The 461,373-nt window shown below is 57.4% G+C and carries 350 protein-coding genes, 4 tRNA genes, 1 other RNA gene, 1 pseudogene and 3 riboswitches (2 of these 359 running past the window's edge); of the genes and pseudogenes, 235 read left to right on the forward strand and 121 right to left on the reverse strand.

Going from position 1 to position 461,373, the window contains the following annotated elements; all coding sequences use genetic code 11:
- Together ACONT6_RS02700 and ACONT6_RS02705 are read left to right on the forward strand one after the other, a co-directional pair.
- Positions 1-280: the 3' portion of a glycerophosphodiester phosphodiesterase gene (locus ACONT6_RS02700; RefSeq protein WP_428820302.1), read on the forward strand. The gene continues 533 nt to the left of window position 1, outside the view; the window shows 280 of its 813 coding nt (coding positions 534-813); the start codon falls outside the window, past its left edge; it ends in the stop codon at positions 278-280.
- 13 nt (positions 281-293) lie between these two features.
- Positions 294-1,205, forward strand: a complete 912-nt coding sequence (locus tag ACONT6_RS02705; RefSeq protein WP_428820303.1) for an MBL fold metallo-hydrolase — start codon at positions 294-296, stop codon at positions 1,203-1,205.
- 67 nt (positions 1,206-1,272) lie between these two features.
- On the opposite strand, the gene ACONT6_RS02710 is transcribed toward ACONT6_RS02705, so the two are convergent.
- Both ACONT6_RS02710 and ACONT6_RS02715 read right to left on the reverse strand, forming a co-directional pair.
- Positions 1,273-4,380 carry an efflux RND transporter permease subunit gene (locus ACONT6_RS02710; protein WP_428820304.1) on the reverse strand — a complete coding sequence of 1,036 codons (3,108 nt, stop codon included), beginning with the start codon at positions 4,378-4,380 and terminating at the stop codon, positions 1,273-1,275.
- Between the two features lie 88 nt (positions 4,381-4,468).
- The gene (locus ACONT6_RS02715) at positions 4,469-5,614 is read right to left on the reverse strand and encodes an efflux RND transporter periplasmic adaptor subunit (RefSeq protein ID WP_428820305.1); all 1,146 of its coding nucleotides are present in this window, start codon (positions 5,612-5,614) and stop codon (positions 4,469-4,471) included.
- Positions 5,615-5,870: 256 nt separating this feature from the next.
- Between ACONT6_RS02715 and ACONT6_RS02720 the strand changes: the two genes are divergently transcribed.
- Positions 5,871-6,524, forward strand: coding sequence for a TetR/AcrR family transcriptional regulator (locus tag ACONT6_RS02720; RefSeq protein WP_428820306.1), 654 nt, complete (start codon positions 5,871-5,873; stop codon positions 6,522-6,524).
- Between the two features lie 115 nt (positions 6,525-6,639).
- On the opposite strand, the gene ACONT6_RS02725 is transcribed toward ACONT6_RS02720, so the two are convergent.
- From ACONT6_RS02725 to ACONT6_RS02790, 14 genes are all read right to left on the reverse strand, one after another.
- Entirely contained in the window at positions 6,640-7,401 is a 762-nt protein-coding gene (locus ACONT6_RS02725) for an ABC transporter permease (RefSeq protein WP_428820307.1), read from the reverse strand.
- Between the two features lie 13 nt (positions 7,402-7,414).
- Positions 7,415-8,359, reverse strand: coding sequence for an ABC transporter ATP-binding protein (locus ACONT6_RS02730; RefSeq protein ID WP_428820308.1), 945 nt, complete (start codon positions 8,357-8,359; stop codon positions 7,415-7,417).
- Between the two features lie 97 nt (positions 8,360-8,456).
- Positions 8,457-9,185 carry a dienelactone hydrolase family protein gene (locus ACONT6_RS02735; protein WP_428820309.1) on the reverse strand — a complete coding sequence of 243 codons (729 nt, stop codon included), beginning with the start codon at positions 9,183-9,185 and terminating at the stop codon, positions 8,457-8,459.
- Between the two features lie 145 nt (positions 9,186-9,330).
- Positions 9,331-10,017, reverse strand: a complete 687-nt coding sequence (gene trmH, locus ACONT6_RS02740) for a tRNA (guanosine(18)-2'-O)-methyltransferase TrmH (protein ID WP_428820310.1) — start codon at positions 10,015-10,017, stop codon at positions 9,331-9,333.
- A gap of 203 nt (positions 10,018-10,220) precedes the next feature.
- Positions 10,221-10,514: an antibiotic biosynthesis monooxygenase family protein gene (locus ACONT6_RS02745; RefSeq protein WP_181254123.1), complete on the reverse strand. Its 294-nt coding sequence runs from the start codon at positions 10,512-10,514 to the stop codon at positions 10,221-10,223.
- A gap of 199 nt (positions 10,515-10,713) precedes the next feature.
- Complete coding sequence (moeA, locus tag ACONT6_RS02750) at positions 10,714-11,967, reverse strand: molybdopterin molybdotransferase MoeA (RefSeq protein ID WP_428820311.1); 1,254 nt, start codon at positions 11,965-11,967, stop codon at positions 10,714-10,716.
- Positions 11,968-12,229: 262 nt separating this feature from the next.
- Positions 12,230-14,941 (reverse strand): molybdopterin-dependent oxidoreductase, encoded by a 2,712-nt coding sequence (locus ACONT6_RS02755; RefSeq protein WP_428820312.1) that lies wholly within the window; start codon positions 14,939-14,941, stop codon positions 12,230-12,232.
- A gap of 35 nt (positions 14,942-14,976) precedes the next feature.
- Complete coding sequence (gene nirD / locus ACONT6_RS02760; RefSeq protein ID WP_428820313.1) at positions 14,977-15,333, reverse strand: nitrite reductase small subunit NirD; 357 nt, start codon at positions 15,331-15,333, stop codon at positions 14,977-14,979.
- 220 nt (positions 15,334-15,553) lie between these two features.
- Complete coding sequence (nirB, locus tag ACONT6_RS02765; protein WP_428820314.1) at positions 15,554-18,082, reverse strand: nitrite reductase large subunit NirB; 2,529 nt, start codon at positions 18,080-18,082, stop codon at positions 15,554-15,556.
- A 328-nt stretch (positions 18,083-18,410) separates the two neighbouring features.
- Positions 18,411-20,132: a protein kinase domain-containing protein gene (locus tag ACONT6_RS02770; RefSeq protein WP_428820315.1), complete on the reverse strand. Its 1,722-nt coding sequence runs from the start codon at positions 20,130-20,132 to the stop codon at positions 18,411-18,413.
- Between the two features lie 222 nt (positions 20,133-20,354).
- A complete protein-coding gene (locus ACONT6_RS02775; protein WP_428820316.1) occupies positions 20,355-21,821 on the reverse strand; it encodes a NarK family nitrate/nitrite MFS transporter in 1,467 nt (488 codons plus the stop codon).
- 494 nt (positions 21,822-22,315) lie between these two features.
- A complete protein-coding gene (locus ACONT6_RS02780) occupies positions 22,316-23,386 on the reverse strand; it encodes a CmpA/NrtA family ABC transporter substrate-binding protein (RefSeq protein ID WP_428820317.1) in 1,071 nt (356 codons plus the stop codon).
- 48 nt (positions 23,387-23,434) lie between these two features.
- On the reverse strand, positions 23,435-24,025 hold the full coding sequence (locus ACONT6_RS02785) for an ANTAR domain-containing response regulator (RefSeq protein WP_428820318.1): 591 nt from the start codon (positions 24,023-24,025) through the stop codon (positions 23,435-23,437).
- Between the two features lie 5 nt (positions 24,026-24,030).
- Positions 24,031-25,197, reverse strand: coding sequence for an alginate export family protein (locus ACONT6_RS02790; RefSeq protein WP_428820319.1), 1,167 nt, complete (start codon positions 25,195-25,197; stop codon positions 24,031-24,033).
- A gap of 369 nt (positions 25,198-25,566) precedes the next feature.
- On the opposite strand from ACONT6_RS02790, the gene mobA reads away from it, so the two are divergent.
- The 6 genes from mobA to ACONT6_RS02820 all read left to right on the forward strand — a co-directional run bounded on the left by mobA (position 25,567) and on the right by ACONT6_RS02820 (position 33,709).
- On the forward strand, positions 25,567-26,190 hold the full coding sequence (gene mobA, locus ACONT6_RS02795; RefSeq protein WP_428820320.1) for a molybdenum cofactor guanylyltransferase: 624 nt from the start codon (positions 25,567-25,569) through the stop codon (positions 26,188-26,190).
- A 76-nt stretch (positions 26,191-26,266) separates the two neighbouring features.
- Positions 26,267-27,103 carry a molybdate ABC transporter substrate-binding protein gene (gene modA, locus ACONT6_RS02800; RefSeq protein ID WP_428820321.1) on the forward strand — a complete coding sequence of 279 codons (837 nt, stop codon included), beginning with the start codon at positions 26,267-26,269 and terminating at the stop codon, positions 27,101-27,103.
- A gap of 641 nt (positions 27,104-27,744) precedes the next feature.
- On the forward strand, positions 27,745-29,286 hold the full coding sequence (locus ACONT6_RS02805) for a Re/Si-specific NAD(P)(+) transhydrogenase subunit alpha (RefSeq protein ID WP_428820322.1): 1,542 nt from the start codon (positions 27,745-27,747) through the stop codon (positions 29,284-29,286).
- Between the two features lie 12 nt (positions 29,287-29,298).
- The gene (gene pntB / locus ACONT6_RS02810; RefSeq protein WP_078084332.1) at positions 29,299-30,696 is read left to right on the forward strand and encodes a Re/Si-specific NAD(P)(+) transhydrogenase subunit beta; all 1,398 of its coding nucleotides are present in this window, start codon (positions 29,299-29,301) and stop codon (positions 30,694-30,696) included.
- A gap of 159 nt (positions 30,697-30,855) precedes the next feature.
- Positions 30,856-32,868, forward strand: coding sequence for a hypothetical protein (locus ACONT6_RS02815; protein WP_428820323.1), 2,013 nt, complete (start codon positions 30,856-30,858; stop codon positions 32,866-32,868).
- Positions 32,869-32,935: 67 nt separating this feature from the next.
- Positions 32,936-33,709 (forward strand): rhamnogalacturonan acetylesterase, encoded by a 774-nt coding sequence (locus ACONT6_RS02820; protein ID WP_428820324.1) that lies wholly within the window; start codon positions 32,936-32,938, stop codon positions 33,707-33,709.
- 109 nt (positions 33,710-33,818) lie between these two features.
- Here ACONT6_RS02820 and yhbY read toward each other — a convergent pair whose 3' ends face one another.
- The gene (gene yhbY, locus ACONT6_RS02825; RefSeq protein WP_078084329.1) at positions 33,819-34,124 is read right to left on the reverse strand and encodes a ribosome assembly RNA-binding protein YhbY; all 306 of its coding nucleotides are present in this window, start codon (positions 34,122-34,124) and stop codon (positions 33,819-33,821) included.
- Positions 34,125-34,213: 89 nt separating this feature from the next.
- Here yhbY and rlmE point away from each other — a divergent pair, with 89 nt between their 5' ends.
- The 10 genes from rlmE (at position 34,214) to ACONT6_RS02875 (ending at position 49,995) form a co-directional block, all read left to right on the forward strand.
- On the forward strand, positions 34,214-34,834 hold the full coding sequence (gene rlmE / locus ACONT6_RS02830) for a 23S rRNA (uridine(2552)-2'-O)-methyltransferase RlmE (RefSeq protein ID WP_181254106.1): 621 nt from the start codon (positions 34,214-34,216) through the stop codon (positions 34,832-34,834).
- 212 nt (positions 34,835-35,046) lie between these two features.
- On the forward strand, positions 35,047-36,957 hold the full coding sequence (ftsH, locus tag ACONT6_RS02835; protein ID WP_181255434.1) for an ATP-dependent zinc metalloprotease FtsH: 1,911 nt from the start codon (positions 35,047-35,049) through the stop codon (positions 36,955-36,957).
- A 159-nt stretch (positions 36,958-37,116) separates the two neighbouring features.
- On the forward strand, positions 37,117-37,962 hold the full coding sequence (folP, locus tag ACONT6_RS02840) for a dihydropteroate synthase (RefSeq protein WP_181254105.1): 846 nt from the start codon (positions 37,117-37,119) through the stop codon (positions 37,960-37,962).
- Between the two features lie 156 nt (positions 37,963-38,118).
- Entirely contained in the window at positions 38,119-39,459 is a 1,341-nt protein-coding gene (glmM, locus tag ACONT6_RS02845) for a phosphoglucosamine mutase (protein ID WP_428820325.1), read from the forward strand.
- Between the two features lie 130 nt (positions 39,460-39,589).
- Positions 39,590-40,327 (forward strand): triose-phosphate isomerase, encoded by a 738-nt coding sequence (gene tpiA, locus ACONT6_RS02850; protein ID WP_181254103.1) that lies wholly within the window; start codon positions 39,590-39,592, stop codon positions 40,325-40,327.
- 63 nt (positions 40,328-40,390) lie between these two features.
- On the forward strand, positions 40,391-40,819 hold the full coding sequence (secG, locus tag ACONT6_RS02855) for a preprotein translocase subunit SecG (protein WP_428820326.1): 429 nt from the start codon (positions 40,391-40,393) through the stop codon (positions 40,817-40,819).
- 34 nt (positions 40,820-40,853) lie between these two features.
- A tRNA-Leu gene (locus ACONT6_RS02860) sits at positions 40,854-40,939 on the forward strand.
- A 534-nt stretch (positions 40,940-41,473) separates the two neighbouring features.
- Positions 41,474-42,904: a KAP family P-loop NTPase fold protein gene (locus tag ACONT6_RS02865; RefSeq protein ID WP_428820327.1), complete on the forward strand. Its 1,431-nt coding sequence runs from the start codon at positions 41,474-41,476 to the stop codon at positions 42,902-42,904.
- Between the two features lie 99 nt (positions 42,905-43,003).
- Complete coding sequence (locus ACONT6_RS02870) at positions 43,004-44,077, forward strand: hypothetical protein (RefSeq protein ID WP_428820328.1); 1,074 nt, start codon at positions 43,004-43,006, stop codon at positions 44,075-44,077.
- Between the two features lie 119 nt (positions 44,078-44,196).
- Positions 44,197-49,995 (forward strand): DUF3320 domain-containing protein, encoded by a 5,799-nt coding sequence (locus tag ACONT6_RS02875; RefSeq protein WP_428820329.1) that lies wholly within the window; start codon positions 44,197-44,199, stop codon positions 49,993-49,995.
- A gap of 140 nt (positions 49,996-50,135) precedes the next feature.
- Here ACONT6_RS02875 and ACONT6_RS02880 read toward each other — a convergent pair whose 3' ends face one another.
- Complete coding sequence (locus ACONT6_RS02880; protein WP_428820330.1) at positions 50,136-50,855, reverse strand: YebC/PmpR family DNA-binding transcriptional regulator; 720 nt, start codon at positions 50,853-50,855, stop codon at positions 50,136-50,138.
- Between the two features lie 244 nt (positions 50,856-51,099).
- Between ACONT6_RS02880 and ACONT6_RS02885 the strand changes: the two genes are divergently transcribed.
- The 22 genes from ACONT6_RS02885 to ACONT6_RS02990 all read left to right on the forward strand — a co-directional run bounded on the left by ACONT6_RS02885 (position 51,100) and on the right by ACONT6_RS02990 (position 91,571).
- Positions 51,100-52,410, forward strand: coding sequence for an NCS2 family permease (locus ACONT6_RS02885; RefSeq protein ID WP_181254100.1), 1,311 nt, complete (start codon positions 51,100-51,102; stop codon positions 52,408-52,410).
- Positions 52,411-52,486: 76 nt separating this feature from the next.
- Positions 52,487-53,797, forward strand: a complete 1,311-nt coding sequence (locus tag ACONT6_RS02890; protein WP_428820331.1) for a glycerate kinase type-2 family protein — start codon at positions 52,487-52,489, stop codon at positions 53,795-53,797.
- A gap of 169 nt (positions 53,798-53,966) precedes the next feature.
- On the forward strand, positions 53,967-55,442 hold the full coding sequence (gene pyk, locus ACONT6_RS02895; protein ID WP_428820332.1) for a pyruvate kinase: 1,476 nt from the start codon (positions 53,967-53,969) through the stop codon (positions 55,440-55,442).
- Between the two features lie 165 nt (positions 55,443-55,607).
- Positions 55,608-55,747, forward strand: a riboswitch (molybdenum cofactor riboswitch).
- Complete coding sequence (moaA, locus tag ACONT6_RS02900; protein ID WP_428820333.1) at positions 55,731-56,714, forward strand: GTP 3',8-cyclase MoaA; 984 nt, start codon at positions 55,731-55,733, stop codon at positions 56,712-56,714. It overlaps the preceding riboswitch by 17 nt.
- Before the next feature lie 221 nt (positions 56,715-56,935).
- Entirely contained in the window at positions 56,936-57,451 is a 516-nt protein-coding gene (moaB, locus tag ACONT6_RS02905; RefSeq protein ID WP_428820334.1) for a molybdenum cofactor biosynthesis protein B, read from the forward strand.
- A 22-nt stretch (positions 57,452-57,473) separates the two neighbouring features.
- Entirely contained in the window at positions 57,474-57,965 is a 492-nt protein-coding gene (moaC, locus tag ACONT6_RS02910) for a cyclic pyranopterin monophosphate synthase MoaC (protein WP_428820335.1), read from the forward strand.
- Positions 57,962-58,210 carry a molybdopterin synthase sulfur carrier subunit gene (gene moaD / locus ACONT6_RS02915; RefSeq protein ID WP_428820336.1) on the forward strand — a complete coding sequence of 83 codons (249 nt, stop codon included), beginning with the start codon at positions 57,962-57,964 and terminating at the stop codon, positions 58,208-58,210. Before moaC (ACONT6_RS02910) ends, moaD (ACONT6_RS02915) begins: the two co-directional genes overlap by 4 nt.
- A gap of 1 nt (position 58,211) precedes the next feature.
- Entirely contained in the window at positions 58,212-58,721 is a 510-nt protein-coding gene (locus tag ACONT6_RS02920) for a molybdenum cofactor biosynthesis protein MoaE (protein ID WP_428820337.1), read from the forward strand.
- A 431-nt stretch (positions 58,722-59,152) separates the two neighbouring features.
- A complete protein-coding gene (locus tag ACONT6_RS02925; protein WP_428820338.1) occupies positions 59,153-59,680 on the forward strand; it encodes a hypothetical protein in 528 nt (175 codons plus the stop codon).
- A gap of 2 nt (positions 59,681-59,682) precedes the next feature.
- Positions 59,683-61,764 (forward strand): tetratricopeptide repeat protein, encoded by a 2,082-nt coding sequence (locus ACONT6_RS02930; protein ID WP_428820339.1) that lies wholly within the window; start codon positions 59,683-59,685, stop codon positions 61,762-61,764.
- Positions 61,757-65,065, forward strand: coding sequence for a tetratricopeptide repeat protein (locus ACONT6_RS02935; protein WP_428820340.1), 3,309 nt, complete (start codon positions 61,757-61,759; stop codon positions 65,063-65,065). The genes ACONT6_RS02930 and ACONT6_RS02935 overlap by 8 nt, the downstream gene beginning before the upstream one ends.
- Positions 65,062-65,649, forward strand: coding sequence for a tetratricopeptide repeat protein (locus ACONT6_RS02940; protein WP_428820341.1), 588 nt, complete (start codon positions 65,062-65,064; stop codon positions 65,647-65,649). Before ACONT6_RS02935 ends, ACONT6_RS02940 begins: the two co-directional genes overlap by 4 nt.
- The gene (locus ACONT6_RS02945) at positions 65,649-65,969 is read left to right on the forward strand and encodes a hypothetical protein (protein WP_428820342.1); all 321 of its coding nucleotides are present in this window, start codon (positions 65,649-65,651) and stop codon (positions 65,967-65,969) included. Before ACONT6_RS02940 ends, ACONT6_RS02945 begins: the two co-directional genes overlap by 1 nt.
- Positions 65,970-66,138: 169 nt before the next feature.
- Positions 66,139-66,924, forward strand: coding sequence for a MotA/TolQ/ExbB proton channel family protein (locus ACONT6_RS02950; RefSeq protein WP_428820343.1), 786 nt, complete (start codon positions 66,139-66,141; stop codon positions 66,922-66,924).
- Positions 66,924-67,520, forward strand: coding sequence for an ExbD/TolR family protein (locus ACONT6_RS02955; RefSeq protein WP_428820344.1), 597 nt, complete (start codon positions 66,924-66,926; stop codon positions 67,518-67,520). The genes ACONT6_RS02950 and ACONT6_RS02955 overlap by 1 nt, the downstream gene beginning before the upstream one ends.
- Positions 67,517-68,092, forward strand: a complete 576-nt coding sequence (locus tag ACONT6_RS02960; protein ID WP_428820345.1) for an ExbD/TolR family protein — start codon at positions 67,517-67,519, stop codon at positions 68,090-68,092. The genes ACONT6_RS02955 and ACONT6_RS02960 overlap by 4 nt, the downstream gene beginning before the upstream one ends.
- 9 nt (positions 68,093-68,101) lie before the next feature.
- Positions 68,102-69,481, forward strand: coding sequence for a TonB family protein (locus tag ACONT6_RS02965; protein WP_428820346.1), 1,380 nt, complete (start codon positions 68,102-68,104; stop codon positions 69,479-69,481).
- Positions 69,482-69,677: 196 nt separating this feature from the next.
- Positions 69,678-70,919, forward strand: a complete 1,242-nt coding sequence (locus ACONT6_RS02970) for a hypothetical protein (protein WP_428820347.1) — start codon at positions 69,678-69,680, stop codon at positions 70,917-70,919.
- Positions 70,919-71,800, forward strand: coding sequence for a hypothetical protein (locus tag ACONT6_RS02975; RefSeq protein WP_428820348.1), 882 nt, complete (start codon positions 70,919-70,921; stop codon positions 71,798-71,800). Before ACONT6_RS02970 ends, ACONT6_RS02975 begins: the two co-directional genes overlap by 1 nt.
- A gap of 1,103 nt (positions 71,801-72,903) precedes the next feature.
- Positions 72,904-85,827 (forward strand): hypothetical protein, encoded by a 12,924-nt coding sequence (locus ACONT6_RS02980; RefSeq protein ID WP_428820349.1) that lies wholly within the window; start codon positions 72,904-72,906, stop codon positions 85,825-85,827.
- Positions 85,828-85,865: 38 nt separating this feature from the next.
- Positions 85,866-91,028 (forward strand): OmpA family protein, encoded by a 5,163-nt coding sequence (locus ACONT6_RS02985; RefSeq protein WP_428820350.1) that lies wholly within the window; start codon positions 85,866-85,868, stop codon positions 91,026-91,028.
- Positions 91,029-91,124: 96 nt separating this feature from the next.
- Positions 91,125-91,571 carry an REP-associated tyrosine transposase gene (locus ACONT6_RS02990; protein WP_428820351.1) on the forward strand — a complete coding sequence of 149 codons (447 nt, stop codon included), beginning with the start codon at positions 91,125-91,127 and terminating at the stop codon, positions 91,569-91,571.
- Between the two features lie 92 nt (positions 91,572-91,663).
- Here the strand turns inward: ACONT6_RS02990 and ACONT6_RS02995 are convergent, their stop codons facing one another.
- The 5 genes from ACONT6_RS02995 to narL all read right to left on the reverse strand — a co-directional run bounded on the left by ACONT6_RS02995 (position 91,664) and on the right by narL (position 98,434).
- Positions 91,664-92,689: a zinc-binding alcohol dehydrogenase family protein gene (locus ACONT6_RS02995; RefSeq protein WP_428820352.1), complete on the reverse strand. Its 1,026-nt coding sequence runs from the start codon at positions 92,687-92,689 to the stop codon at positions 91,664-91,666.
- Positions 92,690-92,828: 139 nt separating this feature from the next.
- The gene (locus tag ACONT6_RS03000; RefSeq protein WP_428820353.1) at positions 92,829-94,034 is read right to left on the reverse strand and encodes a PepSY-associated TM helix domain-containing protein; all 1,206 of its coding nucleotides are present in this window, start codon (positions 94,032-94,034) and stop codon (positions 92,829-92,831) included.
- A 100-nt stretch (positions 94,035-94,134) separates the two neighbouring features.
- Positions 94,135-96,240, reverse strand: a complete 2,106-nt coding sequence (locus tag ACONT6_RS03005) for a TonB-dependent receptor (protein WP_428820354.1) — start codon at positions 96,238-96,240, stop codon at positions 94,135-94,137.
- A 287-nt stretch (positions 96,241-96,527) separates the two neighbouring features.
- Positions 96,528-97,766, reverse strand: coding sequence for a molybdopterin molybdotransferase MoeA (gene moeA, locus ACONT6_RS03010; protein ID WP_428820355.1), 1,239 nt, complete (start codon positions 97,764-97,766; stop codon positions 96,528-96,530).
- On the reverse strand, positions 97,766-98,434 hold the full coding sequence (gene narL, locus ACONT6_RS03015) for a two-component system response regulator NarL (protein WP_428820356.1): 669 nt from the start codon (positions 98,432-98,434) through the stop codon (positions 97,766-97,768). The genes moeA (ACONT6_RS03010) and narL overlap by 1 nt, the downstream gene beginning before the upstream one ends.
- 287 nt (positions 98,435-98,721) lie before the next feature.
- On the opposite strand from narL, the gene ACONT6_RS03020 reads away from it, so the two are divergent.
- The 3 genes and pseudogenes from ACONT6_RS03020 to ACONT6_RS03030 form a co-directional block, all read left to right on the forward strand.
- A complete protein-coding gene (locus tag ACONT6_RS03020; RefSeq protein ID WP_428820357.1) occupies positions 98,722-100,335 on the forward strand; it encodes an antiporter in 1,614 nt (537 codons plus the stop codon).
- An 87-nt stretch (positions 100,336-100,422) separates the two neighbouring features.
- Positions 100,423-101,583: an NnrS family protein gene (locus ACONT6_RS03025; protein ID WP_428820358.1), complete on the forward strand. Its 1,161-nt coding sequence runs from the start codon at positions 100,423-100,425 to the stop codon at positions 101,581-101,583.
- Between the two features lie 11 nt (positions 101,584-101,594).
- Positions 101,595-101,769: pseudogene (locus tag ACONT6_RS03030) on the forward strand (U32 family peptidase); the annotation flags it as partial.
- 147 nt (positions 101,770-101,916) lie between these two features.
- Here the strand turns inward: ACONT6_RS03030 and ACONT6_RS03035 are convergent.
- Positions 101,917-104,202, reverse strand: coding sequence for a nitric-oxide reductase large subunit (locus ACONT6_RS03035; protein ID WP_428820359.1), 2,286 nt, complete (start codon positions 104,200-104,202; stop codon positions 101,917-101,919).
- A gap of 37 nt (positions 104,203-104,239) precedes the next feature.
- Positions 104,240-104,746 (reverse strand): hemerythrin domain-containing protein, encoded by a 507-nt coding sequence (locus ACONT6_RS03040; protein ID WP_428820360.1) that lies wholly within the window; start codon positions 104,744-104,746, stop codon positions 104,240-104,242.
- A gap of 181 nt (positions 104,747-104,927) precedes the next feature.
- Here ACONT6_RS03040 and ACONT6_RS03045 point away from each other — a divergent pair, with 181 nt between their 5' ends.
- Together ACONT6_RS03045 and ACONT6_RS03050 are read left to right on the forward strand one after the other, a co-directional pair.
- On the forward strand, positions 104,928-105,365 hold the full coding sequence (locus ACONT6_RS03045; protein ID WP_428820361.1) for a YbaN family protein: 438 nt from the start codon (positions 104,928-104,930) through the stop codon (positions 105,363-105,365).
- Positions 105,366-105,367: 2 nt separating this feature from the next.
- Positions 105,368-105,814, forward strand: coding sequence for an RrF2 family transcriptional regulator (locus ACONT6_RS03050; RefSeq protein ID WP_428820362.1), 447 nt, complete (start codon positions 105,368-105,370; stop codon positions 105,812-105,814).
- 34 nt (positions 105,815-105,848) lie between these two features.
- Here the strand turns inward: ACONT6_RS03050 and ACONT6_RS03055 are convergent, their stop codons facing one another.
- A complete protein-coding gene (locus tag ACONT6_RS03055) occupies positions 105,849-106,112 on the reverse strand; it encodes a hypothetical protein (protein ID WP_428820363.1) in 264 nt (87 codons plus the stop codon).
- Positions 106,113-106,210: 98 nt separating this feature from the next.
- On the reverse strand, positions 106,211-108,100 hold the full coding sequence (locus tag ACONT6_RS03060) for a histidine kinase (protein ID WP_181254074.1): 1,890 nt from the start codon (positions 108,098-108,100) through the stop codon (positions 106,211-106,213).
- 286 nt (positions 108,101-108,386) lie between these two features.
- Between ACONT6_RS03060 and ACONT6_RS03065 the strand changes: the two genes are divergently transcribed.
- From ACONT6_RS03065 to ACONT6_RS03100, 8 genes are all read left to right on the forward strand, one after another.
- The gene (locus ACONT6_RS03065) at positions 108,387-112,208 is read left to right on the forward strand and encodes a nitrate reductase subunit alpha (RefSeq protein ID WP_428820364.1); all 3,822 of its coding nucleotides are present in this window, start codon (positions 108,387-108,389) and stop codon (positions 112,206-112,208) included.
- Positions 112,205-113,752: a nitrate reductase subunit beta gene (narH, locus tag ACONT6_RS03070; RefSeq protein WP_428820365.1), complete on the forward strand. Its 1,548-nt coding sequence runs from the start codon at positions 112,205-112,207 to the stop codon at positions 113,750-113,752. The genes ACONT6_RS03065 and narH overlap by 4 nt, the downstream gene beginning before the upstream one ends.
- Before the next feature lie 12 nt (positions 113,753-113,764).
- Entirely contained in the window at positions 113,765-114,493 is a 729-nt protein-coding gene (gene narJ / locus ACONT6_RS03075) for a nitrate reductase molybdenum cofactor assembly chaperone (RefSeq protein ID WP_428820366.1), read from the forward strand.
- A gap of 9 nt (positions 114,494-114,502) precedes the next feature.
- Complete coding sequence (gene narI / locus ACONT6_RS03080; protein ID WP_181254070.1) at positions 114,503-115,198, forward strand: respiratory nitrate reductase subunit gamma; 696 nt, start codon at positions 114,503-114,505, stop codon at positions 115,196-115,198.
- A gap of 15 nt (positions 115,199-115,213) precedes the next feature.
- Positions 115,214-116,053 (forward strand): peptidylprolyl isomerase, encoded by an 840-nt coding sequence (locus tag ACONT6_RS03085; RefSeq protein WP_428820367.1) that lies wholly within the window; start codon positions 115,214-115,216, stop codon positions 116,051-116,053.
- Positions 116,054-116,139: 86 nt separating this feature from the next.
- Positions 116,140-116,625: a ubiquinone anaerobic biosynthesis accessory factor UbiT gene (gene ubiT / locus ACONT6_RS03090; protein WP_428820368.1), complete on the forward strand. Its 486-nt coding sequence runs from the start codon at positions 116,140-116,142 to the stop codon at positions 116,623-116,625.
- Between the two features lie 40 nt (positions 116,626-116,665).
- On the forward strand, positions 116,666-117,661 hold the full coding sequence (gene ubiU / locus ACONT6_RS03095; RefSeq protein ID WP_428820369.1) for a ubiquinone anaerobic biosynthesis protein UbiU: 996 nt from the start codon (positions 116,666-116,668) through the stop codon (positions 117,659-117,661).
- A gap of 9 nt (positions 117,662-117,670) precedes the next feature.
- Positions 117,671-118,564 (forward strand): U32 family peptidase, encoded by an 894-nt coding sequence (locus tag ACONT6_RS03100; protein WP_428820370.1) that lies wholly within the window; start codon positions 117,671-117,673, stop codon positions 118,562-118,564.
- 102 nt (positions 118,565-118,666) lie between these two features.
- Here ACONT6_RS03100 and ACONT6_RS03105 read toward each other — a convergent pair whose 3' ends face one another.
- From ACONT6_RS03105 to ACONT6_RS03125, 5 genes are all read right to left on the reverse strand, one after another.
- A complete protein-coding gene (locus ACONT6_RS03105; RefSeq protein WP_428820371.1) occupies positions 118,667-119,287 on the reverse strand; it encodes an anaerobic ribonucleoside-triphosphate reductase activating protein in 621 nt (206 codons plus the stop codon).
- A 59-nt stretch (positions 119,288-119,346) separates the two neighbouring features.
- Positions 119,347-119,517 carry an anaerobic ribonucleoside-triphosphate reductase gene (nrdD, locus tag ACONT6_RS03110; protein ID WP_181254064.1) on the reverse strand — a complete coding sequence of 57 codons (171 nt, stop codon included), beginning with the start codon at positions 119,515-119,517 and terminating at the stop codon, positions 119,347-119,349.
- A complete protein-coding gene (locus tag ACONT6_RS03115) occupies positions 119,507-121,627 on the reverse strand; it encodes a ribonucleoside triphosphate reductase (protein ID WP_428820372.1) in 2,121 nt (706 codons plus the stop codon). The genes nrdD and ACONT6_RS03115 overlap by 11 nt, the downstream gene beginning before the upstream one ends.
- Positions 121,628-121,797: 170 nt before the next feature.
- Positions 121,798-123,588 (reverse strand): protein kinase domain-containing protein, encoded by a 1,791-nt coding sequence (locus ACONT6_RS03120; protein WP_428820373.1) that lies wholly within the window; start codon positions 123,586-123,588, stop codon positions 121,798-121,800.
- Positions 123,589-123,643: 55 nt separating this feature from the next.
- A complete protein-coding gene (locus tag ACONT6_RS03125) occupies positions 123,644-125,119 on the reverse strand; it encodes a NarK family nitrate/nitrite MFS transporter (RefSeq protein ID WP_181254061.1) in 1,476 nt (491 codons plus the stop codon).
- A gap of 324 nt (positions 125,120-125,443) precedes the next feature.
- On the opposite strand from ACONT6_RS03125, the gene ACONT6_RS03130 reads away from it, so the two are divergent.
- The 17 genes from ACONT6_RS03130 (at position 125,444) to ACONT6_RS03210 (ending at position 142,039) form a co-directional block, all read left to right on the forward strand.
- A complete protein-coding gene (locus ACONT6_RS03130) occupies positions 125,444-126,715 on the forward strand; it encodes an MFS transporter (RefSeq protein ID WP_428820374.1) in 1,272 nt (423 codons plus the stop codon).
- Positions 126,716-126,866: 151 nt separating this feature from the next.
- Entirely contained in the window at positions 126,867-128,096 is a 1,230-nt protein-coding gene (locus ACONT6_RS03135) for an alginate export family protein (protein WP_428820375.1), read from the forward strand.
- 98 nt (positions 128,097-128,194) lie between these two features.
- Positions 128,195-128,339, forward strand: a riboswitch (molybdenum cofactor riboswitch).
- The gene (gene moaA / locus ACONT6_RS03140) at positions 128,328-129,305 is read left to right on the forward strand and encodes a GTP 3',8-cyclase MoaA (protein ID WP_428820376.1); all 978 of its coding nucleotides are present in this window, start codon (positions 128,328-128,330) and stop codon (positions 129,303-129,305) included. It overlaps the preceding riboswitch by 12 nt.
- Before the next feature lie 47 nt (positions 129,306-129,352).
- Entirely contained in the window at positions 129,353-129,895 is a 543-nt protein-coding gene (gene moaB, locus ACONT6_RS03145) for a molybdenum cofactor biosynthesis protein B (RefSeq protein ID WP_428820377.1), read from the forward strand.
- Between the two features lie 4 nt (positions 129,896-129,899).
- Positions 129,900-130,391 (forward strand): cyclic pyranopterin monophosphate synthase MoaC, encoded by a 492-nt coding sequence (moaC, locus tag ACONT6_RS03150; protein ID WP_428820378.1) that lies wholly within the window; start codon positions 129,900-129,902, stop codon positions 130,389-130,391.
- Positions 130,384-130,629, forward strand: a complete 246-nt coding sequence (gene moaD / locus ACONT6_RS03155) for a molybdopterin converting factor subunit 1 (RefSeq protein WP_428820379.1) — start codon at positions 130,384-130,386, stop codon at positions 130,627-130,629. Before moaC (ACONT6_RS03150) ends, moaD (ACONT6_RS03155) begins: the two co-directional genes overlap by 8 nt.
- 6 nt (positions 130,630-130,635) lie before the next feature.
- A complete protein-coding gene (gene moaE / locus ACONT6_RS03160; protein ID WP_428820380.1) occupies positions 130,636-131,088 on the forward strand; it encodes a molybdopterin synthase catalytic subunit MoaE in 453 nt (150 codons plus the stop codon).
- Between the two features lie 302 nt (positions 131,089-131,390).
- A tRNA-Met gene (locus ACONT6_RS03165) sits at positions 131,391-131,467 on the forward strand.
- Positions 131,468-131,518: 51 nt separating this feature from the next.
- Positions 131,519-131,595 (forward strand) — tRNA-Met (locus ACONT6_RS03170).
- A gap of 235 nt (positions 131,596-131,830) precedes the next feature.
- Positions 131,831-132,304, forward strand: coding sequence for a ribosome maturation factor RimP (gene rimP / locus ACONT6_RS03175; protein ID WP_181254053.1), 474 nt, complete (start codon positions 131,831-131,833; stop codon positions 132,302-132,304).
- Between the two features lie 91 nt (positions 132,305-132,395).
- Positions 132,396-133,898, forward strand: coding sequence for a transcription termination factor NusA (nusA, locus tag ACONT6_RS03180; RefSeq protein WP_181254052.1), 1,503 nt, complete (start codon positions 132,396-132,398; stop codon positions 133,896-133,898).
- Between the two features lie 140 nt (positions 133,899-134,038).
- Positions 134,039-136,852, forward strand: a complete 2,814-nt coding sequence (gene infB / locus ACONT6_RS03185; RefSeq protein ID WP_428820381.1) for a translation initiation factor IF-2 — start codon at positions 134,039-134,041, stop codon at positions 136,850-136,852.
- A gap of 117 nt (positions 136,853-136,969) precedes the next feature.
- A complete protein-coding gene (gene rbfA / locus ACONT6_RS03190; RefSeq protein ID WP_428820382.1) occupies positions 136,970-137,392 on the forward strand; it encodes a 30S ribosome-binding factor RbfA in 423 nt (140 codons plus the stop codon).
- Complete coding sequence (gene truB, locus ACONT6_RS03195; RefSeq protein ID WP_428820383.1) at positions 137,392-138,342, forward strand: tRNA pseudouridine(55) synthase TruB; 951 nt, start codon at positions 137,392-137,394, stop codon at positions 138,340-138,342. The genes rbfA and truB overlap by 1 nt, the downstream gene beginning before the upstream one ends.
- A 112-nt stretch (positions 138,343-138,454) precedes the next feature.
- A complete protein-coding gene (gene rpsO, locus ACONT6_RS03200) occupies positions 138,455-138,724 on the forward strand; it encodes a 30S ribosomal protein S15 (protein ID WP_043318965.1) in 270 nt (89 codons plus the stop codon).
- A gap of 265 nt (positions 138,725-138,989) precedes the next feature.
- On the forward strand, positions 138,990-141,107 hold the full coding sequence (gene pnp, locus ACONT6_RS03205; RefSeq protein ID WP_428820384.1) for a polyribonucleotide nucleotidyltransferase: 2,118 nt from the start codon (positions 138,990-138,992) through the stop codon (positions 141,105-141,107).
- 107 nt (positions 141,108-141,214) lie between these two features.
- Positions 141,215-142,039, forward strand: coding sequence for a sulfite exporter TauE/SafE family protein (locus tag ACONT6_RS03210; protein WP_428820385.1), 825 nt, complete (start codon positions 141,215-141,217; stop codon positions 142,037-142,039).
- Between the two features lie 158 nt (positions 142,040-142,197).
- On the opposite strand, the gene ACONT6_RS03215 is transcribed toward ACONT6_RS03210, so the two are convergent.
- Positions 142,198-143,733 carry a peptide MFS transporter gene (locus ACONT6_RS03215; protein ID WP_428820386.1) on the reverse strand — a complete coding sequence of 512 codons (1,536 nt, stop codon included), beginning with the start codon at positions 143,731-143,733 and terminating at the stop codon, positions 142,198-142,200.
- Between the two features lie 247 nt (positions 143,734-143,980).
- Between ACONT6_RS03215 and ACONT6_RS03220 the strand changes: the two genes are divergently transcribed.
- Entirely contained in the window at positions 143,981-145,120 is a 1,140-nt protein-coding gene (locus tag ACONT6_RS03220) for a tetratricopeptide repeat protein (protein ID WP_428820387.1), read from the forward strand.
- An 88-nt stretch (positions 145,121-145,208) separates the two neighbouring features.
- Here ACONT6_RS03220 and ACONT6_RS03225 read toward each other — a convergent pair whose 3' ends face one another.
- Entirely contained in the window at positions 145,209-147,908 is a 2,700-nt protein-coding gene (locus ACONT6_RS03225; protein WP_428820388.1) for a TonB-dependent receptor plug domain-containing protein, read from the reverse strand.
- 525 nt (positions 147,909-148,433) lie between these two features.
- Entirely contained in the window at positions 148,434-149,018 is a 585-nt protein-coding gene (locus ACONT6_RS03230) for a MarC family protein (protein ID WP_181254044.1), read from the reverse strand.
- 132 nt (positions 149,019-149,150) lie between these two features.
- Here ACONT6_RS03230 and ACONT6_RS03235 point away from each other — a divergent pair, with 132 nt between their 5' ends.
- The 3 genes from ACONT6_RS03235 (at position 149,151) to ACONT6_RS03245 (ending at position 152,334) form a co-directional block, all read left to right on the forward strand.
- A complete protein-coding gene (locus ACONT6_RS03235) occupies positions 149,151-150,122 on the forward strand; it encodes a class I SAM-dependent methyltransferase (protein WP_428820389.1) in 972 nt (323 codons plus the stop codon).
- 137 nt (positions 150,123-150,259) lie between these two features.
- Positions 150,260-150,541: a hypothetical protein gene (locus ACONT6_RS03240; RefSeq protein WP_428820390.1), complete on the forward strand. Its 282-nt coding sequence runs from the start codon at positions 150,260-150,262 to the stop codon at positions 150,539-150,541.
- 140 nt (positions 150,542-150,681) lie between these two features.
- A complete protein-coding gene (locus ACONT6_RS03245; protein ID WP_428820391.1) occupies positions 150,682-152,334 on the forward strand; it encodes a tetratricopeptide repeat-containing sulfotransferase family protein in 1,653 nt (550 codons plus the stop codon).
- A gap of 130 nt (positions 152,335-152,464) precedes the next feature.
- On the opposite strand, the gene ACONT6_RS03250 is transcribed toward ACONT6_RS03245, so the two are convergent.
- From ACONT6_RS03250 to ACONT6_RS03275, 6 genes are all read right to left on the reverse strand, one after another.
- The gene (locus ACONT6_RS03250; RefSeq protein WP_428820392.1) at positions 152,465-155,440 is read right to left on the reverse strand and encodes a TonB-dependent receptor domain-containing protein; all 2,976 of its coding nucleotides are present in this window, start codon (positions 155,438-155,440) and stop codon (positions 152,465-152,467) included.
- Between the two features lie 367 nt (positions 155,441-155,807).
- Positions 155,808-158,639: a TonB-dependent receptor domain-containing protein gene (locus ACONT6_RS03255; RefSeq protein ID WP_428820393.1), complete on the reverse strand. Its 2,832-nt coding sequence runs from the start codon at positions 158,637-158,639 to the stop codon at positions 155,808-155,810.
- A 295-nt stretch (positions 158,640-158,934) separates the two neighbouring features.
- Positions 158,935-161,715, reverse strand: a complete 2,781-nt coding sequence (locus ACONT6_RS03260; protein WP_428820394.1) for a TonB-dependent receptor plug domain-containing protein — start codon at positions 161,713-161,715, stop codon at positions 158,935-158,937.
- A gap of 449 nt (positions 161,716-162,164) precedes the next feature.
- The gene (locus ACONT6_RS03265) at positions 162,165-165,059 is read right to left on the reverse strand and encodes a TonB-dependent receptor (protein WP_428820395.1); all 2,895 of its coding nucleotides are present in this window, start codon (positions 165,057-165,059) and stop codon (positions 162,165-162,167) included.
- Between the two features lie 137 nt (positions 165,060-165,196).
- Positions 165,197-166,258: a FecR family protein gene (locus ACONT6_RS03270; RefSeq protein ID WP_428820396.1), complete on the reverse strand. Its 1,062-nt coding sequence runs from the start codon at positions 166,256-166,258 to the stop codon at positions 165,197-165,199.
- Positions 166,259-166,748: 490 nt separating this feature from the next.
- Entirely contained in the window at positions 166,749-167,276 is a 528-nt protein-coding gene (locus tag ACONT6_RS03275; protein WP_428820397.1) for an RNA polymerase sigma factor, read from the reverse strand.
- A 280-nt stretch (positions 167,277-167,556) separates the two neighbouring features.
- Between ACONT6_RS03275 and dnaX the strand changes: the two genes are divergently transcribed.
- From dnaX to ACONT6_RS03325, 10 genes are all read left to right on the forward strand, one after another.
- A complete protein-coding gene (gene dnaX / locus ACONT6_RS03280; RefSeq protein WP_428820398.1) occupies positions 167,557-169,818 on the forward strand; it encodes a DNA polymerase III subunit gamma/tau in 2,262 nt (753 codons plus the stop codon).
- An 86-nt stretch (positions 169,819-169,904) separates the two neighbouring features.
- Entirely contained in the window at positions 169,905-170,252 is a 348-nt protein-coding gene (locus tag ACONT6_RS03285) for a YbaB/EbfC family nucleoid-associated protein (protein ID WP_078084700.1), read from the forward strand.
- A gap of 78 nt (positions 170,253-170,330) precedes the next feature.
- On the forward strand, positions 170,331-170,948 hold the full coding sequence (gene recR, locus ACONT6_RS03290) for a recombination mediator RecR (RefSeq protein WP_428820399.1): 618 nt from the start codon (positions 170,331-170,333) through the stop codon (positions 170,946-170,948).
- Positions 170,948-172,105: a ribonuclease D gene (rnd, locus tag ACONT6_RS03295; protein ID WP_428820400.1), complete on the forward strand. Its 1,158-nt coding sequence runs from the start codon at positions 170,948-170,950 to the stop codon at positions 172,103-172,105. Before recR ends, rnd begins: the two co-directional genes overlap by 1 nt.
- 19 nt (positions 172,106-172,124) lie before the next feature.
- Positions 172,125-172,415: a YcgL domain-containing protein gene (locus ACONT6_RS03300; protein ID WP_181254031.1), complete on the forward strand. Its 291-nt coding sequence runs from the start codon at positions 172,125-172,127 to the stop codon at positions 172,413-172,415.
- Positions 172,416-172,426: 11 nt separating this feature from the next.
- On the forward strand, positions 172,427-172,879 hold the full coding sequence (locus ACONT6_RS03305) for a YcgN family cysteine cluster protein (RefSeq protein ID WP_428820401.1): 453 nt from the start codon (positions 172,427-172,429) through the stop codon (positions 172,877-172,879).
- Positions 172,880-172,916: 37 nt separating this feature from the next.
- A complete protein-coding gene (locus tag ACONT6_RS03310; protein WP_428820402.1) occupies positions 172,917-173,282 on the forward strand; it encodes a hypothetical protein in 366 nt (121 codons plus the stop codon).
- A gap of 298 nt (positions 173,283-173,580) precedes the next feature.
- Complete coding sequence (locus tag ACONT6_RS03315) at positions 173,581-174,261, forward strand: YEATS-associated helix-containing protein (RefSeq protein ID WP_078084697.1); 681 nt, start codon at positions 173,581-173,583, stop codon at positions 174,259-174,261.
- Between the two features lie 171 nt (positions 174,262-174,432).
- Positions 174,433-175,278, forward strand: a complete 846-nt coding sequence (locus ACONT6_RS03320; RefSeq protein ID WP_428820403.1) for an AAA family ATPase — start codon at positions 174,433-174,435, stop codon at positions 175,276-175,278.
- Positions 175,279-175,383: 105 nt separating this feature from the next.
- Positions 175,384-176,565, forward strand: a complete 1,182-nt coding sequence (locus tag ACONT6_RS03325) for a vWA domain-containing protein (protein WP_428820404.1) — start codon at positions 175,384-175,386, stop codon at positions 176,563-176,565.
- Between the two features lie 178 nt (positions 176,566-176,743).
- Here ACONT6_RS03325 and ACONT6_RS03330 read toward each other — a convergent pair whose 3' ends face one another.
- A complete protein-coding gene (locus tag ACONT6_RS03330; protein WP_428820405.1) occupies positions 176,744-178,225 on the reverse strand; it encodes a peptide MFS transporter in 1,482 nt (493 codons plus the stop codon).
- A 262-nt stretch (positions 178,226-178,487) separates the two neighbouring features.
- Between ACONT6_RS03330 and hrpA the strand changes: the two genes are divergently transcribed.
- The 7 genes from hrpA (at position 178,488) to ACONT6_RS03365 (ending at position 188,213) form a co-directional block, all read left to right on the forward strand.
- On the forward strand, positions 178,488-182,387 hold the full coding sequence (gene hrpA / locus ACONT6_RS03335; RefSeq protein ID WP_428820406.1) for an ATP-dependent RNA helicase HrpA: 3,900 nt from the start codon (positions 178,488-178,490) through the stop codon (positions 182,385-182,387).
- 347 nt (positions 182,388-182,734) lie between these two features.
- Positions 182,735-183,076, forward strand: a complete 342-nt coding sequence (locus tag ACONT6_RS03340; RefSeq protein ID WP_428820407.1) for a copper-binding oxazolone/thioamide-containing RiPP — start codon at positions 182,735-182,737, stop codon at positions 183,074-183,076.
- A 107-nt stretch (positions 183,077-183,183) separates the two neighbouring features.
- Positions 183,184-184,077 (forward strand): HvfB family MNIO-type RiPP peptide maturase, encoded by an 894-nt coding sequence (locus tag ACONT6_RS03345; RefSeq protein WP_428820408.1) that lies wholly within the window; start codon positions 183,184-183,186, stop codon positions 184,075-184,077.
- Positions 184,067-184,921, forward strand: a complete 855-nt coding sequence (locus ACONT6_RS03350; RefSeq protein ID WP_428820409.1) for a DNA-binding domain-containing protein — start codon at positions 184,067-184,069, stop codon at positions 184,919-184,921. The genes ACONT6_RS03345 and ACONT6_RS03350 overlap by 11 nt, the downstream gene beginning before the upstream one ends.
- 141 nt (positions 184,922-185,062) lie before the next feature.
- Positions 185,063-186,001 (forward strand): MlaA family lipoprotein, encoded by a 939-nt coding sequence (locus ACONT6_RS03355; RefSeq protein ID WP_428820410.1) that lies wholly within the window; start codon positions 185,063-185,065, stop codon positions 185,999-186,001.
- A gap of 69 nt (positions 186,002-186,070) precedes the next feature.
- Complete coding sequence (locus ACONT6_RS03360) at positions 186,071-187,321, forward strand: PP2C family protein-serine/threonine phosphatase (RefSeq protein ID WP_428820411.1); 1,251 nt, start codon at positions 186,071-186,073, stop codon at positions 187,319-187,321.
- A gap of 367 nt (positions 187,322-187,688) precedes the next feature.
- Positions 187,689-188,213 carry an STAS domain-containing protein gene (locus ACONT6_RS03365; RefSeq protein WP_428820412.1) on the forward strand — a complete coding sequence of 175 codons (525 nt, stop codon included), beginning with the start codon at positions 187,689-187,691 and terminating at the stop codon, positions 188,211-188,213.
- Between the two features lie 14 nt (positions 188,214-188,227).
- Here ACONT6_RS03365 and ACONT6_RS03370 read toward each other — a convergent pair whose 3' ends face one another.
- The 5 genes from ACONT6_RS03370 to ACONT6_RS03390 all read right to left on the reverse strand — a co-directional run bounded on the left by ACONT6_RS03370 (position 188,228) and on the right by ACONT6_RS03390 (position 192,752).
- Positions 188,228-188,686 (reverse strand): TerB family tellurite resistance protein, encoded by a 459-nt coding sequence (locus ACONT6_RS03370; protein ID WP_181254020.1) that lies wholly within the window; start codon positions 188,684-188,686, stop codon positions 188,228-188,230.
- 60 nt (positions 188,687-188,746) lie between these two features.
- On the reverse strand, positions 188,747-189,691 hold the full coding sequence (gene tal / locus ACONT6_RS03375) for a transaldolase (protein WP_428820413.1): 945 nt from the start codon (positions 189,689-189,691) through the stop codon (positions 188,747-188,749).
- A gap of 49 nt (positions 189,692-189,740) precedes the next feature.
- Positions 189,741-190,676: a tRNA dihydrouridine(20/20a) synthase DusA gene (gene dusA, locus ACONT6_RS03380; RefSeq protein WP_428821475.1), complete on the reverse strand. Its 936-nt coding sequence runs from the start codon at positions 190,674-190,676 to the stop codon at positions 189,741-189,743.
- Positions 190,677-190,867: 191 nt separating this feature from the next.
- On the reverse strand, positions 190,868-192,076 hold the full coding sequence (locus ACONT6_RS03385; protein ID WP_428820414.1) for an FAD-dependent oxidoreductase: 1,209 nt from the start codon (positions 192,074-192,076) through the stop codon (positions 190,868-190,870).
- Entirely contained in the window at positions 192,060-192,752 is a 693-nt protein-coding gene (locus tag ACONT6_RS03390) for a glycerophosphodiester phosphodiesterase family protein (RefSeq protein WP_428820415.1), read from the reverse strand. The genes ACONT6_RS03385 and ACONT6_RS03390 overlap by 17 nt, the downstream gene beginning before the upstream one ends.
- A gap of 713 nt (positions 192,753-193,465) precedes the next feature.
- Here ACONT6_RS03390 and ACONT6_RS03395 point away from each other — a divergent pair.
- Positions 193,466-194,152 (forward strand): fimbrial biogenesis chaperone, encoded by a 687-nt coding sequence (locus tag ACONT6_RS03395; RefSeq protein ID WP_428820416.1) that lies wholly within the window; start codon positions 193,466-193,468, stop codon positions 194,150-194,152.
- 52 nt (positions 194,153-194,204) lie between these two features.
- On the opposite strand, the gene ACONT6_RS03400 is transcribed toward ACONT6_RS03395, so the two are convergent.
- Genes ACONT6_RS03400 through ACONT6_RS03410 form a run of 3 tightly spaced genes read right to left on the reverse strand, consistent with a single transcriptional unit; the run spans position 194,205 to position 198,393 of the window.
- Positions 194,205-195,278 carry a hypothetical protein gene (locus ACONT6_RS03400; protein WP_428820417.1) on the reverse strand — a complete coding sequence of 358 codons (1,074 nt, stop codon included), beginning with the start codon at positions 195,276-195,278 and terminating at the stop codon, positions 194,205-194,207.
- Positions 195,265-197,790: a TcfC E-set like domain-containing protein gene (locus ACONT6_RS03405; RefSeq protein ID WP_428820418.1), complete on the reverse strand. Its 2,526-nt coding sequence runs from the start codon at positions 197,788-197,790 to the stop codon at positions 195,265-195,267. The genes ACONT6_RS03400 and ACONT6_RS03405 overlap by 14 nt, the downstream gene beginning before the upstream one ends.
- A 48-nt stretch (positions 197,791-197,838) precedes the next feature.
- Positions 197,839-198,393, reverse strand: a complete 555-nt coding sequence (locus tag ACONT6_RS03410) for a hypothetical protein (RefSeq protein ID WP_428820419.1) — start codon at positions 198,391-198,393, stop codon at positions 197,839-197,841.
- A 304-nt stretch (positions 198,394-198,697) separates the two neighbouring features.
- Between ACONT6_RS03410 and gltX the strand changes: the two genes are divergently transcribed.
- The 8 genes from gltX (at position 198,698) to ACONT6_RS03450 (ending at position 213,346) form a co-directional block, all read left to right on the forward strand.
- Positions 198,698-200,173 (forward strand): glutamate--tRNA ligase, encoded by a 1,476-nt coding sequence (gene gltX / locus ACONT6_RS03415; protein ID WP_428820420.1) that lies wholly within the window; start codon positions 198,698-198,700, stop codon positions 200,171-200,173.
- Positions 200,174-200,414: 241 nt separating this feature from the next.
- Positions 200,415-200,490, forward strand: a tRNA-Ala gene (locus ACONT6_RS03420).
- Between the two features lie 763 nt (positions 200,491-201,253).
- A complete protein-coding gene (locus tag ACONT6_RS03425; RefSeq protein ID WP_428820421.1) occupies positions 201,254-205,468 on the forward strand; it encodes an amino acid adenylation domain-containing protein in 4,215 nt (1,404 codons plus the stop codon).
- Positions 205,465-206,670 carry an acyltransferase family protein gene (locus ACONT6_RS03430; protein ID WP_428820422.1) on the forward strand — a complete coding sequence of 402 codons (1,206 nt, stop codon included), beginning with the start codon at positions 205,465-205,467 and terminating at the stop codon, positions 206,668-206,670. The genes ACONT6_RS03425 and ACONT6_RS03430 overlap by 4 nt, the downstream gene beginning before the upstream one ends.
- A 281-nt stretch (positions 206,671-206,951) precedes the next feature.
- Positions 206,952-207,992 (forward strand): polysaccharide pyruvyl transferase family protein, encoded by a 1,041-nt coding sequence (locus ACONT6_RS03435; RefSeq protein ID WP_428820423.1) that lies wholly within the window; start codon positions 206,952-206,954, stop codon positions 207,990-207,992.
- An 837-nt stretch (positions 207,993-208,829) separates the two neighbouring features.
- A complete protein-coding gene (locus tag ACONT6_RS03440; protein WP_428820424.1) occupies positions 208,830-210,233 on the forward strand; it encodes an undecaprenyl-phosphate glucose phosphotransferase in 1,404 nt (467 codons plus the stop codon).
- Between the two features lie 87 nt (positions 210,234-210,320).
- The gene (locus ACONT6_RS03445) at positions 210,321-212,582 is read left to right on the forward strand and encodes a GumC family protein (RefSeq protein ID WP_428820425.1); all 2,262 of its coding nucleotides are present in this window, start codon (positions 210,321-210,323) and stop codon (positions 212,580-212,582) included.
- Positions 212,579-213,346: a tyrosine-protein phosphatase gene (locus tag ACONT6_RS03450; RefSeq protein ID WP_428820426.1), complete on the forward strand. Its 768-nt coding sequence runs from the start codon at positions 212,579-212,581 to the stop codon at positions 213,344-213,346. Before ACONT6_RS03445 ends, ACONT6_RS03450 begins: the two co-directional genes overlap by 4 nt.
- On the opposite strand, the gene ACONT6_RS03455 is transcribed toward ACONT6_RS03450, so the two are convergent.
- The 4 genes from ACONT6_RS03455 to ACONT6_RS03470 all read right to left on the reverse strand — a co-directional run bounded on the left by ACONT6_RS03455 (position 213,329) and on the right by ACONT6_RS03470 (position 217,242).
- Positions 213,329-214,801, reverse strand: a complete 1,473-nt coding sequence (locus ACONT6_RS03455; protein ID WP_428820427.1) for an O-antigen ligase family protein — start codon at positions 214,799-214,801, stop codon at positions 213,329-213,331. The two genes, ACONT6_RS03450 and ACONT6_RS03455, sit on opposite strands and share 18 nt — an antisense overlap.
- A gap of 104 nt (positions 214,802-214,905) precedes the next feature.
- Positions 214,906-215,520 carry a hypothetical protein gene (locus tag ACONT6_RS03460; protein WP_428820428.1) on the reverse strand — a complete coding sequence of 205 codons (615 nt, stop codon included), beginning with the start codon at positions 215,518-215,520 and terminating at the stop codon, positions 214,906-214,908.
- Between the two features lie 223 nt (positions 215,521-215,743).
- Positions 215,744-216,415 (reverse strand): LapD/MoxY N-terminal periplasmic domain-containing protein, encoded by a 672-nt coding sequence (locus ACONT6_RS03465; RefSeq protein WP_428820429.1) that lies wholly within the window; start codon positions 216,413-216,415, stop codon positions 215,744-215,746.
- Between the two features lie 101 nt (positions 216,416-216,516).
- A complete protein-coding gene (locus tag ACONT6_RS03470; protein ID WP_428820430.1) occupies positions 216,517-217,242 on the reverse strand; it encodes a transglutaminase-like cysteine peptidase in 726 nt (241 codons plus the stop codon).
- An 899-nt stretch (positions 217,243-218,141) separates the two neighbouring features.
- Here ACONT6_RS03470 and galU point away from each other — a divergent pair.
- From galU to ACONT6_RS03615, 29 genes are all read left to right on the forward strand, one after another.
- The gene (gene galU / locus ACONT6_RS03475; protein ID WP_428820431.1) at positions 218,142-219,053 is read left to right on the forward strand and encodes a UTP--glucose-1-phosphate uridylyltransferase GalU; all 912 of its coding nucleotides are present in this window, start codon (positions 218,142-218,144) and stop codon (positions 219,051-219,053) included.
- Between the two features lie 364 nt (positions 219,054-219,417).
- Positions 219,418-219,783 carry a hypothetical protein gene (locus ACONT6_RS03480; RefSeq protein ID WP_428820432.1) on the forward strand — a complete coding sequence of 122 codons (366 nt, stop codon included), beginning with the start codon at positions 219,418-219,420 and terminating at the stop codon, positions 219,781-219,783.
- Positions 219,784-219,913: 130 nt separating this feature from the next.
- Positions 219,914-231,079 carry a leucine-rich repeat domain-containing protein gene (locus tag ACONT6_RS03485; protein WP_428820433.1) on the forward strand — a complete coding sequence of 3,722 codons (11,166 nt, stop codon included), beginning with the start codon at positions 219,914-219,916 and terminating at the stop codon, positions 231,077-231,079.
- Between the two features lie 648 nt (positions 231,080-231,727).
- Entirely contained in the window at positions 231,728-232,858 is a 1,131-nt protein-coding gene (locus ACONT6_RS03490) for a polysaccharide pyruvyl transferase family protein (protein WP_428820434.1), read from the forward strand.
- A 50-nt stretch (positions 232,859-232,908) separates the two neighbouring features.
- Positions 232,909-234,141 carry a hypothetical protein gene (locus ACONT6_RS03495; RefSeq protein ID WP_428820435.1) on the forward strand — a complete coding sequence of 411 codons (1,233 nt, stop codon included), beginning with the start codon at positions 232,909-232,911 and terminating at the stop codon, positions 234,139-234,141.
- Positions 234,142-234,214: 73 nt separating this feature from the next.
- The gene (locus ACONT6_RS03500; RefSeq protein WP_428820436.1) at positions 234,215-235,366 is read left to right on the forward strand and encodes an O-antigen ligase family protein; all 1,152 of its coding nucleotides are present in this window, start codon (positions 234,215-234,217) and stop codon (positions 235,364-235,366) included.
- A 32-nt stretch (positions 235,367-235,398) separates the two neighbouring features.
- Positions 235,399-236,013, forward strand: a complete 615-nt coding sequence (locus ACONT6_RS03505; RefSeq protein ID WP_428820437.1) for a sulfotransferase family 2 domain-containing protein — start codon at positions 235,399-235,401, stop codon at positions 236,011-236,013.
- Between the two features lie 26 nt (positions 236,014-236,039).
- A complete protein-coding gene (locus ACONT6_RS03510; protein ID WP_428820438.1) occupies positions 236,040-237,137 on the forward strand; it encodes a glycosyltransferase family 4 protein in 1,098 nt (365 codons plus the stop codon).
- A 496-nt stretch (positions 237,138-237,633) separates the two neighbouring features.
- Positions 237,634-238,917, forward strand: coding sequence for a WcaI family glycosyltransferase (locus tag ACONT6_RS03515; protein ID WP_428820439.1), 1,284 nt, complete (start codon positions 237,634-237,636; stop codon positions 238,915-238,917).
- Positions 238,907-240,049, forward strand: coding sequence for a GDP-mannose 4,6-dehydratase (gene gmd / locus ACONT6_RS03520; RefSeq protein WP_428820440.1), 1,143 nt, complete (start codon positions 238,907-238,909; stop codon positions 240,047-240,049). Before ACONT6_RS03515 ends, gmd begins: the two co-directional genes overlap by 11 nt.
- 8 nt (positions 240,050-240,057) lie before the next feature.
- Positions 240,058-241,026, forward strand: coding sequence for a GDP-L-fucose synthase (gene fcl, locus ACONT6_RS03525; RefSeq protein ID WP_428820441.1), 969 nt, complete (start codon positions 240,058-240,060; stop codon positions 241,024-241,026).
- Positions 241,019-241,501: a GDP-mannose mannosyl hydrolase gene (locus ACONT6_RS03530; protein ID WP_428820442.1), complete on the forward strand. Its 483-nt coding sequence runs from the start codon at positions 241,019-241,021 to the stop codon at positions 241,499-241,501. Before fcl ends, ACONT6_RS03530 begins: the two co-directional genes overlap by 8 nt.
- 36 nt (positions 241,502-241,537) lie before the next feature.
- Complete coding sequence (locus tag ACONT6_RS03535; protein WP_428820443.1) at positions 241,538-242,953, forward strand: mannose-1-phosphate guanylyltransferase/mannose-6-phosphate isomerase; 1,416 nt, start codon at positions 241,538-241,540, stop codon at positions 242,951-242,953.
- A 143-nt stretch (positions 242,954-243,096) separates the two neighbouring features.
- Entirely contained in the window at positions 243,097-243,468 is a 372-nt protein-coding gene (locus ACONT6_RS03540; protein ID WP_428820444.1) for a hypothetical protein, read from the forward strand.
- A 237-nt stretch (positions 243,469-243,705) separates the two neighbouring features.
- Positions 243,706-245,130: an undecaprenyl-phosphate glucose phosphotransferase gene (locus tag ACONT6_RS03545; RefSeq protein WP_428820445.1), complete on the forward strand. Its 1,425-nt coding sequence runs from the start codon at positions 243,706-243,708 to the stop codon at positions 245,128-245,130.
- Positions 245,131-245,338: 208 nt separating this feature from the next.
- Positions 245,339-246,538 (forward strand): outer membrane beta-barrel protein, encoded by a 1,200-nt coding sequence (locus ACONT6_RS03550; RefSeq protein ID WP_428820446.1) that lies wholly within the window; start codon positions 245,339-245,341, stop codon positions 246,536-246,538.
- A 36-nt stretch (positions 246,539-246,574) separates the two neighbouring features.
- Positions 246,575-247,138 carry a polysaccharide biosynthesis/export family protein gene (locus ACONT6_RS03555; protein ID WP_428820447.1) on the forward strand — a complete coding sequence of 188 codons (564 nt, stop codon included), beginning with the start codon at positions 246,575-246,577 and terminating at the stop codon, positions 247,136-247,138.
- Between the two features lie 11 nt (positions 247,139-247,149).
- Positions 247,150-249,429: a GumC family protein gene (locus tag ACONT6_RS03560; protein WP_428820448.1), complete on the forward strand. Its 2,280-nt coding sequence runs from the start codon at positions 247,150-247,152 to the stop codon at positions 249,427-249,429.
- On the forward strand, positions 249,426-250,151 hold the full coding sequence (locus tag ACONT6_RS03565; protein WP_428820449.1) for a tyrosine-protein phosphatase: 726 nt from the start codon (positions 249,426-249,428) through the stop codon (positions 250,149-250,151). Before ACONT6_RS03560 ends, ACONT6_RS03565 begins: the two co-directional genes overlap by 4 nt.
- A 23-nt stretch (positions 250,152-250,174) precedes the next feature.
- A complete protein-coding gene (locus tag ACONT6_RS03570; protein ID WP_428820450.1) occupies positions 250,175-250,963 on the forward strand; it encodes a VpsP family polysaccharide biosynthesis protein in 789 nt (262 codons plus the stop codon).
- A 286-nt stretch (positions 250,964-251,249) separates the two neighbouring features.
- Positions 251,250-252,401, forward strand: coding sequence for a glycosyltransferase (locus ACONT6_RS03575; protein WP_428820451.1), 1,152 nt, complete (start codon positions 251,250-251,252; stop codon positions 252,399-252,401).
- The gene (locus tag ACONT6_RS03580; RefSeq protein ID WP_428820452.1) at positions 252,377-253,729 is read left to right on the forward strand and encodes an O-antigen ligase family protein; all 1,353 of its coding nucleotides are present in this window, start codon (positions 252,377-252,379) and stop codon (positions 253,727-253,729) included. The genes ACONT6_RS03575 and ACONT6_RS03580 overlap by 25 nt, the downstream gene beginning before the upstream one ends.
- 6 nt (positions 253,730-253,735) lie before the next feature.
- Positions 253,736-254,626, forward strand: a complete 891-nt coding sequence (locus ACONT6_RS03585; RefSeq protein WP_428820453.1) for a glycosyltransferase family 2 protein — start codon at positions 253,736-253,738, stop codon at positions 254,624-254,626.
- Positions 254,623-255,735 (forward strand): glycosyltransferase, encoded by a 1,113-nt coding sequence (locus ACONT6_RS03590; RefSeq protein ID WP_428820454.1) that lies wholly within the window; start codon positions 254,623-254,625, stop codon positions 255,733-255,735. The genes ACONT6_RS03585 and ACONT6_RS03590 overlap by 4 nt, the downstream gene beginning before the upstream one ends.
- Entirely contained in the window at positions 255,728-257,017 is a 1,290-nt protein-coding gene (locus ACONT6_RS03595) for an oligosaccharide flippase family protein (RefSeq protein WP_428820455.1), read from the forward strand. Before ACONT6_RS03590 ends, ACONT6_RS03595 begins: the two co-directional genes overlap by 8 nt.
- A gap of 105 nt (positions 257,018-257,122) precedes the next feature.
- On the forward strand, positions 257,123-257,917 hold the full coding sequence (locus ACONT6_RS03600) for a glycosyltransferase family 25 protein (RefSeq protein WP_428820456.1): 795 nt from the start codon (positions 257,123-257,125) through the stop codon (positions 257,915-257,917).
- Positions 257,918-258,049: 132 nt separating this feature from the next.
- Positions 258,050-259,504 carry a hypothetical protein gene (locus ACONT6_RS03605; RefSeq protein ID WP_428820457.1) on the forward strand — a complete coding sequence of 485 codons (1,455 nt, stop codon included), beginning with the start codon at positions 258,050-258,052 and terminating at the stop codon, positions 259,502-259,504.
- Positions 259,505-260,064: 560 nt separating this feature from the next.
- Positions 260,065-261,837: a DEAD/DEAH box helicase gene (locus tag ACONT6_RS03610; RefSeq protein ID WP_428820458.1), complete on the forward strand. Its 1,773-nt coding sequence runs from the start codon at positions 260,065-260,067 to the stop codon at positions 261,835-261,837.
- Positions 261,838-262,027: 190 nt separating this feature from the next.
- Positions 262,028-264,325: a PKD domain-containing protein gene (locus tag ACONT6_RS03615; RefSeq protein WP_428820459.1), complete on the forward strand. Its 2,298-nt coding sequence runs from the start codon at positions 262,028-262,030 to the stop codon at positions 264,323-264,325.
- A 138-nt stretch (positions 264,326-264,463) separates the two neighbouring features.
- On the opposite strand, the gene ACONT6_RS03620 is transcribed toward ACONT6_RS03615, so the two are convergent.
- Both ACONT6_RS03620 and ACONT6_RS03625 read right to left on the reverse strand, forming a co-directional pair.
- Positions 264,464-265,009, reverse strand: coding sequence for a cytochrome b (locus ACONT6_RS03620; protein ID WP_428820460.1), 546 nt, complete (start codon positions 265,007-265,009; stop codon positions 264,464-264,466).
- Positions 265,010-265,063: 54 nt separating this feature from the next.
- Entirely contained in the window at positions 265,064-265,987 is a 924-nt protein-coding gene (locus ACONT6_RS03625; RefSeq protein ID WP_428820461.1) for a LysR family transcriptional regulator, read from the reverse strand.
- Between the two features lie 275 nt (positions 265,988-266,262).
- Between ACONT6_RS03625 and metE the strand changes: the two genes are divergently transcribed.
- The gene (gene metE / locus ACONT6_RS03630) at positions 266,263-268,497 is read left to right on the forward strand and encodes a 5-methyltetrahydropteroyltriglutamate--homocysteine S-methyltransferase (RefSeq protein WP_428820462.1); all 2,235 of its coding nucleotides are present in this window, start codon (positions 266,263-266,265) and stop codon (positions 268,495-268,497) included.
- Between the two features lie 140 nt (positions 268,498-268,637).
- On the opposite strand, the gene ACONT6_RS03635 is transcribed toward metE, so the two are convergent.
- The 3 genes from ACONT6_RS03635 to pepQ all read right to left on the reverse strand — a co-directional run bounded on the left by ACONT6_RS03635 (position 268,638) and on the right by pepQ (position 272,276).
- A complete protein-coding gene (locus ACONT6_RS03635; protein WP_428820463.1) occupies positions 268,638-269,513 on the reverse strand; it encodes a hypothetical protein in 876 nt (291 codons plus the stop codon).
- Positions 269,513-270,778: a hypothetical protein gene (locus ACONT6_RS03640; RefSeq protein WP_428820464.1), complete on the reverse strand. Its 1,266-nt coding sequence runs from the start codon at positions 270,776-270,778 to the stop codon at positions 269,513-269,515. The genes ACONT6_RS03635 and ACONT6_RS03640 overlap by 1 nt, the downstream gene beginning before the upstream one ends.
- A gap of 193 nt (positions 270,779-270,971) precedes the next feature.
- Complete coding sequence (pepQ, locus tag ACONT6_RS03645; RefSeq protein WP_428820465.1) at positions 270,972-272,276, reverse strand: Xaa-Pro dipeptidase; 1,305 nt, start codon at positions 272,274-272,276, stop codon at positions 270,972-270,974.
- A gap of 98 nt (positions 272,277-272,374) precedes the next feature.
- Between pepQ and purU the strand changes: the two genes are divergently transcribed.
- The 3 genes from purU (at position 272,375) to ACONT6_RS03660 (ending at position 274,510) form a co-directional block, all read left to right on the forward strand.
- Positions 272,375-273,211 carry a formyltetrahydrofolate deformylase gene (gene purU / locus ACONT6_RS03650; RefSeq protein WP_181253982.1) on the forward strand — a complete coding sequence of 279 codons (837 nt, stop codon included), beginning with the start codon at positions 272,375-272,377 and terminating at the stop codon, positions 273,209-273,211.
- A gap of 23 nt (positions 273,212-273,234) precedes the next feature.
- Positions 273,235-273,642 (forward strand): hypothetical protein, encoded by a 408-nt coding sequence (locus ACONT6_RS03655; protein WP_428820466.1) that lies wholly within the window; start codon positions 273,235-273,237, stop codon positions 273,640-273,642.
- 133 nt (positions 273,643-273,775) lie between these two features.
- Entirely contained in the window at positions 273,776-274,510 is a 735-nt protein-coding gene (locus ACONT6_RS03660) for an MHYT domain-containing protein (RefSeq protein ID WP_428820467.1), read from the forward strand.
- 81 nt (positions 274,511-274,591) lie between these two features.
- Here the strand turns inward: ACONT6_RS03660 and gcvP are convergent, their stop codons facing one another.
- On the reverse strand, positions 274,592-277,483 hold the full coding sequence (gene gcvP, locus ACONT6_RS03665; RefSeq protein WP_428820468.1) for an aminomethyl-transferring glycine dehydrogenase: 2,892 nt from the start codon (positions 277,481-277,483) through the stop codon (positions 274,592-274,594).
- Between the two features lie 513 nt (positions 277,484-277,996).
- On the opposite strand from gcvP, the gene ACONT6_RS03670 reads away from it, so the two are divergent.
- The gene (locus tag ACONT6_RS03670; protein ID WP_428820469.1) at positions 277,997-279,754 is read left to right on the forward strand and encodes a diguanylate cyclase domain-containing protein; all 1,758 of its coding nucleotides are present in this window, start codon (positions 277,997-277,999) and stop codon (positions 279,752-279,754) included.
- A 268-nt stretch (positions 279,755-280,022) separates the two neighbouring features.
- The gene (locus ACONT6_RS03675) at positions 280,023-280,271 is read left to right on the forward strand and encodes a hypothetical protein (RefSeq protein WP_181253977.1); all 249 of its coding nucleotides are present in this window, start codon (positions 280,023-280,025) and stop codon (positions 280,269-280,271) included.
- A gap of 13 nt (positions 280,272-280,284) precedes the next feature.
- On the opposite strand, the gene argS is transcribed toward ACONT6_RS03675, so the two are convergent.
- Positions 280,285-282,021: an arginine--tRNA ligase gene (gene argS, locus ACONT6_RS03680; protein ID WP_428820470.1), complete on the reverse strand. Its 1,737-nt coding sequence runs from the start codon at positions 282,019-282,021 to the stop codon at positions 280,285-280,287.
- A gap of 147 nt (positions 282,022-282,168) precedes the next feature.
- Between argS and sbcB the strand changes: the two genes are divergently transcribed.
- The 9 genes from sbcB to ACONT6_RS03725 all read left to right on the forward strand — a co-directional run bounded on the left by sbcB (position 282,169) and on the right by ACONT6_RS03725 (position 294,283).
- Positions 282,169-283,620 (forward strand): exodeoxyribonuclease I, encoded by a 1,452-nt coding sequence (gene sbcB, locus ACONT6_RS03685; RefSeq protein WP_428820471.1) that lies wholly within the window; start codon positions 282,169-282,171, stop codon positions 283,618-283,620.
- A 206-nt stretch (positions 283,621-283,826) separates the two neighbouring features.
- Positions 283,827-284,843, forward strand: coding sequence for an aspartate carbamoyltransferase (locus ACONT6_RS03690; protein WP_428820472.1), 1,017 nt, complete (start codon positions 283,827-283,829; stop codon positions 284,841-284,843).
- 132 nt (positions 284,844-284,975) lie between these two features.
- Positions 284,976-287,363: a marine proteobacterial sortase target protein gene (locus tag ACONT6_RS03695; RefSeq protein WP_428820473.1), complete on the forward strand. Its 2,388-nt coding sequence runs from the start codon at positions 284,976-284,978 to the stop codon at positions 287,361-287,363.
- Complete coding sequence (locus ACONT6_RS03700) at positions 287,360-287,962, forward strand: class GN sortase (protein ID WP_428820474.1); 603 nt, start codon at positions 287,360-287,362, stop codon at positions 287,960-287,962. The genes ACONT6_RS03695 and ACONT6_RS03700 overlap by 4 nt, the downstream gene beginning before the upstream one ends.
- A 576-nt stretch (positions 287,963-288,538) precedes the next feature.
- A complete protein-coding gene (gene aceE, locus ACONT6_RS03705) occupies positions 288,539-291,208 on the forward strand; it encodes a pyruvate dehydrogenase (acetyl-transferring), homodimeric type (protein WP_428820475.1) in 2,670 nt (889 codons plus the stop codon).
- 27 nt (positions 291,209-291,235) lie between these two features.
- Positions 291,236-292,915: a dihydrolipoyllysine-residue acetyltransferase gene (gene aceF / locus ACONT6_RS03710; protein WP_428820476.1), complete on the forward strand. Its 1,680-nt coding sequence runs from the start codon at positions 291,236-291,238 to the stop codon at positions 292,913-292,915.
- 190 nt (positions 292,916-293,105) lie between these two features.
- Entirely contained in the window at positions 293,106-293,495 is a 390-nt protein-coding gene (locus tag ACONT6_RS03715; RefSeq protein ID WP_181253970.1) for a hypothetical protein, read from the forward strand.
- Between the two features lie 56 nt (positions 293,496-293,551).
- Positions 293,552-293,812: a hypothetical protein gene (locus tag ACONT6_RS03720; protein WP_078084574.1), complete on the forward strand. Its 261-nt coding sequence runs from the start codon at positions 293,552-293,554 to the stop codon at positions 293,810-293,812.
- A 75-nt stretch (positions 293,813-293,887) separates the two neighbouring features.
- Positions 293,888-294,283 carry a hypothetical protein gene (locus ACONT6_RS03725; RefSeq protein ID WP_428820477.1) on the forward strand — a complete coding sequence of 132 codons (396 nt, stop codon included), beginning with the start codon at positions 293,888-293,890 and terminating at the stop codon, positions 294,281-294,283.
- 44 nt (positions 294,284-294,327) lie between these two features.
- On the opposite strand, the gene ACONT6_RS03730 is transcribed toward ACONT6_RS03725, so the two are convergent.
- From ACONT6_RS03730 to ACONT6_RS03755, 6 genes are all read right to left on the reverse strand, one after another.
- Positions 294,328-295,644 (reverse strand): ATP-binding protein, encoded by a 1,317-nt coding sequence (locus ACONT6_RS03730; RefSeq protein WP_428820478.1) that lies wholly within the window; start codon positions 295,642-295,644, stop codon positions 294,328-294,330.
- On the reverse strand, positions 295,644-296,990 hold the full coding sequence (locus tag ACONT6_RS03735) for a sigma-54-dependent transcriptional regulator (RefSeq protein WP_428820479.1): 1,347 nt from the start codon (positions 296,988-296,990) through the stop codon (positions 295,644-295,646). Before ACONT6_RS03735 ends, ACONT6_RS03730 begins: the two co-directional genes overlap by 1 nt.
- Before the next feature lie 175 nt (positions 296,991-297,165).
- Positions 297,166-298,374, reverse strand: a complete 1,209-nt coding sequence (locus tag ACONT6_RS03740) for an ABC transporter permease (protein ID WP_428820480.1) — start codon at positions 298,372-298,374, stop codon at positions 297,166-297,168.
- An 18-nt stretch (positions 298,375-298,392) separates the two neighbouring features.
- The gene (locus ACONT6_RS03745; RefSeq protein ID WP_428820481.1) at positions 298,393-299,721 is read right to left on the reverse strand and encodes an ABC transporter permease; all 1,329 of its coding nucleotides are present in this window, start codon (positions 299,719-299,721) and stop codon (positions 298,393-298,395) included.
- Between the two features lie 39 nt (positions 299,722-299,760).
- Positions 299,761-300,462, reverse strand: coding sequence for an ABC transporter ATP-binding protein (locus tag ACONT6_RS03750; RefSeq protein WP_181253963.1), 702 nt, complete (start codon positions 300,460-300,462; stop codon positions 299,761-299,763).
- Positions 300,463-300,656: 194 nt separating this feature from the next.
- Positions 300,657-301,937, reverse strand: a complete 1,281-nt coding sequence (locus ACONT6_RS03755) for an efflux RND transporter periplasmic adaptor subunit (protein WP_428820482.1) — start codon at positions 301,935-301,937, stop codon at positions 300,657-300,659.
- Between the two features lie 471 nt (positions 301,938-302,408).
- Between ACONT6_RS03755 and ACONT6_RS03760 the strand changes: the two genes are divergently transcribed.
- Both ACONT6_RS03760 and ACONT6_RS03765 read left to right on the forward strand, forming a co-directional pair.
- A complete protein-coding gene (locus tag ACONT6_RS03760) occupies positions 302,409-303,917 on the forward strand; it encodes a SulP family inorganic anion transporter (protein WP_428820483.1) in 1,509 nt (502 codons plus the stop codon).
- Positions 303,918-304,141: 224 nt separating this feature from the next.
- Positions 304,142-304,999 carry a universal stress protein gene (locus tag ACONT6_RS03765; protein WP_428820484.1) on the forward strand — a complete coding sequence of 286 codons (858 nt, stop codon included), beginning with the start codon at positions 304,142-304,144 and terminating at the stop codon, positions 304,997-304,999.
- 81 nt (positions 305,000-305,080) lie between these two features.
- Here the strand turns inward: ACONT6_RS03765 and ACONT6_RS03770 are convergent, their stop codons facing one another.
- The gene (locus ACONT6_RS03770; protein ID WP_428820485.1) at positions 305,081-305,494 is read right to left on the reverse strand and encodes an acyl-CoA thioesterase; all 414 of its coding nucleotides are present in this window, start codon (positions 305,492-305,494) and stop codon (positions 305,081-305,083) included.
- A 407-nt stretch (positions 305,495-305,901) separates the two neighbouring features.
- Between ACONT6_RS03770 and fabV the strand changes: the two genes are divergently transcribed.
- From fabV to zntB, 10 genes are all read left to right on the forward strand, one after another.
- A complete protein-coding gene (gene fabV, locus ACONT6_RS03775) occupies positions 305,902-307,080 on the forward strand; it encodes an enoyl-ACP reductase FabV (RefSeq protein WP_428820486.1) in 1,179 nt (392 codons plus the stop codon).
- A 220-nt stretch (positions 307,081-307,300) separates the two neighbouring features.
- Positions 307,301-307,927, forward strand: coding sequence for a hypothetical protein (locus ACONT6_RS03780; RefSeq protein ID WP_428820487.1), 627 nt, complete (start codon positions 307,301-307,303; stop codon positions 307,925-307,927).
- A 99-nt stretch (positions 307,928-308,026) separates the two neighbouring features.
- On the forward strand, positions 308,027-309,070 hold the full coding sequence (locus ACONT6_RS03785) for an NADP(H)-dependent aldo-keto reductase (protein WP_428820488.1): 1,044 nt from the start codon (positions 308,027-308,029) through the stop codon (positions 309,068-309,070).
- Positions 309,071-309,284: 214 nt separating this feature from the next.
- On the forward strand, positions 309,285-309,515 hold the full coding sequence (locus ACONT6_RS03790) for a DUF2789 domain-containing protein (RefSeq protein WP_428820489.1): 231 nt from the start codon (positions 309,285-309,287) through the stop codon (positions 309,513-309,515).
- Positions 309,516-309,634: 119 nt separating this feature from the next.
- On the forward strand, positions 309,635-310,660 hold the full coding sequence (gene lpxL, locus ACONT6_RS03795) for an LpxL/LpxP family Kdo(2)-lipid IV(A) lauroyl/palmitoleoyl acyltransferase (protein WP_428820490.1): 1,026 nt from the start codon (positions 309,635-309,637) through the stop codon (positions 310,658-310,660).
- Between the two features lie 138 nt (positions 310,661-310,798).
- The gene (gene dapA, locus ACONT6_RS03800) at positions 310,799-311,674 is read left to right on the forward strand and encodes a 4-hydroxy-tetrahydrodipicolinate synthase (protein ID WP_428820491.1); all 876 of its coding nucleotides are present in this window, start codon (positions 310,799-310,801) and stop codon (positions 311,672-311,674) included.
- A gap of 104 nt (positions 311,675-311,778) precedes the next feature.
- A complete protein-coding gene (bamC, locus tag ACONT6_RS03805; RefSeq protein ID WP_428820492.1) occupies positions 311,779-312,957 on the forward strand; it encodes an outer membrane protein assembly factor BamC in 1,179 nt (392 codons plus the stop codon).
- A gap of 46 nt (positions 312,958-313,003) precedes the next feature.
- The gene (locus ACONT6_RS03810) at positions 313,004-313,777 is read left to right on the forward strand and encodes an MBL fold metallo-hydrolase (protein WP_428820493.1); all 774 of its coding nucleotides are present in this window, start codon (positions 313,004-313,006) and stop codon (positions 313,775-313,777) included.
- An 85-nt stretch (positions 313,778-313,862) separates the two neighbouring features.
- Positions 313,863-314,738, forward strand: a complete 876-nt coding sequence (locus ACONT6_RS03815; RefSeq protein ID WP_428820494.1) for a D-hexose-6-phosphate mutarotase — start codon at positions 313,863-313,865, stop codon at positions 314,736-314,738.
- A gap of 49 nt (positions 314,739-314,787) precedes the next feature.
- Positions 314,788-315,756, forward strand: a complete 969-nt coding sequence (zntB, locus tag ACONT6_RS03820; RefSeq protein WP_428820495.1) for a zinc transporter ZntB — start codon at positions 314,788-314,790, stop codon at positions 315,754-315,756.
- A gap of 3 nt (positions 315,757-315,759) precedes the next feature.
- Here zntB and ACONT6_RS03825 read toward each other — a convergent pair whose 3' ends face one another.
- From ACONT6_RS03825 to dksA, 10 genes are all read right to left on the reverse strand, one after another.
- On the reverse strand, positions 315,760-316,584 hold the full coding sequence (locus ACONT6_RS03825; protein ID WP_428820496.1) for a thioesterase family protein: 825 nt from the start codon (positions 316,582-316,584) through the stop codon (positions 315,760-315,762).
- Between the two features lie 73 nt (positions 316,585-316,657).
- Complete coding sequence (gene panB / locus ACONT6_RS03830; RefSeq protein WP_181253948.1) at positions 316,658-317,473, reverse strand: 3-methyl-2-oxobutanoate hydroxymethyltransferase; 816 nt, start codon at positions 317,471-317,473, stop codon at positions 316,658-316,660.
- A gap of 68 nt (positions 317,474-317,541) precedes the next feature.
- A complete protein-coding gene (locus tag ACONT6_RS03835) occupies positions 317,542-318,204 on the reverse strand; it encodes a deoxynucleoside kinase (protein WP_181255410.1) in 663 nt (220 codons plus the stop codon).
- A gap of 84 nt (positions 318,205-318,288) precedes the next feature.
- Positions 318,289-318,765, reverse strand: a complete 477-nt coding sequence (gene folK, locus ACONT6_RS03840) for a 2-amino-4-hydroxy-6-hydroxymethyldihydropteridine diphosphokinase (protein WP_428820497.1) — start codon at positions 318,763-318,765, stop codon at positions 318,289-318,291.
- 13 nt (positions 318,766-318,778) lie between these two features.
- Positions 318,779-320,251 (reverse strand): polynucleotide adenylyltransferase PcnB, encoded by a 1,473-nt coding sequence (gene pcnB / locus ACONT6_RS03845; RefSeq protein WP_428820498.1) that lies wholly within the window; start codon positions 320,249-320,251, stop codon positions 318,779-318,781.
- A 1,033-nt stretch (positions 320,252-321,284) separates the two neighbouring features.
- A complete protein-coding gene (locus ACONT6_RS03850; RefSeq protein WP_428820499.1) occupies positions 321,285-322,682 on the reverse strand; it encodes a sigma-54-dependent transcriptional regulator in 1,398 nt (465 codons plus the stop codon).
- Between the two features lie 127 nt (positions 322,683-322,809).
- Positions 322,810-325,806 (reverse strand): ATP-binding protein, encoded by a 2,997-nt coding sequence (locus tag ACONT6_RS03855; RefSeq protein WP_428820500.1) that lies wholly within the window; start codon positions 325,804-325,806, stop codon positions 322,810-322,812.
- Complete coding sequence (locus tag ACONT6_RS03860; RefSeq protein WP_010130964.1) at positions 325,796-325,972, reverse strand: hypothetical protein; 177 nt, start codon at positions 325,970-325,972, stop codon at positions 325,796-325,798. The genes ACONT6_RS03855 and ACONT6_RS03860 overlap by 11 nt, the downstream gene beginning before the upstream one ends.
- 262 nt (positions 325,973-326,234) lie before the next feature.
- Entirely contained in the window at positions 326,235-327,098 is an 864-nt protein-coding gene (gluQRS, locus tag ACONT6_RS03865; RefSeq protein ID WP_428820501.1) for a tRNA glutamyl-Q(34) synthetase GluQRS, read from the reverse strand.
- Positions 327,099-327,181: 83 nt separating this feature from the next.
- A complete protein-coding gene (dksA, locus tag ACONT6_RS03870; RefSeq protein WP_078083412.1) occupies positions 327,182-327,619 on the reverse strand; it encodes an RNA polymerase-binding protein DksA in 438 nt (145 codons plus the stop codon).
- 294 nt (positions 327,620-327,913) lie between these two features.
- On the opposite strand from dksA, the gene sfsA reads away from it, so the two are divergent.
- Positions 327,914-328,624, forward strand: a complete 711-nt coding sequence (sfsA, locus tag ACONT6_RS03875) for a DNA/RNA nuclease SfsA (RefSeq protein WP_428820502.1) — start codon at positions 327,914-327,916, stop codon at positions 328,622-328,624.
- A gap of 6 nt (positions 328,625-328,630) precedes the next feature.
- Here the strand turns inward: sfsA and ACONT6_RS03880 are convergent, their stop codons facing one another.
- The 4 genes from ACONT6_RS03880 to ACONT6_RS03895 all read right to left on the reverse strand — a co-directional run bounded on the left by ACONT6_RS03880 (position 328,631) and on the right by ACONT6_RS03895 (position 331,628).
- Positions 328,631-328,975, reverse strand: a complete 345-nt coding sequence (locus tag ACONT6_RS03880) for a Rieske (2Fe-2S) protein (protein ID WP_428820503.1) — start codon at positions 328,973-328,975, stop codon at positions 328,631-328,633.
- Positions 328,976-329,082: 107 nt separating this feature from the next.
- The gene (locus tag ACONT6_RS03885) at positions 329,083-330,144 is read right to left on the reverse strand and encodes a S1C family serine protease (RefSeq protein ID WP_428820504.1); all 1,062 of its coding nucleotides are present in this window, start codon (positions 330,142-330,144) and stop codon (positions 329,083-329,085) included.
- Positions 330,145-330,225: 81 nt separating this feature from the next.
- Positions 330,226-331,113: a protease HtpX gene (htpX, locus tag ACONT6_RS03890; protein ID WP_428820505.1), complete on the reverse strand. Its 888-nt coding sequence runs from the start codon at positions 331,111-331,113 to the stop codon at positions 330,226-330,228.
- Positions 331,114-331,343: 230 nt separating this feature from the next.
- Positions 331,344-331,628 carry a TfoX/Sxy family protein gene (locus ACONT6_RS03895; RefSeq protein WP_181253938.1) on the reverse strand — a complete coding sequence of 95 codons (285 nt, stop codon included), beginning with the start codon at positions 331,626-331,628 and terminating at the stop codon, positions 331,344-331,346.
- A 415-nt stretch (positions 331,629-332,043) separates the two neighbouring features.
- On the opposite strand from ACONT6_RS03895, the gene ACONT6_RS03900 reads away from it, so the two are divergent.
- From ACONT6_RS03900 to ACONT6_RS03910, 3 genes are all read left to right on the forward strand, one after another.
- Positions 332,044-332,772, forward strand: a complete 729-nt coding sequence (locus tag ACONT6_RS03900) for a M15 family metallopeptidase (protein WP_428820506.1) — start codon at positions 332,044-332,046, stop codon at positions 332,770-332,772.
- Between the two features lie 110 nt (positions 332,773-332,882).
- Positions 332,883-333,641 (forward strand): serine O-acetyltransferase, encoded by a 759-nt coding sequence (gene cysE, locus ACONT6_RS03905; protein ID WP_078083424.1) that lies wholly within the window; start codon positions 332,883-332,885, stop codon positions 333,639-333,641.
- Positions 333,642-333,725: 84 nt separating this feature from the next.
- Positions 333,726-334,307 (forward strand): hypothetical protein, encoded by a 582-nt coding sequence (locus ACONT6_RS03910; RefSeq protein WP_428820507.1) that lies wholly within the window; start codon positions 333,726-333,728, stop codon positions 334,305-334,307.
- A 29-nt stretch (positions 334,308-334,336) separates the two neighbouring features.
- Here the strand turns inward: ACONT6_RS03910 and ACONT6_RS03915 are convergent, their stop codons facing one another.
- A complete protein-coding gene (locus ACONT6_RS03915; protein ID WP_428820508.1) occupies positions 334,337-337,279 on the reverse strand; it encodes a TonB-dependent receptor in 2,943 nt (980 codons plus the stop codon).
- Between the two features lie 252 nt (positions 337,280-337,531).
- On the opposite strand from ACONT6_RS03915, the gene ACONT6_RS03920 reads away from it, so the two are divergent.
- Together ACONT6_RS03920 and ACONT6_RS03925 are read left to right on the forward strand one after the other, a co-directional pair.
- The gene (locus ACONT6_RS03920; RefSeq protein ID WP_428820509.1) at positions 337,532-338,158 is read left to right on the forward strand and encodes an RNA polymerase sigma factor; all 627 of its coding nucleotides are present in this window, start codon (positions 337,532-337,534) and stop codon (positions 338,156-338,158) included.
- Complete coding sequence (locus tag ACONT6_RS03925) at positions 338,155-339,138, forward strand: FecR family protein (protein ID WP_428820510.1); 984 nt, start codon at positions 338,155-338,157, stop codon at positions 339,136-339,138. The genes ACONT6_RS03920 and ACONT6_RS03925 overlap by 4 nt, the downstream gene beginning before the upstream one ends.
- Before the next feature lie 13 nt (positions 339,139-339,151).
- Here ACONT6_RS03925 and ACONT6_RS03930 read toward each other — a convergent pair whose 3' ends face one another.
- From ACONT6_RS03930 to ppa, 3 genes are all read right to left on the reverse strand, one after another.
- Positions 339,152-339,760, reverse strand: coding sequence for a DNA-3-methyladenine glycosylase I (locus ACONT6_RS03930; RefSeq protein ID WP_428820511.1), 609 nt, complete (start codon positions 339,758-339,760; stop codon positions 339,152-339,154).
- Between the two features lie 145 nt (positions 339,761-339,905).
- Positions 339,906-342,509, reverse strand: a complete 2,604-nt coding sequence (locus ACONT6_RS03935) for a TonB-dependent receptor (protein WP_428820512.1) — start codon at positions 342,507-342,509, stop codon at positions 339,906-339,908.
- Between the two features lie 393 nt (positions 342,510-342,902).
- A complete protein-coding gene (gene ppa / locus ACONT6_RS03940; protein ID WP_078085749.1) occupies positions 342,903-343,439 on the reverse strand; it encodes an inorganic diphosphatase in 537 nt (178 codons plus the stop codon).
- A 209-nt stretch (positions 343,440-343,648) separates the two neighbouring features.
- On the opposite strand from ppa, the gene ACONT6_RS03945 reads away from it, so the two are divergent.
- From ACONT6_RS03945 to ACONT6_RS03955, 3 genes are read left to right on the forward strand one after another with little or no spacing between them, the layout of a single operon-like run.
- Positions 343,649-345,103, forward strand: coding sequence for a glutamine synthetase family protein (locus ACONT6_RS03945; protein ID WP_428820513.1), 1,455 nt, complete (start codon positions 343,649-343,651; stop codon positions 345,101-345,103).
- 53 nt (positions 345,104-345,156) lie between these two features.
- Entirely contained in the window at positions 345,157-346,545 is a 1,389-nt protein-coding gene (locus ACONT6_RS03950; RefSeq protein WP_428820514.1) for an aldehyde dehydrogenase family protein, read from the forward strand.
- Between the two features lie 29 nt (positions 346,546-346,574).
- A complete protein-coding gene (locus ACONT6_RS03955; RefSeq protein WP_428820515.1) occupies positions 346,575-347,759 on the forward strand; it encodes an iron-containing alcohol dehydrogenase in 1,185 nt (394 codons plus the stop codon).
- Here ACONT6_RS03955 and ACONT6_RS03960 read toward each other — a convergent pair.
- The 7 genes from ACONT6_RS03960 to ACONT6_RS03990 form a co-directional block, all read right to left on the reverse strand.
- Positions 347,728-348,612: a choline/ethanolamine kinase family protein gene (locus ACONT6_RS03960; protein WP_428820516.1), complete on the reverse strand. Its 885-nt coding sequence runs from the start codon at positions 348,610-348,612 to the stop codon at positions 347,728-347,730. The genes ACONT6_RS03955 and ACONT6_RS03960 overlap by 32 nt on opposite strands.
- Entirely contained in the window at positions 348,593-349,279 is a 687-nt protein-coding gene (gene pnuC / locus ACONT6_RS03965; RefSeq protein ID WP_428820517.1) for a nicotinamide riboside transporter PnuC, read from the reverse strand. The genes ACONT6_RS03960 and pnuC overlap by 20 nt, the downstream gene beginning before the upstream one ends.
- Before the next feature lie 15 nt (positions 349,280-349,294).
- A complete protein-coding gene (locus ACONT6_RS03970) occupies positions 349,295-349,579 on the reverse strand; it encodes a hypothetical protein (RefSeq protein WP_428820518.1) in 285 nt (94 codons plus the stop codon).
- 29 nt (positions 349,580-349,608) lie between these two features.
- Positions 349,609-351,750, reverse strand: a complete 2,142-nt coding sequence (locus ACONT6_RS03975; protein WP_428820519.1) for a TonB-dependent receptor — start codon at positions 351,748-351,750, stop codon at positions 349,609-349,611.
- A 63-nt stretch (positions 351,751-351,813) separates the two neighbouring features.
- Positions 351,814-351,929, reverse strand: a riboswitch (TPP riboswitch).
- Positions 351,930-352,051: 122 nt separating this feature from the next.
- Positions 352,052-353,551: a M20 family peptidase gene (locus tag ACONT6_RS03980; protein ID WP_428820520.1), complete on the reverse strand. Its 1,500-nt coding sequence runs from the start codon at positions 353,549-353,551 to the stop codon at positions 352,052-352,054.
- Positions 353,552-353,649: 98 nt separating this feature from the next.
- Positions 353,650-355,842 carry a TonB-dependent receptor gene (locus tag ACONT6_RS03985; protein WP_428820521.1) on the reverse strand — a complete coding sequence of 731 codons (2,193 nt, stop codon included), beginning with the start codon at positions 355,840-355,842 and terminating at the stop codon, positions 353,650-353,652.
- Between the two features lie 217 nt (positions 355,843-356,059).
- A complete protein-coding gene (locus ACONT6_RS03990) occupies positions 356,060-357,307 on the reverse strand; it encodes a helix-turn-helix domain-containing protein (protein ID WP_428820522.1) in 1,248 nt (415 codons plus the stop codon).
- Between the two features lie 197 nt (positions 357,308-357,504).
- Between ACONT6_RS03990 and ACONT6_RS03995 the strand changes: the two genes are divergently transcribed.
- The 9 genes from ACONT6_RS03995 (at position 357,505) to ACONT6_RS04035 (ending at position 365,173) form a co-directional block, all read left to right on the forward strand.
- Positions 357,505-358,503 (forward strand): LLM class flavin-dependent oxidoreductase, encoded by a 999-nt coding sequence (locus ACONT6_RS03995; protein ID WP_428820523.1) that lies wholly within the window; start codon positions 357,505-357,507, stop codon positions 358,501-358,503.
- Entirely contained in the window at positions 358,496-358,909 is a 414-nt protein-coding gene (locus ACONT6_RS04000) for a hypothetical protein (protein WP_428820524.1), read from the forward strand. Before ACONT6_RS03995 ends, ACONT6_RS04000 begins: the two co-directional genes overlap by 8 nt.
- Positions 358,910-358,944: 35 nt before the next feature.
- The gene (locus tag ACONT6_RS04005) at positions 358,945-359,889 is read left to right on the forward strand and encodes an aldo/keto reductase (protein ID WP_428820525.1); all 945 of its coding nucleotides are present in this window, start codon (positions 358,945-358,947) and stop codon (positions 359,887-359,889) included.
- Between the two features lie 77 nt (positions 359,890-359,966).
- Positions 359,967-360,641, forward strand: coding sequence for a DUF6064 family protein (locus ACONT6_RS04010; RefSeq protein WP_428820526.1), 675 nt, complete (start codon positions 359,967-359,969; stop codon positions 360,639-360,641).
- A gap of 171 nt (positions 360,642-360,812) precedes the next feature.
- On the forward strand, positions 360,813-361,451 hold the full coding sequence (locus ACONT6_RS04015; RefSeq protein ID WP_428820527.1) for an RpiB/LacA/LacB family sugar-phosphate isomerase: 639 nt from the start codon (positions 360,813-360,815) through the stop codon (positions 361,449-361,451).
- 124 nt (positions 361,452-361,575) lie between these two features.
- Positions 361,576-362,031, forward strand: a complete 456-nt coding sequence (locus tag ACONT6_RS04020) for a thiol-disulfide oxidoreductase DCC family protein (protein WP_428820528.1) — start codon at positions 361,576-361,578, stop codon at positions 362,029-362,031.
- Positions 362,032-362,168: 137 nt separating this feature from the next.
- On the forward strand, positions 362,169-362,660 hold the full coding sequence (locus ACONT6_RS04025; protein WP_428820529.1) for an N-acetyltransferase family protein: 492 nt from the start codon (positions 362,169-362,171) through the stop codon (positions 362,658-362,660).
- 68 nt (positions 362,661-362,728) lie between these two features.
- Positions 362,729-363,700 (forward strand): hypothetical protein, encoded by a 972-nt coding sequence (locus ACONT6_RS04030; RefSeq protein ID WP_428820530.1) that lies wholly within the window; start codon positions 362,729-362,731, stop codon positions 363,698-363,700.
- A gap of 84 nt (positions 363,701-363,784) precedes the next feature.
- On the forward strand, positions 363,785-365,173 hold the full coding sequence (locus tag ACONT6_RS04035) for a glutamine synthetase family protein (RefSeq protein WP_428820531.1): 1,389 nt from the start codon (positions 363,785-363,787) through the stop codon (positions 365,171-365,173).
- A 112-nt stretch (positions 365,174-365,285) separates the two neighbouring features.
- Here the strand turns inward: ACONT6_RS04035 and ACONT6_RS04040 are convergent, their stop codons facing one another.
- Positions 365,286-366,554 (reverse strand): 6-phosphofructokinase, encoded by a 1,269-nt coding sequence (locus ACONT6_RS04040; protein ID WP_428820532.1) that lies wholly within the window; start codon positions 366,552-366,554, stop codon positions 365,286-365,288.
- 400 nt (positions 366,555-366,954) lie between these two features.
- Here ACONT6_RS04040 and mpl point away from each other — a divergent pair, with 400 nt between their 5' ends.
- The 5 genes from mpl to ACONT6_RS04065 all read left to right on the forward strand — a co-directional run bounded on the left by mpl (position 366,955) and on the right by ACONT6_RS04065 (position 372,741).
- On the forward strand, positions 366,955-368,337 hold the full coding sequence (gene mpl / locus ACONT6_RS04045) for a UDP-N-acetylmuramate:L-alanyl-gamma-D-glutamyl-meso-diaminopimelate ligase (protein WP_428820533.1): 1,383 nt from the start codon (positions 366,955-366,957) through the stop codon (positions 368,335-368,337).
- An 18-nt stretch (positions 368,338-368,355) separates the two neighbouring features.
- The gene (locus ACONT6_RS04050) at positions 368,356-368,988 is read left to right on the forward strand and encodes a flavin prenyltransferase UbiX (protein ID WP_428820534.1); all 633 of its coding nucleotides are present in this window, start codon (positions 368,356-368,358) and stop codon (positions 368,986-368,988) included.
- A 24-nt stretch (positions 368,989-369,012) separates the two neighbouring features.
- Positions 369,013-369,285, forward strand: a complete 273-nt coding sequence (locus ACONT6_RS04055) for a SelT/SelW/SelH family protein (RefSeq protein ID WP_181253913.1) — start codon at positions 369,013-369,015, stop codon at positions 369,283-369,285.
- An 81-nt stretch (positions 369,286-369,366) separates the two neighbouring features.
- The gene (locus ACONT6_RS04060; protein ID WP_428820535.1) at positions 369,367-371,985 is read left to right on the forward strand and encodes an efflux RND transporter permease subunit; all 2,619 of its coding nucleotides are present in this window, start codon (positions 369,367-369,369) and stop codon (positions 371,983-371,985) included.
- Positions 371,986-372,129: 144 nt separating this feature from the next.
- Entirely contained in the window at positions 372,130-372,741 is a 612-nt protein-coding gene (locus ACONT6_RS04065; protein ID WP_428820536.1) for a lipase family alpha/beta hydrolase, read from the forward strand.
- A gap of 5 nt (positions 372,742-372,746) precedes the next feature.
- Here the strand turns inward: ACONT6_RS04065 and yjgA are convergent, their stop codons facing one another.
- The 12 genes from yjgA to ACONT6_RS04125 form a co-directional block, all read right to left on the reverse strand.
- Positions 372,747-373,268, reverse strand: a complete 522-nt coding sequence (gene yjgA / locus ACONT6_RS04070; RefSeq protein ID WP_428820537.1) for a ribosome biogenesis factor YjgA — start codon at positions 373,266-373,268, stop codon at positions 372,747-372,749.
- A gap of 36 nt (positions 373,269-373,304) precedes the next feature.
- Positions 373,305-374,672 (reverse strand): magnesium transporter, encoded by a 1,368-nt coding sequence (gene mgtE / locus ACONT6_RS04075; protein ID WP_428820538.1) that lies wholly within the window; start codon positions 374,670-374,672, stop codon positions 373,305-373,307.
- A gap of 75 nt (positions 374,673-374,747) precedes the next feature.
- Positions 374,748-375,017 (reverse strand): HPr family phosphocarrier protein, encoded by a 270-nt coding sequence (locus ACONT6_RS04080; protein ID WP_181253909.1) that lies wholly within the window; start codon positions 375,015-375,017, stop codon positions 374,748-374,750.
- A 32-nt stretch (positions 375,018-375,049) separates the two neighbouring features.
- The gene (rapZ, locus tag ACONT6_RS04085) at positions 375,050-375,910 is read right to left on the reverse strand and encodes an RNase adapter RapZ (protein ID WP_428820539.1); all 861 of its coding nucleotides are present in this window, start codon (positions 375,908-375,910) and stop codon (positions 375,050-375,052) included.
- A 107-nt stretch (positions 375,911-376,017) separates the two neighbouring features.
- The gene (gene ptsN / locus ACONT6_RS04090; RefSeq protein ID WP_428820540.1) at positions 376,018-376,479 is read right to left on the reverse strand and encodes a PTS IIA-like nitrogen regulatory protein PtsN; all 462 of its coding nucleotides are present in this window, start codon (positions 376,477-376,479) and stop codon (positions 376,018-376,020) included.
- Between the two features lie 54 nt (positions 376,480-376,533).
- A complete protein-coding gene (hpf, locus tag ACONT6_RS04095) occupies positions 376,534-376,824 on the reverse strand; it encodes a ribosome hibernation-promoting factor, HPF/YfiA family (RefSeq protein ID WP_078085758.1) in 291 nt (96 codons plus the stop codon).
- A gap of 168 nt (positions 376,825-376,992) precedes the next feature.
- Positions 376,993-378,468, reverse strand: a complete 1,476-nt coding sequence (locus ACONT6_RS04100) for an RNA polymerase factor sigma-54 (RefSeq protein WP_428820541.1) — start codon at positions 378,466-378,468, stop codon at positions 376,993-376,995.
- Positions 378,469-378,701: 233 nt separating this feature from the next.
- Positions 378,702-379,427 carry an LPS export ABC transporter ATP-binding protein gene (lptB, locus tag ACONT6_RS04105; RefSeq protein WP_428820542.1) on the reverse strand — a complete coding sequence of 242 codons (726 nt, stop codon included), beginning with the start codon at positions 379,425-379,427 and terminating at the stop codon, positions 378,702-378,704.
- A 73-nt stretch (positions 379,428-379,500) separates the two neighbouring features.
- Positions 379,501-380,052 carry a lipopolysaccharide transport periplasmic protein LptA gene (gene lptA / locus ACONT6_RS04110; protein WP_428820543.1) on the reverse strand — a complete coding sequence of 184 codons (552 nt, stop codon included), beginning with the start codon at positions 380,050-380,052 and terminating at the stop codon, positions 379,501-379,503.
- Positions 380,039-380,602 carry an LPS export ABC transporter periplasmic protein LptC gene (gene lptC, locus ACONT6_RS04115; protein WP_428820544.1) on the reverse strand — a complete coding sequence of 188 codons (564 nt, stop codon included), beginning with the start codon at positions 380,600-380,602 and terminating at the stop codon, positions 380,039-380,041. Before lptC ends, lptA begins: the two co-directional genes overlap by 14 nt.
- Positions 380,603-380,696: 94 nt before the next feature.
- Positions 380,697-381,257, reverse strand: a complete 561-nt coding sequence (locus ACONT6_RS04120) for a KdsC family phosphatase (RefSeq protein WP_428820545.1) — start codon at positions 381,255-381,257, stop codon at positions 380,697-380,699.
- Positions 381,258-381,336: 79 nt separating this feature from the next.
- Complete coding sequence (locus tag ACONT6_RS04125; RefSeq protein ID WP_428820546.1) at positions 381,337-382,308, reverse strand: KpsF/GutQ family sugar-phosphate isomerase; 972 nt, start codon at positions 382,306-382,308, stop codon at positions 381,337-381,339.
- A gap of 585 nt (positions 382,309-382,893) precedes the next feature.
- Here ACONT6_RS04125 and ACONT6_RS04130 point away from each other — a divergent pair.
- The 5 genes from ACONT6_RS04130 (at position 382,894) to hisD (ending at position 387,283) form a co-directional block, all read left to right on the forward strand.
- A complete protein-coding gene (locus tag ACONT6_RS04130) occupies positions 382,894-383,457 on the forward strand; it encodes an MlaC/ttg2D family ABC transporter substrate-binding protein (protein WP_428820547.1) in 564 nt (187 codons plus the stop codon).
- A gap of 117 nt (positions 383,458-383,574) precedes the next feature.
- Complete coding sequence (locus ACONT6_RS04135; RefSeq protein ID WP_181253901.1) at positions 383,575-383,808, forward strand: BolA family protein; 234 nt, start codon at positions 383,575-383,577, stop codon at positions 383,806-383,808.
- Positions 383,809-383,873: 65 nt separating this feature from the next.
- Positions 383,874-385,136 (forward strand): UDP-N-acetylglucosamine 1-carboxyvinyltransferase, encoded by a 1,263-nt coding sequence (murA, locus tag ACONT6_RS04140; RefSeq protein WP_428820548.1) that lies wholly within the window; start codon positions 383,874-383,876, stop codon positions 385,134-385,136.
- A 159-nt stretch (positions 385,137-385,295) separates the two neighbouring features.
- Positions 385,296-385,934 (forward strand): ATP phosphoribosyltransferase, encoded by a 639-nt coding sequence (hisG, locus tag ACONT6_RS04145; protein WP_181253899.1) that lies wholly within the window; start codon positions 385,296-385,298, stop codon positions 385,932-385,934.
- Between the two features lie 35 nt (positions 385,935-385,969).
- Entirely contained in the window at positions 385,970-387,283 is a 1,314-nt protein-coding gene (gene hisD, locus ACONT6_RS04150) for a histidinol dehydrogenase (RefSeq protein WP_428820549.1), read from the forward strand.
- A 94-nt stretch (positions 387,284-387,377) separates the two neighbouring features.
- Here the strand turns inward: hisD and ACONT6_RS04155 are convergent, their stop codons facing one another.
- Positions 387,378-387,866, reverse strand: a complete 489-nt coding sequence (locus ACONT6_RS04155) for a nuclear transport factor 2 family protein (protein ID WP_428820550.1) — start codon at positions 387,864-387,866, stop codon at positions 387,378-387,380.
- Positions 387,867-387,933: 67 nt separating this feature from the next.
- Complete coding sequence (locus ACONT6_RS04160) at positions 387,934-389,076, reverse strand: S1C family serine protease (protein ID WP_428820551.1); 1,143 nt, start codon at positions 389,074-389,076, stop codon at positions 387,934-387,936.
- 165 nt (positions 389,077-389,241) lie between these two features.
- On the opposite strand from ACONT6_RS04160, the gene sat reads away from it, so the two are divergent.
- A complete protein-coding gene (gene sat, locus ACONT6_RS04165; RefSeq protein ID WP_428820552.1) occupies positions 389,242-390,432 on the forward strand; it encodes a sulfate adenylyltransferase in 1,191 nt (396 codons plus the stop codon).
- A gap of 99 nt (positions 390,433-390,531) precedes the next feature.
- Here the strand turns inward: sat and ACONT6_RS04170 are convergent, their stop codons facing one another.
- Positions 390,532-391,011: a YhcB family protein gene (locus tag ACONT6_RS04170; RefSeq protein WP_181253895.1), complete on the reverse strand. Its 480-nt coding sequence runs from the start codon at positions 391,009-391,011 to the stop codon at positions 390,532-390,534.
- 230 nt (positions 391,012-391,241) lie between these two features.
- On the opposite strand from ACONT6_RS04170, the gene zapE reads away from it, so the two are divergent.
- The 8 genes from zapE to ACONT6_RS04210 all read left to right on the forward strand — a co-directional run bounded on the left by zapE (position 391,242) and on the right by ACONT6_RS04210 (position 398,685).
- A complete protein-coding gene (gene zapE, locus ACONT6_RS04175; protein ID WP_428820553.1) occupies positions 391,242-392,381 on the forward strand; it encodes a cell division protein ZapE in 1,140 nt (379 codons plus the stop codon).
- A gap of 146 nt (positions 392,382-392,527) precedes the next feature.
- Positions 392,528-392,956: a 50S ribosomal protein L13 gene (gene rplM / locus ACONT6_RS04180; RefSeq protein ID WP_010132512.1), complete on the forward strand. Its 429-nt coding sequence runs from the start codon at positions 392,528-392,530 to the stop codon at positions 392,954-392,956.
- A gap of 15 nt (positions 392,957-392,971) precedes the next feature.
- Positions 392,972-393,364 carry a 30S ribosomal protein S9 gene (gene rpsI / locus ACONT6_RS04185; RefSeq protein WP_078085713.1) on the forward strand — a complete coding sequence of 131 codons (393 nt, stop codon included), beginning with the start codon at positions 392,972-392,974 and terminating at the stop codon, positions 393,362-393,364.
- Positions 393,365-393,864: 500 nt separating this feature from the next.
- Complete coding sequence (gene petA / locus ACONT6_RS04190) at positions 393,865-394,464, forward strand: ubiquinol-cytochrome c reductase iron-sulfur subunit (RefSeq protein WP_181253894.1); 600 nt, start codon at positions 393,865-393,867, stop codon at positions 394,462-394,464.
- A complete protein-coding gene (locus ACONT6_RS04195; protein ID WP_428820554.1) occupies positions 394,461-396,662 on the forward strand; it encodes a ubiquinol-cytochrome c reductase in 2,202 nt (733 codons plus the stop codon). Before petA ends, ACONT6_RS04195 begins: the two co-directional genes overlap by 4 nt.
- A 121-nt stretch (positions 396,663-396,783) precedes the next feature.
- A complete protein-coding gene (locus tag ACONT6_RS04200) occupies positions 396,784-397,413 on the forward strand; it encodes a glutathione S-transferase N-terminal domain-containing protein (RefSeq protein WP_428820555.1) in 630 nt (209 codons plus the stop codon).
- A 23-nt stretch (positions 397,414-397,436) separates the two neighbouring features.
- The gene (locus tag ACONT6_RS04205; RefSeq protein WP_078085709.1) at positions 397,437-397,829 is read left to right on the forward strand and encodes a ClpXP protease specificity-enhancing factor; all 393 of its coding nucleotides are present in this window, start codon (positions 397,437-397,439) and stop codon (positions 397,827-397,829) included.
- Positions 397,830-398,061: 232 nt separating this feature from the next.
- On the forward strand, positions 398,062-398,685 hold the full coding sequence (locus ACONT6_RS04210; protein WP_428820556.1) for a Yip1 family protein: 624 nt from the start codon (positions 398,062-398,064) through the stop codon (positions 398,683-398,685).
- Positions 398,686-398,807: 122 nt separating this feature from the next.
- Here the strand turns inward: ACONT6_RS04210 and ACONT6_RS04215 are convergent, their stop codons facing one another.
- Together ACONT6_RS04215 and ACONT6_RS04220 are read right to left on the reverse strand one after the other, a co-directional pair.
- Positions 398,808-400,814: a M48 family metallopeptidase gene (locus ACONT6_RS04215; protein WP_428820557.1), complete on the reverse strand. Its 2,007-nt coding sequence runs from the start codon at positions 400,812-400,814 to the stop codon at positions 398,808-398,810.
- A 9-nt stretch (positions 400,815-400,823) separates the two neighbouring features.
- Positions 400,824-401,420: a LemA family protein gene (locus ACONT6_RS04220; protein ID WP_428820558.1), complete on the reverse strand. Its 597-nt coding sequence runs from the start codon at positions 401,418-401,420 to the stop codon at positions 400,824-400,826.
- A gap of 210 nt (positions 401,421-401,630) precedes the next feature.
- Between ACONT6_RS04220 and ACONT6_RS04225 the strand changes: the two genes are divergently transcribed.
- The gene (locus ACONT6_RS04225; RefSeq protein ID WP_428820559.1) at positions 401,631-402,821 is read left to right on the forward strand and encodes an acetyl-CoA C-acyltransferase; all 1,191 of its coding nucleotides are present in this window, start codon (positions 401,631-401,633) and stop codon (positions 402,819-402,821) included.
- A 112-nt stretch (positions 402,822-402,933) separates the two neighbouring features.
- Here the strand turns inward: ACONT6_RS04225 and ACONT6_RS04230 are convergent, their stop codons facing one another.
- Genes ACONT6_RS04230 through ACONT6_RS04245 form a run of 4 tightly spaced genes read right to left on the reverse strand, consistent with a single transcriptional unit; the run spans position 402,934 to position 406,458 of the window.
- On the reverse strand, positions 402,934-403,533 hold the full coding sequence (locus ACONT6_RS04230; RefSeq protein WP_428820560.1) for a BON domain-containing protein: 600 nt from the start codon (positions 403,531-403,533) through the stop codon (positions 402,934-402,936).
- Between the two features lie 3 nt (positions 403,534-403,536).
- On the reverse strand, positions 403,537-404,130 hold the full coding sequence (locus ACONT6_RS04235) for an SIS domain-containing protein (RefSeq protein WP_078085703.1): 594 nt from the start codon (positions 404,128-404,130) through the stop codon (positions 403,537-403,539).
- 28 nt (positions 404,131-404,158) lie between these two features.
- Positions 404,159-404,518: a YraN family protein gene (locus tag ACONT6_RS04240; RefSeq protein WP_428820561.1), complete on the reverse strand. Its 360-nt coding sequence runs from the start codon at positions 404,516-404,518 to the stop codon at positions 404,159-404,161.
- A gap of 35 nt (positions 404,519-404,553) precedes the next feature.
- Positions 404,554-406,458, reverse strand: a complete 1,905-nt coding sequence (locus tag ACONT6_RS04245; RefSeq protein ID WP_428820562.1) for a penicillin-binding protein activator — start codon at positions 406,456-406,458, stop codon at positions 404,554-404,556.
- 35 nt (positions 406,459-406,493) lie between these two features.
- Here ACONT6_RS04245 and rsmI point away from each other — a divergent pair, with 35 nt between their 5' ends.
- Positions 406,494-407,336, forward strand: a complete 843-nt coding sequence (gene rsmI, locus ACONT6_RS04250) for a 16S rRNA (cytidine(1402)-2'-O)-methyltransferase (RefSeq protein ID WP_428820563.1) — start codon at positions 406,494-406,496, stop codon at positions 407,334-407,336.
- Positions 407,337-407,410: 74 nt separating this feature from the next.
- Positions 407,411-407,788: RNase P RNA component class A (gene rnpB, locus ACONT6_RS04255), an RNA gene on the forward strand.
- A gap of 71 nt (positions 407,789-407,859) precedes the next feature.
- On the opposite strand, the gene ACONT6_RS04260 is transcribed toward rnpB, so the two are convergent.
- On the reverse strand, positions 407,860-408,537 hold the full coding sequence (locus ACONT6_RS04260; RefSeq protein WP_428820564.1) for a phosphoadenosine phosphosulfate reductase family protein: 678 nt from the start codon (positions 408,535-408,537) through the stop codon (positions 407,860-407,862).
- A gap of 580 nt (positions 408,538-409,117) precedes the next feature.
- On the opposite strand from ACONT6_RS04260, the gene mraZ reads away from it, so the two are divergent.
- The 19 genes from mraZ (at position 409,118) to mutT (ending at position 432,870) form a co-directional block, all read left to right on the forward strand.
- The gene (gene mraZ / locus ACONT6_RS04265; protein WP_078085699.1) at positions 409,118-409,561 is read left to right on the forward strand and encodes a division/cell wall cluster transcriptional repressor MraZ; all 444 of its coding nucleotides are present in this window, start codon (positions 409,118-409,120) and stop codon (positions 409,559-409,561) included.
- 55 nt (positions 409,562-409,616) lie between these two features.
- Complete coding sequence (gene rsmH, locus ACONT6_RS04270; protein WP_428820565.1) at positions 409,617-410,543, forward strand: 16S rRNA (cytosine(1402)-N(4))-methyltransferase RsmH; 927 nt, start codon at positions 409,617-409,619, stop codon at positions 410,541-410,543.
- A 15-nt stretch (positions 410,544-410,558) separates the two neighbouring features.
- Positions 410,559-410,831: a cell division protein FtsL gene (gene ftsL / locus ACONT6_RS04275; RefSeq protein WP_239692677.1), complete on the forward strand. Its 273-nt coding sequence runs from the start codon at positions 410,559-410,561 to the stop codon at positions 410,829-410,831.
- Positions 410,832-410,936: 105 nt separating this feature from the next.
- Complete coding sequence (locus tag ACONT6_RS04280) at positions 410,937-412,697, forward strand: peptidoglycan D,D-transpeptidase FtsI family protein (protein WP_428820566.1); 1,761 nt, start codon at positions 410,937-410,939, stop codon at positions 412,695-412,697.
- A complete protein-coding gene (locus tag ACONT6_RS04285) occupies positions 412,694-414,223 on the forward strand; it encodes a UDP-N-acetylmuramoyl-L-alanyl-D-glutamate--2,6-diaminopimelate ligase (protein WP_428820567.1) in 1,530 nt (509 codons plus the stop codon). Before ACONT6_RS04280 ends, ACONT6_RS04285 begins: the two co-directional genes overlap by 4 nt.
- The gene (locus tag ACONT6_RS04290) at positions 414,223-415,593 is read left to right on the forward strand and encodes a UDP-N-acetylmuramoyl-tripeptide--D-alanyl-D-alanine ligase (RefSeq protein WP_428820568.1); all 1,371 of its coding nucleotides are present in this window, start codon (positions 414,223-414,225) and stop codon (positions 415,591-415,593) included. Before ACONT6_RS04285 ends, ACONT6_RS04290 begins: the two co-directional genes overlap by 1 nt.
- A 12-nt stretch (positions 415,594-415,605) precedes the next feature.
- Positions 415,606-416,691, forward strand: a complete 1,086-nt coding sequence (mraY, locus tag ACONT6_RS04295; protein WP_428820569.1) for a phospho-N-acetylmuramoyl-pentapeptide-transferase — start codon at positions 415,606-415,608, stop codon at positions 416,689-416,691.
- Positions 416,692-416,726: 35 nt separating this feature from the next.
- Complete coding sequence (murD, locus tag ACONT6_RS04300) at positions 416,727-418,142, forward strand: UDP-N-acetylmuramoyl-L-alanine--D-glutamate ligase (RefSeq protein ID WP_428820570.1); 1,416 nt, start codon at positions 416,727-416,729, stop codon at positions 418,140-418,142.
- The gene (ftsW, locus tag ACONT6_RS04305) at positions 418,139-419,377 is read left to right on the forward strand and encodes a putative lipid II flippase FtsW (RefSeq protein WP_428820571.1); all 1,239 of its coding nucleotides are present in this window, start codon (positions 418,139-418,141) and stop codon (positions 419,375-419,377) included. The genes murD and ftsW overlap by 4 nt, the downstream gene beginning before the upstream one ends.
- Positions 419,377-420,471 (forward strand): undecaprenyldiphospho-muramoylpentapeptide beta-N-acetylglucosaminyltransferase, encoded by a 1,095-nt coding sequence (gene murG / locus ACONT6_RS04310; RefSeq protein WP_428820572.1) that lies wholly within the window; start codon positions 419,377-419,379, stop codon positions 420,469-420,471. The genes ftsW and murG overlap by 1 nt, the downstream gene beginning before the upstream one ends.
- A 43-nt stretch (positions 420,472-420,514) precedes the next feature.
- Positions 420,515-421,972, forward strand: coding sequence for a UDP-N-acetylmuramate--L-alanine ligase (murC, locus tag ACONT6_RS04315; protein ID WP_428820573.1), 1,458 nt, complete (start codon positions 420,515-420,517; stop codon positions 421,970-421,972).
- A gap of 35 nt (positions 421,973-422,007) precedes the next feature.
- Entirely contained in the window at positions 422,008-422,838 is an 831-nt protein-coding gene (locus ACONT6_RS04320; RefSeq protein ID WP_428820574.1) for a cell division protein FtsQ/DivIB, read from the forward strand.
- Between the two features lie 92 nt (positions 422,839-422,930).
- Positions 422,931-424,169 carry a cell division protein FtsA gene (gene ftsA / locus ACONT6_RS04325; protein ID WP_181253876.1) on the forward strand — a complete coding sequence of 413 codons (1,239 nt, stop codon included), beginning with the start codon at positions 422,931-422,933 and terminating at the stop codon, positions 424,167-424,169.
- Positions 424,170-424,233: 64 nt separating this feature from the next.
- Complete coding sequence (gene ftsZ / locus ACONT6_RS04330; RefSeq protein WP_428820575.1) at positions 424,234-425,442, forward strand: cell division protein FtsZ; 1,209 nt, start codon at positions 424,234-424,236, stop codon at positions 425,440-425,442.
- 669 nt (positions 425,443-426,111) lie between these two features.
- Positions 426,112-427,023 (forward strand): UDP-3-O-acyl-N-acetylglucosamine deacetylase, encoded by a 912-nt coding sequence (gene lpxC / locus ACONT6_RS04335; RefSeq protein WP_428820576.1) that lies wholly within the window; start codon positions 426,112-426,114, stop codon positions 427,021-427,023.
- Positions 427,024-427,256: 233 nt separating this feature from the next.
- Positions 427,257-428,195 (forward strand): M23 family metallopeptidase, encoded by a 939-nt coding sequence (locus ACONT6_RS04340; RefSeq protein WP_428820577.1) that lies wholly within the window; start codon positions 427,257-427,259, stop codon positions 428,193-428,195.
- Between the two features lie 193 nt (positions 428,196-428,388).
- Positions 428,389-431,133: a preprotein translocase subunit SecA gene (gene secA / locus ACONT6_RS04345; RefSeq protein ID WP_428820578.1), complete on the forward strand. Its 2,745-nt coding sequence runs from the start codon at positions 428,389-428,391 to the stop codon at positions 431,131-431,133.
- 121 nt (positions 431,134-431,254) lie between these two features.
- The gene (gene argJ, locus ACONT6_RS04350) at positions 431,255-432,454 is read left to right on the forward strand and encodes a bifunctional glutamate N-acetyltransferase/amino-acid acetyltransferase ArgJ (protein ID WP_428820579.1); all 1,200 of its coding nucleotides are present in this window, start codon (positions 431,255-431,257) and stop codon (positions 432,452-432,454) included.
- Entirely contained in the window at positions 432,454-432,870 is a 417-nt protein-coding gene (gene mutT, locus ACONT6_RS04355; protein WP_428820580.1) for an 8-oxo-dGTP diphosphatase MutT, read from the forward strand. Before argJ ends, mutT begins: the two co-directional genes overlap by 1 nt.
- A 306-nt stretch (positions 432,871-433,176) precedes the next feature.
- Here mutT and nagX read toward each other — a convergent pair whose 3' ends face one another.
- The 4 genes from nagX to ACONT6_RS04375 all read right to left on the reverse strand — a co-directional run bounded on the left by nagX (position 433,177) and on the right by ACONT6_RS04375 (position 439,730).
- On the reverse strand, positions 433,177-434,274 hold the full coding sequence (gene nagX, locus ACONT6_RS04360; RefSeq protein WP_428820581.1) for a transmembrane glucosamine N-acetyltransferase NagX: 1,098 nt from the start codon (positions 434,272-434,274) through the stop codon (positions 433,177-433,179).
- 271 nt (positions 434,275-434,545) lie between these two features.
- Positions 434,546-437,659, reverse strand: coding sequence for a chitinase C-terminal domain-containing protein (locus ACONT6_RS04365; RefSeq protein ID WP_428820582.1), 3,114 nt, complete (start codon positions 437,657-437,659; stop codon positions 434,546-434,548).
- A gap of 272 nt (positions 437,660-437,931) precedes the next feature.
- On the reverse strand, positions 437,932-438,390 hold the full coding sequence (locus ACONT6_RS04370; RefSeq protein WP_078084199.1) for a hypothetical protein: 459 nt from the start codon (positions 438,388-438,390) through the stop codon (positions 437,932-437,934).
- Positions 438,391-438,587: 197 nt separating this feature from the next.
- On the reverse strand, positions 438,588-439,730 hold the full coding sequence (locus tag ACONT6_RS04375; protein ID WP_428820583.1) for an acyl-CoA desaturase: 1,143 nt from the start codon (positions 439,728-439,730) through the stop codon (positions 438,588-438,590).
- Between the two features lie 671 nt (positions 439,731-440,401).
- On the opposite strand from ACONT6_RS04375, the gene ACONT6_RS04380 reads away from it, so the two are divergent.
- Both ACONT6_RS04380 and ACONT6_RS04385 read left to right on the forward strand, forming a co-directional pair.
- Positions 440,402-442,360 (forward strand): ATP-binding protein, encoded by a 1,959-nt coding sequence (locus ACONT6_RS04380; RefSeq protein ID WP_428820584.1) that lies wholly within the window; start codon positions 440,402-440,404, stop codon positions 442,358-442,360.
- Positions 442,361-442,482: 122 nt separating this feature from the next.
- Positions 442,483-445,938, forward strand: a complete 3,456-nt coding sequence (locus ACONT6_RS04385; RefSeq protein ID WP_428820585.1) for an EAL domain-containing protein — start codon at positions 442,483-442,485, stop codon at positions 445,936-445,938.
- 63 nt (positions 445,939-446,001) lie between these two features.
- On the opposite strand, the gene ACONT6_RS04390 is transcribed toward ACONT6_RS04385, so the two are convergent.
- Complete coding sequence (locus ACONT6_RS04390; RefSeq protein WP_428820586.1) at positions 446,002-446,805, reverse strand: inositol monophosphatase family protein; 804 nt, start codon at positions 446,803-446,805, stop codon at positions 446,002-446,004.
- A gap of 159 nt (positions 446,806-446,964) precedes the next feature.
- Between ACONT6_RS04390 and trmJ the strand changes: the two genes are divergently transcribed.
- From trmJ to bamB, 17 genes are all read left to right on the forward strand, one after another.
- Complete coding sequence (trmJ, locus tag ACONT6_RS04395) at positions 446,965-447,777, forward strand: tRNA (cytosine(32)/uridine(32)-2'-O)-methyltransferase TrmJ (RefSeq protein ID WP_255463404.1); 813 nt, start codon at positions 446,965-446,967, stop codon at positions 447,775-447,777.
- Positions 447,778-448,004: 227 nt separating this feature from the next.
- A complete protein-coding gene (gene iscR, locus ACONT6_RS04400; RefSeq protein WP_428820587.1) occupies positions 448,005-448,505 on the forward strand; it encodes a Fe-S cluster assembly transcriptional regulator IscR in 501 nt (166 codons plus the stop codon).
- A 108-nt stretch (positions 448,506-448,613) separates the two neighbouring features.
- A complete protein-coding gene (locus ACONT6_RS04405) occupies positions 448,614-449,828 on the forward strand; it encodes an IscS subfamily cysteine desulfurase (RefSeq protein WP_428820588.1) in 1,215 nt (404 codons plus the stop codon).
- 41 nt (positions 449,829-449,869) lie between these two features.
- Entirely contained in the window at positions 449,870-450,274 is a 405-nt protein-coding gene (iscU, locus tag ACONT6_RS04410) for a Fe-S cluster assembly scaffold IscU (protein ID WP_181253863.1), read from the forward strand.
- Positions 450,275-450,336: 62 nt separating this feature from the next.
- Entirely contained in the window at positions 450,337-450,660 is a 324-nt protein-coding gene (gene iscA / locus ACONT6_RS04415; RefSeq protein WP_181253862.1) for an iron-sulfur cluster assembly protein IscA, read from the forward strand.
- Between the two features lie 69 nt (positions 450,661-450,729).
- Positions 450,730-451,254: a Fe-S protein assembly co-chaperone HscB gene (hscB, locus tag ACONT6_RS04420; RefSeq protein ID WP_428820589.1), complete on the forward strand. Its 525-nt coding sequence runs from the start codon at positions 450,730-450,732 to the stop codon at positions 451,252-451,254.
- A 21-nt stretch (positions 451,255-451,275) separates the two neighbouring features.
- Entirely contained in the window at positions 451,276-453,168 is a 1,893-nt protein-coding gene (gene hscA, locus ACONT6_RS04425; protein ID WP_428820590.1) for a Fe-S protein assembly chaperone HscA, read from the forward strand.
- Between the two features lie 72 nt (positions 453,169-453,240).
- Positions 453,241-453,579 carry an ISC system 2Fe-2S type ferredoxin gene (gene fdx, locus ACONT6_RS04430; RefSeq protein WP_428820591.1) on the forward strand — a complete coding sequence of 113 codons (339 nt, stop codon included), beginning with the start codon at positions 453,241-453,243 and terminating at the stop codon, positions 453,577-453,579.
- 51 nt (positions 453,580-453,630) lie between these two features.
- Positions 453,631-453,825 (forward strand): Fe-S cluster assembly protein IscX, encoded by a 195-nt coding sequence (gene iscX, locus ACONT6_RS04435; protein WP_428820592.1) that lies wholly within the window; start codon positions 453,631-453,633, stop codon positions 453,823-453,825.
- A gap of 177 nt (positions 453,826-454,002) precedes the next feature.
- The gene (gene ndk / locus ACONT6_RS04440; RefSeq protein ID WP_181253859.1) at positions 454,003-454,428 is read left to right on the forward strand and encodes a nucleoside-diphosphate kinase; all 426 of its coding nucleotides are present in this window, start codon (positions 454,003-454,005) and stop codon (positions 454,426-454,428) included.
- 99 nt (positions 454,429-454,527) lie between these two features.
- Positions 454,528-455,685, forward strand: a complete 1,158-nt coding sequence (rlmN, locus tag ACONT6_RS04445; RefSeq protein ID WP_428820593.1) for a 23S rRNA (adenine(2503)-C(2))-methyltransferase RlmN — start codon at positions 454,528-454,530, stop codon at positions 455,683-455,685.
- A gap of 75 nt (positions 455,686-455,760) precedes the next feature.
- The gene (gene pilW, locus ACONT6_RS04450; RefSeq protein WP_428820594.1) at positions 455,761-456,546 is read left to right on the forward strand and encodes a type IV pilus biogenesis/stability protein PilW; all 786 of its coding nucleotides are present in this window, start codon (positions 455,761-455,763) and stop codon (positions 456,544-456,546) included.
- Positions 456,533-457,600, forward strand: a complete 1,068-nt coding sequence (locus tag ACONT6_RS04455; protein WP_428820595.1) for a RodZ domain-containing protein — start codon at positions 456,533-456,535, stop codon at positions 457,598-457,600. Before pilW ends, ACONT6_RS04455 begins: the two co-directional genes overlap by 14 nt.
- A gap of 126 nt (positions 457,601-457,726) precedes the next feature.
- A complete protein-coding gene (ispG, locus tag ACONT6_RS04460) occupies positions 457,727-458,848 on the forward strand; it encodes a flavodoxin-dependent (E)-4-hydroxy-3-methylbut-2-enyl-diphosphate synthase (protein ID WP_428820596.1) in 1,122 nt (373 codons plus the stop codon).
- A gap of 55 nt (positions 458,849-458,903) precedes the next feature.
- Positions 458,904-460,166: a histidine--tRNA ligase gene (gene hisS, locus ACONT6_RS04465; protein ID WP_428820597.1), complete on the forward strand. Its 1,263-nt coding sequence runs from the start codon at positions 458,904-458,906 to the stop codon at positions 460,164-460,166.
- Positions 460,167-460,234: 68 nt separating this feature from the next.
- The gene (locus ACONT6_RS04470) at positions 460,235-460,969 is read left to right on the forward strand and encodes a YfgM family protein (RefSeq protein ID WP_428820598.1); all 735 of its coding nucleotides are present in this window, start codon (positions 460,235-460,237) and stop codon (positions 460,967-460,969) included.
- Positions 460,966-461,373, forward strand: the beginning of a protein-coding gene (bamB, locus tag ACONT6_RS04475) for an outer membrane protein assembly factor BamB (RefSeq protein WP_428820599.1). It continues 777 nt past the right edge of the window; only the first 408 of its 1,185 coding nucleotides appear in the window; the start codon lies at positions 460,966-460,968; its stop codon lies beyond the right edge, outside the window. The genes ACONT6_RS04470 and bamB overlap by 4 nt, the downstream gene beginning before the upstream one ends.

The following is a 461,373-nucleotide window of genomic DNA, read 5'->3' on the forward strand; positions in this document are numbered from 1 at the left end:
GACATTGCCGGAGGCTCTGCTGTTTTTTGTCGCGCAGTGTGTTTTTGCGGAAAGACTGCTCAAGCCCGCGTTCCAGACCATGCAGCTTCCGGTCAGCTATTACGGGTTGCCGGTTTTTACCCGGCGGTTCGTGAGCGCGGCCCGTCGCTGCGGTCTGCATATTTCCGTATGGACCGTGAACGAACCGGAAGCCATGAAAAAATTTATCGCACTGGGGCTGGATGGCATTGTCACCGACCGCCCCGATCGACTTCTAAAACTTTTCCAGACATCGTCGTAACCGGAGGGGAGATATGAAAAGGCAGAAATGGATACAGGTACTGACAGTCGCGCTGTTTGCCGCGAGCGCCATGCAGGCGCATGCGCAGCGGGATTTCTCCAAGGTGGAAATAGAGCCAAAGCCTGTGGCAGATAATCTGTATATGCTGACGGGTGCCGGCGGCAACATGGCATTGTTTACCGGCGACGATGGCGCTTTTATGGTAGACGATCAATTCGCGCCCCTGAGTGAAAAAATTCTCGCCACGGTCGCGGAACTGACCGACAAGCCGCTGCGATTTGTGGTCAATACGCACTGGCACGGGGATCACACCGGTGGCAACGAGAACATGGGCAAGGCGGGGGCACTAATTGTCGCACATGAAAATGTGCGCAAGCGCATGAGCACCGAGCAATTTACCAAGTTGTGGAACCGCACCACACCGCCTTCGCCGGCGGCGGCACTGCCAGTGATTACCTTTACCGATGTCACCACCTTTCACTGGAATGGCGACGAGGTGCGCGTGCAGCACGTGGGGCCGGCACATACCGACGGCGATGCCATTATCCTGTTCAAGAATGCCAATGTGATTCACATGGGGGATACCTTCTTTAACGGCAGCTATCCCTATGTGGACCTGTCCGCGGGCGGCAGTATCGATGGGGTTATCGAAAACGCCCGTCGCGTGCTTGAAATCGCCGACGATCAGACAACGATCATTCCCGGACACGGCCCGCTGAGTGATAAAAAAGGGCTGCAGCAATACCACGACCTGCTGGTGCGTCTGCGCAGCAAGATCAAGACACTGGTGGACGCGGGTAATAGCAGGGAGCAGGTGATCGCGGCCAAGCCCACCCGGGAGTTTGATGAGCACTACGGGCAGGGTTTTATGAAGCCGGATGTCTGGACCGGGATCGTGTTCGACTCGCTGAAACAGCAGCAGTAATCGACTCGATTAAAAAACGCTGAAAACAAAAAGGGCAAAGCACCGTTCGTGCTTTGCCCTTTTCGGTTTATGCCGTCGGCATGGTATCCCGCGGCATCTGCGCAGGGGATTCGGAATCCACTTTGCGTACGCGGAACCAGGCGGCGTAAAGCGCGGGCAAGAACAGCAGGGTTAGCGCTGTCGCCACTATCAGCCCGCCCATGATGGCCACGGCCATGGGACCGAAGAAGTCGCTGCGGGAAAGCGGGATCATTGCCAGCACCGCAGTCAGTCCGGTGAGTACAATGGGGCGGAAACGGCGTACCGTCGATTCCACAATGGCATCCCACTGGGAGCGTCCCTGGGCAATATCCTGTTCTATCTGGTCCACCAGAATCACCGAGTTGCGCATGATCATCCCGGCGAGGGCAATGGTGCCGAGCATCGCCACAAACCCGAACGGTTTGTTGAATACCAGCAGGAACAGGGTGACCCCGATAATACCCAGCGGTGCTGTAAGGAACACCATGGTGGCCAGAGAGAAGCGTCGCAGCTGCAGCATCAACAAGGTAAATACCACCAGCAGGAACAACGGCATCCCCGCGTTGACCGATTGCTGTCCCCGTGCAGATTCCTCCACACTGCCGCCGATCTCCAGCAAATAGCCGGGCGGAAGTTCGGTACGAATCTGCTCCAGCTGTGGCCAGATATCGTTGACCACCGTGGCCGGTAACTGCTTGCCGTAAATATCCGCGCGCACGGTGACCGTGGGCAGGCGGTTGCGGTGCCAGATGACGCCTTCTTCAAAGCCGTATTCCAGGGTTGCCACCTGGTTGAGGGGGACGCTGCGCGCACTGCTGGTCTGGACAGCCAGGTTACCCAGCTGATGCAGTGCGTGACGTTCGTGTTCACCGCCGCGCACCTGTACCCCGATCAGCTCATTGTCTTCGCGGAACTGGCCCACGGTGGTGCCGGACAGGGAGCCCTCCAGCGCACGCGACAGCTCCGTACTGCTCACACCCAGCGCGCGCGCACGGGCCTGCTCCACATGCAGGCGGACCACCTTACTGGGCTCCTCCCAGTCCAGGTGCACATTGGCGACCGCGGAATTGGTGCGGACTTTTTCTGCCACGTTGCGGGCAATTTCCCGCACCTCGGTAATATGCTCGCCGGATACCCGGAATTGCACCGGGTAGCCCACCGGAGGACCGTTTTCCAGGCGCGATATACGGGTGCGCACACTGGGAAACTGTTCGTGCAGGGTGCTGATCAGCCAGCTGCGCACCTGCTCCCGCTCTTCCACGGAACGGGTCAGCACCACAAACTGGGCAAAGCTCGCCGCCGGTAGTTGCTGGTCCAGGGGCAAGTAAAAACGCGGGGAGCCGGTGCCCACGTAGGCAACATAGTTTTCTACCTTCGGGTGTTGGGCGAGCAGGGTCTCCAGTCGCGCAACCTGTTCACTGGTAGCGGTAAGCGACGCCCCTTCATTGAGCTTCAGGTCCACCATCAGTTCCAGCCGCGCAGAGGAGGGGAAGAACTGTTGCGGTACAAAACGGAACAGGGCGATGGCGCCGACAAAAATCACGACCGTGGCGAGGAGTACGGTTTTGCGGTAGCGCAGGCACCAGTCCACCACCTTGCGAAAGCGACGATAAAAGGGCTTGTCGTAGGGATCGTGCTCCGCGTGTTCTCCAGAGCCGCTCCCGGCCGCCGCTGGTGCGGGCAACAGACGGGCACCCAGATAGGGAACAAACACCACGGCGGCAACCCAGGACGCGAGCAGCGCGAGGGTGACGACCTGGAAGATCGAGCGGGTGTATTCACCGGTGCCGGACTGCGCCGTGGCAATGGGCAGGAAGCCGGCCGCGGTGATCAGGGTGCCGGTGAGCATCGGGAAGGCGGTACTGGTCCAGGCGAAGCCAGCGGCTTTCAGTCGGCTGAGGCCCTGCTCCATTTTGATGGCCATCATCTCCACCGCAATGATGGCGTCGTCCACCATCAATCCCAGGGCCAGCACCAGTGCGCCCAGGGAAATTTTGTGCAGACCGATACCGAAGTAATTCATCAGTGCAAAAGTCATGGCCAGCACCAGCGGAATCGACAGCGCCACCACCAGCCCGGTACGCACACCGAGGGAGAAGAAACTCACCAGCATCACAATGACCAGCGCCTCGGCGAGTACCTTGAGGAATTCACCTACCCCCTGTTCCACGGCTGCGGGCTGGTCGGAAACCTTGCTCAGGGTAAGGCCCACCGGGAGGTCCTGTTGTAGCTCGGCGAAGGTGGCATCCAGATTTTTTCCCAGAGCGAGAATATCGCCGCCCTTTTTCATGGAAACCGCGATGCCGATGGCATCCTCGCCCATAAACCGTACCCGCGGCTGGGGCGGATCGCTGAAGCCGCGATGAATTTCTGCAATATCGTCCAGGCGCTGGGTGCGTTCACCGGCGCGGATGGGGAAATCGCGGATCTCTTCCACGGTGCGGAACTGGCCACTTACTCGAATCCGTACGCGGTCACTGCTGGCTTCCACAAAGCCGGCGTCGGCCACGCTGTTCTGGCCCTGCAGTGCGGCCTGCACCGCACTCATGGGAATTCCCAGGGAGGCCAGTTTGGTATTGGAAATCTCGATCCAGATACGTTCGTCCTGCAGGCCCAGTAATTCCACCTTGCCCACATCCTCGACCCTTTGCAGGGCCAGTTGCAGGCGGTCGGCATAGTCTTTCATCAGCGCGTAATCGAAACCGTTACCGGTAAGCGCGTAGATATTGCCGTAGGTGGTACCGAATTCGTCGTTAAAGAAGGGCCCCTGAATATCCGGCGGCAGGGTGTGGCGGATATCGCCGACTTTCTTGCGCACCTGATACCAGAGGTCGGGAATATCCTTGGAGCGCATACTGTCGCGGGCGACAAACATCACCTGGGACTGACCGGGACGGGAGAAAGAAGTGATTCTTTCGTAGTCCCCGGTCTCCATCAGTTTCTTTTCCACGCGCTCGGTGATCTGGCGCGAGACCTCCTCGGCACTGGCCCCGGGCCACAGGGTGTTGACCACCATCACCTTGAAGGTGAAGGGCGGGTCTTCGCTCTGGCCGAGCTGGGTGTAGGAAACGGCGCCCAGAATGCTGATGAGCAGCATGGCGTAGAGCACCAGCGGGCGGTTTTGCAGCGCCCACTCAGATAGATTGAATCGCATGGTGTCTTGGTCCGTACTTTTGTAGTCCGTACTGGGAGTGGTCGGTAGCGGGAGTCTCCGCTACTGATGGCGATAAATCGGTTGAGAATCAGGGCTGCCGCGCAACTTCGAACTCGATGGGGCGATTGTTGCGATCCACCGGGCGCACGCGCTGGCCCTCGCGCAGCAACTGGGTGCCGGCGGCCACAATCCAGTCGCGGGGGCTCAGCCCGGATTGAATCTGTGCCGTTTCGTTGCCGTAACTCGCCACCACCACCGGGCTTTTGACCAGGGTGAAGGTGTCGTGGTCGAGCTTCCACAGGTGCGGGACGTCGCCGTCAGCGGTGAGTGCGGACATGGGCACGCTGAGCAGGCTGTTGGCCGAGTTTTTCTGTACATACACCCGCGCGCTCTGGCCCGGTTCGGCGTTGCTCGCATCACTGTCGAACGCGACCCGCGCCTCGAAGGTGCGCAGGGTTGGATCGGCGGCGGGGGAGAGTTCGCGAATCTTGCCGGTAAACGGCGTGCCCGGGCGAGACCAGAGCTCCAGGGTCACCGGCTGGCCCACGGCGAAGCGGGAGATATCCTGCTCCGGCAGATCGATATGCACTTCCCGCTCACCCTCGGCGGCGAGGGTAAATACCGTCTGCCCGGGATTGACCACCTGGCCGACCTCGATCATGCGGCGGGCAATGACGCCGTTGCGGGGGGCCTTGAGTACCGCGTAGGCGGCCTGGTTTTCCGCAACTTCCAGCTGTGTGCGGGCCTGCTTGAGCTGTGCGGCGCTGGCATCCAGCCGGGTCTTTACCGCATCGAACTGGGATTCGCCCACCAGCTTGCGCGCCAGCAGCTCCCGGTAGCGGGTGTGTTCACTCTGTGCATTGCGGTGTTCCGCTTCGGCGGCGGTGAGCCGCGCGCGGGCGCTGTCACGCTGCAGTAACAGATCTTCCGCATCCAGCTGCGCCAGCGGCTGGTCCTTTTTTACCCGGTCGCCCACCTGTACCAAGCGGCGGGTAACCTCGCCCCCGACCCGGAATGCCAGTGCTGGCTCGTGGCGCGCGTGCACCTCGCCGGGATAGACCGCGATCTGGGACTCGGCGGGGGAGGGTTGCACGACAATCGCCGGCCGGGGAGGTTTCTCCTGACCGGACTCGGCGGGTGCGCAGGCCGCCAGGGAGATCCCCAGGGTGGCGGCCAGTGCGACTTTCAGCAGACGCTGGAGTGGAAGCGGGAGAGGGCGGTAGGCGCTGGGCATGGTTACCTCGATCCATGTGGTTCAGGGGCCCCGGTGTCGTGAAACTGACAGCTTGTCGCGTCGAAGCCGGGGTAAACTGGTACAGTTGTCTCTGCGCCGGCGATCGAACCGGGTGCAGCTGAATTGCTATACTGGTGAGTATAGTAAGTATATTAAACTGGCGAGTCCACTAAATCGGTGGCCGCGTGCGCGTGTTTCCACGCAAACTGTGTATGCGCCCTCCCAGGGCGGCACGGGCGACCCGACGACAAAAGCAATGAGCGAACAGACTATCCCTACACCCGCGACATCCTCGGCAAGCCGTGGGCGCCCCAAAGACCCGGCCAAACGCCGCGCGATTCTCGACGCGGCCAAATCCCTGTTTCTGACCCACGGCTTTGCGGGTACCAGCATGGATGCGGTTGCCGGTGAGGCCGGCGTTTCCAAGCTGACGGTATACAGCCACTTCTCCGACAAGGAGACGCTGTATATCGCGGCGATCGAAGCCAAGTGCGAAAACCTGATGCCGCTGCCAATGTTCACCCTGGAAGCGGATGGCTCCGCGGCGGAAATGCTGCAGAAGATCGGTGAAGCCTTCCTGGAAATGATCTACAGCGAAGACTCGCTGCGCCTGATGCGCCTGATCAATGCAATGGGGGCCGACGATCCCGATATGGCGAAGCTGTTCTACGATGCGGGGCCACAGCGTACGCAGAATGCGATGGCCAGCTTTTTCCAGCGCGCCAATGAACTCAAGCAGCTCAATGTGCCGGACCCGGATCATGCGGCGGAGCTGTTTTTTGGCATGCTGCAGGGCGGCTGCCGGCATATTCAGATTATGCTCGGGTGCTGTGCGCCCCCGGGAAGAGAAGAAAACTGCAAACATGTGGCGGAGGCGGTACAGGTATTTTTCAGCGCCTATGGTGTATGACGCACAGAAGATGATTCATCGCGAAGTGTGATGGTTTCGTTGCCAATAAAAAGGCCCGTATGGCGTAACCATACGGGCCTTTTTTTACCGTGTTATTACCTTGCCGATTGCCTGCTCAGGTGCGGATTTTGTAACCGGTGCGGAAAATCCACCAGATACTCGCCATGCAGATCAACAGAAACAGAATTGTCATGCCGAGGCTGATACCCACATTCACATCGGCCACCCCGTAGAAGGCCCAGCGGAAACCGCTGATCAGGTACACCACCGGGTTGAACAGGGTCACCTTCTGCCAGAATTCCGGCAGCATGTTGATGGAATAGAAGGCGCCGCCGAGAAATGTCAGCGGTGTGATGACCATCAGCGGAATGATCTGCAGCTTCTGGAAGTCATCTGCCCACACGCCAATGATAAAACCGAACATGCTGAAGGTGATTGCCGTCAGCACCAGAAAGCCGAACATCCAGAACGGGTGCGCAATTTCATAATCCACAAAAAAACGTGCGGTGACCAGGATCAGCAGGCCGATGATGACCGACTTGGTGGCCGCGGCGCCCACGTAGCCCGCGACAATCTCAAACGCCGACACCGGTGCCGACAGCACCTCGTAAATTGTGCCGCTGAACTTGGGGAAGAAAATACCGAACGATGCGTTGGAAATACTCTCCGAAAGCAGAGACAGCATGATCAGCCCAGGAATGATAAAGGCTCCGTAACTGACCCCCTCGATATCTCCCAGGCGGCTGCCAATGGCGGTGCCGAACACAATAAAGTACAGGCAGGTGGAAATCACCGGCCAGGCGATACTCTGCATCAGGGTGCGAGCCGTGCGGGCCATTTCGAATTTGTAGATGGCGCGGATACCGTAAATATTCATACTCTGTTCCCTCTTATCCGGCCTGCTGTTCGGTCTGGTTCTGGTGCACCAGGTTGACGAAAATTTCTTCCAGCGAACTCTCACTGGAGTGCAGGTCCTTGAATTCGATACCCTGCTGGTCGAGATGGCGCAGCAGTTCAGCGATACCGGTGTGTTCGCGCTGGGTGTCGAAGGTATAAATCAGCTGGTTACCTTCGTCCGCAATTTCCAGGTCAAACTCGTTCAGTGCCGCGGGCAGTGTCTGCAGCGGGTTCTGTAACTGAACCGCCAGCTGCTTTTTACCCAGCTTGTGCATCAGGGTGTCTTTCTCTTCCACCAGTACCAGCTGGCCGTGATTGATCACGCCGATCCGGTCCGCCATTTCCTCGGCTTCTTCGATGTAGTGGGTGGTGAGGATGATGGTCACTCCAGATTCCCGCAGCCCGCGCACCATCTCCCACATGTCCCGGCGCAGCTCCACATCCACCCCGGCAGTGGGTTCGTCTAGGAACAGGATGGTGGGTTCATGAGACAGAGCTTTGGCGATCATCACCCGGCGTTTCATACCGCCGGAGAGCGCCATGATGCGGCTGTCTTTTTTATCCCACAGGGAGAGCTGACGCAGGATCTTCTCGATGTATTCCGGGTTCGGCGCCTTGCCAAACAGGCCGCGGCTGAAGTTGACCGTGGCCCACACGCTTTCGAAGGAATCCGTGGAAAGTTCCTGGGGCACCAGGCCAATCTTGCTGCGCGCGGCGCGAAAATCCCGCTGGATATTGTGGCCGTCGGCCAGCACAGTGCCACTGGTCGGGTTGACGATGCCGCAGATGATACTGATGAGGGTGGTTTTGCCGGCACCATTGGGACCGAGCAGGGCAAAAATTTCGCCGGGATTAATTTCGAGATCGACGGATTTGAGTGCGGTAAAACCGCCGGCATAAGTCTTGCCGACGTTCTGTACGGAAATGATTGGTTGCACGCTTCCCCCTTATGGAATTCGCTGGCGCCGGCTATTTTGCCCCGAAGGCGGTGGCCGGCGCCACCGGATACCGTGAGAAGCGGCTAGCCTGAAAGGTTTAGAAGTCGAAAATCTTGTTGTAGAAGGCGACAGCGCCCTCATAGGCGTCGTTGGCAGCGTCTTCGTTATAGGCGAGGGGGATACCAAATTTTTCACCGCGACCGGTTGCAGCGGGGTTGGTGAAGCCGTGCTTGGCACCCGGGTAGCTGATCACATCGAAGCGTACGCCGGCGCTCTGCATTTCCTGAACGAAGTTGGCGACCTGCTCTGCGGGGATCATATCGTCGTCCCCCCCGGTGTAGACCTGTATCTGTGCCTGGACGTCGCCGGGTTTGATTTTAACCTCGGTTTCCAGTGCACCGTGGAAGCTGACGACGCCTTTGAGCGGCAGCCCGAGACGCGCCATGGTGAGCGCCACGGCGCCGCCGAAGCAGTAGCCCTGGGCGGCAACTTCACCGGCTTCTACGGTTTCGTGATTGTTGATCAGGTCGAGGGCAGCCTGGAAGCGTTTGAGGGGCGCGCCTTCGGTTTCGAGGGTTTTGTTCATGAGGTCGGCGGCATCGCCGGGGTTGTCGGCGCCGACGCCGGTGCCGTACATGTCGAGGGCGAAGGCGGTAAAGCCTTCCGCGGCGAGGCGCTCGGCTTCCTCGCGGGTAAAGTCGTTGAGTCCCCACCATTCATGAACCAGAAGGATGGCGGGACGTTTGCCTTCGATGGTTTCGTCGTAGGCCAGGTAGCCGGTGAAAGATTCGCCATCGACGGTGTATTGGATTTCTTCGGTGTGCACTGAGTCCTCCTTGGAGAAAGGGCGTTCGAATTTGGTGTGCACAGATTAGTGCGGGGGGAGTGGCAAAGCAACGGCGCTGGTAGTCGCGCTACCCGGGGCTTTGCCTCCGCAACAGAGTTATTACCGGTTGAAGAGTAAGTGAGCCTTACGTATTTGGCTGGCGGTACTTGGGGTCTTTCGGTGGGATGATATCCCCATCCTCATCCAGCTCTGGAAATGGCAAGCCATGCTGTTCGCAGTACCGCACCATTTTCGGGTGCATCCAGCGGAACAGGATTTCTTTGATCGCCGGACCCTCTTCATCGAGTAACTTGTCGTCATACATCCCGGCTTTCTGTCGCTGATACATGGCCTCCTGCAGAATGATCGCGGCGGCGACGCTGACGTTGTAGCTTTCGACCATGCCGATAATCGGGATGGTAACGTGATCGTCGGCGTGCTCTGCGGCGTAGTCGCTTAGGCCGTGTTTTTCGGCTCCCATGATGAGCGCGAAGGGCTTGGTGTAGTCGGCCTGGCGGAAGTCGATGGCGCGGTCGGACCAATGGGCGGCGTACAGGTGCATGCCGCGGCTTTTGAGTTCGGCCATGCCGGATTCGATATCGGGGTAAACGGAGTTGCCGGTAAAGCGGCCGCTGCCACCGGCGGTGTTGTGGTAAATCCGGTGGCCGTAGCTGGGTTGTACCATGTGGATTTCGGGGATGCCGACGGCATCGGCCGTGCGCAGCATGGCGGAGATGTTCTGGCCTTTGTGCACCTGGTCGGTAAGCAGGGTCATGTCGTGCTGGCGCTGACGGAGCACCTGTTTGAATTTCTCGTAGCGGCTGCGGCTCATGGTACTTCTATCTTAGGGCTTCTGATCTGACCGCGGATTATAGCACTGAGGTATTGTGGCCCCTATCTGACTAGTTTGGTGGCGGCGCCGCTACCGGGTAGACCACGCCGTATACCCATCCCTGGGGGCTCGGCTGCGGCCGTCCTGGCCGCAGACGGTCCCGCAAAAGTCTACCCGGTATCGGCGCCTTCGCATCGAAGTCCTTACAGCTCGACGAGTGAGTAGTGTTCTACTTCGGGGAATGGATCGTAGAAGTGGTGGAGGAGGGCTTTCCAGTCTTGGTACTCGGGGGACTTTCGGAATCCTTCGGTGTGATCTTCCAGTTTTTGCCAGTTCACCAAAAGGATGTAGCGGTCTTCTTTTTCAAGGCACTTTTGCAGTTGGTGGTTGATATAACCCGGCACTGAAGAAATGATGCATTGAGCCTTTTTAAATGCACGTTCAAACTCCCCATTCTGGCCGGATTTAACGTCCAATATTGCAACCTCAAGTATCACATTATTTCCTTATAAAAGTATGAGCGTAAACGCGAAGGCAAAGCGCCGGGTACAGGTATTCAGGAGCGTCGGCGACAGGGACGTCGCCGACGCAGCGTACATGGATGTACTTGCAGCGGTCCTGAATACCTGTACCCGGTGATTTGCCGCCACCAAACTCGCTTACATGGGACCCCGTAACCCAAATTACCTACCAGAACTACTTAAGAGGAGCAGAAAAGGGCTCCACAGTCACCCAGTCCCCGGTCTCACAGTCGCTACCCTCCCGAGGCAGTACGACAAAACAGTTCGCTTCAGCAAAGCCAGAAAGGATATGGCTTCCCTGAATACCGCGAGTGCCTACAACCTGTAGGCCATCTTCATCGCGATAGGTGAAACCCCGCTGAAAATCTGTGCGTCCGGGCTTCTTGCGGATATTGTTCAGCAAGCGCGCGCGGATCTGCAGTGGTGGCTGGCGGAATTGGTCTGAGGTGCCGCGCAGTTTTTCCAGTGCGGGAACAACCAATTGATCAAACGTAACAATCGCGGAAACCGGGTTGCCGGGCAGACCGAAGAACAGGGTTTCTCCGTCGGCCTTGGGCAGGCGGCCAAAGGCGAAGGGTTTGCCCGGCTTGATGGCGAGTTTCCAGAAACCGATTTCACCCAGTTCCTGCAAAACAGTTTTGGTAAAGTCCGCCTCGCCCACGGAGACACCACCGCTGGTAATCACAAAGTCGGCATTGTCCCGCGCCTGAATAAACGCCTCGCGAATTTTATCTGGCTGATCTGGCCAGCAGCCCAGATCGAGGATCTCCACATCCAGCTGCTCCAGTGCAGCCTGCAACGCAATGCGATTGCTATCGTAAATATCCCCATCACCCAATTCCGAAGCCGGTGTGCCAATGGGTTTCAGCTCATCCCCGATGGACAGCAGGGCGGCCTTGAGTTTGCGCAGCACCGTGACTTCAGCCACACCCGCGCCGGCGAGCAGGGCGATGTGGGGGACTTTGATTCTGGAGCCTACCGGAACAAGACTCTGCCCGATATGAACATCCTCACCCCGGCGACGAATATTCTCGCCGGGCCTGGCGGGGCGGCTCATGGTGAGCTGGTCGCCGTCCAGTGTGCAGTTTTCCTGCATCTGGACCCTGTCCGCGCCTTCCGGTACCGCGGCGCCGGTAGTGATGCGGGTGGCCTGGCCTGATGACAGGGCGCCAGCAAAAGGGTGGCCGGCGAGGCTCTTGCCGATGACGGTGTAGCTATCGTGCTCACCGCAGAGGGCGTAACCATCCATGGCGGAATTATCGCAGGGGGGAAGATCGAGTGCCGCCAGTACCGGTTCGGCGAGAACTCGGCCGGTGGCCTGGCCCAAAGGAATGGTTTCGGTCGCAGTAATCGGATGGATACTGTCGATCAGCATCTGCTTGGCAACTTCTACGGATCGCAGGCCATTTTCCGCACAGGCATCGGTCATTGATATTGCCTTATTTCTTCTAAGTTTGCTGAGAAGATAGCCGGGGAGGGGTTGGTTTGCCAAGTGTGCGGCAGCACTTCATGACATCTCTCGGATTCAGTGGTGCGTGCTTGACTGGTGGTGGGGCGGTAAAGCGCCGGGTATGGGTTTTCGAAACCGCCACAAGTACATCCCTGTCGCCGACGCTTTCGAAAACCCATATCCGACACTTTACCTGCACATCAAAGTATTGCTGTGTCGGGTTTAGCAGGAGGTTCTCGCGTTAGCCGACCGCCACCGCAAGATTTGTATTCAGCAACGCAGAGATCTCTGGTTTGCAGGAACCACAGTTGGTACCGCAACCCAGCAGTTCTCCCAATTCATCCACACTGGCCGCGCCGTCTGCAATGGCTGCCTCGATTTCCTTGCGCGAAACCTGCAGGCAGGTACATACCATCTGCGCGCCGGCGGGAACGTTCTGCAAGAGTTGCGCGGGCATTTCCGGCAGGGGGTTTTGCAGGGCGTCTTCCAGGGTCTTGCGGTCGGGCAATGTCTGCCAGTCGGCGGTGGTGAATACCAGCAGTTCCATCTGCTCGCTGTAAAGCAACCAGCGTTCGCCACTGGGCAGCTGCAGCCGCTGGCGATTCAACTGTTTACCGTGCAGGGCAAACAGGTGGTCGGCAATCGCCTGCCAGTCCGGCTGCCGGCTGAGTGCCAGCTCGAACCGGTAACCGCCTTCCACCGGTACCCGGTACCAATGCAGGATGGTTTCCCGCAACAGCTTGTCGCCGGCCTGCAGGCGGCTGTGGAATTCATCCGCGGTCTGCGTGCGCAGTAGCAGGCAGGCGTAGCTGTGGGCATTGAGCGGAGCGATATTTACCGCGAACTGCTTCAGCTCCGGCTGGCCGGAAACGGGATCAGTAAACGGAAGCGCCAGGGCGCTGACGGTGGCGTTGTGGGCGAGGCTGTCGCTCCAGTGGATCGGGGCAAACAACTGTCCGGGTTTCTGGCTGGCGGTAACGCGGGCGCGACCGAAAAACTGGCCTTTTTCACTTTCCACGCGCACCAGCTGTGCGTCCTCTATGCCAAATTTCTGCGCTTCGTCCGGGTGCACGTGTACCTCAGGCGCTTCGCTGTGGTCGAGTAGTTTGCGCGCGCGTCCGGTGCGGGTCATGGTGTGCCACTGGTCGCGCAAACGGCCACTGTTCAATACCAGCGGGTATTCGTCGCGGGTTTCCTGTTTCGGGCACTGCGGGCTCACGGCCACGAAGCGCGCGCGGCCACTGGGGGTATAGAAATCGCCATCGGCAAACAGGCGCGCCGTGCCATCGGGATTGGTAGCGTTGACCGGCCACTGTACCGGAGTGAAAAAGTCGTATTCCTGATCGCTTATATTCGCCAGTGCGGAAATATCAAAGGCGCGCCGCGCCTGCTCGCGATTGTTCTCGAAACCGGAGAGGGCGGCGTGCTCGCGGAAAATATCTGCCGGGCCACGATAGTCGAAAGCCTCGCCGTAGCCGAGGCGCTTTGCCACATCGCACACAATTTCCCAGTCGTGCCGCGCTTCACCCGGTTTCGGCAGGAAACCTTTCTGACGGGAAATTCGGCGCTCGGAATTGGTGACGGTGCCGGTTTTCTCGGCCCATGTGGTTGCCGGCAACAGCAGGTCGGCACAGCGCGCGGTATCGGTATCCGCCACACAGTCGGACACAATCACCGTAGGGCATTTTTTTAGTGCCGCGGCCACCTTGCGCGCATCCGGCATACTTACCGCCGGATTGGTGGCCATGATCCACACCGCTTTGATCTGGCCGCTGTCCACCGCATCGAACAGCTCCACCGCCTTGAGCCCGGGACCCTGGGCCATGTTACTGGCGTTCCAGAAGCGGCCCACACGGTCGATGTTTTCCTCGGTAAAATCCATATGCGCGGCGAGCATATTCGCCAGGCCACCCACCTCGCGTCCGCCCATGGCATTGGGCTGACCGGTGATAGAGAAGGGACCACAGCCCGGCTTGCCGATACGTCCGGTGGCCAGGTGACAGTTGATAATGGAATTGTTCTTGTCGGTGCCGGTACTGGACTGGTTCACGCCCTGTGAATAGAAACTCACGGTTTTTTCCGTGCCGCGGAACAGCTCGTAGAATGCCAGTAGCTGATCCAGCTCCACGCTGCAGTAGTCTGCCACCTTTTCTGGCGTCCACTCCGCCGCTGCGTAGAGGGTTTCGGTAAAGTTTTCCGTATGGTTGTCGATAAACGCCTGATCCAGCGCACCGAACTCGGTCAGGTAATGTAGTAGCCCGTTAAACAGCGCAGCATCACTCCCGGGTGTAATCGCCAGGTGCATATCCGCCATTTCACTGGTAGCACTGCCGCGGGGGTCCACCACTACCAGCTTGGCTTCTGCGGCCTGCATACGCTGAAACAGAATCGGATGGGTCCAGGCGGCGTTGGAACCGATCAGCACCACCAGCTCCGCCTCGTCCAGATCCTCGTAATTACACGGCACCGCATCTGCACCCAGCGCGCGCTTGTACGCAGCCACTGCAGAGGACATGCACAGGCGGGAATTGGTATCCACATTGCCGGAGCCGATAAAACCCTTCATCAGCTTGTTGGCAACGTAATAGTCCTCCGTCAGCAACTGCCCGGAAAGATAAAACGCCACCGAATCCGGCCCGTGCTCCTCGATCGTTTCCCGAAAACGCGACGCCGCATAATCCAGCGCCGTGTCCCAGTCACAGTCCTCACCGTGCAGGCGCGGCTTTAACAGACGTCCGTGGTTGCCCAGGGTATCGGCCAGGGAGGACCCTTTGACACACAGCTTGCCCTTGTTCGCGGGATGCTGCTCATCTCCCTGAATACGAATCACCGCCTCACCACTCTCTCCACCAGCGGGCTGCGACTCCAGCGTCGCAGCAACCCCGCAGCCCACACCACAGTAAGGGCAGGTAGTGCAGGACTTACGCGCCGAGAACAGTTCTGTTAAAGCCATCTTTCACTGCTTACTTTTGTAATTTTCTACTGGGCTTACTGATCGATCTGGATCAGCACATCGTCGCCTTCAAACGCGACCGGGAAGGAATCCAGCTTGATGTCCTCCTCCTCCAGACACTGACCATCGGTCAGGCGGTAATGCTGCTTGTACAACGGCGAAGCCACGGTCAGCGCACCGTCAATCTCCGCCACAATGCCGCGGCCGATCACACCGGCGTTAGCAATAGGATCCCAGTTATCGATTGCGTACAGCTGGGGTTCCTGGTCGGGTAAAAAAAACAGGGCAATCTGACGATCGCCCACAAGAGCGCACACTCCGGAATTAGCTACAAGATCTGATCGCTTGCAGACTTGCAGCCATTCGGCGCGGGTTATGGCAACTTCGCTCATTCTGGTTCTCCACATTTGTATGGAAAGAGTAAGGTGGTGAAAATCGTTAAATTCATTGTTTGTTCAAGCATCAGATCTTTGATGCGAAGGCTAAGTTGCGGGTGCGGGTTTTCAGGAGCGTCGGCGACAGGGATGTCGCCGACACAGCTTACAGGGATGTATTCACAGCGGTCCTGAAAACCCGCACCCGCAACTTAGCCGCCACCGGGCCTGAAAAAAACTAGGCCGGCTCTGCAATCTTGACGATTTCGTCCTGGGTGGCCGGGCGGCGCTGCTTGCGCTCTTCCACGAACACGATCTTCTCGTCTTTTTCGTCGGTGTTTACAAACTGGCGGAAGCGCTTCAGCATCTCCGGATCGTTGATCGCGGTTTTCCACTCACACTGGTAAGTGCCAACCACATTGCCCATCTGGCGCTCAAGCTCCTCACAGATACCCAGCTTGTCCTCGATCACCACCTCACGCAGGTAATCCAGGCCACCTTCCAGGTTCTCCAGCCACACCGAAGTACGCTGCAACTTGTCCGCCGTGCGTACATAGAACATCAACACCCGGTCGATATATTTAATCAGCGTCACATCATCCAGATCCGTCGCAAACAGATCCGCGTGACGCGGACGCATACCGCCGTTACCGCATACATACAGGTTCCAGCCGTTCTCAGTGGCAATCACCCCGATATCTTTACTCTGGGCCTCCGCACACTCACGGGTACAACCGGAAACCGCCATCTTGATCTTGTGCGGCGAACGCAAACCCTTGTAGCGGTTCTCCACCGTCAGGGCCATGCCCACACTGTCCTGCACCCCGAAGCGACACCAGGTACTGCCCACACAGGACTTAACGGTACGCAAAGACTTGCCATAAGCGTGGCCTGTCTCGAAGCCCGCATCGGTCAGCTCGCGCCAGATCTCCGGCAGCTCCTCCAGGCGCGCCCCGAACAGATCGATACGCTGGCCGCCGGTAATCTTGGTATACAGGTCGTATTTCTTCGCCACCTCACCGAGCACAATCAGTTTTTCAGGCGTGATCTCACCGCCGGCAATACGCGGCACCACAGAGTAGGTACCGTTTTTCTGCATATTTGCCATAAAGGTATCGTTGGTATCCTGCAGGCCAACGTGCGGCTTCTTGTGGATATGTTCATTCCACAGGGAAGCAAAAATGGATGCCGCAGTGGGTTTACAGATCTCGCAGCCCTTGCCGGAACCGTGTTTGTGCAGCAGCTCATCGAAGGTTTTGATCTCCTCCACCTGCACCATGTGGAAAATTTCCTGGCGGGTGTAAGGGAAGTGCGGGCACAGGTCGTTGTTGACCTCTACACCCAGCGCCGCCAGCTCCGTATCCACCACATTTTTCAGCAGCGCCGCACAGCCACCACAACCGGTGGATGCCTTGGTCGCATCTTTCACATCGCCCAGTGAACAGCAGCCGCCTTGCACCGCACCGACAATGTCGCCCTTGCTCACGTTGTGACAGGAACAGATGGTGGCAGTAGCCGGCAGTGCATCTGCGCCGAGTGCCGGCGCCGCGCCGTCCAGGGAAGGCAGGATCAATTGTTCCGGGTGCTCCGGCAGATCCATATCGTTCAGGTGGTATTGCAGCAGGGTATCGTAATCTTCGGTGTCACCCACCAGCACCGCACCGCGCAGTTTCTTGCCTTCGCTGTCGGTGATCATGCGCTTGTAAACGCCGGTCTGCTCATCCACAAAAGTGATTGCCGCAGAACCTTCCGCGCGGCCGTGGGCATCGCCGATGGAACCGACATCCACACCCAGCAGCTTCAACTTGGTGCTCATGTCGGCGCCGTTAAACTCCGCGGCTTCACCGCATAGCAGGGATACCGCGGTACGCGCCATGGTGTAACCCGGTGCAACCAGACCGAAAATACGGTTGTCGAACAGGGCGCACTCGCCGATGGCGAAGATATTCTTGTCGGAAGTACGGCAGTGGTTGTCGATCATGATACCGCCGCGCTCGCCCAGCTCGATGCCGGCGGAGTTGGCCAGCTTGTCTTCCGGGCGGATACCGGCGGAGAACACGATCAGGTCGGTGTCCAGGGATTTGTCGCCCTTGAAGTTCATACGGAGACGACCACCGTCCACTTCTTCGATCAGTTCGGTGGCTGTGCTGGTGTGCACAGTCACACCCAGCTCTTCAATTTTTTCGCGCAGCAGTTTTGAACCGCCTTCGTCCAGCTGTACCGACATCAGGCCCGGGGCAAACTCGATCACGTGGGCTTCCAGGCCCAGCTGCTTCAGAGCGTTGGCTGCTTCCAGACCCAGCAGGCCACCGCCGACCACAACACCCACCTTGCCGTTTTTGGCTGCGGCCTGGATTTTGTCCAGATCTTCCAGGGTGCGGTAAACAAAGCACTTGTCGTGTTCGTGGCCGGGGATCGGCGGAACAAACGGATAGGAACCGGTGGCGAGAACCAGATGATCGTAAGACTCGGAGGCACCGCTCGCAGAAGTGATTACCTTGGCCTCGCGGTCGATGCTGACGGCGGCATCGTTCAGGCGCAGGTCGTAGCCCCACTCCCGGTACTGCTCAACCTTGCCCATGGCCAGGTCGTCTGCGGTGCGGCCGCCGAAGTATTCAGAGAGGTGAACCCGGTCGTAAGCGGGGCGGGGTTCGGCACAGAATACCAGCACGTCGAACATTTCCCGTTCGGGACGGTTTGCCAGTTGCTCGAGGAAGTGGTGACCCACCATGCCGTTGCCGATGACGACGATTTTTTGCTTAACCATGATCTCTGCCGTATTTAACTAAGTCTGGTACCAGGTACTGGTTCCTGACATTCGCGACAGAAGGAAAGCGGGGTGGGCCGGGATAGCGGAAGGCTGCACGGGCGTCCCCTCTTCTGTCGAAGAGTGTCAGGCGCCGTTGCCTTGCTAAAAGAATTTCGGATTGTGACAAATAACATTCAATCTCTGTGCCAACTTGCGGAAGACCGCCAGGCACAGGGAAACCACAGGGTTTGTGCAGGCTGTTAAATATTTTTCGGGATTGGGTGCGACAAATTGGTGCGGATTTAGAGTTTGCGCCCCAAGTTGGCACGTGGGCGCAGCTGGGCGGTTACAGGAAGTACAAAAGGTGCGACAGGATCGCCAGCGCGGCCACTACCTGCCAGAACAGCAGGGGGTTGCGTTCCATCAGCGGCGGCTTTTCACGATTGATGAACCTGCTATTCGGTGTGCTGAGATCGTGCACGAACTCCGACAACGCCGGGTAGCGGTTTTTCGGATCCGGTGCGCAGGCGCGACGCAGGGCACCGTCGATCCAATCCGGCAGATCATCCCGGTGCTGCTGTGCGCTGCGGTAACGCATATTGGCGTAGCTTTTCAGGTGGTAGTGACTGCTGCCAAAGCGTTCCTTATAAGGATAGTGACCGGTCAGCAGCTCGTAGGCGATCACCCCGAGGGAAAAGATATCGGAACGATGACTGGCCGCGTCCCCCATAAAGTATTCCGGTGCGCAATAATTTTTGCTGCCCGGCGGTGCGCTATCCTGATAACGAAGCAGCTCCTGCAGGCCCGCCGCATTTGCGCCGCCGAGATCGATCAGCTTCAGCCGCCCATCACTATCCACCATGATGTTTTCCGGCTTGAGGTCACCGTGCACAATCTCCAGCCGCTGCAGACGGCGCAACGCGCTCACCAGCTGCTGTACCAGATTGCGCACCTGATCCAGTGGCGGCTCCGGATTCAGCTGCATCCACTGACGCAGGTTCTGGCCGTCCACATATTCCATGATGTGGTAGAGAAACTTGCGGTCCTTGCGCGGCGGAAACACCTTGACCACCGCCGGATGCTCCAGCCTGCGCCCGGTCCATTCCTCCGCAATAAAACGCTCTATATAGGCCGGGTCGTCAGAGTAGTTTTCCGAAGGCGCCTTGAGCGCGCGCAGCTCCTGGGATTCCATATCCCGAACCAGATACAGATAACTGCGACTGCTCGAGTGCAACTCCTGTAGTACCTCGTACCCCTCGATCTTGTTGCCGGGCTGCAGGGGAGGAGGGAAGGGCAGGTCGCCAGTGGCCAGCATCAGGTCATCAGTGCCCTGGGACTCCAGCGCATTCACCTGGCACAGCGCCAGGCTCAGATTATCCGCGCTGCCATTATCCAGCGCCGCGGCAATAAGCGGCTGCGCCGCCTGCATTCCATGGGTGGAAAGAATCTCTGCAAATTGCGCCTGCGGCAGGAAATCGTGAATCCCGTCCGTCGTCACACAGTACAGATCGCCCGCCTGCAGTGGCTCCCGCCGGTAATCCACCTCGATATGCGCATCCATCCCCAGCGCCCGGCTCAGAAAAGTCCGCCCCGGCCCCAGCGCACGACTGTGATCCCGGGTGAGGCACTCCAGCTTGCCCTCGCGCAGACGATAGATCCGCGAGTCACCGATATGAATCAGGTGCGCCGTAGCCCCCTTCAACACCACCGCGGAAAAGGTCGTCAACCAGCCGCGCTGCACTTCATCCGCACCACCACTCTGCCGGTACAACCAACCGTTCAGCGCGTGCAATACCCGCGCCGCCGCCTGCTTTACCGACCAGGAATCCGGCGTGCTGTAGTAGTCGGAAATAAACCCACTGATTGCCGCCCGCGCCGCAGCCCCTCCAGCCTCCGCGCTACCGACACCATCGGCAATCGCCGCCAGTGAACCGCGATAACGTCGATCACTGCCGGTGGCCCGATACACGGCCACCGCATCGTCGTTATATGCGCGCGGGCCGCAGTCGGTAGCGGTGGCGAATTCCAGGATTTCAGAGTTGGAAGCCTGAAGATCGGAATTTGACACGATGGTGGTTTCGCAGGTTTGGTTCAAAGTAGTGTCGGTAACAGTATGGGATTCGAAGTTAAGCGATGCGCCGATAAAGGGTTTCGAGACCTTCAAAAACAGGATGTTTTTGCAGAGCCCCCAGGGATGGGTTTACGGCGTGTCTCGGAACCCTTTATCGGCGTAGCGCGCCCGGTAACCAACTAGCGGTACCCTGAAATTCAGGGGACCGCTTAAGATTACTCAGGCGACATCAATCAAAGAAACACTTCCATCCGGCATGACTTCCGCCATCTGGCCTTCCGGCTCTTCCAGGAACAGCAAGGTAACAAAGCCCAGTACCGCAGTACACGCAATCACCAGGAAGAAGGTCTCGTAAGAAACCATGCTAAGAACAGTCAGGTAAAACACCGCACCCACATTACCGTAAGCACCGGTCATCCCCGCAATCTGCCCGGTCAGGCGGCGCTTGATCAGCGGCACCACTGCAAACACCGCCCCCTCACCAGATTGAACGAAGAAAGAACAAGCCATCGCCGCGGCCACCGCCAGATACAATGGCCACTCCGAATTGATCATGCTCATGGTCAGGTAACCAACCGCCAGGCCCGCCGTCAGGATCAGCAGCGTACTCTTGCGCCCAAAACGGTCACTGATCAGACCGCCCGCCGGACGGGACATCAGGTTCATAAATGCATAAGCGGAAGCCAGCAGACCCGCCTTCACCGGATCCAGCGTAAACGTCTCCGAGAAAAACAGCGGCAGCATCGAAATTACCGCCAGCTCAGAACCGAAAGTGGCAAAGTAGAGAATGTTCAGCACCGCAACCTGCTTGAACTTGTAGCGGTGCATCGGATCCGGCAGCTTCACAAACACTTCTTTATTAATGTCGTAACACTTCTTCGCATCGAAAGCGTAGAGCGCCACAAGTGAAACATAAATCGCGATAGCCACCGGCTGCGCCAGCATGCCCACACCGCTTGGAGAAAGCTTCCAGGTCAGCAGCGCCAGCGCCGCGTACATCGGCAGCTTCATGATCAACAACAGCACGAAGTCCGAAGGACTGGAAACTTCCATGCCGCCGATTTTTTTCGGCTTGAAGTAAGTGCCGCCCTTCGGAGTATCGGTTACCGAGCGGTAGTAAATCACACTGTATACCAGCGCAATCACACCGGTGATACCGATCGCATAGCGCCAGCCGTCTTCACCGCCAAACAGCAGAGCGATGGTCGGCAGGGTCATGGCGCCAGCGGCGGAACCGAAGTTGCCCCAGCCACCGTAGATTCCCTCCGCGGTACCCAGCTGCTTGGCCGGGAACCACTCGGATACCATGCGGATACCGATGACAAAGCCCGCACCGATAAATCCCAGCAGGAAACGGCCAATGGCTGCCGCCATAAAGCTGTCTGCCAGCGCGAAGATAAAACAGGGAATACTGCCAATTGCCAGCAGCAGGGAGTAAGTCAGGCGCGGGCCGTACTTGTCCGTCAGCATGCCGATGATGACCCGCGCGGGAATGGTCAGCGCCACGTTCAGGATCAACAGGGTTTTTACCTGCTCAGAGGTCAGCGACAGGCTGTCGGCAATGGCCATCAGCAGCGGCGCATGGTTGAACCAGGCAAAGAAGGTAATAAAGAAAGCAATCCAGGTCAGGTGCAGCACCCGGATCTTTCCCGTGAAGGAAAACAGATTTATTGAATCACTGGACATGGACTTATCCCGTTAGTTATGAATTTCTGACCTGAGAGAAAAGGGCGCTTCCCACATCGGGAGTCCCATCTCCAACAGGCTTAACAGCGGGGAGTTGAACGCGGTTTCTGATACTCGCTTTGTTAACTCTCTCTCATCAGCCACCTGCCATGCGGGCATAAAAAAAGCCCACGGGCACAGCTGGGCTGTTGCCGGTGGACTTCGTTGTCCGCTATTTCGTTTTTTGGTGCCGCGCAATATTTGTGGCGGTCTCCCTATTTGTTATTCAAGTTCTGTGCCATATCTGGGCACCTGGGAGAAACTGGTGCGTAGACCCAGTATTTATTGGGGCGCAATCACGCCGGAGATGAAAATGGCGACATTGAGGTATTTGACTGCGCACCAACTGGTGCGCCAGGTCCGTACAACTGCCCTGTTTTGGGTTTTCCTGTGCGCCGGGGTACAGACTGGTGCACTCCGGTCGTGCAGCGGCGCTGTGCCCCTCCGGGCAAAAATTAAACGGTGCGAGTCTGATGCGGCGTTTTGTGACGGATAAAATCCAGAGTCTGCTGATACAGGTCTGAGCGGAACAGCTCCGCGCTATTGTCATCGGTCGGCGCAATTTCGTTGCACAGTGCGAGTAGTTCGCGGGCCTTCTTTTCGGTGGGTCGGCCGTGTTCCGTGGTGGGGTTGGCGAACACGTGCCAGCCGGGGTTTTTGCTCGGTGTCTGTCCACCCGGTGCCACCAGTTCGTCATCCAGGGAAGCGGCGATGGTGGCCGCGGGCAGATCCAGATATTCCGGGCGCGCGAGAATGGCCACGGCATCCCGGCGCTGGCTGCGGTCGCACAGCCAGGCGCAGGCTTCGAGCAAGGCGGCGCGCAGTGCCAGGTGGGTTGCCGGGTTGGCCTCGTGCCAGCTGCGGGTCACCGCCAGTACCTTTTCCGGCATGGTGGGCATCAGCGTGTTGCTCGGTGTAGCGATGACGCCGATCTCTTCCTGTACCGCCAGCGTATTCCAGGGTTCCCCCACACAGAAACCATCGATATCCCCGCGACGCAGGTGATCCACCATCTGCTCCGGCGGCAGTACCACGATACGCACATCGCCATCGGGGTTGATACCGGCGCTGGACAGCCAGTGGCGTAACTGCAGGGTGTGGCTGGCGAAGGGGTACACGCTGGCGAAGGTCAACGGTTTGGCAGCCGTGTCGCGCTTGTCCAGGTGGGCCTTGAGTGCGGCGCCGGTGCCTTCGGGGTGATTGCCGAGGACTTCGTACAGAGAGTGCGACAGGGTAATGGCGTTGCCGTTACAGCTCAGGATCAGGCCACTGAGCAGTTGCTCGTCACAGTGGGGCAGGGTCTGCTCCAGGGTCAGTGGCATGGGGGCGAGAATGGACGCGGCATCGGCGGCACCGCCGATCAGCTTGTCGCGCAGGGTAGCCCAGGAGGTTTCTCGCTGCAGCTCGACCCGCAGGCCGTAGCGCTCGAAAAAGCCCAATTCGTGGGCGATGATCAGGGGCGCGCTGTCGGTCAGGCGCAGGTACAGGAGTTTCAGGTTGGGCTTTTCTGCTTGCAGGCTGCTCACGGTTTTACTCTCGAATTCTTTCATTTATTAATTGGCGCGGGCCGCACGTTATTTCGTCGGTGTCTGCAGGTGCGCGACTATCTGCTCCGCCACGTTGCGCATGGTGGAGTTGCTGTTCATGGCCAGGGTGCGAAGTGTCTGGTGCGCCGCCTGTTCGCTGATGTTCTTGCGCGCCATCAGCAGGCCCTTGGCGCGTTCGATAATCTTGCGCTCATCCAGCTGCTGCTGGGTGCGTTGCAGGGACTGGCGCAGGTGCTGGTAACTGCGGAACTGGGCCATGGCAATTTCGATCGCCGGCGCGACCCGCTCTGCGGATAGCCCCTCTGCCATATAGGCGCTGACCCCGGCCTCCACCGCACTGGTGATGAACTCGGCGCCGCCGCGGGCGGAAAACATCGCCACGGGTGTGGGGTTGTGCTGGTTGATGACCGAGAGGCTCTCGAGAATGTCGCGGTCGGGGGATTCGATATCGATCAGCACGATATCCGGCCGGTGTCGCTCTACCTGAAACAGCAGGCCCTCGGCACTGGAGAGTTGCGCAAGCAGTTTGTAGCCGGCAGCGCTCAGCTGCTCGCCCACCATAGCGGCGCGCTCTGGCTGGTCGTCGACCAGCAGAATACTAATGGGTGTCGTCGTCATCGCTCTTAGAACTTCAGTTCGAACTGCAGCCAGAATTTGTCCGTATCGCTGCTGAAATCGTCAGCATCGTACGTGGCATATTTGGCGAGCAGGCCGATATTTTTTGTTATGGAATAGGTCGCTACCAGGTCGAGTTCATTGCCGTACTCCCGGCTGTCGCGATCGCTATAGAATTTATGTACCTTCGCTGCAATCTTGATGCCAGAGACAACGACTGAGCCGCCAGCGTAGTAATCGCGGATGCCGTCTACCGGCGTGGTCAGGAACTTGTCGGCAAAGCCCTGGAATTTGTGCAGGGTGGCCAGCGGCGTCTGGAACGCCCACTGGTCGTCGCCCGTCAGCCACTCCGTTCCCACAACACCGGTTAACTTGTACTTTTGTACCGGCTTGGTACCGAATTCCGCGTTGTAATACTCCGCCCGGTAGTCGTAGGGGTTGCGGCCAATATCACTCTGGGTGGCGGCGCGAAGGTGCCAGCGGAAGGTGTCACAATCCACCGCCCACTCCAGGCCAACGGTGGCACTGGCGAGCTGTTCCTGCTCGTGGAAGTCGAGGCTGTAGATGAAACCTTTCAGGGTTTGGTTGGGGCGGATCTTGTAATCGACGTCCAGTGCATTGACCGGGCCGCCCAGGTTACCGTCGGCGCCGTCAGGGCCGAAGATTCGGTTCACATTCCACGAATAGGTGTAATCGAGGGACAGCCTGTCGTTAAAGTCCCACTCGGCGCGGAATGCGTCGTAAGTCTGTTCGTTCTGGCGCCAGCCCACCCCGCCGATAAAGCGCTGGTCGTCGTAGTTGATGCGCTGGCGGCCCACAGTGAATATTCCCTGTTCCAGCGCATAGCTGACCTGCGCGCGATTCATTTCGCTGTAGTCCGGATCGGCGATCACCGGGTACCGGGTTTTGCCGTTTTCGGTATTGTTGAATTTTTCGCTGCTGATATAGGTGACATTGTCGCCTTCCAGCAGAAACTCCCAGCCGTCCCAGCGGCCGCTGGTCCAGGTGGCGCGGCTGCGCAGGGTGCCCGCGGTGGCGTGGTGGGGGAAGGCCACATCGCGCACGTGTTCATAGCGCGGGCGGAAATTCAGGTTGAAGGTGCTTTCGCGGATCATATCCCCGGCGTTCTGTACCACATTGTCGTCGGCAAACACGAGGTACGGGGCCGTACACATGAGAACTGCGCTAGCGGATAAAGTGTGTACAGTAGTATGCAGTGCTCTTTTGGAGCTTGAAGGCATGACATTCTCCCGGATACTTTCCATGGGCATAAAAAAAGCCCGGCGACACTGATTGTGTTGCCGGGCTTCTTTGCCAATGGCATTTATACAATCAAAACTCGTACCAATTGATTCCAATCTAGCTGAGACTGGTAAAACTGTGGCCGCGCCAGTAAAAGTGGTGCACTGTGTGGCGCCGGACCGCACACTTCAGGTGCGGATTGGTGTAATCATGCGTCGTAATGGTGCGAAAATTGGCGCGGCTAAATTGCTGCGGGTGTGCCCTGGGCGCGCCCCGGGTTGTACAGGAAAGATGTAAATCAGATGACCGTGAACTCTGAATTTTCCAGCGGGCAGGGCAGTCGGCAAGCGGTGGGCAAGCGTGTTTGTCCGGTGGTACTGGCTGGCGGATTGTCCAGTCGCATGGGAAAAGACAAGGCACTGCTAAAATTATCCAATGGGCACACTCTGTTAGAGCAGGCCAAAGAGGTACTGGAGACGTTCACCCTGCCGCAAGGTGTCGAGCGATTGGCCACGCTGGTCAGTGGCACCCGCCCTGGTGGCGTGGCGGACCGGTATCCGACAGCGGGGCCGCTGGGTGGCCTGCAGGCTGTGGCTGCACACCTGCAGGAGTGGGAAATCTCCTGTGACGCCCTGCTGGTGATCCCGGTGGATATGCCGCTATTGAGCCCCGCGCTGCTGCAACAATTGTGTGCCGCCGGGCAGGCGGTGGAGCAGGCGGTGTGTTTCGGAGAGTTTTACCTGCCCTGCTGGCTGCCGCTGGACGATCGCTGCAGGCGGTATCTCGACGCCGCAGCCCAGGGCAATGCCATCGCCTCCATACGCGCGCTGTATGGCTATATCGGCTGTATGCAGTTGCCGGTACCCGCTGGGGACTGGCATTTGAACGTCAACCGGCCGGAGGACTTTCAGCGCCTGGCGCGCTAGGGGATAGCCTCTTCTCATCAAGGCGGGGGCGCAGGGGGCTACGAATCAGGGTTCCGGGACAGGGAGGTATTTGTCCATGGCAACGCGGTTAATGATGTGCGCTCTGCTGTTGCTGCTCGGCGGCTGCGGCCTGCGCCAGCCTCCGGAACTCAAGCTGGCGGTGGACGCGAGTTTCCATCCGGCGGTAGAAGCATTGCGCCAGGGATTCGAGGCCGATTGCAACTGCAGGCTGCGCGTAACCGCCGGTGCCAGCGGCTTGCTGTATGGACAGATCCGCGCCGGAGAACCTTTCGACCTGTTTCTCTCCGCCGATACGGCGCGCCCGGTGCTGCTGGAAAAGGCCGGGCTGACGGTACCCGCAAGCCGCCAGACCTATGCCCGCGGCCAGCTGGCCCTGTGGGTCAGCCGCGAAATCTCCACCGATAAATCCTCCGGTTTTTCCACCCTCAGCGCAAAGCTCGCGCGCACCGACACTGCGCTCACTCCGCGGCAGTTGATTCTGCTGCTGGGGCGCGGCAAGCACAAAGTGGTGGTGGCGGACCCGCAACTGGCTCCGGACGGCGATGCCGCGGTAAAAATGCTCAAGAAGCTGCGCCTGTGGCCGCGCATGCGCGGGCGGGTGATCTATGCGGGGCACGCGGGCCACGCCAAGATCCTGTTGCACCAGGGGCAGGGGGATATGGGGCTGATCCCCTACGGGCAGGCCCTGGCCACCGGCAGCCGCGGGCAGTTCATGCGGATTCCCGCGCACTTCTATCCACCGATTCACCAGCAGATGGTTATTTTGCGCAGCACCCGTGAGCGCGCCCTGGCGATCCGTCTGCTGCAATACCTGCGTTCGGATGCGGTGCAGAAGCAACTGGCCGATCTGGGTTTTCTGGCAGCAGAAGATTCGTCTGCTGGCGCTCGGTAAAATCGAAGGGAAAGTCGTACGCTAAACAACCAGTTTCAATAGAAAAGGTTTCAATTAACTCCAATTTAATGAATAACCATAAATGGTTTTAATTGTTACCTATTCCAATGCTGAATTATTCCCATATCAAAGCGTTATTATTTTCGCGATTAAATAGAAACTGTTTGGAATAGTTAATTAAATAATCTTTTATATGAATCTGTGCGGGTATTTTTTCGGTAATTTTTCTATTCGAGCAGCTTGCTCTCACTTGCAGTTAAATTTGACTAAATGTCACTAAAGTCAGCTTTCTCCTGCGGTTTTTCGTTACTCGTGTAACTTAATCCACTGTTTTTTAACCGATTTTCGGCATTTTCAATAAAAATACGCTAAACGAGTAATAAGAATCCTCTATTTCCGTTGGCCTTATTTATTCTCTTTAATTCATCGTCCTACCGAAACGGATTTAGTTTTTCCGGGAAAAATTTTTTTTCCGGAGGGGACCGCTTTCACGCCAAAATCAGATAATCCTGATGACGGGATGTGTTAATCGGGATTAAATGTCAGCGGTACACAATTGACCCGGAAAATCGGGTCGGCTCATTTTCAGAGCTTTATAAACTTTTATAACAATGACAATTTTAAAAACGGGAGCACAAACGGTGATTATTGCCATACCAAAGGAGACCGCGCCGGGCGAGGCGCGGGTCGCGGCATCGCCAGCCAGCGTAAAGCGCTTACAGGCGCTGGGCTTTGATGTTGTCATCGAACAGGGGGCCGGTGAGGCAGCCAGCTTCCCCGATGCGGAATACGAGCAGGCCGGGGCCAAGCTGTGTGCCAACGCAGCAGAGTGCCTGAGCCAGGCGGGCATCGTACTGAAAGTACAGCAGCCCAATGACACGGAGCTGGACCTGATCCCCAGCGGCGCCACCCTGGTGGCCTTCCTCAAGCCGGCGCAGAACGAAGCGCTGCTGAAGAAGCTGGCGGACAAAAACATCAACGCGCTGGCCGTGGAATCCATTCCGCGAATTTCCCGCGCACAGAAAATGGATGCGTTGAGCTCCATGGCCAACATCGCCGGCTACCGCGCGGTGATCGAGGCGGCCCACGAGTTCGGCCGTTTCTTTACCGGCCAGATCACTGCCGCGGGCAAGATCCCGCCGGCCAAGGTGCTGGTCATCGGCGCCGGTGTTGCGGGCCTGTCCGCCATCGGTACCGCGAAAAGCATGGGTGCCATCGTGCGCGCCTTCGACACCCGCCCGGAAGTGCGCGAGCAGGTGGAGTCCATGGGGGCGGAATTCCTCACCGTGGAGATCGAAGAGGATGGCTCCGGCACTGGCGGCTACGCCAAGCAGATGTCGAAAGAGTTTATCGACGCCGAAATGGCCCTGTTCCGCGAGCAGGCCAAGGAAGTGGACATTGTCATCACCACTGCACTGATCCCCGGCAAGCCGGCGCCGAAGCTGTGGCTGGCGGACATGGTGGAAACCATGGCCGACGGTTCCGTGGTGGTGGACCTGGCCGCGGAAATGGGCGGTAACTGTGACTTTACCGAAGCGGACAAGAAGGTCGTCAAGAGCGGCGTGACCATCCTCGGTTACACCAATCTGGCGAGCCGCGCGGCTACCCAGTCCTCCACCCTGTACGCCACCAACCTGTGTCACCTGTTGACCGACATGACACCGGAGAAGAACGGCGAGATCGTCATCAACTTCGAGGACGAAGCGGTCCGTGGCGCCACCGTGGTGAAGGAAGGTGAAATCACCTGGCCGCCGCCCGCGCCGAAAATTTCTGCCGCACCGCCGCAGAAAAAGCCGGAGCCGCAGATTGAAGTAGAGCCCAAGCCGGAGAAGAAATCTTCACCGCTGTCCCTGGTGGCCTTCTGGGCCGTGGCCGGTGCACTGTTGCTGGCCCTGGGTAAATCCGCACCGGCGGACTTTGTTGCCCACTTCACCGTGTTTGTACTGTCCATCTTTATCGGCTGGCAGGTGATCTGGAACGTATCCCACGCCCTGCACACTCCGCTGATGAGTGTGACCAATGCCATTTCCGGCATCGTGATCATCGGTGCGCTGTTGCAGGTGGGGGCCACCGGTTCCTTCCTTGTCACCGTCATGGCATTCATCGCGGTACTGTTTGCCAGTATCAACATATTCGGCGGGTTCTTCGTTACCCACCGCATGCTTAAAATGTTCCGTCGCTAAGGAGAAACAGACATGAATAGTGTAATTTCCATGGCTTATCTGTTCTCCGCGGTGATGTTCATTCTGAGCCTCGGCGGACTGTCTACCCACGAGACCGCGAGACGCGGCAACTACTACGGAATGGTGGGTATGGCTGTTGCCATCATCGCCACCGTGGCCGGTATCACTTCCGGTGCTTACCTGCCTGTGGCCATCGCCATGGGCGTGGGTGCGGTGATCGGTATCCACCTGGCGCGCAAGGTAGAAATGACTGCCATGCCGCAGCTGGTTGCCCTGCTGCACAGCTTTGTCGGTCTCGCCGCCGTGCTGATCGGCTGGGGCGGCTACCTGGATCCGCGCATCAATCTCGAAGGTGCGGCGCACATCGTGCACAACTCCGAGATCTTCATCGGCGTATTTATCGGTGCCATCACCCTGACCGGTTCCATCGTTGCCTTCGGCAAACTGCAGGGGCTGATCTCCGGTAAACCACTGATGCTGCCGGCGCGCCACTGGCTGAACCTGATCGCTCTGGTGATCTGTGTGGTACTGGGCGCCCAGTTCATCCCGGCGGATGTGAGCAACGCCACCATCATCAACCTGCTGGTGATGACCGGTATCGCGCTGCTGCTGGGTATCCACCTGATCGCCGCGATCGGCGGTGCCGACATGCCGGTAGTGATCTCCATGCTGAACAGCTACTCCGGCTGGGCTGCGGCGGCCACTGGTTTCATGCTCAGCAATGACCTGCTGATCGTGATCGGTGCCCTGGTTGGCTCCTCCGGTGCCATCCTCAGCTACATCATGTGTCGCGGTATGAACCGTTCCTTCGTCAGCGTGATCCTGGGCGGTTTCGGTTCCGACGGCGCCGTTGCCTCCTCCGATGGCGAGGAAGAGGGTGAAGCGGTTGCCACCACCCACGACGAGCTGGCGGACGACCTGAAAGCGGCCAAGAGCATCGTGATCGTACCCGGCTTCGGTATGGCAGTGGCCCACGCCCAGCAGGCGGTGAGCGACCTCACTGACAAGCTGCGCAAGGCCGGCAAGACCGTGCGCTTCGGTATCCACCCGGTAGCGGGCCGTCTGCCCGGACACATGAACGTACTGCTGGCAGAAGCCAACGTGCCGTACGACATCGTGCTGGAGATGGAAGAGATCAATGACGACTTCCCGGAAACCGATCTGGTACTGGTGATCGGTGCCAACGACACCGTCAACCCGGACGCGGTGGAGAAGCCCGGCTCCCCCATCGCCGGCATGCCGGTACTGGAAGTGTGGAAGGCAGGCAAAGTGGTGGTGCTGAAGCGCTCCATGGCCTCCGGTTACGCCGGCGTTGCCAACCCGCTGTTCTACAAAGACAACTCCCGCATGCTGTTCGGCGACGCCAAAGACAGCCTGCAGAGTGTCCTCGGCAAGCTGAACCCGGCCTGATGCTCTCGGGACGGTAACGCACAGCCCGGAAACGGCCCCGCGAGGGGCCGTTTTTTTATGCCCGTCAGGCCTGTACAGGTGCCGGTAGAGAGTCTCGCCCATTGGTCAGGCCGGTGGTAACCTATGCCATCAGAGCACCAACTATAAAAAGATCTGAACATGGCAACCGTATCCCGATACTCGTTTTCCCGCCTCAGCGCGTTAAAAAATCCACTCCGTCTTCCCCTGGGAATTCTTGCGATCTCCGCACTCTCCACGCTGACCGCCTGCGGTGGTGGCGGAGGTGGTGGTTCAGATGATGGAGATACCGGTATCACACCCCCTCCCATCAATCAGGCACCGGCGGTGCTGACCCTGACTGGCGATGAAAATGCGCAGGCGGGGGATTCCGTGGGGGTGGTGGCGAGCCTCACCGAGCAGGGCTACAACCGCTTCGTGTGGGAGCAGTTGTCCGGGCCAAACGTCGAGCCCCTCGCGGGTAATGGCTCCGCGGGTATCAGCTTCGATGCGGTGTTCAGCGGCCAGTACAGTTTCCAGCTCACCGCCAGCAATCCCCTGGGGGAGCAGCACACTGCAACCTTCGATATCTCTGTTGCGTCTGCAGCCAACAGCGGCACCCAGGTCCAGCTGCGCGCGGACCGCTCGGTGAGCGAGGGCGCGGACTTTTCCCTGCGCCTGAATGCCAGTACGTCCAGTGGCACCAATCCGTCGTGGGAGTTTCGGCAGTTGTCCGGCCCCACCGCTCAGCTGAGCGAGGACGACTCCGGCCAGCCGCTGCTATTCGTTACCGCCCCGGAGGTCGCCGGTGACCAGGTGCTGGTGTTCGAGGGCACCCTGACCACCAGCGCCGGCTCATTCAGCGATATCGCCTATGTGGTGGTGCAGGACCGCCCGGAGGTGACCAGCGAATACTTCTGTGATGGCGACGGCGACTACTGTGCAAAAAGTTCGCCCCTGAACAGTGTGTATACCTACCGCGCAGACAGCCCCTACCGGGATTATCTGGCGGACTGCGTCTATTCCAATCAGCTGGTGGACGAGAGCCTGTGCACCCTGCGCGATCTTCCCGCCATCGGTATGGAAAGCAGTGCGCCCACCGTGGACCAGATCATGGATCACGTGCTGGTTTCCCACGACTGGATGGGCGCGCGTTTCGAGCGCTTCCTGAGCGAACTGGATCCCCACGATGATTTTGCGCGCCTGTTGCGCGCCACCACCGCGGTGGTGATCTCCAGCGATGTGCGCCCGTCGTTTTACTGGTCGCTCACCGGCGCCATCTATCTCGACCCCGAGAGCCTTTGGCTGACCCCGGAAGAGCGCGATGTGATCAACGAGCAGCCGGACTACCGCAGCGGCTTCGGTTCCGCGCTCAACTTCGTGACCCCCTGGCGCTACGTTAAAAACAACACCTACGCCTTCTCTTACTACTATCCGGCGGACCGCTTCAGCCGCAACTTCAGCGAGCTGGAGGCAGATCTGGGCTCGCTGCTGTACCACGAGCTGGCGCACGCTAACGACGCCCTGTCCCAGGACAAGATCAACAGCGGCCTGAACCCGGACGACATTTTCTTCAACCAGGCCCACGACAGCGCTTTCGTCAACGAGTCGGTGACCGCGGTCTATGGCCCGATGTCCCCCGAGCTGTATGCCCTGGCGGATGTGCGCTACCGGGGTGCCGAAGCCACCCTGGAGCAGCAGTCCTACACGCCTGGGGATGTGGCCGGATTCTTCTTCCCCGATAGCGCCAATGATTTCTACAGCTACACCACCCCCTGGGAAGACACCGCCATGCTGTTCGAGGAGGCCATGATGAGCCTCCGCTACGGCATCAAGCGGGATATCGCGGTGACCAATATGCCGATCCGTCCGCTGTCTGCGGACGACTACCAGGTGTATCAGGGGCAGCGCAGCCGTATTGGCGACGAGCGTATTCGCGCGCGCGCCACCACCGCGGTGCAGGGCCTGTTGCCGGAAGCCTGGGCGCAGGCGGACGCACACCTGCGCACCATTACCCCCATCGCGCTGTGTGCCGGAGAGGGTTGGGGGCAGAACCTGAACCCCGCCTGTGTCGGCGAATCCGGCCCGCTGCGCTTTGCCGCACCGCTGCCGAGCCGCGCCATCCCGATGCCCACCGAGCGTCCGCGCAGCTTCCTGCCGCCGACTCGGTTCTGAGTGGCGGGACGTGAATCGAGCTGTGAATGAACAACAAGATAATCCACCCACAATGACGAGAGATGTTATGAAGTTTTTGAAACATTGGGCTGCCGCCAGCGCACTGGTTGCCGCCAGTGGCGCATTCGCCGCAGACACGGAGACCACCATCTTTATGGCCGGTGACTCCACGATGTCCATCAAAGAAATCAAGGACTACCCGGAAACCGGCTGGGGTGTTCCCTTCGCGGTGTTCTTTGCCGACGGCATCAAGGTGGAAAACCGTGCCATGAATGGCCGCAGCACGCGCACCTTTATCGAGGAAGGGCGCTGGAAAGGCATCATGGACGAGCTGCAGGCCGACGATTACGTGATCATCCAGTTCGGCCACAACGATGAATCCGAGAGCAAGAAAGACCGCTACACCACGCCGGCGCAGTACAAGGCGAACCTGGCCCGTTTCATCAACGATGTGCGCGAGGCCGGCGCCGAGCCGATTCTGATGTCACCGATCACCCGTCGCTACTTCGACGGCGATAACAAGATCAAGCATACCCACCCCTACGCACCGCTGGTGCGGGAAGTGGCCAAGCAGGAGAAAGTCGAGTTCATCGATATGGAAGTGGTGACCCGGGAATACTTCCAGGCCATGGGCGATCGTGACTCCGCGCTGCGCTTTATGCACATCGCACCGGGCCTGCACCCCAACTATCCGGTGGGGGTGCGCGACGACACCCATCTGAACCACATGGGCGCACGGGAAGTGGCGCAGTTGGTACTGGCGGAACTGCGCAAGCGCGAGCACCCGCTGACCAAGCACCTGCGCACCCCGGATCCGAAGCATTTAGCGCTCAAGTATTGATCTGGCGCTCAAATACTGAAACTAGCGTAAGTGATGAGAAGGGGCGGGCAGATGAAGTGCTCGCCCCGGCCCCAGACCCGGTTGCAGGTCTATGGCCGCAGCGGGGCGATCAGGGACGCAGCAGGTTGGACAGGCGGGCGTTGGGCTTGCCGGCCTTGCGGAAGATCAGCGCAATCTTGCCGATCTCCTGCACCAGCTCGGATTTGCTCTGTGCGCACAGTTCGGTGATCAGCTCGCGGCGCGCATCGCGGTCATTGACCGCCAGTTTGACCTTGATCAGCTCGTGATCCTCCAGTGCGCGGTTCAATTCTTCCAGCACACCTTCGGTCAGTCCCTTGTCGGCAACGGTGACGATTGGCTTGAGGCTGTGGCCGCGTGCGCGCAAGGCTTTTTTGCGGTCGGCTGTTAAAGGCATACAATACTCCATCCTTAAATTTAACCCATACTCGGGTATCTTCTGCGCGTGCGCGGACAACCCCAGAAATTAGTGATGTATTGTAACTGATGGCCCGATCAAAGAGCAGCCACCGCTGGCTGCGTGAACATTTTAACGACCACTACGTCAAACAGTCCCAGAAAGAGGGCTACCGCTCGCGCGCGTCCTATAAACTGCAGGAGCTGCAGGACAAGGACCGCCTGATCAAACCGGGCATGACGGTGGTAGATCTTGGCGCTGCACCCGGGGGCTGGTCCCAGGTGGCGGCAGAACTGGTCGGCCACAAAGGCCGGGTTCTTGCATCGGACATACTGCCGATGGATGCCCTGGCCGGTGTGGATTTCGTCCAGGGCGACTTCACCGAGGAGGAAGTCTTCAACGAGCTGCTGGAAAAGCTCGGGGAAGATCGCGCCGACCTTGTGATTTCCGATATGGCCCCCAATATGAGTGGAGTGCGCGCTGTGGATCAGCCGGCCTCCATGTATCTGGTGGAGCTGGCGGTAGATATGGCGCGGCAGGTCCTGAAACCCGGCGGCGGATTTGTTGCCAAAGTGTTCCAGGGCGAAGGATTTGATGAGCTGATCCGCGATCTGCGCAGTCAGTATCAAACCCTCGTTACCCGCAAACCCGGTGCATCCCGTCCCCGCTCCCGTGAAGTCTACCTTGTAGCCAAGGGCTTCAAGGGCTGAGCCGGCACCGGATCCGCCGGTTTGGGTCAGTGCGCCCAGTGTGGTAAAAGTGAAGCAGTAAAAGCGCTAACGGGCCCTATAGAGGGCCACTTTTGTGCCCGGATGACCGGGACGACAGATATACGATTTTCGCCGCCTATACTGGGTGGAATGGAATTACCGGCTAAGGCAATAGCCAAGGCGAAGGCAAGAGGGCATACCCTTTGAATGATATGGCAAAGAATCTGGTGTTGTGGCTGATCATCGCGGCTGTACTGCTGATGGTCTTTCAGAACTTCAAGCCGCAATCCCGGGACGAGTCCCTCAGCTATTCCGAGTTTGTGCAGGACGTGCAGGCCGGTCAGGTGAAAAATGCGCTGGTTGACGGCCTGGTGATTACCGGCGAAAAAGCCGATGGCAGTCGCTTCAAGACCATTCAGCCGCAGATCATCGACGACGAGCTCACCAATGAGCTGGTGCGCAGTGGCGTCAAGTTCAACGGCCGCGAGCCGGAATCCCCCAGTATCTGGCAGCAGCTGCTGGTGGCGAGCTTCCCGATCCTGATCATCATCGCTGTGTTCATGTTCTTCATGCGCCAGATGCAGGGCGGTGCCGGCGGCCGTTCCGGCCCCATGGCCTTCGGCAAGAGCAAGGCGCGTCTGTTAGGCGAAGACCAGATCAAAACCACCTTCGCCGATGTGGCGGGCGTGGATGAAGCCAAGGAAGACGTACAGGAGCTGGTGGAGTTCCTGCGCGACCCATCCAAATTCCAGCGCCTCGGCGGTGCCATTCCCCGCGGCGTACTGATGGCGGGCCCTCCCGGTACCGGTAAAACCCTGCTGGCCAAGGCCATTGCCGGTGAAGCCAAGGTACCCTTCTTCTCCATTTCCGGTTCCGACTTCGTGGAAATGTTCGTGGGTGTGGGTGCCTCCCGGGTGCGCGACATGTTCGAACAGGCCAAGAAGCAGGCCCCGTGCATCATCTTTATCGACGAGATCGACGCCGTCGGCCGCCACCGTGGCGCCGGTGTAGGCGGTGGTCACGACGAGCGCGAGCAGACACTGAACCAGCTGCTGGTAGAAATGGACGGTTTTGAAGGCAACGAGGGCGTGATCGTCATCGCCGCCACCAACCGCCCGGACGTACTGGACAACGCGCTGCTGCGCCCCGGTCGTTTCGACCGCCAGGTATTCGTCGGCCTGCCGGATATCCGCGGCCGCGAACAGATCCTGAAAGTGCATATGCGCAAGGTGCCGCTGGACGAGAAGGTGGACCCGCAGACCATCGCCCGCGGTACCCCCGGCTTCTCCGGTGCCGACCTCGCCAACCTGGTGAACGAGGCCGCCCTGTTTGCTGCCCGCGCAAACCGTCGCATGGTCACCATGGACGAGTTCGAGCGCGCCCGCGACAAGATCATGATGGGTGCCGAGCGCAAATCCATGGTGATGAACGAGAAAGAAAAGACCAATACCGCGTACCACGAAGCCGGTCACGCCATCATTGGTCGCCTGGTGCCGGAGCACGACCCGGTACACAAGGTCACCATCATTCCCCGCGGCCGCGCTCTTGGGGTGACCCAGTTCCTGCCCGAGGAAGACAAGTACAGCCTGTCCAAGCGCGCCCTGGAATCCCAGCTGTGCTCCCTGTTTGGCGGCCGTATTGCAGAAGAAATGACCCTGGGTATCGATGGTGTTACCACCGGTGCCTCCAACGATATCGAGCGCGCTACCGATATCGCCCGCAACATGGTCACCAAGTGGGGCCTGTCCGAGAAGCTCGGACCGCTGCACTACGGTGAAGATGACAGCGGCCAGCCCGGTCACGGCAATCCGATTTCCGGCAAGACCTCCAACGAGATCGACGAGGAAGTCCGTCGCATCATCGACAGCTGCTACGACCGCGCGCAGAAGCTGCTGGAAGACAACCGGGATATCCTGGAAGCGATGAAAGATGCGCTGATGGAATACGAGACCCTGGATGCAGAGCAGGTGGACGATCTGATGGCTCGCCGCAAGGTGCGCCCGCCCAAGGACTGGCACGACAACGACTACACCGGCGGCGGCCCCGCCGACGATGTGACCGAGGCCGATGAAAAGCCGAAAGACGGCGACACCCCGGTGGGTGGCCCGGTCAACGGCCACTGAGCTGAGCGCTCCGTCGCAGAAGATGCGGTACAAATGGGTGTACAATGCACCCCACGCGAAGCGGGCCACAGGGCCCGCTTTGTTTAACTGCAGTATCTGTCTCCGGCAATTGCCGCCGGCCAGACCCAACCCCGTTCACGAACACGTCCCGATACGCCTATGAAGTTGCTCTGCGGAACCCGCACACTGGATCTTTCCCGTCCCCAGGTCATGGGTATCCTCAATACCACCCCCGATTCCTTTTCCGACGGCGGCAGCTATTACGCCGGCGGCGGGCTGGATATCGACCTGGTATTGCGGCGCGCGGAACAGATCGTCAGCGAGGGCGGTACCATCATCGATATCGGCGGTGAGTCCACCCGTCCCGGTGCCGCGCCGGTTAGCGAGCAGCAGGAGCTGGAGCGCGTGGTGCCGGCGGTAGAGGCCATACTGCAGCGCATGGACGTGGTCATCTCGGTCGATACCAGCACCCCATCGGTGATGCGGGAATCTGCCGCGGTCGGCGCCGGCCTGATCAACGACGTGCGCGCGCTTACCCGCCCCGGTGCGCTGGAAGCAGCGGCGGCCACCGAGCTGCCCGTGTGCGTCATGCATATGCAGGGGCAGCCCGGCACCATGCAGTCCAAGCCCGAGTACACTGATGTGGTGGCGGAAGTGCGCGCTTACCTCGACGCGCGCCTGGAAGCCTGTATTGCCGCGGGTATCCCCCGCGAGCGGGTGATCTACGACCCCGGCTACGGCTTCGGCAAGAACGACGAGCACAACCTGGCCCTGTTGCGCAGCCAGCAACAGCTGGCGCCGCAGGATATTCCGCTGCTGGTGGGCCTGTCGCGCAAGTCCATGATCGGCCGCCTGCTGGACCGCAATGTGGACGAGCGCCTGCCCGGCAGCCTCGCGCTGGCCATGCTGTCCGCCCAGCGCGGAGCGCACATCATCCGTGTGCACGATGTTGCAGCCACCGTGGATGTGCTGAAATTACAGCAGATGGTGGATAACCCCGCGTAGGAGCCTGCCCCGCAGGCGAACCCACCCGGAGGTGAAAACTTGTAGGAGCCTGCCCTGCAGGCGAACCCACCCCACAGCTGTTCGCCTGCAAGGCAGGCTCCTACAGGGCACCGTGAAGGTTAAAATTAGCGATTGAACTCAAGAAGTAAGACTGAGATGACAAGAAAATATTTCGGCACCGATGGAATCCGCGGTCATGTAGGCGAGGGCGCCATCACCCCAGACTTCATGCTGCGCCTCGGCTATGCCGCCGGCAAGGTCCTTGGTGCCAACGGCAGCGGCCGCAAGCGCATCCTGATCGGCAAGGACACCCGCGTTTCCGGCTACATGTTCGAAGCCGCGCTGGAAGCGGGCCTGATCAATGCCGGCGTCGATGTCGGCCTGCTGGGCCCCATGCCCACCCCGGCCATCGCCTATCTCACTCGCACCTTCCACGCTCAGGCGGGGATCGTCATCAGCGCCTCGCACAATCCCTACCAGGACAACGGCATCAAGTTCTTCAGTGCCGACGGCAGCAAACTGCCCGATCAGGTGGAAGCCGAGATCGAGGCCGCCCTCGACCTGCCCATGGAAACCGCCAAGGACCTGGGCAAGGCGTGGCGGATCGACGACGCTGTCGGCCGCTATATCGAATTCTGTAAAGCGAGCACTCCCTGGCGCTACTCCCTGCAGGGGCTCAATATCGTGCTCGACTGCGCCAACGGCGCCACCTACCACATCGCGCCCAAGGTGTTCCGCGAGCTGGGGGCAGAGGTACACGCCATCGGCGTGCAGCCGGACGGCCTCAATATCAACCTGGAGTGCGGCTCCACCAAGCCCCAGCAGCTGCAGCAGACCGTGGTCGAGCGCGGCGCGGATCTCGGTATCGCCTTCGATGGCGACGGCGACCGGGTCATGTTTGTGGACAGGCACGGCACCCTGATCGACGGCGACCAGCTGCTGTTCCTGATCGCCATCCACCGCCAGCAGTTCCTCGGTGGCTGCAGCGGCGTAGTGGGCACCCAGATGAGTAACTACGGCTTCGAGCTAGCGCTCAAGGATCGCGCCATCCCCTTTGCCCGCGCCAAGGTCGGGGACCGCTACGTACTGGAGAAGATGTATAAGAACGGCTGGACCCTGGGTGGGGAATCCTCCGGCCACATTGTGTGCACGGATGTGACCACCACCGGTGACGGCATCATTTCTGCTTTGCAGGTACTGCGTGCGGTGAGCGACTTCGGCGAGTCCCTGGACCAGCTCAGCCGCAAAATGGAGATGCTGCCCCAGCACATGATCAATGTGCGCCTCGCCAGCCGCGACGGCGTGCTCGAGCACAGCGATGTACAGGACGCCGTGGCCCAGGTGGAAGCCAAACTGGCGAACAGCGGCCGTGTATTATTGCGCCCGTCGGGCACCGAACCCCTGATCCGGGTCATGGTTGAGGGGAAAGACCCGGAGACCGTCAAACAGCTGGCCGGCGAGATCGCCAAGGTCGTGGAGCGGGTGGGCAACGCCTGATCCCGTCCGCCGCTCGTACCCGAACCGGGCAGGGCGGCGGAAGCCATTGAAAAATCAATAAATATCCGAAAACGCTGGTTGTATGTTACCGGCAATACCGCTAAGATTTGCGCCCCTTGGAGGAGCACCCATGCGTAAAACCCTGGTAGCTGCCAACTGGAAAATGCACGGCACCAAAGCATTTGCCGAGCAATTGTTGGCCGAGCTGAACAGCGGACTTGAGTCCGGCGAGTGCTCTGCACAGGTGGTGATCTGTCCGCCGTTCCCGTATCTGGGTAGCGTTGCAGACAGCATCGGCCAGGCCGCCCTCGGCGCGCAGAACCTCAGCGAGCAGGCGTCCGGTGCGTTCACCGGTGAAGTCTCCGCGGAGATGTTGGTCGATTGCGGCGTACGCTACGTTATCGTAGGTCACTCAGAGCGTCGCAGCCTGTATGGCGAAAGCAGTGAGCTGGTTGCAGCCAAGTTTGCTGCCGCCAAGGCCGCAGGCCTGACCCCGATCCTCTGCGTAGGCGAAAGCCTCGAAGAGCGGGAAGCCGGCAATACCCTGCAAGTGGTTGCCGAACAGATTCAGGCAGTAAGCGCCCTGGACCTGCCGGATACCTGGCAGAATGCCGTCGTCGCCTACGAGCCCGTATGGGCCATCGGCACCGGCAAAACCGCCAGTCCGGAGCAGGCGCAGGAAGTGCATCAGTTTATTCGCCAGCAACTGGGCGAAGCCGGTGCAGAGACGCAGATCCTCTACGGAGGCAGCGTCAAAGCGGCCAACGCCGCAGAGCTGTTTGCCAAGGCGGATATTGATGGCGCGCTGGTAGGCGGTGCCTCATTGAAGGCAGACGAATTTATCAAAATCTGCTGCGCAGCTGACTAAGTAGCGCGACAGGTTAAAATTTTTTGAGCAAGGGCTGACGCCCGGTAGCAGGTTTTCTGGACAATGGAAAAACTGGTTTTAATCGTTCACATCCTGACTGCGCTGAGCATCATCGGCCTGATTTTGCTGCAGCAGGGCAAGGGTGCGGAAGCGGGTGCCTCCTTTGGCGCAGGCGCCTCCAACACCGTATTTGGCAGCCAGGGCAGCGGAAATTTCTTTTCCCGCTTGACTGCAATTATGGCGACGGTATTCTTCGTCACCAGCTTCGGCCTGGCCATCCTCGCCAGCCGCGATGAAGCACCGGCAGCCGACGGTATACCGCAGGTTCCTGCAGCAGTAGAATCCCGCGAACCGGCAGCGACCGAAGGCGACATCCCTGAGATTCAGGAGCAAGCCCCGGCCGCAGACGACCTGCCCGCAGTAGAAGAAGCCCCTCAGGCTGAACTGCCGGAAGCAGGTGAAGAAGCAGAAACTGAGGAGCAGCCTCAGTAAGCCGAAAGGCTAAATCAAAAACTGTAAAGTTTTTGCCCAGGTGGTGGAATTGGTAGACACGCTATCTTGAGGGGGTAGTGAGCTATGCTCGTGCGGGTTCAAGTCCCGCCCTGGGCACCACATCAAAGTCTTTGGCCTGTGTCCTTCAGGTTAGAGCGACCCGAAAAGCCCCGCAATGCGGGGCTTTTTTGTTTCTGACTACTATTTAGCCAAAGCGCTCGTCTCTTCTGGGTTTCGCCTTTACATTGCTCTCCCGTTAGTTGTCTGCGTATTAGTCCGCTACACATCTTTTTTCGCAAAGGTTCAACTCCAGACGAGATGTGATTAATATCACATCTTAGTGTGTATAGATAATGATGGCGCCATACGATTTCCATGCCCCCTGCGATTCAGCGTTCACTCAAAGAGGGGGCTTTTGAAGAACATATGGCGAATACACGCCGATCCTGTTTGTAGGTTCCGAGAGCTTAGAGCTCCTTTGCCTCTTTCGTCTGACGTTGGCGGATCTGCGGAGAACCCGACGCTAAAAGTATCTAACAGGCAGAGTGCCCTCCATATCTCGTCATATCAGCTTCAATTTGGGATGAGCTGGTGCCGAGATGTAAGGCCCTCTGAGCTACAGAGAGATTTCCGATCAAATCTTAAAGGAATTGTATGGCGCAAGAAGTGGAAGTCAGTTCTGTATCACGGCAAGAAATAGCACTGCGGTTGCCAAAATTGACTATCGAAGACGGGGTTTGGCCCAACCCTAACGACAAGTTGGATCGCAGAGCAGAGATCGAGAACCTAACTCCTGTTTTACTCAATGCTCAAGCTCCATTGGTACTTGGGTTAGAGGCCCCCTGGGGCGGGGGGAAGAGTACATTTATTAGGCTTTGGCAACAATTCCTCACATGTAACGGGTATGTCTCTTTGAGCCTAAATGTATGGGAAAGCGATTTTTGCGATGATCCTTTACTACCGCTCCTTTCAGTACTAGACGATTGGTTGTCTGAGCAGCGTGAAGAAGGGGCGGCTGGAAAAGCGTGGCAGAAAGCTAAAAAATTGGCTCCTTGCCTAATTAGAGCTAGTGCTGTAGCCGCTGTAAAAGCTGGAACATTTGGGGCGCTGGACTTCGACAAGGCAGTCGAAGGTGCAATTGCATCATCGGCTGGTGAGGTGACAGGGAATATTGTCGACTCTTTCAAGAGTAAAGAAAGCACCTTGCGGGCTTTTAAAGATTTACTTACATCGGCACTAGAAGCACTTCCAGGTGAGCAGCCAAACCTGATTATCTTTATTGACGAACTTGACCGTTGTCGCCCGAGCTATGCCATCGAATTACTTGAACGAATCAAGCACCTTTTTGATATAGATCGGCTTGTCTTTGTGCTTGCGATCAATCGGGAGCAGCTGGGAATGAGCTTGCAGGGAGTTTATGGCTCCAACTTTGATGGTGAAAACTATCTTCGGCGGTTTGTTGATCTTGATTACCAACTGAGAGTGCCGAGTGTTAGAGGGTATGTAGAGGCTCAGCTATCCCTGCCCGATATTCAGCAGCGCTTTGAAGGCAATCAATCTTTACAGAAGGAATTTAACTGGCTGATTGAGACTTTTGTTTGGCTTAGCGAACGCTTTAATTATCAACTCCGGGCAATAAACCAGCTGATCTTGCGGCTTCGACTAATTATTCGTTCTATTCCAGATAAACACTCATTGACGCCCCAAATTCTAACGGCGCTACTTGTGTTGAGGGATGCAAACCCGACTCTCTATGTGAGATTCCGTAGTGACCTGCGGTGTGTTAACGAAGTAATCATGTATTTACTAGGGCGGAAGTATGATGAGGGTGTCTTTTCTAAAGCTTTTCCCGTGGTTGCTGGTATCTTGGTCGGTGCACTTAGCGAAGAGGATGGGTATAACCATGAGCTGTTCCGATACTGGTGCGATCTTAGGGATAGATTTGAGCAGCAAGACGAACGCTACAAAGTGGCTGAGCGCATAAGAACTATTGCTGCGCGGGAAGACGGCTGGGATGGAGCTAAGTTGATACAGTTAGTTTTTAATCGAGTTGAGCTAGTTGAAAAGATTAACGCCACAGTGTGACATTTACACTGATATTGTAGTGACTACAAGTAAATTGAGCACATTGGGGGTGGATATGAAAACGATTATTTTCGCAAGTATCGTAAGATGTGAGGGAATATGGCCGTAAAACACGGAATCTGGAAGATCGGTAGTCAACCACAACCTCTGCAACCTGCCTTGCTTGAAAATGAACTGTTACTGGAAGAGCAGATCCAGAAGGATATTTCCATCCTCAACCCCAGCTGGATGTTGATTGGTCGTCAGGTCTACACTGACTACGGCAAGTATATCGACCTCATAGCCATTGATGCCTCTGGCTCCATTATCGTGATCGAACTCAAGAAACACCGCACCCCCCGCGATGTAGTAGCACAGGTGATCGACTACGCCTCCTGGGTCGAGCACTTACCCACAGAAAAAATCAGCCAAATCTACAGCGAATTCGCCAGCAAGTACGACTTGGAGGAGTGCTCCTTCGACAGCGCTTTCAAGGCACGTTTCGGTGTTTTGCCGTCGGACGACGACGTCAACAGCTCCCACCAGATGGTGATCGTCGCTGCCGAACTGGATGCCAGCACCGAGCGCATCATCAACTACCTGAACGACAAGGCCAGCGTTGCCGTCAATGCGGTCTTCTTCACCGTATTTCGCGATGGCGACAGCCAGTACCTCAGCCGTGCCTGGATGATCGACCCGGTAGAAACCGAAGAGCACGCGGTCAACGTGGGCCAGAAGAACGAGTGGAACGGCGAGTTCTACTGCAATTACGGCGCCGCGCCCGGCGGCCGCAGCTGGCAGGACGCGGTGGAGTACGGTTTCATCGCTGCCGGCGGTGGCCGCTGGTACAACAAAACCCTGTTCACCCTCAAGCCCGGAAATCGCCTCTGGGTGCTGATCCCCGGCAAAGGCTACGTCGGCGTAGCCGAAGTTACCGGCCATCCGATCATCGTCGATGAATTCCTGGCTGAGCGCCCCGACTATCAGGGTAAATACTGCATGGTCGAGGAGTTTGGCGAAGATGATGCCGACTACTGTGTACCGGTCAAATGGCTGTACAAAGCAGACGAAACCAACGCCGTTAATGAAGTCGGTCTGTTCGGCAACCAGAACACCATTGCCCGCCCCAGAACGCCGAAGTGGGAGCACACAGTGAAACGGCTGCGGGAAATTTGGGGTATCACCAGTCCGTGAAGCTTGCCTGCAGTGGAATACCATTGTTTGGCCGTCAGGTGGTGTTAGATAGGCGGGGTGAGAATGTCGCCAGAGAATAAAACAGATTACCGTGGGCTACGGATTTGAGAGATAGACCTATGTCAGAGCAGGAAACGCAAACAGTCGCCATTCATTCTGCACTTGTTGAAAAGATTAATTTCGCCTGCCACCAGAGCGCTTTTGCGGTGTTGCGGGAACTGAAAATCGAGAATCTTAACGAAGAGCAGGATTTATCGAATCTTAAGGTAACACTGGAGGCCTCGCCGGAATTCCTGAAGCGCAAGACCTGGAAGCTAGACAAGCTCGCAGCCGGTGGCCTGCTCTCAATGAAAGACCGCGATCTGGAGTTGGACGGCGGCTTTCTGTTCGCACTCACCGAGTCGATGCGCGGCACCGTCACTATTCGCGTCAGCTGTGGGGGAGAAATTCTCGCGGAACAGGTCACCAAGGTAGAGTTGCTGGCTTGTAACGAGTGGGGCGGAGCTGGTTATATGCCCGAACTACTGGCAGCATTCAGTACACCAAATGATGCTGCTGTAGACCGCCTACTGGGGCAGGCCAGCCAGATCCTGCGAAAAGCCGGCAAGCCTGATGCCATCGATGGCTATAAATCGTTGAGCCGGGAGCGGGTGTGGTTGATAGCCTCGGCGATTTACTCCGCCATCGTCAAAATGCAGCTTGCCTATGCGCTGCCGCCGTCCAGTTTTGAGCGCAATGGGCAGAAAATTCGATTGCCGAGCCAGATTGAAACGGCCAAGGTCGCGACTTGTCTGGATACCACTTTGCTATTCGCCGCGGCGCTTGAGCAGGCGGGGCTCAACCCGCTTGTAGTGTTAACGCAAGGGCACGCACTGGTAGGTCTCTGGTTACAACCGGAGGATCTCTCCAGTGTGGTGATCGATGAAGGGGAGATTATCCGCCAGCGCATTCCCCTGAAAGAGTTGATTCTGATTGAAACCACGGCAACAACATCACACCCTGCGTTGCCCTTTTCGAAGGCGGTGGATCTCGGTCTGCAAGCGGTAACACTGGAAAAAGACCAGGACTTTGTTGCTGCAATCGATATTCGGCGTGCTCGCGGACACCGAATAAACCCGGTCAGCCTTAAAACCACGCCTTCGGTCACTGCGGCAGGAGAGGGCGCCGATTCCTCGGTCGAACCCGGCCTGGAAGACGCGCCCAACCTACCATCCTATACCGTTACCGAAGGGGAAGAGGAAGCTGAGAATACGCTCAAAGGTCGCCTCGACCGCTGGCAGCGCAAATTGCTGGATTTATCGGCACGCAATCCACTATTAAACCACAAACCCGGCAAAACCAGCCTCACTTTTGTCTGCGGAGATCCGGGGGCACTCGAAGATGTCCTAGCAACCGGTGCCCGTCTTTCGATTGCCCCTTTCCCCAAGTTTCAGTCACAGGACCAGGACAGCGAGATTTATCGTCAGCGTACCGGTCAGGATCTGAAAGTCGAATACGCGCGAGATGCGCTCGCTAAGAAACAAATGTTGGTCGATCTTACCCAGGAAGAACTGGATAAGCGCGCCGTCGAAATTTACCGTAAAGCGCAGACGTCCCTGAAAGAAGGGGGCTCAAACACCCTGTTTCTGGCGATCGGATTCCTGTTCTGGAAGCAGCGAGAAAAGGATGATCGCCGCTACCGCGCGCCATTGATTCTGTTACCGGTAACCATCGAGCGGAAATCCGTCCGTAGCGGTGTGAAGATCGTAGCCAGTGATGACGAGCCCAGATTTAACACCACACTGCTGGAGATGCTGAAGAAAGACTTTGGTATCGAAATTAAGGGATTGCACGCCGATCTACCTCAGGATAACAGCGGTATTGATGTGGATGGAATCTGGAGCAATGTCCGCCATGCAATCAAGGATGTGCCGGGATTTGAGGTGGTGGAGGATGTGGTACTGGGCCACTTCTCTTTTGCCAAGTATTTGATGTGGAAAGATCTGGTTGATCGGGCCGAAGAACTGAAAATGAGCCCGGTAGTAAAACATCTGCTGGAAACCCCCAGGGACCCCTACGATAGCGATATCCGTTTTGTAGAGCCGGGGGATATTGACAAGGAATATACTCCAGCCGATCTCCTGACTCCGCTACCGGCGGATTCATCGCAAATGTCTGCCGTCGCCACCGCGGATCGCGGTAAAGACTTCGTCATAATCGGACCACCAGGCACTGGTAAAAGCCAGACCATCAGTAATCTCATTGCGCATATGATGGGCAAGGGTAAGCGGGTACTGTTTGTATCTGAGAAGACCGCGGCGCTGGAGGTGGTGCACCGCCGCTTAAAGGATATCGGTCTTGGTCAATTCTGCCTGGAGCTTCATTCCAACAAGGCTAAAAAAGCGGATGTCCTAGAGCAATTGCGCACTTCGTGGAACAGTTTTTCTGAATCCGGGGTGCAAAACTGGCAGGCAGAAGCGGAGCGTTTGAAGTCGCTGCGCGACAGACTGAACCGGGTAGTGAATGCGTTACACAAGCGCCGTCGCAATGGGCTGACTGCACACTACGCCATCGGTATCAAGGTGCGTGACAGCGATCCTGCCGCAAAGGTCAAATTGCACTGGCCCAACGCCGATTTCCACGACGAAAAGCAACTACGGCAATTACGCGATACAGCCGATTTGCTGAGTGTCCAGGCAACAGCGCTCGGCAGTTTGGTTGATCATCCCCTTGGTGCGATCGCCAATTACGACTGGCGGCCGCAATGGCAAGAACAAGTGGTCGCTGTGGCGGGTAGATTGAAAGCCAGCGCGGGTCAGGTTTCGACGAAACTGGCTGAACTGGCGCAGGTTACAGGGCTCAGTCTTTCCAATCTAAATGTAGCCGGACTGGATACCGTTGCGGAGCTCGGTCAAGTTTTATTGGATTCCTACCGTAAGCAATCCGCTTTTGCCCTGGAGCCAGACGCGTCGGATCGGTTGGATGCGCTGGAAGAGGCCGTGGGTCACCTTAAGACCTATATCACGGCACAGTCTCGCTTGAGCTGTAGTTACGCGGCATTGGCATGGAAGAACCTCGATGCCAATGCACTTGAGCAGGCTTGGGGAGAGGCCAAACAATCCTGGTGGCCAAAGAGCTTTTTCGCCAAGCGGAAGGTGCTCAAGCAGATGCGTGAGAATGGAGCGCAGGGTGAACCGGATCCGGATAACGATATTGCCATATTGAAGCAGTTGCGGGAAACCGGTGGCAACATCGATCGGCTAGATGTTGTATTGCAGGGGCTGCGAGCCTGGAACTCCTACGATTCTGATCCCCAGGCGATCACATCACTCAGGCATCTGGGCTCTCGTGCCCGTGTTGCGGTCGGGAAATTAGCAACTGATGCGGTATCGCTCGCAGACATGCGTGGAAAAGTCAGAACCTTGCTTTATGACGGCAATGACTTGCTTGCACCAGAGGCTGCCGTCGGTCGCACCATTGCGGATTATTTGTCTCTGCTCAAGCAGTTTCATAAGATCCGAGAGGAATTTGAGGGGCTAATCGGTAATGCGCTGGAGTTATACCTGCCGGAAGGCCATGGTGGGCTGACGGGCGTTGAACAGTTATGCGTGAACATCGCAAAGCATCACGCCTCTTTGAGAGATTGGTGCGCATGGATGCGGCGACGCTCGGAGGCGCTGGACTGCCAGCTTGGACCTTTGGTTGAAGCGCTTGAACGCGGCCTAGTGCAGCCGGAAGAAGCCGTTGAGGTATTCGAGGCAGCCTATTGTGCTTGGTGGTCCTCGGCCGTAATTGGGGAGGATGACGTACTAAGAACCTTCTCATCACCAGAGCATGAAGCTGCCATCAATAACTTCAAGGCACTGGACGATGAGTTCAGTAATCTGACAGCGCAATATATCGCGGCAAAGCTGGCGGGTCAGATTCCGGATCCAGAGGATATCAAGCGAACTTCCTCCTGGGGCGTATTACGCCATGAGTTGCAAAAGAAAACTCGCCACAAGCCCGTGCGGGAAATGATGGAAACGATTCCGGATGTACTGACCACGCTGGCACCGTGCCTGATGATGTCTCCGCTATCGATAGCGCAGTTCCTGTCTGCCGGTCAGTCCCTATTCGACGTGGTGATCTTTGACGAAGCCTCACAAATTACAGTTTGGGATGCCGTGGGCTCACTGGCACGGGGCAAGCAGGTTATTGTTGCCGGTGACCCCAAACAGATGCCCCCAACCAACTTTTTTGGCCGCGCGGATGATGATCCGGATGGCGATATTGATGCGGAAGGTGATCTTGAAAGTATTTTAGATGAACTGATCGGTGCGAGTATTCCGCAGCGTATCTTGAATCTGCACTATCGATCTCGCCGTGAGAGCCTGATCGCCTTCTCTAACAGTCGTTATTACGACAGTTCATTAATCACTTTCCCTGCGCCGGTGCATCCGGACAAAGGCGTATCTCTGGTAAGGCCTGAGGGCTTTTATGCCCGCGGTAAGGCTCGTCACAATCAGGGCGAAGCCAAGGCAATCGTGGCGGAGATCGTTCGCCGTCTTAAATCCCCGGATAAAAGCGTGCGCTCACTTTCTATTGGCGTGGTGACCTTCAATACTGAACAGCAGAGCCTGATTGAGGATTTACTAGACAAAGCGCGCTCTGACGACCCATCGATTGAGTGGGCGTTCTCGGAAGAGGCTACTCTGGAGCCTGTATTCGTCAAGAACCTGGAAACCGTTCAGGGTGACGAGCGGGATGTTATTTTGTTTAGTATCACCTACGGCCCGGACGAATCGGGCCACGTCACCATGAATTTTGGTCCCCTTAACCGTAATGGCGGTGAGCGCCGTTTAAATGTAGCAATGACGCGCGCGCGGGTTGAAATGATTGTGTTTTCAACTATGCCTCCTGAGCGTATTGATCTCGCCAGAACACAGGCACGTGCGGTTGCTGACCTCAAACATTTCCTCGAGTATGCGGAAAGGGGGGCGTCAGCACTTGGCGCTGCAGTGCATGGATCGCTTGGAGATTTTGAGTCGCCGTTTGAAGTGGCAGTGGCGAGAGCGTTGCAAGACAAAGGGTGGATCGTACATCCACAAATCGGCGTATCCGCTTTTCGTATTGATCTGGGTATTGTGCATCCGGATGAACCGGGTATCTATCTGGCGGGCGTCGAGTGTGATGGCGCTATGTATCACAGTTCAGCTTATGCGAGGGAAAGAGACAAAATTCGCCAGGCAGTTCTTGAAGGATTGGGGTGGACCCTATTCCGGGTTTGGTCAACTGACTGGTGGACTAATCGTGATAAAGCATTGCGGGAACTCGATGAGTATCTGACACGGCACTTAGAAAAAGTACGTGAAGAGAAAAAAGCAAAGAAGGAAGCCTCGAGCGCAGAGCAGGTAGCGGCTGTCGACGAGATTCCCGAAGAGGATCGAAGGCTAACGTCTAGTAAGGTTGGCAATTCGATTATCACCCGTTATACGAAGGCGAGTTTGTCTAGCTTTCCTGTCAATCCGGAAGAGTTCTATCAGCCAACTTACGATGCCCCACTCAGTGATATGGTCAATCACGTGATCGATGTGGAAGGCCCAATACATGAAGAGGTCTTGGTGCGTCGGATAGCTAGAGAGCATGGTTTTCAGCGCGCTGGCCGGCAGATACGAGAAAGAGTTCTAAATTTCGCGGGTAAGTGTCGCAAAAACTCTCACGAGGAAGTTGGCCAATTCTATTGGCCAGAACTAGATGGCGATGCGACTGTGCAGTTTGCACGGACTGACGGCCGTGATGATGACGCTGTCAAACTGGACTATATCTGTACAGAGGAGCTGGCTCTAATTCTCAAGCAATGTGAAGATCGCGGTCAATTTGTCGAGTTTTCTCGCGCATTGGGCATAGGTCGATTGACTCAGCAGATGAGAGCTCGGTTAGAGTCTGTGCGCGGTTAGCCCATTGGATTTAGAGCACTGGAGGCCTTGGTCGGATTTCGGCTTGCGGTAGGGCTAGGAGAGTAAAGTTGATTCTGTGTAAAAATCTCATTTTTCACACAGAATCAACTCAATACTCTTTGGAGCTAATAGGCTAGCAGTTACGGATTCTCCACATTGTGATAAACCGCCTGAACATCCTCCAAATCCTCAAGCATATTCATAAACTTCTCAAACAACGCCACATCATCCCCGCTGATCTGGGTATACGTCTGCGGCACAAACTGAATCTCATCCACTTCAAAGTCGATCTCACCAAACGCGTCAATTAGCGCCTGCTTGGCCTTGAAGTAATCCGTGTGCGGCGCGAATACGGAGAGCTTGCCGTCTTCATTCTCGATGTCGGTAACGTCGACATCCGCTTCCATCAGCGCTTCCAGTACTGCCTCTTCATCATCGTGCTTGAACACGAGGATCGCCAGGTGATCGAAGCTGTGGCTGACGGAGCCTTCGGTGCCGATCTTGGTTTTGGTTTTGGTGAAGGCCTGACGCACGTCGCCGAAAGTGCGGTTGGGGTTGTCGGTGAGGCATTCGATGATGGCCATGCAGCCGCCGGGGCCAAAGCCTTCATAGCGGGCGCGGGCGAAGTCTTCACCGGCGCCACCCTTGGCCTTGTCGATGGCCTTTTCGATCACGTGGGTGGGGACCTGCTCTTTCTTGGCGCGCTCGATCAGGCTGCGAAGGGCCAGGTTGCCGTTGGGGTCGACGCCTCCAGACTTGGCGCTCACATAGATCTCACGACCGTAGCGGCTGTAGACCCTGGCCTTCATGTTCGAGGTCTTGGCCATTGACTCTTTGCGGTTCTGGTAGGCTCTGCCCATGGGTGTGCTCCGGTAACGCTGGGTATTGCGGTGGGGTTATTAGGATGCTTATTAAAGATGCTTGTCAGCAAAGCCGGCGATTTTACTGGGGCGCCGCGACTATTAGAAGTCACGCAGAAGTCATGGGAGAAGCCGCCGGCAAGCCGGGGAGGGCACTGGTGGTGGGCACCCGGGTTTATTTTGGCCACAATAATGATTGGGCTCGCGTTCCGTGTGCCCCGGAATCCACCTGTCGGAGAACCCTGTGCCTCAGCAGTCGAATAATTTGATGGAGCGTGTGTTTGCTCTGCAAGCCCATGGAACCACGGTGCGCGGCGAGCTGCTGGCGGGCCTGACCACCTTTGTCACCATGGCCTACGTGGTGTTTGTGACGCCGAATATGCTGGCGGGGACCGGTATGGATCACGGCGCCATTTTCGTGGCGACCTGCCTGGGGAGTGCCATCGCCTGTTTCCTGATGGGGCTCTACGCCAACTGGCCGGTGGGGCTGGCGCCGGGGATCGGGTTGACGGCGTTCTTTGCCTATTCCGTGGTCGGCGAGATGGGGTACAGCTGGCAGGTAGCACTGGGGGCGGTGTTTATTGCCGGTGTGCTGTTTGTGGTTATGAGCCTGTCGCGGGTGCGCGAGTGGATCATGAACAGTATTCCCATGTGCCTGCGCTATTCCATGGGTGCCGGGGTTGGGCTGTTCCTGGGCCTGATCGGCCTCAAGGCGGCGGGTATTGTGGTGCCCAACGAGGCGACGTTGCTGTCCCTAGGTTCCTTCCGCGAGCCGCCGGCGCTGCTGGCGGCGCTGTGCTTCCTGCTGATCGCGGTGCTCAGTTTCTGGCGTGTGTTCGGCGCCATCCTGATCAGTATCTTGATCGTCACCGGGATCGGTCTTGGCCTGGGGATCGTGCAGTACGGCGGTCTGGTATCCGCGCCGCCCAGCCTGGCCCCGACCTTTATGCAGATGGATATCCTCGGCGCGCTCGACCTGAGCATGGTGAGCGTGATTCTGGCGTTCCTGTTTATCAACATCTTCGATACCGCCGGCACCCTGATGGGGGTCGCCCATCGCGCCAACCTGATTGAGGCGGATGGCACTATCGAGAAGCTGCCGCGGGCGCTCAAGGCAGACAGTAGCTCCAGTGTGCTCGGTGCCTTTCTGGGGTGCCCGCCGGTGACCAGTTTTGTGGAGAGTGCTGCGGGTGTGGCGGCGGGTGGCCGTACCGGGCTTACCGCGGTCACCGTGGGTGTGCTGTTTGTGCTGTGTGTGTTCTTCGCGCCCCTGGCGGGCATGATCCCGGCCTACGCCACCGCGGGCGCGCTGATCTATGTGGCGATGCTGATGATGGGGGGGATGTCCCATATCGACTGGGAGGATCTGACCGACGCCATTCCGGCGGTGGTGACCATGATCATGATGCCGCTGACCTTTTCCATCGCCAACGGCATAGCCCTCGGCTTCTTGACCTATACCGCGCTCAAGCTGTTTACCGGCCAGCACCGGCAGATCTCCCCAAGCCTGTATATTCTGAGCGCTATCTTCCTGGCCAAGTTTGCGTTTCTCTGATCGTCATTGAGATCCGGAGCGGAACCGATTTTGCAGGTAGTGGGAAGACCGCATCCAATTCAGGGAGAAGATCCAGTTGAAACAGTTGCCGCCAGTCCATGCCGATATGAATGAGCGCGAGTTGTCCCGGTGGTTGCAAGACCTCGCCGGGCTCGCCGTAGAAGCCGTACACCCGGACAACCTGATGTCCGGCAACCTGCCCGCACCGGGGCGCAAGACCGTGGTGGTAGGGGCGGGCAAGGCCAGCGCGGCCATGGCCGCAGCGCTGGAAACGGCATGGCACCGACAATACCCGGAGGCGGAGATTTCCGGGTTGGTGGTTACTCGCTACGGCCACGCGGCCCACTGTGTGAATATCGAGGTGCTGGAGGCTTCCCACCCCATGCCGGACAAGCTGGGGGAAGTGGCGGCCACTCGTATGTTGGAGGCCGTTGCTGATCTCAGCGAAGAGGACCTGGTGATCGCACTGATCTCCGGCGGTGGCTCGGCACTGATGAGTCTGCCGGCACCGGGCCTGACCCTGGAACAGAAGCAAACCATCAACCGCGCACTGCTGCGCTGTGGCGCGCCGATCCGCGAGATCAACACGGTGCGCCGGCACCTGTCGGCGGTCAAAGGCGGGCGCCTTGCCGCGGCGGCCCATCCGGCGCGGGTGGCCACTTACCTGATCTCAGATGTGCCCGGGGACGATCCCACCCTGATCGCCTCCGGCCCCACCTTGCCGGATGCCTCCACACCTGCAGATGCCCTGGCAATTCTGGAGCACTACGCTATCGAGATTGCCCCGGAGGTGCGTGCGCATCTCGAATCTGCCACGGACAGCCCAAGTCCCGATGACTTTGCCTTCTCCGCGGACACCGTTTCGGTGCTGGCGAAAGCGGCAGATGCCCTGGAATCGGCCCGCGATGCGGTGCTGGCAACCGGGTTGGATGTGCGAGTGCTGGGGGACAATCTGGAAGGCGAGGCGCGGGAACTGGGTGCGGAACATGCCGCCCTGGCGCTTACCTGCAAGAGCGCATCCCGCCGGCCACTGCTGTTGCTCTCCGGTGGCGAGACCAGTGTCACGGTAACGGGCAACGGCCGCGGCGGACGCAATGTGGAGTACCTGCTGGGGCTGTTCAGCGCGCTGGAAGGTGCGCCGGGTATCCACGGCCTGGCCATCGACACCGATGGTATCGACGGCTCGGAAGACAATGCCGGTGCGTTTTTTGCCCCCGCTGACTGGGCCCGGATGCAGGCCCAGGGGCTGGATCCCCAGAGCTTTCTTGCGGGCAACGATGCCTACAGTTTTTTTGCCGAACTCGGCAATCTGATCGTTACCGGCCCTACCAGAACCAATGTAAATGATTTTCGCGCCATCCTGGTGTTTCCGGATGCGGATACCTAGGGCCGATCCTCGGGGGCTGCAGGTACACCGGGGCGATTGCTGACTAAGCTGTGTCTATAACTCCGGGGCTGGTCAAGGTTTACTTCCGTGACCGGGTAAACGCCCCGGCGCCGCCTGCGGGACCTGTTGCGGGCGGTGTACATCTGCCCGAGAGGATCTCATGGAGCCAATGCCCGAATTCCAATCCGCCCGCACCGCCAGTCCCCTGCGTCGCACCAAAATCGTCGCCACCCTCGGCCCCGCCAGTGACAAGCCCGGTGTATTGGAGCAGTTGATCAGTGCCGGTGTGGATGTGGTGCGCCTGAACTTTTCCCACGGCACCGCCGATGATCACCGCAGGCGCCTGCAGCAGGTGCGCGAGATTGCGGATCGCCTGGGCCGGACCGTGGCGGCGCTGGGCGACCTGCAGGGGCCAAAGATCCGCATTGCGCGCTTTCGCGATAGCAAGGTCATCCTGCGCGAGGGCGACCCGTTTGTTCTGGATATGGCGCTGGGCAGCAACGACGGCGATGAGAATCGGGTGGGCTGTGACTACAAGGACCTGATCCGCGATGTGGCCGCGGGCGATGTGCTTTTGCTGGACGACGGCCGGGTAATCCTGAAGGTGAAGGAGGTCGGCGAGCGGGAAGTACACACCATCGTGCTGGTGGGCGGGCCGCTGTCCAACAACAAAGGCATCAACAAGCAGGGCGGTGGCCTCTCCGCCGCGGCCCTCACCGACAAGGACAAGGCGGACCTGAAAACCGCGATCGACATCGGTGTGGATTATCTCGCCGTATCCTTCCCGCGCAGTGCCGCGGATATGCAGGAGGCGCGGGACCTGCTGGGGGAGGCTGGCAAGGACATCGGCCTGGTGGCCAAGGTGGAGCGCGCCGAAGCGGTGGCCGACGATGCGACCCTGGACGAGATCATCAGTGCCTCGGAAGCGGTGATGGTTGCCCGGGGCGACCTGGGCGTGGAGATCGGCGATGCCGCCCTGATCGGTGTGCAGAAGCGCATGATCAAGCGCGCACGCCAGCTTAACCGGGCAGTGATCACCGCCACCCAGATGCTGGAAACCATGATCACCGCGCCTCTGCCCACACGCGCAGAGGTGTTCGACGTGGCCAATGCGGTGCTCGATGGCACCGATGCGGTGATGCTGTCCGCAGAGACCGCCGCCGGGGATTTCCCGGTGGAAGCGGTAGAGGCCATGCACCGCCTGTGCCTCGGTGCCGAACGCGAGCGCTCCGCCCAGGAATCCGGCCACCGCATGCACCAGGGCTTCAGCCGCATCGACGAGACCATTTCCCTGTCTGCCATGTACGCCGCCAATCATATGGAGGGCGTAACCGCCATCGCCTGTATGACGCAGACCGGCTACACCGCCCTTATTGCCTCCCGCATTCGCTCCGGCCTGCCCATCGTCGGCCTCGCCCACGATCCCGTCGCCCAGCGGCGTATGGCCCTGTATCGCGGAGTGGTCTCGGTGTTGTTTGTACCCGGGGAAAACGAGGGCGACCGCGAGCTCAACCAGCGCGCGCTGCAGACCCTGAAGGACCGCGGAATAGTGCAGAGTGGGGACCATGTCATCCTGATCCGCGGTGATCTGATGCAGTCCCACGGCGGCACCAATACACTGAAGATCCTGCAGGTCATGGAGTGACCGGACATTCGGTCTCTATGCCCGCATGGATAGTCTCTCGGTGGCGCGGTTGCACGGCCGCCACCGAATCCGGGTAGAATGGGGGAACTACTCAGTGCGCCAGCGCGCGCTAACCTTGATAAAGAGGGCAGCTACACTGACTGCAACCGCAAAATCGTAAACTGAACACAACAACCACACCGAGCCTGTATCGCTAAGTCACAGATACGCGTTGCAGGCCGCGGGCGGCTCCGCCAGCCCGCCAGGGTCACAAGGGAAACCGAGTGGCCTCCCGCATTTGGAAAGGTGATGAAACAACACGACATACTGCAGGACGGTCACGGCCGTCGCTTCTATTACCTGCGCCTGTCCGTTACAGACGTCTGCAACTTCCGTTGCGACTACTGTCTGCCGGACGGCTACCAGGCCAGCCACCAACAGCCCGAGCTCACGGTTGCCGAGGCCTCCACCGTCATGCGCGCGTTTGCCCAGCTGGGCACCCGCAAAGTGCGCCTCAGCGGCGGCGAACCCTCATTGCGCAAAGACCTGCCAGAACTCATCCTGGCCGCCAGGCAAACCCCGGGCATCCAGCGCGTCGCTGTCACCAGCAACGGCTACAAACTGCCGAGCGTCATCGACAGCTGGCAACAAAACGGCCTCGACCAGCTCAACATCAGCATCGACAGTCTCGACCCTGCGGAATTCGCCCGCGTCACCGGTCACGACTGCCTGCCGAAAATCCTCACCGGTATCGATCGCGCTTTGGAGCTCGGAATCCAGACCAAGGTCAACGCCGTCCTGCTCAGCGACGGCGCCCACGCACGTCTGCAACAGTTCCTCGGCTGGCTCAAAACCACCCCGGTTACCCTGCGCTTTATCGAACTCATGCAGACCGGCGACAACCGCGACTACTTCGCCAGCAATCACCTGCGCGGCTCGGAAATCGAGCAGCAGCTGATCGAAGACGGCTGGCAACTACTACCGCGTCCGCTAGACGCCGGGCCCGCCCGCGAATACGTCCACCCCGACTATGCCGGCCGCATCGGATTGATCACCCCATATAGCAAAGACTTCTGCAGCAGCTGCAACCGCCTGCGCGTCTCTGCCCAGGGCAAACTGCACCTGTGCCTGTTTTCCGATGCCGGCCTCGACCTGCGGGAAACGATCAGCACCGGGGATGCCAGTGCACTGGCAGAAAAAGTCAGAGCCCTGATCGGCAACAAAGAAGTCAGCCACTATTTGCCGCAGGGGAATACGGGAGGAACCCAAAACCTCTCGATCATTGGCGGCTGAACAATGCGCGCGAATACCTACCGGCTAACGAAGTAAAAGAATTTAAATTGAAGCAGGAGTGACAGGGGGCAGGTTTTCAGGATCGTCGGCAACAGGGATGTTGCCGACGAAGCGTACAGGGATGTATTCACAGCGGTCCTGAAAACCTGCCCCCTGGCGCACCGGCGCCACAGTACCCAGAACAGAGCACCCAAATAAAGGAAGCTACGGAGCACAAAACCATGGGACACGAACTCCAAAATCCCAACCAAAAACTGAATATCGCTGTTCTGACAGTCTCTGACACCAGAACCGAAGAAAACGACACTTCCGGTAAATACCTCGTCGAAGCCCTGCAGGCAGACGGCCACAACCTCGCCGACAAAGCCATCGTCATCGACGACAAATACCTGCTGCGCGCCAAAGTCTCCGAGTGGATCGCCGACCCCGAAATCCAGGTCATCCTCACCACCGGCGGCACCGGCTTCGCCGGGCGGGACTCCACCCCCGAAGCCCTCGCCCCCCTGTTCGACAAACATATCGACGGCTTCGGCGAAATCTTCAGGGCCGTCAGCTACGAAGAAATCGGCTCCTCCACCATCCAGTCCCGCGCCCTCGCCGGACTCGCCAACCGCACACTAATTGCCTGCCTGCCCGGCTCCACCGGTGCGTGTAAAACCGGCTGGAGCAAACTGCTGCAGGAACAGCTCACCGCCAGCCACATGCCGTGCAACTTTGTCGGCTACCTGACCAAATAATTTGCTTGAGGCTGCTAACCCGATGACCCTCACACACCTCAACCAGCAGGGCGAAGCCAGCATGGTCGATGTCACCGACAAAGACATCACCGACCGCTCCGCCCGTGCCCAGTCCGCCGTCGCCATGTCTGCGGAAGCCTTTGCGCAACTGCAGGCAGGCAACAACAAGAAAGGCGATGTACTGGCCACCGCACGTATTGCCGGCATCCAGGCTGCGAAGAAAACATCGGACCTGATTCCCCTGTGTCACCCCCTGGCGCTGACAAAAGTGCAGGTGGATTTCGCACTGGATGAAGCCAGCAACACCGTGCATATCACCAGCTACTGTCGTCTCGCCGGGCGCACCGGTGTGGAAATGGAAGCGCTCACCGCCGCCAGCGTGGCCGCGCTCACCATCTATGACATGTGCAAAGCCGTCGACCCGGCCATGGTGATCGGGCCCACCCAGTTGCAGGAAAAGACCGGCGGCAAACGCGGGCACTGGACCCCGGAAAAATCGGAGTCCGCATCGTGATCAAGGTATTGTTCTTTGCCAGCCTGCGGGAGCAGCTCGGTTGTGATGCCATCGAAGTACCCGCCGATGAGCTCGGCAGTGTGGCCGACCTGCGCAGCACCCTGGCGGGAAAGGGCGAAGCCTGGCAGACGGCGCTCTCCAACGAACAGTTACAGGTGGCTGTCAATCAGGAGCTCTCCAATATGCAGGCGGCGATCAGTGATGGTGATGAAATCGCCTTCTTCCCGCCGGTGACCGGAGGCTGATATGGCTGTGGATATCTCCATCTCGGTGCAGTCGGAAGGTTTCGATCCGGGGGCTGAATACAATCGGCTGCGCAGCGAAAACTATTCAGATGGTGCCACCGCCATGTTCGTAGGCAACGTGCGCGATTTTTATGTGCCTGATGTGAATGATGAAAATATAGGCAAGGCGAATAAAAAAAGTACCAGCGTGCTGGAGCTTGAACATTATCCCGGTATGGCGGAGTCCGCACTGACCGAGATCGCCCGCGAGGCCGCAGAGCGCTGGCCACTGGGGCGGGTGCGGGTGATCCACCGCTACGGTCCACTGGCGGCGGGGGATGAAATTGTTTTTGTCGGCACCACCTCTGCCCACCGGCAGGCATCGCTGGATGCCTGTGCCTTTATTATGGATTTCCTGAAGAGTCGGGCCCCTTTTTGGAAGAAAGAAGTGGGGGTGGGGGATGATGGTAAAATCCAGAGTACCTGGGTAGAAGCACGCAGCAGCGATGAGAAGGCACTGAAAAAATGGTGAGTGGTCACTCGTCTAAAAACATCGGCCAGCTGAAAAAAATACAACTGCCTAAAAATAGCTGATTGTGTAAAAACAGTAATCGCTTGCTGACAAATAGTAAGTGCTTGCTGTCGCTACAGCGCAGTCTTTATGTGACCTGTCGCATTAAATTTGTACAAAGTTTGATGCGTTTCTCCGAATAATCCTGTCTTTGTGATTTTCATCGCACTTTACCTCGGTGCGGTAGCCGTGATACCTGTCACACTATCTAGATATATACGCTTGTCCTTTGAATTTTAAGAAAAAATTCTTATCCAACTCTCTGCGCTAGTTTTGAAGCGCCTCACATATCACAATAGCGTCCTTGCCATACAATCCCTTGGCGAGTCACTCCTGTGTCCATTGCAGTAGCGACCAATAAAAACAGGGGCGGGGTTTGAGGTATTAGGGATATGTGCAGAATTCTCATCACTCTGACAACAGCGGTGCTGCTGTCACTATCCGTTCTGGCGAATGCCCAGAATGTGAGTCGCGAAGAAATCCGCGGTCTCGATGAACAGATTCAGGACGTCAAGAAAGACGTAATCAGCCTGACTTCCGAGCTGAACCGGCTGGAAGAAAAACTCCTGTTCCCGTCCAATACCCAGGCTGCTTTCTTTATCTCCCTGGCCGGTAGTGCCAGTGGCGAAGAGTTCAGCCTCGAGTCTGTCGAGGTCAAGCTCGGCAACCAGGTGGTTGCTCACCACCTTTATACCTATCGCGAAATCGAAGCCCTGCAGCAGGGCGGTGTACAGCGTATCCACACCGCCAATGTACAGACCGGCGCACATCCGCTGGTGGTCAGTTACCACGGCAAATCCAAGTCTGGCAAAGAGTACAGCGGTACTGCCAGCTTCAGCGTGGAAAAGGCGGTAGGGCCCAAGTTTGTTGAAATCCAGATCGCCGGAACCCAGTCAGCCATCAATTTCAAGGACTGGTAAGCATGTTTCCCCGTCTGGCCTGCGCAATTGCCGGCGTTACGCTGTCGGCACTGACCTCGCTGCACAGTATTCCTGTGCAGGCCAAAGCGCCCGTGGATCCGGGCGCGCTGCATACCGATGAGCTCAAAGACCTGTTCTTTGGTGAGGCATTGTTCAATGCCTACCAGGACAACTACGTCGATGCCATCTCTGCCCTGGATACCGAAATCAAACAGCACCGCCTGCTGGATGATCCGGAACTGGATCCGTTCAGTGTGCACTTCGGCCAGGCAGAATTCGCCGTGGGCGACCTCGAGCTGTCTTACCGCATGCACCAGGAAGCGGGGCGGGCCATGGAGCAGGTGCTCCAGGGCAACGTTGCACAGCCGATCAAGAACGAGGCCGCGTATCGCCTGGCAAAAATCCATTACCAGAAGCAGCAGTTCGCCAACGCTTTGCATGCGCTTGAGCTGATTCAGGGGCGGGTGCCGGAACGTGTGCGTGCCGATGAGCAGTTCCTGCGTGCGCGGGTGTATATGCAGCTGGGCCGTTTTAGTGAGGCGGTAGAGCTGCTCGAAGACCTGAAGGGCGAAAAATCCCTGCAGGGCTTTGTCGAATACAACCTGGGTATCGCACTGCTGAAAGCCGGTGAAACGGAAAAAGGCGTGGTGGTACTGGATGGCCTGGGGCGTAGCGCGGGTAGCGGTTCAGCCAAACAGGCGCTGCAGGACAAAACCAACCTGCTGCTGGGCAACCAGCTGATGAAGGAAGAGCAGTACGACCGCGCGCGTCAGTATTTTGACCGCGTACAGCTCTCCGGACCATTTTCCGATCAGGCCCTGCTGGGTGCTGGCTGGGTAGAGGCCAATGCGGGCCGCTACGATCGCGCACTGGTGCCGTGGCAGATGCTGAAGCAGCGTCGCGCTACCGATGCCGCGGTGCACGAGGCCATGCTGGCAGTGCCCTATGCCTACGGCAAGCTGGATGTACACAGCACCGCGGCGGTGAATTACGGCCAGGCACTGGATGCCTTCGGCACGCAGGTAGACGTGCTCTCCCAGTCCATCAACAGTATCCGCGAAGGCAAGCTGCTGGAAGCGCTGCGCCGTAAAGAGGCCAGCCAGGTGAAAAACTGGGTGGTGGAACTGCGCAAACTGCCCGGCGCGCCGGAAACCCATTACTTGCTGGACCTGATGGCGTCGAATGACTATCAAGAGTTCCTGCGCAACTATCAAGACCTGAACAACCTGTTCGAGCGCAACCGCGACTGGCTGCAGAGCCTGGACGCGTTCGAGGAAATCATCGCCCTGCGCCGCAGCTATTACGAGCCAATCCTGCCGGGCCTGGATGTGACCTTCCGCCAGATCGACGCACGTATCAAGATGCGTCTGGAGCAGCGTCAGCGCCTCGCCGCACGTATCGATAACCTGCTGGTCAACCGCCGTCCGGAGCTGCTGGCGAAGAGCGACGAGACCGAGGCGCGCCTGATTCTCGAGCAGATGCGCGAAATCCTCGCTTACAATCCCAACCTCAGCAGTGAGGAAACCCGGGACCGTATCGCCCGTCTCGAAGGGGTGCTGAAATTCCGCCTGTCCCGCGAGTTTGATGACCGCCTTACCAAAGCCTACAAGAATCTGCAGGAGCTGGATGGCGTGATCGCCACCCTGCAGGAAACCTACCAGCGCTATGTGCGCACCCGTCAGGCGGCAACCCACAGTTACGAGGGTTACACCGATCAGATCGCCTCCCTGCGCGGCGGCCTCAATCGCGCCCAGGATCGTATCGATCAGCTGATGGCCCGTCAGGGCAGCATGCTCGAGCAGCTCGCCATTAACGAACTCGACCAGCGCCGCGCGCAGCTGGAGAGCTACCAGATCAAGGCCCGCTTTGCCCTCGCCGACAGTTATGACCGCGCCAACGAGCTGCAGGAGCAGCGCGAGGACGAGCGCAAGGTCGAGCAGTACCGCGAGCAGGTAGAGCAGATGCAGCAGTCGGCGCCGGTGGCAAACCCCGATGGCGAGCCTCTGCCCACAGATAATCCGCCGGAACTGGAGGCGCCCGCACAAAAAGGGGCCGAAGGGGTGGAGACTGCAGACGATGAATAACCGCAAAATGGATAAACGACTGCTCAGCCTGAATATCAATCGGGTTGCCATGGTGTCCGCCGCATCGGCGGCACTGTTGTTAAGTGCCTGTGCCAGCAACAGTGGCAAGACCATTGGCAGCCTGCAGAAAGTGGATATCGAAATTCAGGAAACCCGCATCGACGGGAGCCTGGAAAAGGCGTTGGCCAGCTACCAGAAATACCTGCAGGAAACCCCGGAAACCGCACTGACTCCGGAAGCCATCCGCCGTATTGCGGACCTCAAGATCAAGCAGGCACATCGGGCCGAGGAGGGCGCTTATCGCTCTTCAACCGAAACCCGGATTCTCTCCGAAGAAGAGGTAGCTTCTGCCGTTGGGGCGGCCAGTGCACGCAAGACCACCGGCAATCGCGCCGACCTGGATGCGCCGGAAGCCGCGGCGGTTGCCGCAACAGCACCGGCAACCGAGGCCGCACTGGACAGCGTTGCCCGCACCGGCGACGAGAGCCTGTCGGACTTCGAGGCCCGCGCCACTGCGTCCGTGGCCATCGAGGGTGCGGAAGTCAGCGGCAGTCTGCCGGGCGATGACCCGGATGCACTGCTTGCGGCCAATGCCCGCGAAGCCATCGCGCTGTATAAAAAGCTGCTGGTGCAGTATCCGCAGTACGAGCGCAACGATCAGGTAATGTACCAGCTGTCCCGCGCCTACGAGGAAACCGGCCAGATAGACGAGGCGGTTAATGTACTGCGTCAGCTGGTGGCCAAGTACCCGGCCTCGCGCCATCTGGATGAATCCTTTTTCCGTCTCGGTGAGTACTACTTCACCCGCAAAAAATTCCTCGATGCCGAAGAGTCCTACGGACGCGTCATCGACATGGGTGAGACTTCCAGTTTCTTCGAGTTGGCGCTGTACAAGCGCGGCTGGGCCCTGTTCAAGCAGGACATGTACGAGATGGCGCTGGACGACTTCGTACACATGCTCGACTACAAGGTGGAGCAGGGCTACGACTTCGAACAGCAGACCAACGAGACCGAACGCAAACATATCGAAGATACCTTCCGCGTTATCAGCCTGAGCTTTTCCTATCTCGGCGGGGCGGAATCCATCGTCGATTATTTCACCCGCAAGGGTGCGCGGGACTACGAGTCTTACGTCTACAGTCACCTGGGTGAGTACTACCTCGACAAGCGTCGCTATCAGGACGCCGCTAAGGCCTACAACACCTTTGTAGAGCGCAACCCGCTGCACCGGGTATCTCCGGACTTCTCGATTCGCGTAATCGAGATTTACCAGAAGGGCGGTTTCCCCCGTCTGGTGCTGGAAGCGAAGAAAGACTTTGCCAATACCTACGCCCTGGAGGCGAAGTACTGGACCGTATTCGATATTCAGGATTACGCCACCGTGGTGGAGTTCCTGCAGACCAACCTGATCGACCTGGCGAGCCACTATCACGCGGCTTACCAGAACGTGAAGCCCAAGGATAAAGAGTTCGCCAAGAAGCGGAGCGAGAACTACGCGGAAGCCATTCACTGGTACCGCCGTTACCTGAAATCCTTCGCCGATCAGCCGAAAGCGCCGGAGATCAACTATCAGCTCGCCGGCCTGATGCTGGAAAACAAGGATTTCCTCAATGCCGCCCAGGAATACGAGCGCACCGCGTATCAGTACGCCGCGCACAAAGAGGCCAGCGAAGCCGGTTACGCGGCAGTATTCGCCTATCGCGAACACCTGAAGAACGATCTCGCCAAAGGCAGCACCGCGCAGAAGACCGCAATCCAGAAAGAGATCATTCGCTCTTCCCTGACCTTTGCGGAAACCTTCCCCGAGCACGCCAAGGCCCCGCAGATCCTGCTGGGCGCGGTGGACGATCTGTACAAGCTGAAGAGCTTTGCCGAAACCATCCAGAATGGTCGTCTGTTGCTGGAGAAATTCCCCGCAGCAGAACACGAAATTCGCCGCTCCGCCTGGTTGCTGGTGGCCCACGCCTCGTTTGATACCGAGGCCTATGTGGATGCCGAAGCCGGCTACCGCGAAGCGCTTGGCATGACCGCTGCGGACGCCAAGGACCGCGCCGACCTGATCGACAACCTCGCCGGTGCCATCTACCAGCAGGGCGACGTGGCGCGTCGTGCGGAAGATCACCTGGCCGCGGCCGAACACTTCCTGCGCATCCGCAACGCAGCGCCCGGGGCGAGCATCCTCGCTACCGCCGAATACGATGCGGCAGCTTCACTTATTCAGCTGGAAAACTGGGCCCGCGCGGCGAATGTGCTCAAGGCCTTCCGCGCAAACCATCCCGAGCACGAGCTGCAGAAAGAAGTCACCAAGAAACTCGCCGTGGTTTACCAGGAGAGCGGACAGCTACTGCTGGCCGGTGCCGAGTTTGAGCGCATCGAGCGCGAGTCCGACGACGAAGACGTGCGCCGCGAAGCGCTCACCCAGGCTGCCGATCTTTACGGCGCTGCGAAGAGCTACGACAAGGCACTCACCGTCCTCAACCGGTACGTCAAACTGTTCCCGAGCCCCATGGAGCCGGCGCTGGAGACGCGGCAGCGAATTGCCGACATCTATAACAACAGCGGCAACCGCGCGGCTTACTTCAGAACGCTTGAGGAAATGGTGCGCATCGAAGCCCGCGGCGGCGACGAGCGTAATGACCGCACCCGCTACCTCGCCGGTAGTGCCGCTCTGCAGTTGGCGGAGCCCAAATACGAGGCGTTCCGGGAAATCGCACTGGTTGCGCCGCTGGAGCAGAACCTCAATGCCAAGCGCACCCGCATGAAAGCCGCGGTCAACGCCTTCAGTGACCTGATCGATTACCAGGTCGCCGACGTCACTGCCGCTGCAACTTTCTATCTGGGTGAAATCTACCTGCATTTCAGTCGTGCACTGAAAGACTCCGAGCGTCCGACCAACCTGAGCGCTATGGAGCTCGAAGAGTACGAACTGGCACTGGAAGAACAGATTTATCCGTTTGAAGAGCGTGCCATCTCCGTTCACGAGAAAAACATCGACCTGATGGCGGCCGGTATCTACAACCGCTGGGTAGGCAAAAGTATCGGTCAGCTGGCCGGTTTGGTGCCCGCCCGCTATGACCGTCCGGAAGATGCGGGCAATGTGGTCATGACCATTGTTCCCGTACCGGAAGCGCCGGAAGAAGTCGCCGAAGCGCCGTCTGAAGAGGTTCCCGCAGAATCCCCGCCGGAGGCTCAGGAAGAGGTTCTCGAGCAAGACTCTCTTGAGGAGGAAACCGTGGCAGAGCCCGAATCGGCCGAGCCCGCTGTGATCGCCGAAATGGAAACCGAGGAGGATAAAGGATGATGAATTACAAACGCCTCCTCACCGCTTTGGCCTGTGTTGCAGTGCTGTTGCTGAGCGCCTGTGCCAGCGGCCCGAAAACCTCCAATCGCCCGGTCGACCCGATGAACGTGAAGGTCGCGGGCGGGGTCAACCGGGATTTCCTGCAGGCTGTGGAATATATCCAGGGCGAGCGCTACCCGGAAGCCATTGAACTCTTGCAGGACGTGGTCACCCGCGAGCAGCGTTTGTCAGCGCCTTACGTGAATCTGGGCATTGCCTATTTCCGTACCGGTGATGAAAAGCACGCAGAAGAATCCTTCCTTGAAGCCCTGCGCGCAGCGCCATTGGACCCGGTTGCCAGCAACGAGCTGGCGGTGCTCTATCGACACCAGGGACGCTTTGATGAGGCTCGCAAAACCTATACCGAATCACTCGCACTGCATCCGGAATATCTGCCGCTGATTAAAAACCTCGGCATTCTGTGTGACCTATATCTTCAGGATGTGAATTGTGCACTCGCACAATTCGAGCAGTACCTGAAATATCAACCTGAAGATCCCAAAGTCTCCATCTGGGTCGCAGACCTGAAACGGCGGGCCAACTGATGACTGGAAAAATAATCGTAAAATCCATCGGCTCTCTCCTGCTGCTTTTCTCCCTGGGGTTGCCCCAGGCATTCGCCCAGGATGAAGAAAAGGAAACCGGTAAAAAAGTCGATAACGAAGTGAAGTCACTTTCCGGTATTTCCATTATCGGTAACAAGGAAGCGCCAAAATCGCTGTATATTGTGCCGTGGAAAAGCTCCGAAGTGGGTGTGGAAAGCGGCCTGAACTCCAGCCTGCTGGACCCGAGCCTGCAGCCGCTGGATAAGGAAGTGTTTGAAAGAGAGCTGGAGTTCTACGAACTCAGTCTCACGGATGAGTAAGCCAAGTGGCTTACGAAGTTTAGAAGCGTAAATTGAAGGCGGCTTGCCGCCATCGAGCTCCAGACAGAGCTCAAATGAAAAACTAACCAAAGAACGACCAATCAGGGTCAAGCCAAGGTAAAGCGGACTAATACCGCGGAACCGAGAAAGAAAACCAAGAGGGCAAGTGATGGATTTCTTGAACAGTGTAGTCGCGTTTTTTCAGACTGGTGGTGCATTCATGTACCCCATTCTGGTGGTATTCGCGCTCGGCGCCGCGGTAGCGATCGAACGTTACGTTCGCCTCGTCTACGAGCGTCACACCAACCGCGCTACCTGGGAAAAAGTACAGCCGGTGCTTAACGCTGGCGACTTTGACCGTGCGCGCAACCTGGTCAAAGACGACAACACCGGCGTCGGTCGACTGCTCGCCATGGGCCTCGAACGTCAGGGCGCCGTGCGTCGCCGTGAAGACATCGAGATTGCCATGGAAGAAAGCATCATGGAGACCATTCCGCAGCTCGAAAAACGTACCCCGTACGTCGCGCTCGGCTCCAACATCGCCACACTCCTCGGCCTGCTCGGTACCATTATGGGCCTGATCGAAGCCTTTACCGCGGTAGCCAACGCCAACCCCGCGGAAAAAGCCGACCTGCTCTCCGCCAGTATCTCCGTGGCCATGAACACCACCGCCTTTGGTCTGATGGTTGGTATTGCGCTGTTAATCGTACACGCACTGCTCAACTCCCTTACCGGCAGCATCGTCGACAGCCTCGAGATGGTTTCCGTGAAGGCACTGAACATCATGTCTTCCGGTACCCGCCGTCGCAGCGATGCGGAAAAGGAAGAGAAAGGCAAAGCTGGTAAAGGCGCTGCTGACTCCAAGCCAGTCAACCGCGACGTACAGCAAACCCAGCAGGCCCAGCAGAAAGCTGAAGCCTCTACCGAAGAAAAGACCAAGCCGGAAACCGCGTAATGAGAAGCAGGCGTCACGGTAGAACAAAAGAAGCCCCGGAACTGGACATTACCGCCTTCCTTAACTTGATGGTGGTACTGGTACCTTTCCTGCTGGTTTCCGCAGTGTTTTCCCGGGTCACCATCCTGGAGCTCAACATGCCCACCGGTGCCGGGGGCGGAGCGGAAGACCCCGGAGTGACCCTGGAAGTGGTCGTTCGCAAAACAGCATTGGAAATCAGCGATGGCTCAAAAGTGATCGCGCGTTTTCCCAATTTGAATCAACAAAGCGGTGCTGAGGCCGCTGCTGAAGGTGAAGCCGCGGAAGTGCCGGTAGATGAAAATGGTCTGCCGATTATTCAGCCCACGGAAGAGGTTTACGATCTGGCCCAGCTTCGCGAGCAGTTGTTGCGTATCAAGGAAACCTATCCGGATAAAACCGATTCCACACTGCTGATGGAGCCCGACGTGGCTTACGAGCATCTGGTCGGTGTGATGGATGCGGTACGCAGCGCCCAGGTTATGCCGAAAGTGGCAGAAGGTGCGGTGCCAGATCCCGATGCCAAACCGGAAACACTGGAACTCTTTCCCGATATTTCCCTGGGAGATGCGCCATGAAACGTGAAAGCAGACGCATGAAGCGCATGGCGCGCAGCCGCAAGCGCAAGACGCCGGGTATGAACCTGACCTCGCTGATGGATGTATTCACCATTCTGGTGTTCTTCCTGCTGACCAACAGCTCAAGCAACGAAGCCATCGAAGCGCCCAAGGTCATCACCTTGCCGGACTCGGTAGTGGAGTCCAAGCCGCGCGAGACAGTCACCTTGATGGTAACCCACGACGAAGTGCTGATCGAAACCAAGCCGATCATGAAGACTGAAGACCTCTACCAGAGTGAAGATTTGGTAGTTGCGGCCATTCAGCAGGGCATGATCGAGGCGGTAGGTAAAGCGATCACCATGGCGGACACCGAGCTGGAAGAGGCCAAGGCCGCACTGGCCGAGCGCGCTGCAGCCGGTGAAGATGTCACCGAAGAGGCGGCAGAGCTACTCGCAGAGCCCCCGGAAGTGAATATTCTGGCAGACCGCACGGTGCCCTTCAGTGTGCTGAAAAAGGTCATGTCCAGCTGTACCAATGCTGGATACACGCGAATTTCCCTGGCGGTGATTCAAAAAGCATCTCAGAGTTAGTGAGCCTTTGTGAATAATTTTCATCAACAAAAACAGGCACTGACAGCAAAGCAGGAAGCTGTACGCCAGCAGTTGGCTGCGCTCGAGGACGAGTGCAGCCAAGTTGATGGCAAGCTTGAGTCGCTGCGCGAAGATGAAGCCAAGCACCAGCTGCTCGATGAGATTTCCGAACGCCTCGGGAAGCTCGAGGATGCCGGTGCCGGCGATCTCTTCTGGGCGGAGCACTACAAGCAGGATGCTTCCAAGGCGCTGATCCACCGCCTGCAGAAAACCGTCAGTATCTATAACGCCAATATGGACCTGATGCTTGAGCGCAAGCGCAAGCTTCAGGATCAGATGGAAGACTGCCGGGATGATCTTTTCGACCTGGATGCTGAGTTCCGGGAGATCCGTCAGGCGGAAGAGGATGTCCACTACGAGTACGAAGTGACTCGCGAGCTGGGCGATAACGCCTTTCGTGAAGCCATCATGCCCTGGAGTACCAACGGCGATGATGAACGGCGCTTCCGCCTCAGTGTACTGGCGTGCTTGCTGTTGGCCTTTTTCCTCGGCTTCGGTATCCATATGTGGCAGCTGCCCGAGCCCGATGAAGACGAAGTGGTAGAGGTCCCAGAGCGCCTGGCCAAGCTGGTGCTGGAGAAGAAGACCAAGCCCAAGCCACCGCCTGAGCAGGTGGTGAAGAAGCCGGAAGAGAAAAAGAAAGAGCCTGAGAAACCGAAACAGGAAGTGGCGAAGGAAGAACCCAAGCCCTCCAATGTTGAGAAGAAGCAGGTTCGCAAAAAGGTTGAGCGCGCCGGGGTACTGGCCTTTAAGGACAACTTCCAGGATCTCATCCAGGATGACCTCGACCAGCGTCTCGGCCAGCAGACTCAGTTGAGTACCGCAGGCAAGAAAGAAAACCGCAGTCAGCGTTCACTCATCACCGCCGCGGCGAAATCCGGGTCGGACGGTATCAATACCGCCGCTCTCAGCCGCAACGCTGGTGGTGTAGGTACCGCGCTGGATGGGGTCAGCTTCTCACGGGTATCCAGTGGAATCGGCACCGAGGGTGACTTCGCCGGCGAAGAGCGTCCGCTCAGCGACGGCATGGGTCCATCCCGTACCGACGAAGAGATCCAGATCGTGTTCGACCGCTACAAGTCGGCGCTCTACCGGATCTACAACCGCGAACTGCGTAACAACCCGGCCCTCCAGGGCAAGATGGTCCTCAAGATCACCATCGAGCCGGACGGTTCTGTATCACTGGCACAAGTTGAAAACAGTGATATGGACTCGCCCACCCTGGACAGCAAGATTGTTGCCCGCGTGAAGCGGTTCAACTTCGGGCCCAAGGAAGGTGTTCCAACCATCACCATCCTGTACCCGATCGACTTCCTGCCCGCAGCGTAAGTCGGCCGGCTTAGCCCACTGCTCCGGAATTTCCGGAGTGGTGGGTAGCTCTTCATTGTTCTAGTTAGAGAGCTTATGTGACTCTTTAGTTGGTACGTCTGTCGTATAGAAAAGCCCTCAGGTTCGCAGTAGCATCTTCTTGGTCACCAATGAATGGTGACGAGTGGATAACACAGAGCCAAAGGGATTTCGCCGGATGTTCAACTACACCCCTGTCAGCGCAGATAAACTCATCGCCGGACGCCATTTCGGCAAGCGCATCACCATTACCCCCCAAGCCGAACCCATCTGGAATGAACTGGTAGGCCTTGCCAATCGAGGTAATTACTGGGCCCAGATGAGCGTCAATGGCATCAAGCAATTGGCAGCTGGGCGTCTGAGCCAGAAGAATATTTTCGTCAAGCCTGGTTGTACCCATCGCGGGGGAACTGAGGAGTTCGTCATCATTCTGCCGGGGTGTCGAGTTACGGCTGAGAAGTTGTCGAATGACAGCTACAAGTTGCTGCATTTTCAGGCAGACTTAAGTTACGGGGATTTGATTGAGGAGCGGCTGGCGCCGGGGCTATATGGTGCAACGTTTAATGAAGGGCGTTGGAGCGCAAACCTTCGCAAAAATGGTGAGGTGGATAAGCGTCCTCAACGTGTCATTGCTATTGGGGACAGTGGCTATTCGCTTCCCGGCGATGCGGTAAAATCTGCAGCCGATACCCTTTCGGGGAGCGGTTCTATAGCGAATGTTTCCGGCGGGGCGCGATCTATAAAGTTCGCTGGCCCTGGTGGTGGCTTCGATTTACATTTCACGCCGGGTAGCAAGCCTATTGGAGGGTTGGTTCGGTACAGAAGTGCCATAAACCCATTGGGAAATGAGCGCCTTTATGAGTCCGCACTGCTGCTTGCGCGAACTATGTACATGGCGAAAGATGTGCAGGATGTGCGTTGGATTTCAGAGTTTGGTGGTTCTGGTGTCCTTACTCAGGCGCTGCAAATACTTGCAGACAGGAAAGTTAAGCTTAATGGGCACACGGCATTTATGTATCGGCCGAGTACTTCTCCCAATGAAGCTCTGAAAGCGATGCACGGGGTTGAAGGGTTGGAATTGGACCGTAAAGTCAAAGATTCCAATGCGCTTGACTATATTGGGAATCGCGACAACCTCCGAATGATTAGAGAGCGTCGCCGGAAGGAAGAGGATACCTATACCTTGCTTCATAAGGCGACGGATACGGTGTGTGCGGGTGTTACGGTACACAATGCTGTAGGTTTTGTCGCAGGTGCTGCCGGTCTGGCGGGGCTGGCAGTAAGCGCTCCGGCTGCGGGCTCCTTTCTGGCTGCGTTGGGCGCTGCGGCTGGTGTTGCGGGAGCAGCCGGTAAGCTTGGGCTGCAAGCGCTAAAGGCTTGGGCACCCCGAAAGTATAATGAAGTAGCGAGTAAACTCTGATGCTAGATGCGATCAAATATTCTTCACTGGAATTGAGAAAGCACGAAGGGCAATGTGTGCCGCGAGGTCCTTCAATTGAGCGGGCAAAAATTGAGCGTGTGCATCTCCCTTTATGCACATTAGAGTTTCGCGCGCCGCGCCACGCTCCTTCCCGACGCTTCCCGGCTGAGGAGTACAAGCTTCGGACTAATTATAGTCTTGACCATCTCACCTCAATCGGAGGCTCGCTTGTTCCCAGTGACAGTTGGCGAAAAGTAACCATTTGCTGGAGGCGCTGGGCGTTTTATGGCCCTTGGTTTACGGGGTACATGGGAGATGTTGGTTTCTCGGTAAAGGTCATTGGAGCCCGGGAAAGAAGCACCAAGTTTAACCTTCTCTTTCCTTCGGCTTTGGAGGTGGCGATACAGGGCTATCTTACCTCTCTTTATGGGCATAAAGTCTATGACCGACGTAAGCGTTCGATGTACTATCTGGCGCCCGTCGACTGGCTTCCTATTAACACCATGCCGGTTCCAGCAGTACAGCTGGATGTCATCGAGAATCTCACGCGAGTTATCCACTGTCGCAAGTTATTCTTTCCAGTATCTAAAGATCGCTTGGCGGTTGTAACGTTTGACTACAGTCAAAGCTGTGCCGGAAAGAGGGAAGCTGTAGATGCAAAAATCAGCCCCCAGCCGATGCTTAGCCTTATTGAAAGCATCGTTTCAAGTATTCGAATGATGCCGAACCCTGAATTCCAGGCCGAGATTGATGAGGCCAGGGCTGCATGTACGGGAATCTATTCAGTATCGCCTGAATGCAAACCGTTCAAATGGCCAGCAGACGTAGACCGGGATGGCTTAAGTATTCTCGAATACAGGGAAGGCCGCTATCAGGATTGACTCGCGACCTTGGTCGCCGTCTCATTGCCATGGTGGCCCCGGGCGCTTACGATTTTGAATGCTCCCGAGAACCACTTGGCAATTCGGGGCTAAGGCTTCTCGCCGGCGCCGCAGTTATGACCTGATTCACGGTGCCGTTTTCTTTCTTCCAATAGTGTACCTAGGTGGTCCCGCCTGTGACGATATCAAGCCGCCTACGGTGTAAGTCGGTCCTAACTCACTTCTGAGTTGTCGGTTGATGGGTAAAACTTGCCAATTCTTAAGAAAGTACCTTAGCTTTACTTGAGAACTGTTTGGCAAACGTAGAAAAAGTTCCCTCCCTGGCGCGCAAGTATGACTTGCTTCACGGCGCCGACTCCCCCCTTGAAATAAAGTTCCGCGACCGGGTCCTCCTCCCGTGGTGCCGCCTGTGCGGCAGTTGGCAAATTCAAATTTTTGACTGGCAGCGGAACGCGATGAAGTCTGAAGTAACTGGGCGAAAATCATTCAGAAATGCACTGACAGGTCTTGTCCTGACTTGTCTGGGGGCTTTCCTGCCTGGCGCCGGAGCCTGGGCGGCCGCTCAGTACTGCCCTGACCCCAATGTTCAGGTCACTCTCGATACCGGGTACTGTGAACTTTGTGGTGGCGGCCAAATTCAGCTCTCCATCAGTAACAACACTGGTTGGGACGCGGTAAATCTGCCGGCTCAAAGCCAGACGTTAGACTCCGGTGATCGCGGATTTGACGGTGTAACGGTTGTTGTGGACTTGCAGCAAGTTGTTTCGGTTTACGGTACCAGCGGTCACTCAGCTGGTTTCGCCGGGCAGAGCGGGTCGCAGTTGACATGGAATCTGGGGGACATCGCCCGCACCGACAGCAGAACGATAAGCTTCAACCTGGACGAGAGGGACTTTGATCAGGAAGCACTTATTGCCATCTCTCGAGCTATTTCGACCCGTGTAGAGTTTGACTACGGAAACTGTCAGGGCGGCGAGTTTCGCACTCGTACCGGAGGCTGGGGAAGTCCGAACTGGCAAAATTATAGCTACGGTGGAGCGCCTTATGCCGAAGGGCCGTTTTTTAATAATTTCACCTTAGCTATTGAGGAGCCTCGTCCAGGTGTGGCCAAAGCCGGACGTAACGTAGACGCTGGTATGCCCCGCGGTACCTTCTCGAACGACCCCGACTTAGCTGGTAATACGATATTCGGTCACGAAGATGACGGAGTTATCTGGCGTGTCACTATCGACAACTACAATGGCGCTGAGCCTATGTACGATGTCATTTTTGATGACTCCATGGCGCCAACTGTAAACATGGATGTGCTCGCAGTCTGTCGCGACGAAGGACAGGCGGAAACCGTCGCCAATGGTGGCGCCCTGGGTGCTTCCTGTACTGCGGTTTCAGGTGATGAATTGAATGGAAGCCATCTGCAAAATGATTTTGGCTTTCCGCTGCCGATCGCCCCTGGCGATGATAGGGTGGTGTATATCGCAGGTACCCTGCGTAACTCGTGTGTCAACCAAACCAATGTGGCTGACAACGTGCAGTGGGGCTGCCTGGCCTTAGATAACTCGACTCCGGTGGGCGGCATTGCCGGTATTATCCAGAGCATCGAGGGGAATTTCCCTCAGTATGGCCCGGGCAATCAGTCGACCCTGGCCGTGCGTTCCAGCCCTAACCTCGTAGAGGGACTGGGTAATGCCGGCAGCTTTAATAACGATGGCAACCTCAACTACCAGGTAGAATTTACCGGTCTAAATGCGAACGAGCCGGTCGGTATGAGAGGGCTGGTCACCATTACGATCGAAAATCGCACGGGTGGTACAGTCAATCAGGTGGAGCTGACCAATACTCTGCCGGATCAATATATTCTCGACCCCAATTTCGAGCCGCAATTCACGATTTCCTCCTTTGCGGATAATTACAGTAATTACGCGGGCCGTGTAGCGGGTATCGACTGGCGCAACCGCGTGGCTCCTACGGCCGATCAGACCACCTATCTGGATAACGCTGCACTGAAAGCACCCAACTTCTATTTGTCCAGCGAAGGTAACGGCGCTGGCGAGACTTCGAATGGGCAAGCTTATCAGGAAGATCTGATGCGCCACGGAGATGTGGTAACTATCACCTTCCGTATCGTACAGGTTAATCAAGATGGGTCATTGACCTACTACGATCGTATGGCGGACCTGGATGAAAATGATGAAAGCTTGAGTCCCGGTACGCTTGACCCGCAAGCGATGGGGCAACTGACCAATCGCCTGCGGGTTCAGTGGAGCGATTTCTGTAACAGTAATGAAAATGGATCTGCGCGTTCTGATGAGGTAGTTACCCAGCAATTTACCCCCAACCCGGAAAACCTCAACGTCGATATCCCGGAGCCGCTGTACATCATTCGGGATACGGGGCCGACTTCGGTCAGCGTGGATTTCCGTAATAGCGGTGGCCACACTGCATCCGACTATCTCCTGTATGTGACCTTCGGCAACGGCCTCGCGGTAACACCTCCAACAAGCTGTAGTGCCACTTCCAACCCCCCTCAGCACCCAGATGGGAATGGGCAGGTTCCTCTGTGGAATATTCCCCCTTCCGACGGATCAACTGATCATAACGCTGATGGCAATCCGCTACCTGAGCTTGCGTCAGTGTTTCGCTGTGATGTCGGGCCGGTAGGGCCGTTGAGCCAACACGAACTGGTTTTTGCGGTAGAGAAAAATCACGGCGCTACCTACGATGACATCACCATGCGTGCAGATGTAGTGGGCGAAGTACGTCTGGCGGACAACAGTGATCGAGATAATCCTCAGGGAGTGGGCGAGGCGCTGGTGTATCCGACGCCTGCAAATCTGAATGATACGATTAATGGCACTACGCCCTCTCAGCAGTTAGCGAACAATTACACTCTGGACGCGGTACGTGCACGAGCCCTAGGCTTCAATCTCCTCAAGCGCTACGTACCAGGTTCTTGTGTGGAGGTCGGAAACCGGGCAAGCGGAGATGGTAATGGTCGAGATGTGCCTCCCCAGATTCTCGTGGGCGAAGATTGTGAGTTTGAAATCTTTGCTGGTGGATGGTTCGGTTTCAAAACACCGGGTTGGGACATCACTGTCGACAGTATCGAGGTTGCGGACGCAACGCCTGATCACGCTGGCGGTGATGATAGCAACACTGGTCGTCAGGGCTTTATCAGCGAGGTAAGGCAGGCATGTAATAGTTCCGGGCTGAACGCGGTATCACCCGAGTCAAGGTGTGATCAGATCATCACGCCAGTTAGCTTTACGCCAGGTGCACAGTTGAGTGAGGAAAACCTAACCTGGGACTTCGGAGGAACCCAGGTTACCGAGCGCAACTACTGGTTCTTGGCAGAAATGACTTCGCGCTTGCTAAATAACGCTGTGGATCAGGTGGCAGGTCCCAACCTGCACAGCAATCTTAGTGTGGATTACGGGCGCACCAGATTCCGAGTTACTTACGAATCGGAGAAGCAGGTAGCCGGTGTTCCGGTAACCATTTTTGATGAGGTAATTGCTAACGACGGTAGCGGCAGTCAGGCTGCGTGTTTCAAGCAAGGGGATGACTGGAATCCTTTGGCTACCAATCAGTGTAACAGCAGCTACCCGGGTTACCCGCAGTGGCCAGACTGGACTGCGCAGCTGCAAATTACTGAACCTAAACTGCATATCGTGAAGGAAGTATGTAATTTCAGCCGCGCCGGTGAGGATTTGGATGCTTGCGCTTGGGAAGATCAGGAGGTCGATGGTAGTAAGTTCGATGATTTTGTCTATCGCCTGACGGTTACCAACGAGCAGGAGAGTGGCCCGACTGCTGCACCGGCCTACGATACAGTGATTACCGATATTCTGCAGAGCCCGCAGATGTGTGTATGGCCGTTCACCGAAGATGGACTGAGTAACACTCCCGAGGGTGATAACGGTCTAGTGGGCATCAATAATGTGGGTGCCAATGACTACCAGTACGATCCATCCAACCCCGATGCGGATATCCACTGTAGGCTGAATGGTGATCCTGCTTATATCACTTTCAGTTACGAATCTTCCGCTGCTCTGCAGCAGATCGATTCCGGCGACACTGTGCAATTGTTCTATCGGGTTACTCCGCACCGTACAGTAGTTCCGAATCAGACGTTTGCCAATACTGCAGCCATTTTCCGCTACGATAGCTTGAGAGCCCTGGCGGGAAATCAGAACGATGAACGCATTGAAAATGTCAACCACCCCGATGCGACCGGCATCGTGCCTGATCGTGGAGCACCTCAGGCGGAATGGGTTGGTGGTGCGAGAATCTACTGTACCAATGAAGATACGACCGGACATTGCGGCACTGATGATGCGACCATGCGTATCATTAGTGTGGACGCAGAGCCCAAAGCAGTGGTCGAAGTTTCGACCACTGCCACCGGCGCACCTACCCAATCCGGTGTTAGCCCCAGCACTCCGGTTATTGGTCCAGATGATCGCGTCAATGTCGTCGTTGGTGAAGAGGTACGTTTCCGTCTTATTGGTACCGTACCTGCCGCAGAGCTGCGTAACCTGACCTTCCGCGATGAGCTGCCGGAAGGGCTGCGCTGTGTGGAAGTAGATGAAGTCGACCTGCGGGACCTGGATCCGGATGCTACCTGGAACCCTGGTGCTGGCGACGGTCCAACCACCCCGAAAAACGGCACCACCTGTGATGAAAATGTGGTGGAGTGGCGCTATGGAAGCCAGTTCCTCACCGATTACGATCCATCAAAATATCCTGAGTACGAAGGGCTATTCCCCATCGAGTTGACCTTTGTTGCGCGTGTGGAAAACAGTGATGTCACTTTCCACGGTGCGACACTGACCAATCCGGGCGGTGTGGCGCAGATGACCTATGAAGATCAAAACGGTGTCCAGCAGGAACCCGCTGTTTTTGATCCCATCAGCCTGAACGTACTGGGCCCCCGTATTACGCTGACCAAGGAATTCACCGTTGAGCAGGTGGATGCGGATGATGTCATCACCATAAACGTGACCGCGACCAATGCGGATAATGAAGATGGCGCGACGTCTGCAATCGCGTACAACCTGAAAGTCCTGGATGATCTGCGCAATACCAAGTACCGCTATGTAGAAGGCAGTGAAGAGGGGCCGGCTTCTCTCGAAGTCGAGTATCTCGATGGCGACACCAATGCGCCGATTTTTCAGTTCCGTGATGATACCGAAGCCGACCGTCATGCCGCCCCCTATGCAATTCCCGTGGGTGAGAGCGTCACGTTCAGCTTCAAGGTGCGTGTGGTTGGTAAAGATGATACTGGCGCGGATGTGGCTCCCCACGAAGTACTGGGCAATACAATTGAAGCGCGCTGGCAGTCTCTGCCACATAATACTATTGCCCTCAACGAGACGGGCAATATTGGCGTCGACGGCGCCATTGACGGCATGCGTATCGGTGAACTAGAAAATACCGGTGATGCCACCAATGACTATGAAATAAGTGCAGAGGACTCCACCGAAATTGGTGGTCTTGCGCTGCTGAAAGAGGATGTCACCGAAAACGGTACCACCCCTGAATCCCGCGCCATCGGCGCACACCGCACCTTCCGCCTGGATATCAGCCTCCCGGAAGGCGTGACCGAAAATGTGGTCGTGACCGACACCATGTCTGCGGGGTACGCCATCGCCGATCCTGCACACGGCTATGAAATCCGCTGTGAATACGACAGCACCATCCGCACTATCAATGACCAGGCGCCGGATGCCGCCTGTGGACAGTTTGCCGGTGCACTGCCGCAAAACGGCGACACCGGGGTTCTGACCTGGAATATCGGCAAGGTTGAAACCGAAACCGAGGATGACACCGGAGACGGTGCCACCAATGCCATCGATCCGGTTATCCACATCTACTATGTGGCCCGTATCGAGAATACCGGTACTGTGGTTGCTGGCACTGCGCTTTCCAACAGCGCGGACTTGGATTACCTGAACGCGCCGACCACACTGACAGATGATGTCACTCCGATTGAAGTGGCCGAGCCGGCACTGACCGTCACCAAAACCGCAAGTGCCGCGAGTGCGGTCAGTGGTGATCTACTCGATTACACCATCGAGATTACCAACGCCACCGGTGCGAATGTTTCAACCGCCTATGACGTCAATATCGCAGACCTGCTGCCAGAGCAGCTGCGACTGGATAGCGCGACTGTTGACGGTGCCGACTATATGCCGGGCACGCGTGCCGACGGTGCGTTTGTGTGGGGGCGCGAGAATGGCGACAACAGCCTGGATATCGCCCCCGGTGAAACCCTCACGCTGATTTACAACACCACAGTACTGTCCGCATTCGGTAGCGAGATCGAAAATATCGTGCACGTCGACTGGACCTCACTGGATTACGGTGTACCCGGTCAGGATAGCTATCCGGGCGATTACCAGCGTCATGGCGAGGGTTGCCCGGATACTGTCGCACCGAACGAATACTGCACCTTTATCAATGAAACCGTAGCCACCCAGGACAGCACCGACTTCAGCAAAACTGCCGTCTCCGATGCCTGGGGTGCGGCGGATCGCGCGCGTATCGGCGATACCGTGCAATACACCCTGAATCTCGGTATCCAGCCCGGCGTTACCCGCAATGTGGTAGTGACCGACGAGCTGCCTGCGGGCCTGGAACTGGTGTCTGTGGATAACATTGATTGCGGCATCAACGGGTTTACCTGTTCCCAGATCCCGATCGAGCCCGCACCCGGTGCGACAGGCACATTGCAGTGGCAACTGGGGGATATCGATGCGGAAAGTGACTCCACACCGCCGTTCACCATCGTGTATACCGCTGTGGTGCTCGACGATGAAACCGTATTCCCGGCGGGCAGCGGTGAAATCGAGCGCGCGAATAGTGCCGAGCTGACTTACGACGGCGCTACAGCATTGCTGCAGGATCAGGCCAGCATCTGGGTCGTACAACCGAGTATGACCGACCTGCAGAAAACCGATTCCCGCTCCGGCGTTACCAGCCCGCACACGGTTGTGGATATCGCCAACGAGGTGATGAATTTCCGTCTGCAGGCACAGAACACGGGCGGTGCGCCGGCCTACGGTATGGTGATTGCGGATACCCTGAATATCGACCCGGCTAACCCGGAGTTCAATGAGGGTACTGTCAATGTCACTCAGGTACTGATTAACAATGTAGCCGCGAACTACACCCACACGGTGAATGCGGGCATTATCGAATTTACCCTCACCGATGTAGTTCCTGAAAGTGCGACCATCCAGATCGATTACGAAGTCGGTCTGAACCTCGATATTCCCAGCGGCCACACGTGGTACAACCGCTTCCATATCGACAAGTACGTTTCCAACGATATCGACAGCACCAGCAGCCGCCTGTACGAAGGTACTTCACCGGCTTGTGAATCTGCGCTGTCTGCGAACTGCTTCCAGCTGATGACCTCCGTGGCAGATCCGGAAGACCTGACGCTGCAATTGATGGAACCTGCCGATGGTCGTGCGCCGATCGGTGAGCCGATCAGCTATCGCATCACGGTACCGGCGAGCCCCATAGCCAGCTCCACCCTGGCGGATGTGCAGGTAGAAAATACCCTCCAGGGCCGCGATACAGTGATCGTGCTGGATACCGTCACCATCGGTGGTAATCCGATTACCGTTCCAGACGGCGAGGTATTTACCATCGACGTGGGCGATATTCCGCCCAACGAAGTGCGTGAAATTGTGTTTACTGGTTGGGTTGCCAATGTTGACGCTGCCCAGTCCGGTCAGACCTACGATATCAGTGCTACCTATACCTATGACGAAGCCGGTGTGGTGACGGAAATGGGTGGCGGTTCCGCGACCCTCACCATCGTCGAACCGGAACTGGCCCTGACCCAGAGCGCGGTCAACCAGAGTGGTAATCCCGAACCGGTAGCCGGCGATATCTATCACTTCAGCCTGGCACTGGCGGAGCAGGGCGCGAATGGTTCCACCGCGTACGACCTTTCTGTACTGGAAGAACTGAGTATTGGCTGGGCCTATGAAGCGGGCAGTGCAACCTTTAACGGTGTGTCCATTGCCGACCCGGCTATTACCGGTGATGGTATTGATACCGCGCAGAGCCTGAACTGGGGTGCGGCAGCCAACACCGATATTCCCGTTGGTGAAACCCGCACCCTGGAATTTGACGTTCGGGTTCTCGACAGCGTGCTCGCTGGCCAGGAGCTGACCGGCAGCACCAGCGTGCAGTGGACCAGCCAGGCCGGTGCACCGGAACATGTCGAGCGCGACGGTTCCGGTATGCCGGACCCGGCGGCGCTGAACAATTACTTCCTCGGTCCCGAGCAGTTGCCGCCGCTGGCAATTAACAACACGGCGACACTGGAGAAGAATGTCATCAGTGAAACCGCGCCGCTCAACGATGGCGAACTGCGTATCGGCGACCTGGTGACCTACGAGCTGCGTCTCGGTGCGCAGCGCGGCACCTTGCCGAATGCGATCGTCACCGACACCCTGCCAGAAGGAATGGTGTTTGTAGATACAGTTTCCATTGCTGCGGACGGCATGACTTACGACCTGGGTCAGGAGCCAATGGCCGAGGCGGCAGGTGAAATTATCTGGAACTTCGGTTCCCTGGTGAATACCGCCGGTGACGAACTGGTGATTACCTACCGCACGCGTGTACAGCGGGATGTCCTGCCGCTGAATGCCGCCAGTATCGAGATGCGCAACGCGGCCAGCTTCCAGTTCGATACTGCCGCCGGTCCCAGCACCCCGCTGCTGGCAGAGCAGGTGCTGAACCTGCTGCAACCGGATCTGGAATTTGCACTCACGGCTACCCCCGACGGCACCGTGGCGCTGACACCGGACCAGACGATCACCTTTACCGCCACCGTTACGAATAACGGTACTGCACCGGCGTACGACATTGTGCTGCGGGATGTGATTCCGGTGGGCATGCGCAAGGCCGGTGTTGAGACTGTTTCCGTCAACGGCAGTACAACGAATCCGCTGCAGCCGACGTTTGATGCTGTCACCGGTGAAACCGTATGGAATTTCGTTAACGAAATTCCCGTGGGCGGTGTGCTCGAGGTTGTCTACCGGGTTACCACCGACAGCGATCTCGCAGCTGGCCTGCAAATCGGCAACAACGCTTACATCGAATGGTATTACTCCTTCGGCGAAAGCGAGATCCCCGAAGGTGCGGTGCTGGATAACCGCCAGCCGTACGGCCCCAGCGACGCGGTGAGCGTGCTGTTCAGCACGCCGGACGCCGAGCCGTTGCAGATTGCCGTTGAGCCCACTACCCGGGAGCAGGCGTCGATCGGCGAGCCCTTCGTCTATCGCCTGACGATTCCGGCGGTGGGCGCGCTGCACGATGTGGCGATCCAGATGGACCTCGCGGACTCCGGTATCGATCCGGTGGATCTCGCGTTTGTGGAAGCCGCACAAGTATCGGGCAATATCCCGTTCAACCCGCAGGGTTCTGTGGACGGCGGATTGCTGACCATTGTGGATAACACCAGCGGTATCGATATCGAGGCGGGCAGCGAAGCGGTCATCGATGTGACCCTGCGCCTGCGCGATACCACTCAGAACCAGTTTGGTAATTCCTTTAGCTCCCGCGCCAGTTACAGCTACAGCTATGCCAATGACGATCCGGATGCGGGTCGCGGCATGGGCGAGGTCAGCGAGTATTCGGCGCCCATCGAGATTGTCGAACCCTACGAGCTGGTGATGACCAAAACCGGCGATGCACAGATTCAGTCCGGTCTCGCCGGACGCTTCACCCTGGATGTGCACAACCGCGGAACCGGTCCGGCCTGGGACCTGACCGTAAGGGATTTCCTGCCGAGCACCGAACAGGGCGGCATGTGCGAGACACCGCCTGCCAACTTCACAGCCTCGGTTGTGGATGCCGGTGGCAATTCCGTGGCAACCCTGAGCGAGGGCAACGATTTCACCACGGTATTTGATGCGGAAAACTGCACCCTGACGTTTACCACTAGCGGTGCCGCTGCGGCACTGCCAGCGGACCATCACCTGCAGTTTGCCTATGATGCGTGGCTGGATGAGAACACCGTCGACGGTGCCGAGCTGGACAATGTTGCCGGTGCCGAGCGCTGGTACAGCTGGGACAGCACTGGCCCGGATGCGCGCATTTACGAGCGCACGTATGCGGCCGATCCGCCCGATGGCACGCCGTCCGTAGAAGATCACGAAGATGTATTTACGGTGATCGCGGCTGTGCCGAGCGTGGTATTCGAAAAGGTTGTGGAAAATATCACCTCCGGTGATAGCCCGGCGACCACCGCGACACCGGGTGATGTGCTGCAGTACACCGTGACCCTGCGCAACCTCAGTGATCTGGATGTGGAAAACATTGCGATCACCGACGAGCTGGATCGCCTGAATGCGCCCGCACTGTTTGCGGCCGGCACCCTGCAGCTGCTCAGCGCACCTGCTGCCGGTGACAGCACCGCAACCAATGCCAACGGCGGAACCAATGGCTCCGGTATGGTAGATGTGCGCAACATTACCCTGGGCGCGGCCGGCAGCGGCAGCGAAGAAATTCAGCTGGTATATCAGGTGCAGTTGATCAATGTGATCGACAGCGCCAGCGCCGTGCTGAACCAGGCCCAGGTGGAATTGCCCGGCCAGCCGCTGATCGATAGTGACGATCCGAATATCAATGGCGCTGCAGATCCGCAGGTAGCCGGCGACGAAGATCCCACCCGCGTGATCATCGAATCCGCACCGGTATTCAAGGTAGAGAAAACCTCCGAGGATCTCACTGGTGAACCGGACAGCCTGATGCCTGGCGATACCCTGCGCTACACCATCCGCGTGGAAAACATCGGTAACGAGAACATGCTCGAGGCCAGCCTGCGCGACCAGGTGCCGGCCAACACCGTGTACGTTGCCGGTTCCACCACCCTGAACGGTGTCGCGCTGGACGATATCGACGGCAGCACGCCGCTGGCACAGACACTGGTTATCCAGTCCCCCGATGCCGAAGAGGGTCAGCTGCTGGCAGACCCGGATGCGTCCGGCAGCCAGGCCGCGATCATCACCTTTGATGTGACCATCAATGACGTCAACGACGGTACCGTGATTTCCAACCAGGGCTTTGCCAATGGTCTGGGCGCCGGTGGTGAAAACACGGCGGTGGATGAGCAGCCTTCCGATGATCCGACCACGGAAGTGGCTGATGACCCCACCATTGATATTGTCGGTAACGTGCCGCTGCTGCGGGTACAGAAAACCGTGGAACTGGCGGTGGATAACCTGACCTCTGGAATCGTCGATCCGGAAGACGTGCTGCGTTACACCATCACCATCAGCAACATGGGCGGCAAGGACGCGACCGAGGTCCGCCTGGTGGATCTGGTGCCGGACAACACCACCTATGTTGCCGACAGCACCACCCTGAACGGACTGGTCGTGGCCGATAACGGCGGTGAGTCGCCGCTGGTGGCGGGTCTGCCGGTAAGCAGTGACGACCTGACCCCGCCGATACCGGCGGAAGGTGAGGGCGTGATCACTACCGCGCAGAGTGCGACGATCGTGTTCGATGTGATGGTCAATGCCGACACCGAGCGCGGCACCATCATCAGCAACCAGGGCAGTGTCTACAGCGTCGAGCTGCCGCTGACCCTGTCCGATGCGGATGGCAACAGCAGCAATGGCGCCCAGCCCACGGAAGTGGTGGTAGGGGATGCCCAGCAGCTGTCCATCACCAAAGAGGTGGCGGTAGTCGGTGGCGGTGCTGCCGAGTCCGGCAAGGTGCTGGAATACATCGTGCGTGTTACCAACATCAGTGCGGTGCCCGCGAGCCTGGTGAGTATTTACGACGACCTTCTCACCGCAGGTGAAGGGGTACTCACTTACGTGGAAGACTCAGCGCGCCTGAATGGCCAGCCCGATGGGGTGATGGTCGACGGCCCGCTGATCACCGTCGACTACAGCACCAACTACGGTGACCTGGAACCGAGCGAAACCATCACCCTGCGCTTTGAAGCCAAGCTGGGCGAAAACCTGGCGATGGGTTACACCGTGCTCAATACCGCACAGGTGAAATGGAATGATCCGCCCGTATACAACGAGGCCACCGTGGCCATCGATATCGGCGGTACCCCGGGCATCGCCAACCTGAGCGGTTACCTGTGGCACGATGTGAACTTCAGTGAAACCGCGGACAGTGAAGAGCGTCTGCTCAGCAACTGGACCGTGGACCTGTACTTCAACAACGCGTTTTTGGAAACCGTACGGAGTGACGAGAACGGCTACTTCCAGTTTGCCGGCCTGGTGCCGAACATGGACGGCGCGGATATGGCGGGCGCGAATTACGAGTTGCGCTACTCGGCCCCGAATGCCGTGGAGTCCACCGCGTCCCTGGGTATGGCCAGCTCCGACTTCACCAATGGTCCGCAGCAGATCCGCGAGATCTATATCGGCTCCGGTGCCAACCCGCAGAACCTGAATCTGCCGATTACTCCCAACGGTGTAATCTACGATTCCGTGGTGCGCGCGCCCATCGCCGGTGCCCGTGTCCGCATGTTGCAGGCTTCCAGTGGCCAGGCGTTGCCGGACAGCTGTTTCGAGGATCCGGCGCAGCAGGACCAGGTGACACTGCCCGGCGGTTACTACAAGTTCGACCTGAACTTCAGTAGTGCGGCCTGTGCCGTGAATGCGGATTACCTGATCGAAGTGGAAGTGCCGAACGAAGACTATATGTCCGGCCCGTCCCAGATCATTCCGCCGCAGACCGGTACCGAAACTGGCGCCTTTGATGTAAGCGCCTGTCTCGGCAGTGCTTCGGACCTGATTCCGGGTACCCCGAATCACTGTGAAATCCAGCTTTCTGAACTGCCGCCGCCCATCGATATGGATGCGCGTTCCAGTGAAACGGATTACTACCTGCGCCTGAACCTGGACGACACCAATCAGCCGGGCAGCAGCCAGCTGTACAACAACCACATTGCCCTGGACCCGCTGCTGGAAGGCGCGCTGGCGCTTACCAAGACCTCGGCCATGACCAATGTGACCCGCAGCCAGCTGGTGCCGTACACCATCACCTTTACCAACACCATGGCGGTGCCGCTGACCGACCTGCAGCTGGTGGATTACTTCCCCGCGGGCTTCAAGTATGTGGCTGGTTCCGCAAACCTGGATGGTGTCCCGGTCGAGCCGGAAGTAAATGGCCTGCAACTGCAGTGGCCGCATCTGCGCGCTGAGGGCGAGCAGACCCGCACCCTGAAGCTGCTGCTGGTGGTGGGCTCCGGTGTGGGCGAAGGCAAGTACGTCAACCGCGCACGTATGTTCAATGAACTCTCCGGCCAGCAGGCTTCCGGTGAAGCTTCTGCGACGGTGCGTGTGGTACCTGACCCGACCTTCGACTGTACCGATGTGATCGGCAAGGTGTATGACGATAAGAACCTGAACGGTTACCAGGACAGCGGCGAAGGCGGTGTGCCGGGAGCGCGTGTGGTGACGGCGCAGGGCCTGCGGGCCACCACTGACGCCCACGGTCGCTTCCACATTACCTGTGCGGCAGTACCCAACCCGGATCGCGGTTCCAACTTTGTACTGAAGCTGGACGACCGCAGCCTGCCGAGCGGCTACCGCCTGACCACGGAAAACCCGCGGGTAGAGCGCGCCACCCGAGGCAAGATGCTGGAGTTCAACTTCGGTACCAGCCTGCATCGCGTGGTACGTCTGGACCTGGCGGAAGCGGTATTTGAGCCCGGTTCCACCGAGTTGCGTCCGCAGTGGCATTCGCGCACAGAACTGCTGCTGGAAAAACTGCAAGATGCGCCTTCCGTGTTGCGTCTGTCTTACCTGGCGGAAAATGAAGATCCGGCCCTGGTAGACGCGCGTCTTGAAACCATCAAGGCACGTATCGCGGAAGACTGGGCGGCACTGGATTGTTGCTACCCGCTCAATATCGAAACCGAAATATTCTGGCGTAGAGGGGCGCCGCCCAGTCGGGGCGGGCTGCTCGATGGCCTTAAACGCAGTGTGGATCGCGCATTAGGAAACGATGGCGATCAGGGAGGATTCCATTGATGTTCCGTCCTTCTAACCGAGTTTTTAAATTGAAGCGAATGATCCAACCCGGTTGTGCGTTTGCCATTGTTCTCGCCAGCAGCGTATCCGTGTTCGCACAGGATGCGACTACCGAGAGTGCTGCTGAGACGGGCGCTGCAGACAGTAGTGCCTGGTGGCAGCTGATTCCCGGCCTGTCCCCGGGGGTCGAGAGCAACGGTGAGTACAGCGAAAAGCCACTCGGCAGCAACACCGAAACCACCCTGATTCCCGCAGCCGGCCAGCTGTGGGTACAGGACGCGGAAGCGTTTATCGATCCGCAGGAACCGGTGCTGGAAACCGACGTGCTCCCGCCGCTGGTGTACCGGGAAGTCGACGATGAGATCGCTCCCGAGCTGGTGCAAGAACTGCAGGGAAAACTCGCCGAACTGGAAGACGCGCACGAGCTGCAACTGATCTTTACCGGCCACACCGACAGCGATCCCCTGAGCGAAGAACAGCTGGGTGCCTTCGCAGATAAAGAAGCCTTTACCGGTGCCCGTGCGCAGCTGGTCGCGGAATATTTCCAGACCGCACTGGAGCTGCCGGAAGAGGCCGTTGTATTTGAAGGCCGCGGTGACAGCGAACCGCTGACAGAAAACATCACCGAAAAAGGCCGCGAGCTGAACCGTCGCGTCGAGGTAAAGCTGCGCTATTTCGAGCTGGACCAGGAAGCTCGCGATGCCCAGCGTCGCGCCGAAGCGGCCCAGCTGAACCGGGTACAGGTCTGCCGCCAGGAAACCGTGTGTAAACTGCGTTACACCGCTGGTTCCGACAAGCGCGCGCGCCTGAAAAACCTGGTGTCGCCGCTGCGACTGCAACCGGGACAGGTGGATCTGCCGATGCCGTTTGTGCGCCGTATCCAGGAAGTGCGCAACACCCTGCTGGATAAACCGAATCTCACCATTCACTTTGTCGGCCACACCGATGGCAAGCCATTGCCGGAAGGTCCCGCAGAACTCTACGACGACCAGATGGCACTGTCCCGCGCGGAAGCGCGCCGCGTAGCACTGGCGGTGGCCGATCAGCTGAATATGCCGGGCTATATGGTAACCAGCAGTGGTAAGGGTTCGAGCCAGCCCATCGCCGCTAATGACACCGCCAAGGGCCGCGCCCTCAATCGCCGCGTGGAAGTGGAGTTCTGGTACGACGATCTGCTGGAAACCGCTGCCGATGGCCTGCAGGCGTGTCCGGAATCGGCGGCTGCGGAAACCATCACCATTGCCCACGAATCCCCCACGGGCGACGTACCGCCGATCTTCCTCGATAGCGGTGAGCCGCAGATTTCCAGCGCGCAGCTGGCACAGATGCAGCGCATGATGGACGAGGTTTCTGGCAAGCAGAATGTGCGCCTGAGCTTTATCGGCTACAGCGACAACGAGCGCATGGAACGCCGCGAAGCCATGGTGTATGGCGATGATGTCGGCCTGTCCTCGGCGCGTGCGGAAAAAACCATGCGCGCGGTACAGCAGCATCTGGGCCTGGAAGACGAGCAGGTGGAATTCGAAGGCCGCGGCTTTGTGGAATCCAAAGACGTGGTGCAGACCGGCTTTATCCACATGGATGGCGCGCGGGTAGAAGTGCAGGTGCTCTACGACGAGCTCGCGGTACTCGCGGAAAAAGACCGTCTCGAGATCGAGCGTATTCAGCAGGAGGCCGAGGCCCACAACCCCTATGCCCTGAACCTGATGCGTATCACCGTAGATGGTGCGCCGGAATACGACCCTCACAAAAATTCCGCCGACCTGCAGCGCTGTACCGACGTGGCACTGGAAAACGCCAATATCCAGTTCCGCTTCGACAACCAGACCATGCAGCCGCGTCTGAACGTCACTGCGTTCCCGAGCACCATCCGTTATGCGGATGATCCGGAAACCGAGATCGCCGACAGCCGGGTACAGTTCAAGCGCTACACCAACTACCCGTCGTTTATCACCCGCGCGGAAGTGCGCTTGTTTGAGGAAGAGCAGTCCCTGCGCGATGAACCCATTGCGGTGGTCACCCTCGACCAGAACGGTGAGGGCAGCTGGGATGCGGACTTTGAGGAATACCAGGCGCCGCTGAAAAAGCTGAAATACGTGTTGCGGGTTTACGACTGGAAACAGCGCTTCGACGAAACCCGTCCGCAGACCCTGTGGATTGTGGATAACTTCGAACCCCAACTGCAGGAAACCACCACCGAGAAAGAGCTGCTGGTGGGTTACGGGGAAAACCGTCTTGCCGAGCAGAATATTCCGGTGAATGGCAATGCGGTGCTAGTGAACGGTGCGGATATTCCCGCAAACCACAGCGTATGGCTGGCGGGGCGCGAAGTACCGGTCAGCAACAGCGGTGAATTTGTTGCCGAGGAAATTTTTGCCAAGGGCCTGCACACCGTGGAAGTGGCGGTACTGGATGACAGCGGCAACGGCGAACTGTTCCTGCGCGACCTGGAGTTCAATCGTGACGACTGGTTTACCGTGGGTATTGCCGACCTGACCATCGCCCGCGACAAGACCAATGGCCCCGCGGCACTGGTGACCGGTGACGAAACCCACTACGACAACTCTGCCAGTTACGATGGCCGCCTGGCGTTCTACACCAGCGGCAGCTTTGGTGACGGCTGGCAGCTGTCCGCCAGTGCGGATACCGAAGAGGGCCCGGTAGAGGACCTGTTCACCAACTTCATGGAAAAAAATCCGGACGCGCTGTTCCGCCGTCTGGACAGCGATTTGTACTACCCCACCTTTGGTGACGACTCCACCGTGGTGGAAGATGCACCGACTTCCGGCAAGTTCTATATCAAGCTGGAGAATTACGACGATTACGGTCTGTGGGGTAACTTCAACGCGTCCTACACCGACAACGAGCTGGCACACATTGACCGCGCGCTGTACGGGGCCAATTTCCACTTCGAAACCGATGACGTGACCGACTTCGGCGAGAAGCGTTTCCAGATCGATGCCTTCAGTGCAGAGCCAGGCACCATTGCCGGACGGGACGAGTTCCGCGGTACCGGTGGCTCTCTCTACTACATGCGTCACCAGGATATCCTCACCGGTTCCGAACGCTTGCGCGTGGAAGTGCGGGACAAAAACTCGGGCATCGTACTGGGAGTGAAAAACCTCACCCCGGTCATCGACTACGACATGGACTACATCCAGGGCCGCGTGCTGCTGAATCGTCCGCTGTCGGCCATCGCCAATGACAACCTGATCGTGCAGGACGGATCCTACAACGGTAATCCGCAGTACCTGGTTGCCCGCTACGAATACACGCCGGGCTTTGACGACCTGGATACCCTTGCGGTTGGTGGCCGTGCCCATTACTGGGCTGGGGATCACGTGAAAATCGGGGTAAGCGCCAGCCAGCAGGATGAAGAGGACAACGAATCTTCCCTGAGCGGCGTCGACCTGACCCTGCGCAAAACCGCCGGCACCTGGATGAAGGTGGAAGTGGCAGAGAGCCAGGGCAATACCCTCGACAGTCTCTCTTCCCTGGACGGTGGTTACAGCTTTAACCCGGGCAGTTTCGAACAGGGCAGCTTTGATCAGGCCGCGCCGTTCGATCCCGAAGACAAGGCCGGTGCCAACAAGTTTGAAGCCGCGCTGCAGGTTGGGGATTTCTTTGAGGGCATGCGCGGTTCCGCTTCTGTTTATGCGCAGCAGCGAGACGCCGGCTTCTCCGGCCCCGGCCAGCTCGCCACCCGCGAGACAGAGCAATACGGTGCGGCAGTCAATGTGCCGATCGGCGAGCGCTTTGATGTGGGGCTCAAGACCGATACCCGCGAACAGCAGCAGGGCCTGCAGACCGAAGCGACCGATGTGGAACTGGGCTATCGTCTGAGCGATCGCTGGCGCCTGGCCGCTGCGGCCCGCTCCGATTCCCGCGAGGACCTGTCGCCGGTGGTGCCGGTTACCCAGACCCAGGGTGAGCGTACCGACGTGGCGGTACAGGCCAGTTACGATTCCGGTGCAGACTGGAATGCGTTCGGTTTCGTGCAGCGCACCGCCGAGCTGTCCGGTAACCGCGACGAGAACAACCGCATCGGTTTCGGCGGCGCCTACCGGGTAAGCGAACGCCTCACCCTGGACAGTGAACTGTCCGGCGGTGACACCGGCACTGCGGCGCGACTCGGCACCGACTTCCTGGTGACCGACCGCACCAACCTTTACCTGAACTACACCCTCGACAACGAGCGTACCGACACCGGTGTGCGCGCGCGCAAGGGTAATCTGAACAGTGGCTTCCGCAGTCGCTTCAGCGATACCACGAGTATCTACGGCGAAGAGCGCTACACCCACGGCGACGTTTCCACCGGCCTCACCCACGCCCTGGGTGTGGATCTGGCGCCCAGTGACAAGTGGAATTACGGCACCAGTGTGGAAGCGGGTACCCTGGAAGATCCGCGCACCGGCGCAGAAACCGAGCGCCGCGCCCTGGGCGCGAGCATGGGCTTCAACGACGGCAGCCTGCGCCTGTCCAGTGCGGTGGAATACCGTGTGGACAATATGCAGACCCTGAGTGATCCGGAGACGGTGCTGGAAAACGAACGCCAGACCTGGCTGTTGAAAAATACCGTCAGTTTCCAGATTAATCCGGACTGGCGTCTTGTGGGTAAACTCAATTATTCCGACAGCCAGAGTTCACAAGGTGAGTTCTACGACGGCAAGTTCACCGAAGGGGTGATGGGCTACGCCTACCGCCCTGTGGATAACGATCGCTGGAACACGCTGCTGAAGTACACCTACTTCTACAACGTGCCCACCACGGATCAGGTGCTGGTCACCTCCAACAGCGTGAACAATGCCACGGAGTTCGTGCAGAAGAGCCATATCTTCTCCGTCGACACCAACTACGACATCACCCAGCGCTGGACCCTGGGCGCCAAGTACGCCTACCGTCTGGGTCAGTTGAGTATGGAGCGGGATAACCCGGAGTTCTTCGACAGCTCCGCGAGTCTGTACGTGCTACGTGCCGACTGGCACTTCGTGAACAAGTGGGACCTGCTGATCGAAGGCCGCCTGCTCGACCTGCCAGATGCGGGTGACCGCAAAAGCGGCGCACTGCTGGCGCTGTATCGTCAGATGGGACGCAACTTCAAGGCGGGTATCGGCTACAACTTTACCGACTTCTCCGATGACCTGACTGACCTGGATTACGATAGTCAGGGGGTCTTTATCAACATGGTGGGTAAATTTTAAGTTCGTTCGGTTCGCCTGCAGGCAGGCTCCTACAAGGTGCTCCGTAGGAGTCTGCCCTGCAGGCGAACCAACCTCGAAATCTAAAGGAAACCCCAGATGCAAAGGATTGCACAGGGTAACCGACTTCGAACCGGTCGGTTCAGCGAGTCAAATCGATTTTGCCTGATTACCGCGGTTTGCCATCAACGCAATCCAGTTTTTCGTAATGTGCACCGCGGCAGAAAATTTGTGCATGCGATAAGCAAAGTGGAGCAAGCGAAAACACTTTGCTATGTAGTGATGCCCGATCATGTGCACTGGTTACTACAGCTTGAGGAGGGCGCAGACCTTTCGCATTCTGTGCAGAAAGCCAAGTCCTTAACTTCCAAACTGCTACGACAGCTGTGGGATGGGCCAGTCTGGCAGCGGGGTTTCCACGACCGTGCGCTGTGCAAGGAAGAGGATGTTCAGGCGGTTGCCAGATATGTAGTTGCAAACCCTCTCAGAGCAGGCTTAGTCAGCTCCCTGCGGGACTATCCACTGTGGGATGCTATCTGGCTCTAGGAAGTTCGCTGTAGGAGCCTGCCCTGCAGGCGAATGGCTATAGCGTATTTCCCTGTTCGCCTGCAGGGCAGGCTCCTACGGGGAGGTACCGGTTACTCCCAGCCTGCCAATACAATCTTGCCAATGGTCCGGCCGGCTTCGAGTTGCTGATGGGCGAGGCGCAGATTGGCTGCGTTAATCGGTTCAATGGTATCCCCGACCGTCGTGATCAGATCTTCCTGATCAATCAATTCCGCAATGCGATTCAGAATCTCTTGCTGGCGAATCATATCGTCGGTCTGGAACATACTGCGGGTGAACATGAACTCCCATACAAAGGTCGCGCTCTTGGATTTCAGCAGGCCGATTTCCAGGGGCCCCGTGTTTTCCACAATCGTGCAGATTTTTCCCTGGGGCTTGATCGCGTTGGCCATCGCCGGAAAGTGCTGATCGGTATTGTTCAGGCAGAGGATAAAATCCACCGTATCAATACCGATGTCTTTTAACTCTGCATCAATTGGATTGCGGTGATTGACCACGTGTCTGGCCCCCATCTGCTTTACCCACATGGAGGACTTGGTACGCGAGGCGGTGGCGATCACGTTCAGCTTGCCGAGGTTGCGGGCCAGTTGAATCGCAATGGAACCGACGCCGCCGGCCCCACCAATAATCAGCAGCGACTTGCCCGCATCCTCTCCCGTTGGGGAAATCCCCAAACGCTCGAACAGCGCCTCCCAGGCAGTAAGACTGGTCAGGGGCAGGGCGGCAGCGGCCTGGAAATCCTGGGTGCGCGGCATCGCACCGACGATGCGTTCGTCGATCAGCTGATACTCACTGTTGCATCCCGGGCGGGTGATATCTCCGGCGTAGAAAACCCGATCGCCCACGTGGTAGTGCTCGACCTCACTGCCCACCGCCACGACCTCACCCGCCGCATCCCAACCCAGGACCTTGGGTGTGGTCTCGATGACCGGCTCCGCCTTGGGCGCACGCACTTTGGTATCCACGGGATTGACTGCAATTGCCTTCACCGACACCAGAAGATCCCGGGGCCCGGGTTCTGGTCTGTCTATCTGCAGGTCCAGCAGGGATTCCTGATGGTCGATGGGCAGGTACTGGAATAGGCCGACAGCTTTCACGTGAGATCTCCATATCCGTTGGGGACAATCAGTATCCGTGATTCAATTTTCGCGCCAGATGACGCAGCACGGCCGCGAGGTAAACCCGACACCGCCGTCGCAGTTTAGATGAGCCGCGCAGGGACGGCGGCAGAATGGCTCAGACTTCCGCGGGTGTGTTCGAGGGCGGTGTCGTCGAGCGAGAAGGAGAGGGAGCTTCGCTCTGCGCGGCTTTCCCGGCCGCCTGTGCACTGGCGCGCCGCTTCAGGCTGCGCTTTTGCCACCACAGGTAGAGTCCGGTGCCGAACAGCAGGGCCGGCGTCAGGCCCGCCAGCAGTACCAGCCAGCGCCCGACAATGCCGAGCGCATCGCCATTGTGCAGGGGGAACTGCCAGCGCAGGATTTTGTTGCCCAGGGCAATCTCGGTGACGTCCTGCGACATCAGCAGTTCACCGCTGTACTGGTCCACCCGCGCGATACTGGCGCCGTAGTTGGTCCAGACTTCGCCCGCGGCGCGGAAGCTCAGTCCGTAGCTGTCGCTTTCATTGCGCGGCAGGTAAATGCGTTTCAACTCGCCGCCGGGAAAGGCTGCCTGGGCGATGGCGACCGCCTGATCCGGGGTGATGGGATTGCCACTGTCGGTATTGGAGCCAGGCAGGGCCGGGCGGGGCTCGACCTTGAACAGGGTGCCGACTACCGCTTCCACCTGCATCGGGAATATCAGGGTGACGCCGGAAAAGCTGGTCATCAGCAGCAGCGGCAGAAAATAAATACCGAATACCTTGTGTATATCGAAGTAAAACCGGAAGCGGTTGCCGCTGCGGGAAACGGAAAAGGCGCGCTTCCATTTCCCTTTACCGGTTTTGCTCTTTTTCGGCCACCACAACACCGCACCGGTGATACAGAACACCATCAGCAGCAGGCCCATAAAGCCCATCACGGTCTTGCCGTTTTTACCGGCGAGCAGGGTGTAGTGCAGGCGATAGAGCCAGCTCATGGTGTATTCAGGGGTGCCCCAACCGCGTACCGCCAGCACTTTTGCATCGCTGGGAGATACCGCGACTTCGATGGGCCCGGGTGCACCTTCCGGTGCAGGGAAACGCACCACGTGGGGACTGCCGGGTTGGCGCTGGGTCATCAGGCGGGTGGGCGTGGGGTTGCCCGGTACCGCGGCCTGGGCCGCGGCAAATATGTCCGCATAGCTGGCCGGGTTTGCAGATGGAGAAAAGGATACCGTCTGCGGCGCGAGGGTTTCATCCAGGGCGTGATCGAACACCAGCAGACTGCCGGTAATTCCGATCAGGGCGAGCAGCAGGCCGAGGGTGAGGCCGGCGTACTTGTGCAGGATGAAAAATGTTTTGCGCATGGTGTGGAAGCTTGTTTTGGTTCGCCTGCAGGGCAGACTCCTACGGACTCTACTGTAGGAGCCTGCCCTGCAGGCGAACAATTTCCGCGGTTACCGCAGATCAGAACACTTTTGAGTAAGACAGGTTCACACTGCGGCCCAGGCCCTTGAAGTTGCGCACATCATTGCCCGCAGTCTGGGAGTAGTAGGTGAAGTAGTCTTCGTTGGTCAGGTTCTGCAGACCCAGGGCGAACTCGCCCCCCAGGGCTTTCAGCTGGGCGCTGGCATCGATAATGGTATAGCCATCGAACTCGGTGGTGACTTCACCGGCGCTGTTTTCAAAGTCGCGGTCCAGCAGCCAGTTGGCCTGCAGGCGGGTGCTGAAGTTTTCAGTCCAGTTGCGCGCCCAGCTCACGTTGTACCGGTTGGGGGAAATGTTGCGGCCGTCGAGATCGGTATCCACTTTGCCGTCCTGGTCGGAGTCGTATCGTCCCTCTGTGTAGGCATACCGCATTTCCAGGGTATCGGTATCGGTGGCAAACCACTGCCAGCGCATTTCCACACCATCGATATCGGTCTTTTCCCGTTTCACGCTGTACACACCGTCACTACCCAGCGCCAGACGCTGTCCAAAGTCGGAGTCGGAAGAGTAAAGCGCCACTTGCAAACCGAACTCTTCGTTATTGAAGTCGAGGCCCAGTTCGTGGTTCTGGGTCAGGATGGGCTTGAGCTCGAGGAAGCTCTCTGCATCCAGGCCCGGCTGGTTGATACCGCGCAGCACCCGGCCGACGTCCGGCATGGAAAAGCCTTCGGAGTAGTTGGCATATACTCGCCAGGCATCGCTGATGGCATATGTCGCACCGATATTGCCCAGGGTCTCGCTGAATTCCGGGTTGCCACCTTCGACAAACTGGCTGCCGTAAGACGCCAGGGTGGTGAAGTCGTCAACGTTCAGCTTGGAGCGCTCGTGGCGAACACCGGCGGTAATGGTCAGCTGCTCGATGCCACTGAACTCCGCCTGTGCGTAAGGCGCGGTGCTCTTGTATTTGGTGGGCGGCACCCAGGCGCGACCGGTCTGAACCAGTTGCTGCCAGGTTTCGTCCTGCAGCAGGTCGATACCGTAAGCGAGACTGATTGCGCTGCCGGCGATATCGTCCTTGATCAGGGTCAGTTTCAGGCCGCGCTTTTCCGAGTTGTTCTGGGACTGGTCGAATATGCCTTCGCCGTAGGCCGGGTCCTGGAATGTGGCAAAGGCGCCACCGCCGTAGGTGCCGGCAAAGTCCTGGGAGAATACCTGCGCGCGCAGCTTCTGGCCGAACAGGTCTTCCTTGCTGTACTGCAGGTTGACGGTGGTGACCTCGTTAGACGGCGCATCCCCGGGTACCGGTGCCTTGATCGCGGTGGTGGCAACGCCTTCGCTGATATCGCCATCCACGCTCAGCCAGTTGTTGTTACCTTCCACCAGAAAGCGGTTCACGGTCAGTTGCACGCGCTGATCGTCCCAGCTGTAGCCGGTCTTGATAAAGGCGTTGGTGGTTTCGCTGTCCATGGTGTCGCCCTGGGTGTTGTCGAAACCGACAATGTCCCCGTTGGCGTCGTAGCCAACACCGCTGTTGCGATAGGTAAAGCTGGCCAGTACATCTACCGCATCAACCTTGCCAGAGACGCTGTAGCTGCCGTTGTAGCCCGCGGACTCTCCTACATCTTCGGTTTGCAGCGCGGTTTCAACACGCACGCTCTGCTGGAATTCGTCGCTGGGGGTGCGGGTCACCAGGTTGATGATGCCGCCAGAGGCGCCCATACCGTGAATGGCGTTGGCGCCGTGAATGACTTCCACACGCTCCAGTACCAGCGGATCAATGGTGTGGCCGTCGCGGCCGCCGTTGCGCAGCGGGTTGGACTGGGGCACACCGTCGATCAGGTACAGTGGCTTGCGGCCGCGCAGGCTCTCACCGGAGCTGGTCATCTTCTGGCGGCTGGGGGAGAAGCTGGGAATCAGGTTACCAAGGATCGTGGACAGATCGCTGGTCGTGGCCATCTGGCTGGTCAGCTCCTGCTGATCGATCAGGGTGACCGTGTTCGGGATCGAGCTCAGCGGCTTTTCGGTGCGGCTTGCGGTAACCACAACCTCCTCTTCAATTTGCTGGCCGTTGCTGTCTTCCGCGCCGAATGCAGTGGTGCTGGCGGCGATAATGGACAGGGCGAGAGAGGTCTTCAGGTAGCGCATCCGAGGCTCCTAGGTTTGGGTACAAGCTTGTTGTTCGATGGTGAAACCGGCGGCAGGGGAGAGCCCGTCAATTGGTTGTGGGCGTGCCGCCGTTGAGGAGGGCGATAATAGTTAAAATGAGAATCGATATCAATCGCGATTTTGACGTTGCCCGCCAGATTCGGGTGGCAGTGGCTCGAAAACAGTGTGCAGGGAATTCGCCCCGATATGTTGATCGGGGCGCTCGTGGGTCGGATGTTGGGTAGTTGCCGAGGTGCGGACCGGGTGGCGTGCAGGTGCAGCCTGGCTCAGGGGGCGAAGGGGGACGCCAGCGGCTCTATGCTCACCATTTCACCGGCGTCGACATTGCCACCTTCCCGCGGCAATACGATCAGGCAGTTGGCCCCGGCGAGGCCGGACAGGATGTGACTGCCCTGGCTGCCAACCGGTTCAACCAGCAGGTTGCCGGCTTCATCACTGCGGTAGCTGCCCCGTTGGAAGTCGGTGCGGCCGGGTTTCTTCTTGAGGGGCTGGCGCAGTTCGGCCCGCAATCGGATGGGGGCAGACCACTGGCCCCCCTGTAACAGGCGCAGCGCCGGCACCACCAGCTGCTGAAAGGTAATCAGGGCGGATACCGGATTGCCGGGGAGGCCAAAGAAGGGTGTGCCCTGCAGGCGCCCGTAGGCGAAGGGCTTGCCCGGTTTCATCGCCACTTTCCAGAAGCCGATCTGGCCCATCTCCTCCAGCACTTCCCGCGTGTAATCCGCATCCCCTACCGACACGCCGCCGGAGGTGATAATCGCATCGGCCTCGCGGGCGGCGCGGGTGAGGTTGTCCCGGATGACCCGTTTGTCGTCCGGCAGAATACCGAGGTCGATAACCTGCACGTCCAGCTTTGCCAGCGCGGCCAGCAGGGCACTGCGGTTGCTGTCGTAAATGTCGCCATTGCCGAGGGGTTCGCCTGCCTGGCGCAGTTCGTCGCCGGTGGAAAACAGCGCGACCACGGGCTGTCGCAGTACGCTCACCTCGCCAATGCCGGCAGCCGCCAGCAGGGCAATATGGGCTACCGAGATACGCGCGCCTCGCGCCAGTAATTCCTCCCCCGCCCGCACATCTTCACCGCACCGGCGGATATGGTCACCGGGACGTACATCACCGCCGATGGAAACGCGTTCGCCCCGGGTGGTGACCTGTTCCTGCATCACCACCGTGTCGGCTCCAGCAGGTAGCGCGGCGCCGGTCATGATGCGTACACAGGTGCCCGGATTCACCTGGCCGTCAAACGGTTTGCCGGCAAAGGAGTGGCCGATCAGTTCCAGTGGTTCACCGGATGCCAGGTCGGCAAAGCGCAGTGCATAGCCGTCCATGGCGGAGTTGTCGCAGGGCGGCAGGTTTTCTGGTGAATTCACCGCCTCGGACAGCACACGGCCGCAGGCGTGTATCAGCGCCAGCGGCTCCTGTCTGGTCACCGGGGTCAGGTCTTCGAGCAGGGTTGCCCGGGCCACTTCGACAGGCATCAGGCCGGGCTGGGAACAGCAGTCACTCATCATGTACTCCGGGGTGCGGCAGCTTCCGAGCGTTTTTGGTTGACCATCCACACGGCCGCCTCCACCCGGGAGCGCATGCCGAGTTTTTTCAGCAGGTGTTTAACGTGCACCTTTACGGTGGCATCGCTGATATCCAGTTCGCGGGCAATCAGTTTGTTGCTGAGGCCGTCGGCGATCAGCTGCAGAATCTGGTATTCACGGCTGGTCAGGGTGGAAAGGGTATCGGCGCCAGCGCGGTCGGGCTTGCGCAGCGCGGAGGCGAGGATTTCGGTGAGGCGCTGGCTGATGGCCATCTTGCCATGGGTTGCCGCCAGCACCTGGTCGAGGATCTCCTCGGGGTCCATATCCTTCAGCAGGTAGCCATCGGCACCGGCGCGGATACAGGCCACCACGTCGGCGTTGTTGTCGGAGACCGTGAGCATCACGATGCGTGCGGTCACACCGCCGGCGCGCATGGCCCGCAGGGTGTCGAGGCCGTCCATACCGCGCATATTCAGATCGAGCAGGATGATATCCGGGTCGCACTCATCCGCCAGGCGCACCGCTTCCTCGCCACTACTGGCCTCCGCCACCAATTCCAGGCGCGGCTCCAGGCTGAACAACTGCATCAGTCCTTTTCGAAACAGCGGATGGTCGTCGACCATCATGACTCTGGCGGTACTAGGCATGATCGCTCCTGGATTTAAGTGATTGTCGGTGGGGCGGCTCGTTGTCGATATGCTAGCACAGGCAACCCCTCGCTAGAGCGGTCTACCCCTTAGGGGGTAGTGTTTCCGGCGGCGGCGCCCTGCCTGGCTCTGGGGATAAACACTGTGCGCGGGAGCGGCGGAACTGCGGGCGCGCCGACAATTGCGCGGCCGGAAAAAAGGGAGTACTTATTGATGGTAATTGAGCGCTGGTCGGGGGCTGTCCATATTGACAGCCGAGAACAACTACCCGAGCAGGAGCCAAGATTGTGTCTGATATCTATGAATGGTCCCCGGAGAACAGCCAGTTCTGGCAATCCAGGGGCAAGAAAATCGCCAACCGCAATCTGTGGATCTCGATCCCCAGCCTGCTGGCCGGATTCGCCGTCTGGCTTTACTGGGGCATCATCACGGTACAGATGCTCAACCTGGGATTCCCGATTGCCAAGTCTGAACTCTTTACCCTGATGGCCATCGCCGGCCTGACCGGCGCCACGCTGCGGATTCCCAGCAGCTTCTTCATCCGCCTTTGCGGCGGGCGCAACACTATCATGTTCACCACCGCGCTGTTGCTGTTGCCGGCACTCGGTACCGGTATCGCCTTGCAGGACAAGAACACGCCCCTGTGGGTGTTCCAGCTGCTGGCGCTGCTCAGTGGTTTCGGCGGGGGTAACTTCGCCTCGTCCATGTCCAACATCAGCTTTTTCTTCCCCAAGGAAAAACAGGGGTTGGCGCTGGGCCTGAATGCGGGTCTCGGTAATTTTGGCGTAACCACCATGCAGATCATTGTGCCGCTGTTTATGACTTTTGGTGCCTTCGGCGCTATGGGCGGCGATCCGATGGTGCTGGTCAATTCTTCCGGCTCCCTGATCGGCAAGGTGCCTGCGGGTTCCGAATCCTGGATTCAGAACGCCGGTTTTGTCTGGCTGCTTCTGCTGGTACCCCTCGCACTCGCCACCTGGTTTGGCATGAACAATATCCGCACCGATGAGGTGTCTCCGGATATCGGCAGTCCGCTCAGCACCTTCGGTAAAATGAGCATGATGCTCGGTATCGGCCTGATCAATGCCATCATTGGCCTGTGGCTGATACTGCCGGAAAGTGCCAACGGCTCCGGCTGGGGAATACCCAAGGAAATCGTGCTGGTGCTGGTGATTTTCGGCACCGTCTACGGTCTGAAGATGTTGCCCGGTGATATCCGCAGCAGCCTTGATCGCCAGTACCGGATTTTCAACAACAAGCACACCTGGGTGATGAGTGTGATTTACACCATGACCTTCGGCAGCTTTATCGGCTTCGCCGCGGCCTTCCCGCTCGCCATCAAAGTGATCTTTGGTTACAGCCACGTGATGGTCGATGGTGTGATGACACACGACACCATTAATCCCAGCGGTCCCAGCGCGTTGATGTACGCCTGGATGGGGCCGTTTATCGGGGCTCTGATTCGCCCGGTGGGTGGCTGGATTGCGGATCGTATCGGTGGCGCACTGGTTACCCAGATCTGTGCCGTGATCATGGTGGCCAGCGCGTTGGGTGTCGCTTACTACATGAAGGCGGCCTACGCGTCGGCTTCTCCCGAGGACTTCTTCGTTCCGTTCTTCCTGCTGTTCCTGACACTGTTTGCGGCGACCGGTATCGGTAACGGTTCTACTTTCCGTACCATTGCCATGGTGTTCCCGAAAGAGCAGGCGGGCCCGGTATTGGGTTGGACTTCTGCGGTGGCCGCCTACGGTGCTTTCTATATTCCTAAAGTGTTCGGTGAGCAGATCAAGGCGACTACCCCCGAGTATGCCCTGGCCGGTTTTGCTATTTTCTACGGCGTGTGCCTGGTGGTTAACTACTGGTACTACCTGCGCAAAGGCGGTGAATTCTACAATCCGTAACGCGAACCGCATTCGTACGTTGTTGCTTCAGGGGAGTGTGAACTCCCCTTTTTTTCGTCACCACCGCGAAGTTTTTGGAGTCGAGTTATGTTGCAAATCATGGATCGTGCGCGCGAGCAAACGCTCTTGCCCCTGTGGCGCATGCCATTTCGTCCGATGTTTCTCGGTGCCGCCGTCTGGGGCGGCATTGCGTTGTGTATCTGGCTCGCGCAGCTGCGCGGTATTTCACTGCCGGCACTGCGCGGCGGCGTCACCTGGCACGCGCACGAAATGCTGTTTGGATTTGCCGGCGCCGTGGTGGTGGGCTTTATCACTACTGCCATGCAGACCTGGACCGGCCTGCGTGCACCCACCGGTCGCGCATTGGCCGGGCTGTGCGCGCTGTGGCTCGCGGCGCGGCTCGGCTATTTATTTGCCGGTGTACCGTTGTGGCTGCCGGTGATGTTTGAAAGTGGTTTTTTTCTGGTGGCCGCCGTGCTGACTGGCCGCCGTATTCTCGCCGTGCGTCAGTGGCGCAATCTGTTTGTCATCCCTGCGCTGATCGCCTTCGCAGCACTGGCCGCCGCCCACTGGCTGCTTCCCGCCTGGCAGCGCACCGGCGGGCTCGTGACCCTGTTGCTGGTCACCGGGCTGATCACGGTATTTGGCGGCAGGGTAATTCCGTTTTTTACCGCGCGCCGCTTTCAGATGCAGCAGCGGGACAAGATTGCGGTACTGGAAATTACCAGCCACCTCAGTGTGCTGGCGCTGTTGCTTGCCGTTGGCTTTAACCTGCCGAAATTCGTATGGGGGTGGCTGGCGTTGATGCTGGGGCTGTTGCAGCTGGCGCGCTGCTGTCGCTGGCGCCCGTCGCTGATCCGGCGCGAGCCGCTGCTCTGGTCGCTGCATGTGAGCTACTGGTTCATAGTGCTGGGATTTCTTATGGCATTTCTCGCCTGGGCCGGTATTGCTCCCGGACTTGAGAGCGGTGCGCTGCACGCGTTTGCCGTGGGCGGAATCGGCGGCATGATCCTGGCGATGATCAGCCGCGTCACCCTCGGCCATACCGGCCGCATGCTGAAATGCCCGCGCTTGATGCCGCTGGCGTTTGCCGCGCTGGCACTGGCGGCGCTGGCGCGGATCTTCTGGGCACCGGCGAGTAACGGCTTGATGGTCGCTGTGTGCGGCTGGCTGCTCGGCTACGGATTGTATTTATACTATTACGCACCGATGCTGATGGCGCCGCGCACCGACGGTCAACCCGGTTAGGAGTAATCCCTATGACTGAACTGCTTTCCCCGGCCGGCACCCTGAAAAGCATGCGCTACGCATTCGCCTACGGCGCGGATGCGGTGTATATGGGGGCAGCCGCGCTACAGCCTGCGAGTGCGCAATAACGAATTCAATCGGATCGACAACCTGGCTGCGGCGATCGACGACGCGCTGGCCGCCGGAGCTGCCAGCCAGAGATCTCGGCTACAGCATGCTGATGCGTCATATCGATAAATAAAAAAAGCTGCACGGGGTCGTGCAGCAAGTCCTGTGAGTTGCAGCCCCTCGATTGAGGGCGCTGCAAGGCTGTGTACATAGCGTGCTGTGTGCTCAGGTACGATTCGCTGATTGGGTGTCGATGATATCCAGCGGCGCATGGCCACCAATATTGAACAACCCTTTCATCACCTGCCAGGCCACTGCCAGCGCGCCGACGATAAACACCACATCACCGAAAGTGCGAACCCAGCGCAGCGTCTGTAGCTGGTCACTCTGCATAAAGGATTCACTGCGGGCATACCAGAGTCCTTCCGATGCGCTGGCAATAAACTGGATGATCCCCACCGGTAACAGGCTGCTGAACAACATCAGTGCCAGTCCACCGTTCAACCACCAGAAGGCCATACGCATCAGTCGTTCACTGAACACCAGCTGCGGGCGGATATAGCGAAGGATCAACAGGGTAAAGCCGAGGGCGAGAAAACCGTAGACACCGAAAAGTGCACCGTGCGCGTGTGTGGCAGTAGTATTCAGTCCCTGCACGTAATACAGCGAGATTGGCGGGTTGATCGAGAAACCCAGTACGCCGGCGCCGAGCATGTTCCAGAACGCAACCGCCACGAAGAACATCAGTGGCCATTTGATTTTCTGCATCCAGTCCGCGCGGTGCTGCAGGCGGTAGTGCTCCCAGGCTTCGTGGCCGAGCACTATCAGGGGAACAACTTCCAGTGCACTGAAGGTCGCACCCACCGCCATTACTGGCGTTGTGGTTCCGGAGAAATACAGGTGGTGGAAGGTGCCCGGCACGCCGCCCAGCATAAACAGGGAGGCTGAGGCCAGTGACGCGATGGTGGCCATTCTTTTGGAAACCAGTCCCATGCTGCAGAAAATAAACGCCAGTGCGGCGGTGGCAAACACTTCAAAGAAGCCCTCTACCCACAGGTGCACGATCCACCAGCGCCAGTATTCCATGATGGAAATATGGGTGCGCTCACCGTAGAAGAAGCCGGCACCGTAAAACAGGCCGATGGCAATTACTGATGCCGTGAGCAGTACCAGCAGGTGCTTGTCACCGGGCTGGCGCAGCGCGGGTACGATGCCGCGCAACATCAGTACCAGCCAGAAGACGATGCCGGTGAACTTGCCGATCTGCCAAAGACGGCCGAGGTCCACGTATTCATAGCCCTGGTGCCCGAGCCAGAAATTCCATTCCGCAGGCATGATCTGTGCGATGGCGAAATAATTGCCCAGGAAGGAGCCGGCGACGACGACCACCAGTGCCCAGAACAGGATATCCACACCCAGTTTCTGGAATCTCGGATCCTTGCCGCCGTTGATGATGGGGGCCAGGAACAGGCCTGCAGCGAGGAAACCAGTGGCAATCCAGAAGAGGGCGGACTGGATATGCCAGGTGCGCACCAGGCTGTAGGGGAACCATTTGGACGTTTCTATTCCGTAGAAAGCCTGCCCTTCCACCGTGTAATGCGCGGTAAATCCACCGAGAAAAACCTGGAACACAAACAGGGCAATCACGATGAACAGATATTTTCCCAACGCTTTCTGAGAAGGGGTAAGTGCAAGAGTGGTGAGCGGGTCGGTGTGTGGCGGAACCGGTTCGGCTTCATCCTTGCCGCGCATAAATGACCAGGCCCACACCAGCCCGCCAATACCTGCGATCAGCAGCACAACGCTGACAACCGACCACACCACATTCTCCGCCGTTGGTACATTGTCGATCAGCGGCTCGTGCGGCCAGTTGTTGGTATAGGTGGCTTCTCCGGGGGCGCGTTCGGTGGCTGCGGCCCACGCGGTCCAGAAGAAAAATTCGCCGAGGCGGTCGCGACGCTCGCTGCTGGGCAGCGTGTCTTCCTTCATCGCATAGCTGCGGCGGGTCTGCTGTAACTCTGGCGCCGCGCCAAACAGGCGGTGATAGTATTCCGCGGTGTTCTCGATCGCCTTTACCCGCCGCGCACTCAGTACCAGGGTATCGCGATCCGCGTCATAGCTATTCTGTCGATAGGCCTGCTTGAGCTGGAACTGCAGGCTGTTCTGCTGTGCCGGTTCCAGTTCGGCATAGGGCCGGTCGTACTCATCCTGCGCTGCCAGATCCAGCCAGGCGAGCAGTTCCCGGTGTAGCCAGTCCGCAGTCCAGTCCGGTGCCTGATAGGCGCCGTGTCCCCAGATGGAGCCCAGCTGCATTCCGCCTACCGACTGCCATGCGGTCTGTCCGTCGAGAATGCTGTCGCGGGTCATCAGCAGCTCGCCATCTTGGGTCAGCACCTGCTCCGGAATCGGCGGTGCTACCCGATACACCTCCTTGCCGAAATATCCCAATATCCCGAATGTGACCCCCAGCACCGCAATAAGCGCCCACCAGAGCCTGTAGTACTTGTTCATAATTTCCCATTCCTTAACTGTGCAAAATTGGTGGTAATTACGCGGCCAGGTAGCGCGCAAACAGAATGTCGTTCTCCAGTTGAATGTGCTTTTGCAGGTCGCTTACGAATGTCTGTAGGCCCGTATAAAGCCCGCGCCAACTGTTGCAAACGCCGTCCGGGAGGGAGAGGCCGTCGGTGAGTACATCGATGTGTGCGATGGCGGCGGCGTGGTCATCGTGTTCACCCAGCATCACCTGGATAGGACCTCCCGCCATGGCACCCTGGCCCCGTGCCAGCATCGGGAACAGAATCATTTCCTCTTTTTGCATGTGCTGCTCCAGCTCCCTCGCCATGTTGCGCAGGTGCTCGGTGAGTCCCTGGGGGCAGTCGGGGTGGTGGTGGTGGGTGTGTTCCACTTTCTGCGCGAGATAGAGCAGGTCACCCAGCTGGCGGCGGTGTACCTGGTGGTAGCGCTGCAGCAGGTGGTCGACCAGCTCGCTGTCGCTGGCCTGTTGCCAGTGTTCCCCATCGTTATCCACTGGCGAATCGGTAAGAAGGTCCATAATTTCTCCTTGTGCGCCACTCGGCGCGCCTGGTGATTGCTGGAGGAGCAGTTAATCGCTAAAAGATGTATTTAAAATGCATCTTTTGTGGCAAGTGTACGCTTGCGATTTAAAGATGTAAAATAAATGCATGTTATGTGTGGAAATGGTCGACAGGCTCACAGCAAATGCGGAGTACCCGGTGAAAAGCGCCTCAGCGGAAACCAAATCTGGCGTCGGTGTGCGCCGGCGGGTGTATGTGATTCTGGCCTGGTGCAGTCTTTTACTGGCGGGTCTTGGGGTGGTGTTGCCGTTGTTGCCAACCACGCCATTTCTGCTCTGCAGCCTGTGGTTCAGCCTCAAAGCGGAGTCCGCACTGGCCGAGTGGCTAACCAATCATCCGCGCTTCGGACCGCCCATCCTGCGCTGGCAGCGGGAGCGGAGCATCCCGCTCGCTACCAAGCGCCTGGTGACAGGGCTGCTGCTGTTCAACTGGCTGTTGCTGCTGGCCGTCGGCGTCGACGCGCGGCTACTGGCGGGACTGGCGCTGATGTTTTGTGCCCTGCTGGTATTTATCTGGCGCCTTCCCACGGCGCGCACGCATGAAACAGACGCCTTGCCGTCCATGGAACAGGAATAAATATGCATATCACCCGTTACACCGATTATTCGATGCGCGTGCTGATCTATCTGGCCGCAAAGGAAGGAGAACTCTGTACCATCAGCGAGATCGCCAGGAGTTACGATATTTCCAAGAACCATCTGATGAAGATCGTCCAGGAGCTCAACGCGCGGGGTTATCTACTGGCGACACGCGGCAAGAACGGCGGGCTGCGTCTGAACACGGAGCCGAGCAACATCAATATTGGCGAGCTGGTGCGGGCGTTTGAGCAGGGCAGCAAGCTGGTGGAATGTTTCGGCAGTGAAAACCAGTGCGTGATTACTCCGGCCTGCCAACTGAAGAAAATATTTGCAGAAGCGCAGGAAAGCTTTTTCGCAACACTGGACCGTTACACGCTGGAAGACCTGGTAGGGGATCAGCACAAGACCGCGGTGCGGGAGTTGCTGTATATCAATGCCGCAGAGTAACGGCGCACGCTGTCGGGGTTGATGTACACCGGGGTTAGATAAGCCCGTTGGCCGCAATCGCTTTATGGATCTTCCGGCACAGGCGGCCGAATTTATTGACATCGCCCAGCGTGGGAATTTCGCCGTTATCCAGTCTCTGCTCCCATTCCACAATTTCCCCATCCAGTAATTCCAGCAACTTTTTCGGACAACCGCGGCAGGGGCCGGCGCACAGTTCGGCGGCCGGCAGGCTGAAGGGCAGGGCGCTGCGGACCTTGCTGATCAGTCCGCGCATTGCGGTGGTGGTATCGGGTTTCACGCCAGTGTCGATCGATATCGCTCTCGCTGCGGGAGCCGTATTTTATTCGCGCCGACGTTTGCGTGCCCGACTATAAGTGGGTAGTCGACAATGCGCTGTTATTTGGCGCGCCGGTCCGAATGAAATACCTCGCCCGCATTCCCCGACTCCATCTGGCGGGCGCGGGCGTATTCGGGCAGGAAGGAAAATGCCACTTCGGTACCACCGGCATCGCGCCGGTGAATATCCAGGGCACCGCCGAGATTACTGGCACGCTCCTGCATGATCGACATACCGAAATGGTTTCTCTTCTCCGGCGAATCGCTGATGCCCTTGCCGTTGTCGCAGATGCTGGCGAATACCTGCTGTCCGGGGCCCGGTACCAGGCTGATACTGACGTGATCTCCCCAGGAGTGATACACCGCATTCTGTGACGCCTCGCGTACCAGCTGCAGCAGGTGGATTTCCTCGTTGGGAGTAAGGGGGATTTCGTCCAGTTCGTAATTGAACTCGATGTCGATTTCCGGGTGCTGCTCGCGGTATTGCTCCACCGAGCGACGCAGGATATCGCGTAGTCCACCTTCAGATACCTGCAGGCGGAAAGTGGTGAGTAGTTCGCGCAACTGACGGTAGGAGCTGTTGAGCCCCTGTTTCAGTTCGTCGGTAATGTCGATGACCTGCTCGCGGTCGATTTCCTCACTCTTGGTACAGCGGCTCAATCGCGCCACCTGGATTTTCAGGTAGGAGAGTGATTGCGCGAGGGAGTCGTGTAGCTCGCGGGCGATGATGCCGCGTTCCCCCATGAGTGCCACACGGCGTTCATGCTCGCCGCGCTCCTTTAGGGTAATAGCGGTGGTGATCGCGTCGGCGAACGCACTGAGTCGCTGCTGCTGTTCACGGTGCAACAGCTGGTTGGCGGGCAGGCTGCACACCAGTACACCGTAATTGCGCTTGTCTGCTTCCAGCGGATAGCGGTAGAGCCGCTGTTCTATACCCTCCGTCGGGCCGCAGGAGTGCGAGCAGCTGAAACATTCCTGTTCCTCGCAACTGCGGTTGCCCTCGCCGTAAATCAGGTGCTCGTAGGGGGTTTCGCCCTCCTGTGTCATCAGGCACAGGTCGAGATCGGGGAGACCGGTCAGGGCGCTGAATTCTTCCAGCCAGCGCTCTATTTCCTGGCCATTCAGGGGTCCCTCGCTGATGCGTCGCGCCAGGCGGTACTGGAAATCCAGAACCTTATGACTCTGCTGCAGTTGCCGGGTTTTCTCCTCGACCCGGTCTTCCAGTTCGCGGTGGGTCTGGTCGATGACTTCACTCATGCCCTTGATGGTTTGCGTGAGCATGCCCAGCTCATCCTCGCTGTCCAGGGGGGCAAGTTGCGGACGGAAATTGCCGCGCGCGATCTCCCGGCAGCTGGCGATCAACTGCCGCAGCGGCTGCTCGACCGAGCGCGACAGGGTGAACATCGAAAAGTAGACCAGGGTGATGGTGGCGAACAGGGAGCCCAATTGCACGATACGCAGGAACTCGACTTTTTCTTCGGCAATGCGCTGGTAATCGAGAACCAGCCTGTCCACTTTGTTCACAAAGGTTTCTGCGGCGGCCAGCAGTTCCTTACTGTCAATTTCGTGCTCGCCCGAGGCGACCGCTTCCAGCAGCGGACGCATTTCCTGCTGCCAGTCACTTTTTACTTCGTGGAAATCCCGCGCCACCTGCGAGGAGTCGGAATCGCGGAAATTCGAAATGGTGGAGATCTTGTTCAGCCGCTTGTTGAGGGCGTCTGCCAGTTCCCGGGTGGCCGCAGCGTCACCGCTCTGCGCGGTGGAGGCCAGCTTGTAACTCATCGCGCGCACAAAGCCGGACACGTTGATGGCCTCGGCGTCGTGCTGGGCCGCGTCGGAGATGACGTAAGAAGCCACCATCGAGCTGATCGCGACAAAGGCGGTAAGCAACAGCAACACGCCGATGCGAAACACGATGGATTGTCGGATGCGGTGAAAAACCCTGCCCATAGGAAAAGCCCTTGCTGGTACACGCTCATTATGCCTGGTGGCACTGTATTTGGTAGTACCCCCAAAGAAACCGACTGGTCGATTCCCACCCCTTCAGCGAAGCAGAAATCCCCGCTGCCCCGGCTATTGCTGCACCTGGGACCGGTAGCGGTTTTTCGGGGCTACCCACAAAGGGGTAGGGCGTTCATTTCGGCCATTTTCCCCCCCGGTGTATTCCTTGTTGGCAACTTTTATATTCGATGTCACCTACAAATCACGCACCGGCATGTCTGTTTCGGAGTAACGTATGAGCCACTTTCTGGACCGTCTGAAGTACTTCAAAAAACAAAAGGAGTCGTTCGCCGATGGTCACGGCGAAAAAACCTATGATGACCGCAGTTGGGAAGACGGTTACCGTCGCCGCTGGCAGTTCGACAAGATCGTTCGCTCCACTCACGGGGTGAACTGCACCGGTTCGTGTAGCTGGAAGATCTATGTCAAAGATGGTCTGGTCACCTGGGAAACCCAGCAGACAGATTATCCTCGCACCCGCCCGGACCTGCCCAACCACGAACCGCGCGGCTGCCCGCGCGGCGCCAGTTACTCCTGGTACATGTACTCCGCCAACCGCCTCAAGTATCCGAAGATCCGCAAGCGGCTGGTAAAACTGTGGCGTGAGGCCAAGCAGAAGCACACCGATCCGGTGGCGGCCTGGGCGAGCATCGTCGAGGATCCGGCCAAGGCGAAGTCCTACAAAGAATGCCGCGGCATGGGCGGCTTCGTGCGTATCGATTGGAACGAAGTCAACGAACTGATCGCAGCGTCCAACGTCTACACTGCCAAGACTTACGGCCCCGACCGGGTCACCGGCTTCTCACCGATCCCGGCGATGTCGATGGTGTCCTACGCCGCCGGCGCGCGCTACCTGTCATTGATCGGCGGTAACTGCCTGAGCTTCTACGACTGGTACTGTGACCTGCCGCCGGCCTCGCCGCAGATCTGGGGTGAGCAGACCGACGTGCCGGAATCCGCCGACTGGTACAACTCCAACTACCTGATCGTGTGGGGCTCCAACGTTCCGCAGACCCGTACCCCGGACGCCCACTTCCTGAGTGAGGTGCGCTACAAGGGCGCCAAGACCTGTGTAATCACCTCCGACTATTCCGAGTGCTCCAAGTTTGGCGACACCTGGCTAGCGCCGCGTCAGGGCACCGATGCCGCGCTGGCGATGGCTTTCGGTCACGTGATCCTGAAGGAATTCCACGTCGACAAGCCAAGCGCCTATTTCACCGAGTATGTGCGCAATACCACCGATATGCCGATGCTGGTCACCCTGCAGGAAAAGGACGGCCGTCTGGTGCAGGATCGCTTCCTGCGCGCGTCCGACCTGGTGGACAACCTGGGGCAGGAAAACAACCCCGAGTGGAAGACCATCGCCGTCAACGAAGATGGCCGCCTGGTATCTCCACAGGGTTCTATCGGCTATCGCTGGGGAGAGTCTTCAACCAAGAACGAAAAGTCCGGCGAAAAGGGCAAGTGGAATATCGAGCCGCGCGACGGCGCCGACGGTTCCGAGCTGAAACTGAAGCTGAGCCTGAAAGACTGCGCCGACGAAATTGCCAATGTGGCCTTCCCGTACTTCGGCGGTCAGGCGCACGAATACGACTACTTCCAGCACACCGACCATGAAGACGTGATCGAATACAAAGTGCCGGTCAAAAAAGTCAGCGGCGCCGACGGCAAGACCCTGCTGGTTGCCAGCGTCTTCGACCTGACCCTGGCCAACTACGGTGTCGAGCATGGCCTGGATGACCCGGCCTGCGCCCACAGCTACGACGAGGACAAACCCTACACCCCCGCCTGGCAGGAAAAGGTCACCGGTGTGCGGCGCGAGGACGTGATCCGCGTAGCGCGTGAATTCGCCACTACCGCCGACAAGACCCGCGGTCGTTCCATGGTGATTGTCGGTGCTGCGCTGAACCACTGGTACCACATGGACATGAACTACCGCGGCCTCATCAACATGCTGATGATGTGCGGTTGTATCGGCCAGAGTGGCGGCGGCTGGGCACACTATGTGGGACAGGAAAAACTGCGTCCGCAAACCGGCTGGACACCGCTGGCGTTTGCCCTCGACTGGCAGCGTCCGCCGCGCCATATGAACGGTACCTCCTTCTTCTACAACCACTCCAGCCAGTGGCGCTACGAAAAGCTGGAGATGTCCGAAGTGATTTCGCCGCTGGCCGACAAGGACAAGTGGAGTGGATCCATCATCGACTTCAACAGCCGCGCCGAGCGCATGGGCTGGTTGCCGTCCGCTCCGCAGCTGGGTATGAACCCGCTGCAGCTGGTCAAAGATGCCGAAGCCGCGGGCATGACGCCGCAGGAATACGCGGTTCAGCGCCTGAAGAGTGGCGAGCTGAAGTTTGCCAACCAGGATCCGGACAACCCGCAGAATTTCCCGCGCAACATGTTTATCTGGCGCTCCAACCTGCTGGGCTCCTCCGGCAAGGGCCACGAGTACATGCTGCGCCATCTGCTGGGCACCAAGCACGGCCTGATGGGCAAGGACCTGGGTGAATCCGGTGGCAAGAAACCGGAAGACGTCACCTGGCGCGAAGCACCGAGCGAGGGCAAGGTCGACCTGCTGGTGACCCTGGACTTCCGCATGTCCACCACCTGTCTCTATTCCGACATCGTCCTGCCCACCGCAACCTGGTACGAGAAGGACGACATGAATACCTCGGATATGCATCCGTTTATTCACCCGCTGACCAAGGCTGTGGATCCGGCCTGGGAAGCGCGCAGCGACTGGGAAATATTCAAGGGTATTGCCAAAAGTTTCTCCGCCCTCACCGAAGGCCACCTGGGTGTTGAAAAAGATCTGGTAACCCTGCCGATCCACCACGATACACCCACCGAAATCGCGCAGCCGTTCGGCGTAAAAGCCTGGTGGAAAGGCGAGTGCGATCTGGTGCCCGGCGTAACCGCACCCAGCATGATCGTGGTGGAACGGGATTACCCCAACACCTACAACCGCTTCACCTCGGTTGGTCCGCTGCTGGAAAAACTCGGCAACGGCGGCAAGGGCATCAACTGGAACACCGAAGCGGAAGTGGACTTCCTGAAAAAACTGAACCGCACCTACAGCGAGGATTCCGATCGCAACGGTCGCGCCAAGATCGATTCGGCGGTGGATGCCGCGGAGATGATCCTGTCGCTGGCGCCGGAAACCAATGGTCAGGTCGCGGTAAAAGCGTGGGAGGCACTGGGCAAGATCACCGGCCGTGACCACACCCATCTGGCGAAGCCGAAGGAAGAGGAAAAAATCCGCTTCAACGACATCGTTGCCCAGCCGCGCAAGATTATTTCGTCACCCACCTGGTCCGGTTTGGAAGACGAGCACGTGAGCTACAACGCCGGTTACACCAACGTCCACGAGCAGATCCCCTGGCGCACCATCACCGGTCGCCAGCAGTTCTACCAGGACCACGAGTGGATGCGCGACTTCGGCGAGACCATGTGCGTGTACAAGCCGCCGATCAACCTGAAAACCGTCGAGCCGGTGCTGAACAAGAAATCCAACGGCAACAAGGAAATCCTGTTGAACTGGATTACCCCGCACCAGAAGTGGGGCATCCACAGCACCTACTCGGACAACCTGCTGATGCTGACCCTGTCCCGCGGTGGCCCCATCGTGTGGATGAGTGAGACAGACGCGAAGCTGGCCGGTGTTGAAGACAACGACTGGATCGAAATCTTCAACGTCAACGGTGCCATTGCCGCGCGCGCGGTGGTATCGCAGCGTGTACCGGACGGCATGGCGATGATGTACCACGCCCAGGAGCGCATCGTGAACACTCCCGGAGCCGAAACCACCGGCACCCGCGGCGGTATCCACAACTCCGTGACCCGTGCGGTGATGAAACCCACCCACATGATCGGTGGCTACGCCCAGCAGTCCTATGGCTTCAACTACTACGGCACCGTCGGTTGTAACCGCGACGAATTTGTCATCGTGAGAAAAATGAACAAGGTCGACTGGCTCGACGGAGAAGATGTGAAAGTGACAGATGCCGAGGAGCCTTCAGCCCAAGGCTTCGCCGCTAAAGAGGAGACAGTGCAATGAAAGTAAGAGCCCAAATCGGCATGGTGCTGAACCTCGACAAGTGCATCGGCTGCCATACCTGTTCCGTTACCTGTAAAAACGTGTGGACCTCTCGGGAAGGGGTCGAGTACGCCTGGTTTAACAACGTCGAGACCAAGCCCGGTATCGGCTACCCGAAAGAGTGGGAAAACCAGGACAAGTACAACGGCGGTTGGATCCGCAAGAAAAACGGCAAGCTGGAACCGCGCCAGGGCGGCAAGCGCCGCGTGCTGGCGAATATTTTCGGCAACCCGGATATGCCGGAAATCGACGACTATTACGAGCCGTTCGATTTCGACTACCAGAACCTGCACAAGGCGCCGGAGCAGAAGCACCAGCCGGTCGCCCGGCCGCGCTCGCTGATCAGCGGTCAGCGCATGGAGAAAATCGACTGGGGCCCCAACTGGGAGGAAATCCTCGGTACCGAATTTGAAAAGCGCAGGAAGGACAAGAACTTCGACGAAGTGCAGGCGGACATCTACGGTGAGTTTGAAAACACCTTCATGATGTACCTGCCGCGCCTGTGTGAGCACTGCCTCAACCCGGCCTGTGTCGCGTCCTGTCCGAGCGGCGCCATCTACAAACGCGAGGAAGACGGCATCGTACTGATCGACCAGGACAAATGTCGTGGCTGGCGTATGTGTGTCTCCGGCTGTCCCTACAAAAAGATTTACTACAACTGGAAAACCGGAAAATCCGAGAAGTGTATTTTCTGCTATCCGCGTATCGAATCCGGCCAGCCGACCATCTGTTCCGAGACCTGTGTTGGCCGTATCCGTTACCTGGGTGTACTGCTGTACGACGCCGACCGCATTGAAGAGGCGGCCGCGGTAGAAAACGACAAAGACCTGTACCAGGCGCAGTGCGATATCTTCCTCGACCCGAGTGACCCCAAGGTGCAGGAAGCGGCGCGCGCCGAAGGTATCCCGCAGGCGTGGATCGACGCCGCACAGGAGTCCCCGGTGTACAAGATGGCGATCGACTGGAAGGTGGCGCTGCCGCTGCACCCGGAATATCGCACCCTGCCGATGGTCTGGTATGTGCCGCCGCTGTCACCGATCCAGAACGCGGTACAGGAAGGCCACGTGGAGACGGTCACCGTGGGCATGAACGCCGAGATCCCGGATCTCTCCACCCTGCGTATTCCGCTGAAGTACCTCGCCAACCTGCTCACCGCGGGCGACGAGGCGCCGGTGGCGCGTGCGCTGGAGCGCATGATCGTGATGCGCGCCTATATGCGCGGTATCCATGTCGATGGCGTGCAGGATCGCGAGCTGCTGAAAGAAGCCGGCCTCACCGTGCAACAGGTCGAAGAAATGTATCGCTATATGGCCCTGGCCAACTACGAGGATCGTTTCGTGGTTCCGTCCAGCCACAAAGCCTACGCGGAAAACGCCTACGACATGAAGTCCTCCTGCGGTTTCAGCTTCGGCAACGGCTGCAGCACCGGCAACGACTCCGTCAATATTTTTGGCGGCAAGAAGCAGACAGTACGCCAGGTGATCCCGGCGAAGATTGTCGACTAACAGGAGCAGTCCATGAAAACCCTACAGTTGATATCCAGTCTGCTGGACTACCCGGACGAGGCACTGTTCGAACACCTGTCGGAGCTCACGTACTTTATTGCGGAGTCTAGCGATATTACGCCCGCAATGCGCGACAGGCTGCTGTGCTTTATCGCGCACTACGAGTGCTGTGACCTGCTCGACTGGCAGAGCGAATACGACGGCCTGTTCGAGCGCGGCCGCGCGGTGTCGCTTCACATTTTCGAGCATATCTACGGCGAGTCCCGCGATCGCGGCCAGGCCATGGTGGAGTTGCTCAGACAGTACCGCAGTGCCGGCCTTGAACTCACCGAACGGGAGCTGCCGGACTACCTGCCCACCTACCTCGAATTCTGCGCCACCCAGGAGGAGAGCGCGCGCGAATGGCTCGAAGATATCTCGCATGTTCTCGCCCTGCTGGCCGCGCGCCTGCGCGACAAGGAGTCCATGTATGCGGAACTGATCGACGCGCTGGTGGATTTCACCGGTGTCGAGGTAGACCGCGAGGGTCTCGCACAACAGGTGGCCAAAGAAGAGCGCGACGATACCCCGGAGGCGCTGGACAACATCTGGGAAGAGGAGGCCGTGAGCTTCTCTGCCGCCCAGGGCAGCGCCTGTGAACAGAGTGTGCAGCGCCCCAGCGCGACGCAGTTCAAGGACGACAAGTCCATCACCTGGGTCGATGCGGGCAATCAAACTGCCGGAAAAACCGGTGCCGCTTAGGAGTAAACGATGAATTACATCAATACACTGTTTTTCGGAATCTATCCGTTTATCGCGCTCACGGTTTTTCTGGTGGGCAGCCTGATTCGCTACGACCGGGATCAGTACACCTGGCGCACCGGCTCCAGCCAGCTGCTGGAAAAGAAAAAACTGCGGGTGGGCAGCTACCTGTTCCACATCGGTGTGCTGGCCATACTCGCCGGCCACTTTGTCGGGCTGCTGACCCCCAAGGCGGTGTGGCACATGCTGGGTGTTGAGGCATCCACCAAGCAGGCACTGGCCATGGGTGCCGGTGGACTGTTCGGGATCATCTGCTTTATCGGCATGACGATCCTGTTGCACCGCCGCCTCACCAACCCGCGGGTGCGCGCCACTTCCTCGCGCATGGATATCGCCATCCTGTTGATGCTGTATGTACAGCTGATCCTCGGCCTGTTGAGCATCTTTGTATCTGCCGGGCACATGGACGGTGCGGAAATGCTGAAGCTGATGACCTGGGCGCAGTCCATTGTCACGCTCAACGGTGCCGAAGCCGCGGCCGCCATCAGCGAGGTACACATCATCTACAAGCTGCATGTGTTCCTGGGGCTGACCCTGTTCCTGGTATTCCCGTTCAGCCGCCTGGTGCATGTATGGAGCGTGCCGGTGCAGTACTTCCGTCGCAACTACCAGGTGGTACGCGCGAAAAACACCAGCATCCTGTAACAGGGGGAGATTGTCATGAGCGCACTTTTGGCGAGCGATGCAAGCGACCAGTTGTTTATCGGCCCGGTACAGGTCAACGGCCGGACTATTCCGGACGACATGATCTACGGCGAGATGCAGTATCACCCCGCGGCCACGCCGCGGGAGGCCATCTACGCGGCGGCGCGGTCGCTGGTGCTGGCCGAGCTGTTGCGGGAACGCGCCAGTGACTGCGGCCTGTGCGACAGCGATGCTGACACCGGCAGTGAGGACTTTGATGGCGCGGTCGACGCGTTGCTCGAGCGCGAAGTGCCGCAGCTGAAGCCCACCCGCGAACAGCGTTACGACTACTTTGTCGAGAACCGGCACAAGTTCACCTCGCAGCCGCTGGCGGAAGTGCGCCATATCCTGCTTGCAGTAAAACCGGACGATGACGGGGCGAGCGAGCGCCAGCAGAAGGTGGCCGAAGCACTACTGGAGCAAGTGCGCAACGCACCGGATCCGCTGCTGCAGTTTGCGCAACTGGCGCGCCAGCATTCCGACTGCTCCTCCCGCGACGCCGACGGCAGCCTCGGCCAGGTTGGCCCCGGCGATACCGTGGCGCCGTTCGAGCAGGCCGTGTTTGCCGGTAGCAACGGCCTGGTTGAACAGCCGGTGTCCACTAAATACGGCTGGCATTTGATCTACGTGGAGCACTTGGAGCAGGGGCGGCCGCTGGAGTTTTCCTATGTGGAGGAAAAAATCGGTGACTACCTGCAAGAAAAACTGCGTCGCAAAATGATCAACGTGTTCCTCACCGATCTAGTTTGCGCGGCGGATATCAGCGGCATCGATATGCTCGAGGCGGAACAGAAATCGGAAGACTGCGAAGGGTGAGCGCACTCGGTGAATAAGAAAACCCGATAGGAAATACCGCAGCCGGTTTTTCTCATCACCCTATTACCGACCGGCATGGAGGGGAAATGCTAGCGGTCAATCAAACACTCTCACGTATGGGCTACCGGCTCGGCTGCAAGGTCCTGCCGCGGTTGCCCCGTTGGCCGGGGGAAGTCGCGTTTATCCGGCTGCTTAATCGACAGCTCAATGAGGAGTTGGAGGACGGCCTGTTCGACTTTCTCGATGATCAGATACTGGAAGTTACGGTTACCGACCTGGGTATCCAGCTGCGCGTCAGCAAACGCGGCGAGCACTTCGTGCGCGCAACCGCGGGAGTGCCCGCAGACGCGACCATCGCCGCCAACAGCGCGGACTTTCTCGCCATTGCCTGCGGCAGTGAAGACCCGGACACGCTGTTCTTTCAGCGCCGCTTATCGCTCGGCGGACAGACCGAAATCGGCCTCACGGTAAAAAACCGTCTGGACGCCCTGGATCGCAATCGCATCCCCCGATGGGCCCAGCGTGGTCTGGAAATCATCGCCGCGCAACTGGCGGCCGCAACCGTTAGCTGATTTTGAATCACTCGTTTGGAATAACAATTTTGGAATAGCAATGGAACTTGTATGCCCGGCCGGTAGCCTGCCGGCACTGGAAGCTGCCGTGGATAACGGCGCGGATGCGGTGTATATCGGTTTTAACGACGAAACCAACGCGCGCAATTTCGGCGGTCTCAACTTCAACGACAAAAATGCACTGCGCGCACTGGAGCGGATTCGCAACCGCGGCCGCAAGCTGTTCGTCGCCATCAATACCTACGCCAAGCCCAGCAGCTTCACCCGCTGGCAGGCAGCGGTGGATCGCGCGGCCGGGCTCAATGCCGACGCCGTGATCCTCGCGGATATCGGTCTGATGGGGTACGCGCGGGACAAGCATCCGCAACTGTCCCTGCACCTGTCGGTACAAGCCTCCGCCACCAGCGCACCGGCGCTGGAATTCTACCGCCAGCAATTCGGTATCCGCCGCGCGGTGCTGCCGCGGGTGCTGTCACTCAAGCAGGTACAGCAACTGGCGGCGGCGAGTCAGGTGGAGCTGGAGGTGTTCGGTTTCGGCAGCCTGTGCATCATGGCGGAAGGGCGCTGTCACCTGAGTTCCTATGTCACCGGCGAATCCCCCAACCAGAACGGCGTCTGCTCACCGGCCAAAGCGGTGGAATGGCGCACTACCGGGCATACCCTGGAAACACGCCTCAATGGCGTGCTGATCGATCGCTTCTCCGAACACGAAAACGCCGGCTACCCGACCCTGTGCAAGGGCCGTTTTATGGTGGACGGCAAGCGCCAGCACGCGCTGGAAGAACCCACCAGCCTGAACAGCATGGCACTGTTGCCCGAACTCAAGGCCGCCGGTATCCAGGCCATCAAACTGGAGGGCCGCCAGCGCAGCCCCGCGTATGTGGCACAGGTAGTGCGCACCTGGCGCGAGGCGATCGACGCGGCGCTGCAACAGGGCGCGGATTTCTCGGTAAAACAAAGCTGGCGCGAAACGCTGGCGAAGAATTCCGAAGGCAAGCAAACCACTCTGGGCGCTTACGATCGCCCCTGGCAGTAGAGGATACCCATGCAGCTCGCTCTGGGACCGGCGCAATACTATTGGCCGCGCACCGATATCAATCAATTCTACGAACAGATGCTGTCTACCCCGCTGGATATCATCTACCTGGGCGAAGTGGTGTGCGGCAAGCGCCACCAGCTGCGCGCCGCCGATTGGCTGGAACTGGCACAGCAACTGGCGGAGGTTTCCGACAAGCAGATAGTGCTGTCCACACTCACGTTGCTGGAGTCCAAGGCGGACTTCAACTGGGTCAGGAAAATCTGTGACAACGGCAAACTGCTGGTGGAGGCCAACGACCTGTCGGCGGTACAGCTACTGGCGGAAGCCGGCCTGCCATTTACCTGCGGCCCGGCGGTGAATATCTACAACCAGCACGCGCTGGCGCACCTGATGTCGCTGGGTATGGTGCGCTGGACGGCACCGGTGGAAATGAGCGGGCAACAACTGGCAGAAGTGCTGAACGCCTGCGACAACAAACCAGAAGTGGAGGTGTTTGCCTACGGCCATATGCCGCTGGCCTATTCCGCACGCTGCTTCACCGCCCGTCACCTCGGTCTGGACAAGGACAACTGCGATTACCGCTGCGTGGAATACCCGCACGGCCTGCCGCTGGATTCCCAGGACGGCGACGAACTGTTCGTGATCAACGGCATCCAGACCCTGTCCGGGGAACCGGCAAACCTGCTGCGCCACTACAAGCAGCTGTGTGAGCTCGGCGTCGATATCCTGCGCCTGTCGCCGCAGTGGCAACCGATGGAGCAGATCATCGACGCCTTCGACCGCGCCCGCCGCGATGAGCCGGATACGGAGCTTTTGCCGCCCGGTGTGGACGGTTACTGGTGCGGTCGCCCCGGCCTGGAATTGATTGCCCGTAGTAGCGCTGAGACACCGGATAGGTAAACAGCATAATTGCCTTAAGCCGTTGCTTTATCAACACCGAGCTTCAATCAGTGTGCGATTTTACTTTCGCGCAAGTTAATGATTATCTGTGCTCTTAAATTTTTATTGCTGAAGCTCGGTGTCCAGCGCGTTATCGGTATTGCACTTTTGCACAATGAGCCCGGTGATGCCGAGCGCCGCTAGTCTCTCGTGTATTTCTGCCAGCTCGCCGTCGCTGGTGAGCTGCGGGTGGCGGGTGAGGCGAACCTGTAGGGGAATGCCGGCCTCGGCCAGTAGTGCGGCGCTCTGCCAGGGCGCGGTGCCGCTACCGGGCACGCGCGTGATCGCATCGTAGTTTTCCGGCAGTGCCTTGATATCCAGGCCCACCCAGTCCAGGTGCGGTAGCAGCCGCGCGAGCCGCCGCGGGTACATTCCGGCGGTGTGCAGGCCCACTTTGAATCCCATCGCCTTTACCTCCTGCACCGCATCTTCCAGCGCGCCTTGCGCGGTGGGCTCGCCGCCGGAAAATACCACTGCGTCGAGCAACCCGCGGCGGGTCTGTAGGTGTTGCAGCAGCTGTTGCCAGTCGTATTGGGTGTCTGCCTGTGCCGGCAGCAGTCCGCCGTTGTGGCAGTAGCGGCAGCGCCAGGGGCAGCCCTGGCAGAACACAACGGCTGACAGGGCGCCGGGGAAGTCGATGGCGGTAAACGGGGTGAAGCCGCCTACCCGTAGGGTTTTATCCATGTGGTATCGGGTGTTGCACGGGTTGTGGCGGCGCCGGCGTAGACGGCGCCGCGGTCGGGTTAGCGCTGGTTTGTGGTGTTCTGCGCGGGTACGAAGAAGCGTCGATCGCGGTGTTCCGACTGCTTGCCGGCGTTCCAGAAGTTCACCGGGCGGTGGTAGCCCATCACGCGGCTCCAGACTTCGCATGGGGTGCGTTCTTCATCGGTGATTACAACGGTTTCAGTTTGCATGGCTGTTCTCCTGTTGGTGGTTTTCCATGAGTGCTTCTTTGTTGGTTCTTTCACTGCAGGCGCGTTTGCGCGCGATCAGTTCCTCGTCACAGCGCGGGCAGAACTGGTGTTCGCCACTGAGGTAGCCGTGAGTCGGGCAGATGGAGAAGGTCGGGGTGACGGTGATGTACGGCAGGCGGAAGTTGGCCAGCGCGCGGTGCACCAGCTCGCGGCAGCTGTTTGCATCGGGCAGCTGTTCGCCCAGGTACAGGTGCAGAACCGTGCCGCCGGTATACAGGGATTGCAGGGATTCCTGCCGCGAGAGCGCCTCGAACGGGTCGTCGGTAAACCCAACCGGCAGTTGTGACGAGTTGGTGTAGTAGGGCGCTTCCTCACAGCCCGCCTGCAGAATATCCGGGAAGCGCTTGCGGTCCTCGCGCGCAAAGCGGTAGGTGGTGCCCTCGGCCGGGGTGGCTTCGAGGTTATACAGGTGGCCGGTTTCTTCCTGGAACTCGGTCATGCGCGCGCGGATATGTTGCAACAGTCGCTCGGCCAACTGGTGGCCGTTTGCAGTGGTGATATCTTCGCGGTCGCCGCTGAAGTTGCGGATCATCTCGTTGATGCCGTTGACGCCGATGGTGGAGAAGTGATTGCGCAGGGTGCCCAGGTAGCGCTTGCTGTAGGGGAAAAGCCCGGTATCCATATGCCGCTGGATCACCTTGCGCTTTACCTCGAGGGAGTCGCGCGCGAGTTCCAGCAGGCGGTCGAGGCTCATCATCAAGCCGGCTTCGTCGTCGCGGTGCAGGTAGCCGAGGCGCGCGCAGTTGACAGTTACCACGCCCAGGGAGCCGGTCTGCTCGGCGGAACCGAACAGGCCGTTGCCGCGCTTCAACAGTTCGCGTAGGTCCAGCTGCAGGCGGCAGCACATGGAGCGGACCATGTTGGGGCTCATGTCGGAATTGATGAAGTTCTGGAAATAGGGCAGGCCGTAGCGCGCGGTCATCGCGAACAGGCGTTCGGCATTTTCACTGTGCCAGGGGAAGTCCTCGGTGATGTTGTAGGTGGGGATGGGGAAGGTAAACACACGGCCACGCGCATCCCCTTCGGTCATCACTTCGATATAGGCGCGGTTGATCAGGTCCATTTCCTGTTGCAGTTCGCCGTAGGTAAATGGCATTTCCTCGCCGGCGATCACCGGGACCTGTTCGCGCAGGTCTTCCGGGCACACCCAGTCAAAGGTGAGGTTGGTAAACGGTGTCTGCGTGCCCCAGCGGGACGGCACATTGAGGTTGAAGATCAGTTCCTGAATACACTGGCGCACCTCGCGGTAGCTGAGCCCATCCTTGCGGATAAACGGGGCCATGTAGGTATCGAAGGAACTGAAGGCCTGGGCGCCGGCCCACTCGTTTTGCAGGGTGCCGAGAAAATTCACGATCTGGCCGATGGCGCTGGACAGGTGCGCGGGCGGTCCGGATTCGACCTTGCCGGGGATGCCGTTGAGGCCCTCCTGCAACAGTGTGCGCAGAGACCAGCCGGCGCAGTAGCCGGAGAGCATGTCGAGGTCGTGGATATGCAGGTCGCCCTCGCGGTGGGCGGCACCGATTTCCGGGGAGTAGACGTGGTTGAGCCAGTAGTTGGCGATCATCTTGCCGGCGCTGTTCAGGATCAGCCCGCCCAGGGAATAACCCTGGTTGGCGTTGGCGGCTACCCGCCAGTCCTCCCGCTGCAGGTATTCGTCGATGGAGCTGGTCACGTCGACCAGGGTGTGGCGATCTTCGCGAAGTTGCTGGTGACGGCTGCGGTAAGCGATGTAGCCGCGCGCGGTATCCAGGTGGTTATTGCTGATCAGTACCTGCTCGACAATATTCTGGATGTCTTCAATATCCACCGCCACGCTGCCGTCGTAACGGTGTTCGATGACTTTGCGCACCTGTGCGGTGAGCAGGTGCGCCTCCGCCTCTGCGTATGCCCCGGCTGCGCGTCCCGCTCGCAACAGCGCGCTGTAAATGCGGCGGGCGTCGAAGGGCAGGGTACGGCCGTCGCGTTTGTATACGAGCAGCGCCGTGCCCGGTTGCGGGGTGGGGTCTTCGATGGGGGACTGCGGGGGGCGGGTTGCGTGCGTGGTCGTCATGGGGCCTCCTTACTTGTTGTGCGTCAGGTTAGCCTTTGCGCGGAGTGCTCACTTGATCTCGGTCACTATATGTAGTGTTTTTAAATTTGTTTAAATCTACATATGGTGTTTTTGACGCCTGTTTACTGGAGTTGGTTACTGGAATTGGCTGCTGGAGCTGGTTACCGGGCCTAGTTGCTGGAAAAAAGGGCAATCACCGACAGCAGGGTCATCGCCCACAGGCCGCACAGCAGCTTCCAGAATAAAGAGGCGTTGTGCGCGTCGCGGTCGGCGGGATCGTCGCGCAGGTACATGGGGTTGGGCGTGCCGAGGTCGTGCACGAATGCGTCGAGGCTGTGGTAGCGCTGCTCCAGGTCGATGGCGCAGCCGCGCTCCAGGGTGCGGTCAAACCAGATCGGGATCACCGGGTTGAACTGGCCGGCGGCGCGGTAGCGCAGTTGCTCGTAATCGGCGCGCGCGCGGCATTCGTTGATCTCTTCACCGTACGGCAGCTCGCCGGTAAACATTTCATAGGCGATGGTGGCCAGCGCGTAGATGTCGCCCTGGATGCCGGTGTTGTGGCCGAGAATGTAGTGAGGGTCGGAGTAGGAGGCGGTACCCAGTGCCCCCGGGTGTTGCAGTGGGCGGAACACTTCCGCGGAGCCGGCGACGTATACCGAACCGAAGTCGATAATTTTCACGCGGCCGGCACCGTCGAGCATGATGTTGGCCGGCTTCAGGTCCTGGTGAATGGTTTCCTGTTCGTGAAATGCGCGCAGGCCCTCGGCAATCTCGCGCACGATGCGGAACGCCTCGGCGGGCTTGGGGAAATGATTGCGGGTGATCCAGGATTCCAGCGTGCAACCTTCAACATATTCCATCAGGTAGTAGAGCGCGGTGCGCTGGCGGTTCTGCCGGTGAATGCGCACCACGCGATCGCTTTGGACACGCAGGCCAATCCACTCTTCCTGTACGAAACGGTCGATATAGTGAATGTCGTCCTCGTAATTCACGGACGGGGTTTTCATCACCAGGGTTTCGCCACTGACAGTATCGCGCACCAGGTACAGCTGGCTGCGCTGGGAGGAAAACAGTTCGCGCTCCACTTTGTAGCCGTCGAGGATCATGCCCGGTTCCAGCGGCGGCGGGAACGGCAGGCGCGTGAGCTGGTGACTGTATTCATCGAGGGTGGTGGCGGGCAGTGCGGTCACTTCCACCACCACGGCGGTGAGGTTGTCGTCGCTGCCGTTCTCTTTGGCGTAGCGCACCAGCGTCTCGACTTTTTGCTGCGGGGTCAGGTCGTCGCTGCGCAGGACTTCCATGGTGGTTATTTTCGGCACGAAGTCGTGCACGCCGTCGCTGGTCAGCAGGAGCTGGTCCCCCAGGGCCAGATCCACGCGCCCGTAATCCACCTGCAGCCCGGTATCCATGCCCAGTGCGCGCGCCAGTATGCGCCGGCGGTGACCCAGGGTGACGGTGTGATCGCGGGTCAGGCAATCCAGTTTATCCCCGCGCAGTAATTGGATACGGCTGTCGCCGACGTGGAAGAAATGTCCCGTGCGGGATTTGAACACCAGTGCGGAAAAGGTGCACAGGTAGCCTTTTTCTTCCTGGGCGAATTCGTGGCTCTTGCGATACAGCTTGCTGTTGATGGAGGCCAGCACCTTCTGCCCGGCACGCGCTGCGGACCAGGTATCCGGCGCGCGGTAGTAGTCGCTGACAAACTGCTCGGTGGCGGTACTGCTGGCGAGTGCGCCGGCTTCTGCGGAACTGACACCGTCCGCGACCGCGGCGACGGCACCGAGATATTTCTGTAGGTGCGGATCGGCGGGCCAGTGAAACACCGCCGCGTCCTCGTTCTGCGGCTTGATACCGGCGCGGCTGCAACAGCCCGCTCGCAGCTCGAGCTGCTGCGAGTGGACTGCTGCTGTTTTACCGGGTGCGATATCGGTTGCATGTGCTGGATCAGTTTTCACGGTCATTCGCTGTTCCCGGTGTTTTTGTTGCTCCGTGGTTGCTCCGTGCATGGGGCGAACGCTATTCGACGCTGATCAGCTGCACGCTGCCATCGGGCAGTACTTCCGCGATTTGTCCCTTGGGTTCATCGAGGAAGGCACAGGCGAAAAATACCAGCCCGGCAGAGGCGGCAATGATCAGGAAGAAGGTGCTGTAGTCGACAAAGGACAGCGCGGTCAGGTAGGTCACTGCGCCCACGTTGCCGTAGGCACCGGCCATACCGGCGATCTGCCCGGTCATGCGGCGCTTGACCAGCGGCACCACCGCGAACACCGCACCTTCACCGGCCTGCACGAAGAAGGAGCAGGCCATGGTGGCGAGCACCGCGGCAGAGATCCACCAGCCGCTGGTGATCTGGCTCAGCACCAGGTAACCCAGGGCCAGGCCGCCGATCAGGAACATCAGGCTGCGGCGACGTCCCATCTTGTCACTGAAGTGGCCGCCGGTGGGGCGCGATACCAGGTTCATAAAGGCGAAGCCGGAAGCCAGCAGGCCCGCCTGCACCGCGCTCAGTCCGTCGAAGGTTTCGAGGAAAAACAGCGGCAGCATGGATACCACTGCCAGCTCTGAACCGAAGGTGACGAAGTAGGCCAGGTCGAGGATGGCCACCTGCTTGAAATTGTATTTCTCCAGCTCCGGCACGCCTTCCTGCAGGTGTTCCTTGTTGACGTGCCAGATCTGGCGGGTCTGCACCGCGAACAGTACCACCAGCAGTCCCCACATAAGGTAGGTGGTGTCCCAGGTCAGCAGCTGCACACCGGCCGGTGACAGTTTGTAAGCCAGTGCCGCCAGCGCCAGGTACATGGGAATGTTCATCAACAGGTAGAAGTACAGGTCCTTCTTGCTGGTGACTTCCAGGCCGCCGGTTTTTTTCGGCTTGAAGTAGGTGGAGCCCTTAGGTGTGTTGCGCGCAACGCGGTAGTAGAACAGACCGTACAGGCCGGCGATAACACCGGTGATACCCAGCGCGTAACGCCAGCCATCCTCACCGCCGAACATCAGCGCGATGGTGGGCAGGGTCATGGCCCCGGCGGCGGAACCAAAGTTGCCCCAGCCGCCGTAAATACCTTCCGCCAGCCCCACCTGCTTCGCCGGGAACCACTCGCCCACCATACGAATGCCGATCACGAAGCCGGCGCCGACAAACCCGAGCAGGAAGCGGAACAGGGCGAGGGATTCATAGGTGTCGGCGGTGGCGAAGCCGAGACAGATCCCGGAAGAAATTATCAGCAGCGCACTATACACCGAGCGCGGCCCGAACTTGTCCACCATCATGCCGATGATGATCCGCGCCGGGATCGTCAGTGCCACGTTGAGAATCAGCAGCGCCTTGACCTGCTGGCTGCTGAGATCGAAGGCTTCCTTGATAAAGACCATCAGAGGCGCGTGGCTGAACCACACCACGAAACTCAGGAAGAAAGCGAACCAGGTGATGTGCAGTGTTTTTATTTTCGGGTCACCCCAATCGAAAAGATTGAGGCCGCTGGGTGTACTCATGGCAAATCCTCTGTACTGAGTGGTTGCGTGTCAACAGGAGTTACCGCACATGTTAAAAGGGCCCGGCTAACTGGAAAGCGGACAATAGTGGTAGTCGGGGTCATAAGAATTTTTCCGAAGGTGTGTAACTACTCCTTCTGGATAGCGAATGCTTGACGGAAAAATTACGTGTTTATTGGGAGGCGCAATCAGTTTCTACCACCAAAGAGGTAGGGCATTTTGCGCAGCGGAAGTGATGAATTAATTGGGGGTAAACCCTGTGGAGAATCGCCGCCAGCGGCGGCGCCTACGTACAATAGAGGGTCGGTTAAACAGGAAGAAACCATGCAATACACTGACAAACTCGCCAGCCGCGCATTGATGGCGGCCACCGCGATGTTCGCCGCAAATTTTTCCGTGTGGACCCTGTATGCGGTGCTGGGGGTTTCCATCGGTGATCAGTTGCGGCTTTCCGCCACCGAGTTTGGCGTGTTGCTGGCGGCGCCCATGCTGAGTGGTGCGCTGCTGAGGTTTCCGTTGGGATTGCTGGTTGAAAGGTTCTCGGCAAAAAAACTGATTGTGCTGCAGATGATTCTGGTGGTGCCGATACTGGTGCTGCTGCCGCACATTCGCAGTTACAGCGGCTATTTGCTGGCGGGGCTGTGGCTGGGAATTTCCGGGACTTCGTTCGTGGCCGGCATCCGCTATATCAGCCCCTGGTTTGAAGGGCGGCAGCAGGGGACGGCGATGGGGATTTTCGGTGCCGGCAATGCCGGTGCGGCAATTACCCTGGCGCTGTCACCGGCGATTGAAAACTGGTTGGGGCAGGACATGATCGGGCCGCTCTACGGCGCCGGCCTGTTTGTTATGGCGATCCTGTTTGCCCTCACGGCGCCGGAAGAGACCCGGTACATGCGCAGCCGGCGCCGCACGGAGTTCGATTTTCACCTGCGCCCGCTGCGGGAGCTGCGCGTATGGCGCTTCGGCCTCTATTACTATTTCGTGTTTGGCAGTTTTCTCGCGCTGCTGTTGTGGCTGCCGCAGTACTACCTGGATGTGTACGGCGTTTCCACCCAGAAAGCCATGGCGTTGACGCTGCTGTTTGTGGCGGTGTCCAGCAGCGTGCGTGCCCTGGGCGGGTGGTTTGCAGATCGCTACGGCGCGCGCGCGGTCAACTGGAGCGTCTTCTGGACGTGTCTGGTGTGTCTGTTCTTTCTCAGTTATCCCCCCACCAGCATGACGATTCACGGTGTGGCGCGCGACGTGCACCTGAACATCGAGGTGGGTATCGAGTTGTTCACCCTGTTGATCCTGGTTATCGGTATTGCCCAGGGGTTCGGGCGCGCGGCCGTGTACAAGATCGTTTACGACAAGTACCCGCAACATATGGGAAGCGTCGGCGGCACCGTGGCCACAATCGGCGCGCTCGGCGGTTTCAGTCTCCCCGTCTTGTTTGGTATGGCCCAGGACATTGTGGGTATCCACAGTGCGGCGTTTATGTTGCTGTACGGTGTGCTGGCCGTATGCATGCTGGTGATGTACCTGACGGTGCAACGGGAGCGGGTCCAGCAGAGAGTGCAGTTTGCCGAACAGCACAACTTCCTGCTCGATGAATAGACCTGTTTTGCGCTACCAATTTGGGATTATTGCAACGAGTTGGCAGGTGGTAGCGGCGCCGGTGCGGTACATCATTTGGGTAATTTCTGTGAGCGGGGAAGCGGTGTAGGTTGCGTACAACCACTTCATAACGGTCGCAGAGGAACAGCGAATGAACTCCCGTACACATCCCCGTCCTGGTAAATTCCCCCGTCTTGTTGGCATGACACTGCTGGGGGCTGTGAGCGCAGTGGCACTGCAGGCGCAGGCCGCCGATGACAACAGCGCGCCAACGTTGCTCGATGCGCTGCAGAGCGGCAAGGCCGGCGTCAGCCTGCGGTACCGCCTGGAAAACGTCGATCAGGAAAACTTCGATGAAGATGCCAACGCATCCACATTGAAGACTCGCCTGAGCTGGGATAGCGGAAATTATCGCGGCTTCACCGCGGGTATCGAGATGGATAACGTCACCGCGACCGGTGACGAAGATTACAACTCCACCGTGAACGGCAATGGCACCTACCCGGTGGTGGCCGATCCGGTGGGTACCGAAGTCAATCAGGCCTACCTGAAATACGCTGCGGGGGATTACTCGGCTACCGTCGGGCGCCAGCGTATCAACCTCGGCGATCAGCGTTTTGTCGGTGGCGTCGGCTGGCGCCAGAACGAGCAGACCTACGACGGTTACCGCTTCCATTACGGTGCCGCCGAATCCCTGCGCATCGATTACAGCTATGTGTACAACGTCAATCGCATCTTTGGTGAGGACAGTGCCAAGGGTGACCTGCGTGGCGATATCCAGTTGTTCAATGCCAGCTACCCGGTGACCAAAGGACACGAGTTTGCCCTTTATCTGCTGGATCTCGATCTGGCGAACGCCGTCGATGCTTCCAGTCGCACCCTGGGGCTCACCTATACCGGCGACTTCGGCCCGCTCAAGGCGCGCTTGGGCTACGCCCGCCAGGGCGAGAGTGGCGACAGCTCCCTGAACTACAGCGCGCCCTACTATCTGGCCGAAGTGTCCGGCGCGCTGGGGCCGGTCAATGCCAAGCTGGGTCATGAGGTATTGGGTAGTGACAACGGCGTCGGCTTTACCACCCCGCTGGCGACCCTGCACAAATTCCAGGGGTTCGCTGACCAGTTCCTGGCGACACCGGGGGACGGCGTTGAGGACAGCTACCTGGATGCTTCTGCCAAAGTGTTTGGTGGCAATCTGGGGGTGACTTATCACAAGTTCGCCGCTGCAGAGAGCGCTGCCAACTGGGGCGATGAGTGGGATCTCAGTTACGGCCGGCCGATCAATGACACACTGGCGGCGCTGGTGAAATACGCGGTCTACAGCGCCGACGAGCACGGTGTCGATACCAACAAGCTGTGGCTGCAGCTGACCGCCAAATTCTGAGTTGGGGGGCGGTTCTGAATTGGGGCAGAGGAGCGCATCGCATCCAGAGGGAGTACCACCTTTGCCCCAAGCAAAATTCTCCCGTGCTGTTACTCTGCCCGGAGTTTAAACACCGAGTTTCCACGCCTAAGCGCGTTGCGTAGGGCGCGGAAACCGTGGCCGAAGAAAATGCTCCGGTCACCAGGGTTGGCCGGGAAATCGGCCGGCCTCCCGACTTAGGAAAGGCGTTTAATGTTACAAGACAGTTTCGGGCGCAGGTTTTATTACCTGCGTCTTTCCGTGACCGACATCTGCAACTTCCGCTGCAACTACTGCCTGCCGGACGGCTACCAGTGCGGCGAGTCGATTGCGCAGGAGAATCCGCTTAGCGTTGCAGAGGTGGGCACGGTGGTGCGCGCCTTTGCCGCACTCGGTACCGAAAAGGTACGCCTTACCGGCGGCGAGCCGTCGCTGCGCAAAGATCTGCCAGCGCTGATCGAGACCGCCAAAAATACCGATGGCATTCGCCGCGTCGCCATCACCACTAATGGCTACAAGCTTCCCTCTGAAATCGACGCCTGGCAGTGCGCCGGGCTCGATCAGCTCAATGTCAGTATTGATAGCCTCGACCCGCACCAGTTCCGCGCGATTACCGGCCACCACAAGCTGGAGAAAATCCTGCGCGGTATCGACCGCGCGCTGGCGCTGGATATCCCCACCAAGGTCAATGCGGTTCTGCTGCGCGAGCACAATCTCGCAGAGTTCAATCAATTTCTCGACTGGGTCAGGGTAACGCCGGTGAGCCTGCGCTTTATCGAGCTGATGCGCACTGGCGACAACCGCGACTTTTTTGCCAGCAACCATGTGGCCGGCAGTGATATTGAAAACCTGCTGCTGCGCAGTGGCTGGACACCGGTGGTGCGCAGCCGGGACGCGGGGCCGGCAAAAGAGTTTTCCCATCCGGACTACGCCGGCCGTATCGGCCTGATCATGCCTTACAGCAAAGATTTCTGTGCCAGCTGCAATCGTTTGCGCATGTCTGCCCAGGGCGCGCTGCACCTGTGCCTGTTTGCGGAGCAGGGCATAGCGCTACGCGACACCATTGCCAGCGGTGATCACCTGGCGCTGGCGGAGCAGATCCGCGCGGCGGTGTGCGGCAAACATGTCAGTCACCAGCTGGCCAGCGGCTTTACCGGTGCCACCCGCAACCTGGCAATGCTGGGTGGGTGATCGATTTTCTGGTTTTTTCTGAATCTGACTGAACGGAAGAATGCATTATGGCTGGACACGCAGTACAAACCTTCGAGCCTCTCAATATCGCGGTGTTGACCGTATCCGACACCCGCACCGAAGATAACGACACCTCGGGCCAGTACCTGGCCGAAGCGCTACAGGCCGCCGGGCACAAGCTCGCGGACAAGTGCATCCTGCCCGATGACATCTACCTGATGCGGGCGGCGGTGTCCCAGTGGATCGCCGACGAAAGCGTCCATGCGGTACTGGTCACCGGTGGCACCGGCTTTACCGATCGCGACTCCACTCCGGAAGCGTTGCAGCCGCTGTTCGACAAGACCGTGGAAGGATTTGGTGAGTTGTTCCGACAGATTTCCTTTGCCGATATCGGCAGCTCCACCGTGCAGTCGCGGGCACTGGCCGGTTTGGCCAATCACACCCTGATCTGCTGTATGCCCGGTTCCACCGGCGCCTGTCGCACCGGCTGGGAAGGCATCCTGCTGGAGCAGTTGGACTCACGCCATCGCCCGTGCAATTTCATCCCGCATATCCGCCCGGCACAGCCGGCCTGCGAATCCCGGGGGTAACGGGATGAGCCGGTTGACCCATCTCAACGAGCGCGGCGAAGCGAACATGGTCGACGTCACGGACAAATCCGTGAGCGAGCGCAGCGCCCGCGCCGAGAGTGCGGTGCGCATGAGCGCCGAGGCATTCGCGCTGCTGGTGGACGGCAGTAACAAGAAGGGCGATGCGCTGGCGGTGGCCCGCATCGCCGGAATACAGGCGGCCAAGAAAACCGCGGACCTGATTCCCCTGTGTCATCCGCTGGCGCTGACCAAAGTGGAAGTGGACTTTGAGTTGCTGGCCGATGCCAGCACGGTACGCGTTCGCAGCTACTGCCGTCTGGCCGGGCGCACCGGCGTGGAAATGGAGGCGTTGACTGCCGCGTCAGTGGCGGCACTGACCATTTACGATATGTGCAAGGCGGTAGACCCGGCAATGATCATCGGCCCCACACGCCTGCTGGAAAAGTCTGGCGGTAAACGGGGCCACTGGCAGACGGAGGAGGTAACCCATGGTTAAGGTTCTGTTTTTTGCCGGCCTGCGCGAGCGCCTGGGCACCGCCGAGCATCGCCTGGAAGATTTCTCCGGCACCGTTACCGAGCTGCGCGGCCATCTTGGCGCGTTGTTCCCGGATTGGCAGGTGTCCCTGCAAGCCGCCGATATACAGGCGGCGGTGAACCAGGAGATGGCCGCGCCAACAACCCCGGTTGGCGATGGTGATGAAGTCGCGTTTTTCCCGCCGGTCACCGGAGGGTGAGCCGCTGTGGATTTTATTGAAGTGCGCACGGCTCCACTCGCCGTAGCCGATGAATATGCAGCGCTGCGCGCAGATAACCGCAGTGACGGCGCCAGTGCCATGTTTGTCGGCTCGGTGCGCGATTTCAATGCCGGCGCGGGCGTCAGTGGCCTGGCGCTGGAACACTACCCGGGTATGACGGAAAAAAGCCTGCAGCGGATCGTCAGTGACGCGCGAGCGCGCTGGGCGCTCGGGCGGGTGCGCCTGCTGCACCGCGTCGGCCCCATGGCAGTGGAGGAGGATATCGTGTTCGTGGGTGTGACCAGTCCCCACCGCGAGGCGGCGTTCGCGGCGTGTCACTACATCATGGATCGCCTCAAGACCGAGGCGCCGTTCTGGAAGCTGGAGTCCGGGGAAGCGGGTGTCGGCTGGGTTGCCGCGCGGGACAGCGACAGGAAGGCCCTGCAGAAGTGGTGCTGACTTCCGGGCCGCAGAGTGAGAATTCATCCTATTTTTGCCGTCGGCTCTGTGTTTCCGTGAAATTGGCGCAAATCAACTCCACGCACTCGTCGTCTTTCTTCTTATAATGAAACTCGCCGCCGGTAGCGCGGTGCTCTCATCGGTATTGGGCACCGATGTGAGAAACCGATGTGAGAATTAGTGCCAAAAGTGGCTTGACTCCCTAAGGTCTCACCCATAGAATGCGCAGCCTCTTGAGCGGTCGGGGCAACCCGCCGCAGGAAGTCGAACATCTTACCAGGGGTCGACTTTCAGGGTGTAGGTGCGGGGTGGAGCAGCCTGGTAGCTCGTCGGGCTCATAACCCGAAGGTCGTAGGTTCAAATCCTGCCCCCGCTACCAATTTCCATTTATACTGGATGTGTATGTGGTATCCCCTCAGGTGTGTGTTGTTGCGGGGTGGAGCAGCCTGGTAGCTCGTCGGGCTCATAACCCGAAGGTCGTAGGTTCAAATCCTGCCCCCGCTACCAAATTTTGTGGTTACATATTTAGTATGTGACTACGCAGTAAAAGCCCCTGTTAGGGGCTTTTTCGTATCTGCGGCAAACAGGTTCGGCCTGGTTTGCCATCCGAATGGGCCGGGAGTCGGCGCCGCGGTTTCTCATTCGGACCGTGGGGTCAGCTTCGCTGCCCATTTTTCGTTTTTGCAACGTGCAGACGCCGTTGCACATCTGCCCCGGCGGCTCGCCGGGCCAAAGTGGTGATATGGCAAGCAAGCGCGAACTTTTGGAAGAGCTTCTGGCTCCGGTGGTCGAATCACTGGATTGCGAGCTGTGGGGAATCGATTATCAGACCCACGGTCGCAACGCCCTGCTGCGAATCTACATTGATGCCGAGCGCGGTATCTCCGTGGAGGACTGTGAAAAGGTCAGTCGCCAGGTCAGTGCCGTGATGGACGTGGAAGATCCGATCAGCAGCAAGTACACCCTGGAAGTATCTTCCCCGGGGATGGATCGACCGCTGTACAAGCTTGAACAGTATCAGCGTTTTATCGGCGCCCAGGTTGAATTGCGCTTGCGCATGCCGCTGGACGGTCAGCGCAAATGGCGCGGCCTGCTGGCCGGTGTCGAGGGCGATGAAGTGGTCCTGCGTATCGATAGCGAAAACGAGTATCTGCTGCCGATCGACAGTATCGAGAGAGCGAATATCGTTCCGCAGTTCGAGAGTGGAAAGAAGTAAGGGCAATGCAGAAGTACCCGGTAGTGCTGTAAAGCAGTATCTGCCGAAGCATTGAATAGTCAGCACGTAGCGTTTTTGAAGAGGCAGCTGCATGAACAAAGAGATCTTGCTGGTAGCCGAGGCGGTTTCCAACGAGAAAGGCGTTGACCGGGATATTATTTTCCAGGCAATCGAGGCGGCCCTCGCAACGGCCACCAAGAAGCGCTACGACGAAGATTCCACCATCGAGGTGATCATCGACCGCCGCAGCGGTGACTACGAAACTTTCCGTAGCTGGGAAGTGGTAGACGATGACACGCTCGCGGAGCTGGGTACCCAGTTCACGCTGGAAGAAGCCCACGAGAAAGACACCGAGCTGAAAGCTGGTGATGTCTACCGTGAGCAGGTGGAAAACGTCGAGTTCGGTCGTATTGCTGCGCAGACTGCCAAACAGGTGATCGTGCAGAAGGTACGTGAAGCCGAGCGCGCCAAAATCGTTGATGAATACCGCGACCGTGTCGGTGAGCTGGTCAGCGGTACCGTGAAGAAAGTGACCCGCGATTTTATCGCTGTGGATCTGGGCAACAACGCCGAAGCGCGTCTGCCTCGTGACCAGCTGGTAGGTCGTGAGATTTTCCGTCTCGGTGACCGTGTACGTGCAATTCTGCTGGAAATTGAGCCGGAAGCCCGCGGACCGCAGCTGAAGCTGAGCCGCTCCTGCCCGGAGATGCTGATCGAGCTGTTCCGCATTGAAGTGCCGGAGATTTCCGAACAGGTGATCGAGATCAAGGGTGCCGCCCGCGATCCCGGTCTGCGCGCCAAGATTGCAGTCAACACCAACGACGGTCGTATCGATCCGGTCGGTGCCTGTGTTGGCATGCGCGGTGCACGTGTTCAGGCGGTTTCCAACGAGCTGTCCGGCGAGCGCGTCGACATCGTACTGTGGGACGACAACCCCGCTCAGTTCGTCATCAATGCCATGGCGCCTGCGGAAATCGAGTCCATTGTGGTGGACGAAGATGCTGGTTCCATGGACGTGGCAGTTGCCGAGGAAAACCTGGCGATGGCGATTGGTCGCAGTGGCCAGAACGTGCGCCTTGCTTCCGAACTGACCCAGTGGCAGATCAACGTGATGAGCGTGGACGACTGGCAGGCCAAGCAGGAAGCCGAATCCGGCAGCATCATGGAAACCTTCATGGAGCGTCTGGATATCGACGAAGACGTTGCTGGCGTTCTGGTAGACGAAGGCTTCACCTCCCTTGAGGAAGTGGCCTACGTGCCGCTGGAAGAAATGTTGGGTATTGAAGGCTTCGACGAGGAAATCGCCGAAGAGCTGCGTGCCCGCGCCAAAGACGCCCTGCTGACTCAGGCGCTGGCGTCTGAAGAAGAGCTGGATGCGTCCGAGCCGCAGGAAGACCTGCTGAACATGGAAGGCATGGATCGCCAGCTGGCGTTCCAGCTGGCCAGCCGTGGCGTAGCTTCCATGGAAGATCTGGCAGAGCAGGCCGTGGACGACCTGCTGGACATTGAAGGTATGGACCAAGAACGCGCTGCCGCGCTGATCATGAAAGCTCGCGAGCCCTGGTTCGCCGACGACAGTGATCAAGAGGCTTGATGCCCGAGCGCCGGGCGAAAGCCCGGCCCCGCGCGCAGCGTTGATGTGCGCGTCCCGAATTGCCTGCCAAAGCAGGCTAAGGGTGGAGCAGTAAAATGAATTGATGCTGCTCCGCCACAAGCGACTTTTTAGGAGAGAGAATGGCCGAAGTAACAGTTAGCGAACTCGCCAAATCGGTTGGTGCCACCGAAGAGCGTCTGCTCAAGCAGATGCAGGAAGCGGGTTTGCCCCACACTTCAGCAGATGCGCCCGTATCCGCAGAAGAGAAGCAGGTCCTGCTCAACTTCCTTAAAAGTAGTCACGGGGAGCAAGCAGCTGCACCCAAAAAGATTACCCTCAAGCGCAAAACCACCACGACGCTCAAAACCGGATCTGGCACCGGCCGCAAGACCGTCAATGTGGAAGTGCGCAAGAAGCGCACTTACGTGAAGCGCGCTGAAACCGAAGAGCAGGAAGCCGAGCTGGATACTTCTGCGCTGCAGAAGGCGGAAGAAGAGCTGGCAGCAGCGGAGAAGGCAGCTGCTGAGCGCGCCCGCGCAGAGCAGGAAGCCGCTGAGGCAGAAGCCAAAGCGAAGGCTGAAGAAGAAGCCAAGGCCAAGCAGGAAGCCGAAGCGGCTGCCAAAGCCGAAGCGGAAGCCAAGGCTGCGGAAGAGGCTGCGGCAGAGCCCGAGAAAGCCGAAGAGCCCGTTGAAGCCAAGCCTGAGCCGAAGCCGGAAGCGAAGCCAGCGCCCAAGCCCGAACCTGCCCCGATCCGTTCCAGCTATGTCGATGACATCGAAGCCATGCGTATTGCCGCCATGGAACGCCGTAAGAAAGAAAACGAGCGTGAAGCGGCCGAGCTGGAAGAGAAAAAAGCCCGCGTAGAAGCGGAGCGTGCACGTCTTGAGCAAGAACAGAAAGACCGTGCCGAGAAAGCCAAGCAGGCGCCCGCTGCAGACACCACTGCCGGTGCCGCGGCCAAGCCTTCCTTGCGCCGTAAGCAGGAAGCGACTACTGAAGACCGCGATGATGACGAGCCGCGCAAGCGCCGCAGTCGTCGCGGCAAGAGTGGCCCCAAGAAGTCCAGCAAGACTTCTCTGTACGATGCTGCGCTGGAAGCCTTCGAAACCGAGGACGAGAAACGCAGCACCCGCTCCCTGTCTCGCCCGACGCTGAAAGTAAAGAACACACACGGCTTCAAGAAGCCGACAGGAAAGCAAGTGTACGAAGTACAACTGGGCGAGACGATCACCGTCGGCGACCTCGCCAAGCAGTTGAATATCAAAGCCGGTGAGCTGATCAAACGCCTGATGAAAATGGGCGAAATGGTCACCATTAACCAGAGCCTGGATCGCGACACCGCGAGCCTGATCGTCGAAGAGATGGGACACACCGTGGTCCTGCGCTCTGAAAACGAACTGGAAGAGAAACTGGTCGCCCAGTCTCAGGACGTTGAAGGTGAAGAAGTCAGCCGTGCGCCGGTTGTTACCGTAATGGGTCATGTTGACCACGGTAAAACCTCGCTGCTCGACTACATCCGTAAAACCAAGGTGGCCTCCGGCGAAGCCGGCGGCATTACCCAGCACATCGGTGCTTACCGGGTAAAAACCAGCCAGGGCGAGATCGCCTTCCTGGATACCCCGGGGCACGCGGCGTTCACCGCCATGCGCGCCCGCGGTGCCAAGGCGACCGACGTGGTTATCCTGGTAGTGGCCGCGGACGACGGCGTCATGCCGCAGACCGAAGAGGCCGTTGCCCACTCCAAAGCCGCGGGCGTACCGCTGGTTGTCGCGATCAACAAGTGCGACAAGGAATCGGCGGACCCGGATCGTGTGAAGAACGAGCTGGCAGCCAAAGACGTGATCCCGGAAGACTGGGGCGGCGACACCCAGTTTATCGAAGTATCTGCGCATACCGGCCAGGGCATCGATGAGTTGCTGGAAGCGGTTTCCCTGCAGTCCGAAATGCTGGAACTGAAGGCCAAGGTAAGCGTACCGGCCAGCGGTGTTGTGATCGAATCCCGCCTGGAAAAAGGCCGCGGTGTGGTTGCCACCCTGCTGGTACAGAACGGCGAACTGAAGCGCGGCGATATCGTGCTGGCGGGCCAGAGCTACGGCCGTGTTCGCGCCATGACCAACGAGTTGGGCAAGTCCGTGAAGGAAGCCGGCCCATCCACTCCGGTGGAACTGCTGGGCCTCGACACCACGCCGAATGCCGGCGACGAGTTCCTGGTGGTTGCCGACGAGCGCAAGGCCCGTGAAGTTGCCGAGCAGCGCGCGGACAAAGAACGTCGCGAGCGCATGCAGCGCCAGCAGGCGGCCAAGCTGGAAAACATGTTTGCGGACATGGAAGCTGGCGAGAAGAAAGTACTGCCGGTTGTGATCAAGGCGGACGTGCGCGGCTCTCTGGAAGCCATCCTGTCTGCACTGGCGGAAATCGGCAACGAGGAAGTATCGGTCAATGTGGTTTCCAGCGGTGTCGGCGGTATCGCCGAGAACGACATCAACCTGGCGTTGACCTCCGGCGCGATTGTTATCGGCTTCAATACTCGTGCCGACGTGGCTGCGCGTAAACTGGCCGAGACCGAAAGCGTTGAAATCCGTTACTACAGCGTGATCTACAACCTGCTGGACGAAGTGAAGCAGGCCCTGTCCGGCATGCTGGACCCGGAGCTGCGCGAAGAGATTGTCGGTATCGCCCAGGTGCGCGACGTGTTCCGTTCGCCGAAGTTCGGCGCGATTGCCGGCTGTATGGTTACCGAAGGTACCGTACACCGCAACAAGCCGATCCGCGTACTGCGCGACAACGTGGTGATCTACCAGGGCGAACTGGAATCCCTGCGTCGCTTCAAAGACGACGTGCAGGAAGTTCGCAACGGTATGGAGTGTGGTATCGGCGTTAAAGACTACAATGACGTCAAAGCCGGCGACCAGATCGAGGTCTACGATATCGTCAAGGTAGCCCGCGAACTGTAATAGCCCGTTGCCCCGGCACAGTCCGGGGCACTGATTTGTTCGCCTGCAGGCAGGTTCCTACAACAGTCGTTGAAGGGGCCTGGCTACAGGCGAACCGCCATTCTGGATAGGTAAAAAATGGCTAAAGAATTTCACCGTGCTGACCGGGTAGCCGACGCAATGCGTCGCGAGCTGGCCCGTCTGATCCAGCACGAAGTGCGCGACCCGCGCGTCGGCATGGTCAATGTCAACGACGTGGAAGTGAGTCGCGATCTCGCCACCGCCAAGGTCTTTGTCACCCTGGTAGGGGAGGACGACCGCAGCAAGATCGATATCTCCATGGCTGCGCTGAACAAGGCCGCAGGTTTCCTGCGCACCCAGCTCGCCAAAGAGATCCAGATTCGCACCATTCCCCGTCTGCATTTCCGCTATGACGAGACCTCCGTGCGCGGCCAGCACCTCTCGGCGCTGATCGACAAGGCGGTCCAGTCCGACCAGAGCAAGGCTGGCGATAGCGACCCGGAAAACGACAAAGACAGCGAAAAAGATAGCGACGACTGATGGGCCGCAGACCAAAATGGGGCCGGCAGATCGACGGTGTCTTGTTGCTGAACAAGCCCGCCGGTATTTCCGCCAACGACGCCCTGCAGAAAGCCAAACGACTGTTCTTCGCCAATCGCGCGGGGCATACCGGCGCGCTAGACCCTCTGGCCACCGGTGTGCTGCCGATCTGTTTCGGTGAGGCGACCAAGTTCTCCCAGTATCTGCTGGATGCGGACAAGCGCTACCGCAGTACCTTTTGCCTCGGCATGACCACCGAAACCGGCGATGCTGACGGCAATGTGGTCGCTACCAGCGACGCCTCCGGGATCACCGAGCAGCAGGTGCGCGACGCCATGGTGCCGTTCCGTGGGACCATCAGCCAGGTGCCCTCCATGTACTCCGCGCTCAAGCATAAAGGCCAGCCGTTGTACAAACTGGCCCGCCAGGGGATCGAGGTGGAGCGCGAGCCGCGCGAAGTGAAAATCTACTCCTACGAGCTGCTGAATTTCATCCCTGCAGACCAGTCGCCGGACAAGATGCCGCGCGCGGAGGTCGAGGTGCACTGCTCCAAGGGCACCTATGTGCGCAGCCTTGCCGAGGATCTGGGCAAAGCGCTGGGTGTGGGGGCATTCGTCGAGAAGCTGCACCGCAGCGCCGCCGGCCCTTACCACGAGGAGGATTCGGTCACCCTGGACGAGCTGACCGAGGAGCGCGGTGAAGACCGTGCCGAAGTGCTGGATCACCACCTGCTACCGGCGGATTCTCCCGCCTCCGGTCTACCCAAGATGATCCTCGCCGAGGACACAGGTTACTATCTGCGTCAGGGGCAGCCGGTAATGGATCTGCAGGTCTATCGTTTGGGCGATGAAGGTGATATGGTGCGCCTCTTCCTGGAAAGTGGTGAATTTCTAGGCGTTGGAGAGATTACTGATGACGGACGGGTTGCACCCCGTCGGTTGGTAAAATAACCCGCAATAGCCTGGTTACAGGTGAGCGCGGGTAATACGATGACTAGCTGGTCTGTAAACATGCACGGGCCAGCCGAATCTTTAAAGCATGTTACGAACGAGGTAATTCGTTATGGCACTGTCTGCAAACGAAAAAGCAGCCATCCTGAAAGAGCACGGCCAAGCTGAAGGTGATACCGGTTCTCCGGAAGTTCAGGTAGCCCTGCTGACTGCCAACATCAACAAGCTTCAGGGTCACTTTGCTTCTCACAAGCAAGACCACCACTCCCGTCGTGGTCTGATCCGCATGGTAAACCAGCGTCGTAAGCTGCTGGACTACCTGAAGCGCAAGGATCTGAACCGTTACGCACAGCTGATCGCCAAGCTCGGCCTGCGTCGCTAAGACCCTGCAATGCCCGCCCCTGGCGGGCATTGTTCTATATAGAATTCAGGTTTCTGACATAATGATTGCGCAATTGCAGTTGTCAGTGACTGAGGGCGAAAGCCCGAAACGATTTCCGCTGTCGGGTAACCGTCAGCGGATTTTGGCGTTTGTGTGGTCCGCTATTTGGGCGCGCAGCGCAGGATGAGCAGACTGTTTGCTCGTCACTTGTAGGCAAAGCGTTGCTGGAATGGGCCAGCACGCAAAGGAAACAGGAAAGATACTAGTGAATCCAGTAACCAAAACCTTCCAGTACGGAAAAGACCAGGTCACCATTGAGACCGGCCGTGTCGCACGCCAGGCAACCGGCGCAGCGCTGGTCACCATGGGTGAAACTGTTGTGCTGTGTACCGTTGTCGGTGCCAAGGAAGCCAAGCCAGACCAGAGCTTCTTCCCGCTGTCCGTACACTATGTAGAAAAGGCCTATGCGGCCGGCAAGATTCCCGGTGGCTTCTTCAAGCGTGAAGGCCGCCCGTCCGAGAAAGAAACTCTGACCTCCCGCCTGATCGACCGCCCGATCCGCCCGCTGTTCCCGAACGGTTTCATGAACGAAGTACAGGTGATGATCACCGTACTGTCTGCGGAAAAAGACGTAGATCCGGATATCGCCGGCATGATCGGTACCTCTGCAGCACTGTCTGTATCCGGCATTCCTTTCGGCGGCCCGATTGGCGCGGCGCGCGTGGGTTACACCGAGAAAGACGGCTACGTGCTGAACCCGCGTTACAGCGAGCTGAAAGAATCCGAGCTGGACATGGTTGTGGCCGGCACCAAAGACGCGGTACTGATGGTTGAATCCGAAGCGAAAGAGCTGCCGGAAGACATCATGCTGGGCGCGGTACTGTTTGCCCACCAGGAAATGCAGGCCGTTGTTAAAGTCTGTGAAGAGCTGAAAGCCGAAGCTGGCAAGCCCACCTGGGACTGGCAGCCGGAAGCGGTGAACGAAGAGCTGAAGTCCGCACTGGAAAGCCAGTTCGGCGAGAAAGTAGCCGAAGCCTACAAAATCACCGACAAGCAACAGCGTACCGCTCGCCTGGCAGAACTGCGCGGTGAAGCCGCCGAAGCACTGTCTTCTGACGAGCTGGATGAAGGCACTGTTAAGAGCTACTTCGGCAAGCTGGAAAAGAAAACTGTACGTGGCGCCGTGGTACGTGGCGAGCCCCGTATCGACGGTCGCGACACCAAGACCGTACGTCCTATCTCCGTAGAAGTTGGCGTACTGCCGAAGGGCCACGGCTCTGCGCTGTTCACCCGCGGTGAAACCCAGGCGCTGGTCGTTTCCACCCTCGGCGCAACCCGCGATGCACAGATCATCGACGCGCTGGAAGGCGAGCGTAAAGACTACTTCATGCTGCACTACAACTTCCCTCCCTACTCTGTAGGTGAAGCGGGTCGTGTAGGCGCTACCGGTCGTCGCGAAATCGGCCACGGCCGCCTGGCCCGTCGCGGTATCGCCGCGGTACTGCCGAATCCGGAAGAATTCCCCTACACCCTGCGTGTGGTTTCCGAGATCACTGAATCCAACGGTTCCAGCTCCATGGCTTCCGTATGTGGTTCCAGCCTGGCGCTGATGGATGCGGGTGTACCGCTGAAAGCACCGGTAGCCGGTATCGCTATGGGCCTGGTAAAAGAAGACGAAGGCTTCGCGGTTCTGACCGATATCCTGGGTGACGAAGACCACCTGGGCGACATGGACTTCAAGGTAGCGGGTACCGCTTCTGGTGTGACTGCGCTGCAGATGGACATCAAGATCGAAGGTATCACCGAAGAGATCATGGAAACTGCGCTGGAGCAGGCCCTGCACGCGCGTCTGCACATCCTGGCAGAGATGAACAAGGTGATCGGCGAGTCCCGTTCCGTGGTGAACGAGAATGCTCCGCGCTACGCAACCCTGAAGATCCATCCGGACAAGATCCGCGACGTGATCGGCAAGGGCGGCGCCACCATCCGCTCCATCACCGAAGAAACCGGTGCCTCCATCGACATCGAAGACGATGGCAGCATCAAGGTATTCGGTGAAGACGGTGAGAGCCTGGAAGCGGCAGTTACCCGTATTGAGGAAATCACTGCGGAAGCCGAGATCGGTGCCATCTACGAAGGTAAGGTTGTGCGTATCGTCGACTTCGGCGCATTCGTCAACTTCCTGCCGGGTAAAGACGGTCTGGTACACATTTCCCAGATCGCCGAAGAGCGCGTAAACGCGGTTACCGACTACCTGAGCGAAGGCCAGATGGTTAAGGTCAAGGTTCTGGACGTAGACCAGCGCGGCCGCATCAAGCTGTCCATCAAAGAAGCCAACGCGGACGCAGCAGCGGAAGCGGATGAGGCGACTGGCGAGGAGTAAGTCCTCCCGGTTCGCTAGACCTGCTTGCAGGTGACCGAAAACGGTGGCTATATGCCACCGTTTTTTTTGCATTAAAAAATCAAGATTTTGCGGAAGGGGAGCGCGCTGTGGAAGTGTTGTTGATTTACCTGCTGGTAGGGATGGGCGCGGGCACCATTGCTGGCCTGTTCGGCGTCGGGGGCGGACTCATCATCGTGCCGGCGCTGGTGCTGGTGTTTACTGCCCAGGGCATCGCGCCAGACATCCTCACCCATATGGCGGTGGGCACCTCCCTCGCCACCATCATCATTACCTCCATCAGCTCCGTTCGGACCCATCATGGCAAGCGCGCAGTGGACTGGAAAATCTTCGCTGCCATGGCCCCGGGTATTCTTATCGGATCCTGGATTGGTGGTGTCACCGCAGACTGGCTCAGCGGTGCCTGGCTGCAGCTGCTGATCGGCATTTTTGCCGTGGGGATTGCGTTGAAAATGTGGCTGGATGGATTGCGCAAAGCGCACCTGTCCACGGATGGTGAGAGGGTGCCGGGCAGGGTGGGGCTGTCTATCGCCGGTGGCTTTATCGGCTGGATCTCCGCGATCTTCGGTATCGGTGGGGGCTCACTTACCGTGCCCTTCCTGTCGCGCTGTCATGTGGTCATGCAACGGGCCGTGGCGACCTCCGCGGCATGTGGCCTGCCCATTGCCGTTGCCGGTGCGCTCAGTTTTGCGGTGCAGGGCTGGAATAACGATCAGTTGCCGGCGTGGAGCAGCGGTTATATCTACTGGCCGGCATTTCTCGGTATTGTGCTTGCGAGTACCTGGTTTGCGCGCTTCGGCGCCCTGCTGGCCCACAAGCTTTCCCCGCAATTGCTGAAGAACTGCTTTGCAGGGTTGCTGTTTATTATCGGCGCACGGTTTATCTGGCTGAACTACACCGTGCTCGCCAGCTGAACCTTCCGCTGTAGGAGCCTGCCTTGCAGGCGAACAGTCGCGCAAGCACATGGTTCGCCTGCAGGGCAGGCTCCTACTCAGTAGTAATCCCTGCACAAACAAAGAAGGCCGCTGCGGTTTCCCGCAGCGGCCTTTTTAGTTCAGGGATTTAACCTGGATCAGACGGTCTTGGCAGGTGCCTCGGCCGGCTCTACCGGTTCGATGTGGTCCTCGCCATGTCCTTCCCAGGACTTGGACTTCAGGCTGATCAGGGCGATGACCGCACCGATGCCGATGCTGAAGATGGCGATCTGCAGGTACAGGTTCGGCAGCTCGGAAACGTTGTTCGGATCGAAGTTGCCTGCCAGCAGGCCCGCAATGATGTTGCCGATGGAGTAGGTGAGTACGAACACACCCATCATCTGGCCGGCGAAGCGACGCGGAGACAGCTTGCTCACCGCACTCAGGGCAACCGGACTCAGGCACAGTTCACCAACGGTGTGCAGGAAGTAAGTGGTTACCAGCCACATCGGTGCCACTTTCAGGCCGGCTGCGGCCTGCTGGGCTGCGAAGAACATCACGATAAAACCGGACGCCATGATCATCAGGCCAATGGCGCATTTCAGGCCATAGGACGGGGTGATCATACGCTTGCCCAGGTTGATCCACAGGGCAGCGAAGAAGGGCGACAGGATGATGATGAACATCGGGTTCACATTCTGGAACCAGGACGCGGGGATCTCGAAGGAGCCGAGCATACGGTCGGTGTAGTCGCGACCAAACAGGTTCAGGGAGGAGCCCGCCTGTTCAAAGCCGGACCAGAAGCAGGCAGAAGCCACACATACCAGGAACAGGGCCCACATGCGACGCTTCTCGGTCTGGCTCAGGTTGCCGCCGAAGTAGATGTAGGCGTAGTAAGCGAAGAAGATCACGGTGAAGGCGATGGCAACGTACTTGGCCACAGCCACCGGATCAAAGGAGATGATGCCGCTCATGGTGAGTGCGGTAATCGCCACAACACCGGCAACAATTGCCCAGATGGTGCCCCAGGCTTTTTTCGCGCCCTCGGTGGTCATCGGGTGCTCAGGCTTCAGGCTAGCATCGCCCAGGTTGCCGATGGTTTTGCGGTACTGGATCAGGCCGACCGCCATACCTACAGCAGCAGCACCGAAGCCCCAGTGCCAGCCCACCTTCTCGCCGAAGTAGCCACAGATCATATAGCCCAGCACGGAGCCGATATTGATGCCCATGTAATAAAGCGCGTAGCCACTATCGCGACGCACGTCGTCTTCGGCGTAGAGGTGGCCGACCAGCGCGCTGATATTCGGCTTCAGCAGACCGGTACCGGTAGCTACAAGAATAAGACCGATAAAGAAGGTGTGATCACTGGGGATGGCCAGCACGATATGGCCACACATAATGATGATGCCGCCGTACCAGACCGTACGCTGGCCGCCCAGCAGGCGGTCGGCGATCCAGCCACCCGGAAGACCCAGGAAGTACACCGCACCGGTGTAGAGGCCGTAAATGGCGGTGGCAGCTGCTACGGTAAAGGCCAGGCCTTCCTGTTGCAGGCTTGCGGTCATAAAGAGGACCAGCAGCGCCCGCATACCGTAGTAACTCATACGCTCCCACATTTCTGTGAAGAAGAGGGTAGAGAGCCCCTTGGGATGGCCAAAGAAGCCATCGCTGTTCTGTTGCGGTAGTGACGACATATCAGTTGTTCCGATTGTTATAGCTTTAACTTGTTATAGCTTTAAGTGTGACCCTCTCGAGTGTAACAGTGGTCACTAAAACTGGCGAATGGTTACAGGTGAAACAGGAAATGAGCCTGCAAAAGGGATTCCTACGCGACAGGAATTGTGGAAAATTAGAGATTCAAAACATGAAATGGGGAGAATAACGATGAAAACCCCGCAAAATTCCGGACTGGCAGTAGTTAATTGGTCACGGAAGTTGTCGGTGGGCTGGAAATCATTGGCCGTGGGCACGTGCATTGCCCTGATCGGTGGCTGCACCAGTACCATTCCCGAGCAACCGGCAGCGGTTGACCCACATTGGCTGCTCTCCGGCTCCGCAATCTTCGGTGAGCCAGTAGCCCCCTCCGAGTTACCCGAAGACGACATCCTCGGACTGGCTCCGGAGATGCGCGAATACCTGGCAAATGTCGCCCCGGATGCCCGTCCGCAACAGCGGCTGGCTGCATTGTTAAAGGGTTTCGAGCAGCGGGACTTCACTGTCGAGTACCGTGCAGACCAGACCCTCACCGCCGCCGAGACCTATCGTCAGAAGGTGGGCAACTGTATGGCCTTTACCGTGATGATGGTGGCCATGGCGCGGGAGCTGGGCGCCGATGCCTACTTCAACCAGGTCGAGGTACCCCCGGTGTGGGGCCACGACGAAGAGCAGACTTTTGTGGTCTATCGCCATATCAATATGGTGAGTGAGAGCAACCGCGGCCGTCGTGTGGTGGACTTCAATCTTGCCGCTTACGATCCGGTCTACGATCAGCGCGAACTGACCGACAACGAAGCCTTTGCCCAGTACTACAGCAACCGCGGTCTGGAGTGGATGGCGCAGGGGGAAATGCGCGAGGCATTCCGCTACCTGCGCAAGTCACTGGAATTGCGCCCCGGGAACAGCGACCTGTGGGCAAACTTGGGGGCCTTCTACAGTCGCAACGGGCGAAACACAGCCGCTGAGCAGAGTTATCTACAGGCACTGCAGCTGGACAGTCGCCACACCATTGCCATGAGCAATCTGGAACGGCTCTATCGCCAACAACAGCAGTTTGAATTGGCGGATTATTACGCTGAGAAAGCCCGCTTCCATCGTGAGCGCAACCCCTATTACCTCTACTATCAGGCGCGTAACGCGTATGAGCATGGGGACTTTAAGAGTGCCAAACGACAGCTTAAGCGCGCTATCTGGCAGTACGAAAACGATCACCGTTTCCATTTTCTGATGGGCCTGACGAGCTATCGCCTGGGAGACTATGAAAATTCGAAGACGTATTTTACCGAGGCGTTTTCACTGGTGGATAACCCTGCGACTGAGCGAGCCTACAGCCGCAAGTTGGATTACCTAATGAAGCGCCCGTAGCGCTCAAAAAATAACGAACAAAAAAGGGGGACGCCAATGGCATCCCCCTTTTTCGTTGACTGAAAGTCAGCAACTTCTAGTCGGTAACTTAGAACTGGTAAGAAGCACCAGCCCAGAAGTAACGACCCTGGAAGTCGTAGAAGCTGTTCCAGTCACTGCCAGAGGTAGTGTGCGGATCCTTGTCGGAAACGTTATCAATACCAGTGGACAGACGCAGGGACTCATTTACATCCCAGCCTGCTTTCAGGTTCAGGTAAGTCATGGACTGAACCGGCAGGTAGGGGCTGTAACCGTCGTCGAAGTACTGCATGTCGACGCCCATATCCCAGTCGTTACCGTACCAGGTAGCGCTGGCCAGGCCGCGCCACTTCACGTACAGACCGCTGGTGGTGCCAACGTATTCAAGGTAGTCAGACTCGGTGCCGGACTGCTCGTTGTACTCGTTGTACTCCAGCAGGCGGGAAGCCTGGGCACGCAGGGCCAGACGGCCAGAGTCGAAGTGCAGGTTGTGTACGATGTCCACGTCAACACCGCGGGTATCGATCTGACCGATGTTCATCTTCGCACCTTCCAGTGCAACGATCTGATCGCCAGCGCCACGGGTTACGAACTGACACGCGCTCTGATCGCCAGCGCGGAAGCAGTCGTCCAGCATGCGCTGCAGGTCCGGGGAGGTGATCGCGTCTTCAACGCTGATGTCGTAGTAGTCCAGAGTAATAGACAGGTCGTCTACAAAGCTCGGGGTCCACACAACACCGGCGGTGAAGGTAGTTGCTTCTTCCGGAGTCAGCTCTTCGTTACCGCCGATATTGGTCGGAACTTGGTTGCCTGCCTGAGTGAAGCCAGCGCCAACCATGCCGCAGTTCGCGCCCTGGCCGTCTTCGTTTGCCGCGCTGGTGTCACACGGGTCGATCAAGTACTCGTAGCTCTGTGCGGAACCGCTGAACAGCTCGTAGATGCCCGGCGCACGGAAAGAGGTGGAGTAGCTGGTACGGAAACGCACGTCTTCAACCGGTGCGTAAACCAGGCCAACTTTACCTGTGCTCTGGCCACCGAAGGTGCTGAAGTCGGAGTAGCGAACCGCGATGTCAGCAGTCAGCTCTTCTGCGAAGCGTGCACCCTGCAGGATCGGCAGGTTGAATTCAGCAAATGCTTCGGTTACGTCGTACTCACCGCCAGTCGCATCTTGCTGGTTACCGAAGGTCGCACCGCTCTGGGTTTCCGGAGACGGGTTGAACTCGCCAGACTCTTCGCGGTACTCAACACCCGCAGCAAAGCCCAGAGCGCCGCCCTGGAATTCGATGGCATTGATGTCGCCGGAAATGGATGCACCGACGTTCAGCAGCTCATAGGAGTTGTCTTCGAAATCGTCGTAGCGGAAGTAGTCCATGATTTCGGGGCTCATGCCGCCCGCGAAGTTGTAGTCCAGACCCGCTGCGCCACTGAAGATCTCTTCCAACTTGGTTTTGTTGTAAGAGTTCAGGGTAACGTTTTCGCCTTCGTTCTTGCCGTAGCTTGCGAAGGTGTCCCAGCTCCAGCCATTGGCGAAATCGCCATTCAGGCCGGTAGCAACACGGTAAGTGTCGGTGGTCTGTTCATAAGAGCGGGTACCGCCAGCAACCGGACGGATACGGAAGTCGGAGAAACCGTCCAGCCAATCGGTGCCGTGAGAAGCAACCGGAGCGGTCGGCTCCAGGCCTTCAGGGCTGCCCTGTGCTTCCCACTCGGTAACTGCAGCGTTGTAAGCTGCCAGCTCGATCTGGTAAGCGTCGTCAGCATTCTGCCACGCGTCCTGCAGCTGAGACTTGATCGCTTCAGGCAGGTGGGTTTCCGGGTTCAGAGCAAAGCCGTTACCCGCGTACAGCGGCTGTGCAGCCAGCTGCTGATTACTGGTTTTGTTGGTGTAGCTGGCTTCACCCCACAGCTCAACGCTGTCGGTGATGGAGTATTTGCCAGAAACGGTAGCGGAAGTACGTTCCATAGCGCCGGACAGCCACATGTGCTGGCCGATGTCGTAACCGGCATAGCTGCCCAGGGATACGCCGTCTTCACCAATGCTGAAGCTGCCGTAGTTGGTAAAGATATTACCGTTCGGGCCCATGGAGCTGGTCAGGCCGGCCCAGTCGCGATCTTCGTAAGTGATTTCGTCGCGCTGCGCGTGGGTAATGTTGGCAATGAAGCTGCCGCGCTCGCCTTCGTTACCGAAGGTGATAGACAGATCGCCATTCTCGCCGCCGCCTTCTTTGGTAGCACCGGCGCGCGCATTGATACGAACGCCGTCGAAGGAATCCTTCATGACCACGTTGATTACGCCTGCTACAGCATCAGAGCCGTATACCGCAGAAGCACCGTCGGTCAGAACTTCGATACGGTCGATCATGTCTACCGGAATGTTGTTCATGTCTACCGCAGAGCTAACGCCGGAAGCGGAAGATACGAAACGACGGCCGTTAACCAGTACCAGGGTACGTGCAGAGCCCAGGTTACGCAGGTCAACAAATGACAGGCCTTGGCCGCCATTGTTGTCGTTGGCGTTGATACCGGTAGTACCCATGGACGGCAGCTGGTTCAGCAGCTCGTCAATGGTGCCTACACCAGAACGGCTGATCGCATCGGAATCTACGATGGTGATCGGGCCAGTGGTGGAAAGCGGGTCACGTGCAATACGGGAGCCAGTAACGATCACTTCTTCGACGGTCGGGCCGGGTACGGCTTCCTGAGCGGAAACACCGGTAGCGGCGATGGTGCCGAAAGCTGCGATAGCGATACTCAACTTGGTCTTGATCATAAATGCATCCTTTATGTCTTTAGAGGCACTTTTATAGGTTTGTTGTAATTCGAGTGCGGGCTGACTTTATAGGATGCAGATAATTTGTGGAACTAACCTGACATTGAGGGATCTTTGTTAAATCAGATATTTTGATTTATTAATAAGCGAAGCGGTTAAATAGTAATCGTAAAGAAGTGTATATGTCCGTCAATCATTTCTATTTCTGCAAAATATTAACGGCAATAGGCTTTAACCTAGGACGCATATAACTAATATTGAACTTTGAGAGGTGGGTCAAAAAGTGAGCAGGGTGTGTTGCTGTATGTAATTTGAGCATTATTTGAAGGGGGGGGCGAATATTAGAGCTTCACTCTGACTTGTCTTGGCTCGCTTGCTAAATATTCTGTTGGGGTGGAGGTGTGCAGATAAAAATAAAACTGGAAAAAGTTTGGAGGCTTATACCTTGCGAAACGTCCTTTACACTGCAACGGGCGACATTTTGATCAATAAATCGCCCGTACACAGCGCGTCTATATTTGTGCTTTAGCCCAGGCTCTGCTTGATCCCATCCAGAAACAGCTGGACCGCCAGCATCACCAGAACCATCCCCATCAAGCGTTCTACCGCAATTAGCCCCCGGTTACCCAGCAGGCGCGCAAGTGGTGAAGACGCCAGCAGTATCACCGCGGAAACTCCCCAGGCGCCGAGTAGTGCCAATGTCCAGTTCCACAGCTGTTCTCCTTCGCTGTTGGTCATCAGCATCAAAATAGCCATGGTGGAAGGGCCGGCCACCAGCGGTACCGCCAGGGGCACGAAGAAGGGTTCCCCCTCCAATCTTTCTCCCATGATGCCGCCTTCGATGGGAAACACCATACGGATGGCAATCAGGAACAGGATGATTGCCCCGGCAATGCGAATGGCTTCCTGCGATAGCCCGAGCCACGCAAGCACAAAGCGGCCGCCATAGAGGAAAACCAGCAGCACGATCAGGGCGAAGATGAGCTCTCGCATGATGACGTATAGCTGGCGTTTGGGAGGCACATTCTTGAGTGCGGCAAGGAACACCGGGATGTTACCCAAGGGATCCATGACAAAAAGGAGGGTGAGAAAGGCGGTAAGGGTATCCATGTTTATCGCATAACTGAGTGATTGTGGAGTTGCTGGCTGTGTTCGTCTCTACATGATTACCATCAGAAATTCTGAAGATCGTGCCCCTTGCGGCGACACTGTTCAGAAGCGGATGCAAAGAGAAGCGGCAACATGAGTGTGAGCACAGCCTCAAGCTGGCAGTCTTACTGGCAGCAGGCCAAAGATAAAAACGTCTGTGAACTTGGTGGGACAGACCATCCGGCCATTGAGCAATTCTGGCATAGATTTTTTAGGGATGCGCGGGTTGGCGCAAAAAATGCATCTGGTTGCCCTCGAATCATTGACATTGCCAGTGGTAGTGGCGCCGTTTTCGGGTACTTATTTTCTTTGGTGGATAGCGCCCGCTGTAATTCCGTGTGCGTTGACCTTTCCCCCGGCGCGGTGAGCGCTGTGGTCGCTCGCTGGCCGGAGGTTTCCGGCATTGTGGCCGATGGTGCGGCACTGCCACTGTCTGAGCACAGCGCGGACATTGTCACCAGCCAATTCGGTGTTGAATACGCGGGGATTGAGGCTATCCGCGCGCTGTTTGACATTGTTTCCCCCGGGGGAAGGATTGCATTGCTGTTGCACCACCGGGATGGCGCCATTTACAGAGAGTGCGCCGTCAATTACGCCGCCCTTCGCGAAGTTCGCGAAAACGGATTTCTGGAAGGCGCTATTGAAATGTTTCCTTATGCATTTGATGTGCTAATGGGTGGGGGGCGATCTGAATATGAAAAAACCTCTCAAAATCTGATACCTGCCTTTCGCGATATGGAGCGAATTATGACGCAATATGGTAGGCATGTTGCGGGTGGTGTGATTCGAAAGCTATATATGGACGTAAATCATATACACACGAATTTGCCAAGGTTTGAGCGACAGGAGGTTATCGGATGGCTGAAGCAGGCGGTAACGGAAATAGATCGTTATATTGAGAGAATGAATTCCATGTGCCGGGCTGCGCTCAGTGCGCAAGACTTTGAAACATTGAAGGACGGCTTGGCTAATGCTGGGTTTGAGTTGCTCGAGGTGGAAGCGCTGGAAGGGGCCGATCAGTCGCATCCATTGGCCTGGTCTTTAGTTGCAGAAAAGGCCGCGTAAAAATTCAATATTTCCTTAGGTTGCGCGGAAATAACCGTAGCGGGCAGCAATGTGGATATACAATGCTTGGGAAGGTAACATGTAATTCCCTGTCTGGGAGGCAGGTGAAAGGACTTTGACGATAACAGGATATTGGCATGAAACTGAAAATGATTCTTTGTGTTGGGCTCGGTTTAGGTCTATTGGCCGGATGTGCCTCCGATGGAGGAGAGAAGGCGCCTGTTGCTGCAGCGCAGGGCGATTCGGCGACCAACAGTTTGGCTACCGAGAAAGAAGAAAAAATTTGTAAAGTACGCGCCATTACCGGGTCTCGCTTCAAGCAAAAAACCTGTATGACGCAGGAAGAGTGGGATCGGATGGCCTACGAAACCAGAAAAATGCTGGATGAAGATACACGCAGCAAGCCAACAAACTATTAATTTTCTGCGTTACTGTTTTACCTGGTCTGATTTAGCATTCCTGAAAGGCGCCTCGGTTCCAGTTTAGTGGGCCTGGGTGCCTTTTTACGTTTGGCCGCATTCAGGTGGATATACGTTTTTGATGGCCGGTTAGTAAAGTTATGAATATCCCTCCGAATATATTGAAATGCCTTCAGGAAGCAAGATCACTCACCGAGAGTAAGCGATTCACTGAAGCAGAGAATCTATACCGAAAATTACTGTCGACCAGTGGTGCTGAAGAACTGGTTTATCGGGAACTTTTCCATTTTTACGTGCGACAAGAGAAAACAGCCCAGGCTGTTTCATGCTTGGAGGAAATGGCGCAGCATTTTTCTGGTGTGCCAGAGTACTGGCTCCAATTGGCCCAGTATGCGCAAACCTGTGGCGAATATGACAAAGCAATTCTCGGTTACCGGAAGTTTCTGGGGCAGGTAACTGACCGGCCGAATACAGTTTACAACTTTGCCTATCTGCTGAAGCAGGTGGGTGAATTGGAAGAGGCGCTGAGTTGGTATCAAAAGGCGTTGGCAATGGGGGTATCAGGGAAAGAGGAAGTTTATACCAATATCGGTGTGATTTTGTCTGAGTTGCGCCGTGAGCCGGAGGCTCGCGCGAGCTACGAGAAAGCGCTGGAGGTTCGCCAGAGCTATTTACCTGCGATGTTGAATCTGGCCGCATTATCGGAAGAGTCCGGGGACAGGGTTTCTGCCTCAGAGCAATACGAAAAAGTGCTTGCGATTGACAGTGAAAATGTATTGGCACTCAGTCGATTGGCTCATCTTTCCGCCGTGGATAGTTCTGCTGCCCCCCTAATTGAAAAAATTTCGACTTTGCTGGCGAGAAGCGGATTGTCCCTGGCTGACCAAGAAGAATTGGGTTTCGCGCTTGGAAAACTACTGGATGATTGTGGTGAGTATGAACAAGCATTCGCCGTTATTGCCAAGGCGAATGATTTAGGTAAAACCAGGTTTAAACCTTACTGTAAGAGTTCGCAGTCCAGTTTGGTCGATAAGCTGATAGACGCTTATCCTCCAGAAATGTTTGATTCGGAAAGCAGCGATGCCGAGGCGGGCCCTGTTTTTATTTGTGGCATGTTCCGCTCAGGATCGACGCTTGTCGAGCAGGTGCTTAGTGGCCACTCTGCAATCATTTCTGGCGGTGAGCTGGATTTTTTTCCGCGTATGATTGATGGGCTTTGTGAAGAGTATCCGGGTAGCTTGGATCAGTTTGGCGCTGAATTCTTTGCGAGGGCGGGCGCAGACTACAGGGACTTTCTGGCGCGCAGATTCGATCCTAAAGCTATTGTAACGGACAAGCGGCCGGATAATTTTCTACATATTGGTCTCATCAAGCGGGCTTTGCCGAATGCCCGGTTTATCTGGACCAGGCGGGGGTTGTTGGACAACTGTTTGTCGATCTATTTTCAACAGCTTGGCGGGGGGATGAATTATTCAGCCGATCTTGAGGCGATTGGTCATTACTACATGCAGCAAGTGCGGCTAATGCGCTACTGGCAAAGTTTATTTCCGCAAAGCATCTGTGAAGTCGAGTATGAGGCGTTGGTAACTGACCCGGAAAAGGAAACGCGTAGGCTACTGGATTTCCTGGGGATCACTTGGGAGTCGGGTTGTCTCAACTTTCAGGCGCGTAAGAATTACGTCAAAACTGCGAGCGTATGGCAGGTGAGAATGGGATTGCATACTGGTTCGGTAAAGCGATATCAGAACTATAAGAATCAGCTTTCAGTTTTGGAGAAGTTTTTACAGGGGTAACGGGCTTAAGAATTGTCTGACAGCTTTGCCAAATCACTTTTATTTCATTTATTTTGGCAAATAAAAAAGGCGCGGTGGAGGCCACCGCGCCTTTTCTTTTTCCTGGTTACCAGGTTTCTAATTCAAAGAATTAGAAGTCCGCGGTAATACCCAGGAAGGCGTACCGGCCCAGAGCGTCGTAGATGCCCGGGAAGGTGTTGCCGTTACCGTAGATGCTGGGACCAGCGTCTGCAGTCAGCGGCGGCTCTTTGTCGAAGACATTGTTGATACCGCTGCGGATAGTGATGTTGTCACTAGCAGCCCAAGAGCCGGACAGATCGAAGTAGTTGAACGCATCGAAGTCTGCACCGTTGGCTCCGAGGTCATCAACACCACCGATGTGACGCCATGCACCAGTCACATTCACGCTCCAGGGAGTAGTCCAGGTAGCGCGCAGAGTGCTTACGAATTCCGGAGTGGGAGTGCCACAGGAGCCGTTCCAAACGCCTACGCAGTCTTCAACCGGCTGACCAACGAACTCCTGCTGGTCCCACTTGGTGAGGTAGGTAGCGATCAGGTTCATGTCAACGCCGCCGAACTCGCCCACTTCAAAGCCGTAGTTGGCGTTGATGTCGACACCTTCGGTTTCGAAGAAGCCGATGTTGACGTCGGTAGCGGAGATGGCCGCACTGCCAATCCACAGGTTGCCGTTGCCACCACGGCTGATGGAATCACAGAACAGAGCATCGCCAGTTTCGAGACACTTGTTCAGGATGGTTTCCGGGCTAATACCTGCGATCGCTTCGGTCACCTGAATGTTGAAGTAGTCAACACTCATGCTCAGACCGGAGATCATTTCCGGGGTGTAAACGAAACCGAAAGATACGGTTTCGGATTCTTCTGGAGACAGCTCCGGGTTACCACCGCCGATGTAGTTGTACTGACCAGCCGGGGAATCAATGCCGCCGCCGTAAGTGGCTGCAGTGATGCCGGTGTTCTGACACTCTGCCAGGGTAGCGGTCGGGCCTACAACGTTGCCGTCGGCATCGGTGCGGGAGCCACAGGGATCGTAAGTCATGTCGAACAGGCCGATGGACTGTGCGCGGTACAGCTCACGAATGTTGGCGTGACGAGTAGCGGACTGGAAGCTCGCGCGAACGCGCAGGTCGTTCATCGGTTGCCAGTCTGCAGCCACCTTGTAGGTGTTGGTCTGCTCGTCGGTAGAGTAATCGGAATAGCGGTAAGCCAGTTCCAGGCCGAGGTATTCCATACCGGGCTTGCCGCTAACCAGCGGAATGCTCGTTTCGGTGAATACTTCTTTCACGGACAGCTTGCCGTCAACCGGCAGGGTCGGGCCGCCCTGGCCTGCACCTTCACCGTTCTGGAAGCCAGAGTCCGGAGAGTAGTTCAGGGATTCACGACGGCTTTCCAGACCGGCGACAATGGCAACGCCGCTGTCAGCAGTCGGCAGCTTCACGCCGTAGTCGGTCAGGTCGCCAGTAACGTAACCGGAAACGATTTCCTGATCGGTAGTACCGCGAGCAAACAGCGGCAGAACCAGGTAATCGATAGCTTCCTGAGTTACGCCACCTTCCTGGAAGATGTTCCAAGGCACACAGTTCGGATCGGAGCCGTCCAGAACGGACTGACACACCGGGTTGCCATCGGCATCAGCACGCACGTCGAGGGCGCGTCCGATACGGCTGGAAGACAAGTCGTTCAGGTAAGTCTGCTCGAGGCTAACTTCTGAGTACTGACCGTATACGTCGTAAGACCAGTTTTCGTTGATGTCACCGCGAATACCGAACACGCCGCGGAACGTGGTGTGACGCATATCGTCCTGGCGAGGACCGCCTTCGACGTTACGACGGCCAATGTAGATAGCACCCGGGTTGGTGGTAACTTCGCCGGTGGTTGCGTCGGTGTTGGTAACAACCAGATCGCTAACGAACTGATCTTTACCCAGGCCGTAAACGCCACAGATGGCGTCGTACTGTTCGTCGGACAGGAAAGGGTTGCCACAGAACAGGTCGTTGGTTACGAAGAAAGCACCGGAAGGTGCAATCTGGGCAACGGTGCGGTCGTCAGCGTACATCAGCTGAGCGTAGGCTGTGGCATTTTCGTTGATGTCGTAGTGACCGAAAGCACCCATGGTCCAGCGCTCGTCCGGGCGCTGGAAGTAGTTCAGCGGACCGTAGTTGTACAGGTTGGCAAACTCTGTGAAGCCAGTGCCGTCTACGCTGTAGTCAAAGCTTTCGGTGGTATCACCGGAGTTTACGCCGAAGTCGGTGAAGCGACCCCAGGGTACAGTGGAGGAGCCACCACAGGAGAAGTTGTCGGGGCTACCGCCCAGTGCACAACCGGAGTAGTCGCGGTCTGCCTGCAGTACCGGGTCAATTTTGCGGTAGTTGGCATAAGCGGTCACGTTACCGCGGCCGCTATCCAGGTTGGCGCCCATGATCATGGAGAAATCATTGGTTTCGCCGTCGGTTACGCTGCCGTCAGCCACGTCAAAACCTTTGGACTTAACCAGGTCCTGCATTGCGCCGTTGTCGTTATTGTGCTGGTAGACGCTGGTCTGGCTATCGAAACGAACGCCTTCGAAGTCGTCCATCATGATGAAGTTCACAACGCCGGCAATCGCGTCAGAACCGTAGGTAGCGGAAGAGCCACCAGTCAGAACTTCAACGCGCTCTACCAGGGCACCCGGGATCTGGTTAAGGTCAGCACCAGAGCCGCCAGCCAGCGGAGAACCGGCAGGCATACGACGACCGTCGATCAGCACCAGGGTGCGCTGGGAGCCGAGGCCACGCAGGGAAACGGTTGCGGTACCGGTGGAGCCGTTCGCTTGACCGGCGGTTTGGGTTGCAGCAACTTGCGGCAGGTCGTTGATCAGGTCTTCAACACGGACCATACCGGTGGCTTTCAGGTCTTCTGCGTTTACAGAAGTTACCGGGCTTACACTGGTTTCGTTTGCGTCACGCTGGATACGAGAGCCTGTAACTACAACCTCTTCTACAGCGTCGGCGCCTTCTTGTGCAAAAGCCGGCATGGAGGGAACCAGAATCGCAACAGCAGTAAGGCCTAATGCGCCTTTTACTGCTGCAGACAGTAGGTTCTTTTTCATTTGAAGTCCTCTCTTGATCTTTGGAATCTTTTAAGTGTGTCGTTCAGATAAGTCTGGAGATGGTTACCCCAATAAACATCTCCGTGCCCAACAGGGGTTTAACGACCAATTCAAAAAGTTCCTCAATAAATTGGATAATGTTTATATTTTTTTGTGATCCAGTTCGCTTTTATGGTTTGCATTTGTCTCATAAATGCATATTGATAATTTTGTGACAATTATACTAGGGGTGTAATTTGTGACTTTTTTGCGAAAATTGGCGGAAATAGTTGAAGTGTTTGTCCGGCGAAATGGAGAAAGTTAGGCGGCGGGCATAAAAAAGGCGGCTCAAGGAGCCGCCTAAAAAGACCAAGATAATTTTTATAAATTAGAAAGTGAAGCGAACACCTACGTATGCGCTGCGGCCAATCGGGTTGTACACAGACGCGTTGGTGTCAGTACCGGTAGAGTTACCCGGAACACCAGACAGGATGATCGGTGCTTCTTCATCCAGCAGGTTGTTGATACCGAGGTTGGCACTCAGGTTTTCGGTGAACTGGTAGTTCGCGAACAGATCGTGAGTTACGTATTCACCTACGGAGTAGTTGAAGTCCGGGCTGCTCAGGTCTGGAGACGCGTCGCTCAGGTAAGCGGTTTCCCACTGAACTACCAAGCGGTCCATCGCGTAGTTGATGGTTGCCAGCCACTGGTTTTCGAAGTAACCCACTTCACCCACCAGCTCGTCGGCATCGCCGAACTTGCTCAGGGTGTAGTCCATTACATGGCCGTAGTTCAGTTTCACGTCCAGCTGACCTGGACCAACGTCGCGGCCCCAGCCCAGCTGCAGGTCGATACCTTCAGTGGTCAGGGTGCCTTCGTTGATGTAGCCGGAGTTAACTTCGGTGATCTCACCCTTCTGGAATGCAGGGCCGCTGCCGTCACGGACAATGAAGTCACAGAAATTGTTCGGGAAGCTGGTGGAGTTGTAGCAGAAATCCACAGAAGTCTGACGGCCGACAGTGTCGATCAGGTCTTCGATTTCAATGCTGTACCAGTCCAGAGAGGTAGTGATGCTACCGAAGTTACCGAAATCGTGTTCGAAGATCGCACCGAAGGTGTAACTGTCGGAGGTCTCGGTGAACAGATTTTCGTTACCCTTTCCGGTGAAGCCGCCAGTGCCCTGAATTTCAGGCTGGGTCAGCTCGAAAACACCTTCAGCGGCGATACGGTCTGCAACCGCCGGGATGCTACGGCAGTTATCGGCAACAACACCGCTGGTGGTGGCAGTTACGCCGTTACAGGGATCGCTGACAGACGCGAAGTTCTCACCGCCCGGAGAGTACAGTTCGCTGATGTTCGGCGCACGTACCGCACGAGCGTACTGACCGCGAACACGCAGCTCATCGTTGATTACCCAGGATACGCGACCGGTGTATGCGTCGGTAGCGCCGATAGTGTCGTAGTCAGAGTAGCGGTAAGCCGCGCCAACGCTCAGGGATTGGATCAGCGGCAGATCGGCCAGGACCGGCGCTTCCATCTCAACGTAAATTTCGTTGACGCTGTAGCTACCTTCGGTCGGCTCTTCCTTGTTACCAGCATTCTGGCCGGTGCGGGTCAGGGCGTCCGGGAAGTCAGCGGCGTATTCGTCGCGGTATTCCCAGCCGGTCGCCAGGCTCAGCGGGCCAGCCGGAAGGTCTACGAGGGTACCGTTAACGTTAATGCCGGCGATGGTCTGCTTGGTGCGCTGGTCACGAACGGACGGAGCAGAAACGTAGTCTGCAGCTTCCTGGGAGATGGCGCCTTTACCAAACAGGTTCAGCGGAGCACAACCTTCGGCAACAGCAGCCGCATCGGCACACACAATGTTGCCATTGGCATCTTCAACCGCGTTCAGAGCGTTACGGAAGTTGGAGATGTTCAGCTGACCGGTACCGCGCTGGCTGTCCTGCATCTGGCCTTGGCCCAGGAAGGTGTCCCAGTTCCAATCGTTGTATTCGCCACGCAGGCCAACCAGTGCACGGAAGGTTTGACGCTCGGCGAAAGAACCGCGCTGGTCCAGCTCGGTGGTACGACGTACAAACTGGATGTGGTCGTCGCCCGCGGCTACGGCCAGGTCACGCAGCTCCTGCGGTACGTAGGGGTTGTCGATGGAAACGCCATCGATGTACAGGTCGTCGAAAGCCAGCGGGTAGGGCTCGATCTCGGTCTGAGTCTCGGTACGCGCGAAAGTGGTTTCAACGAACGCTTCGAGGTTGTCGCTCAGGTCGTAGTTCAGGTTGCTGCTGATCAGGAAACGTTCGGTCGGTACCGAGTAACGACGGAAGTGCTGACGGTTGAAACCGTATTTATCGCCGTCCCAATCTACAACTTCGCCCAGTTCATTGTCATAGACGTACTGGTCGCCAGTAGACGGAATGCCGAAGCGGCCGTACTCGGAGTAAGAAGAGTAGAACGGTGCGGTGCTATCGGTAACGCTGCCGCCAAAGTAGATGGAGGACAGATCGTCGACAGCAGTGTTTTTACGATCGCGAGCCAGTACACCACCTTCATCGGTGTAGGTCATGGAGACAACGGCGTTACCTTTACCATCGTCAAAGTTGCCACCGGCGGTGAAATTGAAACGGTCGGTAGTGTCATCGCCGTACTCAAGGGTTTCACCGTGAGAAGAGGTGATGCTTACGCCTTCGAAGTCGTCTTTCAGGATGACGTTGATTACGCCCGCCAGAGCGTCGGAACCATAGATGGCAGATGCACCACCAGTGATCACTTCAACACGCTCAATCAGTTCGGTCGGGATGGTGTTCCAGTCAACCGCAGAGGAGCCGGCAACACCGGATACGTAGCGACGGCCGTTAACCAGCACCAGGGTGCGGTCTTCGCCGAGGTTGCGCAGCTCAACAGTGTTGATACCGCCGCCGGAGGTCAGAAAGTTGGAGTTGTTGCTGGACAGGCCAGAAACACCGGTAGCCGGCAGGGAGCGCAGAATTTCAGCGCTGTTCAGTTCGCCGGAGTATTCGATGGATGCAGAGTCAACAGTAGTAATTGCTGTCGGGCTATCCAGGTTGGCGCGAACAATGCGTGAGCCGGTAACAACAACTTCTTCCACCAGTGCTACATCTTCCGCTTCCTGTGCGTAAGCGGACATGGAAGGAACCATAATCGCAGCAGCGGTGAGGCCCAGAGCCCCTTTTACGGCTGCAGACAGAAGGTTCTTTTTCATTGGAAATCCTCTCTTGAGATCGTTGGATTTATATGGTTTGCCATCTAGTGGCGATGTATAGAAATGGCTACCCCCAAGTGGCCATTTCTGTCCCAACGAGTAGATAACGGATCAGGACTGGAAACCCTCCAAAAAAAATCACTTTTTTTCTTAAAAGGGGTAATGACAGGTACGTCCGCACCAATTACGTGCGAATTGGTTGAAATTCGAGCTGCTTGGACCTGGCGTGGTGGAAAAGTAGCCAGAATAAAAAAGCCCCGCCAGATTGGCGGGGCTTGGAGAGGATTTCTGCTGATTAGAACTGCAGGGTTACACTGCCGTAGAAGAAGCGGCCGACGGTGTCGTAGCTTCTCATCAGGGTATTCATGTCATCGTTGTTGGTGACATAGGGGGGCTGCTGGTTCCACACGTTGCGGATACCGCCGGTCAGCTTGATGTTCTCCCAGCGGAAGTAGTTGAAGTTCACATCCTGGTACCAGGTGGTATCGATTCTGGTGGCGAGATCGCCGGGGGCCGGATCGAAGTCATCTACCGCGCCGAGCATACGTACGGTGGTGAAGGCGCTCCAGCAATCGTACTCGTAACCCACGGTGCCGTAGAACTTCCACTCGGGGAAGGCAACGATCGCGGTGGTAACCGGGTCTGCGCCGAAGTAGCCCGCCAGATCAATGGTCGGGTCTTCGGAGCTGCCGCGGTATTTCCACTCATGCAGGTAAGTTGCAGAGAGATTGACGGTTACAATGCCAGGACCGGCATCCATGCTGTAGTCGAAACCGAGGTCCACACCGGAGGTCTCAAAGGTCGCAACGTTCTGGCTGTTCAGCAGCTGGCCAGCGATAGTCAGGTCGGACGCGCGGCGCGTGGGGGCGTCGGGAGACGGGCTGGTTCCCACGGACGGCGCACCGGTGATCAGGCTACACAGCGGCGAGCTGAAGTTGGGGCTTTCATAGCATCCTTTAACGATGGTGTTGGTGGTTAAGGTACCAATCGCGTCATCGATGTTGATGTTGAAGTAGTCCAACGTGAAACCCATGTCATCGGTCCAGGACGGTGTCCAGACCATGCCGAGGGTCCAGCTTTCGGATTTCTCTGCTTTCAGATCGGGGTTGCCGCCGAACAGGCCTGTGGCCTGAGTAGAGGCAATCGTGGTGCCGGGCGCAATACCATCTGCCATACAGTTGGCGATGACATTGGGATTGTCGCCAGGGCCGTACTCGTTACAGGGGTCGGCATAGGTTTCGGCGGAGACAGTCGGCGTCAGGAACAGATCGTCCAGACCGGGTGCACGGAAGCCTTCGGAGTAGGTGCCGCGGAAGCGGAGTTCCTCTAGTGGAGCGTACTCCGCCACAAAGCCGAAGGTGGTATCGTCGCCGATGGTGCTGTAATCCGAATAGCGGAAGGAGGCTTCGAAGGCCAGGACCTGCGCCCATGGGCGGCCTTCCAGGACGGGTACCCGAACCTCGCCGTAGAACTCATCGACGCTATAGTTGCCGCCCCAAGCGTCGCCGTTCACAAAGTAGATTTGGCCAATCTCAGCAGCGCCATCGGGGATAATCTCGGTGCGCTCTGCTCGATTCTCATACCCTATGGCCCAAGCTGGGGCTTCGCCAGTCAGGGCCCAGTCGCCAAAGTCACCCACCAGGTTGGCCTGGACGCTGCGCAGAGAGGCTCGGTCAATAGGCGAGTTGGTAACCAGTGCGTAGTCCTGCATGGCTGGGGTGAGAGTGCCTACGGCAAAGGGGTTCCAGGCCGGTACGTTGCCAGAGTCCGCCAAGGCTGCGGCACACTCTGGATCAGCGGCACAGGCGACGGGGTCGAGCAGGTTCTGGAAGCGTACGGTATTACCGCGTCCGCGATCGATCTGGGAGTCCACCCAGCGGGAATAGTTATAGGACAGATCCCAGGTCCACTCGTTACAGAATTCACCCTCAAGACCTACCACACCGCGCCAGGTATTCAGGTCCTGGCTAAATGCGCGCCCGCCGGTTTCTTCAAGACGGCGTCCAATATTGACTGGTTCATTGAGAGGGTTGTAGGGGTTGGTTACCGGTACTTCCGGTCCCCAGAATGTACCTTCCGCAGCCAGTAACTGGTCTGAGCGGCGATTCACAAATGACAGTTCACTGAAGCCCCTGAACGTGGTCACGTCTTTCCAGTCGTAGAGCTCGTAAGTGCCGTAGCCGTAAATGGAAGCGACCTCTTGCGGCGTAACCAGATAGCTGGCCAGGGCGAAGTTGTATGCATCAGTTGCTGCATTGAAGGGGCGCACCACGCCAGTGACCGGATCGACAATCAGCTGGTCGGAACTGGATGCGGGTGAGAATCGAGCCGGGGTGGTGGTGGCACTACCGCCACAAACCACGTTCCCGCCAATTTCCCGCAGGGGACATGCGGAAAAGTTGCGCTCACCCTGCCCGATGTCTTCGCGCTTGGTGTATTGCGCGTTGAGCATGACATGACCTTTGTCGTTGCCAGTACCAATGGTCATTGCAGCCAGGTATTCGTCACCATCGCCGTGGGTGGAAGCACCGTAATCTGCAGTTAGCTCCGCACCTTCAAACCCTTTCTTGGTAATAATGTTGATTACCCCGGCGATGGCGTCAGAACCGTAAATGGTTGAAGCGCCGTCACGCAGGATTTCCACACGCTCGATAATGGACGTGGGGATCGTATTCAAATCGACTACGCCGGTTGCGCCGCCAGATGAGCTGAGGCGACGCCCGTTCATGAGTATGAGTGTGCGCGACGAACCGAGACCGCGCAGTGATACAGTAGAAAGGCCGCCACTACCGTTGTTGACGGAAGAGCCCAGCTGGCCACCTGTCATGGATGGAATGTTCTGGAGGAAGTCCTCCAGGGTTGTCTGGCCCGATTGCTCCAGTGCCGCAGCATCGAACACGCTGATGGGGGTGGCGCTATTGGCATCCGTCGCACGTTGAATGCGAGAACCGGTTACAACAATTTCCTCAACCTGCGCCTGTGCATCCTGAGCAATAGAAACGGTAGAAAAGCTGGATGTAACGGCGGCAGCTGCGATCGCGCCCTTGATTGCCCGAGAAAGACGGGTTTTGTCCATGGTATACCTCTCCTGATACCGGTGATGTTCGCCGAATTTGGCCGCGCCCTCTCTGACAACTGCATACATCTATCAACAAAGGCTTGCTATCAACCCTAGAACAATTTTTCTTCGTTCAAGTCATTTTGTGAATGAATTTGCGCCTTTGGTTCGCTTGTGCCAAATGCGGCGTCAAAAATGGAGGGAAAGGCGAACAGCATGTGCGCTGCTTTTATTGCGGGGCGATCATTGGGCGACATTGCGCATGTCGCCGGGGATTTCATTTCTGTGTGTTTTTATTGCGACACATAGAAATAAAGCGCGCTGTGGGAACACAACAGGGCACCTGCCCGAAAAAAACGGGAGATAGAGTTTCCCTGCTTTACACGCAACGGGACATCAGGAAACAGGATAGAGGGAAAAATTGAAAGATGTGAAATCAGTTGGCAGAGCTTGCTTCGCTTGTTGCTTTACATATTGAAGCTGAAAGTGGTGTACCAGTAACGTCCACTCAGATCGTAGGTGCGGGCATCGAAATTATCGTTGAATGCCGAGGCTGCGAATGGCGGTGCTTCGTCGAAAAAGTTATCGACGCCCACGGCGAAACGGAATCCAGCAGGCACATCGTATGCCAGCTGTACATCGTGGGTGGACCAGCTGTCGATGTCGCGGGTGACGGATTGATTGTTGAGGGTAAAGTTTTCTCGCAAGCCGCTTACATAATGAATGGTGTATCCACCCTCCCAGCGTCCACGTCGCCAGTAGACACCAGTATTCGCTTTCCACTGGGGTAGTGAGCCTGCGCCGCCGCTAGCGGAATCGGCGAAGGTGCCGGCGAGGTCTTCAACGGGGCTGCCGGGCGCCAGCTGGTTCAGGTAGCGGTCCATATGGCTGCTGTTCATGGACCAGCGAATAAGTCCAAGTTCCTCAGATTGGTGCTGGTAGCGCATGCTCGTGTCGAAACCGCGCACTTCCCGGGCACCGATATTCAGGCGGGTGGCGACAATACGGGTGATGTCTCCTTCCGCATCGCGCTGCACGCGATCAAGGAACAGTCCGCTCATGGCGTTCTGATTGATCAGGTACTGGGGATTGGTGTCGATTACATCGTTCTGGCGGATGTCGAACAGATCCAGGCTGGCCTGAAAGCCGGTAAAGTCGCCGGGTGTCCACACCAGACCGATGGATCGGTTGTCGGAGGTTTCGGGTTGCAGGTCCGGGTTGCCGCCAAATTCCGTCAGGTATTGGATGCGCGCCTGATCCGCGCGGCCGTTACAGCCGGGCAGAGCATCGGCGTTGCTGTTGGTGCAGGGATCAAAAAGAAATTCCTGGCTCTGACTTCCTTTTTGGTTCATATCCACCAGGGTCGGAGCCTTGAAGCCGGTGGCGTAACTGGTGCGCACCAGCAGCGAAGGCCAGGGGCGCCAGCGCAGCGCGAGTTTGGGATTGGCGGTATTACCAAAGTCACTGTAGTCGGAATAGCGAATCGCGCCGTCAAGCCATACCGTGTTCGCCCTCAGTGGTACTGAAATCTCCGCAAACGCCTCGCCGATCATGCGTTCGCCCTGCGCAGAGCCTGAGGCAACCCCGCCGATCAGGGAAAGTCCATCAGCATCGGTTGATGTGAAGTCGATTGCCTCGCGGCGTAACTCGACGCCCGCAGCGGCGAGAATATCGCCAGCGGCATACCTGCCCACCGGACCATCGGCGACATATGTGAGAGAGTTCATGCGCGAGGCACCGTTGACACGGTTTACCGCGCGAATGAAATCCAGCTGCTCACGATCAATACTCCCGGGGGTTCCCAGTAGGTCGACCGGGACACAATCGGTTTCCCCGTTGCAGGTATCGGGTCCTTTCAGTCCTGCGGATAGCTTGTTGGGATCAATCAGGTTGTTGAAAGCTTCTTTCGCTCGGGTGTAGTGGAATGCGGCGGTCAGCTCCCACTGCCAGTCTTCGATCTGCCCCTTTAGCCCGGTATTGAGACGCCAGGTATCGGTCCCGTTGTGCTGGATCCTGGGTCCGAGTTCCAGCACACGCTTGCGCACGTCGGTAATCTCTTCGCCAAACGGGTTGTAGATATTGTCGGCCGCGATACTCAGGTCGCCGTTGTCAAAGCGGGTAAATACCGGCGTTGGCGCCATGGTGTTTTCCGAGCGTGTGCGTATCGCCATGACTTCTGCAAAGGCTTCCGCGGCATCGCTGAGGCTATGGTTGGCGGCGATGTAGGCGGACTGTCTCTCCGATGGCACCAGGGCGGAGGTATGCTCGCGAAAGTTGTACAGGTCTTCCGGGGTCCAGGCCTCGTATCCATCGGCAGTGCTTGTCACCACGCCGTCGGACAGCCCGATGAACCCCTGGGGTGAAGCCGATGACCTGAGGTCGGTGCCGCCGCGAGGGCGGTTGTCCGCCGAGGCCGAAAGGGCGCGGTCGCGGCTCAAGATTTCTCCCTGTCGATAATCCGCCAGGCTGAACATCAGGTGGCTGTTCTCGTTGCCCCCGCCCCAGGTCAGACTATAGGAGTGGGTTTCCTGATCGCCCCGCTCCGCCTGGCCGTAGTAGCTATTGACTGACAACCCGTCAAAGTCCCGGCGCAGAATGATATTGACCACGCCGGCGATCGCGTCCGATCCGTACACCGCCGAGGCGCCATCTTTCAGCACTTCAATACGGTCCACGGCAGACAGGGGTATGGTGTTCAGGTCCGCGGCTTCGCCCCCGAAGCCGTTATTCACGATACGGCGGCCGTTAATCAGCACCAGGGTGTTGCTCGCGGGCAGTCCGCGCAGGGTGACAGTGGCGGTGCCATTGCCTCCATTGGTTACCGAGGTGCTGGTGGAATTGCCGGAAACAGCGGGCAGGAATTTGAGCAGCTCGGATACGGTTTGCGCACCGGTAATCTCCAGTTCCGGCTGTGCCAGAACATCGATAGGCGCATAGCTATCCAGCTTAAGGTGGCGCAAGTGGCTGCCGGTCAGGTTTTGCCCGGTTACGATCACTTCCTCGGCGGGTAATAATGGTGGTTCGGTAGCTTCCTGCGGAGTCTCTTCACTGCGGGCGACAATGGCAATGGCATTGGTGCCAGCGTGGGTGAATGTTAGCGGGGTCTTGTCCAAAAGCTGGTGGAGCGCAGGTGCGATGCTGCCGTCCGGCGTTTCAAGATATTGCCCAGGAACATATACGGAGGAAGCGTTGGCAGCGTGGACCACCAGAGAGACACGGCACTCGCGGCCGAGTGTAATCAGTGCACGGGAAAGAGGGCCGGCCGGGAGTGTTACCCCGGATTTCGGGCAGGTGGCCGCCGCACTCTCCGAGAGTGCAAACAATCCAGTCAGTGACAGTGCTGCCCAGTGCCGGAAGTTCAAAGACCTTTTATCCCACCCACGTGTCCGGCACGATCGGTGACCGGAATCCGCAGATTATTTCTGGTTAGTAGTGCGGTGACGGTGATCGCTTAGCTTTTGGCTAAAAAAAGAACGATCACCAAGGCGGGATTTATATCTTAGTTGGGCTTGGCTGACAAGAGAGTCAGGTTCGGATCGCTTTGATCCTGTGCCAAGTCCAGGGCAGTTACGATGGCTGCGAGCGTAGTTTCCGGGTCGGTCAGCTCGAAAGTGCCGGACAGGGGCTTGTCGCTGATGGCGGCGGAGGCCGCAGCCGGAACTTTGAGATAACGATTGAGTTCTTCCAGGGCTTCGCTGAGCGGAGTCTCATCGAATACCAGCTGACCGCGGGTCCAGTCCAGGGCTTCATCGGCGGAAGTGTGCCCGACATCGGACAGTCCGCTGTTGGAGACACTTACTTTCTGGTTGCGGACCAGTTTAACTGATTCGGGTTGCAGGCCGCTGTCTGCGCGGGCTTCGCTGACCGCCACGACACCGCCAGTAACGGACACCCGGGTATTTTCCGGGTTGCGCTCCACATTGAACTGGGTGCCCAGAACGCGAATATTGGCGCTACCGGCCTCTACTGTGAACGGGCGGGAAGTCTGGCGGGCTACATCGAAGAAGGCTTCGCCGCGCAGCAGCTGGGTGCGGCGCTCACCCCGGCTGAAATTGACGATCAGCTCGGAATTGGTATTCAGTTTGACTTCGGAGCCGTCAGGTAGGGCAACGGTGCGGGTTTCACCCACGGCGGTGGTGTACATCTGTTGCTGTACCGGCGCCTGCTGCAACCATTGGTTGCCGATCCACAGGGCAATACCCAGACAGGCGGCGACCGCACTACCACCCATCAGCCATTGGGGCAGGTTCCAACCAGTAGTGTCGGTGTTGCTTGAGCGCGCTTTAGTGGTGATGGGCTTATCGCTGCTGCGATGCTCAGCGCTGGGGGCGCTCTCGGGGTAGAGTTCATCCAGGGGGAGGTGAGACAAGGCACCCAGGTCGCCCCAGAGCTCGGACATTTCGTCGAAAGCCTGGCGATTGGCAGAGGATTCGGACATCCATGCGGCAAAAGCGCGGCGGTCAGCAGAGCTGATCGTGTCGGAGCGCAGGCGCGCGATCCAGGCACATGCCTGGTCAAGCCTGTCTTCCGCTGCTGCTTCTTGTACTTCCTGAGGGTTCACCGCACTAATACCTTGTTTTCCAATAACTGATCGAGCTGTCTGTCAGAGTTGTCATTCGAGGAGTAAATGTCTTGTGGCACTTACGAACCTCGTTTTTTGCCCGATCGCACCAATATGGTGCTACTTTGTGGCGCTCGAAACAACATCCCTGATTTGTTGTGCAATCTTTGCGATAAATCGCTGCAAAATTTAGCACATATTCCCTGCGGAGTCCGTATTTTCTCGTTTGGATACCGCTGTTCATTAGTAAGACGAATGGTCGTCCACCCCCCTCAAACAAATTTAAAAATTTTTGCTGCACGGCGGTGCACTCCCTGTGTTGGGTGCGCCATGGTTGTTCAGTGGCGCAAAATCCTATCCAGGAGCTGCCGAACCGAGAGGGAGTAAAGTCGTCGTTGGAAGTGTTACCGGTGGGGAGTGAATTGTCGGCCAATGCACTCCCGCCAGTCTGTTTCCGACCGCAGACCTCTTATATAGAAGGGAGTATGGACTATAAGTTTCCGACTTTTTTGCGGCAGGCTTTCAGGGCCTGCAAAATGTACTTTTCCACACTGCTCACTGAGATGTTCATTTCCTGAGCAATTTCGGAATAGGACAGGCCGCGACTGCGATGCAGGAGGAAGGCCTGGCGACATTTGAGGGGCAAGCTGTCCATAGCGTCGTGGATGGCTTGCAGCTGTTGCCGGGCAGCGAGCACCCGTTCCGGCGACTGGTGAAATGCGTGGTCGTCGTCGGTAGCGGTCGCACCTTCCGCGGGTAACTGCTGGCTGACGTATTCGATATGCAGCTTGCCGCGGCGCAGCTGGTCCACCGCCAGGTTGTTGGCGATCTGGAACAGATAGGCACGGGGGTTCTCGAGGTCTTTCTCGTCGCTGAGCTTCTGCAGCCGCAGGTAGGCGTGCTGGGCAATGTCTTCGGCGTCTTCGGTGCTGCGCACGATGCGGGTGACAAACCGCACCAGTGCCTGGCCGTGATCGGCAAACAGCTTCTCCAGAAGTGTCTTCCGGGCTTTATTCATTAGTCAGCGGAATCCCCGTACAGCGCTCGTTGCATGTGTTGTGTTTGTTATAAGGCGGGTGCCGACAAGTTATAACACAGCTGAATAGCAATCGACGAGTGGTCGTTTTGACACGATGGAATGACCGAATTGGTCTGACCGTACAGTATTTGCCCCGGGAGCGGCCCTTGCTGGCGGGTGTCTATTCCTGCGCGTTGATGCCGGTATAATGGCCCACTTTGCGGATGCCAGTGACGGCATCCACCTACACAACCATGGCACCGGAAGGTGCGGAGAGCGAATGAGTTATCAAGTACTGGCGCGTAAATGGCGGCCGCGACTGTTCCGGGAGATGGTGGGCCAGGAGCATGTGCTTCAAGCCCTGATCAACGCCCTGGATAACAATCGCCTGCATCACGCCTACCTGTTTGCCGGTACCCGGGGGGTGGGCAAGACCACCATTGCGCGGATCCTGGCCAAGTGCCTGAACTGCGAAACCGGCGTGAGCTCCGAGCCCTGTGGGCAGTGCTCGGTGTGTAACGAGATCGCCGATGGCCGTTTTGTCGATCTCATTGAAGTGGATGCGGCCTCCCGTACCAAGGTGGAGGACACCCGTGAGCTGCTGGAGAATGTTCAGTACGCGCCGACGAGAGGGCGCTACAAGGTGTACCTCATCGACGAGGTGCACATGCTCTCCAACAGCTCCTTCAACGCCTTGTTGAAAACCCTCGAGGAGCCGCCGCCCCACGTCAAGTTCCTGCTGGCCACTACCGATCCGCAGAAATTGCCGGTGACGGTGCTGTCCCGTTGCCTGCAGTTCAATCTGAAAAACATGAGTCCGGAGCGCGTGGTGGAACACCTGCGCTTCGTTTTGGAAAAAGAGCTGGTGCCGTTCGAAGAGGGCGCTCTCTGGCATCTGGGCCGCGCCGCGGATGGCAGTATGCGCGACGCCATGAGCCTGACCGACCAGGCCATTGCCTTTGGTGGCGGCAAGATCAGTGAGGCGGAAGTGCGCGCCATGCTGGGCACGCTCGACAGCACCCTGGTGTGGAAGCTCGTCCGTGCCCTGGCGGAAGAGAATCCTGCGGCCCTGTTCGCCGCAGTAGAGGAGCTTTCCCAGCAGGCACCGGATTACAGCGCTGCTCTGGCAGAGCTGGCAGCCATTCTGCACCGGATCGCCATCGCCCAGGTTTTGCCGGAGGCTATCGACAATGCCCTCGGTGATGCGGAGATGCTGCGCCATCACGCCGCCTCTATGGCTGGCGAAAACGTACAGCTGTTCTACCAGATGGCGTTGCTGGCGCGGCGCGATCTGCCACTGGCGCCGGATCCCCGTGGCGGCTTTGAAATGGCGCTGTTGCGGATGCTCGCGTTCAAGCCCCAGGGCGTTGCGCAAATTCCCACTGCAAGTCTCGCCGGTGCCAATCAGGCAGCACCGCAGACCGCGGGCCAAGCTTCCGCGCAGCCAGGCACTTCGTCAGCAGCGGTCCCAGTAGCTACGCCTTCCCCGCAAGAGACAGCCCAGCCGGCAGTTGCTGCTCCCGAGCCCGCAGCTGCAGTACCGCAATCGGCTCCCGTAAGTGAATCGGTGGCTGCGGACGATGCGCCGCCCTGGTCGGAAGATCCGGCGCCGCAAGTGTCGGCTCAACCTCCGCAGCAGGCTGTCCCCGCACAGGAGCCTCAGCAGGAAGCCCCGGGAAAAAAGTCCCACGCTGAATCGGAGCCGCAGCATACTGTGGCAGAGCCCGCAATGCGGGGTGAGGAGCCTTCAGCTCGGGTAGTGGAGCCTTCAGCGCAAATAGTGGAGCCTTCAGCTCAGGCCGTGGCCCCCTCTGATCACGTCGAGAACCCGGCAGCGTCGGTTGAGCCGTTTTCAACCGGGGGACAACAGCCGACCGCAAATGGTTTTGTTGCCGAAGCGCGACAAACTGCACCCGCTCAGGATTATGCGGCCGACCCGGTTCCCACTGAGCCCGCGCCGCACCAGCCTTCCCAGAATGCGGGGAGCACGGCTACCGACGAGCGCGCGGCAATGCGCGAGCAATTGCGTCAGCAAGTGGCGCAGGTTGAGTCTGCGCCGGTAAATGCGTTTGAGGCTGAGCCCGCCCCTCGGGTAGTGGAGACACCACAACCGGTGGTTGAAGAAGCGGCACCGGTGCCCGCGGCGCGCCTGGATGCGCTGTCACCCGGCAGCTGGCCAGCGATGTATCCACAGATCGGCGTGACCGGTATCCTGCACTCCATTGCCTCGAACCTGGAGTTACTGGGGCGGCAGGACAATATACTGTCTTTTACCCTCGACCAGTCCTCCAGCAGCCTGTATGACGAGGGCCACCAGCGACGCCTGGCGGATGTGCTGGCAGATTTCTTTGGCCAGCCGGTGACCGTGCATATCCAGGTGGGAGAGGTGCACGGCGGCACGCCCGCGCGCCTGATCGCCGCCACCCGAGAGGCGCAGCTGTTGTCTGCGCGCGACGCGCTGAACCGGGATCCACTAGTCCAGGAACTGCAGTCCGAACTGGGCGCGCAGCTGGTACCGGAGTCGGTGGAATACCGGGGATAGCCGGCGGAACACCCAGAGTGAGGTACGCGAGTCGTATCCGCTGAAGAAACCAGATTTAACGCATTGATTGAATGGTGAACTCCATGATGAAAGGTATGGGCGACTTGATGCAGCAGGCCCAGAAAATGCAGGCCGACATGCAGGAACGCATGGAAAAAATGCAAAAAGAACTGACCGAGCTGCGGGTAACCGGTGAATCCGGCGCGGGCATGATCAAGGTCACCATGAATGGCCGTCACGATGTGGTGGATGTGAACATCGACCAGAGTCTGCTCGGTGAAGACAAGGAAATGCTGGAAGACCTGCTCGCCGCCGCAGTCAATGACACGGTACGCCGGGTGGAAGAGGCCGCGCAAAAGCTGCAGAAAGAGCAGATGGGTGGCCTCGCAGCAGGCATGAACCTGCCCGAAGGATTCAAGTTTCCCTTCGGTTGATAGACTGCCAGCCCTTTAATTTTTCGGGGCCCGGAACGGGCCCTTTTTCATTTTCTGAAATCGTCGAACACACACTATATGTTCAGCCCCCTGATTGAAGACCTGATTCGCGCGTTGCGCTGCCTGCCCGGTGTCGGCCCCAAGTCCGCCCAGCGCATGGCCATGTACCTGCTGGAAAAAGACCGCGATGCCGCTGGCCTGCTGGCCAGCTCGCTGCAGCAGGCGGTGGAAAAGGTCGGCCGTTGCAGCCGCTGCCGCACGCTGACCGAGCAGGAAATCTGCGCGTTGTGCAATAACACCCGCCGTGATCACTCGCTGTTGTGTGTTGTGGAAACGCCCGCGGATGTGCTCGCTATCGAACAGGCGGGCAACTATCACGGTCTCTATTTCGTGCTGCATGGCCATCTCTCGCCAATCGATGGTGTGGGCCCTGCGGATATTGGATTGGATGTGCTGGGAGAGCGTCTCGGCGAGCGTCAGGATAGTGAGCAGGCAGGCAGTGCCATCAATGAGCTGATCATTGCCACCAACCCCACCGTGGAGGGCGAGGCGACCGCGCAGTTTATTGCTGAGCGCGCACGGGCCAAGGGTATTGCGGTCAGTCGTATTGCCCACGGCGTGCCCATTGGCGGTGAGCTGGAATATATCGACGGCGGCACCCTTGCGCACGCCTTTAACAGTCGTACGGTGCTGTAATGGTAGAGCAGAACAAAAATCCGCAGGTGCAGGACAAAAACCTGGTGGACACCACCCCGGTGTGGATCGACAGCGCTGCTGAGCTGGCGGAACTCTGCGAGCGCTTGCGCAACCAGGGCGCAGTGGCACTGGATACCGAGTTTATGCGCAGCCGGACTTTCTACCCACTGCCCGCGTTGGTGCAGCTGGGGGATGGCAAGCGCTGCTACCTGATCGACAACCTGGCGATTGAAGATCTCGAGCCACTGCGGGCCTTGCTGGTAGATACCCGCGTGGTGAAGATCATGCACAGCTGCAGCGAGGACCTGGAAACCCTGGATCGCCTGCTGGGCGTCATTCCTGAACCGATCTTTGATACCCAGATTGCCGCGGCCATCAGCGGTATGCGCTCGGGGTTGGGCTATGCCGCCACCGTAAGCGCCCTGCTGCAAATCGATTTGCCGAAGAGCGAAACCCGCTCCGACTGGCTGCAGCGACCGCTCAGCGAATCGCAGAAAAATTACGCGGCGCTGGATGTGGCCTGGTTGCCACTGGTGTACGCCCTGCTGCTGAAAAAACTGCGTGAGCAGGATCGTCTGGAGTGGTTGAAGGAAGACTGCAATGCCGTGGTCGAGGCCGCCCGCAGTCCAGAGCCCTTTGAGGAGTATTACCGCAAGGTGAAAGGGGCCTGGCGCCTGAAGTCCGACCAGCTCGCAGTTTTGCAGGACCTGTGTGCCTGGCGCGAGCGCGAAGCCCGCGCGCGCAATATGCCACGCAATCATCTGTTGAAAGAAAATGTCTGTATGAGCCTCGCCCAGGCCATGCCCAAATATCTCGCCACGCTGGCACAGCCGGGACTGGAAGGGAAAACCCTGCGCAAATACGGCGAAACCCTGCTCGAGATCATTACCGCAGCGGGAGAGCGTGAAGACAAGCCGCCGCGTTTGCCGCAACCCCTCAATCGAGCACAGGGCGAGGTTCTTAAATTGTTGCGCGAGGAAGTTAACAAATTGGCGGAAGCCGCCGATTTGCCGCCGGAAATCCTGGTGCGCAAAAAAGAGTTGGAAGCGCTGGTGCAGGCAGACACGCCCGAGCTGGAAGGTCGACTGTGCGGCTGGCGGCGTCAGGTGGTGGGCGAGCCACTACTAAAAGCATTAAACACCTTGAGACAAGCCTGATGGCCCCGAGTGATACCCCATGAAAGTTCTGTGTGATATTTACCGCAGTCCGCGCGAACAAGAGATGTACCTGTACGTGGAAAAGCGCGAGGGCCTGGCCCGGGTACCCGAAAAGTTGCAGGAACTGTTCGGCAAGCCAGTGCATGTCACCACCATGCTGTTGACCGCCGAGCGCAAACTCGCTCGCGCGGATGTGGAAAAGGTCATGCACGCGGTGCAAGATCAGGGCTACTATCTGCAAATGCCGCCGGTGTCTGATGATGAAATGCGGGCAATTGCCGCGCAGAACAGCAAGCTGCCCCGCGGCTGAGTTGCCATTCAATGGTTAGCCAACGGCCTTTCTGGCAGCGTAAAACCCTCGCGGAAATGACCGAGGCAGAGTGGGAATCCCTCTGTGATGGCTGTGGACGCTGCTGTCTGCATCGCCTGGAAGATGAGGACACTGGTGAGGTCCATACCACCTGTGTTTCCTGCAAACTGCTGGATACACACAGCTGTCAATGCAGTGACTATCCGCACCGCAAACAGAAGGTGCCAGACTGTATCCAGCTGACACCGGAAGATGCCGCGGGGTTTACCTGGCTACCGCGCACCTGTGCCTACCGTATTCTGGCGGAGGGTGGGCAGCTGCCCGCTTGGCATCCACTGGTGTCCGGCGACCCGGATTCGGTGCACAAGGCCGGTATCTCTGTGCAGGACAAGGTGATCAGCGAAGCGGAAGTACAGCCGGATGATTTTGAGGATCACATCGTCATCTGGGTGGACGACGAATAAACACAACCGATAACAGTAAAACGAAAGCGAAGTAAAAATGGCAGAAGAATTCAAATTAGCCTGGGCAGTGTATGCCGGCGGCGTGGTGGTCCTGCTGGCCGCAGGCTTTTGGTTTATGCGTAACTGGAGCTGGTCGTGGGTGCGCAACCTACTGTTGCTGGAAGCAGCTACTGTGTTACTGGTTCCGGCTCGCGGCACCTCACCGGATGGTCCGCTGACTCCGATACTGCCATTATTTGTGTATCAAACCGTGTTTGAGGAAGAGGGCGCCACTCCGGAAGTGGCGGCCAGTCTGGTCTTTGCGGCCGGCGGAGCGCTGGCGGTCATGTTGATCGTGGGGATAATTACCCTGATTGTGCGCCGCCGCAAAGATCGCCCCATGACCGAGAGTGACCAGTTCTAAGGGTTTATACCCATGATCCCGCGCCAGTAGACAACCCCGGCGGTAACTGGCGCCTATTCCTTTCCCTGCTGCGTTCTGCGGCCGCGCATTTTCCCGCAAACTGCTATATCTATTAGAGCCCGCAACAATCCCTTCCAATTCTGGGCCCCCGGATTGTGCGGCGCTGAATGGCTCCTGACTGGGCCAGGAGGCATACATCAAAAGCGGCCGGGAAGCCGTGAGAACAACGGACAAAACACAAAAGTGCCTGCGAAGTGCCTGAAGTGGCGTTTACTGTGCATGGGATAAAGGGACAGGGATGCTCGATCACCTGCTAATACTGACCGCCGTTATGCTGGTCTCCGGTATCCTCGGTGGCCTGGTCAACTACTACCAGATGCTGTTTACCGAGGAAGATCCCGCTGGTCTGGCGCGCTGCCTGATTATGGGATTGTGCGGTGCCCTGATGGTCCCGATTTTCCTCAAGTTCACCCAGAGCGACCTGTTGATTGAAATTCAGGGCGATCCTTCGCGTCTTCTGATTTTCACCGGCTATTGCCTGCTCGCCGCCATTGCTTCGCGCATGTTTGTGTTCAATGCAGCCCGCCGCCAACTGCGGGATGCCAGCATCGCGCGTGCGCGGGTGGAGAACCTGGAACAGGAAATCCGTGCGATGCAGCTGGAAATGATGCCGCTGTTGGAGCACGAAATAGAAGGGGACCCGGACCAGGGACCAACCCTCGATTTCAACCAGATTCGCAAGCTGGATGACAACGCCCTGCATGTGTTGAGTCTGCTCAACAATGGCGATTGTGTGTTCCGCTCCCTCGCCGGCATGGTGCAGGAAGGCAATATGGAGACCAATTCCGTGGCCCGAGCCCTGAATAGTCTGCTGGTCCTGGAGATGGTGGGGAAAATCCACAGCCATCTGGGGATCCGCTGGTATATCACCGACAAGGGGCGTCAGGTTGTGCGCCGCCGTCGCGCACAGGTGGCCTGACCGTCACTCATATCCTCTTCAGTGGCAGTTTGTGACTGCCAGTCCAATGCTGGTCGCATTCTGTCCGGATGCGGCCGCTGCCGTCATTTAATCTGACCGAATCTGCCTTTGGGGCCAACTTGCCGATCCTTTACCATGAGTGCTTTTCGAGCACAGGAATTCGGAGCGGCCATGAAATTCACCGGAACCGACAGTTACGTTGCCACGGACGATCTTCAGATGGCGGTGGACGCGGCAGTCACTCTGCAGCGCCCGCTGTTGATCAAGGGGGAGCCGGGCACCGGCAAAACACTGCTGGCGGAAGAGGTGGCCAGCAGCCTCGGGCTGAAGCTGATCCAGTGGCATATCAAGTCCACCACCAAGGCCCAGCAGGGGCTCTACGAATACGATGCGGTATCGCGTCTGCGGGATTCGCAGCTGGGGGTGGACCGGGTCCACGATATCGGTAACTACATCAAGAAGGGCAAGCTGTGGGAGGCCTTTGAGGCCGACGAACGCGTAGTGTTGCTGATTGATGAGATCGACAAGGCGGATATCGAATTCCCCAACGACCTGCTGGTGGAAATCGACCGTATGCAGTTTTATGTATACGAAACCGGTGAAACCATCACCGCCAAACAGCGCCCGATTGTGATCATTACCTCGAATAATGAAAAAGAGCTGCCGGATGCGTTTCTGCGTCGCTGCTTTTTCCATTACATCAGTTTCCCGGACCGCACGACCATGCAAAAAATTGTGGATGTGCACTATCCGGATATCAAAAATACGTTGGTTGCGGAAGCCATGGATATCTTCTTCCAGATTCGCGACGTACCGGGCCTGAAAAAGAAACCGTCTACTTCCGAGCTGATTGACTGGCTCAAACTGCTGATGGCCGACGATATCTCCGAGGAAGTGTTGAAGAATCGCGATACCACCTCGGCCATACCACCGTTGTACGGTGCGCTGCTGAAGAATGAACAGGACGTGCATATGCTGGAACGTCTGGCTTTCATGGCGCGCCGAGAAAACCGCTAAGCACGCAGCAGTGTAGGAGCCTGCAGTGAAGGCGAACAGCTCGGTGTTGGTTCGCCTGCAGGGCAGGCTCCTACAAAGTAGCACCATCAATCTTTGGAAAACCCAATGCTAATCGGATTTTTCCTGAATCTCCGCCGCTACGAACTCCCGGTATCCATCACCGAGTTGCTTTCGTTGCTGGAAGCCCTGCAGCAGCGGCTGGTCTACGCCAATCTGGACGATTTCTATTTTCTCGCCCGTACCTGCATGGTGAAGGACGAGAAGCACTTCGATAAATTCGACCGCGCCTTCGCCGCCTACTTTAAAGACCTGGAATCCATGGACGATATTCTCGAGCAGATGATTCCGGAGGACTGGCTGCGCGCGGAGTTTATGAAGCAGCTAAGCGAGGAAGAGAAGGCAAAGATCCAGTCCATGGGTGGGCTGGAGAAGATGCTGGAGGAGTTCAAGAAACGCCTCGAGGAACAGAAGAAAAAGCACAGCGGCGGCAACAAGTGGATCGGTACCGGCGGCACCAGCCCGTTCGGCAACAGTGGCTATCACCCGGGTGGCATCCGGGTGGGGGGGCAGAGTCGCAACAAGTCCGCATCCAAAGTTTGGGAGAAACGCCAGTTCCGCAACCTCGATGACAGCCTCAGCCTTGGCACCCGTAATATCCAGGTTGCCCTGCGCAAACTGCGCAAATTCGCCCGCTCCGGTGCGGCGGAAGAGCTGGATCTGGATAACACGATTAAATCCACCGCCCGCAACGCCGGCCTGCTGGATATCAAGATGGTGCCCGAGCGCCACAATGCGGTGAAGGTGCTGATCTTTTTCGATGTCGGCGGTTCCATGGACCCGTACGTGAAACAGTGTGAGGAACTCTTCTCCGCTTGCCGCAGTGAGTTCAAGCATCTGGAGTATTTTTATTTCCACAATTTTGTGTACGAACATGTGTGGAGAGATAACCAGCGCCGCTACTCGGAATCCACGCCGCTGGTGGAAGTACTGCGTACCTATGGCAAGGATTACAAAGTGATTTTCGTTGGCGATGCATCCATGGCGCCTTATGAAATCACCAGCCGCTTTGGCAGTGTTGAACACATGAATGAAGAGCCGGGGGCGGCCTGGATGCAGCGCGTCACCAATACCTACGAAAAACTGGTATGGCTCAACCCCACTTCCGAAGAGTATTGGCAGTACACCTCGAGTATCAGCATGACCCAGAAATTGGTGGATGGGCATATGTATCCGATGACTATCGAGGGGTTGGATCGGGCGATTGCCTATCTAGTGAAAGGGCGCTGACAAAACTTCGAATCCTTCTATTCGAAGTGAGTTCGTTGGAATTGAAGGTGGCGATGCCGGGTACAGCCTTGTGAAACCTTCCGCGAGAGGGACCTCGCGGAAGAGCCCCCAGGGATGGGTTCACGGCGTGTTTCACAAGGCTGTACCCGGCAGCGCCACCGCCACCGAGCTTAATTTTTTATTCCCCAAACTTCCGCTGAGGTGCCACATCGTGGTCGGCGGTGATGCCGATTTCTTCCTTGGTGGTGTCTTTCACCACGGTATGTTCTTCCTCGGCGCCGTGCATCCAGTCCACCAGCTTCTCGCGGATAAAGAACAGGATAAGCCCGGCAGTAATCGCCGCAATCGCCACGCCGCCAAAGGTCGCTATCGGACCGGACTCGCCCACCAGCTTACCAATCTCCGCCGCGCCCTTATTGGCAATACCGATAAACGCAAACCACAGCCCCATCATTAGCGACAGATAACGCAGCGGAGCGAGTTTCGTCACCATCGACAGACCGATGGGTGACAAGCACAGCTCACCAATCGTGTGGAAGATATACGCTACCACCAGCCACCAGGGGCTCGCTTTAGCGGTTTCTGAATCCCCGATCTGCATCGCCGCACCCACCATGGATACGAACCCCAGGCCAAGGAAAATCAGGCCCAGGCTGAATTTTCCCGGTGAGGTCGGTTCGCGCGAACCCAACCCCACCCAGATACTCGCCACGATCGGCGCGAGGATGATGATGAACAGCGGGTTGACCATCTGCAGCCAGCTGGCCGGAATCTCAAAACCGAAAATGTGCAGGTCCGTGTTGTACTTGGCGAACAGGTTCATGGAACCCGCCGCCTGCTCAAAGCCCGCCCAGAAAATCACCGTAAACAGACCCAGGATCAGGATCACCTTGATACGGTCGCGTTCCTCTGGCGTCAGCGGGCGCTTCTTGTCGTCACTGCTCAGGTTCGGTTTCAGCCCCAGTTTTGCCGACGGCTGGTTGCCGATTTCACCGAGCATCTTGTCGGCCTGGGTCATCTGCAGAATCAGGCCCAGCAACATACCCAGACCCGCGACAAAAAAGGCCAGCTGGTAATCTACCTTCTCGCCGATCCAGCCGATCACCAGATAGCCGAGAATCGAACCCAGGTTGATCCCCATATAGAAAATGGTGAACGCTGTATCCCGGCGCTTGTCGCCCTCGTCGTACAGGTCGCCCACCATGGTGGAGATGTTCGGTTTGAAAAAGCCATTGCCGATGATCATCAAAGCCAGGCCAAGCCAAAGCCCGTAAATCTCCGTACCGTCCGGTAGCCACTTGTGCGGGAAACCGAGGGCGAACTGCCCCAGCATCATCAGCACCCCGCCGAACATGATGCAGCGCCGCTGGCCCCATTTGTTGTCTGCCATCCAGCCGCCGATGATCGGTGTCAGGTACACCAGCATGGCGTAGGTGCCCAGGTAGCTCAGCGCCTTGGACTGCAGCTCGGTATCAGAGAGTGCGTCCCAGCCGAATGCGGCGGCGGCAGCGGTGGAAGTGAGGTAAAACACGAAGATACCGCGCATACCGTAGTAGCTGAGGCGCTCCCACATTTCGGTACCGAACAGCAGGAACAGCCCCTTCGGGTGTCCCATCATCTCGCCGGCCGTAGCCGGGGGTCTTGGCTTGAGATCTTGCATGTGCGCTCCTTACCTCTTCGCGCTGGCGGCAATCTGCCCAACCGGTGGGAGGGCGGCTGTTGCGTGTACGCTCGTCGCCCTGTTGGGCATCGAGTGGAATCGTCTGGAAGTCCGTTGGAAAAGTGTCGCGCACATGGTCCGTTTCGAGGGTTGTAATGTGCGCCATCGACCTGAGTATAGATCAGGAGTTTAGGGACAGACCCCGGCAGTCCCCAGCAGGTATAATCGCCGGTTTGCCATTTTCCTCTGAATAAGCAGTCATATGAGTCGAGAGTCCACCCAGCCGAATCTGCAGCAGTACCAGCAGTTGCTTCCCCAGTGTATGGGGCGCGATCGCTTTGAGCTGCAGCGCACCCTCAAGAGCGCCCAGCGTCGGCTGAAAGAGGGCAAGCCAGCGGACAAGATGCTGGCCCAGCTGGAAAGCCGGGTGGCGGCCTCTGTAGCGCTGGCGGAGGCGCGCCGGCAGAAGCTGCCCAAGGTGGAGTGGCCGGAAGGCCTGCCCGTTGTCGCGCGGCGGGAGGAGATAGCGGAGCTGATTGCCGCAAACCAGGTGGTGGTGGTGGCGGGGGAGACCGGTTCCGGCAAGACCACCCAGTTGCCCAAAATCTGCCTGGAACTGGGGCGCGGTATCTTCGGCCAGATCGGCCATACCCAGCCGCGGCGGATTGCCGCGCGCACCGTGGCCAACCGTATCGCGGAAGAGCTTGGGCAGTCTCTGGGGGATTCCGTGGGCTACCAGGTGCGGTTTACCGACCAGAGCACCGAACACACCCATATCAAGCTGATGACCGACGGCATTCTGCTGGCGGAAATCCAGCGCGATCCGCTGCTTAACCAGTACGACACCCTGATTATCGATGAGGCCCACGAGCGCAGCCTCAATATCGACTTCCTGCTGGGTTACCTGAAGACCCTGCTGCCGCGGCGGCCGGATCTCAAAATCATCATCACCTCTGCGACCATCGACCTGGAGAAGTTCTCCCGGCATTTCGACAATGCGCCGATCATTGAGGTATCCGGGCGTACCTACCCGGTGGATATCCACTACCGGCCGCCGGCAGACAGCGATGCGGACCTGAACGAGCAGATTATCGGTGCCGTGGAAGAGCTGCTGCACGAGGAGAAATCCTCACCCCGTCGCGGCGGCGATATTCTGGTATTCATGAGCGGCGAGCGGGAAATCCGCGAGTGTGCCAAGGCCTTGCGGGATGCCCATTTGCCGCACCTCGAGGTGTTGCCTCTGTATGCGCGTCTCAGCCTGGCGGAGCAGACGCGGGTGTTTGCGCCGCACAAGGGGCGCAGGATCGTACTCGCCACCAACGTGGCAGAGACCTCAATTACCGTGCCCGGTATCCGCTATGTGATCGACCCGGGTACCGCGCGTATCAGTCGCTACAGCTATCGCAGCAAGATCCAGCGCTTGCCGGTAGAGGCCATTTCCCAGGCCAGCGCCAACCAGCGGGCCGGTCGCTGTGGCCGGGTCAGCGCCGGTGTGTGTATACGCCTGTATGAAGAGAGCGATTTTATTCAGCGCCCGGAATTCACCGATGCGGAAATCCTGCGCACCAACCTGGCTGCGGTCATCCTGCAGATGCTGCAACTGCGTATCGGTGATATCCGCGAATTTCCGTTTGTGGATCCACCGGATCAGCGACTGATCAACGACGGTTACAACCTGCTGCAGGAACTGAAAGCCGTCGATGGCAAGGGGCGGGTGACTCCGCTGGGACGTGCACTGTCGCGGTTGCCGCTGGATCCGCGCCTCGGTCGTATGCTGATGGAATCCGGTCCCGCAGGTAGCCTGCGGGAACTGCTGATTATTGTCAGCGCACTGGCGGTGCAAGATCCCCGCGAACGCCCGGCGGAAAAACGCCAGGCCTCTGATGAAAAGCACAAGCAGTGGCAACACGAGCAGTCGGATTTCCTCAGCCTGGTAAACCTGTGGGATGGCTATGAAGCCCAGCGACAGGAATTGAGCCAGAACCAATTGCGCAAGTGGTGCCAGAAAAACTTCCTGTCCTGGTTACGACTGCGCGAGTGGCGAGACATCCATCACCAGCTGCGCCTCGCAATCCGCGACCTGGACCTGAAGCTGAACAAGGAGCCGGCGCCCTACGCCAATGTGCACAAGGCGATCCTGCCCGGGCTGCTGGACAATATCGGCGTGCGCGATGAGAACAAGGAATTCCTCGGCTGTCGCAATCGCCGCTTCCATATCTTTCCCGGTTCCGGCCAGTTCAAGAAGCCGCCGCGCTGGGTGGTGGCCGCTCAGCTGCTGGAAACCAGTCGTTTGTATGCGCACACGGTGGGCAAGATCGAACCGGACTGGGTACTGGGCTGTGCCGAGCACCTGGTCAAACGCAATTATTTCGAGCCCCATTACAATCCGCGCTCGGGCGCAGTGATGGCATTTGAAAAGGTCACCCTGTACGGCCTGGTGCTGGTAGATAAACAGCGCATCCATTTCAGCAAGCTGGACCCGGTTGTCGCGCGCGAGGTGTTTATCCGCGAGGCGCTGGTAGAGCAGCGTTACCGTGGCAAAGGCAAGTTCTTCAAGCATTACAAAGCGTTGCTGGAAGAGCTGGAAGATCTGGAAGCAAAATCCCGGCGTCGCGATATCGTCGTGGATGACGAAGTGGTGTACCGCTTTTTCGATGAGCGAATTCCCGCGGAAGTCGTCAACCTGGCGGGATTTGAAAAGTGGCGCAAGCAGGCGGAGCAGAAGGATCCCGAATTACTGTTCCTGCCGCGCGATCTGATGATGCAGCAGGATGCGGATCACGTGGGCGAGGCCCAGTTCCCGGATTCGTTGATCAGTGGCGGTATCGAATATCCACTGAGCTATCACTTCGAACCGGGCAGTATCGATGACGGCGTCAGTATCCAGGTACCGGTAGGTGCCCTGCATCAGGTGCCCGCCGCGCGCCTGCAGTGGGTGGTGCCCGGTATCCTGCGCGACAAGTGCATTGCCTTGGTCAAAAACCTGCCCAAGCAGTACCGCAAGTATTTCGTGCCGGTGCCCGCCGCGGTGGATAAGGCGCTGCCGCGCATGCAGCCTGGCAATACCCCACTGTGGCAGGCGCTGGCGCACGAGCTGAAACGCCAGACCGCGCAGGAACTGCCGCAAGAAGCCTGGCAGGCGGCGGAGCAGGGCGTGGAGGACTTCTACCGTTTCAATATCCAGGTGCTGGATGAAAAAGGCCAGCTACTGGACCAGGACCGCGACCTGGAAATCCTGCAGGCCCGCTACCGCGACCGGGTACAGCAGGAGTTGGCCAGCGCTGGTGACGATTTCGAGCGAGAGGGCATTACCCAGTGGGATTTCGGAGACCTGCCGGAAACCCACCAGCTCGACCAGGGCGGCCTCAAGGTGCGCGCCTACCCGGCGCTGATTGCCAACACGGAAAGCGTCGACCTTAAGTTGCTGGATAACCCGGACGAGGCCCGACAGCTGACCCGCGCCGGCATCTGTCGCCTCGCCATCCTGCACCTGCCGGAGCCGGTGAAGTACCTGCGCAAGGAATTGCTCAAAGGCAAGGAGCTCGGCCTCAGCGCCGCCGATCTCGGACGTCGGGAAGAGGTGGCCGACGATATCCTGATGGCTGCGGTGCGCGAATGTTTCTGGGCGGACGAAAACTGGCCGCGCAGCCAGAGGGAGTTTCTCGCCGCGCTGGAACAGCGGGAAAAACTGGTGGGAATCGCACAGGAGATTGCCGGCCTGCTGGTAAAAGTCCTCGCCCAGCTGGTGCCCCTGCGCAAGCAGATCAAGCAGCAGAAAAACCTGGCGGTGGCCATGGCGGTAGGGGATATCAATCGTCAACTGAGTGGTATGTTCTATCGTGGTGTGCTGTTCCACACGCCGCTGGAATGGCTGCGCCAGTACGGGCGTTACCTGAAAGGCATTGAATTGCGGTTGGAAAAGGCCGCGCTCGATCCGAACCGGGACCGGCGCCTCAGTTCTGAATTCCAGGAGGCAGAGGAACCCTATCAGGCCGCTGCGAGCAAGCGCGATCCACTGATGATGGCGGGGGACCCGCAGATGGTGGAATACCGCTGGATGCTGGAGGAGTTCCGGGTATCCCTGTTTGCGCAATCCCTCAAGACGCTGATGCCGGTATCGATCAAGCGTCTGCGCAAGTTCTGGGCCGAGCTGGGGCTGTAAACCCGGGTGCGCTGTTTTCGCGCCTCCCTTGCCCAGCGGGTTATTTCGGGTCTCGATGACAGCGTTGGTCAGTCATCCGAACTTTTTGTCTCTGCGTATGTAAGAATCAATGGGTTGCCGCGACTATTCTCTTGTCGTGGCAGTATGTGCGGCAGGTTAGAACTGGTTCACAGTTGCGGATATTCGGTTGAACCTGAATCCGGAACCGTTAGTCTGACCGATAACCCAATGCTCAACCGGGAAACTATAATCCGGAAGCGGCGGATTTCGCGCCGTTTGCGGGAATAGCCCCCAGCATTTGCGAAGAGCCCCAAACAGGCTCTCGAACTTCCAACAGGAGATCCACTATGAACAAGAAGAATCTGCCGCTCGCGGCTGCCGTTGGTGCCGCTTTCATTGCCTCAGCCACCCTGAGCGCCTCCACTTCCGCCAATCCGTTTACCGCCACCGAGCTGACCGCCGGCTACAACCTGAAAATGGCCGATGACCACGGCAAGAAGAAGGAAGGCAAGTGCGGCGAAGGGAAATGCGGCGAGGACAAAAAGAAAGAAGGTAAGTGCGGCGAAGGTAAATGCGGAGAAGGCAAAAAGAAAGAGGGTAAGTGCGGCGAAGGTAAATGCGGCGAAGGTAAGCAGAAAGAAGGCAAGTGTGGCGAGGGCAAGCAGAAAGAAGGCAAGTGCGGCGCCTGATAGCCCAGCCTATCGCCTGACAGTAGCCCGGCCTCGGAGCCGGGTTGCTTTTTATTTAGCACGGACATACAGACCCGGACATCAACAAAGTATCCAGGATTCTCGCTATGACTGAATCGCGCCAGTACCCCGTTCATGGCGCCGGCCTGGGGCTCAGGCGATCCATGATGGGTGAATCTCTGACTACCGAGCAGGTGGACTTCCTGGAAGTCGCACCGGAAAACTGGATCGGTGTCGGCGGTCGCTACGGGCGCTGGTTGAGATCCTTCACCGAGCGTTTCCCTTTCGTCACCCACGGATTGTCTCTGTCCATCGGCTCGCCAGCACCGCTCGATGAGGAACTGGTAAAATCCATCAAGCAGTTTATCCGTGAGCACGACATCCGCTGTTACAGCGAACATCTCAGTTACTGCTCCGATCACGGCCACCTTTACGATCTGTTACCGATCCCGTTTACCGAAGAGGCGGTGCACTACGTAGCCGGCCGAATCCGGCGGGTACAGGATATTCTCGAGCAGCGTATCGCCATGGAGAATGTCTCCTACTACGCCGCACCGGGGCAGGAAATGTCTGAGCTGGAATTTCTGAATGCGGTGCTGCAGGAAGCCGATTGCGACCTGTTACTGGACGTTAACAATATCTACGTCAACGCCATCAATCACTGTTACGACGCCGAAGCATTCCTGCTGGGCCTTCCTGCGCAACGAATCCGTTACGCCCATGTGGCGGGGCACTTTGATGAGGCGGAAGACCTCAAGGTGGATACCCACGGCGCGCCGGTGATCGACCCGGTATGGCAGTTATTGCAGCGTGCCTATGAAACGTATGGTCCGGTGCCCACCTTGCTGGAGCGGGATTTCAATATCCCCCCGTTGCCCGAGCTGTGCACCGAAGTCGCGCGGATACGCGACTATCAGGTTTCGGCGACAGCTCAGGCATCGGCGACGGGTTCTGTCCCTGAATGCGCGCAGTCTGCTGCGGAGGTGGTTCATGGGCGCTGACACTCCCATCGGTAACGGAACTGGCAGCAAAGCCGGCTTTGTAAAGTTGCAGCGGGAGCTCACCGCACACCTGCGCGCGCCCGCTGAAATTCCCGCACCGGCGGATATGGAAGACCGTCGCGTGGGTATCTACCGGGACCTGATTTACAACAATATCGAATCCTTTATCGCCGGTGGTTTTCCGGTTCTGCGCAGTATCTTTGACGACGAACCGTGGCACGCCATGGTGCGCGATTTTGTCCAGCGACACACTGCACATAGTCCGTATTTTCTGCAGATCAGCGAAGAATTTCTCCAGTATCTGCAGAACGAGCGCGCGGTCAGCGCGGCCGGCGAATCGGATCCGCCATTTATGCTGGAGTTGGCCCACTACGAGTGGGTAGAACTGGCAGTGGATGTCAGCGACTCTGTATTCCCCAAGGACCTTGAACATAACTGTAATGACGAGCAGATCCTGGACTGGGCGCCTGTGGTATCACCGCTTGCCTGGAATCTCAGTTATCACTATCCGGTACATCACATCGGTCCGGCGCACCAGCCGGTTGAACCACCGCAAACGCCGACGTTCCTGGTGGTATATCGCGATCGAGCTGATACTGTCGCCTTTCTTGAGGCAAACGCCGTCACCGCGCATTTACTCACATTGATTCAGGATGCGAACCCGGTCGCTGATCCATCCGCCGAATCCGCGCAGTATCCGGTCACAGCCAGTGGGCGGATGCTGTTACAGCGTCTCGCCGAAGACTTGCAGCACCCCGAGCCTGATCAATTGCTGGGGTTCGGCACCGAAATACTGAAAAAACTCCTCGGCCTGGATATTCTCGCGGGATTCAGGCCGCTTTAGCGTTCGGCGTTAAAGCGATCAGCCCACTTGGCGAAAACCGCCAGCTGCTATGCTCGCTAAGCGGCCAGTGTTAATATTGCCCCATTGAAATAAACAGATTCTGATTTGAACAAACGAAATTTTTTTGCGAGGAGCAGGGAATTGCTTGAGCGCACACACGTAACAGCCTGGGTCCTGGCCGCAACTCTGTCGGCGCCCCTGGTAATGGCACAGGATGCTTCGGATCCATTTGCAGAGGTGCCCAATGAGGCCCCTGCAGCGACCACCTCATCACCTGATACCAGTGAGACCTCCGGTGATACTGCTCCGGCCTCTACTGAGGATACCGGGGATGCCGCAAGCTCTGATGATTTTGGCGCCGAGGATGGATTTGGTTCCGACCTGGAAGACGAATACGGGTTTGATCCCGCCGATGAGTTCTCCAGTGCCGAAGAGCCCGAAGATCGCGATCCCTGGGAAGGCTTCAACCGCGCTATGTTCCGCTTTAACGACACCGCGGATCGCTGGTTCCTGAAACCCGCGGCGGTCAGCTATCGCCAGGTGACGCCCATTTTCATGCAGACTGGAGTCTCCAACTTCTTTTCCAATCTGCGCGAGATCAACAACATCCTGAACGACGTACTGCAGTGGAAATGGGGGCAGGCCGGTAATGATACTGGTCGTTTCCTGGTAAACAGCACCGTGGGACTTGTGGGTTTGTTCGATGTGGCGCAGCATATGGGACTGGAACCCAGTGATGGAGAGGACTTTGGCCAGACGCTGGCCGCATGGGGCGCCCCCTCAGGACCCTACGTGGTAATGCCTTTCATTGGCCCCTCTACGGTACGGGACGTGCCCGGTGTGGTGGTTGAGTGGTATACCAACCCCCTAACCTATGTAGACGACACCACGGTAGAGTACTCGCTGAAGGTTGTGGACCTAGTGCAATTTCGCGCCAGCCTGCTGCAAGCCGAGTCCCTGTTGCAGGGCGATCGCTACGTCCTGATGCGCGATGCGTACCTGCAGCGGCGCGAGTTCCTGATCAATGATGGTGAACAGGAAGATGATTTTGGCGGCGACCTGGATGACTACGACTTCTGACGCCCATTCCCTCAAAGCGGCGCCCGCCTCTGCGGGTGCCGCTACTTTCCCCGCGTGCGGGGCTCGCTAATGAGTAGCTCCACGCACATTTCCTCCCCGATTCAGAAAACCTCCCCGGAAGCGGCGGCCACCCGCAGCGAGCGACATGGGCTGCTACTGATTGATGCGGACGAGCCTTCCCGTCAACAAGTGCAGAATGCCCTCGTACGGCTCGGTTTTACCATCACCCTGGTAGAAAACGGTGTTGAGGCCATCGGCCGCTTCTCTCCCGACAAACACGGCCTTGTGGTGACCGACCTGCACCTGCCGGATATGGGCGGGCTGGAAGTGCTGCGCAAGGTGAAGCACCTGTCGCCGGATACCCCGGTGGTGGTGTTGGCCGCCAACAGCGATGTCGATGATGTGGTGCAGGCGCTGCGACTCGGCGCCAGTGATTACCTGCTTACTCCCATCGCCGATGAGAGCGTGATCGATCATGCCGTAAAACGGGTAATCGAGGCGCGGGATCTTGCGGCGGAGAATCGCGAATATCGAGAACAACTGGAGGAGCGCAATCGCGAGCTGCACGATCACATCGAGTTGCTCCAGCGCGACCATCAGGCGGGTCGCCAATTGCAGCAACACCTGCTGCCGCGTACACCCTACGAATACCCGGCGGGCATCACCGCCGCCTACCGCCTGTTGCCCTCCCTGTACCTGAGTGGCGACTTTATTGACTACGGTCTGTTCGGCGAGCGTTTCGTCGCTTTCTACCTGGTGGACGTCTCCGGTCACGGCGTGTCCTCGGCGCTGGTTACCGCGCTGATCAAACACAGCATCATGCATCTGTTGCGGGAGCGCCCGCTGTTCAGCCAGCTGAATACCATTGATCGGGATATCACCGAGATTCTCGAAATGATCAACGGCGAGCTGATAGCTACCCGGCTCGACAAGCACGCCAGTATGTTTGTGGGGGTGGTGGACAGCCGTGCACGCCAGTTGCACTACGCCGTGGCCGGTCAGGTACCCGTGCCGGCGCTTGTGACCCGCGAAGGGGCCCATTGGCTTGCAGGTAAAGGGCGACCATTGGGGCTGTTTCAGCAGGGCGACTGGGAAGTGCGCCACTGCAGCCTGCCCACCAGCTGGCGGCTGGTGGCGTGCTCTGACGGTGTACTGGAGTTGCTTCCCGGAAACCTGCTACAGAAGGAAGAGGCCCTGCTGCAGAAGATCGACCACAGCCGCGGTGACCTGGATACCCTCTGCGCGGCACTGAAGGTCGATACCGCTGAATCCTTCCCCGATGACATTACCATTCTCACCCTGAGGCAGGATGAGCAGTAGGCGCCAATAAGGCCCGATTCTTGCTGTCTTTTTAGCCTGTATTTCTCGATGCGCCGTTCAGGAGCCGTTCACCACCGGTACCCGACACTGGCAATGTGTACCGGCCAACCAGGCGATCGGTAGTATCCGGATCCAGGGATTACCGGACTATTTGGTCACCAGTGTTAACCGGTTCACACTGGTCTTGTCAGCACCGGTGGGCAGGAGTAAGCTCCGCCCACTTCTGGGTCTCTTTGCGTGATACGGATCTCTGGTCCGGCGCCGATTGAGTCAGGCTTGCACAAGGAACTGTGCCGCGGCCACAAGCCGCAAATCATCCATTTCGTTCCCTGGTTCGGGACAAGAACAGGGCGCGTTAGAGGTTACTATGCAGTCCGGGCAGATAATGGTTGGCGACCACCAGGGCATTTATGTCGTGAAACTGGTGGGCGATGTACGCCTCAATCTATGTACGTCATTCGATAACTTTATCGACAAGATGTTTTCCCACGGCGAATTTCGCGGCGTGGTGTTCGATATGCATGAAACGCAAGGGGTCGACAGCACCACCCTGGGGCTGATGGCCAAGATTGCGTTTCGCTGTGCCGAGCGCCACGGTGGCAAACCACTGGTATTGTGTGAAGATCGCGGCTTGCTTCATCTTCTGGATTCCATGGGATTCGAGGAGCTGATGGATATTTCCAGCGACGCCGACAACGACGCCTATCACGCGGAACCCCGGCCGCTTAATTGCAACGCGCCGGATGAACACACTGCGCGGGAAATGGTGCTGGAAGCACACCGCGTGCTGATGAGTATGAATGAAAAGAACGCGGAGACCTTCCGCGACCTGGTGCACGCGCTGGAAACTGAGCAGGCGGCCCAGGGCCACAAGTCCGTGGCCAATCACTAAGTAAGCGTTACCGATCAGCCTGCGTTGTCGTCGCGCGCCTCGGCGCGCGCCCGGGTAAAAAGCCCGTGAGGCAGATAGATCAGCTCCGCAACCCGCCGGATCAGGTGCTCCTCAAAGGCATCGATTTCCCCATCTGCAAATGCCACCTCCCACATCTGCTTCACCAGCAGGTATTTGTCCCGCTCGGTAAAGTTCTCGTTTACCGTCTGGGTAAACTCGTACAGTGAAGTTGCCTCGTGGCGGTTGGCCAGCGCCCGGGTTACCAGGTCCTGTGCGGTTTCATCGTCCAGCTTGTAATGCTCCCGCAGCAGCCGGACCAGGGCGTCTCGCTCGCGCTCGTCCACCTTCTGGTCCGCAGTGGCGATCTCTGCCATCAGTGCCGCGCTGATCATGCGTACGTCTTTTTCTTCGCGCACTTCCACGCTGTCCCCGCGTCCGATCTGATCGAACAGTTTGCGAATCTGCTGCAGCATGGTCGGGGTTTCCTCTTTTCGTGGAAGTTTTCGTTTCGGGGAAGAGTACAGGGCGCGCGGTTAGCGCGCCTTCTGCAACAGCTCCTCGAGTTTCAGCTGATCGGCAACAAAATTGCGGATACCTTCCGCCAGTTTTTCCGTGGCCATGGCATCGTCGTTCAGCTGGTAGCGGAACTGGGCTTCCCGCAGGGGCTCGCTGGGGCGCGGCTGACTGGAGAACTCGCTTTTCAGGCCGCTGGCGAGGTCACCCTCGTCGTCCTGCAGTTCCTGTAACAGTTGGGGGCTGATGGTGAGTTTGTCACAACCCGCCAGTGCCTCGATTTCCCCGGTATTGCGGAAGCTGGCGCCCATCACGATGGTGGGGTATTCGCGGGATTTGTAGTATTCGTAAATGCTGGTGACCGAGAGCACCCCGGGATCATCACTGGCAGTGTAGTCGTCGCGCCCGGTACTGGCCTTGTACCAGTCGAGGATACGACCCACGAAGGGCGAGATCAGGGTAACGCCCGCCTCGGCACAGGCCACCGCCTGGCACTGGCTGAACAGCAGGGTCAGGTTGCAGTGGATGCCCTCGCGCTCCAGGACTGAGGCCGCACTGATGCCTTCCCAGGTAGACGCGAGCTTGATCAGCACGCGCTCACGGGCCACGCCAGCCTGCTCGTACATGGCAATCAGCTGGCGGGCATATTCAATACTCGCCGCGGTGTCGAAAGACAGGCGCGCGTCCACCTCGGTGGAAACCACCCCGGGTACAATCTGCAGAATCTCGTGGCCGATGGCGACCGCCAGCTTCATCGACGCCAGCGCGATCACATCGCCGCCTTTCTGCTCGGCCCAGGCGATGGCATCTTTCAGGTGCTGTTCGTACTGGGGAAGCTGCGCCGCCTTGTACAGCAGGGAAGGGTTGGTGGTGGCGTCTTCGGGGTGATAGCGGCGGATGGCTTCAATATCACCGGTGTCGGCAACCACCAGGCTGCGCTGTTTGAGTTGTTCGAGTTTATTCATTTTCCCTGCTTCCTTAACTTTCTAACATTCAGTCCAATCCGTCGCGCTATCAGGCGGCATCTGTCACCAGTGCCAGTGCCTGTTCGAGCACTTCTGGCCCGGCGCCTGCGGTGTGTGCGTGCTCACTCAGGTGGCGGCGGAAACGCCGTGCACCGGGCACGCCCTGAAACAGTCCCATCATATGTCGGGTAATGTGATTGAGGCGCTGTCCGCGCGCGAGTTCCTTTTCGATATACGGCAGCATCTTGCCGATGACCGCCGCCGGCGTCGGCCCGGGCTCGCCGCCAAACAGCGCTGCATCCACCTCCGCTAATATACCTGGCGTCTGGTAGGCCGCTCGCCCGAGCATAACACCATCCAGTTGCTGTAGATGCTCGCGACAGTCCTCGATGGTGTTGATCCCCCCGTTAAGGACAATTTCCAATTGCGGGAAATCCCGCTTCAATTGGTACACCATGTCGTATTTGAGGGGCGGTACTTCGCGATTCTCTTTCGGGCTCAGGCCATTCAGCCAGGCCTTGCGCGCGTGCACGATAAACGTGGTGATACCGGCCTCGGCCTGCGCTTCCACAAACCTTGTGAGGCCCGGGTAGTCTTCCATATCGTCGATACCGATGCGGTGTTTCACCGTCACCGGTATCGAAACTGCACTTTTCATCGCGCCCAGGCACTCCGCTACCAGGTCCGGCTCGGCCATCAGGCAGGCGCCGAAGCGGCCCTTTTTCACCCGGTCACTGGGGCAGCCGCAATTCAGGTTGATCTCGCTATAACCCCACTGCTCGGCAATTTCCGCACAGCGTGCCAGATCCTGTGGATCACTGCCGCCCAACTGCAGAGCCACGGGTTGCTCTTCCACATTGAAGTCCAGGTGACTCTCCTTGTCGCCAAACAGGATGGCGCCGGTAGTAACCATTTCCGTATACAGCAGTGCGTGCTTGCTGAACTGCCGCCAGAAATAACGGCAGTGACGGTCACTCCAGTCCATCAGGGGGGCGGTGCAAAAGCGATGGGAGACGGCCGTCGCGGTGCCGGAAGTGGCGGGGCGGTAGGGCGCCGGATTAGCGGGTGTGGGGTTTTGAGCAGAGTGGGGCATAAACAGCGATCAGACGGTAAATCAGCGCGCAGTATAACAAGAGAACGCCGCGAGGCTGTGGCTTGCCGCTGTCGGAATGAATGTCAGAGATTACGTTCTTTGGCATCCAATGGGGTATCGCTCTTTTGGGGTGGCGCCGAGGTAGTCCAGTCCTGTTCTGCTGCCAGCATGGGGCGCAGTTTTTTCACGACGCTGCGGGCGGTTGCCCGGTAGCTAGTGAGCTTGCCCCCGGCAACGGCGACAATACGCGGGTGCTTGTCGTTGTCGGTACAGATCATGGTCTCCCGGCTGCGGGAGAAGGGATTACTACTGGCGAGGGGCAGTACCCGCAGGCCGGCAAAGCTGTCGCTCAGTTCGTTGAGCTGCAGCGGACGGGTTTCCGGGAAATACTGTTTCAGGGTACGCAGCAGGTAGGCTTTTTCCTCCAGTGTCGGCGCCACTTCCGAAGGGTCGCCGTGATACGGCCGTTCGGTGGTGCCGACTAGGGTTTCGCCCTGCCACGGCATCACAAATACCGCGCGGCCATCTTCCGCTTCCACGTAGAAAATCTTGTTGGCCAGTTTCAGCGGTACCTGGATATGGGTGCCGGCCACCAGTTCCAGCGGTGGTAGCTTGGCACTGGGGGCGCACTTGCTGTTGGTTTCTTCAATCCACGGGCCGGTACAGTTCACCAGCGCGCGACAGTGCAGGGTGTTGAGCTGGCCCTTGTGAAAGTAATCCACGCGCACGAACTTGTCGGTCACTTCGGCGCCTACGAGGCTACCGGGACAGATCAACTCGGCGCCGCCGCGCACCGCGGCCTGGATGACCTCGCGGGTAAGCGCCGCATCGTCGGTCTGGGCGTCGTAATAACGGTAAACCGCCAGCAAGTCGTCATTGTTCAGCCCGCACAGGGCCTCGTAATCCTGCAGGCTCACGGAGCGGAAGCGTGCTTGTGAGGAAAACAGCCCTGCCAGCAGGGCGTAAATGCTGAGGCCCAGGCGGACCTTCCAGGTGGGGCGTCGGCTGTGCCGGTAGACCGGTATCAGGAAGGGCACCATATGCACCAGATCCGGCTTGTTGGCCAGCAGCCAGCGGCGCTCCTTCAGGCACTCGTATACCAGTGAAAACTGTCCGCTCTCCAGGTAGCGCAGTCCGCCGTGGATCAACTTGGAGGAGCGAGAGGACGTGCCATACGCCACGGATTCCTGTTCCAGTATGGCGACACGATGGCCGGCCGCGGTGAGGGCTTCCGCCACCCCCGCGCCCTGGATACCCGCGCCGACTACCAGAACATCATATTCCGTAGACATTGCTCGCCTCCTGGGAGCGCATTAGCAGTGGCAGGTTCCCGGTGAGGATATGGTGTGCACCCCGGTGGTGCCATTGCACGGCGCCCTGTGCGGTATTGATCTCGTGAACCACCCATTGCCAGGGCCCCGGTGGCAGTTCCTGGCAGTCCACCACTGCCTGATCAATCAGCAGGTAATCCGGTGCCAGCGTGACCACCTCCGGGGACAGGCTGCGGCCCACGTTTGGTACCCGCAGCGCGACCTGGTCGAACCCCAGATTGCGCGCCAGACGCAGGCTGCGCAGGTCCGAGGTGAGAATGACGAAGGGATCGGTGGAGCCGGGGATTTCGTCCAGTAAGCGCCGGATCGCAAGCTCCGGCTTCACCATTTGCAGCGTTTCTGGACTAATTTCCACGAACCACTCCAGATGCCGGTGCCGGTTGGCCCACTCCACCAGATGCTGGAAGCTGCTCAATGGCAGTGTTTGCAGGTCCTTGTCTTTCAGTAAATGCAGCGGTGTCGAAATACTGGAACGGCACAGCTCCACACCCTCGCCGGCACAGCACCAGGGAGTGTGATCCTTGCTGAACTGAATTTCAGTGGCAATGGCACAGGCGCCTAAGCCATGCGCAGCCTCAAACGCGGGCAGGGTATTTTCCGGGTGGTGAATTTTGTCGCCTAAATGCGCAATCAACATCGATGTGCGTTCCTGCCGGGAGCGGCCTTATTGTGTGAATTCAGGTGGGGGAGATACTGCACAATCTCTAATTGAAAAATAGTTGGTGTGGGATGGGTTGCAAGCGACATATGGCGTCAATCGTTACTCGAGATTCGCCACATGTGGGGGTGCCATGCCCCGGTATTCGGTGAGGGCTCTATGCTGAAAGGGGCTGGCACGCTGAGTAAGAGGATTGCAAATTGGCCCGGGTTCCCGCTGTGCGAGGTTGGTGGTGGTTATTTGGCGTGGGTGCCTCGGCACTGGCAAGCGCGCCCTGTGCCCTCGCGGATGAGAATACAGCCGACTTCACTGCGGGCAAAACTGCGAGCGCATCCCTTCGGATCACCCTCACCATTCCTCCCCGAGCGCAGGTCAGAACTGATGCAAGCGGCGCTGGGCGGCTGTGTCTTACGCATATTCCCGCCAGCTTTCTCCAGGTCCACTGGACGGATTCCAGAGCAGGGCGATTTACAGAGCCCCGCATTCCCCTGTCCAGTCTCACAGGTAATCCGCTGGTGCGCGACTGTATCTCTCTGGATGCAGCTGAAGTGAAAAAAAGTGACCGGGGATACCTGCTGATTAGCGCTGAATAGCCCGATATACGTACATTTTCCCGATTCGATACCAACGGTTGTTAATCCCCCGCAAGCACTTAAAATGGCGCCAGACCATTTAAAAACTGTGACTCGGCCATGAAACATCTTATTGCGGCAACCCTTCTATTTCTGGCTCAGCCGGTTTGGGCCGCCATGTCCCTGGATAAAATTATTCTCTACCTGGAGGACAAGCCGAACTCACGAGAAGATATCGTGGTTACCAACCCGGACAATGAAACCCTGTACCTGCAGACAGAGATCTATCGGGTAGATAATCCCGGCCAGCCCGACGAAAAGCGCGTGCGCGTGATTGACCCGAAAGACTTCAAATTACTCGTCAGCCCCTCAAAAGCGGTAATTCCCGCGGGCGAACAAAAGCGCTTTCGCCTGATGTCCCTCGAGCAGGGGCTGGATAAGGAAAAGGTCTACCGGGTAACGTTCAAACCGGTTGTGGGAGATATCAAAACCGACAGGACGGCGTTAAAAATTCTGGTTGCCTACCAGGCCCTTATTTTCATCCAGCCGGATTCCGGGCAGTACAAGTTGTCCCTTGAGCATAGTGCCGGCGACAAGTTGTCGATTGCCAATAGCGGTAATGTCAACGTAGAGGTCAGCGACATTCAGTACTGCAAGTCCCCGACACAATGCGCACCGGTAGAGCAGGCGGGAAGGATTTACAGCGGAGCAAAACTGTCTGTGGACGGAGATTTCACGGCTGGAGGCTATCTCGAACTGCTTGCCAGAAATGGTCGCGAGTCGGAAAGGCTCAAGCTATCGCTCTAAGGCACTCTGAATCGGCTCGTGGGTTTAGGGGGCTCGAGCTCTTTATCCACAACTATTGCATTTCAACCGTCAGGGTCAAAGTGTCCGTGTACTGGTAGTCCTGCGGGTTGGCGAGGTTAGCTGCGGGTATCGTCAGGTTCAGCAGCATGTTTTCATCACTGTACCCGGTACAGTCCACGGAAGAGTGGCCCTCCCAGCTTTTCTGCGTAAATACCCCCTCCGAGAGCTTTGTCTTCTTTTTCGGTGGTTTTTCACTCTGCACCAGCAGTTCATAGGCAATGGTGTCCGTGGTGGAAGCTCCGCCCAGTAAAAACTGCCCACTGCCGTTCTGGCTATCTGCCCTGAGGGTGAACTTGGTGGAGGCCGTTGTATAAACGCAAAAATACTGCTCGGCAGTAATGTCATTCCCCGGGGCCGGCATCTGCAACACCATATCTTCAAGCCCGCTGATCCTGATACCGGCGCCCACCAGCAAGGCAATATCTACCGACAACGGCGGTGATAGCTCTGTCCTGTTATCGGATGCGGTGGAGTCTTTACAGAGAATCGGGTTATACGGATCGTCCGGGCTTCCCCAGGGATTGCACTGGTACAGATAGAGCTGCAGCGTCCCACGATAAATACCCGGTGTCGGTGCCGTAGTAGTGTTTGGCGTAATGGAAAAACTGACCGGCGTCTGCTGACCATTGGCGGCACCGCGAAAGCGCGTGCCGGTAACCTGGCCGGGCACGACCGCTGTGGAAGTTACCGAGGGGTGGTGAAACGTCAATGCAACCGGAATATCCTCACCGGGACCACTCAGGACAAACTCCTGATTCAGGGTGGGACCGGTAACCTCAATGGTGTAGTCGCGGGATTGAGCGCAGTAGGCCGTGGACCACTCGTTACCCTCCCAATCTGCCCAACAGCTGCGGATGCTGAACGGGATGGTCAGGTCTCCCTCGAATTCCAGCACATGGTCGGTGTCGTCAAGCCCGCATACGCCCAGCGCCTTATCGGGCAACGGCATAATGCCGGAGCCATCACCGCATGGATCCTGATTACTGGACTGTGCTTGCACCGTTGCTGTCTTCAATACGAACAAGACGAGGAGCAATACAAGGTGGCGGGTATTATTTTGCCGCATAAGATGCTCCTTTCGTTCGCTGGTCGGGGCACCGGGCGGTTGCCAGATCCACGATTCCAATATTGATCCAGTCTTCCGCCGTAGTCTGCTCCGGAATCGCTACCTCACACTTGCCCCACTGTACCGGTGGCACCCTGAGAAACTGGGGTTTCCCGTGAATCTCAATCTGGAATACACCGAACTCGTCGGTTACCGCAGCGTACTCGCCGATAGAAATTTTGCTGTTACTCATGGGGCGATCACCGTTCATCAGGCGACCGAGCACTAGAATGACGGTCTGAACCGCGTAATCCGTGGTGGCTACGTTGCCCGGGTACAAGGTAATGGTTTCGTGAGATTCCCGGTAGTCGTGGAACCCATCGGCCAGCGGACGCAAAGACAGGTCGTAGGTGCGGAACGCCGGCAAGCTGACCACGGTTTGCGTGCCACCCTTGGCATAGCCCCGGCGGGCGCCGTCTACCAGAATCTCAAAGTCCTCATTTTCAGAGCCGCGAATATCCACAATCACCGCACTGTTCAGCGTGCGCTCACCGCCCCAGGAAAAGGCATCCCCGGAGGTCATCAGCGACGTGCTGAAACTGCCCAGGTAATTGGTGGTGCGCAAACCGGAGTCGCGGTTATTGCGATAACTGAGGGTCGAAGTCCCATAGCCGCGGCGGCCGGCAATGCGGGTCTGGCTGCCCAGATACATACTGTCTTCGGAAGCTTCGGCGGAAAACTGCTGGGACGCATCCAGGGCCCAGAGGTCGCGGTCATTCCAGCTGCTGTTCATGCCCGCACGGGCAATGCCATTACCGGCGCTGTCGCGGTCGTAGCGCAAGGTACTGCCGGTGCTCCAGTTGTCGCCGCGATGACGGAACTGGAAGCTCACCGCCGTCAATTGTTGTTCCCCATCCGCAATACTGTGAGAGAAACGGAAATCGCCATACCACGAACGTGTCCGCAACAGATTGCGCTGGAATTCAAAAGTCGTCAGCTTTTCTGCCCTGCCAAGGTTGTCATCCAGAATGATGTCGGCTGAATCCAGTATCCGGGAGCGGTCGCTCTCGCTGTAACGAATCGATGCGCGACCACCGAACACCGCACTACTGAGTGTCAGGTTTCGGTTGAAGGTCTCCCGGCTGAGAATGCTATAGGGTTGCGAGTCGCCGCTAATGTCCGGGGTGTCGGTAATACGGGTTTCAACCGCGCCCAGGTCAAAGTAGGGCGTATGTAGTTGCGCAAGTAAACGGTAGCCGCGGCTTCCATCATTCGCATAAATCACACTGGGCGAAAACTCGAAATACTCCTGTATCCAGCGCGTGCCGAGTTCCAGTGCCTGCTGGGAATCGGAAGATGCCAGGGTGGAGAATACCCCCGCATTGTCGGATATCCGTCTCGCCAGGCTGCCTTTCAGGTAATAGGCGTCCACCTGCTCGGGAAGCGTATCGAGTTCTGTACTTCGCGCCGGTTTGCCAGCGAGTAATTCCCAGCTCCATTCCCCGGCCGGGGGGAGCAGGGCATCCTTGGCAAAAAACTGGGTATATCTGCCCAGCGGGCGACCGCCCTCATCGAAGGTCAGCACATCTACTTCGTAGGCGCCGCCGGGCAGATTGCTGGTATCCAGTAGCTGGTTGCCAGCCTCGATCATGGTGCTGTTAATCAGCCGCCCTTCGCGATGAATTTCCACCCGCCCACGGGTGGGCATGTTCACTTCAAGCGGGGTGCCTTCGCGGTAAAAATTATCCGCGCGGCTGTTGTTGGAGCTGCGGTAGTGCACACCGTAAAGGTAGGGCGAGGGAATGAAACTGCTGAAGTAGCTTTCCGGCTGTATCAGCCCGATCGAGTAAGCCTCGCCCTGGTAGTCTCGAGTCCAGTGCAGCTCGTGCACAAACGGATTGCCCTCATCGGTGGCCGACCACCGGCTGTGCAGGCCGCTCTCGCCAAAACTCAGAATCGAATTGCCAAATAGCGATGCGCTGCGCGTCGCCTGGCCCAGGTTCGTTTCTACTCCCGACCAGGCACCGGTCAGGTTCTGGATAAAAGAGAAATCGCTGGTGGCGTCCGGCAGATAGGGCGTATCGATCGCGGCCTGTTTGGGGAGGAGTTCCGGGGCGATAAAAATATCCAGGCGGAAGCGACTGTCATCATAGATGACCGCCAGAGTCTCTGGCATCAGATAGCCGCAGTTCTGCTGGCTTTTGAGGCGGCAGACCTTGTGTGAGTTGCGTGGCTGAACCTCGCGCAACGCGGATAAAACAAGTTCAGGTTGCAGGGATTGCGGCAGCAGGTCGAGCACAGCCTGTGGATTTACAAACGTAATCGTTTGCAAATCTACGCTAACCTGAGCGCTGCCAGCAGGGCGGCCACCAAAATAGAGGTCTACGACCAGATTTTCTGGTTCAGTGAGATCTTCAAAACCTGCAGGGGCCGTTGTTTCAAGCGTAAACGCCGCAGCGGCGGCACTGAGTGCCCCGTCGCTTTGGGCGCCGAACAGTAGTGAAGAAACACATACCGCGAAATAGCGTTTCATTGCATGACACGAAGGCGCCGGAAATTATTCCGGCGCCTTAATTGCGTCTTATTCGCCGGATACAGTAATGGTCAGCGTATCGCTATAGGACAGTTCGCTGGCCGTTTCCCAAACCGCTGCCGGAACAGTAACAATGACCTGCGCATTGTGCTCTGAGTCATCGGCGCAAGAATAGCCGGTATTAGGGGTGTAAGTCGGCGTCATCGTTCCGTCGGTGTTGGTTTGAACGCCGGTCGCGGTAGTGGCCGTGTTTGTAGAAAACGCAACGTTGTATGCAAGTGATTCCCCGGTGCCGCTAAGCAAATATCCGTCAGCAGGGGTCGCCGCGCTGTCAAATTGAATCTTGTATCCAGCAAACCCTACGGCGCCAACGCAAAAAGTATCCCTGCCGATCAAATCGTTGCCAGCAGCGACGCCATCGAGATCCAATGCGATATTGGTGAGCCCCTGGATCTGAATACCTTGAGAGACCGTGAGAGTAATTTGAAGGTCGCCTGTTGACGAAGTAAGCCCCGGGTCAGTTGGGTTGGTCGCTGCGATAGATGCGGAGCTGATCAAGCCGAAAATCATCGCTCCACAGGCTTTGCGAGCTGCAAGTTTCATAATTATTTCCCTTAATCCTGATGTGTTGTCGTTATCCGTGTGCATTCTTTGAGCACACTGGTGGCGTCGTTTACAACAAACTGGCGGTTTTTTCTCCAGTTATCACGACAATGCGGCGATAATACTCATTCTGTGACTCGAGTCACGGATTTTTTTGAAAATATATAATTTCTATGCTGGATAGTCCGATAGGGCTGGAAATACAGGTTTCCGCGCCATCCGCATCAGCCACTGGGCGCCCCCCGGTCGCGGCGATATAATGCCGCGCCTCGAAACCTGCCAACTCAAACCAATCAGGCGACTTATGACCGTAAGAACCCGTATTGCTCCATCCCCCACCGGTGATCCCCACGTAGGTACTGCCTATATCGCGCTGTTCAACCAGTGCTTCGCCCAGGCCCAGGGCGGCCAGTTCGTGCTGCGTATCGAAGATACCGACCAGGCGCGCAGTACCCCGGAATCCGAGCAGGCCATTCTCGATAGCCTGCGCTGGTTGGGACTCGACTGGCAGGAAGGTCCGGATGTGGGCGGTCCCCACGGCCCTTATCGCCAGAGCGAACGCGGTGACATCTATAAAAAGTACTGTGACGAGCTGGTCGCCAAAGGCCACGCTTTCCATTGTTACCGCACGGCGGAAGAATTGGATCACTTGCGCGCCCAGCTTCAGGAAGCCGGCCGCGTAACCCTGAAGCCCAGCGACCTGGCCCTGCCGGCGGAAGAGGTGGAAAAGCGCAAGGCTGCAGGTGAGCCCTACGTGGTGCGCATGAACGTGCCTGAGAGCGGCACCTGTGTGGTGGAAGACCTGCTGCGCGGTACCATTGAGATCGACTGGGCCCAGGTGGACGCCCAGATCCTGCTCAAGTCCGATGGCATGCCCACTTATCACCTGGCCAATGTGGTCGACGATCACCTGATGGAGATCACCCACGTACTGCGCGGTGAGGAGTGGATCAACTCCGCACCCAAGCACAAGCTGCTGTACGAGTACTTCGGTTGGGAAATGCCGGTGCTGTGCCACCTGCCGCTGCTGCGCAACCCGGACAAGACCAAACTGTCCAAGCGCAAGAACCCCACATCCATCCTCTATTACCAGCGCGCCGGCTTTATGCCCGAGGCGCTGCTGAACTACCTCGGTCGCATGGGCTGGTCCATGCCCGACGAGAGCGAGAAGTTCACTCTGGATGAGATGCTCAAGCACTTCGACATCCAGCGTGTTTCCCTGGGCGGCCCGGTGTTCGACGTGGAGAAGCTCAGCTGGCTGAACGGCCTGTGGATCCGCGAGCTGGAAGACGCCCAGTTGGCCGACCGCCTGCAGCAGTGGCTGCTGAACCGCGAGAACCTGCTCAAGGTCCTGCCTCACGCCAAGGGCCGCATGGAAACCTTCGGAGACTTCGCCCCGCTGGTGAGCTTCCTCGCCGCCGGCAAACTGCCACTCACCGAAGACAGCTTCGCCGGCAACAAGATGGAGCTGGACGACCAGAAGAAGCTGCTGCAATTTGCCCTGTGGCGCCTGGAAGCCCTGCGCAGCTGGAGCAAAGACAGCATCTTTGCGGCAATGAAAGAGCTCTCCACCCAGATGGAAGTGAAGCTCAAGGACTTCAACGCGCCCCTGTTCGTCGCCATTAGCGGAACCACAGCGTCCTTCTCGGTCATGGACGCCATGGAACTCCTTGGTCCCGACCTCAGTCGCGCACGCCTGCGCCAGGCCATCGAGGTACTCGGTGGTGCCGGTAAGAAGGTGCTGAAGCGCTGGGACAAGGAATACGCCAGCCTGAGCTAACCCGGCCTATCCCTCGCACCCCGTAGGAGCCTGCCCTGCATGCGAACACCCCCCGGCCTCGCACCGGTTCGCCTGCAGGGCAGGCTCCTACAAACAGTGGAACTCGCCACGGCAATGGGCAGAAACCGGCGGTCAGCTAACTATTTGATTAAAAAGTTATTTTTCTTGTTGACACCGTCCCGGGCATTGTTAAAATGCGCCCCGCTTTCGACGGAAACGTCAACCGAAAGCACCCAAATTTGGGGCTATAGCTCAGCTGGGAGAGCGCAACACTGGCAGTGTTGAGGTCAGCGGTTCGATCCCGCTTAGCTCCACCAAATTAAAAAGGCCGCATCCGAAAGGATGCGGCCTTTTTTTTGGCCGAACTGCCCGGGCGCGAGGCAAGGCCCGCGAATCATCCCGCGCCTGTAAAACCGAATCTCGCTAAAAGACATCAAGCTGCGCCCCCGAAAGGATGCGGCCTTCATTGCTAGCTACACCACTTGAAAAACGCGGCCGTAACCCGCGAAATACCTATATTCAATCCTCCTATCGGATGGATCGCACGCCACCATTCAAATGAAAGCGGTGCCAATAGGACATGCTTGGCACTTTTTCTTGACTCTCATCACAGTTTTGCTGATCATCAAACTTAATTACGCCAATTATTTGCAATTTCCTAAATGTTTGCCTTACCAGGGCATCAAGGAAATTGAGGGCTCGGAAACAGGTCGCAAATGGAAATGGCCAGTGGATGATGCCCAAGCAACCAGTTTTTGTTTACAGGAGTAAACTTGGCCCCGACATTTTCGGGGCAGGGGGCATGGAAGCCTGAATTGAAGGTTTCATCGATTTTATCGATCGGAATCCGTTCCTGAATACCTGAACGGTAAATCTCTCCGCTCTCTCCTCTCAGCACACTCCGTGTAAGTACTTAATCGTAATGTGTCCATTTTAGGTGCCGATATCTGCCACGTTTTTGAGTGGTGGGCTTGGTACAAGTTTCAAGAACGGGCGCGATCAACATACCTACTGGGTCTTTTAACTGGCAATTAGTAAAAGAATAGAGACGTATTTACGGCTAAAAGGGACGAATCAAAAATGCAGGGAATGCAGTTCAGCCCCGAAAGTAAACCCACCAAACACTCGGTAATGCAGGCTGCTGAAGCGTCATTTCCATTGGCTCCCTTACAGGAGGGAATGCTGTTTCAGGCGCTACTTTCCGACCAGAACGGTGATAGTTTTTACATCATGCAACGGAGCATTGAGCTTCGTGAGCCGGTTGATCAAGCACTTCTTGAAAAGGCCCTGAGTGTTCTGCTCAATCGCCATCCGTCTCTCTCCGCGAGCTTCCATACAGCGTCACAAAAATTAGATTCACGCGCAAGCAAAGGGCGGCCATACCAACGCTTCCACGCAGGCTTACGGGTGCCGGTAGACGTTGTTTCCCTCGCAGCGACAGATAAGTCTGCACGTAAAGCTGAATTTGAGCAGTTCCTCGTTCTCGACCGGCGCCGAGCTTTCGACTTGGCCACGCCCCCGCTAATGCGTGCCACGATTATTGAAGATGAAGTAGGAAGGGCAGACCTGGTTTTAACCTTTCACCATATTCTTATGGACGGACGATCTGTCACTAAATTTATTTACGAGCTTTTTGAAGTGATGGATGCGGAGCGCGATCACCGTGCTGCGAATTTGGGTCCCAAGCCTCGCGAATATAGTGACTATTTGCAGTTTTGTGCAGAAAAGAACCATGAGGAAAGCTTAGGCTATTTTCGAAAACTCCTCGCAGGAAAGCACACTCCGACTGCAGTACCCCTTGCCGAATCAGTGGGTAGGCCACTCGCTGACACAGGCTATGCCGAAATCAAGAAGCGGTGTTCTGAGGATGTGTTTGCTAGAGCCCGCTCGCTGGCGGAGTCAACTCATACCACGCTTGGAACCGTAGTGCAGGCGATGTGGAGCTTGCTTCTATCTCGCTACAGTGGCGATCAGGACGTTATTTTTGGAAATACTCGCGCTGGTCGCGGTGCCTTCGGCCCGGATGCTGCAGAGATGGTTGGCTTGTTCATCAATACGGTGGTTGTTCGGGCTGATGTTAGTGACACCAGAACGGTAAAAGATCTGCTCCACTCTTTGCGGGAGCAGAGTCTCGCTATTCGTCCTCACGAAACTATTCCTTTAAGCGCCGTTTTCGGCGCATCCGACGTAGAACCGGGGGCTCCACTATTCGAGACGCTCCTGGTATTTGAAAAAAGAAGCTTCGAAGAATCATTGGTTAGCTTGGGCGGCGACAAATGGAATGGACGTGCCGGTCTCTTTCGCCAGCAGCCTCCATTCCCACTTACTCTGAATGTCGTAGACGGCGCAAATCCGGAGTTTCGGATATTGTTCGATCGTAAGCGACTAACTGAAAGCGCGGTTCACCGCTTACTTGAGTCGTGCGAACATGTCTTAAATGAGCTAACTCTCGACCCACACCGTTCGCTCACGAAAATAGACGTGGTTCCCTCTCATGAGCGAAATAAAATCTTGTATGAATGGAATGATACCGCTTATCCATTCTCTGACCAGGCTTGCATCCATCAACTCTTTGAAGCCCGGGTAGACTTGCAGCCGGGTGCACCTGCAGTGGAAGTGCATGGAAAACGGTTCACTTATCGAGAGCTTGAAGAGCGTGCCAACCGGCTTGCACAAGTTCTTCTTGCTCGTGATATAGAACCAGGGCGATACATAGGGATCTGCCTAAGTCGTGGGGTCAACCTCATAACTACCATGCTCGCTATCGCGAAGGCGGGGGCTGCGTATGTCCCTATCGACCCGAATTATCCGGCAGAGCGTCAACGCTTGATGCTGAATGATGTTAATGCATCCTTAGTGATCACAGAAGTCGAGTATGAGGGCACAATCGAATACAAGCGATTTGTACTCGATGGTGCGGATAACGAGGAGTGGAGCAGAGCTTCAAGCGAGCGTCCGCCAAAACGCGTAGAGTCTGATTCGCAGTGCTATACCATCTTTACATCAGGTAGTACCGGTCACCCCAAAGGGGTCGTTTTATCGCATCGAGCGGTTGTAAATACCCTTGAGTGGGTCAATCGAGAATTTCAAGTTCAGCCATCGGACCGTCTCCTCTTCGTAACTTCTCCTTGCTTTGATCTATCCGTCTACGATGTTTTCGGAGTCCTTGGGGCTGGTGGCACGGTGGTAGTGGCCACTGAAGATATTCTTGCCGACCCTGAAAAACTTTCGAATTTGCTTGTCGAGGCCAATATAACCATTTGGGACTCCGCGCCAGCTGCGCTTCAACGCCTCGCGCCATTTTTTCGGGCGTCGCAGGGAGAGAGTCTCAGGCTGTGCATGCTAAGTGGGGACTGGGTGCCGCTATCTTTGCCCGATGCTATCAGGACCGCTTTCCCTGCGGCTCAAATCATGAGCCTTGGCGGTGCTACTGAGGCCGCGATTTGGTCCAACTGGTTTCCGGTCAAAGAAGTTCAGGAGAGGTGGGCAAGCATTCCGTACGGAAAGCCAATCCAGAATGCTCGTTATCACGTACTCGACCGGAGATTAAAACCGGTACCAGTGGGCGTTCCTGGAGAATTGTTTATTGGCGGTGTTTGTTTAGCCGATGGCTATCTTGGTAATGAGAAGCTGACTGCGAAGCGGTTCATTAAAGACCCGTTCCGAGAGGAGGAAAACGCGCGTCTTTATAGAACCGGTGACCTCGCTCGATACCATGAAGATGGCAACCTCGAATTTCTCGGACGCTTCGACTTTCAGAGAAAGATTCGGGGATTCCGGGTTGAGATGGGGGAGGTTGAAGCCGTAATTTCTCAGGTTCCTGGGGTTCAAGTCGCGATCTGCGAAGCTTTGCCCGACAAATCGGGGCAAAATTCACTTGTTGCATATGTCGTTACACAAGAAGCCGTGAACTTGGAGGAAGAGGCGCTTAAGGCGTACATGGCGAAAAAGCTACCTTCCTTCATGATCCCCTCCAGAATACTGTTTCTTGATGCGCTCCCGACAACCAGTAATGGAAAGGTCGACCGGAAAGCGTTACCTGACCCCCAACTGGTCCGGGATCCTGATAAATTCGTGCCACCTGAAGGCCATGTAGAGAAAGGGCTCGCTCAGATATGGTGTGACATTCTTGAGCTGGAGCGTGTCAGCGCCCGTGACAATTTCTTTGCTATCGGCGGAAATTCTTTACTGGCAGTGATGCTTATCATTGGGATTAAAGAGAAGTTCTTGATCGATTTCCCGCTTGCGAGGTTATTTACAGAGCCGACAATTCGGGGTTGCGCTTCACTTATTGAAGAGTGCGAGCAAAAGGCGAATGTGAATCGTCACCTTCAGGCGTTCAATCGCGCTGGTTCCCGCCCGCCATTAGTATTAATACCTGGACTGGTTGGCACAGCATATACATTTCATGCCCTTCGGAATTCCTTGGGGCCTGATCAGCCTGTCTACGTAATAGACCTTCTTGCAGTCGATTCCGCAGATAACTTCCCGGACACGATTGAAGGAATGGCGAATCTCTATGAGCAGGAAATTATAGAAACCTGTGAGAGCTCTTCAATCGTTCTCGGAGGCTTTAGCTTCGGTTCGCTTATTGCATATGAGCTGGCCCGGCGCCTGAAGAGAAAAGGATATGACGTTCCTTTCATGGTGTCATTCGATGGGTTTGCTCCGGGTTATCCGCATCGATTGCCCATGATTCGAAGAATTAAAGGTGTTCTCAAAGAATTGGGCTCCAGAGACATTTGGGGGAAACTCCAATATCTCAAAGATAGAAGTATATTCAAGCGTAAAGAGACCAAATGGATTGGTCTACCGGGGGGAGGGGAGGATTTACCTTCGGACCCAAGGTTACAAGAGCATATTAAGGCGGTGCTGGAGGTGCAGTTTAGAGCACGACAAATTTATAGTCCGACTCGAATAGATGAAAACCTAAATCTACTTTTAATACGAGCGCATGAAATGCCTTACTTTGGTGGCGTGCAGACTCGGGAGCCATTATATGGATGGCACACCTACGTGAATGGTAAGATCTCTTTGGTTACCTACCCTGGAGATCATTATAATCTTTGGGAGGGTGATAATCGTGACTTTATCATTGACGTTCTTTCGAAAAGCTTAGCTTGTATAACGCCACAAAGTAGCGAAACAAGAACCGAAGCAACCACGAAGCCAACCATCGCAGGGCGAGCTAAAAAAATAAGTTCGACGAGCGCGTATGGTAACTGTTCCGTGAAGGTCGCCGATATCCTGGGAAATGCCAAGTTTTCGATGAAGCTGGAAGGCGCTAAGGAATGAATGTGATACAAACGCTAAAAACAACAAACAGCGACGAAAGAATAATTCGAAGCAAGCGGCATATCACGAGTGAAGAGAGCGACTTCATCGCACTTGCAAGAATTTTGATGATTTCAGGCCTGGTTTTTCACCACGTATTCACGCTCACTGGTAGTGGATTTTATCCGCGAGGCGGAATAGATGTTAACTCGGCACACGTTGCCGACTACTTGAATGGGATTGTCCACTGGATGTCTATGGCTGCAGTGCCATGTCTCAGTGTGATATCAGGGTATCTTTTTTTTAAGCGTGATCGCGTCAATTACTCTGAGCTTTTACATCGTCGAATAACTACTGTTTTATTGCCTTCCATTGCCTGGACAAGTTTCTGGTTTTTCGTGGCCTATTTTGCGTATTTATGGGGAGAGGGCAAAGGGGTCTTAGAATGGATAGATTATGATTTCGAAAAAATTGGACTCGGACTTTATGTTGAAGGAGTAATTGGAATTAGCCGTATGCCCTTCGCATACCAATTTTGGTTCGTCCACGATCTCGTGCTCACCTTTGCTTTGTGCCCAGTAATCGGTTGGGTGATGACACGATTTCCTTGGGTTTTGCCTATTGCACTTATTCCAATTTGGCTATTGGATATAAATATATTTCCATTTTTTTCGCCAAATGTATTATTTTTCTTTACGGTAGGCGTATTTGCCGCTACCACCCGCTTCGACTTAACTTGGTTACTGGGCTATTTAAAGCCACTTCACTGGGTGCTGGCGCTAGTGTTTATAGTATTGATACTTGGTCGGATTTTTCAGGACTATCATCGTGTTCTAGGTTCCTATCTATATCTATGTGTTCTCCGGGGAGTTGGACTCCTGAGTTTTATAGCGGTAGTGGGATCTGTGACACTAAGTGATAATCGATCCCTAAGACTTCTTCGGTATTTGTCGCCTTTTAGCTTCTTTATCTTTGCTTTCCACTATCCCACGCTGGAATTTATCAGAGAAGTGATCCGACAAGTTCCGGGGTACGATACTGAGTTTGGGCTGCTTGTCTCGTTCTTTATTCTACCGTTGAGCTGTATATCTATTTCAATAGCCGCCGCTTTGGGCCTACGTTGGTTATCGCCGCTGCTATTTACGTTCGTCAATGGTGGTCGTGCAGGAAAGGAAAGCGAACAAAAAAGTACGCATGCCAATGGCTTGGCTGTAGCTCGTTAGTTGCATAAGCAGGAAAATGTGCGCCACATTCTCTGATTAAGAAAAATTGGTTTCTAATCTCAACAAGATTGGTATATAAGTTGCTGTGATATTTTTTATATCGTCAAATACAGAGTGGGAATTTAGAGGCCTTCCCAAGAGCCGCCTTCTAAGCGAATCATTACATCATTTTTTGAAACTTAATCTCCGTTTTCCCGCATCAGGGAGTGGGCAAAAATTTTGGACTAATACTCAATATTTTTAAATGCCATTTAACTCTTATATTTATCTTGAGGAAAATTATGTCTAGAGCATTGTTGGTAACAGGTGATCTGTCGAATTTCGGCGATGCTCTGATTGCAATCATTGAAAGTGAAATTCTTTTAAAAAAATATGACCGAGTTTTCCTTTTTGCAAAGAAAACAGCGACATGGACGGAAGGTGAAATCTCCGGGATAAAGCTTGGTGAGCGGCTAAAAGTTTTCGGACTTGATGAATTTCCCTTATTCAGTGCCCATGACCTGATGGTTGTCGGTGGTGGCAACATGATTAGGGACGGCGTAGGGTTGTCGTGGGTTGTAAAAGTTATCTCATCGGCAATTATTACTAGAGCTTCTGGCGGTAAGCTAGTTTTGTTTTCTATAGGTAATTCTAAGGTTACAAGCTGGCTTAGGAAGGTTGTTTTCCGGATTTTATTTTTTCTTTCGAATAAGGTGTTGTTTAGAGATTCTGCCTCTTTGATGAATGCTAAATTGCTGAGCAAGAAGAGGGCGCTCTCTGTGGCAAACGAAATCGTTTTGTCTAATTCTAAATTGATAAAAAATAAATTTCCGAAGCGAAGTGAAAGTGCTTTTGTAGTGAACGTATTTTCAGATTCATATGAGTCAAGGGTTCTAAATGAGGATGCAGTTTGCAAGCTTATCTATAGAATCCTGGTCGAAAATGATCTTATCGAAAATTATCATGAGATTTCATTGGTTTCCCATGAGGAGCGCAAAGAGTTTGATGAGCGATTTTTGCTTGCTTTGAAAACCAAGCTGGCTAGTGAATATGGACTTTTTTCAAAAATGATCCCGTATGAGTCAGTAGTAAATACAATGGAAGTCTACAGGGGTTGTGGTTACGTTGTTACGAATAGGCTACATAGCGCCATTCTAGGTGAAATATATGGAGCGAAGGTACATGCGATTTTAGACGACTCGATGAAGCTTAACGGTTGGGCCTTCGCGCTGGACTGGAAAATCCATGACCTCTCCGGCTCCGGTTCGGATAACAGTTCGATTGAAGATTTCTATATCTCAGGTAATGAAAGTTGTGATTTTTTTAAACAGATAACTATATAGATCGCCATACTTAATTGAGGATGGCGTGAATTCAGGTGTTTATCTCGGATTTAATGCGTAATACTTTTGCTTAAAAGTATGAATTAGCGATTATTGGGTTTTTGTATGTGGATTTGAAATCTTCTTATAATGAATCTGGTCCATCACGCCCCCCCCCCCTCGTATATCAATTCTGGCTCGTCCACGCTCTCATGCGTATCTTTACTTTCCACTATCCCATGCTGGAATTCATCAGAGAATCGATCCGACAGATTCCGGGGTGCCATGAGCGTCGCGGAAAGCCTCCTTTTGTCGCCAGGCTGATCCTGATAAAAATTCAGGTTTTATTTCGCGACATAATTTCGGGGCGCTCAAGGTAATGGCAAGCCTTTTGCAAATCTACAAGTAATGGCGTACCAACGAGAATTTTTAATCTGCTGATGAGTATCGATTAATACGGGGTATAAGAATTTTCTGAGCGCTTTTTTCCTGGGGGGCAAACAGGAAAAATCTATTTCCTCAATGCAGAGGTTCGTTCTCAACTGTGACAAGAACGTGAAGAATTCGAAAAAAATAATGTGCATGGCTCAAAATATTGTCGCAGTAATGCACCAGGGTGCATTTACATCGCGTTGGTTGGTGTCAGAATGATGCCGCGACATAAGTTGTGAATTATGTCACTTGGCTGCGAATTTTTACGCGCAGCAAGCACATAAAAATTTCAGCCGTAACGGCTTATTTTGAAATTATTTGGGGGCATGCTTAAGCGCCGAACAGGGAGTTTCGGTTCTCCAATCATTTTTTGACTTTTTTATCAAAACGGCTGTAAAGCCACTTCTATATTTCGGGGAGCAAGGAATGCGTCGCCTGTATTTGGGGGTTGATAGGGAACACCCTATCATTCTGTCTTGGTTTATCCGTCTCATGGATCTCATGATCCTACTTGGGTCAGGGTGGCTCGCCTTTGTTTTTATGATGCGAGGGCAGTTGCTGGATTCAAGTTATCTCAGTGCTTTTACGCTAGCCACTGTACTTATATTTTCCGTATTTTCATTTTTCGACGTCTACCGCGCTTGGCGAGGCTCCTCATTGCTCCTGGAGCTCCGTACAGTCCTGTTCGGGTGGTGTTCGATATTCTTTATACTGGTTCTCGCATCATTGGTTACCAATACAACCGGGAATTACTCTGGAAAATGGTTCTTGGCGTGGTTCTGTGCAGGGATCACGCTGATTTTTATTAGCCGTGTTTTTTGCCGAAATGTACTTGACCGGTTGCGGAATTCCGGTATCAACCAGCGTCGCATCGTACTGGTAGGGGCTTCAGAGCTGGGGCACGTCGCGGCACAGCGCGTCTTGAGCGCCCCGTGGTATGGCTACCAGCTGGTGGGCTTTTTTTCCAACCTGGATACCGCTAAAGATGGGGATCTCGGCGACGGTGTTCCCTTTTTGGGCAACTCGGATCAGGTGGCGAACTACGTATCGCACAACGATATCGACCAGGTCTGGGTTGCCATGTCCATGGAAAAGGCTGAGACCATCCGCAATGTGGTGGCTAGCCTGGATACCTCAACTGTTGATGTGTGCTATGTGCCAGATATTTTCCGTTTCTCACTGCTGAATCACTCGATCTCTGAAGTGGCGGATATCCCACTGCTGAACATCAGCATGTCCCCCATGACTGGTATCAATCGCTTGGTGAAGGCAATTCTGGACCGCGCACTTGCCGGTATTATTCTGTTGATGATCTCACCGCTGATGGCGATCCTGGCAATCGGTGTGAAGCTCAGTTCGCCCGGTCCCGTGTTCTATGCACAGGAGCGTGTCAGCTGGAACGGAAAAACGTTCAAGATGCTCAAGTTCCGCTCCATGCCAGTAGAAACAGAGAAAGACGGGGTAAAGTGGGGCGGCGCCCAGAACAAATCTATCCTGCCGTTTGGCAAGTTCATCCGGAAGACCTCATTGGACGAGCTGCCGCAGTTCATCAATGTGCTGATGGGCCACATGTCCATCGTCGGCCCGCGTCCGGAACGCACGGTATTTGTGGAGCAGTTTAAGGGGGAAATCCCCGGTTACATGAAGAAGCACAAGGTGAAAGCCGGGATCACCGGCTGGGCACAGGTCAACGGTTGGCGCGGTGATACAGACCTGGCCAAGCGGATCGAGTGCGACCTCTATTATATTGAAAACTGGTCGCCCTGGCTGGATATAAAAATCATCCTGCTGACTTTGGTCAAAGGCTTTATCAATAAAAATGCTTATTGATTTTCTGGCCCTGGGGTGCGAGCCCCTCGGCCACTTCGTTGTGACAGTTGCTTATCTGACTGATGTTAATTGCTAGAAAAATTCCCTATGAAATATGATTCAGTAGATGAAGATGTAATCGAGCTTCGTCACTACTTCAATACCGTCATGAAGTACAAGTGGTCGATAGCTGCCTTGTCGCTGGCCGTTACCATGCTCGCTGCGGTTGTCGTTTACTCCATGGCGCCCACCTACCGGGCGACCGCGACGCTACTGATCGAAGCGGAATCCGCAAAGCCGCTGTCCATCGAGGAGGTCTATGGGCTGGATTCTTCACAGGACGAATTTTTCCTCACGCAATTTGAAATCATCAAATCAAAAGGCATTTCTGAACAAGTCGTCGATCATCTCGAACTGGTGAACTCGCCAGAGTTCGATCCGGATCAAAGGGAGCAAAGCTATCTCGACCAAGCCAAGGGATGGGTGAAGCAGTTCCTGCCCGCTTCTGAGCCAAAGCTCATCACAGAAGAGAAGCGTGCCGAGTTGAAGCGACAGAAAGTTACCAGGGCGTTTATGTCGCGTCTCAACGTCGCCCCCATCCCTGACACGCAGCTGGTCCATATATCCTTTGAATCCAAGTCTCCCGAGTTGGCGGCTGAGGCTGCCAACCTGGTGGCTGAGCAATATATAGAAAGCCAGATGGAATCAAAGCTGGATGTGACCCAGCGTGCGGCGTCCTGGCTTAATAGTCGTCTGGATGACTTGCGTATCAAACTGGAAAAGTCAGAAGCCGCGTTGCAGGACTTTCAGGAGAAGGAAGGACTTGTCGACGTAGAGGGCGTACTCGGGCTTGGCGCTCAAGAGCTGAATGAAATCACCGCGCAACTGCTGGAGGCGCGCAAATCGCTTAAAGAAGCCTCCAGCCTCAGATCACTGGTGCGCGCGCGCGGTGCCGATGTCATTGCACTTTCAACCTTGCCGGAAGTACTGAACCACAGCGTTATTCAGGATGTAAAGCGCGCGGAGATCGATGCATCGCGCAATGTCTCCGAAATGGCGCAGCGTTACGGGCCCAAGCACCCCAAACTGATTGCCGCCCGGGATCAGCTGTATTCCGTGGAAGCCAAATTGCGTACCGAAATACGACAGCTGATTGCCGGTATCGAGAGCGACTACCAAACTGCACTCGCGAATGAAAAGGCGCTGTCTGAAGAGCTCGTGGCGAAGAAGCAGGAGTACCAGGGTGTCGCTCGCAAGGGCTCCCGTTACTCGGAGCTAAAACGGGAAGTCGAGGTAAATACCCAGCTCTACAATGCGTTCCTGGTCCGGTTTAATGAAACCAACGAGATCGCAAATTTTGAGGCCCCAAGCGCCCGCGTGATCGACAAGGCAGACGCGCCGGAGATCGCCGTAAAACCCAAGAAGATGCTGATCTTGTCACTGGTTTTGATCGTCTGTGTGATGGCGGGTGTGGTTATGTCCTTTATGGCAGAGGCCCTGAACGACTCCATACGCACCGCAGAAGATGTAGAAAGCGGGCTCGGTCAGTCGATGATCGGAATGATTCCCTGGGTACCCCATAACAAGAAGAAAGGCATTGGCCTGAGGCTGTTCTTCGACTCAGAACAGTACAAGTTTGCGGAGGCAATACGGAGCCTGAGAACGAGCTTCGTACTTTCCCAGCTGGAGGGCGCTAGCAACACCGTGGCGATCACCTCCTCACTGCCAGGAGAGGGAAAGACTACTGTATCCGAGAATCTCGCATTCTCCCTGGCGCAAATGGAGAATGTGCTGCTAATCGATGCAGATATGCGGCGCCCGTCTCTGGGGAGGCGTTTCGGCTTGTCACCATCGCACCCCGGTTTATCAAACCTGATTACCGGCAGCGCGAACCTGTCAAGTTGTATCCACCACGATGAGCAGAGTGGTCTCGACGTGATTCCAGCCGGAGCCATACCCAGGATGCCCCAGGAACTTCTGGCTTCTGATCGCTTCGAGCGCTTACTCAACAAGCTGCGCGAAAAGTACGACAGGATCATCATCGATACCGCACCACTGCAGGTGGTCAGTGATGCACAGGTCATATCGCGCGTTGCTGATTCAATGCTCTACGTGGTCAAGGCCGACAGCTCCCGTCAAAAAGCGGTAGAGGGGGGTATTCGCAAACTGTTAAAAGTGGGCGCGAACCTGGAAGGCGTAGTACTGAATCAGGTGGATATCAGCTCCAGGTCCAGCAACTACGGCGAGTTCTACGGTTACTACGGCGGCCGTTACGGCTACGCTTCAAATAAGAATGTCGATGGCAGCTACGAGTTGGACAATATAAAAGCTAGCAAGCACGAAAGGATCGAATCGGCTGACATCGCATGATAGACCTCCACTGCCACATTTTGCCGGGGCTGGATGACGGCCCCCGGGATCTGCGTGGGGCGTTAGCGTTGGCCCAGGCCGCGTTTTCCGATGGGATTACCCATTGTGTAGCCACGCCGCATATCCACCCCGGGCGCTATCCCAATAGCCTGGGCATTATTCTCGGCGTATACGAGAAATTTCGTGCGGCCCTCGAGTCAGAGGGTGTACCGCTGAAACTCGGCGTGGCTGCAGAAATCCGTCTGTCTGAAAATATTCTGGAAATGGTTTCCCGGGAGCGGGTGCCCTATCTCGGGGAGTGGTTTGGCTACAAGGTGATCCTGCTGGAACTGCCTTACAGCCATATTCCTGCGGGTACAGACAAATTGATTCGCTGGTTACTCAAAAGGCGAATCCGGCCGATGATTGCCCATCCGGAGCGCAATAAAGACGTGATTCGTGATTTTGGCAAGATCATGCCACTGGCGCTGGAAGGCTGCCTGTTTCAAGTGACTGCAGGCTCGCTACTCGGGCATTTTGGCGAGACAACCCAGCGCTGTGCGATCCGGTTTCTGGAGCGGGAGCTGGTTACCGTACTCGCCACAGACGCGCACCACGAACTGCGACGCCCGCCGACTCTCACATTAGGCCGCAAAGCGGCTGAGAATGTCGTCGGAGAGCAGAATGCCTGGAAGCTGGTACTCGGCAACCCCGGGAAGATCGCCGCCAGTCAGTTTTCCCGAACCGCCAACGCAGCGCCCTGTACGCTATTGCCCAACGCGTGAGGACCGCCCCGACCTTTTCCTTTCCACTTTCATATACCGGGCCTTCCAGGCGAGGGCCAGTATCATCAGAAAGTACATGGCTGTCGCCGGCGCCTGCAGATGGAAGTCTGTGGTCAGCATAATCAATTCCGCCACAATTCCCATAAATGTTGCGAACGCCAGGCCCTGCATCAGGTTGTCGCGCCGGGTGCGCAACGCCATAAACGCGTGATACAGGCTCCACAATATCGCAAACCCGAGTAGCAACGTGGCAGGCAGGCCGAACTCGATGGCGAATTGCAGGTAATCGTTATGGGCCAGGTCATAAAACGCATTGATGCCCGGTCCTTTCACGCTGGGGAACGAAGAGTAAAAACTTCCCGCACCGGTACCCGTTACCGGGTGCTGTTCTATCAGGGCGAGCCCGTACTGGTTTACCTCATCCCGGGTCTCCTGAGAAAAGCTGGTTTCCGCAATCTCCTGGCGAAGCCTGTCCACTCCGAACCAGCTGCCGACAATCATCAGGTCGATGATCATCAGGCTTGCCAGCAGAATGGTCAGGCTGCGGCTCTTGTTGCGGATCAGCAGCAAGCCCAGGCCACCCGCGATGGAAAGGCTGGCAAAAAACGCGGTGTTGGCCATACGCGAGTGCGACAGCACCAGCCCGATAACCATCATTGCCAGGCACAAGCGCAAAACCGCCTTGCCACCCAGCAGCATTTCCAGAATGCGCTTCAGGCGTTCCTTGAACTTACCCCCGTTGTCGCCACGCAAGTTAGCGATCAGCAGGCCAATACCCAGGCAAAGGCACAGCACCAGGAAGTTGCCAAAGTGGTTCTTGTAACGGAAGCCGCCAGTCGCAATGGAACTGTTGGGGAGGTCCAGCACCCAGGTGGTCTGTGCCCCGGAGAGTGCCAGCAGGGCACCATAAAATGCCTGCACGGTACCGGCCACAACTACCGCTATCATCAATGCCCTGAGGCGCTTGCCCGAATTCACCAGTGCCAGCACCAGCAGTAAAAGGCAGCAATAGGCCAAGCCTTTGGTCAAGGCAATACGGGTCTGGTTGGCATCGAAGGAAAGCGTCGCCCAGATTTGCGTGGGGGCCGACTGGCGATAGTGTTCGGCCACAGATGGGGCTAAAGATTCAAGTAGTCCCATTGGCAGGGGAACCTGCTGAAAGAAGACCCACACCTGCGCCGCGGCAAATATCGCCAGCAGTGGCCCGTAAGGTTTCAGTACGGCAAATGCGGAATTTCGCAGGGCGTATAGCATCCAGCCCGCAGTCAGGCCAAATACCCATATTTCCATCAGCCCCCAAGCCCAGGCGCGGTGAGAGCCTAGCGGGATCGGCAGCCACACCAGAAGGCCCAGAAACAGATAAAACAGCCACTGTTCCAGTGTGGATTTGGCCGGATGCCCGGAGGTATCGAGGTCGTGCGCACCAAAAGAGGGCGAAAGTGTGGGGGCGGTCATGTTGTGGTTCTGTGAATACTTCTGGAAACTGCTGGGCAGGGTAGGCAATCAAAAAAGGCCCTTGCGGGCCTTTCTGGTGATTGCAGACCAGTTGAGTCTGTAAATCAGTTTTCGGAGGGGACAACAGTACCGCCGCCGCCGCCGCCCGCACCCGCGCTCAATGGCGGTGCCGGTGGCAGAGAGGCGGAAGTGCTCGCGCCCGCAAAGGAGGAACCACCAGCAGGGGTGCCAGCGGTAGTTGCAGAAGCAACCGCGGCCGGATCGGCACCATTGGCGATTGCCACAGAGGCAACGGATTTGGAATCGGCACCAGTCGCTACCGCGGCTGCAACAACGGCTTCAGCTACAGATGAGTCTGCGGCAACAGCAGCGGCCACGGCTTTCTCGGGGCTAACGCCGGCGTTCACAGCACTGGCTACAATCGCTGCGGCCTGTTCCGGTGCCGCAGCAATAGCCAGGGCAATCACTTCTTCCGGGAGTGCACCCGCCTTAATGGCGCTGGCTACGATGTTGCCGGCGTTTTCAGGGGAGGCAGCCAGTGCCTGTTTGACGGAGGCTTCAAGGTTGCCGCCGTTGCTTTGCGCCAGCGCCGCTACCTGTAACAGAGCAGCGATCTGGTTGATGTCGTAGCCAGCTTCAGAAAATTCTGCAACGTTTGCACTAGATGCAGAGCTCAGCAGGCTCGCACCCAGTGCGATCCCCAATGCTGCTTTTTTCATTCGTCCCCCTAGAGAAGATTGTTTTTTAATAGATTCCATTCAAGTTGCGGCAGATTGTAGCGGCTATACAGGAAATGGGAAGTCTATGCTACACATCTCCCCCCACTATTTACCAGTAGTAGCGGAAATAGCGCACAAAATAGTGCTTTGGGGCTAACCTGTCGTTTAAAAAACATACGTGTAATTTCTAGTGCAAACGCTCGGTAGAGACCTGTATCTCCCACTAATCGTCGGAAATCTGTTCAGGACAAGTATGACGTTGCTCTGTTGCGAGTTCGTGACCCGCATCGGTATTTTCCTTTTGAGGCCTGCCCTTGGTCTTAACTAGTGCTTGCTCCGTGGTGCGCGCCACCAGTCTCGTATTGCGATCCTCATCCTTCCTGAGCGTAAGCTCCATCCACTGAGGCAGCCCGGCACAATCAGTGCGTGCGCGAACACCTACCAGGATCAATGCCAATATGAGGCCTGCGAACCCCGCCCCTGCAATGCCCTGGGCACATTGCCAGAGCGTCCTATAAACCGGCGTTGACTGCCTGCTAACAGCGATAAATCCTGCAATATCCCAGCCAACGGTAATTTCTGCGCGGTACTTTGGCGCATCAATCTCCACAAGAGACACAAACCAGCGCGGTACCCCGGCATTCGAAGGGGGGATTTCGTAGGTAAACCTCTCATTGCCGCTGAGATCGGCGATTGCCAGCTGACGGTAACCGCCGGCCTGTGCCAGGGCCCGCAATAGAATCTCCCGCCGCTTGGCCTGTTGCAGTTGCTCCTCTTCCTGCGCGCTGGTGTCCGGCATAAATGGCCGTAGGGCAACGCTAAGCGCATTCGCGCTGTCTCGAGTCTGTAGAGCCAACTGGGCCGTACCGTGACTGCGCACTATCAGCAGTGTCACCGTCAGAACCACAGTCAGCGTCAGCAATCCTACGGCTACGAACAGTGGAACAGCTCGAGCGTGGCGAAGGTAGTTCTGTAACCGGTATCTCCGTAGCCCGTTCACATCAGCACCCCTTCTTTATGCATCCGTGTCAGCAACTGGTCCCACAGGGTGGAGCCCACGTACTCGCGTACCTTGCGCCCGCGATCGATCCGTTCGTTCAGCCACAGGCCACGGGGGTTAAAGCTGTATAAAGGATCGAGGTCTGTGCGGTCCCGGGCGGCAGTAATCTTATCCACCAGGTTATCCACCACAAGCGGGTGTTCTCCCGGGTTGGCCATATACAGCAACACCATGTGGGCCTGGCCCAGGGGTTCTGAGTACACGTGCATCAGGCGCAGCTTTTCCACCTCCACGCCGGTCGCATACAGGCTGAATAGCTTGCCGATTGCGTAGTCCTCGCAGTCACCGCGGCCACTGCTCAAAAATTCAACAGGTGTGGCCCAGTAGTCCTGCTGGCCCCAGTGGTCCTTGTCTTCGGCAAACGGAATGCGGTTAAAGAAGTGGTTGATCTTCAGCAGGCGGTGCCATTCCAGCGCATCCTGCTGGGAGGTCACCAGCGCCTGCCAGTGGCGCAAGCGACGCACCGCCTGGGAGCCATAGGCGTGCTCAGCGGCAGCAAGAACGGGAGAGGGGAGTGTGGGGGCGCGCAGGGCGCCTGCCGCCATCAGTACACTGCTCCCAAATCCAAGCAGCAGGGCGCCAAGCCACAGCTTGAGGCGCATTGTGCGGCGCTGGTTGTTGCAAGCGCCAGTCGCCGAAGAACTACTCAGGGAATCCAACATCTATATACACCTGCCCAATAATGCGATCGCGAGAGATCAGAGCGCAGTGGGTGCCATACACCCGTAAACACCAGCAGTCCGGCAAGTTGCGGGAGTGCTGTTAACAGTTTGGATCCAGTTGAGTGAAAAGTGATCAGTGAGTGCGAAATCGGTAGGTGAAGCCGCCAGCAATTGGCGGATTGGCGTCTATCTAAGCGTATTGGAGCCCATGAGAGACCAAGCAGCGACAGGGCCCGGCCGGTCGGTCCGGGCGTCGAGCTATCAATTCTGGTACGCAATTTGCTGATTTAACAGACGTGGGCATGTAGTTTGCTTAATCACGTCAGAGGCTGCGTTAGAATGTCCGCTCTAAATTGGCGAAAAAAGGACCAGCGAAAAGCTCGTCCTTGAATTGTCATCATTTACTGATAAAGTGTGACGCCTGTCACATGGTGGGTGTGGCAATCGGCGCCTAGGCGGACAAGAAATGAGCAAGTACAAGCTCAGCCTGGCATAGGTGTAACAGGGAGCTCTGATAATAGGGCAAATGTTAAAGGCCACAGAAAAAGCAGTTTCAGCTGCGGCTAGATAATCAGAAAGGAAAAGTCAGGGCGAATGCCCGCTACAAAGAATCGGGGTCTCGAGGGCGGTTGCGCAGTAAGAAATATTGCGGGCCGATTGTTCGCACAGGCAGTCACTGTGCTTTCGCCAGTTGGCGGGTACGTTACAGCAGGGCAGTTTCGCTTTGATTGGACGTATTACTTCCCTCCAAGGTTACGCGCAGAAATCCGCGCGGGGCTTTTAAAAGTACTTTCAGGTACTTCTTTCAGTTTCTTTGCTTCTTTTTCTTGCCTGATTACTCGCCAGCAAACCAAACCTGCGGCCGAAAAGAATTCGTAAAGTAATATAGGAAGAAAAGCATGGCACAAGTACAAAAAGCGGTGATTCCAGTCGCTGGTCTGGGCACACGTATGCTCCCCGCCACCAAGGCCATCCCTAAAGAAATGCTGCCGATTGTCGACAAGCCCCTGATCCAGTATGTAGTCAACGAAGCCGTTGCTGCCGGTATCAAGGAAATCGTACTGGTCACCCACGCCAGTAAAAATGCCATCGAAAACCACTTCGATACCTCCTTCGAACTGGAAGCCCAGCTGGAAAACCGCCTCAAGCGCCAGCTGCTGGACGAGGTGCGCTCCATTGTGCCGAAAGATGTCACCGTGATTTCTGTGCGCCAGGCAGAAGCCAAGGGCCTGGGCCACGCCATCGCCTGCGCGCGCCCGGTCGTTGGTGAGAACCCCTTTGCCGTACTGCTGCCGGATGTCTTGATCGACCAGTACGCATCAGACCCGAAGGCGAGCAACCTTGCCGACATGGTGAAAAACTTCGAAACCAGCAGCGCGAGCCAGATCATGGTAGAGAGTGTGGCTTGGGAAGATGTTAGTAAATACGGTGTTGTGGATTGCCTGGGTGCGGACCTGCAGATCGGTGGCACTGCCAAGATAGACGGCATGGTTGAAAAGCCGGAAGTAGATGCTGCTCCTTCCAATATGGCGGTAGTCGGGCGTTATGTGCTTTCTGCAGAAATCTGGAGCCTTCTGGAAAACACCGCTCCAGGTGCTGGTGGCGAAATTCAGTTGACCGACGCCATCGACGAACTGCTCAAGCAGCAAGAGGTGGAAGCCTACCGTATCGTTGGCCACAGCCATGACTGTGGTAACAAGCTCGGCTACATGAAAGCCCAATTCGAATACGGCCTGCATCACGCCGAAATCGGCAGTAGTCTGAAAGCGTTCCTCAGTACCCAGAACGCCAAGATTGGCGAGCCCGCCTAACCCGATATCCCCCAATTCCGGCAGGACAATAAATAAGCTCCAAAGGGCTATTTATTGTCCCTGTTTTTAGGTGATAGAAATCTCCCCCAGCATAAGAAATTTGGCGCTTGCATTGTGCTTTTCGAGCTAATGCGTCATTCATGACTTTTGTGCATATTTGTCGTGGCCATATCAAAAAAATCGTATTGGTGAGACGTGTGTCACATGCTAGAGTTGACGCAATTTTTTCCATGGCGGTTCGTTGGGCGTGAGTCGTCTATGGAGCGACACTTAGTGGAAATTATTTTAATTCGATGAGGGAGAACCCTGGTCAGCCTTGAGTTTTGGGGTTGCTGATCATGGATGACAACTTTTTGGGGGCAGGGTGAAAGTTCAAATTAATCTACAGGTGCTGCTTGCAGTTGCACTCGTTGTGTCGATTGCTGGCAATTGTTATGGCGTTTATCTGAATCAGCAGGTTTCTGCAGAAGCTATAAAATCTCAAGAGCTTGTCGTGTCACTTCAGAATAAAGTGAAAGCGCTTGAGCAACGTAGTAATCCCACCATCCAGCAGCCTGGTTCAAGGCTCAGTCGCGAAGAATACCTGGCGCGGCGTGCTGCACAGGAGCGTAAGCAAAGCTCCCTTTCCAGAATGGCAACCCAAAAGCGGGACGCTGAATCACGTTCGGCCATTATCAGCCGTGAAGACGTGCAGCGTCGGCAGCAGGGTGCCGTGCAAGTTATTCAATAACTTCTAATTCCAATTTTAAAACACCAATTACACCGAGTTGGCTGGTATTAACTCGTAAGCGGGAAATTACGAGGTTCCTGTCATGGACAAGCAGCGCGCGAAAACTGTGAAAACTAATCAAAAGAACATCATGAATCGCTTCAAGCACTTATTAAGCCCCCTGGCTATCTCCTCCTTATTCTTTAGCCCGGCAGCGCTGGCGACTGAAATCGAAGACCTCACATTTGTTGATGCAAACCTCGAGGCCTGCGTAGATCAAAGTGCCATCGACAATGGTTGGTCTGATATAGCTGATGCGACTTATTTGGACTGCAGCTACCGGGGGATTGTTGATGTAACCGGTATTTCACAGCTCACAGCGCTGCAAGGGTTGTGGATTCATGGTAGTGAGCTGACGAACTATGACGACCTTGCCAACCTGGGTACGCTCACGGAGCTGTACGTGGCAGACGTAAGCCAATTTGATTACTCGGTAATTGCATCGCTTGATAATTTAAGAGGGTTGGGTCTTCAGAGCGTTGGTTTAGGAGACTCTGGGCTAGACACAGTTTCGTCCTATGCCTTTTTCACGAATTTGGAAACGCTATATCTCTCTAGTAATGGTATCAGCGACCTGTCCCCCTTGGCTGGCGCTCCAGCGCTTTGGGAATTGAGCATTTCTGATAATCCTGTTGTTGATTTGAGCCCACTCGAGGGTGCCTCCCTGCAGTATCTGGGGATGTACTTTACAAAGGTTTCGGATCTGACTCCCTTGCTCGGGAAAGATATCTCCGGTATCGAGGCCGGGGGCGCAAGGATCAAGGATCTGCCAGATGCAGTAGCGGCGGGATATGCGGATCTCGGTGCAGCCTTCCCGCAGCTCACATCCTTAATGCTTAATGGCAATGCTTTGCAGGATGATGATCTGTTGAAGTTGGCTGAGATCACTACGCTCACAGAAGTACATCTTGAAAACAATCTTTTCACAGAGAATGGCCCAGAGCACCTCGCATTGATGTCGTCAGTGCCCAGTGTTTATGGGTCACCGCTGCCGATCGTAATCGATCAAGCTTCTTTCGTGCCAAATGATCAGGTGAACCTTGATGATGGGGATCAGCGGATTGACGTGACTGTCAGTTCAACGGTTCTGGACGCTGCGTTTCAGCGAGAAGAAACCTGTCTTTACCTAAGCAGCCCGAGTCGTAATACACAAAACTGGTATTGCGACAGCTGGAACGCCTCTCCGAATGGTGAAATTTGGATCAACTTCGCTGCTGAACGCGGAGAGTGGGAGCTGTATGCACAGGCATGTGGACCCATGGGCGAGGATTATTACTGTTTTGAAGTAAGCCCAGCACATCTGCAGGCAATGGGTTTTGCGGATACCGCGCTAACCGTGAATGGAACCGGACCCGGAGATCAAACTGCCCCGACTTTCGAGGGCATTAGCTTTGAGCAGTTGGATGTAAACATTGATGATGCCAGCAACGGCCATGTTGCGGTCAATTTTGAGGTCAACTTTAATGACGGTGATGGTACCGGCATACAGAATATCGACCTTGCACTGCGGCATGAAAATTATGCCTCAGATACCAAATATTTCTCGCTTCCTTCAGGTATTTCTCAAGGTAAGCTCATATTTAATACGAATGATGCCGCTGGTAAGTGGTTGCTGGAGTATGTCTCCGCAAGTGACCAAGCTGGTAACTATACCTATATCGATGAATCTCAGCTTGAAACGTTGGGTATGCAGGTTGAGTTCAATGTAACCAACTCGAACCCCGGCCCAGTAGATATCTACAGCCTCTCTTTTGCCGACCCGGATCTGACCGCGTGTGTTCAGAATGAAGCCGCAAATAGCGGTGTCTCCTACGTTCATGAAATGTCCGGGTTGTGGTGCCCGGAGCGTATTGATGATCTCTCCGGTATAGAGCAGTTGTATATGCTCAACTACCTGGATCTCAATACCAATTGGGATCAATTCGATTCAAATCGCAGCACTTTCTCAGATCTTAGCCCGCTTGCTCAGTTGAGTAATCTGCAAGAGCTTTATTTTGCGAATGCGGATGTTTCCAGCATTGAACCTTTGGTAGGCCTACCAATACGTGGGCTTAACGTTAACCGCAACCATCTCACCGACATCAGCGCAATCTCTACCATGGGTGCGTTGGAGTGGATCGATGCAGGTGAGAACGCGATTACGGCGATCCCGGATATTTCCGGGTTGCCACAACTGCATACTATCTGGATGGCGCATAACGCCGTTACCGATATTTCTCCGTTGGTAGGATTCGACAATGTGACCGGCGTTGACCTCTGGGGTAATGCGATCCCGGAAGGCGATCTCGGTCTTATCAGCCCTAGCAGCTGGTACAACGCAGACTGGGGACGTCCGGAAATTACTGCTTTGAGTATCGATCCCTCTGCTGTAGACCTTACTAACGGCGGCGTGGATGCCACAGTAACTTTCGGCACTGCAGATCAGGAAAATATCTTCAGTAGCAACGTTTCCATTCACTTTAAGCCGAAGGATACCGAAGCGCACTATGCCTGGCTGGATGGCAATGCGATCGAGGGTAACCTGCATATTCCTGACTGGGCGATGCTGGGTGAGTGGGATATTTGGGTCGAATTTGACCATGCGAATGGATACTTTGATATCCGGGGCCCGGCACTTGCCGCGATGGGTTTCAATGCCTCATTAACCACCAGCATCACTGTCATCGATCCAAACATCGATACTGACGGCGACGGCTTTACCGACGAATTCGAAATCCAAAATGGATTTGACCCGGAGTACGCCGGCGACGCCCATGAAGATGACGATAACGACGGTTTCAGCAACCTGCACGAAACCATGGTTGGAACCGACCGTGGTGATGAGTTCTCTGTGCCGGCAGCAATGAACAACCCCGGCGAAGGTCGTTACCTGCTGAGTGATCTCGGCAACTTCGCTTCAAACGCCTATGTGCTGGACCTCGCTGGCGATGGTATTGGCAATGATGACGAAGGTCGATTTGCCAAACCTAATGGTAGTGCTCACTTCACTTGGACCTTTGAAAACAACGCGATCAGTGCTTTAAACAGCGGTTCCTACGTCAATCGTGATGACTGGTTTGTTGCAGAGCTAGGATATGGCACTCAGGTAGAGGAGTGGGTCGACCAGATTTCGGTCTTCGAAGTGCAATCGGGTCCAAACCCGGTATGGAAGCTGGTTGTTTCCGGGCGCCAGACTTATCCGAACGAAACACTCGAAGACAAGCACTTCACCTATGTATATGAGCATCAGGTGATGGACAACGGCTCAATCAGTTCACCATCGATTTCTTCCGGTACCTTCACCACGCACGTTGGCCTGGACACCAACTACGCACTGGATCCGAACTGGGTAACCTACCCAACCGAAGTTGTCCTCAACAGTGATAACACTGGTCACTTCGTTATTCCTGCAGAAGTTGGCGGTAGCGGCAATCAGCCGATGACATGGGCCACCCAGAGCGACGGTACTCTGGTAGCGGATTACTCCGGTGATAATGCACGCTCAACGACATACTTTATCGAAAGCTTCGGTAAAGGCATCAAGACCGTAGTAATACACGAATTCGATAGCGCCGCACCGGGACTTTCCGGTTCCGCCACCGCAAGACAGTCCATGTGGCAAGAGGTTGTCATTAGCGCGCTCGACTCGTCCGATGTAGTGGGCCGTCTGGAAAATGCGCCGGAAGGTGATCCGTCCGGTAGCTCTACCTTCGCACTGGTCTTCAATGAAGACGGCTCAGGACATCAGGAGTTCTTCTCCGATGGCCTGTGGAATCAGGGGGCGCCGTTTGGTTGGGAGATCAATGGCAACGAGGTCATTGCACACTACTATCGCGATGAAAACTGGAATTACTACGCGGAGTCCGACTGCCAGGGTGCGGTGGAGTGTCACGAATACCGTCGACGCTATGTAGAATTCAATGATGCTGAAGACACCAGCGGTGATGGCGAAAATGATCGTTTCTACATCACTATCCGTCAGGGCTTCGCGTATTACTGTGGAGGCCAGCTGTGCGACTGGCAGGGCTACGTTGGCCAGTTCAATCGCGCAGAGCAAGATAGCGATGGTGACGGTATTCCCGATGAGTGGGAATACGCCAATGGGCTCGACCCGTACAATGGCAATGATGCTTGGGAAGACTTCGATGGCGATGGTTTGCCAAATTTCGATGAATACTTGGCTGGCACCAACCTGAATGTGGCCGATACCGATGCTGATGGTCTGAGCGATGGCGAGGAATGGAACAATGGCCTCGACGCGCTTAACTCAAATATCGGTGCAGACCAGGATAACGATGGTTACCTCGATATCCATGAAATCAAGGTCGGTACCGACCCACACTACGACGGCAGCACGCCGGCGGCACTGGCTGATCCCGGCACTGGCGAGTTCATGTTTGCCAATCTCGGTCGCTTCTTGAATGGAAGTGTTGGTGGCCTTCTCGACCTGGAGTCAGGCGGAGCTAGCCGATTGAGCGCAAGCAGCGCCGATATCTTTGGCAGCTGGCAATACGCGGGTACGCACCTTGAACTTAATCTGGGTGGATACCTTTCTTACGAGGGGCTGGTATGGAACAACGCACTGCAAGCTGAGGTTCTGCAGCAGATCATCTACGACACAGCCTACTACTTCGAGTTTGACCAGGGTGATGGCAACATCACCTGGAAAGAAGTCATCGTAGGCCGCATGCACTACCCGAATGGCGAGCTTGCGGATGCTGGCTATACGTCCGAGCTGGATCGCAATGTACTAACTACCGGCAATCTGTTTGATCCGGGTGTTAGCGAAGGCGAGTACGCCACCCGTGTATTCGACACCAGCGGTGCTGTGGATCCATCCTTCCCGTTCGGGCCAACCAGGCTAAACCTGAGTGCTGACCCTGCCAGTAGCAGTGACAGCCTGAACGGTCGCACCGACCTGGATTGGAGCGTCGACAGTAATGGCACCCTGCTGTTGGATTACGGCAATGGGAATTCCATTGAGTATCGCTTTATCGAGGCGACGGGTAACTCCCGCACAGCACTGGCTGTCTACCATGTAGATGGGCAGCGGTTTGCCTCCAGTGTGCTATTCCACAACCACGCAAACCTCGGTCTTTCCGAGCAGGACGTTGCTGGGCTTTATGTGTCTGATGGTCGCGACGACCTGTCAGGGGAGCCCGGATTTGGACTTGAGTTCGCCGATGATGGCCAGGCTTACCATCTGTATTGGGATGGTAGCCAGTGGAACCGTTACGGCTGGTCATACACATGGAGCCTGCAGGGCGACACCATCATTGCCCAGGCCTGGTATGACATCGACAACTGGCAAATCTATAACGAGTCCACTTGCGGTGGCACCGGTGTAACTTGTGTGCTCTGGCGCGAACGCCAATTCACCATCAACGACATCGCTGGCGACGAGATCTATTTCTCCAACTATCAAGTTTTTGATAACGAGTTCGACGGTACCTTCGATAACAACTACTGGAGTGGATACGTCAGTATTTTCCAGAAGTATGTACAGGTGCTGGACAGCGATGGCGACGGCATACCCGATGACTGGGAAGCTGCTAACGGCCTCGATCCCTACAATGGCGACGATGCCTGGGAAGACTTCGATGGGGACGGCCTGCTGAACATTGACGAATACTACACGGGGACCAACCCGGGTGTATTCGATACCGATGCCGACGGCCTGAGTGATGGGGAAGAGTGGAACATTGGCCTGGATCCACTGGCTTCCAATCTGGATGCTGACCAGGACAACGATGGCTTCCTCGATCTGCACGAAGTAAAACTCGGCAGTGATCCGTACGACGGCGGCAGTACCCCTGCTGCACTGGCTGACCCCGGCACTGGTGAGTTCATGTTCACCAACTATGGCGGTTTCCTGAATGCCAATGTTGGTGGCCTGCTGAACCTGGAAACCGACGGAAGCAGCCGCCTGAGCGGACGCACTACCGATATTTTCGGTACCTGGGTGTATCAGGGATCACACCTGGAAGTCGACCTGGGTGCTTTCCTCGCCGTAGACACAACGGTTTGGAGCAATGCGCTAGAGGCTGAAGTCCAGATGCAAACTTTCTACGACAAGGCTTACTTCTTCTCATTTGACCAGGGCGATGGCAATACCACCTGGAAGCAAGTGGTCGTTGGCCGTGTGCATTACCCCAACGGTGAACTGCCGGATGAGGGCTACTCCAGCGAGTGGGATCACAACGTAATTTCCTCTGCTGAATTGTTTGACCCCGAACTGGCGGAAGGTGTGTATGCAACGACTGCACTGGATGCAAGCGGTGTAATAGACCCGGCGTTTAAACTTGGCCCGACCAGGCTGACGCTGATTGCATCGCCTTCCAGCAGTGAAGATAGCTTGAACGGTCGCACCGACCTAGATTGGAGTGTGGATACCATCGGTACCCTGACCGTGGACTACGGCAACGGTACATCTACTGAGTATCGTTTCACCGAACCGATGGGTAATTCTGTAAGTGCACTTGCTGTGTACTATGTGGATGGCCAGCGCTTCGCCAGCAGTACTCTGTTCCACAATCACGTTGACCTGGGGCTTACCGAACAGGATGTGGCCGGCCAGTATGTTTATGACGGCCGCGAAGACACCTCCGGTGAACCGCAGTTTGGTCTTGAGTTTGCCGATGATGGCCAGGCTTACCACCTGTCGTGGGATGGAAGCGACTGGGTTCGTGGAGGCTGGGCTTACAGCTGGACTCTCCAGGGTGAGACGATCGTAGCGCGCGCCTGGTATGACCTCGATAATTTCATTATCTCCGGCGACCCAAACTGTGGCGGTAGCAGTAATAACTGTGTCCTTTGGCGTGAACGCCAGTTCACCATCAACGATATCGCAGGGCAGGAAGTGTATTTCACCAACTTCCAGGTTCTCGATAACGAGCTCGATGGCACCTTCGATAACAACTTCTGGAGTGGCTACATCAGCATCTTCCAGAAAGTCGTACCACCGGGTGACTTCGATAACGATGGCATCTACGACGAAGATGACCTCGACGATGACAACGACGGACTTACCGATCAGTTTGAAATCGATAACGGCCTGAACCCACAAGACGCCAACGACGCCTTTGGCGACAACGATAGCGACGGCTTCAGCAACCTGCACGAAGCAGTAGTGGGTTCGGACATGAATGTCAGCAGCTCCATGCCGCTGATCATGAGCAATCCCGGTGCTGGCCGCTTCCTGCTGACCAACGAAGGCGGATTCTTCAATGGCTCTGGCGGTAACGTCATTGACCTCGAAGGGGATGGCGCCGGTGCAGACGACCAGGGGCGTATGGCATTTGTCGATGGCAGCGCCATGTTTACCTGGGAGTACACCAGCAATGCGATCTCCGGTACCAATAACGGCGGCTACGTAAATCGCGATTGGTGGTGGGTCGATCAGATTGGAATGGCCGATGAAGTCGAGCGCTATGTGGATAACGTCTTTATCTACCTGCAATCAGATAGCGGTGAGTTCCCCGTCTGGAAGGTGGTTGTCACCGGTCATCGCACTTATGTCAGCGGCCAATTGGCAGACGAGCCCTTCGTCAATGTCTATGAAGCGCAAATGGTAGGCAGCGGTAGCGTTTCCGGTGATGCACCGGCAATCTCACCCGGCTTCTATGCCACTCAGGTTGGCCTCTCTGAACACGACAACATCAACCCGCTGATGCTGTTCGTATCCACTGGAGTTGAATTGTTTGGCGACGGCACCGGCGTGGTAGAAGTCGGCTCTGAAATAAGCGGAAACGGCAACGTCTTCGTTGACTGGACCGTTGAGGGGGACGGCAGCCTGCGCCTAGAAGATCAGAACAGTGATGCCCAAATCACGATCTACTTCGTGGAAACTTTCGGCAAGGGCACCAAGACTGTCGTCTTCCAGGAATACGACACTGCATCCGGCATCTGGGGACGCGCCGCAGCCAATGATTCCATGTGGCAACAGGAGCAGGTGAGCGCGCTCTCTGAAGCGGATGTGATCGGCACCTTCGTTGACGTACCGGAAAGTACACCGGATGGCGTTAACGGTTTCGCCCTGCAGTTTGCACCGGGCGGTATCGGCAGCCAAGGTAACTGGAGTGCGAACGATGGCTACGCCAATTACGTACCTTTCGCCTGGCATCTCGATGCCAACGCCGTGGTCATTGAGTACTACGCCGATGAGTATGGCAATCGATACGATGTAGCCGATTGTTATGGCGAACCCAGCTGTACCATGTACCGCAAGCGCGAGTTCATCATTCACGATCTGGAAGACCGCGACGAAAACGGCTACAGCGATCGCCACTACGTGAGTATTCGCCAGGCGTTTGACCGTTGCGGCTCTGGCACCGTGTGTGACTGGCAGGGTTACGTATCCCAGTTCGATCGTGTCGAAGATGCCGATAACGATGGCCTGCCGGATGCTTGGGAAGCGGCCAACGGCCTTAACCCGACAGATGCTGGTGATGCCTACGGCGATAGCGACGGCGATACCCTCGACAACATGTCTGAATTCGCCATGGGAACATCACCCACGGCGGCGGACACCGACGATGATGGTATCGACGATAACGTTGAGTCCGACCTCGGCCTCAACCCGCTGGATTCCAGCGATAGTGGTGCCGACCCTGATGGTGACGGTTACAGCACCTTCGAAGAAGTCGCTGCGGGTACTGATTTCAACAATATCAACGATTTCCCGGCGGGCGATCTCTACTACTCCATGGGCATTCAGTCCAACATCATCTGGGGTAGCGACGTAAGCTGGGCACCGCAGGACAATGGCCAAGACTGGAATTACCGTACCTTCACGGCATTCGGTAATAACCCACTGTTCATCGACATGAACGGTACCCAGACCATGCGCGCGGGTACTCGCGGGGACTACGAAGTTGCTGAACGCTTTATCGATACCGGCGGCAGCGACGGTGTCTTCGTATCCACCTTCTACGGCTGGACCGGGTGTCCTGAAGGCGAAGACTGCGTCTCGCAGATCGACTTCGACGGCAACTTCTGGAGCCGCAGCGACGGCTCTGAAGGGATGGTCACCAGCGACCGCGGGTTTATGCTCAACAGCGAACTTGTGGATGCCGGTGAACAGACTCGCTACACATGGACCACCTTCCGTGTGAAGAAACCAGACACGCTGAGCTTGGCTGATATCAATGGCATTTGGCATATCAGCAACTGGGGCCGCGAGTTCGATCGCAATGGTAGCTACGACGAGGGCCATTACACCGGCAATGCAGACTGGCAATTCAATGGCGATGGAACCTGCCAGCAGGTCACGCCATTCGGATACCACGATGCCCGTGCCCTGTTCGATGGACAGAGTCTGGCACCGCAGGGGCTGGAGGAGGAATCCGGTGAGGATACCCTCGAAGCCTGTAGTTACACCGTAGACCCGATCCAAGGCCGTGTACTGGTTGACCTGAAGCTGGGCGGCGACGACGAAAATTCAGTAGTTGAACTGAAAATCGACGCCGCCAAACAGCGTATGGTCTCCGTCTACATGGACGACGAAGAGTGGGGCGCGGGTGCTGGCATGGTCATGCTGATCAAGAAAGGTGATGCCGCGAGCTACGCGAACAATGCTGTGCTCAACGGTACCGTCTTTATGAACGGCAACCTGAGCTTCCTCGACTGGGGTAATGGTGTTGACTATCGCTCGACCGGTGCCCGTATCGCACGCACCATTATCGACTTCGATGGTAATGGCCCGACCGATAACGACGGCTATAACGCCTGTGTGCTGCAGCGTATCGAGAAGTTCCAGGGACATACCCTGGGTGGAACAATCGGTACTGATGCCTGGCAGACCCCCTGGCAGTACAGCAGTGCAAGCTACCCGAGCCAGTGTCGTTACCGTGTCAATACCGATGGCACCGTGGATCTCGAACAGGGCGAACCGGATGGATTGGTGAGTACCGTATTCCACCTGGATGCCAATGCCGAGCTACTGACTGCCACCTATATGGGCAACGGTTACTCGGAGCAGTTGATCGGCATCGCACTGAACGGCGTTTCTGACCCGGTCATGGCCTCGGTACGCTTTACCGACTTCGGTTTCTACGACACCGATGGCGACGGCATGAGCGATAACTTCGAAATCGCCTTCGGACTCGACCTGAACGGTGACGACAGCGCCATCGACCTGGACGAGGACGGACTCAGCAACCTCGAAGAGTTTGAAGCCGGCACCAGCCCGCGCAATCCCGATACCGATGGAGACGGTATGGGAGATGCCTACGAGCTGGCCAACAACCTCGACCCAACTGTTGACGACGCCGCGGCGGACGCCGACGAAGACGGCGCTTCCAACCTGGAAGAGTTTGAGGCTGGGACTGATCCGTGGGATGCGGCATCGAAACCAATTTCGCGGCTTGCGAAAAACGATTTTGATGGCGATGGCGACTCCGATATTTTTATGCGCAATACACAGAGCGGAAAGTGGCGAACTTTTGCTATGAGTGCTGGATCTGTTGAAGGAAGGTCGTACATTTCGTTGTATTCAAATTTGGACTGGGAGTTCCGCGCCTCAGGCGACTTTGATGGTGATGGGGATGCAGATGTGTTGATGCGTGATAGTGGAACTGGTAATTGGCGCTTATTTGAGATCGAGGCTGGGAACGTCGTTGGTACCTCTTATGTGCCATTGTTCTCAAACTTGGCATGGAATTTAATTGCATCTGGCGACTTTGATGGCGATGGGGATACTGATGTATTAATGCGAGACTCTAATGTAGGAACTTGGCGCATATTTGAATTCCAAAACGGGGAAGTAATCAGTAAATCTTATATTTCACTTTTTGCCAACTTGGATTGGGAGTTTCAAGTTGCTGCGGATTTTGATTCTGATGGTGACGATGACGTACTAATGCGGAGTTCTCTCGGGGGGGACTGGCGACTGTTTGAATTTGAAAATGGAGCTGTCGAGCGCTCAAGTTATATATCTCTCTTCTCAAATGTGAGTTGGAAGTTTGAGGCTAGCGGTGATTACGATAATGACGGTGATGCGGATGTCCTTATCCGCGATTCAATTACCGGCAGCTGGCGGCTCTTCGAAATTGCCGAAGGGGATGTCAACGCTGTTACGTATATTCCGCTATTTGCTGATTTAACCTGGGAGATAAAAGCTTCAGGTGACTTCGATGGAGACGGCGATGCGGATATAATTATGCGTAATATCGAGGAAGGGTATTGGCGCATATTTGAGATTGATTCGGGGCATGTAACCAATGTCTCTTATATTTCAATGTTCGCAAGCCTCGATTGGGAGTCGAAGTTTTCAGATTAGAAATGTCTCTTAGGAGACCTTCCTGCCGAAGGTCGCCTCATGCTTAAGCCTGAGGCGGCCGACTACGAAATTTATTGAGCTCAATGCTCTAAAATATCCAAATTTTGTCTATCAATACATGCCTTGTAAAAATCGACCAAGTTAATAGTTGTGCTAAGCGCAATTCTATTTGCAAATCAACCTTGTGATCCCTTGGTATTTTTTCCCAAGTCCGCCCTGTTAATTAGTATGGGCTGGTCAATATACTCGTCGAAGATTGTGACCAGCTAGTCTGGGCCTTGAGTTTTGCTAGCTTCCACGAATTCACTGCAAGCTTCTGTTGCTAATTCGTTAACTTCACCGTTATTTAATAATCTCAAGGTGTGAGTTTTTCCTCAGGCGAGGATGGGTGGCTAAAAAATAGGCGCCTTGTATGTATTCCTTAGGTTGCACAAAGGGCTCCAAGTTTAGCTAAAACGTGATATTCTTCACGTTTTTTGGGGCGCAATTTTGGTTCGAGTTTACAAAACGAGCAACTCGTTTTGCAGTGACTTTATCAGATAAAAAGTTGACGAGGCATATTCATATATGCTTTTCCAAAACATATACCAATCGTTAACCTATTAGGTTAATGAATAAGTGTAGTGGTTTACTAATTTGAGGTGGTAGATGGAGGTGGTCATCCAATCTACTTTTTCTGGGTTTAAAATGAATAAATATTTTATTTCGCTTCGGACACAATTTCCGAATTTGGGTGATTTGCTTATCAATCGCGCTTTACTTGAAGAGGTTTTAGAGAGAGGGGAAGTATACGTTGATGTGTCTGGGGTTCCCAGTTGGTATCTTTCGATCATCTTAAATTCGCTACCTTGTAAAAACATACGAGTGAGAAATGTACTAAGTTTTTATACAAGTTTTTTATACTCTTTAGCTTTGAATATTTTCAAAAGGGAATCATCAACCTTTCTTTTGTTAAAACCTGGCGGGTATATGGCTATTACCTCTTTGGAAGTTGCACTTCGGAGGGGCATTCACGGAGCTAGTTTACATATATGGAGGCTACTTGGTGCCAATATCGTTCGTGCTCCTTCGTCCCAGAGAAACTCAATTGGGATATTCCGCTACATCGATAAATTTAGGCTTTCCGCAGTTAGCTCATCTTTGATTAGGGATGTCATTAGTGAAGAAGAAATGCAAGATCTCACTATTCCATTTTTAAGCTCTTATGATTTGGCTATTCTCTTTTTTGCTTTGCCGCGACATTCACTTTTTAAACCTCAAAGCAACGAATGCGCCTCTAGGTCACGACTAGCAATATCATTTAGAAAGCCAAGAACGATAGAGGAAGAAAATCATTATCTCGACATAGCGGAACATCTATCTGGAGAAGTGCGTACGGTTCAATTTGTGTCTCAAGTGTTCTATGACGATGAAATAAATTCTAGGCTAGCTCAATCCTTCGGCGCTCAATTTGTTCAATACTTAGGTACGGTTAACTCAATTGAAGATGTCGTGAATCAATATGAGGTAGCGGAGTTTGTCATTTCAAATCGTCTACACGTTCTGCTACTTGCATTGTTGAATGGCGCTATACCAATAGCTGTGGTCGGTGATGAGGATTCTAAGATTGAAGGCTTTTTCGCCAAGCTTGGGATGCATAATTTTGTTTATCGAGCAACTGATGCTGCTAAATTGGATTTGTCTAAGGTTCGATCTGAATGGCGTGAAGAACTATATGGCCAAATTGTTCGGCAAGCAGAGCTATTGAAAAACCAGCTTTACGAAGTGCTTTCAAAATAATGAGTTTATCAAACTTAATACGATCTCTTGGAGCTTCAGCATTGACGAGTATGTTGATGCTGATGGATCGAGTTGTTATGACATTTCTCCCCCTGTATTTTTGGGGGGCAGAGGCTGCTGCTGCTTGGATTATTCTTCGTGGTTGGATGTTTTTGTTGATGTCTACTGAAGGAGGGCGCGCAGGCCGGTTATCAAAACGAATATCCGATCTCCTGAAAAATGGCGAAGATGCTATTGCTTGCAGGGCCGAGTACTCTAATTGCCAGAAAAAAATGATCTCATGGTCAGTTTTTATCTTTTGCGGAAATTTACTGCTTGCGTCATACCTTAATTATAGCAATGTTGAATTACTTGGATTGCATATCAGTGAATATTACTGGGAATGTATAGTAATTACCATATACGCATGTTTTTACTATCAGTCTCAGTTGGCAGTATATGGACTTAGGGGGTTTGGCGAGGTTTTTCGCGGACAAATGTTGGTGAATTTAATAAAGTCTATTGAGGTCGCAGCATTAATAATTTTGCCAATTCTTTCACAGGGAATCATGGTTTGTTTAGTTGCAGTTACCTTAATTCGCTTGGCTGCTGCAATATATATTACTTTATTATTCCTGTTAAGGATGACCGCACGGCTTAGTAGAAGTCGTACCGATGAAAACTCATCAACATCGGAACGCGAGATTGGGGGGATGATTACCGTTGGATATTTCTTATACCCTCTATATCCAGCCGTGTATAACTTTTTCTCAGTGGGTGTGGTATCAACATTTCTGGCGCCAATTGCTGTTGTTCAATTTTCTATCAATAAGCTTTTTGGACGAGCGATCTACCAATTATCCCAAGTATTATCCAGAGTGTTGTGGCCTGAACTGCTTAAAGCCCCAACCGCTGAAGAACATTCTAGTTTAGCGAAAGGTGTGACGTACACGTTTATTAAATTTGCGCTGGTTGTCTTCTTAATTTCGCTGGTTGTGTCGTACTTTTTAGATGGTTATGACATGGGTGGTGCTAAGTTTAGTTTGACACTATCTGCCACCCTTTGTGTGGTAGCCCTATTAGGCGCAGTTAATGATGTGTTGATGTCAATACTCATATCTGTCGAACGGCATGTAATCCCATTGTTCGTAAGGTTTATCGGGTTAGCATCTGTTTTTATCGCGGTAAGTTTTGTTCATCAACTCTCGCTTATTTTTATTGCTGTAGCTTTGGCAATATACGAGTTGTTTTTTCTGGCTTTCGTGCAGCTATACAAAAATTTTGGGGCCCATAGTGCTAAGTAAGCGTAGTCTACTGTTAAGTTTTGACACTCGATCATTAGTTGTATATGGCTTAGTTTTAATGCAGGTTAGTGTGTTGACCGAAGCAGTTGGGGGCATGTGGGGGAAATATTTATTATTGGCAGCGGGTGCGCTAACTATATTTTTTGCTGCGCTATACACTTTGCTTAGATTGGGGATTACTAAACAATTTACCCGAATCATGATGATTTCCGTAATAGTGATTTTTCCGCTAGAGACGATTATATTTTTCCGGCAACCTGCACTTGAGTCGTTGAGCATGATTGCCTTTCGCGTTGCGTGTTATCTACTAGCAATTCTAGGTTTCTATTTTGGCAGGATTTCATTTCGGCAGTCTAGAGTTTCTGAATGTATTTATGACTTCCTGATTCCGCTTACTGTAACTTTGGGTAGTCTTTTGTATTTCAAATCACTTGCTAGTGTAGCGCATTATGCAAGGGGAAGAATTACTGTTGGTGATGATATATCCTCGGTGGGGTTGTCTTTTAGCTTGTGTTTGTTGGGTGTAATTTGTTTTAGTCAAGCCGTAACCAGAGTGAGGGTGGCAGCTAGAGTGCTTAACATATTTGCGGCTATAGCAGTTTTACCCCCGGTAATTGTTAGCGCAAGTAGAGGGGGGTTGGCCGCATATTTCTTGACTTCATTGTTGGTGCTTGTGGTACAAGTGTACTCGGATAGAAAAAATTTTAGAAAACTGCTTGTATATGCTTTATTAGGTTTGGTGTCAGTTTTCGTGATGAGCTATGTTTTGGCTCAAAACGCTCTCATTAAGGAGCAGTTTGTAAACTTAGTCGATCGCTTCCTTAGGGTGTCCGACGGAGATGATCAGTCGACAAATGCAAGGTCGATTATTGTTTCATATTACTTTGAACACTTCTGGGACTTTGTGTTTCTTGGATTTCCTGGGTATGCAGGCCCTTACCCTCACAATCTACTTCTTGACTTCTTTGTTAGGTTTGGGTTGTACGGCCTGTTGCTGGTGGTTTTTATTTACCTAAGATCATTTTTAGTTATCTTTCGCTTTAAAAACGTTATTCGTGAGCCAGTTTTAGTTCTGATCTCGTCAGTAACTATTTTTAGTTTTTTGAATGCGCAGATGTCAATGACTGCAGAATTTCTGCGTTTTTATTGGTTTTGTTTGGCTTATGTTACTTCTCATTTCTTACTAAAGTATCGTTCGCCGAGTGTCATCAGTTCAGATGTATAATTCTTAAAAAATTTTAATCTTTTGGGGGCGGAATGCTAGTTTCTAGTGAAAAGAAATTTTTGTTTTATCATGTGTATAAAGTTGCAGGGACGAGCATAAGAGAAGCTTTAAGGCCTTACTGTTCTTTTAAGCAGATCGCCTTTCAAAACTTTTTTTATGGTCTGTCCACCATGGGGGTTAGACCCGCTATATCACCTTTGTATCAGTTTCACCCGAAGCTAAGTGACGTGCGAAATTCTCTTGGTGATCTATTCTACGAATACTATCGGTTCACATTTGTAAGACATCCTCTGGATTGGCAGAAGTCGCTGTATTTTTTTATGAAGAAAAATCCTCGACATCATCAGCACAAGTTGATCTCCACGATGAGTTTCGACGAATACTTGAATTGGAGGGTTGACAATGAATGTAATCTCATGAGCGACCTAATTTCTGACTCAACTGGCGAAATATTAGTGGATGATATATATAAATTTGAAGTGATTGATCGCGAGTTTGAGTCTCTATCGAAAAAGATCGGATTGTGTACGAAGCTGCCTCACAAAAATGTCGCTGGAATGGGGCGGTCTGTAGACTTAAAGGAATCCACATATTTGAAATTTCGTGAAGCTTTCAGTCAAGACTTTAATAGTTTTGGGTATGAGTAGCGGTAGCATAATTTTTGAGGTGGATTATGACTAATAAATTAACTGAGTCTTCTTTGAAATACCTGCTTGTTCAGACGGCAATAGGGGACTATCGCCAAAAAGTAATGGATGAGCTAGTGGCCCGGTTGGGTAGTGATCTGTTTGTGCTGGTAGGAAATGAATATTTTGAGGAGAGTACCAAAACTCGGGTTTCCCTTCCTGATAATATGAGCGTGATAAGTAATGTATTTCTAATTTCTCGGAAATTTCTTTTTCAGCCTAGCGCCATTGTGCCATCTATTAAGGCAAAAAAATTGATCATGGAGTTAAATCCGAGAATTATTAGTGTTTGGTTCGTTTTGATCGCTCGAATTTTACTATTGAGGCGTACAGTACTTTGGGGGCATGCTTGGCCACGTGGCGGAAAGAATAAGCGTTCAGATGTTGTGCGAGGTTTAATGAGGCAGCTTGCCTCCCACGTTCTTGTGTATACGGATACGCAGAAGTGCGAGCTTAAGGAGAAGATGCCCCGGAAGAGTATTTCCAGTGCTCCTAATTCTATTTTTTCTAGTGCAGATATGTGGGTCCCTGATAGAACACGTGATAAGTTCATTTATGTCGGCCGTTTGGTCTCCGCTAAAAAGCCTCGCCTAATGATTCGAGCATATAGGGAAGCGTTAGAAATTCGCGAGCTAGGCGACTTGATAGTGATCGGAGACGGGCCGGAAAGAAAGCGTTGCGAAAGCCTAGCTGCCGAATTGGGAATAGAAGATAGGGTTAAATTCTTAGGGCATGAGGCTGATGTTAACAGGCTAAGGGAGTTATACGCGGAGTCTGTTGCAAGTCTTTCCCCTGGGTATGTAGGTTTATCCATAACTCAGAGCTTTTCTTTCGGCACTCCGATGATAATTTCTGATGATGAGCCTCATGCGCCGGAAATTGAAGCAGCATCCAAAAACGTTAATTGTTTATTTTTTGAGGCTGATTCTCTGGAAGACTTGGCTAGAAAAATGGTGGCCTTTTGGGATGGGAGGTCAGACTGGAGCCGTAAGTCGTCGTCAATTATTGAGAACTGTAAGGAGCGGTATTCCGCCGAAGTTATGGCGGAAAGGATTTTGGAGGCATTCGATACATGCAAGCCTTAAGTCCAGATGTTCCCAGGTCGCCAATTTATTCAAATTTAAGGTGGCTGCTCCGGGTAAGTCGATACTGGCGACAAAAAATTTTTCTTAGAAAGAAACTTAAGGTCGGTGAGAATGTTTCTTTTGGTCCTCGGGCTCGCTTGATGGTTCCGCAGTGTTTAGAGATTGAGAGAAACTTTAGCTGCGGTGCAAATTTTTTCGTGCAGACAAATTTGTATGTGGGTAGCGATTGTCTAGTGTCGTCTGATGTCTCTTGCGTGGGGCATGATCATACGCTTGATAACCCAAATATGACTGCATACTGGAGTGGTCGCGCCGCGCCTTCGAGCATTGTTTTGGAGGGTAATAATTTTATTGGCTACAGGGCCACAATAGTCGGTTCTGTGAGAATTGGTGAGGGTGCCATTGTAGCTGCAGGTGCCGTTGTAGTCAGGGATGTTGAACCATTTTCAGTTGTGGCTGGTGTTCCTGCTAGACATGTAAAGTACAGGTTCGACTGATGAAGCTAATTATATATAGTTCCAATTTTTTTCCGGAACTTACTGGTATTGGAAAATATAATAGTGAGTTGGCTTCTGAGATCATAGAGCGTGGCTCGCAAGTGTGCGTAATTACTGCGCCCCCCTATTATCCGGAGTGGATGCGTCATAAAGGTTATTCAAATACATGGGAAAAATCAATTGATCGAGGAATAGAGGTTTATCGTTGCCCATTATTCGTTCCTAAGAAAGTCACTACATTGAATCGTATTTTGCATTTGGTGAGTTTTGCATTTTCATCTGCACTCAGGTTAATCACTTTGGTCAGGCTGAGCCCTTCTGTAATATTTGTCGTTCAGCCAACTCTATTTTGTGCTCCAGCTGCGCTGTTTTATGGTTGGTTAGTGCGAGCGAAAACAGTTATGCATATTCAGGATTACGAAGTCGACGCAATGTTTGGACTTAAAACCTCAGGTGAGTCTGGCGTAAGCGCGGTCAAACGGAATCGGTTGCAGAAACTGGTAAGTGCAGTTGAAGCTTGGTTTTTGCGCCGCTTCGATATGGTGACTACCATTTCGAACAGTATGCTGGAGCGTGCGGCGCAGAAAGGAGTTTCGCAGGTACGGTTACGGCTTTTCCCAAACTGGAGCGATACGGAATTCGTAACCCCTGAAGTGGACGGCTCCGAGATCCGTCGTGCCTGGGGTTACAGTGAACAAGACATGGTTGTGCTCTATTCCGGGAATATTGGCCAAAAGCAGGGTTTGGAGATTGTGTTGGAGGCGGCGAAAGCAATGGAGAGTCGCCCTAATGTTAAATTCCTGTTAATCGGCACCGGAGCGTTTGCTGGTGAGCTTCAGCAAGCAGCTAAGGATAAAGGGCTAGCCAATATTGAGTTTAAGCCTCTCCAGCCCTGGGAAGATGTCCCCAAGATCCTGGCAATGGCCGATGTACACCTGGTTGTTCAAAAAGTAGGCGCTGCAGACGCCGTGCTCCCTTCCAAGCTCACCAATATCCTCTCTGCAGGTGGTCATGCGCTGGTAACTGCGGAAAAAAATACAGAACTTGGTAAAATCGCCGAGGATCATCCGGGGATATATGAGCTGGTGGAACCTGAGAATACGGCAGCGTTTATTCAGGGGCTTGAGAGGTGTCTTGAAAAAGACACAACGCAGCCAAATAGAGTCGCGCGTAATTACGCGTGTGAATATTTAAATAAAGACAGAATTATTGATCGCTTCGTGGCAGATTTGCAGGAGCTGGTAGGTTCTAAAGAAAATAAGGGTTTTAAAAATGAGTGCTAATGCAGTAGCCGCTAATGGTAAAGTGGCCCTAATTACTGGTATCACTGGTCAAGATGGTTCCTACCTTGCAGAGTTTCTGCTGGAGAAAGGTTATGAAGTCCACGGCATCAAGCGTCGTGCTTCTTCCTTTAATACCGACCGTATTGACCATATTTACCAGGACCCGCACGAGGCCAACCCGCGTATCAAACTGCACTACGGGGATCTGACCGATACCTCCAACCTGACGCGTATCCTGCGAGAAGTACAGCCAGATGAAGTGTATAACCTCGGTGCGCAGAGCCACGTTGCGGTTTCTTTTGAGTCTCCGGAGTACACCGCAGACGTCGATGCCATGGGCACGCTGCGTCTGCTCGAGGCTATCCGCTTCCTGGGCCTGGAAAAGAAGACCCGTTTTTATCAGGCGTCTACTTCTGAGCTGTACGGTTTGGTACAGGAAATTCCCCAGAAGGAAACCACGCCTTTCCACCCGCGTTCACCTTACGCGGTGGCCAAGATGTACGCCTACTGGATTACCGTTAACTACCGTGAGTCCTACGGTATGTACGCTTGTAACGGCATCCTGTTTAACCACGAATCCCCCCGCCGCGGTGAGACCTTCGTAACCCGCAAAATTACCCGCGGTCTGGCGAATATTGCCCAGGGCCTGGAGAAGTGCCTGTATATGGGCAATATGGATGCGCTGCGGGATTGGGGCCACGCTAAAGACTACGTGCGCATGCAGTGGATGATGCTGCAGCAGGAGCAGGCTGAAGATTTCGTGATTGCCACCGGCAAGCAGATCTCTGTGCGCGAGTTTATCCGCTTGAGCGCGGAAGAGCTGGGTATCAAGCTGGCATTTACCGGCAAGGGCGAGGCCGAGATCGCTACCGTGGTTGAGGTTGAGGGTGACAAGGCGCCCGGTATCAGCGTGGGTGACGTGATTGTCAAAGTCGACCCGCGTTACTTCCGCCCCGCAGAAGTGGAAACCCTGCTGGGGGATCCCACCAAGGCGAAAGAGAAGCTGGGCTGGGTTCCGGAGATCACTGTGGAAGAAATGTGCTCCGAGATGGTGGCGCACGATCTGGATCAGGCCAAGCGCCATGCGCTGCTGAAGGAGCATGGTTTTGATATCAGCGTGGCGGTGGAGTGATAGCCGGTATGTCTGATAAGAAAAGAGTATTTGTCGCCGGGCACCGCGGGATGGTGGGTTCGGCGATCGTGCGTCAGCTACAGAACGACCCGGCCATCGAGCTCGTATTGCGTACCCGTGCCGAGCTGGATCTGGTAAGCCAGCAGGCGGTTGCGGACTTTTTCGCCAGCGAGAATATCGACCAGGTGTATCTCGCCGCGGCCAAGGTGGGCGGTATTGTGGCAAACAATACTTACCCTGCAGATTTCATTTATGAAAATCTGATGATTGAAAGCAACATCATCCATGCTGCGCATACCGCCGGTGTCCAGGAGCTGTTGTTCCTTGGCTCCTCCTGTATTTACCCGAAGTTTGCTGAGCAGCCGATGAGCGAATCCGCGCTGCTGACCGGGGTATTGGAGCCGACCAACGAGCCCTACGCGATCGCGAAAATTGCCGGTATCAAGCTGTGCGAATCCTACAACCGCCAGTACGATCGGGATTACCGCAGCGTGATGCCCACCAACCTGTACGGTGAGAATGACAACTTCCACCCGCAGAATTCCCACGTGATCCCGGCGCTGATGCGTCGCTTCCACGAGGCGAAGCTGGCAGGCGATACCGAGGTAGTCGTTTGGGGCAGTGGCAAGCCGATGCGCGAGTTCCTGCATGTAGATGATATGGCGGCGGCCAGTGTGCATGTGATGAACCTGCCGAAGGACAAGTACCTGGCCTGTACCGAGCCGATGCTGTCCCATATCAATGTGGGCACCGGTGAGGACTGCACCATTCGTGAACTCGCGGAAACCATGGCCAAGGTGGTTGGTTTTGAAGGCAATATCGCCTTTGATGCGACCAAGCCGGATGGCACCCCGCGCAAGTTGATGAACGTGGGGCGCCTGGCAGACCTGGGCTGGCGCTACTCCGTCAGCCTCGAGCAGGGGCTGACCTCTACTTACCAGTGGTTCCTTGAGCATCAGGCGGATTTCCGTGGCTGATGCCAATATGGCAAAGAAATTGCCTCAGGAAACCTTTAAAACCGTGGTGTCGTCGACACCACTGGTTTCTATTGATTTGCTGGTGCGCAACGCCAGCGGTGAAGTGTTACTCGGTGAGCGGCTGAACCGTCCGGCTCAAGGGTTCTGGTTTGTGCCCGGTGGGCGCATTGTCAAAGACGAGCCGCTCGCCCGGGCTTTCCTGCGCTTGACCGAAGAAGAGCTCGGCGTTGCCGTTCCCATGACCCAAGCTGAGTTTCTGGGGCCGTACGAGCACTTTTACACTGATAATTTTTCAGGGGAAGACTTCTCCACGCACTATGTGGTGCTGGGTTATGCCGTTGAGCTGGATCTCGATCTCGCTGCGCTACCCAATCAGCAGCACGGCCGCTACCGCTGGTGGCAGGTCGATGAGCTGCTTGCCAGCCCTGAAGTACATAAGCATTCCAAGTGGTATCTCGATGCAAATGCAAACTGACAACAACTTTAATGTACTCACAAAGGAATGATGAGCATGATTTTACCTGTGATTATGGCCGGGGGTTCAGGAACCCGCCTTTGGCCGCTTTCAAGAAAGCTGTTCCCGAAGCAGTTCCTGCCCCTGACCGACGAAGCCAGCATGCTGCAGAACACCTGCGCACGCCTGGAGGGTATTGAATCCCAACCGCCGTTGTTGATTTGTGGGGATGACCACCGCTTTATTGTTGCTGAGCAATTGCGTGAAGCTGGCGAGAGCCACAGTGGCATTCTGCTGGAACCGGCGGGCCGTAACACTGCCCCCGCGGTGGCGCTTGCGGCGCTGCGCGCGACGGCTGGCGGCAAGGAAGACCCGCTGTTGCTGGTGTTAGCGGCAGACCACGTGATCAAAGATGTGGCGTCGTTCCAAGCGGCGGTTCACGCTGCGGTGCCACAGGCCGAGGCAGGCAAGCTGGTGACGTTCGGCATCGTACCCACCGCACCGGAAACCGGTTACGGTTATATCCGCAAAGCTGACGCCGTGGATGCCTCAGAAAGCGCCTTTGGCGTCGAGCAGTTTGTGGAAAAGCCGGATCTCGATACCGCAGCAGAATATGTGCGCAGTGGTGATTTCTACTGGAACAGTGGTTTGTTCCTGTTCCGCGCAAGCCGCTACCTCGAAGAGTTGGCCAAATTTCGTCCGGGCATTCTGGCTGCATGTGAGCAGGCTTTGCAGGGTGCATCCTTTGATGTGGACTTTGTGCGCCCGGCTAGCGAAGCCTTTCTGGCTTGTGCCGATGAATCTATTGACTACGCCGTGATGGAGCACACCCGCGATGCGGTAGTGGTGCCCATGGATTGTGGCTGGAGTGACGTGGGTTCCTGGTCTGCCCTGTGGGAAGTCTCCGAGAAAGATGCCCACGGCAACTCGGCCAAAGGCGATGTGATCCTTCAGGATAGCCGCAACTGTTTTGTGCAGAGCGATAGCAAGCTGATCGCCACCGTGGGCCTGGATGATGTGGTCGTGGTTGAGAGTGATGATGCCATTCTGGTAGCCGCTAAAGACCGCGTGCAGGATATTAAAAAGGTAGTGGAACGCCTGAAGGCGGAAAACCGCTCCGAGGCGCTGCTGCACCGCAAGGTCTATCGCCCCTGGGGTTATTACGATTCTGTGGATTATGGTGAGCGTTTCCAGGTGAAGCGTATTGTGGTTAACCCCGGTGCGCAGCTGAGCCTGCAGATGCATCACCACCGTGCAGAGCACTGGATTGTGGTTTCCGGCACAGCCAATGTGACTTGTGGAGAAAAAGAATTTCTGGTGACCGAAAACCAGAGTACTTACATTCCACTGGGTGAAGTGCATCGCCTAGAAAACCCCGGCACTATCCCTCTGGAGCTGATTGAAGTACAGTCCGGCTCCTATTTGGGTGAGGATGATATCGTCCGCCTCGAAGACCGGTACGCGCGTGCATAGTTAATGACTCGGTAATTTTTACCAGCCTGATTGTTGTCCTTTTCTGGGCCTAAATATTGCAACATTTAAGCGCTAACCTCGGTGTTCAGCACCGGGGTTTTACTATTTGGGCCCATAAGGGCTATTGGGTAGGGTGAGGTCTTGTGAGTAACATACGCGCTTTGCACGTAGTCGCGCGATTTTTATTCGTGTTGGTATTTTTTACCGCGCTTTTTGCGGGCATGAAGTCAAAGCCTGTGCCTCAGGTGGTACCCCATTTCGATTTGATGTTGCATTGCGGTGTATTCGCGGTGTTGGCCGGCCTTTGGGTTTTTTCAGTTTCTGCCCGATGGTGGTTGTTGGGGCTGCTGGGATTGCTGCTGTTTGGTGCGGGTCTGGAGTTGTGGCAGGGCTGGGTAATGCCTGCGCGCACCGCGTCGCTTATCGACATGGGGGCCAATGCCACGGGCGTATTCGTGGGTGGAATACTCGCGATGGTGTTGGCCCGCTTCTTGCGTCAAAAAATATGCGTTTAAATTATTCTTGTTGGTCGTTATTTGACCTTTGGTTGTAAGTTATTTGTTTTGTTTCGCGTCAAATATATGACGCATGTCACATTTGTGGCATGATCCTGCTCCATAAATAGAGGCCCGAGTTTGGGTCCATTTGGGGCTGGTGGTGCATTGCAGGCACTGCCTTTGCTGGCCGAGGATTGGCTGGCTCTGGGAGAGTTTATGGATCGATCTCGCGGTGCGAGATCACGGAGGGGATTCATGGGGGAAGGAAGAGTGAAGCAGGGATGGATCCGCAGCCACCAGTCTGGTCTGGCTGCACTGTACCGGTTACTGGATGGATTACTGATCCTCGGTACGCTGATTGTCAGTTGTAATCTTTTGGGTGTTACCGTCAGCAAAGACTGGGTAATTGCAGGTCTTGTGGCCGCAGTTAGCTTTGCGTTCGTGGCGGAATCCCTCAACCTCTACCGCTCCTGGCGGGGCGATAGCTACCTGCATATGTTCAGTATTACCGCGCTTTCCTGGATCGCGGTGTGTGTGCTGTTGATACTCGTGGGCTATTTCACCAAGACCGCGGAAAGTTTCTCTCGCTTGGCGGCCGGTACCTGGTTTTTCACCACCCTGACCTTATTAAGTGCCTGGCGCTATGGCTTCCGATTGGTGCTGTTCTATCTGCGATTGCAGGGGTTTAACTCCCGCACCGCGGTAGTGATCGGCACTACGGATTCCGGTAAGCGCCTGGCGGCGGATATCAATGGCGAGCCGCAGCTGGGTATTCGGGTAAGCGGTTTTTATCGGGTACCCGGGGCGGAAAGTGATGAGCAAGCCTGGTCGCAAAATGACCGCGAGCGAATCCTTGGAGACCTGGAGCAGGCGGTGGCTGCGGCAAAGGCTGGCGAGCTGGATCTTGTATATATCGCACTGCCCATGCGCGAAGAGCTGCGTATTGCCGAAATTTTGCACGCTTTTGCCGATAGTACGGTGACGGTACATGTGGCGACCGATCTGTTTGTCAACAATCTCCTGCACGCGCGTTTCTACCAGGTAGGTAGTAGCAGCCTGTTGAGTGTGCACGATACCCCCATTGAGGGGATCAACAGCTGGCTCAAGCGTTTGGAGGACCTGGTGTTGTCTTCCGTTATCCTGTTGCTGATTTCTCCGCTCATGCTGGCTGTGGCAGCTGCGGTCAAGTTGACCTCGAAAGGGCCGGTGATCTTCAAGCAGCACCGCTACGGTCTGGATGGGCGCCCCATCAAGGTGTGGAAGTTTCGTTCCATGACGGTTCAGGATAACGGCGATAACGTAGTGCAGGCCAAGAAGAACGATGCCCGCATTACGCCCGTAGGCGCTTTCTTGCGCCGTACCTCCTTGGATGAATTGCCGCAGTTTATCAACGTATTGCAGGGCCGCATGAGCATTGTCGGCCCGCGTCCCCACGCGGTAGCCCATAACGAACAGTACCGCGCGTTGGTGAACGGCTACATGCTGCGGCACAAGGTCAAACCGGGTATTACCGGCTGGGCGCAGGTCAATGGCTGGCGGGGAGAGACCGATACTCTCGAGAAAATGAGCCGGCGCGTGGAGCACGATTTACAGTACATCCGCAATTGGTCTATCTGGTTGGATATCCGCATTGTATGGATGACTTTGTTCAAGGGATTTGTGGGCAGTAATGCCTACTGATTGCATGCTGTTACAAGCTGTGGAGCTTGTTGGCTAGCTGTGATAATGTGCGTCGCTTCTATGTGATGCGCGTCTCATTTTTGCTGGTTCGCCTCGGGGGTTGTACGAAAAAAGTACAAAAAAGGGCGGGCTAAGCATGTTAGGTCCGGCGAATGAATACGGACCTTTACTGATAAAACAAATTCAGGACCATTTTGGATAGGGAACAATGAATAAAAAACAATTGTCTGCTGTGATTTGCCTGGTGAGCACCCTGGGGGCCGCTGGTGCGCAGGCGCAGGTTGAAGCCGCCAGCGTAAAGCTGGGCAGCGGCATTGAGTTCACGCCTTCATTGAATATGGATTTCCAGCACGACGACAACGTCACCATGGCGGAGACTGATGAGATCGACAGCCCGGTCGCGGTCATTAACCCGAATTTCCTGTTATCTGCGGATAATGGTGTTTCTGCCTATAACCTGAATTATTCCCTGGTGCGTGGTGAGTACTTCGAGAGTGAAGAAGATAACTACACCGACCACTTTCTGTCCGGCGGCGCTGGTTGGGAGTTTAACGACCGTAACAAGCTGGAGCTCAAAGGCAGCCTGACCGATGGCCATGAGCCCCGAGGTACCGGTTTTTCCCAGGGTTCCGGCAACAATATTTCCGAGCCTGATCGATTCAAACGCAACGATATCAACGGTAAGTACACCTTCGGTGCGGAGAGTGCCAAGGGGCAGCTGTCCTTGTTGCTGGGTACAGATGACAAGGACTACGAAGGTGGTCTGCGTACCGCTGGCCGTGACCGCGGTACCGACTACGGCACCCTAGCCTTTAAATACAATTCCGGTAGCCGCACCAAGCTGCTGGCGGAAATCGACCGTCGCGACATTGGTTACGATTACGTGGCTGACGGTGCGGACACGCTGGATAGCTCGGAAATGCGCTATCAGGTGGGTGTAACCTGGGAAGGCACCGCCAAAACCACCGGTACCGTAAAAGTGGGCGGACGTACCAAAGAATTTGAAAGTGCTGCTCGCGAAGACTTCTCCGGTCCGAGCTGGGAAGTGGGCGTGCGCTGGACACCGAAAGAGTACAGCGCGTTTGACCTGAATACCGCGCGTCGCAGCAGCGAAACCGACGGCGTGGGGGACTTTATCGATACCACCAGCTACACCTTTGGCTGGAGCCACGAATGGGCAGATCGTCTGACCAGCCAGGCTACCTACGATTACTCAATCAATGACTACCAGGGTGAAGGCGTAGATCGTGAAGATGACGTCAGCTCTTTCGGACTGCAGCTGAACTATCAGATGCGCCGTTGGTTGGCGTTCAAGGCCGGTATCAACCTTTCGGATAAAGATTCCAACGTTGCTGGCTTTGCCTACGAGAAAAACGTGACCTTTGTGGGGCTGCAGGCTTCCCTGTAAATCCCGATTAACCAATAGACCGGACTACATATGGGTATGTTGAACGCTTTGCTGCAGCGCGGTTTCCGCGCTGCTTTTGTCATTTATGCTGCGCTGTTTGCGGTTACCGCGATTGCGCAGGGGCAGGAGAGCACCAGCGCCCACGATTATCAGTTGGGCTCTGGCGACAAGATCCTGATCAGCGTCTACGACGAAGCAGATCTCACCATGGAAACCATCCTTAGTGATAGTGGTTTGATCAACTACCCGTTTCTCGGCGAGCTGAAAGTATCAGGTCTCACCGTATCTGGCCTGGAGCGGATGGTCGTTGAGGGGCTGAAAGGGGATTACCTGGTAAACCCCAATGTGCACGTATCTATTCTCGAGTACCGCCCCTTCTTTATTAACGGCGAAGTGGAGAAGCCCGGTGGCTATCCCTTCCAGCCCGGCCTGACCATTGGCAAGGCGGCAGCACTGGCCGAGGGCTTTACCGAGCGCGCCTCGGAAAGCAAGATTTTCATTATTCGCGGGGACGATCCCGCGCAAACCAAGCGGAAGGCCGCACTGAATACCCTGCTGCGCCCCGGCGACATTGTGACTGTAGAGCAGAGCTTCTTCTGAGGTAGTAACCCATGAACGCGGAACAGAACGCGACTCCCCTGAATCATCAGGACCGTTTACTTCAGGAAGAAGTGATTGATCTGCGCCAGTACTGGCGCATTGTGGACCGTTTTAAGTGGCGCATTGCAGCGCTTTCCATTGCCGTAACCATGCTCACGGCAATCGTTGTGCTTTCCATGACGCCGCGTTATCAGGCCACTGCTACTCTGATGATCGAGGCCGAGCAGGCCAAGGCCCTGTCGATTGAAGAGGTGTACGGGCTGGACTCCAGCCGCAAGGAATACTTCCTTACCCAGTTCGAGATCCTCAAGTCAAAACGCATTGCCGAAGCGGTCGTGAAGAAACTGAACCTGACTACGCACCCGGAGTTTGACCCGGAACAGCAGGAAGCCGGTTTCAGCATTCGGAGTATGTTGCCGTTTTTGGCGAAGGAAACGCCGGTATTGACGCCCGAAGAGGCCGAAGCTCTCAAACTGCAACAAGTAACAGATGCCTTCGCCGGACGCCTGACAATTTCCCCTGTGCGTAATACGCAGCTGGTGAAGATCACTTTCGAGTCCGAGTCTCCCCAGCTGGCGGCAAAGGTTGCGAACACCGTGGCCGACGTTTATATCAATAGCCACCTGGAAGCCAAGTTGGAGATGACTCAGCAGGCCACCACGTGGCTGAATAGCCGGCTGGATGATCTTCGCCTGAAACTTGAGGCTTCCGAGTCCAAGCTGCAGGCTTTCCAGGAGCAGGAAGGTCTGGTGGATGTGGAGGGCGTAAGGGGCCTGGCTGCACAGGAACTCAACGAGATTACCGAGCAGCTGCTGACTGCGCGTAAAGAGCTCAAGCAGGCGGCGAGCATTCGCGAGCTGGTAAGTGCCAGCAATACCGATATTGTGGCATTGGCCAGTTTGCCGGAAGTGCTGAATCACAATGTAATCGCCAATGTTAAGCAGGCGGAAGTCGAGGCCTCTCGCAAGGTATCGGAATTGTCCCGTCGCTATGGTCCCAAGCATCCGAAGATGATCGCGGCCCAGGACCAGTTGGCCTCCGTGGAATCAAAGTTGCGCGATGAAGTTCGCCAGCTGGTGGCCGGTATCGAGAGTGAGTACCAGGCAGCGCTTTCTAACGAGCGTTCTCTGAGCCGTGAACTGAATGAGACCAAGGGCGAGTACCAGGTAATTTCCCGTAAGGAAAGCCGCTACTCGGAACTGAAGCGCGAAGCAGATGTAAACCGCCAGCTGTACAGTGCCTTTTTGACGCGCTTCCATGAGACCAATGAAACCTCTTCCTTTGAGGCCGCCAATGCTCGAGTAACGGATCCGGCCATCCCGCCGCGAGTGCCAGCTAAGCCCAACAAGAAGCTCATTGTTGCGCTGGCCATGGTAGTCAGTGCCATGCTCGGTGTAATGCTGGCGTTCCTGTTCGAGGCCCTGAACGATGGTGTGCGCAATCCGGATGACGTGGAAAACAAGCTGGCGCAGCGCATGATTGGCCTGCTGCCCTGGGTGGAACACGCAAAGGGACAGCGCTTGAGCCTGCGTACCTTCTTTGAGGCAAACCAGCACCAGTTTGCGGAGTCTGTGCGTACGCTGCGTACCAGCCTGGTGCTGTCGCATCTGGAGAAGCCGGCCAAAATCATTTCGGTAACTTCTTCCATTCCCGGTGAAGGTAAGACCACGGTTTCTGAAAACCTGGCCTTCTCTCTGGTACAGATGGAAAAGGTTCTGCTGATTGATGCGGATATGCGTCGTCCGTCTGTGGGTAAGGATTTCGGTCTGCCGGTATATCAGCCGGGCCTGTCTAACCTGATTGCTGGCAGCGCTTCTCTGGCGGAATGTATCCACCACGATGAAAAGAGTGGCCTGGATGTAATCCCTGCCGGTGCCGTGCCGCCGAACCCGCAAGAGCTGCTGGCCTCGCCGCGCTTTGAAAAAGCACTGCAGGTACTTGCTGACAAATACGACCGCATTATTCTGGATACCGCACCCGCCCAGGTAGTGAGTGATGCACTGGTGGTATCCCGCGTGGCGGATTCCATGCTGTATGTGGTGAAGTCAGATAGCACCCGCCAGAAAGTGATCAACGACGGTATCGGCCGACTGCTACAGGTTGGCGCGAAACTGGATGGTGTGGTGCTCAACCAGGTAGATACTTCGTCCAAGGCCAGTGGCTACGGTGAATACTACGGTTACTATGCCGGTCGCTATGGCTACGGCGCGGAGAATGCGGCGGTTGCCGCGGCGGCGCAGGCCAACACCGATAAGGTCAAGCAAGAAGCGCGGTCACTAGAGGTGGCATGATCGATCTCCATTGCCATATTTTGCCGGGCATCGATGACGGTGCCCGGGATCTCGACCAGTCCCTGGTGCTTGCCCGGGCAGCGGTTGCAGATGGCATTACCCACACGGTTGCCACCCCCCATATCCACACCGGCCGCTTTCCCAACAATCTTATTTCCATTACCCGGGCTTACCGCGAGCTATGTGCCGCGCTGAAGGCGGCATCCATTCCGCTGAAACTGGGTATGGCTGCGGAGATACGTCTTTCCGAAGAAATCCTGAATATGGTGCTGCTCAATCAGGTGCCGTATCTGGGCAAGTGGGAAGGTGAGAAAGTACTGCTGTTGGAATTACCGCACAGCCATATTCCACCGGGGACCGAGCAGCTGATCCGCTGGCTGCGCAAGCAGAAAGTGCGCCCGATGATCGCCCATCCCGAGCGCAATAAAGATGTGATCCGCGATTTCAACAAGGTGATGCCGCTGGTGCGGGAAGGATGCCTGTTCCAGGTAACGGCCGGTGCCGTGGCTGGCCATTTCGGTGAGCCCGCGCAGGAGCGCGCGATCCAGTTGCTGGAGCACGACCTGGTGACGATCCTTGCCACCGATGCTCACCACGAGGTGCGCCGCCCGCCGGTATTGAATCTCGGGCGCGAAGCTGCCGCCAAAGTCGTCGGCGAAGACAAAGCCTGGCGGTTGGTGTTGCAGAATCCCGGTAAAATAGCGGCTACCCACTTTTCCTAACTTAACCCGAAGTTAGAACCCCTATGCACAGTCCATCAATCATGCATTCCCCGTCCGGGCGACGCCGTCGCCGTCGCTCCTCCCGTCGTCAGTCGGGATTTGCCCGGGTGAAGCGACTTTTGTGGCCGGCGGATGTGCCGCTGGCTGCCCGAGTTAGTGTTTGGGGATTGGTGCTTGTTCTCGCATTGCTGAGTATCACCGGGGCTAAGCAGGGGCTGGCCAACCTGCAGGTGATCCATGTGGAGAACCAGCTCAAGTACTGGTACAAACTCGGTAAGGTGGCTTCCCCCGCTTCGATGGATTCAGCTCTTTCCGCGATTGAACGCGCCCGGGAGCTGCACCCCGATAACCCCTATCAATTGACTCTGCACGCACGTTTGCTGGAATGGCGCGCGTTTTCCGGAGGTTCTTCCGCGACAGAGGATTACCGCGCGGCATTAACTCTCCACCAACAGGCAGCGGCGCTGCGCCCCCTGTGGCCGGATAGCTGGGCGGAGATGGCCCAGCTCAAGATCCGCCTGTTTGAATTTGATCAGGATCTGGATAAATACCTCGTTCGGGCTGCCTCCCTGGGGCCTTACACCCCGGCGGTCCATACCGCCATTGTCCAGGCAGGCCTGCCGCGTTTGCCGGCGTTGCACGACGAGCGCCGGGAGATGCTGAAGACCCATATGATTCGGGGAATTGCCGACCATCGCAGCCGCGATGCGGTGCTAACCCAGGTGTCCATGTATATGCAGGAAAGGGAAGTCTGTGGGTGGCTGGCCGAGTCGGAGCTGAACGAAAACTTGCCAGGATTTTGCAAAGGGTAGAACCGGGTGTGCCAAATTGCGCCACATGCCTGATATATAGGTGGTTTGCGATTGGGTACCAAGGCAGCTGGTATAAATATTGCTGCTTAGATTGCATGGCGCTGAATAACTCAAGCTTCAAACCGTAAAGTTTCTCAGGACTTAAAAATGTAAAACCAATACAATAAGTTCAAGGCTGGGCACTCAAGGGATTTAGAGGCAGCCAGTCTGGGTGGCTGATTGTCACAGCTGTTCGCAAGGAATCAGTTGTGAAGCCAAACTTCTGCGAAGGATTTGTGGGGGATGGATGTCTGAATTGAAGGTTGCCGTAGTGCATTACTGGTTAACAGGAATGCGTGGCGGCGAAAAAGTACTGGAATCTATATGTCGGCTATATCCGAACGCGGATATCTATACACATGTATATATTCCAGAGAAGATCAGTGAAACAATCAAGCAACACAAGATAACAACGACTTTTATCGCCAGACTTCCGTTTGCGAAAAAAAAGTACCAGATGTACCTTCCGCTCATGCCCTTGGCATTAGAGCAGCTCGACTTAACCGCCTACGACCTCGTTATCTCCAGTGAATCTGGGCCCGCCAAAGGCGTGGTCACCAGGCCTGATGCTCTCCACATTTGCTATTGCCACTCCCCCATGCGCTATGTATGGGATATGTACCACAGCTACATAAAAAACGCCGGCTTTTTAAAAAAGCTTTTAATGGCGCCGCTTATTCATTATTTAAAGATATGGGATTATTCCTCTGCGGCCAGAGTCGATTACTTTATCGCTAATTCATCTTACGTTTCTCAGCGTATTAAGAAAATTTACCGACGGGAAGCTCATGTCATCAATCCCCCCGTAGAGGTCGATGCGTTTTCAATTTCGGAAGAAATCGATGATTACTACCTTCTTTTAGGCCAGCTTGTGCCCTACAAACGTCCCGATCTTGCTGTGGAAGCATTTGTTCGGTCCGGGCGGAACCTTATCGTCATAGGAGAAGGGGAGTGCTTGAATGAGCTTAAGCGTAAGGCAAACGGCAGTGGCAACATAAAGTTTCTGGGGCGTCAGGATTTTGCGCAAATAAAACGCTACTACGCACGGTGTAAGGCACTGGTATTCCCGGGTATAGAAGATTTTGGGATCGTACCTTTGGAATCGATGGCATCGGGACGGCCTGTCATTGCCTTTGGCGCAGGTGGAGCAATGGACTCCGTACTTCCCGGAAGGACGGGAATCTTCTTTCAGCAGCAGACTGTAAGTGCGCTGAATGATGCTGTTGACCGATTTGAGCAAGACGCCAGTAGATTCAGTCCTCAGTTGATGAAGGATCATGCTGAGAAATTCTCCGTCCCCGCCTTCGAAAACGCTCTGCAAAATTATATTGAAAGCAAGGTCAACCCCACTGATACATTTATAGGCACTACGCAATGGGCTTCTCACTCGGTGGCTTGATGCTTACCGCCTTGGGTTCTTGGGCGCAGGTCCGCAAGCCAACGTTTATTGTCATGCTGTTTGTCGTCAGCGCGCTATTTGGTGCTTCCGCCGCAGTCACTCTCCACTTTTTAGGGGGGCGCCCGATTCAACCGGTAACATTTATGTTGCCGTTCATACTTGTGTATGTTTTGCGCATGCCCAAAGCAGTTGCTTTGATCAAGAAAGCGCTGGTAGAAGACCGAGCAGTACTCGCTTTAATCGCCTTCACCGTAATCGCAATAATGGCGAGCATTTTCTCCCCTCTTTTTTTTCAAGGAGACGTTCTCGTATACAACGTTGAGAAGGGAAATTTTGTTTTAAAGGCTTTGGAGTTTGGCGGGTCTCATATCGCACAGATTATTTACCTTTTGGGCGCGGTTGTGTGTTTCGTTATAGTCGTTGGCCTTTCTCGTACACCTTCCGGCATGGAAATGTTTGCAAACGCATTGATTACCTTGACAGCGATAAACGCACTATTTGGCGTGCTCGATCTTATGACGTTTTACATGGGATTCCCTGAAGCACTTATGTTTATTAAGAATGCAGGATACGCGATGGTCGATCAGAGCATGCATGGTATTCGCAGGATCTCGGGGGTGTTTCCGGAAACATCAGCATTTAGTGGGTTCTCTGTCGGCCTGCTTGGTTTCAACCTGGCGCTGTACCTGAAGGGATACTGCCAAAGATATACCGGTATTTTAAGTTTAGTTACAGCATTCCTCCTGCTGATGACAACCTCTTCCAGCGCATACCTCGGTCTCGTTGGTGTTGTGATCATGGTCATTATGATTGAGAGAGATCGATTGTTACGAGCCAAAATTGGGAAAAATGTGTTTTGGGCTAGCTTGCTCGCCCTGGGGGTAGCTTTTTTTCTGTTGGTCGTATTCACAGAAGATGTATTTGCAATTTTGGAGTCCGCAATTTTCTCAAAAATGGAAAGTGATTCCGGCATAGAGCGAATGAGTTGGAATCATCAGGCTTGGAATAACTTAATAGATACCCAATTTTGGGGGGTGGGGCTCGGTGGTAACCGTGCAAGCAGCTTTCTGATGGTCGTCTTGAGTAATGTGGGTGTAATTGGGCTCGTGGCATTTTTACTGTTTCTGGGATATGCCGTTCGAGGGCGACAGGTTTCTGATTCTAAAGATGAAAATATTGTTGCAGCGGCAGCCAAAGCTGGTGCACTAGTCATATTGTTGCCCGCAATGGCGAGTGCAACTTCATTTTTCTTGGGTATGTTGTTTTACATATTGTTGGGGCTTGGCTGTTCCACGGTCGGTATAAGGCCACTTGTTGCTAGGGAGTGAGTACAAATGGAATTGTCGATAGGTATTGCGACCTGTGGTCGTAAAGATTTATTACATAGGGTCCTGCGAGACCTTTCCAGGCAGTCAGATTTTCCGGATAGAATTTTAATTGCGCCCATAGATGTAGAAAATGATGTGGGTGCGCTTGAATTACCTCAGGATATTCAAGAGTTAGTCTCGGTTGTTGAGGGGCCAAAAGGACTGACTGCGCAGAGAAATACCATCCTGAAAGAACTCGAAAAATGTAGCGGTATAGTGCTATTTCTGGATGATGATTTTTTGTTGCATAAAGATTATTGCAAGGAGCTGCGCCAGATCTACTTGCAGAATCCAGATATTGTTGGTTGCGCAGGTAAGGTAATTGCAGATGGGATTAATTCCCCCGGTATTGAGTTTGATGATGCCCTTTCCTTGGTAAAAAAATATGAGGATTTAGGTGCAGAAACTCTGGTAGATAACGGAACCACGTATGGTTGTAACATGTCTTTCCGGCTGGAAACCGTCAATAAGACTGGAACTCGCTTCGATGAAGCCTTGCCACTTTACGGGTGGTTCGAGGATCTTGATTTCAGTGCACAAATTGCCAGGTATGGTCGGGTGATTAATGCGAACCGGTGTGTAGGTGTTCACATGGGGCATAAAATGGGCCGCACGAGTGGACGAAGATTGGGGTATTCGCAGGTTGTAAACCCCTTTTATATGTGGAAAAAGGGAACTATGCCTCTTTCCGAAACCGTTACAAACGTGACGCGCAGGTTGGTGGCCAATCTGATTCGGTCAGTTAGGCCGGAATACTGGGTGGATCGCCGAGGTCGTGTGCTTGGAAATATTATGGGGCTCTTCGATATTCTTCTCGGGAAGGAAGATCCAAGGCGTATCCTGGAGATTCGTTCATGAATATTGCGGAAAATAAAAAAGGGATCCTCCTGTACGACTATTTGTTTGCAAGGGGCGGAGCTGAGAAACTCTCTTTTAGTATCGTTAGGGGGTTTACTGGGACGGATTTTTGTGTTGCGCTCAAAGACGAGAAGCTATTTCCATCTGAAACCTCGGGGGAGCGTAGTGGATCCATTTATGCGCTCACAAAATACACGGGCCGGAGGGGGTGGAAAACACTCAAAACACTACTCACTTTCGTATTCAGCAAGGTCTTCCGTAAAGACTACGACTGGGCGATTTATAGTGGTGAATATGCACCAATGGCCATTTTGAGAAACCGAAAAAAGGCTAAAAAAAATATTCTCTACTGCCATACCATACCTAGAGCTCCTTACGACCTGAACGAGTTCAAGCGATCTCAAATGGGGCCGTTGACAGGAATTGCTTTTCACTTTCTATGTCAGTTAATTAAGGCGCTGTATGAGCCGTCTATTAAACGTATGGACATAGTTGTCGCAAACTCAGAAAACGTACGAGGCCGAATCAAGAAATATATCGGTCTCGAATCGCATGTTATTAATCCTCCCGTGGACGTGGACCGATTTAAGTGGCTTGGCGTTGGTGACTACTATTTATCGACAGCTCGACTGGAGCCCGCCAAACGAGTCGATCTTATTATCAGGGCATTTATGGAAATGCCTGACAAGAATCTCATTGTTGCGTCCGGTGGGAGCCAATATGAAAAATTGGTCGAAATGGCTGATGGTTTTGACAATATTAAATTTCTTGGCTGGACCAGTGACGAAGAGCTTTACGATGCGGTAGGAAATTGCATCGCGACTATATATATACCAATGGACGAAGACTTCGGAATGTCTCCTGTTGAGTCAATGTCGGCCGGGAAGCCGGTAATTGCTGTAGCGGAAGGGGGGTTGCTTGAAACCGTTGTAGATGGTGAAACCGGAGTTTTCATAGAGGCGGTTAACCATAAGTCGGTTGTGAAGGCAGTTTATGAAATGACTGAATCCCGAAGCTTGAGTTTTCGGGATGCAGCAGAAAAAAGGGCTAAACTGTATAGCGAGCAGCAATTTCTCAGTAAATTAAAGGCTGTAATCGACGGTGATTAATCTCAGCAGATTGACAGGAATATCCTTTTTTAAGTCGCGAGGACTTTTGTGGGTTGGTGGTGTTAATGTTCTGGAGAAGTTAATACATCTCTCGACCTTTTTGGGGCTCTCGCTTTGGCTTGTGCCCGAAGACTATGGTGTGTTTGCTCTGGCTTGGGTTCTGATTGCTATAGGAGATAGCTTTTTTGGCCTTGGTTCCGCGTTTGGTTACATGCGGGAGCGTGAAAATCCTAAGGCAAAGGAAATATTTAATGGTGCTGCATTTCTATTCGCTGCATTTTGGTCAACTCTATGCGTGATTGCTGGTTGTATTATTTTTCTTTGGGGGGCAAAAGAGGTCGGCCAGATCGTATGCTTTTTAGCAATACCTTTTATATGTCGCGGTTTCACATATGGGTGTGCAACCACCTTTGCGCTGAATCAGAATTATCGCCTGATGTCTACATTCCAACTGGCTCCCGCGCTCCTTGGCGGTGTTGCCGGTATTTTTACGGCTATTGAAGGTGGCGGTGTATGGGCGTTGGTTATACGTTATATCGTTGCAGGTATAGCGGGATGTTTTGTAATAGCGTTTTTAAGCCCCTATACACATAGAATTTTAATAGATATAGAGCGCATAGTCCTTTGGCTTAGGGACGGGTGGAAATTGGCGGTTTCAAACAATATTGGCTGGCTGGTAGTTTACCAGATAGAGCAGGTTGTTATCGGTGCTGCTATGGGGCCTGCTATACTCGGGCTGTATAATTTTGCACGCAAGCCAGCCGATATTGCCGGTCAAGTTTTGGATCAAGTTGGGAAACAATTTTTCTTACCCCACTATATCCGAGAGGCTAGTTCTTCACTTCAAGCCGTAAAATCCGCTTTGCTGTTGGCTCTAGTTTGTGCTTTGGGAGCTCTTTGCATTATGGTGGTCGCGGAGTTCCTGCTTATTAATTTTTGGTCAGAGTCTTGGCTACCTGTTGCCGCACTGCTACCTGTGAGCTTGCTTCTTATTCCCCTGGCCGCAATCGATAATGCATTTAAGTCGTTTCTCGCGGCCGCAGGCGATAGCTCAAAGATACTATCAGTTACTATATTCTCTTCTATATTGAGTGTGTTTTTGCTCTTTGCGTGTGTGCAAATGGGGCTCGGGGTTGTCTATATTCTTTGGGCTGCGATCTTGAGTATGCTTATCAAGGTAATTCTTTCTATGTACTTTGTTTTAAAGGTGAAAGTTGGTTCGCCTAATGAGTGTGAACCTAAAGGGTTTATTCAGGCGCACGCCGATGCTGGTGAGGGTTGAAGAAAGTCAGATAGTTGAAGTTTTTACTAGCGTAGTGTCTCGTCGATAAGCTATAGAATCCTCTCGGTTTTTTAAGCGCTTGTTTACTATGAGGTAGGGCTGGGTATGCTTTCAATATATGTCGTAAACTTGGATAAGGACTTAGAAAGGCTCAGCTATATTAGTGCGGAGTTGGCTAACCGAGCTTTGCCATTTAAACGTGTTCCGGCAGTTTGGGGCAGGGCGCTAACCCAGCAGCAGAAAGAGTTTCACTGTTCTTCGGGGAGAGCAGATTTAAGTCTCGCCGAGGTGGGGTGTATGCTGAGCCATATCGATGCTTGGCGTCGGTTTTCGGAAGGCAGCGATGATTTTGCTCTTATACTGGAGGATGATGTCCATTTTAGCGAAGGCTTCTCCGAATTCATTTCTGAGTTTCCAAATTTTGTTCGATCAGATGAACTTGCAGTTCATAAGCTTGAGACATTGCTGGCGTCAGTAACAGTAACTCGTAGACCAGCGTATAGTGTAGGGCCAGTTCGGGCTCACGAGTTACTCACAAATCATGGCGGGACGGCTGCCTATATTTTGAGTCGAACGACCGCAAGTTGGCTCGTAGAAAATTCTAATAGCATGTGTTTAGCCGTCGATTCGGAGCTGTTTGATCCCTCGCGTCGAAATATTCCAAAAATCAAGGTATACCAGTGGATCTCTCCTTTGTGTATCCAGGATTATCTAGTGGGCTCGAAAAGTTTTACGAGTAATATAGTCGACAGACTGGAATACAGCGCTCTAGAAGCTAAGTCCGACAAAGATCCCTTTTTATTTTTAAAATCGGTATTTAGGCCTATCTATACATTGTTGTACTCATGCTTTTTATATCCGGCAGGTAAGGCGAGAGTGACTCTTTTGTGGAAGTCGTAATTACTATAGCGATGTTTCATTTAGAGATGGGTGAGATTTCAGCGGGTCACCTCCCTTGTTCCTTCCGTTTTTTTGACTATATCTTGACTATAAAAAACTAACTTAGCGAATCTCTTTCAAAAGGGGAGTAACATGCAAGGGGCTTTAAAGTCTACCAAAGATGTTGGGGAAAATGCTGCTCAGTACAGCAATACTACTGCACTCGTGGACGAACTAGCTCTTTGTAGACTGGAGGTAATCAAGGAGCCCGCTCTTCTCTCATTGATATCTGAAGCTATGCACTGCACTCGATTGGATAACCCTTACTCTCCTGAGTCGAATGAGCATCATATCTGGAATACAAGTGCCAATGTCGTGGCACCTGTTTTAACCAGTTATGTATACTGGATCTTAAAGAGGGCAAGGGAGGATGAAATAGAGCACTTGTATTTTATTGCTCGCGACGGTTGGGTTTTGCATAAAATCGCTGTTGAAATTATTAAAAGTCAAAACATTGATATAGGTATCTCATACTTGTACGGGTCGCGCCACTCCTGGCACGGTCCAGCTCAGTTTTGTGCAGGTGAGGTAGGGTTCGATTGGATCTTCGACAACACATCCCATCTTTCTTTGAAAACAATATTCGATCGCGTAAATCTTAAGGTCCTTGATTATATTGACTATTTTTCAGGTCTGGTCTCTGAAAATGAAATTGATAGAAACCTCAATAATAACGAGCGAGAAAGCGTTAAGCAGATATTCGTTTCTTCGCCAAATTTACAACGATCGGTAATCCAATCTTCGGAGGAAAGCTTTCTCTTAGCGAAAGATTACTTGCGTCAACAAGGGTTCTCTGTAGAGCAGAGGTCTGGGATTGTTGATATCGGTTGGAATGGGCGCTTACAAAAATCTCTTGCATGTATCCTCGATTACGCAGGTTTACGGCCTAAGTGCGGAATTCGTGGTTATTATTTTGGCTTGATTAGAGTTCCAGAAACGTTGCCAAACGAGAAATATTCAGCGTTTACTTACAATTATGCGTCATCGCCAAGTAGGAGTTTTCTGGAAGCCTATACCACAATGCTTGAGCATTTTATGATGGCTGATCACGGAAGTACGATTGGCTACTCAAAAAGTGCTAACGGCTTGGTGACCCCTGTTTTGAGAAATCAGGAAAATACTGCTGCCGTAAAATGGGGGATCTATGCACAAGCAGACAGTATTACGCAGTATGCAAGAGTCTTCTCAAAAAACGTTTCGATTCATGATATACAAGTTGCAGGGCTAGAAACTATTGCAACCGGAATTTTGAAGCGTTTTTTTAAAGCACCTACTTATTTAGAGGCCACCATTTACGGCAACGCTCTATTTTTCGAAGACCAGAATGAAACAATTGGTCGATTCATCGCGCCACGCCCAACCTACTTCGAGATATTTAAGTTAGTTTTCTTTAGGGGTGCTCAGCCCTACAACGGTTACTGGTTGGAGGCGGCTATTGCCCGGCATAAACACATTTCTCCCTTGCTGAAGGGGCTGCTTGGTCTAAGGAGGACCGTTATAGGATTTATAGGCAAACTGAGAGCAACGCGAGTCGCATTGGCTGAGTAGAGTTCGCCCGCTCGATATGATGCCTATCGTGTGTTTTCTGAGCGCAGCGATTTTTCAGGAGACGGTCACTTGCTGAAATTCGTTCTCGCCGTAATCACGGACACTCTTGTGACTGATTGGTCTCAAAGTTAAGCTGCTTGCTCTTCGTCAGTTCGGGATTCTCTGAAGTGCGGGTGGCTCGAGGCAATTGGATTGTCAAAGCGCTTAAGATCACTCGATATCGGTCTAGTGCAGGCTTGCGTGCCACGCTTCCCACTCAGCACTTAGCTCTGGTTAAAAAATAAGCTGGCAGTATTCCACCAAACTGGTAGACTGCGCAGCCTCTTGTCCCGGCCCGTATCTGGCTTTGAGCCCGAGTAAGGCCTCAAGCGGGACAATTGTCAAAATGGGTAACAGACCTCCTCGCCACAGGCCCCTGTCTCTGAGTTGAATGAGCTTGAAATAGCCGGTGCTATTAATGGGCTTCTTCGCCTTGCCCAGCAATCTTCAGTCGTGCGCTATGGTTATCCCAGTGGGGTAAGCGCCGACTCGGCTCCTATGTACATTCAAGTGAACTCAATATGACCGACAATTCTGCACCTGCTGGTTTTGACCAGCTGGGCCTGCCGACACAAATTCTCGAAGCCGTTACCAAACTGGGTTATGAAACCCCATCCCCCATCCAGGCACAGACTATTCCGTCACTGCTGGAAGGCCGCGACGTGCTGGGCCAGGCCCAGACCGGTACCGGCAAAACTGCCGCCTTCGCACTGCCGCTGCTGGCCGGGCTCGACCTGAAGAGCAAGCGCCCCCAGGCACTGGTACTGGCACCGACCCGTGAACTCGCCATCCAGGTGGCCGAGGCCTGCCAGTCTTACGCCGCCAATCTCAAAGGTTTCCACGTTGCCCCTATTTACGGTGGCGCCGACTACCGCGGCCAGATCCAGCAACTGAAGCGCGGTGTGCAGCTGGTTGTGGGTACCCCGGGCCGTGTTATGGACCATATGCGCAAAGGCACACTGGACCTGTCCGGTCTCAAGACCCTGGTTCTGGATGAAGCCGACGAAATGCTGCGTATGGGCTTTATCGACGACGTGGAGTGGGTTCTCGAGCAGGTCCCCGCTGAGCGCCAGATCGCGCTGTTCTCCGCCACTATGCCGCGGGAGATTGCCAAGATTGCGCGCGATCACCTGAACAACCCGGTAGACGTGAAGATCAAGGTCAAGACCGAGACCGCGGATACCATCCGCCAGCGCTACTGGCCGGTGGGCGGCCTGCACAAGATGGATGCGCTGACCCGCATCCTCGAAGCGGAACCCGTGGATGGCACCATCATTTTTGTGCGCACGAAGAACGCTACCGTTGAGATTGCCGACAAGCTGGCAGCTCGCGGATTTGCCAGCTCTGCCCTGAACGGCGACATGGCGCAGAACCTGCGCGAGCAGGTAATCGACAAGCTGAAGAAAGGCAAGCTGGATATCGTGGTAGCCACCGACGTGGCGGCCCGTGGCCTGGACGTGAAACGTATCAGTCACGTGATCAACTACGATATTCCTTACGACACCGAAGCCTATATTCACCGTATCGGCCGTACCGGCCGTGCCGGTCGCGAAGGCGATGCGATCCTGTTCGTGGCTCCGCGCGAGCGCCGCATGCTGCGTGTGATCGAGAAGGCGACCAAGAAGCCCATCGAGCGCCTGGAGCTGCCGACTGCCAAGGCGGTAAACGCCTCGCGTATGGAGAAGTTCCGTCAGCGTATTACCGACACCCTGCAGGGCCGTGAAGACCTGGCGCCGTTCCGCGACCTGGTGGAGCAGTACCTGGCCGAAAACGAAATGGACCCGCTGGATGTAGCTGCCGCACTGGCCGCCATGGCCCAGGGCGACAGCCCGCTGCTGCTGGACGAGCGCGAGCCGAAGCAGCGCGACTTTAATGACCGGAATGAGCGCAGCGACCGCCGCGACCGCGATTTCGACGACCGCAAGCGCGGTAAGAAAGGCTTTGATAAGCAGAAGCACGTTGGTCCGCCCGATGAAGGCAAAGAGCGTTTCCGCATCGAGGTAGGCCGCGACCATGGCGTACGCCCGGGCAGCGTAGTGGGTGCCATTGCCAACGAAGTGGATCTCGACAGCTCCTACATCGGCCGCATCGAAATCTACCCGGATTACACCACCGTGGACCTGCCGGAAGGCATGCCCAAGGAAATCTTCAACCACCTGAAAAAGGTGCGCGTAAACGGCCGCCCGATGAACATCGCCAAGTTCACCGACCAGGGTGGAAGCGGTGAAGCTCGCAAGGGCGGCAAGCCGTCTTTCGCCGCTAAAAAGCGCAAGCCGAAGCCGCCGCGTGACTGAGTAAATAGTTGTAGCTGCAAACAGAAAGGGCACCCACAGGGTGCCCTTTTTTGTGGGTGTTTGTTTTGTTTCTGTGAATACTTTGAGGATTTTGGTCTGGAGTTCGTCTAGATTTGGCGTCAAATTGATTCGGGCTTTTCAAATTTAGTGATTGCCCTGATGCCTGCTCAAAATACATGGGAATTAGTTGATGAGTATAAAAAATAAACCTTTTGTAGGCTTTGTGATTGGTACGCTCAGCCTTGCTTTGGCCGCCTGCGGTGGTGGTGGCAGTGGTGGCGGTAATGAGGGTGGAACGCCTCAGGAGCCTACTAATCAGGCGCCCTCGGTTACGGTTGAGCCCATCTCTATACAAGAGGGTGCGTCAGCGTCAATCACTGCCTCCGCAACGGACCCTGAGGGTTCTGCGGTTTCCTTTGCCTGGGAACAGAAATCAGGTGTTTCGTTGACGCTTTCTGGGGTTGATACCGGCACGGTTTCTATCCAGGCACCCGCTGTAACCGAAAACGCTGAAGCGACGCTGGTGCTTTCTGTTACTGACGAGGATGGTGCGACCACGACGAAGGAAGTCGCGGTTTCTGTTCTGGCTAACATGGTCGGTGTCACTATCGAGGGCGTAGTAACGGAGGGCCTCGCGGCTAATACCGAAATCCTGTTTAGTGTGGGCGCGCAGGAGTTCACAACTCTGGTAGATGTTGATGGCCACTACGGTGTTTCGATTACCGTGGATGACAGTCGTGTTTCCGATATGGTTCGTGCTGAAGTAACGAATCCAGAGACCAAGCTCAAACTTGTCTCATTGTTGGGGAGCGTGGGCTCGACAATTACCGCTGCGGGTTCAGATGAAGTGGTAACAAGCAGTGAATTGCTTTCGGTCAATATCTCTAGCCTGACGACGGCGATGGCTGCCACGGTCGAGGTGGGCGAGCCTGGAAGCGTTTCTACTGACGAGCAACTCTCAGCACGAAAAAAACTGATCGATGGCTATGAAGCCTTCCAGCTCGCGACATTAATCGAACTCGTAAACGACTACTCGGAATCTGCAGGTATCACAATACCAAGTGAGATCGACGATACCTATGCATTGGTTGCGAACCGTAAGGTTGCGGCCTTACTACTTGCTGAGGCGCGCAATAAAAATCCTGTCACTCACCAGGCCGCGATGGATGCGATTCTGGCTGACTCGCGGCTGGTAGTAACTACGCCGGCTGGAACCGCTGAAATTCAGGATACTTATTATTTTACAACGAGCAATTATGACCTTGGTGCCCGTTTAAGACTCGATCCGCAGGGACTGGGATCACTGAGTGGCTCAAGCTTAAGTGGCAAAAGCGAAATTACCTGGGCGACGACAGCAGAAGGGCTCGAAATTCATGGTGCTGAATCAGTTTTAAGTAGCTTCTATCAGTTTGACGAAAATCTGGGGCGCAATGTTCTAGAGGAACTCGTCTTACAGCCTAAACTAGTCAAGTGGCTTGATCACGGAGCAGAAGTTGACTGGTTGGTAGTCTCTGGGGATGAGTTTACCCGTTATCCCAACGGCGAATATCCTCCCTCTGAGGTGGAACAAAGGATCATTACACCTATCGCGGTCCGTAAAGCAGGCACAGTTGATACCGCGGAATTTTTACAAATGGGTCTTTCCTTGAGTATCCCGTTGCCATCTTTATCTCTAGAAGTTACTGAGCCCACTCCGGATCGGGATCAGTCCTTTTTTGCGGAATCCGTGCAGTTGACCTTCGCTGGTAATCTTACGACCGGTGGCAGTGTGTTGGTAAATGTGGATTCAATCTCTGGCTCTGGTGTGCCGGCTTCCACCCAGGTCAGCTCTCCATGGGAGATCAATGGTAGTGGACATTTGATGATCGGCAATGTTCTGGGCTACGAAGCTGAGTTGGTATTGTTAGAAGGGGACAACCAGCAGTCTCCACTGGTGTTTGTGGAGCTTGATAACGGCGCAAGAGTATTATCTACAACTGGAAACGCCAATCTGAAGGAAGCGCCAGCATGGACACCGGATCGAGCGGTAGGTATCTACATGTATCCGATGAGCTTCAACGCCCCACTGGAGCCATTATGGTTTGAGGTGAATGCGGATGGAACTGCTCTGACCGCCTCGACTTGGGATCAAAACGGGGATGGGGAAATTACTTCGGACGAAACTTCTTTGATGCCGGGACTCTGGCGCATTAATGAAGCCGGAAATTTGCTCATCCGTCGCTACTTCGCGTCGGCTTCAGGGTTCTGTGAGTCTATGATTTGGGATCCTGCACCAGGTGATGAGTGCGTCCTCTATCACGAGCGGGAGTGGGTATTACACCAGGAAGGAGATGGCATTGCTGTTCGGCAGTATCATCGCTTTTTCCTTGATCCCTTCCTGGATGACTCAATGGCGACCCCTGAGGAGCACATTCTTAACAGCGCGAGTATCTTCAATGCCTACTTCGAGCGGGTGGAAGAGAGGCCCGTAGCCATTCCATCCATGTAGGCTAGATACCATGTCCTGAGTACTTCTTGTATCTGGACTCAGGCCAATAAAAAACCGCGCAACTGCGCGGTTTTTTATTGGCTAGTTCCCTTCAGGATAAGGGGCTAAGGGCGTGCTAACTCGAGGCTGTGCGAATGCTCACTTTTTACCAAAAGGCAGCATCTGCCGCAGGGTATTGTCCTTGGTAATAAAGTGATGCCACAGCGCACCACCGATATGCAGCACTAGCAGTACCAGCAGCGCATTCCACAGGAACTCCTTGTGCAGGAAGGCGAACTGCTTGGCGAGGTCGGTATTCTTGGCGACGAAGCTGGGCAGGTCGAATACCCAGAACAGGGTGGTGTCGCGCCCAGCGAACTGGCGCATCAACAGGCCAGTGATTGGCATACCCAGCATGATGATGTACATCAGGCTCTGCACCAGCAGGGACACGGGCTTCTGGAAGCTGCTGCCGTAAAGCGTGGGGCGGCCGTGGGTTGCACGCCAGTAGAGGCGGAAAAAACCGAGAAACAAGACGGAGAAACCAAGGGAGAAGTGCACTACCATCCACCAGCTGCGCATGGGATCGCTGCGCTCGTAAAACTCATGCAGCTCTACCGAGCCCCAGGCGAACAGGATAAAGAATGCAATCAGCCAGTGCAGGGATTTGATGGCCTTGCTCCAGCTATCGGGTGTGGATGTCATCGAGTGGTTCCTTATTTTGATGTCGATCTATGGTTTTCCGGTCTTGAATTTTGATTATTCGGCGGCGGCGCGCACCCCGTTGAGGTTTGCGAAGCAGGTATCCCGCGCTGTGGTGAAAAAGTCCTGCAAAAATGCCTGTTCCAGCATCTCTTCGCGAACCGCCGCGTAGAGTGTACTCCAAAGTCCACTTTTGCCCAGTCTAAGCTGGTTGACCAACCCTTTCTGTAAATATTCGTAAAGCGCCCAGTTAGGAAGCGCACACACACCGCGTCCGCTGACCACCAGCTGGACCATCATTACCGTCAGTTCTGCCGTGCGCACGGAAGCGGGTTCCACATCTGCCGGATCGAGGAAGTGCTGGAAGATATCCAGCCTTTCCCGTTCTACCGGGTAAGTGATCTGCACTTCTTCTGCCAAGTCTTGCGGCTCTACCCATTTCCGGTCCGCCAGAGGATGCTTCCTGCTGATGGCCAGGCACATTTCGAAACTGAACAGGGGCTCGTAGTGAATGCCCTTGAGGGATTCATCCGGATTGCTGGTTACTACCAGGTCGAGGTCTCCCCTTACCAGTGCCGGCAGCGGGGCAAAGTTGAATCCGCTGGAGAGATCCAGCTCCACTTCCGGCCAGTCGTCCCGGTAGGCATCGAGGGTGGGCATCAGCCACTGGTAGCAGCTGTGGCATTCGATGGCGATATTCAGCCGGCCCGCATTGCCGGAGGCCAGCCGCGCGAGATCCCGCTGTGCCACGGCCACCCGCGGCAGTACATCGTCGGCCAGTTGCAGCAGGCGCAATCCGGCACTGGTAAAGCGCAGTGGGCGGGATTTGCGCACAAACAGGCTCTGTTCATGGCGCTCCTCCATCTCCCGGAACAGGTGGGACAGGGCGGACTGGGTGAGGTGCAGGCGCTCGGCGGCGCGCACCATGCTGCCAGTCTCCCGCAGGATGGTCAGGGCCCTGAGGTGGCGGAGTTCTATCATCGGAGTGCCATACGGTCTTTAGGGAAATTCATTTTATTTTGGGTGATCGTGAAAATTATTGAATCTCATATCGGGGGAGGGAAGCAAGTTTTTGTGTTGCTGGCCGGAAAGCTTCTCGCACCACTGCCTATATCTTCCCTCTGTGCTTTAGTTATTTTCATGTTTTAGTTGAAAACTATGAAATTGATTAAACATTGTGTCCGCCGCAGAATGCTTGCCTGAATTCACAGCCCCGGCGCCTGAGTGCCCGGGATGGCATTGATTGGGAAATGGACATGGCAAAGACACACATTCTCGGATACCCGCGTATTGGCGCGAATCGCGAGCTGAAACGCGCGCAGGAAGCCTACTGGAAAGGGGAAATTGATCAGAAAGCACTGCTGGCTGCGGGCTCCCAGGTTCGAAGCCAGAACTGGCAGGCGCAGCAGGCCGCGGGCCTCGCGTTGACGACCGTGGGTGATTTCGCCTGGTACGACCAGGTGCTGAATCACTCGCTGATGTTTGGCGTGATCCCAGAGCGTTTTGCCGAGGGTGCGGCAGACAACAAACTCGACCAGTATTTCCGTCTCGCCCGCGGTCGTGCGCCGTCCGGCGAGCCTGTGGCGGCGAATGCCATGACCAAGTGGTTTGATACCAACTACCACTATCTGGTACCGGAATTCACCGCCGACCAGAATTTCTCCCTGGACAGCGAGTGGCTGCTGGCGGAAGTGCAGGAAGCCCAGAGCCTGGGCCACAATGTAAAGCCGGTCGTGATCGGCCCGCTGACCTACCTCTGGCTCGGCCGCGGTGTGGATAACGCCCTGGAACTGCTGCCAAAGCTGTTGCCCTGTTACGTCGAGTTACTCGAGCAACTGGCAAGCGCCGCCGCCCAGTGGGTCCAGATCGACGAGCCCATCCTCGGCCTGGACCTGCCCGCCCAGTGGCGCGATGCTTTCGCACCGACCTATCAGGCGTTGTCCAAAGCCAGTGGCAGTAAACTACTGCTCGCGAGCTATTTCTCGCCGCTGCAGGAAAATCTTCAGCTGGCATTTGATCTGCCTGTGGATGGTGTACATATCGATGCGGTGCGCGGGCCGGAAGAAGTGGCTCCCGCAGCTGCCGCACTGCGCGATGGGCAGGTCCTGTCCGTCGGCGTGATCAATGGCCGCAATGTCTGGCGAACGGATCTGGCCCGCTGGCAGCAGGAGCTGTCACCACTTGCGAGCAAGCTTGGCGAGCGCCTGTGGATATCTGCCAGCTGCTCACTCCTGCACAGCCCGGTGGACCTGGAAACTGAAACCAAACTGGCAGATGCGGATAAACAGAAACTGGCCTACAGCCGCCAGAAGCTGGATGAGTTGAACACCCTGCAGCAGGCGCTGAAACCCGGTGCCAATACGCTGCCGGCAATTACCAAAACCGAAAGCCCCAGTGAAGCCGACGTGCGCGCGGAGCTCGACAGCACCTGGCGTGCAGAAAAGTATCCACAGCGCGCGGAAGTACAGCGGGAGCGCTGGCAATTGCCGCTACTGCCCACCACAACCATCGGCTCCTTCCCGCAGACCGATGTACTGCGACAGGTACGCAAACAGTTCCGCAATCAGGAAATCAGTGCCGAGGACTACAACGGGCACCTGCGGGCGGAAATCGCCGAAGCCATCCGCCGTCAGGAAATCCTCGGGCTCGACGTGCTGGTACACGGCGAAGCCGAGCGCAACGATATGGTGGAGTACTTCGGTGAGCAGCTGGATGGATTTATCCACACCGGCAATGGCTGGGTACAGAGTTACGGTTCACGCTGTGTGAAGCCACCGATTATCGCTGGAGATATCTCGCGGCCCAATCCGATGACCGTGCAGTGGAGCGAATACGCCCAGAGCCTTAGCAAGAAGCCGGTAAAAGGTATGCTCACCGGCCCGGTTACCATCCTCAACTGGTCCTTCCCCCGCGAGGACATTCCGCGCGCAGTCAGCTGCCTGCAGATTGCCAAGGCATTGCGCGAAGAAGTGCTGGACCTGGAGGCGGCGGGTATCGGTATCATCCAGATCGATGAACCCGCACTGCGTGAAGGGGTGCCGCTGCGTGTGTCTGGCCACGACGATTATTTTGCCTGGGCGGTGGGCTGCTTCCGCTACACCTGCAGTGAAGTAAAAGCGGAAACCCAGATCCACACTCACATGTGTTATTCCAACTTCAATGCGATTATGGATGCGATCGTGGCGCTGGATGCAGATGTCATCACCATCGAGTCCGCACGTTCAGACCTGCGTCTACTGGAGGCTTTTGCCGGAGAGAGGGGAGGGTACCCCAATGAAATCGGCCCAGGTATCTACGATATTCACTCGCCCAACGTGCCCGAGCGGAAGGAGCTGGTAAATCGCCTGTATCAGCTGTTGAAAGTGATTCCGCTAGAGAAACTGTGGATAAATCCCGACTGCGGCCTCAAGACCCGCAACTGGGCGGAAGTGGGTTCGGCGCTGTTGAATATGGTGGAAGCGGCGAGGACCGTCAGGGCCGAAGTGGCCTGATGCCCTGATCGCTTTCCGATACCCCGTAAACGTAGGAGCCTGCCTTGCAGGCGAACACCCGGATCTCCGGACCGTTCGCCTGCAGGGCAGGCTCCTACAGGGCCAAATCAAGTACGCCCAACCTAATACTTTATAGAAAACTATCCTACCAACGCCTTCCGCTGTTTCTCATTCATTTCAACGATATTCAAACCTGTTTCGTCCACCGTTGCCGGCCATTTTAATGGCGGGAACTCTTTGCTGACAGACAGATCTGGGCAGCTTTTGCGGATCTCAGCAAGCTCCCGTGCAAGTTCGGGCGAGGGAGTGAATGTTACGCTATTGATGATGTTGTCGATTAGTTCTTCGGCTGGCTTTGGGCTGATGGCTGCATTTCTTTTCTCAAAACTACCTGCAGTGGATTGATTGTGACTTAAGTAAAAGAACAAAATTCTATTGGAAGATATTGGGAAACAGAACATTGTACTTCGATCGCTCCAGCATTCGCTTTCAACCTTAAAGCGCGCAGATGGTACAGGGAGCACCTTAATAGGCTCCCAATCAATCGGTCCCAAATAATCTGGAGAACCATCTTCATGCATATGCCCATAGTCTGCAGTTAAGAAGGCGGCTATGGCAGCTTCGAAAGCTCGAGGATGAAGAAAGTTTAAGTTATGTTGCTCATTCACGGGTGAAATCGCAGCTATATATAGGCTTGCTCTTGCCTTTTCGCCGGTAAACCATGGGCCATAAAATGCATATTTCCTTTGAAAAATTGCAGTGGATGCCCAAGTGTCATCGTAAGATTTTATGTCGCGAGTATTTAGCCTCTCTAGATTGTCTTCCTTCCAGCTGGATGTGAGTTGTTCAGATCCAGGGCGGAAGAAGTGATATTGCGTAGGTGCTCGAAAGGAAACTTCGCTTCCTTGTAAGCGATACTTGTATTTCTTCGCAGAATGAAAGTTGGGCCCCTTTGGTACACAAAACCCGGTGTGCTCCCGAAGTTTAAACCTTGTATATTTGATAAAATCCAACATCAGAATTTGCTCTTTATCTTATTGTGGATACGCGGAGCAACATTTTCTGTTATTGCCATGGCCGCGTCAGTTAGAGCTTTGGTGTCTTTTACGTACGGCTTGGCCGCTGAAAGCGCTTTCAAGAACGCGCCAATAGCTGGCACGGCAGCAGCTCCTGCGACGCCGACACTGCTTGCGATTGCTCCAACGTTAATGCCCGTGACTCCTGCGACGGAAGTGACAATCCCTGCCCCTGTTCCGAGTAGAACTCCTAATTGAGCGGCATCTCCAAGAGTTTGCCCTAATTTGAAGTCTTTTTCATTTCGCATTCGGTTTATAGATGCTGATGGGGATCCCGCGATTCCAGCAAAATTAAAGGCGGATACTCTGCTCACCTTTCGTCCCATATTCATGCCAAGTAGTCTGGCATGTTCAATAGCTTTTACCTGAGAAGTTTTTGGTTCAAATAGAAAAATATTGTGGGAAGGCAGCTTTTTTCCTTGGTCTGCTAATATTTTCATTGCTTGCGTCAATACCGCAGATCCACCTCGTTCGGCTATCCAGCTTATATTTTTTATTTTTCTTGCTTTATACATTGATCGTGCAAGGAGAATAGCCGACGTATGTATATTTTGGTTTTCACAAGGTTTGATCGCATCTTTAAGTTTGGTTAATCCACCAATTCGTCCGACTCCGGGGGTGAGATGCAGCTCAAACCCTGATTCCCTTAGATCCCTTTCACCTACTTCTGGGCTGTAATGACTTGATGCAACACTAGGAGCGACAGTCTCAGCAGCGATATTTTGATCTGAATATCTTGAATCACATATGGCAACAAGACGTCCCTCGTCAGGCTTAACTTCTCCTGTCGTACGCTTTTTAGCCTGCCATTGCGATTTTGCGTATTTAGCAGTGAAAATTCCTGGTGTGGTTTTCTTGCCCTGTAATTCCGAATACCCGGCATCCGCCTCAAAATAAACAATCTTGAACGCATCCTTGGACTGCTTTTCCACCGTAACCTTACAGCCCGGCAGAATCATCACAAACTCTTCCTCACCGCCACGGTGCACAGGACCGGGCTTGATAAAGATATTGTCCTGATGGAGGCGGCCAGAAGCGAGTTGATGGAGGGCGTTGACGGTGATCTGGGCCCAGTAGTTGCCTTGTTGGGCGAGGCTGCGGATTTCCTTGTACACGGGTTCCGCTTGCGGGGTGATGCTGATTTTTTTGCCGGCGGATTTCCCGGCAATGATCACATCTTGCTTGAGGCCTTTGTTGGCAAACATGTTTCAACTCCATTTGAATATTTCCCTGGAGCTGATCTTATCTAAGTGAGATTTGTTTGGCTATTATTTGAGCGAAATCGGTACTTGTGTGCGAAGTGGGGAATGTAATCAAGGTTCGCCTGCAGGGCAGGCTCCTACAAGGGCACCGTGCCAAGTAGGAGCCTGCCCTGCAGGCGAATGGAGTACTTATCTATCAATAACAATCCCGCGTCATATTCTCCACGCGATCCGCGTGCACAATAAGATTGTCCTCAATACGCACACCGCCGAACGGACGCAGTTTTTCCACCTTGTCCCAGTTCACTTCATCTGCCAGCTGGGATTCCTTCAGGTCTGCCAGCAGGCTCTCGATAAAGTAGAGGCCGGGTTCAATGGTGAAGACCTGGTTTTCCTCAATGGTGCGAGTGGTACGCAGGAACGGGAACTCCGACGGCGGCGGGGTAGTGCCGCCTTCCGGTGCGGTCTGGTGGCCGCCCACATCGTGTACCTGCAGGCCGAGGAAATGGCCGAGGCCATGGGGCATAAAGGTACTGGTGAGGCCGGATTCCACCGCGCTTTCCGGGGAGGTCTTGATCACGCCGAACTGCTGGAGCAGCTGACCAATCTTGTTGTGGCATTCGCGGTGCAGCTCGATATAGGAGGCACCCGGAGTCAGGCCCGCAACCAGTTCCTGCTCTTTCTCATGCATCGCCGTAACCAGATCGGCGAACTCGCCTTCGCGGTAGGCGTAGCTGCGGGTAATGTCGGCGCAGTAGCCGTTGCAGTCGGCACCGGCGTCGATCAGGAAGCTGCGGCGTTCGCTTTCCGGCAGCCTTTCTGTGGATAAGTGGGTGTAGTGCAGGATGGCACCGTGCTCGTTCAGGCCCACAATATTGCCGTAAGGCATCTGGTTTTCGCCCTGGCCGGCGGCCTTCATATATGCCAGGTTGATTTCGAATTCGCTGGCTCCCGCGCGGAAGGCGTCTTCCGCAGCTTTGTGGGCACCCACGGCGATGCGGTTGGCTTCCCGCAGGCAGGCGAACTCGTAGGGCGTCTTGTAAGCGCGCGCCCAGTGCAGGCGGTCGATCAGGTGCTGTGGATTACGCTCGCCAATCTCCCAGCCCTCCAGTTTTGCGGTCTCGCCAATAAAGGCCGCGTCTTCACCGTTCAGAAACGACTTCGCCTCATCCGGCTTGGCGAGTAGCTCGATGTCGTACTCATCGCTCCAGAACGTCTGGGGTGCGGGCGGCACGTAATGCCAGAAGTCTACCGGGCGGTAAAACAGCAGCTTCGGCTTCTGCCCGCGACGGTAGATCACCCAACTGTGCGGGTTGTCGGTAACCGGCACCAGGGCTTTGAACTGGGGGTTCACGCGGAACGGGTAGTAGTTGTCGTCAAGAAACTGCACGGAAGGTGCGCCGCTGAAGACGTTCAGGGTCTCAAAGCCGCACTGTTCGAGAATATCGTCGTAGCGTTTGCGCAGGGTGGCCAGGTGTTCGCTGAAGAGTTGCTTGTCCATATTGCCCCGAATTTGGTTAAAGATTAGCCTGCGTGGCAGGTGCACGAATGCACATAGTGTATAGTCGGCACTCTGAATAATTAGTCTGATTTTGGGCCATGGAAAAGAAGATACTGCTAACAGACTGCCCGGATGCCAAGGGGCTGATCGCGAAGATCACCAACATCTGCTACAAGCACCAGCTGAACATTACCAAGAACGACGAGTTCGTCGATCGCGCCCAGGGCCGCTTCTTTATGCGCACTGCCCTCGAGGGCAACTTCAATGATACGACCCTGCTGGAGGATCTGGACCTGGCGCTGCCCGAAGGGGCGGAGCGCAAGCTGGTTGCCAGTGGCCGCAAGCGCCTGGTGCTGATGGTGACCAAGGAAGCGCACTGCCTGGGCGATATCCTGATGAAGTGCTACTCCGGTGCGCTGGATGTGGAGATCGCTGCGGTAATCGGTAACCACAATAATTTGCAGTCATTGGTGGAGAAGTTTGATATCCCTTTCCACTGGGTACCGGCGGACAACCTGGAGCGCGCGCAGCACGAAGAGCAGGTGATGCAGCTGGTGGACAGCTACGAACCGGATTACCTGATTCTCGCCAAGTATATGCGGGTGCTGACTCCACAATTTGTGGCCCATTACCGGAAGCGCATTATCAATATCCATCACTCCTTCCTGCCAGCCTTTATCGGTGCCAAACCCTATCAGCAGGCATTCGAGCGCGGGGTCAAGATCATCGGGGCTACGGCACACTTTGTGACCGACGACCTGGATGAGGGGCCGATCATTGAGCAGGATGTGATTCACGTGGACCATGGTTACTCTGCTGAGTCCATGGCCAGTGCCGGACGCGATGTGGAAAAGCAGGTGTTGAGCCGCGCACTGCAACTTGTGTTGGAAGAGCGTGTCTTTATTCACGGCAATCGAACCGTGGTGTTCAAGTAGCGTTTAAAAATTAGGGGAAAGCGATGTTCAGCCGTTTGTTCTTCAATTCCTTGTGTGCTTCTGTGGTACTGCTTGCTGGATGCGCCAGCGAGCCCAAAGCGCCCAACCCTGGGCTGAAGGAATCTTTCCATACCGAAATTTCCGCGAACGGGTCCAAGCGCTTTACCTATTCCCTGGAAATGGCGGCGCCGATGATTCGCGGGCCCTACACCGAGAGCCCCAACATGCGCAATGGCATGGTGCGGCAACAGGATATGGCGAGGGCCTCCAGAGGAAGTCGGACCCAGGAGCGCGACTTTGACTATGCGCTGAAGCTCAAACTTCAGGAAACCGGATTCTGCTGGGATGGGTACTTTGTGATCGATCGGGTGGTATCCCGCCTCGGTGGTGAAGTGCGCGGCGAGTGTCGCGATCCTGCTGAGCGCCGATAAACCTCTCTTCAACCCCAAAGAGTCTCGCGGAAACTGATCTGCTACTGACAAAACCACGTATGAGAAGTATGTCGTCCAGATTTGTGGGCGCCGTCACATGGTTTTTGTTAAGCGAAGTTTCTTCGGGGCCCTTATGTTCGATCAATACAGTATTCCACTGGTCATCCTTTCCTATTGCATTTCCGTACTCGGGTCCTTTGCTGCATTGCAGCTGGTTACCGGCATCTCAGAAGCTGTTATCAAGGCTGATCGGGTGCGAGCCATACTGTTCGCCGGTCTTGCCATGGGCGGCGGAGCCATCTGGTCAATGCACTTTGTGGGCATGATGGCTTTGAAGTCCCACATGCCGATGTCCTACGACGTATTGCAGACGTTGCTTTCGGTTGTGATTGCCGTGGCTGCCTGCACTGGTGGCCTGGCAATATTAGGTAGCGGACGTTTTACCATCGACAAGCTTTTGCCTACCTCTATCCTGATGGGTATTGGCGTTGCCGGTATGCACTATATGGGGATGGAAGCGATGCTGATGCCGGCGACGATCGAGTACAACCTGAATATTCTGATCATCTCTGTGGTGATTGCAGTGGTTGCCGCTTTTGCAGCGCTGTGGATGGCTTTCCATTTGCACGGTGTCTGGCAGAAGCTGGGAAGCGCTCTGATCATGGGGGTTGCCGTTTGCGGAATGCATTACACCGGTATGACGGCGGCCACTTATCGACATACCGGCGTAGTGCCAGAATCCGGCTTCGCCGGCGCCCTGAGCGGAGAATATCTCGGTGGTGTAACCATGGTGATTAGCGTAGCGATAATTGCGATGGCCCTTAAAGTCAATCACTGGTATCGCAATCGTCCAACGGTTCCAGCATGATGTGTTAAACATTTGGCGCAACAAAAAAGGCCGCGACCTGTTTCAGGTGGCGGCCTTTTTTATGGGCTTAATCCAGAGGGATTAGTCCATATAGCTCTCAACCGGCGGGCAGGAGCAGATCAGGTTGCGATCCCCGTACACATTGTCGATACGGTTGGATGCCGGCCACACCTTGTGATGCTTCAGCCAGGCCGCCGGGCGACCGGCCACCTCACGGCTGTACGCGTGGGTCCACTCGTCGGTCATCACGTCGTCCTGGGTGTGCGGCGCGTTGTGCAGCGGATTGTCCTCTGCGGTGTACTTGCCGTTGGCGACATCGTCCGCTTCCTGGCGAATGGTTGCCATCGCTTCTACGAAACGATCCAGCTCTTCCTGGGCTTCGGATTCAGTCGGCTCGATCATCAGGGTGCCGGCGACCGGGAAGGACATGGTCGGCGCGTGGAAACCGAAGTCCATCAGGCGCTTGGCAATGTCTTCCTCGGTGATGCCGCTGGTTTCTTTCAGCGGGCGCAGGTCGATCAGGCACTCGTGGGCGACAAAACCGTTGCTGCCTTTGTACAACAGCGGGTAGTGCTCACTCAGTTTCTTGGCCACGTAGTTGGCGTTCAGGATTGCCGTTTCGGTGGCCAGCTTCATGCCGACTTTACCCATCATGCGGATGTACATCCAGCTGATCGGCAGGATGCTTGCAGAGCCCCAGGGCGCCGCAGAGATGGTGCCATTGATCGGGTCGTTGCCCGGAACTTCGGTCACCGGGTGGCCGGCCAGGTAGGGCTTCAGGTGTTCGCCAACCGCGATCGGGCCCATCCCGGGACCGCCACCACCGTGGGGAATACAGAAAGTCTTGTGCAGGTTCAGGTGGGATACGTCACCGCCGAACTTGCCCGGCGCAGCCACGCCGATCAGTGCATTCATGTTGGCACCGTCGATATACACCTGGCCACCGGCGTTGTGGATAAGCTCGCAGATCTCGCGAATGCCTTCCTCGAATACACCGTGGGTGGACGGGTAGGTGACCATCAGCGCGGCGATACGGTCGCCGTGTTCCTCGACCTTCGCTTTCAGGTCGGCGATGTCCACATTGCCCTTGCTGTCACAGGCAACCACAACCACCTTCATGCTCACCATCATGGCGGAAGCGGGGTTGGTACCGTGGGCAGAGGCGGGGATCAGGCAGATATCGCGCTGGCCTTCGCCCTTGGCTTCCAGGTACTTCTTGATCGCTACCAGACCGGCGTATTCGCCCTGGGAGCCGGCGTTCGGCTGCAGGCTCACGGCGTCGTAACCGGTACAGGCGGCCAGCATCTGTTCCAGCTGTTTGAACATCTCGCGGTAGCCCTCGGCCTGGTCGACCGGGGCGAACGGGTGCAGCTTGCCGAATTCTGGCCAGGTCACCGGGATCATTTCCGCGGTGGCGTTGAGCTTCATGGTGCAGGAACCCAGCGGAATCATGCTGTGGTTGAGCGCGATATCCTTGGACTCCAGAGTCTTCAGGTAGCGCAGCATTTCGGTTTCGGAATGGTGCGTGTTGAATACCGGGTGGGTCAGGAATTCACTGTCGCGCTGCAGGCTGGCCGGTACACCGGCGGGGCCCTTGGCGGACAGTTCGCGGTCGATTTTGCCCAGGTCCAGTCCGTTGTCGCCGCCGACAAAGATATCCAGCAGTTCGGATACGTCCTGCAGCTTGGTGGTTTCATTCAGGCTGATGCCCAGGGCGTCGCTGCCAACCTTGCGCAGGTTGATCTCTGCCTTGATCGCGCAATCGTAGATCGCAGATTGCTTGTCGCCCACGGATACGGTCAGGGTATCGAACCAGCTGTCGTGGGTCAGGTTCAGGCCTTTTTCCTTCAGGCCGGTTGCCAGAATGTCGGCCAGGCGCTGGATGCGCGCGGCGATGGTCTTCAGGCCTTCGGGACCGTGGTAGATGGCATAGAAGGCGCTCATCACCGCCAGTAGTACCTGTGAGGTACAGATGTTGGAGTTGGCCTTTTCGCGACGGATGTGTTGCTCGCGAGTCTGCATGGCCATACGCAGGGCGCGCTTGCCCTTGCTGTCCACAGAGACACCGATGATGCGGCCGGGCGCGGAGCGCTTGTAAGCTTCGCGGAAGGCGAAGAAACCGGCGTGCGGGCCGCCGTAACCCATGGGGATACCGAAACGCTGGTTGCAGCCAACCACCACGTCCGCGCCCATTTCACCCGGTGCTTTCAGGGCGACCAGGCTCATCAGGTCCGCAGCGACGGTCACCAGGGCGCCGGCGTCGTGCACCTTGGCGATCAGGTCGGTCAGGTCGCGTACCACACCGGTGGAGCCGGGGTACTGGAATAGGGCGCCGAACAGCTCTTCCGGCAGTTCGGTTTCCGGGTTGCCTACCAGCACGTCAAAACCGAAGTGCTCGGCGCGGGTTTTGACTACCGCAATCGTCTGCGGGTGGCAGTCGGCATCCACAAAGAAGGTGTTGGACTTGTTGCGCTTCACCTGGCGCTTACACATGGCCATGGCTTCTGCAGCGGCGGTGCCTTCGTCCAGCATGGAGGCATTGGCCAGTTCCATGCCGGTGAGGTCCATGATCATCTGCTGGAAGTTCAGCAGGCCTTCCAGGCGACCCTGGGCGATTTCCGGTTGGTAGGGGGTATACGCGGTGTACCAGCCCGGGTTTTCCAGCACATTGCGCAGGATCACGTTGGGGGTAATGGTGTCGTGGTAGCCCATACCGATAAAGGTGCGGAAGATCTTGTTGCGGCTGGCCAGGGCTTTCAGTTCCGCCAGCGCTTCCTGCTCGTCCACGGCATCCGCCAGGTCCAGGTCGTCTGACTTGCGGATGGCGGCGGGAACGGTCTTTTCAATCAGTTCATCCAGGCTGGCAACCCCGAGGGTTTCTAGCATGGCCTGGGTCTGCGCCGCATCCGGGCCGATATGGCGGCGGATAAATGCGTCGTGCTGTTCCAACTGCTTGAGGGAAGGCTGGGTCATGGTGGATGGATTCCTGTAAACACTGAATGTGCAGCCGGTGCGCTGATGTCGGGAGCTACCGGTAAAAAATAGCAAAGTGGGCCAATGGCAGGGGCGCGGCCTGACGGCGGCCGGCGTTGCCGGGGCTGGATGTCTGTGCAATCGACATCCGGTAATACTGGTGTGGCAGAGTCTGCTTGCCCAACCGGTATTCATGGCCAGTTTGTGACCCGGTATTGCTGCGGGTTCCGGCCGGCGCGCATCTTAGCAACGGCAGGGATTGTGGGCAATTCGCACTCATTTAGGTCAAATCTATGCTGAATGAGCGGCGATTTTGTGACATATATCCTGTTCTGAGTTAGTTGGCGTTATTTTATTCTGCGTGGCGTCAGTCCCAACTTCGAATTCGATGATTTGCGCCATACTGACTGGACATAAAAATGTAGTCGATGTCGAGTGCGGTAGTCCTTCGTACCGGGCGCCTAGTGGAGAATGGCGTCAGGACATCCACTCCCAAGGAATCGGGGCTTCTACGTGTTGCATTTGGCCAACCTCAACACCCTGCGCTTCAAAGCCAGCCTTTTCTCGCTGCTGCTTGTGGTGGCGATGTGCCTGTTTTTTATTCTGCTCGGTAACGGCAGCCTGCAGTCCCTGCTGGCCAAAAGCCGCGAGCACCGTCATCTCAATTTTCAGTTCCAGGTTTCCGGTTTGTTAGAGGAGTCGCGACAGGAGCTGTCGCGTCTGGCGGAGCTGATCGCCCTGAGCCCGCGCGGACGAATTTCTTCACGGGATGAACTGCGCAAGACGATGAGCCGGCAGTGGGAGTTACTGCAGCACAGCTGGGACCTGCACTCGCTCAAGGTATACGACGCCGGCAGTGAACCGGTATTGAGTTGGGGGTCCCCGCACAACGCACTGACCCCGGACCAGGTGAAACAGGTGCTCCTGCGCGGACAGCCACTGGATCTGGTGCACTGCGAACACACCTGTGTACAGAGCCTGTCGCTGCCCATGCGAGCCCGCGGCGGCGATTATGTCCTGCAGGTGGACCGCCCGCTGGCAAACCAGTTGCGCCGTTTTCGCGAAATGACCGGTTCGGATATCGCCATCCTGTCCGCGGAGAGGGAGGAGGCGCCTGCAGAGGCCAGTAGCAAGTATCTCGCATCCTGGCGCCGCGAGGTCCTGTCGCTAACGTCGCAGGAGCGGGTGCTGCCGCTGCTTACCCGGGTAGCGGGTGAGGTGCCTGCTGTATCCGGGCTGCATCGATTGCGGGTTTTCGAACTGGACGACCGGGAGTTCGATATCCGTACCATGCGGGTGGATGTGGATGAGCAGGGTGCCCAGTTTGTATTTATCGAGGATGTTTCGGAACAGGTGGAGCACATCGACCAGTCGGTGAGGCTGCTGTTCCTGTTCTCGGTGCTGGGTGCACTGATCTTCAGTGCCGCGGTGGCCGGTACCCTGTGGCGCCCGATCGTGCGCCTGCGGCGACTGGCCCAGGCGCTGCCGTTGCTGACCAATGGCCGTTTCGATGAGGCACGGCGACTGATCCGCCCGGTCTTCAAGTCCATAGATAAATTCGATGAGTTGGATGTGCTGGATAACACAGGACTGACGGTGTGCGACCAGCTGGAAGATATGAATGACATGGTGACCCGTAAAACCGCTCAGCTGGAACAGATCGCGATGCACGATAGCCTGACCGGGCTGGACAACCGCTACAGCCTGTTCGAGCAACTGGAGTTTCACCTGCAGCTGAGCGAGCACCAGCCGGAACCGGTTCCGGAGCGGGGCTATCTGTTCTTTATCGATCTGGACGATTTCAAGCTGGTGAACGATACCCTGGGCCATCAGGGCGGCGATGAACTCCTGTGCGTGATTGCCCGTCGCCTGTTAAGTGTGATGCGCTGTGGCGATATTGTCGCGCGGCTTGGCGGCGACGAGTTCTGCGTGCTGGTGCGGGACCTGAAGGGGCCGGAGGCCTACCGGGTTCTCGCCGAGAAGTTGCTCAATACTGTGGCGCAGCCGGTGAAAATCGAGGATAGCGGAGTAACCGTCACCATGAGTGTGGGGGTAGTGGCCGTGGAAGAAAAAGGGGAGACCCTGGAGACCATTCTGCAGAAGGCCGACATCGCCATGTACCACGCGAAACGCCACGGGAAAAACAAATACCAGCTGTACACCTCGGACCTGCGTGCGGAGGCGGAAGAGGTACGTGCATCCCCAAACCACTCGCTGCCCGGCAAAGGACCAGTAACCTCGCTCGAGCTGGTGACGTCCAAACCCCGCTGAGTTTCCCGCTTTAATTGCTGCTTTACTGTGCCTCCTCTGCTCGCGTCCTGCGGGCAGCCTTTCCCCGTTTTCCCGGGAAAAATTTCTTTCGCGACCGGCGTAGTCGGCGCACTTGATCTATGTTTATAAGGATCCTGCGCGTAAATTCTGCACCGGTGTATCCCCGCGTTACAGAACTTGCGATGGGAAGATGAAGTGATTGCCGCATCGGCAGTATTCGGGCAGTCCGGGCCACAAGCCTGGTGAAGAAAGGTTAGTCAGTCGCAAAATGGCGAGTAAAATTTACACCACCAACGATCAACTCCTCGGTAGTTATCTGCGAAATCTACTGGAGTCCGCCGGTTATTCGGTGTTGACCCAGAAGACCCGGGTGGAGCCGGCACCTCCTGCAGGGCAGGGTGGACCCGGTGGGCCGGGCAACCTGGACTGGTCTTCAGAGCTCTGGCTGATCCACGATGCGGATCTCGCCAGTGCCCAGCAGGTTTTACAGCAGGCACTCTCGGGCGAGAGCGCCTGAACATTTACCGCGTTTACATCTGCTCCAGGACTTCGATACCCAGCAGGTCCAGACCTGTAGCCAGGGTGCGTGCAACCAGATCGCACAGCTGCAGTCGGCTCAGCTTCTCTTCTTCACTTACCCCCTCTTTCAGCACCGGGCAGGCTTCATAGAAGCCCATGTAGGCACTCGCCAGTTCGTACAGGTAAGTACACAGTACGTGCGGGAAGGTGTCTTTGGCCACCTGATCCAGTACTTCACCAAACTGATTCAGCTTGATTGCCAGCGCGCGCTCAGCGTCGGTACCGAGGATAATGTCGCCTTTCAGATCGGACGGGTTCACACCGGCGCGGCGGAAAATACTGCGCACCCGGGTGTAGGCATATTGCAGGTAGGGTGCGGTGTTGCCCTCAAATGCCAGCATTGAGTCCCAGTTGAACACGTAATCGTTGGTGCGGGTTTTGCTGAGATCCGCGTACTTCACGGCGCCGATACCCACTACGCGTCCGATCAGTTCCCGCTCTTCCTGGCTCAGGTCCGGGTTCTTTTGTGCGACCAGTGCGGTGGCTCGCTCCACGGCTTCGTCCAGCAGTGCGGCCAGTTTGACGGTGCCGCCGGTACGGGTTTTGAACGGCTTGCCATCCTCGCCCATCATGGTGCCGAAGGCGCAGTGTTCCAGGGACACGGTTTCCGGCAGGAAACCGGCCTTGCGCGCGGTGGTGAATGCCTGCTTCAGGTGCAGGGACTGGCGCGCGTCCACCACAATCACGATGCGGTCGGCTTTCAATTGATTGGCGCGGTAGCGAATACCGGCCAGGTCGGTGGTGGCGTACAGGTACCCGCCGCCCTGTTTGCGGATGATCATCGGGCTGGGGTTGCCTTCCTTGTCGGCCATCTCCTCGAGGAAGACTACGATCGCGCCCTGATCTTCCACGGCAATGCCGCGGTCGAGCAGTTCCTGCACCAGTACCGGCAGGTCGTCGTTGTAGCGGCTCTCGCCGTAGACGTCGCTGCGCTTCAGGGTGACGTTCAGCTTTTCGTAAATTTCTTCACTGTGGCTGATGGAGATATCGATAAAACGCTGCCACAGTTTCAGGCATTCGGGGTCGCCGCCCTGCAGCTTCACCACGTATTCCCGTGCGCGGTCGGCAAAGCCTTCCTCTTCATCGAAGCGGATCTTGGCTTCGCGGTAGAATTTTTCCAGGTCCGCCAGGGCGACTTCCGCATCTTCTTTCTGAATCTGGTCCGACAGATGCGCCAGCAGCATGCCGAACTGGGTGCCCCAGTCGCCCATGTGGTTCTGGCGAATGACCTTGTGTCCCTGGAATTCCAGCAGCCGCGCCAGGGCGTCGCCGATGATGGTGGAGCGCAGGTGGCCCACGTGCATCTCCTTGGCCAGGTTGGGCGCGGAGTAGTCCAGCACCACGGTCTGGGGTTCGGCGATGGTGGCGATATTCAGGCGATCGTCGGCACGAGCGGCGGCCAGGGTTTTACCCATCCAGTCCTCGCTCAGGTGGATGTTGATAAAGCCGGGGCCGGCAATCTCTACTTTCTCGATCATGGGCTGGTCGCCCAGGTTATCCACAATCTTCGCCGCCAGCTCGCGGGGATTGGTGCCCACTTTCTTGGCCGCAGCCATGGCGCCGTTGGCCTGGTAGTCACCAAAGCCCGCCTTCTTGGCCGGGGCCACCGCCGGGCTACAGTCCGCGGGAATGCCCGCGGCGGTCATGGCGGTCTGGAAAATGTCGTTGAGCTGCTGGCGAATATTCATAAAGGAATGCTGATCCGAATTGGGATTCTTGGACAATATAGAGGAAGGCGGGATTGTAATGTGCCCCCTTAGCATTGCAAGCTGCACGGGGAGTGACGCGATTCTGGGTTAACATGGTGCCTTTTGCGGCAATTATCGGGGGGAGAGATGTCCGGCACCACACTTTACTGGCATGACTATGAAACCTGGGGCGTGGACCCGGGCGCAGACAAGCCCTCCCAGTTTGCCGGTATCCGCACCGATGAAGACCTCAATATCGTCGGTGAGCCACTGATGATCTATGCCAAGCCCACCAGTGATTGCCTTCCGCAGCCGATGGCGGCGCTGGTGACCGGGCTGGCGCCGCAGAAGGCTTTTGCCGAGGGGTTGCCGGAGATCGAGTTTATCCGTCGCATCCTCGACGAGCTGGGTGCCCCCGGCACCTGTGGTGTGGGGTACAACAGCCTGCGTTTTGATGACGAGGTCACCCGCCACACCCTCTACCGCAACCTGCTGGATCCCTACGAGCGTGAATGGCGCTCCGGCAATAGCCGTTGGGACATCATCGACATGGTGCGCCTGACCTACGCCCTGCGCCCCGAGGGCATCGAGTGGCCCCAGCGGGAGGTGACCGGTGCGGACGGGACGGTGACGAAGGTGCCATCCTTCCGCCTCGAGGAGCTGACCGCGGCCAATGGCATCAGCCACGAGGGCGCCCACGATGCGTTGTCCGATGTGCACGCCACCATAGATATGGCGCGCCTGATCCGAGAAAAGCAGCCCAAGCTCTACGACTATGTCTACAACCTGCGCCGCAAACAGGCGGTGGCCAAGATACTCAACCCGCGTGAGCGCAAGCCCCTGCTGCATATCTCCGGCAAGGTGCCTGCCAGCCACGGGCACCTGACCTATGTGCTGCCCCTGGCGATGCATCCGGTCAACCGCAATGCGGTGATCTGCGCGAACCTCGCCATGGATCCTCAGCCGATACTTGATCTGGACGCAGAGGCACTGCGCGAGCGTCTCTACACTGCCCGCGACAAACTGGCGGAAGGGGAGCTGCCGGTTGGGCTGAAGCTGATCCATATGAACCGCTGCCCGGTGCTCGCTCCGGCGAAAATGCTCTCCGACCAGCGCGCCGCTGAGCTGGGCATCGACAAGGCGGCCTGCGAATCCCACTGGGCAACCCTGCGGGATCTGGACCTGACCGAGAAGTTGCACGGGGTTTTCCTCGATGGCGATTTCCCCGCCCGGGATGTGGAGGCCCGCCTCTACGACGGATTTATGAATGACGCCGACCGCGACCTGTGCCGCCAGCTGCACAGCGCGCTGGCGAGCCGCGGCCCGCAGGCTCTCGCGGCGGAGATCCCGTTTTCCGATTCCCGATTGCCGGAGCTACTCTTTCGCCTGAGGGCGCGCAACTTCCCCGAAACGCTGAGCGAGGAGGAGGGCGAACGCTGGGAAGAGTGGCGCTACCAGCGCCTGACCGACCCGGCGTTTGGTGCCAGCATCACCATGGAATCCTACTTCGAAGAGATTGCGCGTATGCGCGAGGAGTATCCGGATCGCTCGGCGCTATTGGACCAGCTGGAAGCCTGGGGAGATTCTCTGCTGGGTTAACCCGGAAGCAAATCCTCATTGTAGGAGCCTGCCCTGCAGGCGAACCGTCGGTGCCGAGCACTATTCGCCTGCGGGGCAGGCTCCTACGGCCAGGTGTTAAGGCGGCTGTGTGAGCAGTATTTGCGGCTGTTCCGCGAGCAGTCTCCCGCGTAGAATACGCGCCCGGTAAAGCAGCCGGCGATCCCGGCGCAAACAGTGGAGAAACAATGGACTTTATCGGTGCCAACATCCTTTCCGTCAGTCAGTTCGAACGGGGAGACATTGACCGCATTTTCGCCGTGGCAGACACCATGGTCCCCTATGCCCGCCGGGAAAAAGTCACCCGGGTTCTCGAGGGTGCGATCCTCGGCAATATGTTTTTCGAGCCCAGCACCCGTACCCGGGTGAGCTTCGGCTGTGCGTTCAACCTGCTTGGCGGCACAGTGCGCGAGACGGTGGGTGTTTCTGCCAGCTCGCTGGCGAAGGGCGAGTCCCTGTACGATACCGCGCGGGTTTTGTCCGGGTATTCCGATGTGATCTGCATGCGCCACCCGCAGTCCGGATCCGTAGCAGAATTCGCCGCGGCCAGCCGGGTGCCGATCGTGAATGGCGGCGACGGTGCCAATGAGCATCCGACCCAGGCGCTGCTCGACCTGTATACCATCCGCAAAGAGTTGGAAGGCAAGGGTGGCTCCCTGGATAACTTCCGCATCGCCATGATCGGCGACCTCAAGCATGGTCGTACCGTGCACTCCCTGTGCAAACTGCTGTGTCTGTTTAAAAACGTCCAGCTGTTACTGGTATCGCCGGCGGAGCTGGCAATGCCGGAGGCGGTGGTGGAGAAGCTGCGCGAAGCGGGACATCAGGTGACCATTACGGATCAGCTTGAGCCGTCGATCAAACATGTGGATATCGTCTATTCCACCCGTATCCAGGAAGAGCGTTTTGAATCCCAGGCCGACGCCGACCGCTACCGTGGCCGCTTCCGCCTGAACCGGGATATCTTTACCCGCCACGCGGAACCCAACACCGTGATCATGCATCCGCTGCCGCGGGATTCCCGCGCCGAGGCCAATGAGCTGGATTCGGATTTGAACGAGCACCCCAGCCTGGCCATTTTCCGCCAGACCGACAACGGCCTGCTGGTGCGCATGGCACTGTTCGCGATGTTGCTGGGGGTGGACGACAAGGTCGACCAATACGCGCGACCGATTACCTGGCAGACTCGCCGCAACCAGATGTAGTGATCGCAGTGTCTGAATCGGGCACTGCCACAATTCGCCATATTTGATCTTTGCAGGGCCGGAATTCGGCCCGCCCCCCGCCAACTTGCTCCCGTTTAATTGTCTCCAGAAACTAATTGTCTGGAGGCAATCGTGAATCGTCCCTTTTTTCATCCGCCCCGTATCCAGCGTGAGCTGGTAATTCTTCCCCAAGATGAGTACTACCGCCGCCGCTATCGCAAAAGTCGCGGAGGCAGCTGGCTGTTGTTGCTGGTGACGGCAATCGCTGTGCTTGTTGCCGCCCTCGGCGCACGCGCGCAAGCTGCGGAATCCACTGTTGAAACCTTTGAGCGTGTCGGCATGGATGAATCGGGCAGTGGCGATCTGTTGTTCAAAAGCGGCGAGCCCGGACGTTATATCCCCGCCATTCACCTGGGCACCGAAGTGGATATCCATGTGCGCGGACTGGTTGCCGAGGTAACGCTGGAGCAGCAGTTCCGCAATACCAGCAACGACTGGCAGGAAGCCGTTTATGTGTTGCCGTTGCCAGAAAATGCGGCGGTTAACGGTATGGAAATCGTGATTGGGGAGCGGCGTATTGTGGGCAAGGTGCGCGAGCGGGAACAGGCGCGCAAGGTATACAAGGCGGCGCGGGAGGCGGGGAAACGTGCGGCGCTGCTGGAGCAGCAGCGCCCGAACCTGTTTACCAGCCGCGTGGCCAATATTGCACCGGGCGAAGAAATATCGGTGCAGGTGCGCTATTTGCAGACTTTGCGGTTTGATAGCGGCCAGTTCGGCCTGCGTCTGCCGAGTACCCTGACCCCGCGCTATATCCCGGGCAGCCCGGCTGCCTCCACACAGACAGTTGCGCTGAACGCGCACGGCTGGTCGCTTCCGTCGGACCAGGTCCCCGATGCCGAACAGATCACGCCGGTGATGATGCCGGCGAATGAGCTGGCGGACCGGGATGGCAGTCACCAGATGAAAATATCCGTGGACCTGGGCATGGGACTGCCACTGGCGGATATTTACAGCCCGTATCACGAGGTGAGCTTCCGCCGTGAAGACAACCACCGCTATCGGGTGAGCCTTAAGCAGGGTGCTGTGGCGATGGATCGTGACTTTGTGCTTGCCTGGCGGCCGCAAACCTCGGCGATGCCATCCGCGGCCCTGTTTGCGGAACAGTCGGCGATGGCCTCCGAGTCCTCGGCACAATATATGCAGCTGTTACTGCTGCCTCCCCAGGAAAATCTTGCCGCGCGCAAATTGCCGCGGGAAGTGGTGTATGTGGTGGATACGTCCGGCTCCATGGGCGGCAACTCCATTCGGCAGGCAAAGGAGAGTCTGTTGCTGGCGCTGTCGCGCCTCACCGCGGTGGATCGTTTCAACATAATTGAATTCAACAGCAATCACCGCAGTTTCTTTCCGCGCCCGATGGCGGCCACGCCGGACAATATCTCCCGCGCCCGCGGTTGGGTGGAGTCGTTGCAGGCCAACGGTGGTACCGAAATGGCGCCGGCACTTAAAGAAGCGCTGTCGCAACAGCTGGATCACCAGGCGGGCGAACTGGTGCGTCAGGTGGTGTTTATAACCGACGGCTCGGTAGGGAACGAACGTGCACTGTTCGAGATTATCCGCCAGCGCCTAGGGGAAACCCGACTGTTTACCGTCGGCATCGGTTCCGCGCCCAACAGTTTTTTTATGACAAAGGCAGCGCAGTACGGCCGCGGCAGTTTTGTGCAGATTGGTGATCTCGCAGAAGTGCAGACAAAAATGGGGGCGCTGTTCCAGAAGCTGGAGAGCCCGCTGGTGACCGACCTGCAGGTCCAGTGGCCCCAGGGTGTGAAAGTGGAATCCTATCCCAAGCGTCTGCCGGACCTGTATCGCGGGGAACCGGTCCGCTTGCTGGCACGGGTGGATGGCGATGCACTGGGTAAACCCCAGAGCGGCGAGCTTGTGATCAGTGGCCGACTGGCGGGCAAGCGATTCAGCCGCAGTCTGTCTCTCGCCCAGCTCACCGTGGAAACCTCGGGAAAGGGCATCGGCAGTTTGTGGGCGCGGGAAAAAATTGCCGCATTGCGGGACAAACAGCGCGAGCGTGGCCCGCTCAACGATCCCGAGGCGGTCGATCCGCTGCGGGAAAATATTCTTGAGCTGGCCCTGGCGTATCAGTTGCTCAGCCCCTACACCAGCTTTGTCGCGGTGGAAGAAACCCCGGTGCGGCCGCAGTCGGAATCCCTGAAATCGAGCCCGGTACCGAATGCCGTTGCCAAGGGGCAGGTGATGCAGTCGTTTACCTATCCCTCCACGGCCACCGGCGTTTACGGACAGTTGATGTTCGCCGCGATCCTGCTGGCACTGGGCGGGCTGCTGCGGGCAATCGGGCGCGCACCCACGACACTCAAGGGCCTTCTGCTAAAACCGCGCCTGTTGCGCAAGTGGATGGCGGGAGTTGAGCGGACTGTGCGCCGCTGGCTGCGCAGTGTGGTACCGGATATGCGTCGCCGGCGTTCGGGGCGTCAGTCGGGAATGCCGCTGTGATCCCGGCGGCAAAACTCGCCCCCTGGTTTTCGGCATTGTTGATCACCGCAGGACTCTGGCAGCTGGGCGGTGGTGCCTGGCTGCTGGTGAAGGCAGAGCTGGCGCAGTACCTGATCAGCGATGCCTGGCAGCGCCAGATTGCCAGTGGAGAGTCGCACAAGCCGTGGCCCTGGGCGGACACCGTGCCGGTGGCACAGTTGAAGCTGGCAGGAGAGAAACCGCTGGCGGTATTGCAGGGCACCAGTGGCCAGGCGTTGGCGTTTGGTCCCGGCCTGATGACCGGATCCGGTGAGCCGGGCAACCTGGCCGAGCCGCGCACCACGGTGATCGCCGCCCATCGCGATACGCACTTCAGCAGCCTGGGGGAATTACAGCCCGGCGCCGATGTACACCTGCAGGACAAGGGTGGGCGCTGGCATGTCTACCGGGTACGGGGCGCCAGGGTCGTGAACAGCGAAACCGAGCGCATGCCCGTTACTGACGCGCCGGGATTGTTGTTGGTGACCTGCTATCCCTTCGATGCGGTCACCGCCGGTGGGCCGCTGCGCTATCTTGTGTACGCGGACTATGTTGGGGCGAATGAACTGGTGGAATTGTAGTCACAGGTCCTAATCGTGCCTGGTACTGACGTCCTGTGAAGGGCCTTCCCCGGTCCCGGTACAGGCGGTAAGCGTGACCAGAATCGGTTTTTTGGACTCGATTATGTAATAAGAATTCCTGCTTTGGCCGATATTTGTTTCGGTAATTGCGCTGAATGGCAAATATTTGTTTTACAATTTGGTTTTAATTGTTACTAATCGTCCTGTCTGGAAAAACGTTTGTAGTAATACTACAATCGCCTCCGCTTGAGCACTTGCCGCCTGTTAATTGAGGGCAATCCTGTGCGCCGCAAGGCGCCCGCCCTACATTTAGCAGGTCGAGAATTCAACGCCGAATTCAAAGTCGAGCCGGTTTCAAAACCGGCGGTATTCAGGTCGCACAGTTCCTCTCTCTTCACTCACAGTGCCAACACGCTGGGCAGTGAACGCTGCTTTTCCGCCAATAGGGGTGGTGAAATGGCGAATGGGGTGTCAATTCCGGGCGTCATTTCCCGGGGATGAGTTACTGTTGCGCAGCTAAAAATTCTGACCATAAAAAAACCGACTCGACGTCGTATATTCGCCGAGGAGCATTTGATGCACGAAGAAACCGACATTCAGGAAACGCAGGAATGGCTGGATGCGCTGCAGGCGGTCATCCGCCACAGCGGTAAGGAACGCGCAGCGTTTCTGATTAAGCAGCTGTCTGACCGCGCCACCAACACTGGCGTTCAGTTGCCGGCGGCCATCACCACCCCGTACCGCAATACCATTCCGCCGGAAGCGGAAAAGCGTATGCCCGGGGACCTGTTTATGGAGCGTCGTATCCGCTCCCTGATCCGCTGGAACGCGCTGGCCATGGTGGTTCGCGCCAACTCCAACAGCGACAGCCTGGGTGGCCACATCGCCAGCTTCTCGTCTGCAGCGACCCTGTACGACGTAGCCTTTAACTACTTCTTCCGCGGTAACGAAGCGGAAGAGCGCGGCGACCTGATCTTCTTCCAGGGGCACAGCGCACCGGGCATTTATGCCCGCTCCTACCTGGAAGGCCGCTTCGACGAACAGCAGCTGGACAACTTCCGCCGCGAAGTTAACGGCAACGGCCTTTCTTCTTACCCGCACCCGTGGCTGATGCCGGAATACTGGCAGTTCCCCACCGTATCCATGGGCCTCGGTCCGATCCAGGCGATCTACCAGGCGCATATCATGCGCTACCTGTCTGCTCGCGGCCTGTCTCCGCGCGGCGACCGCAAGGTGTGGGCATTCCTGGGTGACGGTGAGTGTGACGAGCCGGAATCCCTGGGCGCCATCGCCCTGGCTGGCCGCGAAAAACTCGAAAACCTGGTGTTCGTGGTCAACTGTAACCTGCAGCGCCTGGACGGCCCGGTACGTGGCAACGGCAAGATTGTGCAGGAGCTGGAAGGCGTCTTCCGCGGTGCCGGCTGGAACGTGATCAAGGTCCTGTGGGGCCGCCTGTGGGATCCGCTGTTCGAGAAAGACGAAAAAGGCCTGCTGCAGAAAGTCATGGACGAGACCGTCGATGGCGAGATGCAGAACTTCAAGGCCAATGGTGGCGCTTACACCCGCGAGCATTTCTTCGGCAAATACCCGGAGCTCGAGGAGATGGTCAAGGACTTCTCCGACGAAGAGATCATGAAGCTGAACCGCGGCGGCCACGACCCGTACAAGGTCTACGCGGCCTACGCGGAAGCCATGGCGAGCAAGGGCAAGCCCACCGTGATCCTGGCGCAGACCGTGAAAGGCTACGGCCTGGGTGCCGCCGGTGAAGCGGCAATGGATACCCACAACGTCAAGAAGATGGACACCGAAGCGCTGAAGCGTTTCCGTGACCGCTTCGCTATCCCGATTACCGACAAGGAAATCGAAGACGTTCCTTATTACCGTCCGTCTCCCGATAGCCCGGAAATGAAGTACATGGCCGAACGCCGCAAGGCGCTGGGTGGCCCGGTACCGTCCCGCAGCACCGAAGTCGCCAAGCTGGAAATCCCCGAGCTGGATGCTTTCAGTGCACTGACCAAGGGCTCCGGCGACCGCGAAATTTCCACCACCATGGCGTTCGTGCGCGCGCTGTCCGTGTTGGTGAAAGACAAGAAGATGGGCCAGAACGTGGCGCCCATCGTGCCGGACGAAGCCCGTACCTTCGGTATGGAAGGCCTGTTCCGTCAGCTGGGTATCTACTCTTCTCAAGGGCAGAAATACACCCCGGTCGACCACGGCCAGATCATGTATTACAAGGAAGACAAGAAAGGCCAGGTGCTGGAAGAGGGCATCAACGAAGCCGGCGCCATGTCCGCGTGGATGGCCCTGGCGACTGCCTACAGCAACCACGGCGTGCCGATGGTGCCTTTCTATATCTACTACTCCATGTTCGGCTTCCAGCGCATCGGCGATCTCGCCTGGGCGGCGGGCGACATGCAGGCGCGCGGCTTCCTCGTCGGTGCCACTGCTGGCCGTACCACCCTGAACGGCGAAGGCCTGCAGCACCAGGACGGTCACAGCCACGTGCTGTCTGCCACCATCCCGAACTGTAAGAGCTACGACCCGGCCTACGGTTACGACCTGGCGGTAATCATGCGCCACGGTCTGAAGGAGATGTACGAAGAACAGCAGAATATCTTCTACTACGTCACCATCGAGAACGAAAACTACCTGCAGCCGGAAATGCCGCAAGGTGTCGAGGACGGCATCATCCGCGGTATTTACAAGCTGGATAACAACTGCCGCAAGCCGGGCAAAGGCAAGGCGGCGAAGAAGCACGTACAGCTGGTGGGTGCCGGTTCCATCCTGCGCGAAGTACTCGCGGCAGCGGATATCCTCGCCGACCAGTTCGGTGTGACTTCCGACGTGTGGAACCTGACTTCTGCCACTGAAGCGGCCCGCGAAGGTCAGGACGTGGCGCGCTGGAACATGCTGCACCCGACCGAAGCGCCGCGCAAAGCGTGGATCAGCGAGCAGTTCGAAGGCAACGAGACGCCGGTTGTGATCTCCACCGATTACATCCGCGCCTACGTTGAGCCGCTGCGTGAGTTTATCGATGGCGACGTCATCGCACTGGGCACCGACGGCTTCGGCCGCTCCGACAGCCGCGAGCAGCTGCGTCGTTTCTTCGAGGTGAACCGCAACTACGTCACCATCGCGGCACTGAAAGGCCTGGCCGATCAGGGCGTGATCGAAGCGAGTGAAGTGGCGGATGCCATCAAGAAGCTCAACATCGACCCGGAAAAAGTCAATCCGCGTCTGGTTTAAGGCCCGCTGATTAAGGAAGGTAGAGACATGGCAAAACAAGTCATTAAAGTGCCTGATCTCGGCGGCGCCGATCAGGTAGATGTTATTGAAATCGCCGTTGCCGTGGGTGACACGGTGGCGGAAGAGGATGCGCTGATTGTTGTGGAGGGCGACAAAGCCTCCATGGACGTTCCCGCACCGGTTGCCGGTAAGATCCTGAGCATCTCCGTCAAGGAAGGTGACAAGGTTTCCGAAGGCGACGTCATCGGTGAAATGGAAACCGACGCTGCAGGCGACAGTGCAGACGAGGCTTCTGAGGAAGCGGCCCCGGCTCCGGCGGAAGAATCCGCGCCGGCACCAGCCGCTGAAGAGGCGCCTGCACCGGCGCCCGCTGCTGCAGGTGAAGAGAAGGAAGAGGAAATCAAGGTCCCGGACCTCGGCGGTGCCGATGCGGTGGACGTGATTGAAATTTCCGTCTCCGCTGGCGACAGCGTGGAAGAGGGCGATGCACTGATCGTTGTGGAGGGCGACAAGGCCTCCATGGACGTACCGTCTTCCGCTTCCGGTACCATTGTTTCCATCTCCGTAAAGGAAGGCGACAAGGTATCCACCGGCGACGTGATCGGCGTGATCAAAACCCTGTCTGGCGGAGAGAGCGGCGGTGGCGAGAGCGGCGGTGCTGCACCGGCACCAGCTGCTGCAGCACCCGCGCCTGCTCCGGCAGCAGCACCTGCTGCAGCTGCATCCGCAAGCCAGGAGCCGCCGGCGGCACCACAGAAAGATCCGCACGTGGAGCGCGATCACACCCCGTCCGCAGAAGTTTACGCCGGCCCCGCCGTGCGCAAGCTGGCCCGTGAGCTGGGCGTGACTCTGAACAAGGTCAAGCCCACCGGTCCGCGCGGTCGTGTGACCAAAGACGACCTGCACGCATACATCAAGGAGCAGGTGAAGAAGGCCGAGAGCGGCGCCGTAAGTGGCGTTGGTGGCAACATCGGCATCGCGCCGATGCCGGAAATCGACTTCAGCCAGTTCGGCCCGGTGACTACCGAGCCGATGAGCAAGATCCACAAGCTCACCGCGGCCAATATGTCGCGCAACTGGTTGAACGTGCCCCACGTTACCCAGTTCGACGACGCGGACATCACCGAGCTGGAAGATTTCCGCAAGGCGATGAAGGCGGAAGCCGAGAAGCGTGGCGTGAAACTCACTCCGGTACCCTTCCTGCTGAAAGCCGCTGCCGCGGCCCTGCGCGAAGTGCCGAGCTTCAACGTTTCCCTGCACAACGATGGCGAACACATCGTCAAGAAGGACTACGTGCACATCGGTATGGCGGTAGATACCCCCAAAGGCCTGATGGTTCCGGTCATTCGCGATGTGGACAAGAAAGGGCTGTACGAGCTGGCAGAGGAAGCGACCGCCATGGCGATCGCTGCCCGCGACGGCAAGCTGAAGCCCCGCGATATGCAGGGCGCCTGCTTCACCATCTCCAGCCTCGGTGCTATCGGTGGCACCGGCTTTACGCCGATCGTGAATGCCCCGGAAGTGGGTATCCTCGGTGTATCCAAGCTGGCGGTGCGTCCGGAATGGAACGGCAAGGAATTTGTACCGCGCAAGATGCTGCCGTTGGCACTGTCTTACGATCACCGCGCCGTTAACGGCGGTGATGCGGGTCGCTTCCTGACCTACCTGGCAGGTGTGCTGGCCGACGTGCGTCGACTGCTGCTGTAATCTGCGGATTCTCAGCTGATTCAAAAAAGCGCCGGTGGGTTTTTCCGCCGGCGCTTTTTTTTGTGCTTATTTTGTGGACCTGAATCGTCGCAGACTTCACATTTTTAAACGGGAAAATACGTCGCCAGGGGAGCTTTGGCGTCGAAATCCGGGCGGCGTTGATTACTGCGCATTTAATTCTGGTTAAAACGTGAACAGCGTCGTCGAACACTTCCTGCGCGCTAAACTGAAAGTATCAGTGAGTAAATGCCGGAAGATGGAAATTTCCGGTGGTGGTCAGGCAGTTATCAAGTTGCGAGGTAGTCGAGCCATGAACCGCACAGGGATCGCCGCAGTGGCAATGGGAGTTACGCTGTCTTTGCAGGGTTGTATCTTCGTACCCTACGGGAACGAAAACAGTTACGATCCGTTTTTCTTCAACCCCGATGACAATACCCAGAGTGCAGACTTTGTCGAAGTGGGGAATTATCTGCCGAATGCGTCGGTGCCACCGGCGGCCAGCCGCCAGTGCTCGATGGACGGAGACGGGAATCGAGTGGGATCAGCCTGCTGGTTTTTCCCGGTGATGCGGGTCTACTGATGCGCATCCATAGCGCCGGTTGAACCGGCAATTGAAGTGATTGTTAAGGAGGCTCCATGCGCAAACGAGTGACGATTTTTTCCCTGATGGCGGCAGCTACACTGTTGTCCGCCTGTGGTACCAGCAGCGTGCGCGATCAGGTGGTCTACCCTAACAGTGCACCTATTCCCCGTGCACCGGCACATGCGGAGCAGAAAACCAATTACGACGGTTGTCCCGGCGATGCGGAAGAGTTGGCGCCCGGATCCATCTGTCCGGCCACTGCCCAGTGCTACGAAATTTCCGGCGGGCGCCGCTGTATCGTCTACGAAAAGTAATTTCTGCACGTCGGGGGCCACGGGTAGGGAAACCCGGAAATTCTGCCCGGAACATTCTGTCACAGAGGACGTGATATGAAACTGCGCCTGTTTTGCCTTTTGTTGACCGCAATATCCGCTGGTTGCGCGAACACCAGCGGAGAAATCGGAAACGCTGCGGCCCTGGATGGCTTCTGGTGTGACCTTACCGGCACCCCGGCGACCTACTACCAGCGCCCCATGCCGGCAAACCTGATGCCCGCCTACCCACGCAACTGCTTTGCCGGTGACAACCAGGTACCCACGGCCAGTACCTGTCTGGTGGGCGATGCCGTCTGCTATCAGTTGGACACCGGAGCCTGGTGTACTGCGGGCCGCGCGCCGCAGTGTCCCGCGGGGGCCGCCCCCATGGCAATGGATGCGCCCTGTCCCGAGGGTGGCAAGTGCTGGCTGTACACTGAAGGGCTGCGCTGTCACGCCGTTGACGTCTGAGCCAGTTACCCTCTCTCCTGATACGACAATCGCTCTGTTTTCCCTTAAACGGTTTCCGGCCAGGGCAGCCAGAGGCTGACCTGAAGTCCGCCGCCGGTGCGATTGTGCAGGCGAATCTGGCCGCCGTGGGCGTCGGCAATTTCCCGGCACAGTGCCAGACCTAGTCCCACCCCCTGAGGTTTGGTGGAATAGAAGGGGAGTAGAGCCTGCTGCAAAACCTTGTCGCTCATGCCACAACCCCGGTCCGAAATGGTGATTAACTGGCCGTGGGCGTCGGTCTCGATACGCAGACTGATGTCCTGCTCGGGGCTGTCGGATTCGGCGGCATTTTTGAGCAGGTTCAGCAGCGCCTGTTCGATTTGCGCAGGGTCGAAATAACCGGGGCGCGCTGGCAGTTCTCCCTGCAGGGTGAACGGGTGCAGTGGTTGTATCCGCTCCACCAGTTTTCTCCAGGACACTTCTTCGGCGGCTGGTGGCGGCAATTTGGCAAACCGCGCATAGCCCTGGGTGAAGTCCGTCAGGTGACGGCAGCGATCGGCGATAACATCAAATACCCCCGCCAGTTGTGTCGACTGCAATTTTTCCGACAGCATCTTGCCACTGTGCGCCATGGAAGAAATGGGTGCCAGGGAGTTGTTCAGCTCATGGCTGATCAGGCGGATGACCTTTTTCCACACCTGTACTTCCGCGCGGGTCAGTTCACGGGTCATCTCCCGCAGCAGGATCAGTCGGTGCTTGTGCGAGTTGAGTACAAAGGTGCTGTTGCTGATATGCAGGGTGTGGTTGTCTTCGCCGTCGAGATAACTGGTGAGCCCGTCCTGCTTTTGCTCTATGGCTTGCGCCAGTTCCGGCGGACACCCGGACAGAACCTGTTGCAGCAGATGTCCTTGCAGGGGTTTGCCACCGTGTACCAGGTGGCGTGCGCTGGTGTTGGCATAGATGATGTGGTCGCTGTGGTCGATCAGAAGCAGTGCCAGTGGCGAGCTCTGGATAACAGTATCGAGCAGCAGTTCCCGCTGGTGGATATGCGCCCGCTCCCGCCGCAGGATTTCCCCCACTTCGTTATACAGTACCGCCAGTTCGCCGAGCTGGTCGTTGCGGTCGAGTGCCAGGGAAATGGAAAAGTCGCCATCGCGGAAGTTCAGCAGTCCGCCTTCCAGGCTGGTAAGCGCCCGGTTCAGTTTGCGGGTTACCGGGCGAATAAGAATCAGGGCGCAGACCAGCGCCAGCAGCAGTCCGCCACTCCATGCCAGTAGTGGATCGGCACCGAGTTTCAGTAACAGGAATGGAAGGGCGGTGCCAACAAATACCGCGGCCATTACGACGGCAAAAATGCGGCCTTCTATGGATGGGTGGGGCATCAGTAGGGAATACCGTATTTATCCAGGCGCCGGTACAGCGCCTGCCGGCTGAGGCCGAGTTCGCGTGCGGCCTGGGCGATGATACCGTTGCATTGCGCCAGGGTCTGTTCCAGCAGTTCGCGGCTGGGTTCGAAACTGTGCTCGGGAAGTTTAAGCTGTTCTTCCTGCGGCAGTGCCAGAGTGGGTTCTTCGATGGCATCACCGCGGGTCAATACCGCAGCACGCTGCATGACGTTCTGCAGCTCGCGCACGTTCCCGGGCCAGGAGTACCGCAGTAATTGTTGCTGTGCAGCGGCGCTCAATTGCTTGCCGGAGCCGGAGAGAAAGGCGCGGGCCAGTGGCAGTATGTCTTCGGGCCTGTCGCACAGGGGCGGCAATTTCAGTTCGATCACATTGAGGCGATAGAACAGGTCCTGGCGAAACCGGCCCTGTTCGATCATTTCCTGCAGGTTGCTGTTTGTGGCACTGATCACGCGGACGTTTACCCTGCGGGTCTGGCTGCTGCCGAGGCGCTGGAATTCGCCGGTCTGCAATACACGCAGCAGTTTCACCTGACCACTGGCGGAGAGCTCGCCGATCTCATCCAGAAACAGGGTGCCACCATCGGCGGCCTCGAAACGGCCCTGGCGGGCCTTGTTGCCGGCACCGGTGTAGGCGCCGGCTTCGGCACCAAACAGCTCGGCTTCCATCAGATCTTCCGGCAGGGCGCCGACGTTGACTTTGATATAGGGACCGTCTTTTACGCTGGAGTTTGCCTGGACAATATCTGCGATCTTTTCCTTGCCGGCGCCGTTGGGGCCGGTAATCAGCACCGGTACGCTGGCGTGGGCAACCTGGGTGGCCATTTCCAGCAGTTTTTGCAGACTGTTACTGCGGTAGACAATACCTTGCAGGTCGTACTGCTGTTGCAGCTGGTCACGCGCCTGTTGTTCGCGGCTTTTGGCCAGTCGCTGCTGTTGCTGCAGGTCGTGTAGTTCCAGCAGGTTTTTTATGGTGGCAATGAGCTTGTTATCGTCCCAGGGTTTGCCGACGTAATCGGCGGCGCCCGCCTTGACCAGTTCCACGGCCATTTCCAGCTGGGTCCAGGCGGTGAGCAGGATGACGGGGATATCCGGTTGCAGTTCGCGCAGGGCAAAAAACAGGGCGCGCCCCTCTTCGCCGGAGGTGGTGTCGGCGGTGAAGTTCATGTCCTGGATGACGAGGCCGATATCGGGGTTTTCCCGCAGCAACTGTAATCCCGCCTGTGGGGTGATGGCGCTGAGGGTTTGTATATCGTGCAGGGACAACAACAGGGACAGAGCAGAGATGATGCTGGTGTTGTCGTCGATGATCAGTACTTTGTCCAACTCGCGCTTCCTGTTGCGGTTGTCTTTAACATGCTCTGTGGCGGTCCTGCACCCGATAGAGGTTTGCAGGACACACAGTGAATCCATCCATGGCAGCTTGTCGAAAAGGTCCCTCTTTTCGACGGTCCCGCAAACCCCTATCGGGCGCAGGACCTTCGCTTTGAGCAATCGGCTTTTAAACGCTTCGTGTTGCCATCGCAGGCGATATATTCGCAGCGCGCATGGCGGGCATCAGGGCCGCCGCAAGGCTGACTGCGAGCAATAGTATCGCACACACGGTAAGTATGGTTAGTGATAGCGCGGGTTGAGAAAATTCACTGACCATCAACTGATTGATGATGAGCGCTCCCGCAGTCCCCAGTACCAGCCCGGTACCCGCGATCAAGGAATTTTCCACCAGGAAGTAGCGACTGATATTGGCTCTGGTCGCTCCCAGTGCTCGGCGGATGCCGATCTGCTTGGCGCGCTGATTGATCCAGAAAATGGTGAGGCCGACGATGCCCAGGGCAACGATAAATGTCAGCATGGTCATTACCGCGGACAATACCTTGACCATGATGTTATCGCTTACATAGCTCGAGGCGAGGTTTTCGGACAGGGTTTCCAGGTGGATGACCCGCTGTGGGTCACGCTCTGCGAGCTTGTCTTCCAGTTGTTTGAAAATGGCATCGCGCTGGCCGGGTTCAGTGCGGACCAGGTAACGTTTATGGTTGCCTTCTACCAGTAACGGATGGAATACCACATTGCCGGCCAGCGACCAGGTGGGCCATGCACCCAGATGTCGCTCGACAATACCAATGATTTCCATGGGGTTGTCTTTATTGCCGTGATACAGGAATTTGCCCAGGGCGTCGCCGTCGGGGAAGGCGGCATCGGCGAATTGCTGGGTAACAATAATGACACTACCGATGAAGTTTTCATTGGAGCCGATCACGTGCATTTCATCGTCGCGAAAGTTGCGTCCGGCGATGAGGTTGAGCCCCAGGGTGTTAATAAAGTGCGGGTCGGTCTGGTAGTAGTTACCGTCCACGTCTCCTACCTGGGCATTGGGCTTGAGATAAAAACTGCTGGCGGAACCGGATCCGGATACCGGGATCTGGTTGGTGACTGTGGCATCCACCACGCCGGGCATGGAGCGCATCATGTCGAGGTCGGCGCGTACTGCGCCCGCCATGTCGTAATCTTTCGGCACGGGCATAAAGGTGATGGCGATGATGTTTTCCACATCCATGCCGGTTGGACGCGCCATACTGGTGAGGCGGTCCTTTACGATGACGGTGGCATTGCTGACGATGGCCAGGGTCAGGGCCAGTTGCAGTGCGATCAGCATTGCCGACACTTTGTTGCGCCAGAGGGCGGACAACATGGGTTTCAATTCAAACATGGTCGTTTCCTCTCCGGCTTATTGGGTTTTCAAGTAGACAGATGGGTTGGTTCGGCTGATACGCCATGCGGGATACAGGCCGGCGAGCAGGCTGGCCAGTATGGCGAGGCCAACGGCGGAGAGCATCATCAGCCAGTCCATGGAGGCGATCTGGTCGATCTGGCCCATGGAAAGCATGCGGATACCGGACAAACCCAGCAGCGCGAAGCCAATACCGATCAGGCCACCCAGCACGCCGATGCAGCTGCTTTCGATGAGGTGCTGGAGGAAAATCGCATTGCGGCTGGCACCCAGTGCGCGGCGGACACCGGCTTCCGGTGCCTTGCGCAGGAATTTGGCCAGCAGTAGTGCCACAGCGTTCACGACACACACCAGCAGGAAGGCCAGGGATGCCCATCCCAGAACGCGGTTGTCGTCGCGCAGTACTTCATTCAATACCAGCCATTTCGAGGGATGGGTAAGGCCGAACTTGAGCGGGCGTTGGAAGCGGCCCTGTTCTTTTTGCTGCTGGATGTAGCCGGTCAGGAAATTTTCGTAGTCCTGTTTTTGCGTGGCGTTGTCGAGCTCTACCCAGTACTGGATCCAAACGCTTTCACTGAGCAGGTGTCCTTCGAAGCCGTCGACTCCGGGATCCGGGCTGTTCCAGCCGTTGGTGTTACCCCAGCTATAGATTTCAAATTTGCGATGCAGGCCGAATGGAATGTAAAGCTCCTCCGAATCGCTGAACGGGCTGTTGTTCAGGTCGTACACCTTGGGAGAGGGGTTCCAGTAATCGATAACGCCTGCGACGGTGAAGGGCTCGCCGTTGAGCTCTACGGTTTTGCCGACACTGTCTTCACCACCGAACAGTTTTTCGTTGAGGGCCTTGTTCAGGACAACGGTTTGTACCGGCGAGGTATCTGCATCTTCGTTCCAGATGTTGCCGTACAGCATGGGCACGTCGAACATGGAGAAGAAGTCGCGGGTGGTGACCCGTGTTTCGGCGACAAACGGCCGTACTTCGGAGTCTTCCAGGGTAACGGTGAAGCCGAAGCGGTGCATGGCCACCTGTCGGGTGGGAATATCCGAGCGCAGCAGTGCTTCTGCATCCCGGTAGGTGAGCTGCCAGGGCATTTCATTTCCGCGGCCGCCACGGTTGTAAGCGTCGTTCGGATCCCAGCTGTCCAGCTGTACGGCGTAGAGTACGTCGTCCTTATGGGCCAAGGCGTTCTGGGACATCATGTAGTTGAGCGTGAGTACAGTCATGGATGCGCCGACGCCGACGGCGATGGCGGCGATCATGAGCGCGCTCAATATGGGGGTGCCCCGCAGGCTGCGCATGGCGAGGCTGATATAGTAGCCGATCATTTCGGTGTCCTTTTCTTTTTCAACGAATACGCGGTCAGCTTATGCGGTGGCGATTTCTTCTTGCGCGATACTCTGGCGCAGGTCGGATACCTGGCCGTCGACGATCTGGATATTGCGTTGCGCGCGGCGCGCGAGATCCGGGTCGTGGGTGACCATGATGATGGTGGTGCCCCATTCGTTGATGAATTCGAGCAGTTCCATGACCTGGCGGGCCATGAGGGAGTCGAGGTTACCGGTGGGTTCGTCCGCGAGCAGGAAGCGGGGTTCGCCGGCCAGTGCGCGGGCGATGGCGACGCGCTGTTGTTGACCGCCGGACAGTTGCGCGGGCAGGTGTTTGGCGCGGGCGGAGAGGCCGACCTGTTCGAGGGATTTTTCGATGCGACGACGGCGTTCTTTGGCGTTGAAGCCGCGGTAGCGCAGGGGGACGTCGATGTTGTCGAACAGGTTGAGGTCGGGTATCAGGTTGAAGCCCTGGAAAATAAAGCCGATTTTTTCGTTGCGCATGCGCGAGCGATCGCGGTCGGAGAGGCCGCCGACTTCCTGTCCGTCGAGGAGGTATTCTCCACCGGTGGGGGTTTCCAGCAGTCCTGCAATATTCAGGAAGGTGGTTTTACCAGAGCCGCTGGGGCCGGTGACGGATACGAACTCTCCTTCGTTCACTTCAAGGCTGAAATCCCGCAACGCGTGGGTTTCGATGGTATCTGTACGGTAGCTTTTACGGATGTTCTGCATTTTCAGCATGGTGGATTTCCTTGTCGTTTTATTGGCAATATTGAAATTCTTTCGATTCTTGTGGCGGCGCTGCTGCCGGGACTCGTTTGCGGGACACGCCGTGAACCCATCCCTGGGGGCTTGTCGAAAAGGTCCCTCTTTTCGACAGTCCCGCAAACGAGTCCCGGCATCAGCGCCTTCTCATTGAAATTTTTAGTTCTTTTCTAATCTTTCAGCGCAACCAGCTGCGCCTTGTGCAGCTCTTCCGCGGAAGAAGTAATAATCCGGTCGCCCTCATTCAGGCCGGAAACAATTTCCACCTGATTCAGTCCCAGTGCACCGATGGTGATCGGTACTTTCACGGCCTGCTGCTGGTCGTTCAGCTTCCAGGCAAAGCGCCCCCCGGTCTGATCAAGGAACGCACCGCGTTTCACCAGGATCACGTCGCTGCGGTTTTCCAGCAGGATGCGCGCGGTGAGTCGCAGGTTCTGGCGTAAATTGGTGGGTTGCCCTTCGGTAAAGCGGACGCGGGCGGTGACCTGGTTGTCGATGACTTCGGGAGCAATTGCGGTGATTTCACCGGGCAGTTTTTTGCCGCCCATATTGATCACGACTTCCATAGCGAGGCCCAGGTCATCGGCGTAGTTTTCCGGCACGGCGGCTTCCAGTTCGAAGCTGGTGAGGTCGACGACGGTTAAGAGTGGCGCATTGGCCGCAACAGCGGAGCGCTGGGTGGCGGCGAGGCTGCCGATGGTGCCGTCGACGGGGGAGACGATCTGCAGTTCATTGACCTTGCGCTGCAGCTCTTCTACCTGGAGTTGCTGTTGGTCAACCTGTAATTGCAGGGTCTGGGTCTCGAAGGTGAGGGCTTCGTTTTCCAGCTGGGAGTTTTGTACTGCCTGCTTGTATTCGAGCTTGGCTCGGGCGAGGTCGTCGCTGGCTTTTTCGAAGTCCAGCTGGGAGATGATCTGTTTCTCCATGGACAACTCCGCGCGCTTCAGTTCGCGTTCGGCTGCGACCAGGTCTACCTTGGCCAGATCGGCTTTCTGGGTGTTCTCCAGACGCTGGCGCTTGGCCTGGATCTTTTGCCGAGCCAGTTCCACGCTCAGCTTGTTATACAGCGCGCTTTCCTGGGCGAGCTGGTTCTGTAATTGCGGGCTGTCCACTTCCGCCAGCAGCTGGCCTTTCTCCACGGCATCGCCGGCCTTTACCGCAAACTTGACGATGCCCTGGGCGGGACTGAACAGGGTAGGGCTGTTGGCCGCCACGACCTTGCCCTGGACGACCAGGTCGCGGATCAGATCCCCGCGCTCTACCGCCGCGATATTGATTCGCGACAATGACAGGCTCGCGTCTACCGCGTTGGTGCTCTGCCAACTCAACAGCCCCCAAACCACAAAAGCTGCCGCGCCGAGGCCGAGGCCTGCGCGCTTCAACAGGCGCGGGTTCTTCCACGGGCTCTGCGGAGTGAGTTGGATGTCCTGCCCGGAGGTATCTCTGATCATGTTGTTCCCAAGTGCTTCGAATCAGTTTGTCTTGTTCTGTCTCTGTGACGCGGGCATTTCTCGCCGCGGATGCACAGTTAAATTTTTGGATGCAACGGCCTTATCGCAATCGCCGTGCCAACACTGATCTTCCATATAAGTGTTTGAAAATTAAAGAGAATTTAAATTTAAGTGTTTTTCTGGATGGCGGCGGGGTGTCCGGAAAATGTGTCCGGACAGGCCGTGTCCGCTAATGCGGACAGGTGTGAATTTTGGCGTCTTATGGAGGTGAAATGATGGGGCGTCGCGAAAGGGAATTGTGAAGGTGTCGCCACCGGACTTGCTTTAAGGCGTTGTGCGTTCTTTAGTCAAAACCCCGGCCATGCTAGAATCCGCGCCCATTTTTCCAGGCTTTCGGCACGTCCGTGTCACAGCCAATCCGTCAGAAAAATTCAGCAATCAATAAGACTTCCCAGACAGGCTCATCTGATTATGCAGTTCTCCAACACCCTGTTGTCGTCCACCAGGAATGACTGGTTCGGCAATATCCGCCGCGATGTACTCGCTGGCCTCGTCGTGGCCCTGGCCCTGATTCCCGAGGCCATCGCCTTCTCCATCATCGCCGGCGTCGACCCGCGGGTGGGCTTGTATGCCTCTTTCTGTATCGCCGTGGTCATCGCCTTCGTCGGTGGCCGCCCCGGCATGATCTCCGCCGCCACCGGTGCCATGGCCCTGCTCATGGTCACGCTGGTCAAAGAGCACGGGCTGCAATACCTGTTGGCCGCCACGTTGCTGACCGGGGTGCTGCAGATCATCGCTGGCTACCTCAAGCTTGGCAGCCTGATGAGCTTTGTCTCGAGGGCCGTGGTTACGGGGTTTGTGAACGCGCTGGCCATCCTCATCTTTATGGCGCAGCTGCCTGAACTGACCGACGTCACCTGGCATGTGTACGCCATGACGGCAGCGGGCCTCGGCATCATCTATCTGTTCCCATACGTGCCGGTGGTGGGCAAGATCCTGCCGTCTCCGCTGGTCTGTATCCTGGTGCTGACTGCAGTTGCCGTAGTAATGGGCCTGGATATCCGCACCGTGGGCGATATGGGTGATCTGCCGGACACCCTGCCGATCTTCCTGTGGCCGGATGTGCCGCTGAACTTTGAGACTCTTAAGATCATCTTCCCGTATTCCGCCGGCCTCGCCGTGGTGGGCCTGCTGGAATCCCTGATGACCGCCACCATCGTGGACGACCTGACCGACACCAACAGCGACAAGAACCGCGAGTGTAAGGGCCAGGGCATTGCCAATATCGGCGCTGGCATGCTGGGCGGTATGGCGGGCTGTGCGATGATCGGACAGTCGGTGATTAACGTGAAATCCGGTGGCCGTGGCCGTCTGTCCACACTGGTCGCGGGTGTCGGTTTGCTGACCCTGGTGGTGTTCCTGAGTGACTGGGTGGCGGTGATTCCGATGGCGGCGCTGGTGGCAGTGATGATCATGGTATCCATTGGTACCTTTGACTGGGGCTCCATCCGCAATCTGAAGACGCTGCCGCTGTCGACCAATCTGGTGATGCTGTCTACCGTGATTGTGGTAGTGTTTACCCATAATCTGGCATTTGGCGTTTTTGTGGGTGTGCTGCTGGCTTCCCTGTTCTTCGCCAACAAGGTGAGCCACTTCATGTATGTGAGCTCGGAGCTGGATGAGGAGCAGAATTGCCGGACCTACACGGTTGTGGGGCAGGTGTTCTTCAATTCAGCGGACAAGTTTGTGGCGGCGTTCGACTTCAAGGAGGCGCTGGACAAGGTGGTTATCGACCTGAGTCGCGCGCACTTCTGGGATGTGTCGGCGGTGTACTCGCTGGACAAGGCGGTAGTGAAGTTCCGCCGCGAGGGCGCAGAGGTAGAGCTGATTGGCCTGAACGAGGCCAGCTCCACTATCGTCGACCGCTTTGGTGTGCACGATAAGCCGGAAGAGATTGAGAAGGTGCTCGGGGGGCACTGATCTGGCATCGCTGTAGGGTGCTTCGCAGTTTGGTCCGGTGGCGCTCCAGCGCCGGGGGAGGGATTCCAAAACCGGGCTAGGCGCCCCCCTGGGAACACATCCCTGTACGCTGCGTCGGCGACGTCCATGTCGCCGACGCTTTTGAAATCCCTCCCCCCGGCACTTGAGCTTCGCGTCTGATTTCTATACTTCGATTGTGACTTGCGATAGAGAGAAAATAATAAATGACCGAACAAAAAGATCCCCTAGTACTTGCCTGCATCGACGGATCCCACTACACCGGCGCGGTTTGTGATTACGCCGCCTGGATCGCCAGCCGTACCGGCGCCCCCATCAAGCTTCTGCACAATATCGAACGCGTCTCCACACCCGCAGTGGCGGACCTGAGTGGCAGTATTGGTCTGGGTAGCCAGGAGGAGCTGCTGGAGGAGCTGACGACCCTGGAGCAGCAGCGCTCGAAGCTGTTGCTGGAACAGGGACGGCAGATGCTGGAGGGGGCACGGGAGCGCGCGCTGGGTGCCGGGGCGGAGCGGGTGGTTACCTGCCAGCGCCACGGTAGCCTGATCGAGTCTCTGGTGGAGCTGGAGGATCATATCCGGGTTCTGGTGCTGGGGATTCGTGGTGAGGAGCACGGTGAGGCGGATCGCGGTCTGGGGGCGCAGCTGGAGTCAGTGGTGCGTTCCCTGCACAAGCCGATTCTGGTGGTAAACCGGGAGTTCAAGGCGCCGCGTTCGATCATGCTCGCCTACGACGGCAGTGAGGCCGCGCGCAAGGCGCTGGATATGGTGGCCAATAGTCCATTGCTCAAAGGGACCGAGTGTCACCTGGTATATGTGGGAGACGGTGCCGAGTCGGTGCTTGCCGAGGGCGCCGAGGCGTTGAGTCACGGTGGGGTTTCGGTGGTCAGTGCCAATCTGCAGGGCAAGACGGTGGAGGCATTGATTGCCTACCAGCAGGAGCACGAGATCGACCTGACGGTAATGGGGGCTTTCAGTCACAGTAAATTGCGCGATCTGTTGCTGGGCAGCGTGACCGCAAAAATGTTGCTCGGTACCAACCAGCCGTTACTGCTGTTGCGATAACGTTCAGCTAGTGGCTCCAATGTAAAAAGCCTGTGGGGGAGCCCCACAGGCTTTTTTTGTTTTATCGGGACTGGATGTGAATCAGCTGGCCAGCTTGCTCGGCTCAGCGGAGGAGTTGGCGGCTTCGGGCACGGTCATGCCCGCCTTTTTATGTGGCGTGGGCTTTCCCTCTGCATCCAGAGATACAAAGACAATCCGTTCAACGCGCACAATCAGTTCCCGGGTCTGCTTGTTGCGCATTTCGCAGTGCACGGTGAGGGAGGTGCGGCCGATTGCCGTTACCTCAAACCCGAACTCCACAATGTCGCCGCAGACGGCAGAGCTGACAAAATCGATCTCCGACATCAGCTTGGTCACGATATTGGCGGTGCCCATCTGGCACCCCGCGAAAATAGCTGCTTCCTCATCTATCCACGCCAGCGCCTGGCCACCGAAGAGGCGTTGTGCTGGATTCAGATCGCCGGGTTTAACGAAATGACGTGAGTAGTACTTCATGGGAATTTACCTCGCTGCATCTCCCTGGAAAAAAATAAGAGCGCCGCATTTCCTCGCGGTCTCAACGCGGGTTTTGCATTAAGCGTGCCAACAGTGGAGAGGGGTTTGCGACTCTTGATTCAGTGCCTGCCTCATTGGCTGCAACGGTGGCAGACAGCTTGGTGGCTGTGACCATATTGCCGATGCGCGGTCATTTGTGTGCGTTTTTTATCCATTTCGCACTGACCTGGGGCAGGGGTTGGGTATCCAGCTTGGCTAAACTGGCCGCAAGCATGGATATTCTGGCCGGCAGATTCCCGTAGCGTGATCTGCAGCTATGGGAGTTGCTGCCAACAACTATTAGAATGTGCCGCTTTGTGGTCGACCAGTCGACCCCCTGTAGAATCACCCAACGGAGAGAGCCCGGCATGATCATCAAGCCGAAAGTTCGCGGTTTCATCTGCACCAACGCCCACCCTCAGGGTTGCGCCGCCAACGTGCGTGAACAGATCGAGTACATCAAGTCCCAGCCCGCCATTGAAGACGGTCCGAAAAACGTGCTTGTGGTCGGTGCTTCCACCGGCTATGGCCTGGCTTCCCGTATCACCGCCGCCTTCGGTTGTGGTGCTAAAACACTCGGTGTTTTCTTTGAAAAGCCGCCCACTGAAAAGCGCACCGCTTCTGCCGGCTACTACAATTCAGCCGCTTTTGAAGACGAAGCGCACAAGGCGGGCCTGTACGCAAAAAGCATCAATGGCGACGCCTTCTCCAATGAGATCAAGGCCAAGGCCATCGACATGATCAAGCAGGATCTCGGTAAGATCGACCTGGTGATCTACAGCCTGGCCTCTCCTCGTCGTACCGATCCGGAGACCGGCGAGCTGTACAGCTCCGTGCTGAAGCCCATCGGCAAGTCCTACACCGCCAAGAACCTCAACACCGATAAGCTGGAAATCTCGGACATCAGTGTTGATCCGGCCAACGAAGAAGAAATCGCCGCTACCGTTAAAGTCATGGGTGGCGAAGACTGGGAACTCTGGCTGAAAGCCCTGGGCGACGCCGGTGTACTTGCTGACGATTGCAAGACCGTGGCCTATACCTATATCGGCGAGAAGCTGACCTGGCCGATCTACGGCCACGCAACCATCGGCAAAGCGAAAGAAGACCTGGACCGCGCGGCCCAGGCCATCAGCGACAGCGGCAATGCCAGTGCTAATGTCGCGGTACTGAAAGCCCTGGTGACCCAGTCGAGCTCCGCGATCCCGGTAATGCCGCTGTATATTTCCCTCGTCTACAAGGTGATGAAGGAAGAGGGCACCCACGAGGGTTGTATCGAGCAGCTGTATCGTCTTTACACCGAAGGCCTGTACACCGATGCGCCGCGACTGGATGACACCAACCGTTTCCGTATGGACGACAAGGAACTGCGTCCGGAAACCCAGGCCAAGATTGAAAAACTGTGGCCGGAGGTGACCGAGGAAAACCTGTTCCAGCTCACCGATTACAAGGGCTACAGTGACGACTTCCTGAAGCTGTTTGGCTTCGGCGTCGACGGTGTCGACTACGAGGCAGATACCAGTCCGCTGGTGGAAGCCAAGTTTCAGTAATTCTTGATAGTACTTAAAAAACCGGCCATTTATGGCCGGTTTTTTTATGCGTGAAATTTGCAAGCACTGCGGTATGTAATGGCTCGATGATGGCTTTCCAAGCCACTTGTGCTCATTTTTGTCTGTGAGAGAAAACATCATTCGCGATTTGATCCCTGCGACCCTTTAATGGGCCTGCGGTGGTCCAGCTGGATCACTTAAAGAGAACGGGTGGTCAATAATGAGCATTTTTGAGTATGTCATCAGCTTTCTTCTGGTGGTTGTCGCGCTGGCACTGACAACCATGCTGGGGGATCTGGTGCGGGCTTTTCGTCAGCGCAAGCACCGCCCTGTGCACTGGCTCACTTTTGTCTGGGTGATACTCGTGCTGGCCTGGCAATATCAATTATTGTGGGCCGCATTTGAGTTGCATCAGATACAGCGCGAATGGACCGCGCTGGAATTTGGCCTGTTGGTCGGGTTAACTCTGGTACTGTGTGTCGCCGGCCGTCTTGTGGTTCCCGACATTTTGAATGAAAGCTTTCCTGGCTCAGGGGAAGAGTTGCGCCGACAAAACCGCGAGGGCGCCTTTCATCGCTTTCTGTTTAATGGCCGCTGGGCGCTTGCCTGTCTCGCGGTGTATTTTATTATCGGCTACTTCATCAACGTACTTCTATTTGATCTCGGTTATTTCGATCCAACCAACGTGGAAGATCTGGTCCTCGCTGCTTTACTTTTGATCCTGATCTGCTCCCGCAGTGAAACTACCTGGATTGTCGGCACCGGCCTGTTTATCGTCGCATCTGCGGTCGCCATCCTTGTATTAACGCCAATGCGTTATGGAATCCCTGGGTATTTTGGTGGATGAAACTAACCGTGAAATAAGTTGGGGTGCGGTTGGCGCTTGTGGTGGGGCGCTGCATAATGCGAGACAAAATCCGCACAACCATTTTCAGGGGGAGTTCAAATGGAGTATCGCAAGCTCGGCAAAACCGACATTGAGGTCAGCAAAATCTGTCTTGGCACCATGACGTTCGGCGAGCAGAACAGCGAGGCGGAAGCGTTCGGGCAACTGGATTACGCACTGGAACAGGGAATCAATTTTATTGATTGTGCCGAAATGTATCCGGTGCCGCCAAAGCCCGAGACCTACGGTGCTACCGAAGAAATCATTGGTAACTGGTTGCAAAAACGAGGGAAGCGCGCAGAGGTTATTTTGGCGAGCAAGGTTACAGGGCGCAGTGCTGCCAACTCCGGGGTGGGGCATATTCGCGGCGGTCCCCGTCTCGATCGCGCGCAGATCCTAAAGGCCTGTGACGACTCCCTGTCGCGACTGAAAACCGATTATATCGACCTCTATCAGGTGCACTGGCCCGAGCGTCAGTCCAACTTTTTCGGCAAGCTAGGTTATCAGCACGGCGATGATGACGGTGTGGATATCAGTGAAACCCTGTCCGCCCTGCAGGAGCTGGTAGAAGCCGGCAAAGTGCGTCACATCGGTCTGTCCAATGAAACACCCTGGGGAATGCACCGTTACCTGCGACTCGCCGCCCATGGCAGCAAACCGCGTGTTGCCTCCATCCAGAACCCCTATAGCTTGCTGAACCGCACCTTCGAGGTGGGATTGGCAGAAATGGCGATTCGCGAGCAGTGCGGTCTACTGGCCTATTCACCACTGGCATTTGGCACCCTCAGTGGCAAGTATCTAGATGGCGCCCGGCCCGCGGGCGCCCGCCTCACCCTGTTCGAGCGTTTCCAGCGGTACACCGGGGAGCGCGCGGTCTCCGCCACCGAGCAATATGTGAACCTCGCCCGCGAGTCCGGCCTCGATCCCGCACAGATGGCCCTGGCTTTCGTTACCCAGCAGCCATTTGTGACGTCCAACATCATCGGCGCTACCACCATGGAGCAGCTCAGGAGCAATATTGCCAGCGCCGAAATCGCGTTGAGTGCGGATCAACTGGCGGCGATAGAAGATATCCACTGCCAGAACCCCAACCCCGCCCCTTGAAATCTGATTCGGTGACATCAGGCAGGGTGGTGAAGGGCCGTGTGAATTGATTCCGCGTGTCCGGCGCGTTATCTGGCGCCGGAATCTGCACGGCTATCTATACTCACAGGTAGTGTTGCGCGCCCTGTGGATGGGGCGCGTCACACAGTCGAGGCGTGCTTTCTCCACGGGACGCCTGCAAAAATCCGCCTGAACTGTGTTAACGGGAGGTTGTATGGAGACCGGTCACCACACACTCAACGAGCTTTTCGCCCAATTGGGCCTGGGTTCAGATGACACTGCGATAGAGGATTTCCTCTCCCGGCATCACCTGGCCGGAGAGGAAAAGCTGGCTCGAGCCGAGTTCTGGAGCGACAGTCAGCGCAAGTTTCTGCACGATGCGATTGTCGAGGATTCCGACTGGTGCGAGGTTGTGGATGAGCTGGACGCCCTGCTGAGGCACTAGCTGTGTTGCGGTCAAACAGTGACGGGAGCTGCAGGCCAGTAGGCCTGTGCCGGGACAGCATCGGTATCGCGGATAGCTAGGCGACGGGGGAGTACCTCCGAACGGCGGGCGCGGCTATAATGCGCCGTTTTCTTCCGGGCGCCCAGGCCTCCGGTTATTCACTCGCCGATCGCTGTTGTCCGCACTCTATGGAAAAACCACATTTTCGTGTCGCCCTGTTACACCCGCGTTACTGGCTGACCTGGTCGCTGTTCGGGCTCTGGTATCTGGTGGCGCAATTACCTTATCGCTGGCAAATTTCAATCGGCCGTGTTGTCGGCAAGTTGATGCTGCGTTTTGCCGCCAGCCGCCGGGAAATCGCCGCGCGCAATCTGGCGCTGTGCTTCCCCGAACTCTCTGCGCACAAGCGCGAACAGCTGCTGCGCCGCAACTTTGCCTCCAACGGCATAGCGCTCATGGAAACCGGCATGGCCTGGTTCCGCGCCAGCACCTGGCTGCGCAAGCGCTTTACCATCGAGGGGCTTGAATATCTTCAGGACGCGCACAGTCGCGGACAGGGGGTGGTGATGATGGCAATGCATTTCACCACTCTGGAAATCGGCGCCGCGTTCATGAGCATGAGTCATCCCGTGGATGGCATGTATCGGCCTCATAAGAACCCCGTCTACGACTATATGCAGCGCAAAGGCCGCGAGCGCCACGGGGAGAGTTCCAACGTGCTGCAGCGCAAAGATGTGCGCGGTATGTTGCGGGCTCTGCAGAAGGGTCGTGCGGTGTGGTACGCACCGGACCAGGATTACGGCATCAAGCAGGGGGTATTCGCGCCCCTGTTCGGTATCCCCACGGCGACGGTTACCGGCACTTCGCGATTTGCGCGGGTGGGCCGCGCGCAGGTGGTGCCCTACACGGTGACCCGCCTGGAAGAGAAGGGCGTTTACCACGTAAAAGTGTTTCCGCCGATCGAGGAAATTCCGTCAGGCGACGAACTGAAAGATGCGGTACTGGTCAATCAGTTTGTAGAGGCGCGTATGCGCGAGAACCCCTCGCAGTACATGTGGGTACACCGCCGTTTCAAGACTCGCCCCGAGGGTGAGGAGAGTTTTTACCCGGCGCGCAAGAAGCGCCGTAAAAAGCGCAAGATTTGATCAAAAAATAGCCTATTTGATGTGATGTGGCGGGATGGCTTTTTTGCGCTGGCATCGAACTGGCACGCTCAGTAACATACCGCATTCAATTTTTGGCGGTACAGGCCGGCGACTGGGTCGGCTGGAGAAGGAGTTGCAATGATTTCCGGCAGTATGGTGGCCCTGGCCACACCCATGTATGCAGATGGTAGCCTCGACTGGGACAAGCTGCACGAGCTGGTGGAGTGGCACATAGAGCAGGGCACCCGGGCGCTGGTGGCGGTAGGTACCACCGGTGAATCGGCGACCCTCGACGTGCATGAACACCTGGAAGTCATCCGCCGCGTGGTGGATCAGGTCGCCGGACGTATCCCGGTCATCGCCGGTACCGGTGCCAATTCCACTACCGAAGCCATTGAGCTGACCGCAACTGCCGCCAAATGTGGCGCCGATGCGTGTTTGCTGGTGACCCCCTACTACAACAAGCCCACCCAGGAAGGGCTGTATCAGCACTTCAAGGCGGTGGCCAAGGCCGTTGATATTCCCCAGATCCTCTACAATGTGCCGGGGCGCACTGCTGTGGATATGTTGCCGGAGACCGTGCAGCGCCTGTCCGCAGTCAGCAATATCGTGGGCATCAAAGAAGCCACGGGCGACCTGGAACGGGCGCGTCAGGTGATTGAACTAGTGCCGGAAGACTTTGCGGTCTACTCCGGTGACGACGCTACCGCCATAGAACTGATGCTTCTGGGTGGCCACGGCAATATCAGTGTGACCGCCAATGTGGCCCCTGCTGCAGTTGCGCAGATGTGTGAAGCGGCACTGGCGGGTGATGCGGAAACCGCGCGCGCGATCAACCAGCGCATTGATATATTGCACAAAACGCTGTTTGTGGAGTCCAACCCCATACCGGTGAAATGGGCGCTGAAAGAAATGGGTCGCATCGACAGCGGTATTCGCCTGCCGCTTACCGGCCTGTCCCCCGAGCACCACGCTGTGGTGCGCGATGCGCTGCGCAGCGCGGGCGTGCTCTGACAGGCAGAAAACTTCGCGGTAACCATGGGCTTTTTGCCCCGGCCAGCTGGCCATTACCGCACCAGGACAAATGCGATCGGGACTGATTCGACAAGGTACCAATAATGACAAAACTTACCGCCGGAGCCGTGCTGTGCGCTGCGGTTACCACCCTGAGTGGCTGTGGCATCTTTGGCAAGGACGGTTATTTCCGCGACCGCGGTGACGACTATCAGCTGGCGGACAGCCTGCCCCCGCTGCAGGTGCCGGAAGGTGTTTCCGTGAAACAGCAGGAAGAGCTTTACGAAGTACCGCAGATCAGCGCTGAAGTGGATCGCGGCGAATTCGTGGTGCCGCGCCCTCAAGCGCTGTCGGTGAACGTCGGCCTGGATCGGGTGAAAATCCAGAAGCTGGGCAATCGTCGCTGGGTGCTGGTGAACCAGCCGCCGGATGAGGTCTGGCCGCAACTGCATTACTTCCTGCGTACCACCGGACTGCAGCTGGCCTTGTCTGATGCGGGCGCCGGTACCATGGAAACGACCTGGCTTACCTTCGGGGATTCTCCCGAGACCAAAGACAAATACCGCCTGCAAGTGGAATCGGGGGTTCAGCCAGATACCACTGAGATTCACGTCAGGCATCTCGCGGTTCCCCTGGATGCGCAAGTTGGCGGTGCGGTGAACTGGCCTGCGCAGTCCTCGAGCCCGGAACGCGAAGGCTGGATGATCGATGAAATGTCCGGCGCGCTGGCGGCGGAGTCCAGCGGTGCGGCGGCCTCCCTGGTGGCGCAGGCCATTGGCGGTGGCAAGGTCAAGGTGCAGGTGATGGAGCCGGCGGGCAAGGAGCCCTATATCGCTCTGGGCCTGTCTATGAGCCGTGCCTGGGCCACGGTGAGCCACGCGTTGAACACCGGTGCCTACCGGCTGCACAAGGAAGACGCGGATATCCGGGTCTTCTATGTAACCTATGATTCGGAGCGCGAGCTGGCGGAAGATGAAGAGGGCGGCTGGTTCTCCAGCTGGGGCTCCGGCAAGGGCGAGGACAAACTGGCCCAGTCGGCGGATGCCTACAGCCTGCAACAGGTACTGGCGAATATCGATACGAGCGCCAATGCCGAGCCCGCGCTGTTTGCGAATATGCAGGGCCTGGGTGGCGCCCCCAACAGCAATATCCCGGGTTATCTGGTGGTATTGCGCGGAGTGGACAACGCCATTGAAGTGCGTATCCGCAATACCCGCGGCCTGCCGCTGTCGCGCGCCAAGACATCTGAACTGCTGATGGCTATCCGTCAGAACCTGATCTGACCGGGTCTCTCGGTCAGCATCGCAAGCAGAGTATCGGATAGCGCACATGGCGATCAGATTTGCCTCCCTGGGTAGTGGCAGCAAGGGCAACGGCACTCTGGTCGCCTCTGGCGACCACTGTCTTCTGGTGGACTGCGGTTTCACCATCAAGGAAACCGAGCGGCGCATGGCGCGGCTCGGTGTCTCTCCCGCGGAGCTCTCCGCGATCCTCGTCACGCACGAACACAGCGATCACCTCGGCGGTGTCGGCCCGCTGGCGCGCAAGTATCGCCTGCCGGTATACCTCACCCCTGGCACCCTGCGTGCGCGGGATGTGGGCAAGTTGCCGGAGGTGCACCTGATCGAAGGGCACCAGCCATTCGCCGTGGGGGATATCCAGGTGACGCCGGTGGCGGTGCCGCACGATGCCCGCGAGGCGGCGCAATTTGTGTTCCGCAGCCGCGGCAGTAGTCTGGGGTTATTGACCGATCTGGGGACCATCACTCCCCATGTGGAGTCCCACTACGGCGACTGCGACGCTCTTGTCCTCGAGGCCAACCACGACCCGCAAATGCTTGCCCAGGGGCCTTATCCGCCCTCGCTCAAGCGACGGGTCGGGGGTGCCTACGGACACCTGAGCAACCAGCAGGCCGCCGGTTTCCTGCAGCGGGTGGGAAGTGATCACCTGCAGCACCTTGTCGTGGCGCATATCAGCGAGAAGAACAACAGCCTGGAGCTGGCGCGCGCGGCACTGGCCGATGCCGCCGCCCGCGCTGCCAACTGTATTTTTGCCTGTCAGCAGGAAGGGTTTGACTGGCTGCAGATCGAAAAGGCAGAGTAGTATCCCATTCGGGTAGGGCGCGCCCGCGGCCGACCCTCTCAACAATTTCAAGAAAAATGGCATCAGGGAAAGGGAGTTTCGTTCCGTGGCAGCATTCGACCACCTCACCCAATACCTCACCCGCACCGACAGCGGTGCCCTGTACAACAAACCCGGTCAGGATCTGCTGCTGGTGGAAACCGGCCTGTGTCGCGCAGTGATATCCCTGCAGGGTGCGCAGGTGCTGGAGTTCACCGCACAGGGCCGCGCGCCACTGCTGTGGCTGAGCCCGAGCGCCACTTTCAAAGCCGGAACCGCGGTGCGCGGCGGTGTACCGCTGTGCCTGCCATGGTTCGGAGAAAACCGCAGTGACCCCAGCAAACCCAAACACGGTCTGGTGCGCACCCAGTTATGGGAGATTGCCGGCACTGAAGAGCAGGCGGACGGCACGGTTGTACTGACGTTTCGCTTCCAGCACCCCGGGGATGATCTTTTCGCCGCCAGTTTCGAGTGTCTGCTGAAAGTCGGCCTTGGCAAATCGCTCACCTTTGATCTCGAGCTGACCAATACCGCCGACACGGCTGCGGAATACAGCTGGGCGTTGCACAGTTACTTCGCGGTGGCAGACGTGGCCGAGGTCCAGGTCGAGGGGCTTTCCGGTGTGAGTTACCTGGACAAGACCCTTGGATTTGCCCGCGATACCCTCGAAGGCCCGCAGACCTTTGATGGCGAAGTGGATCGGGTATTCGAGCAGGCGCCAGCCAGCCAGAAAATTGTTACCCCCAACCCGATCACCGCGCACAGCGAAAATTGCCATACGGTGATTACCTGGAATCCAGGGGCGGAGCTGGCAGCCACCATTGGTGATATCGGCGAGCACTTCCACGGCTTTGTGTGCGTGGAACACGGCAATGCCTTCGCCAACAGCTGGCAGCTGGGCGCCGGTGAAAGTGCGCGTGCCAGCCTGACCCTGAGCCGCTGAGTTTTTCTTATTTCTGCCGGTGTCTGGCCTCGACCGCGGAGACGTTCCCATGCAATCCGGATTGATTCACGCCTACCTGTTGGATAGCCGCGGTCGCGGGCGTCGTATTGGCTGGCCCGAAGTGGAGGCCTGGGCACCCGAGCAGGGCAAGCTGTGGTTGCACCTGGACTACACCGATCCCGATACCCGGGCATGGATTGGCGGACCAGCACAACTGGATCCGCTGGTGGCCGATGCCCTGCTCACCGAGGAAACCCGCCCGCGCACCACCGGTATCGGCGACGGCCTGTTGATTGCCCTGCGCGGTGTCAATCTGAATCCGGAATCTCAGCCGGAGGATATGGTCTCGATCCGTTTGTGGGCGGAAGAGCACCGGGTAATCAGTACCCGCAAGCGGCAGTTATTGTCGGTGAACGACCTGTGTCAGCAACTGGAGAGCGGCCGTGGACCGCGCAGCTGTTCGGCGCTGGTAGTGGAACTGGCGGATCTGCTGGTGTGGCGCATGAGCGATACCGTAGATACCTTCGAGGACACCATCGACGAGCTGGAAGACCGGGTTGTGGCCGGAGCCAGCGGCAGCCTGCGACTGGATCTGGCACTGTTGCGCAAGCAGACCATTACCCTGCGCCGTTACCTTTCCCCGCAACGGGAAGCGCTGGCACGCCTGATGGTGGAAAAGCTGGACTGGATCGGCGAGCCCGAGCGCTTGCAGCTGCGGGAAGTGAGCGACCGCCTGCTGCGGCATATTGAGGATATCGATGCGGTGCGGGAGCGCGCGGCGGTGACCCAGGAAGAGCTGATGAGCCGTATCTCCGAGCAGCTCAACAGTCGCATGTATGTGCTTTCGATTATTGCGGCGATCTTCCTGCCACTGGGTTTCTTTACCGGCTTGCTGGGGGTCAATGTGGGGGGGATTCCCGGCTCGGAAAACCCCCGCGCATTCCTGATTTTCTGTGTGTTACTGGCGGTAACCGTGGCCGTCCAGCTGGTGGTTTTTCGCTGGAAAAAGTGGCTCTGACCGTCAGCCAAATACCGTAACCGTCTGCCGGGACAGGGCCATCAGCCGGCCACTGGCATCCCACAGGCGCGCGCGAATCGCACCGTAACCGTCTTCCGCCTGTTCCACTTCCGCCAGATACTGCCACCAGTCGCCACTGTCTGCGCTGCGCTCGGCTTTTACGTGGTGGGCCGTGGGCATCATTTCCAGGGTCCAGGTCAGTGAGCTGGCTGCGGCCAGGTCTTTCAGCATCGACAAGACTGCCGGGGGCCATGCGTCGATCAGTGCCAGCAGGTGGGCGGTGGTGACCGGGCCCGCGGATTCCCGAAAGCGGATCCAGCCACCCAGACGGGGCTCGCTGCTGCCACTGAACGGGAAGGCACCTGCGGCCAGGCGGTAGTCGAAATGTTGGGTGAATTCCGGCACCAGCCCCTCGATATAGGGCAGGGCTTCACACTCGTCCGGCGCGCGGAACTGTGGTGCCGCATCCGGGGAAACCGCAACCGTGGATTGTCGAGGTTTGCCGAAGCTGGCAAGGGCTGCGGTTACGACCTGGTTGCCCTGGCTGGCGTGGGCCTCGATCTGTACCGCCGAGCGGCCTGCGCGCAACACGCGGGAGCGGGTGTCCAGTTCTCCGGCTTCTGCCGGCGCGACGAATGAAATGGTCATCGAGCGCAGCGGGGTTTCCGCTATGGCGCCCTTGGTTGCGGTTTCCAGGGCAGCTTCCATTGGCTGGTAGAGCAGCGCTGCGGCGAGGCCGCCGAAGGTGGCACGCCCCTGGGTCCAGCCGCCGGGAATGGTCACCTTGGAAGTATCTTTCGCGTTCGCGATCAGGGTATTGAATTCCATCGGGCTATGTCTCTACTTCTCTGTCTCTACTACTGTGCAGGCCGCTTGGTCCTGGGGGCTTGTCGCGACCCGTTTAGCTGAAGCTGTGTGCGTCGTCCGGGAAGGTGCCGTTCTTAACGTCTTCCGCGTATTTACGCAGAGCACCGGGGATGTCCCCGGCTTCCTGCAGGAAGTTTTTGGAAAACTTGGGCGGCTTCTCGGTAAGGCCGAGAATGTCGTTGATCACCAGTACCTGGGCGTCGGTATGGGGGCCGGCGCCGATGCCGATGGTGGGCATGGTAACCGTGTCGGTAATGCGCTTGCCCAGGTCGCTGGGTACGCACTCCAGTACCAGCAGGTCTGCACCCGCCTCATCCAGCTGTACGGCGTCGTCGAGGATTTCACCGGCGCGGTCGTCATCCCGTCCTTGAACCCGGAAACCGCCAAGCTTGTGCACCGATTGCGGTGTCAGGCCGAGATGGGCGCATACCGGAATACCGCGCTCGGTGAGCATTTTTACCGTGGGGGCGAGCCAGGCACCGCCCTCGATTTTCACCATGTGCGCACCGGCCTGCATGATGCGGGTAGCGTTGGTCAGTGCCTGCTCCGGGGTGGCGTAGGTCATAAACGGCAGGTCGCCCATGATCAGGGATCGCTTGTTGCCCCGGGCCACGGCTTCCACGTGGTAAATCATCTGCTCCATGGTGACGGGGATGGTGCTGTCGTAGCCGAGGACGGTCATCCCCAGGGAGTCGCCGATCAGCACGGTTTCCACACCGGTTTTCTGGGCCATAGCGGCCATGGGCGCATCGTAGAGGGCGACGCAGATAAACTTTTCTCCATCGGCCTTCATCTTGCGCAGGGTCTGCACAGTAATCGGTTTGGTCAGTTCAACGGGGGCGTAGGGCATGGCAATGACTCACGTTGCGGGGTTCTCAACCCGGGAAATCTAGGGGTAGGGATCTGGTACTGAACCGGTCACTTGCCGGGATTGTAATAGTGGCGACCGCTGTTGACGTTCAGCAGGTACTCCACCAGCTGCAGGTAATCTTTCTGCTGGTCGACGATGTCAATCTCCGCACAGTTGACGATCAGCAGCGGGGCCTGGTCGTAGTAGTGAAAGAAATTGGTATAGGCCTCGTTGAGGGTCGACAGGTATTCGTTACTGATGCTGCGCTCGGACGCGATGCCGCGCTTGTGTATACGCTCCTGCAGCACATTCAGAGGTGCCTGCAGGTAGATCACCAGATCCGGTTTCGGTGCCTCCAGCGTGAGATGCTGGTACACCTGCTGGTACAGCTGCAATTCATCGCTGTCCAGGGTGACTTCTGCAAACAGGTGGTCTTTTTCGATCAGGAAATCCGCTACCCGCACTGGCTTGAACATATCGTCCTGGCGCAATGCCTGAATCTGTTGCGAGCGCTGTAGCAAGAAGTGCAGCTGGGTGGGTAGCGCGGCGCTCTTCGGGTCGCGATAAAAGCGCTCGAGGAACGGATTTTCTTCCGGCAGTTCCAGCAGGGTGTCGTAATTGAAGGTGGCGGCGAGCTTCTTGGCGAGGGTGGTCTTGCCGACACCGATATTGCCTTCCACGGCAATAAATCGCGGTAGTGTCCTGCCTTCCAGATCCAGTTCCTGGGCGATATTTTCCGCGCTGTAGTTGTCGCCAGAAGTAGTGTCGGATGTGGGAAGTCTTGTCACCGGGGATACTCCTTTTCTTGTCCCTGATTACAGTCGGTGTAATCGATTGGGTGGGCACTGGGCCAGCAGCTTCTGCAGTGGCGTTCCGTCGGGCATGGTCAGGTCCGGGGCCAGTTGCGCCAGTGGTTCCAGTACAAAATTGCGCTCTGCCATACGCGGGTGCGGCACCTGCAGGCGCGCGGTATCCAGTTGTCGGGTACCGAACAGGAGAATGTCCAGGTCCAGGGTCCGCGCGCCCCAGCGCAGGGTCCGCTCGCGGCCGTGGCGGTTCTCGATTGCCTGCAGCGCGTCCAGTAAATCCTCCGGCGCCAGGTCGGTGTCCAGGCTGGCGACGGCGTTGACATAGTCCGGTTGCTCCCCGGGCCCGATTGGCGCGCTGCTGTACAGGTCCGAGCAGTTGAGCAAAGTCGTATCGGGGATTGCCTTCATCTGCTCCAGCGCACTGCGCAGTTGTGCTGCCGGGTCCTGCAGGTTGCTACCGAGGCCAATATAACAGCGATTCACTTGTGAATTCCGCTCAATTTGATGGGTGTTCCGCACCGTTGTTTGGACGCTTGCTGCGGTTCCGGTTGCGCCCGCTGCGATTGCGTCGCCCGCGGCCTTTGCCACCGCGCGGACCGTTGCGGGGAACATCCTGGACCATCTTTTGGCGCAGCTCTTCGTCGGCCTGTTGGAACTCGGTCCACCATTGGCCGAGTCCCGCGGGGATCTCGCCACTTTCCTCACGCAGCAACAGGAAGTCGTAAGCGGCGCGGAAACGCGGCATTTCCATCAGGCGGAAGGCGCGCTCGCCACCGCGGCGGGGCAGGCGGGACTGCATGTCCCAGATTTCCCGCATTGGCATGGAGAAGCGTTTGGGAATCGCGGTGTGCACCAGCTGGTTACTGGTGATCTTCTGTGCGGCCTGGGCCAGCGCCGGTACCGGCGGGATACCTTTGTCGATCAGGAACTTCTGCTCGGAATTCACCGCTGGCCACAGCAGCGCTGCGTACAGGAAGGCCGGGGTTACCCGCTGGTCGTTGCGAATCCGCTGGTCGGTGTTGCGCAGCGCCAGGCGGGTAAGGGCGAGGGCCTCCGGGTTATCCAGCTGGCTGGCATTGTCCGGGAACAGGTGGGGCCACAGGTGGTGTTCGCACATCAGTTCGAAGGTGCGCACACCGTGGCCGCTCATCAGCAGCTTGAGTACCTCGTCAAACAGGCGCGCGGGGGCAATGTTGCGCAGCAGCGGCGCCAGCTCCTCGAGTGGCGCGGCGGTGGCGGGCTCGATATCGAAGTCCAGCTTGGCGGCAAAGCGCACCGCGCGCAGCATGCGCACCGGGTCTTCTTTGTAGCGGGTCTCCGGGTCGCCGATCATCCGGATCCGGCGCTGTTTGATATCTTCGATACCGCCGGTGTAATCGTGGATTTCGAACCCGTTGGTGGTGTAGTAGAGCGCGTTGACGGTGAAGTCGCGACGCACTGCATCACTTTCCAGGTCGCCGTAGACGTTGTCCCGCAGCAGCATGCCGTGCTCGGATTGCTGGGCTTCATGGGCCTCGCCATCGCTGTGGTGTCCGCGGAAGGTGGTGACCTCAATGACCTCCCGGCCAATGCGGGCGTGCAGGATGCGGAAGCGACGGCCGACGATACGGGCGCCGCGGAACAATTGCTTGGCTTGTTCCGGGGTGGCATCGGTGGCGACGTCAAAATCCTTGGGATGGCCCCCCAGTAGCAGGTCGCGCACACCGCCGCCCACAATATAGGCCTCGAACCCGGCTTCCTGCAGGCGCTTCATGACCGTTAGTGCCGCGCGGCTGACGTCTCGTCGCGAAAGGTTGTGATCGCTGCGGGGAACGACGACCCGGGATCTACTCGGGCCGGAGCGCGATTTGCGGCCCCGCTTTTGTGGCGACTTGCCCCCACCGGAGCTGGGCTCGCTGGCGGATGCCGTGTCTGTGGCTTTGGGCTTGCTGTGCCAGCGTTTGATACTGCTGATCAGGGAATTGAACATACGGCTTACTGTGTTATCCGCAGCCCGATTGTCATTGGGCCGCTGTGTTGATCCGGGGACGCACCGAGAGGACGTGATTCCGGACTATTGTGGAGGCGGATTCTAACACACAGCAATGCACAGCTGCCGGTCCCGCTCCTTGTGGGGGCCAGCAAACGGTGTGCATACATTGAATAAAACAAAGAAAAGAAGGGAATTATTCTTATTTGGTATGAAGGCAGCGGCATCCTTGCGCTATCAATTTGCTTTTCAGCAAACCCTTTCCCAGGCACAATCAGTCAGTTTGTCACGTGCTTGTCGTTATTTTTGTTGTCTTCTACAAATTATTGTTTTTGTTATTACTCTTTATTCTTATTGTTTATTTTTATTATTAGTCGCTATTTTTAGTACTTTTTGTTTATTTTTATTGTTGTTCTGAGCCTTATTATTTTTATTGCTCAAATTTTGCTCCGGCATCGATCACTTTGGCTTTTATTGTCGATCTGCCCGTTCTCATTATTCTTATTGTGTTGCGCCCACTTATTGTCAGTTGTTATTAGGGCTTAAACAGTCATTTATTTTTATTCTTGGCTGTTCTTGTTGTTTGACCTATACAAAGCAGATAGCGTGCCAACTTTAAAAAGTTCTTAAAAATCAATGAGTTAACATTTTCAGGAACTTTTTTGTGTCGCGTATATACAGATTTCCGTTACGCATAGCGCGGCAGTTGTTACTCCACTGTGAGAGGGGGTAACACTTTCACCTGTTACCAATTTCCGTTCCGCTACCCACGTCTAGCTAGACGTGTCCCAATTTCCCCCTTTCTCTGTAAAGCCTTGATTTCAAATGGTTTTTTATAGTCCCAGAGAGCGGCGAGGGAATGTGGGAACCATGTGAGTAGGCGCTACCCGCGTGTCGTTACCTTGGCCGAGAAGACCTATTGGGTGCTGGTACAGGGCGCGATAGGGGCCGGTTTGGTGGGGACGGCAGTGTCAGACATAAAAAAAGCCCGGACAGCGACACTGTCCGGGCTTTTTGAGATCTCTGCGTGGGATCAGACTTCGACGACGCGCTTGGCCTTCTTGCGCGGGATACCCAGCTTCTGGCGGCGCTCCCACAGGCATTTTCGGCTCACGCCCAGCTTCTTGGCCAGTTCTGTCTCGCTCATGGTCTCCTGGTGTTCGAGCACAAAGCGGGCAAAGTAATCCTCCAGCGACAGGTCTTCGCGGGGATCGGCGTGCAGGCTATTGCTGCGCGGGCGACGCTCGGGGTCGGCTTCATCGATGGGGACCAGGTCCAGGTCGATGTCCAGGGTGCGATGATCTATCTCGTCACTGTCTTCGGTGAGGATCACCGCGCGCTGGATGGCGTTCTCCAGCTCGCGCACATTGCCCGGCCAGGTGTAGGTTGTTACCGCCTGGATCGCCTCGGGTGACAGTTTCAGGGTAGGGCGGTTGATCTTGCCGCAGAATTTCTTCAGCAGGCTCTCGGAGATGGACAGCACGTCCTTGCCGCGCTCACGCAGGGGCGGCAGGGTCATCTGGACCACATTGATACGGTAGTAAAGGTCTTCCCGGAACTTGCGTTCGGCGGACAGCTGGCGGAGGTTCCTGTGGGTGGCCGCAACCAGGCGCACGTTGACCTTGCGGGATTCGATGGCGCCGATGGGGCGCACTTCACCTTCCTGCAGGACCCGCAGCAGTCGCGCCTGGGCTTCCAGGGGCAGCTCGCCGATCTCATCCAGGAACAGGGTGCCGCCGTCGGCGGCGGCAATCAGGCCCTCGCGGGCGGTCTGGGCACCGGTAAACGCGCCTTTTTCGTGACCAAAGAGTTCCGCTTCGATCAGGGTTTCCGGAATCGCCGCACAGTTGACCGAGATCAGGGGCTTGCCGTTGCGTTTACTCTCTTCGTGAATCGCCCGCGCCACCAGTTCCTTACCGGTGCCGGTCTCGCCGTGTACCAGCACGGTGGCGTCGGTGGGGGCCACCTTGTGGATACGCGCATAGAGATCGCGCATGACCGGGCTGTCGCCGATCATGCCTGCAATGGCGCGACCTTCGGCCTTGCTGTCTGCGGCGGCGGCGCCGGCGGCCCGATTCTGCTCCGCCTTGCCGATTACCCGGCGTACGGTGGCCAGCATTTCGTCGTGATCGAAGGGTTTGGCGATGTAGTCCGCCGCACCCATACGCATGGAATCCACCGCTGAGCGCAGGCTCGCGTAGCTGGTCATGATCAGTACCGGCACGTCGCCGGCCAGTTTCAGCAGATCGGTGCCGGGGGCACCGGGCAGGCGCAGGTCGGAAATAATCAGGTCCATGTCCGTGATGCGAAACTTGGTGGTCGCTTCTCGAACTGAGCCGGCTTCACTGATCTTGTAGCGGTGCCTCTCCAGCAGCTTGCGCAGTGCTGTACGGATAATGGCTTCATCTTCTACGATCAGGATGTGGCTCATGTGTTACGCCTGGTTACAAATTGTTCAGGGGAGGCTAAGTTTTACCTTTTGGGCGTTTCTATGCAACCCAAATAGCCCGATCTGGCTGAAAAATGTTCAATTTTGCTGTCTGCTGGTAACAGGCAGGTCACGAGATGGCCCCATTCTCGGTGCTTTCCAGTGGCAATTGCACGATAAATCGCGCGCCGCGCCCGGTTTCCGGGTGGGCGGGACTCACCAGTTCCAGTTGTCCGCCGTGTTCTTCCACAATGCTGTAGACCATTGCCAGCCCCAGGCCGGTGCCTTCCCCGGGTTCCTTGGTAGTGAAGAACGGCTCGAGGATTCGCTCGCGGTGGGCCGGAGATATACCCGGTCCGTCATCGGTGACCGCGATACAGGCGAGCCCCGCGCGCGCGTAACCCTCGACTTCGATGTTACCGCCGTCTGGGCTAGCGTCGCGGGCGTTGCTGAGCAGGTTGATGAATACCTGAATCAGTCGCTGGTTGTCCCCCAGCGCGTAGAGGTCCTCGGGTACCCGATTGGCAAAGGTGACCTCGGTCTTGTCCCGCTGCAGCGACAGCAGCTGCACCGCTTCTTCCACACAGGCGTGCAGGTCTACCGGGGCCTTCTCGCTTTCCTGGTTGCCGCTGTGGGAGAAGCTCACCAGAGAGTGGACGATACGGCTGATTCGCTGGGTCTGGCTCAGGATCTGGTCCGCGGTCTCGAGGACCTCCGGATTGTCGGAGTCAAACTGCAGGTTCTGCGCGAGACAGGCAATACCGGTGACCGGATTGCCCACCTCGTGGGCCACGCCGGCGGCCAGGCGGCCTACCGAGGCCAGTCGTTCGCTGTGCATCAGCTCCTGCTCGAGCACCTGGGTCTCGGTGATGTCTTCCACCAGCAGCATCTGGCCGTCACTGCGGCTGTCTTTACCACTTTCTTTATTTTCCCGACCGTATTTCCCCGTGCGCTGCTTGAGGCGTGTCTTGTGCAGGTTGAGCCAGCGACTGCTGCCGTCCATCTCCACCTGTTGCTTGAAACGACTGCCATCGGCGGATTCGGCAAACTCGGTCACCAGGGATCGCCAGGGTTCCGGCAGGTACTCCGGTTTGGAGCCGATAACCTCACTGGCGCTGACCCCGGTGAGGTCGGTCATGGCGTAGTTCCACAGCAGGATCTCGCCATCGCGCCCGAGGGAGCAGGCGGCCATGGGCAGCTCTTCCAGCATCTGTCGGTGATAGAGGCGCAGGTTGTTCAGCTCCGCGGCGAGACCGGTCAGCTGGTTTTTGTACCGGCTCAGGCGGGTTTCAATCAGGTTGATGTCTTTGTTGGCTGGCTGATCGCTGGTAACGAACGGCAGGTGCCGATCCACAATCTGGCCCGCCAGCACCCGGCCCAGCAGACCGGACAGGTTGGCTTCCAGCTTGTCGCGCAACTGGCGCAGGGCGTAGGGACGCCGCTCGTTCTCCGGCAGGTTGAGCTGCCGCAGGGCGCGGCTGACTTCCTGGCTTGCGGTGGCGGCGCCGAGACTTTCGGACAGGCGCATACGGAATTCGGCGGCGGATTGCACATCCAGCTCCAGGCGCAGCGCCTGGCTGATGGAGTCGTCACTGCACAGGTCCGCGGCGTAGCGTTCCAGGCTGCTGGCGCGGGTGAATATCGACAGACACACGAACAACAGCACGTTGACTGAAAGTGACAGGGTGGTGATCTGCGGCCAGATTTCCATGCCCAGGGGAATCCGGTAGCTGCCGAACGCAATGCCGCTGTTGCCCACCATGGCGGGGAACAGCAGGCCCGCAGCCCAGATCAGCATGCCTGCAAGCAGTCCGCCGATAAAGCCGCGGCGATTGCCCTGAGGCCAGTGAATTACCGCGAAGATGCCAGGCAGGAACTGCAGCGAGGCGATAAACGCGATGATGGCCAGGTCAGAGAGGGACAGACGATTGTTGAGCAGCAGGTAAAAGCCGAAGCCCGCGAGAAATAGCGCTGCGACCAGCGCCCGGCGCAGCCACAGCAGCTGGCGGTACATGTTGTCGTCGGACTGCCAGCGGGTACCTGGCAGCAACCAGTGGTTCATCACCATGGTGGACAGTGCCAGGGTGATCATGATCAGCGCGCCGGTAGCCGCGGACAGGCCGCCGATAAAGGCGAGGATGGTCAGGGTTGCCGAGCCGCTGGCGCGGGGCACCGCAAGGGTGAAGTACTGCACGGGTTCCGCCACATCCAGGGCAAAGCCCGCCCACATGATGGGGAAGATGGGTAACGCCATCAGCAGCAGGAACAAGGGAAAGCCCCAGCTGGCAGTGCGCAGTCCCTGGGTGGCGGGGCGATCCGCAATACTGAGATAAAAAATATGCGGCATTGCCACCGCGGTGGCGATAAACACCAGCAGCAGGGTGTGAGATGAACCCTGTTTGATCGGGGAGTAGAGCAGTTGCTGCATGTCGTTGTTCTGCGCGAGCCACTGATCGAGCTCGCCGAGTCCGCCGAATACCCCATATACCGCGTACAGTCCCACCGCCAGCAGGGCCACCAGTTTTACCAGGGATTCCAGGGCCATGGCGCTGGCGAGGCCTGCACGCCGTTTACTGGATGCGCCATAGGTGCTGGTAAACAGCGCGAGCAGCACACAGTAGAAGAAGGCGATCAGGTCTTTGCTGGTGACGCCGCTGGCGGGCAGTGCCAGTGCCGCCACATTGTCGCGGGACAGCAGTGCCAGGGTTTCCGCTACGGCCTGGATCTGCAGTGCGATCAGTGGCAGCAGTCCCAGCAGCATGAACAGGGTGGCCAGGGTACCTGCCTCGCGGCTGTGGTAGCGGAATACCAGCAGGTCTGCGGGGGAGGTGAGCTGGTAGCGCTGGGCGAGGCGCGCGAGCGGTTCCAGTGCCACCGGCGCGAACAGGAACATGGCGCCGGTGCCGAGGTAGTAGGCGAGTACCCCGTAGCCGTGTTGCCAGGCGAGGTCGATGATGCCGTAGTAGGTCCAGGCACTGAGGGAGACGCCCAGCGAGAGCACGTAGAAGAACGGATGTCTTACCCAGTTGCTGGACAGCCAGCCCTTGGAGGTGGCGAAGGCCACGAAAAACAGGGCAAAAATATAGGCGACGCCGATCAGCGCAATGTTGACGATCTCAAAGGTCATCGGGTTTGCGCCTCCGCTGAATAAAGATCGCCAGCAGGATCAGTACGAACCAGAGGATGAAGGGGCGATACCAGGCGCCGGATGGGTTGATCATCCAGGTGAATACGGTGGGGCTGAATACGTAGCCCACCAGTACCAGCAGGATTAACAGGGTACGGTTGCTCATTAAGGACCTGTAGGGTCGTCCTGCGGTGAGGCAGAAAGGGAGAAATTCGGCGCAAAATGTTAATGCGCGCTTGGGGGAGAGTTCAACTCTTTGCTGGTTCTACTGGTTCCGGTACTGATCGAAGCGCAGTGGCGGTGGCGCTATCGCGAACAGCTTTGCGAGACACGCCGTAAACCCATCCATGGCGGTAAAGGTCTCGCAAAGCTGTTCCCGCTATCGCCACCTTAGCATTGAAGCTATTGAGTCGGCATTGTCGAAAACTCTATTGCGCTAGCTGGCGGTTACGTCGGTCCACGGCTTGTCGCTGCCAGCGCGCACTCGCCCAGGAAAGAATCTGTGCCGGAAGTTTGGATTCGAGCCCCGGCGGCGGATGAAATCCCAGGAAGCCCAGCGCCTGAACCAGATTCGCGGAAGCGTTTTTGTCGTCCAGTGGCGCGGCGTGATTCTGCTTGCTGAGTTTCTGGCCACCCTCGTTCATCACCAGTGGCAGATGTCCGAACTGGGGAACCCGGCCCCCCAGTGCACGGAACAACTGACTCTGTACGCCGGTGCAATCCAGCAGGTCGGCACCTCGCACCACGCAATTCACGCCCTGGGCGATATCGTCCACCACCACTGCCAGTTGGTAGGCGTAGAGGCCGTCCTTGCGTTTCAGGATCGGGTCTTCGTCGACGATCTGGGTCTGTTCTCCCTGCCAGAGGTCGTGAAAGGTCTCCTGCGTGCCGGCACAGCGAAAGCGCAGGGCGTAATTGTCGCCCTCGGATTCGGTTATGCAGTTTTCCCGGCGGTGGCCGCCGGCGCGGCGGATCTGTTCGCGGGTGCAGTGGCAGCGGTAGATCAGCTGTTGTGCCTGTAGCTTTTCCAGCGCGGTCTTGTATAGGTGGTGGCGGTGGCTCTGCCAGACGGTTTCACCGTGGCCGTGCAAGCCGTGCGCGTGCAGCGCGTGAAGGATGCGCTCGGCGGCGCCGGGCATCTCCCGTGGTGGATCCAGATCTTCCATGCGCACGAGCCAGTGGCCGCCGTGGGCGATGGCGTCAAGGTAGCTGCCGAGGGCGCAGACCAGGGAACCGAAATGGAGCGGGCCGGTGGGCGAGGGGGCAAAGCGGCCGATATATTGTTCGGGCATGCCGTAAACCGGGGAATCGGGTGAAACAGTCGAGATGGGGAAGGAGTGCCGGGCAGCTCAAATGCTGCCCGGGCAACGGCAGATCAGCCGGAAATCTGCTTTTCCTTGATCTCCGCCAGGGTCTTGCAGTCCACGCACAGGGTCGCGGTGGGACGTGCTTCCAGGCGGCGGATGCCGATCTCGACGCCGCAGGCTTCACAGAAGCCGTAATCTTCCTGGTCGATCAGTTCGATCGTGGCGTCGATCTTCTTGATCAGTTTGCGCTCGCGATCGCGGGTGCGCAGTTCCAGGCTGAACTCTTCTTCCTGGCTGGCGCGATCCGCCGGGTCAGGGAAGTTTGCAGCTTCATCTTTCATGTGAGTTACGGTGCGATCCACTTCTGCCATGAGTTCGGCCTTCCAGGCCAGCAGCAGCTTGCGGAAATGCTCCTGCTGCTTCTCATTCATGTACTCCTCGCCCTTCTGTTCCTGATAGGGCTCGAAGCCGTGCAGAGAATCGGATTTCGCAGCAGTATTGGGCATAGTCATTGCCTCTCTCGTAATACGGGCCCTGAGTTATTAGGGCACTACAACCAAATTCAAGCCTAGCAGGCTGCACAAAGCCTAAGCGACCGCCGGCTGTATCCTCAGGCCGCTATCGCGACCAAGGCGAGGAAACTATCAAAACTCTCAGGGCTGCGCCACAAAATGTTGCTCTGTAACGGCACTGAGGACGATCCTTCGGCAAAGAATGAACGGGATGGTGTATTCTGGCGACCGTTTTTTCGACAGGTTGGCGTACAGTCCATCCATTTCTGACTTTTTACAGGTTGTTGTGTGAAAATTAACCCGCCCCTGGCTCAGGGAAAATTATTGCGCCGCTACAAGCGATTTCTCGCCGATATTGAACTTTCGTCTGGTGAAATTATAACCATTCACTGCCCGAACACCGGCTCAATGAAAAATTGTTGGGAGGAAAACACGCCTTGCTGGTTTTCCGACTCCGGTAATCCCAAGCGCAAGTACCGCCATACTTTGGAAATTACCACCACGCCGGAAGGCGCGTTGGCGGGCGTGAATACCGGCCGCGCCAACCATCTGGTGGAGGAAGCCATCACCAGCGGGGTGGTGACGGAGTTACAGGGCTATGCGCAGCTGCGCCGCGAGGTGAAGTACGGCGAGGAAAACAGTCGTATTGATTTTCTGCTGAGTGGTGAGCAGGGCGATTGTTATGTGGAAGTGAAAAACGTCACTCTGGCGGAGGGCGCACGCGGATTGTTTCCCGATGCGGTCAGTGCGCGCGGCGCCAAGCACTTGCGGGAATTGCAGAAGCTGGCACAGTCCGGGGTGCGCGCGGTGCTTTTTTACTGCGTCCAGCACTCGGCCATAGAAACGGTGGAGGCCGCCGCGGAAATCGATCCTGCCTATGCGGCGGCGCTGAAGGAGGCGCTTGCAGCGGGGGTGGAGGTGATCGCGTACCGGGCGAAACTGGGCGCGGACGAGATTCGCCTTGAGACGCCGCTGCCGTACCTGCCCCAGAAAGACTGACGGGAGTCAGTCTGCCAGCAGGACGTAGAGTCCCTCCTGGGCGTATTCCACCGGTACCGGTGTCAGCGCGTCCCCGGCACAGGGACCGGCGATACATTCACCGGTGGTGATTTCAAACAGGGCGCCGTGGGATGCGCACTGGATCAGCGCTTTTTCCGAGTCCAGAAACTGGTCCGGCTGCCACTCCAGGTTGATGCCCCGGTGCGGGCAGATGTTCTTGTAGGCGAAAATCTCGCCATCTTTCTTTACCGCAAATACATTGTTCATTCCGGCGCTGTTGTCTCCCAGAGAGAAGCCTTTGGAGTCGCCTTCGTTGAGGTCTTCGTAGCGGCAGAGAAAGTGTTTTTGCATGGGATCTGTTCCGGCCTGATTCAATCTGGCGTGAGAGTGTACCGAAATAGCGATTGAATTTAACTGGCTGCGGTGTCGGTACTGCCACCGGGCATCTTACAAAGTCATCAAGGCGCCGCCAGTTCCAGTGAGGTCTGGTATGCCTCCCCATCGCGCAGGTAATCCACCTTCACCTTGTCGCCGGGGCGCCGGTTTTCCAGCACGTTCATCAGGTCGTCGTAGTTACTGATGGGCAATCCATCGATTCCAATGATCACATCGCCCAGCTGCCAGCCGCCGCGGTTGCTGCGGTAGACACCGCGCAGGCCGGCGCGCTCTGCCGGCAGCCCCGGTGCGGTACGCAGTACGGCAACCCCTTCGAAGTCGTAGCGATTGGCCCACTGGTCCGGCGCGGATTCAATTCCGAGGATCGGTCGCACCAGGCGTCCGTGGGCGATCAGTTCCGGAACGATCTTTTTTACCGTATCCACAGGGATGGCGAAGCCGATACCCACGCTTGCGCCGCTGGGGCTGTAGATCGCGGTATTGACGCCAATCAGGCGACCACTGGAATCCAGCAGCGGCCCGCCGGAGTTACCGGGATTGATCGCTGCGTCGGTCTGGATCACGTTGCGAATGGTGCGGTTGCCCGCGGCTTCGATCTCGCGGCCGAGGGCGCTGACCACACCGGTGGTTAGCGTGGTGTCAAGACCGAAGGGGTTGCCGATCGCGAGTACCTTGCGCCCCACCGACAGTCCGGCGGATTGTCCGGGCAGCAGTGGTTTGAGTAACTCCGCGGGGGCGTCGATCTTGAGTACCGCCAGATCTTTTTCCGGAGCCGACCCCACCAGGGTGGCCGGCCACTCACTGCGATCCTGCAGGGTGATGGTGATTTTGCGGGCTTCCTCAATCACGTGGAAGTTGGTCACCACATGACCCTGGATATCCCAGATAAAGCCGCTGCCGGCCCCCTTGGGTACGGTGTGCAGTTTCAGGGTCCAGCGGTCGCGCACTACGGCTTCGTTGGTGACATACACCACCGAGGGACTGGCGAAATTGAACACCTGCATGGTGTTGGTTTCGTCATCTGTGGCGAATTGGGGGGTGCGCGAGTCTGCTTGCGCAGGTAGCGCGGTGCAGATCATCAGTAGGGACAGGGCGAAAGCGGAAAGGGATTTTGTCAGCGTCATTTCTGCGGGCGGGCTCCTGCGTATAGATTTGCTGTCGTGACAGGCGTGCCCGCAGGCGGGCACGCCCCATACTGTTAGCGATCAACGAGCAGAATTTTGCAGCGCCAGGATCCGATCCTCAAGGGGCGGGTGACTGGCGAGCAGGGCGGCCATGCTGTTGCCGTAGATGCCGAAGGCTTTCATGTTGGCCGGCAGCGGCTCCTCGCGTCCGGCTTCGGACTCTGCCTTGATTCGCGCCAGCGCTGCGATCATTGCGTTGGGGCTGGCCAGGTGCGCGCCGGCTTCATCGGCACGGTATTCGCGGCGACGGCTGAACCAGGCGACGATGACCATGGCGAATACACCGAACACCATGTCCATGATGATGGAGGTCAGGTAGTAGCCGATACCCAGGCCCTGTTCATTGCGCAGCAGTACCCGGTCCACGAAGAAGCCCACAAGACGCGCGAAGAACATCACGAAGGTGTTCACCACCCCCTGGATCAGTGCCAGGGTGATCATATCGCCGTTGGCTACGTGACCGATCTCATGACCGATCACTGCGCGCGCTTCGTCGCGGTTGAAGCGCTGCAGCAGGCCCGCGCTGACCGCGACCAGTGCGTTGTTACGGTTCCAGCCTGTGGCGAACGCATTGGCCTGGGGCATGGGGAAAATGCCCACATCCGGCATGCCGATGCCGGCCTTTTGCGACAGCTCGCGCACGGTTTCCACCAGCCAGCGCTCGTCGGCAGTCTGCGGCTGCTCGATCACCTGGGTGCGGGTGGACATGCGGGCGATGGTTTTCGACAGCAGTAGTGAAATGAGTGAACCGCCGATACCGAAGATGGCACACATCAGCAGCAGGCCGGGCAGGTTCAGGTTGACGCCGTTGGCGTCGAGAATGCCCTGAATGCCCAGCAGGTTGAATATGATGCCTACCAGCACCATCACCGCCAGGTTGGTGAGCAAAAAGAGCCCTATTCGCAACATCAGATATCTCCGACAGATATTTTGAAAACAAAAACTAGTGATCCGAGTGAAACCCGTTTGCCGCTGTGGCAGTGACCCACAGTGGAGGGTATACGCCGGGCCGCGAGGCTCGCCGTCCGATACCTCGGTAAATGGACGATGTATCTGGGGCTAGATAGGGTCTGCGTGTGCCGTTTGCAAGTCTGCACCGGCACAATTTCAGACCGACACAATTTCAGGAGAGTATAGGGTCAGGCGCGATCTTTGCGGGAGAGGCGCTGCTCCGCTTCACTTACCAGGTTGGCCTTGAGGTCAGGGTCCAGTTCGTTCCAGTGCACGTCGAGCAGGGCGCCCTGCAGGGCGTAGAGGAGGACGCGGGATGCGTTGATGCCGCGGCGGCGGATGCTGGTGAATGCCTCGACCGGTCCGACTCGGTGCAGGTCGGCCTGGGTGCGGATGCCAATGGAATGAAGGATATTGACGGAGGCGAGTCCCAGGTTTTTCAGTTTCAACAACTCTGATTGACTTGGGTGCATAAAATTCATTCCCTGAACTGTTGATGCTCTATGGAGATATCTGCGCGGAGTGCCCTGGGCCGCCGCGAGATTTCCTGTACTCCAGTCGGTCGAGGTTTCAGGGGGACGTTGCACACCCGGCAAGGCGATCCCGACGACCTTTCGAACACTCTGAAGTGCTTCCCTTTCGGTTCAATCCCGAACCAAATACAACAGGCGTGCAACATAGCATAAAAAAATAAAAGGCCAAACCGTATTGCCCGCGGCAGAATAGGCGGGCACATATTAAAGTACGGTTATTTGCGGCGGCTGCTGTCGCACGGCACACTTGTACTATTTAGACTTCTTCTTAGAAAAAGCCTAGCTTGAAATGACGACTTTTGCAGCATGACGTTTCGGTTACCCCTTCAGCGTTTCCGGACCCGGGAGTGAATTCATGCATCAATTACTGCGCAATATCCTGTTCGGACTGACGGATGCACACGTCATTCTGGAGCCTGTTTCCGGGCAACTGATGCACCCGGAAGCCCTGACGGCGTTTGATCAGTTGCGCCGGGATGCGAGAAAGGCCGGCTTTGACCCCAAGGTGGTATCTGGCTTCCGCGATTTCGAGCGCCAGCGCACTATCTGGAATGCCAAGGCCAGCGGTCAGCGGCCAGTGCTCGACAGCGCGGGGCAGCCGCTGGATGTGGCGCGCATGTCGCCAGAGGAAATCGTATTCGCTATATTGCGCTGGTCCGCGCTGCCCGGCGGCTCGCGCCACCATTGGGGCACCGATTTTGATGTGATCGATGCCGCGGCCGTGCCGGAGGATTACCGGGTGCAGCTGACCCCGGAAGAGGTCGCTGATGAAGGGGTGTTTGGGCCCTTTCATTGCTGGCTGGACGAACGGATTGCCGAGGGCCATAGCTACGGCCTGTTCCGCCCCTACGGCGCCGATCGCGGCGGCGTAGCGCCGGAGCGCTGGCACCTCAGTTACGCGCCGCGCGCGAAAGAATTCCAGCAGCTGCACTGTGCTCAGTCGCTGCGAGAACAGTTACAGTTGTGCCAGGCGGATGGCGACCTGGCGCTGGCGGACACCGTGTGCGGTGCCATGGAAGCCATTTACCCGCGCTTTGTGGAAGTGCCGGAATCCGCCTACCCGACCAATATGGATCGCCTCTGAGTCCCCGTCCGAATGCCGTTGACCGGTGGGGCAAACATAGAGTTGGATCAGAGACAGGAAGAGAGACCATCAACGTCACTGAATTGAACAATCGGGATATCTGGTCAGCCATGCGTGCGGAGGCGGCTGCGGCTGCCGCCGGCGAGCCGGTACTGGCCAGTTATTTCCACAACACGGTGCTGCGCCATCGCACATTGGACCGGGCACTGGCCTATCAGTTGGCCTCGGTGCTGGATCATGCGGCCCTGACGGCGACCGCTCTGCAGGAAGTGATTGCCGCGGCGCTGGCGGATGAGCCGGAAATATCCCGTTGTATGCAGGCGGATATCTGCGCCTGGTACGACCGCGACCCGGCCTGTGACCAGTACCTCACCCCGTTTCTGTACTTCAAGGGGTTTCATGCCCTGCAGTCCCACCGCATTGCCCACTGGTTGTGGAAAAAAGGCCGACACACACTCGCCCTGTATTTCCAGAGTCGGGTTTCGGAGCAGTTTGCGGTGGATATTCATCCTGCGGCGCGCTTCGGTTGCGGCATCATGATTGACCACGCCACCGGCCTTGTCGTGGGTGAAACCACGGTGGTGGAAGACGATGTCTCCATTCTGCACTCGGTTACCCTCGGTGGCAGCGGCAGTGGCGGCGGCGATCGTCATCCCAAGATCGGTCGCGGTGTGATGATCGGTGCTGGCGCGAAAATCCTGGGGCCGGTGGACATCGGCGAGGGCGTCAAGATCGCGGCAGGCAGCCTGGTGCTGCGCGATGTGTCGCCGCATTCCACCGTGGCGGGCGTGCCCGCGCGGGTGGTGGGGGGTAAATGTGAAGGGGCCCCGGCCTACACCATGGACCAGACACTGGATTCCGATGATTGAATCGGATTGAATAGTGTTTTCCTTAAAGCGTCTGATTGAAAACAGAATAACAAGGCCTGAAGACAACACGATCGAGGTATCAGCATGTCAGCTCCCACCTACAGTGTGATTTTTCGCGGCGACCTTGAGCCCGGCTACACCGTTGCCGATGTGAAAGCCAATTTTGCCCGCCTGTTCAAGGCCGGGCCGGACACTGTCGAAAAACTTTTCAGTGGTCGCCCGCTGGCGATCAAAAAAGGCATGGCGCAGGCGCAGGCGGAACAACTGCAGGCAACCCTGTCCAAACTCGGGGCGCAGTCGACGGTACGCGCGGAGGGTGTCGAGCAGCCAGTGCCGCAGCCCGCAGCGTCGTCACCGCGGGCTCCGGAACCGCAACCGGCCACCGCGCCAGTCGCAGACGCTGGCGAGACCGCACCGGCACAGTCCGCCGCGAGTTCCTCTTCACTGAGTCTCGCGCCGATGGAAGGCAACCTGGTCAAGGCGCACGAGAAAACATCCGTGGAAGCCGTAAAGGTGGAAGTCAACCATCTCAGCCTCAAGCCGGCGGAAGGCAATCTTCTTGAGGCGGGGGAGCGCAAGCCGGAAGTGGCGCCGGCTGTTTCGGTGCCGGACTGGAAGCTGGACAATCACATCAGCGGCAAGGCCTCCTTCGAAGTGCCGGACTGAATTTCCCGGTTCGGCAATCTCCCTTCACATCAGAACGCTATTTTTACCCCCAGTGCAAAGCGACGTCCGTTTTCGTAAAAGCCCTGTGGGATACCGCTGGCGCTGCGAATACGCAGCACTTCCTCGGTGAGGTTGATCGCCTCCGCGGACAAGGACAGTCTCGGCGACCAGTGCCACTCCGCGGTGGCGTCCCACTGGCGGTATGCATCGGTTTCACTCTGCGACCCGGCAATAATCTCTCCGTAGGAGCGCGAGCGGTAGTTGTAGCTCACCCGTCCATTAAACCGCGCATTTTCAAAATACAGCGACGCATTGAACTGGCTGCGGGAGTTGCCGGGCAGCTCCAGCGTACGTGTGCCATCGGCAGAGGGCACACTGGCATCGGTGTAGGTGTAATTGCTCAATACGCCAAAGCCCCCGCCGAGGGTTTGCTGCCACTGTAATTCTGCGCCGCGAATATCTGCCCCGGGGCCGTTCTGCGGGCGGGTGATGTAGAGCGATTCCCCGTCCACGATTTCCAGATTTACATGGGGATACACAAAGGTGGAAATATCCTTGTAAAACAGGGTGGCGGAAAAAAGCGAGGCGTCCGCGAAATACCATTCCAGGCCCAGGTCCAGCTGGTCGGCACGATAGGGATCCAGCGTCGGGTTGCCCGCCGCGCCGTTACCACTGGTCGGTTCGATGATGATATTCGGTGTCAGGTCCTTGAAATTGGGTCGGGCCATTACCTGGGCAGCCCCCAATCGGGCAACGAGATCATCGCCGAAGCGGTAGCTGAGGTTGGCACTGGGCAGAAGGTCCCGATATTGGTTATCCACATGATGTAACCGGTCCCGATCATAAGCGCTGGCCCGCTGCCGGGTCGTCACGCCGCGCATACCGATATTGCCACTCCAGGCGCCGGCTTCCAGATCCAGGCTGGCGTAGGCGGCGGCGCTCTGCTCCTCAATTCGGAAAAACGCGCTGTGGTCGTAGGTGTAGGTCATGGCGCCCGCCTGCAGTACTGGATCGATGACCGACGCGAGAAGGTCGGCATCGGTGATTGCGTAGCGGGTCAGGGTGTTGCTGGTAGCGTTGTCGTTGCTCAGGAAAGGGCTCGGGCCACTGCTGACCTGATCCAGACCCGTGGTGCTCAGCGCAGGCCACAGGGACGATTCGAGATCGATCTCACCTTCGGTGAGGTGGTTTTCTACCCGGTGATTCCTGACCTTGGCACCAAATTGAAGTTTGCGCAGCCAGCCGCTGGAAAACGCCTGCTCTAGATCCCATTGCGCGTAGTGTTCGCGACTATTCATGGTGCGGATCCAGTCCCGGGTCAGCGGAGACAGTTGCGTCAGGGCCGCTGCATCCTCGGGGTTCAGGTCCAGGTAGGTCGATTCCACGGCATCCCGATCCAGGCGAAAGGCCACGCGGGTATCGCCGGTAAAACGGTACAGGCGATCGTGCTCGGTGCCGCCGCGGGCACTGGTATCGCCAAACTGGACGTGCTGGTCCCAGTTGTTACCGCGGTAGCGGATGTCGATGTCGTTGACCCGTGTATCGATAAACGCCTCGCGCCGTATTGCATCGAGGATCGCACCGGGACTGTCCGGGTTTCCCAGCGTGCCGCCGGCCAGTATTGCGCGGGCGTCGTCGCTCGCGAGAAAAATCGGGTCTGCAACCGTGGCCGGCGGCGATTCGCTGAGCTTGTAGCCGCCGGGGGCAAACAGGTAGTTGTGATTGGTGTTGTCGATATCCACTTGTGACCGCAGCAGGTTGAGGGTCGTATCCCAGCGATCACCCGGTGCCCACTGCAGAGTGAGATTGCCGGTGGCGTGGCTGCGCTGTTGTTGCAGCAGGGCCGAACCGCCGCCCCAGACCGCGTAGACATCTTCGGTAACGGCGCCGTGGGCGTCGGTCACGGTATACAGGTTATTGTCGGCAAAGGTTTCCAGTCCGTCCCGGCGCGTGTCCCGGTTTTGCCAGTTGAGCGACGCGAGTACCCCCAGGGATTGTGCGGCATTCTTCCAGCTGCCCAGTGCCGACCCCTGCGCTGCCCAGCGGTCCGCCAGTGCGCTGTAATTCTGGCCGGCCGATAAATACAGTTCACCGCTGTCCATTTCCAGGGGCTTGCGGGTGCGGACGATAACAGTGCCGCCGATACTGCCTTCGTCCAGGTCCGCACGGGGTGTCTTGTGCACCTCCAGTGACTGCACTAGTTGCGACGCGAGGGTGGAATAGTTGAACCCGCGACTCAGGTTGTCGTTGGCCCACCAGTAGGCCGATGCTACATGTTGACCATTCAGCAGGGTGCGGTTGATGTCCTTGTCGGTACCGCGAATATTCACGTCCCGACCTTCCCCCCACACTCGGTCCACAGAGACGCCGGCGATACGCTGCAGGGCGTCCGCCACGTTGTGATCGGGAAACTTGCCGATATCCTCTGAGGTGGTTACCTCAATCAGGTTGCTGCTGGCCTGTTTCATAGCCAGGCTCTGGCGCAGGCTGGTGCGTACCCCGGTGACATAGGCCTCTTCCAGCGCTTGCGGTGGACGCGGCACAGGGATGGCAACTACCGGCTCCGGATCTGCTTCCCTGGGCGATGCATTACCGCGGATAACCAGGGTGCCGTTGTTACCGAGTTGATAGGTCAGTCCGGTATTTTTCAGGAGCTGCTGCAGGGCGGCTTCGGGAAGGTAGCGTCCGGAGACCGCGGCGGATAGCTGTGCCGGTAGCTCCTCGGGGCGGTAGAAAACCTGCATGCCGGTTTGTTCGGCAAACTGTGTCAGTGCGCGCTCGAGCGGCTGCGCCGCCAGTTGAAACAGCATGGGTTGTGCGGCAGAGGTTATCTGCAGCGAGGTCGGATCATTTCCCGCAGACACGTCCGCCGCCGACAGCGCGTGGGCGGGTAGTGTGAACAATAGTGCCTGCAGCAGCGTCGCCACAGGCCCGCGGTGCCGCGGTTGGGCCATCGGGGGCGATTTAATCATTATTGTCATTCTGGACTGAGCGGGCGTTTCTGAATTGAGCCTCAACTGCAGGTGCCTCAAAATACCTGATCCGCAATAAATCCTGCAAGCGGCAGCCGCGACGTGCACAGCGCGGCGGCGCTGGCTGGGGATTTTCGGCGGCATCTGGAAAATAATTGGAAAAAACTGTCGGGTTATCGTCGCCACTGTCGTTTACAGGAGTTATGGGTACACGTTTATACAAAATCTTGAGCGGGATTCGCGGGGGGCGCGGTGGCTAGGTTCCAATCGCGGGCGGCGCTGTGCCTGGTGCAGAATCGGTCGGAGGCGCCAGCGGGAAAGCTTGCCGACGATCGCGGCTCTTCTAGTCACTCTTCTGATCTCTCTTCTGCGGATCGCGCTTATATCGAGGCGCTTTTTCTCGAATACCGCACATCGATCCGCAATTATGTGGCGCGGATGTTACCGGGAGGGCAACAGGAGGCGGATGTCGTCCTGCAGGAGACCTACGTCAAGATCCTCGGGTTGCGGGATCTGCAACCCCTGCGGGAAAGCCCGCGAGCCTACCTGTATACGGTTGCCACCAATCTGGTGCGCGATGGCCTGCGCCGCCATATACGCCGGAAAACGGATCATCACGAGTGCTTCGAGGATGCCAATCACACAAGCCCGGATCCGTCCCCCCAGGGCAGCGCCGAGTGGCAGCAAAGCCTGCAGCAGCTCAAGCAGTCACTGCTGCGGCTCAAACCCGTTACCCGCAAGGTGTTTCTGTTGAGTCGCTTTGAAGAAATGACCTACCCGGAAATTGCTTCGGCACTTTCCATCAGTACCCGCAGTGTCGAGCGTCATATGAGTGCGGCCCTGAAGCACTTGCAAACAGAGTTGAATGAGTTGTTATGAGTCGAGCCGAAGTTGTAGATGAGTCCATCCGGGCCGCGGCCGCAGACTGGTTTGCGCGGCAGCAGAGTGCCGCCATGAGCGCCGCGGAAATCGAGGCACTGGAAGCCTGGTTGCAGCAGGACGCACGCCACCGCTTGGCATTCAGTCAGTGCCAGCAGCTGAGCCTGATGAGCGAGTTGCTGAGCGGCGATGAGGAGCTCAACCGTGAATTGCCGGAGATTCGCAAGGCCGTGCGCCGTCGCAATCGCTGGCGCTGGTTCGGTGCCGTCGCGGCAACCGTACTGGTGGCGATAGCGGCCATGGTGCTGAAGCAGTATCAGGCCATCGATTACTACCAGACCGGTATCGGTGAGCAGCAGGTAGTGCATCTGGAGGATGGTTCCACCTTGATGCTGAACACCGACAGCCGGGTGGGGGTGCGCTATCGCGGTAAGCGGCGTGCGTTGTGGCTGGAGCGGGGCGAGGCCTTCTTTATGGTGGCGAAAAACCCTGCGCGTCCCTTTGTCGTCAATGTGCGCGGTTCCGAAGTACGTGCGCTGGGTACCGCATTCAATGTGGCACTGAAGGGGGCGGATGTTCAGGTTGCCGTAACCCAGGGGGTTGTGGATGTTCAGGCTGAACACGCGGACGGTGCACGTCAGCAGCTGGTCAAAATGCTCCCCGGTGAGGGTGTGCGCTACCGTGCAGCCAGCCCTGGGGACAATAGTGGGGTGATACCGGTTGACCTGGAAAAGGTCACCGCCTGGCAGACCCAGCGGATTTATTTCGACAACGAGCGTCTCGAGGATGCCATTGCCGAGTACAACCGCTACACCACACGTAAAATGGTATTGGTGGGCGACGCGCTAGCGGACGCGCGCATCAGTGGTGTCTTCAACACCGGAGATGCCGATGCGCTGGCGTTTGCCCTGGAGCAAAGTTTCGGTGCACGTATCAACAAGAATGATCAGCGCGTGCTGATATTGCCCGCGCGGGATTGAATAACCCATTTTTTCATTTGGGCCGTTTGAATGCCCTGCGCGCCTTGTCCACCTCGCTGCGGGACTTGCAGTCTTCCAGGTGGTCGTTGATCAACCCCATGGCCTGCATAAAGGCGTAGACGGTGGTGGGGCCAACAAATTTCCAGCCGCGCTTCTTCAGGTCCTTGGCGAGTGCTTTGGAGGTTTCTGAGGTAGAAGCGCTCTGTGGTGCTTGCCCGTTTTGTGGCGCGGGCTCATGGCGCCAGATATAGGCGGCAATGGAACCTTCCTGCTTGACCAGCTCCTGCGCTCTCTGCGCGTTATTGATCACCGCTTCAATCTTGCCGCGGTGGCGAACAATACCTTCATCCTCGAGCAGGCGTTCCACGTCTTTTTCGGTAAAGCGTGCCACTTTATTGAAATCAAAATTTTTGAACGCTTTGCGGAAGTTTTCGCGCTTGGCCAGTATCGTGCGCCAGCTCAGGCCTGACTGAAAACTTTCCAGGCACAGTTTTTCAAACAGCCGCCGGTCGTCGTCTACCGGGAAGCCCCATTCCCTGTCGTGATAGTCAAAAAATTCCGGTGCTGCTGCGCACCAGCCACAGCGGGGCATGCCATCGGGTCCATCTACGGTTTTGCTCATATCGCCGCCCGTTTCTTTGAGGGTTGGTTCGAGCACCGACTATAACCGGCCTGGCGCGCGTCGCCCAGACATCGATTGCAACTAAAAAAGGCGCCCGGAGGGCGCCTGTAAGCGGTGACAAGGTGATGCCTGCTAGTAAGGGGTTTTAAAAGGAAAGACGTGCGCCCAGGCTGAAGCGCGGTCCGTTTTCATAGAAGCCTACGGGGATACCGTCGGCGGTGCGCATGTAGATGATTTCATTGGTGAGGTTCACCGCGGTAAAGAAAACATCCACATTTTCATTCACCATCCAGTTGGCGGTTGCGTCCCACTGATCGTACTGATCGGTAACCAGCTGGGAGCCGGAGGTGAGCCCGCCGTAGGATTCGGAGCGCAGGTTGTAGGACAGGCGCAGGCTCAGGAAGTCATTCTCGTAATAAGTCGAAGCATTGAACTGGTCGCGGGAATTGCCCGGTAACTCCAGCTTGCTGCCGGGCACCTTGGCGTCGGTCCAGGTGTAATTGCCGAGCACCCCGAAGCCGCTCCCGAAATCGTGCTGTACCTGAATCTCCAGGCCCTGGATATCCGCACCCTTGTCGGCGTTGTAGGGGCGGGTAACGTTAATGCTCTGGCCGTCAATCTCTTCTACCTGGGTGTTCTGGAACACGAAGGTACTCAGGTCCTTGTTGAAGTAGGTTGCGGCCACCAGGCTCGCATCACTGAAATACCATTCGGCACCCAATTCAAACTGATCTGCGAATATGGGTTCCAGCATGGGGTTGCCGGCAGTGGCGGTGCCACTGGTGGCGTTGATCACGATATTGGAACTGAGGTTCTGGAATGTCGGGCGGGCCATGGCGCGGGACGCGGCACCGCGCAGAATAATGTCTTCCGCCAGATCGTAGATCACGTTCACGCTCGGTAGCGCCTCGCGATAGCTGCGGCTCACTGCGCCGCGCTCACCATCAATATAGGCGTGGGAGGTCTGGTCCGTTTCCACCAGTCGCACGCCGAAATTACCGTGCAGCTTGCCGCGTTCGAAATCTGCCTGGGCATAGGCCGCGGCAATGTCCTCGTTGATCTTGTAATAGGCTCTCTGGTCTTCCGCGTAGGTCATGGCGCCGGCATCCAGAATACTGTCGATCTTTTCCCGCGCGAGACCGGTATCCAGGAACGCGTACCGGGTGAGTGAGCCGCTCGTCGCGCCTTCGCCGTGCAGGCGGGGACTCGGACCTGAGGACACATCCGCGAGGGTGATCGCATTCAATGCGGCCACCTGATCGGCAATGTCCGGATTACTTACGTCCACGGAACCGTTCTGGCGATTGTTCTCGATGGTGTGGTCGCGCAGTTTGACGCCGGTCTTGATGGCGGTGATCGCCCCCAGTTGCACGTCGATCACGCCGTCTGCCTGGAAGTAGCTTTCGTCATCTTCCATCACACGCACCCAGTCCCGCAGGTTGGCGGCGTTCAGGTGCAGCGCACTGCCATCCAGGGGATCGATGCCCGGAAAGCTGAATTCGTTGGTGTTGGGTCCGAAATTCAGGTCTTCCGCACTGTTGCCTTCGAACCAGTAATTGCGGTCCTTGGTACTGCCACCCTCCGCGCTGGTGGTACCGGCCTGCAGGTGCAGGGTCCAGCTGTCGCCGGTGTAATCGGCGGCAAAGTCCAGCACCTCGGATTCCACAAAGGCATCGCGCACGATGGGCTCGTCGGCCACGCCAATGCTGTCGGGATTTTCGATCACACCACCCACCAGAGCCTGGTAGCCATCGCTGGTGGGAATGAACACAGGGTCGGTCACCACATCGCCATTGGGAATCTTGTAGCCGCCGGCAACGAACAGGTAGTTCTGGTTGCTGTTGTCCATATCCATGTCGGAGGCGACATAGTTCATGGTCATATCCCAGCGGTCAGACGGGCGGAACTGCACGGTGAGGTTCGTGGTATCGCGCTGGCGATCCTGCTGGAAAATTGCCGAGCCGCCGCCCCAGGGAACGTAGACATCTTCGGTGACGTTGCCGTTCTGGTCGGTAACGGTATAGAGGTCGTTGGTGGGGAAAACCTCGAGGCCGTCGCGGCGCATGGTGCGCTGCTGGCTGTTGTAAGAGGCGAGCACGGCAAAGGTCTCTGCATCATTTTTCCAGCTGACCAATCCGGACACCTGTGGATCCCAGGTGTCCGGCAGCTCGCTGTATACGCTCTCGGTAGACAGGTTTACGGTCATCGGATCCAGGTCCAGCGGCTTGCGGGTGATGACATTCACCATGCCGCCGATACTGCCCTCGTCGTGACGGGCCTCCGGGCTTTTGTACACTTCCAGTGCAGAAACCAGCTCGGATGCGAGAATGGAATAGTTGAAACCGCGGCTCGGATTGTCGTTGGCCCACCAGTAAGCGGAAGCCACGTTCTGGCCGTTCATCAGGGTGCGGTTGAGGGTGCTGTCGGTACCGCGCACGAAAATATCCCGGCCCTCACCCCAGATACGGTCGACGGAAATACCCGGTACACGCTGCAGGGAGTCGGCCACGTTCTTGTCCGGGAATTTGCCGATGTCTTCGGAGCTGATGGCGTCGACAATGGAGGTGGCGTCGCGCTTAACGTCCAGCGACTGTTGCAGGGCACCGCGAATACCGGTTACCACGACTTCTTCTACGGTTTTACCTTCGGTCTCAGTTTCCTGCGCGGCAGCGCCGGCGGAAATCATGGCAATGGTGCCTGCCAATAGTGTTTTGTGGAACAGGGTGGACGGGAAGCGCGATCTTTGCATGGGTTTCTCCATTCTATTGTTATCTGGCGTGTAGCATTTTTTGTTATGTCAAAGCACAGCCCCGAAGTTTTTTCGGGGTGTAAACGGGTAAACGCCGGTGGTGGAGAAATCCCGACAGGGAGGCAGAAAAATAATTTAAGGAGCCTTGCTGTAGTGTCAGCAAGGGGGAAGATCGTGGCGGTGCCGCTACCGGGTACAGCCTTGTGAGACACGCCGTGAACCCATCCCTGGGGGCTCTTCGAAAAAGTCCCTTTTTTCGAAGGTCTCACAAGGCTGTACCCGGTATCGGCACCTTCGCCGCGAGCGTTGAGGAAGTTGGGGAAATAGTTGGAGCGTTAATTTCAGGCACAAAAAAGCCGGCTTAAAGCCGGCTTTTCGAAAAGAGTAGGGCGATTAGCCTTCTTCTTTCAGGTAGCGCTCGCGGGAAGCCATAACTTCTTTGCGTGCAGCGTCAGCGTCGGCCCAGCCGTCTACTTTCACCCACTTGCCCGCTTCCAGGGCTTTGTAGTTTTCGAAGTAGTGCTCGATCTGCTTGATCAGCAGTTCCGGCAGGTCGCCGATTTCGTTGACGTGATCGTACAGCTTGGTCAGCTTGGTGTGCGGTACCGCCAGCAGCTTGGCGTCTACACCGGATTCGTCGGTCATGTTCAGCACGCCGATCACGCGGGAGCGGATCACGGAGCCAACCATTACCGGGTACGGAGCAACAACCAGCACGTCCAGGGGGTCACCGTCTTCAGACAGGGTCTGGGGTACGTAACCGTAGTTGGCCGGGTAGAACATCGGGGTGGCTACGAAACGGTCTACGAATACCGCGTCCGCGTCCTTGTCGACTTCGTATTTGATCGGATCGTGGTTGGCCGGGATCTCGATGATTACGTTGATATCGTTAGGCAGTTCTTTGCCAGGGGAAACCTTGTCGAAGCTCATTGCTGGTCCTGAATGATGTTGTGTGGGTCAAAAATTTGGAGGCCGGATTATATACCCTGAGCGTCCGCTAACATAGCCGTCAGCGTGACCGCTCAAATTTTGTTCAGTTTGGGGCTGTGCCGGCAGACTCAACGTGTGTCGACTATGCTGAGTGCAGGAATCCGTCCGTCGCCGGAGGCGACGGCTCGGTCACAATAACGGAGCCCAGCATGGACGAATCCACCGAGCTGCCATCATCCCCGGCAGCAACGAACTCCCTGTCTTCCCCGACCGCTGTCACTGACAACCCGGTACCTGGTCCGCGCCAGGTGCGCAGTGTCGCGGATGCAAAGCGCCTCGTGGAGGCCCGCGGCCTCACCCATATTAAGGTTGGCCTGTTTGATAACGACGGGGTGATGCGCGGCAAGTACATGAGCCGCGAGAAATTCTTCTCCGCGCTGGACCATGGATTTGCCTTCTGTGACGTGGTGCTGGGATGGGATGTGCAGGACCAGCTCTACGACAATACGCGCTACACCGGCTGGCATACGGGCTACCCGGATGCGCCGGTCAGGATTCTGCCCCACACCTGCAGGGAGGTGCCGTTCGAGGACGGGATGCTGCTGTTTCTGGCGGAGTTCTCCGATTCTGCGGAGGTGGTATGTCCTCGGGCCCTGCTGCGGCGGGTGATCCAGCGCTGTGAGAAGGCCGGATTTGCGCCCTACGGTGCGCTGGAGTACGAGTTTTTCGTGTTCGATGAAACCCCGGACTCCGCCCGTGCCAAGGGATACCGGGACCTCAAACCTTTTACTCCGGGCTGGTTCGGTTACTCGATGATCCGCAACTCGGTGCACGCGGATCTTTACCACGAGATCCTCGAGCTGGCACAGCAGATGGATTTCCCCATTGAGGGGCTGCACACGGAGACGGGTCCGGGGGTACTCGAGGCAGCGATCACCGTCGATGATGTGGAGGCCGCGGGTGACAAGGCGGCGCTGTTCAAAACCTTTATCAAGGTGCTGGCGGAGCGGCGCGGGTTGATGGCCACCTTTATGGCCAAGTGGTCCAATGACTATCCCGGCCAGAGTGGCCATATTCATCTGTCCCTGCGCAACAAGAGCGACAACCGGTCGGCCTTTTTCGCCAAGGATGCCCCCCACAGCATGAGCGACGTACAGCGACAGTTTCTCGCCGGCCAGCAGCGCCTGATGCCGGAATTGCTGTCTATGGTGGCGCCCACGATCAACAGTTACCGCCGTCTGATCCCGGGTTTCTGGGCGCCCACCGATGCCACCTGGGGGGTCGAAAACCGGACCGCCGCACTGCGGGTGATTCCCGGAAGTGACAAGTCACAGCGTCAGGAATACCGGCTCGGCGCGGCCGATGCCAATCCCTACCTGGCCCTGGCCGTTGCGCTGGGCTCCGGTATCTACGGTATCGAGCAGGGTTGGCAGCCGGGAGACGCGGTGGATGGCAATGCCTATGCGCTGGAGCATCCGCCGCAACTGGCACTGCCGCGCACCCTGTGGGATGCGGCGCAACGCCTGAAGCAATCGGCAGCCGCCCGGGATCTGTTTGGCGATGCCTTTGTCGATCATTTCGCGGCGAGCCGCGAATGGGAGGAGCGCGAGTACCGCCGTCATATCGGCGAATGGGAACTGCAGCGCTACTTCGAAATCATCTAGCAATTCATCTGGCCGGCACGGTGCCCGGTATCGGCAGGAAGCCCTCGAGTCCTATGGAAAAACTTCGCTGTATTTCCCCGATAGATAACAGTCTGTACATCGAGCGCCCCCTCGCGACTGACTACGAAATCCAGAATGCGCTGAGCCTCGCCCAGCGCGCACAGCCGGGCTGGGCCGAGGTACCGCTGCAGCAGAAAGTAGAGCTGGTGCGTGGGGCCGTGTCGGTGCTGCAACAGAAAAAGCCCGCACTGGCTGAGGAGATCTGCTGGCAGATGGGGCGCCCCATTGCGTTTGCCGGCGGCGAGATCGATGGCTATGCCGAACGTGCGCTGGCCATGGCCGCGCTGGCGGAATCCGCGCTGGCAGATATCCAGCTGCCGGAGAAAACCGGATTTCAGCGTTTTATCCGAAGGGTGCCCCTGGGCGTCTCTTTTATTATTGCGCCGTGGAATTACCCGTACCTGACCTCGGTCAACGCGGTGGTGCCAGCATTGCTGGCCGGCAACAGCGTACTGCTCAAACACTCGGCGCAAACCCCGTTGTGTGCCGAGCGTATGGTCGAGGCATTCAGCGAGGCGGGATTGCCGGAAGGGGTGTTCCAGTATCTGCATCTCGGGCACCGCGATGCCGAGCAGATCATTATCGGCAGTGACGTCCAGCATGTGGCGTTTACCGGTTCTGTGGCCGGGGGCGCTGCGGTAGAAACGGCCGCAGCGGGACGGTTTATTTCCATGGGGCTGGAGCTCGGTGGCAAGGATCCGGCGTATGTCCGTTCCGATGCCGATATCGAGTATGCGGTGGCGTCGGTGGTGGACGGTGCTTTTTTCAATTCCGGGCAATCCTGCTGTGGTATCGAGCGCGCCTACGTCCATCACTCGCTATTCGATGAATTTATCGAGCGCGCGATACCCTTGATTCAACAGTATCGCCTCGGTCGATCAGACGAACCGGATACCACCCTCGGTCCGCTGGTGCGGGCGGATGCGGCGGATTTTGTGCGGGACCAGATCGATGAGGCCGTGCAGCAGGGGGCTTCGGCTCACATCGATGGCGGGGATTTTGCATTGGATCGACGTGGCAGTGCCTATATGGCGCCGCAGTTACTCACCGGTGTGAATCACGAGATGCGCGTGATGAGTGAAGAGTCTTTCGGGCCGGTGCTGGGCGTGATGTCGGTCGCCGATGATAACGAGGCCCTGGCGTTGATGAACGACAGTGAATACGGCCTCACCGCTGCGATTTATTCCGCGGATACGGAAGCGGCCATTGCCCTTGGGGATCGTTTGCACACCGGCACGGTATTTCTCAACCGGTGCGACTATCTGGATCCGGAGCTGGCCTGGACCGGGGTCAGAAAATCTGGTCGTGGCTGCACCCTGTCGAGTGTCGGCTTTGAACATGTGACGCGCCCGAAATCTTTCCACCTGAAAACAACCCTGTAAGTCGGGTTTTCCCGGCCGTGGATTCTGCAATGACTGACGTTCGTGTTCCACATCTCTCCGCTAACTGGAATTATCCCACGGCCATTCGCGCTGGTGCCGGGCGTGTGCGGGAGCTGCCGTCCCTGTGTTTCGAGTTCGGCATGCGCGCTCCGCTGCTGGTGACAGATCCGGGACTGGCGTCGCTGCCGTTTATCAATAACATCCTCAACCTGTGCGAAGAAAACGGGTTGCGCGTCGACATGTTCGCCAACATCAAGGGCAACCCCACCGGCCAGAATGTGATTGAAGGCCTGACGGTATTCCGCACCGGTGAGCACGATGGGATCCTCGCAGTAGGCGGTGGCTCCGCACTGGACGCGGCAAAAGCGATTGCGCTGATGGCGGGGCAGAGCCGCCCGCTGTGGGATTTTGAAGATCTGGAAGACAACTATCTGCGCGTGAATGAAGATGCCATGGCGCCGGTGATCGCGGTGCCTACCACCGCGGGCACTGGTTCCGAAGTGGGGCGCTCGTCGGTCATCACCGATGAGGAAGCCGAGATCAAACGGATTATTTTTCACCCCAGAATGTTGCCCGCGCAGGTGATTCTGGATCCGGAGCTCACCTGCGGCCTGCCCACCAATATTACCGCGGCCACGGGAATGGATGCCTTGTCCCACAATCTGGAAGCTTTCTGTGCACCGAGTTTTCATCCCATGGCGGAGGGGATCGCACTGGAAGCAATGCGCCTGATCAGTGTGTATTTGCCCCGCGTGGTGGCCGATGGCAACGATCTGGACGCACGCATGCAGATGCTGGTGGCTTCCAGTATGGGGGCTACCGCATTCCAGCGCGGGCTGGGCGCGATGCACGCACTGGCGCATCCACTGGGGGCGCTGTTTGACGCGCATCACGGCCTGCTCAATGCGATCTTGATGCCCTATGTTCTGCGTGCCAATGAAAGCGCCATCGGCGAGCCCATGGAGCGGCTGGCGCGCCATCTGGATCTGCCCAACCCGGGATTTGGCGGTGTGCTGGAGTGGGTCTATCAGTTGCGCTTGGACCTGGGGATTCCAAACACACTGCAGGAGATTGGTATCGATGGGGAGCAGGCGGAGCGGATCGGACGCATGGCGGTTGCGGATGCGGCGGCTGCCAGTAACCCGGTTGCGTTCGATGCCGCAGATTACCGGGATATTTTTCTCAATGCCCTGACCGGGACAGCGCCTTCCTGATCGCTTCGATTTCACGGCGCAGCACGGCTGTAAACTTCTGCTTCTCCGCGTCGACGTCGGTATTGGAAGCCTGAACCGCGTACCAGAGTATCGACAGGTAGCGGTATATCACTCGCCAATTATCTAGTCGGGCCATTTCCTCATTATTCACCGGTTGTGCCAGATACTGCTGCAGCAGTTGCGACTGCTGCGCGGAATCCAGGTCGTAACCCTCGGCAATCACCGCGAGATCGTAAAAAGGATCACCGCTCGCGGCATATTCCCAGTCGATCGCGTACAGGCGCCCGCTCTCACTAATCAGCAGATTGTCGGCCAGCAGGTCGTTGTGGCACAGGGCTGGCGAGGAGGCACAATTTCGTGTCGCAACAATACTGGACTGCACCCTGCGCTGCAGAGTGCGCAAGGATTCGAAAAAAACGTCGTCTGTGTTGATCGATGTCCAGTAGCTACCAATTTTCTGCTCAATATCCAGCTGCGCGGCAATGGGCGGCAGCCGGTGAATGTCTCGCAACAGCTGCGCAATCTGCCCAATTCCGGTGTTTCCCGCCAGCTTCAGCGGCGTGCCGGAAATATAGCGGGTAACCAGGTAGCGGTATTCGGGGTCGCAGTACACCAGTGGCGCGCAGAGCCCTGCCGTGTCCGCCAGATGTAGTGCCTCCGCTTCCGCGGGGCGGTTCAGGTCCAAAGCATTACTGATAGGGGAATTGAGCCGCAGTACTAACCTGTCCTCGCCCGCTGCCAGCAGGAAGCTGCGATTGGTCAGTCCCTGGGTGAGGGGCTTGAGCAGCGTCGGTTGGCTAGTGCTCCACAGAGGCCAGTCGGCAGGCAGGAAATCAGCCGGTGGGAGCGTCACGGTGGGACTCGGTGGCAGGTGTCACGCGGTTGATGGGAGAGCCCGCGTGCAGCATGCCCTGCTGTTTGCGGTAGAGAGAAAGCCACTGGAAGAATCCAATCACTACCAGGATCACATAGAGTGCAAACAACACCGCGGTAAGATACAGCTCGCGGTCGATGTACAGGTAAATGGCAGCACCGTCGATCACAATCCAGTAGAGCCAGTTCTCGATGACCTTGCGCGTGACCATGTAGGTAGTTACTACGGCGCCCCAGGTGGTGAAGGAATCCAGATAGGGCAGGGCGGCGCTGGTGTAGTTGTCCAGCACATAGCCAAACAACAGGGTCAACAGTCCGATAAAACTGAAGGCGAGCAGGTGGGTGCGGGCCCGCCAGCGGTGGATATGGCGTTCCTTGCTGGCATCGTTGCGATGTCGCCACTGCCACCAGCCATATATCGCAATCAGCAGGTAGAAGACCTGCAGTGCGGACTCCATCAGCAGGCTGACGTCCCAGAACAGGAACAGGTAAATCGCCGTGCTGGCGAAAGCCGCGTACCAGCACAGGATATTTTCCCGCATCGCCAGTAGCAGATAGGCGAGCGCGAGTATCACCGCCGCCAGCTCCCACAGGGACATGGCGGCAAGGGAACTGGTGATGGCGTCGCGCACTTCCGGGCTGAACATGATCGCGGTTTCCGTTTACACGCCGAGATTGGGATTCAGGTCGCCGTCGATAAATTTGCACACGAAAATCGCACGCCCAAACTGCTCGTAGGAGGTGCGGATTTCCGTTTTCAGCATATCCATCAGCGGATCGTAGTCACCGAACACCTGGGTGCTCATGGTGTTGCTGATCACCTGTAGTTCCGGGTGGTTGTGCAGGCGTTCGATAAAATCCTTGATCGCGGGCAGGTACTCGTCTTGCAGCGGGTACATGCTGATTTCCACAGACAGTTTCAAGGACGGTTCAGCAGGAGATTCCATGGTGTTCGGCTCCGGTTCTTTTCGGGAAATCAGAAAGTATAGCTCGCGGACACACCGGCTACACGTGGCTCTCCCAGCTGGTAGTAGGCTTCCGGCGCGTAGCCATTGGCCGGGTTGTTACCGAACTGGTTACTGAAATAAAAGCCGCGGGTGTAGATCGTCTCATCGGTGAGATTGCGTCCCCACAGGGAAATATCCCAGTCATCACCGCGGTAGGTCAGGCGCGCGTTGACCAGTTCATAGACGGTGGATTTTTCGTTGTGGCTGTTGGAGAAATAGAAGTCGTCCTTGCCTTCCACTTCCACGCGGAACATCAGGTTCGCTGTCAGTGCATATTCGGCGCCAGTGAAGAACTGATAGTTGGGGGCGTGGGCCAGATCGCGGCCGTCGAGGCTGACCAGTGAGGTTTCACCGGTGTTGTCATCGCGGGCATCCACGTGGGTGCTGCTGATAAAGTCCTCGAATTCCGCATTCAGCCAGCCGAAAGTGGCGAACAGTTGCAGGGCTTCGCTTGCCTGAAAGGTGACTTCAGCCTCGATACCGGTACTGTGGCCTCCGGCTGCGTTTGCCAGGTAATCGTCGAAGGAAAAATCCTCCGGATTAAAGATCGACTGCTTGGCCTGGACATCGCTGCGGTCCTGATAGAAGGCGGCGACCTGGGCCTGCAGGCGGTTTTCCAGCCAGTCGCCTTTTATCCCCAGCTCGTAGTTCAGCATGCTTTCGGTATCGAACAGGAAAGTATCGCTGCCGATATCCGGATTGCCGGCAGAGGCGGAGATGATGCGTCCGTTAACGCCACCCGCCTTGTATCCGCGGGAGAGGGTGCCGTAGACCATGGTGGTGTCGCTGGCGCTGAAGCGCAGGGTGATATTGCCTCCCCACAGGTCTTCGCGGGTGTCACTGGTGACCGCGAGGGAGTCCGCGTAATCCGCACTGCGCTGTTCCAGACGCAGGCCGGTAATCAGTTCAAAGCGTGCGCCAATTGCGCTATTCAGCTGTCCGTAAATCGCCGCGTTGTCGGTGTCGAACTGGCTGGCGAAGCTGGCATTGCGCTCCAGGGCTTCTTCTTCGCTACGCAGGTAAACCCCGGCCACCCAGCCGGTACTGCCGCCAAACAGCAGGCTCTCATCGGTGGAAACCAGGCGCACGTCCGCGCTCAGGTTGTCGCGGTCGCGCAGGTAGTTATCTGTGGAGCTGTATTCCCAGGGGTGGAAGCCGACGTGGGTCCAGTCCTCGTCGTAGCCGTATTCGGTGTCGGAGCGGGCGGCGCTCAGTACAGATTTCAGAGTGAACAGATTACTGCCGCTCCACTGGCTGCTGATCGCGCCCGCGAGCGTTTCCTGGCGGTCCCAGCCGGGCTGGTCGGACAGGGTATTGCGGGAGTTATCCAGGGTGAAAGCGTCGTAACCGTTATCCGCATCCAGATAGAAAACGGTGAAGTCCAGCTGCAGGTCATCGCTGGCCTGATAGCGCAGTTTGCCGCGGCCCACGGTCTCATCGATATTGTTGGTGTCCTTGCGGCCCAGATAACGGTTGTGCACATAGCCGTCGGACTGCTGATTCTGCACGGCAAAGCGGTAGCTTAGCTGCTCGGACAGCGGGCCACTGATTACCGCGGACAGTGTGTGGGCGCCATACTGGGCGGCCTCTGCAGACACTTTGGCAAACGGGGTTGCGCTGGGTGCATTGCTGGTCATGTTGACCAGGCCCGCCAGCGCGTTGGCGCCGTATACCGTTCCCTGCGGGCCGCGCAGGATTTCTACCTGTTGCATATCCAGGGTGCTGGCGGCGAGGCCCAGGCCGGTGAAGTCGATACCGTCGACGATCAGGCCCACGGAGGGGTTCACCGGGTCAATAAACTGGCTGCGTTCGCCGATTCCGCGGATCTGTACGAAACGTCCGCGAGACGCGCCACTGGAGAAGTTCACGTTGGGTGCCAGGTTCAGCAGCTGCTCAAGGTTGGTGGCGCCGTGGGTTTCGATGGCGGCGGCCCCCAGAACACTCACACTGGTGGGGGTGTCGAGTTGGCTGGCCTCGCGCAGCTGGCTGGTGACGACCACCTCCTCGATGGCAGGTTCTGCCGATGCGGCAACGCTGGCAAGTGCGGCGGCAAGGCCGACAGCCTGGGCGAGGGGCTTGGTACGCGGGGTAAAGTAGCTGTTGGAATTCATGGCTCTCTCGTTCGAATCGGTGAGAGACCCGGAGTTCGACGAGAAAAGAGGGGAGTGCGGGATACCGCACCGGGGACCTATTCCTACGCCGGTATTAGCCGGATCAGGTTCAAGGGTTTGCGGGCCGGATCGGTCTGATCCGGCGGCATCTCAGGCGCTTGCCACCCCTTAGGTTTTGCGGGCGCGATGTTAACAGAAAGCGGGAGGATTGGTATCGGTAGGCGCGGATAAATAGGGAGGGAAACGGGAACCGGCAGCGCTGCTGCCGGTTCCCGGATAGGGGCAGGTGCCTGTTGGTTCCTCAGGGATTGCCGGCGCTCTCCATCAGGTGGCTGTAAAACTCTGCTGCCTTGAGCATGTTATCGACACTGATGCGCTCGTTGGTGCCGTGAAAGCCTTTGACGTCGTCGCGGGTCACGACCATGGGATTGAAGCGGTAGTTGTCTTCCGCCACCGCCTCATAGCGACTGCTGTCGGTTCCGCCCACGGTCAGGCCAGGGGCCGTAATGACGTGGTCATAAGTGCTGTGGGTGGCATGTTGGACCCTGTGATAACCCGCATTCTCGGTACTGGATACCCGCGAGGGGCTGTTGCTATTGCGTACCTGCACGGTGACCCGGGGATCATCGATGGTGGTGTTCAGGTATTCCACGACTGTCTGCTCGCTATCCCGCGGATGCAGGCGGAAGTTGATCGTGGCGACCGCTTCGATGGGTAACACGTTGTCTTTTACGCTGGCGCGCAGCATGGTGGGCGCTACGGTGGTGTGCAGCATGGCCGCGGTGCTGGGATTTGAACTGAGAGCGCGTTCGATCAGGCCACCGAAGAGCCAGCGGTTGGCAAACAGCATGCGCTTTTCGAATGACATATGCGGGGCAATGGCATCGAACATTTCTGCACTCAGCCCTTCCAGACCGCCCGCAATGGGCGCGGCCTGCAATTTCATCAGGGCGCCAGCCAGGGTGTCTACCGCGGTTTCCCGCGGCGGCATGGAGGAGTGCCCGCCGTCGCCCCTGGCGACCAGGTCCAGGGTGAGGTAACCCTTTTCCGCCACATTGATACTGGCCACATCCTGCTCGACCCCAGGCACGAACCCACGCAGCACGAAGGAGCCCTCGTCCAGGGTCCAGGCCAGTTGCACGCCGTCATTTTTCAGGGTTTCTACCACTGCGGCAGTGCCGCTGGAACCGCCGATTTCTTCATCGCTGGTGATGGCGATATACAGCGTGCGGCGCGGCTGGAAGCCCTCGGCCAGCATTTGCGTAGCGGCCTCCATCAGGGCGATGGCGGCGCTCTTGTCGTCCAGTGCTCCCCGACCCCAGATATGTGTATCGTCGATAGCGCCGCTGTAGGGCGGCTGTTGCCATTCGTCTTCGGTGCCGGGGATCACCGGGACCACATCGTAGTGGGCGGAAAACATGACTGGCTGCAGGGCGGGTTCGCTGCCGCGCCATGTAAATAGCAGTGTGTAGGGTTGTTCCGGATTTATCCCCAGTGGCTGTACGTCGAGTTGCGCGTGTACCTGTGGGTAAGTGGCCGCGAGCCAGTCGAGAAACTGCTCAAACTGTGCCCGGGTTGCGGCGTTGTGCAGCTCGGAGGAAATGGTCTGGAACTGAATCGCCCGCGACAGGTTGCCGGCAATCTGCTGCGCGTCGAACTGCGGATTGAAAGCGCGAGGCGATTGCGACTCACTGGCGGGAGTGTGGGAAATTGGTTCGGCGCTGTAGAGCGCGGTGCGTACCAGTACAACGGCCACGATTGCGAGGAGGCTGGCGCCGAGCCCCATCAGAAGTTTCTTCATGGGAACATCTCAGGTTGGTTCTTCGTATTTTTATCGGTCTGCCGCAGGCAGTGCCTGCAGCAGACCCGTGTCCCGACGGGGTCGGGACAGAGGTGCGATCAGAAACGGTAGCCGACTTCGAGCCCGTAGGTGCGGGGCATGCCCTCGAAGTGCGCCAGGGTACCGAAGAAATCGCGGGTAGTGCTTGTCAGGTACGCTTCGTCCAGCAGGTTGCGCGCCCACAGGGAAGCACTCCAGTTCTCGCTGTCGCTGATCACGCCGATACGTGCATTCACCAGTTCAATATCGTCGACCCAGCCATACTGGACCACGTCACCGGTCAGCAAGGTCCGGTACTGCTCGTTGTCCGCGGTGTTGTAGTAGTCGTCGCGGAACGAGTAGTCGATCCGCGCCATGACTTCTACGCCCATGGACATGATCGGGTAGCGGTACTGGGCACCCAGGTTGATGGAGTAATCGGATGCTCCCGGCAGTTTGTTACCGGAGACATCGGCACCGCCGGCTCCGCCGCCGGGGTAATCTGCAAACTTCGCATCCAGCAGGCCCAGGGCCGCGTTCAACTGCAGGTAATCGCTGGCTCTATAGGTGAATTCTGCTTCGAGGCCACGGGTCTCCACTTCCGCCGCATTGCGGATGGAAATGGAAGTGCGCCCTTCGCCGAGATCTATGAACTGGTTCACCTGGTAGTCGGTGAAATTGGACTGGAAGGCCGCCAGGTTGAAACTCAGGCTGCGATCCAGCGCGGTGCCCTTCAGGCCAATCTCATAGCTGTCGACGGTTTCCTTGTCGAAGTCGATACCCGCTTCCAGGTCGCTCTGGCCGATAAAGTCGAGGTTGAAACCACCGCTTTTAAAACCACCGGCGTACTTGGCGTAGCCGTGAACATCGGGGGTGAACGCGTAGTTCAGCACCACATTAGGTGAAAAATGACTGTCTGTGCGGCTGTCGTTCACACTGCCGGTGCCCATGGCGAAGGCGCCGGAGCCGGAACCGTCGATGCTCCAGTCCACCTCTTTTTCTTCTTCCGAGTAGCGGAAGCCGAAGCCCAGCTTCCACTGGCTGCTGAGCTGGTAGCTACCGTTCATGAAGACAGCAAAGCTGTTGGTGTCGACGGTGCCATCGGTGGTAACCGGTACCTCCGGATTGGTGCCGAACAACATGGCGGCGGTTGGTGAGCTGACAATCTGACGCAGGCTGTCGCCCTCCTGCTGGTACAGGTACAGGCCGGCTACATATTGCAGGTCTTCGGTTTCCGGCGAGATCAGCTGGAACTCCTGGGTAACCTGTTTGTAGCTGTCCGCATAGCGCAGCTCGGCGAGATCCAGCGCTGAGTAGTCCACATCGTTGCGGTAGAAAATTTCCGTATCCCGCACTGCGGAGATGGACTTGATCGCAAACCCGGAGGACAGATCCCAGTTCATGGTCAGCGCGCTGCCGCGGATTTCCCGGGACTCCAGCGGGTCGTGGTTCATGGCCACGGTATCGTCCTCCGGCGCCACGGTATCCGGGGTCATGCCAAAGGTGTCGGTGACCGGCTCGCCGACATAAGTCAGGCGTTCGCCCTCGGTGCCATCGATTGCCAGGTTGGCGGTGAAGCTGCCGCCGGCATCGTAGACCAGCTGTGCGCGATAGGCGTCACCGTCCTGTTCATTGAGCTTGTTGCCGGTAACGGTGTTGGTCTGGGTGCCATCGCTTTGTTGGCTGCTCACAGAGATTTTGCCGAACAAGGCGTCGGACAGGGGGGCGCTTACTGAAGCGGATATCTGGCGTGCGTTGAAGTTGCCGTATTCCACATTGAGGCTGCCCTCCAGCGTGTCCCCGGGCTGGCGGGAAACCAGGTTGATCGCCCCCGCCACGGTATTTTTGCCGAACAGTGTGCCCTGGGGGCCGCGCAGTACCTCGATGCGCTCGAGGTCCAGCAGTTCCTGGTTCAGCGCGGGCGATTGCCCCAGGTAAACGCCGTCGAGATAGACCCCGACCCGGGTATCAAAACCAATGTTGCGGCTGTTGGCGCCGACCCCGCGGATACTGACGGTCGAGTCGAAGTCTTTGCCGGAGCTGATGGACAGGTTGGGCACGAACTCGGCGACTTCTCGCAGCTGGCGTACACCGGTCTCCTCAATGCTCTCGGCGCTGAAGTTGGTAATGGCAATCGGTACTTCTGTAAGGCGTTCGGTCCGCTTCTGGGCGGTGACCGTCACCTCCTCCAATTCTGCAGCCATGGCCCAGGGGGCGATTGCGGCGGTCACTGCCGCGGCCAATGCGTGGGGTAAAAATCGGGGGGCTGTCATAGTCTCTCCTGGCTTGAATTTTTATTGGTATACAGCGGCTGGCGGCGCGCTTTGGTGGTGCCGAAATTTTCAGCCATTGCGTTATAGCCGGGGGAGAGCGGGATTGCTTCCGGGTTTGGAAAACCGCACAAAGAAATCCGGGTTCGCAGTGCTAATTTGCAAATCCGGAATTAAAAAGTGTTTAAAAACAAGGGGTTGTGTAGTTTCTGGAGGCGTCTCAGGAGGTGGTGTCGACAGTTGTGTCGGTGTGTTCCCGCCGCTGGCGAAACTGTTTTGGCGTAGCCTGCAGGCGCTTTTTAAAGTGCGCGAAGAAGGTGGAGTTTGAATTGAAGCCCGCCTGCAGGCCGATGTCGGTCACCGACAGATGGGCATACTGCGGATCGCTCAACAGACGTGCTGCTTCCTCTACCCGACGCTGATTGATGAAGTCGTAGAAGGATTGCCCGGCGAAGCCATTGATGCTTTCCGAAAGGTGGTGCACCGGTATGTCCAGGGTTCGGGCCAGCTCAGCGATCTTGAGTCCCGGCTTAAGGTAGGGCCTGTCCTTCTGCATCAGCTGTTGCAGCTGTTGCCAGATGGCGGCGGCTGCGGATTCCGTCAGGCTGCTGGTCTGGTATTTCTCAGCGTTTTCGGATGCCGATTTCAGGTCTTCACGCTCTGCGTGCGATGCCTGCGCGGCAGGCGGCCTTGGCTCGCGGCGTACCCGGAGCGTGCCTGCTTCCAGCTGGATGTACCGCTGTTGAAGGCCGAAGTAACCCAGCATCAGACTCAGCACCAACGGGGAGAGGCTCTGCAAAATGCCGGTGGTGAGCTGGAATCGCTCGCGGGTAAACTGATGGGTAAAACTGTGGATCTCGATACCGACGGCCAGCAGGGCTGCCGCGACGTAACAACACAGCAGCACCTTCAGCCAGCGCAGATGCACGTGATCAATCTCCGAATACTGCGCCTTGATGCGCCTCAGGTGCGGGCGCAATACCCACAACGCGGCGCCGCAGTAGCCAATCAGCGACAGGTAGGTGAACGCGCGGTGCATAAAGCGCGCCTGATACACCACATCGCATGCGGACGTGCGCAGGCAGGGGAAAGAGAGTAGCCCGTTGTCCGACAGTGGTTGCTGCAGCCACCAGGTCAGCGCCATCAGTGGTGCGGGCAGCAGGTGCAACAGGTGTTGTCGCCGCCAGGTGAAATCCGGTTGGGCCAGCAGCTGGGTAAAAAAGTAGAGCAGGGGGCCGGGTAATAACTGCAGCGAGAATATGTAGTAGTAGGACGCGGGCTGAGTTGGCTGTTCCATCATCGGCAGCTGCGCCGCGGCGATGGTGCAGCTGACCACCAGCAGTTGTGCCAGGCAGTGATTGGCCCGGCGGTTGCCCCACGGAACCATCCACAGCAACAGAATCAGCGGCAAGCAGATACAGATGCTGGCAAAAATAAGCAGGCTGATAGGTTGAAACGTGATGACCATTGAATACGCCCGTTGTGACCGGGCGATGTTAATGCAAACGCCGCCAGACCTGAACCTTGTCGAAATATTCTGGCAAATGGCGGGCGTGGTCAAAATGTGCTCAGCATTCAGTTGTTGCCGCGAGATCGCTACTATTCATTGGTTGACCAAACCCGCATTCCGGTCACCGTCCAATTTTTGTCCAAAAAGGAGCTGATGTGCGCGCTTACTCATTACTGGACCTTTCTCCCATCACCGATACCGGCAGTGCCCGCCAGGCGCTGCAGAACTCCCTCGACCTGGCACAGCATGCAGAGGCCCAGGGATACCGGCGTTTCTGGATGGCGGAACACCACAATATGGCCGGAGTCGCCAGTGCCGCTACCGCGGTGGCGCTGGGGTATATTGCCGCGGGTACGGAAAAAATCCGCGTGGCCGCCGGTGGGGTGATGTTGCCCAATCACGCACCGCTGGTGATTGCCGAGCAGTTCGGCACCCTGGCCGCGCTCTATCCCGATCGTGTGGATCTTGGGCTGGGACGTGCGCCGGGCACCGATGGCGCGACCATGACGGCGCTGCGGCGGGATCCCCTGCATGCGGCGGACCAGTTTCCGCAGGATGTGCGCGAGCTGCTGCACTACTTTGCCCCGGAAAAGCCCGGGCAGCGGGTGCGTGCGGTGCCCGGAGTAGGGCTGCAGGTGCCGGTCTGGCTGCTGGGCTCCAGCCTGTACAGCGCCCAGCTGGCGGCGGCCATGGGACTGCCGTTTGCCTTCGCCTCGCACTTCGCTCCGGCCATGCTGGATCAGGCGCTGCATCTGTACCGCGAGCAGTTCCAGCCTTCCGAATTTCTTGAGGCGCCCTATGTGGCCGCTGCGATCAATGTGTTTGCCGCGGACAGTGATGACGAAGCGCGTCGGCTGATGACATCCATCGAGCAGCAATTCGTCGCCCTGCGCCGGGGAACACCGGGCCCGCTGAAGCCGCCGGTAGCGGACCCGGCCACCATCGCCGCGCCCAGTGAGCGCGCACAGGTGGCGCAGGCACTGGCGGAAAGCGCCGTGGGCACGGGTGAAACCATCGCGCCCTGGATCGATCGCTTTCTCGAGCGCACCCGGGTGGATGAGCTGATTGTTACCGGCGCCATCTACGATCATCGCGCGCGGCTGCGCTCGTTTGAGCTGGCGGCTGAAGTGTTGCGGGAACGTGTGAATGCCTGACGAGGGTATGGCGTCGCAGAGCCGCTGGCTCCTGTTCCTGGCGCATTTCCTGTTTGTGCTGGCGGCGTGGACGGTATTTATCAAATACCTGTTTCCCATTGCCTTTGCCCTTGGCAGTGGCGAGCCGTGGAACAGCCACGTCTACTGGGATCTGTGGCCCCTGGCCCACCTGTGGCTGGGCTGGGCGCTGGTGACACAGGCGTCTTATGCCCGGCCGTTGGCCATCGCCATGTCGGTGATCGAGGTTGTCATCATCGTCAGCAAATTCGCGCTGTTTCTGTCGGATCCCGAGTGGACCATCTGGCGCAGCAACTGGTTCGTCAACAAAGTGTTTGTGCTGGGCTGTTTTATCCTGGTGTTCGCCACTGCAATGACGCGACCGGAAGCTTTTCGCTCACGCCGATAGCCTGTTTCCCGAAACCCAATGAGAGGGAGAAAACCATGGAAGGTCAGTACCTGCGCAGACAATTTCTCAAAATGCTCTCCGCGGGCCTCGCCGGTGTGTGGGGCCTGCCTGGCCGTGTTCATGCACAGGAGGCAATGGCCGCAGCGACGGTGGTCACAAAGGCCATCCCGAGCAGTGGAGAAGCGCTGCCGGTCATCGGAATGGGCACCTGGCGTACCTTTAATGTGGGCGACGACCCGCAGTTGCTCGCCGCGCGTACACAAGTGCTCGAGGCGTTCTTTGCCCACGGCGGTGGCCTGATTGATTCCTCCCCCATGTACGGTTCCGCCGCGGATACCATCGGCCATGCCCTGAAGCAATTGGGCAAACCGGAATCCCTGTTTTCCGCGGAAAAAGTCTGGAGCCCTGCTGGTGGTACCACCCGAGAACAGATTGCGAGCCTCGCGCGGCGCTGGGGTGTGGATAAGTTCGACCTGGTGCAGGTGCACAACCTCGACAACTGGCGCGAACATCTGGCGGTACTGCGGGATATGAAGGCTGCCGGTGACCTTCGCTATGTGGGGATCACTACCTCTCACGGCAGGCGCCACCCCGAGTTCGAACAGATACTGGCTAGCGAAGATATAGATTTCTGCCAGCTCACCTACAACATCACCCATCGCGAAGCGGAGCGGCGGTTGTTGCCGCTAGCACGGGAAAAAGGTATTGCGGTGATTGCCAACCGGCCCTATGACGGCGGCAGCCTGATCAAGGGCTTGAAGCGCAGGGACGCGGTACCGGAATGGGCGCAGCAGGAGTTCGCCTGCAGTACCTGGGCGGAGTTCCTGCTGAAGTTTATCGTCAGTCACCCGGCGATCAACTGCGCCATTCCCGCCACGTCCCGGGTACCGCACATGAATGAGAATATGCGCGCCGGCAAAGGCCCTCTGCCCGATGCCGCCGCGCGGCAGCGCATGGTCCGCTTTATTGAATCCCTGTGAATAACGCGCAATGAAAATGAACGGTGAAACTCTTTATCAGCGAAGAGCTGCCAGCGAAAACTGGCTGAAAAAACAAGATGGGTGACTGGGCCAGTTATCAGCTGCAGGATTTTATTCCCTTCAGTGCCGAGGTGTACTTTCGCCTGCTTGCCAGAATGGGCGAGGACTTCTGGCCATTGCGGTGGGCTACCCTGGCACTGGGCGCTCTTGCACTCGCAGTGGCGATCCGCGGGCGCGCCCGTTTAGCCCTGTTGCTGCTTGTGCCCCCCTGGGTGTTTGTCGCCGTGGCCTTTTTTGCCCAGCGCTACGTCACCCTCAACTGGGCGGGGGATTACCTCTGTTGGGCCTGGCTGTTGCAGGGGGCACTGCTGGCTGGCATTGCGGGGTGCGGGATCGGTTGCGAGCGAGCGCGGCCACATCCCACACCTTCCTTTTTGATCGGCATGCTCCTCATGCTGATTGCACTCATCGGTATGCCTCTCGCGACGTCTGCTTCCGGGGTAGGCTGGCAGCAGGCCGAGTTCTTTGGGCTGCATCCGGACCCGACGGCTCTGTTTACCCTCGGGATTGCCCTGATCGTATTGCGAGGCCCCGCACTCTGGTGCGCGGTATTGATCCCTATGCTGTGGATCGCTGTATCCGCGCTCACCCTGCTGGTACTGGAATCGCCTCGTGCCGTGGCCCTGTTTGCCGCTGTGGCTCTGGGGGGCGTCGGGCTTGTCTGCAGGAGCTGGCCCGTAGGGCGGGGCTGATGAAGGCGCGGCTGTCTTGCAAACCTGCCTGACCGGTTTAAATAATCGGCCAAACACTTATAATGCGCGGACAGATAATAGGCCGCGCCAGGTACCATTTGTACGAATAATGTACGCCTGGTGGCGAAACAGATTCCGGTCCCTGTATCCCGGGGCAACAGGAGAGCAATTATGAAAATCGCACTGATGAACGAATTCAGCCAGGCGTCTAAAAACGCCACCGTGCTGAAAGAGTTGCAGGACGTCGCCGGCGAACTGGGCCACACCGTGTACAACACCGGTATGAGCGACGACAACGATCACCGTCTGACCTACATCCACCTCGGCATCATGGGCAGCCTGCTGCTGAACTCGAAGGCGGTAGACTTCGTGGTGAGTGGTTGTGGTACCGGCCAGGGCGCGCTCATGTCCCTGAACGCCTATCCCGGTGTGACCTGTGGCTACTGCATCGATCCGGCGGATGCCTTCCTGTTTGCCCAGATCAATAATGGCAACGCGCTGGCGATTCCCTTTGCCAAGGGCTTTGGCTGGGGTGCGGAACTGAACATCCGCTACATGTTTGAAAAAGCCTTCACCGGCGTGAAAGGCCAGGGTTACCCGCCGGAGCGCAAAGAATCCCAGGTGGCCAACGCCGGTATTCTGAACCAGATCAAGGCAGCCACCGGCAAAGCCTTCCTCGACGGGCTCAAGGCCATCGATCCGGAACTGGTGAAAACCGCAGTAACCGGTGAGCGCTTCCAGGCCTGTTTCTTCGAAAACAGCCTGGATCAGGAACTGACCGACTTCGTGCGCAGCGTACTGGATTCCTGAGACTCGCAGCGGGTGTCTTAAACGTGTACCCGTTGGCAAAGGCCGCTCTGGAATATCCAGAGCGGCCTTTTTTGTTTTATATTCCCCTGACTGTTTCGAGTTTTCTGATCAGGGACGTTGTTGTATGTCGCAAGACAATCGGACCATCACCGCCCCCTACCTGGAAGAAGGGGACAGGGTGGTCCTGTTTGACGGGGTTTGCCGCCTGTGCTCCGCCTGGGCGCGCTTTTTACTTAAATTCGACCGCGATCGTTGCTTCAAACTCGCCACAGTGCAGTCGGAAGAAGGGCAGGCGATTCTTTCTTTTTTCGGTTTGCCGCTGGATGAATATGAAACCATGCTTCTGGTCGAAGGAAATCAGATGTATGTAAAGTCTGATGCCTTCCTGCGTATCGTCAAACAACTCCCCCTGCCGTGGCCGGCTCTCATCTGTTTACGCCTGATTCCTCGAACAATAAGGGATTGGATGTATGATCGTGTCGCGCGTAATCGATATCGGCTATTTGGCAAAAACCCGGTTTGTGTCGTCCCCAGCGCAGCGGATGAAGCGCGCTTCCTGACAGAAAAGAAATCTCGCTAGACAGGTGCCTTACATGAGCAGTTATGCGGTTTGTCGGTTGTCCATCGCGTTTATCTGGCTGTATCACGGTTTGGTGCCCAAGTTGCTCGACTCCTCATGTCGGTGCCGTACAAAAGCGAATCGGTAGGGTGCGGAAAATGGAAATTCGAGAAGCACGCCCAATCGATTTCGAACAGATCTGGCCCATCTTTCATCAGGTGGTCCGCGCTGCGGACACCTACGCCTATGCACCGGATACCTCGCGAGAGGAAGCCTACAAGATCTGGATGGAAATGCCGCTAAAAACCTATGTCTGTGAGGTGGGCGGGGAGATCCTGGGTACCTACTACCTTAAAACCAATCATGCGGGCCCCGGCGCGCATGTGTGTAACTGCGGCTATATGGTCGCGGCAAATGCTCGGGGACGTGGACTGGCTTCCGCCATGTGTGACCACTCCCAACAGGTTGCCCTGGAGCTTGGCTTCAAGGCCATGCAGTTCAACTTCGTCGCCTCCACCAATGTGGGGGCGGTACGCTTGTGGAAGAAGCTGGGTTTCGACGAGGTGGGGCGCTTGCCTGAGGCCTTTAACCACCCCACTGCGGGGTATGTAGATGCGTTCGTCATGTACAAGTGGCTCGACGCCTCGTAGGATTTTAAACGGCTTTACAGGGATTTTTGTCAGGGCTCGGAACCTGGGAAAATAAAAAGGGATTGATCATGGATGATGAAACTTCAACTCCCGGGCGCTGCCGGGTCTGCGAAACGCCCTTGCTCGACAGCTTTACCCCTCGCAAAGACGACGACAGGTTTGCGGTCTGCACAGCGTTTGAATGCAGCAACTTTCTCGAGCGTCATCGCAACCTGCCCCTCAACCTGTTCCAGTCCCAGCTGCTGTTTCACCGGGAGCAGTTGCGGGAACGGCGTCTCGCGCGCTCGGAAAATGAAGCCAGAATCCGTGCGCGCGTTGTGGAGGAGGAAGAGGAAAATATCCGCTTGCTCGATGCCGCGCAGCAGGAGCTTCCCGGTCTCGCACAGCAATCCCCCAGCCTGATGGTGATCCCCGCGGGACGCACCCGCATGGTGCCGGTTTCTCCCGAGCGTATTGAAAGCTATCGCGCGCACTTGCAAAAGGTAATTGCAGAGGCGCGGAGCTTTGCTTGTGTGTCAGATATTCCGCAGGACGATCAGAACTGGGCGCCTCGCGAGAAAAACCTGCAGCATGAAAACGCATTCCGCGAACAGCCCGAAGTGGCGCTGGTGAGCGACCACCTGTGTGGCATGTGCAAAGGTGCTTGTTGCTCATCCGGGCAGAATCACGCTTACCTCTCGCCACTGAGTATGCGTCGGACCATGGACGAAAACCGGGCGCTTGACGACGGTGATATTGCGGCCCTGTACCTTTCCCGCGTTTCCAGTGAGTCCATAGAGGGGGCCTGTATCAATCAGACCAGCAGCGGCTGCAGTCTGCCAAAAGAAATGCGTGCGGATATCTGCAATGCCTATTTTTGCGATCCCATTCTTGAATACCAGCGGGCGTGTGCAGCATCTGCTGAGGTACCGCCCGTGTTCGCGGTGCAGAGGGAATATCTCTCCGCCGCGACCATCAGTCCTGACACCACCAACGAAGTGCTCGCGACCGCGTTGGTGCGGAGCACGGGCCCCGAGTTTACGGTGCCGCAGGAAGACTGACCGACTGCGCCGGCGGGGATAATTCTCCGGTGACACACACTTTCCTTTACACTGCGGGCTTCAATTCCTATCACCGGAGCCTATATGACGCAGCCCGACGCTAATTCCTGGCTGGATACTCTGCCCAAAGCCTTTCTTGCCTATCTCGATGGCCGTCGTCTGGATGAGGTGGAGTGCATAGTCCCGGACCTGAATGGTATGTCGCGCGGCAAGGCGATGCCGCTGAACAAGTTCTCGCCGGAGGCCCCGATCTTCCTGCCCATATCCATTTTCTACCAGACGATTACCGGTCAGGATGTGGAAATGGATATCGAAAACCAGTGGGCCGAAAGCGATATGGCGCTGGTAGCGGATATGTCCACTGCCATGGCGGTGCCCTGGGCGAAGACGCCGGCGCTGCAGATTATTCACGACCTGCAGGATCTCGACGGTAACCCCATCCCCTGTGCACCGCGCAATGTGTTGAAGCGGGTGATCGGTATGTACCGGGACCGGGGCTGGCTGCCGATCGTGGCGCCGGAGCTGGAGTTCTACCTGACCCGGCCGAATGTGGACCCCAACGAGCCGATCCAGCCGCCGGTGGGCCGCAACGGGCGCTCGGGGACTTCCCTGCAGTCGTACTCCATGACAGCCATCGATGAATACGGACCGGTGATCGATACCATCTACGAATTCGCCGAGGCCGCCGGCCTGCATATCGATTCCGTGATTCAGGAAGACGGCGCCGGACAGGTGGAATTCAACCTTACCCACGGTGACCCTCTGTTGCTGGCCGACCAGGTGTTTTACTTCAAGCGCATTATTCGTGAGGCGGCGCTGAAAAACGGCATGTTTGCCACCTTTATGGCCAAGCCCATGCGCGACCAGCCCGGTAGCGCCATGCACATCCACCAGAGCGTGGTGGACTGTGACAGCGGGAAAAACATTTTTTCCACGGACGACGGCAGCGCATCGGATCTGTTCCGTTACTTTATCGGCGGCACCCAGAAGCATCTTCGGGAAATCATGCCGTTCATTGCCCCCAACGTGAATTCCTACCGCCGCTTTGAAATGGCGGATAATTCCAGTGCCCCCACCAATATCGGTTGGGGCTATGACAATCGCGCTACCGGGCTGCGGGTACCGCACTCCGGTGCCCAGGACCGACGCCTGGAAAACCGCGTGGTGGGCGTGGATGCCAATCCCTATCTGGCCATTGCCGCGAGCCTGGTGTGTGGATATCTGGGTATGGTGAACGGAGTGGAGCCCAGCGCGCCCGCAACATCTGAGCTGAATGAAGACCAGGAGGCCAGTTTTTATATCCCGGAGACCTTTGATGAGGCGCTGCGGATCTTTGATGACGCCGAGGAAGTGCGCGCGGCGATGGGGGAGGACTTCTGCCAGCTTTACGCGGCGGTGAAGTATGAGGAAATGCGCCTGTTCCACCGGGAGATTTCACCCTGGGAGCGCCAGCATCTGTTGCTGAATGTTTAGATAAACAATCGGGCCGCGGACAGTGGTCTGTGTGCCAACAAAAAAGCCTCCATCCGATCGCGGATGGAGGCTTTCTTTTATCTGGATAGACTTGCGGGATTGGCGTTTGCGCTTAAACGTCAAAGCCCTGTTCCAGCTTCTTGTCCACCAGGATTTTTTTCAGGCGCGCGTACTGGGGGATGCCGTTTTTGTAGGGCGGGTAGTCTTCGCCCTGGATCAGCGGCTCCAGGTAGTTGCGGGCGGCCTCGGTGATACCGAAACCGTCTTCGGAAATAAATTCCTCGGGCATGAACTTCTCGACGTTGGCCACCTCGGACAGCGGAGCTTCGCCAATGCTCCAGCTGTAATCGGCGGCGGAGCTGCCATTGCGCTCAATGGTAGGCATGATCGCGTTCTTGCCGGCAACCGCTGCCTCCACCGCGGCCTTACCTACCGCGTAAGCTTGCTCCACGTCGGTGGCAGATGCGATGTGGCGCGCGGCGCGCTGCAGGTAGTCGGCCAGTGCCCAGTGGTATTTGAAGCCCAGCTCGTCCTTGACCATCTTGGCCAGGGTCGGTGCTACACCACCCAGCTGCTTGTGGCCGAAGGCATCGACGCTGCCGGCGTCGGCGAGGAAGGTGCCGTCTTCGTACTGGGCGCCTTCGGAGGCAACGATCACGCAGTAGCCCTTGTCGGTAACAGTCTGCTGAACCTTGGCGAGGAACTTTTCTTTATCAAACGCGACTTCCGGGAGCAGGATGATGTGCGGTGCATCGCCTTCCTCTTCCTGGGCGAGGGCGCCGGCGGCGGCAATCCAGCCCGCGTGGCGGCCCATCACTTCGACGATGAACACCTTGGTGGAAGTGGCGCACATGGAAGCCACGTCCAGCGCCGCTTCCTTGGTGGATACTGCAACGTATTTGGCGACGGAACCGAAGCCCGGGCAGTTGTCGGTGAACGGAAGGTCATTGTCCACGGTCTTGGGAATGTGGATGGCCTGGATGGGGTAACCCATCTTCTCCGACAGCTGGGAAATCTTGAGACAGGTATCGGCGGAATCACCGCCACCGTTGTAGAAGAAGTAGCCGATATCGTGGGCCTTGAACACTTCGATCAGACGCTCGTACTCGGCGCGGTTCTGCTCGAGGCTCTTCAGCTTGTAGCGGCAGGAGCCAAAGGCGCCGGAGGGGGTGTGGCGTAACGCGGCAATGGTGTCACGGCTTTCCTGGCTGACATCGATCAGCTCCTCGCGGAGGGCACCGACAATACCGTTGAGGCCGGCGTAGACCTTGCCGATCTTGTCGCCGTGCTGCTGGGCAGTCTCTATGACTCCACAAGCGGAGGCGTTGATGACGGCGGTAACGCCGCCGGATTGCGCGTAAAAAGCGTTCTTCTTCGACATGTCTATCCTATGGCTGCAGTCGCTGTTTCTCGTCTAAGTCGCCACGCAGTGGCGTGGTTGCTGGCGGGCGGCTTCTGTCGGCTACCTCACGCGGCGCGAAGTCTAATGTATTCATATGGCAATTGCATGGAATTGCGGGCATTCGACACTTACTGCGGGAAAATCCCGTGATAAGCTTGCGCGGCCTTGAATTCACTGGGTTTGACGGCAAATGTGAATTGCCGTCGCCATCGCCTGTACTGCGGTAGCCGGGCAGCGCGTTTTCCTCCTCAGGAATGGCAGCAAAAACCGGGCCGGAACGCACAGAGCGCCAAAAAAACGGCGCAAATGCAGGAATGATTGCGCGAATCGGCAGTCTCATTCGGCACCTGTTTCCACGGATTAGAGCGAACCATCTGGCATGCATATTCATATTTTAGGTATTTGTGGCACTTTTATGGGCAGCCTGGCCCAGCTGGCGGTGGCGGAAGGCCACCGGGTGACCGGTTCTGATGCCAACGTCTACCCGCCCATGAGTACCCAGCTGGAGCGCGCGGGCATTGAGCTGACCGAGGGCTACGACCCCGCACAGCTGGATCCGGCGCCGGACCTGGTGATTATTGGCAACGCGTTGTCGCGGGGAAATCCCGCGGTGGAAGCGGTACTGGAGAAGGGGTTGGCCTACACCTCCGGGGCCCAATGGCTGTGTGACCACTTCCTCGGCGGGCGCTGGGTGCTGGCGGTGTCCGGTACCCACGGCAAAACCACCACCGCCAGTATGCTGGCCTGGGTGCTGGACTATGCGGGTATGGACCCGGGCTTCCTGATCGGCGGCGTGCCGCAGAATTTCGATGTTTCCGCCCGCCTGGGCGGCACCCCGTTTTTCGTGGTGGAGGCGGATGAGTACGACACCGCGTTTTTCGACAAGCGCTCCAAGTTTGTCCACTACCGTCCGCGCACCCTGATTATCAACAATCTCGAATTCGACCACGCGGACATCTTCGATGACCTGGCGGCGATTCAACGACAGTTCCACCACCTGGTGCGCACTGTGCCCGGCTCTGGCCTGATCATTGCCGCGCAGGAAGACGCGGTTACCCAGGTGCTGGAGCAGGGCTGCTGGAGCGAAGTACAGCGCTTCGACGTGGCCAGCGATGAGGATGTGTGCCTCGGCGACTGGTGTGCGGTCAATGTGGCCGCCGACGGCAGCCGGTTTGATGTGCAGCTGGAAGGCAGTACCGTTGCCAGCGTGGCGTGGGAGCAGACCGGGTTGCACAGCGTGAAAAACGGCCTGGCCGTGATGGCGGCTGCCCGTCATGTGGGCGTGGAGCCGGCGGTGGCGGCGGAGGCACTGGGCAAATTCGGCGGGGTGAAGCGCCGTATGGAGTGCCTCGGGGATATCCAGGGAATCCGTGTGTACGACGATTTCGCCCACCATCCCACCGCCATAGAGACCACACTCAACGGCCTGCGAGCCAAGGTCGGCGGGGACAAGGTTATCGCGTTGATTGAACCGCGCTCCAATACCATGCGTATGGGACACCATCAGAACCAGCTGGCGCGCGCCTGCGCCGGGGCCGACCTGGTGCTCTGGTACCAGCCCGAGGGGATGAACTGGTCCCTGGATGAGGTGGTTCACCATTCAACCGTGCCGGCGAAGGTTCTCCACAGTATCGACGCTGCGGTAGAATCCGTGCTCGAACTATCTGCCCCCGGCAGTCACGTTATTGTAATGAGCAATGGTGGCTTCGGCGGCGTACACCAGCGGTTGTTACACGCCCTGGAACAGAAATACGGCAAATAGCCCCGCACAGGGGCGTATATGGATACCTCTTTGGCTGAGCCGACATTCCCCAAAACCGTCACCCTGGCGATAACCGGTGCCTCCGGCGCCCAGTACGGCCTGCGATTGCTGCAGTGCCTGCTGGCGGCGAGGGTGCGGGTGTGGCTGTTACTGTCCGATGCCGCGCGCATCGTGATCGACACCGAAACCCCGGTTTCCCTGCCGGAGGATGAGGCGCGCACGGAAGACTTCCTGCGCGAACTGTACGGTGCCGAACCCGGGCAGTTGGTCCTTTTCGGCAAGCGCGACTGGTTTTCTCCGGTGGCATCCGGCACCGGCGCCGCCAGCAGCCTGGTCATCTGCCCGGCCAGTGGCGGCACGCTGTCATCCATTGCCTGTGGTGCCTCCAACAACCTGATCGAGCGCGCCGCGGATGTTGCACTGAAAGAGCGCCGGCAGTTGATCCTGGTCCCGCGCGAGGCGCCTTATTCGGAAATCCATCTGGAGAACATGCTGAAGCTCACCCGCATGGGTGCGGTGATCCTGCCGGCGAGCCCCGGGTTCTATCAGCGGCCGCAGTCCATCGAGGATCTGGTGGACTTCGTGGTTGCCAGGATTCTGAGCCAGCTGGGCATCGAACAAAGCCTTTTGCCCCCCTGGGGTGAGAGCTGATACGCAGACGCCAGATCAAAAATTATGCAAAATACCGTCACCATTCACTACTGCGTGCAATGTAACTGGATGTTGCGTGCCACATGGATGGCTCAGGAACTGCTGTACACCTTTGCCGATGACCTTGAGCAGGTTGCGCTCAAGCCCGGCAGCGGTGGTGTTTTCGAGATCCACGTGGGCGACACGCTGATCTGGGAGCGCAAGCGCGACGGGGGGTTCCCCGGACCCAAGGAATTAAAACAGAAGGTGCGTGACGTATTGTTTCCGGAACGCGACCTGGGCCACGTGGATAAATAGAAGCCCTGGCCAAAGAATGGCGCTCGCGAACGTGCAGCGCCGCAAGAAGTACATCCCCATTACGAATATAGCGAACTGATTATGCTGTTGGGCTTGAAGACCTGGTACGAGAAACTGGTACTCGGACACCCGAAAACCGTGCTGGCGCTGGTGGCACTGCTCACCATCGCCGCCGCCGCGGGTCTGCCGCGTTTCAAACTGGATGCCTCCGCGGACTCCCTGACCCTGGAGACCGACGATTCGCTGGATTTCTTCCGCGAAATCTCCGAGCGCTACAATTCCGGCGACTTCCTGGTGGTGACCTATCGCTACAAGAAAGGCGACCTGTTCAGCGATGAATCCCTGGCCACCATGCGCCGTCTGCAGGACGAGCTGGCAATGGTGCAGGGCGTTTCCGGCGTGCAGTCGGTCCTGAACGTGCCGCTGCTGTACAGTCCCAAGCAGTCGATTTCCGACGTGGCCGACGGTATCCGCACCCTGTCGTCCCCCGGCGTTGACCGGGAACTTGCGCGCAAGGAGTTCCTGGAAAGTCCCATCTACAAGGATCTGATTCTGAGTCCCGATGGCGAGACAACCGCCATGATGCTCAACCTCGACCTCGACAAAAAGGGCCTGGACCTGGTGCGCGAGCGGGATGCACTGCGTCGCCAGCGCAATAGCGAGGGGCTCAGTGAGGCCGAGGCTCAGCGGCTCGAGGTGGTGAGTGCCGAATACCTCCAGCACCGCACCGCCCAGGAAGCGGCAGCCCGGGATCGGGTAAAAGAAGTTCGGGCAATTCTCGCCCAGTACGATGACAACGCCGAGCTGTTCCTGGGTGGCCTTACCATGATCACCTCGGACATGATCGCGTTTATCGAGAGCGATCTGGTGGTGTTTGGCACGGGCATTCTCGCGTTTATCGTGATCACCCTGCTGCTGATCTTCCGCCAGCCGCGATGGGTGCTGTTACCCCTGGTTACCTGTGTGACCACGGCAGTGATGATGCTGGGTCTGCTGTCCTGGCTGGACTGGCGGTTGACGGTCATCTCCGCCAATTTCGTGGCCCTGCTGCTGATCATTACCCTCGCCATCACCATCCACCTGGCGGTGCGCTACCGGGAGTATTTCGCAGAATACCCGGAATGGGATCGCTTCCAGCTGGCTTCCGCTACCGTCGCGTTCATGGCCAAGCCGTGTCTCTATACCGGTCTCACCACCATGGTGGCTTTCATCTCGCTGGTGGTCAGTGGCATCCGCCCGGTAATCGACTTTGGCTGGATGATGAGTATTGGCGTGACCATGGCGCTGGTTCTGTCGTTCCTGATCCTTCCCGCAAGCCTGATGCTGCTGAAAAAGAGGGATGCAGGGCAGGGCCGAGACAATTCCCACGCGTTTACCCAGGTGTTCTCCCGCTTTGCAGATAACCACAAGGCCGTGGTGCTGGGCGTGGCTGTGATTGCGGCAGTGATCAGTGCCGTAGGGATCAGCCGCCTGAAAGTGGAGAACCGGTTTATCGATTACTTCGATGACTCCACGGAGATTCACCAGGGCATGCTGGTCATCGACCAGCGGCTCGGCGGCACCATCAATCTCGACGTGGTGCTGAACAAGCCCGAGCAGTCCGCACCGGCATTCGAGGGCGAGAGTGACGGGGAAGAAGACCCGTTCGCCGCGGACTTTGGCGGGGATGAAGTGGCTGAGGATGAGGCCGACCCGTTTGCCGCGGAAGACCCGTTCGCTGCGGATGACCCTTTTGCCAGTAGTAGCGAAAGCCAGGCGCCGGATGCCTACTGGTTTACGGTAGCCGGGCTGAACCAGATTGAGCAGCTGCACGACTTCCTCGAGGCGCAGCCGGAAATCGGCAAGGTGCAGTCGCTCGCCACCCTGTACAAGGTGGCGCAGGATCTGAACGATGGCGGCCTGAATGATTTCGAGCTGGCCGTGGCACGCCAGAGCCTGCCGGAGGAGATCAATCAGGTACTGGTCCATCCGTACTGGTCTCCGGAGCAGCAGCAGGCGCGGATTACCATGCGCGTGATTGAATCGGATCCGGACCTGAGCCGGGATGAGTTGATCCGTCGTATTTACGCGTTCGCGGAAAATGACATGGGTATTGCCGCGGAGGATATCCGCCAGACCGGTATGCTGGTGCTGTACAACAATATGTTGCAGAGCCTGTTCAAGTCCCAGATTTTGACCCTGGGGGCGGTGTTTGCGGGCATCCTGTTGATGTTCCTGGTGCTGTTTCGCTCCCTTTGGCTGGCGGTAATTGCACTGGTACCGAATATGCTGGCGGCCTGTGTGGTACTGGGTGGAATGGGGCTGGCAAATATTCCGCTGGACATGATGACCATTACCATTGCGGCGATCACCGTGGGTATCGGCGTGGATCACGCGATTCACTACCTGTACCGTTTCCGCGAAGAGTTTGCCAAAGATGGCGATTACGTGGCGACCATGCACCGCAGCCACGCAACCATCGGCCGCGCGATGTTCTATACCGCAATCACGATCATTGCCGGCTTTTCGATCCTGGCCCTGTCCAAGTTTGTACCTTCGATCTACTTCGGCCTGCTGACGGCACTGGCCATGTCGGCGGCGCTGCTGGGCTCGCTGACGTTGCTGCCGCTGTTGCTGGTGTTGATCAAGCCGCTGCCGAAACCTGAGGGGGAATCCCAGCCGGGAAAGCCGGCGACGGTGGCTGAGGCGTGCACTGGCTGATAGCGCAGACCAACCCCATCAGGTTTTAATCGTTTGATTTATCGGGCCCGCGGATTCAATCCCCGGGCCCGATTTTTTCTCCAGCGCCAGTTGCCTTCTAGTCTTATGGAATAGCTAAACCGGATTAACCCGAGAAGTGGATGGATGATGCAGAAAAGCCGTGTTGCGATTCTGATTCCCGGTATCTTTGACCGGGGCAAGTCAATGTTGCGTATGCAGCATGCTCTGGGAGAAGCGGGTTTTGTCGCGCGCACAATCAAGCTGAAAACCAACAGCGGCTGGTATGGGATGGAGCCCATGGCCAGGCAGTTGCGCGACCTGGTGGAGGAGGTTAATGGGAGCGGGGAAACATGCGCGCTGGTGGGATTCAGCATGGGGGGCATAGTGGCGCGTTACTATCTGCAAAGGCTGGGCGGCGCGGAAAGGGTGCACAAGTTTATTGCGCTCTCCAGTCCGCATTTTGGCAGTCTGTGGGCGCACCTGCTGCCCTACAAAGGCGGGCGCCAGTTGCGTATCGGCAGCGAGTTCCTCGATAACCTGAATCGAGATGCGCAAGTGCTTGAAGGGGTCGCCCCGGTATCCATCTGGACGCCTTATGACGCTACCATCGTACCCCACACCAGTTCCCGCCTCCCTGTAGGCAATACTTACCAGGTGCCGGTCAGTCTTCACCGCTGGGTTCCGCAGAATCCAGCGGTGATAAAAATCGTACGCAATGAACTGACCGAGGCGCTTGAGGGTGGGGGTTCCCGCTAGCCCGATCAACTCTCCTGCATAAAAAAGTCACGCAGATAGCGGAAGAGTTTCCGCTGGTTTGTCGGCGCTTTTTTATTGGCGATTTCCTTGTTGGCTTCGCGAATCAGTGTGCGCACTTGTTGATGGTCGGCGCCGGGGTATGCATCAAAGAATGCGCTCTGGGCCTCTTTGCCCTGAGTCAGAAAGCGTTCCCGCCATTCCTCCGCCATGCGGTCGAAGCGCAGGTGCAGGTGATCCTGTTCCTTGTGCTTTTCCAGTACGGCTTCGATGGCCTCGACATCCGCCTTGCGCATCAGTTTGCCTATGTACTGCAGCTGGCGACGCCGCGCCTCGCGGGACTTGATCCGGTGCATGGTGGCGATTGCTTCGCTCAGAACAGCGTCCATGGGGACTTCTGCCAGTTTTGCGGCATTCAGTTCCGTCAGTTGTTTGCCCAGCGCCTGCAGCTGGTGCATCTCTTCCTTGACCTGGGTTTTGCTCTTCGGCAGGTCGTCTTCAAATTCTTCGAAATCGTCGGAATTGTGCATGTAATGTCTCTGAAAAGTTTGCTCGCCGGGCCTGTATCAGGCAAAGAAGAGGGTGGCGAGACCAAGAAATGACATAAAGCCCACCACATCGGTCACCGTGGTCAGGGCGACACCTCCGGCCAGGGCCGGGTCGATACGCATGGCGCGCAGGGCAACCGGCAGTATGGCGCCGGCAAACGCGGCCGTGATCAAGTTAATGACCATGGCTGCAATGATAATCAGGGCAATGCGGGTATCCCCAAACCAGAGTGCGGCGATACCACCCATGACCGCAGACCACAGCATCGCATTCAGCGCCCCGGAACCCAGCTCTCGGGAGAGCAGCCAGCTCAGGTTGCTGCGACCCACCTGTCCCAGGGCCATGCCGCGGATCACTACCGTCAGTGTCTGGCTACCTGCTACACCGCCCATACTGGCGACTATCGGCATTAGCACCGCCAGGGCTACGACTTTGTCGATGGTGTCCTGAAACAGATTGATGACCCACGAGGCCAACAGTGCGGTGAGCAGGTTTATCCCCAGCCACACGGCTCGGCGCGGTGCGGTGCGGATCACCGGGGCAAAGGTGTCCTCTTCCTCGTCCAGGCCCGCGAGGCTCATCAGCGAGTGGTCGGCATCTTCGCGGATCACGTCCACCACGTCATCGATGGTGATACGGCCCAGCAGGCGCTTGCCCTCGTCCACCACCGGGGCCGTAATCCAGTCGTACTTGGCGAACAGTTGGGCGACTTCATCGTCCGGCATTTGTGCGGGAATCGGCTCCACATCCGTGATCATCACCTCGCGCACGGTGACCGAGGGATCGGTTGTGAGCAACTTGGTGAGCGGTAGCAGGCCGATAAACCGACCCTGCCGGTTGACCACAAAGAGGTTATCGGTGGACTCGGGTAGTTGTTCGTGACGTCGCAGATAGCGCAGCACCACGTCCAGGTGCAGATTGGGGCGGACGGACACGATGTCCGTGTCCATCAGGCCGCCGGCGGTTTCCTCGTCGTAGGCCAGTACGCTTTCCACCCGCTGGCGGTCGTGCTCGCTCATGGCGGAGAGCACTTCCCCCATTACCCGTTCGGGTAACTGCTGGAGAATGTCGGCCACATCGTCCGCATCCAGCCCCTCCATGATGGCCACCATTTCTTCGGTGTCCATAGTGGCGAGAATCTGGCTCTGTACATCGTCAGTGAGTTCCTGCAGGACCTCACCTTCTACTTCGCGGTCGATCAGCTCCCACAGAACCCGGCGAATACGCGGCGGGGAGCTTTCCAGCAATTGCGCAATGCTCTGGGGGGACAGGGAGTGCAACATACGCTGCACTTCGCGCCCGGTGCCGCTATCCAGCGCTGCATACAGCTCGCCGAGCTGATTCTGGGCGCGGAATTTGAAGTCGGCATTGACGGGTTTAGGCACAGAGTTACCTGCTGACTGCGAGCACTTTGAGGGGCGGTATTATACCGGGTGAAGGGCGGAGAGTGGCTACTCGTCCTATTCGCCTTCACCGAACCGGTCGTTGATCAGTGCACAAATAGTCTCGTGTGCGAGGTCTTCGTCGCGGCCGCAAATCTCCAGCTCTAGCTCCACGCCTTTACCTGCGGCCAGTAGCATCAGCGCCATCACACTCTTGCCATCGACGGCCTTGCCCTGGCAGTGCACTTTGACTTCGGAAGAGAAGCGCGCGCTGGTCTGGGCAAACTTGCTGGCGGCGCGGGCGTGTAGCCCGAGCTTGTTGATGATGGTGATGCGGCTTTTTTGCATGGACGGTTTTCTTCCGGGGGGAGCGGGGCTCGTTACTTCTGTTGTTCGCGATGGCGAATCTGGATGTTTTCAAACTGGCTGGCAAAGGTTTTGGCCAGCTGTTCCACCATATACACGGAGCGATGACGGCCGCCGGTACAGCCGATGGAGACCGAGGTGTAGCTGCGGTTGCTCTGTTGATAAGAGGGTAGCCAGCGCTCGAGGAAGCTGGTGATATCCCGCTGCATGTCCTCGGTTTCCTGGTGTGAGCGCAGGAATTCCGCCACCTCCGGATCCTGACCGGTCTTATTGCGCAACTCGGCGACCCAGTAAGGATTGGGCAGGCAGCGCAGATCGAAAACCAGATCCGCATCCACCGGCACACCGTGCTTGAAGCCGAAGGACTGGAACAGGATGGCCATGCCGGGGGAGTCTTTACCCACAACGCGGGATTTCACCTGATCGCGCAACTGATGCAGGCTGAGACTGCTGGTATCGATAACCAGGTCTGCCATGGCTGCGAGGGGCGCGAGCAGCTCTTTCTCGCGGTTGAGCGCCTCAAGCAAGTGGGTGCGGCTGTCGCTCAGGGGGTGTTTGCGGCGGGTCTCACTGAATCGCTGTACCAGCACCGGGGAGCGCGCATCCAGATAGATGACGTCACAGTCAATTCCGCTCTCGCGCAGATCGTTGATGACCTTGGGCGCCTGGCGTACGTCGTGCCACAAATTGCGCGCATCGATACCGAGCGCCAGCTGGGTATTTTCCTGGGGGGGCTGATCTGTTACCCGGCGGATGAGTTCCGGCAACAGGCTCGCGGGGAGGTTATCGATGCAGTTGAAACCCACATCTTCCAGCAATTGCAGTGCGGAGCTTTTACCGGAGCCGGAGCGGCCGCTGATTATGACCAGGCGCATGAAACAAGCACTCCTTGCTGATTCCGGGCGCTTTGCTGCGCGACCGGAATGGCTAACTTGGGCTGGTCATCCGGCGACGGAAACTTGCCGGATGCGTGCGTTGGCTATTATGCCGCGGCGGCGCTGTTGATTGCCAGTGCGTACAGCTCGTCACTGGTGCTGGCTTCGCGGAGTTTTTCACGCACCCGGCTGTCGCTGAATAGCGCGGCGATCTGCGCCAGGGTCTCGAGGTGCTCCTGTTCCGAGTCCTCTGGCACTAACAGGGCAAACAGAAGGTCCACAGGCTGGCGGTCGATGGCATCAAAGTCCACCGCAGGGGAGGTTGTGCACAGCACACCAATGGGCTTTTCACAGCCGGGCAGGCGGCAGTGCGGGATGGCAACACCCTCACCAATACCGGTGGAGCCGAGGCGCTCCCGGGCTACCAGCTGGTTGAAAACGGTATCGGAATCCAGATCGGGGTATTGTTCTGAAATCGCCTGGGCGATGTTGAGTAATAGCTTTTTCTTGCTACTCCCCGCCAGGTGGCAAAGGCTCAGGCGGGGAGAGAGTAGTGCGTCCAATGTCATAACTTACTGATGATCTAGCGGTACAGGCCAGCCGGTAACCTGATTGTGTTACGACTAGCGGTGACTGCGTAACTTTTCTTTGTGTTTCAGCAGCTGCCGGTCGAGTTTGTCGGCGAGAGAATCAATCGCCGCGTACATATCTTCCGATTCCGAATCTGCAAACACATCCTTGCCATTCACGTGAACCCGCGCTTCGGCTTTCTGGATGAGTTTGTCGACGGAAAGTATGACCTGTGTATTGGTGATCAGGTCGTGGTGGCGGGAGAGCTTGTCCAGTTTGGTCAGGCAGTAATCGCGAATGGCCGGAGTTACGTCAACATGATGGCCACTGATATTGATCTGCATGGATTTCTCCTCATCGGGTGCAACACAATTTGGCAGCACCCCCGCACAGGGCGGCAACCCTACTAGGAAGTGCGCCAGAATGGAAGGATACACTCAATGTCGGTGCATTGGTCGCTCAGAAAATGATCGCGGGAGGGTTGCAGTGCCCCGGCTTTGTGACCTGACTGGTTAAACCAGTCGTTTTCGCTCGCTGGAGGAGGGGATTCCCATGGATTCCCGGTATTTCGCCACCGTGCGTCGGGCCACCTTGATTCCCTGTGAATCCAGCTCCTGGGTGATCTTGTTGTCCGACAGGGGCTTGCGCGGCTGCTCGGCGTCGATCAGCTTGCGGATCAGTGCGCGGATGGCAGTAGATGAGGCATCCTCGCCGGAGTCGGTGCTGACATGGCTCGAGAAGAAGTACTTGAGCTCGAACACACCGCGTGGGGTGAGCATGTACTTCTGGGTGGTTACCCGGGAAATGGTGGATTCGTGCATGCCGATGGTTTCGGCAATGTTCGCCAGCACCATGGGTTTCATGGCCTCCGGTCCCAGTTCGAAAAATCCCTGCTGCTTTTCCACGATACAGCTGGCGACCTTGAGCAGGGTCTCGTGGCGGCTCTGCAGACTTTTCAGGAACCAGCGCGCCTCCTGCAGGTTGTCGCGCAGGTAGTTGTTCTCGCTGGAGTTGTCGGCGCGCTTGATCAGCGATGCATAGGCGTCGTTGATGCGTAGCTTGGGCGTTGTTTCGGGGTTAAGTTCCACCACCCAGCGCTGCTGTCTACGGCTCACGATGACGTCCGGCACCACATACTGGGGCTCTTCGCCGCCAAAAGCCTCGCCGGGGTAGGGCGTGAGGGTCTGGATCAGGCGCATGACTTCGCCCAGCTGGGATTCGCTGAGGCGGGTGCGGCGGCTCAGTTGGCGAAAGTCCCGTTTCCCCAGCAGGTCCAGGTGTTGGTCCACCACGATCAATGCCTGGGGCAACCACGGTGTTTCCGTCGGTTGTTGGCGCAGCTGAAGCAGCAGGCTCTCGCGCAGGTCACGGGCGCCACAGCCCACCGGCTCAAACTGCTGGATGGTTTTCAGGACCGCGAGAACCTCGTCGATTTCGACTTCGAGGGCCTCGGCCATTTCGTCCAGGTCTGAATCCAGGAAACCGTTGGGGGCAATGGCGTCGATCAGTGACTCGCCGATCAGCTTGTCGCCATCGGTTAGCGGAGTGAGATTGAGCTGCCACAGCAGGTGATCCTGCAGGCTCTCGGATACCGCGTTGCGGTGTTCGAGGGCGAAGTCTTCCCCGTCGCCGCCGGTGTAGCTGCCGCCGGTATAGATGTCGTCCCAGCGGGTATCCACCGGTAGGTCATCCGGGATCTCGCTGTTCCAGTCGCCATCGGCAGTGGACTCGTTCTTGGCCTCGAGGGCGCTCTCGCGCTCGGCGGCTTCGCGCTCCTGGCCTTCGGAGCTGGCGGGGGTGTTCTGATCCTGGTGTGTCTCGCCGGCGTGCTCGTCAAAGTCCGATTCCAGTAGCGGATTGCTGTCGAGCGCCGACTGGATTTCCTGTTGCAGGTCCAGGGTCGACAGCTGCAGCAGGCGAATGGCCTGTTGCAGCTGGGGCGTCATCGTCAGCTGGGTACCGAGTTTTAACTGGAGTGACTGCTTCATAAGGGGGTATGCCGGCAGAATTATCTGGCGTTGGTGCGCTGTACAGAATCTGTATCTGTTACGGCGGCGTAAAGCTCATTTCCTGCAGACTACCCCGGGGCAAATCGGAACACAAGAGGCAGGTTAAGCAATAAGTGTGCCGAAACGACTTTTGCTTCTGGTTGTGCCGGTATTATTTGTGATGGCTGTCTAGGATTGCGGGGGATTGAGCAGATGGATCCCCCGGATTTGGGTCAAATGGTGAACTCGTGTCCCAGATATACGTCTTTCACCTGCTTGTTCGCAGCGACGTCTTTGGGGTTGCCTGAGGCGATAATATGCCCTTCGCTGACGATGTAGGCGGTTTCGCAGATATCCAGGGTCTCGCGCACGTTGTGATCGGTGATCAGCACGCCGATACCTCGATCCCTCAGGTGGCGGATGATTTGCTGGATGTCATTGACCGAGATGGGGTCTACCCCGGCGAAAGGTTCGTCGAGCAGGACGAAGGCGGGGTTGGTGGCGAGTGCGCGCGCAATCTCGACGCGACGGCGCTCACCGCCGGACAGGGCCATACCCAGGCTGTCTCGGATGTGGGTGATATGGAATTCTTCCAGCAGTGCTTCCAGCTGCTGCTGGCGCTGGCTGCGGTTCAGGTCCTTGCGCGTCTCGAGGATGGCAAGGATGTTGTCGGCTACCGACAGGCGACGGAATACCGAGGCTTCCTGCGGCAGGTAGCCGATACCTTTGCGTGCGCGGCCATGCATCGAGTAGCCGGTAATGTCTTCATCGTCGATCAGCACCTGCCCGGCATCCGCTTGGACCAGGCCGGCGATCATGTAAAAGCAGGTAGTCTTGCCGGCACCGTTGGGGCCGAGCAGGCCGACGACCTGACCGCTGGAAACGCTCACGGAAACGTCCTGAACGACTTTGCGTTTCTTGTACTGCTTGGCGAGGTGTAACGCTTTGAGCGTCGGCATGTTGCAATCCGGTATCTGTAGGGCCGCTGTGGGCGGTCCGCTTGTTGAATATTGTGTGTCGGGCTGGCGGCGCTTACTGGTCGTTTTGTGCCGGTTTGGATTCCGGTTTCCAGATCATTTCTACCCGCTTCTGTTCTGACTGTCCCTGGGCTTGCATTTGCTCGCTATTGAGGTCGTAGTCGATGCGCTCGGCAGACAGGGTGTTGCCATCGCGGTCGACAAACGCTTCTCCGGTGAGTTGCAGGGCGTCGCTGCTGACCAGAAATTCGATGCGTTTGGCGCGCGCCTTGACCGGGGTGGTGCTTTCCTCAACCTGCTGCTGGAAGTGTGCAGGCTTGCCGGTGGCAACCACCTTGTTGATTTCACCTTTGGTATTGCCGTGCACCTCTACGCGGTCGGCGCGGATCTGCAGGGAGCCCTGGCTGATCACCACGTTGCCGCTGTACACCGACAGATTCTTGCTGCGATTGGCTTCCAGTTTGTCCGCGGAAACCTTGACCGGTTGTTCCCGGTCATTGGGCAGGGCCTGACTGTTGGCAGCAAATAGCAGTGTGGCGATCAGTGTCGCACAGGCTGCGCGGGCGATACTGCGCGCCGCAGGGTGGGTCGAGTTATTTGGCTTCATAGCTGCTTTCCACTTCAGACAGGATTTCTACTTTGTCTTTTTTCAGGTCGGCGCGCAGGCCTTTGCCTGTGGTGCGGTTCGGCCCGTCGGTAATGGTAACGCGTTTATTCGTCTCGGCGAATTCTTCGCGCGGCTTGATCGTAATGCTGGGGGTGCGCAGGGTAATACCCGGTTCCGGTAATTCCCGGATCGAGACATCGCCGCGCAGCACCACGCGCTGGCCGTTGTTGTAGGCCACGCCGGAGCGGGATTCCGTGCGCCAGCGGGAATCTTCGCCCTGATAGAACATCATGCGTGGCTCGGTGAGGTCAGCGCGGTCGCGGCGCGCGAACTGGAAAAAGGTTACGCGCTCGGCGTCCACTTCGTAGGCGAGTGTGCCCCCGGCGCTGAAATGGCGCGTGCGGGCGTTCCTGATGATGAGGTCCGCGGCCTTGTTGTGTTCCTGTTGGGTGGGGCGCTTGCCCATCAACTGCTCGGGCGGGCTTTCGGTAAACCACAGCCCGAGGGAGATGAGGGTGACAACAATGACCAGGGGTAGCCAGGTGCGCATTCGTTTTTCGTTTCCTTGAGTGGACAGCCAATTTCAGTTGGCCGCTCATTTAGTCTTCGCTGTGGCCTGTTGGTTCAGGCGATGGCGCTACGGACTACCTGTCGCCGTCGGCGAGGTAGGGTGCCAGTGCCGCGTTGAAGGTGTCCTGAGCATGCATGATCCGGTCGCACACTTCGCGTACCGCACCCATACCCCCGCTCCGCTCGGTGACAAACAGCGCGCGTTCGAGTACCGGTGGTGCCGCATTGGGGACCGCGATCGGGCAGCCCACCCGTGTCATCACTTGCAGGTCTGGATAGTCGTCCCCCATGTAGGCGATGTGCTGCATATCGTAGGGCTCGTTCGCGAACAGCTCCAGAAACGCCGTGTACTTGTCTTCCCGGCCCTGGATCAGACGGGTAATACCCAGGTCGTGCGCGCGCTTTTCCACCAGGGAGCTGCGTCGGCCGGTAATGATGGCCACGGCGACACCGGATTGCTGCAGCATCTTGATGCCGTGGCCATCCAGGGTGTGGAAGGTTTTCAGTTCGTTTCCATGGTTGTCGAAATACAGTCGGCCGTCGGTAAGCACGCCGTCCACGTCGAGGATCAAGTGGCGCACCCGGCTCAGTTTGTCGCGGATGTCCTGTTCTGTGTGCGGTTGCTGCTGGTTCACGGGGTGTCCCTTCTATCTATATAGCTATCGTTTTGTGCAGGTATCTGTACGCCCGGGTGCGAGGCTTGCGAGAGCCGGGTCAGATGACTCCGGCGCGCAAGATGTCGTGCATATGCAGGAGTCCGATGGGGTGGTGTTCAGGATCCTCAACGACCAGTGCCGTGATCTTGTTGTCCTCCATGATACGCAGCGCCTCTGCAGCGAGGGTGTGGGCACTGACCGTTTTGGGGCGGCGGCTCATCACCTGGTCCATGGTGGCGCTATCCAGCTCCTGCTTCTGGTCGATCACCCGGCGCAGGTCACCGTCGGTGAATACCCCCAGCAGCCGGCCATCGCTGTCGACCACGGTTGTCATGCCAAAGCCTTTGCTGGTCATCTCCAGCAGCGCTGTGGAAAGTGGCGTTTCCGGCGCTACCTGGGGTAATTCGTCGCCGGCGTGCATGACATCTTCCACTTTCAGCAGCAACTGGCGACCCAGTGCGCCTCCCGGGTGGGAAAACGCGAAGTCCTCGGCGGTAAAGCCGCGCGCTTCCAGCAGTGCCACCGCGAGTGCATCGCCCATCACCAGGGTGACCGTGGTCGAAGAGGTGGGGGCCAGGTTGAGCGGGCAGGCTTCGGTGTCGACGGCGATGTCGAGGTTCACATCGGCGGATTGCGCCAGCGGTGAGTCCGGCTTGCCGGTCATGCTGATCATGGGGATGCCGAGGCGTTTGAGCAGGGGCAGCAGGGTAAGCACTTCTGCGGAGGAACCAGAGTTGGAAATCGCGATGACCAGGTCCTGGCGGGTGATCATGCCCAGGTCGCCATGGCTCGCCTCGCCCGGATGGACAAAGAAGCTGGGGGTGCCGGTGCTGGCGAGGGTGGCGGCAATCTTGCGGCCTATATGGCCGGACTTGCCCATGCCGGATACGATCACGCGGCCCTTGCAGGACAGGATCAGTTCACATGCCCGTTTGAAATCGTCGCCGATACGGGCTTCCAGGGCAGCCACTGCCTCGGTCTCCATGGAGATGGTGCGGCGTCCGGCCTCAATGATCAGATCTGTTCCCATAGTAAATCTCGCCTGGGTTCGCTGGGGCGGGGCCCGTGAGAGTTGGCCTCGCTGCAGTTCAGTTTAGAGAAGCGTTGTCGTTTCAGGGCGCTGGCTTGTGGCGGTTCTTCTCCGCTGCCCCGTGGGCTGACGTGCTAACCTTTTAATGTCGGTCGCGCCGCAAATATCGTTGCGCAGCTAGACTCGGTAAGCGCTGATGGGATCCTGTTTTGGCCTGACCGCCTGGTTTGCCGATTCATCCCGGCTGCAACCATCGAGCCGGCGGATTGCGGGCGGGGGAGTGCGACCGCTCAGCATGGCGATAGTGACCCAGTGCCGCTTGTCCGAAGCGCCGCCATGGTATAGTTTGCCGCCGCTATTGTCAGCTACCGAGAAAGACCGAACGGGAAATCGGTCACTCCAGCCCACCAGCGAAAAATTTCGGCGTCGCCACGACACTTTTTCTTGTGGCGAGTATCCAAGGGACGAATTGCCAATGGGAGATATTCTGTGAGAACGCCCGCCATGACCATCCAAGCCCGTAAATCTGATCAGCGGATTACCGCCCGCGTTCGGGCATTGTTATCCGTTTTCTTGCTGTGTTGCGTGGCACCATTTGCCTCAGCGTCGCAGAACCCCTACACCGTGATCGAAGGGGTCTCCAACGAGCTGCTGGGCGTGATCCGCAGCGAGGGGAAAAGCGTTAACTCCAACCCGCAAGGGTACTACTCGGCTGTCGATCGGGTACTGGCACCGGTAGTGGATTTCGACTTTATCGCCCGCGGTGTGATGGGTAAGTACGCCAAGCAGGCGACCCCAGCCCAGCGCGCCAAATTTGCCAGTGCTTTCCGTCGCGATCTGGTGGCGACATTTGCCCGGGGTGTTGCCACTTTCGGCAATATGGACGTGAAAGTGCTGAATCCGGGGTCCGCCCCGAGCGGTAATCGGGTCAATGTACTGCAGGAAGTGCGCAGTAAAGAGGGTGTTACCAAGGTCTCTTATACCCTCGTTCGCAATCGCAGTGGTCAGTGGAAGCTGATTAACGTGATTCTGAACGGCGTCAACCTGGGTAAAACCTTCCGCGGCCAGTTCTCTCAGGCCATGCAGACGAACGGCGGCGATATCGACAGAGTCATTGCCAGCTGGTCTGCAGCGGACAAAGTGGGTTGATGTGCCCGAATGCGTGAGAATACGTAAGGGCCCGGCACAGTCGCGAGAATGGCGGCTGCGCCGGGTTACTTATTCCAGTACACTTGCGCGCTTTTAACACGACTGTAAGCCCCATCTATGCAACCAGATCAGATCAAAGCCCTGATTGAAGGGCAAATCCCCGGAAGCCAGGTTGAAGCGTCTTTCGAGGGCAGCCACCTCCAACTGACGGTTATCAGCGAAGCGTTCAATGGCCTGAGCCGGCTCAAGAAGCAGCAGCTGGTGTACGGAGCACTGTCCGAAAAGATCGCCGATGGCACCCTGCACGCCGTGCAGATGAAAACCCTTACGCCCGAAGAAGCCGGCGAATAAATGTAGTCCGGACACAAACCTGGTTTGTGTCCAGTTTTTTGCTCCGCAATGGGAAACCAGATCGAATGGACAAGCTGATTATCGAAGGGGGCAGCCCCATTTCCGGAACGCTAAAAATTTCCGGGGCCAAGAATTCTGCGTTGCCGATTTTGGCAGCAACGCTGTTGGCTGATGGGCCGGTGCAGATTCACAATCTCCCACACCTCAACGATATCACCACCATGATCACCCTGTTGCGGTGCATGGGAACTGAAGTCACGATTGACGAAAAGCTGGGGGTGGAAATCGATCCACGCTCGGTCAATGACCTGACGGCGCCCTACGAGCTGGTGAAGACCATGCGCGCCTCAATCCTGGTGCTTGGGCCACTGCTGGCCCGTCACGGGGTGGCAAATGTCTCTTTTCCCGGTGGCTGTGCCATTGGTAGCCGTCCGGTCGATATCCACCTCAAGGGCCTCGAGGCCATGGGGGCGGAAATCACCATTGATGAAGGATTTATCCGTGCCCGCAGCAATGGCCGCCTGAAGGGCGCCAATATTGTGATGGAAAAGGTCACGGTCGGCGGTACCGAAAACCTGCTGATGGCGGCGGCTCTGGCCGAGGGTACCTCGGTGTTGCACAACGCCGCACGTGAACCTGAAATCGTCGACCTGGCGGAATTCCTGATGGCCATGGGTGCGCAGATCGAGGGCGCTGGCACTGATACCATTCGTGTGCACGGGGTACCGCGCCTGGCTCCCTGTTCCTACACCGTCATGCCCGACCGGATCGAAACCGGTACCTTCCTGGCCGCTGCCGCAGCAGCGCGCGGCAAGGTGCGTCTGACTCATACCCGTGCGGATATCCTCGACGCGGTGCTGGTGAAGTTTGAAGAGGCCGGGGCCCATATCAGTATCGGTGATAACTGGATCGAGCTCGATATGAAGGGCAATCGACCCAAGGCGGTCAGTTTCCGCACCGCACCATACCCGGCTTTTCCGACCGATATGCAATCCCAGTTTACCGCCATGAATGCGGTGGCTGAAGGCAAGGGCACGGTGGTGGAAACCATCTTCGAGAACCGCCTGATCCAGGTGCACGAACTCAATCGCATGGGTGCAAATATTATCCTCGAGGGTAATACCGCGATTGTTACCGGCGTTGAAAAACTGACGGGGGCTCCGGTAATGGCCTCGGACCTGCGCGCTTCTGCCAGTCTGGTTATCGCCGGTATGGTCGCCGAGGGGACAACCATCGTGGATCGTATTTATCATATTGACCGTGGCTACGAGTGTATCGAAGAGAAGCTGCAGCAGCTGGGTGCCAATATCCGTCGCGTCCCTGGCTGATAGTCAGTTTTGCGGGGGCTATATGTTTCCCGTCTAGGTTTATTCTAGATTTTTATTGGCGCAGCTGTCTCTGAGCCGATAAGCTCCCGCGAGCATTGGGGGCTAGCCTCTTTCTTCCGGCCCGGCACTTGCCGGGCGCATCAGATAATCATAATCGTTATGCAGATCACCATTGCCCTGACCAAGGGGCGTATTCTCAAAGAAACGCTGCCGCTGTTGGCTGCCGCTGGCCTCGAGCCATTGGAAGACATTGCCAAAAGCCGCAAGTTGATTTTCCCTACCAACCAGGAAAATGTGCGCCTGCTGATTTTGCGTGGCTCGGATGTGCCGACTTATGTTCAGCACGGTGCCGCGGATATGGGTGTGGCCGGCAAGGACAATCTGCTGGAGCATGACGACAGCAATATCTATGAGCCGCTTGATCTGAATATTGCGCGCTGTCGCCTGATGACCGCCGGTATCAAGGGGGCCGCGCTGCCCAGTGGCCGTATCAAGGTGGCAACCAAGTTTGTGCAATCTGCCAAACAGTATTACGCGGCCCAGGGGCGTCAGGCGGATATCATCAAGCTGTACGGCGCGATGGAGCTGGCACCGCTGATGGATCTTGCGGATGAAATCGTGGATATCGTGGATACCGGAAATACCCTCAAGGCAAACGGCCTTGAGGCGCGGGACCATATTGCCGATATCAGCAGCCGCCTGATTGTTAACAAGGCCTCCATGAAAATGAAATACAGTGCGATCAGTGCGCTGATCGAGCAGCTGGCGCAGGCGGTAAACGCGCAGAAAGCCGACTGAGCCCATTCCGCAAACGCATCTTCGATCGAACGACTATGAATGAATTTTCCATCCGCCGGCTGGATGCCGGAAACCCGGGCTTTTCCGCAGAGTTGGACCGTCTCCTCGATTGGGAGTCAGTGGCGGACCAGCAGGTAGAGACTGCGGTTGCCGATATCCTGAAGCAGGTAAAGGTGCGCGGTGATGCGGCCGTTATCGAATACACCAACCGCTTTGATCGGCGCAGCCTGCAATCCGCGGCCGATTACTGCCTGGATAAAGCCCAGCTGCACGCCGCGCTGGAGCGTATTACCGCCGACAGCCGCGCGTCGCTGGAACTGGCAGCCAAGCGGGTGCGGGATTATCACGAGCACCAGTTGCAGTCGTCCTGGCAGTACCAGGAAGCCGACGGTACGGTCCTCGGTCAGCAGATTACCCCCATGGAGCGCGTGGGTATCTACGTGCCCGGAGGCAAGGCCAGCTACCCATCCTCTGTACTGATGAATGCCATTCCAGCAAAAGTGGCGGGTGTGGATGAAATCCAGATGGTGGTGCCCGCACCGGATGATCAGCTGAATGATCTGGTGCTCGCCGCTGCCGCCATCGCCGGGGTGGATCGGGTGTTTACCATTGGTGGGGCGCAGGCAGTTGCCGCGTTGGCCTACGGTACAGAAACCGTTGCGCAAGTGGACAAGATTGTTGGTCCGGGGAATATATTTGTCGCCTCGGCCAAGCGCGCAGTGTTTGGTCAGGTAGCCATCGATATGATTGCCGGTCCATCCGAGATTCTGGTGATCTGCGACGGCAAAACCGATCCTGACTGGATTGCCATGGACCTGTTGTCGCAGGCGGAGCACGATGAGCAGGCGCAGTCCATCCTGTTGTGCCCGGATGCATCCTTCCTGGATGCGGTGGAAGCTTCACTGCAAAAACTGCTGCCGACGCTTTCCCGGGAGGCGATCGCGGGTCGCTCCCTGGCTGATCGCGGCGCGCTGATCCTGGTGCGGGATCTCGAGCATGCCGTTGAAGTGGCCAATCGTGTTGCGCCGGAGCATCTTGAGGTATCCGTAGATCAACCGGAGCAGTATTTGCCAAGTATCCGCAACGCGGGTGCCATCTTCCTGGGGCGGTATACCGCGGAGGCGCTTGGGGATTACTGCGCGGGGCCCAACCACGTGTTGCCCACCAGTGGCACCGCGCGTTTTTCTTCGCCACTCGGGGTGTACGATTTCCAGAAGCGCAGCTCGGTCATCTACTGTTCGCCACAGGGTGCGGACACGCTTGGGCGCGTTGCTTCAGTATTGGCGCGGGGAGAGGGGCTTGAGGCTCACGCTAGATCTGCGGAATATCGGGTGGCGGAAGAGGGTTGATTGTCGCTTCTGGCTGTCAGCCCGACGTAGACAGGTAAAGTGCTAAAGCCGCGGTCCCGACCGCGGCTTTTTTGTTTGTCGCCCTGCCCGCGATTCAGGGGGCGGGTGAGGCGGGAATTTTGGTCGCCTGCCAGGCTACCGCGCGCCACTGGCCGTCGCGCTTGATAAATGTGCCGGTATTGAAATATTCGCTTTCCGGAGCGCTTGGGGTGCCACTGTTGGCTGCTGGTGCCGCTTCTGCGATCAGCCGAAACGCCACTATGGCAGTCTCATCAAACAGTCGAATATCGGTATCTTCAGCGCGATACCGAACACCGTTGGATTCGGCCTTCTCCCCCTCTTTTACCTCGCTCTTTGCGGAGCGCATGCCTTCGATAATCTTCTGCTTGCCGAACCGCTGCCCGCTGGAGCTGGTGTAGATCAGGTCTTCCGCCCAGAAGCGCTGGTGAACCCGGATATCGCTCGCGGCACCGGACAGGAACTGGTCGAGCAGGGCCTTCAGTTCGGCGTGGTCGTCGGTCTCGGCGCTGGCGGTACCGGTGAGTAGTGCGAGCAGCAGTGGAAACCACAGTGTTTTCAGCATGATCAAACCCTTCCGTGTATTTATAGATACTTGTTTTCGTTTCCCGGGTGGGCATTAACTTCCGGGGTTAGTCCCTGGCTTGGGGCTGCGGTTTCTCCGAAACCGTGGCCTGGGTGGTGCGCACCTCGCGGTCGCGGATATAGGTGATGTTGACCACTTCCCCGGGCCTCAGGGTAGCCATGGCGGCGACACCGTGCTTGCCGTCATTGATCGGATCCCCATTGATATGGGTGATCACATCGCCCGGTTTGAGGCCCGCCAGGGCGGCCGGTCCCTGATTGTAAGTGGCGGTGATGATGACACCGTTGGTGGAGGCCAGGTTGAATGAACGCGCCAGTTGTGGGGAGAGGGTCTGGGCCTCGATACCGAGCCAGCCGGGAACCACGCGGCCGAATTCGATGATGTCCTGCATGATCTTGAGAGCAATATTGGCTGGGATCGCGAAGCTGATACCGCCGGTGGAGCCGCTCTGGTTGAGGATCGAGGTGTTGATACCCAGCAACTTTCCGTAGGCGTCTACCAGTGCGCCGCCGGAGTTGCCCGGGTTAACCGCGGCGTCGGTCTGCAGGAAATTCTGCAGGTAGCTGCCGTTGCCGGTACTCGCGAGGTCGCGCCCGGTCGCACTGATAATCCCCTGTGTGACCGTCTGGCCCACACCGAAGGGGTTGCCAATAGCGAGCACCACGTCTCCCACCTGGGCTTTGTCCGGGTCGCCCACTTCAATGGCGGTAAGGCTGTCCAGTTCGACTCTGAGCACCGCCAGGTCAAAATCCGCATCCGAGCCCACCAGCTTTGCCTGTGCTTCGCGCCCGTCCGCAAGTACCACTGCAATTTCTTCTGCCCCGGAGACAACGTGATAGTTGGTCAGAATGTAACCGTCCGCATTGACGATCACCCCGGAGCCCAGATTGGACTGCATCCGCTCCTGTTGCGGCAGGTTCATGTTATCCAGCAGGCGTCGGTACAGGGGGTGGTTATAAAGTGGGTGCCTGCGTTGGGACACAACCTTGCGGGTGAAAATGTTGACTACCGCCGGGCCGGCCAGATTGACCGCGCTGGCATAGGATACCGGGCCCTGGAAGCTTCCCACCGCGGGCACTTTCTCGGTCTGGCCCCGCAGGTGGGGGAACAGCAGCAGTAGCGCTGCGGCCACCGCGAGACCGATAAGGGCTGGTATGGCCCAGTCTTGCAAGAAACGTTGTAATGACACAGGGACTCCTTGATTTGGGGCCATTATACGTCTTTGAGTTCTGGTGTCCTCACCAAGCGTTCTAAGCTACAGCCCCATTGGTGCTTGGTGTCAGCGTTGGAATTCGTATAATGTGGCGCTCAAAAATTTGATCCAATAATCTGTAACCAATCTCAGGAGTTCCGAATGTCCCTGGTTCGCCCACACGGCAGTGTCGAGCTGCAGCCCCGCTTTGTTTACGACAGTGAGCGCCATCATCAGCTGATGCATGAGGCGGAATCCCTGCCGTCGATCGTGGTCAGCTCCGCCGCCGCGGCCAATGCCGTGATGCTGGGGGCTGGTTACTTCAACCCGCTGCACGGTTACATGAACCTGGCCGATACCCTGAGTGTTGCAGAGACCCTGCGCACGGTAGACGGCCTCTTCTGGCCGGTGCCGGTGGTCAATATGGTGGAAGACACTTCCGCTATCGCTGGCGCCAAGCGTATCGCACTGCGCGACCCCAATGTAGAGGGCAATCCGGTGCTGGCGGTGATGGATGTGGAAGCCATTGAAACCGTCAGCGACGAGCAGGTAAACACCATTGCCGAGCACGTGTTCGGCACCCTGGACGATGCCCACCCGGGCGTGGCCACCTTCAAGGGCGCCGGTCGTCAGCTGATTTCCGGCCCGATCGAGGTGCTGAACTTCAGCTACTTCCAGGCGGATTTCCCGGATACCTTCCGTACCGCGGTAGAAATCCGCAATGAATTCGTTGAGCACGGCTGGAGCAAGGTTGTTGCCTTCCAGACCCGCAACCCGATGCATCGCGCTCATGAAGAGCTGTGCAAAATGGCGCTGGAAGCTGTAGAAGCGGATGGTGTGCTGATCCACATGCTGCTGGGTCAGCTGAAGCCGGGCGATATCCCCGCGCACGTACGTGACGCTGCGATCCGCAAAATGGTGGAAGACTACTTCCCCAAGAATACGGTGATGGTGACCGGTTACGGTTTTGACATGCTGTACGCTGGCCCGCGCGAAGCGGTGCTGCACGCGGTGTTCCGTCAGAACTGCGGCTGCAGCCACCTGATTGTTGGTCGCGACCACGCCGGTGTGGGCGACTACTACGGTGCGTTCGATGCCCAGACCATTTTCGATGAGAAAGTGCCAGAGGGCGCGCTGGAGATCGAGATCTTCCGTGCGGACCATACTGCCTACTCGAAGAAGCTGAATCGGGTTGTGATGATGCGCGATGTGCCGGATCACACCAAAGAGGACTTTATCCTGCTGTCCGGCACCAAGGTGCGTGAGATGCTGGGTAACGGTATCGCGCCGCCCCCGGAGTTCTCCCGCCCGGAAGTGGCACAGATCCTGATGGACTACTACCAGAGCCTGTAATTCTCTGGAAGCAGACACAAAAAAGGCGGGGTAGACCCCGCCTTTTTTGTGTCTGCAGTTTCGGCTGCCGGCCTGTGGCAGACAGCCTGAGCTTGTGGCTCAGCGGTTGACCGCGTCCTCTGTGGGTGGCGGGGTAACCGCGGGCGATGGCGCCTGGGCCTCTTTTTCCAGCCCGTAGTCTTCTGACAGAGTGCCTTTGGCCCCCGGCTCCTTCGGAGCCCAGTCGCGAGGTGGCAGTACGCTGAGGTTTTCGTCGTTGTCGCTCAGCTGGCCGCTGCCGGCCTCCAGCATCTGGCGACCGATATCCTGACTGGAAAGGCGCATGGCACTGTTGGCGAGATATTCGTGAACATCTTTGTAGCTCTGGGTCAGGTTGTGAACCAGTTGGGCTGTCTGGTCAAAGTGTTCATTTACCTCCAGCTGGAAGTCCTCCAGCTTGGTGTTCGCTTCTTTCAGGCGCAGTTCCAATTCCTGGGTGCGGTCGATGTTCTGGCGGCTGCGGGTAGCCAGAAAGGCCAGCAGGGCTCCGAGTGCGAGGCCGAATACGCCGACCAGAATTAAAACCGAAGTTGAGTGCACGTTACTTCCTCCTCAAGATAAATAGTGGCACCGGCCATCCATGACGGTGACCCTATTATACGCAATTACCCCGCGCGCGCCCCGTCCGGGTTTGTGTCAACGCGTGACGGATTTGGTAAAGTGCGCGCCATTGTGCCGGTATCCGGCCTTTCCAGCGGCTTTGGGGTTGTGTGCCCCCCGCATCCTTTCCGGCAATGTTGCCAGTTTCTACGAACGGTTTGAATGAATAAATGGTCACGGAACAGCACCCGTATGCGCCTGCGCACCTGACACCCATGGAGCGCTACCAGCGCGACCTGCAGCGGCCGGATTTTGTCGAGGATCCGGCCCAGCGCGCGGCGGTAGAAGAGTTGCAGGATCTGTACGAACGCCTGCTCGCGCTTCAGGGGGAAAGTGGCGGTGTGGTCGGTCGACTGCGCCGTTTGTGGAAGCGCGACAGTCGCCCGGAGAAGGGGCTGTATTTCTGGGGCGGGGTAGGGCGCGGCAAAACTTACCTGATGGACGCCTTTTTTGAGGCGTTGCCGTTTGCGCGCAAGCAGCGCACCCACTTCCACCGGTTTATGCGCGATGTGCACCGCCAGCTGAAATCCCTGGCGGGAGAGAAGAATCCGCTGGATAAGGTTGCGGATCGGATCGCCGAGCGAGCGCGGGTGCTGTGCTTTGATGAGTTTTTTGTGTCTGATATTACCGATGCAATGATTCTCGCCAATCTGCTGCAGGCGCTGTTCGATCGCGGGGTTACCCTGGTGGCGACCTCCAATATTATTCCCGAAGGACTATATAAGGATGGGTTGCAGCGGGCCCGATTCCTTCCCGCCATCGATCTGCTGCTGGAGCACACCAAGGTAGTCAATGTGGACAACGGGGTTGATTACCGCTTGCGGGCGCTGGAAATGGCGGAGCTCTACCATGCCCCGCTGGACAAGGAGGCCAATGAGAGCCTGGAGCGATCCTTTGCCAGCCTGATGGTGGAGGGCTGTGAGGTGCGGGAGCGGGTTTCGCTGGATATCGAAGGGCGACCGATAGTTGCCAATCGGGTTGCCGATGACGTCGCCTGGTTCGAGTTCGCCGAGTTGTGCGACGGTCCGCGTTCGCAAAATGATTACATCGAGCTGGCGCGGGAATTTCACACGGTATTGCTGGCCAATGTGCCGCATATGGATGGGCGCATGGAGAGCCAGGCGCGCCGCTTTATCAATCTGATCGATGAATTCTATGACCGCTGCGTCAAGCTGGTGGTTTCCGCGGCGGAGCCGATCGAATCCCTGTACGGCGGCCGCCAGTTGCGCTTCGAGTTTGACCGGACGATCAGTCGCCTGCAGGAAATGCAGTCGCGGGAGTATCTGGCGCGGCCCCACCGCCCGGAATAGGGAGGAATGCGTGCAGGTGTGGACGGTTCCCGCTGGTCACATAATGGTCAAATTTGGGCTTGAAATGCCCAGAGCGCTTATGTAGTATTCGCGCTCTTTTCGTGGGACGGCTCCATTCCCGGGGCCATATACAGGTGTTTTATAACATGAAGACTTACAGTGCCAAGCCGGAAGCGGTAACTCGCGACTGGTATATTGTTGACGCTGCGGATAAGACTCTCGGCCGTATTTCCGCCGAGATTGCTCACCGCCTGCGCGGCAAGCACAAGCCTGAATACACGCCCCACGTGGACACCGGCGATTACATCGTTGTGATCAATGCCGAGAAGGTCCGCGTGACCGGCAACAAGGCCAAAGACAAGATCTACCACAGCCACTCCGGCTACCCTGGTGGTCTTAAATCCATCAGCTTTGAGAAGCTGATCGACAAGGCGCCTGAGCGCACTATCCAAAGTGCGGTTAAAGGCATGCTCCCGAAAGGCCCTCTGGGTCGCGCCATGTTCAAGAAACTGAAGGTGTACAAGGGTAGCGAACATCCTCATGCGGCGCAGCAGCCGATTGAACTGTCGATCTAAACGGAAAGCATTCTCATGGCAACTACTCAATATTACGGTACCGGCCGTCGCAAGACCTCCACTGCTCGTGTATTCATTCAGCAGGGTGAAGGTAAAATCAGCGTAAACGGTCGTACCCTGGACGAATACTTCGGCCGCGAAGTGGCACGCATGATCGTGCGTCAGCCGCTGGAAATGGTCGACATGGTCGAAAAATTTGACATCAATGTCACTGTGAAGGGCGGCGGTTCCTTCGGTCAGGCGGGTGCTATCCGTCACGGCCTGACCCGCGCTCTGATGCAATACGACGAGTCTCTGCGTCAGCCGCTGCGTGCAGCCGGTTACGTGACTCGCGATGCGCGTGCCGTTGAACGTAAGAAAGTCGGTCTGCGCAAAGCGCGTAAGAAGCCGCAATTCTCCAAGCGTTAAGCGAGAATTACTTTATTTTGGGCCCGGCAAATGCCGGGCTTTTTTTTGCCTGCAGCGCTTTCCGCGCGGTATGTTGCAGGTCTCATTTGTTTAAAATGCCGCCAGTTCGCCGCGAGGTTACCGATGTTCCCTTCCGGTTTCGCCTTGTATAGGTTTGGCATTTTCTTTAACATTGCGCGAATTTCTATCCGCTTGCACTTGGGGTTTGGCTACTTTGTTCTATGGTCAAGCGAGCGGGCCAGTTGTAGGGGAGTTTCTGATTTAAGTCTCTGATTTGCAGTGGTGATTCGATTACCGCTGTGCGGGTGCTCTGTTCTCTCTGGTATTGAACCGTTGGGGCTGCACCGTCGCTGCCATTTGCGGGTTACCCTGAGTCACCGCACATGCTGGCCAGACAGATTTATCGCAGAAGGTTTCCGGAATTTTTGGGTTTGGGCCAGTCAGCCTCGGGCTTGCGTTGATGCAGGTTATGCGGGGCGCTGTGATGGGAGAACTACGTCATGAGTGATGACGGTGTAAATGTGGGGCGTCGCAGATTTCTGACCGCTGCCACCTCGGTTGTAGGTGGTGCAGGCGCGGTCGGAGTCGCTGTACCTTTTGTCGCCTCCTGGAATCCGAGCGCCAAGGCAAAAGCTGCCGGCGCGCCAGTCAAATACAATATCAGCAAACTGGAGCCGGGCCAGATGGTCACCGTCGAGTGGCGCGGCAAGCCGGTGTACGTGGTGCGCCGGACCCAGGAGTCCCTGGACAACCTCGTCAAAGTGGATCCGCTGCTGCGCGATCCCCAGTCAGCTGAATCCAACCAGCCTGCTTACGTCGATCCTGAAAATCGCGCGATCAAGGCCCAGACCCTGGTTCTGGTAGGCCTCTGTACCCATCTGGGTTGTGCGCCGATGTACCGCCCTGAAGTGGGTGCTGCAGACCTGGGCGGCAGCGAGTGGATGGGTGGCTTCTTCTGCCCGTGCCACGGTTCCAAATACGATTTGGCCGGCCGTGTGTACAAGGGCGTTCCTGCCCCGACCAACCTGGATGTACCGCCGTACTCCTATGAAAGTGACGACGTCATCGTAATTGGTGTGGATCAGGAGGGCGCCGCATGAACTGGTTAACCGCATTGGGTGATTGGGTCGATCAGCGCCTGCCGATCTACCGCGCGTGGGATACCCACATGGGCAAGTATTACGCGCCCAAGAACTTCAACCTCTGGTACTTCTTCGGCGTACTGTCGATGCTGGTACTGGTGAACCAGCTGCTGACCGGTATCTGGTTGGTCATGAGCTACAACCCTTCCGCTGAAGGGGCTTTTGCGTCCGTCGAGTACATCATGCGCGATGTCGAGATGGGGTGGATTATCCGCTACCTGCACTCCACCGGCGCCTCGGCGTTTTTTGTGGTGGTGTACCTGCATATGTTCCGCGGCCTGATGTACGGCTCTTACAAGCCGCCGCGCGAGCTGGTGTGGATCTTCGGCATGTGTATTTACCTGGTCCTGATGGCGGAAGCCTTCATGGGCTACGTGCTGCCGTGGGGCCAGATGTCCTACTGGGGTGCACAGGTGATCGTATCCCTGTTCGGCGCTATTCCCGGTATCGGTGAAGACCTGGTGCAGTGGATTCGCGGTGACTACCTGATCTCCGGTATTACCCTGACACGCTTCTTCTCTTTGCACGTGATTGCACTGCCGCTGGTGCTGGTGCTGCTGGTTGTGCTGCACATCCTGGCGCTGCACGAAGTGGGTTCCAACAACCCGGACGGCATCGAGATCAAAAAGAACAAGGATGAAAACGGCGTACCGCTGGACGGCGTTGCCTTCCATCCGTACTACACCGTGCACGACCTGGTTGGTATCGCGGTATTCCTGTTCGCATTCTGTGTGGTGGTGTTCTTCTTCCCGGAGATGGGTGGTTTCTTCCTCGAATACGCCAACTTCGAAGAGGCGAACCCGCTGAAGACGCCGGAACACATTGCCCCGGTATGGTACTTCACACCGTTCTACGCTGTGCTGCGTGCGGTGACCATGGACATCGGTCCGCTGACCGCCAAGTTCCTCGGTCTGGTAGCCATGGGCGCGGCCATCGCAGTCCTGTTTGTGCTGCCCTGGCTCGACAAGAGCCCGGTAAGGTCTATCCGCTACAAGGGCATTCTGCCGAAGGTTCTGTTGCTGGTGTTTGCCGCGGTGTTCATCATCCTGGGCTATCTGGGTGTGAAGTCCCCGACCCCCGGACGTAACTTCCTGGCGCAGGTGGCGACCCTGTTCTACTTCGCGTTCTTTGTGACCATGCCGATCTGGACCAATCCGATCACCCGCAAGGGGCTGGCGTCCTGGATCGTTAGCGGGGCCTTTGCCTTCATGTTCCTGTGGATGGCCTTGGTCAACTGGAAAGCGAGCCTGTTTGTTTGCGCGGTATCACTGTTGTTTGCGGCTTTCTTCGCGGTACTGCCGTGGCTGACCAGCCGCGATGCAGTGCACCCTGAGCCGGCGCGTGTTACCAGCCCGTCTGGCAGCAAGTCCTTCATTCTGCTGGTGGGTGGCTTTATCACTGTCGCTTTGCTGGCGTTTGTACCGATCAAGGCGGTAGGCGCGGAGAGTTCTGTTGAGCTGGATCACATCAATATTGATCTCAACGACAAGCCCTCCCTGCAGCGCGGCGCCAAGTATTTCGTCAACTACTGCATGGGTTGTCACAGCGCGAACTTTTCCCGCTGGGAGCGCGTCGCTACCGATCTGGATATCCCGAATGAGCTGATGCTGCAGAACCTGGTGCTGGGCGACGACAAGATCGGCGACCTGATGGAAATCTCCATGCGCCCGGATGACTCCAAGGTATGGTTTGGTGCCGCTCCCCCGGACCTGACCCTGGTTGCACGCGCACGCTCTCCGGAATGGCTTTACACTTACCTGCGAAGCTTCTACAAGGACGACAGCCGTCCTACCGGTGTGAACAACAAGGTGTTCCCCAATGTCGGTATGCCGCACGTTCTGATGGAGCTCCAGGGGCTGCCCGAATGTGCACCCGGCCCGAAGCGCGACCACGGCAAGGTGGTGCGCGATGAGCTGGGTAACCCCATCATGGATGCCAACTGCGGCAGCCTGAAGGTCAACAAGGTGAAGGGCTCCATGGACGATGTGGAGTACGATCAGGCAGTGTACGACCTGGTGAACTTCATGGAGTATGTTGCCGAACCCATGGCGGAGTCCCGCAAGCGCATCGGGTTCTATGTGCTGGCGTTCATCCTGGTGTTCTTTATCTTTGCCTGGCTGCTGAATCGCGAATACTGGAAAGATATTCACCACTAAGCGATAGCCAGCAGTTTTTCCGGGTGGTGGGCCGCCGGTTTTCCGGTTCAGCCCAGCCGCCCGGTTTCCGTTTTGAAAAGGGCCGGTTTAACACCGGCCAGTAGATTGAGGTAGTTCCACAATGGGTGTGCCCACCAACAAGCGCTCCTCCATGACCTTCTTTTCCGATGGTCGTTGTCACTTTAGCCACCGGGTGCGTATCGTCCTGGCGGAGAAAGGTGTTTCCGTTGATATCATTGATGTAGATCCAGACGACAAACCGTCGGAGCTTGCAGACCTCAACCCGTACAACTCTCTGCCCACTCTGGTGGATCGTGACCTGGTATTGTTCGAAACCAAGGTGATGATGGAGTATCTGGACGAGCGCTTCCCGCATCCGCCACTGCTACCGGTCTACCCCGTAGCCCGCGCCCAGAGCCGCCAGATCATGCACCGTATCGAGCGCGACTGGTGCCCGCTGGTCGACAAGATCCTCGCTGGCGGTAAAGACGTGGCGGCAGCTCGCAAAGAGCTCCGCGACAGCCTGGTGGGTATTGCGCCGATGTTTACCGACCTGCCGTACTTCTTTAACGAGGAGTTCTCGCTGGTGGACTGCTGTATGGCACCCCTGCTGTGGCGTCTGGACCAGCTGGAAGTCGCGCTGCCCAAGACCAAGCAGGCCAAGCCGCTGCTGGACTACATGGATCGCCTGTTCGCACGGGAAGCATTCCAGCAGAGCCTGACCGAATTTGAGCGCGAAATGCGCTCTTGAGGTGCTGATTGAATAAACCGCCGATGACCCCGAATCGCCCCTACCTGTTGCGGGCGTTTTACGAGTGGATTACCGACAACAAGTGCACCCCGTACCTGTTGGTGGATACCCATATGAACGGTGTGCTGGTCCCCCAGCAGCACGTGAATGAAGACGGGCAGATTGTCCTGAATGTCTCTGAAACCGCGGTGATGGGACTGACCATGGACAACTATGCCATCCGCTTCAACGCGCGCTTCGGCGGTGTGCCTACCGACATTCAGGTGCCGGTAGGGGCGGTGGTTGGTATATATGCCCGTGAAAACGGGCAGGGTATGGTATTCGAGCCGGAAGAGACGCCGGAACCGCCGGAGCCGACACCTCCAACCACGCTCAAAAAGCCCTCCAAAAAGCCCTCGCTACGGGTGGTCAAGTAACCTCTTGTGGCCCTCAGGCCCCGGCTGCTGCCGGGGCTTGCGACGGGCAGTTTTCCGCTCATTTGCTCCCTGTACTGGTGACCTGAAGGTCGCGTACTTCCTTGTCTGTTCCTGTTCTGTACATGCATCCTGCATGCTGGCGTAAAAATTGACGCCTTATTCCTGTTATTGATTGGTGAATTGGCGGTGGCCTTCCGATACTGCAAGCAAGCGGTGCTTAGGAGGGACCCACGTGAAATTACTAAGCCATACCATCGGCATTTTTACCAACCCGGATAAAGAGTGGCAGGCGATTCGCGCCGACAAGCACTCATTTTTGCAAGTGTTCTTTAGCCATGTGCCGATTCTGGCACTGATTCCCTGTATTGCAGGGTATATCGGCGTTACCCAAGTGGGGTTCGAACTCGGTGGGCACGTTTCCAAGCTCACACCCGCCAGCGGTGGTAGCCTCGCGGTGATTACCTATATCGCGCTACTGGTCGGAATTTACCTGGTAGGTGAGTTTATCAACTGGATGGCTAAAGCCTACGGGGTCGAGGGCGATGAGCCCACACGGCATTACGAGGGCACTGCGTTGGCGGTTTTCATTACCACGCCGGTGCTGCTGGCGGGGATCGTAATGCTCTACCCCCATCTGTGGCTGGTGGTGACCGTGATGGGGCTCGCGGGGATCTACTCGGTTTACCTCTTGTACGAAGGCATTCCGATCCTGATGAATATGAGCAAAGAACGCGCCTTTTTGTATGCGAGTGCAGTGCTCACCATCGGCCTGGTGGGGTTGGTCACCATCATGATCTGCTCTGTGATCATATGGACCATGGGGGTTGGCCCCGTGTACCAGCATCACTACACCTAGCGGAGGTGCGGTGCGGGCTTTACCTGCGGTGGCCCTATTCCAGCGTTTCGCAGAAATGAAGAAGCCGGCGTAAAGCCGGCTTCTTGCGTTTTGCCACCGTGAAATACTGTAACTGAGGCTCCTCAGGCCGCTGTTGTATCTGCGGCCGCTGCAGTCTTTGCGCTGATACCGGTGAGGGCAATCGGTGGCATGGGGCAATCCAGGCAGTCGGCAATTGCCCGCAGCAATTCCACCTCGGTGCCTTCGACAACCCCGTCGTGAGCCAGGGTCACGGCCAGGGATTTGAGGAATGCCGGCTTCTTCAGCGGCGCGGTGTCTGTGGCGATCGCCAGTGCCTTGTCCAGTCTCTGCAGGGTGATGTCGCTGCGGGCGGGCAGGGTGGTGGGGGATAGCCCCAGGTGTGTCTGACCTGCGTCGTAAGCGCGCCGGGCATCCAGATAGGCGTCGTGCCCCGCATGGGCCATGGTGGCCAGCAGGAATCTGTGCGCATCGCCGATGCCCTTGGCGCTGCCATTGCCTGCTTTGCGCTGAAAATCTGGTGCGCCCTCCAGGCCGTGCATCAGCACCCGGTACAGCGCCCATTCCCAGATCTCAATCTTGCCATCCGCGCGCAACAGCTTGATCACGTTGCGTTTGAATATCTGGTACTGCTGAGGTGCTAGCGCCTTGAGCGCCGGTACGCAAAGGTCGAGCAGTGGGAGTCGGCAATCCATTGGCAGTAGCTTGAGTGCCGGTTCCAGCTTGCCGTATTCCCGCAACACCGCCGGGTGTGCAGAGCGGGCCAGAATCTCCCTCTGCAGCGCTTGCTGTTCCGGTGCCATCAGCAGGCCGTATACCAGGGCGCGGGCCGCAAACGGGTCGTGGGCTGCGGTTTTGAGGTCTGCCGGAACCCGGGACAGCAGCTCGCGCCCCAGGGTCATATGCTCGGCGGAGGGGGCGGCGATATTGTTGTCGACGGTTTCCAGTACCTGGCCCAGCTGCGCCTGATAGGGGTTGCCGGTGTCCGCAGGCGCGGTAACCGGGCTAGCTTGTGTTGCCCCGTGCAGCTGCGATACCTGTTCGCCGGCGGCGGAGGGTGCCGCCTCAGTCGCATCCGAAGCTGCGGTCGGTTGCGAACCTTGCGCACTCCAGCCGCGCCAGTTCGGGTCCAGTCGGCTGATGCGCGCAGCTAGCGGTGGGTGTGTGGCGAACATGCCCAGCAGAGAATGTTTCAGGCTGCTGGCGAAATACATATGGCTGAATTCGCTGGCGTTGGCGGCGCTCAGGTTGGAGCCGGGTGTGTAATTGCCAATTTTTTTCAGCGCGCCGGCGATCCCCTGATTGCTGCGGGTGAACTGCACGGCGGAGGCATCCGCCAGGTACTCCCGCTGACGACTTACTGCCGACTTGATCAGGTTGCCGAAAAAAGTGCCGGTGTACCCGATCACTACCAGTCCGGCGCCGATGCCGAAGGCCACTGCGCGTCCCCGATTGTCGCGCCCGCCGCTCCAGTAGCTGCCGCGCAGCAACCAGGTGCCCAGCAGCCCGATGATCAGGATGCCGTGCAACAGCCCGACAATACGAATGTTGAGGCGCATGTCCCCATTGAAGATATGGCTGAACTCGTGTGCTACAACGCCCTGTAGTTCGTCCCGGCTGAGTTGTTCGATACAGCCGCGGGTGAGCCCGACCACCGCATCAGCGGGCTTGTAGCCGGCGGCGAAGGCATTGATCGCTGCGTCTTCAATGATGTAGACATCCGGCACCGGGGTCCCGGAGGCGAGCGCCATCTCTTCCACCACATTCAGCGCGCGCTGTTCGGCGAGGCCCGAGGGGGAAATGTTGATCTTCTTGCCGCCCAGTGATTCCGCCACTGCACGCCCTCCCGCTGCCAGCTGACGCAGGCGGAAAAAGCTCGCCACGGCAATAATCGCGGCGATGGTCACCGCAATACCGGCCACGGTGTCCCACCCCAGGGTGCCCAGCATGGCGCCGACGGAAGCCGGCGAGTCCTGACCGCGGGAGTAATGGGTGAGCACAGCGATAAACAGGGTGGTGATGGCGATCAGCCCGAGCACTGCCGCTGCAAACAGTGCAACCAGCAGCGTGGAGTTGCGGCGGGCTTTGTCCTGGTATTCAAAAAAGTTCATGGCAGCGCGTCAGAATTGGACCTTGGGGGCAGCCTGGAAGACTTCGGAATTGGCGAACTCCAGCAGCTTGCCGTTCTCGCGGTGACCGAAGAAGCCGGCAAAGAATACCGGGGGGAAGCTCTGGCGGAATGTGTTGTAGGCGGTCACCCCGTCGTTGAAAGCCTGGCGCGCAAAGGAAACCTTGTTTTCGGTGCTGGTCAGCTCCTCCATCACCTGCTGAACCGTCTGGTTGGCCTTCAGGTCCGGGTAGGCTTCCATGACCACGTTCAGGCGGCCCAGAGCGTTGGCCAGAACGCCTTCGGCGTTGCCGAGGTTTGCCATGGCTGCGGCGGAGCCGGGGTTGCTGGCGGCGGCTTTCAGGCCAGCCAGGGCCGAGTTGCGTGCACTGATCACCGCCTCCAGGGTTTCCCGCTCGTGCTTCAGGTAGGCTTTTGCGGATTCCACCAGATTGGGGATCAGGTCGTAGCGGCGCTTGAGTTGCACCTCGATCTGGGCAAACGCATTTTCGTAGCGGTTCTTGAGGGATACAAGCTTGTTGTAAATGCTGATGATGTAAAACGCCAGCGCAGCCAGAATTACCAGCCAGACGATGGTTGAAACTTCCATGGGTGCAGTCTTCCTGTTGTCAAAGGTCAGTCTTGTCGGGGGGATCGGTTTATCCCTAGATTGCGCCCGATACTACCATGGACAATACAACGAAAGGTGGATAGGCGAACGCCCCCCGGGATGGGGTATAATCTGCCGCGAAAATACGAGTCGCCGCAATGCTGGTCAGCTTTTTGTGGCGTTTGCCGTTAAATCTGGAGTGATTACAGCATGAGCGAGCAAGTTACAGACCCCGTGGTCATTGTAGGAATATCCCGCACACCCATGGGCGCGATGCAGGGCGCACTGTCGGGTCTGAGCGCCCCCGAGCTGGGCGCGGTTGCCATCCGCGGCGCGCTCACGGACGCCGGTGTGGCGGCAGGCGATGTGGATGAGGTTTTGATGGGTTGTGTGCTGCCAGCAGGCCTCGGCCAGGCACCGGCACGACAGGCCTCCCTGGGGGCTGGTATTCCTGAGGGTACTCCGACCACGACCGTTAACAAGGTGTGCGGTTCCGGTATGAAAACCGTGATGATGGCCCGCAATGCGCTGCTCTCAGGAGACGCAAAAGTGGTTGTGGCTGGCGGTATGGAGAGCATGAGCAATGCGCCCTACCTGCTGCCCAAGGCGCGTGCCGGTATGCGTTTGGGACACGGTGAAGTACTCGACCACATGTTTACCGATGGCCTGGAAAACGCCTATGACGGGCAGCTGATGGGCAATTTTGCCGAGTGCACCGCGGACAAGTACGCATTTACCCGCGAGGAGCAGGATGCGTTCGCGCTGGAGTCACTGGCACGCGCCAATGCGGCAATCGAGAGCGGTGCTTTCGAGCGCGAGATCACGCCGGTTACCGTCAGCTCGCGTAAGGGCGATGTAGAGGTGTCCGTGGACGAAGGCCCCGGCGGCGCCCGTCCGGACAAGATTCCGCAACTGCGCCCGGCTTTCCGCAAGGATGGTACCGTCACTGCGGCCAATGCCAGTTCCATTTCCGATGGGGCGGCGGCGCTGGTGCTGATGCGCGAGAGCGAAGCCAAGGCGCGCGGTATCCGCATTCTGGCGGTATTGAAGGGGCAGAGCCAGTTCGCCCATGAGCCGGAGTGGTTTACCACGGCACCGGTGTCGGCGATGGCCAACCTGCTAGAGAAATCTGGCTGGAGTGCGGCGGATGTGGATCTGTTCGAGATCAACGAAGCTTTCGCCGTGGTCACCATGGCGGCAATGAAAGAGCTGGACCTGCCGCGGGACAAGGTCAACGTCAATGGCGGCGCCTGTGCACTTGGTCATCCGCTTGGTGCCAGTGGCGCACGGGTGATTGTGACCCTGCTTGCCGCGCTGGAGAATCGCGACCTGAAACGCGGTGTGGCGAGCCTGTGTATCGGCGGTGGTGAGGCAACTGCGGTGGCTCTGGAGCGACCATAAGCCAATCGGGTTGCGGCCCCCGGATGTGCGGGCCGCAACCTGTATTATTCCCGCACCAATAAAAAACGGAGGCCTGAGCCTCCGTTTTTTATTGTGTGAACTGGTGGGAGGATCAGTCGATATACTCCACTGCCTTCACGACTTTCTGTACCCCGCCCACGGTGCGCGCCTTTTCTGCGGCATTTTCCGCTTCGTGGCGAGTGAGCAATCCCATCAGGTACACCACGCCATTCTCGGTGATTACCTTGATGCGGCCGCTGTCGATTTCCTTGTCGGTCATCAACACACTTTTTACTTTCGTGGTCAGCCAAGTATCGCTGGTGCGGGCAAGCATGGAAGTGGTGCCGCGCACCTGGATTTCATTGTAAACCTGGCGAACGGAGTGTACCTGTTGTGCGGTGCCCCCTGCCAGATTGCGCAGCTCGTTGCTGGACACCTGGCCAGTGAGCAGTACCACGCCATTGAAGCTGGTTACATCGATGTTTGCTGCTTTGAGTTGCGGGTGCGCCTTGCCGATATTGACCTTGGTGATGGTTTCCAGCTGCTGATCATCAATATAGGTACCGAAAGTGCGCTCACCCGGGTCCGGTTGAATCGGACCGTCGTGTGTGGCATCGAGTACCGTTGCGCAGCCGCTGAAAATGGAGAGGGCGCAAGCGGCAATGGTCAACTTCAGAGCGTTCAAAGATGGTTTACCTGTATTCAATTGCATGGATCATTCCTCGTATCCGCCAAACAGGCTGCTGTCGATAAGATCGCACAGACAGAACAGGGTTAGCAGGTGGACCTGGTGTACCTCGGATGCAACCGGAGACGGTACACGCAGTTCGATATCGTGCACATCCAGCAGGGCGGTGCAGTCGCCGTCTGTTTCGCCACCGGTGAGTGCGAGTACACCCATATCTCGATCGTGTGCCGCGCGCACGGCCTGAACCAGATTGGAATCACTGCCGTGGGTACTGATGATCACCAGCAGGTCGCCGGGCTGACCCAGCGCGCGAATCTGGCGAGCATAAGACTCCGCGCGACCATGGTTGCGAGCAACCGTACCGGTAGTGATGGCGTCCCCGTTCAGTGCGAGTGCGGGCAGCCCCGGGCGCTCGCGCTCAAAGCCGCCCATCAGTTGCGCGGAAAAGCTTTGCGCGAGGGCGCCGCTGAGGCCATTGCCACAGATCAGGAGTTTGTTTTCTGCCAGCAGCGTATGCACGATCATTTCGCTGGCTTCGGCAATCAGCGGTGCCAAAAGTTCACCAGCATTCATTGTTGCTTCAATGCTGTGGTGAAACAGCGTTACAACTCTCTGTTCCATTTACTCTGTGGTTTCCATCTGGATGAGCCTATTGCCCGAAGGCGTTTTGAATCCAATCGATATTCAGGGATTCGCTTTGTTTGCCCCGTTCGATGGTGATGACATCAAACCGACAGGGGCAATCAATTTTACGATATTGCAGATAACCGTTGGCGGTGGCCAGTAATTTGCGCTGTTTGCGGAAATCTACTGAAACCCCGGCGCCGCCAAAGCTGCGGTTGCGCCGATAGCGTACTTCAACAAAAACCAGCGTGCTGCCGTCGCGTGCGATCAGGTCAATCTCTCCGAAACGCCCGCGAAAATTGCGCTCTACAATGCGCAGGCCTGCGCGCATCAAATGCTGCTCGGCGACGGCCTCCATGTGGTTGCCAATACTGGTGGTATCCATGGAATTCCCTTTCTATGGATGGATGTCTGCAGTGTTTAATCGATACTCGCGCTGCTATCCGTAGCCATTACCCCGGTTTCACCTGTGGTGATCGGGACCGGTGCACCTTTTTCGATTTTGGTCCAGATCTGCTCGCGCACGATACGTCCGTCTGCACTCAGGCTGAGCGCGCCAGTCAGGCCGTAAACCTGTTGCTGCGGGAATTGACGCAGGATCGGCAGGCGCGGGTACAGGCGGAATGCGTCGGCACCCAGCGCGTAGAGTCGTGCGAATGCGGGCGCGGGGGCCGCCTGTTTGACGATGTTCTGCTTGGTCTTGTTGTCGTCTTCAAACAGCCACGGCAGTGCGGTAAAACGTACGCCATTGATGTCACGATCGCGCTGGCGGTCGACGTTGCCGGCGAATATCTGCGAAGTGGAGAACACGGGCAGCTCACCGGCGTAGAAAAATGACAGCATCGGCTTGATCTGTCGCGCCTGCTGGGGCTGCGCGAGTACAAACAGCATGTCCACGTCGCCGCGGCGGCGCGGTGTGAACTTCAGGGGCGCTGCCAGTTTGCTGCGCAGTTCCCGCTCGCGCTCCTTGCTCTCGGAGATCAGCAGCGAGTCGCTAACCAGCTGGGAAAAGTTGGTGTTGTCGCGATAGTTGCGGCTCTCGCTGACGGTACCGCCGAGGCGGTTCCACTCTTCGGTGAACGCCTCCAGGCCGCGCTGTCCCCAGCTGGATTCCGGGGCCAGGATCATTGCCTGGCGGTGCCCCTGGCGATAGGCCTGTCGCGCAACCTGGCGAGCTTCATCCTCGATGGCAAGCCCGAACTGCACCAGGTCGTCAGTGAGACGCCCCTGATCGCCGTAGTTCAGTGCCAGGGTCGGGACCGGCAGGGTTTCTGTGGCCAGTAGATTGGCGACTTTGCTCTTGTCCAGGGGGCCGATTACTGCCTGGGCGCCATTATTTACCGCCGTCTGGTAGATTTCCTCAAACTGCTGGCTGGTGCCGGTGTCGTAAACCTTTACCTGAGGTGTCGGGGCGCCGGCATCCAGGGCGCTGTAGTAGGCTGCCATAAAGCCATCTCGAATCGCGCGACCCGCATTTCCCAGGGGGCCGGAGAGTGGCAGCAACAGGGCGACATTCTGTGCCCGCTGGGAGGCCAGACGCTCCAGTAGCTGCAGCGCCTGTGGCGGGTGAGAGACGGCAGTGTGAGACGGCCATTGCTGGCGCCAGCGGCTGAGCGCGGTCAGCTGGGTGCTTATATCGGCCTGGGTGTCGCGCCCCAGCAGGGCGAGCTGGTACCAGGCGCGCATTTTCGAGTCCAGACTTTCCGCGGCGCGCTGTTTCAGTTCACTGGAGGGCAGCTGGGTGAGCAGTTGCCAGAGACCGTCGTTATTGATGGCGATGGCTTCGTCGTCCAGGGCCAGGGGCGCGATGCGCTGGCGCTCGGCGATGCCGCTGTCGATATCGCCCATCAGGCTCCACAGGTCGGCGCGCAGATTGCGCAGTGGCAGCGCTGTGTTTGCGGGAATCTGGAACCAGGCCTGCTCGAGGCGCGGTGCACTCACCAGGTCCAGCGCGGCGAAAAACTCGTCGTCTGCAGCCAGGGCGCTGCCGTATACCTGGGCGTACTTGGCGTACTCGGTATCGGTCAGCTGCTCCGCATCGATGGTACTGGCAGCTTGCCGGACCGTCGCGTTATCGCCCAGAGTGTATAGAATGGCGGCCGCCTGCAGCTGTGCCCGGTCTTTTTCCGGGGACGGCAACTGACTGGCGCTATTCAGCAGGCGGATAGCACTCTGGCGGTCCGCTACGGCGGGATTGCCGGTGTTGGCCGGAATCTGTGCGCCGGGCTCGGTGCTCGGGGTCTGGCACCCGGCCAGGGTCAGCGCCAGGGTGGCGGCTGCCAGGCTGTTGATAACGAAGGGGATTCGCCGGTAAAGGGCGGACATATTCTTCTCCCACAAAACTTATTCTGGAGTGAACTATGGGGCTGGATACAGCAGTGCTATATATCGTCGCGACGCCCATTGGCAATTTGGCGGATATGGTACCGCGAGCGGTCGAAGTTCTACAATCCGCGGATCTGGTGGCGGCGGAAGACACCCGTCACAGTCAGAGACTTTTTTCCCATTTTTCCATCGAAACCCCCCTGGTTGCGTACCACGACCACTCCGATGACCAGAGAACCGCAAAGATTCTACAGCGCCTGGAAGAGGGGCAGACGATAGCGTTGATTTCCGATGCGGGCACCCCGCTGATCTCGGACCCCGGCTACCGCCTGGTGCGGGAGGCGCGTGAGCGCGGCTTCAAAGTGGTGCCGATTCCGGGTCCCTGTGCCTTTGTGGCGGCCCTGTCTGCCGCCGGTTTACCCAGTGACCGCTTCAGCTTTGAGGGATTTCTGCCCGCCAAGTCACTGGCGCGGGAGAAGGCCCTGCAGGCGCTCGCCGGTGAAACGCGCACGATGGTGTTCTATGAGGCCCCGCACCGGGTGCTGGATACCCTGGGTGCGATGCAGCAGGTTTTCGGGGATGCGCGCGAGGCGGTCATTGCGCGTGAGATCAGCAAGGCATTTGAAACCATTCACCTGTTACCGCTGGCGGAGCTGGTGGACTGGGTGGCCGCAGACAGCAACCAGCAGCGGGGAGAAATAGTGCTGTTGGTAAGGGGAGCGGCCGAAGGTAAGGCGTCGGAGCTGGATGCCGAGGCTGAACGGGTGATGAAATTGTTGCTGGCCGAATTGCCGCCCAAGCGTGCGGCGGCGGTGGCGGCGGAGATTACCGGGGTAAACAAAAAGCTGTTGTATAACTGGTCGCTGGCGCAAAAGTAGGGCGATCGGCGAGATTGACGCGTGGGCCGGAGGTTCTGCTTGCATATGCCTGCAGCGGTCATTACTCTTCGCGCCGAGTCAGCCAGGCAATCGCTGTTTTGTCGTCTTCGGGCGATGGGATGGAGGAAAGTCCGGGCTCCATAGGGTGGGACGCCAGGTAACGCCTGGGGGGCGCGAGCCTACGGAAAGTGCAGCAGAGAGTAGACCGCCGATGGCTTCTTCGGAAGCACAGGTAAGGGTGAAAGGGTGCGGTAAGAGCGCACCGCGCGACTGGTAACAGTTCGCGGCACGGTAAACCCCGTTCGGAGCAAGACCAAATAGGCCCCCTTTAGCGAAAGCTAGCAGGTGTGACCCGCACTGGGGGCGGGTAGGTCGCTTGAGGTGTCTGGTGACAGGCATCCCAGATGAATGATTGTCCGCGACAGAACCCGGCTTATCGGCTGACTCACCAAATTCCACGCGTATGAGACCGCGGCGCTCGCGCCGCTGGTTGATTACCTGTGCCGAGCCCTAAGCTTCCCGCTTATTTCTGCAGCAGTAGCCCGCACTCGCGGTGCTCTTCACCCTTGGTCGGATCGAAGTACACGTCGTTGTCCGGCAGATCGTTTTCGTACACGTACTCTTCCACATCAATTTCCTTGAGGTGGAACATGGGCGCGACGCGGATGGTGCCGTGATTGCCCTTGGTGAAAATGTCGAGGCCCTTGCGGTGGGCGTTCTGGTCGTGGCGGATACCGTTCAGCCATACGTCCGGCTTCAATTCCTGCATGGCGCGGTTGAACGGCTCCAGCTTGACGGTGCGCGAGAAGAAATCGTGTTCCGGGGTATCCAGCGGGGGAATGCCGCCGTAGACCGCGTTGTAATGCGCCGCGGACATTTTCGGGGAGTAGGTGTACAGGTTCAGGTCGAGTAGCTTGATCACCTTCTCGATATGACGGTAGGTTTCCGGCGTGTTGTAGCCGTGGTCCACCCAGATGACGGGGATATCGGGTTTGGCGCGGGTGACCAGATGCAGGAATGCCACTGCCAGCGGGCGGAAATTGGTGAAGACCACCGGGTTTTCCGCTTCGGCGATGGTGAACTGCATGATTTCACTGGGCTTGCTGCCTTTGAAGCGCTGATTGAGCGCGTCCAGGTCCGCACCGTGATGGAAGGTGCGTGTGGTGGCGCTCTGTTTGCTCAGTCCTGCTGAAAAGCCCATTGCGGTGTATTCCTGATGAAATTTCGGATACGGCAAAGCTACAGTGACTCGACTCCCATTAAAAATAATAAAAGCTGATTTTTATATGCCCTGACGTTCTAACATAGCTCGCAGGTGCGCTTCTCCCTCCGATCCGGCGTGGCGGTACCCGCATCCCATCCTGTAGGTTTCTGGCGCATTTCTCCTTGTCTGGCGTCCAGCCCGGTTAGTGTTCACTCGCAAAGCGGGTTTTTGTTCCGCTTCAGGGTGCTCCCGCTCAAACTTAAAGTAACTTGTCAGCTTGCCAGAGTAAGTGCTTGCTTTGTTGCATATTTGCTCACCCACTGTTGCGCTCAAAATGTGAACACTTCGCCTGCAGGCCGCGAAAATACTGGGTTTTTTCTCTGGAGATACTGTCGATTTCCTTGACTTTATGCCGCCCAGATTTATAGTGTCGGAAGTGGAGAAAAGTGGAATTTTGTGGGGCTTGGTGGGATGAATGTGGTTGTGAGTGGTTAATCACGCATCCCGGTGGCAAATCGCGCATTTTTTCGCCTTTCACAATCAAAACCGAGCCAGGGGCGATCGCGGAAGCTGATCCATGTATCTGGGAAGTCACGCAATCAATATGGACGCCAAGGGGCGTCTGGCCATTCCGGCGCGAGTAAGGGACTCGCTGCTGGAAGATTGCGGTGGCCGGCTGGTCGTTACTGCGCATACGGAAGAGCGTTGCCTGCTCGTCTATCCTGAGGCGCAGTGGCGCGAAATTCTCCCTAAAATTGAAGCGCTGTCCAGTTTCAACAAGGTTGCGCGTCGCGCGCAGCGGCTGTTGATCGGCTACGCCTGCGAGCTGCAGGTGGATGCCAATGGTCGCGTACTGATTCCGCCGACCCTGCGCGAGTACGCCGGGCTGGAGAAAAAGCTGATGCTCGTGGGGCAGGGCAAGAAGCTCGAGCTCTGGAGCGAAGACCGCTGGATGGACTGGCTGGACGACAGCGAGGGCGACGGAGAGATGCCGGAAGAGATGGCATCTCTGTCTCTCTGATTGGGCTCCGGAAGCAAGTTTCACGAACGATTTTTCACAAATTTAGGAGAACGGGGTGTCCCAAGATCTGCATCGCAGTGTGTTGTTACGCGAGGCTGTGGATGCCCTGGTGGTAGATCCCGACGGCTTTTATATAGACGGGACCTTCGGGCGTGGTGGTCACAGCGCGCTGGTGCTGGAGCGGCTGGGAGAGGCTGGTCGTCTGCTGGCGGTAGACAAGGACCCTCAGGCCATCGAGTTTGCCGGCGAACGTTTTGGTAATGAGCCGCGCTTCGATATCTGGCACGGGTCCTTTGCCGATATGGATCAGGCGGCGGCCGGAATGGCCGGGCAGGTAAGCGGCATCCTGCTGGACCTGGGGGTGTCCTCACCACAGCTGGATCAGGCCGAGCGCGGTTTCAGTTTTATGCAGGACGGCCCGCTGGATATGCGAATGGATACCAGCCGCGGAATAAGTGCTGCGGATTGGGTAAATACCGAGTCCGAGGCCGAGCTGGCTCGCGTGTTCAAGGAGTACGGGGAGGAGCGTTTTGCGCGCCGTATGGCCGGAGCCATTGTGCGCCGGCGGGCGGAAACGCCTTTTGCCCGCACTCTGGACCTGGCTGAGGTGGTGAAAGCCGCCAACCCTGCTTGGGAAAAAGGAAAACATCCGGCAACACGGGTATTTCAGGCCATCCGGATTCACGTCAACGGGGAGCTGGATGATCTGAAGGCCGCACTGGAGAAATCTCTGGCGCTGCTGAAGCCGGGCGGTCGCCTGGTGGTGATCAGCTTCCATTCGCTGGAGGATCGCATAGTGAAGCGATTCATCCGCGAACAGGAGAAGGGGCCGCAATTGCCGCGCGGCCTGCCGGTAATGGACAGTCAGATTCACCGCACACTGCGCTCTCTGGGTAAGGCGGTGAAGGCCGAGGCCGAAGAAATCGGTGACAACGTGCGGTCGCGCAGTGCAGTAATGCGCGTGGCCGAGCGACTGGGCTGATGGCGGCGAGTTGAGGTGGATTTGAACGGAAACCGATGGTTACTGGCCGGTCTCTGGGGGCTGCTGATGGTTTCGGCTCTGGGCGTGGTGCACACCACCCAGCAAAGTCGGGCGCTGACCGCCCAGCTGGAAAAGGCGCAACACCATCGAGATGAGTTGCGCTACGAGCAGGAGCGGTTGTTGCTGGAGCGCGGTGCCTGGTCGGCCTACAGCCGGATCGAGCAGGTGGCCCGGGAGGAGCTGCACATGCGGGCTCCAACACCCGCAGAACGGGTACTGGTCAAATAGTTAGTCGCAGTAAGTAATAAAAGAAGCAAGAAGCAGAACGACGAAAGAGCAAGTAGATACAAGTAGATATAAAGGTGCGCGAAAAGCGCAGGGAATATTTCGATCATGGGTGCAGTGAAAAAACAGCAACAACAGCCGGGAATTGCCCGCTGGCGCTTTGCGCTGGTGGCCGGTTTGCTGTGCCTGCTCGCTGTGTCGCTGATCGTGCACCTGGCGGGCCTGCAGGTATTGCCGGAGCAGGATAAGGGTTACCGCTTCCTGCAGGATCAGGGGCGCGCGCGCACCATTCGCACCGAAGAGATTGCCGCCTACCGGGGTTCCATCCTTGACCGCAACGGCGAACTGCTCGCGGTGAGCACCCCGGTGCAGACTATCTGGGCAAACCCTCAGCTGTTGAAAGAAGCGAGCGCGGAAGAGCTGCGCGCGTTGGCTGCGGCCCTGGGTACGCCGCCGGCACGCCTTGCCAAGCGTCTGGAGAAGTATCGCAACAAAGGCTTCATGTACCTCCGCCGGCATATGACCCCGGAGCGTGCGGACAAGGTGTTGGGCCTGGATCTGGCGGGTGTTTACAGCAAGAAGGAATATCGCCGTTTTTACCCGGCCGGCGAGGTCACTGCGCAGTTGCTGGGCTTTACTAATATTGACGACCTCGGTCAGGAGGGGCTTGAGCTCGCCTACGAGCAGTCCCTGGCGGGCGAAGCGGGCAAGCGTCAGGTGGTGAAAGACCTGAAGGGACGCACGGTGCAGGATCTGGCTGTGAAGCAGGAGGCACGCCCTGGCCGCGATCTGCAGCTCACCATCGATATGCGCCTTCAGTACCTGGCATACCGGGAGCTGAAAAAAGCGGTGGCGGAAAACGGTGCCGCCTCGGGCTTTATGGTGATTCTGGATACCCAGAGTGGCGATGTGCTGGCGATGGCCAATCAGCCTTCTTTTAACCCGAACAATCGTCACGGGGTAAAGGCGGCGGCGATGCGCAACCGCGCACTGATCGACCAGTTCGAGCCGGGTTCCACCATCAAGCCCCTGACCGCGCTGGCGGCGCTGGAGACCGGGCGTTACACGCCCCATACCCGCATCAATACCAGTCCCGGCTATATCCGCCTGCCGGGCAAGACGCTGCTGGATCCGGTGAACTACGGTGAGATTGACCTGACCCGGGTGATCACCAAATCCAGCCAGGTCGGGATCACCAAGGTGGCGATGGACCTGGAGCCGGAAACTCTGCGTGAACTTTTTTACCGGCTTGGGCTCGGAGAGGCGGTTGGCAGCGGATTCCCCGGGGAGGCGCCGGGCATTCTGCCCACCCGGGATCGGTGGCATCCCATTGAATTGGCCAACTTTGCCTTCGGCTACGGTTTAACAGTGAATGCCGTGCAACTGGCCCAAGCCTACAGTGTCGTCGCCAATGCCGGGCTCAAGCGCCCGGTTTCGCTGATTTTGGCGCAGGGTAAAAAGCCGGTGGCTGGTGAACCCGTGGTCGAGCCTGAGCTAGCGCGTCAGGTCAGTGCCATGCTGGAAACCGTTATCGGCTCCGAGGGGACCGGCAAGCGGGCTGCGGTTGAGGGTTACCGGGTAGCGGGCAAGACTGGCACCGTGCACAAAGTGGGTAGCGGCGGTTATGCCGATAACCGCTACCGGTCGGTGTTTGCCGGCTTTATTCCTGCGGATAATCCGCGCCTCGCGGCGGTGGTTGTCATCGACGACCCGAGTAATGCCAAGTACTACGGCGGTGAAGTAGCCGCGCCGGTATTTGGCAAGGTAATGACCGGTGCCATGCGCCTGTTGCAGGTGCCACCGGAAAAAGTCGCCCCTGCTGAGCAGCAGTTGGCGACACAGCTGGACGAGAGAGGTACTGCATCGTGAACCAGCAGAATGCAATTCAGAATCGCAAGATCTCCCTGATGACCCTGGTGCCGGGTTACGCGGGGATTCCGGACATCGAGGTTACCGGCGTGGCGCTGGACAGCCGCCAGGTCAAAGCCGGTGACGTATTTATGGCCCTGCGCGGCACCGTGGTAGACGGTCGCAAGTTTATTGATACCGCCATCGACAGTGGCGCCGCCGCGGTGCTTGCGGACGGCGACGTGCTGGGAACTGAAGAGCGCAAGGGTGTTCAGGTTGTCACTGTCCCCGGGCTCGCCGCGCGTGTTGGCGAGATCGCGGCGCGTTTCTACGGACATCCATCGGAGGCCATGTACCTCGTCGGTGTAACGGGAACCAATGGCAAGTCCACCTGTGCCTACCTGGCCTCCCAGCTGCTGGCGAAGCACTTCGGCAGTGCCGCAGTGATGGGCACCATTGGCAACGGCGTATGGAAAGAGGGCGCGATCAGCCTGCAAGAGACGGGCCTGACCACGCCCGATCCGGTGCGCCTGCAACACGATTACGCGGAATTTTATGCCCAGGGCGCGCGCGCTGCTGCCATGGAAGTGTCTTCCCACTCCCTGTCCCAGGGGCGTGTACACGGGCTGGTGTTCGATACCGCGGTATTTACCAACCTGACCCGCGATCATCTCGATTACCACGGCAACATGGCTGCCTATGGCGCCGCCAAAGAAAAGCTGTTCGGTTTGCCCAAGCTGAAGCGCGGTGTGATCAATATTGATGATCCTTTCGGCGCGCAGATGGTTGAACGCTGCAAGCTGCGCGGGCTCAAGTTGATTACCTATGGACTGCAGTCCGGGGATCTTCAGGTGCGCAACCTGAAACGTCTCGACGATGGTTTTGCCGTGGATCTGATTACCCCCTGGGGCGAAGGAGAACTGCGTGCACCGCTGATTGGTGATTTCAATATCCACAATGCGCTGGCTGTGGTTGCCGCAGTGGGCGCTGCAGGTATGCCGCTGGCGGATATTCTCGCCGAGTTTCCCAATATCCAGCCGGTTCCGGGGCGGATGGAACGTGTCGCGAGTGAGGGGCAGGCCGCGGATGAAATCAATGTCCTGGTGGATTACGCACACACACCGGATGCGTTGCGCGCGGCGCTGGAGGCGGCTCGCCCTTACTGTCGCGGCAAACTCTGGTGCGTTTTTGGCTGTGGTGGTGACCGCGACAACGGCAAGCGTGCCCCCATGGGGCGTATTGCTGCAGAGCTTGCGGATCACGCAGTGGTTACCAGTGACAACCCGCGCGGGGAAGATCCACAGGCAATTGTCGATGACATCCTTACGGGAATTGAGGCTGACCAGTGCACCGTAAAAATCGATCGCGCCGAAGCCATCCGCTTTGCCATTGGCGAGGCGGCGGCCGGTGACACGGTACTGATCGCCGGCAAGGGCCATGAAGATTACCAGCTGATAGCCGGCGAAAAACTGCATTTTTGCGATCGCGAACAGGCTGCAGAGGCCCTCGCGCGCAGAGCCGAGCAGGAAGTGGAGGGCAGCCGCTGATGATTGCACCGCTCTCCCTGCAACAGTTACAGCAGCGTTTTGGTGGCGAATTGCCAAATGGCTCCGTGGACTTCGAGGCGGTGTGTACCGATACCCGCAAACTGGATGCCGGCTCCCTGTTCGTTGCCCTGCGCGGAGAGAATTTTGATGCACACGATTTTCTGGATCAGGTGGACGGAAAGGTTCTCGGCGTAGTAACCGAACAGGTCATCGAGGGATCGACGCTGCCGCAGTGGCTGGTGTCTGACACTACCGTAGCCCTCGGGCAGATTGGTCGATTGTGTCGCGAGCAGTTCGGTGGACCGGTCATCGGGATTACCGGTTCTTGTGGCAAAACCACGGTCAAGGAAATGCTCGCGGCAATTTTTGGCCAGCGCCACAAGGTCTGTGTAACCCGCGGCAATCTGAACAATCACTTCGGTGTGCCCATGACCCTGTTTTCCCTGGCGCCGGAGCACCAGGTTCTGATCGTGGAGATGGGGGCCAGTGGTCCCGATGAAATCGGCTACCTGTGCGGCATCGCTAAACCGCAGATTACAGCGGTAAACAATGTGATGCCAGCCCATGTAGAGGGTTTCGGCTCCGTCGATGGCATTGCTACCGCCAAGGGGCAGATTTACACCAGTCTTGAGACTGGCGGAATCGCAGTGATTAACGCGGATGATAACTACGCGGATTACTGGCGGGGTGAAATGCCCGAAGGCGTGCGCACTGTCGAGGTCGGATTTGGGCATCAGTGTGCAATCCACCCGGACAATATTGCGCTGAACGCACTGGGCTGTCCGTCTTTTGATCTGGTAATCGAGGGCGTGTCCCACCCGGTACAGCTGCAGTTGTTGGGTGAGCACAATGTGCACAATGCGCTGGTCGCTGCGGGCTGTGCCTACGCCGCGGGTATCCCGGTTGCAGAAATTGCTGCTGGCCTGAGTGCGCTGGCAGGGGTTGGCGGCCGTATGCAGTCGTTTACCGGCGCATCGGGAGCGGCGCTGATTGACGACAGCTACAACGCGAACCCGGGTTCCGTCAGCGCTGCCATCGAGCTGCTGGCGCAGCGGGAAGGCAAGAAAATACTGGTTCTGGGTGACATGGCAGAACTCGGTCCGGAAGCGGATCGCGCGCACCGCGAAATGGGGCAACTGGCCCGTGAACGCGGTGTCGATCAACTGTTTACTCTGGGAACCCTGAGTGCGGCGGCGAGCATCGAGTTTGCTGCCGGGCACCCCAACAAACAAAGGAATTTTTCCGAGCGCGAGGCCCTGGTTCGGGCATTGGCGCCGGAGCTGGATGGAAACACCACTGTGCTGGTGAAAGGTTCCCGCAGTGCGCGTATGGAACTGGTTGTGCAGGCACTGACCAACGGGAATCAATAAAAGGTTTTAACGATGCTGCTATGGCTGGCTGAATATTTACAACAGTTTGAGAAGGGCTTTTCGGTCTTCGATTACCTGACCGTGCGCGCCATTCTCGGCGCGCTGACGGCGCTGGGTATTTCTCTGCTGGTGGGCCCGCGCATGATTACCTGGCTTAACCGTCTGCAGGTAGGACAGGCAGTGCGCGACGATGGCCCGCAATCTCATTTGAGCAAATCCGGTACCCCGACTATGGGGGGGACCCTGATTCTTGCAGCCATTTTCTCCGCCTCTCTGCTGTGGTCCGATCTCAGTAACCGACTGGTGTGGGTAACCCTGCTGGTCACTTTTGTGTTTGGTGCGGTGGGTTTTGTGGACGACTACAAAAAAGTCGTGGAGAAGAACTCCCGTGGATTGATCGCGCGCTGGAAGTATTTCTGGCAGTCGGTTGCGGGGCTGGGCGCGGCCATCTATCTGTTTATGAGTGCGACTACGCCGGCGGAAACCCAGTTGTTTGTGCCGTTTTTCAAGGATGTGGCGATCAATCTTGGGCCCATCACATTTGTACTGTTGACCTATTTCGTGGTGGTCGGATCGAGTAATGCGGTCAACCTCACGGATGGCCTGGATGGCCTCGCGATCATGCCTTCGGTCATGGTAGGCGGTGCGCTGGGTGTGATTGCCTATCTGGTAGGGCACGTGGAATTCGCCACCTACCTGCATATTCCGTCGATTTCTGGGGCGGGGGAACTCGCCGTATTCTGCGCCGCTCTGGGCGGGGCCGGGTTGGGATTCCTCTGGTTTAACACTTATCCGGCCCAGGTATTCATGGGCGATGTGGGCGCGCTGGCACTGGGAGCGGCGCTCGGCATCATTGCCGTGATCACCCGCCACGAGATCGTATTGTTCATCATGGGTGGGGTGTTCGTGATGGAAACTGTGTCGGTGATTTTGCAGGTGGCCTCATTCAAGCTGACCGGAAAACGTATTTTTCGCATGGCGCCGCTGCACCACCATTTTGAATTAAAAGGCTGGCCGGAGCCGCGGGTCATCGTGCGGTTCTGGATTATTACCGTGGTACTGGTGCTCGCCGGCTTGGCGACACTGAAGCTGCGCTGATTTGAATTGAACACACTGGGATAAATGTAGAGCCAATGAGCCTCATCGCAACCTCAGAGAAAAAAGTGGTCATCGGACTGGGCGCTACCGGGCAATCGGTAGTGCGCTTTCTGCTGCGCCAGGGTATTTCTCCGGTTGTGGTGGACAGCCGGGAAGCGCCGCCGGCATTGGCCGCGTTCCGCGAAGAGTTTCCCAACGTGCCTGTTGAGTGCGGTCCCCTGAACCGGGAGACACTGCTGGCAGCCAGCGAGATTATTGTGAGCCCGGGTATCGGCGTGGCGGAACCGGCGATTGCCGCGGCAGTGGCGGCGGATATTCCGGTGATTGGCGACATCGAGCTGTTTGCCCGCGAGCTGGCAGTGGCCGAGCCTGCGCCCAAAGTGATTTCGATTACCGGCTCCAATGGCAAGACTACCGTAACAACCCTGATGGGATTGATGGCTGAAGCGGCGGGCGTGGACGTCCGTGTGGGTGGCAATATCGGTGTGCCGGTACTGGATCTGCTAGCCGGGCAAGAAAAGCTGCCGGAACTGTTTGTGTTGGAGCTCTCGAGCTTTCAGCTGGAGACCACTTACTCGCTGCAGTCCGAAGTAGCAACGATTCTAAATGTCAGTGCCGACCATATGGACCGCTATGAGAATCTGGCTGCCTATCACCGGGCAAAGCAGCGGGTTTATCGCCACGCGCGCCAGTTCGTGATCAATCGGGCGGATCCACTGACCCGTGGGCCTCTGTCGCGCGAAAGCTACGAGTGGAGTTTCGGGCTGGATCGTCCGGACCTGCAGCAGTTTGGTGTTATCTACGCCGATGGTGAGAGCTGGCTGGCACAGGGCGCCGAAAAGCTGATGCCGACCGCCGAGCTGGGCATGGTGGGCAGTCACAATGTGGCTAACGCGCTGGCAGCACTGGCGCTGGGTAAAGCGGTTGGCTTGCCGATGGCTGCCATGCTGGAGGTATTGCGCACCTTTACCGGCTTGGCCCACCGCTGTGAGCGGGTGGCGGATCGCGACGGCATCACCTTTGTAAATGATTCCAAGGGCACCAATGTAGGTGCCACCCGTGCGGCGCTGGATGGCCTCGTAGAGAGGGAGCGAAAAATCGTGCTGATCGCCGGCGGCGATGGCAAGGGAGCAGATTTCTCCCCGCTGGCGGCGGCCGCGCATACCTTGCGCGGACTGGTCACCATCGGTGTGGACGGCCCCAGAATCGCGGAAACCTTCGCTGGCAAAGTAGCTCATACCGCAGCATCAACTATGGATGAAGCGGTCGCGGCAGCGACTGCCATGGCGCACAGTGGTGATTTTGTTTTGCTGTCGCCGGCTTGCGCCAGCTTTGATATGTACCGCAATTTTGAGGCGCGCGGCGAAGATTTTCGCCGTGCGGTCAACGAGCAGATCGCAACCTCTGATAGCGACGCCGATACTGCGCAGGGCGCAGGAGGTGCGCAGTGAGTCGCAAGGATCAGACCAAATTGAAAGTGGCGGCCAATGATCAGAGTGATGAATTCGCCTGGGTCCTGCCGTTCTGTGTGCTGGCGCTGGCCAGTATCGGCGTGGTGATGGTGGCCTCGGCTTCCATCGCTTTTGCCACCGACGTGTACAACGATGCCTGGTACTTCCTAAAGCGGCATCTGGTGTTCCTGGCTGCCGGTGCCTTTGGCGCGCTGATAGTTAGCCGCGTCTCGCTGGCGACCTGGTCCAACCTGTCCTGGACGCTGTTGATTTTCGCCTGCGGCATGTTGCTGGTGGTGTTGATTCCCGGTGTAGGACGTGCAGTTAACGGCAGTATGCGCTGGATTGCACTGGGCCCGATTACCGTGCAGCCGGCGGAGATTGCCAAGTTTTGCTGCCTGATTTTTTTCGCCAGCTTTCTGACCCGGCGCCACGAAAAGTTGCGGCACTGGAGCAGCTTTATGGTGCCGATCTCTGTACTGGGTATTGTGGCAGTGCTGCTCTTACTGGAACCGGATTTTGGCTCAGTAGTGGTCATTTCCGGCACTGCTCTGGCGATGGTATTTCTCGCTGGCGCGCGTCTGCCGCATACGTTTTTGCTGGTAGGGCTCGCCGCCTGCGGGCTGGTGTTGATGGCGCTGGTGAGTCCGTATCGACTGCAGCGCCTGACGACATTCCTCGATCCCTGGGGCGAGCAGTATGCCGGCGGCTACCAGTTGACCCAGTCGCTGATCGCCTTTGGCCGCGGTGAGTGGTTTGGTGTCGGCCTCGGCAACAGCGTGCAGAAACTGTTTTATCTGCCGGAAGCGCATACGGATTTTGTATTTGCGATTCTGGCGGAAGAGTGGGGCATGTTCGGCGGTCTGGTGGTAATCGGCCTGTATGTGGTGCTCACCTGGTCACTGCTGCGGCTGGTGCGCAAAGCGCTGGTGAAGCAGGAATTTTTTACTGCGCTGCTGACTTTCGGCATCGCGGTACTGCTGGCGGGGCAGGCTTTCGTCAACATGGGCGTGGCTTCCGGACTGTTGCCGACAAAAGGGCTGACGTTGCCGTTTGTCAGCTCAGGTGGATCCAGCCTGGTGGTTTGTTTCGCCCTGTTTGGGCTGGCGTGGCGCGCGCAGAAAGAATTGAACAGTGACCAAAATGAATCGGAGGGCAGTATCGCCAAGATTCGACAGCTGCCTATTTTCAACCCTCTGCAACTGGGTGATCGAAAAACCGGGGAGGCGGCGTGATGGCAAAGTCTGACAACGCGCCGTTCACCGGCAAAAAATTTCTGGTGATGGCAGGCGGAACTGGCGGGCATGTATTCCCCGCGCTGGCAGTTGCACGGGCATTGCAAGCGCAGGGCGGCAGCGTCGAGTGGCTCGGTACCATGCGTGGCATCGAAGCGCAGTTGATTCCGGCTGCGGAAATCCCGCTGCACTTCATCACCGTGGAAGGGATCCGTGGCAAGGGCGCTGCAGCCCTGCTGAAAGCGCCCATCCAGATCAGCAAAGCGATCTGGCAGGCACGTCAAGTGGTCAACAATGTGAAGCCGGATGCGGTACTGGGGTTTGGCGGATTTGCCACCGGACCGGGCGGCGTTGCCGCGCGACTGGCAGGGATACCGCTGATTATCCACGAGCAGAACGCGGTAGCCGGTACCACCAACCGTTTACTGGCGAAAATTGCCAGTCGCGTGCTGGAGGCATTTCCCAGCGGTCTGCCTGCAGCGCAGGAAGTGGGTAATCCGGTGCGTGCGGAAATCGCCGAGCTGCCAGCACCAGCGGAGCGGGTGGGCAAGTCGTCACCGCTACGTTTACTGGTACTGGGTGGCAGCCTCGGCGCCGTGGCGATCAATGAGCTGGTGCCGCAGGCACTGGCAAAAATATCCGCGGACAAGCGCCCTCAGGTTGTACACCAGGCCGGTCAGCGTCACCTGGATCTGGCGCAGGAAGCTTACGAGCGCGCCGGTGTGGAGGCTCAGGTAGTTCCCTTTATCAGCGATATGGCAGGTGCTTACGCCCAGGCAGATCTGGTGATTTGCCGGTCCGGTGCACTGACCGTGTCTGAAATCGCTGCCGCGGGACTCGGTGCCATCATGGTGCCTTTCCCATTCGCCATTGATGACCACCAGACCAAAAATGGCGAGTGGTTGGAAAAAGCCGGCGCGGCGCGGGTAATCCAGCAGGATGCGCTGGACGCAGACCAACTCGCCGCATTGCTCGAGGAACTATTCGCCGAGCCGAAAAAATTACTGGCAATGGCAGAGGCTGCACGCCGTGTCGCCAAGCCCGATGCGACCGACCGGGTGTTGGACGTATGTCGCGAAGAGATGGGGTGTTGATATGTCTCGCGAATCAAAGAATTCAGAAACTGCTGAGAAAAATATGACTGACAACGGCGATCGTCGCTACCACGTGCCTGCCATGCGCCGCATTCGCCGGATCCATTTTATCGGTGTGGGCGGTGCGGGAATGAGCGGCATCGCCGAGGTTTTGCAGAACCAGGGTTACGAAGTCTCCGGATCCGACTTGCGCGAGAGCAAGGTGACCGAGCGTCTGCGCAGCCTGGGTATCAAGGTGCTGATTGGGCACAGCGCTGAAAATGTCAGCGATGTGGATGTCGTGGTCAATTCTTCCGCGATCTATGGGGATAACCCGGAGCTGATCGCGGCGCGGGACCACCGTATTCCAGTGGTGCGTCGTGCGGAGATGCTCGGTGAATTGATGCGCTACCGCTACGGTATTGCTGTTGCCGGTACCCACGGTAAGACCACCACCACCAGTTTGATCGCGTCGATCTTTGCGGCTGACGGCAAGGACCCCACTTTTGTTATCGGCGGACTGGTGAACAGTGCCGGTGCCAATGCCGCCCTGGGCGAGAGCCGTTATTTGGTCGCGGAGGCTGACGAGAGCGATGCCTCTTTCCTGCATCTGCAGCCGATGGTCACGGTAGTTACCAATATCGATGCGGACCATATGGAGACTTACGGCGGAGACTTCGAAAAGGTCAAACAGATCTTTATCGATTTTATCCACAATCTGCCGTTTTACGGCCTGGCGGTGGTCTGCGGGGATGACGCTAATGTGCAGGAAGTGATTCCGCGCATGGCGCGTCCGGTGACAACTTACGGCTTTGACGAGAGTAATGATTTCCGCATCAGCGATGTGCATCAGGAACCGCTGCGCAGTTTCTTTAATGTGCATCGCCCGGATGGCAGCGTGCTGGATGTGTGTGTGAATATCCCCGGAATCCACAACGTTCTGAACGCGACCGCTGCGATCGCAGTGGCAAGCGAAGAAGGTGTTAGCGACGCGGCAATTCGCGAGGGGCTCAAAGGTTTCCAGGGCGTCGGACGTCGATTCCAGATTTACGGTGAGTACCCGGTGAGTGATGCCAGCGATGCCGCACCGGTGATGCTGGTAGATGATTACGGTCACCACCCACGGGAAGTGGCGGCGACCATCAAAACCGTGCGTGACGGCTGGCCCGAGCGTCGACTGGTGATGGTGTATCAGCCGCATCGCTACACGCGTACACGGGATTTGTTCGAAGATTTTGTACAGGTGCTTTCTCAGGTCGACAAACTGGTTCTTCTAGATGTATATAGCGCCGGTGAAGCGGTAATTCCGGGGGCAGATGGTCGTACCCTTGCGCGCAGTATCCGCAACCGCGGCCAGATAGACCCGATCTTTGTGGAAAAGGTTGAGCAGGTCCCGCCGGTACTGGCGGATTTGCTGGAGCCCGGCGATATCGTCCTCACCCAGGGGGCGGGTAATGTTGGTGGCCTTGCTCAACAGCTGTCGGAATGGCGCTTCGGCGACAAGTCCGGCTCGGATCAGTAATCGGTCTCAATGGCCCGGTTTGGCGAAGCGTAAACGTGGCGAGAGAGAAAAAGGTCCAGCAGCAAAAGAAAGGTCGCGGTAAGCCGTCGCCTCGGGGTGCCCGCGCATTGCCGGACCCGAACGAGGAAACGGGCCTGCGCCCGTTGCGGCTGCTGCTGGCAGTGGCGTTCCTGCTACTGGTGGGATCGGGTCTCGGCTACAGCGCGCGCTGGTTGTGGCAGCAGGCTCCGGCGGTAGAGCTGAGCCGCGTAGATGCGCTGGAGAATGTGCGAGTAAAAGCGCCGTTTCGCGCGGTAACGGAGACGCAGGTCGAAGACATCCTGCTGCCGTATTTGCGCAAAGGGTTCTTCTCGCTGGACATCGGCGAAATGCGCGCGGCATTGATGGCCAACCCGTGGATTGTGAATGCTTCGGTAAGCCGCAGCTGGCCAAATGGTGTCGAGGTGGTAGTGGAAGAGGCTGAGCCTCTCGCTATCTGGGGCGGCGATCAGCTTTTGATTGCCAGCGGTGAATTGTTGCCGAGACCGGAAAATTTGAAGGAACTGCGTCTGCCGGAACTGGCCGGGGATGCGGAACTGGTGGAGCGGATCATGGCGCAGTACCAGGCGCTGGCCGGGCTGCTCACCACAAAAGATATGGAAGTACGCCGGCTGTCGTTTGACGACCTGGCGGGGTGGCAGCTCGAGCTGGTGAGTGGTATCCGCTTGCAGCTGGGGCACGATGAACTGCTGGAGCGAGTAGATCGCTTTCTCAGTCTGACACGCGGCGTACTGGCGCCGCATCTGCAGAAAATTGTGGGCGTAGATACCCGCTATAACAATGCAGTTGCGGTGCAATGGAAACAAAAAGACACAAAAGAAAACTGACAACAAAACAGGCAGATAAAAAGCTGGGCCCGGCCCTGATCTGACATGCTCAATGTGGATCGGCGCACTCGTCCAGCGAGGTTGAAAATCCAATGACACAAACAACTGAACCACGCATGATCGTCGGTCTGGATATCGGTACATCCAAGGTCGTGGCGATTGTCGGTGAGGTGACCGGAGACGGCGAACTGAATATCGTCGGAATTGGTTCTCATCGCTCTACCGGTATGAAGCGGGGCGTGGTGGTGAATATCGAGTCCACGGTGCAGTCGATTCAGCGCGCGGTTGAAGAAGCGGAACTGATGGCCGGCTGTGAGATTCACTCTGTCTATGCGGGGATTGCCGGCAGTCATATTCGCAGCTTGAATTCCCACGGCATCGTGGCGATCAAGGACCGCGAGGTTACCCAGCAGGATCTGGATCGGGTGATTGATGCCGCGCGCGCGGTAGCGATCCCGGCAGACCAGAAAATTCTGCATACCCTGCCGCAGGAATACCTGATCGACAGCCAGGAAGGGGTCAAGGAGCCTCTGGGCATGTCCGGTGTACGCCTGGAAGCCAAGGTACACCTGGTGAGCGGTGCGGTGAATGCGGCACAGAATATCGAAAAGTGTATCCGTCGCTGTGGCCTGGAAGTGGAAGACATCATTCTCGAGCAGTTGGCATCGAGCTATGCGGTGCTGACCGATGACGAGAAAGAGCTGGGCGTGTGCATGGTGGATATTGGTGGCGGCACCACTGATATTGCGGTGTTTACCGGCGGTTCCATTCGTCACACCGGAGTAATTCCGATTGCCGGCGACCAGGTGACTAACGATATCGCGATGGCATTGCGCACACCCACGCCGCATGCGGAAGAACTGAAAATCAAATACGCCTGCGCCCTGGCCAAGTTGGCGCGGGAAGGGGAAACCATCAAGGTGCCCAGCGTGGGCGACCGGGCGCCGCGGGATCTCTCCCGTCAGGCGTTGGCAGAAGTGGTTGAACCTCGTTACGACGAATTGTTCACCCTGGTACAGGCGGAGTTGCGCCGCAGTGGATTCGAAGACCTGTGTGCAGCGGGAATTGTCCTCACCGGCGGTTCTTCAAAAATGGAAGGCGCTGTAGAGTTGGCCGAGGAAATTTTCCACATGCCCGTGCGCCTCGCGGTACCGCAGGGAATTGCCGGTCTGACGGATATCGTCAGCAATCCGATTTATTCCACCGGTGTTGGTCTGTTGATGTATGCGATCAAGGTGGAAGACAACAAGGGTAGTAAGAGCTCCACGGTTCAGCGCAGCGAAAACCAGTGGTGGGACAAGGTCAAACACTGGTTCAGAGGCAACCTCTGATTCAGAAAATAATTACCGGGATCGATAATTAAAATTTGGACATGAGCAAAAAAGGGGAACAGCAATGTTCGAACTCGTAGATAGCGTACAGGACAAGCCTGTCATTAAAGTGATCGGTGTTGGTGGCGGTGGCGGTAACGCCGTCAAGCATATGATCGCCAGCGAAGTGAATGGTGTGGATTTCATCTGCGCAAACACCGACGCGCAGGCGCTGAAGGATGTCGAGGCACAGACCATCCTGCAGCTGGGTAACACCATTACCCGCGGTCTCGGTGCGGGCGCAAACCCCGATGTGGGTCGCCAGTCCGCGCTGGAAGATCGCGAGCGCATCGCGGAAGTTCTGACCGGTGCGGATATGGTTTTCATTACCGCGGGTATGGGGGGCGGTACGGGCACTGGCGGTGCACCGATCGTGGCGGAAATCGCCAAGGACCTGGGTATCCTCACCGTTGCCGTAGTGACTCGTCCGTTCATGATCGAGGGTCGCAAACGCGCCACGGTTGCCGAAGACGGTATTCTCGAGTTGCGCGACAAGGTCGACTCCCTGATTACCATCCCCAACGATCGTCTGCTGGAAGTGCTCGGCAATAAGATCACCATGAAGGCTGCCTATAAAGAGGCGGACAACGTGTTGCTGGGTGCGGTGCAGGGAATTGCCGATCTGATGATCCGCCCGGGCATCATGAACGTGGATTTCGCCGATGTGCGCACCGTGATGTCCGAGATGGGCATGGCGATGATGGGTTCCGGTGCGGCCATCGGTGAGAACCGAGCGCGCGAAGCGGCTGAGAAAGCCGTTCGCAGCCCGCTGCTGGACAACGTCAACCTGCAGGGAGCCCGCGGTATTCTGGTGAACATCATCACCGGTAGCGAAGAGGGTGGCTGCCAGGAACTGACTCTGGGTGAATACTCAGAAGTGGGTCAGATCGTTCAGGAGATCGCCTCCGATGATGCCACCGTGGTGATTGGCACCGCGGTTGACGACAAGCTGGGCGATGAAATGCGCGTAACCGTGGTTGCGGCGGGTCTCGGCGAGGCCACTGCCCAGGTTGCCCGTCCCACCAAGGTGGTGGACAACACTGCCCGCCGTCCGGAGAGCCGTGAAGCGGCGCGTCCGGCTGCGCCGGCAGATGCCTCCCGCGACACCCAGGAAGTCCGCGGAAGCCGTGTGGAGAAGGAGCGTCCGGCTCGCTCCATGCCGCCATTGAACCCGGCCGATCAGGATATGGAATACCTCGATATTCCCGCATTCCTGCGTCGCCAGGCAGACTGATTCCGTCCCGCACCCACCGGAGTCGTGGGGCGGAAACATCTGCTCATGTCTACACCCGGCCGTTCAGGCCGGGTCTCCGCCCGCTCCGGTGTGCGGTATCCGGACACGCCCCCTGTAAAGGGGGCTGTCTCGCGATATCGCCGGGCCAGGATGAAGTTGTGGACGCAGGGACGCTGCCACTAGGAGAAGTGCCCCATTCAGGATGTGTTCAGCCCGTCGCTGCACAATCCGGGGTACTGATCTGATTGTTTCAAGTCAATGCAAGTCATTACACGGCATTGCAGTTAAAGACGGTCACGCATAAATAGGGAATCATCAGTCGAAAGTCTTTTTCAGGTTCCCGCGCGAGTAGTTCCAGCCCGGTGTGGCATCAGAACAGCGCCAGAAATCGTGACCAATGCCCTGACTAATGGGTTTTGGCTTCATGGTTAACATTTTTTAACCACTGGCTGGTAGGTCAGGTCGTACAATTAAAGGCATTCCTGTGCGCTAGTTTGGCGTAACAGTCCTCGCACTGGGCTATGCTTAAAGGGATCAGAGCTGAAGCGCTCTGCCCTGGACTACAAGAATGACCGGGTCGTTATTTGTAGTTTTGGCGTTTATTTTCTGTTACTATCGCCGGCTCGCTGCGGTTCGTGCGCAGCTCACCGAATGGGAACCAAGACATAGATGATCAAACAGCGCACTCTCAAAAATGCCATTCGAGCCACTGGTGTTGGCCTGCATACCGGTAAAAAGGTCGTTCTGACCCTGAAACCGGCGCCGGTAAACAGTGGTATCGTATTCCGTCGGGTCGATCTGGATCCGGTGGTTGAGATTGAAGCGCGTGCTGAGAACGTGGGCGACACCCTGCTTTCCACCACCCTGGTGAAGGGCGATGTGCGTATTGCCACCGTTGAGCACCTGCTGTCTGCCATGGCTGGTCTGGGTATCGACAATGCGATCGTCGAGCTTTCCGCCCAGGAAGTTCCGATCATGGACGGCAGTGCCGGCCCATTCGTATTCCTGATCCAGTCCGCGGGGATTCAGGAGCAGTCCGCTGCGAAGAAGTTCCTGCGTATCAAGAAGCCGGTTACGGTAGAAGAGGGCGACAAGGTTGCCAGCTTCCTGCCTTTCAATGGCTTCAAGGTGTCTTTCACCATTGATTTCGATCACCCGGTTTTCCAGGGGCGTAACCTTACCTCCTCGGTGGACTTCTCCAGCACCTCCTTCGTCAAGGAAGTGAGCCGCGCGCGCACCTTCGGTTTCATGCACGAAATCGAATATCTGCGTTCTAAAGGCCTGGTGCAGGGTGGCAGCGTGGATAACGCGATTGTTATCGACCAGTACCGGATTCTCAACGAAGGCGGTCTCCGCTACGAAGATGAATTCGTTAAACACAAGATTCTCGACGCCATCGGCGATCTGTACCTGCTGGGCACCAGTGTGATCGGTGAGTTCAAGGCCTTTAAATCCGGCCACGCACTGAACAACAAATCCTTGCGCACCCTGATGGCGCAGGAAGATGCCTGGGAAATGGTGACCTTCGAGGACGAACAAGAAGCGCCTATCTCTTACGTCAAGCCGATTCTGGCGGTGTAAGAGGCGCAGACGCAAAAGCCGGCACAGAAATTGCCGGCTTTTTTACGTGCCTGTATAGGGTGCGTAGTAGGTTCCGGTAGCCAGTCGCTTTAAGGGGCTGGCAACCACTGGCCATGGGGATGGCCTTGGGACAGCAGGAAGCGACAGTCCCGCATCGGTCCGATGCCTTCAAAAGCCGGCCCGGTGACTAAACCAAATAAAACAAATAATGTCGCAATTCTTGCACGCCTGATATGAAAATTATTCTCGTCAATGAGCGTGGAGGTATCTCCCGCAGCTTCAACTTCGGAGGGCTCAGCAAAGCGCTGCTTAGCCTTTGTCTGTTGGGCCTGCCGGTTGGTGCCCTGTGGCTGGGTGCTAATCTGCCCACCGCCGAATCCGACGTTTTCGATGCCCGTGCGGTCAAGGCATGGAGCAAGGCGCTGCGCAAGCAGCAGGAACAGATCGACGACGCCGATCAGCAGGCGCGCGAGCAGCTTACCGCGCTCACGGTCAAGCTTGCGGAGATGCAGGCGCGTCTGACCCGCCTGGATGCCCTCGGTGAGCGTCTCACCACCATTGCCAAGCTGGACGAAGGTGAGTTCCAGTTCGGTAGCGTACCCGCAGTCGGCGGCCCGGAAGATCCGGGCATCAGTGGCGCCAGCGAACTTCCTTACCAGCCCCCGGAATTCCTCGAGGTGATTGGCGACCTGTCGGATCAGATCGAAGACCGGCAGATGCAGCTCTCCACCCTGGACTCCCTGATGGCGCGCCGTCAGTTGCAGGATGAACAGTTCATTGCCGGGCGTCCGATTACCCGTGGCTGGATGTCATCCCGCTATGGTTACCGCACCGATCCGTTCAGCGGTCGTCGCTCCTGGCACAAGGGTGTGGATTTCGCCGGTAAGAATGGTTCTGACGTGGTGTCTGTTGCCGCGGGTGTGGTGACCTGGGCGGAAGACCGCTACGGTTACGGCCAGCTGGTTGAAATCAACCACGGTAACGGCTACAAAACACGCTACGGTCACAATAGCGAGCTCAAGGTCAAGCTGGGCGATATTGTGAAGAAGGGGCAGGTCATTGCCCTGATGGGTTCCAGCGGTCGCTCTACCGGCCCCCATGTCCATTTTGAAGTCTACAAAAATAACCGTCCTGTAGACCCTGCCACCTATATCCGCCGAACCGGCAGATAACAACTATCCTCTATCATTGCGCGGCAGCGCTCGAAACGCTGCACCGCCTGGCGCCCTGTGCTTCATCAGGGCCCGGTGGTTGGCGTTGAATGGTTGCGGGCGTTGGCGCCTTCCTGTTTACTTGCACCCTTTCGCGCCGCCCCCTGAATCAGGGAGAGCGGGGCACACTCAGCATTAATGTGGTTTCTGAATAATGATTGGCAAACTGATAAAAACAGTCTTCGGTTCAAAAAATGACCGGGAACTCAAGCGTATGCGCAAGGTGGTCGCCAAGATCAATGCGCTGGAAGATGAGTACAAGGCGTTGGATGACGCCGCGCTGAAAGCCAAGACAGAAGAATTCAAACAGCGCCTGGCCCAGGGCGAGACCCTCGACCAGATTCTGCCAGAGGCCTTTGCCGCGGTACGGGAAGCCAGTGACCGCGCACTGGGCATGCGCCACTTCGATGTGCAGATGATCGGCGGTATGACCCTGCACGAAGGGCATATTGCGGAAATGCGCACCGGTGAGGGTAAAACCCTGGTGGCAACCCTGCCTGCCTATCTGAATGCGCTGGAGGGCAAGGGTGTCCATATCGTTACCGTGAACGATTACCTCGCCAGCCGTGATGCTAACTGGATGCGTCCGGTCTACGAGTTCCTCGGTCTGACCGTGGGTATCGTGGTATCCCAGCAGCACCCGGAAGACAAAAAGGCTGCCTATCAGGCGGACATCACCTACGGTACCAACAACGAATTCGGCTTCGACTACCTGCGCGACAACATGGTATTGCGCAAGGAAGATCGTACCCAGCGCGCGCAGAACTTCGCCATTGTGGACGAGGTCGACTCCATCCTGATCGACGAGGCGCGTACTCCGCTGATCATTTCCGGTGCCGCGGAAGACTCCTCCCAGCTGTATATGGCCATGAACAAGCTGGTTCCCCAGCTCGAGCGTGGGGAAGAGGGCGGCGAAGGCCACTACACCGTGGACGAGAAATCCCGTCAGGTAGAGATGACCGAAGACGGTCACCAGCTGATCGAGGACTTGCTGACCCGCGGTGGCCTGCTGAAGGAAGACGAATCCCTGTATGCGCCGGGTAACCTGGGGCTTCTGCACCATGTGAATGCCGCGCTGCGCGCGCACGTGCTGTTCCATAAAGATGTGGATTACATCGTGCAGAACGGTCAGGTGGTGCTGATCGATGAGCACACCGGCCGCACCATGCCCGGTCGCCGTCTCTCCGAGGGCCTGCACCAGGCGCTGGAAGCGAAGGAAAACGTTCAGATCCAGAGCGAAAGCCAGACCCTCGCTTCCACGACCTTCCAGAACCTGTTCCGCTTCTATCCCAAGCTGTCCGGTATGACCGGTACCGCAGATACCGAAGCGTTCGAATTCCGTCAGATCTACGGTCTGGATGTGGTGGTAATCCCCACCAATAAGCCCAAGCAGCGCGACGATCTGAACGACCTGGTGTACCTCACCAAGGACGAAAAGCTCGAAGCGATCATTGAAGACATCAAATACTGCCGCGACAAGAAGGCGCCGATCCTGGTGGGTACTGCTTCCATCGAGACCTCTGAAGAGATGTCCCGCATGCTGCAGAAAGCCAAGATCGAGCACCAGGTACTGAACGCCAAGTTCCACGAAAAAGAAGCGCAGATCATCGCCCAGGCCGGCCGCCCGGGTACTGTCACCATCGCCACCAATATGGCGGGCCGCGGTACGGATATCGTGCTCGGCGGCAACTGGGAAGCAGAAGTCGAAGAGCTGCAGGAGCGCGAGGGGCGTGAAGCAAGCAAAGATGAAATCGACGCGATCAAAGCCGAGTGGAAGAAACGCCATGAAACGGTGATCGAGGCTGGTGGCCTGCACATCATCGGCACCGAGCGCCATGAATCCCGCCGAATCGACAACCAGCTGCGCGGTCGCGCCGGTCGTCAGGGTGACCCGGGTGTGACCCGCTTCTACCTGTCCCTGGAAGACAACCTGATGCGTATCTTTGCCTCTGACCGGGTGAAGAACTTCATGCAGATGCTGGGCATGGAGCGCGGTGAGGCCATCGAGCACCGCATGGTGTCCAATGCCATCGAGAAGGCTCAGCGCCGTGTAGAAGGTCGTAACTTCGATATCCGCAAACAGTTGCTGGAATACGATGACGTGGCCAACGACCAGCGTCAGGTGATCTACTCCCAGCGCAACGAGCTACTCGAAGCGGATTCCATCAGCGACACCATCACCGCCATCCGCGATGACGTGGTGAACGAGCTGATTTCCACCCATGTTCCGCCGCAGAGCGTTGAAGAGCAGTGGGATATTCCCACACTGGAACAGCAGCTGGCGGCGGAGCTGGGCCTGCAATTGCCGGTTCAGCAGTGGCTGGACGAAGACCGCACCCTGCACGAGGAGAGCCTGCGCGCGAAGATCGTCGAAGAATCACAGCAGGCGTACCAGAACAAACTGGCGCGTATTGCCGAGAGCACCGGCGACGAGAACCTGATGCCTACCATTGAGCGCCAGGTGATGCTGCAGGTACTTGACCAGCTGTGGAAGGAGCACCTCTCCAGCATGGACCACCTGCGCGCGGGTATTGGCTTGCGAGCCTACGCCAACAAAAACCCCAAGCAGGAATTCAAACGCGAATCCTTCCACTTGTTCCAGAGCCTGCTGGATAATCTCAAGCACGAAGTTATCCGCGTATTGGCCCATGTGGAACCGATGACCCGCGAGCAGATGGAAGAGATGGAGCAGCGCCGACTGGAAGCCCAGCGTCGCCAGCAGCTGGAACTCCAGCATGCGCAGGCATCCGCGATTCCGGAGGCTGAGGCCCAGGCAGAGGCCGCTCAGGAGCCCGCACGACGCGGTCCGCGAGTGGGGCGTAACGATCCCTGCCCCTGTGGGTCCGGCAAGAAGTACAAGCAGTGTCACGGCAAGCTGACTTCTTCCACGCCGTCCTGATCAGTTCCGGCTGACAGAACAAAAAGGCCCGCATAGATTGCGGGCCTTTTTGTTTTCCGCCTGCCGTTTATATAATTCTGTTCGTTTCAATTATTCGAATGATCCCAGCAAGGTGAAGAACATGGCGCAGTCCCTGCCGCAAATTCCCGGTGTCCGTCTTTCTGCAGTGCCGGCGAAGATAAAAAACTGGCAACGCGACGATCTGCTTTTAATCGAGGTAGCCGAAGGCGCCAGCGTCTCCGCGACCTTCACCCAGAATGCATTCTGTGCCGCTCCGGTGCTGGTGGCGCGCAAGCACATTGCCGGTGGCAATATACGCGCGCTGTTAATCAACGCGGGTAACGCCAACGCGGCCACCGGAGAGCGCGGTTTGACGGATGCCAATCGCTGTTGTGAAGGCGTGGCAGAGGCCCTGGGTATCCAGCCGTCGCAGGTTCTGCCGTTCAGTACTGGCGTGATCGGTGAGCACCTGCCGGTGCAGAAAATTCTCGATGCAATCCCCACTGCTGCTGCCCAGTTGCAGTTCGACGCCTGGCAGACTGCGGCGCAGGCGATCATGACCACGGATACTCGCCCGAAAACTGCGAGCAGAACCGTCGAGATTGCCGGCGAAACACTCACCGTTGCCGGCATCGCCAAGGGCGCCGGTATGATCCAGCCGAATATGGCCACCATGCTGGCGTATGTGGCGACCGATGCGGCAATCCCCCAGCCGATGCTGGATACCCTGGTGAAAGAGGCTGTGGCAGCGTCCTTCAATCGCATCAGTGTGGATGGGGATACTTCCACCAACGATGCCTGCGTGCTGATCGCCAGCGGCGCTACCGGTGAGGTGATTGGAGACGCGAACAGCGAGGCCTATGCCAAGTTGAAAGCGGCAATCGTCGAGGTGCATATCGAGCTTGCTCAGGCCATCGTGAAAGATGGTGAGGGTGCGACCAAGTTTGTCACCGTGCAGGTCAACAATGCGGGCAATTCCGCCGAGGCTCTGCGTACCGCATTTGAGATTGGCGAATCACCACTGGTCAAAACCGCACTTTACGCTTCTGACCCCAATTGGGGCCGGTTGGTAATGGCCATCGGTAACGCGGGGCTGGAGAATCTGGATACCGGCAAGATTTCCATCTATCTCGACGATGTACAGATCGTGGATGCGGGTGGTCGCGCGGATACTTATACGGAGGAAGCGGGGCAGGCAGTATTCGACAAGTCAGAATTCACCATTACCGTGGATTTACAGCGGGGCGATGCCTGCGAGCATATCTGGACTTGTGACTTCTCCCACGAGTACGTGACCATCAATGCGGAGTACCGCACCTGATGGGAGGCTCCGGGATCAAGCAGATTCATGTGGCAGTAGGTGTAATCCTCGGCGCTGATGGTCGTATTCTCCTGGCCAAGCGCCCTGAGCATTTGCATATGGGCGGGCGCTGGGAGTTTCCCGGCGGCAAGGTCGAAGAGGATGAATCCATTCAGCAGGCCATGGCCCGGGAGCTGAAGGAAGAGCTCGATATCGATATCGATGTGAAGGCGATGGAGCCGTTAATCGAAGTCCGTCACGATTACGGAGACAAGCAGGTATTTCTGGATACCTGGTGCATTACCGAATTTGAGGGTATAGAGCGTGGAGTTGAGGGACAGGAATTGGCCTGGGTCTCGGTCGCGGAGCTCCCGGAGTATCACTTCCCCGATGCCAATCAGCCGATCTTAACGGCGTTACAAGCTCGCTTAAGTTAATTCCAGCCCTGCCAAGTTCTTTAGCTAGTTTGCTGGCAGGGAAGCACTGGGTGCGGGTTTTCAGGACCGCAGCGCCCAGTGCTTCCCTTTCACTTCAAATCACATCACTGCGTAAGTTATTCCCAATTGCTAGAGCAACGCTCACTATTTCATCTGAAGGTAGAGTGCCGGGTATCCATTTTCGAAAGCGTCGGCGACAGGGATGTCGCCGACGCAGCGTACAGGGACGTATTTACAGCGGTTTCGAAAATGGATACCCGGTGCTCTGCCGCCACCGCACCTTCTAACTGGTGCCACAAAGCGTGATCAAGGACTGATAAAAATCCCGCGCTTGTACAGAAATCTCAGCACCAGCCACTGCAGCAAAATCACTCCGCACGCGATCAATAATGTGCCCGCCGCGTCAGGTAGGGTAGAAGCAATCCCCCCAAACAGACTTTTACTGCTGTATTGCCAGTTCACCAGGCTGGTACCGATATACACCAGAATGGCATTGCAGCCGATCACCGCGAAAAAATAAGTGAAGGTTTTCCAGTGCCACATATCGACCACCAGATAGAAAACCCCCAGCAGTAACAGACAGCAGCCAGAGGTGATCAAAACAAAGGAGCTGGTCCACAGCTCCTTGTTCACCGGGTAAACCCAGTGCCATAAAAAACCTGCCAGCAGGCAGACCACCGCACCACTGAACAGACCTTTCAGGATGGCCCCGTGGTCCCCCGCATATCGCGCCAACCAGCGCCCGGCAAAAACACCAAACAGCGCATTGACGACAGCGGGAATAGTGGAGAGTACCCCCTCCGGATCGTAGGCGCGGTTCTGGTAAGTGATACCGGGCAGGAAGTGCTGGTCCACCCACGCATTGACCGATCCGTCCGGGGTCAAGGTGCCGACAGTGATCTGCAGCAGGCAGTAGCCAATCAGAATGGCGGCGGCAATGGCGTACTGGGTGCGCAAGCCAAAGTGCCACACGATCATCGCCGCGAAGAACCAGGCGAAGCCGATACGCGCCAGCACACTGGCGTAGCGGATTTCACCGATATCTGCGGGAATACCCGTGCCCCAGCCGTGGTTGTAAACGACTCCCAGCAGAACCAGCAGGAACAGCCGCTTCAACGATTTTCGATAAACCGGAGCCCGCTGGCTCAACGGTAATCCACGCAGAGACTTGTTGGCCAATCCCAGGGTTACCCCGGAGAGGAAAATAAACAGCGGGAAAATCAGGTCGTAGAAGCTGAACCCGTGCCACGGGGTATGCTGCATCTGCCCGTGCCCGAATTGAAAAATGGACCAACCGGTAAGCGCAAATAATGGAAGGAACAATGCCTCGCCACCGATGATCCAGAACATATCGAAGCCGCGCAGGGCGTCTACCGAAGCAAGTCTTTGTTTTTTGTTGGCCATGATTGTTACTGCTAATCAATTAAAAAAAGAAATCAATCTTTCTGTGAGCACCATGATAGGGCATCTGCCGCGATGAAATCACGGTGTCCAGAAACGAAAAAAGCCCCGGCCGAAGCCGAGGCGAATATAGGAGCATTTCCTGTACAGGAGTTTCCTATTAGTCACAACGCAGAGAGAGAACTGTATTTACCACTTATCTTGTAACCACCTTCCATCCTGTGAGATTGGCCGGCACTGCGTTGCCGGCCGTTGAGTTCCTTTCCTGAAAAGCTTAAATCGAGCAGACGAAAGTCCAGCTGCCGTCAGCGGTGCCGGGTACGGACTGGGTCCACCACTTGGCTTCGAACACGCTGCCGTTGTGGATAATCCGATCGCCGTTTGCAGCGTGGTTGCTGCGCGGCCATTCCGGATAAGTCACCAGGCCAGTGGTGCTGACACCTGCGTCGGCACAGGTTTCGCCGCCACCGCCGGAGGAGCTGCCACCAGAGGAGCTGCCGCCACCAGTGCTCAGCTCGGCTACCGGCAGATCGGGATACTCGAATGCCAGTGCATAGGTGGTGCCGTTGACCGTTGCGGTGTAGGCCTGAGGACCTGATACCGGCAGATAGTAGTTCAGGGTCATATCCCAGCTTTCACCGTCTGCCAGGTCCTGCCAGGCGGGCAGGCTGAAACGCACGCGGTGGAATTCATTCTCCAGACCGCCCACATTGCCGCCACCGGTATTGGCACCGTCTTCAATCACTTCGAGACCGGCACCGCTCTGGTCAGTGATGATATTGGAAGTGGAAGTTGGCATATCGAACTCAAACACGGTGCCGCCGGGCAGGGTGCCACCGGTGTTGTTGGTGATATACAGCTTCGGATTCAGCGGGTAGTTCTGGTCGCCGAGTTTGAACTCGGTGACTTCGATACCGATATCCAGCGCTTCTTGCGGTACTGCACGATCGGTGCGCAGGTGGCGATATTTGGACGCGTTGGCAAACTTGTCATAGGCCACTGTAGTAAGGGTGTCGCCCATGTAGTATTCGCCCTTGGCTGCATCCCAGTCATAGTCGCCGGCGAGCTCCCAGAACATGATGCCGCCTACACCCTGGTCGATCACGTACTGCACCTTGGCGTCCATGGACTCGGCGTCTTCGGTGGAGATGAATACGCTCTTGTCCGCGTTCCACAGCCACGGGGCTTCGGAGACGCTGTCGTAGTTGCGTACATAAGTACCGGTCAGCGCGTCATCCGGATCGTTGACCGGGTCCAGACCGTAGTCGGTCACATAGCTGCCGAGAATGCCGTTCTCCAGGTTCATGGCATGCCACATGGGGTTGGACCCGGCACCCATTTCGTTGCCGTTGCTGTCCTTGTCGTGCCACATGTTGTCGATACCGATGGCGCCGTTACCGCAGTCAGCGGCAGCACCGGTGCCTTCGGGACACTCGGACTGTGACGGCAGCGATGCCGAGCCACCGAGGCCGTTGGTACCACCGCTAACACCCTGCCAGCCGCGGGTGTAGTAGGGAATGCCGACGTTGATACGGCCCGCGGGCATGGAGCCGCGGAAGTACTTCACCGCCCAGTCGATATTGAGGTAGCCAATGCCACCGTACTGGGAAGTGCTGTACACACTCGCCGCCGCCAGTTCCGGGTCGTTGCCGTTGTCGAACAGCGCAGAGTTGTGGCCAACGTATTCATTCCACGCCCCGTGCAGGTCGTAAGTCATGATGTTGACGTAGTCCAGGTACTGGGTGATCTGCATGGTTTCCATGCCGCGCAGCAGATAGCCGGAGGAGGGGGAGGCAATGGTCAGCATGTAGTGCGTGCCGTCCTGCTCGCCCGCTTCATCCAGTTTTTCCCGCAGTACCCGCATCAGTTCCACGTAGGAATCCATCAGCGAGCCGCGCAGCGGGTTGGCGATACCGAAATCCATAGGGTTGCCGGCGTCGTTCATGGAGGTGGGGTATTCGTAATCGATATCCACACCGTCGAAGCCATACTGGCGAATGAACTCGACGGAGGAGTTGGCGAAGGCCTCGATGCCCTGGTGATTGATGCTGCCATCGGCATTGGTGGTCATGGTGTAGAAACCACCGTCGTTCACCCGGTCGCCGTTCTCATTGAAGTGACCGCCGGTCTCGGCCCAACCACCCACGGAGACCAGGGTCTTCACTTCCGGGTGCTGTTCCTTGAACTTGGACAGCTGGTTGAAGTGGCCCTTGTACGGGTAGTCCGGATCGGTTTCTGCGCCGGCAATACCGGGCCATTCCATACCGGTGGCGGGGTTGTCCGGGTTGTCGGTATTGCCGACAGATACGGAGTAATCGCTAGCCACGTGGGCGAAGGCATAGTTGATATGGGTGATCTTGCCCCAGGGAATGTCTTTCACCAGGTAGCTGGGCTGCCCGTTGGCGCCATTTCGCCAGCTGGTGAAGTAGCCGATGATGCGGCGCGGATGGTCTGCGCCCATATCCTCGCGGCCTTCCGCATCGTAGATGTCGCAGTAGTTGGGGGCGGTGCCCGGGGTAGTGTAGAGGCCATCCGGGCGACAGGGGTAATCGCCAGTAACTATCTGCTCATCTTCCACAGCGATGGTGGCTTCGGCGCTGTCGCTCAGGTCATCGTTGTCGGTGGCTACTGCTGAAATGGTGTGGCTGCCCAGAACTGCGGTCCATTGGGTGCTGTAGGGCGCACTGGTATCGGTGGCGATCAGGCTGCCATCGACAAAAAATTCCACCTTGGCGATGCTGCCATCACTGTCGGAAGCGTTTGCGGCAATGTTCAGGCTGTCGCCGGTAGTGTGACTGGAACCGTTCGTAGGGGCAGTCAATGTCACGCTGGGGGGCACCGGACCAACGATGACATCTTCCTCCACGGTAATGGATACCGGTGCGGTGGTGGTGGAGAGGTTGTCGTTGTCCACAACGCGTGCAGTGATGGTGGGCTGGCCGGCAATGGCGGTCCAGGTCACTTCCCACGGCGCTGCATTGTCGGTACCAACAAGGGCTCCATCGACGAAAAACTCCACCGAGCTCACCTGGCCGTCAGGATCCGAGGCGGAAACACTTAAGACAACGCTGTCATTTTCGGTTGCAGTGGTACCTGCTGTGGGGGCAGTAATTGAGCCCTCGGGCGGCAGCGGGAGTACTTCGCCGTCATCGCAGGCGCCCAGCAGTTTCCACTCCTGGTACTGGCCGGAATATTGTTCGGGATTCTGGTTTTGGGTCCACCACTTTGCCTCGTAGGCATTGTTGTTGTACTGGACCTGGGCACCGGTGGAGTAGGAGGGGCCCATCTCCCATGTGGGCAGGGAGGTGCAGTCTACGGCGGCGTAGCCGTGGCCTGCGGATAGCATTGCTGCGGTCACAAGACCAAAGCGGAGCTTGTTGCTGATCATAAAATGTTCACCTTGCGGCAGATTATTTTTATAGGAATTCGACGCTAGTACCTCGGCGCCACGAAATGACATCGCTGTCAAAAATAGCAATGGGGATGGGGGGAAGCAACACCGGAGCCTCTGAAATTTTTAGAAATCGGTGGTTTCTGCGCCAACTTCACGGTGATACGCGGGCTTTGTCACATTCAACGGCATACGCAACCACCGGTGCCGCATTGCGGCACAGTGCAGTTTTCGGGCAGTTGGCGGGGGAGAAACGAGAGGTGCGTGGGTTACATGTCCCACAGCGAGTTGGTGGCCATGGAAAGGGTGATGCGCTCCTTGTCCTGGATTTGCTTGAGGTTCTCGAATACCTCCTTTACCTCCGCAGACTCGATCGAGTCGTGGACCGAGTGATACAAGTCTGAAAAGTAGCGATCCACCTCCTGCCCCAGCTGGTTAATCTCTTCAATACTGGGTTTGTCGCTCAGGTACTGGTTTTTGACCAGGTCACCGGCACTTTCTTCCGGGGTGTATTGCAACCAGGTCTGCATGACTTTCTGCTGGGCGACGGCACCGTAGTTCTTGAGATTGTTGGCCATACGCAGCTCGTGCTCATGCAGGTGCTTCAGTAGCAGTTGAGTGCGATTGTCCTGGGCGCCATCCAGCAGTTGCTGATACACGCCGGCCATATCCAGGTGGAATTTCTGGGCGTTTTTGAGAACTTCGTGGGCCTGTTTGAACGTCTTCATCTCTGCGCCTTCTCGGTGGTTAGTGTAATTATAGTTTTCTCTGTGGGGCCGTTGGTGGGGGAAAGGGCATGTTTCTCTTATGGTTATAGTGCATATCCGCGGGCGTTCAAGTCCTCTCCTGCTATATCTAGTGGCTGTCGCCAATCGCCGGACATAAAAAAGGCGGCCTCTCGGGGCCGCCTTGAATAGAACTCTGGTCAGGCCGTAGCCGGCGCCAGGTGGAATTGCTCCATCATGATCTGCAGGCGCTTGCGCTGCATCTTGAGGCTGTATTCCAGTTCCTTTACCCGGGTGCGGATGGTGGCGTTTTCCCATTTGCTCACCAGCTGCTCGCGGGCATTCACATAGCGCTTCTGCTGGAGTTCTTTCCACTCGGAAAGCGAGGCAGAGAAGTCCTGGGCTTCGCGCTCGAGCAATTGCTTCCAGCTCTCTTTGTGTTTCGAGTGCTCAAGCTGCTGTTCCGCACGCTTGAATTGCATGGTCAGCATGGCGCGCTGGATACGCATTGCCGGAACGGTTTTCAGGTTGCGAGCCAGCCCCAGCCAGCTAGCGGTTTTGATCAGCCACTTGGTGGGATCCCACTGATACCAGCGGATACCGTTGCGGTAATCGGTCTGAAAAATATGGTGGTAGTTGTGGTAGCCCTCGCCAAAGGTGAAAAACGCCAGCAGGTCATTGTCCCGCGCGGTGTTCTCATCGGTATAAGGGCGGCGGCCCCAGATATGGGCGAGGGAATTGATGAAAAAGGTGGTGTGGTGGTTGACCACGATACGCAGTACACCGGCCAGCAGCAGCATGCCGATGACATCGCCGGTAAGCAGGCCCAGCACCAGGGGCACGCCCACGTTCATTGCCACGGTGATCGGCACATAGTGGTTGTGCTGCCACATGACGATCTTGTCCCGCTGCAGGTCCTTGGCGTTGTCGAAGTCCACCTCGCCACTGGGGTATTCTCGCAGCATCCAGCCGATGTGCGAAAACCAGAAGCCGCGCTTGGCGGAATAGGGGTCGTGATCGTTATCGTCACAGTGGCGGTGGTGACGGCGGTGGCCGGAACACCAGATCAGTGCACTATTCTGCAGCGAGGCTGCGCCAAACAGCGCAAAAAACAGGCGCAGGGACCAGTGGGCCTCGTAAGTACGGTGTGACCACAGGCGGTGGTAACCGGCAGTGATGGAGAAGCCACAGAAAGCGCCCAGTACCGCAAATGCCAGCCATTGGTACCAGTGGTAGCCCACAAGTACGCCGTACAGCGGAACCAGGATCAGTGCCGCCAGCGCCGTACTGGCGAACAATATCGTCGTCAGCCAGATGCGGGGGGCTTCGGGAGCAGCGTTCATATATACAACCTTGTCAGAATCTTCAGATAAGTCCGCCCGTATGGGCAGTGCGGCCGCGGGACAAGTGGAGCTCGGGCCAGAAAACAGATGCTACCGCAGTTAAGCCCTCTGAACACGTGCCGGAGAGGACCGCGATAAGCATTTTGAGGACGAATAGTCAGTTTATCGCCGATTGAATGGTGTATCGCACCGAAATGGTGCAGGTGAGGTTTTTTGCGTTCATTGTTGGGTCAAGCGCTGTCATTTTTCCGTAATGCACTGGGGTATAGCACAACTTCTCTCGTTAAGGTGGGACACTGCCGATCGAATTTTGTTCAAAAAAGACTGTGAAAGTGTATTTTTCGGTGTTTTTAAAAAGTTGGCACAGTGATTGCTAAACCTATTGTGTAGGCCAATTGGCCTGCGCTCCGGGAATCCATCACGGGTTATGGCAAATCGTAATAATGCGTGAATTCCCGTTTTCTCTCATCATCGCTATTTTGGGCCCCGCATTGCGGGGCCTTTTTTTATCCGTCGATAAGTGATTCACTAGCTGTAGATTACTCTGGAAAACTAGAGGTCAATGGCCAGTACTGGCCTGCGGTCCTGACGGCAAGATGGTGTCGAACTCTCATCCCCCCCAAATAAAAGAAGGCGGCCTAAATCTCGCTACTCCAGGCGAGCTCGAGGGCATGCAGCCGACGCAGGCACTGACCCAGGTGCAGTATCTGCACAGTCTTCTATTGAGTACCAATCGCGGTGTCTGGGAATGGCACCCGTCTACCGGTGTCCAGCGTGCAACCGGCAATCTGTGGCAGCGACTGCATCGGGATCCGGAATCCGCTCTGTGTGGCGTTTGGAGCGGTGATCTCTCGCTGGTGCACTCCGACGATCGCGATGGATTGATTGCCCTGCGCTCTCGCCTGTGCGAGCAGGGCACTTTTGTGGATACCTCCATCCGAGCCTATGCCCGGGACGGGCAACCCCTGTGGTTGCGTCTGTGGGCGCGCGCGCTCACCGCGCCCGGGGGAGAGCGGTTTTTCCTGGGCGGATGTACCGACTACAGCGAATCCTTTTCTTCCAAGTCTTTTTCCTATTTTTCCGGCGAGCGCTTCCACCATGCACTGGATATGGTCGGTGATGGACTGTGGGAGTGGGATTTACGTGCCGACGAGGTCGTTCTCGACAGCACTTGCTGGCGCATGCTCGGGTATTCCCGTGGGCAGAGTGATACGGGTGCGCGGGCCGCGCTTGCGCGCTGGAAGACCCATATGGTCGCCGACGATTACCCCGATGTGAAGCAAGCCCTGGAAGACAATGTCCGCGAGCAACTGCCCCTGGATGTGGAGTTTCGCCTGAAGCACCGCGAGGGCGGTATTGTATGGGTGCGTTGCCGGGGCAATGTACAGCGCAGTAGTGGCGGCGAACCGGTGCGGGTACTCGGCACGCTGCAGGATATTACCGCGAGCAAGAAAAAACAGTTGAAGCTGGAACAGGAATTGCGGCGCTTGAAACGGGAGAGTGTCGATCGCGCAGACTTGATTTCCAGCCTGAGTCACGAATTGCGAACCCCGCTCAATGCCATTCTCGGTTACAGCCAGATGGTGGAGCTGGATCAGAGCCTCAACCCGGATCAGCGCCGACGCCTGGCAGAGATCCGCAAGGCCGGGCAGCACCTGTTACACCTGGCGGGCGATGTGCTGGATCTGGCGCGTATCGACAGCCAGCGCCTGGCACCGTCCATCGAGCGGGTACAGCCGGCCACGCTGGTTGCGGACTGCCGCCAGTTGCTCGAGCCACTCGCGGAAACCCGCAAGGTGAGCCTTACCTTTGAGCCCCTTGGCTGGGAGCACGCCCATGTGCTGGCAGATCCCACCCGCTTCAAGCAGGTGGTACTCAATCTGATGGGCAATGCGATCAAGTACAACCGCGAAAATGGACGGGTTGTAATCACTTTTGCACCGCAGGCAGAAGGTTGGCTGCGCCTGAGCGTGCTGGATACCGGCAGCGGCATTGCCAGTGATATGCAATCCAGAGTGTTTGAGCCGTTCAATCGCCTCGGTGCCGAGCAGGGAAAGATCGAGGGAACCGGTGTGGGACTCGCGATCGCCAAGCAGCTGACCGAGGCCATGGGCGGCAGGATCGGTTTTGATAGTGAAGAGGGGCAGGGCTCGGTATTCTGGGTGGAATTCATGATGCACAATGCCCCGGAAGAGGTGCTGCAAATGGCTGCGCGCCCTGATTACACGCGCTCATTGCCGCCTTGTAAACTTTTGTACGTGACGGGCAGGACCGCTTCTGCGAGCCGCCTGAAAGCGGTATTGGCAGCGGTGCAACAGGTCGAGGTGCAGATCGTCGACGACGCCATGAAAGGCATTTTCACTGCGCGAACCGGTGCGCCGGATATCATCGTTTTTGATGCGGAGTTGCCCGGTGTTTCGCGGCGGGACTTTTCTGCGATCCTGTGCGGAGATGAGGTGACGGCACATATTCCGCTAATGGCGATTGTGGATCGGCGTTGTGAATTTGCCCACGTGTGCCTGCCCACAACCTACGATCTGGCCTCGCTTGCAGAGGGATTGCGCGATTGCCTGAGCCTTAAATCGGTGGCCGGTGGGATCGCAGCGCGCAATCGTACTGCATCGGAATAAATTGAAAGAGATACAACAATAGCCACCATCGACGGCGGCAAAGAATAAGTGCAACCAAAAGGACGTTATGGTTGATGTTCTCTCATTTCCCCAGCGGCAGTAAAACGCCCGAGATCGCAAGTATGCAAAGCCGCGCGCAGGCCAGTCCTGTGCCCGCTGCGCTATTGCTGGTAATTGGCACGTTTTTCCTGGCATTTATCTGTAAGAAGTTTCTTTCCGTCAATGGAGGCATCGCTGCGATCTGGCTGGCGGATGCGCTGACCATCGCGGTGCTGTACCGATATTCGTTCAAAACCTGGCCGCTGCTACTTGCAGGAGCTTATGTCGGCGCGGCTGCTGCATCCTGGTCTAGCGGCTTGCCAGTGCATGTCGCGCTGATGTATTCGGCGGCCGGTACAGCAGAGGCTCTTGTTGCTGCGGGGCTATTGCGCTTTTTTTGTGCCGATGGGGATTTTTTTGGCAGCACCTGGCGCTGGTTGAGATTCCTCTTTTTTGGTGCTTTTCTTTCGACCCTGGTGGGGGCAGGCGTAGGGGCGAGTGTCGCAGCACTGTTTCGCGGTCTGCCTTTTGGCGATGTATTCCTGTTCTGGTATCTGGCTGACACCATCGGTATCAGTGTATTCCTGCCATTTCTGCATCTGGTCAATATCGAAAGTGCGAAACGCATATTTTCGTTCCGCCCGCTGATACGTTTGTTGTCGGTATTGACACTGTCCCTGGCTAGTATTTTTCTGGTGCTACAGGTATTCCCCTATCCATTTGTATTTATTGCCCTGCCGTTAATCTGGGCTGCATCGCGGCTTGAGCTGGCGCAGACGCTGTTGCTGGTATTTACCGCGGTACTCGCGCTGCTGTTGGTGTTTATCAATGGCAGCCACTGGTTGCCCTCAGAACTGAATTTGATCCACAGCCCGCTGGATTTCATGCCGCTGTATGCCGGTGTGGTCCCCGCGTATGTGATGGCGGTGGCCTCGAGTGTCGAGCGCAAGCGCAGCCAGCGGATCGTCGAGGTGGAGAGCAGCTTCCGGACTGCCATGGAGTCATCCCGTATCGGTATGTTGCTGGTTTCCCTGGATAACCGGATCATCCAGACAAACCCCAGTTTTTGCCGCTTTATCGGTTATTCCGATGTGGAGTTGCGCGGGCTAAATATCCGCGAGGTGATCTGTATCGATGGCGGTGATGCTTACCCAGAGCCCCGTGACCTGGGGCGGGATCGCCTGTTATTCGATTTTGAGTTGGGGTATGTGCAGGACGCGGAGTGGCGCTTCCTGCGTAAAAACGGCGCACAAGTCTGGGGGCACTGGTCCTGTAGTCTGGCTAGAGGGGCCAAGAATGAACCCCTGTACGCGGTTGTGCAGGTGGAGGACATCGACTGGCGCAAGCGCAGCGAGGTGCAGCTCGCCAAGGCTGAAGAGCGTTGGAAATTTTCCCTGACGGTGACCGGACAGGTGGTTTACGACTGGGATCTGGTGAGCGGCAAAACCTTCTATTCAGAGTGGTTGCACAGCGGCGTGGGTATCGACTCTGCGGAGCTTGGCAGTCGACAGGATTGGTTGTCGCGGGTGCATATTGACGATCGCGAACTTCTGCTGCGAGCACAGCTGGCCCATTTTAATGGCGAAGAGCGGGATATTGATTGCCAGTACCGGGTGCGCACCGATGCTGGCGATACCCGCTGGATCCACGAGCTGGCGCGGGTGATGGAATCCGGCGATGACGGCAGGCCGTTGCGATTGATCGGTATCTTGCGGGATATCACCGAGAACAAGCAGATGGCGCGCTTTCTCGAGGAAGAGAAAGAGCATCTCCAGGTCACCCTCAATGCGATTGCCGACGCGGTTATCGCCACCGATAGCCAGCAGCGCATTACCTTTATGAACCCTGTGGCGGAACAGTTGACCGGCTGGAGCCTGGCTGAAGTGCAGGGGAAAAACATTCGCACGGTAATCCAGATTTCCAACGCCAGGGAAGGGGGGCCGGTGACCTGCCCGATTAGCGAGAGCCTGAAAAACATGACCCCCGTGTTCTCTTCGGAGGGGACGGTTTTGCATAACCGTACCGGGCGCAGTTATGACATCAAGTGCTCTGCATCTCCGCTGCGCACCGGCAGTGGTCAACTGCTCGGTGCAGTACTGGTCTTCCAGGACGTGACGGAGACCCGGCAGCTGATTCGCCAGCTGCGTTACAAGGCTCACCACGATGACCTGACCCATCTGCCCAATCGCGAGGCCTTCAAGCGCGATCTACTGGAAGCGGTGGCATCGGTGCGCAACAACGAAACCGTTCATGTCCTCGCCTACATGGATCTGGATCGCTTCAAGGTGATCAATGACAGTGCCGGGCATCAGGCCGGCGATGCGCTGTTGCGCAATGTGGCCCGCTTCCTCAAGGGACAGTTGCGGGAAAGCGACAGTGTGGCGCGCCTTGGCGGGGACGAATTTGGCATCCTGTTGCGTGACTGTAACAAGGAGCAGGCGCGAGTGCGCTGCGAGCAGCTGGTGCGAAAAATCATCGCGTTGCGCTTCCCCTGGGCGGGGCGGGTGTTCGACGTCGGTGCCAGTGTGGGGGTGACCGAGGTGCGCCGCGATAACAATCACGTGGCAGACCTGATGAGCCAGGCAGACGTGGCCTGTTATTCCGCCAAGCATGCCGGTCGCGGAGTGGTAGTGGTTTACGAGGCGGACAGCAGCGCTGCCGCCGACCAGCATCGGGAAATCCATATGGCTTCGCGTATCCGCGAGGCATTGGATGAAAACCGCCTGCAGTTGTACGCCCAGCCTATTGCCAGCGCGGTTTCGCCATCGGTTATCAGTCACTACGAGCTGCTGGTACGGATGGTGGATGCGGACGGCACACTGATTGCGCCCGGAGCATTTATACCCGCTGCCGAGCGCTACGGCTTGATGTTGCAGATAGACCACTGGGTAATGAACGAATTCCTGCACAATAAAGTGCAGGCAGCCATGCAAAGTGGCCTGAGCTTTGCCATGAATCTCTCAGCCGAGGCTATCGGCGACGGCGCTTTCCAGCAAAAACTGATCTCGCTACTGTCGGAATCCGCGCTGCCGGCCCGCCGTCTGGGGATCGAAATTACCGAAACCGCGATGATCAATGAAATGGAAAGCGCCAGCCAGTTTGTCGCCGCATTGCGGGAAATGGGTTGTAAGGTCGCGCTGGATGATTTTGGTAACGGTCTCAGCTCATTTAACTATCTCAAAGCGTTTTCGATCGATTACATCAAGATCGACGGCAGCTTCGTGCGGCAGGTGGAGTCCAATTTTGTCGACCTGATGATTGTGGAGTCCATCAATCAGGTGGCCCACCGCCTCAACGCCCGCACCATCGCGGAATTTGTTGAGGATGCCGCGACCGCGGAGCGATTGCGGAATATCGGTGTCGATCTGGTGCAGGGCTATCATATTGGCCACCCTCTGCCGCTGGACGAAGTCCTGGCTGGCGCGGTGTCCGGGCGCGAACATGCGGGGGCAGTTTTGTCGCAGCCGTCGGCGTGGGTGAGTGACAACGAGGTCGTGGAAGAAATCGTGGAAGTGGCTGGCACGGAGTTGGAAACCTGAACCGGCGCGTGGCACCGGTTCAGTGTTTGCCCGCCAAAGGAAGGGGGCAGGAGGGCAGGGTTACTAGCGAATCTTGCCCAGGTGTTTGCCCACGATTTGCAGTAGCGGCTTGAAAGTCTTGGGCGTCGCGCACACCAAATTGCCGGACTCCAGGTATTCGTTGCCACCGCGGAAGTCGCTGATCAGGCCGCCGGCTTCCTTGACCAGCAGGGAACCTGCGGCGATATCCCAGGTATTCAGATACATTTCCCAGAAGCCGTCAAAGCGGCCCGCGGCTACATATGCCAGATCCAGTGCAGCGGCGCCCGGACGGCGGATACCCGCAGTCTGGCCGGCAACTTCCTTCATCACCGCCAGGTAGGCGTCGATATTTTCCAGCGGTTCACCGTTGAACGGGATGCCGGTGCCGATCAGAGCGCCTTTCAGTCCCTGACGGCTGGATACGCGGATACGGCGTCCATTGAGCGCCGCACCGCGGCCGCGGCTGGCGGTAAATTCTTCGCGTTTGATGGGGTCGAGAACCACGGCGTGCTCGATCTGGCCGCGGTAGCGACAGGCGATGGAGATCGCGAAGTGGGGCATGCCGTGGATGAAGTTGGTGGTGCCGTCCAGCGGGTCAATGATCCACTCGTATTCGGGCTCGGCGCCTTCCTGGATGCCGCTTTCCTCGGCGAGAATGCTGTGCTTGGGGTAAGCCTTGCGCAGGTGATAGATGATCTCCTGCTCGCTGGCCTTGTCCACTTCCGTCACGAAATCGTTGCGGCCTTTTTCTTCAAACTTCATCAGGTCGCCGCGCTCCCAGGCGCGCTCGATCAGTTCACCAGCCTTGCGCGCCGCGCGCAGGGCAATATTCAGCATGGGTTCCATAGGAATTCCGCGATCAGTTGTGGTTGGTAAAAAGCAGTGCCGGGCGAGCCGGCGGCGCGATTGTATGGATTCCTGTGCAATTTTGCTACACTCCGCGCCCGTTTTGTAACAGGCCCTAGTGTAGCCACTCCTTGTAGTCACTCCGACCGGGTAAATCATATGGCGACTTCTCCTTCCGAAACCGCATCCAAATCGGCGTCCCCGAGCGCGTTGGCCGCGCTGGACAATATCCGCGTGGTGCTGGTGAACAGCGCCCACCCGGGCAACATCGGTGGCGCTGCCCGCGCCCTCAAGAACATGGGGCTGAGCCAGTTGTATCTGGTGCAGCCGCGGGAGTTCCCGGCCGCGAATGCGGTGTGGCGCGCCGCCGGTGCCGCCGAGCTGCTCGACAGTGCGGTGGTTGTGGAAACCCTCGAGGAAGCGGTGGCGGATTGTGGCCTGGTGGTCGCGACCAGTGCCCGCGAGCGCCGTATTCCCTGGCCACTGCTGACCCCGCGGGAATGTGGCGAACGCGCCGTGGTGGAGGCAAAGTCGCACCCGGTGGCGCTGGTGTTCGGGCGCGAGGACCGCGGTCTCACCAATGAAGAGCTGCAGGCGTGTAACTTCCACGTACACATTCCCGCCAATCCGGAATACAGTTCATTGAATCTTGCAACTGCGGTACAGGTGCTGGTGTATGAGGCGCGTATGGCCGCGTTGGAGGCGGATAAAGGGGAGGCGCTGAGCTATTCGGACTGGGACCGCCCACCGGCGAAAGCGGGGGATATGGAGCTCTACTACGATCACCTCCAGCTGGCTCTGGGAGAGCTCGGATTTATCGATCCCGACAATCCCCGTCAGACCATGACCCGTTTGCGAAGACTGTTCAGTCGAGTGCGTCCGGACGACATGGAGCTGGGTATCCTGCGCGGCATGCTGACCGCGATCCAGAACCATATCCATCGTTCCGGCGGTAAGGGCCGGCCCGACTGACCGGTGTTGCTATACCGGTATTGCTATATAGCCGGTGTTCAGCGGACGATAACTAAAGGGTCTAACCCGGCGCCAAATACCCGAGTGCTGCACTCGGCTATATACTTGACTGAACTAGTTGGTTATTCCATACTCGCGCCCCGATTCAGCAGTGCTGGTTCGGGCTTAAGGGCCCGCAAACCGGAGCGACGGGTGGGGGACTTTCCAGGAAAGAGCCAGGAGAGAGTATGCGTTTGACAACCAAAGGGCGGTATGCGGTCACAGCTATGCTGGATCTGGCATTGCACGCCGAGCGCGGTCCGATCAGTCTGGCGGATATATCAAAGCGCCAGGAAATCTCTCTGTCCTATCTAGAACAGCTTTTTTCCCGCCTGCGCCAATCCGGACTGGTGTCCAGTGTGCGCGGTCCCGGCGGCGGTTACCGGTTGGCCCGCACGACCGCCGAGATTTGTGTGGCGGAAATTATCGATGCAGTTAACGAATCCGTAGATGCCACCAGTTGTGGTGGTAACAGCGACTGCTCCGCCGGTGAGCAGTGCCTGACGCACTACCTGTGGACAGATCTCAGCCATCAGATTCACGGTTTCCTGAATGGCATCAGCCTGGCCGATATGGTCGCGCGTGCCGAAGTGCAGGAAGTGGCCCGTCGCCAGGACGGGCGTGCAGTTAGGGATCCGTTGGATCAGGTGGTAGAACAGAAAGTGGCGATTGTCGGCGGCTTGCAGTAAGGTGCCGGCCGCCCGGTCAGGCAAGCGGCCTGGCCAATGGAAATTTGAGCGCAACCCGCGAAAGCAGTATGGCGCCGATATGAAGTCGGCGAGTGGAGACCAAAGATTATGAAGCTTCCCATTTACCTGGATTATTCGGCAACCTGCCCGGTAGACCCGCGTGTCGCCAGTAAGATGGCGGAGCAGATGACCATGGAGGGCAACTTCGGTAACCCGGCCTCCCGCTCCCACCTGTTTGGCTGGAAAGCGGAAGAGGCGGTGGAAGATGCCCGTCGCCAGGTGGCGGAACTGGTCAATGCCGACCCCCGCGAGATTGTCTGGACCAGCGGTGCGACCGAGTCAGACAACCTGGCCATCAAGGGCGCAGCGCATTTCTACCAGGGCCGCGGCAAGCACATCATCACTTCCAAGATCGAGCACAAAGCCGTGCTCGACACCTGCCGTCAGCTGGAGCGTGAAGGCTTCGAGGTAACCTACCTGAACCCGAAGGAAGACGGCATCGTCTATCCGGAGCAGGTGGCCGAAGCGCTGCGCGATGACACCATCCTCGTTAGCCTGATGCACGTGAACAACGAAATCGGCGTGGTCAACGATATCGCCGCTATCGGTGAACTGTGCCGCGAGCGCAAGATCATTTTCCACGTGGATGCCGCCCAGAGCGCCGGCAAAATCGATATCGACCTGGCGGAAATGAAAGTGGACCTGATGTCCTTCTCCGCCCACAAGGTATACGGCCCCAAAGGTATCGGTGCCTTGTACGTGCGCCGCAAGCCGCGCGTGCGTATTGAAGCGCAGATGCACGGTGGCGGTCACGAGCGCGGTATGCGTTCCGGCACCCTGCCCACCCACCAGATCGTTGGTATGGGGGAAGCTTTCCGTATCGCCAAGGAAGAAATGGCTGCAGAGGCCAAACGTCTGCTGGCTCTGCGCGATCGCTTCTGGAGTCAGATCAGCGATATGGAAGAGGTGCACATCAACGGTTCTGTTGAGCAGCGTGTGCCCGGCAACCTCAATGTGAGCTTCGCCTTTGTGGAAGGGGAGAGCCTGATCATGTCTCTGAAAGACCTGGCGATCTCATCCGGTTCCGCGTGTACCTCCGCCAGCCTTGAGCCCAGCTATGTGTTGCGCGCACTGGGTGTGAACGACGAGCTGGCGCACAGTTCCCTGCGCTTCAGTTTCGGTCGTTTCACCACGGAACAGGACGTGGATACGGCTGCCAAAGAAGTAAGGCAGGCAGTGGAAAAACTTCGCGAACTGTCGCCCCTGTGGGACATGTACAAAGATGGAGTTGATCTCAGCACCATCGAGTGGGCGGCACACTAACGCGACTGCGCAGAAATCGAGAATTTTGAGAGGGTATTGTCATGGCCTATAGCGATAAAGTAATTGACCACTATGAACATCCCCGCAATGTTGGTCGCCTCGACGACAAAGCGGAAAATGTGGGTACCGGCATGGTCGGCGCACCCGCTTGCGGTGACGTAATGCGTCTGCAGATTCAGGTGAACGACGACGGTATTATTGAAGATGCCAAGTTCAAAACCTACGGCTGCGGTTCCGCCATCGCTTCCAGTTCCCTGCTGACCGAATGGGTTAAAGGCAAGAGCCTGGATGAGGCGGCACAGATCAAGAACACCGAGATTGCCGAAGAACTGGCGCTGCCGCCGGTAAAAATTCACTGCTCTGTACTTGCGGAAGACGCGATCAAGGCGGCGGTGAATAACATCCGCGAAAAGCGCGGTGAAAAAACAGAAGAAGCAGCGGGCTGAGCAAACGGCTCAGCACAGTGAATACCGGTAAGAGTGAAGATCGGTAAGGAGTAGCAATCGACATGGCAATTACCATGACCGAATCGGCCCAGGCCCACGTTGCCAAGCAATTGGCCAGCCGCGGTAAGGGGATCGGTATTCGCGTCGGCGTAAAGACCGCCGGCTGCTCCGGTATGGCCTACGTACTGGAATTTGTCGATCACGCCGAGGCGGAAGACGAAGTCTTCGAAGCGGGCGGCGTCAAGCTGGTGGTAGACCCGAAAAGTCTCGCCTACCTGGACGGCACCGAGCTGGACTTCGTAAAAGAAGGCCTGAACGAGGGTTTTGCTTTCAAGAACCCCAATGTAAAAAACGAGTGCGGTTGCGGCGAAAGCTTCCACGTTTAACACCGGGGCTTTCGGGCAGCAGACGGCCGGATGCCTGGTGCATGCCGGCCTTTTTGTTATTGGACCACTATGGAACTGCAACAAAATCACTTTGAAATTTTTGGTTTGCCCGTCGACTACGCCGTAGATCGGCAGGCGCTGGCCAAGCGTTATCGCGAGCTGCAGCAGGAGTTCCATCCGGACCGGTTTGCGGCAAAGTCCGAGCGCGAGCAGATGCTGTCCATGCAATATGCCGCGCAGATCAACGAGGCGAACAACACCCTCAAGGATCCGGTAGCCCGCGCCGCTTATCTGCTGAAGCTGTCCGGGGTGGAAATCAACCCCGAGCAGACTACCGCCGATGGTGAGTTCCTGATGCAGCAGATGATCCTGCGCGAGCGTCTTGAAGACGTGCGCAGCGCTGCCGATCCCGAAGGGGAGCTGGGGGAGCTCGACAGTGAGGCGGGCCAGTTATTCAAGGCCCAAGAGGCGGCCTTCTCCACGGCTCTGCAGGGCAATGCCCTGGAAGAGGCGAAAAGCGCGTTACTCAAACTCCAGTTTCTCGCCAAACTGCAGCGGCAGATTGAAGAGCTTGAAGAAGATTTACTGGACTGAACCGGATTAATTGTTAGCACTATGGCATTACTGCAGATTTCCGAACCCGGCCAGACACCTGAACCCCACCAGCGCAAGCGCGCAGTGGGTATCGACCTGGGCACCACCAATTCACTGGTAGCGACCGTGCGCAGCGGCGCTGCAGAATCGCTGCCCGCTGAAGACGGTCGTGTGATCCTGCCGTCCGCGGTTCGCTACACCGAAGCCGGGGTGGAAGTGGGTTACGGCGCGCGCGCCGCCGCCGGTGAAGACCCCTATAACACCCTGATTTCGATCAAACGGTTTATGGGTCGCGGTCTCGCGGATATCAAAAACTTTGGCGATCAGCTGCCATACCACTTTGCTGAGCAATCAGTTGGGGGCAGCGGTGGCATGCCGGCAATTAAAACGGTCGCCGGCACGGTAAATCCGGTGCAGGTTTCCGCGGAAATTTTGAAGGTGCTGGCGCAGCGCGGTGCTGACTCCCTCGGTGGTCCACTGGACGGTGCGGTAATTACCGTACCTGCGTATTTCGATGAGGCCCAGCGCCAGGCCACCAAGGATGCCGCCAAGCTGGCGGGTCTGAAAGTGTTGCGTTTGCTGAACGAGCCCACCGCTGCGGCCGTGGCCTACGGGCTGGATCAGCCGGATGACGGTGGTGATGTGGCGGACAAGACCATTGCCGTCTACGACCTCGGCGGTGGCACCTTTGATATTTCCATCCTGCGCCTGTCCAAGGGCGTGTTTGAGGTGCTGTCTACCGGTGGCGACAGCGCCCTCGGTGGAGACGATTTCGACCGCGCGATCGCTGAGTGGATTGCCGTGCAGGCGGGGCTGGGCACCGACCACGATGCCGCAACCCAGCGTAATCTACTGGATACTGCATGCGCCGCCAAAGAGGCGCTGGCGAGTGAAACTGTGGTGCCGGTCAGTTACGGGGACTGGTCCGGTGAGCTGAGCCGGGAAAAGCTTGCCGAACTGCTGGATCCGCTGATTGCCAAGACCTTGCGCGCCTGCAAGCGGGCCCTGCGCGATGCGGACCTGACGGCGGAAGAGGTTGCCGAAGTGGTGCTGGTGGGCGGTTCCACCAGAACCCTGCGAGTGCGCGAAAAGGTGCAGGCGTTCTTCGATCGCGAGCCCCACGCGGATATTGACCCGGATCAGGTTGTCGCCATCGGTGCGGCCCTGCAGGCGGACGTGCTGGTGGGCAACAAGTCCCGAGAGGACCTGCTGTTACTGGATGTCATTCCGCTGTCTCTGGGTATCGAGACCATGGGTGGCCTGACCGAGAAGCTGATCCATCGCAATACCACCATTCCCGTGGCCAAGGCCCAGGAGTTCACCACCTTCAAGGACGGCCAGACAGCCATGGCCATTCACGTGGTGCAGGGCGAGCGCGAACTGGTGCAGGATTGTCGATCCCTGGCGCGCTTTGAGTTGCGTGGTATTCCGCCCATGGTGGCCGGTGCCGCCCACATTCGTGTGACCTTCCAGGTGGATGCTGACGGGTTGCTGTCGGTCACCGCGCTGGAAAAGAGTAGCGGCGTGCAGGCGGAAATTACCGTCAAGCCGTCCTACGGCCTCGGGGATTCCGATATCACCCGCATGCTGCAGGACTCCTACGCCAATGCCGAAGAAGATATCGCTGCGCGCGCGCTGCGCGAGGCCCAGGTGGAAGCGGAGCGCACCCTGGAGGCCATGCTGGTGGCCCTGCAGGAAAATGGCGCGGAACTGCTAAGCGAGCACGAGTTGGGCGAGCTGGAGCGGGCGATGGAAGCGCTGCGTCTGGCCCACAATGGCGGCACGGCGGAAGAGGTCCGCAGCCGTATCGACGAGCTGAACACTTTGTCCGAGCCTTTTGCTGCGCGCCGTATGGACAAGTCCATCAAGCGCGCCATGCAGGGGCACAGCCTGGATGAATTCGACAAGCCCTGAGGGGCCATTCGACAAGCCCTGAGGGGCCATTCGACACCCCCTGAGGGCGGTCGCCGACTGAGAGAAGAGAGTATGCCGAAGATTGTTTTCCTGCCTCACGAAGAATTGTGTCCAGAGGGCAAGGTCATCGAAGTGGAGTCCGGTGTCACGGTTTGTGATGCCGCACTTCAGCACGGGGTGGAGATTGAGCACGCGTGCGAAAAATCCTGTGCCTGTACCACCTGCCACGTGATCGTGCGCGAGGGGTTCGATTCCCTGGGGGAGCCGGACGAGCTGGAAGAAGACCTGCTGGATAAGGCCTGGGGCCTGGAGCCTGAGTCGCGCCTTTCCTGTCAGGCAGTAGTCGATGAGGAAGATCTGGTAGTTGAGATTCCCAAGTACACCATTAACCAGGTGTCCGAGCGCCACTAACCATTCTGGACTGGCCGGTCTGGGCCGGCCTGAGAACAAGAGGATGCACCCATGAAGTGGACGGATATTCACGATATTGCCATCGAACTCTGTGACGCTCATCCGGATGTAGATCCGCTGCGGGTCAACTTCGTTGATCTGCGCCAGTGGGTGGTGGATTTGCCCGGATTTGACGACGACCCCGATCGCTGCGGGGAAAAGATCCTGGAGGCCATTCAGGCTGCGTGGATCGAAGAGAACGAATAGTCTCATCTACAGTACAAACTTCACTCGACTACGCGTATAATCCGCGCTCCGCGACCTGTGCTGGTTAATTAATCGACAGTTCGCGCGTTGAGAGAATTCAGGGAAGAGCAACGGAAGTTGCTCTTTTCGTATCTGTCTTAAGACAAATTTTTGCAAAACCTAGAAATGGAGAAAACCATGGCCCAGGAACGTACCCTGTCCATCATCAAGCCGGACGCCGTTGCCAAGAATGTTATCGGTGAAATCGAGAGCCGCTTCGAGAAAGCCGGCCTGCGCATCGTTGCGATGAAAATGGTTCAGCTGTCTCAGGAAAAAGCCGAAGGCTTCTACGCTGAGCACAAAGAGCGTCCGTTCTTCAAGGACCTGGTTGAGTTCATGACTTCCGGTCCGGTTGTTGTACAGGTTCTGGAGGGCGAGAACGCCATCCTGGCTAACCGCGACCTGATGGGCGCTACCAACCCGAAAGAAGCAGACGCTGGCACCATCCGTGCAGACTTCGCCGACAGCATCGACGCCAACGCCGTGCACGGTTCTGACTCTGCAGCTTCCGCCGAGCGCGAAGTGAACTACTTCTTCTCTGCTGAAGAAATCTGCGCACGTTAATTGCAACTGTTCTGCAATTAATCCCGTAGGAGCCTGCCCTGCAGGGCAGGCTCCTACAACGCACTTTATTCCGCATCGAAGCCGGTGCAAGGTGAATCCATGAGCGACGTACAGACTGCACAACCTGAAACTGTACAGACCGAAAAAGTGAACCTGCTGGGCCTGTCCGTCGACAAGCTCACGGACTTTTTTGCCGGTCTGGGCGAGAAGCGCTTCCGCGCTGTGCAGGTGCTCAAGTGGATCCACCAGAATGGTGTGGACGATTTCGAGCAGATGACCAATGTCAGCAAGGCCATGCGTGCCAAGCTGGCTGAAATCGCCGAAGTCCGCGCCCCCAAGGTCCTGAAGCAGATGGACTCCTCCGACGGCACCCGCAAGTGGCTGATCGAGGTATCCGGCGGCAATGTGATTGAAACCGTCTACATTCCCGATGGCGACCGCGGCACCCTGTGTGTTTCTTCACAGGTAGGCTGCTCCCTGGACTGTAGCTTCTGTGCCACCGGCAAGCAGGGTTTCAACCGCGACCTGACTGCGGCCGAGATTATTGGCCAGGTGTGGATTGCGTGTAAGTCCTTCGGGCAACTGCAGCCCAACGGTCCGCGCAAGGTGACCAATGTGGTGATGATGGGCATGGGCGAACCCCTGCTCAACTTCGACAACGTCGTCGACTCCATGAACCTGATGATGGAAGACAATGCCTATGGCATTTCCAAGCGTCGGGTGACTCTGAGTACTTCCGGTGTGGTGCCGGCCCTGGATCGCCTGGCAGAGGTGACCGATGTGAGCCTGGCCATCTCCCTGCACGCGCCCAACGATGAGCTGCGCAACGTGCTGGTGCCGATCAACAAAAAGTACCCCATCGCCATGCTGCTCGACAGCGCCAAGCGCTATATCGAGAACATGCCGGACAATCATCGCAAGATGACCATCGAGTACACCATGATCCGGGAGGTGAACGACCGCCCGGAACACGCGGAACAGCTGGCGGAATTGCTGCGCGATGTGCCAGTAAAGATAAATCTGATACCCTTCAATCCGTTTGAGCTGTCCGATTATCAACGGGTCAGCAACAACGCATTGCGACGTTTTCAACAGATTTTGTTGGACAAAGGCTATACCGTAACCGTGCGTACCACCCGGGGCGACGATATCGCTGCGGCCTGTGGTCAGTTGGCCGGTCAGGTGAATGACCGCACCCGTCGTTCGGAGCGCTACCGCAACGCCGAACGCCCGGTGAAAATCCTGAACCAGGTCTGATCTTTGCATCTCGCTTCGCCGAACGGACCCGGCGTGCGCTGGTAGTACGCACCCGATAACTACAAGGTGAGGCTAGTGTTAGCAAAAATTTCCAATCCGGCCATCATTGCCGGATTACTCGTTGTGCTGCTGGGGGGGTGTGTAACCACCGGTCCCGGTGGCAGACAGGTCGATCTCGACAAGGCCCGTGAAACCCACGTACAGCTGGGGCTGCGCTATCTGCAGAGCGGTGGCGACAATCGCGAGATGGCCCGTCATCACTTCCAGGAAGCCCTGAGGCTGGGTAAAAAAGATCCCCAGGCCCATCACGGTCTCGCATTGCTATACCAAGCCGATGGCGAGATCCCGGTAGCCGAATCCCATTTCAAGAAAGCCCTGCGCTATGACCGGAATTTCTCCATGGCGCGGGTGAACTACGGGGCATTCCTGTATCAGCAGGAGCGCTATCAGGAGGCCCGGGACCAGTTTCTCATTGCCTCCGAAGACCTGACATACAACCGCCGTTCCTACGCCCTGGCCAACCTCGGACGCGCAGAGCTGAGGTTGCACAACCTGGATGGCGCCGAGGGCGCATTCAAGAGGGCGTTGGCGCTGAGTTCCGATCTGCCTGTTGCGCTGCTGGAGCTGGCCGAGCTGAAGTTTGAAAAGCAGGATTACACTCAGGCCAAGCACTACCTGGACCGATTCAGCGAAAAGAATCGGCAGATTCCGCAGTCCCTGTGGCTGGGAATCCGCATCGAAAAAATCTTTGGCAATCGGGACAAGGAAAGGAGCTACGCCCTGGCGCTGAAAAATCTCTTTCCGTACTCGGCGGAGACCCTGAAATACCAGCAGATGATGGCCGAAAATGAGCAGCAGTAATCCGATGCCCGAACAGGAAAATACCCAGAGCGCGGAAAGCACCGCGGCGTCCGTCGGCGCCCTGTTGACCGCGGCCCGCGAGCAGGCGGGGCTGACCAGCGAAGAGCTGGCGCGCCGCCTGTGCATGACCACAGAAAATCTCGAAGCGCTGGAGCGGGATGCGTTTGACGCTTTCCCCGGCGCCACCTATATCCGCGGCTACATTCGCAATGTCTGTAAAGAGCTGCGGGTGGATGAAAGCGCTGCGCTGGAAGCATTTGTGCGCCAGGTCCCGGCAGAAGCGCCGCGCGTGGCTCAGCCTCCCAAGGGTTCCGTCATGGGCGGCAGTGTTTCCGGAGGCGGGGCGTCCATGTCTGGCCCAATGCTACTGGTGGCGGCGATTGCTGTAGCCGGTGGCTACTGGTGGTTCGAAATGCGCGGTAACGACGGTGCCATGCCGGCGCCAGCGGTCGCGACCCAGGCATCCCAGGATGTAGTTGAAGAGCCCGCCGCTACCGAAGTGGACGATATTGCTGAGGATGTGGCGGAGTCTGACAGTGCACTGGATGCGCAGATGTTGTCTGTAGCCGGTGCAGATACGGACGTCGCCGCGGAAGAGCCTGTGCCGGAAACCGATGCGCAACTGGCGGATGTTGCTGACCTGGCGAGTGAAGACGCCCAGGTAGAACAGTCTGTCGAGGCGCCTGCGGTGCCAGAAGTGAATGCAGAGCCTGTCGAAGCCGCGGTTTCCGAGCCAGTAGCTGCTATTGAAGAGCCGGCGGTTCCGCAGGAGGCGCCGAGCATTGTCGAGGAGGCCCCCGCCGGTGCCGTATCCAGCGCTGTGCTGTCGATCTCCTTCAGCGCGGAATCCTGGGTGGAGGTCACCGATGCCGCGGGCAACAAGCTGCTGGCAAAGCTTCAGCCAGCCGGCTCCAGTGTCGAGCTTGAGGGGCAGGCCCCGTTCAGCCTGATGCTGGGCAATGCGGCGGCGACGACCGTCAGCTACGCCGGGGAAGTGGTCGATAGCGCGCCCCTGGGCAATCGCCGCACCCGCAAGCTCACCGTGGGCGGCTGATAGCGCCATTTTGCGATTCTCTTCCATGGGCGCAGCCTCTGTAGGTTTGCGCCCAATCTCTCTATAATCCTCCCCGTTTTTGACCATCGGTATCAACCCGCTTAAAAGCCAACGCAGGTTCTCTCTATGCAATTCGAGTCACCCATAGTTCGCCGCGTCTCGCGCCAGATCATGGTGGGCAACGTGCCGGTCGGCGGTGGTGCCCCCATCTCGGTGCAGAGCATGACCAACACCGAGACTTGCGACGTGGCCGCCACCGTGGACCAGATCCAGCGGCTGGAGCGGGCAGGTGCCGATATTGTGCGGGTTTCTGTGCCGTCCATGGACGCCGCAGAAGCCTTTGGCGAGATCAAAAAGCAGGTGAACGTGCCGCTGGTGGCCGATATTCACTTCGATTACCGCATTGCGCTGCGAGTGGCGGACCTGGGTGTGGATTGCCTGCGTATCAATCCCGGCAATATCGGCCGCGAGAAGCGCATCCGTGCCGTGGTGGACAAGGCGCGGGACCTGAATATCCCGATTCGAATCGGCGTGAATGCGGGTTCCCTGGAAAAGGACCTGCAGAAAAAGTATGGCGAGCCAACCCCGGACGCGCTGGTGGAGTCCGCCCTGCGCCATGTGGACATTCTCGATAGCCTCAACTTCCAGGACTTCAAGGTCAGTGTGAAGGCCTCGGATATATTTATGGCGACCGCCGCTTACCGCAAGCTGGCGACCCAGATCGAGCAACCGCTGCACCTGGGGATCACCGAAGCCGGTGGTTTGCGCTCCGGAACCGTCAAATCGGCCATCGGCCTCGGTGCATTGCTGCTGGACGGTATTGGCGACACCCTGCGGGTCTCCCTCGCCGCAGATCCGGTAGAAGAGGTGAAAGTGGGCTGGGATCTGCTCAAGAGCCTGCGCCTGCGGACCAAGGGCATCAATTTTATTGCCTGCCCCAGCTGTTCGCGCCAGAACTTCGATGTGGTGAAAACCATGAACGAGCTGGAAACCCGTCTCGAAGATATCACCACGCCGCTGGATGTGGCGGTGATCGGCTGTATCGTGAACGGCCCGGGCGAGGCGAAAGAGGCGGATATCGGCCTCGCCGGTGGGACCCCGAGCCACGCGATTTACGTGGACGGTCAGCCGGACCGCAAATTCAAGAATGACAATCTGGTGCATGATCTGGAGCAGCTGATCCGCGAAAAAGCCGCGGCCAAAGAAGCGCAGGAAGCCCAGATTATCGCCAAAGAAACCACCGAATAACTCGAGATGCCGGTATTTGCCGGTACTACGATGTAACAGCTATTAAGGACGACCGTTGAAACAACTTCGCGCCATCCGCGGCATGAACGATCTCTTGCCCACCCAATCCCCCGTGTGGCAATACGTGGAAAGCACCCTCAGCGAACTCTTTGCCCGCTACGGCTACAGTGAAATTCGCACCCCGATGCTGGAGGCGACTCAGCTGTTCGCCCGCGCAGTGGGTGAGGCCACCGATATCGTCGAAAAGGAAATGTACACCTTCGACGACAAGAGTGGCGACAGCGTTACCCTGCGTCCGGAGGGTACCGCGGGTACCGTGCGCGCAGCGATCCAGAACAACCTGCTGATCCAGCCCCAGCGCCTGTGGTACTTCGGCCCCATGTTCCGCTACGAGCGGCCGCAGAAAGGCCGCCTGCGTCAGTTCCACCAGTTTGGTGTGGAGGTGTTTGGTATCGAGGGACCGGACATCGATGCCGAGATCCTGATGATGACCGCACGCATCTGGAAGCAGCTGGGCGTTGCCGAGCATGTCTCCCTGCAGTTGAACTCCCTGGGTAACAGCGAAAGCCGCGCGGCCTACCGCGATGCTCTGGTGGAATACCTGTCTGCGCGCAAGGATCAGCTGGATGAAGACAGCCAGCGTCGCCTGGAGCGCAACCCGCTGCGTATTCTCGACAGCAAAAATGCCCAGACTCAGGAACTGCTGGCAGAGGCGCCTTGTCTACTGGACTTCCTCGACGAGGAATCCCGGACGCACTTTGACCAGCTGCGGGCATTTCTGGACGCAGCCGGGGTGGCTTACGAGGTGAATCCGCGCCTGGTGCGCGGCCTCGACTACTATGGCAAGACCGTTTTTGAATGGGTGACCGATAGTCTCGGCGCCCAGGGCACCGTGTGTGCCGGCGGCCGTTACGACGGCCTCGTTGAACAAATGGGCGGCAAGCCCACTCCGGCGGTGGGCTTTGGTCTCGGTGTCGAGCGCCTGGTACTGCTGCTGGAAACCCTGGAAGTACTGCCGGACACCCTGGATCAGCAGGTCGACGCCTATCTGGTCGCAGTGGGTGATGTACAATCCGCGGCCCTGGCGGCAGCAGAGCAATTGCGCAGCGAGCTGCCCTGGTTGCGGTTGCAGACGCACTGCGGGGGTGGCAGCTTCAAGAGCCAGATGAAGAAGGCCGACAAGAGCAATGCGGATTTCGCGTTGATCATCGGCGAAGACGAGGCCGCGGCAGGGCAGGTGACCGTCAAATCCCTGCGCGCCGACGCAGAGCAGCAGACGGTTGCCCTGGCGGAGCTGGCGAAAGTCCTTCAGGCCTGAAGCACAGCGCAGAAACGCATTGCACGACTGAATTTACGAATTGGATTTAAGAATAAGGCGAATAAGAAATGGCTGACCATTTGACCGAAGAAGAACAGATTGAAACGATCAAACGCTGGTGGAAAGAAAATGGTTCCGGCATCGTCACCGGTATTGTGCTGGCACTGGCCGCGTATTTTGGTTGGCAGTGGTGGCAGGGCAAGGAGCGCAGCGACGCTGAAGCGGCCTCCAATGTCTACCAGGGGTTTGTCGAAGCGGTTTCCGCCAATGAGGGCAAGCCGGACAACAAGCAGCTGACTACCGCCCAGTCCCTGGCGCGCGAGCTGAAAGACGACTACGCCAAGCGTATCTATGCCGCGCAGGCCTCCCTGCAGCTGGCGGCGCTGTCCGTCGAGAAAAACGACCTGGAAGCGGCAGCCAAAGAACTGCAGTGGGTTGTGGATAACAGTAGTGACGACGCGCTGAAGCTGGTTGCCAAGCGCCGCCTGGCTTCCGTCAAGGCCGCCCGCGGTGAAACCAATGAAGCGCTGGCCCTGCTGAAAGGCGACGTACCGCCGGCCTTCGCTGCCCTCTACGCGGAAACCCGCGGCGATATCCTGGTTCAGCAGGGCGATAAAGACGCCGCCCGCGCCGCTTACCAGGAAGCGCGCGCGCAGCTGCTGCCGGAACAGGCGGCCGGTTCTCGCCTGCTGGACCTGAAAATTGAAGGCCTTGGCGAAGCGCCTCAGGCTGACGAAGAAAATGCACAGGACGAACCTGCAACTGAAGAAGCTGATGCAGAAACAGAGAAGGACGCGCAATGATAGGGACTTACATGGGCGTGCGCACAGGCGCGGGCAAGGCGCTTAACCGGATTGCAGCTGTGGCACTGGCCGCGGTGATCAGTGCCTGTGCTTCCAACGAAGAAAAGGAAGACACCGATCCCGTAGAACTGACTGAAATCAGCGAAAGTGTGCAGCTGCGCGAAGTCTGGTCGCAAAATATCGGCGATATCGATGCCCTGCGTTACGCGATGCTCAAGCCGGGCATCATTGACGGCAAGGTGATTGCCGCCAACAGCGATGGCGATGTTTACGCCTTTGATCGCGCCAGCGGCAAACGCTTGTGGAAAGTGGATATCGACCAGTCCATCGGCGGTGGTGTCGGTGTCGGCCTCGGTATCGCAGTAGTTGCCGATTACCGCGGCCGCGTGGTTGCGTTGGACCTG

The sequence above is a fragment of the Microbulbifer sp. MCCC 1A16149 genome (genome assembly GCF_050368945.1).
Classification (GTDB): Bacteria; Pseudomonadota; Gammaproteobacteria; order Pseudomonadales; family Cellvibrionaceae; genus Microbulbifer.

Coding starts and splice junctions, on each gene's coding strand:
- ACONT6_RS02705 (WP_428820303.1), top strand. CDS start 294: ATGAAAAGGCAGAAATGGATACAGGTACTGACAGTCGCGCTGTTTGCC.
- ACONT6_RS02710 (WP_428820304.1), bottom strand. CDS start 4,380: ATGCGATTCAATCTATCTGAGTGGGCGCTGCAAAACCGCCCGCTGGTG.
- ACONT6_RS02715 (WP_428820305.1), bottom strand. CDS start 5,614: ATGCCCAGCGCCTACCGCCCTCTCCCGCTTCCACTCCAGCGTCTGCTG.
- ACONT6_RS02720 (WP_428820306.1), top strand. CDS start 5,871: ATGAGCGAACAGACTATCCCTACACCCGCGACATCCTCGGCAAGCCGT.
- ACONT6_RS02725 (WP_428820307.1), bottom strand. CDS start 7,401: ATGAATATTTACGGTATCCGCGCCATCTACAAATTCGAAATGGCCCGC.
- trmH (WP_428820310.1), bottom strand. CDS start 10,017: ATGAGCCGCAGCCGCTACGAGAAATTCAAACAGGTGCTCCGTCAGCGC.
- moeA (WP_428820311.1), bottom strand. CDS start 11,967: ATGACCGATGCCTGTGCGGAAAATGGCCTGCGATCCGTAGAAGTTGCC.
- ACONT6_RS02755 (WP_428820312.1), bottom strand. CDS start 14,941: ATGGCTTTAACAGAACTGTTCTCGGCGCGTAAGTCCTGCACTACCTGC.
- nirD (WP_428820313.1), bottom strand. CDS start 15,333: ATGAGCGAAGTTGCCATAACCCGCGCCGAATGGCTGCAAGTCTGCAAG.
- nirB (WP_428820314.1), bottom strand. CDS start 18,082: ATGGTTAAGCAAAAAATCGTCGTCATCGGCAACGGCATGGTGGGTCAC.
- ACONT6_RS02775 (WP_428820316.1), bottom strand. CDS start 21,821: ATGTCCAGTGATTCAATAAATCTGTTTTCCTTCACGGGAAAGATCCGG.
- ACONT6_RS02785 (WP_428820318.1), bottom strand. CDS start 24,025: ATGACGACGACACCCATTAGTATTCTGCTGGTCGACGACCAGCCAGAG.
- ACONT6_RS02790 (WP_428820319.1), bottom strand. CDS start 25,197: ATGTGTACGGCCCCGTACCTCGTGTTTGCCGACGACAATGTGGTACAG.
- mobA (WP_428820320.1), top strand. CDS start 25,567: ATGACCGTGAACTCTGAATTTTCCAGCGGGCAGGGCAGTCGGCAAGCG.
- modA (WP_428820321.1), top strand. CDS start 26,267: ATGGCAACGCGGTTAATGATGTGCGCTCTGCTGTTGCTGCTCGGCGGC.
- pntB (WP_078084332.1), top strand. CDS start 29,299: ATGAATAGTGTAATTTCCATGGCTTATCTGTTCTCCGCGGTGATGTTC.
- ACONT6_RS02815 (WP_428820323.1), top strand. CDS start 30,856: ATGGCAACCGTATCCCGATACTCGTTTTCCCGCCTCAGCGCGTTAAAA.
- ACONT6_RS02820 (WP_428820324.1), top strand. CDS start 32,936: ATGAAGTTTTTGAAACATTGGGCTGCCGCCAGCGCACTGGTTGCCGCC.
- yhbY (WP_078084329.1), bottom strand. CDS start 34,124: ATGCCTTTAACAGCCGACCGCAAAAAAGCCTTGCGCGCACGCGGCCAC.
- rlmE (WP_181254106.1), top strand. CDS start 34,214: ATGGCCCGATCAAAGAGCAGCCACCGCTGGCTGCGTGAACATTTTAAC.
- ftsH (WP_181255434.1), top strand. CDS start 35,047: ATGGCAAAGAATCTGGTGTTGTGGCTGATCATCGCGGCTGTACTGCTG.
- folP (WP_181254105.1), top strand. CDS start 37,117: ATGAAGTTGCTCTGCGGAACCCGCACACTGGATCTTTCCCGTCCCCAG.
- glmM (WP_428820325.1), top strand. CDS start 38,119: ATGACAAGAAAATATTTCGGCACCGATGGAATCCGCGGTCATGTAGGC.
- tpiA (WP_181254103.1), top strand. CDS start 39,590: ATGCGTAAAACCCTGGTAGCTGCCAACTGGAAAATGCACGGCACCAAA.
- secG (WP_428820326.1), top strand. CDS start 40,391: ATGGAAAAACTGGTTTTAATCGTTCACATCCTGACTGCGCTGAGCATC.
- ACONT6_RS02865 (WP_428820327.1), top strand. CDS start 41,474: ATGGCGCAAGAAGTGGAAGTCAGTTCTGTATCACGGCAAGAAATAGCA.
- ACONT6_RS02870 (WP_428820328.1), top strand. CDS start 43,004: ATGGCCGTAAAACACGGAATCTGGAAGATCGGTAGTCAACCACAACCT.
- ACONT6_RS02875 (WP_428820329.1), top strand. CDS start 44,197: ATGTCAGAGCAGGAAACGCAAACAGTCGCCATTCATTCTGCACTTGTT.
- ACONT6_RS02880 (WP_428820330.1), bottom strand. CDS start 50,855: ATGGGCAGAGCCTACCAGAACCGCAAAGAGTCAATGGCCAAGACCTCG.
- pyk (WP_428820332.1), top strand. CDS start 53,967: ATGCCCGAATTCCAATCCGCCCGCACCGCCAGTCCCCTGCGTCGCACC.
- moaA (WP_428820333.1), top strand. CDS start 55,731: ATGAAACAACACGACATACTGCAGGACGGTCACGGCCGTCGCTTCTAT.
- moaB (WP_428820334.1), top strand. CDS start 56,936: ATGGGACACGAACTCCAAAATCCCAACCAAAAACTGAATATCGCTGTT.
- moaC (WP_428820335.1), top strand. CDS start 57,474: ATGACCCTCACACACCTCAACCAGCAGGGCGAAGCCAGCATGGTCGAT.
- ACONT6_RS02920 (WP_428820337.1), top strand. CDS start 58,212: ATGGCTGTGGATATCTCCATCTCGGTGCAGTCGGAAGGTTTCGATCCG.
- ACONT6_RS02925 (WP_428820338.1), top strand. CDS start 59,153: ATGTGCAGAATTCTCATCACTCTGACAACAGCGGTGCTGCTGTCACTA.
- ACONT6_RS02930 (WP_428820339.1), top strand. CDS start 59,683: ATGTTTCCCCGTCTGGCCTGCGCAATTGCCGGCGTTACGCTGTCGGCA.
- ACONT6_RS02935 (WP_428820340.1), top strand. CDS start 61,757: ATGAATAACCGCAAAATGGATAAACGACTGCTCAGCCTGAATATCAAT.
- ACONT6_RS02940 (WP_428820341.1), top strand. CDS start 65,062: ATGATGAATTACAAACGCCTCCTCACCGCTTTGGCCTGTGTTGCAGTG.
- ACONT6_RS02945 (WP_428820342.1), top strand. CDS start 65,649: ATGACTGGAAAAATAATCGTAAAATCCATCGGCTCTCTCCTGCTGCTT.
- ACONT6_RS02950 (WP_428820343.1), top strand. CDS start 66,139: ATGGATTTCTTGAACAGTGTAGTCGCGTTTTTTCAGACTGGTGGTGCA.
- ACONT6_RS02955 (WP_428820344.1), top strand. CDS start 66,924: ATGAGAAGCAGGCGTCACGGTAGAACAAAAGAAGCCCCGGAACTGGAC.
- ACONT6_RS02960 (WP_428820345.1), top strand. CDS start 67,517: ATGAAACGTGAAAGCAGACGCATGAAGCGCATGGCGCGCAGCCGCAAG.
- ACONT6_RS02970 (WP_428820347.1), top strand. CDS start 69,678: ATGTTCAACTACACCCCTGTCAGCGCAGATAAACTCATCGCCGGACGC.
- ACONT6_RS02975 (WP_428820348.1), top strand. CDS start 70,919: ATGCTAGATGCGATCAAATATTCTTCACTGGAATTGAGAAAGCACGAA.
- ACONT6_RS02985 (WP_428820350.1), top strand. CDS start 85,866: ATGATCCAACCCGGTTGTGCGTTTGCCATTGTTCTCGCCAGCAGCGTA.
- ACONT6_RS02990 (WP_428820351.1), top strand. CDS start 91,125: ATGCAAAGGATTGCACAGGGTAACCGACTTCGAACCGGTCGGTTCAGC.
- ACONT6_RS03000 (WP_428820353.1), bottom strand. CDS start 94,034: ATGCGCAAAACATTTTTCATCCTGCACAAGTACGCCGGCCTCACCCTC.
- ACONT6_RS03005 (WP_428820354.1), bottom strand. CDS start 96,240: ATGCGCTACCTGAAGACCTCTCTCGCCCTGTCCATTATCGCCGCCAGC.
- moeA (WP_428820355.1), bottom strand. CDS start 97,766: ATGAGTGACTGCTGTTCCCAGCCCGGCCTGATGCCTGTCGAAGTGGCC.
- narL (WP_428820356.1), bottom strand. CDS start 98,434: ATGCCTAGTACCGCCAGAGTCATGATGGTCGACGACCATCCGCTGTTT.
- ACONT6_RS03025 (WP_428820358.1), top strand. CDS start 100,423: ATGTTGCAAATCATGGATCGTGCGCGCGAGCAAACGCTCTTGCCCCTG.
- ACONT6_RS03035 (WP_428820359.1), bottom strand. CDS start 104,202: ATGAACAAGTACTACAGGCTCTGGTGGGCGCTTATTGCGGTGCTGGGG.
- ACONT6_RS03040 (WP_428820360.1), bottom strand. CDS start 104,746: ATGGACCTTCTTACCGATTCGCCAGTGGATAACGATGGGGAACACTGG.
- ACONT6_RS03050 (WP_428820362.1), top strand. CDS start 105,368: ATGCATATCACCCGTTACACCGATTATTCGATGCGCGTGCTGATCTAT.
- ACONT6_RS03060 (WP_181254074.1), bottom strand. CDS start 108,100: ATGGGCAGGGTTTTTCACCGCATCCGACAATCCATCGTGTTTCGCATC.
- ACONT6_RS03065 (WP_428820364.1), top strand. CDS start 108,387: ATGAGCCACTTTCTGGACCGTCTGAAGTACTTCAAAAAACAAAAGGAG.
- narH (WP_428820365.1), top strand. CDS start 112,205: ATGAAAGTAAGAGCCCAAATCGGCATGGTGCTGAACCTCGACAAGTGC.
- narJ (WP_428820366.1), top strand. CDS start 113,765: ATGAAAACCCTACAGTTGATATCCAGTCTGCTGGACTACCCGGACGAG.
- narI (WP_181254070.1), top strand. CDS start 114,503: ATGAATTACATCAATACACTGTTTTTCGGAATCTATCCGTTTATCGCG.
- ACONT6_RS03085 (WP_428820367.1), top strand. CDS start 115,214: ATGAGCGCACTTTTGGCGAGCGATGCAAGCGACCAGTTGTTTATCGGC.
- ubiT (WP_428820368.1), top strand. CDS start 116,140: ATGCTAGCGGTCAATCAAACACTCTCACGTATGGGCTACCGGCTCGGC.
- ubiU (WP_428820369.1), top strand. CDS start 116,666: ATGGAACTTGTATGCCCGGCCGGTAGCCTGCCGGCACTGGAAGCTGCC.
- ACONT6_RS03100 (WP_428820370.1), top strand. CDS start 117,671: ATGCAGCTCGCTCTGGGACCGGCGCAATACTATTGGCCGCGCACCGAT.
- ACONT6_RS03105 (WP_428820371.1), bottom strand. CDS start 119,287: ATGGATAAAACCCTACGGGTAGGCGGCTTCACCCCGTTTACCGCCATC.
- nrdD (WP_181254064.1), bottom strand. CDS start 119,517: ATGCAAACTGAAACCGTTGTAATCACCGATGAAGAACGCACCCCATGC.
- ACONT6_RS03115 (WP_428820372.1), bottom strand. CDS start 121,627: ATGACGACCACGCACGCAACCCGCCCCCCGCAGTCCCCCATCGAAGAC.
- ACONT6_RS03120 (WP_428820373.1), bottom strand. CDS start 123,588: ATGACCGTGAAAACTGATCCAGCACATGCAACCGATATCGCACCCGGT.
- ACONT6_RS03125 (WP_181254061.1), bottom strand. CDS start 125,119: ATGAGTACACCCAGCGGCCTCAATCTTTTCGATTGGGGTGACCCGAAA.
- ACONT6_RS03130 (WP_428820374.1), top strand. CDS start 125,444: ATGCAATACACTGACAAACTCGCCAGCCGCGCATTGATGGCGGCCACC.
- ACONT6_RS03135 (WP_428820375.1), top strand. CDS start 126,867: ATGAACTCCCGTACACATCCCCGTCCTGGTAAATTCCCCCGTCTTGTT.
- moaA (WP_428820376.1), top strand. CDS start 128,328: ATGTTACAAGACAGTTTCGGGCGCAGGTTTTATTACCTGCGTCTTTCC.
- moaB (WP_428820377.1), top strand. CDS start 129,353: ATGGCTGGACACGCAGTACAAACCTTCGAGCCTCTCAATATCGCGGTG.
- moaC (WP_428820378.1), top strand. CDS start 129,900: ATGAGCCGGTTGACCCATCTCAACGAGCGCGGCGAAGCGAACATGGTC.
- moaD (WP_428820379.1), top strand. CDS start 130,384: ATGGTTAAGGTTCTGTTTTTTGCCGGCCTGCGCGAGCGCCTGGGCACC.
- rimP (WP_181254053.1), top strand. CDS start 131,831: ATGGCAAGCAAGCGCGAACTTTTGGAAGAGCTTCTGGCTCCGGTGGTC.
- nusA (WP_181254052.1), top strand. CDS start 132,396: ATGAACAAAGAGATCTTGCTGGTAGCCGAGGCGGTTTCCAACGAGAAA.
- infB (WP_428820381.1), top strand. CDS start 134,039: ATGGCCGAAGTAACAGTTAGCGAACTCGCCAAATCGGTTGGTGCCACC.
- rbfA (WP_428820382.1), top strand. CDS start 136,970: ATGGCTAAAGAATTTCACCGTGCTGACCGGGTAGCCGACGCAATGCGT.
- truB (WP_428820383.1), top strand. CDS start 137,392: ATGGGCCGCAGACCAAAATGGGGCCGGCAGATCGACGGTGTCTTGTTG.
- rpsO (WP_043318965.1), top strand. CDS start 138,455: ATGGCACTGTCTGCAAACGAAAAAGCAGCCATCCTGAAAGAGCACGGC.
- ACONT6_RS03215 (WP_428820386.1), bottom strand. CDS start 143,733: ATGTCGTCACTACCGCAACAGAACAGCGATGGCTTCTTTGGCCATCCC.
- ACONT6_RS03225 (WP_428820388.1), bottom strand. CDS start 147,908: ATGATCAAGACCAAGTTGAGTATCGCTATCGCAGCTTTCGGCACCATC.
- ACONT6_RS03230 (WP_181254044.1), bottom strand. CDS start 149,018: ATGGATACCCTTACCGCCTTTCTCACCCTCCTTTTTGTCATGGATCCC.
- ACONT6_RS03235 (WP_428820389.1), top strand. CDS start 149,151: ATGAGTGTGAGCACAGCCTCAAGCTGGCAGTCTTACTGGCAGCAGGCC.
- ACONT6_RS03240 (WP_428820390.1), top strand. CDS start 150,260: ATGAAACTGAAAATGATTCTTTGTGTTGGGCTCGGTTTAGGTCTATTG.
- ACONT6_RS03245 (WP_428820391.1), top strand. CDS start 150,682: ATGAATATCCCTCCGAATATATTGAAATGCCTTCAGGAAGCAAGATCA.
- ACONT6_RS03250 (WP_428820392.1), bottom strand. CDS start 155,440: ATGAAAAAGAACCTACTGTCTGCAGCAGTAAAAGGCGCATTAGGCCTT.
- ACONT6_RS03255 (WP_428820393.1), bottom strand. CDS start 158,639: ATGAAAAAGAACCTTCTGTCTGCAGCCGTAAAAGGGGCTCTGGGCCTC.
- ACONT6_RS03260 (WP_428820394.1), bottom strand. CDS start 161,715: ATGGACAAAACCCGTCTTTCTCGGGCAATCAAGGGCGCGATCGCAGCT.
- ACONT6_RS03275 (WP_428820397.1), bottom strand. CDS start 167,276: ATGAATAAAGCCCGGAAGACACTTCTGGAGAAGCTGTTTGCCGATCAC.
- dnaX (WP_428820398.1), top strand. CDS start 167,557: ATGAGTTATCAAGTACTGGCGCGTAAATGGCGGCCGCGACTGTTCCGG.
- ACONT6_RS03285 (WP_078084700.1), top strand. CDS start 169,905: ATGAAAGGTATGGGCGACTTGATGCAGCAGGCCCAGAAAATGCAGGCC.
- recR (WP_428820399.1), top strand. CDS start 170,331: ATGTTCAGCCCCCTGATTGAAGACCTGATTCGCGCGTTGCGCTGCCTG.
- rnd (WP_428820400.1), top strand. CDS start 170,948: ATGGTAGAGCAGAACAAAAATCCGCAGGTGCAGGACAAAAACCTGGTG.
- ACONT6_RS03300 (WP_181254031.1), top strand. CDS start 172,125: ATGAAAGTTCTGTGTGATATTTACCGCAGTCCGCGCGAACAAGAGATG.
- ACONT6_RS03305 (WP_428820401.1), top strand. CDS start 172,427: ATGGTTAGCCAACGGCCTTTCTGGCAGCGTAAAACCCTCGCGGAAATG.
- ACONT6_RS03310 (WP_428820402.1), top strand. CDS start 172,917: ATGGCAGAAGAATTCAAATTAGCCTGGGCAGTGTATGCCGGCGGCGTG.
- ACONT6_RS03315 (WP_078084697.1), top strand. CDS start 173,581: ATGCTCGATCACCTGCTAATACTGACCGCCGTTATGCTGGTCTCCGGT.
- ACONT6_RS03320 (WP_428820403.1), top strand. CDS start 174,433: ATGAAATTCACCGGAACCGACAGTTACGTTGCCACGGACGATCTTCAG.
- ACONT6_RS03325 (WP_428820404.1), top strand. CDS start 175,384: ATGCTAATCGGATTTTTCCTGAATCTCCGCCGCTACGAACTCCCGGTA.
- ACONT6_RS03330 (WP_428820405.1), bottom strand. CDS start 178,225: ATGCAAGATCTCAAGCCAAGACCCCCGGCTACGGCCGGCGAGATGATG.
- hrpA (WP_428820406.1), top strand. CDS start 178,488: ATGAGTCGAGAGTCCACCCAGCCGAATCTGCAGCAGTACCAGCAGTTG.
- ACONT6_RS03340 (WP_428820407.1), top strand. CDS start 182,735: ATGAACAAGAAGAATCTGCCGCTCGCGGCTGCCGTTGGTGCCGCTTTC.
- ACONT6_RS03345 (WP_428820408.1), top strand. CDS start 183,184: ATGACTGAATCGCGCCAGTACCCCGTTCATGGCGCCGGCCTGGGGCTC.
- ACONT6_RS03350 (WP_428820409.1), top strand. CDS start 184,067: ATGGGCGCTGACACTCCCATCGGTAACGGAACTGGCAGCAAAGCCGGC.
- ACONT6_RS03360 (WP_428820411.1), top strand. CDS start 186,071: ATGAGTAGCTCCACGCACATTTCCTCCCCGATTCAGAAAACCTCCCCG.
- ACONT6_RS03365 (WP_428820412.1), top strand. CDS start 187,689: ATGCAGTCCGGGCAGATAATGGTTGGCGACCACCAGGGCATTTATGTC.
- ACONT6_RS03370 (WP_181254020.1), bottom strand. CDS start 188,686: ATGCTGCAGCAGATTCGCAAACTGTTCGATCAGATCGGACGCGGGGAC.
- tal (WP_428820413.1), bottom strand. CDS start 189,691: ATGAATAAACTCGAACAACTCAAACAGCGCAGCCTGGTGGTTGCCGAC.
- dusA (WP_428821475.1), bottom strand. CDS start 190,676: ATGGACTGGAGTGACCGTCACTGCCGTTATTTCTGGCGGCAGTTCAGC.
- ACONT6_RS03385 (WP_428820414.1), bottom strand. CDS start 192,076: ATGTCTACGGAATATGATGTTCTGGTAGTCGGCGCGGGTATCCAGGGC.
- ACONT6_RS03390 (WP_428820415.1), bottom strand. CDS start 192,752: ATGTTGATTGCGCATTTAGGCGACAAAATTCACCACCCGGAAAATACC.
- ACONT6_RS03395 (WP_428820416.1), top strand. CDS start 193,466: ATGAAACATCTTATTGCGGCAACCCTTCTATTTCTGGCTCAGCCGGTT.
- ACONT6_RS03400 (WP_428820417.1), bottom strand. CDS start 195,278: ATGCGGCAAAATAATACCCGCCACCTTGTATTGCTCCTCGTCTTGTTC.
- ACONT6_RS03405 (WP_428820418.1), bottom strand. CDS start 197,790: ATGAAACGCTATTTCGCGGTATGTGTTTCTTCACTACTGTTCGGCGCC.
- ACONT6_RS03410 (WP_428820419.1), bottom strand. CDS start 198,393: ATGAAACTTGCAGCTCGCAAAGCCTGTGGAGCGATGATTTTCGGCTTG.
- gltX (WP_428820420.1), top strand. CDS start 198,698: ATGACCGTAAGAACCCGTATTGCTCCATCCCCCACCGGTGATCCCCAC.
- ACONT6_RS03425 (WP_428820421.1), top strand. CDS start 201,254: ATGCAGGGAATGCAGTTCAGCCCCGAAAGTAAACCCACCAAACACTCG.
- ACONT6_RS03430 (WP_428820422.1), top strand. CDS start 205,465: ATGAATGTGATACAAACGCTAAAAACAACAAACAGCGACGAAAGAATA.
- ACONT6_RS03435 (WP_428820423.1), top strand. CDS start 206,952: ATGTCTAGAGCATTGTTGGTAACAGGTGATCTGTCGAATTTCGGCGAT.
- ACONT6_RS03440 (WP_428820424.1), top strand. CDS start 208,830: ATGCGTCGCCTGTATTTGGGGGTTGATAGGGAACACCCTATCATTCTG.
- ACONT6_RS03445 (WP_428820425.1), top strand. CDS start 210,321: ATGAAATATGATTCAGTAGATGAAGATGTAATCGAGCTTCGTCACTAC.
- ACONT6_RS03450 (WP_428820426.1), top strand. CDS start 212,579: ATGATAGACCTCCACTGCCACATTTTGCCGGGGCTGGATGACGGCCCC.
- ACONT6_RS03455 (WP_428820427.1), bottom strand. CDS start 214,801: ATGACCGCCCCCACACTTTCGCCCTCTTTTGGTGCGCACGACCTCGAT.
- ACONT6_RS03460 (WP_428820428.1), bottom strand. CDS start 215,520: ATGAAAAAAGCAGCATTGGGGATCGCACTGGGTGCGAGCCTGCTGAGC.
- ACONT6_RS03470 (WP_428820430.1), bottom strand. CDS start 217,242: ATGTTGGATTCCCTGAGTAGTTCTTCGGCGACTGGCGCTTGCAACAAC.
- galU (WP_428820431.1), top strand. CDS start 218,142: ATGGCACAAGTACAAAAAGCGGTGATTCCAGTCGCTGGTCTGGGCACA.
- ACONT6_RS03485 (WP_428820433.1), top strand. CDS start 219,914: ATGAATCGCTTCAAGCACTTATTAAGCCCCCTGGCTATCTCCTCCTTA.
- ACONT6_RS03490 (WP_428820434.1), top strand. CDS start 231,728: ATGGAGGTGGTCATCCAATCTACTTTTTCTGGGTTTAAAATGAATAAA.
- ACONT6_RS03495 (WP_428820435.1), top strand. CDS start 232,909: ATGTTGATGCTGATGGATCGAGTTGTTATGACATTTCTCCCCCTGTAT.
- ACONT6_RS03505 (WP_428820437.1), top strand. CDS start 235,399: ATGCTAGTTTCTAGTGAAAAGAAATTTTTGTTTTATCATGTGTATAAA.
- ACONT6_RS03510 (WP_428820438.1), top strand. CDS start 236,040: ATGACTAATAAATTAACTGAGTCTTCTTTGAAATACCTGCTTGTTCAG.
- ACONT6_RS03515 (WP_428820439.1), top strand. CDS start 237,634: ATGAAGCTAATTATATATAGTTCCAATTTTTTTCCGGAACTTACTGGT.
- gmd (WP_428820440.1), top strand. CDS start 238,907: ATGAGTGCTAATGCAGTAGCCGCTAATGGTAAAGTGGCCCTAATTACT.
- fcl (WP_428820441.1), top strand. CDS start 240,058: ATGTCTGATAAGAAAAGAGTATTTGTCGCCGGGCACCGCGGGATGGTG.
- ACONT6_RS03535 (WP_428820443.1), top strand. CDS start 241,538: ATGATTTTACCTGTGATTATGGCCGGGGGTTCAGGAACCCGCCTTTGG.
- ACONT6_RS03545 (WP_428820445.1), top strand. CDS start 243,706: ATGGGGGAAGGAAGAGTGAAGCAGGGATGGATCCGCAGCCACCAGTCT.
- ACONT6_RS03550 (WP_428820446.1), top strand. CDS start 245,339: ATGAATAAAAAACAATTGTCTGCTGTGATTTGCCTGGTGAGCACCCTG.
- ACONT6_RS03555 (WP_428820447.1), top strand. CDS start 246,575: ATGTTGAACGCTTTGCTGCAGCGCGGTTTCCGCGCTGCTTTTGTCATT.
- ACONT6_RS03560 (WP_428820448.1), top strand. CDS start 247,150: ATGAACGCGGAACAGAACGCGACTCCCCTGAATCATCAGGACCGTTTA.
- ACONT6_RS03565 (WP_428820449.1), top strand. CDS start 249,426: ATGATCGATCTCCATTGCCATATTTTGCCGGGCATCGATGACGGTGCC.
- ACONT6_RS03570 (WP_428820450.1), top strand. CDS start 250,175: ATGCACAGTCCATCAATCATGCATTCCCCGTCCGGGCGACGCCGTCGC.
- ACONT6_RS03575 (WP_428820451.1), top strand. CDS start 251,250: ATGTCTGAATTGAAGGTTGCCGTAGTGCATTACTGGTTAACAGGAATG.
- ACONT6_RS03580 (WP_428820452.1), top strand. CDS start 252,377: ATGGGCTTCTCACTCGGTGGCTTGATGCTTACCGCCTTGGGTTCTTGG.
- ACONT6_RS03585 (WP_428820453.1), top strand. CDS start 253,736: ATGGAATTGTCGATAGGTATTGCGACCTGTGGTCGTAAAGATTTATTA.
- ACONT6_RS03590 (WP_428820454.1), top strand. CDS start 254,623: ATGAATATTGCGGAAAATAAAAAAGGGATCCTCCTGTACGACTATTTG.
- ACONT6_RS03600 (WP_428820456.1), top strand. CDS start 257,123: ATGCTTTCAATATATGTCGTAAACTTGGATAAGGACTTAGAAAGGCTC.
- ACONT6_RS03605 (WP_428820457.1), top strand. CDS start 258,050: ATGCAAGGGGCTTTAAAGTCTACCAAAGATGTTGGGGAAAATGCTGCT.
- ACONT6_RS03610 (WP_428820458.1), top strand. CDS start 260,065: ATGACCGACAATTCTGCACCTGCTGGTTTTGACCAGCTGGGCCTGCCG.
- ACONT6_RS03615 (WP_428820459.1), top strand. CDS start 262,028: ATGAGTATAAAAAATAAACCTTTTGTAGGCTTTGTGATTGGTACGCTC.
- ACONT6_RS03620 (WP_428820460.1), bottom strand. CDS start 265,009: ATGACATCCACACCCGATAGCTGGAGCAAGGCCATCAAATCCCTGCAC.
- ACONT6_RS03625 (WP_428820461.1), bottom strand. CDS start 265,987: ATGATAGAACTCCGCCACCTCAGGGCCCTGACCATCCTGCGGGAGACT.
- metE (WP_428820462.1), top strand. CDS start 266,263: ATGGCAAAGACACACATTCTCGGATACCCGCGTATTGGCGCGAATCGC.
- ACONT6_RS03635 (WP_428820463.1), bottom strand. CDS start 269,513: ATGTTGGATTTTATCAAATATACAAGGTTTAAACTTCGGGAGCACACC.
- ACONT6_RS03640 (WP_428820464.1), bottom strand. CDS start 270,778: ATGTTTGCCAACAAAGGCCTCAAGCAAGATGTGATCATTGCCGGGAAA.
- pepQ (WP_428820465.1), bottom strand. CDS start 272,276: ATGGACAAGCAACTCTTCAGCGAACACCTGGCCACCCTGCGCAAACGC.
- purU (WP_181253982.1), top strand. CDS start 272,375: ATGGAAAAGAAGATACTGCTAACAGACTGCCCGGATGCCAAGGGGCTG.
- ACONT6_RS03655 (WP_428820466.1), top strand. CDS start 273,235: ATGTTCAGCCGTTTGTTCTTCAATTCCTTGTGTGCTTCTGTGGTACTG.
- ACONT6_RS03660 (WP_428820467.1), top strand. CDS start 273,776: ATGTTCGATCAATACAGTATTCCACTGGTCATCCTTTCCTATTGCATT.
- gcvP (WP_428820468.1), bottom strand. CDS start 277,483: ATGACCCAGCCTTCCCTCAAGCAGTTGGAACAGCACGACGCATTTATC.
- ACONT6_RS03675 (WP_181253977.1), top strand. CDS start 280,023: ATGGCGAGTAAAATTTACACCACCAACGATCAACTCCTCGGTAGTTAT.
- argS (WP_428820470.1), bottom strand. CDS start 282,021: ATGAATATTCGCCAGCAGCTCAACGACATTTTCCAGACCGCCATGACC.
- sbcB (WP_428820471.1), top strand. CDS start 282,169: ATGTCCGGCACCACACTTTACTGGCATGACTATGAAACCTGGGGCGTG.
- ACONT6_RS03690 (WP_428820472.1), top strand. CDS start 283,827: ATGGACTTTATCGGTGCCAACATCCTTTCCGTCAGTCAGTTCGAACGG.
- aceE (WP_428820475.1), top strand. CDS start 288,539: ATGCACGAAGAAACCGACATTCAGGAAACGCAGGAATGGCTGGATGCG.
- aceF (WP_428820476.1), top strand. CDS start 291,236: ATGGCAAAACAAGTCATTAAAGTGCCTGATCTCGGCGGCGCCGATCAG.
- ACONT6_RS03720 (WP_078084574.1), top strand. CDS start 293,552: ATGCGCAAACGAGTGACGATTTTTTCCCTGATGGCGGCAGCTACACTG.
- ACONT6_RS03725 (WP_428820477.1), top strand. CDS start 293,888: ATGAAACTGCGCCTGTTTTGCCTTTTGTTGACCGCAATATCCGCTGGT.
- ACONT6_RS03730 (WP_428820478.1), bottom strand. CDS start 295,644: ATGCCCCACCCATCCATAGAAGGCCGCATTTTTGCCGTCGTAATGGCC.
- ACONT6_RS03740 (WP_428820480.1), bottom strand. CDS start 298,374: ATGTTTGAATTGAAACCCATGTTGTCCGCCCTCTGGCGCAACAAAGTG.
- ACONT6_RS03745 (WP_428820481.1), bottom strand. CDS start 299,721: ATGATCGGCTACTATATCAGCCTCGCCATGCGCAGCCTGCGGGGCACC.
- ACONT6_RS03750 (WP_181253963.1), bottom strand. CDS start 300,462: ATGCTGAAAATGCAGAACATCCGTAAAAGCTACCGTACAGATACCATC.
- ACONT6_RS03755 (WP_428820482.1), bottom strand. CDS start 301,937: ATGATCAGAGATACCTCCGGGCAGGACATCCAACTCACTCCGCAGAGC.
- ACONT6_RS03760 (WP_428820483.1), top strand. CDS start 302,409: ATGCAGTTCTCCAACACCCTGTTGTCGTCCACCAGGAATGACTGGTTC.
- ACONT6_RS03765 (WP_428820484.1), top strand. CDS start 304,142: ATGACCGAACAAAAAGATCCCCTAGTACTTGCCTGCATCGACGGATCC.
- ACONT6_RS03770 (WP_428820485.1), bottom strand. CDS start 305,494: ATGAAGTACTACTCACGTCATTTCGTTAAACCCGGCGATCTGAATCCA.
- fabV (WP_428820486.1), top strand. CDS start 305,902: ATGATCATCAAGCCGAAAGTTCGCGGTTTCATCTGCACCAACGCCCAC.
- ACONT6_RS03780 (WP_428820487.1), top strand. CDS start 307,301: ATGAGCATTTTTGAGTATGTCATCAGCTTTCTTCTGGTGGTTGTCGCG.
- ACONT6_RS03785 (WP_428820488.1), top strand. CDS start 308,027: ATGGAGTATCGCAAGCTCGGCAAAACCGACATTGAGGTCAGCAAAATC.
- ACONT6_RS03790 (WP_428820489.1), top strand. CDS start 309,285: ATGGAGACCGGTCACCACACACTCAACGAGCTTTTCGCCCAATTGGGC.
- lpxL (WP_428820490.1), top strand. CDS start 309,635: ATGCGCCGTTTTCTTCCGGGCGCCCAGGCCTCCGGTTATTCACTCGCC.
- dapA (WP_428820491.1), top strand. CDS start 310,799: ATGATTTCCGGCAGTATGGTGGCCCTGGCCACACCCATGTATGCAGAT.
- bamC (WP_428820492.1), top strand. CDS start 311,779: ATGACAAAACTTACCGCCGGAGCCGTGCTGTGCGCTGCGGTTACCACC.
- ACONT6_RS03810 (WP_428820493.1), top strand. CDS start 313,004: ATGGCGATCAGATTTGCCTCCCTGGGTAGTGGCAGCAAGGGCAACGGC.
- zntB (WP_428820495.1), top strand. CDS start 314,788: ATGCAATCCGGATTGATTCACGCCTACCTGTTGGATAGCCGCGGTCGC.
- ACONT6_RS03825 (WP_428820496.1), bottom strand. CDS start 316,584: ATGGAATTCAATACCCTGATCGCGAACGCGAAAGATACTTCCAAGGTG.
- panB (WP_181253948.1), bottom strand. CDS start 317,473: ATGCCCTACGCCCCCGTTGAACTGACCAAACCGATTACTGTGCAGACC.
- pcnB (WP_428820498.1), bottom strand. CDS start 320,251: ATGTTCAATTCCCTGATCAGCAGTATCAAACGCTGGCACAGCAAGCCC.
- ACONT6_RS03850 (WP_428820499.1), bottom strand. CDS start 322,682: ATGAGCCACATCCTGATCGTAGAAGATGAAGCCATTATCCGTACAGCA.
- ACONT6_RS03855 (WP_428820500.1), bottom strand. CDS start 325,806: ATGACCTTTGAGATCGTCAACATTGCGCTGATCGGCGTCGCCTATATT.
- ACONT6_RS03860 (WP_010130964.1), bottom strand. CDS start 325,972: ATGAGCAACCGTACCCTGTTAATCCTGCTGGTACTGGTGGGCTACGTA.
- gluQRS (WP_428820501.1), bottom strand. CDS start 327,098: ATGCCCGAACAATATATCGGCCGCTTTGCCCCCTCGCCCACCGGCCCG.
- dksA (WP_078083412.1), bottom strand. CDS start 327,619: ATGCCCAATACTGCTGCGAAATCCGATTCTCTGCACGGCTTCGAGCCC.
- ACONT6_RS03880 (WP_428820503.1), bottom strand. CDS start 328,975: ATGCAAAAACACTTTCTCTGCCGCTACGAAGACCTCAACGAAGGCGAC.
- ACONT6_RS03885 (WP_428820504.1), bottom strand. CDS start 330,144: ATGACGCTGACAAAATCCCTTTCCGCTTTCGCCCTGTCCCTACTGATG.
- htpX (WP_428820505.1), bottom strand. CDS start 331,113: ATGTTGCGAATAGGGCTCTTTTTGCTCACCAACCTGGCGGTGATGGTG.
- ACONT6_RS03895 (WP_181253938.1), bottom strand. CDS start 331,628: ATGCACCCAAGTCAATCAGAGTTGTTGAAACTGAAAAACCTGGGACTC.
- ACONT6_RS03900 (WP_428820506.1), top strand. CDS start 332,044: ATGCATCAATTACTGCGCAATATCCTGTTCGGACTGACGGATGCACAC.
- cysE (WP_078083424.1), top strand. CDS start 332,883: ATGCGTGCGGAGGCGGCTGCGGCTGCCGCCGGCGAGCCGGTACTGGCC.
- ACONT6_RS03910 (WP_428820507.1), top strand. CDS start 333,726: ATGTCAGCTCCCACCTACAGTGTGATTTTTCGCGGCGACCTTGAGCCC.
- ACONT6_RS03915 (WP_428820508.1), bottom strand. CDS start 337,279: ATGATTAAATCGCCCCCGATGGCCCAACCGCGGCACCGCGGGCCTGTG.
- ACONT6_RS03925 (WP_428820510.1), top strand. CDS start 338,155: ATGAGTCGAGCCGAAGTTGTAGATGAGTCCATCCGGGCCGCGGCCGCA.
- ACONT6_RS03930 (WP_428820511.1), bottom strand. CDS start 339,760: ATGAGCAAAACCGTAGATGGACCCGATGGCATGCCCCGCTGTGGCTGG.
- ACONT6_RS03935 (WP_428820512.1), bottom strand. CDS start 342,509: ATGCAAAGATCGCGCTTCCCGTCCACCCTGTTCCACAAAACACTATTG.
- ppa (WP_078085749.1), bottom strand. CDS start 343,439: ATGAGCTTCGACAAGGTTTCCCCTGGCAAAGAACTGCCTAACGATATC.
- ACONT6_RS03945 (WP_428820513.1), top strand. CDS start 343,649: ATGGACGAATCCACCGAGCTGCCATCATCCCCGGCAGCAACGAACTCC.
- ACONT6_RS03950 (WP_428820514.1), top strand. CDS start 345,157: ATGGAAAAACTTCGCTGTATTTCCCCGATAGATAACAGTCTGTACATC.
- ACONT6_RS03955 (WP_428820515.1), top strand. CDS start 346,575: ATGACTGACGTTCGTGTTCCACATCTCTCCGCTAACTGGAATTATCCC.
- pnuC (WP_428820517.1), bottom strand. CDS start 349,279: ATGTTCAGCCCGGAAGTGCGCGACGCCATCACCAGTTCCCTTGCCGCC.
- ACONT6_RS03970 (WP_428820518.1), bottom strand. CDS start 349,579: ATGGAATCTCCTGCTGAACCGTCCTTGAAACTGTCTGTGGAAATCAGC.
- ACONT6_RS03975 (WP_428820519.1), bottom strand. CDS start 351,750: ATGAATTCCAACAGCTACTTTACCCCGCGTACCAAGCCCCTCGCCCAG.
- ACONT6_RS03980 (WP_428820520.1), bottom strand. CDS start 353,551: ATGAAGAAACTTCTGATGGGGCTCGGCGCCAGCCTCCTCGCAATCGTG.
- ACONT6_RS03985 (WP_428820521.1), bottom strand. CDS start 355,842: ATGACAGCCCCCCGATTTTTACCCCACGCATTGGCCGCGGCAGTGACC.
- ACONT6_RS03990 (WP_428820522.1), bottom strand. CDS start 357,307: ATGGTCATCACGTTTCAACCTATCAGCCTGCTTATTTTTGCCAGCATC.
- ACONT6_RS04000 (WP_428820524.1), top strand. CDS start 358,496: ATGCCTGACGAGGGTATGGCGTCGCAGAGCCGCTGGCTCCTGTTCCTG.
- ACONT6_RS04005 (WP_428820525.1), top strand. CDS start 358,945: ATGGAAGGTCAGTACCTGCGCAGACAATTTCTCAAAATGCTCTCCGCG.
- ACONT6_RS04010 (WP_428820526.1), top strand. CDS start 359,967: ATGGGTGACTGGGCCAGTTATCAGCTGCAGGATTTTATTCCCTTCAGT.
- ACONT6_RS04015 (WP_428820527.1), top strand. CDS start 360,813: ATGAAAATCGCACTGATGAACGAATTCAGCCAGGCGTCTAAAAACGCC.
- ACONT6_RS04020 (WP_428820528.1), top strand. CDS start 361,576: ATGTCGCAAGACAATCGGACCATCACCGCCCCCTACCTGGAAGAAGGG.
- ACONT6_RS04025 (WP_428820529.1), top strand. CDS start 362,169: ATGGAAATTCGAGAAGCACGCCCAATCGATTTCGAACAGATCTGGCCC.
- ACONT6_RS04030 (WP_428820530.1), top strand. CDS start 362,729: ATGGATGATGAAACTTCAACTCCCGGGCGCTGCCGGGTCTGCGAAACG.
- ACONT6_RS04035 (WP_428820531.1), top strand. CDS start 363,785: ATGACGCAGCCCGACGCTAATTCCTGGCTGGATACTCTGCCCAAAGCC.
- ACONT6_RS04040 (WP_428820532.1), bottom strand. CDS start 366,554: ATGTCGAAGAAGAACGCTTTTTACGCGCAATCCGGCGGCGTTACCGCC.
- mpl (WP_428820533.1), top strand. CDS start 366,955: ATGCATATTCATATTTTAGGTATTTGTGGCACTTTTATGGGCAGCCTG.
- ACONT6_RS04050 (WP_428820534.1), top strand. CDS start 368,356: ATGGATACCTCTTTGGCTGAGCCGACATTCCCCAAAACCGTCACCCTG.
- ACONT6_RS04055 (WP_181253913.1), top strand. CDS start 369,013: ATGCAAAATACCGTCACCATTCACTACTGCGTGCAATGTAACTGGATG.
- ACONT6_RS04060 (WP_428820535.1), top strand. CDS start 369,367: ATGCTGTTGGGCTTGAAGACCTGGTACGAGAAACTGGTACTCGGACAC.
- ACONT6_RS04065 (WP_428820536.1), top strand. CDS start 372,130: ATGATGCAGAAAAGCCGTGTTGCGATTCTGATTCCCGGTATCTTTGAC.
- yjgA (WP_428820537.1), bottom strand. CDS start 373,268: ATGCACAATTCCGACGATTTCGAAGAATTTGAAGACGACCTGCCGAAG.
- ACONT6_RS04080 (WP_181253909.1), bottom strand. CDS start 375,017: ATGCAAAAAAGCCGCATCACCATCATCAACAAGCTCGGGCTACACGCC.
- rapZ (WP_428820539.1), bottom strand. CDS start 375,910: ATGCGCCTGGTCATAATCAGCGGCCGCTCCGGCTCCGGTAAAAGCTCC.
- ptsN (WP_428820540.1), bottom strand. CDS start 376,479: ATGACATTGGACGCACTACTCTCTCCCCGCCTGAGCCTTTGCCACCTG.
- hpf (WP_078085758.1), bottom strand. CDS start 376,824: ATGCAGATCAATATCAGTGGCCATCATGTTGACGTAACTCCGGCCATT.
- ACONT6_RS04100 (WP_428820541.1), bottom strand. CDS start 378,468: ATGAAGCAGTCACTCCAGTTAAAACTCGGTACCCAGCTGACGATGACG.
- lptB (WP_428820542.1), bottom strand. CDS start 379,427: ATGCCGACGCTCAAAGCGTTACACCTCGCCAAGCAGTACAAGAAACGC.
- lptA (WP_428820543.1), bottom strand. CDS start 380,052: ATGAAGCCAAATAACTCGACCCACCCTGCGGCGCGCAGTATCGCCCGC.
- lptC (WP_428820544.1), bottom strand. CDS start 380,602: ATGCGCACCTGGCTACCCCTGGTCATTGTTGTCACCCTCATCTCCCTC.
- ACONT6_RS04125 (WP_428820546.1), bottom strand. CDS start 382,308: ATGGGAACAGATCTGATCATTGAGGCCGGACGCCGCACCATCTCCATG.
- ACONT6_RS04135 (WP_181253901.1), top strand. CDS start 383,575: ATGCAACCAGATCAGATCAAAGCCCTGATTGAAGGGCAAATCCCCGGA.
- murA (WP_428820548.1), top strand. CDS start 383,874: ATGGACAAGCTGATTATCGAAGGGGGCAGCCCCATTTCCGGAACGCTA.
- hisG (WP_181253899.1), top strand. CDS start 385,296: ATGCAGATCACCATTGCCCTGACCAAGGGGCGTATTCTCAAAGAAACG.
- hisD (WP_428820549.1), top strand. CDS start 385,970: ATGAATGAATTTTCCATCCGCCGGCTGGATGCCGGAAACCCGGGCTTT.
- ACONT6_RS04155 (WP_428820550.1), bottom strand. CDS start 387,866: ATGCTGAAAACACTGTGGTTTCCACTGCTGCTCGCACTACTCACCGGT.
- sat (WP_428820552.1), top strand. CDS start 389,242: ATGTCCCTGGTTCGCCCACACGGCAGTGTCGAGCTGCAGCCCCGCTTT.
- zapE (WP_428820553.1), top strand. CDS start 391,242: ATGGTCACGGAACAGCACCCGTATGCGCCTGCGCACCTGACACCCATG.
- rplM (WP_010132512.1), top strand. CDS start 392,528: ATGAAGACTTACAGTGCCAAGCCGGAAGCGGTAACTCGCGACTGGTAT.
- rpsI (WP_078085713.1), top strand. CDS start 392,972: ATGGCAACTACTCAATATTACGGTACCGGCCGTCGCAAGACCTCCACT.
- petA (WP_181253894.1), top strand. CDS start 393,865: ATGAGTGATGACGGTGTAAATGTGGGGCGTCGCAGATTTCTGACCGCT.
- ACONT6_RS04195 (WP_428820554.1), top strand. CDS start 394,461: ATGAACTGGTTAACCGCATTGGGTGATTGGGTCGATCAGCGCCTGCCG.
- ACONT6_RS04200 (WP_428820555.1), top strand. CDS start 396,784: ATGGGTGTGCCCACCAACAAGCGCTCCTCCATGACCTTCTTTTCCGAT.
- ACONT6_RS04205 (WP_078085709.1), top strand. CDS start 397,437: ATGACCCCGAATCGCCCCTACCTGTTGCGGGCGTTTTACGAGTGGATT.
- ACONT6_RS04215 (WP_428820557.1), bottom strand. CDS start 400,814: ATGAACTTTTTTGAATACCAGGACAAAGCCCGCCGCAACTCCACGCTG.
- ACONT6_RS04220 (WP_428820558.1), bottom strand. CDS start 401,420: ATGGAAGTTTCAACCATCGTCTGGCTGGTAATTCTGGCTGCGCTGGCG.
- ACONT6_RS04225 (WP_428820559.1), top strand. CDS start 401,631: ATGAGCGAGCAAGTTACAGACCCCGTGGTCATTGTAGGAATATCCCGC.
- ACONT6_RS04230 (WP_428820560.1), bottom strand. CDS start 403,533: ATGCAATTGAATACAGGTAAACCATCTTTGAACGCTCTGAAGTTGACC.
- ACONT6_RS04235 (WP_078085703.1), bottom strand. CDS start 404,130: ATGGAACAGAGAGTTGTAACGCTGTTTCACCACAGCATTGAAGCAACA.
- ACONT6_RS04240 (WP_428820561.1), bottom strand. CDS start 404,518: ATGGATACCACCAGTATTGGCAACCACATGGAGGCCGTCGCCGAGCAG.
- ACONT6_RS04245 (WP_428820562.1), bottom strand. CDS start 406,458: ATGTCCGCCCTTTACCGGCGAATCCCCTTCGTTATCAACAGCCTGGCA.
- rsmI (WP_428820563.1), top strand. CDS start 406,494: ATGGGGCTGGATACAGCAGTGCTATATATCGTCGCGACGCCCATTGGC.
- ACONT6_RS04260 (WP_428820564.1), bottom strand. CDS start 408,537: ATGGGCTTTTCAGCAGGACTGAGCAAACAGAGCGCCACCACACGCACC.
- mraZ (WP_078085699.1), top strand. CDS start 409,118: ATGTATCTGGGAAGTCACGCAATCAATATGGACGCCAAGGGGCGTCTG.
- ACONT6_RS04280 (WP_428820566.1), top strand. CDS start 410,937: ATGGGTGCAGTGAAAAAACAGCAACAACAGCCGGGAATTGCCCGCTGG.
- ACONT6_RS04290 (WP_428820568.1), top strand. CDS start 414,223: ATGATTGCACCGCTCTCCCTGCAACAGTTACAGCAGCGTTTTGGTGGC.
- mraY (WP_428820569.1), top strand. CDS start 415,606: ATGCTGCTATGGCTGGCTGAATATTTACAACAGTTTGAGAAGGGCTTT.
- murD (WP_428820570.1), top strand. CDS start 416,727: ATGAGCCTCATCGCAACCTCAGAGAAAAAAGTGGTCATCGGACTGGGC.
- murG (WP_428820572.1), top strand. CDS start 419,377: ATGGCAAAGTCTGACAACGCGCCGTTCACCGGCAAAAAATTTCTGGTG.
- murC (WP_428820573.1), top strand. CDS start 420,515: ATGACTGACAACGGCGATCGTCGCTACCACGTGCCTGCCATGCGCCGC.
- ftsA (WP_181253876.1), top strand. CDS start 422,931: ATGACACAAACAACTGAACCACGCATGATCGTCGGTCTGGATATCGGT.
- ftsZ (WP_428820575.1), top strand. CDS start 424,234: ATGTTCGAACTCGTAGATAGCGTACAGGACAAGCCTGTCATTAAAGTG.
- lpxC (WP_428820576.1), top strand. CDS start 426,112: ATGATCAAACAGCGCACTCTCAAAAATGCCATTCGAGCCACTGGTGTT.
- ACONT6_RS04340 (WP_428820577.1), top strand. CDS start 427,257: ATGAAAATTATTCTCGTCAATGAGCGTGGAGGTATCTCCCGCAGCTTC.
- secA (WP_428820578.1), top strand. CDS start 428,389: ATGATTGGCAAACTGATAAAAACAGTCTTCGGTTCAAAAAATGACCGG.
- argJ (WP_428820579.1), top strand. CDS start 431,255: ATGGCGCAGTCCCTGCCGCAAATTCCCGGTGTCCGTCTTTCTGCAGTG.
- mutT (WP_428820580.1), top strand. CDS start 432,454: ATGGGAGGCTCCGGGATCAAGCAGATTCATGTGGCAGTAGGTGTAATC.
- nagX (WP_428820581.1), bottom strand. CDS start 434,274: ATGGCCAACAAAAAACAAAGACTTGCTTCGGTAGACGCCCTGCGCGGC.
- ACONT6_RS04365 (WP_428820582.1), bottom strand. CDS start 437,659: ATGATCAGCAACAAGCTCCGCTTTGGTCTTGTGACCGCAGCAATGCTA.
- ACONT6_RS04370 (WP_078084199.1), bottom strand. CDS start 438,390: ATGAAGACGTTCAAACAGGCCCACGAAGTTCTCAAAAACGCCCAGAAA.
- ACONT6_RS04375 (WP_428820583.1), bottom strand. CDS start 439,730: ATGAACGCTGCTCCCGAAGCCCCCCGCATCTGGCTGACGACGATATTG.
- ACONT6_RS04380 (WP_428820584.1), top strand. CDS start 440,402: ATGCAGCCGACGCAGGCACTGACCCAGGTGCAGTATCTGCACAGTCTT.
- ACONT6_RS04385 (WP_428820585.1), top strand. CDS start 442,483: ATGCAAAGCCGCGCGCAGGCCAGTCCTGTGCCCGCTGCGCTATTGCTG.
- ACONT6_RS04390 (WP_428820586.1), bottom strand. CDS start 446,805: ATGGAACCCATGCTGAATATTGCCCTGCGCGCGGCGCGCAAGGCTGGT.
- trmJ (WP_255463404.1), top strand. CDS start 446,965: ATGGCGACTTCTCCTTCCGAAACCGCATCCAAATCGGCGTCCCCGAGC.
- iscR (WP_428820587.1), top strand. CDS start 448,005: ATGCGTTTGACAACCAAAGGGCGGTATGCGGTCACAGCTATGCTGGAT.
- ACONT6_RS04405 (WP_428820588.1), top strand. CDS start 448,614: ATGAAGCTTCCCATTTACCTGGATTATTCGGCAACCTGCCCGGTAGAC.
- iscU (WP_181253863.1), top strand. CDS start 449,870: ATGGCCTATAGCGATAAAGTAATTGACCACTATGAACATCCCCGCAAT.
- iscA (WP_181253862.1), top strand. CDS start 450,337: ATGGCAATTACCATGACCGAATCGGCCCAGGCCCACGTTGCCAAGCAA.
- hscB (WP_428820589.1), top strand. CDS start 450,730: ATGGAACTGCAACAAAATCACTTTGAAATTTTTGGTTTGCCCGTCGAC.
- hscA (WP_428820590.1), top strand. CDS start 451,276: ATGGCATTACTGCAGATTTCCGAACCCGGCCAGACACCTGAACCCCAC.
- fdx (WP_428820591.1), top strand. CDS start 453,241: ATGCCGAAGATTGTTTTCCTGCCTCACGAAGAATTGTGTCCAGAGGGC.
- iscX (WP_428820592.1), top strand. CDS start 453,631: ATGAAGTGGACGGATATTCACGATATTGCCATCGAACTCTGTGACGCT.
- ndk (WP_181253859.1), top strand. CDS start 454,003: ATGGCCCAGGAACGTACCCTGTCCATCATCAAGCCGGACGCCGTTGCC.
- rlmN (WP_428820593.1), top strand. CDS start 454,528: ATGAGCGACGTACAGACTGCACAACCTGAAACTGTACAGACCGAAAAA.
- ACONT6_RS04455 (WP_428820595.1), top strand. CDS start 456,533: ATGAGCAGCAGTAATCCGATGCCCGAACAGGAAAATACCCAGAGCGCG.
- ispG (WP_428820596.1), top strand. CDS start 457,727: ATGCAATTCGAGTCACCCATAGTTCGCCGCGTCTCGCGCCAGATCATG.
- ACONT6_RS04470 (WP_428820598.1), top strand. CDS start 460,235: ATGGCTGACCATTTGACCGAAGAAGAACAGATTGAAACGATCAAACGC.